Origin of the sequence: Streptomyces sp. NPDC012637, from assembly GCF_042954805.1 — a bacterium.
Lineage (GTDB): Bacteria > Actinomycetota > Actinomycetes > Streptomycetales > Streptomycetaceae > Streptomyces.
Genome location: NZ_JBIBDS010000008.1, coordinates 171,694 through 530,539 on the forward strand (window position 1 = coordinate 171,694; position 358,846 = coordinate 530,539).

297 protein-coding genes, 7 tRNA genes, 1 other RNA gene, 4 pseudogenes and 2 riboswitches (1 of these 311 cut by a window edge) are annotated in these 358,846 nt (G+C 72.8%); of the genes and pseudogenes, 132 read left to right on the plus strand and 177 right to left on the minus strand.

Annotation, left to right across the window (positions count from 1 at the left end):
- The 5 genes from ACFY8W_RS29235 to ACFY8W_RS29255 form a co-directional block, all read left to right on the plus strand.
- Positions 1-125, plus strand: the end of a protein-coding gene (locus ACFY8W_RS29235) for a hypothetical protein (protein ID WP_391111457.1). It extends 1,153 nt beyond the left edge of the window; 125 of the gene's 1,278 nt are visible here — the last part of the coding sequence; its start codon lies off the left edge, out of view; the stop codon is at positions 123-125.
- A 59-nt stretch (positions 126-184) separates the two neighbouring features.
- Positions 185-2,614 carry a tetratricopeptide repeat protein gene (locus tag ACFY8W_RS29240; RefSeq protein ID WP_391112203.1) on the plus strand — a complete coding sequence of 810 codons (2,430 nt, stop codon included), beginning with the start codon at positions 185-187 and terminating at the stop codon, positions 2,612-2,614.
- A 2-nt stretch (positions 2,615-2,616) separates the two neighbouring features.
- Positions 2,617-4,071, plus strand: a complete 1,455-nt coding sequence (locus ACFY8W_RS29245; protein WP_391112206.1) for a protein phosphatase 2C domain-containing protein — start codon at positions 2,617-2,619, stop codon at positions 4,069-4,071.
- Positions 4,072-4,195: 124 nt separating this feature from the next.
- Positions 4,196-5,521, plus strand: coding sequence for a VWA domain-containing protein (locus tag ACFY8W_RS29250; protein ID WP_391111460.1), 1,326 nt, complete (start codon positions 4,196-4,198; stop codon positions 5,519-5,521).
- Between the two features lie 40 nt (positions 5,522-5,561).
- A complete protein-coding gene (locus ACFY8W_RS29255) occupies positions 5,562-6,911 on the plus strand; it encodes an FHA domain-containing protein (RefSeq protein WP_391111463.1) in 1,350 nt (449 codons plus the stop codon).
- Between the two features lie 45 nt (positions 6,912-6,956).
- On the opposite strand, the gene ACFY8W_RS29260 is transcribed toward ACFY8W_RS29255, so the two are convergent.
- Positions 6,957-7,934 (minus strand): methyltransferase domain-containing protein, encoded by a 978-nt coding sequence (locus ACFY8W_RS29260; RefSeq protein ID WP_391111466.1) that lies wholly within the window; start codon positions 7,932-7,934, stop codon positions 6,957-6,959.
- 112 nt (positions 7,935-8,046) lie between these two features.
- On the opposite strand from ACFY8W_RS29260, the gene ACFY8W_RS29265 reads away from it, so the two are divergent.
- The 5 genes from ACFY8W_RS29265 (at position 8,047) to ACFY8W_RS29285 (ending at position 16,642) form a co-directional block, all read left to right on the plus strand.
- Positions 8,047-8,451 carry a globin gene (locus ACFY8W_RS29265; RefSeq protein WP_391111469.1) on the plus strand — a complete coding sequence of 135 codons (405 nt, stop codon included), beginning with the start codon at positions 8,047-8,049 and terminating at the stop codon, positions 8,449-8,451.
- A gap of 205 nt (positions 8,452-8,656) precedes the next feature.
- A complete protein-coding gene (locus ACFY8W_RS29270; protein ID WP_391111472.1) occupies positions 8,657-11,959 on the plus strand; it encodes an FtsX-like permease family protein in 3,303 nt (1,100 codons plus the stop codon).
- Positions 11,960-12,021: 62 nt separating this feature from the next.
- Positions 12,022-14,805, plus strand: a complete 2,784-nt coding sequence (locus tag ACFY8W_RS29275; RefSeq protein WP_391111474.1) for an FtsX-like permease family protein — start codon at positions 12,022-12,024, stop codon at positions 14,803-14,805.
- The gene (locus ACFY8W_RS29280) at positions 14,802-15,770 is read left to right on the plus strand and encodes an ATP-binding cassette domain-containing protein (RefSeq protein WP_391111477.1); all 969 of its coding nucleotides are present in this window, start codon (positions 14,802-14,804) and stop codon (positions 15,768-15,770) included. The genes ACFY8W_RS29275 and ACFY8W_RS29280 overlap by 4 nt, the downstream gene beginning before the upstream one ends.
- A gap of 263 nt (positions 15,771-16,033) precedes the next feature.
- Complete coding sequence (locus ACFY8W_RS29285; RefSeq protein WP_391111480.1) at positions 16,034-16,642, plus strand: hypothetical protein; 609 nt, start codon at positions 16,034-16,036, stop codon at positions 16,640-16,642.
- Here the strand turns inward: ACFY8W_RS29285 and ACFY8W_RS29290 are convergent.
- The 8 genes from ACFY8W_RS29290 to ACFY8W_RS29325 form a co-directional block, all read right to left on the minus strand.
- Entirely contained in the window at positions 16,623-17,030 is a 408-nt protein-coding gene (locus ACFY8W_RS29290) for a GNAT family N-acetyltransferase (protein WP_391111482.1), read from the minus strand. The two genes, ACFY8W_RS29285 and ACFY8W_RS29290, sit on opposite strands and share 20 nt — an antisense overlap.
- Positions 17,027-17,704, minus strand: coding sequence for a hypothetical protein (locus ACFY8W_RS29295; RefSeq protein ID WP_391111485.1), 678 nt, complete (start codon positions 17,702-17,704; stop codon positions 17,027-17,029). Before ACFY8W_RS29295 ends, ACFY8W_RS29290 begins: the two co-directional genes overlap by 4 nt.
- Positions 17,701-18,126 (minus strand): thioesterase family protein, encoded by a 426-nt coding sequence (locus tag ACFY8W_RS29300; protein ID WP_391111488.1) that lies wholly within the window; start codon positions 18,124-18,126, stop codon positions 17,701-17,703. The genes ACFY8W_RS29295 and ACFY8W_RS29300 overlap by 4 nt, the downstream gene beginning before the upstream one ends.
- 7 nt (positions 18,127-18,133) lie before the next feature.
- Positions 18,134-19,798 carry an energy-dependent translational throttle protein EttA gene (gene ettA, locus ACFY8W_RS29305; RefSeq protein WP_391111490.1) on the minus strand — a complete coding sequence of 555 codons (1,665 nt, stop codon included), beginning with the start codon at positions 19,796-19,798 and terminating at the stop codon, positions 18,134-18,136.
- Between the two features lie 284 nt (positions 19,799-20,082).
- Complete coding sequence (locus ACFY8W_RS29310) at positions 20,083-21,519, minus strand: Cys-Gln thioester bond-forming surface protein (RefSeq protein ID WP_391111492.1); 1,437 nt, start codon at positions 21,517-21,519, stop codon at positions 20,083-20,085.
- A 264-nt stretch (positions 21,520-21,783) separates the two neighbouring features.
- Positions 21,784-22,389, minus strand: coding sequence for a single-stranded DNA-binding protein (locus ACFY8W_RS29315; RefSeq protein ID WP_391111495.1), 606 nt, complete (start codon positions 22,387-22,389; stop codon positions 21,784-21,786).
- 210 nt (positions 22,390-22,599) lie between these two features.
- The gene (locus tag ACFY8W_RS29320) at positions 22,600-24,639 is read right to left on the minus strand and encodes a GTPase (RefSeq protein WP_391111498.1); all 2,040 of its coding nucleotides are present in this window, start codon (positions 24,637-24,639) and stop codon (positions 22,600-22,602) included.
- Positions 24,640-24,824: 185 nt separating this feature from the next.
- Complete coding sequence (locus tag ACFY8W_RS29325) at positions 24,825-26,471, minus strand: dynamin family protein (protein ID WP_391112208.1); 1,647 nt, start codon at positions 26,469-26,471, stop codon at positions 24,825-24,827.
- A 261-nt stretch (positions 26,472-26,732) separates the two neighbouring features.
- Here ACFY8W_RS29325 and ACFY8W_RS29330 point away from each other — a divergent pair.
- A tRNA-Arg gene (locus ACFY8W_RS29330) sits at positions 26,733-26,805 on the plus strand.
- A gap of 512 nt (positions 26,806-27,317) precedes the next feature.
- On the opposite strand, the gene ACFY8W_RS29335 is transcribed toward ACFY8W_RS29330, so the two are convergent.
- Positions 27,318-28,712 carry an NAD(P)-binding domain-containing protein gene (locus ACFY8W_RS29335; RefSeq protein WP_391111501.1) on the minus strand — a complete coding sequence of 465 codons (1,395 nt, stop codon included), beginning with the start codon at positions 28,710-28,712 and terminating at the stop codon, positions 27,318-27,320.
- A 138-nt stretch (positions 28,713-28,850) separates the two neighbouring features.
- Between ACFY8W_RS29335 and ACFY8W_RS29340 the strand changes: the two genes are divergently transcribed.
- Entirely contained in the window at positions 28,851-29,216 is a 366-nt protein-coding gene (locus ACFY8W_RS29340) for a metalloregulator ArsR/SmtB family transcription factor (RefSeq protein ID WP_391111504.1), read from the plus strand.
- Between the two features lie 352 nt (positions 29,217-29,568).
- Here ACFY8W_RS29340 and trxB read toward each other — a convergent pair whose 3' ends face one another.
- Together trxB and ACFY8W_RS29350 are read right to left on the minus strand one after the other, a co-directional pair.
- The gene (trxB, locus tag ACFY8W_RS29345) at positions 29,569-30,570 is read right to left on the minus strand and encodes a thioredoxin-disulfide reductase (RefSeq protein WP_391111507.1); all 1,002 of its coding nucleotides are present in this window, start codon (positions 30,568-30,570) and stop codon (positions 29,569-29,571) included.
- A 6-nt stretch (positions 30,571-30,576) separates the two neighbouring features.
- Entirely contained in the window at positions 30,577-30,999 is a 423-nt protein-coding gene (locus tag ACFY8W_RS29350) for an arsenate reductase ArsC (RefSeq protein ID WP_391111510.1), read from the minus strand.
- A 74-nt stretch (positions 31,000-31,073) separates the two neighbouring features.
- On the opposite strand from ACFY8W_RS29350, the gene ACFY8W_RS29355 reads away from it, so the two are divergent.
- The 4 genes from ACFY8W_RS29355 (at position 31,074) to ACFY8W_RS29370 (ending at position 33,877) form a co-directional block, all read left to right on the plus strand.
- On the plus strand, positions 31,074-31,382 hold the full coding sequence (locus ACFY8W_RS29355; RefSeq protein WP_391111513.1) for a metalloregulator ArsR/SmtB family transcription factor: 309 nt from the start codon (positions 31,074-31,076) through the stop codon (positions 31,380-31,382).
- 35 nt (positions 31,383-31,417) lie between these two features.
- On the plus strand, positions 31,418-32,179 hold the full coding sequence (locus ACFY8W_RS29360) for an aquaporin (protein ID WP_391111516.1): 762 nt from the start codon (positions 31,418-31,420) through the stop codon (positions 32,177-32,179).
- The gene (locus tag ACFY8W_RS29365) at positions 32,176-33,231 is read left to right on the plus strand and encodes an ArsO family NAD(P)H-dependent flavin-containing monooxygenase (protein WP_391111520.1); all 1,056 of its coding nucleotides are present in this window, start codon (positions 32,176-32,178) and stop codon (positions 33,229-33,231) included. The genes ACFY8W_RS29360 and ACFY8W_RS29365 overlap by 4 nt, the downstream gene beginning before the upstream one ends.
- Before the next feature lie 121 nt (positions 33,232-33,352).
- Positions 33,353-33,877, plus strand: a complete 525-nt coding sequence (locus ACFY8W_RS29370) for a DinB family protein (protein WP_391111523.1) — start codon at positions 33,353-33,355, stop codon at positions 33,875-33,877.
- A 6-nt stretch (positions 33,878-33,883) separates the two neighbouring features.
- On the opposite strand, the gene ACFY8W_RS29375 is transcribed toward ACFY8W_RS29370, so the two are convergent.
- Both ACFY8W_RS29375 and ACFY8W_RS29380 read right to left on the minus strand, forming a co-directional pair.
- Positions 33,884-34,360, minus strand: a complete 477-nt coding sequence (locus tag ACFY8W_RS29375) for a GNAT family N-acetyltransferase (RefSeq protein ID WP_391112211.1) — start codon at positions 34,358-34,360, stop codon at positions 33,884-33,886.
- 16 nt (positions 34,361-34,376) lie between these two features.
- A complete protein-coding gene (locus ACFY8W_RS29380) occupies positions 34,377-34,700 on the minus strand; it encodes a metalloregulator ArsR/SmtB family transcription factor (RefSeq protein WP_391111526.1) in 324 nt (107 codons plus the stop codon).
- A 435-nt stretch (positions 34,701-35,135) separates the two neighbouring features.
- Between ACFY8W_RS29380 and ACFY8W_RS29385 the strand changes: the two genes are divergently transcribed.
- Positions 35,136-35,543 carry a four-helix bundle copper-binding protein gene (locus tag ACFY8W_RS29385; protein ID WP_391111528.1) on the plus strand — a complete coding sequence of 136 codons (408 nt, stop codon included), beginning with the start codon at positions 35,136-35,138 and terminating at the stop codon, positions 35,541-35,543.
- A gap of 22 nt (positions 35,544-35,565) precedes the next feature.
- Here the strand turns inward: ACFY8W_RS29385 and ACFY8W_RS29390 are convergent, their stop codons facing one another.
- Positions 35,566-37,053 (minus strand): MFS transporter, encoded by a 1,488-nt coding sequence (locus tag ACFY8W_RS29390; protein WP_391111531.1) that lies wholly within the window; start codon positions 37,051-37,053, stop codon positions 35,566-35,568.
- Positions 37,054-37,370: 317 nt separating this feature from the next.
- Here ACFY8W_RS29390 and ACFY8W_RS29395 point away from each other — a divergent pair, with 317 nt between their 5' ends.
- The 3 genes from ACFY8W_RS29395 to ACFY8W_RS29405 all read left to right on the plus strand — a co-directional run bounded on the left by ACFY8W_RS29395 (position 37,371) and on the right by ACFY8W_RS29405 (position 39,869).
- Positions 37,371-38,171: a hypothetical protein gene (locus ACFY8W_RS29395; RefSeq protein WP_391111533.1), complete on the plus strand. Its 801-nt coding sequence runs from the start codon at positions 37,371-37,373 to the stop codon at positions 38,169-38,171.
- A 196-nt stretch (positions 38,172-38,367) separates the two neighbouring features.
- Positions 38,368-39,165, plus strand: a complete 798-nt coding sequence (locus ACFY8W_RS29400; protein ID WP_391111536.1) for a thymidylate synthase — start codon at positions 38,368-38,370, stop codon at positions 39,163-39,165.
- The gene (locus ACFY8W_RS29405) at positions 39,165-39,869 is read left to right on the plus strand and encodes a dihydrofolate reductase (protein ID WP_391111539.1); all 705 of its coding nucleotides are present in this window, start codon (positions 39,165-39,167) and stop codon (positions 39,867-39,869) included. The genes ACFY8W_RS29400 and ACFY8W_RS29405 overlap by 1 nt, the downstream gene beginning before the upstream one ends.
- A gap of 31 nt (positions 39,870-39,900) precedes the next feature.
- Here ACFY8W_RS29405 and ACFY8W_RS29410 read toward each other — a convergent pair whose 3' ends face one another.
- Positions 39,901-40,413: a TetR family transcriptional regulator C-terminal domain-containing protein gene (locus tag ACFY8W_RS29410; RefSeq protein ID WP_391111542.1), complete on the minus strand. Its 513-nt coding sequence runs from the start codon at positions 40,411-40,413 to the stop codon at positions 39,901-39,903.
- A 95-nt stretch (positions 40,414-40,508) separates the two neighbouring features.
- Between ACFY8W_RS29410 and ACFY8W_RS29415 the strand changes: the two genes are divergently transcribed.
- Positions 40,509-41,891 (plus strand): FAD-dependent oxidoreductase, encoded by a 1,383-nt coding sequence (locus ACFY8W_RS29415; protein WP_391111545.1) that lies wholly within the window; start codon positions 40,509-40,511, stop codon positions 41,889-41,891.
- A gap of 148 nt (positions 41,892-42,039) precedes the next feature.
- Positions 42,040-42,939: an RNA polymerase sigma-70 factor gene (locus ACFY8W_RS29420; RefSeq protein WP_391111547.1), complete on the plus strand. Its 900-nt coding sequence runs from the start codon at positions 42,040-42,042 to the stop codon at positions 42,937-42,939.
- Between the two features lie 251 nt (positions 42,940-43,190).
- On the opposite strand, the gene ACFY8W_RS29425 is transcribed toward ACFY8W_RS29420, so the two are convergent.
- A complete protein-coding gene (locus ACFY8W_RS29425; RefSeq protein ID WP_391111550.1) occupies positions 43,191-43,550 on the minus strand; it encodes a metalloregulator ArsR/SmtB family transcription factor in 360 nt (119 codons plus the stop codon).
- Positions 43,551-43,647: 97 nt separating this feature from the next.
- On the opposite strand from ACFY8W_RS29425, the gene ACFY8W_RS29430 reads away from it, so the two are divergent.
- Together ACFY8W_RS29430 and ACFY8W_RS29435 are read left to right on the plus strand one after the other, a co-directional pair.
- Positions 43,648-44,688, plus strand: coding sequence for a serine hydrolase (locus ACFY8W_RS29430; RefSeq protein ID WP_391111553.1), 1,041 nt, complete (start codon positions 43,648-43,650; stop codon positions 44,686-44,688).
- A gap of 83 nt (positions 44,689-44,771) precedes the next feature.
- Positions 44,772-46,055, plus strand: a complete 1,284-nt coding sequence (locus tag ACFY8W_RS29435; RefSeq protein WP_391111556.1) for a hypothetical protein — start codon at positions 44,772-44,774, stop codon at positions 46,053-46,055.
- Here the strand turns inward: ACFY8W_RS29435 and ACFY8W_RS29440 are convergent.
- Positions 46,031-46,732, minus strand: a complete 702-nt coding sequence (locus tag ACFY8W_RS29440) for a TetR/AcrR family transcriptional regulator C-terminal domain-containing protein (protein ID WP_391111559.1) — start codon at positions 46,730-46,732, stop codon at positions 46,031-46,033. The two genes, ACFY8W_RS29435 and ACFY8W_RS29440, sit on opposite strands and share 25 nt — an antisense overlap.
- Positions 46,733-46,862: 130 nt before the next feature.
- Between ACFY8W_RS29440 and ACFY8W_RS29445 the strand changes: the two genes are divergently transcribed.
- From ACFY8W_RS29445 to ACFY8W_RS29455, 3 genes are all read left to right on the plus strand, one after another.
- Positions 46,863-47,474, plus strand: coding sequence for an NAD(P)H-dependent oxidoreductase (locus tag ACFY8W_RS29445; RefSeq protein ID WP_391111562.1), 612 nt, complete (start codon positions 46,863-46,865; stop codon positions 47,472-47,474).
- A gap of 14 nt (positions 47,475-47,488) precedes the next feature.
- A complete protein-coding gene (locus tag ACFY8W_RS29450) occupies positions 47,489-49,099 on the plus strand; it encodes a DHA2 family efflux MFS transporter permease subunit (protein WP_391111564.1) in 1,611 nt (536 codons plus the stop codon).
- A 193-nt stretch (positions 49,100-49,292) separates the two neighbouring features.
- Positions 49,293-50,363, plus strand: coding sequence for a 4Fe-4S binding protein (locus ACFY8W_RS29455; RefSeq protein WP_391111566.1), 1,071 nt, complete (start codon positions 49,293-49,295; stop codon positions 50,361-50,363).
- Here the strand turns inward: ACFY8W_RS29455 and crcB (ACFY8W_RS29460) are convergent.
- The 3 genes and pseudogenes from crcB (ACFY8W_RS29460) to crcB (ACFY8W_RS29470) form a co-directional block, all read right to left on the minus strand.
- Positions 50,360-50,716, minus strand: a complete 357-nt coding sequence (crcB, locus tag ACFY8W_RS29460) for a fluoride efflux transporter CrcB (RefSeq protein WP_391111569.1) — start codon at positions 50,714-50,716, stop codon at positions 50,360-50,362. The two genes, ACFY8W_RS29455 and crcB (ACFY8W_RS29460), sit on opposite strands and share 4 nt — an antisense overlap.
- A 98-nt stretch (positions 50,717-50,814) precedes the next feature.
- A pseudogene (locus ACFY8W_RS29465) lies at positions 50,815-51,159 on the minus strand (DUF190 domain-containing protein); the annotation flags it as partial.
- Positions 51,156-51,569, minus strand: coding sequence for a fluoride efflux transporter CrcB (gene crcB / locus ACFY8W_RS29470; RefSeq protein WP_391111572.1), 414 nt, complete (start codon positions 51,567-51,569; stop codon positions 51,156-51,158). The gene crcB (ACFY8W_RS29470) and the pseudogene ACFY8W_RS29465, both read right to left, overlap by 4 nt.
- 478 nt (positions 51,570-52,047) lie before the next feature.
- On the opposite strand from crcB (ACFY8W_RS29470), the gene ACFY8W_RS29475 reads away from it, so the two are divergent.
- Positions 52,048-53,259, plus strand: a complete 1,212-nt coding sequence (locus ACFY8W_RS29475; RefSeq protein WP_391111575.1) for a transposase — start codon at positions 52,048-52,050, stop codon at positions 53,257-53,259.
- A gap of 417 nt (positions 53,260-53,676) precedes the next feature.
- Here ACFY8W_RS29475 and ACFY8W_RS29480 read toward each other — a convergent pair whose 3' ends face one another.
- From ACFY8W_RS29480 to ACFY8W_RS29500, 5 genes are all read right to left on the minus strand, one after another.
- A complete protein-coding gene (locus ACFY8W_RS29480; RefSeq protein ID WP_391111578.1) occupies positions 53,677-55,896 on the minus strand; it encodes a helix-turn-helix domain-containing protein in 2,220 nt (739 codons plus the stop codon).
- Between the two features lie 347 nt (positions 55,897-56,243).
- Entirely contained in the window at positions 56,244-57,137 is an 894-nt protein-coding gene (locus ACFY8W_RS29485; RefSeq protein WP_391111581.1) for a BTAD domain-containing putative transcriptional regulator, read from the minus strand.
- 421 nt (positions 57,138-57,558) lie between these two features.
- Positions 57,559-58,206 (minus strand): ScbR family autoregulator-binding transcription factor, encoded by a 648-nt coding sequence (locus tag ACFY8W_RS29490; RefSeq protein ID WP_391111584.1) that lies wholly within the window; start codon positions 58,204-58,206, stop codon positions 57,559-57,561.
- 315 nt (positions 58,207-58,521) lie between these two features.
- Positions 58,522-58,995, minus strand: coding sequence for an anthrone oxygenase family protein (locus tag ACFY8W_RS29495; protein WP_391111587.1), 474 nt, complete (start codon positions 58,993-58,995; stop codon positions 58,522-58,524).
- Positions 58,996-59,013: 18 nt separating this feature from the next.
- Positions 59,014-60,534 (minus strand): von Willebrand factor type A domain-containing protein, encoded by a 1,521-nt coding sequence (locus ACFY8W_RS29500; RefSeq protein WP_391111590.1) that lies wholly within the window; start codon positions 60,532-60,534, stop codon positions 59,014-59,016.
- Positions 60,535-60,775: 241 nt separating this feature from the next.
- Between ACFY8W_RS29500 and ACFY8W_RS29505 the strand changes: the two genes are divergently transcribed.
- Positions 60,776-61,486 (plus strand): DNA-binding response regulator, encoded by a 711-nt coding sequence (locus ACFY8W_RS29505; RefSeq protein WP_391111592.1) that lies wholly within the window; start codon positions 60,776-60,778, stop codon positions 61,484-61,486.
- Positions 61,487-61,597: 111 nt separating this feature from the next.
- On the opposite strand, the gene ACFY8W_RS29510 is transcribed toward ACFY8W_RS29505, so the two are convergent.
- Positions 61,598-62,455, minus strand: coding sequence for an ABC transporter permease (locus ACFY8W_RS29510; RefSeq protein ID WP_391111595.1), 858 nt, complete (start codon positions 62,453-62,455; stop codon positions 61,598-61,600).
- Positions 62,452-65,310 carry a CocE/NonD family hydrolase gene (locus tag ACFY8W_RS29515; RefSeq protein WP_391111598.1) on the minus strand — a complete coding sequence of 953 codons (2,859 nt, stop codon included), beginning with the start codon at positions 65,308-65,310 and terminating at the stop codon, positions 62,452-62,454. The genes ACFY8W_RS29510 and ACFY8W_RS29515 overlap by 4 nt, the downstream gene beginning before the upstream one ends.
- 146 nt (positions 65,311-65,456) lie before the next feature.
- On the opposite strand from ACFY8W_RS29515, the gene ACFY8W_RS29520 reads away from it, so the two are divergent.
- Positions 65,457-65,882 carry a GNAT family N-acetyltransferase gene (locus tag ACFY8W_RS29520; protein ID WP_391111601.1) on the plus strand — a complete coding sequence of 142 codons (426 nt, stop codon included), beginning with the start codon at positions 65,457-65,459 and terminating at the stop codon, positions 65,880-65,882.
- A 105-nt stretch (positions 65,883-65,987) separates the two neighbouring features.
- Here ACFY8W_RS29520 and ACFY8W_RS29525 read toward each other — a convergent pair whose 3' ends face one another.
- The 6 genes from ACFY8W_RS29525 to ACFY8W_RS29550 form a co-directional block, all read right to left on the minus strand.
- Positions 65,988-66,593, minus strand: a complete 606-nt coding sequence (locus ACFY8W_RS29525; protein WP_391111603.1) for a DUF4291 family protein — start codon at positions 66,591-66,593, stop codon at positions 65,988-65,990.
- A 45-nt stretch (positions 66,594-66,638) separates the two neighbouring features.
- Positions 66,639-67,439, minus strand: coding sequence for an inositol monophosphatase family protein (locus ACFY8W_RS29530; RefSeq protein WP_391111606.1), 801 nt, complete (start codon positions 67,437-67,439; stop codon positions 66,639-66,641).
- A gap of 87 nt (positions 67,440-67,526) precedes the next feature.
- On the minus strand, positions 67,527-69,029 hold the full coding sequence (mmsA, locus tag ACFY8W_RS29535; protein ID WP_391111609.1) for a CoA-acylating methylmalonate-semialdehyde dehydrogenase: 1,503 nt from the start codon (positions 69,027-69,029) through the stop codon (positions 67,527-67,529).
- 11 nt (positions 69,030-69,040) lie between these two features.
- Positions 69,041-70,915, minus strand: coding sequence for a 3D-(3,5/4)-trihydroxycyclohexane-1,2-dione acylhydrolase (decyclizing) (gene iolD / locus ACFY8W_RS29540; protein WP_391111612.1), 1,875 nt, complete (start codon positions 70,913-70,915; stop codon positions 69,041-69,043).
- Positions 70,912-71,742 (minus strand): 5-deoxy-glucuronate isomerase, encoded by an 831-nt coding sequence (gene iolB / locus ACFY8W_RS29545; RefSeq protein WP_391111615.1) that lies wholly within the window; start codon positions 71,740-71,742, stop codon positions 70,912-70,914. The genes iolD and iolB overlap by 4 nt, the downstream gene beginning before the upstream one ends.
- Positions 71,743-71,846: 104 nt before the next feature.
- Positions 71,847-72,929, minus strand: coding sequence for a PfkB family carbohydrate kinase (locus tag ACFY8W_RS29550; protein ID WP_391112215.1), 1,083 nt, complete (start codon positions 72,927-72,929; stop codon positions 71,847-71,849).
- A 258-nt stretch (positions 72,930-73,187) separates the two neighbouring features.
- Between ACFY8W_RS29550 and ACFY8W_RS29555 the strand changes: the two genes are divergently transcribed.
- Entirely contained in the window at positions 73,188-74,105 is a 918-nt protein-coding gene (locus ACFY8W_RS29555) for a TIM barrel protein (RefSeq protein ID WP_391111618.1), read from the plus strand.
- Positions 74,106-74,359: 254 nt separating this feature from the next.
- Entirely contained in the window at positions 74,360-74,557 is a 198-nt protein-coding gene (locus tag ACFY8W_RS29560; RefSeq protein ID WP_391111621.1) for a helix-turn-helix transcriptional regulator, read from the plus strand.
- On the opposite strand, the gene ACFY8W_RS29565 is transcribed toward ACFY8W_RS29560, so the two are convergent.
- Positions 74,558-76,843 (minus strand): MMPL family transporter, encoded by a 2,286-nt coding sequence (locus tag ACFY8W_RS29565; protein WP_391111623.1) that lies wholly within the window; start codon positions 76,841-76,843, stop codon positions 74,558-74,560. It lies immediately after the preceding gene.
- A gap of 164 nt (positions 76,844-77,007) precedes the next feature.
- On the opposite strand from ACFY8W_RS29565, the gene ACFY8W_RS29570 reads away from it, so the two are divergent.
- Positions 77,008-77,649 carry a TetR family transcriptional regulator gene (locus tag ACFY8W_RS29570; RefSeq protein WP_391111626.1) on the plus strand — a complete coding sequence of 214 codons (642 nt, stop codon included), beginning with the start codon at positions 77,008-77,010 and terminating at the stop codon, positions 77,647-77,649.
- Here the strand turns inward: ACFY8W_RS29570 and ACFY8W_RS29575 are convergent.
- Complete coding sequence (locus ACFY8W_RS29575) at positions 77,627-78,871, minus strand: cation:proton antiporter (protein WP_391111629.1); 1,245 nt, start codon at positions 78,869-78,871, stop codon at positions 77,627-77,629. The genes ACFY8W_RS29570 and ACFY8W_RS29575 overlap by 23 nt on opposite strands.
- 282 nt (positions 78,872-79,153) lie before the next feature.
- Between ACFY8W_RS29575 and ACFY8W_RS29580 the strand changes: the two genes are divergently transcribed.
- From ACFY8W_RS29580 to ACFY8W_RS29590, 3 genes are all read left to right on the plus strand, one after another.
- Entirely contained in the window at positions 79,154-79,375 is a 222-nt protein-coding gene (locus ACFY8W_RS29580) for a hypothetical protein (protein WP_391111632.1), read from the plus strand.
- A 102-nt stretch (positions 79,376-79,477) separates the two neighbouring features.
- Positions 79,478-79,696, plus strand: a complete 219-nt coding sequence (locus ACFY8W_RS29585; RefSeq protein WP_384415317.1) for a heavy-metal-associated domain-containing protein — start codon at positions 79,478-79,480, stop codon at positions 79,694-79,696.
- 71 nt (positions 79,697-79,767) lie between these two features.
- The gene (locus tag ACFY8W_RS29590; protein ID WP_391111636.1) at positions 79,768-82,026 is read left to right on the plus strand and encodes a heavy metal translocating P-type ATPase; all 2,259 of its coding nucleotides are present in this window, start codon (positions 79,768-79,770) and stop codon (positions 82,024-82,026) included.
- 396 nt (positions 82,027-82,422) lie between these two features.
- Here ACFY8W_RS29590 and ACFY8W_RS29595 read toward each other — a convergent pair whose 3' ends face one another.
- From ACFY8W_RS29595 to ACFY8W_RS29620, 6 genes are all read right to left on the minus strand, one after another.
- Positions 82,423-83,712 carry a citrate synthase gene (locus ACFY8W_RS29595; protein ID WP_391111639.1) on the minus strand — a complete coding sequence of 430 codons (1,290 nt, stop codon included), beginning with the start codon at positions 83,710-83,712 and terminating at the stop codon, positions 82,423-82,425.
- A gap of 179 nt (positions 83,713-83,891) precedes the next feature.
- Complete coding sequence (locus ACFY8W_RS29600; RefSeq protein WP_391111642.1) at positions 83,892-86,123, minus strand: ATP-dependent RecD-like DNA helicase; 2,232 nt, start codon at positions 86,121-86,123, stop codon at positions 83,892-83,894.
- Positions 86,124-86,277: 154 nt separating this feature from the next.
- Complete coding sequence (locus ACFY8W_RS29605) at positions 86,278-87,225, minus strand: hypothetical protein (protein WP_391111645.1); 948 nt, start codon at positions 87,223-87,225, stop codon at positions 86,278-86,280.
- A 294-nt stretch (positions 87,226-87,519) separates the two neighbouring features.
- Positions 87,520-88,293: a TIM barrel protein gene (locus tag ACFY8W_RS29610; RefSeq protein ID WP_391112218.1), complete on the minus strand. Its 774-nt coding sequence runs from the start codon at positions 88,291-88,293 to the stop codon at positions 87,520-87,522.
- A gap of 26 nt (positions 88,294-88,319) precedes the next feature.
- Positions 88,320-89,534 carry a DUF993 family protein gene (locus ACFY8W_RS29615; RefSeq protein WP_391111647.1) on the minus strand — a complete coding sequence of 405 codons (1,215 nt, stop codon included), beginning with the start codon at positions 89,532-89,534 and terminating at the stop codon, positions 88,320-88,322.
- A complete protein-coding gene (locus ACFY8W_RS29620; RefSeq protein WP_391111649.1) occupies positions 89,531-90,688 on the minus strand; it encodes a Gfo/Idh/MocA family oxidoreductase in 1,158 nt (385 codons plus the stop codon). The genes ACFY8W_RS29615 and ACFY8W_RS29620 overlap by 4 nt, the downstream gene beginning before the upstream one ends.
- Positions 90,689-90,817: 129 nt before the next feature.
- Here ACFY8W_RS29620 and ACFY8W_RS29625 point away from each other — a divergent pair, with 129 nt between their 5' ends.
- Together ACFY8W_RS29625 and ACFY8W_RS29630 are read left to right on the plus strand one after the other, a co-directional pair.
- Entirely contained in the window at positions 90,818-92,017 is a 1,200-nt protein-coding gene (locus ACFY8W_RS29625) for a substrate-binding domain-containing protein (protein ID WP_391111652.1), read from the plus strand.
- 164 nt (positions 92,018-92,181) lie between these two features.
- Positions 92,182-93,900, plus strand: a complete 1,719-nt coding sequence (locus ACFY8W_RS29630) for a hypothetical protein (RefSeq protein WP_391111655.1) — start codon at positions 92,182-92,184, stop codon at positions 93,898-93,900.
- 24 nt (positions 93,901-93,924) lie between these two features.
- On the opposite strand, the gene ACFY8W_RS29635 is transcribed toward ACFY8W_RS29630, so the two are convergent.
- Positions 93,925-94,491 (minus strand): AAA family ATPase, encoded by a 567-nt coding sequence (locus ACFY8W_RS29635; RefSeq protein ID WP_391111657.1) that lies wholly within the window; start codon positions 94,489-94,491, stop codon positions 93,925-93,927.
- Positions 94,488-95,411, minus strand: coding sequence for an EamA family transporter (locus tag ACFY8W_RS29640; protein ID WP_391111660.1), 924 nt, complete (start codon positions 95,409-95,411; stop codon positions 94,488-94,490). Before ACFY8W_RS29640 ends, ACFY8W_RS29635 begins: the two co-directional genes overlap by 4 nt.
- 100 nt (positions 95,412-95,511) lie before the next feature.
- Between ACFY8W_RS29640 and ACFY8W_RS29645 the strand changes: the two genes are divergently transcribed.
- Together ACFY8W_RS29645 and ACFY8W_RS29650 are read left to right on the plus strand one after the other, a co-directional pair.
- A complete protein-coding gene (locus ACFY8W_RS29645; RefSeq protein WP_391111663.1) occupies positions 95,512-96,423 on the plus strand; it encodes a LysR substrate-binding domain-containing protein in 912 nt (303 codons plus the stop codon).
- A 94-nt stretch (positions 96,424-96,517) separates the two neighbouring features.
- On the plus strand, positions 96,518-98,341 hold the full coding sequence (locus ACFY8W_RS29650) for a glycoside hydrolase family 3 N-terminal domain-containing protein (protein ID WP_391111666.1): 1,824 nt from the start codon (positions 96,518-96,520) through the stop codon (positions 98,339-98,341).
- An 84-nt stretch (positions 98,342-98,425) separates the two neighbouring features.
- On the opposite strand, the gene ACFY8W_RS29655 is transcribed toward ACFY8W_RS29650, so the two are convergent.
- The 6 genes from ACFY8W_RS29655 to speB all read right to left on the minus strand — a co-directional run bounded on the left by ACFY8W_RS29655 (position 98,426) and on the right by speB (position 107,636).
- The gene (locus tag ACFY8W_RS29655) at positions 98,426-99,871 is read right to left on the minus strand and encodes an aminopeptidase (RefSeq protein ID WP_391111669.1); all 1,446 of its coding nucleotides are present in this window, start codon (positions 99,869-99,871) and stop codon (positions 98,426-98,428) included.
- An 87-nt stretch (positions 99,872-99,958) separates the two neighbouring features.
- Positions 99,959-100,393, minus strand: coding sequence for a hypothetical protein (locus ACFY8W_RS29660; protein WP_391111672.1), 435 nt, complete (start codon positions 100,391-100,393; stop codon positions 99,959-99,961).
- Between the two features lie 63 nt (positions 100,394-100,456).
- Entirely contained in the window at positions 100,457-100,837 is a 381-nt protein-coding gene (locus ACFY8W_RS29665) for a hypothetical protein (protein ID WP_391111675.1), read from the minus strand.
- 111 nt (positions 100,838-100,948) lie between these two features.
- Positions 100,949-104,716 (minus strand): ABC transporter transmembrane domain-containing protein, encoded by a 3,768-nt coding sequence (locus ACFY8W_RS29670; RefSeq protein ID WP_391111678.1) that lies wholly within the window; start codon positions 104,714-104,716, stop codon positions 100,949-100,951.
- A gap of 131 nt (positions 104,717-104,847) precedes the next feature.
- On the minus strand, positions 104,848-106,530 hold the full coding sequence (locus tag ACFY8W_RS29675; protein WP_391111681.1) for a thiamine pyrophosphate-dependent enzyme: 1,683 nt from the start codon (positions 106,528-106,530) through the stop codon (positions 104,848-104,850).
- A gap of 128 nt (positions 106,531-106,658) precedes the next feature.
- A complete protein-coding gene (speB, locus tag ACFY8W_RS29680) occupies positions 106,659-107,636 on the minus strand; it encodes an agmatinase (RefSeq protein ID WP_391111684.1) in 978 nt (325 codons plus the stop codon).
- Between the two features lie 138 nt (positions 107,637-107,774).
- On the opposite strand from speB, the gene ACFY8W_RS29685 reads away from it, so the two are divergent.
- The gene (locus ACFY8W_RS29685) at positions 107,775-109,280 is read left to right on the plus strand and encodes a PucR family transcriptional regulator ligand-binding domain-containing protein (protein WP_391111686.1); all 1,506 of its coding nucleotides are present in this window, start codon (positions 107,775-107,777) and stop codon (positions 109,278-109,280) included.
- A gap of 12 nt (positions 109,281-109,292) precedes the next feature.
- On the opposite strand, the gene ACFY8W_RS29690 is transcribed toward ACFY8W_RS29685, so the two are convergent.
- A complete protein-coding gene (locus ACFY8W_RS29690) occupies positions 109,293-109,898 on the minus strand; it encodes a hypothetical protein (protein WP_384409240.1) in 606 nt (201 codons plus the stop codon).
- Between the two features lie 162 nt (positions 109,899-110,060).
- Between ACFY8W_RS29690 and ACFY8W_RS29695 the strand changes: the two genes are divergently transcribed.
- From ACFY8W_RS29695 to ACFY8W_RS29710, 4 genes are all read left to right on the plus strand, one after another.
- Positions 110,061-111,536: a helix-turn-helix domain-containing protein gene (locus ACFY8W_RS29695; protein ID WP_391111689.1), complete on the plus strand. Its 1,476-nt coding sequence runs from the start codon at positions 110,061-110,063 to the stop codon at positions 111,534-111,536.
- Between the two features lie 114 nt (positions 111,537-111,650).
- The gene (locus tag ACFY8W_RS29700; RefSeq protein ID WP_391111692.1) at positions 111,651-112,808 is read left to right on the plus strand and encodes an acyl-CoA dehydrogenase family protein; all 1,158 of its coding nucleotides are present in this window, start codon (positions 111,651-111,653) and stop codon (positions 112,806-112,808) included.
- Positions 112,809-113,684, plus strand: a complete 876-nt coding sequence (locus ACFY8W_RS29705; RefSeq protein ID WP_391111695.1) for an acyl-CoA thioesterase domain-containing protein — start codon at positions 112,809-112,811, stop codon at positions 113,682-113,684.
- A 259-nt stretch (positions 113,685-113,943) separates the two neighbouring features.
- A complete protein-coding gene (locus ACFY8W_RS29710; RefSeq protein ID WP_391111698.1) occupies positions 113,944-114,864 on the plus strand; it encodes a cation diffusion facilitator family transporter in 921 nt (306 codons plus the stop codon).
- Positions 114,865-114,902: 38 nt separating this feature from the next.
- Here the strand turns inward: ACFY8W_RS29710 and ACFY8W_RS29715 are convergent, their stop codons facing one another.
- Together ACFY8W_RS29715 and ACFY8W_RS29720 are read right to left on the minus strand one after the other, a co-directional pair.
- A complete protein-coding gene (locus tag ACFY8W_RS29715; RefSeq protein ID WP_391111702.1) occupies positions 114,903-115,685 on the minus strand; it encodes a phosphatase in 783 nt (260 codons plus the stop codon).
- Positions 115,686-115,804: 119 nt separating this feature from the next.
- On the minus strand, positions 115,805-116,416 hold the full coding sequence (locus ACFY8W_RS29720) for a TetR family transcriptional regulator (RefSeq protein WP_391111705.1): 612 nt from the start codon (positions 116,414-116,416) through the stop codon (positions 115,805-115,807).
- A gap of 112 nt (positions 116,417-116,528) precedes the next feature.
- On the opposite strand from ACFY8W_RS29720, the gene ACFY8W_RS29725 reads away from it, so the two are divergent.
- The 5 genes from ACFY8W_RS29725 (at position 116,529) to ACFY8W_RS29745 (ending at position 125,580) form a co-directional block, all read left to right on the plus strand.
- On the plus strand, positions 116,529-118,136 hold the full coding sequence (locus tag ACFY8W_RS29725; protein ID WP_391111708.1) for a carboxyl transferase domain-containing protein: 1,608 nt from the start codon (positions 116,529-116,531) through the stop codon (positions 118,134-118,136).
- A 26-nt stretch (positions 118,137-118,162) separates the two neighbouring features.
- Positions 118,163-120,088 carry a biotin carboxylase N-terminal domain-containing protein gene (locus ACFY8W_RS29730; protein WP_391112221.1) on the plus strand — a complete coding sequence of 642 codons (1,926 nt, stop codon included), beginning with the start codon at positions 118,163-118,165 and terminating at the stop codon, positions 120,086-120,088.
- Complete coding sequence (locus ACFY8W_RS29735; RefSeq protein ID WP_391111711.1) at positions 120,085-121,017, plus strand: hydroxymethylglutaryl-CoA lyase; 933 nt, start codon at positions 120,085-120,087, stop codon at positions 121,015-121,017. The genes ACFY8W_RS29730 and ACFY8W_RS29735 overlap by 4 nt, the downstream gene beginning before the upstream one ends.
- A 2-nt stretch (positions 121,018-121,019) precedes the next feature.
- A complete protein-coding gene (locus ACFY8W_RS29740; protein WP_391111714.1) occupies positions 121,020-122,180 on the plus strand; it encodes an acyl-CoA dehydrogenase family protein in 1,161 nt (386 codons plus the stop codon).
- Positions 122,181-122,409: 229 nt separating this feature from the next.
- A complete protein-coding gene (locus ACFY8W_RS29745; RefSeq protein WP_391111717.1) occupies positions 122,410-125,580 on the plus strand; it encodes a hypothetical protein in 3,171 nt (1,056 codons plus the stop codon).
- A gap of 61 nt (positions 125,581-125,641) precedes the next feature.
- Here the strand turns inward: ACFY8W_RS29745 and ACFY8W_RS29750 are convergent, their stop codons facing one another.
- Positions 125,642-127,180 carry a hypothetical protein gene (locus ACFY8W_RS29750; protein ID WP_391111720.1) on the minus strand — a complete coding sequence of 513 codons (1,539 nt, stop codon included), beginning with the start codon at positions 127,178-127,180 and terminating at the stop codon, positions 125,642-125,644.
- A 281-nt stretch (positions 127,181-127,461) separates the two neighbouring features.
- On the opposite strand from ACFY8W_RS29750, the gene ACFY8W_RS29755 reads away from it, so the two are divergent.
- The 7 genes from ACFY8W_RS29755 (at position 127,462) to ACFY8W_RS29785 (ending at position 135,386) form a co-directional block, all read left to right on the plus strand.
- Positions 127,462-128,517 carry an ABC transporter substrate-binding protein gene (locus tag ACFY8W_RS29755; RefSeq protein WP_391111723.1) on the plus strand — a complete coding sequence of 352 codons (1,056 nt, stop codon included), beginning with the start codon at positions 127,462-127,464 and terminating at the stop codon, positions 128,515-128,517.
- Positions 128,518-128,520: 3 nt separating this feature from the next.
- The gene (locus ACFY8W_RS29760) at positions 128,521-129,399 is read left to right on the plus strand and encodes an SIP domain-containing protein (RefSeq protein ID WP_391111726.1); all 879 of its coding nucleotides are present in this window, start codon (positions 128,521-128,523) and stop codon (positions 129,397-129,399) included.
- Positions 129,400-129,540: 141 nt separating this feature from the next.
- Positions 129,541-131,004 (plus strand): pyridoxal-dependent decarboxylase, encoded by a 1,464-nt coding sequence (locus ACFY8W_RS29765; protein ID WP_391111730.1) that lies wholly within the window; start codon positions 129,541-129,543, stop codon positions 131,002-131,004.
- Positions 130,997-132,274: a SidA/IucD/PvdA family monooxygenase gene (locus ACFY8W_RS29770; RefSeq protein ID WP_391111732.1), complete on the plus strand. Its 1,278-nt coding sequence runs from the start codon at positions 130,997-130,999 to the stop codon at positions 132,272-132,274. Before ACFY8W_RS29765 ends, ACFY8W_RS29770 begins: the two co-directional genes overlap by 8 nt.
- Positions 132,271-132,816 carry a GNAT family N-acetyltransferase gene (locus tag ACFY8W_RS29775; RefSeq protein WP_391111735.1) on the plus strand — a complete coding sequence of 182 codons (546 nt, stop codon included), beginning with the start codon at positions 132,271-132,273 and terminating at the stop codon, positions 132,814-132,816. Before ACFY8W_RS29770 ends, ACFY8W_RS29775 begins: the two co-directional genes overlap by 4 nt.
- The gene (locus tag ACFY8W_RS29780) at positions 132,813-134,603 is read left to right on the plus strand and encodes an IucA/IucC family protein (protein WP_391111736.1); all 1,791 of its coding nucleotides are present in this window, start codon (positions 132,813-132,815) and stop codon (positions 134,601-134,603) included. The genes ACFY8W_RS29775 and ACFY8W_RS29780 overlap by 4 nt, the downstream gene beginning before the upstream one ends.
- A 180-nt stretch (positions 134,604-134,783) precedes the next feature.
- Complete coding sequence (locus ACFY8W_RS29785) at positions 134,784-135,386, plus strand: hypothetical protein (RefSeq protein WP_391111739.1); 603 nt, start codon at positions 134,784-134,786, stop codon at positions 135,384-135,386.
- Here the strand turns inward: ACFY8W_RS29785 and ACFY8W_RS29790 are convergent.
- Together ACFY8W_RS29790 and ACFY8W_RS29795 are read right to left on the minus strand one after the other, a co-directional pair.
- Positions 135,379-136,308 carry a hypothetical protein gene (locus ACFY8W_RS29790; protein WP_391111742.1) on the minus strand — a complete coding sequence of 310 codons (930 nt, stop codon included), beginning with the start codon at positions 136,306-136,308 and terminating at the stop codon, positions 135,379-135,381. The two genes, ACFY8W_RS29785 and ACFY8W_RS29790, sit on opposite strands and share 8 nt — an antisense overlap.
- A gap of 55 nt (positions 136,309-136,363) precedes the next feature.
- The gene (locus tag ACFY8W_RS29795; RefSeq protein WP_391111744.1) at positions 136,364-137,980 is read right to left on the minus strand and encodes a family 20 glycosylhydrolase; all 1,617 of its coding nucleotides are present in this window, start codon (positions 137,978-137,980) and stop codon (positions 136,364-136,366) included.
- A 185-nt stretch (positions 137,981-138,165) separates the two neighbouring features.
- Here ACFY8W_RS29795 and ACFY8W_RS29800 point away from each other — a divergent pair, with 185 nt between their 5' ends.
- A complete protein-coding gene (locus tag ACFY8W_RS29800; protein ID WP_041662420.1) occupies positions 138,166-138,441 on the plus strand; it encodes a hypothetical protein in 276 nt (91 codons plus the stop codon).
- A gap of 71 nt (positions 138,442-138,512) precedes the next feature.
- Entirely contained in the window at positions 138,513-140,330 is a 1,818-nt protein-coding gene (gene glmS / locus ACFY8W_RS29805; protein WP_391111747.1) for a glutamine--fructose-6-phosphate transaminase (isomerizing), read from the plus strand.
- A 129-nt stretch (positions 140,331-140,459) separates the two neighbouring features.
- On the opposite strand, the gene ACFY8W_RS29810 is transcribed toward glmS, so the two are convergent.
- Entirely contained in the window at positions 140,460-141,020 is a 561-nt protein-coding gene (locus ACFY8W_RS29810; RefSeq protein WP_391111751.1) for a GPR1/FUN34/YaaH family transporter, read from the minus strand.
- Between the two features lie 272 nt (positions 141,021-141,292).
- Positions 141,293-141,814, minus strand: coding sequence for a universal stress protein (locus ACFY8W_RS29815; RefSeq protein WP_384409196.1), 522 nt, complete (start codon positions 141,812-141,814; stop codon positions 141,293-141,295).
- A gap of 321 nt (positions 141,815-142,135) precedes the next feature.
- On the opposite strand from ACFY8W_RS29815, the gene ACFY8W_RS29820 reads away from it, so the two are divergent.
- The 4 genes from ACFY8W_RS29820 to ACFY8W_RS29835 all read left to right on the plus strand — a co-directional run bounded on the left by ACFY8W_RS29820 (position 142,136) and on the right by ACFY8W_RS29835 (position 144,946).
- Positions 142,136-142,531, plus strand: coding sequence for a hypothetical protein (locus ACFY8W_RS29820; protein WP_391111754.1), 396 nt, complete (start codon positions 142,136-142,138; stop codon positions 142,529-142,531).
- Positions 142,532-142,838: 307 nt separating this feature from the next.
- Positions 142,839-144,011 carry a helix-turn-helix domain-containing protein gene (locus tag ACFY8W_RS29825; protein WP_391111757.1) on the plus strand — a complete coding sequence of 391 codons (1,173 nt, stop codon included), beginning with the start codon at positions 142,839-142,841 and terminating at the stop codon, positions 144,009-144,011.
- Between the two features lie 129 nt (positions 144,012-144,140).
- Entirely contained in the window at positions 144,141-144,743 is a 603-nt protein-coding gene (gene orn / locus ACFY8W_RS29830; RefSeq protein WP_391111759.1) for an oligoribonuclease, read from the plus strand.
- Positions 144,744-144,873: 130 nt separating this feature from the next.
- Positions 144,874-144,946: transfer RNA gene (locus ACFY8W_RS29835), tRNA-His, on the plus strand.
- 99 nt (positions 144,947-145,045) lie between these two features.
- Here ACFY8W_RS29835 and ACFY8W_RS29840 read toward each other — a convergent pair.
- On the minus strand, positions 145,046-145,924 hold the full coding sequence (locus tag ACFY8W_RS29840) for a glycosyltransferase family 2 protein (RefSeq protein ID WP_391111762.1): 879 nt from the start codon (positions 145,922-145,924) through the stop codon (positions 145,046-145,048).
- 152 nt (positions 145,925-146,076) lie between these two features.
- Positions 146,077-146,649 (minus strand): GNAT family N-acetyltransferase, encoded by a 573-nt coding sequence (locus tag ACFY8W_RS29845; RefSeq protein WP_391111765.1) that lies wholly within the window; start codon positions 146,647-146,649, stop codon positions 146,077-146,079.
- 168 nt (positions 146,650-146,817) lie between these two features.
- Between ACFY8W_RS29845 and ACFY8W_RS29850 the strand changes: the two genes are divergently transcribed.
- From ACFY8W_RS29850 to ACFY8W_RS29860, 3 genes are read left to right on the plus strand one after another with little or no spacing between them, the layout of a single operon-like run.
- Positions 146,818-148,167, plus strand: coding sequence for an extracellular solute-binding protein (locus ACFY8W_RS29850; protein WP_391111768.1), 1,350 nt, complete (start codon positions 146,818-146,820; stop codon positions 148,165-148,167).
- Between the two features lie 4 nt (positions 148,168-148,171).
- The gene (locus ACFY8W_RS29855) at positions 148,172-149,146 is read left to right on the plus strand and encodes an ABC transporter permease subunit (RefSeq protein ID WP_391111771.1); all 975 of its coding nucleotides are present in this window, start codon (positions 148,172-148,174) and stop codon (positions 149,144-149,146) included.
- The gene (locus ACFY8W_RS29860; protein WP_391111774.1) at positions 149,146-149,970 is read left to right on the plus strand and encodes an ABC transporter permease subunit; all 825 of its coding nucleotides are present in this window, start codon (positions 149,146-149,148) and stop codon (positions 149,968-149,970) included. Before ACFY8W_RS29855 ends, ACFY8W_RS29860 begins: the two co-directional genes overlap by 1 nt.
- Positions 149,971-150,220: 250 nt before the next feature.
- Here ACFY8W_RS29860 and ACFY8W_RS29865 read toward each other — a convergent pair whose 3' ends face one another.
- From ACFY8W_RS29865 to ACFY8W_RS29875, 3 genes are all read right to left on the minus strand, one after another.
- Positions 150,221-151,708, minus strand: coding sequence for a cellulose binding domain-containing protein (locus ACFY8W_RS29865; RefSeq protein ID WP_391111777.1), 1,488 nt, complete (start codon positions 151,706-151,708; stop codon positions 150,221-150,223).
- Between the two features lie 148 nt (positions 151,709-151,856).
- Positions 151,857-153,227, minus strand: a complete 1,371-nt coding sequence (locus ACFY8W_RS29870; RefSeq protein WP_391111780.1) for an ATP-binding protein — start codon at positions 153,225-153,227, stop codon at positions 151,857-151,859.
- Complete coding sequence (locus ACFY8W_RS29875; protein WP_391111783.1) at positions 153,224-153,922, minus strand: response regulator; 699 nt, start codon at positions 153,920-153,922, stop codon at positions 153,224-153,226. The genes ACFY8W_RS29870 and ACFY8W_RS29875 overlap by 4 nt, the downstream gene beginning before the upstream one ends.
- Positions 153,923-153,964: 42 nt before the next feature.
- Between ACFY8W_RS29875 and ACFY8W_RS29880 the strand changes: the two genes are divergently transcribed.
- Positions 153,965-154,516: a hypothetical protein gene (locus ACFY8W_RS29880; RefSeq protein WP_391111785.1), complete on the plus strand. Its 552-nt coding sequence runs from the start codon at positions 153,965-153,967 to the stop codon at positions 154,514-154,516.
- 18 nt (positions 154,517-154,534) lie between these two features.
- Here ACFY8W_RS29880 and ACFY8W_RS29885 read toward each other — a convergent pair whose 3' ends face one another.
- Together ACFY8W_RS29885 and ACFY8W_RS29890 are read right to left on the minus strand one after the other, a co-directional pair.
- On the minus strand, positions 154,535-155,401 hold the full coding sequence (locus tag ACFY8W_RS29885) for a fused MFS/spermidine synthase (RefSeq protein WP_391111788.1): 867 nt from the start codon (positions 155,399-155,401) through the stop codon (positions 154,535-154,537).
- 176 nt (positions 155,402-155,577) lie between these two features.
- The gene (locus ACFY8W_RS29890; protein WP_391111790.1) at positions 155,578-156,072 is read right to left on the minus strand and encodes a hypothetical protein; all 495 of its coding nucleotides are present in this window, start codon (positions 156,070-156,072) and stop codon (positions 155,578-155,580) included.
- 225 nt (positions 156,073-156,297) lie between these two features.
- Between ACFY8W_RS29890 and ACFY8W_RS29895 the strand changes: the two genes are divergently transcribed.
- Positions 156,298-157,590, plus strand: coding sequence for a tetratricopeptide repeat protein (locus ACFY8W_RS29895; protein WP_391111793.1), 1,293 nt, complete (start codon positions 156,298-156,300; stop codon positions 157,588-157,590).
- 323 nt (positions 157,591-157,913) lie between these two features.
- On the opposite strand, the gene ACFY8W_RS29900 is transcribed toward ACFY8W_RS29895, so the two are convergent.
- On the minus strand, positions 157,914-158,510 hold the full coding sequence (locus ACFY8W_RS29900) for a histidine phosphatase family protein (RefSeq protein ID WP_391111795.1): 597 nt from the start codon (positions 158,508-158,510) through the stop codon (positions 157,914-157,916).
- Positions 158,511-158,641: 131 nt separating this feature from the next.
- Here ACFY8W_RS29900 and ACFY8W_RS29905 point away from each other — a divergent pair, with 131 nt between their 5' ends.
- From ACFY8W_RS29905 to ACFY8W_RS29935, 7 genes are all read left to right on the plus strand, one after another.
- Positions 158,642-159,499, plus strand: coding sequence for a phosphatase PAP2 family protein (locus ACFY8W_RS29905; RefSeq protein ID WP_391111797.1), 858 nt, complete (start codon positions 158,642-158,644; stop codon positions 159,497-159,499).
- Positions 159,432-160,574, plus strand: a complete 1,143-nt coding sequence (locus tag ACFY8W_RS29910; protein ID WP_391111798.1) for a hypothetical protein — start codon at positions 159,432-159,434, stop codon at positions 160,572-160,574. The genes ACFY8W_RS29905 and ACFY8W_RS29910 overlap by 68 nt, the downstream gene beginning before the upstream one ends.
- Complete coding sequence (locus ACFY8W_RS29915; protein WP_391111800.1) at positions 160,574-162,157, plus strand: hypothetical protein; 1,584 nt, start codon at positions 160,574-160,576, stop codon at positions 162,155-162,157. Before ACFY8W_RS29910 ends, ACFY8W_RS29915 begins: the two co-directional genes overlap by 1 nt.
- Positions 162,154-163,497 carry an AAA domain-containing protein gene (locus ACFY8W_RS29920; protein ID WP_391111802.1) on the plus strand — a complete coding sequence of 448 codons (1,344 nt, stop codon included), beginning with the start codon at positions 162,154-162,156 and terminating at the stop codon, positions 163,495-163,497. The genes ACFY8W_RS29915 and ACFY8W_RS29920 overlap by 4 nt, the downstream gene beginning before the upstream one ends.
- An 88-nt stretch (positions 163,498-163,585) precedes the next feature.
- Positions 163,586-163,942, plus strand: a complete 357-nt coding sequence (locus ACFY8W_RS29925; RefSeq protein WP_391111804.1) for a hypothetical protein — start codon at positions 163,586-163,588, stop codon at positions 163,940-163,942.
- Positions 163,943-164,085: 143 nt separating this feature from the next.
- A complete protein-coding gene (locus tag ACFY8W_RS29930) occupies positions 164,086-164,721 on the plus strand; it encodes a bifunctional DNA primase/polymerase (protein WP_391111807.1) in 636 nt (211 codons plus the stop codon).
- A tRNA-Lys gene (locus ACFY8W_RS29935) sits at positions 164,712-164,785 on the plus strand. Before ACFY8W_RS29930 ends, ACFY8W_RS29935 begins: the two co-directional genes overlap by 10 nt.
- Before the next feature lie 69 nt (positions 164,786-164,854).
- Here ACFY8W_RS29935 and ACFY8W_RS29940 read toward each other — a convergent pair.
- Complete coding sequence (locus ACFY8W_RS29940) at positions 164,855-166,108, minus strand: M6 family metalloprotease domain-containing protein (RefSeq protein ID WP_391111810.1); 1,254 nt, start codon at positions 166,106-166,108, stop codon at positions 164,855-164,857.
- Between the two features lie 654 nt (positions 166,109-166,762).
- On the opposite strand from ACFY8W_RS29940, the gene ACFY8W_RS29945 reads away from it, so the two are divergent.
- Entirely contained in the window at positions 166,763-168,505 is a 1,743-nt protein-coding gene (locus tag ACFY8W_RS29945) for an EAL domain-containing protein (RefSeq protein ID WP_391112224.1), read from the plus strand.
- Positions 168,506-168,594: 89 nt separating this feature from the next.
- Here the strand turns inward: ACFY8W_RS29945 and ACFY8W_RS29950 are convergent, their stop codons facing one another.
- Entirely contained in the window at positions 168,595-170,292 is a 1,698-nt protein-coding gene (locus ACFY8W_RS29950) for a glycosyl hydrolase family 18 protein (protein WP_391112227.1), read from the minus strand.
- Positions 170,293-170,584: 292 nt separating this feature from the next.
- Positions 170,585-171,673: an MsnO8 family LLM class oxidoreductase gene (locus ACFY8W_RS29955; protein WP_391112230.1), complete on the minus strand. Its 1,089-nt coding sequence runs from the start codon at positions 171,671-171,673 to the stop codon at positions 170,585-170,587.
- A gap of 360 nt (positions 171,674-172,033) precedes the next feature.
- On the opposite strand from ACFY8W_RS29955, the gene ACFY8W_RS29960 reads away from it, so the two are divergent.
- Together ACFY8W_RS29960 and ACFY8W_RS29965 are read left to right on the plus strand one after the other, a co-directional pair.
- Complete coding sequence (locus tag ACFY8W_RS29960; protein ID WP_385692432.1) at positions 172,034-172,792, plus strand: IclR family transcriptional regulator; 759 nt, start codon at positions 172,034-172,036, stop codon at positions 172,790-172,792.
- A 109-nt stretch (positions 172,793-172,901) separates the two neighbouring features.
- Positions 172,902-172,975: transfer RNA gene (locus ACFY8W_RS29965), tRNA-Lys, on the plus strand.
- A gap of 54 nt (positions 172,976-173,029) precedes the next feature.
- On the opposite strand, the gene ACFY8W_RS29970 is transcribed toward ACFY8W_RS29965, so the two are convergent.
- The 6 genes from ACFY8W_RS29970 to ACFY8W_RS29995 form a co-directional block, all read right to left on the minus strand.
- Positions 173,030-173,701, minus strand: coding sequence for a response regulator (locus ACFY8W_RS29970; RefSeq protein ID WP_391111813.1), 672 nt, complete (start codon positions 173,699-173,701; stop codon positions 173,030-173,032).
- Positions 173,623-174,954 carry a sensor domain-containing protein gene (locus ACFY8W_RS29975; RefSeq protein WP_391111815.1) on the minus strand — a complete coding sequence of 444 codons (1,332 nt, stop codon included), beginning with the start codon at positions 174,952-174,954 and terminating at the stop codon, positions 173,623-173,625. Before ACFY8W_RS29975 ends, ACFY8W_RS29970 begins: the two co-directional genes overlap by 79 nt.
- A 71-nt stretch (positions 174,955-175,025) precedes the next feature.
- A complete protein-coding gene (locus ACFY8W_RS29980) occupies positions 175,026-176,726 on the minus strand; it encodes an AMP-binding protein (RefSeq protein ID WP_391111817.1) in 1,701 nt (566 codons plus the stop codon).
- Between the two features lie 97 nt (positions 176,727-176,823).
- Positions 176,824-177,426, minus strand: a complete 603-nt coding sequence (locus ACFY8W_RS29985) for a lytic polysaccharide monooxygenase (protein ID WP_391111820.1) — start codon at positions 177,424-177,426, stop codon at positions 176,824-176,826.
- Between the two features lie 143 nt (positions 177,427-177,569).
- Positions 177,570-179,351 carry an SPFH domain-containing protein gene (locus tag ACFY8W_RS29990; RefSeq protein ID WP_391111823.1) on the minus strand — a complete coding sequence of 594 codons (1,782 nt, stop codon included), beginning with the start codon at positions 179,349-179,351 and terminating at the stop codon, positions 177,570-177,572.
- Between the two features lie 866 nt (positions 179,352-180,217).
- Entirely contained in the window at positions 180,218-181,579 is a 1,362-nt protein-coding gene (locus ACFY8W_RS29995; protein WP_391111826.1) for a peptidoglycan-binding protein, read from the minus strand.
- Positions 181,580-181,773: 194 nt separating this feature from the next.
- On the opposite strand from ACFY8W_RS29995, the gene ACFY8W_RS30000 reads away from it, so the two are divergent.
- Positions 181,774-181,847, plus strand: a tRNA-Lys gene (locus ACFY8W_RS30000).
- Between the two features lie 239 nt (positions 181,848-182,086).
- On the opposite strand, the gene ACFY8W_RS30005 is transcribed toward ACFY8W_RS30000, so the two are convergent.
- The 13 genes and pseudogenes from ACFY8W_RS30005 to ACFY8W_RS30065 form a co-directional block, all read right to left on the minus strand.
- On the minus strand, positions 182,087-182,743 hold the full coding sequence (locus ACFY8W_RS30005) for a class F sortase (protein ID WP_391111829.1): 657 nt from the start codon (positions 182,741-182,743) through the stop codon (positions 182,087-182,089).
- Between the two features lie 4 nt (positions 182,744-182,747).
- On the minus strand, positions 182,748-183,302 hold the full coding sequence (locus ACFY8W_RS30010) for a hypothetical protein (RefSeq protein WP_391111832.1): 555 nt from the start codon (positions 183,300-183,302) through the stop codon (positions 182,748-182,750).
- Between the two features lie 127 nt (positions 183,303-183,429).
- Positions 183,430-184,209: an HAD-IIA family hydrolase gene (locus ACFY8W_RS30015; RefSeq protein ID WP_391111835.1), complete on the minus strand. Its 780-nt coding sequence runs from the start codon at positions 184,207-184,209 to the stop codon at positions 183,430-183,432.
- 81 nt (positions 184,210-184,290) lie between these two features.
- A complete protein-coding gene (locus ACFY8W_RS30020) occupies positions 184,291-185,832 on the minus strand; it encodes an alkaline phosphatase family protein (RefSeq protein WP_391111838.1) in 1,542 nt (513 codons plus the stop codon).
- 137 nt (positions 185,833-185,969) lie between these two features.
- Entirely contained in the window at positions 185,970-187,037 is a 1,068-nt protein-coding gene (locus tag ACFY8W_RS30025) for a 2-aminoethylphosphonate ABC transporter substrate-binding protein (RefSeq protein WP_391111841.1), read from the minus strand.
- A 41-nt stretch (positions 187,038-187,078) separates the two neighbouring features.
- Complete coding sequence (locus tag ACFY8W_RS30030) at positions 187,079-187,876, minus strand: ABC transporter permease subunit (protein ID WP_391111844.1); 798 nt, start codon at positions 187,874-187,876, stop codon at positions 187,079-187,081.
- 172 nt (positions 187,877-188,048) lie between these two features.
- Positions 188,049-188,927 (minus strand): annotated as a pseudogene (locus tag ACFY8W_RS30035) (2-aminoethylphosphonate ABC transporter permease subunit); the annotation flags it as partial.
- A complete protein-coding gene (locus tag ACFY8W_RS30040; protein ID WP_391111847.1) occupies positions 188,924-189,991 on the minus strand; it encodes an ATP-binding cassette domain-containing protein in 1,068 nt (355 codons plus the stop codon). The gene ACFY8W_RS30040 and the pseudogene ACFY8W_RS30035, both read right to left, overlap by 4 nt.
- A complete protein-coding gene (locus ACFY8W_RS30045) occupies positions 189,988-190,683 on the minus strand; it encodes a phosphonatase-like hydrolase (protein WP_391111850.1) in 696 nt (231 codons plus the stop codon). The genes ACFY8W_RS30040 and ACFY8W_RS30045 overlap by 4 nt, the downstream gene beginning before the upstream one ends.
- A gap of 2 nt (positions 190,684-190,685) precedes the next feature.
- Positions 190,686-191,807: a TIGR03364 family FAD-dependent oxidoreductase gene (locus tag ACFY8W_RS30050; protein ID WP_391111853.1), complete on the minus strand. Its 1,122-nt coding sequence runs from the start codon at positions 191,805-191,807 to the stop codon at positions 190,686-190,688.
- 147 nt (positions 191,808-191,954) lie between these two features.
- Positions 191,955-192,767, minus strand: a complete 813-nt coding sequence (locus tag ACFY8W_RS30055; RefSeq protein ID WP_391111856.1) for a UTRA domain-containing protein — start codon at positions 192,765-192,767, stop codon at positions 191,955-191,957.
- A gap of 50 nt (positions 192,768-192,817) precedes the next feature.
- A complete protein-coding gene (locus ACFY8W_RS30060) occupies positions 192,818-193,666 on the minus strand; it encodes a hypothetical protein (RefSeq protein WP_391111858.1) in 849 nt (282 codons plus the stop codon).
- A gap of 511 nt (positions 193,667-194,177) precedes the next feature.
- Positions 194,178-195,635 (minus strand): ROK family protein, encoded by a 1,458-nt coding sequence (locus ACFY8W_RS30065; RefSeq protein ID WP_391111861.1) that lies wholly within the window; start codon positions 195,633-195,635, stop codon positions 194,178-194,180.
- 73 nt (positions 195,636-195,708) lie between these two features.
- Between ACFY8W_RS30065 and ACFY8W_RS30070 the strand changes: the two genes are divergently transcribed.
- Both ACFY8W_RS30070 and ACFY8W_RS30075 read left to right on the plus strand, forming a co-directional pair.
- On the plus strand, positions 195,709-196,797 hold the full coding sequence (locus ACFY8W_RS30070) for a Gfo/Idh/MocA family oxidoreductase (RefSeq protein ID WP_391111863.1): 1,089 nt from the start codon (positions 195,709-195,711) through the stop codon (positions 196,795-196,797).
- Positions 196,798-196,862: 65 nt separating this feature from the next.
- The gene (locus ACFY8W_RS30075) at positions 196,863-197,342 is read left to right on the plus strand and encodes a heme-degrading domain-containing protein (RefSeq protein WP_391112232.1); all 480 of its coding nucleotides are present in this window, start codon (positions 196,863-196,865) and stop codon (positions 197,340-197,342) included.
- On the opposite strand, the gene ACFY8W_RS30080 is transcribed toward ACFY8W_RS30075, so the two are convergent.
- The 5 genes from ACFY8W_RS30080 to ACFY8W_RS30100 form a co-directional block, all read right to left on the minus strand.
- Positions 197,314-199,020 (minus strand): choice-of-anchor A family protein, encoded by a 1,707-nt coding sequence (locus ACFY8W_RS30080; RefSeq protein WP_391111866.1) that lies wholly within the window; start codon positions 199,018-199,020, stop codon positions 197,314-197,316. The two genes, ACFY8W_RS30075 and ACFY8W_RS30080, sit on opposite strands and share 29 nt — an antisense overlap.
- A 108-nt stretch (positions 199,021-199,128) precedes the next feature.
- Positions 199,129-199,986 (minus strand): fumarylacetoacetate hydrolase family protein, encoded by an 858-nt coding sequence (locus tag ACFY8W_RS30085; protein WP_391111869.1) that lies wholly within the window; start codon positions 199,984-199,986, stop codon positions 199,129-199,131.
- 184 nt (positions 199,987-200,170) lie between these two features.
- Positions 200,171-200,899, minus strand: a complete 729-nt coding sequence (locus tag ACFY8W_RS30090) for a membrane protein insertase YidC (protein ID WP_391111872.1) — start codon at positions 200,897-200,899, stop codon at positions 200,171-200,173.
- Between the two features lie 230 nt (positions 200,900-201,129).
- Positions 201,130-201,426, minus strand: coding sequence for a DUF6412 domain-containing protein (locus tag ACFY8W_RS30095; RefSeq protein ID WP_391111875.1), 297 nt, complete (start codon positions 201,424-201,426; stop codon positions 201,130-201,132).
- 28 nt (positions 201,427-201,454) lie between these two features.
- Positions 201,455-202,000: a winged helix-turn-helix transcriptional regulator gene (locus ACFY8W_RS30100; RefSeq protein WP_391111878.1), complete on the minus strand. Its 546-nt coding sequence runs from the start codon at positions 201,998-202,000 to the stop codon at positions 201,455-201,457.
- A 320-nt stretch (positions 202,001-202,320) separates the two neighbouring features.
- On the opposite strand from ACFY8W_RS30100, the gene ACFY8W_RS30105 reads away from it, so the two are divergent.
- Positions 202,321-203,616, plus strand: coding sequence for an MFS transporter (locus ACFY8W_RS30105; protein WP_391112235.1), 1,296 nt, complete (start codon positions 202,321-202,323; stop codon positions 203,614-203,616).
- Here ACFY8W_RS30105 and ACFY8W_RS30110 read toward each other — a convergent pair.
- Positions 203,591-204,397, minus strand: a complete 807-nt coding sequence (locus ACFY8W_RS30110) for a class E sortase (protein ID WP_391111881.1) — start codon at positions 204,395-204,397, stop codon at positions 203,591-203,593. The two genes, ACFY8W_RS30105 and ACFY8W_RS30110, sit on opposite strands and share 26 nt — an antisense overlap.
- 62 nt (positions 204,398-204,459) lie before the next feature.
- On the opposite strand from ACFY8W_RS30110, the gene ACFY8W_RS30115 reads away from it, so the two are divergent.
- On the plus strand, positions 204,460-205,461 hold the full coding sequence (locus tag ACFY8W_RS30115) for an SEC-C metal-binding domain-containing protein (RefSeq protein WP_391111883.1): 1,002 nt from the start codon (positions 204,460-204,462) through the stop codon (positions 205,459-205,461).
- A gap of 21 nt (positions 205,462-205,482) precedes the next feature.
- Here ACFY8W_RS30115 and ACFY8W_RS30120 read toward each other — a convergent pair whose 3' ends face one another.
- Together ACFY8W_RS30120 and ACFY8W_RS30125 are read right to left on the minus strand one after the other, a co-directional pair.
- On the minus strand, positions 205,483-206,586 hold the full coding sequence (locus tag ACFY8W_RS30120) for an MrcB family domain-containing protein (protein ID WP_391111886.1): 1,104 nt from the start codon (positions 206,584-206,586) through the stop codon (positions 205,483-205,485).
- An 85-nt stretch (positions 206,587-206,671) separates the two neighbouring features.
- A complete protein-coding gene (locus ACFY8W_RS30125; RefSeq protein WP_391111889.1) occupies positions 206,672-207,313 on the minus strand; it encodes an ATP-binding protein in 642 nt (213 codons plus the stop codon).
- Positions 207,314-207,481: 168 nt separating this feature from the next.
- On the opposite strand from ACFY8W_RS30125, the gene ACFY8W_RS30130 reads away from it, so the two are divergent.
- The 4 genes from ACFY8W_RS30130 to ACFY8W_RS30145 all read left to right on the plus strand — a co-directional run bounded on the left by ACFY8W_RS30130 (position 207,482) and on the right by ACFY8W_RS30145 (position 209,982).
- Positions 207,482-208,330 carry a Scr1 family TA system antitoxin-like transcriptional regulator gene (locus ACFY8W_RS30130; RefSeq protein WP_391111892.1) on the plus strand — a complete coding sequence of 283 codons (849 nt, stop codon included), beginning with the start codon at positions 207,482-207,484 and terminating at the stop codon, positions 208,328-208,330.
- A 32-nt stretch (positions 208,331-208,362) separates the two neighbouring features.
- Complete coding sequence (locus ACFY8W_RS30135; RefSeq protein WP_391112238.1) at positions 208,363-208,548, plus strand: DUF397 domain-containing protein; 186 nt, start codon at positions 208,363-208,365, stop codon at positions 208,546-208,548.
- 269 nt (positions 208,549-208,817) lie between these two features.
- Positions 208,818-209,585: a DUF6551 family protein gene (locus tag ACFY8W_RS30140; protein WP_391111895.1), complete on the plus strand. Its 768-nt coding sequence runs from the start codon at positions 208,818-208,820 to the stop codon at positions 209,583-209,585.
- A gap of 94 nt (positions 209,586-209,679) precedes the next feature.
- Positions 209,680-209,982 carry a hypothetical protein gene (locus tag ACFY8W_RS30145; RefSeq protein ID WP_391112241.1) on the plus strand — a complete coding sequence of 101 codons (303 nt, stop codon included), beginning with the start codon at positions 209,680-209,682 and terminating at the stop codon, positions 209,980-209,982.
- A gap of 143 nt (positions 209,983-210,125) precedes the next feature.
- On the opposite strand, the gene ACFY8W_RS30150 is transcribed toward ACFY8W_RS30145, so the two are convergent.
- The 4 genes from ACFY8W_RS30150 to ACFY8W_RS30165 all read right to left on the minus strand — a co-directional run bounded on the left by ACFY8W_RS30150 (position 210,126) and on the right by ACFY8W_RS30165 (position 214,469).
- Positions 210,126-211,394, minus strand: coding sequence for a DUF445 family protein (locus ACFY8W_RS30150; protein ID WP_391111898.1), 1,269 nt, complete (start codon positions 211,392-211,394; stop codon positions 210,126-210,128).
- 50 nt (positions 211,395-211,444) lie between these two features.
- Entirely contained in the window at positions 211,445-212,425 is a 981-nt protein-coding gene (locus ACFY8W_RS30155) for an ATP-binding cassette domain-containing protein (RefSeq protein WP_391112243.1), read from the minus strand.
- 192 nt (positions 212,426-212,617) lie between these two features.
- A complete protein-coding gene (locus ACFY8W_RS30160) occupies positions 212,618-213,397 on the minus strand; it encodes an ABC-2 family transporter protein (protein ID WP_391112246.1) in 780 nt (259 codons plus the stop codon).
- A 271-nt stretch (positions 213,398-213,668) separates the two neighbouring features.
- Positions 213,669-214,469, minus strand: coding sequence for an ABC-2 family transporter protein (locus ACFY8W_RS30165; RefSeq protein WP_391112249.1), 801 nt, complete (start codon positions 214,467-214,469; stop codon positions 213,669-213,671).
- A 291-nt stretch (positions 214,470-214,760) separates the two neighbouring features.
- Between ACFY8W_RS30165 and ACFY8W_RS30170 the strand changes: the two genes are divergently transcribed.
- A complete protein-coding gene (locus ACFY8W_RS30170; RefSeq protein WP_391111901.1) occupies positions 214,761-217,250 on the plus strand; it encodes a transglycosylase domain-containing protein in 2,490 nt (829 codons plus the stop codon).
- Here ACFY8W_RS30170 and ACFY8W_RS30175 read toward each other — a convergent pair.
- The 3 genes from ACFY8W_RS30175 to ACFY8W_RS30185 form a co-directional block, all read right to left on the minus strand.
- Entirely contained in the window at positions 217,228-217,548 is a 321-nt protein-coding gene (locus tag ACFY8W_RS30175) for a multidrug efflux SMR transporter (RefSeq protein WP_282695561.1), read from the minus strand. The genes ACFY8W_RS30170 and ACFY8W_RS30175 overlap by 23 nt on opposite strands.
- Before the next feature lie 35 nt (positions 217,549-217,583).
- Positions 217,584-217,649, minus strand: a riboswitch (guanidine-III (ykkC-III) riboswitch).
- A 52-nt stretch (positions 217,650-217,701) separates the two neighbouring features.
- Positions 217,702-218,040 (minus strand): GroES family chaperonin, encoded by a 339-nt coding sequence (locus ACFY8W_RS30180; protein ID WP_391111904.1) that lies wholly within the window; start codon positions 218,038-218,040, stop codon positions 217,702-217,704.
- 46 nt (positions 218,041-218,086) lie between these two features.
- Positions 218,087-218,407, minus strand: a complete 321-nt coding sequence (locus ACFY8W_RS30185) for a DUF3618 domain-containing protein (RefSeq protein WP_391111906.1) — start codon at positions 218,405-218,407, stop codon at positions 218,087-218,089.
- Positions 218,408-218,534: 127 nt separating this feature from the next.
- On the opposite strand from ACFY8W_RS30185, the gene bcp reads away from it, so the two are divergent.
- Together bcp and ACFY8W_RS30195 are read left to right on the plus strand one after the other, a co-directional pair.
- Positions 218,535-219,002: a thioredoxin-dependent thiol peroxidase gene (gene bcp, locus ACFY8W_RS30190; protein WP_391111909.1), complete on the plus strand. Its 468-nt coding sequence runs from the start codon at positions 218,535-218,537 to the stop codon at positions 219,000-219,002.
- Between the two features lie 176 nt (positions 219,003-219,178).
- Positions 219,179-219,263, plus strand: a tRNA-Leu gene (locus ACFY8W_RS30195).
- A 55-nt stretch (positions 219,264-219,318) separates the two neighbouring features.
- Here ACFY8W_RS30195 and rdgB read toward each other — a convergent pair.
- From rdgB to ACFY8W_RS30215, 4 genes are all read right to left on the minus strand, one after another.
- The gene (rdgB, locus tag ACFY8W_RS30200; protein WP_391111911.1) at positions 219,319-219,921 is read right to left on the minus strand and encodes an RdgB/HAM1 family non-canonical purine NTP pyrophosphatase; all 603 of its coding nucleotides are present in this window, start codon (positions 219,919-219,921) and stop codon (positions 219,319-219,321) included.
- Between the two features lie 107 nt (positions 219,922-220,028).
- The gene (locus ACFY8W_RS30205) at positions 220,029-220,415 is read right to left on the minus strand and encodes a hypothetical protein (protein WP_391111914.1); all 387 of its coding nucleotides are present in this window, start codon (positions 220,413-220,415) and stop codon (positions 220,029-220,031) included.
- A gap of 102 nt (positions 220,416-220,517) precedes the next feature.
- Complete coding sequence (gene rph, locus ACFY8W_RS30210; RefSeq protein WP_391111916.1) at positions 220,518-221,249, minus strand: ribonuclease PH; 732 nt, start codon at positions 221,247-221,249, stop codon at positions 220,518-220,520.
- Between the two features lie 85 nt (positions 221,250-221,334).
- Entirely contained in the window at positions 221,335-221,568 is a 234-nt protein-coding gene (locus tag ACFY8W_RS30215) for a glucose PTS transporter subunit EIIB (RefSeq protein WP_391111919.1), read from the minus strand.
- 197 nt (positions 221,569-221,765) lie between these two features.
- Here ACFY8W_RS30215 and ACFY8W_RS30220 point away from each other — a divergent pair, with 197 nt between their 5' ends.
- The 5 genes from ACFY8W_RS30220 (at position 221,766) to ACFY8W_RS30240 (ending at position 228,740) form a co-directional block, all read left to right on the plus strand.
- Positions 221,766-223,067 carry a PTS transporter subunit EIIC gene (locus tag ACFY8W_RS30220; RefSeq protein WP_391111922.1) on the plus strand — a complete coding sequence of 434 codons (1,302 nt, stop codon included), beginning with the start codon at positions 221,766-221,768 and terminating at the stop codon, positions 223,065-223,067.
- 299 nt (positions 223,068-223,366) lie between these two features.
- The gene (locus ACFY8W_RS30225) at positions 223,367-224,632 is read left to right on the plus strand and encodes a PTS transporter subunit EIIC (protein ID WP_391111924.1); all 1,266 of its coding nucleotides are present in this window, start codon (positions 223,367-223,369) and stop codon (positions 224,630-224,632) included.
- 260 nt (positions 224,633-224,892) lie between these two features.
- Positions 224,893-225,087, plus strand: coding sequence for a hypothetical protein (locus ACFY8W_RS30230; RefSeq protein ID WP_382954296.1), 195 nt, complete (start codon positions 224,893-224,895; stop codon positions 225,085-225,087).
- Positions 225,088-225,216: 129 nt separating this feature from the next.
- Complete coding sequence (locus ACFY8W_RS30235; protein ID WP_391111928.1) at positions 225,217-227,397, plus strand: ABC transporter transmembrane domain-containing protein; 2,181 nt, start codon at positions 225,217-225,219, stop codon at positions 227,395-227,397.
- Positions 227,394-228,740, plus strand: coding sequence for a glycosyltransferase (locus ACFY8W_RS30240; RefSeq protein ID WP_391111931.1), 1,347 nt, complete (start codon positions 227,394-227,396; stop codon positions 228,738-228,740). The genes ACFY8W_RS30235 and ACFY8W_RS30240 overlap by 4 nt, the downstream gene beginning before the upstream one ends.
- An 89-nt stretch (positions 228,741-228,829) precedes the next feature.
- Here the strand turns inward: ACFY8W_RS30240 and ACFY8W_RS30245 are convergent, their stop codons facing one another.
- Positions 228,830-229,582: an MBL fold metallo-hydrolase gene (locus ACFY8W_RS30245; protein WP_391111934.1), complete on the minus strand. Its 753-nt coding sequence runs from the start codon at positions 229,580-229,582 to the stop codon at positions 228,830-228,832.
- 200 nt (positions 229,583-229,782) lie between these two features.
- Here ACFY8W_RS30245 and ACFY8W_RS30250 point away from each other — a divergent pair, with 200 nt between their 5' ends.
- Complete coding sequence (locus ACFY8W_RS30250) at positions 229,783-230,256, plus strand: type II toxin-antitoxin system PemK/MazF family toxin (RefSeq protein WP_391111937.1); 474 nt, start codon at positions 229,783-229,785, stop codon at positions 230,254-230,256.
- A gap of 97 nt (positions 230,257-230,353) precedes the next feature.
- Here the strand turns inward: ACFY8W_RS30250 and ACFY8W_RS30255 are convergent, their stop codons facing one another.
- The 10 genes from ACFY8W_RS30255 to clpS all read right to left on the minus strand — a co-directional run bounded on the left by ACFY8W_RS30255 (position 230,354) and on the right by clpS (position 237,994).
- On the minus strand, positions 230,354-231,304 hold the full coding sequence (locus ACFY8W_RS30255) for a cysteine synthase (protein WP_391111940.1): 951 nt from the start codon (positions 231,302-231,304) through the stop codon (positions 230,354-230,356).
- A gap of 14 nt (positions 231,305-231,318) precedes the next feature.
- On the minus strand, positions 231,319-231,597 hold the full coding sequence (locus ACFY8W_RS30260; protein WP_391111943.1) for a MoaD/ThiS family protein: 279 nt from the start codon (positions 231,595-231,597) through the stop codon (positions 231,319-231,321).
- Between the two features lie 107 nt (positions 231,598-231,704).
- Positions 231,705-231,821, minus strand: coding sequence for a putative leader peptide (locus ACFY8W_RS30265; protein WP_391111946.1), 117 nt, complete (start codon positions 231,819-231,821; stop codon positions 231,705-231,707).
- Positions 231,822-231,865: 44 nt separating this feature from the next.
- The gene (locus tag ACFY8W_RS30270; RefSeq protein ID WP_391111949.1) at positions 231,866-232,651 is read right to left on the minus strand and encodes an ATP-binding cassette domain-containing protein; all 786 of its coding nucleotides are present in this window, start codon (positions 232,649-232,651) and stop codon (positions 231,866-231,868) included.
- Positions 232,648-233,658, minus strand: a complete 1,011-nt coding sequence (locus ACFY8W_RS30275; RefSeq protein WP_391111952.1) for an iron chelate uptake ABC transporter family permease subunit — start codon at positions 233,656-233,658, stop codon at positions 232,648-232,650. Before ACFY8W_RS30275 ends, ACFY8W_RS30270 begins: the two co-directional genes overlap by 4 nt.
- On the minus strand, positions 233,655-234,632 hold the full coding sequence (locus tag ACFY8W_RS30280; protein WP_391111955.1) for an ABC transporter substrate-binding protein: 978 nt from the start codon (positions 234,630-234,632) through the stop codon (positions 233,655-233,657). Before ACFY8W_RS30280 ends, ACFY8W_RS30275 begins: the two co-directional genes overlap by 4 nt.
- Before the next feature lie 38 nt (positions 234,633-234,670).
- A riboswitch (cobalamin riboswitch) is annotated at positions 234,671-234,852 on the minus strand.
- Positions 234,830-235,255 (minus strand): Mov34/MPN/PAD-1 family protein, encoded by a 426-nt coding sequence (locus ACFY8W_RS30285; protein ID WP_391111958.1) that lies wholly within the window; start codon positions 235,253-235,255, stop codon positions 234,830-234,832. It overlaps the preceding riboswitch by 23 nt.
- A gap of 85 nt (positions 235,256-235,340) precedes the next feature.
- Positions 235,341-236,777: an amino acid permease gene (locus ACFY8W_RS30290; RefSeq protein WP_391111961.1), complete on the minus strand. Its 1,437-nt coding sequence runs from the start codon at positions 236,775-236,777 to the stop codon at positions 235,341-235,343.
- Between the two features lie 327 nt (positions 236,778-237,104).
- Entirely contained in the window at positions 237,105-237,689 is a 585-nt protein-coding gene (locus ACFY8W_RS30295) for a DUF2017 family protein (protein ID WP_391111964.1), read from the minus strand.
- Positions 237,689-237,994, minus strand: a complete 306-nt coding sequence (clpS, locus tag ACFY8W_RS30300) for an ATP-dependent Clp protease adapter ClpS (RefSeq protein ID WP_128981538.1) — start codon at positions 237,992-237,994, stop codon at positions 237,689-237,691. Before clpS ends, ACFY8W_RS30295 begins: the two co-directional genes overlap by 1 nt.
- Positions 237,995-238,094: 100 nt before the next feature.
- Between clpS and ACFY8W_RS30305 the strand changes: the two genes are divergently transcribed.
- On the plus strand, positions 238,095-239,423 hold the full coding sequence (locus ACFY8W_RS30305) for a nicotinate phosphoribosyltransferase (RefSeq protein ID WP_391111968.1): 1,329 nt from the start codon (positions 238,095-238,097) through the stop codon (positions 239,421-239,423).
- A gap of 121 nt (positions 239,424-239,544) precedes the next feature.
- Entirely contained in the window at positions 239,545-240,135 is a 591-nt protein-coding gene (locus ACFY8W_RS30310; RefSeq protein WP_391111970.1) for an isochorismatase family protein, read from the plus strand.
- Between the two features lie 27 nt (positions 240,136-240,162).
- Here ACFY8W_RS30310 and ACFY8W_RS30315 read toward each other — a convergent pair whose 3' ends face one another.
- Positions 240,163-240,465 carry a hypothetical protein gene (locus tag ACFY8W_RS30315; RefSeq protein WP_384409004.1) on the minus strand — a complete coding sequence of 101 codons (303 nt, stop codon included), beginning with the start codon at positions 240,463-240,465 and terminating at the stop codon, positions 240,163-240,165.
- A 144-nt stretch (positions 240,466-240,609) separates the two neighbouring features.
- Positions 240,610-243,030, minus strand: coding sequence for an immune inhibitor A domain-containing protein (locus tag ACFY8W_RS30320; protein ID WP_391111974.1), 2,421 nt, complete (start codon positions 243,028-243,030; stop codon positions 240,610-240,612).
- Positions 243,031-243,363: 333 nt separating this feature from the next.
- Here ACFY8W_RS30320 and ACFY8W_RS30325 point away from each other — a divergent pair, with 333 nt between their 5' ends.
- Positions 243,364-243,645: a hypothetical protein gene (locus tag ACFY8W_RS30325; protein WP_391111977.1), complete on the plus strand. Its 282-nt coding sequence runs from the start codon at positions 243,364-243,366 to the stop codon at positions 243,643-243,645.
- A 42-nt stretch (positions 243,646-243,687) separates the two neighbouring features.
- Here ACFY8W_RS30325 and ACFY8W_RS30330 read toward each other — a convergent pair whose 3' ends face one another.
- Together ACFY8W_RS30330 and ACFY8W_RS30335 are read right to left on the minus strand one after the other, a co-directional pair.
- Positions 243,688-244,449 (minus strand): RDD family protein, encoded by a 762-nt coding sequence (locus ACFY8W_RS30330; RefSeq protein WP_391111980.1) that lies wholly within the window; start codon positions 244,447-244,449, stop codon positions 243,688-243,690.
- Between the two features lie 273 nt (positions 244,450-244,722).
- Entirely contained in the window at positions 244,723-246,240 is a 1,518-nt protein-coding gene (locus tag ACFY8W_RS30335; protein WP_391111983.1) for an RDD family protein, read from the minus strand.
- Positions 246,241-246,538: 298 nt separating this feature from the next.
- Between ACFY8W_RS30335 and ACFY8W_RS30340 the strand changes: the two genes are divergently transcribed.
- Positions 246,539-247,030, plus strand: a complete 492-nt coding sequence (locus ACFY8W_RS30340; protein WP_391111986.1) for an SsgA family sporulation/cell division regulator — start codon at positions 246,539-246,541, stop codon at positions 247,028-247,030.
- Between the two features lie 26 nt (positions 247,031-247,056).
- Here the strand turns inward: ACFY8W_RS30340 and ACFY8W_RS30345 are convergent, their stop codons facing one another.
- Positions 247,057-248,466 carry an FAD-linked oxidase C-terminal domain-containing protein gene (locus ACFY8W_RS30345; protein ID WP_391111989.1) on the minus strand — a complete coding sequence of 470 codons (1,410 nt, stop codon included), beginning with the start codon at positions 248,464-248,466 and terminating at the stop codon, positions 247,057-247,059.
- Between the two features lie 97 nt (positions 248,467-248,563).
- Here ACFY8W_RS30345 and ACFY8W_RS30350 point away from each other — a divergent pair, with 97 nt between their 5' ends.
- A complete protein-coding gene (locus ACFY8W_RS30350; RefSeq protein WP_391111991.1) occupies positions 248,564-250,096 on the plus strand; it encodes a hypothetical protein in 1,533 nt (510 codons plus the stop codon).
- Between the two features lie 263 nt (positions 250,097-250,359).
- On the opposite strand, the gene hppD is transcribed toward ACFY8W_RS30350, so the two are convergent.
- On the minus strand, positions 250,360-251,505 hold the full coding sequence (gene hppD / locus ACFY8W_RS30355) for a 4-hydroxyphenylpyruvate dioxygenase (protein ID WP_391111993.1): 1,146 nt from the start codon (positions 251,503-251,505) through the stop codon (positions 250,360-250,362).
- Positions 251,506-251,626: 121 nt separating this feature from the next.
- On the opposite strand from hppD, the gene ACFY8W_RS30360 reads away from it, so the two are divergent.
- The 4 genes from ACFY8W_RS30360 to ACFY8W_RS30375 all read left to right on the plus strand — a co-directional run bounded on the left by ACFY8W_RS30360 (position 251,627) and on the right by ACFY8W_RS30375 (position 254,788).
- A complete protein-coding gene (locus ACFY8W_RS30360; RefSeq protein WP_384408988.1) occupies positions 251,627-252,109 on the plus strand; it encodes an Lrp/AsnC family transcriptional regulator in 483 nt (160 codons plus the stop codon).
- Positions 252,110-252,190: 81 nt separating this feature from the next.
- A complete protein-coding gene (locus tag ACFY8W_RS30365) occupies positions 252,191-252,895 on the plus strand; it encodes a helix-turn-helix domain-containing protein (protein ID WP_391111997.1) in 705 nt (234 codons plus the stop codon).
- Between the two features lie 122 nt (positions 252,896-253,017).
- Positions 253,018-253,248, plus strand: a complete 231-nt coding sequence (locus ACFY8W_RS30370) for a hypothetical protein (protein WP_391112000.1) — start codon at positions 253,018-253,020, stop codon at positions 253,246-253,248.
- A 55-nt stretch (positions 253,249-253,303) separates the two neighbouring features.
- Complete coding sequence (locus ACFY8W_RS30375; protein WP_391112003.1) at positions 253,304-254,788, plus strand: MFS transporter; 1,485 nt, start codon at positions 253,304-253,306, stop codon at positions 254,786-254,788.
- On the opposite strand, the gene ACFY8W_RS30380 is transcribed toward ACFY8W_RS30375, so the two are convergent.
- Together ACFY8W_RS30380 and ACFY8W_RS30385 are read right to left on the minus strand one after the other, a co-directional pair.
- On the minus strand, positions 254,721-255,524 hold the full coding sequence (locus tag ACFY8W_RS30380; protein ID WP_391112007.1) for a S16 family serine protease: 804 nt from the start codon (positions 255,522-255,524) through the stop codon (positions 254,721-254,723). The genes ACFY8W_RS30375 and ACFY8W_RS30380 overlap by 68 nt on opposite strands.
- Before the next feature lie 9 nt (positions 255,525-255,533).
- Positions 255,534-256,847 carry an acetylhydrolase gene (locus tag ACFY8W_RS30385; protein WP_391112010.1) on the minus strand — a complete coding sequence of 438 codons (1,314 nt, stop codon included), beginning with the start codon at positions 256,845-256,847 and terminating at the stop codon, positions 255,534-255,536.
- Positions 256,848-256,933: 86 nt separating this feature from the next.
- Here ACFY8W_RS30385 and ACFY8W_RS30390 point away from each other — a divergent pair, with 86 nt between their 5' ends.
- Complete coding sequence (locus ACFY8W_RS30390; protein WP_391112011.1) at positions 256,934-258,013, plus strand: helix-turn-helix domain-containing protein; 1,080 nt, start codon at positions 256,934-256,936, stop codon at positions 258,011-258,013.
- Positions 258,014-258,299: 286 nt separating this feature from the next.
- Here ACFY8W_RS30390 and ACFY8W_RS30395 read toward each other — a convergent pair whose 3' ends face one another.
- The 3 genes from ACFY8W_RS30395 to ACFY8W_RS30405 form a co-directional block, all read right to left on the minus strand.
- The gene (locus ACFY8W_RS30395) at positions 258,300-258,941 is read right to left on the minus strand and encodes an IclR family transcriptional regulator (RefSeq protein ID WP_384408976.1); all 642 of its coding nucleotides are present in this window, start codon (positions 258,939-258,941) and stop codon (positions 258,300-258,302) included.
- A gap of 599 nt (positions 258,942-259,540) precedes the next feature.
- A complete protein-coding gene (locus ACFY8W_RS30400) occupies positions 259,541-261,331 on the minus strand; it encodes a DEAD/DEAH box helicase family protein (protein WP_391112014.1) in 1,791 nt (596 codons plus the stop codon).
- A 541-nt stretch (positions 261,332-261,872) separates the two neighbouring features.
- A complete protein-coding gene (locus tag ACFY8W_RS30405; protein WP_391112017.1) occupies positions 261,873-263,438 on the minus strand; it encodes an MFS transporter in 1,566 nt (521 codons plus the stop codon).
- Between the two features lie 170 nt (positions 263,439-263,608).
- Between ACFY8W_RS30405 and ACFY8W_RS30410 the strand changes: the two genes are divergently transcribed.
- Positions 263,609-263,683, plus strand: a tRNA-Cys gene (locus ACFY8W_RS30410).
- A gap of 52 nt (positions 263,684-263,735) precedes the next feature.
- Here ACFY8W_RS30410 and ACFY8W_RS30415 read toward each other — a convergent pair.
- From ACFY8W_RS30415 to ACFY8W_RS30425, 3 genes are read right to left on the minus strand one after another with little or no spacing between them, the layout of a single operon-like run.
- Positions 263,736-264,392 (minus strand): hypothetical protein, encoded by a 657-nt coding sequence (locus ACFY8W_RS30415; RefSeq protein WP_391112020.1) that lies wholly within the window; start codon positions 264,390-264,392, stop codon positions 263,736-263,738.
- A 4-nt stretch (positions 264,393-264,396) separates the two neighbouring features.
- Positions 264,397-266,727, minus strand: a complete 2,331-nt coding sequence (locus ACFY8W_RS30420) for a hypothetical protein (RefSeq protein ID WP_391112023.1) — start codon at positions 266,725-266,727, stop codon at positions 264,397-264,399.
- A gap of 15 nt (positions 266,728-266,742) precedes the next feature.
- Positions 266,743-267,189 carry a hypothetical protein gene (locus ACFY8W_RS30425; RefSeq protein WP_391112026.1) on the minus strand — a complete coding sequence of 149 codons (447 nt, stop codon included), beginning with the start codon at positions 267,187-267,189 and terminating at the stop codon, positions 266,743-266,745.
- Positions 267,190-267,619: 430 nt separating this feature from the next.
- Between ACFY8W_RS30425 and ACFY8W_RS30430 the strand changes: the two genes are divergently transcribed.
- The 3 genes and pseudogenes from ACFY8W_RS30430 to ACFY8W_RS30440 all read left to right on the plus strand — a co-directional run.
- Positions 267,620-268,462, plus strand: coding sequence for a serine/threonine protein kinase (locus ACFY8W_RS30430; RefSeq protein WP_391112028.1), 843 nt, complete (start codon positions 267,620-267,622; stop codon positions 268,460-268,462).
- Between the two features lie 9 nt (positions 268,463-268,471).
- Positions 268,472-270,709, plus strand: a complete 2,238-nt coding sequence (locus ACFY8W_RS30435) for a PQQ-binding-like beta-propeller repeat protein (protein ID WP_391112031.1) — start codon at positions 268,472-268,474, stop codon at positions 270,707-270,709.
- A 4-nt stretch (positions 270,710-270,713) separates the two neighbouring features.
- A pseudogene (locus ACFY8W_RS30440) lies at positions 270,714-271,715 on the plus strand (serine/threonine-protein kinase); the annotation flags it as partial.
- Positions 271,716-271,927: 212 nt separating this feature from the next.
- Here ACFY8W_RS30440 and ACFY8W_RS30445 read toward each other — a convergent pair.
- From ACFY8W_RS30445 to ACFY8W_RS30520, 16 genes are all read right to left on the minus strand, one after another.
- Positions 271,928-273,247: a S8 family serine peptidase gene (locus ACFY8W_RS30445; protein WP_391112034.1), complete on the minus strand. Its 1,320-nt coding sequence runs from the start codon at positions 273,245-273,247 to the stop codon at positions 271,928-271,930.
- 291 nt (positions 273,248-273,538) lie between these two features.
- Positions 273,539-274,201 carry a hypothetical protein gene (locus ACFY8W_RS30450; RefSeq protein WP_391112037.1) on the minus strand — a complete coding sequence of 221 codons (663 nt, stop codon included), beginning with the start codon at positions 274,199-274,201 and terminating at the stop codon, positions 273,539-273,541.
- An 11-nt stretch (positions 274,202-274,212) separates the two neighbouring features.
- Positions 274,213-276,525 (minus strand): hypothetical protein, encoded by a 2,313-nt coding sequence (locus ACFY8W_RS30455; protein WP_391112040.1) that lies wholly within the window; start codon positions 276,523-276,525, stop codon positions 274,213-274,215.
- A 15-nt stretch (positions 276,526-276,540) separates the two neighbouring features.
- On the minus strand, positions 276,541-276,969 hold the full coding sequence (locus ACFY8W_RS30460; protein ID WP_391112043.1) for a hypothetical protein: 429 nt from the start codon (positions 276,967-276,969) through the stop codon (positions 276,541-276,543).
- Positions 276,970-277,320: 351 nt separating this feature from the next.
- Positions 277,321-278,484 carry a type VII secretion-associated serine protease mycosin gene (gene mycP, locus ACFY8W_RS30465; protein WP_391112252.1) on the minus strand — a complete coding sequence of 388 codons (1,164 nt, stop codon included), beginning with the start codon at positions 278,482-278,484 and terminating at the stop codon, positions 277,321-277,323.
- A gap of 77 nt (positions 278,485-278,561) precedes the next feature.
- Complete coding sequence (locus ACFY8W_RS30470) at positions 278,562-280,100, minus strand: hypothetical protein (RefSeq protein WP_391112045.1); 1,539 nt, start codon at positions 280,098-280,100, stop codon at positions 278,562-278,564.
- A 33-nt stretch (positions 280,101-280,133) separates the two neighbouring features.
- Positions 280,134-280,688: a hypothetical protein gene (locus ACFY8W_RS30475; RefSeq protein ID WP_391112048.1), complete on the minus strand. Its 555-nt coding sequence runs from the start codon at positions 280,686-280,688 to the stop codon at positions 280,134-280,136.
- Positions 280,689-280,809: 121 nt separating this feature from the next.
- Positions 280,810-283,092, minus strand: a complete 2,283-nt coding sequence (locus ACFY8W_RS30480) for a molybdopterin cofactor-binding domain-containing protein (RefSeq protein ID WP_391112052.1) — start codon at positions 283,090-283,092, stop codon at positions 280,810-280,812.
- On the minus strand, positions 283,089-284,537 hold the full coding sequence (locus ACFY8W_RS30485) for a 2Fe-2S iron-sulfur cluster-binding protein (RefSeq protein ID WP_391112055.1): 1,449 nt from the start codon (positions 284,535-284,537) through the stop codon (positions 283,089-283,091). Before ACFY8W_RS30485 ends, ACFY8W_RS30480 begins: the two co-directional genes overlap by 4 nt.
- Entirely contained in the window at positions 284,534-285,421 is an 888-nt protein-coding gene (locus ACFY8W_RS30490; protein ID WP_391112058.1) for an FAD binding domain-containing protein, read from the minus strand. The genes ACFY8W_RS30485 and ACFY8W_RS30490 overlap by 4 nt, the downstream gene beginning before the upstream one ends.
- A 243-nt stretch (positions 285,422-285,664) precedes the next feature.
- Positions 285,665-287,344: a family 20 glycosylhydrolase gene (locus ACFY8W_RS30495; RefSeq protein WP_391112061.1), complete on the minus strand. Its 1,680-nt coding sequence runs from the start codon at positions 287,342-287,344 to the stop codon at positions 285,665-285,667.
- A gap of 4 nt (positions 287,345-287,348) precedes the next feature.
- Positions 287,349-288,206 carry an ABC transporter permease subunit gene (locus tag ACFY8W_RS30500; protein ID WP_391112064.1) on the minus strand — a complete coding sequence of 286 codons (858 nt, stop codon included), beginning with the start codon at positions 288,204-288,206 and terminating at the stop codon, positions 287,349-287,351.
- Positions 288,207-288,211: 5 nt separating this feature from the next.
- Positions 288,212-289,168, minus strand: coding sequence for an ABC transporter permease subunit (locus ACFY8W_RS30505; protein ID WP_391112067.1), 957 nt, complete (start codon positions 289,166-289,168; stop codon positions 288,212-288,214).
- A 10-nt stretch (positions 289,169-289,178) separates the two neighbouring features.
- Complete coding sequence (locus ACFY8W_RS30510) at positions 289,179-290,468, minus strand: extracellular solute-binding protein (protein ID WP_391112070.1); 1,290 nt, start codon at positions 290,466-290,468, stop codon at positions 289,179-289,181.
- Between the two features lie 274 nt (positions 290,469-290,742).
- Positions 290,743-291,039 carry a DUF3039 domain-containing protein gene (locus ACFY8W_RS30515; RefSeq protein WP_391112073.1) on the minus strand — a complete coding sequence of 99 codons (297 nt, stop codon included), beginning with the start codon at positions 291,037-291,039 and terminating at the stop codon, positions 290,743-290,745.
- A 30-nt stretch (positions 291,040-291,069) separates the two neighbouring features.
- Entirely contained in the window at positions 291,070-291,630 is a 561-nt protein-coding gene (locus ACFY8W_RS30520) for a YqgE/AlgH family protein (RefSeq protein ID WP_391112076.1), read from the minus strand.
- A gap of 286 nt (positions 291,631-291,916) precedes the next feature.
- Here ACFY8W_RS30520 and murA point away from each other — a divergent pair, with 286 nt between their 5' ends.
- The gene (murA, locus tag ACFY8W_RS30525) at positions 291,917-293,263 is read left to right on the plus strand and encodes a UDP-N-acetylglucosamine 1-carboxyvinyltransferase (RefSeq protein ID WP_386864312.1); all 1,347 of its coding nucleotides are present in this window, start codon (positions 291,917-291,919) and stop codon (positions 293,261-293,263) included.
- Positions 293,264-293,499: 236 nt separating this feature from the next.
- Here the strand turns inward: murA and ACFY8W_RS30530 are convergent, their stop codons facing one another.
- The 4 genes from ACFY8W_RS30530 to ACFY8W_RS30545 all read right to left on the minus strand — a co-directional run bounded on the left by ACFY8W_RS30530 (position 293,500) and on the right by ACFY8W_RS30545 (position 298,892).
- On the minus strand, positions 293,500-293,781 hold the full coding sequence (locus tag ACFY8W_RS30530) for an HU family DNA-binding protein (RefSeq protein ID WP_128983783.1): 282 nt from the start codon (positions 293,779-293,781) through the stop codon (positions 293,500-293,502).
- 358 nt (positions 293,782-294,139) lie between these two features.
- Positions 294,140-295,549 carry a malic enzyme-like NAD(P)-binding protein gene (locus ACFY8W_RS30535; protein WP_391112081.1) on the minus strand — a complete coding sequence of 470 codons (1,410 nt, stop codon included), beginning with the start codon at positions 295,547-295,549 and terminating at the stop codon, positions 294,140-294,142.
- A 375-nt stretch (positions 295,550-295,924) separates the two neighbouring features.
- Complete coding sequence (locus ACFY8W_RS30540; protein ID WP_391112084.1) at positions 295,925-298,270, minus strand: UvrD-helicase domain-containing protein; 2,346 nt, start codon at positions 298,268-298,270, stop codon at positions 295,925-295,927.
- Between the two features lie 61 nt (positions 298,271-298,331).
- Positions 298,332-298,892 (minus strand): ABATE domain-containing protein, encoded by a 561-nt coding sequence (locus tag ACFY8W_RS30545; RefSeq protein ID WP_391112086.1) that lies wholly within the window; start codon positions 298,890-298,892, stop codon positions 298,332-298,334.
- 518 nt (positions 298,893-299,410) lie between these two features.
- On the opposite strand from ACFY8W_RS30545, the gene ACFY8W_RS30550 reads away from it, so the two are divergent.
- Entirely contained in the window at positions 299,411-300,238 is an 828-nt protein-coding gene (locus ACFY8W_RS30550) for a helix-turn-helix domain-containing protein (RefSeq protein ID WP_391112089.1), read from the plus strand.
- Positions 300,239-300,333: 95 nt separating this feature from the next.
- Here the strand turns inward: ACFY8W_RS30550 and ACFY8W_RS30555 are convergent, their stop codons facing one another.
- The 4 genes from ACFY8W_RS30555 to ACFY8W_RS30570 all read right to left on the minus strand — a co-directional run bounded on the left by ACFY8W_RS30555 (position 300,334) and on the right by ACFY8W_RS30570 (position 304,755).
- Positions 300,334-300,864: a GNAT family N-acetyltransferase gene (locus ACFY8W_RS30555; protein WP_391112091.1), complete on the minus strand. Its 531-nt coding sequence runs from the start codon at positions 300,862-300,864 to the stop codon at positions 300,334-300,336.
- A gap of 97 nt (positions 300,865-300,961) precedes the next feature.
- Positions 300,962-302,119 carry a uroporphyrinogen-III synthase gene (locus tag ACFY8W_RS30560; RefSeq protein ID WP_391112254.1) on the minus strand — a complete coding sequence of 386 codons (1,158 nt, stop codon included), beginning with the start codon at positions 302,117-302,119 and terminating at the stop codon, positions 300,962-300,964.
- Positions 302,120-302,230: 111 nt separating this feature from the next.
- Positions 302,231-303,586 carry an MFS transporter gene (locus ACFY8W_RS30565; RefSeq protein WP_391112094.1) on the minus strand — a complete coding sequence of 452 codons (1,356 nt, stop codon included), beginning with the start codon at positions 303,584-303,586 and terminating at the stop codon, positions 302,231-302,233.
- A gap of 197 nt (positions 303,587-303,783) precedes the next feature.
- Positions 303,784-304,755, minus strand: coding sequence for a LysR family transcriptional regulator (locus ACFY8W_RS30570; protein WP_391112097.1), 972 nt, complete (start codon positions 304,753-304,755; stop codon positions 303,784-303,786).
- Between the two features lie 85 nt (positions 304,756-304,840).
- Between ACFY8W_RS30570 and ACFY8W_RS30575 the strand changes: the two genes are divergently transcribed.
- Positions 304,841-306,079 carry an MFS transporter gene (locus ACFY8W_RS30575; protein ID WP_391112099.1) on the plus strand — a complete coding sequence of 413 codons (1,239 nt, stop codon included), beginning with the start codon at positions 304,841-304,843 and terminating at the stop codon, positions 306,077-306,079.
- On the opposite strand, the gene ACFY8W_RS30580 is transcribed toward ACFY8W_RS30575, so the two are convergent.
- From ACFY8W_RS30580 to ftsE, 6 genes are all read right to left on the minus strand, one after another.
- Positions 306,080-307,159: a hypothetical protein gene (locus ACFY8W_RS30580; protein WP_391112102.1), complete on the minus strand. Its 1,080-nt coding sequence runs from the start codon at positions 307,157-307,159 to the stop codon at positions 306,080-306,082.
- 131 nt (positions 307,160-307,290) lie between these two features.
- Positions 307,291-307,659, minus strand: a transfer-messenger RNA (tmRNA) gene (ssrA, locus tag ACFY8W_RS30585).
- Positions 307,660-307,776: 117 nt separating this feature from the next.
- Positions 307,777-308,319 (minus strand): SsrA-binding protein SmpB, encoded by a 543-nt coding sequence (smpB, locus tag ACFY8W_RS30590; RefSeq protein WP_391112105.1) that lies wholly within the window; start codon positions 308,317-308,319, stop codon positions 307,777-307,779.
- 18 nt (positions 308,320-308,337) lie between these two features.
- Complete coding sequence (locus ACFY8W_RS30595) at positions 308,338-309,555, minus strand: S41 family peptidase (RefSeq protein ID WP_391112107.1); 1,218 nt, start codon at positions 309,553-309,555, stop codon at positions 308,338-308,340.
- Positions 309,556-309,634: 79 nt separating this feature from the next.
- Positions 309,635-310,552, minus strand: coding sequence for a permease-like cell division protein FtsX (ftsX, locus tag ACFY8W_RS30600; RefSeq protein ID WP_384408902.1), 918 nt, complete (start codon positions 310,550-310,552; stop codon positions 309,635-309,637).
- Positions 310,553-310,574: 22 nt separating this feature from the next.
- Complete coding sequence (gene ftsE / locus ACFY8W_RS30605; protein WP_345487862.1) at positions 310,575-311,264, minus strand: cell division ATP-binding protein FtsE; 690 nt, start codon at positions 311,262-311,264, stop codon at positions 310,575-310,577.
- Positions 311,265-311,490: 226 nt separating this feature from the next.
- Here ftsE and ACFY8W_RS30610 point away from each other — a divergent pair, with 226 nt between their 5' ends.
- Positions 311,491-311,676: a hypothetical protein gene (locus tag ACFY8W_RS30610; RefSeq protein ID WP_391112111.1), complete on the plus strand. Its 186-nt coding sequence runs from the start codon at positions 311,491-311,493 to the stop codon at positions 311,674-311,676.
- Between the two features lie 101 nt (positions 311,677-311,777).
- On the opposite strand, the gene ACFY8W_RS30615 is transcribed toward ACFY8W_RS30610, so the two are convergent.
- Positions 311,778-312,707, minus strand: coding sequence for a hypothetical protein (locus tag ACFY8W_RS30615; protein WP_391112113.1), 930 nt, complete (start codon positions 312,705-312,707; stop codon positions 311,778-311,780).
- 434 nt (positions 312,708-313,141) lie between these two features.
- On the opposite strand from ACFY8W_RS30615, the pseudogene ACFY8W_RS30620 reads away from it, so the two are divergent.
- A pseudogene (locus tag ACFY8W_RS30620) lies at positions 313,142-313,519 on the plus strand (PIN domain-containing protein); the annotation flags it as partial.
- A gap of 69 nt (positions 313,520-313,588) precedes the next feature.
- Here ACFY8W_RS30620 and prfB read toward each other — a convergent pair.
- The 3 genes from prfB to ACFY8W_RS30635 form a co-directional block, all read right to left on the minus strand.
- On the minus strand, positions 313,589-314,701 hold the full coding sequence (prfB, locus tag ACFY8W_RS30625) for a peptide chain release factor 2 (protein WP_391112115.1): 1,113 nt from the start codon (positions 314,699-314,701) through the stop codon (positions 313,589-313,591).
- Positions 314,702-314,838: 137 nt separating this feature from the next.
- Positions 314,839-316,098, minus strand: a complete 1,260-nt coding sequence (locus ACFY8W_RS30630; protein ID WP_391112118.1) for a protein kinase — start codon at positions 316,096-316,098, stop codon at positions 314,839-314,841.
- A 139-nt stretch (positions 316,099-316,237) separates the two neighbouring features.
- Complete coding sequence (locus tag ACFY8W_RS30635; RefSeq protein WP_391112121.1) at positions 316,238-317,995, minus strand: protein kinase; 1,758 nt, start codon at positions 317,993-317,995, stop codon at positions 316,238-316,240.
- A gap of 468 nt (positions 317,996-318,463) precedes the next feature.
- Between ACFY8W_RS30635 and ACFY8W_RS30640 the strand changes: the two genes are divergently transcribed.
- The 4 genes from ACFY8W_RS30640 to ACFY8W_RS30655 all read left to right on the plus strand — a co-directional run bounded on the left by ACFY8W_RS30640 (position 318,464) and on the right by ACFY8W_RS30655 (position 326,047).
- Positions 318,464-321,985 (plus strand): FtsK/SpoIIIE domain-containing protein, encoded by a 3,522-nt coding sequence (locus ACFY8W_RS30640; protein WP_391112124.1) that lies wholly within the window; start codon positions 318,464-318,466, stop codon positions 321,983-321,985.
- A gap of 409 nt (positions 321,986-322,394) precedes the next feature.
- Positions 322,395-323,753, plus strand: coding sequence for an extracellular solute-binding protein (locus ACFY8W_RS30645; protein ID WP_391112127.1), 1,359 nt, complete (start codon positions 322,395-322,397; stop codon positions 323,751-323,753).
- Between the two features lie 3 nt (positions 323,754-323,756).
- Entirely contained in the window at positions 323,757-325,139 is a 1,383-nt protein-coding gene (locus ACFY8W_RS30650) for an ABC transporter permease subunit (protein ID WP_391112130.1), read from the plus strand.
- A complete protein-coding gene (locus ACFY8W_RS30655; protein ID WP_391112133.1) occupies positions 325,136-326,047 on the plus strand; it encodes an ABC transporter permease subunit in 912 nt (303 codons plus the stop codon). Before ACFY8W_RS30650 ends, ACFY8W_RS30655 begins: the two co-directional genes overlap by 4 nt.
- A gap of 127 nt (positions 326,048-326,174) precedes the next feature.
- On the opposite strand, the gene ACFY8W_RS30660 is transcribed toward ACFY8W_RS30655, so the two are convergent.
- On the minus strand, positions 326,175-326,789 hold the full coding sequence (locus tag ACFY8W_RS30660; protein WP_391112136.1) for a TetR/AcrR family transcriptional regulator C-terminal ligand-binding domain-containing protein: 615 nt from the start codon (positions 326,787-326,789) through the stop codon (positions 326,175-326,177).
- A gap of 126 nt (positions 326,790-326,915) precedes the next feature.
- On the opposite strand from ACFY8W_RS30660, the gene ACFY8W_RS30665 reads away from it, so the two are divergent.
- The 3 genes from ACFY8W_RS30665 (at position 326,916) to ACFY8W_RS30675 (ending at position 330,049) form a co-directional block, all read left to right on the plus strand.
- A complete protein-coding gene (locus tag ACFY8W_RS30665) occupies positions 326,916-327,887 on the plus strand; it encodes an ABC transporter permease (protein WP_391112138.1) in 972 nt (323 codons plus the stop codon).
- Entirely contained in the window at positions 327,880-328,668 is a 789-nt protein-coding gene (locus ACFY8W_RS30670; protein ID WP_391112141.1) for an ATP-binding cassette domain-containing protein, read from the plus strand. Before ACFY8W_RS30665 ends, ACFY8W_RS30670 begins: the two co-directional genes overlap by 8 nt.
- 193 nt (positions 328,669-328,861) lie before the next feature.
- Positions 328,862-330,049, plus strand: coding sequence for a glycosyltransferase 87 family protein (locus tag ACFY8W_RS30675; RefSeq protein ID WP_391112257.1), 1,188 nt, complete (start codon positions 328,862-328,864; stop codon positions 330,047-330,049).
- Positions 330,050-330,133: 84 nt separating this feature from the next.
- Here the strand turns inward: ACFY8W_RS30675 and ACFY8W_RS30680 are convergent, their stop codons facing one another.
- Complete coding sequence (locus ACFY8W_RS30680; RefSeq protein ID WP_391112144.1) at positions 330,134-335,092, minus strand: NAD-glutamate dehydrogenase domain-containing protein; 4,959 nt, start codon at positions 335,090-335,092, stop codon at positions 330,134-330,136.
- A gap of 376 nt (positions 335,093-335,468) precedes the next feature.
- On the opposite strand from ACFY8W_RS30680, the gene ACFY8W_RS30685 reads away from it, so the two are divergent.
- Positions 335,469-336,026 (plus strand): DJ-1/PfpI/YhbO family deglycase/protease, encoded by a 558-nt coding sequence (locus tag ACFY8W_RS30685; protein ID WP_391112146.1) that lies wholly within the window; start codon positions 335,469-335,471, stop codon positions 336,024-336,026.
- Positions 336,027-336,238: 212 nt separating this feature from the next.
- Here ACFY8W_RS30685 and ACFY8W_RS30690 read toward each other — a convergent pair whose 3' ends face one another.
- Together ACFY8W_RS30690 and ACFY8W_RS30695 are read right to left on the minus strand one after the other, a co-directional pair.
- Positions 336,239-336,898, minus strand: coding sequence for an HAD family hydrolase (locus tag ACFY8W_RS30690; protein ID WP_391112149.1), 660 nt, complete (start codon positions 336,896-336,898; stop codon positions 336,239-336,241).
- Between the two features lie 48 nt (positions 336,899-336,946).
- On the minus strand, positions 336,947-337,453 hold the full coding sequence (locus tag ACFY8W_RS30695; RefSeq protein ID WP_391112152.1) for a DUF6912 family protein: 507 nt from the start codon (positions 337,451-337,453) through the stop codon (positions 336,947-336,949).
- A 246-nt stretch (positions 337,454-337,699) separates the two neighbouring features.
- Here ACFY8W_RS30695 and ACFY8W_RS30700 point away from each other — a divergent pair, with 246 nt between their 5' ends.
- Positions 337,700-338,152 carry an Rv3235 family protein gene (locus ACFY8W_RS30700; RefSeq protein WP_391112156.1) on the plus strand — a complete coding sequence of 151 codons (453 nt, stop codon included), beginning with the start codon at positions 337,700-337,702 and terminating at the stop codon, positions 338,150-338,152.
- Positions 338,153-339,392: 1,240 nt separating this feature from the next.
- Here the strand turns inward: ACFY8W_RS30700 and secA are convergent.
- On the minus strand, positions 339,393-342,206 hold the full coding sequence (secA, locus tag ACFY8W_RS30705) for a preprotein translocase subunit SecA (RefSeq protein WP_391112158.1): 2,814 nt from the start codon (positions 342,204-342,206) through the stop codon (positions 339,393-339,395).
- Positions 342,207-342,480: 274 nt separating this feature from the next.
- On the opposite strand from secA, the gene ACFY8W_RS30710 reads away from it, so the two are divergent.
- Together ACFY8W_RS30710 and ACFY8W_RS30715 are read left to right on the plus strand one after the other, a co-directional pair.
- Complete coding sequence (locus tag ACFY8W_RS30710; protein WP_391112163.1) at positions 342,481-343,065, plus strand: GNAT family N-acetyltransferase; 585 nt, start codon at positions 342,481-342,483, stop codon at positions 343,063-343,065.
- A gap of 253 nt (positions 343,066-343,318) precedes the next feature.
- Positions 343,319-344,482, plus strand: a complete 1,164-nt coding sequence (locus tag ACFY8W_RS30715) for a DNA glycosylase AlkZ-like family protein (protein ID WP_391112165.1) — start codon at positions 343,319-343,321, stop codon at positions 344,480-344,482.
- 117 nt (positions 344,483-344,599) lie between these two features.
- On the opposite strand, the gene ACFY8W_RS30720 is transcribed toward ACFY8W_RS30715, so the two are convergent.
- The 6 genes from ACFY8W_RS30720 to mtrA form a co-directional block, all read right to left on the minus strand.
- Complete coding sequence (locus ACFY8W_RS30720) at positions 344,600-345,355, minus strand: response regulator (protein WP_386864344.1); 756 nt, start codon at positions 345,353-345,355, stop codon at positions 344,600-344,602.
- Positions 345,356-345,583: 228 nt separating this feature from the next.
- On the minus strand, positions 345,584-346,264 hold the full coding sequence (gene hpf / locus ACFY8W_RS30725; protein ID WP_391112169.1) for a ribosome hibernation-promoting factor, HPF/YfiA family: 681 nt from the start codon (positions 346,262-346,264) through the stop codon (positions 345,584-345,586).
- 293 nt (positions 346,265-346,557) lie between these two features.
- The gene (locus ACFY8W_RS30730; RefSeq protein WP_391112171.1) at positions 346,558-347,460 is read right to left on the minus strand and encodes a ComF family protein; all 903 of its coding nucleotides are present in this window, start codon (positions 347,458-347,460) and stop codon (positions 346,558-346,560) included.
- Between the two features lie 259 nt (positions 347,461-347,719).
- The gene (locus ACFY8W_RS30735) at positions 347,720-349,486 is read right to left on the minus strand and encodes an LpqB family beta-propeller domain-containing protein (RefSeq protein ID WP_391112259.1); all 1,767 of its coding nucleotides are present in this window, start codon (positions 349,484-349,486) and stop codon (positions 347,720-347,722) included.
- Between the two features lie 97 nt (positions 349,487-349,583).
- On the minus strand, positions 349,584-351,650 hold the full coding sequence (gene mtrB, locus ACFY8W_RS30740) for an MtrAB system histidine kinase MtrB (protein WP_391112173.1): 2,067 nt from the start codon (positions 351,648-351,650) through the stop codon (positions 349,584-349,586).
- Position 351,651: 1 nt separating this feature from the next.
- Complete coding sequence (gene mtrA, locus ACFY8W_RS30745) at positions 351,652-352,329, minus strand: two-component system response regulator MtrA (protein ID WP_030250475.1); 678 nt, start codon at positions 352,327-352,329, stop codon at positions 351,652-351,654.
- Positions 352,330-352,620: 291 nt separating this feature from the next.
- Here mtrA and ACFY8W_RS30750 point away from each other — a divergent pair, with 291 nt between their 5' ends.
- From ACFY8W_RS30750 to ACFY8W_RS30775, 6 genes are all read left to right on the plus strand, one after another.
- Positions 352,621-353,121, plus strand: a complete 501-nt coding sequence (locus ACFY8W_RS30750) for a hypothetical protein (RefSeq protein ID WP_391112177.1) — start codon at positions 352,621-352,623, stop codon at positions 353,119-353,121.
- Between the two features lie 198 nt (positions 353,122-353,319).
- The gene (locus ACFY8W_RS30755) at positions 353,320-354,528 is read left to right on the plus strand and encodes a hypothetical protein (protein WP_391112180.1); all 1,209 of its coding nucleotides are present in this window, start codon (positions 353,320-353,322) and stop codon (positions 354,526-354,528) included.
- Between the two features lie 4 nt (positions 354,529-354,532).
- Positions 354,533-355,213, plus strand: a complete 681-nt coding sequence (locus ACFY8W_RS30760) for a DUF4129 domain-containing protein (protein ID WP_391112182.1) — start codon at positions 354,533-354,535, stop codon at positions 355,211-355,213.
- Positions 355,210-356,406 carry a DUF4350 domain-containing protein gene (locus ACFY8W_RS30765; protein ID WP_391112185.1) on the plus strand — a complete coding sequence of 399 codons (1,197 nt, stop codon included), beginning with the start codon at positions 355,210-355,212 and terminating at the stop codon, positions 356,404-356,406. Before ACFY8W_RS30760 ends, ACFY8W_RS30765 begins: the two co-directional genes overlap by 4 nt.
- The gene (locus ACFY8W_RS30770) at positions 356,403-357,386 is read left to right on the plus strand and encodes an AAA family ATPase (protein ID WP_391112188.1); all 984 of its coding nucleotides are present in this window, start codon (positions 356,403-356,405) and stop codon (positions 357,384-357,386) included. Before ACFY8W_RS30765 ends, ACFY8W_RS30770 begins: the two co-directional genes overlap by 4 nt.
- 12 nt (positions 357,387-357,398) lie before the next feature.
- Positions 357,399-358,694 carry a DUF58 domain-containing protein gene (locus ACFY8W_RS30775; protein ID WP_391112190.1) on the plus strand — a complete coding sequence of 432 codons (1,296 nt, stop codon included), beginning with the start codon at positions 357,399-357,401 and terminating at the stop codon, positions 358,692-358,694.
- The last annotated feature ends 152 nt before the right edge of the window (positions 358,695-358,846 follow it).

The window sequence follows — 358,846 nt, forward strand, 5'->3', positions numbered from 1 at the left end:
CCCGCCGGATGCTGTGGAGCGCACCGTGCGATCTGCGGGCCGCCGAGCAGGCGGTGCTGCGCTACCAGCAGGCGGCAACGGAGACGCTGTCCGCACCGAGAGACGGCGGGGGGAACCAGTGGTGAGCGAGGGGTCCGGAGTGGGGAGCTGTCAGCGTCCGTCGTGCGAGGGCTCGTACGAGGACATGGGCGGCGGCGAGCTGTACTGCGACACCTGCGGTCTCGCCCCGGTCGTCGCGGCCGGGGGCATGCTGCAGGCGACGCGTACCGGGATGGCGGTGGCCGGCACCGGACGCGGGGGCGACTCCGGCCGCTCGGCCTCGTCCGCGTCGTCGCGCGTGTCCTCGCGCTCGGCCCGGTCCTCGGCGTCCCGGCGTTCGGTGTCGGGGCGGCTCTCGCGTTCGCTGTCGGGGCCGAGCGGCCCGTCCCGTTCGGTGTCGGTGCGCAGTTCGGGCTCGACCGGCGGCCAGTCGGGGCGAGGCCGGCTCGGCGCCGGCCTGGTCGCGGTACCGGAGGTGCCGCGGCCCGACCCGCGGGCCGCGGTGATGGAGAAGGCGGAAGTACCCGAGAGGAAGCGTTTCTGCTCCCGCTCGGACTGTGGCGCCCCGGTGGGCCGTTCGCGCGGTGACCGGCCGGGCCGCACCGAGGGCTTCTGCACCAAGTGCGGCCACCCGTACTCCTTCGTGCCGAAGCTGCGCGCCGGAGACGTCGTCCACGGGCAGTACGAGGTGGCGGGCTGTCTCGCCCACGGCGGTCTCGGCTGGATCTACCTCGCCGTGGACAAGGCGGTCTCGGACCGCTGGGTGGTCCTCAAGGGCCTGCTCGACACCGGCGACCAGGACGCCATGGCCGCGGCCATCTCCGAGCGCCGCTTCCTCGCGGAGATCGAGCACTCCAACATCGTCCGCATCTACAACTTCGTCGAGCACCTGGACCAGCGCACCGGCTCCCTGGACGGCTACATCGTCATGGAGTACGTGGGCGGCAAGTCCCTCAAGGAGATCGCCAACGAGCGGCGCACCCCCGACGGCCGGCGCGACCCGCTGCCGGTCGAGCAGGCCTGCGCCTACGGCATCGAGGCCCTGGAGGCCCTCGGTCACCTGCACAGCCGCAACCTGCTGTACTGCGACTTCAAGGTCGACAACGCGATCCAGACCGAGGACCAGCTCAAGCTCATCGACATGGGCGCGGTCCGGCGGATGGACGACGACGAGTCCGCCATCTACGGCACCGTCGGCTACCAGGCGCCGGAGGTCGCCGAGGTCGGCCCCTCGGTGGCGAGCGACCTGTACACGGTGGCGCGCACCCTGGCCGTGCTCACCTTCGACTTCCAGGGCTACACCAACGTCTTCGTCGACTCGCTGCCCGAGCCGGACGGCATCGACGTCTTCCGTACGTACGAGTCCTTCTACCGCTTCCTCGTGCGGGCCACCGACCCCGACCCGGCCCGCCGGTTCGGCTCCGCGCAGGAGATGGCCGAGCAGCTGACCGGCGTGCTGCGGGAGGTCGTCGCGCTCCAGTCCGGCCGGCCCCGGCCCGCCCTGTCGACGCTGTTCGGCGCCGAGGTGCGGGTCACGGACACCGAGCTGTTCGAGGAGCTCACCGAGGACGCGTCGGTGCTCGGCGCACGGGAGCGGCGACGCGGCAGGAAGACGCTGCCGACGTCGGTCAACGGCCGGGCCGGGAGCTTCCTGCGCCCGTTCGACGTGGCCGCGACGGCGCTCGCGCTGCCGGTGCCGCGGGTCGATCCGGCCGATCCCAACGCCGGTTTCCTCGCCGGTCTGCTCGCCGCCGCGCCCGCCGAGCTGATCACCGCGCTGCACGCGGCGCCGGTCAGCTCGCTCGAACTGCGGCTCCGCGAGCTGCGGGCGCGCCTGGAGATGGGCGACCTGGGGGCGGCCGGTCGTTCGCTCGAGGACCTGGAGCACGGCTACGCGGACGACTGGCGGGTGGTCTGGTACCGGGGCGTGACCTCGCTGGTCGGCGGCGACCGGGAGATCGCGGCGGTCTCCTTCGACGCGATCTACGACGCCTTCCCCGGCGAGCCGGCGCCCAAGCTGGCACTCGGCGTCTGTGCCGAGCTGCTCGGCCAGCTGGACAACGCGGCGGAGTACTACCGCCTGGTGTGGGCGACCGACCCCAGCTACGTCAGCGCCGCGTTCGGCCTGGCCCGGGTGCAGCTCGCGGCCGGCGACCGGGCGGGCGCGGTGCGCACCCTGGAGTCGGTGCCCGAGTCGTCCATCCACTACACGGCGGCCCGGGTCGCCGCCGTGCGGTCGCGGCTGCGCCGCCGGCCGGCCAACGAGCCGCTGGGCGCCGATCTGACCGCCGCGGCGGCGCAGGTCTCCGCGCTGCAGGGCTTCGGCCTCGACGCGGTGCGGCGTGAACAGCTGTCGACGGAGGTGCTCGGCACGGCGCTCGACTGGGTGCTGTCCGGGAGCCCCGGCGCGGGCCCGGCCGGCACGGCGCTGCTGGGCAGCGAACTGGACGAGCGCGGACTGCGCTTCGGCCTCGAACGCTCGTACCGGGTGCTCGCCCGGCTCGCGCAGCGTGGCGAGGAGAGGATCGAACTGGTGGAGCGGGCCAACCGCTTCCGCCCCAGGACGTGGGTGTGAGTATGTCGTTGAAGCCCAAGCCGCCGCACCCCCTGGGGAACTGCCCCGGCTGCGCGGAGCCGCTCGAGTCGGGTGACCGGTTCTGCGGCGCGTGCGGCTTCGACCTGTCGGCCGCCGAGGTGCCCGACCGGCCGACGGTGCCGATCGCGCTGCCCGTGGAGTGGCCGGAGCCGCCGCCCCGGGACCCGCAGTCGCTGACGACGGCCACCCAGCACCCCGGCGATCTGCCCGGCACCGACTCGGGCGGCCGGGACCTGCCGACGCTCCCGGTCCGCACGGACGAGGTGCCGGCGGCCCCGGCTGCCGAAGCGCCGGCCGGCCGGGCGCCTGCCGCCGCGGAGCCCGAGGCCGTCACGCCTTCGCCGGAGCCCGCCGCGCCATCGCCGGACCCTGCCGCGGCCTCGCCCGAGGCCGGCCCGGAGGCCGTACGGCCGTCGGCCGACGGGGACTTCACACTGCCCGCGCCCGATCCCCGGGCCGCACTGCGCGCCGAGGCCGCGGCCCCGTCGCCCGCCCCGTCGCCCGCCCCGGCACCGGCGGCCGGCGACGGGCGGAAGGTGTGCGTGGCCTGCCGGACCGGACGGGTCGACGACGACGGCTACTGCGAGCACTGCGGGCACGCCCAGCCACGGGACCGCGACCACATGGAGGAGGAGCTGCCGACGGTCGCCGCCGTCAGCGACCGCGGGCTGCGCCACCACCGCAACGAGGACTCCTTCGCCGTCGCGTCCGCCGCGCTCGCCGACGGCTCGCCCGCCGCGCTCGCCGTCGTCTGCGACGGCGTCTCCTCCGCGACCCGGCCCGACGAGGCGTCCGCCGCCGCCGCGTCCGCGGCGCGCGCGACGCTCATCACGGCGCTGCCCCGCGGCACCCACCCGCAGCAGGCCATGCAGGAGGCCATCGTGGCCGCCGCGGAGGCGGTCACCGCCCTGGCGGAGCGCGCGGAAGGCGAGCGGGAGCACCAGAACGCGCCGGCCTGCACCATCGTCGGCTCGATCGTCGCCGACGGACTGCTCGTCGTCGGCTGGGTCGGCGACAGCCGGGCCTACTGGGTGCCGGACGACCGCGGCACACCGCCCGCCCGGCTCACCGAGGACGACTCGTGGGCCGCGCAGATGGTGGCGGCGGGCCTGATGAGCGAAGCGCAGGCGTACGCGGACGAGCGCGCCCACGCGATCACCGGCTGGCTCGGCGCGGACAGCTACGAACTGGAGCCGCACACCGCCGCGTTCAAGCCGGACCGGCCGGGCGTGGTCGTGGTCTGCACGGACGGCCTGTGGAACTACGCGGAGGCCGCGGACGACATGGCCCGCATCCTGCCGCCGGACGCGGCCGAACGCCCGCTGCACGCCGCGCAGGTGCTCGTCGGCCACGCCCTCGACGGCGGAGGCCACGACAACATCACGGTCGCGCTGCTGCCGTTCACCCTTCCGTCGCCGGGGGCAGGACCGGCCTGACCGTCCGGTTCCGCCCCTCCACCCTTCCCGGCCTTCCTTCCCGTCCTTCTCTTCGTTTCCTTCGTTCCTTCCCTTCCTCTTCTTCCTTCTCCTTCTTCGCGTGAGCCGAGGAGCCGAATCACCCATGGCGAACTTCTCCAAGCCGACCGCGCCGCAGTTCTCGGTGGACGTGTACCAGAACGAGTTCCTGCCGGAGGGCGGGCGGGACGTCAACGCGATCGTCACCGTCACCGCCACCGGCGGCGGCACCGCCGGCTCGTACCGGCCGACCCCTGGCGGCTCCGCCGCCGTCGTCCTGATGCTCGACTGCTCGGGCTCGATGGACTACCCGGCGACCAAGATGCGCGGCGCCCGCGAGGCGACCGCCGCCGCGATCGACACCCTGCGCGACGGCACCTCCTTCGCCGTCGTCGCCGGTACGCACGTGGCGAAGGAGGTCTACCCGGGGAACGGGCGGCTCGCCGTCGCCGACGCCCGCACCCGCGCCGAGGCGAAGGACGCGCTGCGCGGGCTGAGCGCGGGAGGCGGCACCGCCATCGGCACCTGGCTGCGGCTCGCCGACCGGCTGCTCTCCTCCGCCGACGCCGCCATCCGGCACGGCATCCTGCTCACCGACGGCCGCAACGAACACGAGGCGCCGGCCGCGCTGCGCGCCGCCCTGGACGCCTGCGCGGGCCGGTTCACCTGTGACGCCCGCGGCGTCGGCACCGACTGGGAGGTCGAGGAGGTCAAGGGCATCGCGCGGGCGCTGCTCGGCACCGCCGACATCGTCGCCGACCCGGCCGGTCTCACCGCCGACTTCACGACGATGATGGAGCACGCCATGGGCAAGGAGGTCGCGGACGTCGCGCTGCGCCTGTGGACCCCGGTCGGCGTGGAGATCGGCTTCGTGAAGCAGGTCGCGCCCACGGTCGAGGACCTGACGGGCCGGCGCACCGAGGCGGGCCCGCGAGCCGGCGACTACCCGACCGGCTCGTGGGGCGACGAGTCCCGCGACTACCACGTGTCGGTACGGGTCCCGCAGGCGGCGGTCGGCCAGGAGATGCTGGCCGCCCGGGTCTCGCTGATCGTCCCGGACCCGGCCGGCGGCGCCCCGACCACGCTGTCCCAGGGGCTGGTACGCGCGGTGTGGACGGACGACATGGTGATGTCCACCGCGATAAGTCCGCAGGTCGCGCACTACACGGGTCAGGCCGAGCTCGCCGACGCCATCCAGGAGGGCCTCGACGCCCGCAAATCGGGTGATTACGACGGTGCGACGGCGAAGCTCGGGCGAGCCGTGCAGCTCGCGGCGGCCTCCGGCAACGCCGATACCGCGAAACTCCTTTCGAAGGTGGTGGACGTGGTCGACGCCGCGACGGGTACTGTGCGTTTGAAGGCGAAGGTCGCGGAAGCGGACGAGATGACTCTCGAGACGCGCTCCACCAAGACCGTTCGCGTGAAGAAGTAGGCCCGTCAGGGCGAGGACGACGAGAGGGGGAAGCACCGACATGCCGACCTGCCCGAACGGACACCAGTCGGTCTCCGACGACTGGTGCGAGGTCTGCGGCCACCGCATGGCGGCCGGGGCGGGCGCGCCGACGGGTGCCGTACCGCCGCCTCCCCCGCCGCCGCCCGCGTACGGATACCCCGGCCCCGGTGGCCCGGGCGGCCCGGCCGGTCCGGGTGCCCCGGTCCCGCCGCCGGCCGCGCCGGGCGGCTTCGCCCCGGGCGGCGACCCGAACGCCACCGCCCACGCCGAGCTGTGCCCGCAGTGCCGCACCCCGCGCGAGCACATGGCGCCGTTCTGCGAGGAGTGCCGCTGGAACTTCCTCACGAACACGGCGACCTCGTACACGCCGATCGCCCCGTCGCACGCGGCGCGCCCGCCGGCCGCACCGCAGGGCCCGGGACCGCAGGGAAGCGGTCCGCAGGGACCCGGTCCGCAGGGTCCGCCGCCCGGTCTCAACCTGCCGCCCGGCTTCCAGTCGCCGCCGCGACCCGCGCAGCCCCAGCACCCGGACGCGTTCGACTACCAGGGCTCGCGTCCGTCCCAGGTGAACCGTCCCGCCGAGCCGCTGGGCGCCGACCCGACCCATCACCAGGCGCCGCCGCAGCGCCCGCCGATGCCCGCGCCGCCGCAGGCGCCTCAGGCACCTCAGGCGTTCCCGGCCGCGCCGGCGCCGCCGGCCCCGCCGCAGCCGCGCGCGGACGACGACTGGATGCTGCCGCCGCCCTCGCAGGCGCAGCACCCCGCGCCGCCCGCACCACCCGCGCCCGCGCCCGTACCGCAGGGTCCGCCGCCGGTGCCGGGCACCGGCCAGTACCCGGGCCAGGGTCCGGCTCCGGCTCCGGTTCCGCCCCCGGCCCCCGCTCCGGCTCCGGCTCCGGCTCCGGCTCCGGCTCCGGCTCCTCAGGGTCCGCCGCCGCAGTTCGCCCAGCAGCCGCACCCGCAGGCCGGCTGGACCGCGGTGATCGGCCCCGACCGCGAGTACTTCATGGCGATGATGCACCGCAGCGGCCCGGAGGCCTCGGGGCTCAACCTGCCCGCGTACTCCCCCGAGCAGCACGTCCCGCTCCAGGGCAACCAGATCAGCATCGGCCGCCGTCGGCACTCCACCGGCGAGTCGCCCGACATCGACCTGTCGGTGCCGCCGGAGGACCCGGGCGTGTCGCACCAGCACGCGGTGCTCGTGGCGCAGCCGGACGGCTCGTGGGCGGTGGTGGACCAGAACTCCACGAACGGCACCACGATCAACGGCTCGCCCGACCCGATCCAGCCGTACGTGCCGGTGCAGCTCCAGGACGGCGACCGGGTGCACGTCGGCGCCTGGACGACGATCACCGTCCGCCGGGGTTAGAAACACACGGAGGCACACGGAGGGATCGCCTCCAGGGCCTGGGCCCTAGAGGTCCGGCAGGGGCCAGGCGTACGGACCTTCGGGGTCGTCGAGCCAGGCCCACTGCCGCCCGCCGCTCACCGTCACACCGAAGCGCTCCCGCTCCGGCCGCCGTTCGCGCTGCCAGAGCGAGAGCGCTTCGCGCGTTCCGAGTTCCTCGCCGGCGAGGCCGGCCAGGAACTCGAAGCGCTCGTCGTCGTACACCCGCCGCGGGAGCCCGCCGGTGCGCCGCCGCGAGGGCCGGGCGGCGCCGCCCCGCAGGGCGACGAAGTACGCGGAGGTGGCCAGGAACCGTCCCTCGGCGTGGTCCGGGCCGTGCACGGACAGCAGGAGGAGACCGGTCGAGAGCGGCGTGAGGATCCGGGCGCCGGCCCTGCACTGCGCGAGCCAGGCGTACGGGACCGACGGCATCGCGCAGGTCGCCACGATCCGGTCGTACGGAGCGTGCTCGGGGCAGCCGCGGGCGCCGTCCCGGGTGATCACGGCCGGCCGGTACCCGGCGGCGGCGAGATGGGTACGGGCGGACTCGGTGATCTCCTCGTCCAGGTCGACGGTGGTGACGTGGGCGTCGCCGAGGCGGTGGCAGAGCAGGGCCGCGTGGTAGCCGGTGCCGGCACCGATCTCCAGGACGTCGTGGCCTTCGCGGACGTCGAGCGCCTCCAGCATCCGCGCCATGAGGGAGGGCTGGCTGGCGGAGGAGAGCAGCTCGCCGTCCCTGACCCGGGTGGCGAGGGCGCCGTCCCGGTAGGCCCCGCGCAGCCAGCGGGTGCGGCGCGCGGGGTCGGGGTCGCCGGACCAGAGGCGTTCGTAGCCGCCGGGTCCGGGGACGTAGTAGGAGGGCACGAAGAGGTGGCGCGGGACCCGGGCGAAGGCCTCCCGCCAGGCGGAGTCGCGCAGGGCGCCGTAGGCCTCGATCTCGCGCACCATCGCCCGCCGGGCCCGCGCGCCCTCCTCGGCGAACTCGTCGGCGAACTCGTCGCGCATGGCTCCACTCTCCTGCGCGGCACCCGCTTCCGGCCACCGGTCGCATCCGGCCACTGTCGGGGAGAGTCCTGGACCTCCGGTCCTCCGCCGGGGCATCTGAGACGATGGAACGGTGAACGATATTCCGCGCGGCACGCTTCAGGAGCAGACCTTCTACGAGCAGGTGGGTGGCGAGGAGACCTTCCGCCGCCTGGTCCGGCGCTTCTACGAGGGCGTCGCCGAGGACCCGCTGCTGCGGCCGATGTATCCGGAGGAGGACCTGGGTCCGGCCGAGGAGCGGCTCGCGCTGTTCCTCATGCAGTACTGGGGCGGTCCTCGCACCTACAGCGACCACCGCGGTCACCCCCGGCTGCGGATGCGGCACGCTCCCTTCACGGTGGACCGGGCGGCGCACGACGCGTGGCTGCGGCACATGCGGGACGCGGTGGACGGGCTGGGACTCGCGCCGGAGCTGGAGCAGCAGCTGTGGCACTACCTCACGTACGCCGCCGCCTCCATGGTCAACACCGCGGACTGACCGGGTCCGGACCGTCCGAAGTGACCCGACTGACCGCCCGCTCACGGACGAACACATTCCGGCGACCGAGCCCCGAATAACGGTCACGATCGCGTCAAGGTGGGTCCGAAAGCGGTTACCGGATCCGATGCCCTCTGAAAGCATCCGATGAACGTTCGAAAGTGAACGATCGTGGTTCATCGCGGTGTTTCCAGGGGGGAATCGGGTGACGGGTTTCGTACTCCTACGAGTCAGGGCGCACCGTCTCCTCCTCTCCGCGGCCCTCCTCGCCGTCCTCCTCACCACCTCCGTCCTCGCCACCCTGGCCGGCTTCTCGGCCTCCATCGGCGACGCCGCCCTCCGGAGCACCCTCACGGGCCGCTCCGCGCCCGCCGCCACGCTCGTCGTCACCGGCCGGATACCCGCCGACCGGCGGGCGAGCGCCGACGCCGCCGCCCGCGCCGGCGCCGACCGGACCTTCGCCGGGCTGCCGGTCACCGTCCGCAAGCTGGAGACCTCCGGCCCGTACGCGCTGCCCCGCTCGCTCCAGCCGCCCGCGGCCCGCGCGGGCGAGCCCGACCTCACCCAGTTCGCCGCGCTCGACCGCTCGCGGATCACGCTGGTCAGCGGCGCCTGGCCGAAGGCCGCCGGCCCGCGCGACGCCGTCGAGAGCGCGGTGCCCGAGGAGGCCGCCCGCCGCCTGAAGGTGGCCCCGGGCACCGTCCTCGAGCTCACCGACCGGCTCACGGGCACGACCGTGACGACCCGGATCACCGGCGTCTACCGGCCCGTCGACATCGCCGACCTCTACTGGCAGCTCGACCCGGCGGCCGGCCGCGGCGTGAAGACCCTCGTCTTCACCACGTACGGACCGCTGCTCGCCGACCCCGCCGTCCTCGGCTCCGGCCGGCTCACCACCGGCGACACCTCCTGGCTCGGCGTCGCCGACTACACCGGTCTCACCACCGACCGGATGGCCGACCTGCGCGCCGCCGCGACCGAGGGGCCCGAGGAACTGCTCGCCGACACCGCGGGCTTCGGCACCACCGTCAACGCCGCCACCTCGCTCCCGACCGTCCTGGACCGCACCGACCGGGCCCTGCTGGTCTCCCGCTCCACGCTGTCCATCGTCGCGGTGCAGCTGGTGCTGCTCGCCGCGTACGCGCTGCTGCTCGTCGCCCGGCTGCTCAGCACCGAACGCTCCGGCGAGACCGACCTGCTGCGGGCCCGCGGCGCCTCGCGCCGCCGGATCGCCGGACTCGCCACCGCCGAGGCGCTGCTGCTCGCACTGCCCGCCGCCGTCGCCGCGCCGCTGCTCGCGGGCCCGCTGACCCGGCTGATCGCCGACCGGTCCACGCTCGACGCGCTCGGCGGCAGCCTCGGCGTCGTTCCCCCGCCGACGGTCTGGCTGGTGGCCGCCGCGGTCGCGCTGTGCTGCGCCGCCGCGGTCGTCGCCCCGGCGCTCGCGGCCGGGGACGGCGCCGCCGTGTCGCTGCGCAAGGGGCGCGGCACCGCCCTGCCCGCGCCCGTCCGGGCCGGCGCCGACATCGGTCTGCTGCTCGTCGCGGGCGTCGCCTACTGGCAGCTCGACCGGCAGACCGGCGACGGCGGCGGCGCGCTCGCCGGGGACCGCTCCGGCGGTCTCGGCGTCGACCCGCTCCTGGTGGCCGCCCCGGCGCTCGCCCTGCTCGCCGGCACCGTCCTCACGCTGCGTCTGCTGCCGCCCGCGGCCCGGCTCGCCGAGCGGCGCGCGGCCGGCGGCCGGGGGCTGCCGGCGGCCCTCGCGGGCTGGCAGTTCAGCCGCCGGCCGCTGCGCGGCGCCGGCCCGGTGCTGCTGCTCGTGCTCTCCGTCGCCATGGGCATGCTCGCGATCGGCCAGCGCGACTCCTGGGACCGCTCGCAGCGCGACCAGGCCGACTTCCGTACCGGCGCGAGCGTACGGGTGCTGAGCGCGGGCCCCGGCGAGCTCGCCCAGACCGAACGCCTCGCGGCCACGGCGGGCGTCCGCGGCGCGGCGCCCGTGCACCGCGGCAGCACCGACCTCGGCGGCCGCAACGCCACCGTGCTCGCGATGGACACCCGGCGGGCCGCCGACGGCATGCTCTTCCGTCCCGACCTCGCGGACGGCTCGCCCGCCGAGCGCCTCGCCGCCGTGCGGCCGAAGGCCGGGCCGCGCCCGGGCGTCGCGCTGCCCGGGGGCACCCGGGCCCTGTCGCTCGACCTGCGCACCACCGCGCCACGCGGAACCCCGCCCGCCCGGGTCACCGTCGTCCTGGAGGACGGCTACGGCGTCCCGTACCGCCGGCTGCTCGGCAGCCTCCCGGCCGACGGGAGCACCCACCGGCTCCAGGTCGCCCTGCCCGAACTGGCCGACGCCACCGGCTTCGTCCTGACCGGTGTCGAGGCCGGCGGACAGGCGGCCGCCGGCGGCGGCTCCCACGCGCTCGCCGTCGAGGGCGTCGGCACGACCGGCGCCGACGGCGCCCGGCGGCCGGTCGACACCCGCGGCTCGCTCGCCGCCTGGACCGGCGACTACACGGCCGAACGCGACAACGGCGAGGTCACGGCCGTCGCCGTGCGCGGCGGGTCCACCGCCGGCACCCTCCTGAGCATGCCCTTCGTCGTCGGCGCGAACGAGGCCGGCCCGGGCACGGACGGCTACACGCTGACGCTGTCCGCCCCGCGCGGCGTCCGGCCGGAGACGGTGCCGGCGCTCGCCACCGACGCGTTCCTCACCGCCGCCCGGGCGAAGCAGGGCGACACCGTCAACGTCGGCTTCGGCGGCTCGCTCCTGAAGGTGCGGATCGCCGCGGTCGTCCGCGAGCTGCCCACCACCGGCCTCGGCGCCCGCGCCGTCAGCGCGGGCGCGCCCGACGCCGTGCCCGAGGACGGCGGTGCGCTCCTGGTCGACCTCCACACGGTCAACCGGGCCCTGTCGGGATCACCCGCCTCGATCCTGGCGCCCACCGAGTGGTGGCTCACCACCGAGCCGGGCAGGGCCGACGAGGTCGCCAGGACCCTCCGGTCCCGCACCGACGCCGACCCGGCGCTGGTGCTCGTACGGGACGAGGCCGCGGCCGAGCTGCTCGGCGACCCGCTCGGCGCGGGCCCCAACTCCGCGCTGATGGCCGTCGCGGCGGCAGCGGCAGCGCTCGCCGCGGTCGGCTTCGCCGTCTCCTCGGCCGGTTCGCTCCGAGAACGGTCCCGGGAGTTCGGGGTGCTGCGGGCGCTCGGCGCGCCACGCCGCCGGCTCGCCCGGCTGCTCGCCGCAGAACAGGGCCTGCTCGTCGGCATCGGGCTGCTCGTCGGCGTGGCGCTCGGCACCGTGCTCACCCGGGCGGTCGTCCCGCTGGTCGTGCTCACCGGTCAGGCCGAGCGTCCGGTGCCCGCCGTCCTGGTCGAACTGCCGCTCGCCCACGTGGCGTCGCTGCTCGCCGGAGTGGCCACGCTGCCGCTGGCGATCGTCGCGGTGATCGCGCTCCGCCGCACCGACCCGGCCGTCACCCTGCGCACCCAGGGGGACCAGTGACCCCGCCCGCCCCCGCCGCCCCGAAGCCGCCGTCCACCCCCGCTCGCGGAAGGGCGAACGCCATGCCCCGCAAGCCCGCCCGCTCCGTGGCCCCCTGGGTCCGTACCCGGCTGCGGACCGCCCCGGGCGCGGCACTCGCCTACGGTCTGCTCGTCCTCGTCACGGCCTTCCTCGCCGCGGCCCTGCCGCGCGCCGTCGACACGTACGAGACCGCGGGCCTGTGGCACGCCGTCGACACGGCCGAGCCCCGCAACAGCGCGCTGCTGCTGACCACCACCGTGCCGAGCAGCCTCGCACCGGAGGCGCGGCAGGCCGAGTTCGCACCGGACAAGCTCCGCACGACCCGCGACAGGCTGCTCCCGGCGCTTCCCACGCCGCTGCGCGCCGACCTCACGGACTCGGCGTACGGCGTGCGCACCACCAAGCGGATGTCCGCGCCCGAGCCGTGGCTGGCGCGGCCGGACGGCGTCGCACCCCAGTTCTTCCTCGACTCGCCCTCCGGCCTCACCGAGCACGCGAAGCTCACCGCCGGCCGCGCGCCCCGGATCGCCCCCGGCGGCGGCATGGAGGCGGCCGTCACCACGAGGACCGCCACGGCCCTCCGGCTGAAGGCCGGCTCCGTCGTCCACGTGCCCGGAGTCGACGGCGAACCGAAGCCGATCACCGTCACCGGCATCGTCGAGCCGCGCGACACCGACAGTCCCTACTGGTCGACCGACCCGGGCCTGCACACGCCGTTCCTCGCGGCCACGCCCGAGGCCGAGCCCCGCACCTACTGGGTGGGCACGCTGCTCCTGGCGCCCGAGAGCGCGCCCGGCACGGTCGGCACCCTCGGCGAACCCGAGAAGTACTGGCGGTTCACGCCCGACGTCCGCCACCTCACCGCCCAGGACACCGAACGCCTCACCGCCGCCCTCGGCTCCGCCGGCGACGGACCCGCCCTGGTGCAGCTGCGCGACATCCTCGGCGACGGCGGGGCCTTCGCCACCGACCTCGACGGGATCGTCGCCGGATACGCGGGCACCCGGGCCGCCATCGCCTCGGTCGTCGCCGTCGCCACCTTCGGCATCGGCGCGGTCGCGGCCGTCGTGCTCGCCATGACCGGCGGCCTCTTCACCACCCGCCGGCACGCCGAGCTCGCCCTGCTGCGCTCCCGCGGCGCGTCCCTGACCGGCATCGGCGTCCGGCTGCTCGGCGAGACCGCCGCGGTCGCCGTCCCCGCCGCCGCCCTCGGCCTGCTGCTCGCGCTGCTCCTCAGCGGCGGCGCCGGGGCCCGGCTCCTGCCCGCCTGCCTGGGTGCGGCGGGCGTCGCCGTGGTCGCCTCCCTGGTGCTTCCGCTCCGCGCGGTGTTCCTGCACCGGCGGCCCCGGCTGCACGGCGCGCGCGAGGACCTGATCACCGCCCGGCCCTCCGCACGCCGCACGATCGCCGAACTCACCTTCCTCGTCCTCGCGGTGGGCGCCGTCACCGCGCTGCGCCGCCGCGGCACCGGCGACGCCGGCGACCACCTGGTCAGCGCCGCGCCGGTGCTCGTCGGACTGATCGCCGCGTTCGTGCTCGTACGGCTCTATCCGCTGCCGCTGCGCTGGGCCGCCCGCCCCGCCCGCCGGCTGCGCGGCGCCGTCGGCTTCCTGTCGCTCGCCCGGGCCGGCCGCTCCGCGGCCTCCGGCACCCTGCCGCTGCTCGCCCTGCTGCTCGCGCTCACGACGGCCGCGTTCGGCGGTGCGGTGCTCTCCGGCGTCTCCGACGTCCGCGACCGGGCGGCCTACCGGGAGACCGGCGCGGACGCCCGGGTGGTCGGCGACCTGGCCTCGGCACCGCTGCCGGCCGGGGTCGCCGAGACGGTACGCGGCGTCGCCGGCGTCCGCGAGGTGTCGCCCGTACAGGTCGAGTACGGACTCGAACTGCCCTCCCACCGGGGCACCGCCGACCAGGGCATGGGCGCCCCGCTGATCGGCGTCGAGCCCGCCACGTACGCCCGGCTGGCCGCGCGGACCGGCTTCGGCGCGTTCCCGGCCGCCCTGCTGAAGTCCACCGGCACGGGCGGGCCCGGCCACGTCGGGAACACCACCCGGGTGGTCCCCGCGATCGCCTCGCCGCGGGTCGCCGAACGCCTCGGCGGCCGGCCCATGGAGATCATCGCAGCGGCCGGCCGGTTCCGTGTGAAGGTGGTCGCCGTCCGCGCCGCCACCCCGGCCCTGCCCGACAAGGACTTCCTCGTCGTCAACGGCGACGACCTCACCAACCGGGCCGCCACCTCGCTGCTCGTCACGGGCGGGACGGACGGCGCACTCGACGGCCGCGCCCTGCGGGCCGCGGTCACCGCGAAGGCCCGGAGCGTGCAGGTCGTCCTGCGCGAGGAGACGCGCGCCGGGTACGTCGACTCGCCGATGCAGACCGGCGCCGAACGCATCTACCCGGCCGCCATCGGCGCCGGCGCGGGCTTCGCCGTCCTCGCCGTGCTGCTCTCCCTGCTGCAGAGCGCGCCCGAGCGCACCACCCTGCTCGCCCGGCTGCGCACCATGGGCGTCACCCGCCGGCAGGGCCGGCGGCTGCTCGCCCTGGAGGCCCTGCCGCAGGCGCTGCTCGCGGCGGGCGGCGGCGCGCTGGTCGGCTGGGCGACGATCGCGCTGCTCTCGCCCGGCGTCGACCTGATCCGGCTGGCGCTGGCCGCCGCGCCGGACGAGGCGATGGCGCTGGGCACGGCGCTGCGCGCGGACGTCTGGTCGCTGGGCGTCCCGGCGGCCGGCGTGGTGGTCCTCACCGGCGCGGTGGCCGGTGTGCAGGCCTGGTGGGTGGCCCGCAGGGGCTCGGTCAAGGAACTCAGGGCAGGAGACGCACGATGACGACGACCTCGGAGACCTCCGGCACGACGACGCTGGAGGAGCTGGAGCGGCGGGCGACGGAGCGCCGGGACCGGCCCTCGTACGGCCATGACGCGCTGATCGCCTGCGACCGGCTGGTGCGGATCTTCACCACGGACGGGGTGGAGGTGCAGGCCCTCCAGGGTCTCGACCTGCTGGTGACGGAGGGCGAGTTGATGGCCCTGGTCGGCGCGTCCGGCTCGGGCAAGTCGACCCTGATGAACATCCTGGCCGGGCTCGACGTGCCCACCGCAGGCGCGGCCAAGGTCGCCGGCTGCGACCTGCTCGCCATGGACGGCAAGGCGCGGCTGCGCTACCGCCGCGAGGTCGTCGGCTTCGTGTGGCAGCAGACCGCGCGCAACCTCCTCCCGTACCTGACGGCCGCCCAGAACGTGGCGCTGCCGATGCAGTTGAAGGACGGGCGGAAGGGCGCGAAGCAGAAGGCGCGGCGGGCCGAGGAGCTGCTCGCGATGCTCGGCATCGCCGACTTCGCCGACCGGCGCCCGCACCAGCTCTCCGGCGGACAGCAGCAGCGCGTGGCCATCGCCGTCGCGCTCGCCAACAACCCGTCGGTGCTGCTCGCGGACGAGCCGACCGGCGAACTGGACTCGGCCACCGGCGAGCAGGTCTTCGCCGCGTTCCGCCGGGCCAACGAGGAGCTGGGCACGACGATCGTGATCGTCACCCACGACCAGGCGGTCGCCTCCGAGGTCCGCCGCACCGTCGCCATCCGCGACGGCCGCACCTCCTCCGAGGTACTGCGCCGCACCGAGGTCGACGAGGCGGGCCGGGAGTCCCTGGTGGCCCGGGAGTACGCGATGCTCGACCGGGCCGGCCGGCTCCAGCTGCCCGCCGACTACACCGAGGCGCTCGGCATGCGCCACCGGGTGGCCCTGGAGCTGGAGCAGGACCACATCGGGGTGTGGCCGGACGACGCGGAGGGCTGAGGCGGCCCGCCGCAACGCCGGTGGAACCGGGCACGCGACGGCGGCCGTCCCTCTAAGGGGGCGGTCGTCCCCCTCGGGGGCCGTGTGGAGGGCTTCCCTGTGGAGGGCTTCCCTGTGGAGGGCGTCCCTGTGGAGGGCGTCCCTGTGGAGGGCGTCCCTCTCGGGGGATGGCCGCATCCCCCTCCGGGATGCCAGTCGTCCGTCTTTCGCGACGGGCGGCCGTCCCTCTACGGGGGGGTACTGATGAGGCTTCGGAGGGTCCGATGAGAAAGGCCCTGTCGTACGCCGGCGCGCTGCTCGTTCCCGCCGCCGCCGGCGTCCTGCTGCACCTGTGGGCCGGCTGGAGCATGCGCAGCCCCGTGCGGACGTTCGCGGCCGTCCTCGCGGGCCTCGTCCTGACCGCCGTGGCCCTTCTCGCGCACAACAGCCTGTTCCGTGAGGGCGGCGGCGCCGGCGTCTTCGCGGTGTGCCTGCTCGTGGCGGGCCTGGGGTCGGTGTGGGTGGAGGCACGGGACTCGCGGGTCCGGGGCGCGGTCGCCGACTGCGTCGTGGCCGGCAAGGTCACGGTGACCCGGCACCCGACCTTCGGCGAGGGCGCGCCGCGGCCGAAGCAGCTGTTCCACCACCCGCTGGACTGCGACGGCGGGTACCCGAAGGAGTTCTCGGCCGAGGAGAAGATCGGCGACCGGGGCAAGCCGGTACGGATCGCCTACGACCCGGCCCACCGCATGGACCCGGTCCTGGCGAGCCGGAACACCGCCCACGGCTCACTGGTCCTGCCGTCGGTGCTGCTGGGGCTCTGCGCGGCGGCCTCGGCCTACGCGATCGCGGCGGAGGGCCGCGGCGACCGGGTCAGCGGCCGAGCGCCATGAGCCCGGCGGCGGTGGGCCGGAAGCCGCACCGCTCGTGGAAGCCCGTGAGGTGCGGCTCGAAGTCGACGTGCAGCCAGTGCGCCCCGCGCTCGCGCGCGGCCTCGGCGGCGGCCCGTACGAGCGCCACGCCGAGCCCCTTGCGGCGCTCGTCCGGGTGGACGGTCGTGTCGAGCAGGAACGCGTGCGCACCGCCGTCGCCGGCCACGTTCACGTAGCCGACGAGCCGCCCGTCCCGGCGTGCGGTGACGTGCAGCAGACGGCGGGCGAGGACCGGGGCGAAGTCGGTGTCCCGGTGCCCGGGCCAGGAGGCGTGGAAGAGCCCGTTCAGCTCGGGGCCGGTGAGCTCGGCGTCGACGAGGACGCTTATCCCGTCCGGTGCGGGGGTCACCGGGCGGCGCCCGGTGCCACGCTCAGCGGCATCGGGACGGTCCGCAGGGCGATCGAGCCGTACGGGGTGCGGAGCCGGAGCCACGGGCCGGAGGCGAAGAGCGCCACCGGAAGCTCCTCGTCGGGCAGCGGGGGCAGGAAGCCGAGCGACTGGGCCGCGTGCACGGCGCGCAGCGGCAGACCGGTGCCGGCCAGCGTCCGGGACCAGATCTCGCGGCCGATGCGGTCGCGCTCGGCGCGGGTGCGCCGCTCCTCGGGCAGGGCCTCGTCGCGGCCGCGGAACTCGGTCACGGCTGCGGCGACCGCGCCCCTCATCTCGGTGACGGGCGGCAGCCCGGCGACCGGCTCCCAGCCGCCGCGGGGCGGCAGGACCCCGGCCCACGGCGGGCCGGTGACGGTGTCGGGAACGACCGCCTTGCCCGCCGACTCCTCGATGCCTTCGAGGAGTTCGCCGGCAGAGACGGTCACGTCGAGGTCGACCGCGTCGACCAGCCGGGCCGTGCGGATCGCGAGGACCTCGAAGGACGGAGGACGGCCGAACACGGCGACCGCGCCGCCGCCGGCCTGGAGGCGGACGGCGGCGGCGCGGTCGTAGTGCAGCAGACGGCGCAGGAAGGCGGCGAGTCCCGCCGCCTCCCGGGCGTCGTCGAAGTGCAGCGGCGCGATGGCGGTCATGCTGCGGACGTCATCCCGTCGTCCATGTACTCCTTGAGGAACGACCGCTCCTCGTCGGAGATCCGCCGCGGGCGCTGCTCCTCCAGGTTGAACGGCACGACGACCGTCGACGCCCGTACGTACGTGACGTCGGGGTCCTTGATCTCGTACGCGATCGTCAGCGAGGCCGCGCCGATCTTCGTGACCCACGACTCGATGGTCACCGGCTGGTGCCGGTGGACCAGCGGCCGCAGGTAGTCGATCTCGTGACGGGCCACGACGGACCCGCCGGAGAACGACGGGCTCCCGTCGCCCGGCGCCAGCCGGAACATGAAGTCGATCCGCGCCTCCTCCAGATAGCGGAGGAAGACCACGTTGTTGACGTGGCCGAAGGCGTCCATGTCCGACCAGCGCAGGGGGCAGGAGTAGAGGTGCCGAGCCATGAACCGATCAGCCTCGGGTCAGCTTCTTGTAGGTGGCGCGGTGCGGACGGGTGGCGTCCGGGCCGAGCCGCTCGATCTTGTTCTTCTCGTACGACTCGAAGTTGCCCTCGAACCAGAACCACTTGGAGTCGCCCTCGTACGCCAGGATGTGCGTGGCGACCCGGTCGAGGAACCAGCGGTCGTGGGAGACGACCACGGCGCAGCCGGGGAACTCGAGGAGCGCGTTCTCGAGCGAGGACAGGGTCTCGACGTCGAGGTCGTTGGTCGGCTCGTCGAGGAGCAGCAGGTTGCCGCCCTGCTTGAGGGTGAGCGCCAGGTTGAGGCGGTTGCGCTCACCACCGGAGAGCACGCCGGCCGGCTTCTGCTGGTCCGGGCCCTTGAAGCCGAACGCGCTGACGTACGCGCGGGACGGCATCTCGACCTGGCCGACGTTGATGTAGTCCAGCTCGTCCGAGACGACCGCCCAGAGGGTCTTCTTCGGGTCGATGTTGGCGCGGCCCTGGTCGACGTACGAGATCTTGACCGTCTCACCGATCTTGATCTCGCCGGAGTCCGGGGTCTCCAGACCCTGGATCATCTTGAAGAGCGTGGTCTTGCCGGCGCCGTTCGGGCCGATGATGCCGACGATGCCGTTGCGCGGCAGGGTGAAGCTGAGGTCGTCGATGAGGACCTTGTCACCGAAGGCCTTGTTGAGGTTGTTCACCTCGACGACGACGGAGCCCAGGCGCGGGCCCGGCGGGATCTGGATCTCCTCGAAGTCCAGCTTCCGCATCTTCTCGGCCTCGGCGGCCATCTCCTCGTAGCGCGCGAGGCGGGCCTTGGACTTGGCCTGACGCCCCTTGGCGTTCGACCGCACCCACTCGAGCTCTTCCTTGAGGCGCTTCTGGCGCTTCTCGTCCTTCTTGCCCTCGACCTTGAGCCGCTCGGACTTCTTGGTGAGGTAGGTCGAGTAGTTGCCCTCGTACGGGATGGCGCGGCCGCGGTCGAGCTCGAGGATCCACTCGGCCACGTTGTCGAGGAAGTACCGGTCGTGGGTGATGGCCACCACGGTGCCCTTGTACTGGGCGAGGTGCTGCTCCAGCCAGTTCACCGACTCGGCGTCGAGGTGGTTGGTGGGCTCGTCGAGCAGCAGCAGGTCGGGGGCCTCGAGCAGCAGCTTGCAGAGCGCGACGCGGCGCTTCTCACCACCGGAGAGGTTGTTGACCGGCCAGTCGCCGGGCGGGCAGCCCAGAGCGTCCATGGCCTGCTCCAGCTGGGCGTCGAGGTCCCACGCGTTGGCGTGGTCCAGGTCGTCCTGGAGCTTGCCCATCTCCTCCATGAGCTCGTCGGTGTAGTTCGTCGCCATCTCTTCGGCGATCGCGTTGAACCGGTCGAGCTTGCCCTTGATCACGGCGACGCCGTCCTGGACGTTCTCCAGGACCGTCTTGGACTCGTCGAGCTTCGGCTCCTGCATGAGGATGCCGACGGAGAAGCCCGGGGTGAGGAACGCGTCACCGTTGGAGGGCTGCTCCAGACCGGCCATGATCTTCAGCACGGTGGACTTACCGGCACCGTTCGGGCCGACCACACCGATCTTCGCACCGGGCAGGAAGCTCAGCGTCACGTCATCGAGGATGACCTTGTCGCCGTGCGCCTTGCGCGTCTTGCGCATGGTGTAGATGTACTCAGCCAAGAGAAACCGTCCGGCAAAGAGTGAGTGGGCAGATAGACCCCATCTTGCCTGACCGGCCCCCCGAGGCGGAAACCAGTACTTCGGGGAGCGCCTGACCTGGGGGTTGTGCGGCGCTGGCGTGGCGGAACGGTCACGGTGCGTGGCGTGAAGGCGTGCGTGGTGGCGCGTGGCGTGCGGGCGCAGCCCGCAGGCAGGTGGGCTGCAGGCGGCAGCGCGACGGCCCCGCCGCGCGGTGCGCGGCGGGGCCGTTGCGTGTGGGCGCCCCTCAGGGCGGCCCGGGGGCCTTACTGGCCGGCCGCCTTCTTCTTGCGGAGGAAGAAGACCGCGCAGCCGCCGACCGCGAGGAGCGCGACGGCGATGCCGGCGATCATCGGGGTGGCGTTGGAGCTACCGGTCTCGGCGAGGTCGCCGCCACCGGTGGTGGAGCCGGAGGTGGTGCCACCGGTCGCCGGGGTCTGGGACGGCGACGGGGTGTCGGTCGGGGTCTCGGACGGCTTCGGGCCAGGCGTGGCCGTCTTGCAGTCGAGGACACCCTTGACGGTCTTCTCGAAGCCGTTCGGACCGGTGATCGTGAAGTTGTACTCGGCGTCCTCAGCGACCGGAACAGTGACCGTCTTGGATTCGCCGGCGGCGATCGAGTACTTCACGCCCTTCAGGTCGACATCCCAGGCCTCGTCACCCTTGTTGGAGACAGTGATGTCCACACCGCCCTTGGCGCAGTTCTCCTTGAAGTCGACGGCCGGGACGGCGCCCTGCTTGGCCCAGGTCGCGTCGAACTCGGCCTTGGCCGAGGTCTCGCTGCTACCGGCGAGGATCAGGGTCTGCTTGCGCTTCTCCGTGACGCTCGCGAAGGCGCGGCCGATGTTGACCTTCGTGCTGGCCTGCAGGCTCACCTTGGCGGAGCCGTCGGGAGTACCAGCCGGCACGTCGACATAGAGCTCGTCGCCGTCCTTGGCCGTGGTGACGGGCTTGCCGTCCTTGTCGACGACCTGAACACCCTTCGGGGCATCGGCGGCCAGGGAGACCGTGGCCGCACCCGAGGAGGCGTTGGTGCTCACCTTGGTCGGGCCGATGCGGGTGCCGGCCTTTCCGGCCAGCGAGGTCTTGGAGACACCCAGCGTGGCCGCCGGCTCGTCCAGGTCTTCGGCCTTTTCCGCCTTAGCGACGAGATAGTCGGTCAGCTGCTTGGCCTCGGCGTCCGTCGGAGCGGCCTCGACCTTGTCCGAGAAGTGCCAGATCGCCGCCTGGGTGGCCGCTGCAGCCTCGTTCTCGGTCAGGCCACCCTTGACGTTGGCCTTGGTCGCCAGCGCAGTCAGGTCGTCGACCTCAGGGTACGAGTTCTGCAGGATCCACCGGATCTTGCCCGCGTCCGCGTTGTTGTGGAGAGTCGACTCGTCCCAACCGACCTCCTTGTACTTCGTACCCGACTGGGTCGGCGTGAACAGGTCGATGCAGTAGGCCTTGAGCGAACCGCCGCCATTGACGTCGAGGTAGAACAGACCGCCCTTGTAAGTGTCGGTCTCGAGCTGCCCCTTGTCGTTCTTGACGGTGATGTTGATCTCACCCGACTCGGCAAGCCGTCCCAGCGTCGCGGCGACGCCGCCGCTGCTGCCCTCGGCCATCGCCGGTCCCGCGATGGCTATGGCACCCGCGGCGACGAGGCCCGAGACCACGGTCGCGGCGGTAAGGCGGGCAACGCCGCGCCTCCGTACAGAAAACATGGATTTCCCCTCCGTGCGGGCTGCTCCGCGTCATCGATCGATACGCGTGGGGGGAGCACCCGCTCAGCAAACTCACTTGACCCAAGACTCGCTGACCCACTGGAAGCAAGTGCCTCATGAGTACCCGGGAATCCTAGGGAGGGGGAAGACCCCGGTGTCCAGTCGTACGACCTGATAACCATTCCGACTCGAAATCGTTATCAACGGGGGAAGTTGACCGCGAAACCGCTGGTCACGGTATCGACAAATCCCCACAACGGAAGGTCAGGACACCGTTACCAGAGGGTAGTCGACCGCTGGAGTCCGTCCGCGTTCAGGGCGGGTGCCAGGGTCGGATTCAGGACCATTTTCGGCCCCGGGGCCCGGCCCAAGTGCAGGTGCAGGCGCGGGTTCAGGCCTGGAGCCAGGTCGGGATTTCGACACGGTTTCGGCGGCGAACGCGGACGCGGGACCGGAGGTCGGTGTCGAGGAATCCGGAATCCTCCATTCCGGTACGGGAGTTTCCGGATTCTGCCGTACCGAGCGGCGGAAAGCCGCCGTACCCCTCGTCAGGTCGTGGCCGACCGCGACCGCGTGGACGTCCACGAAGGTCTTCCGCCGGCCGTCGAGCTCCTCCTCCCGCACCTTCAACCTGCCGTGCACCACGAGCGGTTCGCCCACCGAGACCGAGGCCGCCAGATTCGCCCCCAGCGAGCGCCAGGCGGACACCGTGTAGAAGCTCGTGGAACCGTCCGTCCACACCGCCCGCTCCCGGTCCCAGCGGCGCGCGGTCACCGCGAAGCGGAAGCGCGCCACTCCGCCCGTGGCCGTCTCCCGGTACTCCACGTTCGTCGCCACGTTGCCCACCAGGGTCACCGTCGTCTCGTTCATCGCCCACATCTCCCGTTCGTCCGCCTGTCGGCCCGTCGGCTCGTCGGCCGTCGGTCCGTTCGTCCTTCACGGAATCCATGCTGGACCGAACCGGAGAAACCCGCCGAAGCCTGTGGACAAGGGGGCAGTTGTGGACAACTCCGCCACTCGAAGGGGGCGTTTCGCCCCACCTCACCTCGTCTCACCCGACCTCGGCGCCCTCCTCTCGTCTCACCTCACCCGGGCGACACCCGCCCGTGCCGGCCCGAAGCGCGTGCCGCCGAACCGGGCGACCCGGCTCGCCACCCGCGTCGCGCCCGAGGCCGTGACGTACTGCTCGCGCACCTCCCGGTAGCGCATCAGCTCGGCCGCGATCGGGTCGAGCACCCGGGCCCTGCCGCAGGCCGCGGCCGCCTCGCGCAGCTTGCGCTCGGCCTCCTGCCCGTAGCGCCTGGCCGGTCCCCGTACCGCCGCCGCACACGCCCACTCCACCAGCGGACCGCCGACGATCCCCGCGACCATGATCAGGACAGGCGGCCACAGCAGCGGCTCCACGACACCCACGATCTGGCCCACCAGCCACAGCGCGCCGAAGATCTGCAGGAAGGTCATCACCACCTGGGCGAGGACCGCGGCAGGCCACCACGCCGGGCGCGGCGGCCGGGCCGCCGGGTCGCCCATGGTCACCGTCAGCTCGTCCAGCGCCTCCGGCAGCCCGTCCGCCCCGCGCAGCGCCGCCTCCCGCACCGCCTGCGCCCACGGACCCGGCAGCCCGCACGAGGCGTCGTCGGAGACGATCCGTACCGCCTGCTCGACCCGCTGACGTGCGGTCAGCTCGTCCTCGACCGGGCTCTCCAGGCGCGGATCGGTGCTGCCGTGCGTACGGACCCGCTCGTACCAGCGGTAGAGCCGCAGCCACGGCGTCCCGCAGGCGCGGATCGCGTTGCGCCGCCAGACCCGTTCGGCGGCCTCGCCGGCCGCCTGCGCGCCGACCGCGATCGCGAGCCGGTCGGCGAACTCCTCCCGGGCCCGCTCCCCCAGCCCGGGCCGCCCGTCCGCGACGAACACCGGCCGCAGCCGGGCCGTGGCGGCGTCCACGTCGGCGGCGAGGCGGCGCTCGGGCGCGGTGCGCTCCTGGACGAAGCGGCCGAGCAGTTCGCGCAGTTCCGCCACGCCCTCCCCGGTCAGCGCGGACAGGGCGAGCACGGTCGCGCCCGGCTCGCCGTGCTCGCCGAGTGCCATGCCGTCCTCGTCGAGCAGTCGACGCAGGTCGTCGAGGACCAGATCGGCGGCCTCGGTGCCGAGCCGGTCGATCTGGTTGAGGACGACGAAGGTGATCTCGGAGTGCCCGGCGAGCGGCTGCAGATAGCGCTCGTGGAGCGCGGCGTCGGCGTACTTCTCCGGGTCGACCACCCAGATCACCGCGTCGACCAGACCGAGCAGCCGCTCCACCTGCTCGCGGTGGGTGGTGACGGCCGAGTCGTGGTCGGGCAGGTCGATGAGGACGAGACCCTGCAGATCGGCGTCGCCCGCGCCGCCCGCGAGCGGCCTGCGGCGCAGCCGGCCGGGGATGCCGAGCCGGTCCAGCAGGCCCGCGGAGCCCTCGGACCAGCTGAGCGCGATCGGGGCGGCGGTGGTGGGGCGCCGCAGCCCGGTCTCCGATACGGGGACGCCGGCGAGGGCGTTGAAGAGGGCCGACTTTCCGCTGCCGGTGGCCCCGGCGATGGCGACGACGGTGTGCCGGGCCGAGAGCCGCTGTCGCGCGGCGGCCTCGTCGAGCACCCTCCCGGCCTCGGCGAGGGCGTCGTTCTCGACCCGGGTACGGGACAGCCCGACCAGCTCGTGAAGGGCGTCCAGGCGGGTGCGCAGGGCACCGCCGTAGGCGCCGCCCAGGGGCGGGAAGGCGCCGTCGTCGTCATCGTCGTGACCGTCGGCGGGGCCGGCGGAGGAGGGTTCGGTGGACTGCTCGCCCGCGGGGTGGGCGCGCTCGGAGGCGCGGCGGGCGATGAGACCGTCGTCCCAGCGGGCGGCGGCGGGCTCGCGACCGTCGTCCAGGAAGCCGCCCCGGCCGGGGGCGCGGTCGCGGCGCCTTTCCCGGGCCCGGCCGCCGGTGCGGTCCCGGCCATCTTCCCGAGCCCGGTCACGGCCCCGGTCATCTCCGCGAGCCCGGTCGCGGTCCCGGTCGCGGCCTCCCTCCGGGCCCCCGTCCGGGCTCCGGTCCCGGCCCCCGCCGCGCTCCTTCGCGCCGGAAGACCCCCGTACCTCGTCCACAGCGCCTACCGCACCCACCGCACCCACCGTGCTGCGCGCACCAAGGGCGTCGCGCGTACCAGGTGCGTCACCCGCGCCAGGTCCGTCGGGCCCCTCGTGTCGCTCACGTCCCCTCAACCCCTCGGATCCATCGGGTCCCTTGGGTGCCTCGGCCGGGTCAGGTACGTCCACTGGCTCCACGGGCGTCACTTCTCCTTCTGCAGTACGGAGAGCGCGGCGATCAGCTCGGCCTGCGGCTCGGGGGTCACGTCGAGGGCGTCGAGGGGCGCGAGACGCCGGTCGCGTTCGGTGTGCAGGGCGCGGTCGAGGCACGTGGCGACGAGTTCGCCGCCCCGGTCGCGCAGTCGCAGGGCGCCCTGGGCGCCGAGGAGTTCGGCCAGGCGGTCGCCCGCGGCCCGGGTGCGGCGGCCGCCGAGGAGCACCGCGGCGAGGAGTGCGGTGAGGGTCCCGGTGTCGGGTGCCGCGGCGGCGGCCGCGCGCTTGCCGCCCCGGGCGGTGGCCGGGCGCTCCATCTCCCGTACCTCCTCCTCGACCATCTCCTCCAGGACGCGGCGCCAGTGCCGTACGGTCATGGCGATCCGCTCGCCGGCGTCCTTGCCCTCGCCCTTGCTCCGGCCCACGGGTGTGGCGGCCGGGGCGAGTGCGCCCGCGGCGGGCTCGCGGCGCCAGGCGTCCCGTACCCGCTCGTCGGCGGCGGCGACGGCGCACTGCACGAGTGCGGCGAGCGACTCGACGAGGGAGTCGAGGAGTTCGTCGGCGGAGCTGTCGCGGGGATAGCCGCGCCAGCGGGTGCGGGCGTCACCGGCGAGTACGGCGCCGCGGCGGACCTGTTCCCGGACCCGCCGCCCCTGCTCCTCGTACGCGGCCTCGACGGCGCCGCCGAGCCGTACCGCGGCGGCGTACTGGGCCGCGACCGCACCGGCGAGCTCCGGCATGCGGGTGTCGAGCGAGTCGATCACCCCGGCGGCGGTCCGGCCGACTGCCTGCTGGCGGGCGGCGGGGTCCTGGGCGCAGTGGGTGAGCCAGCCGCGCAGCGGGGCGACGGCGTTGTCGGGCAGGAGCCCGCTGCCGCCGCCGGTGGACTCGGGGAGTTCGGGGATGGTGAAGCGGGGCATGTCGCCGAGGCCGGCCTTGTCGAGGAGTGCCTCGTACTGCCGGGAGACCTCGGTGATGACCTGGTGGGGCACGCGGTCGAGGACGGTGACGAGGGTGGCGTTGTACTCCTTGGCGGTACGGAGGAGGTGCCAGGGGACGGCGTCGGCGTAGCGGGACGCGGTGGTGACCAGGATCCAGATGTCGGCGGCGCAGATCAACTCGGCGGCGAGCAGCCGGTTCTCGACGACGAGCGAGTCGATGTCGGGCGCATCGAGGAGGGCCAGCCCGCGGGGCAGGGTGGCGGCGGTCTCGACGCGCAGGGCGTTGTCCTCGGGGGGCTCCTCGGCGGGGTGGTCGTCTTCCTGCTGGGGCAGCCAGACGCGGGTGAGCTGCGGCAGCACGCGCATTCCGGCGAACCAGTGGTGGTCCTCGGGGTGGCAGACCAGGACGGGTGTGCGGGTGGTGGGTCTGAGCACTCCGGCTTCGCTGACGCGGCGCCCCACCAGCGAGTTGACCAGCGTGGACTTCCCGGCCCCGGTGGACCCGCCGACGACCGCGAGCAGCGGCGCGTCGGGATCCTTCAGACGGGGCACGAGGTAGTCGTCGAGCTGGGCGAGCAGCTCGGCCCGGGTCTGCCGGGCACGGAGGGCGCCGGGGAGGGGGAGAGGGAGACGCACGGCGGCGACACGGTCGCGCAGGGCGGAGAGTGCGTCGATCAGCTGAGGCCGTTCGTCCAAGGTCACCACATGCGAAGAATGCCCAATTTTGGAGCCTTTTTGAAGCGTATTGGGGCTCTGCGCGCCGACCGAACGGATGTAGCCGGGGACCCTGGGCATAACGACTGCACAACACCCGGCCCGAGTGGCGCGAAAAGCGCTGCACGAATCGCACCTGCCTGCGATTATCGGACCGCTTCACCGAACCTCCACATCGTGCCACGCAGGTGAAGCAACCGGGCCAGGCCGATGGGACCCCTATCCTTGACCCGATCACCACCGGCCCCCGTAGCTCAGCGGATAGAGCAGGTGCCTTCTAAGCACTTGGCCGCAGGTTCGAGTCCTGCCGGGGGCGCAACACCGGGACCCTCCTTCGGGAGGGTCCTTTTTGCTGGTCAGGGGCGGTTTTCAGTCGGGGTGGGCGGCTCGGGACGGGCAGCCCCGATGGCTTGATCCGGTCGGCTGAATCCGGTCAGAGGCGGCCTCTGGCGGCTGGATTTCCCGAGAACTTCCCGAAGTTTCGGGCCCGCCCGCTGCCCGTCCCGCTCCGGTCCGCGCGCTCTCCGCTGCCGCAGTGTTCCCGCGTGGACGACGGTGAGCTGATGCTCGACGCCGGCGGGCAGGCGGGAGCATGGCACGGGGTGGGGAGAGGCGAGCGAGACTGCGAAGATCGCGGTCAGATCGTGTGGCGTGCTGCCGCTGAAGGTCGCGCACCTCGGCAGCCGGAGAGCCGAGCGCGCCGGGGAGCGCGTTCGGACATCTCGGAGAGGCGGGAGGCGACCCGGTCACCGAGGACCTGGCGCAGATGCCTGGACCGGTTCCGCGAGCCGGTCGCGGCTCCGCGCGCTGGGGTGTCGAGGCCGGTCACTAGCCGCAGCAGCCGCCCGTCGACTGCTCGTCGACGACCGGCAGGGCGGCGGCCGGTGCGCCGAGCTGGACGAGCTGCGGGGCGGGGGCGCAGCAGCCGCCGGAGTCGTTGGACTGGGCCTCGGGGTCGTCGAAGAGGCCGGAGCCGCCGCAGACCCCGGTCTCGGGGAGGGTGAGTTCGACGCGGTCGGCGGCGTCGAGGTCGCCGGCGATGGCGGCGGCGACGGAGCGGACCTGCTCATAGCCGGTCATCGCCAGGAACGTGGGTGCCCGGCCGTAGGACTTCATGCCGACGAGGTAGACGCCCTCCTCGGGGTGGGCGAGCTCGCGGTGGCCGTGCGGGTAGACGGTGCCGCAGGAGTGCTGGTTGGGGTCGATCAGCGGGGCGAGGGCGACCGGGGCCTGCAGCCGCTCGTCGAGCCCGAGGCGCAGCTCGTCGAGGAAGGAGAGGTCGGGGCGCAGGCCGGTGAGGACGATCACCTCGTCGACCGGGTCGAGTCGGCGTCCGTCCTCCGCCACGAGCACCAGCCTGTCCCCGTCGCGCTCGAATTCCTGTGCACGGAACCCGGCGACCGCGTCGGCGTGGCCCTCGTCGACCGCGGCCTTCGCGGCGAGGCCGAGCGCACCGCGGGCGGGGAGCTGGTCGGCGCTGCCGCCGCCGAAGGTGGAGCCGGAGATGCCGCGGCGCAGGATCCAGGTGGAGTGTGTACCAGTGCCGTCCTCGGACTTCGCCAGGTCGGCGAGGGAGGCCAGGGCGGTGAAGGCGGAGGCGCCGGAGCCGATGACGGCGGTGCGCTTCCCCGCGTAACGGACCCGTACGGCAGGGTCGTTCAGATCCGGCACCCGGTAAGAGATACGGTCGGCCGCCGAGCGCTCTCCGAGGGCCGGGAGGCCGTCGCCGCCGGCCGGGCTCGGGACGGCCCACGTCCCGGAGGCGTCGACGACGGCACGGGCAAGGACGCGCCCCTCGCGGCCGTCGGCGTACGTGACGTGGACGGTGAAGGGCTGGGTCTCGCGGCCGGCGTCGACGATCCGGTCGCGGCCTGCGCGCGAGACGCCGGTGACCTTGGCGCCGAGTCGCACCTTGCCGCCGAGGACGTCGGCGAGCGGCTGGAGGTACTGCTCCGCCCAGTCACCACCCGTCGGGTACGTCTTCGCCTCGGGCTTCACCCAGCCGGTGGGGGCGAGGAGCTTCTCGGCCGCCGGGTCGGTGAGTTCGCTCCAGGTGGAGAAGAGCCGCACGTGCGCCCACTCGCGCACCGCCGCCCCTGCCGTGGGACCGGCCTCCAGCACCAGTGGTTCGATGTCGCGCTCGACGAGGTGGGCGGCTGCGGCCAGGCCGACAGGGCCCGCGCCGATGATCACGACGGGCAGATCGCTGGTGGACGCGTTCACGATTCGACTCCTCGCTGTTTCGACGTCTATCGATGTCGTTGGGTCAAGAGTCCCATCTGATTCGACAAGCGTCAACATAGGCGTCCGTCTATATCGCGCGGCCTATGAGATTTGTTCGACAAGTGTCAACATAGATGCATGTCGAACACCAAGGTCTTGCCGCTGCTCGAGCCCGAGGCTGCCCCGTGCTGCCCGCCGCTCACCGAACGCCCCCTGTCGGCCGAGGAAGCCGAGCGGACCGCGATGATGTTCAAGGCGCTCGGCGATCCGGTGCGCCTTCGGCTCTTCTCGGCCGTGGCCTCGCACGAGGGCGGCGAGGCGTGCGTGTGCGACATCTCCGACGTCGGCGTTTCGCAGCCGACCGTCTCCCATCACCTGAAGAAACTGAAGGAGGCCGGGCTCCTCTCGTCCGAGCGGCGCGGGACCTGGGTCTTCTACCGTGTCGAGCCCAGTGTGCTCGCAGCCATGGGCCGGCTTCTCGGCCCGGCAACCACTGACGCTTGATCGGCCCGGCCGTCAGTGGCGGCCGGATGATTCCGTCACGGGTATCGACGCCGTGTCGGCACGGGCCGGCGCCGAGGGCAGTGAGACGGCGCTCTCCGTGAACACCTTCTCCGGAGCGGCGCAGTCGGCGCCCCGGACGACCGCCACGTCGCCTTCCGCCAGCAGGACTCGCCGGTGCAGGCGCTGCCGACGCACATCTTCACCCTGCCCCAGGACTCGGGTACCCCGAGGCGATCACCCAGGCAGGGGGCAGCGCTCTGGTCCTGGTCCTGATCACCGCGGTACTTCTCAGCCTGGCGGTGGTCCTGCGCAACCGCTTCGAAGGAGCACGACGCCCGGGGTCTGTTCGGCCTCAGCCCGCCGCTACGAGCTCGGCCTCGCCGGCCGGGTCGGCGTCGCGGAGGGCCGCGAGGTACCGCTCCGCGTCCAGGGCCGCGGCGCAGCCGGAGCCGGCGGCCGTGATGGCCTGCCGGTAGATGTGGTCGACGACGTCGCCGGCGCCGAAGACGCCCGGGAGGCTCGTACGGGTCGTCGGGGCCTGGGTCTTGAGGTAGCCCTCGGCATCGAGTTCGAGCTGGTCGGCGAAGAGCTCGGTGCGCGGGTCGTGACCGATGGCGATGAACAGCCCGGTCGCGTCCAGCTCGCGCGTCTCGCCCGTGATGACGTCCCGCAGGACGACGCCCGACAGCATCCCGTTCGCGTCCTTGATCTCGGCGACCTCGCTGTCGAAGGCGAAGGAGATCTTGTCGTTGGCGAAGGCCCGGTTCTGCATGGCCTTGGAGGCGCGCAGGGTGGACCGGCGGTGGACGACGGTGACCGAGCGGGCGAAGCGGGTGAGGAAGGTCGCTTCCTCCATGGCGGTGTCGCCGCCGCCGACCACGACGATGTCGCGGTCGCGGAAGAAGAACCCGTCGCAGGTGGCGCACCAGGACACACCACGCCCGGACAGCTCGTCCTCCTTGGGGAGCCCGAGCTTGCGGTAGCCGGAGCCGGTCGCGATGATCACCGTCTTCGCGCGGTGGACCGTTCCCTCGGAGTCGGTGAGGAGCTTGATGTCTCCGGTCAGGTCGACGGAGACGATGTCGTCGTCGACCATCTCGGCGCCGAACTTCTCGGCCTGGGCCCGCATGTTGTCCATGAGGTCGGGGCCGTCGATCCCGTCGCGGAAGCCGGGGAAGTTCTCCACCTCGGTGGTCGTGGTGAGCGAACCGCCGACGAATATGGAGCTGCCGAACAGGAGCGGCTTGAGCTGGGCGCGGGCCGCGTAGAGGGCGGCGGTGTAGCCGGCCGGGCCGGACCCGATGATGATGACCTCGCGCACGTCGTCCTGGGCGCTCGTCGGGGTGCTCGTCATGCGACGTCAGCTCTCCTGCTTCTTCGCGTCGATGTCGGCGATGAGGCCTTCGATGAGGCCCTTGATCTCGTCCCGGATGGGCCGGACGGCCTCGACGCCCTGACCAGCCGGGTCGTCGAGCTGCCAGTCGAGGTAGGTCTTGCCGGGGAAGTACGGGCAGGCGTCGCCGCAGCCCATGGTGATGATGTAGTCCGACGCCTGGGCGGCCTCGGTGGTGAGGACCTTGGGCTTCTGGTCGGAGATGTCGATGCCCAGCTCCGCCATGGCGGCCACGGCGGCGGGGTTGACCTGGTCACCGGGGAGCGAGCCGGCGGAACGGACCTCGACCCGGTCGCCCGCCAGGTGACGGAGGAAGCCGGCGGCCATCTGGGAACGCCCTGCGTTGTGGACGCAGACGAACAGCACGGACGCGAGCGGGGTGTCGGACATCGGTTCTTCCTTCGTGGCAGGCAGGGCTCAACCCGGACTGGTATCAGCCCTCACTGATGTGAGAGTATCAGCACATGATGACGTCAGTCGATACTGATCTGATTCGCGTGCTGGGTGATCCCCTGCGCCTCCAGATCGTGACCATGCTGGCCCGCGAGACCCTGTGCACCACACACCTGGTCGAGGAGACGGGAGCGAAGCAGACCAACGTCTCCAACCACCTCAAGGTTCTGCGCGAGGCCGGGGTGGTGGAGACGGAGCCGTGCGGCCGCTTCACGTACTACCGCCTGAGGCCCGAGGTCCTCGAGGCCCTGGCCGGTCAGCTCGCCGACCTGGCCGCCACCGCCCGCGCCAACGCCGACACCAAGAGAGCCTGCCCGTAGGGCCTCTCGCCCCACCTGCCGAGGAGTACCCGCCCGTGACCGCCACCGAGCCCGCTGCGAGTGACGCCATGGCCACCGACCCGTCGCCGCAGCCCGCGCCCGGCGCCACCCCGCCCCGTACCCCGCTCGCCGCCCGCGCCACCGCCGAGCTCGTCGGCACCGCCGCCCTGGTCGCGATCGTCGTCGGGTCCGGCATCCAGGCCACCGACCTCACCGACGACGTGGCACTGCAGCTCCTCGCCAACTCCACCGCCACCGTCTTCGGCCTCGGCGTGCTCATCGCCCTCCTCGGCCCGGTCTCCGGCGCGCACTTCAACCCGGCCGTCAGCCTGGCCGAGTGGTGGACCGCCCGCCGCGGCGGCGCGGGTGTGACGGGGCGCGAGCTCGCCGTCTACGTCCCGTCACAGATCGTCGGCGGGATCCTCGGCGCGATCCTGGCGGACGCGATGTTCGGCGAGCCTCTGGTGAAGTGGTCCACGCACGACCGCTCGGCCGGGAACCTCCTGCTCGGCGAGGTCGTGGCGACCGCCGGCCTGATCCTGCTGATCTTCGGCCTGGCCCGCACGGACCGGCTCCGCTTCGCGCCCGTCGCGGTCGCCTCGTACATCGGCGCCGCGTACTGGTTCACCTCGTCCACGTCCTTCGCGAACCCGGCGGTGACGATCGGGCGCGCCTTCACGGACACCTTCGCGGGCATCGCCCCCGCCTCGCTCCCCGGCTTCGTCGGCATGCAGCTGGTGGGCACGGTGGTCGGCCTGGCTCTCGTCGCGGTCATCTTCGTACGCGGCCGCTCATGAACGCGCCGGTGGACGTGGTGGTCATCGGCGGCGGCCAGGCCGGCCTCGCCGCCGGGTACCACCTGCGCCGCCTCGGCCTGGACTTCGTGATCCTCGACGCCCAGGCCGCGCCGGGCGGCGCCTGGCAGCACACCTGGGACTCCCTCCACCTCTTCTCACCTGCCGCGTACTCGTCCCTCCCGGGCCGGCTCATGCCACCGCAGCCGGGCGAGACGTACCCGGAGGCGGCGCACGTCGTCTCGTACCTGCGCGACTACGAGGAGCGGTACGAGCTCCCGGTCGTCCGCCCGGTCCGGGTGGAGGCGGTCCACCGCGACGGGGAGTTCCTGCGCGTGCAGGGTGACGCCGCTGCGTGGCGGGCCCGGGCGGTCATCAGCGCCACCGGCACGTGGTCACGCCCCTTCATCCCGGCCGTCCCCGGCCGCGAGACCTTCCGGGGCCGGCAACTCCACACGGTGGAGTACCGCAGCCCCGCCGACGTCGCCGGACAGCATGTCGTGGTCGTCGGCGGCGGCAACTCCGGCGCCCAGATCGCCGCCGACCTCGCCTACGACACCGAGCTGACCTGGGTCACCCTGCGCGAACCCCGCTACCTCGCCGACGACATCGACGGCCGCGCCCTCTTCGACCACGCCACCGCCCGCCGCCGCGCCCTCGACGAAGGCCGCACCGACACCGGCGGCGTGGCCTCGCTGGGCGACATCGTCGCCGTCCCGCCCGTACGCGAGGCGCGGGACGCCGGACTCCTCAAGGCCCAGCCGATGTTCACCCGCCTCACGGCGAGCGGGGTCGAGTGGTCCGACGGCATGACCACCGAGGCCGACGCCATCATCTGGTGCACCGGCTTCCGCCCCGCCCTGGCCCACCTGGCCCCCTTGGGCCTGCGCGGCCCCCGAGGCCACATCCCCACCCACGGCACCCAGGCCCTCCGTGAACCCCGCCTCCACCTCCTCGGTTACGGGGACTGGACCGGCCCCGCCTCCGCGACCCTCATCGGGGTCGGCCGCCCGGCCCGCGAAGCCGCCCGGCAGATCGCCGAGCTGCTGCGCTGACAGCGGGAGGCCGGTGGTCGGCCGTACGGCGGCGTTCCAGGGCGCATCCGCGCGGGAATCATCCAGTCCCCGGGGTTCCCCGGCTCTGAACGGGAGCGGCGCGATGGAAGGCAGTCATCCGATGCTCGAGCGGCAGGCCGTCCTCGACGACTACGCCAGGGCCAGGCGCACCTTCCGCGCCCTCCTCGACGAGGCCGGGCCGGCCGACCTCGCGCGCCCGACCGACGGCACCCGGTGGACCAACGGGCAGCTGCTGTGGCACATGCTCTTCGGCTACGTCATCACCCGTGTCCTGCTGGGGCTGACACGCGGCTTCAGCCGGTTGCCCCGGAACGCGAGCAAGGCGTTCGCCCGGGTGCTCGACGCGGGGACGAGGCCCTTCGACGTGATCAACCACCTCGGGCCGTGCGGGGCGGTGAAGGTGTTCGGGCCCCGAAGGACGGGCGCCGCGTTCGACCGGATCACCGGCTCGCTGGAGCGGCGGCTCGCGGCGGAGTCCGAGCGCGACCTGGCACGGGGGATGCACTACCCGGTGCGGTGGGACCCGTTCTTCCAGGACTTCATGACCCTCGCGGACCTCTACCGGTATCCCACTCGGCACTTCGACTTCCACCACCGTCAGCTCACCCTCGGCGAGCGCGACTGAGGCCGGTCAGTCGATGTGGGGGCTGCGGCGTTCGACGAGGACCGTGTCGCGCCAGCGGCCGCGGTGGCGGCCGATGCGCTCGCGGGTGCCGATGACCCGGAAGCCCGCACGGGCGTGGGCAGCGAGGCTGGCCGTGTTCTCGGGGAAGATGCCGGACTGGATCGTCCAGATCCCCGCCGCCTCCGTGGAGTCGACGAGAGCCTTCAACAGCCCGGAGGCGACACCCCGCCCCCGGGCATCGGAGTGCACGTAGACCGAGTGCTCGACGACGCCGGCGTAAGCACACCGGTCGGAAACGGCCGTGGCAGCGACCCAGCCGAGCACTCTGCCGGCGTCACGGTCGAAGGCGACGAACCGGTGCTCGGGCAGCTTGGCCGCGTCGAAGGCCTCCCAGGTCGGAGCTTCGGTCTCGAAGGTGGCGTTGCCCTCGTCGATGCCGGCCTGGTAGATCGCCAGGACCTCGTCGGCGTGCCCAGTGGCCATCGGGACCACGGCGAACTCAGCAGTCACCGGGCGGCTCCTCCCCCATGATGGCCCGGGCCGCGCGCGGGAACACCGACAGGCAGGTGCGGTTCACGGCGTACAGGGTCGAGGTGCCCTGCTTCTCGGGCATGACGAAGCGGACCTCGGTGAGGATCTTCAGGTGGTGGGAGACGGTCGACTGACCGATGTCCACCTGGGCGACGAGCTCGCCCACGGTCATCGGACGGCCGGCCGCGGCCAGGAGGTGCAGGAGCCGTACGCGGGTGGGCTCGCCGAGGGCGCGGAACCAGGTCGCGTACGTGCGGGCCTGCTCTTCGGTGATCGACTCGGGTCTCTTCATCGATCATCGACGATATTCGATGAAGACGGGGCTGGCCAGAGCCGGGGCTCCTGCGAAGATCGCCCGCCATGTCATCGGGTGCCTCCGTGTGCCGCCGCGGGGACGGTCACGCTCAGGGGTTGCGGGGTGGCGGGTACTCCATCGGCACCGCTCCTGGACGAGGTTGGAGCGGGAGACGGCGCAGCACGGCGCTCCCGGCAGACGGCGGCACGATGACCGTCCACACACTGCAGGCGCCGGGCAGCGGCGGCCGGCTGTTCCCGGCGGAGGGCCGGGATACGGCCCTCCGGCGTGCACGGGCCGCGGGACCGGCTGCCGTGGAGGTGGAAGGGGTTGCGGGTGGTGCGGTGCGGTCGGAGGCTGAAGGTGCGGGGTGTCAGGCGTGGCCGGGGCGGTGCGTTCGGGCTCCGGCCCGTACAGAGGGAGGTCGTCGCCATGGGCACCGTCAAGGACATGCTCGCCACCTACCCGGCCGATCTCGGGAACATCGATCAGAACAAGCTCACGCGGTGCATCGAGGCATGCGTCGCCTGCGCCCAGGCGTGTACCGCGTGCGCGGACGCCTGCCTGTCGGAGGGCATGGTCGGTGACCTGACCAAGTGCATCCGTACCGACATGGACTGCGCCGACATCTGCAACGCCACCGCCTCCGTCCTCTCGCGCCACACGGGCTACGACGCCGACATCACCACCGCGCTGCTCAAGGCGTGTGCGGTCGCCTGCAAGGCGTGCGGTGACGAGTGCGCCTCGCACGCGGACATGCACGAGCACTGTCGGCTGTGCGCCGAGGCGTGCCGCTCCTGCGAGGAGGCGTGCAACGACCTGCTGACGGCCATGGCCTGAACCCGGCAGGACGGACGGGGCCTCAGGCCGCCTTGGCGGACGCGTGGTCCTGGGCCGGCGGCCAGTGGGGGTGCAGGACGTCGATGTGGAAGTCGTGCGTGTGGCTCCGGCCCGCGCCCGCCAGGTGCGGGTGGTCCCGGGGCAGTTCGGGGTGGGCGTGCTCCAGCTCGGCGGGGTCCGTCCTCGGCCACAGCCGTACGGCGGCGACGGACCCGGCGAGCGCGATCGCCGTGAGCGCCCCCGCCGCGACGGCCAGGCCCGCGCGGGCGGCGAGCCAGCCCGCCAGCGGGTAGGTCAGGAGCCAGCAGGCGTGGGTGAGGGAGAACCGGGCGGCGAAGGCGGCGGGAAGGTCGGGCGCTCCGGCCGAGCGCCGTACGAGCCGCCCGCCGGGGGTGAGGACCGCCGAGGTCGCCGCCCCGATGAGCAGCCAGGCGACGAGAAGGGCCGTCCACGCCCAGGGGCCCTCCGCCCCCGGCCCCGCCATCCCCGGTCCCATCAACTCCGGTCCCGCCGCCCCCGGCTCCCCCGGCACCGGTCCCGCCGACCCCGGCCCTGTCGTCCCCGGTCCCGCCGCGCCCGAGCCCGCCGTCTCCCGTCCCGCCGCCGCCAGTCCCGTCGCGAAGAGGCCGAGCACCGCGGTCATGACGAAGGCGGCCGGCACCATGAGGGCGCGGTCGCCGACGCGGTCCAGGATCCGGGGCAGCACCAGGGCCACGCTCATGGAGCCCGCCCCGTACGCGCCGAGGGCGAGCGACACGTCACCGGCGGAGCGGCCGAGGGTGTCGCGTACGAGGACGACGGTGTTGACCAGGACCATGGCCCCGACCGCCGCGACCACGAGATCGAGGGCGAGCAGGGCCCGCAGGCGCGGTGTGGCGAGGAAGAGACGCGTCCCGAAGACGGCCTTGGCGTACGCGCCGCCGGTGCGCTCGACCGGCCGCGGCCTGGGCAGCAGTACGGAGACCACGAGGACACCGGACGCGGCGAAGCCCGCGGCGGTGCCGGTGAACAGCCACTCGTACGAGATGAGGGAGAGCAGCGCTGCGGCGAGGGCGGGACTGAAGAGGCTCTCCAGGTCGTAGGCGAGGCGGGAGAGGGACAGCGCCCGGGTGTAGTCGCGCTCCGCGGGGAGGACTTCGGGGATCGTCGCCTGGAAGGTGGGCGTGAACGCGGCGGAGGCGGCCTGCAGCAGGAAGATCAGCACGTACACCTGCCACACCTGGGTGACGAACGGCAGGGCCAGCGCGACGCCGGCGCGGATCAGGTCCATGGTCACCAGCAGCGCCCGGCGGGGCACGCGGTCGGCGAAGGCGCTGATGAGCGGGGCCGTGCCGACGTAGGCGACCATCTTGATCGCCAGGGCCGTGCCGAGGACCGCGGAAGCGTTTCCCCCGGCGAGGTCGTACGCCAGCAGGCTCAGGGCCACGGTCGCGAGGCCGGTGCCGACGAGCGCGACGACCTGGGCGGTGAACAGGTGGCGGTACGTGCGGTTCCCCAGGACGGAGAGCATGCGGCACCCCTCGGTCGGCTACGGGTACCTCTCGGGTTCCTTCCACCGTAACTGACGCGTGCATGGTTGCGCACTTATTGACGCAATGCGGCGGTCCGGTCGTCGCCGGCCGGTCGCACCAGGGGGCTCCCGTTCACGCCGACACGCGAGGGCGTATGGGGGCATCCGGCACGCGTGGGCCTTACGGCGGACGCCATGTCCTTCGTACGGAGGCGAGCGAACGTTTCCGCTGTTCCGGGCGCGACACGGTGCGGGCCAAGATCACCGGGCCCGGCGACTCCGGGACTCCCCCCACCCGTTCTCGGAGGTGTACCCCCGTGGTCCTCGTCATCGTCGTCGCCGTCGTCGCCCTGCTCGCCGGGCTCGCGGCAAACCGGTTCCTGCGGCCGCGGCTGCTCAGCGAGGACGACGGCACGGGCATGGCCGTCAAGGACCTCGTCGGCCCGCTGCTGACGATGACCGTCCTGCTCCTCTCCTTCGTCCTGGTCACCGCCAACGGCTCGTACGGCAAGGCCGAGGTCGCCTCGCGCGGCGAGGCCCGGGCCCTGGACCAGCTCGTGGAGACCGCCGAGTACGCGCCCGGGGCGCAGCGCGGGCGGATCCAGGCCGACGCCATCTGCTACGCCCGCGCCGTCCGGGAGCAGGAGTGGCCCGCCATGGCCGACGGCAAGGGCTCGCCCGCTCCCAGCGTGTGGTCCACCGACTTCCGCCTGACGTTCCGCACCCTGCAGGGCCAGCCGGTCTTCGGCATGCTGGTCGGCGCCGACAACAAGCGCTCCGACGAGCGCGAGGAGCGCCTCACGCAGGCGAGCGCGAGCGTTCCCTGCGCCATCTTCTGGTTCCTGCTCGCCACGCTGTTCATCACGGTGACGGCCCTCGGCATCTGCCTGCCGCGGAAGAACAACCGCGGCCAGCTGATCACCCTGACGGTGATCACCGCCCTCCTGACGACGATGCTGATCATCATCCGGGACGTCGACCGGCCCTTCGGCGGCATCATCGACGTCCAGCCGACCGCCATCACGGAGGCGGAGCGGCAGGCGACGCGCGACTTCCTCGCCCACCACCAGGCCTCCGAGCTGCCGTGCGACGAGGACGGCGACCGCCGCGCCGTCTGAGTGGCAGCCGCGCCGCCCGAGTGGCAGCCGCGCCACCGGAGTGGCGCCGCACCGGCAGGCATGCGGGCAGGCCGCCGTGCGGGCAGGCGGGCAGGGGCGTCGGGGCGGCGCCGTGCGGGCGGGCGTGGAGTCGACGGGAGTGGGCGGGCGTGGGGTCGACGGGAGTGGGCGGAAGCGGGCATTAGACTCGGGCAACGTGGTGGACACCCAGTACGAAGATCTGTTGAGGCACGTGCTCACTTCCGGGACGGCCAAGGCCGACCGGACGGGGACGGGCACCCGAAGCGTGTTCGGGCACCAGCTGCGCTATGACCTCTCCAAGGGGTTTCCGCTGGTCACCACCAAGAAGGTGCACCTCAAGTCGATCATCGTCGAGCTGCTGTGGTTCCTGCGCGGCGACTCCAACGTCGGCTGGCTGCACGAGCACGGCGTCACGATCTGGGACGAGTGGGCCGACGACAAGGGCGACCTCGGGCCGGTCTACGGCGTGCAGTGGCGGTCCTGGCCCGCGCCCGACGGCCGGCACATCGACCAGATCAGCGAGATCCTCGACACCCTGCGCCGCGACCCCGACTCCCGCAGGATGATCGTCTCCGCCTGGAACGTCGCCGAGCTCGACCGCATGGCGCTCGCGCCGTGCCACGCGCTGTTCCAGTTCTACGTCGCCGACGGCAAGCTCTCCTGCCAGCTGTACCAGCGGAGCGCCGACCTGTTCCTCGGCGTGCCGTTCAACATCGCCAGCTACGCCCTGCTGACCCACATGGTGGCGCAGCAGGCCGGTCTCGAGCCGGGCGACTTCATCTGGACCGGCGGCGACTGCCACATCTACGACAACCACGTCGAGCAGGTCGAAGAGCAGCTCTCGCGCACTCCGTACGGGTTCCCCGAGCTGAAGCTCCACCCCGCTGACTCGCTCTTCACGTACGACCGCTCCGACGTGGAGGTGCTGAACTACCAGCACCACCCGGCGATCAAGGCCCAGGTCGCGGTCTGATGGGCATCGAGCCGGACCGCTTCGAGGCGAAGGGCATCGGGGCGAACGACGTCGAGAGGGACGGCTTCCGGCCGGAGGACGTCGCACCGGTCGGCGTCGGGCTGATCTGGGCGCAGGCCCTCGACGGTGTGATCGGCGTCGCCAACACGATTCCGTGGCGACTGCCCGAGGACATGGCGCACTTCAAGGCCACCACGCTCGGCCGCCCCGTGATCATGGGGCGCAAGACCTGGGACTCGCTGCCCGTACGGTTCCGTCCGCTGCCCGGCCGGCGCAACATCGTGGTGACGCGCGATCCCCACTGGGTCGGCGACGGCGCCGAGCGCGCCGGATCCGTCCCGGAGGCGCTCGCGCTCGTGGCTGAGCCCGCGACCGCCGGGACCCCGGCTGCCGCCGAGACCCCGGCTGCCGAAGCTCCGGCCGCCACCGCGCCCGGCGTGTGGGTGATGGGTGGCGGCGAGATCTACCGCGCCGCCCTGCCGTACGCCACGACCGTCTCCGTGACCGAGGTCGACGTGACCGTGGACGGAGACACCTACGCCCCGACCCTGGACGCGGCGACCTGGACGGTCGTCGAAGGCCAGGGCGAGGGCGAGGGCGAAGGGACGGGCAAGGACGAGGACGGGGACGGGGGTCCGGACACGGGCTGGGCCACGTCGACGACCGGGCTGCGCTACCGCATCCGTACCTTCGTCCGGCGCTGAACCCGGGGCGGCCGCCCCACCCCTCGCTCCCTCATGTGCCGTCGGACTCGGCCCCTTCGGGCCCGGCCAGGCCCTCCAGATGCGCGCGCAGCACCTCGGCACAGGTGCGCGGGTCCACGATCGACGGCTGGAGGACACCGCCGAGGCCGAGGCCGTCCAGGAGCGCCGTCAGCCGCTCGGTCTCGACGTCGAGGTCGAGGCCGGGGCGCAGGACGCCCGAGGCCTCGAGCCGGTCCGGCACCCGGCGCACCAGGCTTCTCGTTCCCTCCGCGGCCTGGCGCGACAGGTCACCCAGCGCCGGATCGGTGCGGGCGGCCGTGTCGAAGCCAGGAAGACGGTGACCTCGGCCCTGCGCTCTCGCGCTCGTCAGGTCCGGCCTGGGCGCAGGCGGTCTCGTGGTGCCGGCGCTCGTGGTCTTCGCCGTCGCCCTGCCCGTCAGGAGGAAGGGCAGGCTGAACGACTGAACGACGTGCGCCCGTACGTCGATCCCGCGGTGCGGGCCGGGCCGGGCGCCCGCCGCACGAGAGAAAGTGACCTGCGTCACCTTTCGTCACGGCCGACGGCCGCCCGGTGTCTTGATGCCGAACCCGTGGAGACGGGTTCGGGAGACGAATCCGGACGACGGAGGAGAGAGACACCATGACCGACGACACCAGCGCCGCCGCCCACGCCGCCATCCACGCCGCCGACCGGGCCGGCGCCCGCATCGTCGTGGTCGGCGGCGGGTACGCCGGCGTGATGGCCGCGAACCGGCTCACCCGCCGCGACGACGTGACCGTGACCCTGGTCAACCCGCGCCCCGTGTTCGTCCCGCGGCTCCGGCTGCACCAGCTGGTGGTCGGCAACCATGACGCGGTCGTCGAGTACCGGGACGTCCTCGCCGATCGCGTCCGGCTGGTCGTCGACGGCGTGACGCGGATCGACGCGGCCGCGCGCACCGTCGTCCTCGCGGAGGGCGGCACCCTCGACTACGACCACCTGATCTACGCGGTGGGCAGCGCGAGCGCCGCCCCGCGCGTGCCCGGGGTCGCCGAGTTCGCCCACTCGGTCGCCACCCTCGAGGACGCTCGGCGGCTGCGGTCCGTCGTGGACGCCACGCCCGTCTCTGCGCCGCTCACGGTCGTCGGCGGCGGTCCGACCGGCATCGAGACCGCCGCCGAACTCGCCGAACAGGGCCGCCGGGTGACCCTGGTCTGCGGCGGCGAGCTCGGCCCGTACCTGCACCCCCGGGCCCGGCGTACGGCGGCCAAGCGCCTGGCGCGCCTCGGCGTGACCGTCCTCGGAGCTTCCGGCGCGAACAGCACGGAGAGCACGGAGAGGACCGAGAGCACGAAGGGCAGGGCGAGGACGGAGGGCACGGAGGGCACGGAGGGCAGGGCGAGGACGGAGGGCACGGTGGGCACGGGCGCCACCAAGGTGACGGCCGTGACGCGTGACGCCGTGCACCTCGGCGACGGCCGTATGCTGCCGAGCGCGGTCACCATCTGGACCGCCGGGTTCGGCGTGCCCGATCTCGCGGCCCGCAGCGGACTGAGCACCGACGCGGCCGGGCGCCTGCTCACGGACGAGACCCTGACCTCCTTGGACGACGAGCGCATCGTCGCCGCCGGGGACTCCGCGGCCCCGTCGGACCGCTCGTTCCGGATGAGCGCCTACGCCGCGGGCTGCCTGGGCGCCCATGCCGCCGACACGGTGCTCCACCGCGTCGCCGGCGAGCGGCCCGAGCCCGTCGACCTCTCCTTCTCCGCGATGTGCATCAGCCTGGGCCGCGGCACCGCCGTCTTCCAGCTCGCCCGCAAGGACGACACCGCTCTGCCGCTGTACGTCGGCGGGCGCGCGGGGGCGAAGCTGAAGGAGATGTCCTGCGAGTTCAGCGTCAAGCACCTCTCGAAGGAGGCCCGCGAACCCGGTTCGCACAGCTGGCCCAAGGGAGACAAGCGCGTGCAGTCGGCACGGGCCGAGCGGCAGGGCGGCGGCGGTCACGACCGGAGCGGACGCCTGCCGGTCGCCGTCAAGTCGTAGCCTGGACAGTCGAATTGGCTGCGGAAGCACCCGAACCCGCACCCGAACTCTCGCCCCGCACCCCCCACTCCGCACTCCCCACTACGTACCCGACCTCGACCCCGACCCCGACCCCGACCCCGCAGGACGCGAAGGAGAACGACCGGACATGGACGACCGGACCGGCACGGACGAGGCGACCGCGGCGTTCGTCGCCCATCGCAATCTCCTCTTCACCGTCGCGTACGAGATGCTCGGCTCGGCCGCCGACGCCGAGGACGTCCTCCAGGAGAGCTGGCTGCGCTGGTCGGAGGTCGACCTGGCGCAGGTCACGGACCGGCGCGCGTATCTGGTCCGGATCACCACGCGGCAGGCGCTCAACCGGCTGCGCTCCCTGAAGCGCCGCAGGGAGGCGTACGTCGGCCAGTGGCTGCCCGAGCCGCTGCTCACCGCGCCGGACGTGGCCGAGGACGTCGAGCTGGCCGAGAGCATGTCGATGGCGATGATGCTGGTCCTGGAGACGCTGGCGCCGACGGAACGCGCGGTGTTCGTGCTGCGCGAGGTCTTCGACGTCGGCTACGAGGAGATCGCCGAGGCCCTCGGCAAGACGCCGGCGGCCGTCCGCCAGATCGCGCACCGCGCCCGCCGGCACGTCGACGCCCGCCGCCCGCGCACGACGGTCTCCCCCGACAAGGCCCGGGCGGTGCTGGAGTCGTTCAAGCGTGCGCTCGAAGCCAGGGACCCCCAGGCCTTCCTGGACGTGCTCGCCCCGAACGTGGTGCTCGTGAGCGACGGCGGCGGCGTGAAGCGCGCCGCGCTGCAGCCGGTCGTCGGCGCCGACAGGTTCGTCCGCTTCTATCTCGGCGGCTCCGCGAAGGCGGGCGTCACGGTCACCTGCACGCCGACGACCGTCAACGGAAGCCCGGCGCTCGAACTGCGGGTCGACGGCGAGCTGGACGGCGTCATGGCGGCCCGTGTCGAGGACGGCCGCATCGCCGGCATCTACTTCGTGCGCAATCCCGAGAAGCTGACCCGCGTCGCCGCCGAGACCTCCCTCACCCTGCGGTGAGCGGCTCGGACGCGAGGAACCCGACAAGGCCGTGCGTCGGCTACTCGGGCGGCCATTCGCGTCGGCAACGCGCGTCGGCAACGTGCGTCGGTCGCCGGCGTCCGCAACGCACCCCGGCCGGCCACGCACGCCGGCCACGGACCCTGGCCACTCACACCGGCCACCCACGTCGGCCACCCACGTCGGTCACGCGGCCGGCCGCCTTCGCACGTCAGTCGTGGCAGGGGTGCGTCAGTCGCGCCAGGGGCGCGTCAGTCGTGCCAGGGCTCGCCCGTCACCTGGTGGTCGGCGTGGCTGATGGCCTCCACGACCAGCCGCTTCATGTGGCCGTCCGGCAGCGAGTAGACCACCCGGCGGCCCTCCTTCCGTGACTCCACGAGCCCGCCGAGCCGCAGCTTGGCCAGGTGCTGGCTCACGGCGGGCCGGGCGGCGCCCACCGTCTCCGCGAGCGCGCTGACGTCCGACTCGGCGCGCGACAGCAGCCACACCAGGTGGAGGCGGGTGGGATCGGCGAGCAACGCGAAGACGCGCGCCGCCGCGTCCAGTTCGCGGGCGCCGGGTGTGCGCTGGTGCGCGCCGGTCGCGTCAGGGGTGCCGTCGCGTGAAGCCATGGGTGAATCGTAGGCACATCGGGCCGGGCGGGGACGCGCCGAGGAGAGCCGTCGGGCGGCACGGTCGTCAGGGCCGTCGTGCGGGTAGACACCTGATGTGAACACGACCGTCGCCGCGTACCGTATCGAGCGGCTCCTGGAGGACGGGGTCCGCGGGCAGGTGTATCCGGGGGCCGCGTGGGCCGTCGGTGACGCCGGCGGGAGGCTGGTGGGCGGGGGCGTCGGCGCGCTCGCGCCCGGGGAGCGGCCGATCTGCTCAGGCGACGCGCTGTTCGACCTCGCGAGTCTCACCAAGGTCATCGCCGTATGGCCGGTCGTCGGCACGCTCGTCGAGAGCGGCAAGCTCCTGCTCGACGTGAGGCTCGGCGAGTTCTGGCCGGAGGCCGCCCCGCACCCGCTGGGCGACGTCACCCCGCTCCAGTTGCTCACCCACACCGCCGGGCTGCCGCTGCGCGCCAACCTCCGTGCCCTGTACGGGACGGATCCGCAGGACGTACGGGACGGAGTGCTGCGCGAGCGGCTGCGGCGGCGGCCGGGCGAGGCGGTGGAGTACACCGACCGCGCCGCGCTCGTCCTCGGCTATCTCGCCGAGTTCCTGACCGGCCGCTCCCTGCGCGAGCTGGCCGGGACCCGGGTGTGGGAGCCGCTGGGCATGACGGAGACGCGCTACGGGCCGCTGCCCGCACCGCTGGCCGGGCGGGCGGCGCCGACCGAGTACGACGAGGAGACCGGCACCCATCTGCGGGGCACCGTCCACGACTTCTCCACCCGGCTGCTCGGCGGCGCATGCGGGATCGCCGGAACCTTCTCCACCACCGGCGACCTCGGGCGCTTCCTGCGTCAGGTGCTCGACCCGGTCCGGCCGCCGTTCGGCGCCGACTGGGTGGCCCAGTCGCTGCGCGTACGCACCGGTGAACTCGTCCCGCCGCGCGGCCTGTTCTGGCACCTCGCGCCCGGCACCACGGCACGCGACGACATCTGGGTCCACTACGGCTTCACCGGCACCGGCATGTGGGTCAGCCCCGCGCGCGGACTCTGGGCCGTACTGCTCACCAACAAGCTCTACTTCACCCGCGCGACGGGCCCGGTGACCGCGGTCCGCGACGCCTTCCGCCAGGCCGTGTTCCCGTCACCATGAGCCGCGGTGACGGACGGTGACAAATGTGACCGGATCAAGCCGGAATCGTTGCACGCCGTAAACGATCACGCGGAGGTGCGGCGGTGGGAGAACAGCGGACGGCGTTGATGACAGGGGCGGACATCCGGTCGGGAACGGACATCCGGTCGGGAGCGGATGTCCGGGCGGGAGCGGATGTCCGGTCGCAGGCGGATGTCCGGTCGCAGGCGGATGTCCGACCGGGGACGGACGCTACGGCCGGGGCGAACACCCAGGCAGGGACGGACGCTACGGCCGGGGCGAACACCCAAGCAGGGTCGGGCGATCCGGCCGGGTCGGACACCCAAGCGGAGTCGGCATCCGAGGCCGCCGCGGGGCCCTTCCTCGGCGGCCCCGCGGCCGTACGCCGCGCGGCCGACGAGCTGGCCGGAGGACGCGCGGTACTGCACGGCTTCGCCAACTTCTACGCGCTGACGGCCCGCCCCGACCCGGACGTCGTCGTACGGGTCAACCGGCTGAAGGGCCGCCCTGACGGGCAGACCGGCAGCGTGACCACCGTGCCGTCGCTGGTCCCCGGCCTCTTCGACTGGACCCGGCTGCCCGCCGAACTGCCCCGCAGGCAGGTGTGGTCGCTGATGGAGGAGCTGTACGAGCTCGGTCCGTTCGGCTTCCGGGGACCGGCAGCGGACCGGCTGCCCGGGCATCTGACGGCGGTACGGGATGGGGTGAGGACCGTGCAGGTCATCGCGCCCGGTCGGCTCTGCCCGTCGAACGAGTTCCTGGGCGCGGCCCTCGACCGCATCCAGGCCGGGGAACGGAGGGACCTGTCCGGCGCCGCGAACCACGTCGCGCCCCGCACCGCACCCCCGACCGCGTCCCGCACCGCACCCCCGACCGCGCCCCGCAACGGGCCTCGTCCCCTGCCCCTCACCGAACCCGGTCCCGCGCCCTTCACCGAACCCAGTCCGGCACCCTTCACCAGGCCCCGTCCTCCCGCGCCCGGCACCGCCTCCGGCCGCGCCGGCTTCCTTCTCGTCACCTCGGCGAACCGCTCCCGCGAGCTGCCCCATTGGCGCGGTGACGGCGCCGTCCGCGACTTCGGCCACGAGCCCGGCGTGCGGATCCTGGCGCATCGCGACGACGACGCGGCGCGGCGGCGGTACCCGTTCCACGCGCCCGTGTCGGTGAGCATCGTGTCCTTCCACCGTGCGGCGGGGTGCGGCCGGTCGGGGCTGCCCGCGCTGACGCTGGAGCGTCCCGGCTCCCTGTCGGCCGAGCACCTGCGTTCCGTGGCGGCGAACCACGGCTTCTCGCTGGTGCTCGCCCCGGCTGCCGCCGCCGGTCCGCGACCCGGCCCGCGCGCCTATCTGCCGCCCGTACGCCGGTAGCCGTAGGCGCGCAGGAAGGCCGCCACGCCGCCGCGCAGCAGGCGGTCGGTCTCGGTCTCCGCGAGCGGCAGGACGCCGTAGTGGGAGCGCTGGAGGACGGTGGCCGAGGTGAGGGCCAGGAAGTGGCCGCTCGCCAGCGGGGCGTCGTCGTGCAGGTCGAGGAGGCCGCCGTCGGCGAGCGCGGCGAAGGCGGCGGTGAGCGCGGCGGCGACCGGCCCCGGCCCCGCCTCCTGCCAGGCTTCCCGGACCTCGGCGGGGACGTGGTCGGCCTCGGCGGAGATGTGGCGGACCAGAGCGAAGTGGTCCGGGTACTCGGCGATGAGGTCGGTGAACGCGCGGGCGAGGGCGACCAGGTCGCGTTCGAGCGCGTCGGGGTGGGGCAGCCGCTCGGGGTCCACGAGGGCGTTCAGCCGGGCGAGTTGGGCGTCCCGCACCTGGTTGGACGTCCAGGTGACGACCGTCTGGAAGAGCTGGGCCTTGCCGCCGGGGAAGTGGTTGTAGAGCGTGCGCGTCGAGACGCCGGCCGCGGCGGCCAGCGCGTCGACCGAGGCGCGCGCGTAGCCCTCGCGGCCGAAGGTCGCGCAGGCCGCGCGGACCATCGCGAGCTGTTTCTCCAGTTTGCGGGGCGGGACCTCGCGCCGGGCCCGTTCCATCCAGGCGTCGTTGGTGCTGCTCATGCCTGCACCTTACTCGCGACCACCCACTCAAGTACAACGTGCGTTGCACTTTTAACAACGAGCGTTGTACGTTCCTGGTGTGCCGCCGGACGCACCGGGCGTCCCGGCCACTCGTCGAGGGGGAACAGCCATGTCCGAAACCACCGCGGGGACCCACGCACCGCTGCGCGTCGTCGTCCTGGTCGGCAGCGTCCGCGTCGGCAGCACGGCGCCCGCCGTCACCGAATGGTTCACCGGGATCGCGGAGCGGCACGGAGGCCTGGAGCTCGACGTGATCGACCTCGCCGAGGTCGACCTGCCGCTGGCCATGCCCGGCTGGGGCGGCCGGCCCGGCGACCGCGCGACGGCCGCGCTCGCCGGTGTCACGCCGCGGCTCGCCGCCGCCGACGCCTTCGTGGTCGTCACGCCCGAGTACAACCACAGCTTCCCGGCCGCCCTGAAGAACGTCATCGACTGGCACCGGGCGGAGTGGCAGGCCAAGCCGGTCGGCTTCGTCTCGTACGGCGGGATCGGCGGCGGCCTGCGGGCCGTCGAGCAGCTCCGGCTGGTCTTCGCCGAGCTGCACGCCACCACCGTGCGCGACTCGGTGAGCCTGCACGGCCCGTGGTCGGCGCTCGGCGAGGACGGCGAGCCGAGCGACGCGACGGTCGCGGAGGGTGCCGCCAAGGGCATGCTGGGCCAGCTCGTCTGGTGGGGACGGGCGCTTCGTACCGCCCGGGCCGCCCTGCCGTACCAGGTCTGAGGGGGCTTGCGACCATGAGCAAGACCGAACTCCGCGGCGGCACCGGCCTCCCGGGCCGTACGCCGGCCGCCGCCGCTCCCGGCACCGGCCCCGCCACCGGCCCTGCCACTCACGACACCGTTCCCCCCACCGGCCCTGCCGCCGCTCCCGGCACCGTTCCCACCACCGGACCCGGCACCGGTCCCACCGCCGGTCCCGCACCCACCCCTCACCCCGGATCCGCTTCCGCACCCGCCCCCGCGCCCACCCCCGGGACGTCGCTCAACCGGGTCCTCGCCGTCACCATCCTGGGTTCCGTCATGGCCGTCCTGGACATGACCATCGTGAACGTGGCGCTGCGCAGCCTGTCCGAGGCCTTCCTCGCCCCGCTGGAGACCATCCAGTGGGCCGCCACCGCCTACACCCTGGCGCTCGCGGCCGTCATCCCGACCGCGGCCTGGGCCATGGGCCGGATCGGCGCCAAGCGCACCTACCTCACCGCACTCGTCCTGTTCACCCTCGGCTCGCTGCTCGCCGCGCTCGCCTGGGACGCGGGCAGCCTGATCGCCTTCCGCGCCGTGCAGGGACTCGGTGGCGGGCTGCTCATGCCGGTCGGCATGACGATGGTGATGCGGGCCGCAGACCCGGCCCGGATGGGACGGGCGATGGCGCTGGGCGGACTGCCCATCCTGGTGGGTCCGGTGATCGGGCCCACGCTCGGCGGCTGGCTCGTCGACGCCGCCTCCTGGCACTGGATCTTCCTGGTCAACCTGCCGCTGGGGGCGCTGGCCCTGGCGCTCGCGGGACGGCTGCTGCGCCCCGACGCGCCGCGCGCCGGCGCCCCGGCGCCCCGCCTGGACGTCCCCGGCCTGCTGATGCTCTCCCCCGGGCTCGCGCTGCTCCTGTACGGGCTCGCGCGCGGCGGCGAGGGGGCCACGACGGCCGGCGCGTTCACCTCGCCCGGCGCCCTGCTGCCCACCGCTGCCGGCCTGCTCCTCGTCGCGGGCTTCGTACGACGGGCCCTGACGGCCCGTGAGCCGCTGCTCGACCTGCGCCTCCTCCGCGACCGCACGTTCGCGGCCGGGATCGGCACCCTCGCACTGTTCACCTGCGGCTACTTCGGCTCGATGCTCCTCGGTCCGGTCTACTGGCAGGCGGCCCGCGGGTTCAGCGCGAGCGCGGCCGGACTGCTCGCGGCCCCGATCGGGATCGCGGTCGGCGTGACCATGCAGATCGCCGCCCGCCGCATCGACACCGCGTCGCCGCGCCGCCTGATCCCGGCGGGCATCGCCCTCGCCGCGTTCGGCATGGGACTCTCGGCCGTGCAGACGGGCGTCGAGGGCGTGGCGGCCTGGCGGGTGGTCGGCGCGGCGATGGTGATGGGCGTGGGCGCGGGCATGGTCCTGATGCCCACGATGACCACCGCGAGCCGGAACCTGCCGAAGGAGCGGATGGCGGCGGCGAGCACCGCGCTGAGCATCAACTCGCAGCTCGGCGCCTCGGTCGGTACGGCGCTGTGCTCGGTGGTCCTCGGCGCGGCGGGCACCGACCCGGCCGGCTTCCGGATCACGTACGCGGTCGCGGCGGCGCTGCTCGCCCTGGCGCTCCTGCCCGCGCTGTTCCTGCCGAGCAGCCGCCGCCCCTGACATCGTTCCCGCCCTCCCGCCCCCGCCTCGGCCCTCCACCTCTGCCCCTGCCTCCACCTCTACCCCTGCCTCCACCTCCCCCTCCGTCCTCGCCGTCGCCCCCTCCCCGCAAGTCGGTCTTGTTTTCCAACTCACCTCCCCCCTAGTGTGTCCAGAAATCAAACTGACACACCCTAGGGGGGCGTGGCGTTCCATGGGAGCAGCCAAGAAGCTTCCGGCCCGGCTGGCCGACCACCCGTCCGTGCGTGCCGTGCTCGCCGCCCGCGAGGCCGCGGGCAGTACGGCCCCTCCCGCGGTCGTCGACGCCGACCGGCTGCGGGAGCTGTGCCTGCGTGCGGGTGCGGACGACGCGGCGGCCGTGAGCCTGGACCATCCCGACCTGGCGGACGAACGGGAGCACGTGGAAGGCGCGTTGCCCGGAGCCCGGACCCTCGTCTCGCTCGTCGTACGGATGAACCGGGACGACGTGCGCTCGGCGGCCCGCAGCGTCGCCAACCACGAGTTCCACCGGGCCGGCGAACTCGTCAACGACGCGGCCCGGACGGTCGTGCGGGAACTGCAGGACGCCGGATACCGGGCGGTGAACCCCTCCGCGACCTTCCCGATGGAGATGGAGGACTTCCCCGGCCGCGTCTGGGTCGTCGCCCACAAGACGGTCGCCGTGGCGGCCGGGCTCGGCGTGATGGGCCTCCACCGCAACGTCATCCACCCGCGCTTCGGCAGCTTCGTCCTGCTCGCCACCGTCCTCCTGGACGCCGAGGTCTCCTCGTACGGCGAGCCGCTCGACTACAACCCGTGCGTCGAGTGCAAGTTGTGCGTCGCGGCCTGCCCTGTCGGCGCCCTCTCCAAGGACGGCGACTTCGACTTCCTGGCCTGTGCGACGCACAACTACCGGGAGTTCATGGCCGGGTTCACCGACTACGTGCAGACCGTCGCGGACAGCACCGACGCCGCCGACTTCCGCTCGCGCGTCACCGACGCCGAGAACGCCTCCATGTGGCAGAGCCTGGCCTTCAAGCCCAGCTACAAGGCGGCCTACTGCCTGGCCGTCTGCCCCGCAGGCGAGGACGTCCTCGGGCCGTACCTCGACGACCGCCGGCACTTCATGGACACCGTCCTGCGGCCCCTCCAGGAGAAGGCCGAGACCCTGTACGTCCTGCCCGGCTCCCCCGCGAAGGAGTACGCGGAGCGCCGCTTCCCGCACAAGGCGGTGAAGGAGGTCAGCGGGGGCTGGCGGAAACCGGCACCGCGAGGGGACTCCTAGCCCGCCGCCCCCGCGAGCGTGACGCCCAGCCACACCGCTCCGAGTCCGGCCGTGATGCTCCCCAGGACGTTGGCCGCCGCGTAGCCGCGCGCCCCCGTCTCGTACAGCTTCAGCGTCTCGTACGAGAAGGTCGAGTACGTGGTGAGCGCGCCGCACAGGCCGGTGCCGAGCAGCAGTCCGAGGCGGGCGGAGGCCACGCCGGTGAGCAGGCCGAGCACGAAGGAGCCGACGACGTTCACGACGAACGTGCCCCAAGGAAAGACGGAGTCGTGGCGGGCCTGGACGGCGCGGTCGGTGAGGTAGCGCAGCGGCGCGCCGACGGCGGCGCCCGCGACGACGAGCAGCCAGTTCACGCGCGCGGCTCCCGGCCCCCGGCTCCGGCGCCGCTCCGGCCCTCGCCCCCGGCTCCGGATCCGGCTCCGTCCTCGCCCCCGGTCCCGGCCGGCCGCCGTGTCGGCTCGGCCGGCCCGTACCGTACGACCTCGCAGGCGTCGAGCAGGACGAGACCGCCGTCCGTCAGCAGCTCCTCGAGCTCCGGCAGGAAGGCCCGTACCCGTTCCTCCGTGTCGACGACGAGGATCGCTACGGGCAGGTCGTCGCCGAGCGAGAGCAGCCGGGCGGTGTGCACGAGCGCGGAGGAGCCGAAGCCCTCGACGCCGTGGAAGACGGAGGCCCCGGCGAGGCCGGCGGCGTGCGCGCGGTGCACGATCTCGGTGGACAGCGGCCGGTGGTGCCAGGTGTCGTTCTCGCCGACGAGGACGGTCAGGCGCAGCGCGGGGCCCGCGAGCCGGGTCATGACGGCCTCCTTCGCGCGGCGGCGACCCGGGCGGCGACGACGCCGGCCCAGACGGCGGCGAGCGCGGTGACCGCGGTCCCGCCCAGGTAGAGCAGGGCGCGCGGGGCGTCGCCGGCGGCGAGCAGCCGCTGGGTGTCGAGCGTGTAGGTCGAGAAGGTGGTGAAGCCGCCGCAGACGCCGGTGCCGAGGAAGGGACGCAGCAGCGGGTGCGGCGGGGAGGCGGTCTCGGTCGCGAACACCATCAGCGCGCCGAGGAACGCGCAGCCGGCCGCGTTGACGGTGAGGATCGTCCAGGGGAAGGCGCCGGCCGGAGTGGGCCAGGCAAGGGTCGCCGCGTAGCGGGCCGCGGCACCGAGGGCGCCGCCGACGGCGACCGCCCCGACGACCAGTAGCTGCGCGCGGAATCCCATGAGGCCAGATTAGGCGCATACGGCGGCACACCCGACGCTGAGCCCGCGGGGCGGGGGCCGGGCGCGAAGCCCGCGAGCCCGGCGCGAAGCCCAGGGGAGCTCGTGGCCGGGCGCGGGCGCGGGCCGGAAGAGAAACGAGGCGCACAGGCACGGTCTCCGGCCTGGGGCATTAACCGGAGTCCGGCCCGTGCTGCCTCACGTTGATGTTCCGGGCGGGGAGTCGCACCGGTCAAAGCCCGTGCGGCGAGTCTGTCAGATCCCCCCACGGGGTATCGCAACGCCGGATCGGAACGGTGACGGACCGGTGTGGGAACGGTGAGAGGGCCCTGTCGGGGGCTTCCCGGGGGAGGGGGTGTGGTCCGGCCACCACCAGGCGGCCCAGACGGGTGCCGGCTACACCTCCTCCTGGCGGCGGCGAGACGGGACCGTAGAGGTGCAGCGGGAGGGAGCTGCACAACCCCCCATGGGCAGGAGTGTCGTGAGTACATCCGTCGCAACCAGGTTCAGGACCGTCGCCGCGCACCGGGACGCGGCCGGCGAGGACGTGTACGGCGAACTCTGCGCCGCGCTCTTCTCCGGTTTCCCGCGCCGCGACCAGCGGATGAAGGCCGAGCAGTACCTGAGCGGGCTGCTGACCGCGCAGGGCCGCAAGTCCATCCGCAACATCGCCGCGCAGATCGGCGGCCCGGCCGCCGAGCAGAGCCTGCACCACTTCATCTCCAGTTCCACGTGGGACTGGCGGCCGATGCGGGCGGAGCTCGCCCGCTTCGTCCAGCGGACCGGCGCCCCGCAGGCCTGGGTGGTCCGGCCCATGCCGATACCGAAGGCCGGGCAGCACTCGGTCGGCGTCGACCGGCGCTTCGACCCCGAGCGCGGCCAGGTCTTCCGCGGCCAGCAGGCGTTCGGCGTGTGGTTCGCCTCCGAGGAGACCAGCGTCCCCGTCAACTGGCGGCTCTTCCTGCCCGATCCGTGGGTCAAGGACCCGACGCGGCGCGACCGCGCCGAGGTGCCCGAGGGCGCGGCGGAGGAGACGCTCGAGGAGTGCGCGGTCAACGCGGCGCTCGACACCGCCCGGTGGCCCGACGTGGCGCGCAAGCCGCTGCTGCTCGACATCCGCGGCGGCGCCGGGCGGGCGGCCCTGCACCGGCTGGCGCTCGCGGGCGTCCCGGTGGTGGCCCGGATCGGCGCGGGCTGCCGGCTGACCGTCGCGGACCGCTCGCTGCCGGGCTTCGGCGCCGGGCCGCTCACCGCGCTGCAGATCCTGGAGTCCCTGAAGGGGCTGCGCCGCCCGGTCAGTTGGGTGGACTCGGCGGCCGGTGTGCGCACCTCGCGCACGTCCCTCGCCACGGCGGTGCGGGTCACCCTGCCCGTACCGGCGGGAGAGCGGCAGCGGCCACTGCTCCTGCTCGGCGAGTGGGACGACCCGCGGCGCGCGCCGGCCCGGCTGTGGATCACCGACCTGACCGGCTCGGCGGTCGGCCCGCTGCTGCGGCTGACCAAGCTGTCGCGCCGGGTGGAGCGGGACTTCCGGGCGGTCGGCGAGGGCGCGGGCCTGCGGGACTTCGTCGGCCGCTCGTTCCGCGGCTGGCACCGGCACATCACGCTGGCCTCCGCGGCCCACGCGGCGACCGTGCTCGCGACCGACCACGACACTCCGTACGCCACGACCCCCGCCCGCTCGGCGGGCTGACAACGGGTCCGGGCCCGGAGGAACGTCCGCACCGGCCTGGAGGGCTCCCCCGGGCGCGGGCGCGGAGGAACCGTCCGCACCGCGCCCGGAGGGCCCCCCTCCGGGCGCGGGTCCGGAGGCACCGTCCGCACCGGCCCGGAGGGCTCCCCCGTGCGCGGGTCCGGAGGCACAGTCCGGGTCCGGAGGAAGCCGTCGCGTCCTGAGGTACCGACCGGCCCGGGGGACACCTCCGGCCCCGGTCCCCACAGACCGGGGTCTGGGAGTTGGGGCTCCCGGACCCCGTCCCATTACCTGACGGCGGGCCCCTTCCCGACCACGGAATCCCTTCCCGACGGCGGAACCCTTTCCCGGCCACGGGACCACCCTCTTCCCGGCCACGGGACCCACATCCCGACCACGGGACCCTTCCGGCAGACGCTAGGAGGCGTCCTTCGCCGGCCCGGTCTGGCGGGTGTCGCCGAGGGCAACACGGCGGCGGGCGAGGACCTCGCGGGTGCGCTGGAGACGCAGCGCCAGCTGCACCTCCAGGACCTGTCCGGGCTTCTGCCACTCCGGGCCCAGGAGTTCGCCGATCCGCTCCAGGCGGCGCGAGACCGTGTTCGGGTGGACGTGCAGGGCCTCGGCCGCGTTGGTGGGACTGCCGCCGGAGGCGAAGTACGCCTCCAGGGTGCGGGTGAGGTCGGTGAACCGCTCGGCGTCGTAGTCCAGTACCGGTCCGATCGCCGACTCGACGAAGCCGTCCACGTCGTGGTCGTCGGACAGCAGCAGCCCCAGGAAGCCGAGGTCCTCCACGGACGCCGCCGCGCCCGTGCCGCCGAGCGCGCTCATCGCGTCCAGGCAGCGCATGCCCTCCTGGTAGAGCCGGCCCACGCTGTCCGGGCTCCAGCCCGGTCCGGCCGCGCCCACCGAGACCGGATGGCCGAGCAGCGGGGCCAGTTCGCCCGAGACGGCCTTCGCGGCGGCGGACGCGTCCACGCCCGGCAGCAGCAGCACGATGCATCCGCCCTGCACGGTCTTCAGCCCCGCCATCCGGTACGCGTACGAGGACGCCCACACCACCGCGCGGCCCTGCTCGCCGCCCTCGGGCCGGGCCACCACCAGGACGTGCGGCTTGCGCAGGTCGATGCCGAGGCGGCGGGCGCGCTGGGCGATCTGCTGCGGCGCGTGCTGAGGCTCGGCGAGCAGGTCGTCGAGGAGCTCGTCGCGGACGGGGCCCTCGGCGACGGCGGTGGAGCGCTGCATGAGGAGCAGGAAGGCGACGGACTGGGCGGCGAGTTCGAGCAGCCGCTCGTCCTCGCCGGTGAGTCCGGTCGCGGCGCGCACGACGAGGACGCCGAGGTCCTCGGAGCCGGCGATGACGGGCGCGACCCAGGTCCGCTCGGCGTCGCCGTCCACGGGGCCGTACGCAGCCGGGCCCGGCCCGTACTCGGGGACGCCCGGGCTGGGGTCGGGGACGCCGGCGCCGTGGTCGGACAGGCCCGGCCCGGACTCGGCCACGCCGGATCCGTGCGCCGCCGGACCGGCCCCGAACTCCGGCAGACCGGCGGCCGCGCGCCCCGGCAGGCCGGACCCGTGCACCGGAAGGCCCGGTCCGTCCACCGGGCCGCCCGCCCCGGCCCCGGCACCGCCGGTGCGTACGGGGCGGCGGCCCGCGTGGGCGTCGAGCGAGGCCTTCGCCACGGCGTCCTCGTCGAGGCCGGGGATCTCGCCGGTGGCGGCGAGCGTGCGACCGCCGGTGTCGCGGACGACGACGCACGCGTCGAGGGCGTCACCGGCGGCCTTGGCGACGCCGAGCAGATCGCCGCCGGACAGCACCAGGTTCATGATCCGGCTGTGCGCCTCACCGATGTAACGCATGCGGGTGAGCGCGGTGCGGGCGCGGCTGCTGTCCTCTTCGAGCTCGGTGACCTCGGCCGTGGTCTGGTCGAGGAGTCCGGCCTTCTCCGTGGCGACGGCGGCCAGGTCGGCGAGCGGGGCGAGCAGTCCGAGCTCGGCGTCCGCGAACCTGCGGGCCCTGCGGTCTGCGCCGTACAGCAGGCCGAGGACGGTGTCGCCGATCCGCAGGGGCACGGCGAGGACGGCGCGCAGTCCCTCGTCGCGGACGACGCCGTCGACCAGGGGCAGGTGCGGGAAGCGGTCGTCCGTCAGGTAGTCCTCGGTCCAGGCCGGTCCGCCGGACGCGTGGACCAGTCCGCCGAGCCCCTCGCTGTCGAGGGCGCCGGAGCAGCGGCCGGCGTCGAAGGCGGTGAGGCCGCCCTCGGAGCTGTGCAGCACGCGGAGGCCGCTCGCGTCGCGCAGGGTGACGCAGGCCAGGTCCAGGTCGAGCAGCCGCCGGGCCCGTCGGACGACCAGCCGCAGCAGTCCGTCCAGGTCGTACGGGAGGGTGAGGTCGCGGGCGGTGTCGGCGAGGGCGTCGAGGCCCGCCTCGCGCTGCTCGCGGCGGGCGAGCGACCGGCCGACGCCGGTGGCGAGGTGCACGGCCCGCTCCAGACGGGCGAGTTCGTCCGGTGGCAGGCCGGTCGCGCGCGCGTGGTCGAGCAGTTCGGCGAAGCGCTCGGGCGGCGCCTGCTGGGCCAGCAGCTCCAGCACGGAGAGCGCGTCCACTCCTCCGCCCCCGTCCGTGCCGTGGTGGGACATGCCTCAACTCCCGCTGTTGAGCAGAACCGTGTGCCGCCGTTGACACCCGTACCGCTGGCCGAAACTAGATCGCACGTGCACGCCGGTCAACGGTGGGATCGACCACTTCATGCCTGTTCGTTCACCTTCTGCCCCATTCCACCGTCTCCAGTGTGCCTGGGCCACCTTCGCGCGCTCCCACGGGGTGGCGTGGGCACCTTGCGGGGCCGGGCGCGGGCGCGCGAACGTGAGCGGGGCGTACCCGACGGTGCGTCAGGGCCGGACGGGGACAGGCGGGACCGGGCACCCCGGGAGCGCCGACCTCGGGGTACCGGGTCCTGCCGTCGGCCCGCCGAGCGGCGGGCGGATCAGGCCGGCGCACCCGCGACGACCGGTACGAGCCGGAGCGGCCGCAGCCACGATCCCTGGGCCTGCGCCGGTACGCGGGGCCGGGGAGCCTCCCGTACGGTCAGCAGCGAGCGGTGGAGCCGGCGCAGCCGCGCCGAGGGCTCCCGGCCGCCGTCCGCGCCCAGGGCCGCGCAGAGCCGGTGGTAGACCTCCACGGCGTCGTCGGTGCGGCCGGAGCGCAGCAGGGCGACCATGAACTGGGCGTGCAGCGACTCGTTGACGGGGTGCCGGGCGACGAGGACGGCGAGTTCGGGCACCATCTCCGCGTGGCGGCCGAGCCCGAGCTGGGCCTCGACCCACTGGTCGAGCACGCTGAGCCGGGAGGCCTCCAGGCGCTCGGTCTCCGCGCGCAGTCCGGGGCCGGCGTCGACTCCCGCGTACGGCTCGCCGCGCCAGAGTGCCAGGGCCTCGCCGAGCCGGAGCGCGGCGCGCGCGAGGTCGCCCGCCTCCATGGCGCGGTAGCCGGCGCCTGCCGCGCGCTCGAACTGCCAGACGTCGTGGGAACCACCGCCGGTGTCGAGCCGGTAGCCGCCGGACTGGGCGGCGAGCACGGTCTCGGCGGTGCGCCCGTCCGCCGCACCGGGTCCGTCCTCCGCCCCGCGGCCGGAGCCGCGGCCGTCGTTCAGCGCGGCGGCGATCAGCGAGCGCAGTCCGACGATGTGGGAGTGGAGCTCGGCGCGCGCTCCGCGCGGCGCGCCCGACGGCCACAGCTCCTCCATGAGGACGGAGACCGGGACGACCTGGTCCGCACAGGCGGCGAGCAGGGCGAGCAGCTGTCGCGGCGCGGCGGCGGTCGGGGTGATCGACACCCCGTTCTCGCGCACCGAAAGTCCCCCCAGGATCCGGACGTCCACGTTGCCCCCTCAGCATCTGCGCACGGGATGACCCTGGACGATTAGAAAAGAGACCGCGCGGCATGTCAATAAGAAACCGGACGGTACGGAATCACTGGACCCCGTGGACGGAATTTTTGCCCGTTTCATCCAGGTTTATGACAGTCAACAAGTCGTCAAGCGCTCAAGAAACGTACTCGCGGATCCAGTTACTGGACCGACGGGTATGCTTTGGCGTTGATTTTCAGGCAAGGGTGCGGGCGGCTTCCGGCCAGCCGGCCCCGAAAACCGGCACAGCGGTTTCGTTTGAGATCATGATGACGTGCCGCTGAGGCTGTGGGAAGGGGCCCAACGGCCCCCGCCGGTCCCTCACGGGCGCGCGAAAGCCGCCCAGGCACACGAAAGCCGCACGGGAGGCCGCGCGGCGGAGGAACGGGCGGAGCTAGGGGGCGTCTTCGGTCGCGCCCAGCGCGCGGGCGCCGCGGCCGGGCTCCAGGTCCAGCATGGTCAGCACGGAGGGCACCACGATGCTGGGCAGTAAGTGGTGGTAGAGCGCCGAGGCCCAGCGCTCCATGGAGGAGCGGTCGCCCTCCAGTGCGTGGGTCATCAGGTTGAGCCCCGCGTAGGCGCCGACGACGAGCGGCGCCACCTCCTCGGGCACGGCGTGCGGCAGCAGCTCGCCGCGCTCTTTCGCCTCCCGGAGGAGGGTCAGGTTGATCTCGGTCCACTCGCGGTAGGGGCCGCTGCGGTTGAGGTCGTGACCGCCCTGGTCGAGGGTGAGCCGGACGCTGCCGCTCAGCACGCGGTCGACGGTGAGCCGGTGCGCGAACACCATGCCGACGTCCACGAACTCCTGCACCTTGCAGGTCTGCGGCGGTGCCGTGGGCACGACCGACACCTGGGCGTCGATCACCGCGTGCGCGAGGTCTTCCTTGGAGTCGAAGTGGAAGTAGAGCGCGCCCTTCGTCACCTGGGCCAGCGCCAGGATGTCGGAGAGCTTGGCCGCCTCGTATCCCCGCTCGTCGAAGACGGCGGCAGCCGCCTCCAGGATGGCCTTGCGCGTGCGAATCGCCCGATCCTGCTTCGCCATGGGAGTCACGTCCCTCTCATCGCGCCCGAACCGGCATCCCGGTGGCCCGAGAAAACAAACCTTGGGGTACCTATTTTCCGGCAGCTGGAAGATACCCGAAGCCTTGTTCGCAGTGAACCCGCAAGCCCGGCCACCCGCTTTCGCAAGCTTCTGACCAGCGGAGTTGCGGACGGCGCCGAGTAAGAGAACGTCAGGTCGGTGAAACCCGCACCGACCTGACGCGCAGCCACCCGACGCCCGATGTCACGCTGGGCGACCGGAAAACCGACCCTCCGGTCCAGTGTCGCGGAAGTGGCCCGCGAACCGCCGCCCCGGTCAGCCGGTGACCACCGCCGAGGCCGTGAGGAGCCCGAAGGCGGCCAGGACCAACAGGGTACGGACGAGATGGAGGCGGTTCCAGCGCCCCTCGAAGGCGGCCCGTACGGCCGCCGCGGGCTCGCCGGCCGGCTCCGAGGCGGCGAGGGCGTTGTTGAGCGGGATGTTGCCCGCGACGGTGACCAGGTGATTGGCCGCCGCGCCCACCAGACCCGCCACCACCAGCCACGTCTGGGTGTCGGTCCGCCCGTCGACCGGCACGGCCAGGGCCGCGGCGGGGAAGGCGACCGCCCCGAGGAAGACGAGCAGGAACACCGGCTTCGGCACGTACTCGTTGATCCGCCGCATCGCGTTCACGAACTCCTCGTCCGTGAGACGGGCCAGGGCGGGCATCACACCGGTCCGGAAGATGAGCATGAACCCGGCGTAGAGACCGGTCGACACGACGGCGAGGGCGAGCAACAGGGCGGCCATGCGGTCCATCATGGCCGATCAGCCCGCGTACGGGTCGGAGGAACCGCTGAGCCCGTCGGCCCGGCGGACGGCCTCCGCCAGCTCCCGGACGGACGCGGAGTGCGCCCGCTCGGCGAGCGCGCCCGCCCGGGCCGCGAGGCCGGACAGCGGCGGCGCGCCCGGCAGCCGTCCGCCGCGCAGCCGGTCGGCGAAGTAGGCGGCGATGGCGGTCAGTTGGAGACTGTCGTGGCCGTCGCCCCAGATCGGCGCGGTCAGCGCGGCGGCGTCCACGGTGCCCGAGCGCTCGTGCGGGGCGCGGGTGGCCGGGTCGAGCCAGCGGACCGTGGCCGTGGCGACCGTGCCGCGCTGCCCCGGCCGCAGCTTCACCGCGTACAGCGCGGTCACGGTGTGCCCGGCGCCGATCTCGCCGCCGTCGACCCGGTCGTCGCGGAAGTCCTCGTCGGCGACCTTCCGGTTCTCGTAGCCGACGAGCCGGAACTCCTCCACGGTCTTCTCGTCGAAGGCGACCTGGGCCTTGGCGTCCCGGGCGCGCAGCTCGACGTGGCCGGGCAGCTGGTCGACGAAGACCTTGCGGGCCTGCTCGGGCGTGGCGACGTAGGTGGTGTGGCCGTCGCCCTTGTCGGCGAGCTTCTCCATGAACGCGTCGCCGTAGTCGCTGCCGACGCCGACGCCGAACAGGGTGATGCCGTAGGTGCGGCGCTCCGTGTCGATGCGCTCCAGGATCCCTTCGGCGTCGGTGTCGCCGGTGTTGGCGAGGGCGTCGGAGAGCAGCACGACCCGGTTGGTGGCGCCCTTGCGGCGGCCCTCGACGGCGACGTCGTAGCCGGTGCGCACGCCGGCCTCCACGTTGGTGGAGGAGCTGGTCTCCAGGCCGTCGACGACGTCGTGGATCCGGCTGCGGTTCTCGCCGACCCGGGTCATGGGGAGCCGGACCTCGGCGTCGGAGCTGAAGGTGACGAGGGCGACCGAGTCGTCGTCGCGCAGCCGGTCGGCGAGCAGCCCGAGCGACTCCTTGACCAGGTCGAGCCGGCCCGGCTCGCCCATCGAGCCGGAGACGTCGACGACGAACGTGAGCGCGGCGGGCGGCCGTTCGGTGTCGCCGGGGCGGGTGGCGAGCCCGACCCGGAGCAGCGACCAGCCGGCCGCGTCGGAGCGGGCGCCGTCGAGCGTGACGCTGAAACCGTTGTCCTTCGGCCGCGGGTAGTCGGGCCGGAAGCTGTTGACGAACTCCTCGGGCCGTACGTCGGCCGGGTCGGGCAGCCGGCCCTCGGCGAGGGTGCGGCGGGCGTAGCCGTACGAGGCGGTGTCGACGTCGAGGGCGAAGGTCGAGAGCCGCTCGGGCGCCTCGGGCGCACCGGAGGGCCGCCGCGCGTCCGGGGCGTCGGGTGCGGGCGCGTCCGGCGCGGGGGCGCCGCGGTCGGGCGCGGAGTGGTCGGCCCGGGTCCGGCCGGACCCGTCGGAACCGGCACCACATCCGGTCAACAGCAGGGCTCCGCCGAGTAGTCCGGCGAGCATCCCGGTGGAAAGCCTTCGTTTCATGAACATCTCCCCCATGTCTCCTTCTCCCATGTCCCCATCGGAGTACGGCACTTGTGAATGTGACGTCCGAGGAGGCCGGAAGGAGCAGACGAAGGAGTTGCGGATGGATCTCAATGCGGCAACGGCGGCGGGTGCGCGCCGCCGTGGCAGGGACTCGCCATCCTTGTCAACAGGGGTTGTCACCGTGTGCAGTCGCGTGCGTACATGGAGTGGCACACCGATCGGGCGGGGGTGGTCAGCGGTGGCAGAGACTGCGGGCTCCGTGATGCTCGCCCGTTCGGCGATGGGCCGTGCCGGCCCCGAACCGCAGCGTCCCCCCGGGCGCCCGGTCCGCGGCACGCGCCGGGTCAGCGCCGCGCTCGCAGGTCTCGCGGCCTCGGCCCGGCACGAGTTGCTTACCTTCGACGACCCGGCGGCCTCCGCCTCGCGTGCGATCCCCGAGCCGTTCCTGGAGTTGGCGGGAGCGTGCATGCGAGCGGCGGCGGAGCGGGCCGCCGAGGTCCGCCGGATCGTCCCCCGCCACGCCCTCCCCCAGGTGGCGGGGACGGTCCGGGTCCCGGGCCGGGCAAGGGTCGCGGACTCGATCCCCTTCAAGATGATCGTCGTCGACCGCACGGTGGCCGCGGTCCCGCTCGACCTCGAACTCCACTACAACGGCCTGCTCCTGATCCGCGACCCCGTCGTCGTCCAGGCCCTCGTCCGCGCCCACCACGCCTCCTGGGACACCAGCCAGGAACTGGCCGGCCTCACCCCGCCCGCCCGCGACCTCCCGCCCCAGCTCCGCCCGGTCCTCGACGCCCTCCTCGCCGGCCTCACCGACGAAACCGCCGCGGCCCGCCTCGGCATGTCCCCCCGCACCTACAGCCGCCGCGTGGGCGAACTGATGGCGGCCCTGGGCACGACGAGCCGCTTCCGCGCGGGGGCGGAAGCGGCTCGGAGGGGGTGGGTGTAGAGGGGCCTGTGGAGGTGACGTGGGTCCGTTGGTGCCGCCGGGTCCCGGGAGGGTCCGTTGGGGCCGCGGGGTCCCGGGAGGGCCCGGCGGTCCTGGGACGGGCCGACCGCCCTAGGACACGATGTCCTTGCGGGCGAAGCCGCGGAAGGCGAGGGCGAAGAGGATCAGGGCGTAGGTGACGGAGATGGCCGTGCCCTTGGCCATGCCCGTCCACTCCAGGTGGGGCTGGAGAGCGTCCGCCCAGGCGAACTGCCAGTGGGCGGGCAGGAAGGCGCGCCAGTCGCCGAGGGCGGTGACCGCGTCGAGGACGTTGCCGATGATGGTGAGGCCGACGGCGCCGCCGACCGCGCCCAGGGGCGCGTCGGTGCGGGTGGAGAGCCAGAAGGCGAGGCCCGCGGTGACGAGTTGGGACACGAAGACGAAGGCGACCGCGACGGCGAGGCGCAGTAGCGCGTCGCCGGCCGGCAGGGCGCCGCCGGTGGGGAGCTTCAGCGGTCCCCAGCCGTACGCGACGGTGCCGGCGGCAAGCGCGACGAGGGGGAGGAGGAGCATGGCCGCCGCGCTGAAGCCGAGGGCCACGACGAGCTTGGACCAGAGGAGGCGGGCGCGCGGCACGGGCGCGGCGAGCAGATAGCGCAGCGAGGACCAGCCGGCCTCGGACGCCACGGTGTCGCCGCAGAACAGGGCCACCGGGATCACCAGCAGGAAGCCCGCGGAGACGAAGAGGCAGGTCGCGGCGAAGTTGGCGCCGGAGGCGGTCGCCGTGTCCATGAGGGTGATGCGGTTGTTCTGCGAGCCGTCCGGAGTGCCGCCGATGGCGAAGGCGGCGATCAGGACGAACGGGAGCGCGGCGAGGATCCCGGCCATGACCAGGGTGCGGCGGCGCTTCAGCTGGCGTACGGCCTCCACGCGCAGCGGCAGGGTGCGGCCGGGCGTGTAACCGAGAGCGGCGGGGGCGGCGGCGGTCATGCGGTCTCTCCTCCGATCAGGGTCAGGAACGCGTCCTCCAGGCGTCGGTGCGGGCCCACCCCGGTCACCGGCACGTCCAGGCGGACGAGTTCGCCGATGAGGAAGGTGGCGCTCTTGCCGTCGAGGCGGACCAGCAGGCCGGACTCCGTGCGTACGGCGCCCAGCTTCTCCACCACCGCGTCCGGCACCGGGCCGTCCAGGGTGACGAGGAGGGTGTCGCCGGAACCGGTGATCTCCTCGACCGGGCCCGTCTGGACGAGGCCGCCGCGGTCCATCACCACGAGGTGGGTGCAGGACTGCTCGACCTCGGAGAGCAGGTGGCTGGACACGATGACGGTGCGGCCTCCGGCCGCGTAGCGGATCATCACCTCCCGCATCTCGCGGATCTGCGGCGGGTCGAGGCCGTTCGTCGGCTCGTCCAGGATCAGCAGGTCCGGCAGGCCGAGCATGGCCTGGGCGATGGCGAGCCGCTGCCGCATGCCCTGCGAGTAGGTGCGTACGGCGCGTTCCAGGGCGCCGCCCAGGTTGGCGATCCGCAGCGCCTCGTCGATGTGGGCGTCCTCGGCCGGGCGGCCGGTGGAGGCCCAGTACAGCTCCAGGTTCTCGCGTCCCGACAGGTGCGGCAGGAAGCCCGCGCCCTCGACGAAGGCGCCGACCCGGGAGAGCACCGGGGCGCCGGGGCGGATCGCGTGTCCGAAGACCCGGATCTCGCCCTCGTCCGGGGTGATCAGGCCCATCAGCATGCGCAGGGTGGTGGTCTTGCCCGCGCCGTTGGGGCCGAGCAGGCCGAGCACCTGGCCCTGTTCGACGCGGAAGGACAGCTCGCGGACGCTGAAGCGGTCGGTCCCCGCGTACTTCTTCGACAGGCCGGTGATCTGGAGCGGGACCTCGGCGAGCGCCGGGTCCGGGGCCGGGGCGGTGGTGCGGCGCCGGGCGGTGAGCAGCAGTCCGGCCGCGACGGCCAGGCCGAGCAGCGGCAGGCCCCACACCCACCAGGGCAGTCCGGCCGCCTGGGTGGCCACGGCGGGCGCGGTCGGCACGCTCAGCGGGCTCTCGACGGCGGCGGTGTACGTGGCGGGGGCGACGGGCGAGGCATAGCCGAGGTCCGTCGCGGCGAGCACGAGCCGCAGCCGGTGTCCGGCCGGCACCTCGTGGTCCACGGCGGGCAGCGTGAGGTCCACGGTGCGGCCGTCCCCGGCGGCGTCCTCGACCCGTACCGGGGTGACGAGCTGGGAGGGCAGCACCTGCTGCCGGCCGTCCGGGCCCACGTCGTACACCTTGGCGAAGAGGACCGCCGAGCCGTCGGGCGCGGTGGAGGTCACCCTGACCCGGACGGTCGGGGAGCCGGTGATCCGCAGCGGCACGGACTGCGGCCGGGCGTCGAAGGCGGCGAACTGGCCGGGGAAGTCGAGGGACAGGCCCACCCCGAGCGAGGAGAACTGCGCCAGGCCGCCGCCGAGGCCGGGCACGGCGGACAGGGCGGGCGGGTTGGCTCCGGCCGGGTTGGCGAAGGAACGCGGGGCCGTCGGTCCCGAAGCCGTCGGTCCCGAGGCCGCAGGGTCGGGGGCCGTCGGTCCGGCAGGGGCGAGGGCGACCTGGACGGGGCCCGCGGCGAGGCCCGGGTAGCGGTCGGCGGTGGCGCCGCGCAGGGTGGCCCGTCCGTCGGTGGAGTCCACTCCTCCGGTCCGGCTGACCCGGAAGGCGGGTCCGGTGGCGGCGGAGGTGTCCCGCTTGAGGTAGCGGTCGAACCAGGCGGTGATCCTGGCCTGGACGCGGTCGGTCTCGCGGTCGCCGCCGTCGTGGCCGCCGGCCGTCCAGTCGACGGCGACGGGCGCGCCGTTGGCGGCGATGGTCCGCGCCATGGCGTCGGACTGGCCGAGCGTGAAGAGCGAGTCGGCCTGCCCCTGGACGATCAGCGCGGGCACCTTGATGCGGCTGCCGACGGCGGAGGGGCTCCGGGCTTCCAGGAGTGCGCGGGCGGCGGCGTCGGGGCGGCCGGTGACGGCGACGCGCTGGTAGAGGGCACAGACCTCGGGGCTGAAGCGGCCGCAGGCGGCGGGGTCGGGGGCCGCCTTGCCGTCGCGAGCGGCGGCGCCGGAGGCATCCGCCCCTGCGCCTGCGCCCGCCCCTGCGCCTGCACCTGTGCCTGTGCCTGTGTCCGTGCCTGTGTCCGTGCCCGCGCCTGTGCCGCCGCCCGAGGCACCCGCTCCGGCCCCGGGACCCGCACCCGCACCCGCACCCGCACCCGCGGAGAAGAAGATGCCGGACCAGAGCTTCTTGAAGACGCCGTTCGGGAACAGCGCGTCGGCGAGGTTCCAGTACGTGATCTGCGGGGCCACGGCGTCGACGCGCGGGTCGTGGCCGGCGGCGAGCAGCGAGACCGCGCCGCCGTAGGAGGCGCCGGTGACGCCGACCCGCGGGTCGCCCGCCTTGTCGAGGAGCACGTCGGGGCGTTCGGCGAGCCAGTCGACGAGTCCGCTGACGTCCTTGACCTCGCGCTCGGGGTCGTTGAGGCCGATCTGCCCGGTGGAGGCGCCGAAGCCGCGGGCGGACCAGGTGAGCACGGCGTAGCCGTCGCGCGCGAGCTGCTCGGCCTGCGCGCGGACGTCGTCCTTGGAGCCGCCGAAGCCGTGGCCGAGGAGGACCGCGGGGCGGCGGCCGTCGCCGCCGGAGGTGAAGTACGAGGTGTCGAGCCGTACGCCGTCGAGGTCGAGCATCCGGTCGGCGCGGTGCACCGGCGCCGCGTCGTCGGAGGCGACGGCGGTCCAGGTGCCGGTGCCGCCCGCGAGCACGGCGAGCACGGCGCCGGCCGCGGCCCATCGCGGCAGGCCCTTCCGGGGAAGTCGCAGCTGCATGAGTCGAGCCTAGGCGTCGGACCGGGCGCGGTTCGCGTACCCAGGGGCGGAACTCGTCGGCCTTCTCAGGTCGTACGCGGTAGCGTCCCCGTACACCGGACGCGGTACGTGGACGCGGCAGGTGGACGTGGAACCGGGAGGTACGGGTGGAGATCCGGCGGGCCACGGCGGTGGCGGAGCTGCTCGCGGCGGCGCACCTGTACGACGCGCCGCCCCGGGAGGAGTGGGCGGCGGGCTTCCTGGCCGCGCCCGGGCACGTGCTGCTGATCGCGTACGCGGAGGACGGCTTCCCCGCCGGTTTCGTCTCCGGGATCGAGATGCGCCATCCCGACAAGGGGGTGGAGCTGTGCCTGTACGAGCTGTCGGTGGACGAGGCACACCGGCGGCGGGGCGTCGGCCGCGCCCTCACGGAGGCGCTGGCGGCGGAGGCCCGGGCGCGCGGCTGCTACGGGATGTGGGTGGGCGTGGACACGGACAACGAGGCGGCGCTGCGGACGTACGCGTCGGCGGGTGCCGTGGACGAGGGGGTGTTCACCATGCGGGGCTGGTCGTTCGGGAAGGACCGGTCCTGAGCCTTGCGCGGTGCGTGACGGACAGGCTCGCGCTGCCGGGCCGGCCGTCAGGGCGTGCCCTTTCGGATCGGGCCGGGACGCCGGCAGGATCCGGAAGCCACGCGTTCAGGCGACGACCCGCTCCAGAAGCCCGTCGCTCACCGGGTACGGCCGTTCCTCGGGCAGCAGTGCCTCGGCCTCCGCCAGGCGCCGGTCGCGTACGAGCTCGTGGATCTCGTGGGCGAGCGGGGTGACGTCGCGGATGCCGACGGTCCACTCGTCCGCGTAACGCCGGGAGGCCTCGCCGGCCAGGCCGAGCTGGAGCGAGCGGTACGGCAGTGGCCGGTGGTGCAGGTCGCGCTCGGGGTCCCACTGGACTCGGGCGGGTGAGCGCTTCAGCTCCTGCTGCCAGGTGGCCTGGTCCGCGTGGAAGCCGCGGACGTAGTGGGAGAGGCAGGCGTTCCGCAGTGCCCACTCGAAGCCCTCGCGGGTGATTTCGACGGCGAGGACGGTCTCCTGGCCCTCCTTCAGGCCCCAGCCGCAGCGGTAGGCCATCCACAGGAACGAGGGCTTGATCCAGGTCATCCGGTCCCGCTTCCACGTCCGCGGGAACCGTCCGTCGCGGGCCGCGAGCAGGCCGATCGACGGTGTGTAGGCCTGGTAGACGGTCACCGTGGTGTCGGTGTGGACGGCCCTGATCTGGAACTTCGGCGGCTGCGCGGCAACGGACATGGCCCCAGGGTGGGCCGGAACGCGCCGTGGGTCCAATCCCTTTCGTCAGCCGCGGCCGCTGATCATCGCCATCAGCAGCGCGTGGGTCCCGGCGTCGGCGGCGGCGACGAGCCCGCGGCCCGCCTCGCCCACGGGTGCGCCGTCGATCCCGGTGACCACGCAGCCGGCGGCCCGGCACAGGGCGATGCCGGCGGCGAAGTGCACGCTCCCGGAGAGGTCGCCGCCGTCGGTGACGTACGCGGCGCGCCTGCCGGCGGCGACCCAGGCGAGGGCCAGGGTCGTCGACACGACCCTCGGCCGGAAGTGCGCGGCGAACCCGGGATGGGCCAGCAGGTCCACGGCCCGGAACCCCGGCGCGCTCGGGAACGGCGGATCCAGGTTGACGTCCACGAGCCGGGTGGCGGGCGTGGGCGTCAGCGGGGCGGCGCCGGAGCCGTCCTGCCGTACCCGGGCGGTCTTCCCGTCGGTGAAGAAGACCTCGCCGCCGAACGGATCGGCCACCGCCGCCGCACCGTCCCGCAGCGCCACGTTGACGGCCACCAGCATGTTGCCGACGGCGTAGTTGAGGGTGCCGCACAGGGGGTCCACCAGCCACTGGCGCCTGCCGTGGGCGGCGCCTCGTCGCCCGCCCTCTTCGCCGAGCACCGCGTCGTCGGGCCGTGCGGCGCGGATGACCTCCAGGATCGCCTCCTCGGCCGCCACGTCGGCGGCGGTGGCGAAGTCCCCGGCGCCCTTGTCGATGCGGGCCAGCTGCCGGCCGTACATGCCGCGGACGACGTCCGCGCCGGCCCGCGCCCCGGCTATGGCGACCTCGGCGTCGTCGGCACTCGCGTATGAGGTGATCATGGCGTGCAGGGTATCGGCGCGGGCTCGTGGGACGGCCCCCGCCGACGGCAGTCGACGGGGGCCTCCGGATCAACGGGCGTCGGGCGCTCAGTGGTTGCGCGGGAAGCCCAGGTCCACGCCGGCCGGGGCCTCGGAGGGGTCCGGCCAGCGGGTGGTGACGACCTTGCCGCGGGTGTAGAAGTGCACGCCGTCGTTGCCGTAGACGTGGTGGTCGCCGAAGAGCGAGTCCTTCCAGCCGCCGAAGGAGTGGTAGCCGACCGGGACCGGGATCGGCACGTTCACGCCGACCATGCCGGCCTGGATCTCCAGCTGGAAGCGGCGGGCGGCGCCGCCGTCGCGGGTGAAGATCGCGGTGCCGTTGCCGAACGGGGAGGCGTTGATGAGGGCCACGCCCTCCTCGTACGTCTCGGCGCGCAGCACGCACAGGACCGGGCCGAAGATCTCGTCCTGGTACGCCTTGGCCGAGGTCGGCACGTGGTCCAGGAGGGACAGGCCGATCCAGTGGCCGTTCTCGTGGCCGTCCACCGTGTAGCCGGTGCCGTCCAGGACGACCTCGCAGCCCTCGTCCGCCGCGCCGTGCACGTAGGAGGCGACCTTGTCGCGGTGGACGGCGGTGATGAGCGGACCCATCTCGGAGGTCGGGTCGTTGCCGGGGCCGATCTTGATCTTCTCGGCGCGCTCGCGGATCTTCTGGACGAGCTCGTCGCCGATCGCGCCGACCGCCACGACCGCGGAGATCGCCATGCAGCGCTCGCCGGCGGAGCCGTACGCCGCCGAGACCGCCGCGTCGGCGGCCGCGTCCAGGTCGGCATCGGGCAGCACCAGCATGTGGTTCTTGGCGCCGCCGAGCGCCTGCACGCGCTTGCCGTTGGCGGAGGCGGTGGTGTGGATGTAGCGGGCGATCGGGGTCGAGCCGACGAAGGAGATCGCGGAGACGTCCGGGTGCTCCAGGAGCCGGTCCACGGCCACCTTGTCGCCGTGGACGACGTTGAAGACGCCGTCCGGCAGCCCCGCCTCGGCGAGCAGCTCTGCGATCTTCAGGGACGGCGACGGGTCCTTCTCGCTCGGCTTGAGGATGAAGGTGTTGCCGCAGGCGATGGCGATGGGGAACATCCACATCGGCACCATCGCCGGGAAGTTGAACGGCGTGATGCCGGCGACCACGCCCACCGGCTGGCGGATCGCGGCCACGTCGACGCGGTTGGACACCTGGGTCGACAGCTCGCCCTTGAGCTGGGTGGTGATGCCGCAGGCCAGGTCGACGATCTCGAGGCCGCGGGCGACCTCGCCGAGCGCGTCGGAGTGCACCTTGCCGTGCTCGGCGGTGATCAGCTCGGCGATCGCGTCGCGGTTGGCGTCGAGCAGCGCGCGGAACCTGAACAGGATCGTGGTGCGCTGGGCCAGCGAGGAGGTGCCCCAGGTCTCGAAGGCGGCCTTGGCGGAGGCGACGGCCGCGTCGACCTCGTCGACGGAGGCGAGCGCCACCTGCGTGGTGACGGCGCCGGTGGCCGGGTCGGTGACCGGGCCCCAGTTGCCCGACGTGCCCTCGACGGTCTTGCCACCGATCCAGTGGTTGACGGTCTTCGTCATTACGTACTCCTTCAGAGATGGCGGCGTCGGGCGGTGACGTGCCGGTCGTACTCCTCGCGGGCCTTGACCGCCGACGGGCGGGTCGACGTCTCGGCCACGGGCACATCCCACCACGCCTGGGCGGGGGGCGCGCCCGACACACTGTCTGCCGTTTCGGTCTCGGCGTAGACACATGTGGGAACCGTCGCCGCGCGGGCATCCGCGAGGGCTTCCCGCAGGTCACGTACGGTGCGGGCGCGCAGCACCCGCATGCCGAGGGAGGCGGCGTTGGCGGCGAGGTCGACGGGGAGCGGCGGCCCGGTGAACCGGCCGTCCGGGTCGCGGAACCGGTAGTCGGTGCCGTATCGCTCGGCGCCGACGGCCTCCGACAGGCCGCCGATGGAGGCGTAGCCGTGGTTGTCGAGGATCACGACCTTGACGGGCAGCTCCTCCTGCACGGCGGTGACGATTTCGGTGGGGTTCATCAGATAGGTCCCGTCGCCGACGAGCGCCCAGACGGGCCGGCCGGGCGCGGCGAGGGCGACGCCGATGGCCGCCGGAATCTCGTAGCCCATGCACGAGTAGCCGTACTCGACGTGGTACTGGTCGGACGAGCGGACCCGCCACAGCTTGTGGAGGTCGCCGGGGAGCGAGCCGGCCGCGTTGATCAGGATGTCGTCCCCGGTGACCAGAGTGTCGAGTGCACCGAGCACCTGGGTCTGGGTGGGGCGGGCGTCCTCGTTCCCGGCGGCGTAGGCGGCGTCGGTGCGTTCCTGCCAGTCGGCCTTGGAGAGCAGCCACGGCGCTCCGCCCTGGCCGTGGGCGGCCCGACGGTGCTCGCCCAGCGCCTCGGTGAGGGCGGTCAGCCCTTCGCGGGCGTCGGCGACGAGGGTCCGGGCCGCCTGTTTGTGGGCGTCGAAGCCGGTGATGTTGAGGTTGAGGTGGCGGGTGCCGGGTCGGAAGAGGGTGCCGGAGGCGGTGGTGAAGTCGGAGTAGCGGGTGCCGACGCCGATGACGAGGTCGCTGGTGCGGGCGAGCTCGTTGGCCGTGCCGGTGCCGGTGTGGCCGACGCCGCCGACGTCGCAGCGGTGGTCGTACGGCAGGACGCCCTTGCCGGCCTGTGTGGTGGCGACGGGCAGGTCGGCCCGCTCGGCGAGCGTGCGCAGCGCGTCCTCCGCCCCGCTGTACTTCACTCCGCCGCCCGCGATGATCATCGGCCGCTCGGCGGCCCTGATCGCGTGGACCGCGGCGTCGAGTTCGGCCGCGTCGGGCCGGGGGCGGCGCACGGTCCAGGTCCGCTCGGCGAGGAACTCCTCCGGCCAGTCGTAGGCCTCCGCCTGCACGTCCTGCGGCAGCGCCAGGGTGACGGCCCCGGTGTCGGCCGGGTCGGTGAGCACCCGCACGGCGGCGAGCGCGGCCGGGATCAGGGCCTCGGGGCGGGTGACCCGGTCGAAGTAGCGCGACACCGGTCGCAGGCAGTCGTTGACGGACACCTCGCCCGCGTACGGGACTTCGAGCTGCTGGAGCACGGGGTCGGCGGGGCGGGTGGCGAAGGTGTCGCCGGGCAGCAGCAGCACCGGGATCCGGTTGACCGTGGCGAGCGCGGCGCCGGTGACGAGGTTGGTGGCACCGGGGCCGATGGAGGTGGTGACGGCGTGGATGCGGAGCCTGCGGGACTGGCGCGCGTAGCCGACGGCCGCGTGCACCATGGCCTGTTCGTTGCGCCCTTGGTGGTACGGCATGAGGTCGGCGTGCTCGACGAGCGCCTGGCCGATCCCGGCGACGTTGCCGTGGCCGAAGATGCCCCAGGTGGCGGTGACGAGCCGCTGCCGCACGCCGTCGCGCTCGGTGTGCTGGGCGGCGAGGAAGCGCACCAGGGCCTGGGCGACGGTGAGCCGGACGCTCATGCGTATCCCTCCGTGTGGTCGGGGTGGAAGCTGATCCGCCACTCCCGCTCGGGGCCGGGGCCGGCCATGACGTTGAGGTAGTACAGCGGGTGTCCGGGCTGGGCGACGGACGGGCCGTGCCATCCGTCGGGGACGAGGACGGCGTCGCCGGTGCGCACCTCGGCGAGGAGTTCGGCGCCGCCGGGGCGGGAGGGCGTGATCCGCTGGTAGCCGTAGCCCTCCGGTCCTCCGGGAGGTGAGGACACCTCGTAGTAGTAGATCTCCTCCAGGACGGATTCCGTGCCGGGGTGGTGCTCGTCGTGCTTGTGCGGCGGGTAGGAGGACCAGTTGCCGCCGGGGGTGACGACCTCGACGGCGATCAGCCGGTCGCAGGCGAAGGCGTCGGCGGCGGCGAAGTTGCGCACCTCACGGGCGCGGTTGCCGCTGCCGCGGGTCTCGACGGGAACCTCCGGCGCGGGGCCGTAGCGGGCGGGGAGTCGTCGCTCGCATTTCGCTCCTGCCAAAGCGAATCGGCCTCCCGCGCCGGAGGCGATCTGGGCGTGGGCGTCCCTGGGCACGTAGGCGAAATCCGAGACCCCGTCGAACGGGTCGGCGCGACCCACGAGTTCGAGGCTTTCCCCCTCGACGCGCACCGTACCGCCCCCGGACAGCGGAAGCACCACCCATTCGCTGTTCCCTGTCTCGAACTCGTGGCTGCCGCCGGGCGGGAGGTCGAGCACGCGCAGCGAGCTGTGCGTCCAGCCGGCCCGCTCGGGGTCGATGTCGACGGCGTACGGGCCGCGGGCGGTGGTCCCCGCGGGGACGTGGAGGTGGGGCGTCGGGTCCATGATCTGTCCCTACCCCCGGGCGGGGGGCCTCACCGCCGCGTCCGGGTCATGTCCGGGCCCGGCCCGGGACGACGTCCGGGAGGTGTTCGCGGGGGCCCGGCGAGTCATCGCGGGTGGTCCGGAACGGAGGCGTCGCCGGTGTCGAGGGCGAGGGTGATCTCCTCGGCGTACGGCATCGCGGGCGAGCAGGCGAGCCGGCCGGCCACGATCGCGCCGGCCGCGTTGGCCCGGCGCAGCAGGGTCTCCAGGTCGAGTCCGGCGAGCAGGCCGTGGGCGAGCGCCCCGCCGAAGGCGTCGCCCGCGCCGAGGCCGTTGACGACCTCCACGGGCAGCGGCGGCACCTCGGCGGTGGTGCCGTCGGCGGCGAGCGCGAGCACGCCCTTGGGGCCCTGCTTCACGACGGCGAGCCGCACGCCCGCCGCGAGCAGGGCACGGGCGGCGGCGTACGGCTCGCGCTCGCCGGTCGCGACCTCGCACTCGTCGAGGTTGCCGACGGCGACCGTCGCGTACCGCAGCGCCTCCCGGTACAGCGGGCGGGCGTCGTCGGCGGTGCCGTCCCAGAGGGCGGGGCGCCAGTCGAGGTCGAGGACGGTGAGCGCGCCGGGCACGGCGCGGTCGCTTCCGGCCGCACCGGCTCCGGCCGTGCCAGGTCCGGCCGTGCCAGGTCCGGCCGTGCCGGCTCCGGCCGCACCGGCTCCGGCCGCACCGGCTCCGGCCGTGCCGCCGCCGGTCGCTTCGGCCCGCTCGCGCAGCGCGCCGAGGGTGGCGGCGCGGCTGGGCTCGGCGCTCAGCCCGGTGCCGGTGACCCACAGGGCGCGGGCGGCGCGGAGCGCCGGGAGGTCCAGTTCGTGGAGGTGGATCTCCAGGTCGGGGGCCTTGGGGCGGCGGTAGAAGTGGATCGGGAAGTGGTCGGGCGGGAAGATCTCGCAGAAGGTGACCGGAGTGGGATACGCGGCGACGTCGGTCACCCAGCGGTCGTCCACCCCGAAGGCCCGCAGCTCGCGGTGCAGGTACTCGCCGAACGGGTCGGCGCCGGTCCGGCTGACGAGCGCGGTGCGGCTGCCCAGGCGCGCGGCGGCGACGGCGACGTTGGCCGGGGAGCCGCCGAGGAACTTCCCGAAGGTCTCGACCCGTGCGAGCTCCACCCCGCTCTGCAGTGGGTAGAGGTCCACGCCGAGGCGGCCCATCGCGATCAGGTCGAAGGCCGGCTCGTGCGGGCGGTGCGACCGCCCGTCCGACCGCCCTTCCGACGGGTCGTCCGGCCGCTCCTCGGGTTCCGGCGTCATGCCACGTCACCTCTCGCCTGCGCCCTGCCGGGCCCACGCTCCCAGGTCTATCCACGGCTCCGGACGGTGTCAACGACGTGTCCGGTCATTCGGACGCGCCGCCGGACCGGCCGGGACGACGTCTTGACGCCCCTCGGAGTCCGTCCCAAGGTGGCATGCATGACGAACCTGACGAACCGGTCGCCGTCGTCCCGCATCCGCATCGGTTCCGCCCCGGACTCGTGGGGCGTCTGGTTCCCCGACGATCCGCGACAGGTGCCGTGGCAGCGGTTCCTGGACGAGGTGGCGGGCGCCGGCTACGAGTGGATCGAGCTCGGCCCGTACGGCTATCTCCCCACCGATCCGGCCGTCCTCGCCGAGGAGACCGGACGCCGGGGGCTGCGGGTCTCGGCGGCGACCGTGTTCACCGGGCTGCACCACGGCCCCGCGGTGTGGGACCGGACCTGGGCCCATGTCGCCGAGAACGCGGCGCTCGCCCAGGCGATGGGTGCCCGGCACCTGGTGGTGATCCCCTCCTTCTGGCGCGACGACCGCACGGGCGAGGTCCTGGAGGACCGCATCCTGACGGCCGAGCAGTGGCGGCAGCTCACCGGGCTGACCGAGCGGCTCGGCCGCGAGGTCCGGGAGCGCTACGGGCTGCGGCTCGTCCTCCATCCGCACGCCGACACCCACGTCGACAGCGAGGAGAACGTCACCCGCTTCCTGGACGCCACCGATCCCGACCTGGTGGCGCTCTGTCTGGACACCGGGCACTACGCCTACTGCGGCGGCGACAGCGTCAAGCTGATCGAGACCTACGGCGAGCGGATCGGCTACCTCCATCTCAAGCAGGTCGATCCCGCCGTCCTGGCCCGGGTGGTCGCCGAGGAGGTGCCCTTCGGTCCGGCGGTGGCCCAGGGTGTGATGTGCGAGCCGCCTACCGGGGTGCCGGCCCTGGAACCGGTGCTCGCCGCCGCCCAGGCCCTGGACGTGGATCTGTTCGCCATCGTCGAGCAGGACATGTATCCGTGCGAGCCGGACGCCCCCTACCCCGTCGCGGTGCGCACCCGGGACTTCCTCCGTTCCTGCGGCGTCTGATGACCGTGCGTCAACTTCGGTGCGCCGCTTACATCCATGTGTCACTTACGTCACGTCCGTCGCTCCTTCGTCACACATATCTCCGTTACGCGGGGTTTCCGTCACAGCCGTTCGACAGCCGCTCTCCCGCCGTCGGAAGGGGGCGTTGACCGGGCACAGGCTCAGTGATCACCAGTGATCACCAGTGAGGTCCGGCAGCTCCCCCGACGGCGCCCCCGCCGCCGCTGCCGGGCACGCAGGAGAGGTGCCACGCCATGACCGACAAGAGGCTCTGGTCGTACAAGGACATCGCCGCACACATCAAGGTGCAGCCGGACACGATCCGCTCCTACCGGAAGCACGGGCTGCTGCCGTCGCCCGACCACGTGGAATCGGGCAAGCCCTACTGGTACGTGGACACCATCCGCGCCTGGGTCGCCAACCGACCAGGCAATCGGAGCCGCCGGGACTGACTACCCGACCTCCGTGGGCACCCGGGCCGGGCCGGGTGCCTCGGCTATGCCGGTACCGGTGGCGATACCGGTGCCGGGCTCGCTCCCGCCCTCGCTGATGCCGAAGCGGCCGTGGAGCCGGCGCAGCGGCCCCGGGGCCCACCAGGTGAGGCGCCCGGTCAGCTTCATCACGGACGGGACGAGCAGGCTGCGCACGACCATGGCGTCCATGAGGACGGCGAGGGCGACGCCGAGGCCCAGCATCTTGGTGTTGGTGACCCGGGAGGTGCCGATCGCGACCATCACCACGGCCAGGATGACGGCCGCCGCGGTGATCAGCCCGCCGGTGCGGCGCAGTCCGTGGCGGACGGCGCCCTCGTGGTCGCCGGTGGCGTCGTACTCCTCCTTGATGCGGGAGAGCAGGAACACCCCGTAGTCCATGGAGAGTCCGAAGGCCACGCAGAACATCAGGACGGGCAGGGTGGTCTCGATGTCCCCGGTCGGCGTGAAGCCGAGGAGTCCGGAGAGGTGGCCCTCCTGGAAGACCCAGACGACCGCGCCGAACATGGCCGTGAGGCTCAGCGCGTTGAGCACCACGGCCTGGATCGGGATCAGGACGCTGCCGGTGAGCAGGAAGACCAGGAGCAGGGTGACGACGGCGACGATGGCGGCCGCCCAGGGCAGCCGCTCGCCTATGGCGTCCTTCGAGTCGACCAGGACGGCGGCTGCGCCGGTGACGGAGGTGTCGAACGGGGCCCGTTCGGCGCGCAGCTCGCCGACGACGTGCTGGGCGCCGGCGCCGACGCTCTCGCCGTCGGGCACGACGGTGAAGTAGGCGTGGGCCCGTCCGCCGGTCCCGGCGGTGACGGGTCCGTCGACCCGGGCGACCCCGTCGAGCGCCGCTATCCGCTCCCGGTACCCGGCGTACTGCGCGGGTGTCGCCGGGCCCTCGGCGAGCACGGTGAGAGCGCCGCCAGGGCTGCCCGGGAAGCCTTCGCGGAGCTCGTCCTGGACGACGCGGGACTCTGCGACGGCGGGCAGCTGGCGGTCGTCGGCGGTGCCGAACTTCACGCCGAGGAAGGGCAGTCCGAGCAGCACGAGCCCGGTGGCCGTGGCGACGGCGAACCACGGCGCCCGGCGCATGACCAGGCCCGCCGCGCGCCCCCAGCCGGCACCTTCGGCGGCTTCGGCGCCGCTCGCCCCGCCGCGCACCGGGCCGCCCGGCCGGCCCGTGCGGCGCAGGACCTTCCGCAGGTCCAGGGCGTTGACCCGGTCGCCCAGCAGCAGGAGGGCGGCCGGCAGCAGGATCAGCGCGGCCGCGGCGGCGAGCAGCACGACGGCGATGCCCGCGTAGGCGAAGGAGCGCAGGAAGTACTGCGGGAAGACCAGCATCGCGGCGAGCGAGACGGCGACGGTCAGGGCGGAGAAGAGCACGGTCCGCCCGGCGGTGCGCAGGGTGGTGCCGACGGCCGTCCGGGTGTCGGCGCCCGCACCCAGCTCCTCGCGGAAGCGCCGTACGACGAACAGGGCGTAGTCGATGGCGAGTCCGAGGCCGAGGGCGGTGGTGAGGTTCTGGGCGAAGACGGAGACGTCGGTGAACTCGGTGATGCCGCGCAGCACCGCGTTGGTGCCCAGGATGGCGACGATGCCGATGCCGAGCGGGAGCAGGGCGGCGACGGCGCTGCCGAAGACCATGACGAGCAGGACCAGGGTGATGGGCAGGGCGATCAGCTCGGCCCTGAGCAGGTCCTCCTGGATGGTCGTCTGCATCTCGTGGCGGACGGCGAGCGGGCCGCCCACGGAGACCTCGACGGGGCCGTGGGTGCCGCGGAAGTCGGGCGCGAGGCGCTGGAGCACCTCGCCGGCGGCCTTCTCCTCACCCTCGATGCGGGCGGCGATCACCGCCTGACGGCCGTCCTCCGACCGCAGCGCCGGGGAACCGGTCTGCCAGTAGGAGCCGACGCCGTCGACGCCCTCCTGGGCGTCGAGCCGCTCGGCGAGCCGGCGGGCCTCGGCGGCGACCCCGGGGTCGTCGACACCGGCGCGGCCCGCGTCGACGAGGAGCAGCAGGTTGGGCTGGGAGGCGGGGAACTCCCGCTCCAGGACCTCGATCGCATACGTCGACTCGGCGTCCGGGTCCTCCCAGCCGCCGCTGCCCATCCGCTCGGCGACGCCGCCGCCGGCCAGCACGGCGAGCGCGGTGAGCACGAGCGCGACGAGCAGCGTCAGGCGCGGCCTGGCCGTGACGAACCGTGTCCAGGCTCCGCCCCCACCCCCCGTGGGCTGGGCTTTCTTGACTTCGGCCATCACGCGGTGTCCCCTTCACCATGACCCGTGCGCTCGCTTCCCGGCAGGCCGCATGGGTCGCCCATTGCCCATAGAATGGCAAACACGAGCGATCACTCGCGTTTCTCAAGAATGCGAGCGACCTCTCGTGTTTGTCAATCGCGTTCAGAGAGCTGGGGACAGCCATGCCCGAAGAACCGAAGCCGCGCCGCCGCCAGGCCCGCGGCGAGCGCCGCATCGCGCAGCTGCTCCAGGCCGCCGCGAACGTCTTCTGCGCCAACGGCTACACGGCGACCAGCACGAACGCGATCGCCCGCGAGGCGAGCGTCTCCCCCGGCACCCTCTACCAGTACTTCCCGAACAAGGAGGCCATCGCCCTCGAGCTGGGCGACCGGCTGCTCGCCCAGATGCGGGAGTACCACGGCCAGGCGTTCACCCCCGAGAACCTCGCACTGCCGCTCCCCCGGCTCCTCGACGCCGTCCTCGACCCGCTGATCGCGTTCAACGTCGAGAACCCGGTCTTCCTCGCGCTCATGCACGGCTCCGAGATCCCGGGCCGCATCGCCGAGGAGCACGACGCCCTGCACGCCTCGCTGCTCGCCCGGGTCGGCGACCTGCTCGGCCACTACCTCCCCGACGGCGACCCCGCCGAGCACGCCCGCATCGCCGACATGACCTTCGCCATCGTGAAGGCGGGCCTCGCCCTGATCCTGGCCGCACCCGAGGGGGCGGAGCGGGACGCGGTGATCACGGAGGCGAAGACGGCGCTGCTGCGCTATCTCGACCCGGTCATCGGCGAGGCGCTCACCACGATTCCGAGCCCGTGACCTCGTCGGCCGGCAGCGACCTGCCGCCCGCCCCGGCCCTCCTGCCCGGTCCCGCCCCGACTCCCGCCCGCAGCTTCAGCGCGAGCAGCGGGAAGACGAGCACCGAGACCATGCCGGCGCCCACGAGCGCCGCCGCCTCGCCCGCCGTCATCGTCCTGTCGTCCACGCCGATGGTGGTGATGGCGACGACCAGGGGCAGCGCCGTCGAGCCGTAGAGCACGAGGCCGCCCCGGTCCCGCCGGCCGAGGTCGCGCGGGGCGAGGAACCAGATCGGGCCGCCGCGCACCACGAGGAACAGCAGCAGGAAGACCGGCAGGAGCAGCAGCGTGCGGCCGCCGGAGAGCAGCGAGTCGAGGTCGAACTCGATGCCGGTGACGACGAAGAAGACCGGGACGAGGAAGCCGAAGCCGACCGCCTCGACCTTCTCCAGGATCTGCGGCCCGGACTCGGGCGCGGCCCCCGTGAGCACGAGGCGGGTGATGAGCCCGGCGGCGAAGGCGCCGAGGAGCACGTCGAGACCGAGCGCCGTGGAGGCGCCCAGCATCAGCGCGATCAGCAGGAAGACGAAGCGCACGGCGAACTGCCCGCTGGTGTGCAGCGTGCGGGCCACGACCCGGGAGAACCACGGCGGGCGCGGGCGCATCGCCCAGAACACCGCGGCGGCGGTGAGCGCGGCGAACACGGCGAGCAGCGCGGCCGACTCGGCCGGCTTGCGGCCGCTGAGCAGCAGGGCCATGGCGATGATCGGCGCGAACTCGCCGACGGCGCCGAAGGCCATGACGACCGAGCCGAAGCGGCCGTGCAGGTCGCCGGAGTCCCGCAGCACGGGAAGCACGGTGCCCAGCGCGGTGCTGGTGAGCGCGACGCCGATGAACACGCCCTTGTCGTAGCCGCCGCCGAGCAGCACCCCCGTGAAGAGGCCGAGTGCGAGAGCGAGCACCCAGGCCCACAGCGAGCGCTTGAGGGTGTCGCCGCGGACCTTGCCGAACTCGATCTCGTAGCCCGCGAGGAAGATCAGCATGGTGAGGCCGAGCTGCGAGAGCCCGTCGATCAGCGCGTCGGTGCTCGCCCAGCCCAGGACGTCGGGGCCGACGAGGATGCCGAGCAGGATCTCGAAGATGACGAGCGGTACGGGGAGCCAGCGACCGGCTCCGTAGGCGAGCAGCGGTGCCAGGACGGCGATCGCCATGATCAGGATCAGCGTGGTCCCCGAATGCGACATATCGGGTATCTACCATAAGCTCCGGTCAGATGCCCTGCCGACGGAGGGACTTGGAGGGTCTTCCTGTGCACGACCAGTACGGCGGCGGCCCGCCGCCCCGGACGCAGACTCCGCCACCGGCGCCGCCGACTGGGGCGCTCGCCCCCTTCGGCCACGGCCCGCGGACGGCGATCGCGGGCGCCGTGCTCTTCGCCCACCGCCGCCCCGACGGCCGCTTCCGCCTCGCGGGGCCGGTGATCGGCACCTACCTCGGCGTGGCCGTGCTGCACGCTCTGGGACTCCATGCACGGGATCGCGCTCTGGCTGGTGCTGCGGCTGACCACGACCAGCCTGGACCGCGCGCTCTTCGCCCAGGGCCACCTCCCGGACCCGAGCTCCCGGCAGGAGCACCTGTTCACCCTCTTCTCGGTGGGCGGCCTCGCCCTCGTGACGGCGGCGGGACTGCTGTGGCTGCGCTCGCTCGTCCGGCGCGACCGGACCTCTGACCGGTTCCATACCCCCTAGGGGTACAGTGGGTGGTATGACGGCGTACGGACCGGCGCACCGCCCGCACCGCCGCGCGTCGCACCGCACGTCAACCGCACCACCCTCGAAGAGGAGACCGACATGTCCACCACCGTCGTCTACAAGGTCACCGGAATGACCTGCGGCCACTGCGAGGGCGCGGTCACCGAGGAGATCTCCGGGATCGCCGGCGTCTCCGCGGTCAAGGCCGTCGCCGCCACGGGCGAGGTCACCGTGACCTCCGCCGCCCCGCTCGACGAGGAGGCCGTCCGCGCCGCCGTCGACGAGGCCGGCTACGAGCTGGTGGGCCCGGCCGCCTGACCGCCCCCCGAACCACCCTCGCAGGGCCGTACGGTGACTACGTACGGCCCTGCTCCCGTTTGGAACCGCCCATGGACACGCTCACGACCTCCGCCGTCACCGAGCTCACGATCGGCGGCATGACCTGTGCCTCCTGTGCCGCCCGCGTCGAGAAGAAGCTCAACCGGATGGAGGGCGTGACCGCGACGGTCAACTACGCCACCGAAAAGGCGCGCGTCGAACACCCGGCCGACCTGTCGGTCACGGAGCTGATCGCCACCGTCGTGAAGACCGGCTACACCGCCGAGGAGCCCCCGCCGCCGGAGCCCGAACCGGTGCCGGAGCCGGAGGGCGCCGAGGCCGGCACCCAGGAAGGCGCGGCGCGGGAGACGGACCCGGAGCTCGGGTCGCTGCGGCAGCGGCTCACGGTCTCCGCCGTGCTCTCGCTGCCCGTCGTGCTCCTCTCGATGGTCCCGGCCCTCCAGTTCGACGACTGGCAGTGGCTCTCGCTCACCCTCGCCGCGCCCGTCGTGGTCTGGGGCGGGCTGCCCTTCCACCGTGCGACCTGGACCAACCTGCGCCACGGCGCCGCCACCATGGACACCCTCGTCTCGGTCGGCACGCTCGCCGCCTTCGGCTGGTCGCTGTGGGCGCTCTTCCTCGGCGACGCCGGCATGCCCGGCATGCGCCACGACTTCGACCTCACCGTCACCCGCGACCACGCCTCCTCCACCATCTACCTGGAGGTGGCGGCCGGAGTGATCACCTTCATCCTCCTGGGCCGCTACCTGGAGGCCCGCGCCAAGCGGAAGGCCGGCGCGGCCCTGCACGCCCTGCTGCGGCTCGGCGCCAAGGACGTGGCCGTGCTGCGGGACGGCACGGAGGTAAGGGTGCCGGTGGCCGCCCTGCACGTCGGCGACCGCTTCCTCGTACGGCCGGGCGAGAAGATCGCCACGGACGGCACCGTGACCGAGGGCGCCTCCGCCGTCGACGCCTCCCTGCTCACCGGCGAGTCCCTGCCGGTCGACGTGGTCCCCGGCGACGCCGTCACCGGCGGCTGCGTCAACACCTCGGGCCGGCTGGTCGTCGAGGCCACCCGGGTCGGCGCCGACACCCAGCTCGCCCGGATGGCCAGGCTCGTCGAGGACGCCCAGAGCGGGAAGGCCGCCGTACAGCGCCTCGCGGACCGGATCTCCGCCGTCTTCGTGCCGGTCGTGCTGCTCCTCGCGCTCGGCACCCTCGGCTTCTGGCTGGGCACGGGGCAGGGCGCGACCGCCGCCTTCACCGCGGCCGTCGCCGTGCTGATCATCGCCTGCCCCTGCGCGCTCGGCCTCGCCACGCCGACCGCGCTCATGGTCGGCACCGGCCGCGGCGCCCAGCTCGGCATCCTCATCAAGGGCCCCGAGGTCCTGGAGTCCACCCGCCGCGTCGACACGGTCGTCCTCGACAAGACCGGCACCGTCACCACCGGCCGCATGGAACTGACCGGCGTGCACGTCTACGGAGGCGCCTACGGCACCGCCCGCACCGACGAGAACGAGCTGCTGCGCCTCGCGGGCGCCCTGGAGCACTCCTCCGAGCACCCGGTCGCCCGCGCCGTCGCCGCCGGCGCCGCCGCGCGGGTGGGCGAGCTGCCCGTACCGAAGTCCTTCGAGAACGTGCCGGGCCTCGGCGTGCGCGGCTCGGTCGACGGCCATCTGGTGCTCGTCGGACGCGCGGCCCTGCTCGCGGCCGAGGAGATCGAGGTCCCGGCGGAGTCCGGCCCCGGCGTCGTGCACGTCGCCTGGGACGGGCGGGCCCGCGGCACCCTGACGGTCGCCGACGCGGTCAAGGACACCAGCGCCGAGGCGGTGACCCGGCTGCGCGGTCTGGGCCTGCGGCCGGTGCTGCTCACCGGGGACGGCCGGGCGGTGGCCGAGCGGGTGGCGGCGGAGGTCGGCATCGACGAGGTGATCGCCGAGGTGCTGCCGCAGGACAAGGTGGACGTGGTGCGGCGGCTGCAGGCGGAGGGCCGCACGGTGGCGATGGTCGGCGACGGCGTGAACGACGCGGCGGCGCTGGCGACGGCCGATCTGGGGCTCGCGATGGGCACCGGCACGGACGCCGCGATCGAGGCGAGCGACCTCACCCTGGTCCGCGGCGACCTGCGGGTCGCGGCGGACGCCATCCGGCTCTCCCGGCGCACCCTGGCCACGATCAAGGGCAACCTGGGCTGGGCCTTCGGCTACAACGTGGCCGCGCTGCCGCTGGCGGCGGCGGGGCTGCTCAACCCGATGATCGCCGGGCTCGCGATGGCCTTCTCGTCGGTCTTCGTGGTGACGAACAGCCTGCGGCTGCGCCGCTTCCGCTGAGCGGCGCGGGGCCCTGACCACCCACGATCACGCCATGATCACGCGAATTCACCTACACGTGATGCACAGGACCTTCACAAAGAGATCTAGATCACAGATATTGGGGGGTAACCATCTGGGCTGTTCGCGAGTCTAAGTGGGCGATGCCGAGAACGTCTTGGGGGACGTTCATGGAGATGTCTTGGGGGACGTCTCCAGGCAAGCGCGGCCGGGGCACGTGCACCGGGGAGCTTTGAGCGGCCCTCCCGTACGTACCCCGGCAGACCGCGCGAGCAGACGCCCGGCCCGGATCCCGTGGGGGGAATCCGCACCGGGGATATGGGAAGCGCCCCGACCGTCGACCCGTGGGGGGATCGGCGGCGGGGCGCTTTCGCCAGGCGCTCGGGGCGGCTGCGGTCAGCGGGCCTCGACCGGGACGAAGTCGCGGAGGACCTCGCCGGTGTAGATCTGGCGCGGGCGGCCGATGCGGGAACCCGGCTCCTTGATCATCTCGTGCCACTGGGCGATCCAGCCCGGAAGGCGGCCGAGGGCGAAGAGCACGGTGAACATCTCGGTCGGGAAGCCCATCGCGCGGTAGATGAGACCCGTGTAGAAGTCCACGTTCGGGTAGAGGTTGCGCGAGACGAAGTAGTCGTCGGAGAGCGCGTGCTCCTCGAGCTTCAGCGCGATGTCGAGCAGCTCGTCGGACTTGCCGAGGGCCGACAGGACGTCGTGCGCCGCCGCCTTGATGATCTTGGCGCGCGGGTCGAAGGACTTGTACACCCGGTGGCCGAAGCCCATCAGGCGGACGCCGTCCTCCTTGTTCTTCACCTTGGTGATGAAGGCGTCGACGTCGCCGCCGTTGGCCTGGATGCCCTCGAGCATCTCCAGGACGGACTGGTTGGCGCCACCGTGCAGCGGGCCCCACAGGGCCGAGATGCCGGCGGAGATCGAGGCGAACATGTTCGCCTGCGAGGAGCCGACCAGGCGGACGGTGGACGTCGAACAGTTCTGCTCGTGGTCCGCGTGCAGGATCAGCAGCTTGTCGAGCGCGGAGACCACGACCGGGTCGAGCTCGTACTCCTGGGCCGGGACCGAGAAGGTCATGCGCAGGAAGTTCTCGACGTACCCGAGGTCGTTGCGCGGGTAGACGAAGGGGTGGCCGATCGACTTCTTGTACGCGTACGCCGCGATCGTCGGCAGCTTCGCGAGGAGCCGGATCGTGGAGAGGTGGCGCTGCTTCTCGTCGAACGGGTTGTGGCTGTCCTGGTAGAAGGTGGACAGCGCGGAGACCACGGAGGACAGCATCGCCATCGGGTGGGCGTCGCGCGGGAAGCCGCGGAAGAAGTTCTTGACGTCCTCGTGGACCAGCGTGTGCTGGGTGATCTCGTTCTGGAAGGTGGAGAGCTCCTCCGCCTTCGGCAGCTCACCGTTGATCAGCAGGTACGCCACCTCCAGGAAGGTGGACTGCTCGGCCAGCTGCTCGATGGGGTAGCCGCGGTACCGCAGGATGCCCTGCTCACCATCGAGGTAGGTGATGGCGGATTTGTAGGCGGCGGTGTTGCCGTATCCGCTGTCCAGGGTGACCAGACCGGTCTGGGCTCGGAGCTTCCCGATGTCGAAGCCCTTGTCGCCGACGGTGCTCTCGACCACCGGGTAGGTGTATTCACCGTCCGCGTACCGCAGTACTACAGAGTTGTCGCTCACGTCATCCCTCACCGACGTAGTGCCTCTTCTTCGAGGTGCCCTGACTGTCTCTACCATCCCCCATTTGGCTCAGGAGAGTGCACTCGGGGTCGACCATTGGGCCAATTGGCGGCACTCAGTGCCGTCAACCTGCTCATCCTGCCCCCTTCGCCCCGGTTCCGGAAGTCCTCCGTGATCTTTCACACGACATGGCCCCCTGTGAGCCGATAAGCGAGTGCGGTAAAGCGGCGCCCGGCCGAGACCGTCCGCACCGCCTGGGCGATCGCCTTGCGCGAGCCCACCAGGACGACGAGCTTCCGGGCCCGGGTGACGGCCGTGTAGAGCAGGTTCCGCTGGAGCATCATCCAGGCGCTCGTGGTGACCGGGATCACCACCGCCGGATACTCGCTGCCCTGGGAGCGGTGGATGGTCACAGCGTAGGCATGGGCCAGCTCGTCCAGCTCGTCGAACTCGTACGGGACCTCCTCGTCCTCGTCGGTGCGCACGACGAGCCGCTGCTCGACCGGGTCGAGGGCGGTGACCACGCCCACGGTGCCGTTGAAGACGCCGTTGGCGCCCTTCTCGTAGTTGTTGCGGATCTGGGTGACCTTGTCGCCGACCCGGAAGACCCGGCCGCCGAAGCGCTTCTCGGGGAGGCCGGGCCGGGCCGGGGTGATCACCTGCTGGAGCAGCCCGTTGAGCGCGCCGGCGCCGGCGGGACCGCGGTGCATGGGGGCGAGGACCTGGACGTCGCGGCGCGGGTCGAGCCCGAACCTGGCCGGAATCCGGCGGGCGGCGACCTCCACGGCGACCCGGGCGGCGTCCTCGGTCTCCTCCTCCGCGAAGAGGAAGAAGTCCGGCAGCCCGCTCGTCACGGGCGGAAGGCCCTCGTTGATCCGGTGCGCGTTGGTGACGACCCCGGACTGCTGGGCCTGGCGGAAGATCCGGGTCAGCCGGACGGCCGGCACCGGGCCGCCGGGAGCGAGGAGGTCCGCGAGCACCTCGCCCGCGCCGACCGACGGCAACTGGTCCACGTCTCCCACCAGCAACAGGTGTGCACCCGGTGCCACGGCCTTGACCAGCTTGTTCGCGAGGAGCAGGTCCAGCATGGAGGCCTCGTCGACGACGACCAGATCGGCGTCGAGCGGCCGGTCCCGGTCGTACGCGGCGTCGCCGCCGGGCTTCAGCTCCAGGAGCCGGTGCACGGTCGAGGCCTCGGCGCCGGTCAGCTCCGCGAGCCGCTTGGCGGCCCGCCCCGTGGGTGCGGCGAGCACCACCTTGGCCCGCTTGGCGCGGGCCAGTTCCACGATCGAGCGGACCGTGAACGACTTGCCGCAGCCCGGGCCGCCGGTGAGCACCGCGACCTTGCGGGTCAGGGCGAGGCGGACGGCCTCCTCCTGCTCCGGCGCGAGCGAGGCCCCGGTCCGGTCCGCGAGCCAGGCCAGGGCCTTGTCCCAGGCGACGTCCCGGAAGGCCGGGAGCCGGTCCTCGTCCGCGGCGAGGAGCCGGCGGAGCTGCGCGGCCAGGGACAGCTCGGCCCGGTGGAACGGGACCAGATAGATCCCGTTGACGGGCAGCCCCTCGGGCCCGGGCACCTTCTCCCGTACGACGCCCTCCGGGTCCTCGGCGAGCTCGCCGAGGCAGTCGATGACGAGCCCGGTGTCGACCTGGAGCAGCTTCACGGCGTCGGAGATGAGCCGCTCCTCGGGCAGGAAGCAGTGGCCCTGGTCGGTGGACTGCGACAGCGCGTACTGCAGGCCCGCCTTGACCCGGTCGGGGCTGTCGTGCGGGATGCCGACGGCCTGGGCGAGCCGGTCGGCGGTGAGGAATCCGATGCCCCAGACGTCGGCGGCCAGCCGGTAGGGCTGGTTCTTCACCACGGAGATCGAGGCGTCCCCGTACTTCTTGTAGATCCGGACGGCGATGGAGGTGGAGACGCCGACGCCCTGGAGGAAGACCATCACCTCCTTGATCGCCTTCTGCTCCTCCCAGGCCGCGGCGATGTTCCCGGTGCGCTTGGGGCCCAGGCCCGGGACCTCGATCAGGCGCTCGGGCGACTCCTCCAGGATCCGCAGGGTGTCCAGACCGAAGTGGGTCGTGATGCGGTCGGCGAAGACCGGCCCGATGCCCTTGATCAGACCCGAGCCCAGGTAGCGGCGGATGCCCTGGATGGTGGCGGGCAGGACGGTCGTGTAGTTCTCCACGGTGAACTGCCGCCCGTACTGCGGGTGGGAGCCCCAGCGGCCCTCCATGCGCAGGGACTCCCCCGGCTGGGCGCCGAGCAGCGACCCGACGACCGTCAGGAGATCGCCGGCACCGCGGCCGGTGTCGACCCGGGCGACCGTGTACCCGTTCTCCTCGTTGGCGTAGGTGATCCGCTCCAGGACACCCTCGACGACGGCGGTGCGGTACGGCTGACCCTCGTTGGACATGCACCGACCGTAGCGAAGGGGGCCGACATCGCAGGCGTGGCCCTGTTCACGAGTGGTGAAGTCAGTTATTCACGAGTTCGGGAGGCCCCTGGGCGGTGTCCTGTTCGATGTTCACGGGAGGTGACAGCGCCCGGTCCGAGAAGCTCGCCCCCGCCTATTGGAGGCTCCATCGGTGCGGGTGCCCGGGCTCGGTGGGGCAGGCGAAGATGTTCAGCAGGCCGTCTCGGCCGATCGTGAGCTGCGTGGGGCGGCTGTCCCGAAGATGCTCGGCGACATCCCACTCTTCGGCGGGCATCCAGCTGCCGTCGGCGCCGTCCCACTCGCGGCTGTCGACGGTCAGCAGTAGGACCATCGGTGCGGCACAGGCATCGCAGATCATCGGGTGGGGGCCGGTCGTGCGCCAGGAGGGGAATCCACCCACCCGGCAGCCCTGTGGAATCGACAGGTCATGGTGGTAGGTGACCAGCTTGTCGTCCAGGCCGCGCTTTTCCGCCTTGCGTTCCTCCGCGTCCTCCCAGGCGTCGATCCTTCTCCACAGCCTGGCCGGCAGCGAGCCGGCGTACGGGTAGGTGACGACCTGCTCAGGGTGCAGCACGCATGGCTCGGCGACCGCGCCCTCGAAGCCGACCAGCGCGGGCAGCGGCGGAGCGTCCAGCGGCACAGCGACCTGGTCGGAACGGCGCCAGCGCACGTGCGGGGCCACGCCGTAGCGGCTCGGGCCATGTGCCTCGAACGGGCACCAGAGGACCTGGAGCAGGTCGCAGCCGTCCGGGCCCGGCGGAAGGCCGGGCACGTCCCGGCGGTACAGCTGGACCAAGCCGATCAGCGGGATCGGATCGGTGTCGGCGATCTCCCGTTCGCGGTGCCTGCGGCCGAGGTCCTTGAGCAGGACCCGTTCCTCGTCGCTGGGTCGGTCACGGGCCCAGGCATCGGCGAGCACCTGACGCGCGCGGCGGATGTCCGCGACGCGGTATCCACTACTGCGCTTGTGCGGCTCGGTGCAGACCGGCCACGGTTCGTCGGCCGGCCACAGCAGAGGTCCGCCGATCGAGCTGACCGATGCGTCCGGACGCCCCGGCCGCGGGTGCAGGCGGGTCGTCACACCACGAAACGCCCCCAGCTTTGGGAAGAGCCCCTCAATGTGCACCGGGCGCGGCGGCGTAGTTCTGCTCATGGCGGAAACCCTAAGTCACCACATCGGCCATGATCACCCGTGCCCGTGCTGTTCGAACTCGTGAGCTTTTCGATGCGAGAGAGCGGACCACATGACTCCCGGTCTGGTGAACAAGTGCTGTCCGATCTCGCGTACAGAGCCACTCAAGGAAGTCGACCAGCAGGACGTGCGGAACCCGGGCGCCTGACCGCCCGCACACAGCGTGTCAGGCCCCGGGGTTCGTCAGAGCGCCAGGAACGCCTCCAGCGTCTCCTCCAGGACCTCCACGCCGTCCCGGGCCCACAGCTCGTCGTTGAACAGCTCGACCTCCACCGGGCCCTCGTAACCCGCCTTCGCGACCAGTTCGCACCAGGCCGGGAGGTCGATCGCGCCCGTGCCCAACTGGCCCCGGCCGTTGAGGACTCCGGCCGGGAGCGGGGTGGTCCAGTCGGCCAGCTGGAATGAGTGGATGCGGCCGGTCGCGCCCGCGCGGGTGACGGCGGACGGGGCGCGGTCGTCCCACCAGAGGTGGTAGGTGTCGACGACCACGCCCACCCGGTCGGCCGGGAAGCGTTCCGCGACGGCCAGGGCCTGGTCGAGCGTGGAGATCGCGCAGCGGTCGGAGGCGTACATGGGGTGGAGGGGCTCGATGGCGAGCCGGACGCCGCGCTCTGCGGCGTACGGGGCCAGGGCGCCGATCGCGTCCGCGATGCGGGCGCGCGCGGCGGGCAGGTCGCGGCTGCCGGACGGGAGGCCGCCCGAGACGAGGACCAGGGTGTCCGTGCCGAGGGCCGCCGCCTCGTCGACGGCCGCGCGGTTCTCCGCCTCCCACCCGTCGGAGGTGAAGAAGCCGCCACGGCACAGGGTGGTCACGGCGAGCCCGGCGTCCCGCACCAGCGCGGCCGCCGCCTCGACCCCGTACTCCCTGACGGGTTCGCGCCACAGGCCGATGCCCGGGACGCCCAGCCGTACGCAGTGGGCGACCAGTTCGGGCAGCGGCAGCTGCTTGACGGTCATCTGGTTGATGCCGAAGCGGTCGATGTTCACCGGGGGACTCCGTGGACGTCCAGCAGGGCGCGCATCCTGGCCTCGGCGCGCGCCGGGTCGGGAAACAGGCCGAGGCCGTCGGCGAGTTCGTACGCCCGCGCCAGGTGCGGGAGCGAGCGGGCGGACTGGAGGCCGCCGACCATCGTGAAGTGCTCCTGGTGGCCGGCGAGCCAGGCCAGGAACACGACGCCCGTCTTGTAGAAGCGGGTGGGCGCCTGGAAGAGGTGGCGGGAGAGCGCGACCGTCGGGTCCAGGAGCTCGCGGAAGCCGGCCACGTCGCCCGTGTCGAGCGTCCGCACCGCCTCCGCCGCCAGCGGCCCCAGCGGGTCGAAGACGCCCAGCAGCGCGTGGCTGAAGCCCTGGGCGTCCCCGGCGATCAGCTCCGGGTAGTGGAAGTCGTCGCCCGTGTAGCAGCGGACGCCCTGCGGCAGCCTCCGCCGGAGACCGACCTCGCGCTGCGCGTCCAGGAGCGAGACCTTGATGCCGTCGACCTTGTCCGGATGTGCGGCGACGACCTCCAGGAAGACCTCCGTGGCCGCGTCCAGGTCGCTCGACCCCCAGTAGCCCTCGAGCGCCGGGTCGAACATCGGGCCCAGCCAGTGCAGGACCACCGGCTCGGCCGCCTGCCGCAGGAGATGGCCGTACACCTCCAGGTAGTCCTCGGGGCCCGTCGCGGCGGCGGCCAGGGCGCGCGAGGCCATCAGGACGGCCTGGGCGCCCGCTTCCTCGACGACGGCGAGCTGCTCCTCGTAGGCCGCGCGGATCTCCGCGAGGGAAGCCGTCCCGAGCGGGTCGGTCCCCGTGCGCCGGCCGGACCCCGCGGGCCGCCCGGCCACCGCGAGCTGGTCGGTCCCGACGCCGCACGCGATCCGGCCGCCGACCGCCTTCGCCTCGGCGGAGGAGCGGCGGATCAGCTCCGCCGCCCCGGCCCAGTCCAGGCCCATGCCGCGCTGCGCGGTGTCCATCGCCTCGGCGACGCCGAGGCCGTGGGACCACAGGTGCCGGCGGAAGGCGAGCGTCGCGTCCCAGTCGACGGCGGCGGGAGAGTCGGGGCTGGTGTCGGCGTACGGGTCGGCGACGACGTGGGCGGCCGAGAAGACCGTACGGGAGGTCAGCGGGCCGGTCGTGGACGGCGCGGGCGGTTCGGTGCGCGGCGCGTACGCCCGCAGCTCCCCGCCCGCCTGGGGCAGCAGGATCACGGACGGACTCACAGCGAGACCTCCGGGACCTCGATCCGGCGGCCCTCCGCCGCCGACCGCAGACCGAGTTCGGCGAGCTGGACGCCGCGCGCGCCCGCGAGCAGGTCCCAGTGGTACGGCTCGCCGAGCGCGACGTGGCGCAGGAACAGCTCCCACTGCGCCTTGAAGCCGTTGTCGAACTCGGCGTTGTCCGGCACCTCCTGCCACTGGTCGCGGAAGGACTCGCCGGCGTTCAGCGGGAGGTCCGGGTTCCACACCGGCTTCGGGGTGGCGGCGCGGTGCTGGATCCGGCAGCCGCGCAGCCCGGCGACGGCGGAGCCGTGGGTGCCGTCGACCTGGAACTCGACCAGTTCGTCGCGGTGGACGCGGACCGCCCAGGAGGAGTTGATCTGCGCGATCGCCCCGCCCTCCAGCCCGAAGATGCCGTACGCGGCGTCGTCGGCCGTCGCCTCGTACGGCTTGCCCGCCTCGTCCCAGCGGCGCGGGACGTGCGTGGCGACCTGGGCGGTGACGGAGGTGACCCGGCCGAAGAGCTCGTGGAGCACGTACTCCCAGTGCGGGAACATGTCGACGACGATGCCGCCGCCGTCCTCGGCGCGGTAGTTCCAGCTGGGGCGCTGGGCGTCCTGCCAGTCGCCCTCGAAGACCCAGTAGCCGAACTCGCCGCGCACGGACAGGATCTCGCCGAAGAAGCCGCCGTCGACCAGCCGCTTGAGCTTGCGCAGGCCGGGCAGGAACAGCTTGTCCTGGACGACGCCGTGGCGGATGCCCTTCTCCTCGGCCAGGCGGGCGAGTTCGAGGGCTCCGGCGAGGTCTCCGGCGGTGGGCTTCTCGGTGTAGACGTGCTTGCCCGCCGCGATCGCCTTCGTGATCGCGGCGACGCGGGCGGAGGTGACCTGGGCGTCGAAGTAGACGTCTACCGTCCCGTCGGCGAGGACGGCGTCGAGGTCGGTGGACCACTCGGTCAGGCCGTGGCGCTCGGCCAGGGCGCGGAGCGCGGGCTCGCGGCGGCCGACGAGGACCGGCTCGGGCCACAGGGTGTCGCCGTCGCCGAGGTCGAGTCCGCCCTGTTCGCGCAGGGCGAGGACCGAGCGGACGAGGTGCTGGCGGTAGCCCATGCGTCCGGTGACGCCGTTCATGGCGATGCGGACGGTTCTGCGTGTCACGAAGGTGGTCCTCTCCTGGGCGGGCCGTGCTTCGCGCTGACCGGAAGTCCGATGGAAAGCGCTTTCTATCATCCATGACGCTAGCCTGCCGACATCACCGCCGACAAGGGCTCTGGAGGTACGCACGCGATGACCGTCACCCTGGCGGACGTGGCCGCCCGCGCACGGGTCTCCCCCGCGACCGTCTCCCGCGTGCTGAACGGCAACTATCCGGTCGCCGCCGCCACCCGCGAGCGGGTCATGCGGGCGGTCGACGAGCTGGACTACGTCCCCAACGGCCCCGCGAGCTCGCTCGCGGCCGCCACGTCCGACCTGGTCGGGATCCTGGTCAACGACATCGCCGACCCCTTCTTCGGGATCATGGCCGGGGCGGCGCAGGGCGCGATCGGCGCCCAGAGCGGTGGGGCCGGCGGGCCCGAATGGTCGGGTGGGTCTTCCGGGAGCGGGTCCGGTGGGCCTTCCGGGAGCGGCGGGTCCGGTGGCGACCAGGCCGGGACCCCTCAGGCCGGGACCCCTCAGGCCGTGAGCGAGAAGGCGGGCGGCGAGAAGCTGGCCGTCGTCTGCAACACCGGCGGCTCGCCCGCGCGCGAACTCACCTATCTCACCCTGCTCCAGCGGCAACGGGCCGCCGCCGTGATCCTCACCGGCGGATCCCTGGAGGACCCGGAACACCTCGCGGCGGTGACGGCCAAGCTGTCCCGGCTCGCGGAGGCCGGCACCCGGGTGGTGCTGTGCGGCCGGCCGCCGCTCGGGGAGCCCACGGCGGGCGGACCGGCCGGTGAGCCGGCGGTCGCCGCGACGCTCGCCTTCGACAACCGGACCGGCGCGCGCCGGCTCACCGAGCACCTGCTCGCCCTCGGCCACCGGCGGATCGGTTACGTCGCGGGCCCCGAGAACCGCACCACCACCCGGCACCGCCTGGAGGGCCACCGCGCGGCGCTCGCGGCGGCGGGAGTCGCCGAGGGGCCGACCGCGCACGGCCGCTACGACCGCGCGTCCGGCTACGAGGCGACCGCCGAACTCCTGGACCGCGACCCGGACCTGACGGCCGTCGTGGCCGCCAACGACACGGTCGCGCTCGGCGTGTGCGCGGCGCTGCGCGACCGGGGCCTGAGCATCCCCGGCGACGTCTCGGTGGCAGGCTTCGACGACCTGCCCTTCGCGATCGACGCGGTGCCCCCCCTGACGACCGTACGCCTGCCCCTGCACGAGGCGGGCGCCCGCGCCGGCCGCCTCGCGCTGGGCACGGAGGCGCCTCCGGCGGGCGGCGTGGCGACGATCGCGGCGGAGCTGGTGGTACGGGGGTCGACGGCGGCGCCGCGCGCCTGACGCGGGCTCAACACCCCACCCCCGCCTCCACCCCGGTCCCTACCGCCGAATGGCCGCGCCCGCGCCATCGGAGTGATCAGCCGGATGACCCGCGCAACTCGCACACCCCGCGCCGTGCGCAAAGGCTTCCGCTCAGAAGCCCCACCCCGAACCGAGAGGTGATCATGAGCGGAAGACTCCTGCTGCCCGGCCGGTCCACGAGAAGGCGCGCCGCCGCCATCGGTGCGGCCGCACTGCTGTGGAGCGGCCTGGCTCCGGCGGCGTGGCAGACCGCGCTGGCCGAGGACGGGCGGACCGACGGCGTACGGGCGGCGGACGCGCGGGCCTCCCAACCCGGGACCGGCCTCGCGTGGGGCAGCAACGCCAGTGGTCAGCTCGGCGATGGCACGACGACCGTGCGCAGCACCACTCCGGTCCGGGTCTGCGGCGGCGCCCCGTGCCCTTCGCCCTTCGACGACGTGATCGCCGTCGACGGCAGCATCGCCCACAGCGTGGCGCTGCGTGCCGACGGCACCGTCTGGGCCTGGGGCTCCAACGCTTCGGGCCAGCTCGGCAACGGCACCAACGCCGACAGCAACACCCCCGTGCAGGTGTGTGCCGTCGGAGCGACCGCGCCCTGCGCCGACTTCCTCACGGGCGTCACCGCGGTCTCCACGGGCTTCGCCCACGTCCTGGCCCTCCGGGCGGATGGCAGCGTCGTGGCTTGGGGCAACAACGGTTCGGGCCAGCTCGGCGACGGCACGAACAACCCCAGCAACGTGCCCGTCGTCGTCAGCGGTCTGACCGGTGTGGCCGCCGTCTCCGCCGGCGATTTCCACAGCCTGGCCGCACAGACCTCCGGCACCGTCAAGAGCTGGGGGGACAACACCTCCGGCCAGCTGGGCAACGGCACGAACGCCCCCAGCAACACGCCCGTCCCGGTGACCATCGCCGGCAACGTGACCGCCGTCGCCGGAGGCGGAGCACACAGCCTGGCGCTGCGCAACGACGGCGTCGTGCAGAGCTGGGGCGCCAACCTCTCCGGCCAGCTCGGCAACGGCACCAACACCAACAGCAACGTGCCGGTCCAGGTGAGCGGGCTCACCGGGGTGAAGTCGATCGCCGCCGGTGTCGGCCACAGCCTGGCGGTGCCGGCCGACGGCATCGCCCGCACCTGGGGCAACAACGGCTCCGGCCAGCTCGGCAACGGCACCACCACCAACAGCAACGTCCCCGTGCGGGTCTGTGCACCCGGAACGACCGCCCCCTGCGCCAGCTTCCTGACCGGGGTCAAGGACCTCTCCGGCGGCTTCGTCCACAGCGCGTCGCTGCACACGGACGGCACCGTCCGCACCTGGGGAGGCAACAGCGCCGGCCAGCTGGGCAACGGCACCACCACCAACAGCACCGTCCCCGTCAGGGTCTGCGAGATCGGCCAGACCGCTCCCTGCACCCGCTTCCTGGACGGCGTGGGCGCCCTCGGCACGGGTGACAACCACACGCTGGCCGTCCAGCGGCCGAGCGCCGACCTGGCCATCGCCATCAAGGGCGTGCCCAACCCCGTCCCGCACGACCAGAACCTGACCTACACGCTCACGGTCAAGAACAACGGCCCGACGGCCGCCGAGGACGTCCGCCTCGACGACACCCTGCCCGCTGACGGCGAGTTCGTCAGCGCCGTCTCCACCCACGGCAGCTGCGTCGTCCCGCCGACCGGGTCCACCGACACCGTGACCTGCGCACTGGGCGACCTCGCCGCGAACACGTCGAAGGCCGCGCAGATCGTCATCACGGTCCGGGCCAACGCCGGGACCACGGTGGTCAACACCGCGAAGGTGACCAGCGGCACGCCCGACCCGAACCAGATCAACAACACGGCGACGGTGCGGACCCGGGTGAGCTGAGCCCGCACGCACCACCGCACGGAATCAGAGACCCGTGGCCGCGAGCCCCGTCGCGCTCAGCACCGCGGCCACGGTCTCCTCGACCGTCTGCTCCGCGTTGTCGATCCAGACGCCCTCGTCGGAGAGTTCGGCGCGCATGGCCTCGTCCAGCGGGGCCCAGTTGGTCGTCAGGCGCTTGTCCCGGGCGTTGTTGCGCTCCCAGGCCTTCTCGGGGCCCGGGGCGAGGACGATCACGTGGAGCGGGCCGGTCGTCAGCCGGGAGCGGTAGTAGTCGAGGTGGGAGCGGCGGACCACCACGTCGTCGACGACCGGCAGGAAGCCGGCCGCGCGGAAGCTGTCGGCCAGCAGACAGGCGTTGCGGGCGCGCAGCAGGATCTGCCGGTCGGCCTCCGGGTCGCCGTCGGGCGTCGGCCAGTGGCAGCCCTGGACGATCAGCTCCTGGAGCTTGTCGACCTCGATGCGCGCGGACCGCTCGAACCGGGCCGCGAGTGCCGCCGCGACGGTGCTCTTGCCGCTGCCGGGGATGCCGACCAGGAGGACGGTGCCGGGGGCGGGTACGGGGCTGTCGACGGTGACGTTCTCGAAGGTCATGCACGCTCTTCCACGGCGACACGGACGGGGTCGGGGCGCACGCTACTGGTTTCCCCGTCGTTCCGCCTCCGGATATTCAGCGAGGTCAGCGCCACTCCGCCGACCAGCAGCGCGGCCGCGCACCAGCGCAGCGGGCTCACCGACTCGCCCAGGAAGAGCGCGGCCGAGGTCATGCCGAAGACCGGGACGAGGAGCGAGAACGGGGCCACCGAGGAGGCCGGGTGACGGCGCAGCAGCCAGCCCCAGGCGCCGAAGCCGAAGACGGTGGCGACCCAGGCGACGAAGACGATGACGCCGACGCCCGCCGGATCGAGGGCGCGCAGCGCGGCCAGGTCGCGTGCGGGGCCCTCCACCAGCAGCGAGAGGCCGAGCAGCGGCAGGACGGGCACGGTGCTGACCCACACCATGAAGTTGAGCGGGTCGGGCGGGGCGGCCTTGCGGGTGAGGACGTTGGACACGCCCCAGGCGACGGCGGCCGCGATCACCAGGACGAAGCCGGTCAGGGAGCTCGACGCGCCCTCGTCGACGGCGGCGACCCCGATGCCGGCGAGGGCCACGGCCATGCCGAGCAGCTTGACGCGCCCGGGCCGCTCGCCGAGCGCGAGGAAGGCGAACAGCGCCGTGAACACGGCCTGGACCTGGAGGACCAGCGAGGACAGACCGGCCGGCGCGCCCAGGCTCATGCCGGTGAAGAGGAGCCCGAACTTGGCCACGCCGAGGGCGAGTCCGACGCCCAGGATCCACTTCCAGGCGACCTTGGGCCGTCCGACGAAGAAGACGGCGGGCAGCGCGGCGACCAGGAAGCGGAGGGCGGAGAAGAGCAGCGGCGGGAAGTGGTCGAGGCCGATCTCGATGACGACGAAGTTGACGCCCCAGAGGGCGGTGACCAGGGCGGCGAGGGCGAGGTGGGCGGGGCGCATGTCCTTGAGGATCGCCCGGCCGAACTGTGTAGCACCAGCACGGATTCCTTCATGGTTGGATGAAGCACTGCTACATCCAACCCATCGCGGGGAGGCTTCGGTGCTGGATCTCGGACGTCTGCGGGCGCTGCACGCCGTCGCCGTGCACGGCACGGTCGGCGCGGCGGCCGCCGCCCTCGGCTACACCCCGTCCGCCGTCTCCCAGCAGATCGCCAAGCTGGAGCGGGAGACCCGTACGACCCTGCTCGAACGCAGCGGCCGGGGCGTCCGCCTCACCGACGACGCCCGCCAGCTCGCCGACACCGCCGAGCGGCTGCTCGCGATGGTCGAGGAGGCCGAGGTGCGCCTGGAGGAGCGGCGCGGACTGCCGGCCGGCCGGCTGCGGATCGGCTGCTTCCCGAGCGCGGCGCGCGGACTGATGCCCCGGGTGCTCGCCGACCTGGCCCGCCGTCATCCCGCGCTCGACGCCCGCCTGACGGAGGTGGACCCGCACCTGTCGGTGGACCTGGTGGGCCGTGGCGTGCTCGACCTGGCCGTGGCGCACGACTGGGACATCGCCGCGCTGCCCGTGCCGCCGGGCGTGGAGCAGGCGGTGGTCGGCGACGACGGCTGCGACGTCCTGGTGCCGCGGGACCATCCGCTGGCGGCCCGGGACGTGGTGCGGCGCGAGGAGCTGAGCCAGGAGCGGTGGATCACGCAGCCGCCGGGGACGGTGTGCCACGACTGGCTGATCCGGACGCTGCGGGCGACCGGTTACGAGCCGGTGGTCGCCCACCAGGCCGAGGAGAACCACACGCAGGTGGCCCTGGTCGCGGCCGGTCTCGGCATCGCGCTCGTCCCTCGGCTCGGGCGTGGGCCGCTGCCGCCGGAGGTGGCGGCGCTGCGGCTCGACCCGGTCCCGGTGCGGCGGCTGTGGGCGCTGTGGCGGGCCGGTGCGGCACGGCGGCCGGCGATCACGGAGACGGTGCGTACGCTCCAGGAGCTGTGGCCGGAGGCCGCAGCGGCCAGGTGACGGGAACGCGTTTTCTTGCGCGGATCCTTGACCTGGCAGTTACTTTCCGGCTATCCGTGGCACCTTGGAAGTTTCCTTCACGGAAGGAGCACCAGTGCACCACCGCGCCCTGTCCCCCTCCAGACGCACCGTCCTCACGGTGACGGCTGCGGCCGCCGCGGCCGCCGTCACCGGGACGAGCACCCCCGTGTACGCGGCCGACGACAGCCAGGACGAGAAGCTGCGCGCCCTCCTCTCCCGCATGTCCCTGGAGGAGAAGGTCGGCCAGCTGTTCGTCATGCGGGTCTACGGCCACTCCGCCACCGCCCCCGACCAGGCCGACGTCGACGCCAACCTCAAGGAGATCGGCGTCCGCACCGCCGCCGAGCTGATCGGGCGTTACCACGTCGGCGGCATCATCTACTTCGCCTGGGCTCACAACACCCGCGACCCGCACCAGATCGCGGACCTGTCCAACGGCATCCAGCGGGCCGGGCTCGCCCAGCCCACCCCGGTCCCGCTGCTGATCTCCACCGACCAGGAGCACGGCATCGTCTGCCGGGTCGGCGAGCCCGCCACGCTGCTGCCCGGCGCGATGGCACTCGGCGCAGGCGGAGCGCACGCGGACGCCCGCAAGGCGGCGCAGATCGCGGGCGCGGAGCTGGCCGCCGTCGGCATCCGGCAGAACTACGCACCGGTCGCCGACGTCAACGTCAACCCGGCCAACCCGGTCATCGGCGTCCGTTCCTTCGGCTCCGACCCGCAGGCCGTGGCCGGACTGGTCGCCGCCCAGGTCAAGGGCTATCAACGGGCCGGGGTCGCGGCCACCTCCAAGCACTTCCCGGGGCACGGGGACACGGCCGTGGACAGCCACTACGGCCTGCCGACCATCACCCACACCCGCGAGCAGTGGGCCGAGCTCGACGCGCCGCCGTTCCGCTCGGCGATCGCCGCCGGCATCGACTCGATCATGACCGCGCACATCGTCGTGCCCGCGCTCGACCCGAGCGAGGACCCGGCGACCCTGTCCCGGCCGATCCTCACCGGCATCCTGCGCGAAGAGCTCGGCTACGACGGCGTCGTCGTCACCGACTCGCTCGGCATGGAGGGCGTGCGGACCAAGTACGGTGACGAGCGCGTCCCGGTCCTCGCGCTCAAGGCGGGCGTGGACCAGCTGCTCAACCCGCCGAACCTGGCCGTGGCCTGGAACGCGGTCCTGAAGGCCGTCAGGGACGGCGAACTGACCGAGGCCCGGCTCGACGAATCGATCCTGCGGATCCTGCGGCTCAAGGCGAAGCTGGGCCTGTTCAAGGACCCGTACGTCAGCGGCGCCGACGTGGACCGCACCGTCGGCACCGCGGCCCACCTGGCCCACGCCGACCGGATCGCCGAGCGGACGACGACGCTGCTCGTCAACGAGGGCGGCTTCCTGCCGGTCAGCAGGCGCAGCCACCCCAAGGTGCTCGTCGTCGGCGCCGACCCGGCCTCGCCGTCCGGCACCACCGGCCCGCCGACCACCACCCTGGCCGGCGCGCTCACCGAACTCGGCTTCACGGCACGGGCGTTGTCGACCGGCATCACGCCGACCGCCGCGAAGATCGAGGAGGCGGTGGCCGCCGCGGCCGGACAGGACCTGGTCGTCGTCGGCACGTACAACGTGTCGGCGACGAGCCCGCAGCGCACCCTCGTCGCCCGGCTCGTCGCGACCGGCGTGCCCGTCGTGACGATCGCCATCCGCAACCCGTACGACGTCGCGAGGATCAGCGGCCAGCGGGCCACGCTCGCCAGTTACTCGTGGACGGACGTCGAACTGCGCGCCGCCGTACGGGTGCTCGCGGGCCGGGCCGAGCCGAGCGGCAGACTGCCCGTCCCCATACAGAGCGCGGACGACCCGGCGAAGGTGCTCTATCCGGTGGGCCACGGGCTGACCTACCGCTGAGACCCGCCGGGAAACGGGCCGGCCCCCGTCCGTGACCGCACGGACGGGGGCCGGCGCGTCATCCGCGCACGAGGCTCACGGCACTCACGGCCGCAGGCCGTGCTCCCGGGTGGCGTCCTCGTCGACAGGCCTGTCGATGCGCGCGTCGAAGCGGGCCAGCGGCTGTGCCGCCTGCACGGCGGGCGCCTCGACGCCGGCCCAGGCGAGGATCCTGGCGGTGGCGTTGGCCTTCTCGGCCTCGACCAGACCGGCCACGTTGGCCCCGTGGTTGGCGCCCGGCGCGACGTAGACGTAGCTGTCACGGGCGCCCTTGCCGAGGCGGAACTTCTCCGAGCCCCACGGGTCGTTGCCGCCGTAGACGAACAGCATGCGGTTCGCGTTGTGGCGGACCCAGGTGTCGACGTCCCGCATCACCCACGGCTTGAAGCGCATCGGGATGTCGCTCGGCACGAAGTTGCGGGCGGGCTGGTAGCCGTAGCGGCTGAGGCCCGCGAGGTGCGGCTGCGTGATGGTCGGCGAGCCGAGCTCGGTGGCCGCCTGGTAGTAGTACGGCGTGTACCCCTCCAGGCCCTGGTCGGTGTAGGCGGACCAGCCGGAGTAGGCGTCGATGGTCTCGTAGACGGTGTCGTCGCTCGCGGTGGCCGCGTCCGGGATCTGGTCGCAGACGTCCTGGCCGTAGTACTGCCAGAAGCCCCACACGAAGTCGAGGACGACGGCCTCGTAGGCCTTGTCGAGCGAGCCGAGGGTGTTGAAGGTGGCGCCCTCGGACTCGGCCCAGGCGGCCAGCTTCTTCTCCAGCGGCTCGCGGCGCACCAGCGCCTCGCGCTGCATGGCGTTCAGCCGGTTGCGGCAGTCCTCGGTGCCGACGGTGGCGAAGAACCGGTCGTAGGCCGAGTCCTCCTTCTCCACCACGTCGTTGGGCGCCACGTACGCCACGACGCCGTCCATGTCGCGCGGGTAGAAGCGCTCGTAGTAGGTGGCGGTCATGCCGCCCTTGGAGGCGCCGGTGGACAGCCAGTTCTTGCCGTAGATCCTCTTCAGCGCGGTGAAGATGCGGTGCTGGTCGCTGGCGGCCTGCCAGATGTCGAGCTTCGACCAGTCGGCGGGCTGCGGCCGGGACGGCGTGAAGAAGCGGTACTCCATGGAGACCTGGTTGCCGTCGACGATCCTGGTCGGCTCGCTGCGGCTGGGCGTGGTGCTCAGCGAGTAGCCGCTGGTGCGGAAGACGGTGGGGCGGTCGGTGTCCTTGTGGAGGACGGAGATCCGCTGCTTGAACGTGCCGGCCCACGGGCGGCGGTGGTCGACCGGCTGCTCGTAGTTGAGGACGAAGTAGCGGTAGCCGGCGTACGGCTTCTCCTCGATCAGGCTCATCCCCGGTATCGCCAGGATGCGGTCCTTGATGTCCGCACTCTGCGAGTCGGCGACGGACGTGCTGCCCGAATCCGGTTCCGCGGCGGTAGCCACGCCGGTGGAGCCGACGGTGCCTATGAGCACCGACAGCGACAGCAGCCATCTGAGCGACTTGCGCATTCACCCTCCCCTTGGTTCACAACGGTGTCGCGAACCTAGCGGGGGCAACGTGCGGGCCGCCAGACCCGGTTGAGCCTTACCTGTGCCTCAGCACAGGATCCAGCCGGTGGACGTGCCCCGGCCGGAGACGGAGGCGGACACCCGGACGCAGCGGTTCAGGGCGTGGACGGTGACCGGTCCGGCCTGGCGGGTGAAGCGGCCGGCGTTGACGGTGGCCCGGCCGCCGCGCGGCTGCAGCGAGACCGACATCGTCTGCCGCGGCCCGGGCCGTCGGGTCACGGCGAGCGCGCAGACGTACTGCCGGGTCCGGTAGAGCCGCAGTTCCCCGGTGGCGAAGCCGATCGTGCGGGTGGGCCGCCCGTGGCAGACGGACGCGGCGTCCGCGCTGCCGGCCGCGGGCCCGGCCAGGACGAGGAGACCGGCGGCGACGACCAGGGTGAGCACGTACGCGGAGAGCCGACGAACCGCTCTCACCGCAACCCCACCGAACACACGCACCCCTCCCCTGCTCCTGCCGTACATGCATACGACGCGGCCGGGACCGATTCGGTTGCCTCCCGGGCGGCTCCAGGGCCGCGTTGTGCCCTAGGCGTCGCGTCCCGGGAGGAAGTGGCCGAGGACGAGGGTGAGGAAGAAGGCCTCGGCGCCGAGCAGGGTCCACAGGGCGGCCCGGCGGCTGACGGCGGGCGGGGCGGGCGGCGCCGGCGGGCGGGTGTCCGGGGTCGCGAGGGCCCAGATCCACGCTGCCGCCGCCACGGCGAGGGTGCCGAGGTAGAGCCCGCCCGGGATGTCCGTGCAGGTGCCCCGCATCACGCACTCCGTCCCGGTCTCCGTGGACAGCGCGAGGACCACGACGACCACGGTCGCCGGGGGCAGCAGCAGTCCGGCCCACAGGGCGCGGCGGCGCAGCCGCCGGGCCTCGGTCTTCGGGGCGGGCGGCGCGGGCAGGGGACGGAAGTCGTTCATGAGCCGATTCAAACCGGCCCGACGGCCGGCCGGAATGCGTCGTCGTACTCAGACGGGCAGGGGCAGGGGCCCAGATCCGGAAGAGACGGCCCGGGCCGGCCGGGCCCGGGCTCAGACCGCCTCCGCCGCGCGCTCCTCCTCGACGCCCTCGCCGATGAAGGTGCGCCACAGTGCCGCGTACTGCCCGTCGCGGGCGAGCAGTTCGTCGTGGGTGCCGTCCTCGGCGACCCGGCCGTGGTCCATGACGACCACCCGGTCCGCGCGGGCGGCCGTGGTGAGGCGGTGGGCGACGACCAGGGTCGTGCGGCGGCCGGCGAGACGGTCGGTGGCCGCGTTGACCTGGGCCTCGGTGGCCAGGTCGAGGGCGGCGGTGGCCTCGTCGAGGAGCAGCACGTCCGGGTCGACCAGCTCGGCGCGGGCCAGGGCGATCAGCTGGCGCTGACCCGCGGACAGGTTCCGGCCGCGCTCGGCGACCTCGTGGAGGTAGCCGCCGTCGAGGGTGGCGATCATGTCGTGGGCGCCGACCGCGCGGGCCGCGGCCTCCACCTCGGCGTCGGTGGCGTCCGGGCGGCCGTACGCGATGGCGTCGCGGACGGTCCCCTCGAAGAGGTACGCCTCCTGCGGCACGACGCCCAGCCGGTGGCGGTACGCGGTGAGGTCGAGCTCGCGCAGGTCGGTGCCGTCGGCGGTGACCCGGCCCGCCGTCGGGTCGTAGAACCGGGCGACCAGTTTGACCAGCGTCGACTTGCCCGCGCCGGTCTCGCCGACGAAGGCGACGGTCTGGCCGGCCGGGATCCGCAGGTCGATTCCGGTGAGGGCGGCCTCGCCCTCCTCGGCGGACCCGTAGCCGAAGGAGACGTCCTCGAAGGCGATCTCGCCGCGCAGCGACGGCACGTCCCGCGGAGCGTCGGCCGCGGCGGTGGAGGTCGGCTCCTGGAGCAGCTCCTGCATCCGCTTCAGGGACACGGCGGCCTGCTGGTAGCCGTCGAAGACCTGCGACAGCTGCTGCACGGGCGCGAAGAACAGGTCGATGTAGAGGAGGTAGGCGACCAGCGCACCGGTGGTGAGCGTGCCCGCCTCGATCCGGTTCGCGCCGACGATCAGGACGGCGGCCGCGGCCACCGAGGACAGCAGCGTGACGAACGGGAAGTAGATGGAGATCAGCCACTGGCCGTGGACGCGGGCCCCGCGGTACGCCTCGCTGCGGGCCGTGAACCGCTCGGCGCCCGCCCGCTCGCGCCGGAAGGCCTGCACGATCCGCAGGCCGGCGACGGACTCCTGGAGCTCCGCGTTGACCACGCTGATCCGCTCGCGGGCCAGCTCGTACGCCTTCACGCTGGCGCGGCGGAAGAAGTACGTGGCGACGGCGAGGACCGGCAGGGTCGCGAAGACCACGAGGGCGAGCTGGAGGTCGAGCACGAGCAGCGCGACCATGATGCCGAAGAAGGTGACGACGGAGACGAAGGCCGTGACCAGACCGGTCTGGAGGAAGGTCGACAGGGCGTCGACGTCGGTGGTCATCCGGGTCATGATCCGGCCGGTGAGCTCGCGCTCGTAGTAGTCCAGGCCGAGCCGCTGGAGCTGGGCGAAGATCTTCAGGCGCAGCGCGTAGAGGATCCGCTCGCCGGTCCGGCCCGTCATCCGGGTCTCGGCGGTCTGCGCGACCCACTGCACGAGCACGGTCAGCAGGGCGAGCGCGGACGCGGCCCACACGGCGCCGATCGCCAGCCGGTTGACGCCCTCGTCGATGCCGTGCCGGATGAGGACCGGCAGCAGCAGCGCGGCGCCCGCGTCGACGGCGACCAGGCCGAGGCTGATCAGCAGCGGAAGCCCGAAGCCCCGGAGGAGGCGGCGCAGCCCGTAGGAGTCCTCGGGCGACACGGCCCGCGTCTCGTCGACATCCGGGACGTCGCTCGCGGGCGGCAGGGCCTCGACGGCGGCGAGCAGCTCCGGCGTGGCCCCGGGGGCCGCGGCCTCCCGGTCGTCGGTCTCCTCGCGCACCCACAGGGCGGGCGTGATGCCGCGTTCGGCGTCGAACTCGGCGTCCAGCTCGGCCCGCAGCGTGCGGTCCTCGGGCAGCTCGGCCGGCAGCGCGTGCCCGGGCGAGACGGCGCCCAGCTCGTCGGGGTCGGTGAGGAGCCGCCGGTAGAGGGCGGAGTCGCGCTCCAGCTCCTCGTGGGTGCCTATGGCGGCGAGGCGGCCGCCGTCGAGGACGGCGATCCGGTCGGCTAGGCCGAGGGTGGAGCGGCGGTGCGCGATGAGCAGGGTGGTGCGGCCCGCCATCACCGACTTCAGGGCCTCGTGGATCTCGTGCTCCACCTTGGCGTCGACGGCGGAGGTGGCGTCGTCGAGGACGAGGAGCCGCGGGTCGGTGAGGATCGCGCGGGCCAGCGCGATGCGCTGGCGCTGGCCGCCGGAGAGGGTCAGGCCGTGCTCGCCGACCTTGGTGTCGTAGCCGTCCGGGAGCTCGGAGATGAAGCGGTCGGCCTGCGCGGCGCGCGCGGCCGTCTCGATCTGCTCCTGGGTGGCGTCGGGGACGCCGTAGGCGATGTTGGCGCGGACGGTGTCGGAGAACAGGAAGCTGTCCTCGGGGACCAGGCCGACGGCGGCGCGCAGCGAGTCGAGGGTGAGCTCGCGGACGTCGTGGCCGCCGACGAGGACGGCGCCGCGGGTCACGTCGTAGAAGCGGGGCAGGAGGAGCGAGACGGTGGACTTGCCGGAGCCGGAGGCGCCGACGACGGCGACGGTCTCGCCGGGCCGGATCTCCAGCGAGAAGCCCTCCAGGACGGGGCTGCTCTTTCCGTCGGCGCTCTCGTACGCGAAGGACACGTCGTCGAACTCGACGGTCGCGGGCGCGTCCGCCGGGAGCTCCTTGGTGCCGTCCTGCAGGCTCGGCTCGGTGTCGATCAGCTCCAGGACCCGCTCGACGCCGGCCCGGGCCTGCTGGCCGACGGTGAGGACCATGGCGAGCATGCGGACCGGGCCGACGAGGGAGGCGAGGTAGGAGGAGAAGGCGACGAAGGTGCCGAGGGTGATCTGCTGGCGGTAGGCGAGCCAGCCGCCGAGTGCGAGCACGGCGACCTGGCCGAGCGCGGGCACGGCCTGCAGGGCGGGCGTGTACTTCGCGTTGAGCCGGATGGTGCGCAGCCGGCCCGCGAACAGCCTCCGCCCGGCCTCGCGGATCTTGCCGGTCTCCTGGTCCTCCTGACCGAAGCCCTTCACGACCCGCACGCCGGTCACGGCCCCGTCGACGACACCGGCGACGGCGGCGGCCTGCTGCTGCGCGTACCAGGTCGCGGGGTGGAGACGGGTGCGGCTGCGGCGGGCGATCCACCACAGGGCCGGGGCGACGGCGAGGGCGACGAGGGTGAGCGGGAGGGAGAGCGCGGCCATCACGCCGAGCGAGATGAGGAACAGCAGCACGTTCCCGATGGTCATCGGGAGCATGAAGAGGAGGCCCTGGATCAGCTGGAGGTCGCTGGTGGCGCGTCCGACGACCTGCCCGGTGGACAGCTCGTCCTGCCGCCGCCCGTCGAGCCGGGTGATGGTCCCGAACATCGCGGTGCGCAGGTCGTGCTGGACGTCGAGGGCGAGGCGTCCGCCGTAGTAGCGGCGGATGTAGGTGAGGACGTAGACGACGACGGCGGAGGCGAGCAGCAGCCCGGTCCACGTGCCCAGGGACCCGGTCTTCGCGCCGATGACGTCGTCGATGATCACCTTGGTGATCAGCGGGACGAGCGCGAGCACGGCCATGCCGGCGAGGGAGGATCCGAGCGCGAGCACCACGTCGGCCTTGTACCGCCACGCGTACGCCCACAGTCTGCGCGCCCAGCCCGGCCCGCGCTCCCCCGTCTGCTGTTCCTGCCCCACCGCCGCCACGTGGCGCCTCCCGTTCGTCCTGCCCTACCGGAAGGCCCAACACGGCCGACGTGCGATTTCATCCCGCCGCAACAATTCCGGGCCCATGGGCCGACGTCGGCCGGTCCGTGGTCGTAGGACCCCGGACCGGCCTACAGGTGCGTCGGCTCGAACATGCGGAGGAGGGCCGGGAGGACGACCACCGACGGACCCGGGGTCCGCAGGGCCTCGGTGAGGTCCTGCGCGAGGGTGTCCGGGGTCGTCAGGGTCGCCGGGACGCCGAAGGAGCGCGCGAGCGCGACGAAGTCGGGGCCGGCGAGTTCCGTCGCCGTGGCCTCGCCGAACGCGTCCGTCATGTACTCGCGCAGGATGCCGTAGCCACCGTCGTCGACGATCAGCCACGTGACGTCGAGGCCGTACTGCCGCGCCGTCGCCAGCTCCGCGATCGAGTACATCGCGCCGCCGTCACCGGAGACCGCGAGCACCGGGTGCGTCGGGTCGGCCGTCGCCGCGCCGAGGGCGGCCGGGAAGGCGTAGCCGAGGCCGCCGGCTCCCTGTGCGGAGTGCATGGTGTTCGGGCGGCGGGCGTCGAAGGCGGACCAGGCCCAGTACGCCAGGATCGTCATGTCCCAGAAGCTGGGCGCCGCGGCCGGCAGGGCCTCCCGGACGGCCGCCACGACCTGCTGCTCCAGGTCCAGGTCCTGGGCGGCGAGCCGGTCCGCGATCTTGGCGAGCACCGCCGCGACCCGCTGCGGGGCGCTCGGATCCTCCCGTACCTCCACCGTCTCCAGGAGGGCCTGGAGGGCCAGGCGGGCGTCCGCGTGGATGCCGAGGGCCGGGTGGTTCGACTCCAGCTTCCCGGCGTCGGCCTCGATCTGGACGACCCGGCCGCGCGGGGCGAACGTGTGGTAGTTCGAGGACAGCTCGCCGAGGCCCGAGCCCACCACGAGGAGGACGTCGGCGTCCTCCAGGAAGTCGGTGGTGTGCCGGTCCTCCAGCCAGGACTGGAGCGACAGCGGATGCCGCCACGGGAAGGCGCCCTTGCCGCCGAACGTGGTGACGACGGGCGCGTTGATCCGCTCCGCGAGCGCGCGGAGCTTGCCGGAGGCGTCGGAGCGCACGACGCCGCCGCCCGCGATGATCGCGGGACGCTCGGCGTTCGCCAGGAGGTGCGCGGCCACCGCGGTCAGCTCCGGTCGCGGCGCGATCTCGTCGGGAGTCGCGTCCACGGCGGTGACGACCGGCAGCGTCGTCGCGGCGAGCAGCACGTCCTGCGGGATCTCGACCCACACCGGGCCGTGCGGGGCGGTGAGCGCCGACTTCCAGGCGGCGGCGATGGCGGAGGGGATCTGCGACTGGGTGCGGACGGTGTGCACGGACTTCACGACGTCACGGAAGGAGGCCTGCTGGTCGCGCAGCTCGTGGAGGTAGCCGTGCCGCCCGCCGCCGAGTCCGGCCGTCGGGACCTGGGCGCCGATCGCGAGGACCGGCGCGGAAGCGGCCGCCGCCTCCTGGAGCGCCGCGAGCGACATCAGGGCCCCGGGGCCGCTGGAGAGGAGCAGCGGGGCCGCCTCGCCGGTGATCCGGCCGTACGCGTCGGCGGCGAAGCCCGCGTTGTTCTCGACGCGGAGGCCGACGTACCGGAGGGAGGAGCGGCGCAGCGCGTCGAACATGCCGAGGGCGTGCTGGCCCGGGAGCCCGAAGACGGTGGTCGCCCCGAGGCCGGAGAGGGTCTCGACGACGAGGTCGCCGCCGTTGCGCCCGGCCGGCGGGTTGAGGGCGGCGGCGGTCTGCGCGGCGGTGGGGCGCAGGACCAGGTCGTGGTCGTGGGTCATGGGGTCCCTCGGGGCGTGTGGGGTGCGTGCGACCGTGCAAGCGTGCAACCCGAGTGTCGCTCCGGGCTGCGCCCAGCGGATCGGTGGGGTGGCGGGTCCGGGGCCTCCGCGGCCCCGGACCCGTGCGCTTACCCGGCGGTGCGGCTCGCCGCGATCTGGCGGGACATGATCGTCGTCAGCTCGTAGGCCGTGTGGGAGGCGGCGACGGCCGTGATCTCGGCGTGGTCGTAGGCCGGGGCGACCTCGACGACGTCCGCGGAGACCAGGTTGCAGGAGGACAGGCCGCGCAGGATCTCCAGGAGCTCGCGGGAGGTCATGCCGCCCGCCTCGGGGGTGCCGGTGCCGGGGGCGTGGGCCGGGTCGAGGCAGTCGATGTCGATGGAGATGTACAGCGGGCGGTCGCCGATGCGCTGGCGCAGCTGGTCGGCGACCTCGTCGGCGCCGCGGCGGTAGATGTCCGCCGAGGTGACGATGCCGAAGCCCATCTTCTCGTCGTCGGTGAGGTCCTGCTTGCCGTACAGCGGACCGCGCGTACCGACGTGGGAGAGGGCCTCGGTGTCGAGGATGCCCTCCTCGACGGCGCGGCGGAACGGCGTGCCGTGCGTGTACTCGGCGCCGAAGTAGGTGTCCCAGGTGTCCAGGTGGGCGTCGAAGTGCAGCAGGGCCACCGGGCCGTGCTTCTTCGCGACCGAGCGGAGCAGCGGCAGCGCGATCGTGTGGTCGCCGCCCAGGGTCATCATGCGGGCGCCGGTGCCCAGGAGCTCGTCCGCCGCGGCCTCGATCGTCTCGACGGCCTCGTTGATGTTGAACGGGTTCGCCGCGATGTCACCGGCGTCCGCGACCTGGGCGAGCGCGAACGGCGAGGCGTCCTGCGCCGGGTTGTACGGGCGGAGCAGGCGGGAGGCCTCGCGGATGGCGTTGCCGCCGAAGCGGGCGCCCGGCCGGTAGGAGACGCCGCTGTCGAAGGGGACGCCGACCACGGCGACGTCGGCGGTGCCGACCTCGTCGAGTCGCGGCAGCCGGGCGAACGTCGCGGGACCGGCGTACCGCGGGATGCGGGACGAGTCGATCGGGCCGCGGAACGCGTTCTGGTCGCTGCTGCTCATGGTCGGGTCCTCCTGGGGTGTCTCTCGGTGGGCCGGCGTCGGGTCACGACGCCCACGACACTAAGTGGCCGAAAGGCGACACTGAAGTGTACGTTTCCTCCACCGTTCACCCGGGAGATGTACGAAGGGTCCACAGCCATGTCCTCAGCTGAGCCGACGCCTTCCGCCACCCCTCCCGCGCCCCCGGTCCCGCTGGCCGCGCTGCTCGCCCGCGAGGAGCTCGGACTGCGGCTGCGCGCCGGTTCGCCGGAGGTCTCGCTGCACTGGGTGCACACCTCGGAGATGGCCGACCCCTATCCGTACCTCCTCGGCGGCGAGCTGCTGATGACGGCGGGCGTCCAGCTCACCGACCCGGCGCGGTACGTCGAGCGGGTGGTGGAGGCGGGCGCGGCGGCGCTCGGCTTCGGCGTCACGCCGGTGTACGACACGGTGCCGCCCGCCCTGGTGGAGGCCTGCGCCGCACACGGGCTGCCGCTGATCGAGGTGCCGCCGGAGACGCCGTTCACGGCGGTGGCCCGGGCGCTGTGGCGGCTGATGGCGGAGGCCCGGCTGCACGAGCTGCGCCGGGTGAGCGAGGCCCAGCAGTCCCTGGCGACCGCCGCCGCCCGCCCGGCACCGGTGCCCGCCGTCCTCGGCGCGCTCGCGTCCCGGCTCGGCGGACGGGCGGTGCTGTTCGGCCCGGACGGTGCGGAGTCGGCGGCGGCCGGCCGCGAGGTCCCGCCGGAGGCGGGACGGGCGCTAGCCGACCTGGCGGCGGTGCTCGGCCCGCGACCCGGCGGTCCGGCCTCCGCGAGCGGGGAGGGCGGCGGGCTGCGCCTCGCCGCGTACGCGCTGGGCGGCGGCGAAGGGCTGTCCCTGGGAGTGGCCGTGGAGCGGCGCTCGCCGAGCGACCACACCATCGCGGGCGTCGCCGTCGTCCTCCTGTCCCTCCTCACGGCCCCGCACCGCGCCGCCGACGTCACGGCCCGCGACACGGCCCTGGTCCGTCTCCTGCTCGGCGCCTCCCCGGCGGAAGCCGCCCCCGCCCTCGGCCCGGGCCCCTGGACGGTGGTCCACGCCTCCGGCGGCGACGGCACGCCGTTCGCGGCGGCGGCACTGGCGGCGGCACTGGGCACGCCGCTGCTGGACCCGGGCGAAGGCCTGCCGCCCGGTGCCGCACCGCCCCCGCACGGCCGCCCCCTCGCCGTACCGTCCGACGACGGCCGCCCCCGACCCGTGCGTCTCCTGCTTCCCGCCTCCGTCGCCGTCACCGCCCAGCCAGGCTGGACGCTCGGCGTGAGCGCGCCCGCCGAGGCCGGGGCGCTCGCCGCCGCCGACGCGCAGGCCGCGCGGGCCCTGCGCAGGGCCGAGGCGACCCGGACGGCGCTGGTGCGGCACCGCGCCGCCGGGTTCGCCGGCCTCGTGGACCCGGACGAGGCGGCGGCGTACGCCCGTACCGTCCTGGCCCCGCTCTCCCCCGCGCTGGCCGAGACCCTGCGCACCTGGCTCTCGCTGCACGGAAGCTGGGACCGGACGGCGGTGGCGATGGACATCCACCGCAACACCGTCCGCCAGCGGATCGCCCGCGCGGCGGTGCTCCTCGACCGGGACCTGGACGACCCGGACGTGCGGATGGAGCTGTGGTTCGCGCTCGGGGCGCGCTGATCGCGGCGCGGGTCAGTAGAGCTTGTTCACGGCCGTCTTCGTCGTCGTGCGGAAGGCGGTCAGCGGAGCGTCCTTCAGGTCGCCCATCTGGCCCCAGCGGACGAGGGTGACGGTGCGGCCGTCGCGGCCGACCGAGAAGAGGTGGATGTCGGTGTTGCCGACCTGCGGGTCGGCGGTGTCCAGGCTGTAGACCCAGGCGCCCTCCTCGACGGCGAGCTTGCCGTGGTAGGCGCTGACCGCCTTCAGGCCCGGGTTCTGCTTCTCCAGCAGCGGGCCGCAGCCGGCCAGGGACTTGCGGAGGGTGTCGACCAGCTTCACGGCGTCGGCCTCGGTGCGGGCGACGGTGGTGACCTGGACGCCGTTGGTGTCGAGCTCGGTGCTGAACTCGCGGTAGCGGGTGTTCTGCGCCGGGATCTTGTACGAGGCGCAGAGGACGCCGCCGTTCTCGGGGACGCCGGGGAAGATCTGGGTCGCCGTCCACGGCGTCGACGACGGCGGCATCTGGGAGGCGGCCAGGAAGGCGGGCTGAGCGGCGGCCTGCGCCGGGGCGGTCGCGAGGGCCGCGAGACCCAGGGCGGCAGCGGCGGCGGTGGCCAGTGCGGTGCGGAACGTGTTCATGTGGTGGATCCCCCGTGGGTTGGTTCGGTCGGTGCTCCACCAGCGTCGGGCCGGCGCCCGCCGCTCGCAACGGTGACGCGCCGACCATCCGTCCCGGAACCATTCCACCCCCGCTGACGTGCAAGAACGTGAAGGGTGAGACGCAGGGTCGAGGGGGATGGAATGCCGAAGGACGCCGCCGTCGAGGAGTTCGCGCGGCTCGTGAGCGCACTGAAGGCGCGGCACGGGAGGAGTTACGAGGCGCTGGGCCGGCGCCTCAACGTCAGCGCGTCCACCCTCCACCGGTACTGCTCCGGCGCGACCGTGCCGGAGAGCTTCACGGTCGTCGACCGCCTGGCCGTCCTGTGCGGCGCCGACGAGGAGGAGCGCCGCGTCCTGGAGGCCGCCTGGCAGCGCGCGGACCACGCCCGCCGCCCGGCGGCGCAGGCGGCGCCGTCGCCGGCTGCCGCGCCGACGCCGGCTGCCGCCTCGACGCCCACTGCCGCGTCGGCCCCGGCCCCGGACGCGGCCGTGGACCCCGCCGCGGCCCCGGCCCCGGATCCGGGCGGCCGGGACGCCGAGCCCGCCGGGGACACGGGAGCGGACCCGGACACGGGAGCGGACCCGGACACGGGAGCGGCCCCGGACACGGGAGCGGACCCGGACGGAGACATCCGGCCCGCCGCCTCCGGCGCGGGCTCGCGCCCGGCCGGCGGCCACCTCGCCGGCTCCCCCGCCCGCCTTCGCCCCCGCCCCCTCCCCGTCACAGGCACCGCCCTCGACGAGGAGCGTCGCGTCGACGCCGACACCGGTCCCGCCGTCCCCGTCACCCGTACCGGCGCCGGCCCCGCCCGCCCCCGTCGACGCCGCCCGCTCCTCGTCGTCGGTGCCGCCGCTGCCGTCGCCGCCCTCGGGCTGGGGCTCGGGGCGCTGCTGCTCCCGTCGTCGGGCCCCGGGGCCGGTGCGCCCGCCACACCGCCCGCGGCGTCCGGCAGCGCCGCCCCCGCCGCCCCTGCCCCGCTCACGGTCTCCGCCGCCTCCGACGTCTGGCAGGGCGACTGCGGCGGCGTCTTCCTCCTCGACCGGGACCCGCAGCGGATGCCCGCGCCACCCGACGGCTTCGGGGCCGCCGGGTGGGCGCGGGCGCAGGGGGCCGTGCCCGCCGGTGAGACGCCGGTGCGGATCACGGTGCAGGGCCGGTCGGGGGCCGCCGTCGTGCTGCGGGGGCTGCACGTGCGGGTCGTGGAGCGCGGCGAACCGCTGCCGTGGCGTGCGTACCGGTCGTCCCCGGGCTGCGGCGGGGCGCTCACGCCGCGCCATTTCGCCGTCGACCTCGACCGGCCGCGTCCGCTCGCCCGGCCGGTCGACGGCTACGACGCCTCCGGCGAGGGCCGGTCGATCCCGGCCGTCGCCTTCCCGTACAAGGTCACCGTCACGGAGCCCGAGGAACTGCTCGTCTCGGCGCGGACGGCGGGCTGCGACTGCCGGTGGTACCTGGAGCTGGAGTGGAGTTCCGAGGGGCGGTCGGGGACCGTGCGGATCACGGACGAGGGCGGGCGGCCGTTCCGTACCAGCGGGGCCGCGGGCAGGCCCACGTACGAGTACGACGGCGAGAGTCGGCGCTGGATCACATCGGAGGGCTCTGGACAGAGCGGGTGACTGCTGGGTAACTTCAAGGAAAAGCAGGCTGAGCAAGCGCTTAGACAACATCCACAAGCGTCTGAGCGCCGGGCAGCGGCCGGAGACCAGGACAGGACCCGAAGGAGGCGGCTCGTGCGCCGTACCGTATTCAACGAGGACCACGAGGCGTTCCGGGAGACCATCCGCGCCTTCATCGAGGCCGAGGTCGTCCCGGTCTACGACGAGTGGTTCGCCGCCGGTCAGGCGCCGCGCGACTTCTACGACAAGCTCGGCGAGCTGGGCATCTTCGGCATCAACGTGCCGGAGGAGTTCGGCGGCGCCGGCCTGGACACCCACAAGTTCGAGGCCGTCCTCTACGAGGAGACCGCCCGCGCCGGCGTGCAGTTCGGCGGCTCCGGCGTGCACGTCCTGCTCGCGCTGCCGTACATCAAGATGCTCGCCACCGACGAGCAGAAGAAGCGTTACCTCCCGAAGTTCGTCTCCGGCGAGGAGATGTGGGCCCTCGCGATGACCGAGCCGGGCACCGGCTCCGACGTCGCGGGCATGAAGACCACCGCCAAGCTCTCCGAGGACGGCACCCACTACGTCCTCAACGGCGCCAAGACCTTCATCACCGGCGGTGTCCACGCCGACCGCGTGATCGTCTGCGCCCGCACCTCCGCCCCGTCGGCCGAGGACCGCCGCTTCGGCATCTCCCTCTTCGCCGTCGACACCAAGTCCGAGGGCTACTCCATCGGCCGCAAGCTGGACAAGCTGGGCCTGCGCACCTCCGACACCGCCGAGCTCGCCTTCGTCGACGTCAAGGTGCCGGTCGAGGACCTGCTCGGCGAGGAGGGCAAGGGCTTCTCCTACCTCGGCCACAACCTGGCCTCCGAGCGCTGGGGCATCGCCTTCGGCGCGTACGCGCAGGCCAAGGCCGCCGTCCGGTTCGCGCAGCAGTACGTCACGGACCGCACGGTCTTCGGCAAGCCGGTCGCGCACTTCCAGAACACCAAGTTCGAGCTGGCCGCGTGCCAGGCCGAGGTCGACGCCGCCGAGGCCGTCGCCGACCGCGCCCTCGAGGCCCTGGACGCGGGCGAGCTGACCCCGGCCGAGGCCGCCTCCGCCAAGCTCTTCTGCACCGAGGTCGCGCACCGCGTCATCGACCGCTGCCTCCAGCTGCACGGCGGCTACGGCTACATGAACGAGTACCCGATCGCCCGTCTGTACGCGGACAACCGGGTCAACCGCATCTACGGCGGCACCAGCGAGATCATGAAGTCGATCATCGCCAAGTCGATGGGCCTGTAGGTGCCCGAAGCGCACCACGCGGCCCTGGATGACCTGCTCGACCTGCTCGACCTGGAGCGGATCGAGCAGGACATCTTCCGAGGACGGTCCCGCCCGTCGATCGTCCCCCGCGTCTTCGGCGGCCAGGTGGCCGCCCAGGCGCTGGTGGCGGCGGGCCGGACCGTCCCCGAGGACCGGCCCGCCCACTCGCTGCACGCGTACTTCCTGCGCGCCGGCGACCCGGGCGCGCCGATCGTCTACAACGTGGACCGCATCCGGGACGGCCGTTCCTTCACCACCCGTCGTGTGGTCGCGGTCCAGCACGGCCAGCCGATCTTCCACCTCTCGGCGTCCTTCCAGACGTACGAGGAGGGCCTGGACCACCAGTACGACATGCCGGCCGCACCGGACCCGGAGTCGCTGGCGACCCCGGCCGAGATGCTGCCCCGGCACCTCCCCCGCGAGGTCGCGGACCGGCTGATCGAGGCCCGGGCCGCGGTGGACCTGCGCTACGCCGAGGTGCCGCCGTGGGGGTCCGTGGGACAGCCCCGCGAGCCGCGCTCCCAGGTCTGGTTCCGCACCAACGGCAAGCTGGCCGACGACCCGCTCCTGCACGTCGTCCTGGCCACCTACGTCTCCGACATGACGCTGCTCGACTCGATCCTGCTCGCCCACGGGCGCGGCGGCTGGGCCGTCGGCGACGTCGTCGGGGCGTCCCTCGACCACGCCATGTGGTTCCACCGCCCCTTCCGGGCGGACGAGTGGCTGCTGTACGACCAGGAGTCGCCGACCGCGTCCGGCGGGCGGGGTCTGGGCCAGGCCCGGATCTACACGCAGGACGGCCGGCTGGCGATCTCCGTCATCCAGGAGGGTGTCGTCCGCGTCCCGCGCGGATGACCCGGCGGGTCTTCGCCCTGCGCCCCTCCGGCGAGCGGCTCGCCCCCTACGGCGAGCGCGCCACCCTCGTGCGGTCAGCCGCCGTCCGGAACGCGACGGTGCGGCGATCGCCACCTGCCGGAGGAGGACCTGACGGGCGACGGTGCGTGCGCTCGGCACCGAGCGCAGGCGGCCGGCGATTGCGGCCATGCCCCTTTTCTGGCACCGGGACGGGTGTCGTTCGCGCCTCGCTCCGATAATCAGACATACCGTCCGATTCATGGCGGAACAGGGCGAGAGTACTTCCACAGTGATCGTGGCGGCGATGGCCAACCTGGGCATCGCCGCCGCCAAGGCCGTCGCCGGGGTGGTCTCCGGCTCGAGCGCGATGCTCTCCGAGGCGGCCCACTCGCTCGCCGACACCGTCACCGAGGTCATGCTGCTCACGGCCCTCAGGCGCGGCGGGAAGCCGGCCGACGAGGACCACCCCTTCGGGTACGCGGGCGAGCGCTACGTGTGGGCGCTGCTGGCCGCGGTCGCCACCTTCGTCGGCGGCGCGGTCTTCTCGGTCTACGACGGCATCCACACCCTCACCCACGGCGAGGAGCTGGGCGACCCGCTCGTCTCGTACGTCGTCCTCGGCATCGCCTTCGTCCTCGAAGGCTTCAGCCTGCGCACCGCGATCCGGCAGGTCACGGCGGAGGCGGCCCGCACGAAGGCCCCTCTCGGCCGCTATCTGCGCCTCACCCCGGACACCACCGTCAAGGCGGTCGTCATGGAGGACTCGGCCGCCCTCGCCGGTCTGATGCTGGCGGCCGGCGGCCTGCTCGGCGTCGAGATCACCGGTTCGAGCGTCTGGGACGGCGTCGCCTCGATCCTCATCGGGGTGCTGCTCGTCTACGTGGCCTGGGTCCTCGGCCGCTCGAACGCGGAGCTCCTCATCGGCCGCCCGCTCCCCCGCCCGATGCGGGAGGCGGTGCGCGAGGAACTCCTGGCCGTGGACCACGTGGTCGGCGTCCTGGACCTGACGACGCTGATCCAGGGGCCCGAGGAGGTGCTGGTCGCCGCGAAGATCGACTTCCGGGACATGGCCTCGGCCGAGCAGGTCGAACTCGCCTGCGAACAGGCGGAGTCACGACTCCGCGACCGCTTCCCCGCCGTCCGCCGGGTCTACCTGGACCCGACACCGGGCCACGGATGACGGCGGCGGGCCCCCGCACCGCCCGCGCGGTCCGCCCCTCAGTCCAGCAGCCCCGCCGCCCCCAGGACGTACGCGGTCAGCGGCTCGTAGAAGCGCGGGTCGACGACGTGGTCGTCCAGCGGGACGGTGACCTGCATCGTGCCCTCCGCCTCCGCCAGGAACAGGGCCGGGTCGTTGCAGTCCGCGTAGCCCATCGAGTCCACGCCCCGCTGTGCCGCGCGGCCCGCCCACCCGTGGTCGGCGACCACGAGGTCCGGCAGGGGCTCGCCCAGCGCCGCCAGGCCGTCGAGGATCGCGTTCATGGGCTCCGGGGAGTGGGTGTGCCAGAGCGAGGCGCCCCGCTCGAAGACGGCGACGTCGGCGAACTGCACCACGTAACCCTCGTCGGCGGTCAGCCCGCCCGGGATCCGGACGATGTCGCAGCCCCGCGCCCGCAGCGCGGCGGCGACCCGGCTGTGGGCGTCGATCAGAGAGCCCGGGTGGCCGGTCGCGAAGAGCACGCGCTCCTGCGCGGCGGCGGCCTTCGCGAGCCGGGCGGCCATCCGGTCGAGCGCGGCGACGGTCAGCTCGGGGTCGATGGTGTCCTGGCCGGTCCGGTGGGCCGGGTCGTCGACGACCCCGCACCGCTCGGCCATCACGGCGAGCACGTCCTGCTCGTCGGTCCACCGGTCGCCGAAGTCGAGGCCGAACCAGTAGTGCCGGTCGCCGTTGGCGAGCTTGCGGTAGTGGCTGAGGTTGTTGTCACGCGGGGTGGCGACGTCTCCGGCGATACGGGTCCGGACGAGGTGCTCGACGAGGTCGGCGCGGCTGAGTATCGGCATGCGCCCCATTCTGCCGGTCCGCGGCCTCCGCAGGAGGGGAGCCCACGAACCGGCGTGCGAACCCGTCGGACCGGCGGACGGGCCCGCGGTCCGACGGACGGGCCCCCGGACCGCGGCCGTCAGGCCCCGAGGGCCTCGAAGGCGCCCTGGGCGAGCCCGCGGAGCAGGGTTTCCAGCTCCGTGCGGCCCAGCGGCGTGCCCAGGTGGGGCGTGGAGTTGAGGAGGCCGAAGACGGCGTGGACGGCGGCGCGGGCCTCGGACTCGGCCGCGGCCGGGTACAGCTCGCGCACGACCGCGACCCACAGTTCGACGTACTGCCGCTGGAGCTGTCGGACCCGCTTGCGGTCCTCGTCCTTGAGCCGGTCGAGCTCGCGGTCGTGGAGGGTGATGAGGGGCCGGTCGTCGAGGGCGAAGTCGACGTGGCCGTCGATGAGCGAGCCGAGCACGGCGCGCGGGTCCCCGTCGGACTCCGCGACGCGCAGCCGGCCGCCGTCGAGCAGCCGCTCGCTGATGCCGACGAGCAGCTCCGCGAGCATCGCGTCCTTGCCGGGGAAGTGCCGGTAGAGCCCGGGGCCGCTGATGCCGACCGCGGCTCCTATCTCGTCCACGCCCACCCCGTGGAAACCGCGCTCGGCGAAGAGGCGGGCGGCCTCCTTGAGGATCTGCTCGCGTCGCGTCGGGGCGTCGGTCCGGCCGTTCGGGGCCGGCGTCGGGGTCGGCGTCGTGGTCATGGATTCGATTCTAGACAACCCCGTTAGCGGTCGTTAACCTGAAGGACATACGTTAACGGTCATTAACAGCACTCCTGAGCGAGTGGACCGACCGAGCAAGGGAGCTCGACGGATGCAGCAGGCACCTGTGCTGACGAGCGCGGCCGATCCCGCGTCGGCGGCCTGGCAGGCGAACGAGGCGGCTCACCACGAGCTGGCCGCGACCCTGCGCGACAAGCTCGCCGCGGCCGCCCTCGGCGGCGGCGAGAAGGCCCGCGCCCGGCACACCGCGCGCGGCAAGCTGCTGCCGCGCGACCGCGTGGACACCCTCCTCGACCCGGGCTCGCCCTTCCTGGAGCTGGCCCCGCTGGCGGCGAACGGGATGTACGGCGACCAGGCCCCGGCCGCCGGCGTGATCGCGGGCATCGGGCGGGTCTCCGGCCGCGAGTGCGTGATCGTCGCCAACGACGCGACGGTCAAGGGCGGCACGTACTACCCGATGACGGTGAAGAAGCACCTGCGCGCGCAGGAGGTGGCGCTGGAGAACCGTCTCCCCTGCCTCTACCTCGTCGACTCCGGCGGCGCCTTCCTGCCCATGCAGGACGAGGTCTTCCCGGACCGGGAGCACTTCGGGCGGATCTTCTTCAACCAGGCCCGGATGTCCGGCGCCGGCATCCCGCAGATCGCGGCGGTCATGGGCTCCTGCACGGCCGGCGGCGCGTACGTGCCCGCGATGAGCGACGAGGCCGTGATCGTGCGCGGGCAGGGCACGATCTTCCTCGGCGGCCCGCCGCTCGTGAAGGCGGCGACCGGCGAGGTCGTCACCGCGGAGGAGCTGGGCGGCGGCGAGGTCCACTCCCGGATCTCCGGGGTCACCGACCACCTGGCGGAGGACGACGCCCACGCGCTCCGCATCGTCCGCAACATCGTCGCCACCCTCCCCGAGCGCGGCCCGCTCCCCTGGTCGGTCGAGCCGGCCGAGGAGCCGAAGGTCGACCCGGCGGGTCTGTACGGCGCGGTGCCGGTGGACTCCCGCACGCCGTACGACGTGCGCGAGGTGATCGCGCGGGTCGTGGACGCCTCCCGCTTCCAGGAGTTCAAGGCCGAGTACGGGCAGACGCTGGTCACCGGCTTCGCCCGGATCCACGGCCACCCGGTCGGCATCGTCGCCAACAACGGCATCCTGTTCGCCGAATCGGCCCAGAAGGGCGCGCACTTCATCGAGCTGTGCGACCAGCGCGGCATCCCGCTCGTCTTCCTGCAGAACATCACCGGCTTCATGGTCGGCAAGGCGTACGAGCACGGCGGCATCGCCAAGCACGGCGCCAAGATGGTGACGGCGGTCGCCACGACCCGCGTCCCGAAGCTCACCGTGGTCGTCGGCGGCTCGTACGGCGCGGGGAACTACTCCATGTGCGGCCGGGCGTACTCGCCCCGCTTCCTGTGGATGTGGCCCAACGCCAAGATCTCCGTCATGGGCGGCGAGCAGGCCGCCTCCGTCCTCGCCACGGTCAAGCGCGACCAGCTCGGTGACGCGTGGAGCGCCGAGGAGGAGGAGTCCTTCAAGGATCCGATCCGCGCGCAGTACGAGACGCAGGGCAACGCCTACTACGCGACCGCCCGGCTGTGGGACGACGGGGTCATCGACCCGATGGAGACCCGGCAGGTGCTGGGTCTCGCCCTGACCGCGTGCGCCAACGCGCCCCTGGGAGACCCCCAGTTCGGCGTCTTCCGGATGTGAGGGACACCCAGACGATGCAGCAGCACATGTTCGACACCGTCCTCGTCGCCAACCGCGGCGAGATCGCCGTCCGGGTGATCCGGACCCTGCGCGAGCTCGGCGTGCGTTCGGTCGCCGTGTACAGCGACGCGGACGCCGACGCCCGGCACGTGCGGGAGGCGGACACGGCGGTACGGATCGGGCCCGCGCCGGCCTCGGAGTCGTACCTCTCCGTCCCGGCCCTGCTCGACGCCGCCGCCCGCACCGGCGCGCAGGCCGTCCACCCCGGCTACGGCTTCCTCGCGGAGAACGCGGCGTTCGCGCGGGCCTGCGCGGAGGCCGGCCTGGTCTTCATCGGCCCGCCGGCCGAGGCCATCTCCCTGATGGGCGACAAGATCCGGGCGAAGGAGACCGTGAAGAAGGCGGGCGTGCCGGTCGTCCCCGGCGCCGCCGACCCCGACATCGTCGACGCCGCCCGCGAGCTGGGCGCGCCCGTGCTGCTCAAGCCGAGCGCGGGCGGCGGCGGCAAGGGCATGCGCCTGGTGCGCGACCTGGCCGTCCTGGAGGAGGAGATCGCGGCGGCGCGGCGCGAGGCCCGGTCCTCGTTCGGCGACGACACCCTGCTCGTGGAGCGGTGGATCGACCGGCCGCGGCACATCGAGATCCAGGTCCTGGCGGACGCCCACGGGAACGTGGTGCACCTGGGCGAGCGCGAGTGCTCGCTGCAGCGCCGCCACCAGAAGATCATCGAGGAGGCGCCCAGCGTCCTGCTGACCCCGGAGATCCGGGCGGCGATGGGCGCGGCGGCGGTGGAGGCGGCGCGCTCCTGCGGCTACGTGGGCGCGGGCACGGTCGAGTTCATCGTGCCGGGCGGCGATCCCGCCTCGTACTACTTCATGGAGATGAACACCCGTCTCCAGGTGGAGCACCCGGTGACGGAGCTCGTCACGGGCCTGGACCTGGTGGAGTGGCAGCTGCGGGTGGCGGCGGGCGAGCCGCTGTCGTTCGCCCAGGAGGACGTCCGGCTGGACGGCTGGGCGATCGAGGCCCGCATCTGCGCCGAGGACCCGTCGCGCGGCTTCCTGCCGTCGGGCGGCACGGTGCTCTCCCTGAACGAGCCGCAGGGCGACGGGGTGCGCACCGACTCGGGTCTCGCCGAGGGCACGGAGGTGTCGTCCCTCTACGACCCGATGCTGTCGAAGGTCATCGTCCACGCGAAGGACCGCCCCACCGCCCTGCGCAAGCTCCGCGCCGCGCTCGCGGACACGGTCGCCCTGGGCGTCCCCACCAACGCGGGCTTCCTGCGCAGGCTGTTGGCGCACCCGGACGTCGTCTCCGGCGAGCTGGACACGGGTCTGGTGGAGCGTGACGCGGAGAGCCTCGTCCCGCAGGGCGTCCCGGAGGAGGTGTACGCGGCGGCCGCCGCGGTACGGCTCGACGGGCTCGCTCCGGCGCCCCGCGAGGGCTGGACCGACCCGTTCTCGGTCCCCAGCGGCTGGCGCCTGGGCGGCGCTCCGAAGCCGCTCGAGTTCCCGTTCCGGGTGCCGGGCGCCGAACCCGTCGCCCACCGGGCGCCTTCCGGCGCGCGGGTGACGGACCGCTCGGTGACCGTGACCGTGGACGGCCTCACCCACCGCTTCCACCGCGCCGGCGACTGGCTGGGCCGCGACGGCGACTCCTGGCACGTGCTCGACCACGACCCCGTCGCCGCGGCGCTGTCCGGGGCCCGGCACGGCGGGGCCGACACGCTCGCCGCGCCCATGCCGGGGACCGTCACGGTCGTCAAGGTGACGGTCGGGGACGAGGTGGAGGCCGGACAGAGCCTGCTCGTCGTGGAGGCGATGAAGATGGAGCACGTCATCTCCGCGCCGCACGCCGGCACCGTCACCGAGCTGGACGTCACGCCCGGCACGACCGTCGCCATGGACCAGGTCCTGGCCGTGGTGACGCCCCGCGAGGAGGAGGACGCATGAGCCTGCCCATGACCGTGCCCGCGGCCGGCCTGCCGGCCCGGGTCCGGATCCACGAGGTGGGGCCCCGCGACGGCCTGCAGAACGAGAAGACGGCCGTCCCGACCGACGTGAAGGCCGAGTTCATCCGGCGGCTCGTCGCGGCGGGCCTGACCACGGTCGAGGCGACCAGCTTCGTGCACCCGAAGTGGGTGCCCCAGCTCGCCGACGCCGAGGAGCTGTTCCCGCGGGTCCGTGACCTGCCCGTACGGCTGCCGGTGCTGGTTCCGAACGAGCGCGGCCTGGACCGGGCGCTCGCGCTCGGCGCCCGCGAGGTCGCCGTCTTCGCCTCGGCGACGGAGTCCTTCGCGAAGGCCAACCTCAACCGGACCGTGGACGAGGCGCTCGTGATGTTCGCGCCGACCGTCACCCGGGCCATAGAGGCCGGCCTGAAGGTCCGCGGCTACCTCTCCATGTGCTTCGGCGACCCGTGGGAGGGCGCCGTCCCGGTCGAGCAGGTCGTCCGGGTCACCAAGGCCCTCGCCGACATGGGCTGCGACGAACTGAGCCTCGGCGACACCATCGGCGTCGCCACCCCGGGCCACGTCCGGGCCCTCCTCTCCGCACTGAACGAGGCCGGGGTCCCCACCTCCCGCCTCGCCGTGCACTTCCACGACACCTACGGGCAGGCCCTCGCCAACGCCTACGCGGCGCTGGAGCACGGGGTCACCGTCTTCGACGCCTCCGCCGGAGGCCTCGGCGGCTGCCCGTACGCCAAGTCCGCCACCGGCAACCTCGCCACCGAGGACCTCGTGTGGATGTTCCGCGGTCTCGGCATCGAGACCGGGGTCGACCTGGCCGCCCTCACCGACACCAGCGTGTGGATGGCCGGACAACTGGGCCGACCGAGCCCGTCCCGTACCGTTCGCGCGCTCTCCCACAAGGAGTCCTGAGCATGTCCCTCGACCACCGGCTCTCCGAAGAGCACGAGGAACTCCGCCGCACCGTCGAGGCGTTCGCCCACGACGTCGTCGCCCCGAAGATCGGCGACTACTACGAGCGTCACGAGTTCCCTTACGAGATCGTCCGCGAGATGGGCCGCATGGGCCTGTTCGGCCTGCCGTTCCCCGAGGAGTACGGCGGCATGGGCGGCGACTACCTGGCGCTCGGCATCGCCCTCGAGGAGCTGGCCCGGGTCGACTCCTCGGTGGCCATCACCCTGGAGGCGGGCGTCTCGCTGGGCGCGATGCCGGTCTACCGCTTCGGCACGGAGGAGCAGAAGCGGGAGTGGCTGCCGAAGCTGTGCGCCGGCGAGATGCTCGGCGCGTTCGGCCTCACCGAGCCGGGCGCCGGCTCGGACGCCGGCGGCACCCGCACCACCGCGGTCCGCGACGGCGACCACTGGGTCATCAACGGCTCGAAGTGCTTCATCACCAACTCCGGTACGGACATCACGGGTCTGGTCACGGTCACCGCCGTCACCGGCCGCAAGGCGGACGGCAGGCCGCTGATCTCCTCGATCATCGTCCCGTCGGGCACGCCGGGCTTCACGGTCGCCGCCCCGTACTCGAAGGTCGGCTGGAACGCCTCGGACACCCGTGAGCTCTCCTTCGACGACGTGCGCGTCCCGGTGGGGAACCTGCTCGGCGAGGAGGGCCGCGGCTACGCGCAGTTCCTGCGGATCCTGGACGAGGGCCGGGTCGCGATCGCGGCGCTCGCCACCGGGCTCGCGCAGGGCTGTGTGGACGAGTCGGTGAAGTACGCGCAGGAACGTCACGCCTTCGGCCGTCCGATCGCCGACAACCAGGCCATCCAGTTCAAGATCGCCGACATGGAGATGCGGGCGCACATGGCCCGGATCGGCTGGCGCGACGCTGCCTCGCGGCTCGTGATGGGCGAGCCGTTCAAGAAGGAGGCGGCGATCGCGAAGCTGTACTCGTCGACGGTGGCCGTCGACAACGCGCGCGAGGCGACCCAGATCCACGGCGGCTACGGCTTCATGAACGAGTACCCGGTGGCCCGGATGTGGCGCGACTCCAAGATCCTGGAGATCGGCGAGGGCACCAGCGAGGTCCAGCGGATGCTGATCGCCCGGGAGCTGGGCCTGCCGTCCTGACCCGAACGCGGACACGGCCCCCGGGGCGCGCGCCGGAGCGCGCCCCGGGGGCCGGCCCGTCCCGCCGGGTGGGAAACGTTTCGGCTTCGTCCCTTCGGGCGGAATCCGCGTGCGAGGTGCGGACGGGGCGCCGCACCCGCTGGCACGATTCGTCAGCGAATGATCCCTTGCTCCGCACTCGCCTGGTCTGTGCGCCGGTAGGGGATTCACCCGCACACGGGAGGCAGAAATGCCGAGTTCCACCCCGCCATCCCCCGTCCCACCGCCGTCAGCACGGCACTCCGGCCGACGCCGTCTCGGACGGCGCCTCGCCACGGCCGCCACCGCGACCGCCCTGCTCCTGCCCGGTCTGTGGCTGATGCCCGGGCTGCCGGAGCCGGCCACCGCCGCCGACCCGCCGCCGCTGGCCATGACCGTCACCGTGAGCCTGGACTGGTTCGAGCGCTTCGAGGTGCCGGACGACGGCATCAGCGAGGAGGGCGAGTTCTATCCGGAGGTGAAGATCGGGGACAACGCGCTCCAGACGGGCCGGATCGTCTCCGACGACGCCTTCCACGCCAGCGCCATCCCCAACCCGTGGGTCTTCACCCAGCAGGTCACCCTCCCCGGTGACCAGACCACGTTCCCCGTCGGCATCCAGATCAAGGACGAGGACGGCGGAGCGAACTTCGCGGACGACCGGATGGACATCAGTCCGCAGAACCAGGACATCGACCTCAACCTCACGTACAACGCCCTCAACGACACCTGGACCGGCGACTCGCTCGCGTACGGGTTCACCCCGTCGCCGAACCCGCCGTGCACCGACCGCTCCGGGAATCCGCAGGGCCAGGTGTGCGCCATCGGCGACGGCGACCCGAACTTCCCCAACGCCGGGGACGGCAAGCGCGCCGCGGTCGGCGTGACCATCACCACCAGCAAGCACAGCGACGCCGACCAGGACGGCATCGCCGACCGGTACGAGCGCTTCGGCGTGCGCAACCCGGACAACTCGGTGGCCGTCGACCTGCCGGGTCTCCAGGCGAACCCGCTGCACAAGGACATCTTCGTCGAACTCGACTACTCGGACGGCTCCCAGCCGTCCCACGAGTCGATCCAGGCGGTCGAGCACGCCTTCGCGGCCGCCCCGCTGTCCAACCCGGACGGCGCGGACGGCATCACGCTGCACGTCGACTCCGGCGGCCTGCACGACAAGGCGGCCATGGAGGGCCCGCCCGAAGGCACCTGCACCGACGGACGGGACAACGACGGCACGAGCGGTACGGACGGCGCCGACCCGGACTGCAACGACCGCGAACTCGGCGTCGAGGACTTCAAGGTGGCCACCTGCAGCAATCACCTCGACGACGACGCAGACGGCAGGCCCGACGAGCAGGATCCGGACTGCATCGTCGGCGACAACCTGGGGGGCGGCAACCCGATCGCAGGCCCGCTGGCCAACTGCAACCTCGACGCGGACTACCGCGACACCAAGGCGCGCAACTTCCACCTGCCGCGCCAGAAGGCGTTCAACTACGTCCTCTACACCACCCGGGACCTCGACACCGACGGCGCCGGCCCCGACACCGGCTGCGACAGCGGAGGCTACGGCGTCGGTACGGACATCATCCTCTACCGCACCGACGCCGGGACCCTGATGCACGAGCTCGGCCACAACCTCGGGCTGCACCACGCGGGCACGGACGCGAAGCCCAACTGCAAGCCCAACTACGTGAGCGTCATGAGCTACTCCATGCAGGACGGCATCCCGCGCGTGGGCGGCGGAACGATCGTCGACTTCTCCCCGGCCCGCATCACCCTGTTCGGCCGGCCGCCCAGCCCGACCGAGCCGGGCCGGTCCGAGGCGGTGCTGCCCGAGCTCAGGGAGGACGACCTCCGCGAGAACCAGGTGCTCGACCCGCGCGACCCCGTGAACCAGTTCGTCTTCTCGGACGGCGCCGGTGCCGTGCGCACCGTTCCCCTGAACCAGAACCCCGACTGGAACGGCGACAACCCGACGGGCCCCGGCGACGACGGCGATGCGAAGCAGATCGTCAACATCGACGCGACCGGCCCGGACGACTGCAGGAACACCAGCACCGACGAGAAGCTCCAGGGCCACAACGACTGGGCCCGCGTCCAGGCGCACATGCCGAACCGCTTCCCGGTGCCCGGCGGCGCGCCACCGGTGAGCGAGGACCCGCCCCTCCCGACCGTGGAGGAAGCCGCGCGGATCCGCGCGCTCCGCAACACCACCGACCTCAGCCTGACCCTCACCGACGCCCCCGACCCGGTCGCCGCCGGTGAGCGTCTGACCTGGACGGTCGGCGTGACCAACAACGGTCCGAACTCCTCCACGTCCACGCAGATCACCACCGAGCTCCCCGCCGACGTCACCGACCCGGCCACGACCGGCCCCTGCCTGGTCTCCGGCCGGACCGTCACCTGCAACCTCAGCGAGGTGCCGCAGGGCGCGCACCGCCAGTACACGATCAGCGCGCTCGTCCCCGCCGACCTCGTCTACCGCAACGGCGGCCCGAAGACGATCACCGCGACCTCCACCGTGACCAACCTCGCCGGCCCGGACTCACGGCCGGCCGACAACACCGCCACCTCGGACACCAGGGTCATCGCCAAGGCCGACGTGTCGATCACCGGTGCCACGGCCACCAGTCCGCTGGAGGTGCTCATCGGCGAGCCCGCCGCGGCGACCCTGGAGGTCACCGTCGCCAACGCCGGACCGTCCAGCCCGGTCGACACCCTGCTGAACACCACGGCCGGCGCGGACGCCGGAGTCACCGTCACCCCCGCGACGCAGACCGCCCAGCAGACGGCGCTGCGCGCGGGCACGCCGCAGAAGGCCACGTACACGGTGCGGCTCTCGTGCACCGCGCCGGGCCTGAAGCAGGTACGTCTGGACTCCCGCCTGGCGCTGAAGAACGCGGAGGACGTCGACCCGGACCCGAGCAACAACACCGCTTCCACCTCGTTCCGGATCGACTGCGTGGTGCCCATCGCGATCAACGTCCGGCCGGGCGGCTTCCCGAACTCCGTCAACCTCAACACCGACGCCACCCTGGCCGCGCTGACCACCCGGGCCGGCGAGTACGGCCTGCCGCTGGCCTTCGACGCGAGGGCGATCGACGTGTCGCAGACGTACTGGGGCCTGCGGGAGCGGCTGTTCGACACCGCCACCCCGGCCGGCGCCCGGGAGGTCCACGGCAGGGGTCACCCCGGTGACTCCTACGAGCTGGACGAGCGCACCCGCGACGGCGACACCGACAACGTCATGCACTTCAGGCCCAGCGAATCGGGGCTGACGCTCTCCTCGACCCGCGCCTGTCTGAAGGGCAAGTACCGGGCGCCGGACGGCCGGGTGTACACGTACCTGGGCTGCGACGCCGTGAGGGTGGTGAACTGACGCCCGGCGCGGAACCGGACATGACGCAGGGCCCCCGCCTCCGGGGGCCCTGCGCCCCGTTTCACGGCGCCGTGCCGGGCGCCACGTAGGCGTCGTAGCGGTCCCAGCCGGGGGCCGCGGGCAGCCGCACCGCCCGCCAGGTCCTCGCGTACGCCGGAGGTGCGGCACCGGCGGTGACGAGGACGGCGACCGGCATGCGGCGGGCGGCCGCGGCGACGCCCGCCGGGGTGATGGCGGCGTCGTGGCCGCCGACCGCGCGCGAGGTGCAGCCCGCGTAGTAGCCGACCAGCACGTACTCCTTGCCGCTGACCAGGCACGGCGGCCGGACGCCGGCGCCGTGCAGGGCGGTGGCGATCCCCGTGAACTGCGCGCGGGTGGAGCGGCTGTGGGCGACGGTCTTGGAGAGCACGGCGTACTGGACGGCGAGATGGCCGACGAGGAGACCGGCGAGCAGCCCCACGGCCAGCGGCCGGCGGGCCGGACGCACCGCGGTGAGCGCGTGCACGAGCGCCTCGGCGGCGGGCAGGGCCAGCAGGGCGTAGGCCGGGAGCAGGAAGCGGGGCGCGGCGTAGCCGACGGTGAAGAGGTACGGGGCGGCCAGCGAGAGCGCGGTGACGGTGGCGAGGACGGCGGGCGCGCCGCGGCCGGCCCGGAAGGCGGCGGCGATGCCGGCGGCGACGGCGACCGGCAGCAGGAACCACCAGAGGGCGGTGACCGGTTGGTCCCAGGGCACGTCGCAGGGCCGGCACAGGGTACGGCCCGCGAGCGCCCTGACGTGGTCGTCGACGGACATGTACCAGCCCAGGTGGCCCTGGATCTCGCCGGCGCGGCGCAGCCGGGCGGTGAGCCCGCCGTAGCGCGCGTGGGCCTCGGCGATCCACGGCGCGGCCCCGAGCAGCGGCCCGGCGACGAGGGCGAGGGACACCGCCGGGCGGCGGCGCCAGGCGGGCACGAGCAGGGCCGCCGCGAGGAGCGGGAGGGCCAGCCAGAACCCGTCGGCGGGCCTCAGCAGGGTGACCGCGCCCACGGCGGCGCCGAGACCGAGGAGGGCCGCACGGCCCTGGCCGGGGCCCCGGGGCTTCCCGACGGCGTGCAGGAAGCAGCCGACGGCGGCCAGGGCGCCGAACGCGCACCACAGATTGGGCATCACGCGCGGCCCGTAGAACAGGGTGATCCACAGTCCGGCGAACAGACCGCCCGCGACGGTGAGCACGGGCCCGGGCAGGATCCGGCGCCAGATCCACAGCGTGCCGAACAGGGCGGCTCCGGACAGCAGGGCCAGGTAGACGCGGATCGCGGTGGTGGAGGCCGTGAGGAAGGCGACGGGTGCGACGAGGTACGAGATGCCCCGTGCGCGGGGCGCGCTGAAGAACGCGGGCGGGGCGTTGCCGCCGACCTGGCTGACGTAGACGGACTCGTCCCAGCCGAGGCCGGATCCGGGGACGACGAGCGCGAGTTGGGCGAGGGTGAACAGGACCGCGAGGGCGGCCGGCCGGAACGCGGGGTGTGACGGCGGGATCGGCGTGAGGCGCCGTCGGCGGCCGTCGGACCCGGTCTCCGGGAGGGACGGCCGCGGTACGGGAGCGGTGAGGGGGCTCATCCGGTCCACGCTGCTCGGGTCCGGCGCCCGACGGCCAGGCGACGTACCGTGCCGGGCGCGTCCGTCACTCCGTCAGAGGCCTGGCGGATCGGGCGGCGACGTGGTGACCCGCCAGAGGCGGGCGGGGCGGGCGAGGTGGCGGGCCGTTCCCCGGGAGCCCTCAAGGTGGCGGGCCTCACTCCCGGCCCGGCGACCCCACCCCTGTTGATCGGACTGAGGTTAGGCTAACCTACCCACGAATTGCCCAGGCCGACCCCGGCACGTACGAAAGCGACTTCGCCATGCCCAGCACCGCCCGAGCCACTTCCCTCACCCGTCGCGGTCTGCTCGCCGCGGGCGGCGCCCTCGGGCTCGGCGCCGCGCTCGCCGCCTGCGGCGACAAGGGCGGCGAGAAGAACGGCGGCTCGCCCGCCAAGGCCTCCGAGAAGTCCGGCCCGTGGAAGTTCACCGACGACCGCGGCACCGCCGTCGAGGCGAAGTCCACCCCGAAGAACATCGTCGCCTTCACCGGAACGGCCGCCGCCCTCAAGGACTTCGGCATCGAGGTCAAGGGCGTCTTCGGCCCGACCTACGTCGAGGACCCGAAGACCAAGGCGAAGACGCCCGACGTGCAGGCCGGCGACCTCGACATCGAGAAGGTCAAGGTCATCGGCAACGTCTGGGGCGAGTTCAAGATCGAGGAGTACCTCAAGCTCCAGCCCGAGCTCCTCATCACGGACATGTGGGAGAAGAACGACCTCTGGTACGTCCCGGCCGAGCAGAAGGACAAGATCCTCAAGATCGCGCCGAGCGTCGCCCTGTGGGCCGCCGACAAGTCCATGCCGGCCGTCCTGCAGCGCCACGCCGACCTCGCCGCCTCGCTCGGCGCCGACGTCAGGACCGCGCAGATCGAGGCCGACAAGAAGCGGTTCGAGGCCGCCGCCGAGCGCGTCCGCAAGGCCGCCCAGGGCAAGAAGGACATCAAGGTCCTCATCGGCTCCGGCGCCCCGGACCTCTTCTACGTCTCCACCCCGGTCCGCCCGACCGACACGCTCTTCTTCAAGGAGCTGGGCGTCAACATCGTCGTTCCCACCAAGCTCGACCAGGGCGGCTGGTTCGAGGGCCTGAGCTGGGAGAACGTCGACAAGTACCAGGCCGACATCATCATGCTGGACAACCGCACCTCGGCCCTCCAGCCCGAGGCCCTGAAGGCCAAGCCGACCTGGGCCGCGCTGCCCGCCGTCAAGGCCGGCCAGGTGATCCCGCGCGTGACCGAGCCGATCTACTCCTACGCCAAGTGCGCCCCGCTCCTCGAGGACCTGGCCAAGGCCCTCGAGAACGCCAAGAAGGTGTCCTGACCCATGACGAACGCCGAGACCGCCCCGTTCCAGTTCTTCTCCCTCCAGGTCGACCGGACCCGGCGGCTCGGCCCGTCCCTGGTCCGCGTCACCTTCACCGGTGAGGACCTGAAGCGCTTCGCCGCCGGCGGCCGCGACCAGTCGCTCTCGCTGTTCCTGCCCCACCCGGGGCAGGACGCACCGGTCCTTCCGCCGCTCGACGACCCGGACATGTACGCGATCCTGGGCGCCTACCGGGCCATGCCGCACGACGAGCGGGCCGTGATGCGCTCGTACACCGTCCGCGCGCAGCGCACCTCTCCCGTGGACGAGGTCGACATCGACTTCGCGATCCACGAGGACGGCGGCCCCGCCTGCCGCTGGGCCCAGCACGCCAAGGCCGGCGACCGGGTCGTCGTGCTCGGACCCGCCGTGGCCGAGAACACGGGCGTGCGCTTCCAGTTGCCCGCCGACGCGGACTCCGTGATCGTCTGGGGCGACGAGACGGCCCTGCCGGCCGTCTCGGCGATCCTGGAGTGGCTGCCGGCCGAGACCCGCGCCCACGTCTACCTCGAAGTCCCGTACTCCGGCGACCGCATGGAGCTCGCGACCGAGGCCGACGCGACCGTGACCTGGCTCGTACGGGAGGAGGGCGCGCCCTCCGCGACCGAGGTGATCGCGGGCGCCGAGCTGCCCGGCAGGTCCCCCTACGTGTGGATCGCGGGCGAGTCCGGCTCGGTGAAGGCGCTGCGCCGTCACTTCGTGCGCGAGCGCGGGATCGACAAGCGCCGCGTGACGTTCGTGGGCTACTGGCGCAAGGGCCTGTCCGAGGACGCCCTGCGCGAGGTCCCGGACGAGACGGTGCAGGACGAGGCGCAGGACCAGCCGCAGGACGCCGCGTAACCCCATACCCCCCCCCGCAGGGCGCACGGCCCCTCAACCCGTTCGGGTTGGGGGGCCGTTGTGCTGTGAATTTAGGTTAGGCTAACCTAACCAGGACACCGAAGGTTCCTTGCGTCCCCTCACTCCCGGAAGGGCCCCCACATGCGCTCCCACCTCCTCAACGCCACGACGGCGGAGTCGTACCGACGCTCCGTCACCGAAGGAGTGGAGCGGGTGGCGAGGAAACTCGCCACCACGAGCGGCCCGTTCACAGGCGTCACGCCCGCCGACCTCGCACCCGTCGTCGACGCCGTCGACCTCGACAAGCCGCTCGGCGACGCCTCCGCCGCCCTCGACGAGCTGGAGGACGTGTACCTGCGCGACGCGGTCTACTTCCACCACCCGCGCTACCTCGCCCACCTCAACTGCCCCGTGGTGATCCCCGCGGTCCTCGGCGAGGCCGTCCTGTCCGCCGTCAACTCCTCCCTGGACACCTGGGACCAGAGCGCCGGCGGCACCCTCATCGAGCGCAAGCTCGTCGACTGGACCACCGGCCGGATCGGCCTCGGCCCGCTCGCCGACGGCGTGTTCACCAGCGGCGGCACCCAGTCCAACCTCCAGGCGCTGCTGCTCGCCCGCGAGGAGGCCCGGCTCGGCCGCGACGGCCGTGAGGGCACCGACGACCTGTCGAAACTGCGGATCTTCTCCTCCGAGTGCAGCCACTTCAGCGTCCAGAAGTCGGCCACCCTGCTCGGCCTCTCCCGCGACGCCGTGGTCTCCGTCCCCGTCGACCGCGACCGCCGCATGCAGTCGGTCGTCCTCGCGGCCGAGCTGGAGGCCTGCCGGGCCGAGGGCCTGGTCCCGATGGCGATCGTCGCCACCGCCGGCACCACCGACTTCGGCTCCATCGACCCGCTGCCCGAGATCGCCGCCCTGGCCGCCGAGTACGGCGCCTGGATGCACGTCGACGCGGCCTACGGCTGCGGACTGCTCGCCTCACCGACCCGCCGCCACCTCCTCGACGGCATCGAGCACGCCGACTCGGTCACCGTCGACTACCACAAGTCCTTCTTCCAGCCGGTGAGTTCCTCCGCCGTCCTGGTCCGCGACGGCGCCACCCTGCGCCACGCCACCTACCACGCCGACTACCTCAACCCCCTCCGCGCGCGGGCCGAGCAGATTCCCAACCAGGTCGACAAGTCCCTGCAGACCACCCGCCGCTTCGACGCCCTCAAGCTGTGGCTGACCCTGCGCGTCATGGGCGCCGACGGCATCGGCGGACTCTTCGACGAGGTCTGCGACCTGGCCCGGGCCGGGTTCGACCTGCTCGCCGCCGACCCGCGCTACGACGTGGTCGTCGAGCCGCAGCTGTCCACCCTCGTCTACCGCTACATCCCCGAGAACGTCACCGCGCCCGAGGACATCGACCGCGCCAACCTCCACGCACGCAAGGCCCTGATGGCCTCCGGCGAGGCGATCGTGGCCGGCACGAAGGTCGACGGCCGCCAGTACCTCAAGTTCACCTTGCTCAACCCCGAGACGACCGCGGCCGACATCGCCGCCGTCCTCGATCTGATAGCCGGCCACGCCGAGCAGTACCTGGGAGAGAACCTTGTCCATGCCTGAGACGACTCAGACGTACGACTTCATCGGCATCGGGCTCGGTCCCTTCAACCTCGGCCTCGCCTGCCTCACCGAGCCCATCGACGAGCTGAACGGCCTGTTCCTCGAGTCCAAGCCGGACTTCGAGTGGCACTCCGGGATGTTCCTGGAAGGCGCCCACCTCCAGACGCCGTTCATGTCGGACCTGGTCACCCTGGCCGACCCGACCTCGCCGTACTCCTTCCTCCAGTACCTGAAGGAGAAGGGCCGGCTGTACTCGTTCTACATCCGCGAGAACTTCTACCCGCTGCGCGCCGAGTACAACGACTACTGCCGCTGGGCCGCCGCGCAGCTCTCCTCCATCCGCTTCTCGACCACCGTCTCCTCGGTCTCGTTCGACGGTTCCGCCGAGGAGTACGTGGTGGCCACCGAGTCCGGCGAGACGTTCCGCGCACGCCGGCTCGTGCTCGGCACGGGCACCCCGCCGTACGTGCCCGAGTCCTGCCGGGACCTGGGCGGCGACCTCGTCCACAACTCGCGCTACCTGCCCAGCAAGGAAGCGCTGCAGAAGAAGAAGTCGATCACCATCGTCGGCAGCGGCCAGAGCGCCGCCGAGATCTACTACGACCTCCTCAGCGAGATCGACGTCCACGGCTACCGGCTCAACTGGGTGACCCGCTCCCCGCGCTTCTTCCCGCTGGAGTACACCAAGCTCACCCTCGAGATGACCTCGCCGGAGTACGTGGACTACTTCCACGCGCTCCCCGAGCAGACCCGCTATCGCCTGGAGACCCAGCAGAAGGGCCTCTTCAAGGGCATCAACGGCGAGCTGATCGACGCCATCTTCGACCTGCTCTACCAGAAGAACTTCGCCGGCCCGGTCCCCACCCGGCTGCTCACCAACTCCGCGCTGCACTCCGCCGCGTACGACGAGAAGAGCGGCACGTACACGCTCGGCTTCCGTCAGGAGGAGCAGGAGAAGGACTTCGAGCTGGAGACCGAGGGCCTGATCCTCTCCACCGGCTACAAGTACACCGTCCCCGCCTTCCTCGAGCCGGTCAGGGACCGCCTCCGCTGGGACTCCCAGGGCCGCTTCGACGTGGCCCGCAACTACTCGGTCGACACCACCGGCCGCGGGGTCTTCCTGCAGAACGCCGGCGTGCACACCCACTCGATCACCTCGCCCGACCTGGGCATGGGGCCGTACCGCAACGCGTACATCATCGGGGAGATGCTGGGCTCCGAGTACTACCCCGTCGAGAAGACCATCGCGTTCCAGGAGTTCGCCGTATGACCGCCACCGTCCACATACGCCCGCTCGACCCGCTGAAGGACGCCGAGCTGATCCACCCCTGGGTCACCGACCCCAAGGCGACCTACTGGATGATGCAGGGCTTCGAGCTCCAGGACGTCGAGCGCGAGTACATGGCGATCGCCGCGAACCCGCACCACGACGCCTTCATCGGCCTCGTGGACGGCGAGCCCGCCTTCCTCATGGAGCGCTACGACCCCGCGAAGGCCGAGCTGGTCGGCCTCTACGAGCCGCAGCCCGGCGACGTCGGCATGCACTTCCTCGTCGCGCCCACCGACACCCCCGTGCACGGCTTCACCCGCATGGTGATCACCGCCGTCATGGCCGAGCTGTTCGCCGACCCGGCCACCGCCCGCGTGGTCGTCGAGCCCGACGTCCGCAACACCGCCGTGCACGCGCTCAACGAGGCCGTCGGCTTCGTGCCCGAACGGGAGATCCGGAAGCCGGAGAAGACGGCCCTGCTGAGCTTCTGCACCCGCGCCGGCTTCGAGGCCGCCGTGGCGTCCGCGGAGGTGGCCGCATGAGCGCCTTCGCCGACAGTCCCGTCGCCCATCTCACGCCCGAGCGCTGGGCCGACGCCAACCGCGCCCTGATCCGCAAGGGTCTCGCCGAGTTCGTCCACGAGCGGCTGCTCGACCCGCAGGAGCTCGGGGACAGCCGCTACCAGGTGCTGAGCGACGACGGCCGCACCGAGTACCGCTTCACCGCCGACCGCTTCGCCCTCGACCACTGGCAGGTCTACCCGGAGTCCATCAGCCGGCACCGGGGCAGCGAGCAGCTTCCGCTGGACGCCCTGCAGTTCATCACCGAACTGCGCGGCTCGCTCGGCCTGAGCGACGAGATCCTCCCGGTCTACCTGGAGGAGATCTCCTCCACGCTGGCCGGCACCGCGTACAAGGCGACCAAGCCGCGCACCGGCTCCGCCGAGCTGGCCGGGGCCGGATTCCAGGCGATCGAGACCGGGATGACCGAGGGCCATCCCTGCTTCGTCGCCAACAACGGACGGCTCGGCTTCGGCGTCGACGAGTACCGCGCCTACGCCCCCGAGGCCGCGAACCCGGTCCACCTGGTGTGGCTGGCCGCGCACCGCGACCGCGCCACCTTCACCGCCGGCGCGGACCTGGAGTACGACTCCTTCATCCGCGCCGAGCTCGGCGACAAGGCGGTGGACGGCTTCGCCGCCACCCTCGCCGAGCACGGCCTGGACCTGGCCGACTACCTGCTGATCCCGGTGCACCCCTGGCAGTGGTGGAACAAGATGGCCGTCACCTTCGCGGCCGAGGTCGCGCAGCAGCGGCTCGTGTACCTGGGCGAGGGCGACGACGCCTACCTGGCTCAGCAGTCCATCCGCACCTTCTTCAACACCACCGACCCGGCGAAGCACTACGTGAAGACGGCCCTGTCCGTCCTCAACATGGGCTTCATGCGGGGCCTCTCGGCCGCCTACATGGAGGCCACGCCCGCGATCAACGACTGGCTGGCCGGTCTGATCGAGGCCGACCCGGTGCTGCGGGCGGCCCGCTTCTCGATCATCCGCGAGCGGGCGGCGGTCGGCTACCGGCACCTGGAGTACGAGGCCGCCACCGACCGCTACTCGCCCTACCGCAAGATGCTGGCCGCGCTGTGGCGCGAGTCCCCGGTGCCGTCCCTCGCCGAGGGCGAGCGGCTCGCGACGATGGCCTCGCTGCTGCACGTCGACCACGAGGGCGCGTCCTTCACCGGCGCCCTGATCAAGAACTCGGGCCTCGCCCCGGCCGACTGGCTGCGCCGCTACCTGGACGCCTACCTGCTGCCGGTGCTGCACTGCTTCTACGCGTACGACCTGGTCTACATGCCGCACGGCGAGAACGTGATCCTGGTCCTCGACGAGCAGGGCGTGGTTTCCCGGGCGATCTTCAAGGACATCGCCGAGGAGATCTGCGTCATGGACCCGGACGCGGTCCTGCCGCCGGCCGTGGAGCGCATCCGGGCCGAAGTCCCGGAGGACATGAAGCTCCTGTCCGTCTTCACGGACGTCTTCGACTGCTTCCTGCGCTTCCTCGGCGCCACCCTGGCCGCCGAGGGCGTCGTCGGCGAGGACGAGTTCTGGCGCACGGTCGCGGAGTGCGTGAAGGGCTACCAGGACTCCAGGCCGGAGCTGGCGGACCGCTTCGCGCAGTACGACATGTTCGCCGAGACCTTCGCCCTCTCCGCCCTCAACCGCCTCCAGCTGCGCAACAACAAGCAGATGGTCGACCTGGCGGACCCGTCGGCGGCCCTCCAGCTCGTCGGCGACCTGGTGAACCCGATCGCGCGGTTCGCCGCCTCCTGAGACCGCCGGCCGGCGTCCCCAGGCCCTCGCCGGCCGGCAGCATCCAGGGCGGGCGCATTCCGGATGACGGTCCATCCGGAACGCGCCCGCCCTTCCGCGTGCTCCCGCCGTTCAGGCGATCACGTTGTGTCATCGCGGGACGTCTTCGACTACCCGACACCGGTGTGCGACTTTGGCGCCGTGATGACTCGAATCGCCCGTGTCCTCGCCGGAACGGCCGTGGTCGTGGCCCTCGCGGCATCGGCCGCTTGCGGGAATGACCCGACCAACAACACGAACAACGTGACGGATCCCACAGCGGAGCCGACGAGTAGCACGGAGGCGGACAGCACGGAGAGGCTCTTCCCCCCGGGCGGAGGCGGCCAGGCCGCGCCGGTTCGCGTGCCGACCGCCAAGGTGAACGAGACGAAGGAGGTGACGGTGGAGGTCAAGAACGGCACCGGGAAGCCCCAGTCGTACAAGCCCCCGAGTGCGACCCCGAACAACCACAAAGCACAGTTCGCGGCGTCGCTCCCTTCCTGCCCTGCCTCCGTGCCCCCCGAGGGGACGTGTCGGTTCCCCGTCAGGGTCACCCCCCGCGAGGCGGGCTCCTACTCCGGAGTGCTCACTGTGGAAACCTCCGAGGGCGAAACACTCATCGTGCCCATTTCCGGGGAGGCGGTCGGGGACGAACCCACGGACACCGTGTCTCCGACGAGCGAGATCCCCCTCCCCACCGAGCCGACCCCGACCGAGACCGAGATCGTGCCGACGGAGACCGAGCCGGAGCCCGAGATCACCTGACGGCCTCTTTCAGCTCCACGCGCACGGTGTCGTCGTCTGGCAGCACGACCGTCATGTGGTCGGTGCGCCGCGAGGCATGGGAGACCAGGTAGAAGCGCGACCGAGACTTCGCGAGCAGGCGGAATCCCGTGTACTGGTACCGGTACGGGCCCTTGGCCGTACCCACGTCGTGGTGGTCGATCCCCTTCGCGTCGTGTGTGAGCGGGATGCGCGAATAGACCACCACGCGCAGGCTCCCCGCGTGGCCCCCGTCGATGGCGCTCAAGGCATCGCCCTCCCCTGCATCGCCCACGTACCGGGTCATGCCGAAGAACAGGCTCATGGCCAGCAGCCCGATCAGCAGGGCGCCGCTGGCGGCCCACATGCGTTCGGCGGTCTCGTCGCGTCGGGCCGGGTCGTCCGCGCGCCGCTGCAGACGCTGCTGCACGGCGAAGAACGCCAAGGTGGCCCCCGCGGCCACCACGAGGATCGGGACGTACTCGGTCACCCACCAGCTTTCCGGGAAGGGCAACGGAATCCGCTGGCCGAAGAAGACCGGGAATCCCAGCATCGCCATGAGGAGGCCGACGACGAGCAACGACCGGTACACCATGCGCCGCCGGCGCGCATTCCCGGGACGGGCCAGCACATGGCCGACGCGGCCGAGGACCAGCAGCACGGCCAGTCCGCAGACCAGCAGGAACCATACGGGGCCGAAGATCGCGTCCGGGCTCCTGGCCAGATAGGCCTGGACGGAGAGCTGGAGGTCGCTCGGCGGCACGCCGAAGGCCGCGTAGTAGGCGTCGGTGTACACGCTGCCGAAGTAGTACAGCAGGCCGATGACGGCGGTTCCCGGCGCCACCACGTACGCCGCCTTGGCCAGCAGACCCAGGCTCGGCGGTGGCGGCGCCGGCGCGGATGGATCCCCTGGCGGCGCGGACATGCCGCCAGTCTCCGCGCCGCCGCCCCACCCCGCACGTACGGTCAGGCCAACCGGCCTACTCCCACGGCACCTGCGGCGACCGGTAGAAGTCCACGCCCAGCGCGCTCAGCCGCGGCCCCTGCTGGGCCAGCCTCAGCCGGTAGGCCTCCCAGTCGTGGCGCGCCGCCGGTGACCAGCCCAGTTCGGCGATGCCCGGCAGGCGCGGGAAGGCCATGTGGTCGATGTGGGCGCTCGTGGAGACGGTCTCCGTCCACAGCGGCGCCTCGACGCCCGCGACGGCCGACTCGGGCAGGCCCGGCAGCAGGGTCGCCGGGTCCCAGTCGTAGGACCGTCGGACCTCGACGTAACCCGCCCAGGACAGGCCGAGCGGGGTGTCCTTCGTGTACTTCATGTCGAGGTAGGCCCGGTCGGCGGGCGAGAGGACCACCTTGGTCCCGGCCCGCGCGGCCGCCGCGACCCGTTCCTTCTCCGTCGCCGACGAACGGTCGAGGCCCCACCACTGGGCGAGCGCGCCCCGGGCGGGCCGGGCGCCGGTCAGCTGGTGCCAGCCGATGACGGTCTTGCCGTACTTCGCGACGACCGGCTGCACCCGCTCCATGAAGGCGACGTAGTCGGCGTGGCTGGTGGAGTGCGCCTCGTCGCCGCCGATGTGGAGGTAGCGGCCGGGCGTGAGGGCGGCGAGCTCGCGTACGACGTCGTCCACGAAGTCGTACGTGACCTCCTTGGGCACGCAGAGGGAGCTGAAGCCGACGCTCGTGCCCGTGTAGAGGGGAGGGGCGACGCCGTCGCAGTTGAGCTCGGCGTAGGAGGCGAGGGCCGCGTTGGTGTGGCCGGGCATGTCGATCTCGGGCACGACCTCCTGGTAGCGGGAGGCTGCGTAGCGGACGATCTCGCGGTAGTCGTCCTTGGTGTAGTGGCCGCCGGGACCGCCGCCGACCTGGGTGGAGCCGCCGTGGGTGGCGAGCCGGGGCCAGGAGTCGATCGCGATGCGCCAGCCCTGGTCGTCGCTCAGGTGCAGGTGCAGCTTGTTGATCTTGTAGAGGGCGAGCTGGTCGATGTAGCGCTTGACCTGGTCGACGGTGAAGAAGTGCCGGGAGACGTCGAGCATCGCGCCCCGGTAGGCGAAGCGCGGGGCGTCCCGGACGGTGCCGCCGGCGATCTTCCAGGGTCCGGCCTGCACGGTGCGCTCCTCGACGGCCGCGGGCAGCTGCTGGCGCAGGGTCTGCACGCCGCGGAAGAGCCCGGCGTGCTCGTGGGCGGTGAGGGTGACGCCGCCGCGGCCGGAGCGCAGCTCGTAGCCCTCCTCGCCGAGCGAGGTGGCGCGCCGGTCGATGCGGAGCAGGATGCCGCCGCGGGCCGCGCCGTCGTCGACGACGGGCAGCGGATAGCCGGTGGAGGGCCGGAGCACCCCGGCGAGGTAGCGGCCGATCTCCCGGGTCGCGCGGTCGCCGGAGTCGACGCGGACGGTGGTGGCGGGGCCGAGGGTGTACGGCGCGCCGCCGGGCGTCACGGAGGCGGGAGCGGGCACGACGTCGCCGAGCGGCCTCACGGGCGGCTCGGCGGCCGCGGTCCGCGCGCCGGGGAGGCCGGCCACGGCGAGGAGCAGGGAGGAGAGGACGAGGAGCCGGGAGGAGCGGAGGAGCGGAAACGTTCTGCGCGGTCGCACGGGCATGTCCCTTTCGATGGTGGTCGACTGCGGGCATGGCGTATCCGAACGGTCACCATGCGTACCGTGTGCCCCATCGCGGGTCAAGGTGTAGACCAATTAGCCCATCTGGCGGCGCCATCCCGGCCCCTCCTGCCCGATATCGGGCAGGATTCTTGCAATGCCCCACCGGTACCCCTCAGTATTCACGGGTGCTCGAACGCCGACCGTCGCACGACGACCTCATCGACCATCTGGTCCGCAGCACCGCGCTCCAGCGCGGTGAGGCCGCCCGGGTGGTGCTCGACGTGCTGGCGTACTTCGACGAGTCGACGGAGGACTTCGTCCGGCGCCGCCACCGCGAGCTGCAGTCGGGCGGCGCGGTCAACGCCGAGATCTTCGAGCGGATCGCGGCCGAGCTGCCGCACCGCGCGGTGGCGCCGCCGGAGCTCTCGCTCCGGCAGCTGCGCCGGATCGTCTACGGCTGACCCCCGGGGCTCCCGCCCCCTCGGTCACCCGGCCGGGCACACCCACTGACTTCTGGAGGACTGACACCTTTATGTGCGGAATCGTCGGTTACATCGGCAAGCGCGACGTCGCTCCCCTGCTGCTCGAAGGACTTCAGCGGCTCGAGTACCGGGGTTACGACTCCGCCGGCATCGTCGTCACCAGCCCGAAGGCCGCCGGCCTGAAGATGGTGAAGGCCAAGGGCCGGGTCCGCGACCTGGAGGCCCGCGTCCCCAAGCGCTTCGCGGGCACCACCGGCATCGCGCACACCCGCTGGGCCACCCACGGCGCCCCGAGCGACGTCAACGCCCACCCGCACCTCGACCCCGAGAACAAGGTCGCCGTCGTCCACAACGGCATCGTCGACAACGCCGCCGAGCTGCGCGCCAAGCTGGAGGCCGAGGGCGTCGTCTTCGCCTCCGAGACCGACACCGAGGTCATCACCCACCTGATCGCCCGCTCCCAGGCCGACTCCCTGGAGGAGAAGGTCCGCGAGGCGCTCAAGCACATCGAGGGCACCTACGGCATCGCCGTCATGCACGCCGACTTCAACGACCGCATCGTGGTGGCCCGCAACGGCTCCCCGGTCGTCCTCGGCATCGGCGAGAAGGAGATGTTCGTCGCCTCCGACGTCGCCGCCCTGGTCGCCCACACCCGCCAGGTCGTCACCCTCGACGACGGCGAGATGGCCACCCTGAAGGCCGACGACTTCCGCACCTACACGACCTCGGGCGCGTCCACCAACGCCACCCCGGAGACCGTCGAGTGGGAGGCCGCCTCGTACGACATGGGCGGCCACGACACCTACATGCACAAGGAGATCTCCGAGCAGCCCGACGCGGTCGACCGCGTGCTGCGCGGCCGGATCGACGACCGCTTCTCCACCGTGCACCTCGGCGGCCTCAACCTGGACGCCCGCGAGGCCCGCTCCATCCGCCGGATCAAGATCCTCGGCTGCGGCACCTCGTACCACGCCGGCCTGATCGGCGCCTCCCTCATCGAGGGCATGGCCCGCATCCCGGCCGACGCCGAGCCGGCCTCCGAGTTCCGCTACCGCAACCCGGTCGTGGACCCCGACACCCTCTACATCGCCGTCTCCCAGTCCGGCGAGACGTACGACGTGCTCGCCGCCGTCCAGGAGCTCAAGCGCAAGGGCGCCCGCGTCCTCGGCGTGGTCAACGTGGTCGGCTCCGCCATCGCCCGCGAGGCCGACGGCGGCGTCTACGTCCACGCGGGCCCGGAGGTCTGCGTCGTCTCCACCAAGTGCTTCACCAACACGGTGGTCGCCTTCGCGCTGCTCGCCCTGCACCTCGGCCGCATCCGCGACCTGTCCGTCACCGACGGCAAGCGGATCATCGCGGGCCTGCGCAAGCTGCCCGGCCAGATCGAGGAGATCCTCAAGACCGAGGACGAGATCAAGAAGCTGGCCAAGGAGTACGCGGGCGCCCAGTCGATGATGTTCATCGGCCGCGTCCGGGGCTACCCGGTCGCCCTGGAGGCCTCCCTCAAGCTGAAGGAGATCTCCTACATCCACGCCGAGGCCTACCCGGCCTCCGAGCTGAAGCACGGCCCGCTCGCCCTCATCGAGCCGGCCCTGCCGACGGTCGCCATCGTCCCCGACGACGACCTGCTCGAGAAGAACCGCGCCGCCCTGGAGGAGATCAAGGCCCGCAGCGGCCGCATCCTCGCGGTCGCGCACCAGGTGCAGGAGAAGGCCGACCACACCATCGTCGTGCCGAAGAACGAGGACGAGCTCGACCCGATCCTCATGGGCATCCCGCTCCAGCTCCTCGCGTACCACACCGCGCTCGCCATGGGCCGCGACATCGACAAGCCGCGGAACCTGGCCAAGTCCGTCACGGTCGAGTAGCGGGGCCTCCGGGCCTGTCCCCCGGACCCCCGCCCGCCGGGCCTGTCCCCCGGCGTCGGCCGGACACCACAGCGGTCCCCGTGCTTCCCAGGAGCACGGGGACCGCTGCTTTCCGCGTGGTGGTGCGGATCAGCTCGCCGCGGCCGCGCGGGAGCCGCGGGCCAGCGAGGTCGGCCAGCCGGCCACCGCCGCCGTCGCGCCGTACCAGGCCGCCAGCCCGGCCACCGCGGCCACCCAGCCGCCCGCCTTGCCGAGGCCCGAGTTGTCGGCGAGGGCGCCGATGCCGAGCAGCAGCAGGGCGACGAAGAGCAGCCCGTACACGCCCTGCCCGAAGAGCCCGCTGCCGCCCGAGGCCATGGTCAGGGTGAGCGCGAGGAGCGCCCACAGCAGCAGGAAGAGACCGACGGCCTCGGCGGAGCCGCTGTCGCCGACGCCGGTGCCCCAGGTGAACCAGAAGGCGCCGAGCGCCGAATAGGCCGTGCCCTCACCGGTGTTGCCCGCGCGCAGGGCGAGCAGGCCGACGAGGAACAGGGCCACACCGCCGACCCAGGTCGCGAGCCCCGCCGCATCCGCCGCGCCGACGTGGTCGATCACGCCGGTGGAGCCGATGCCGAAGGCCAGCAGGGTCAGTCCGAGTGCGAGGTGTCCGAGGGTGGAGGTGCTGTTTCCCGCGGTGGCGTCATTGGACACGGCGGGCTCCCTTCAGGTGTGCAGTTGTGCTGCTTGGGCTGCTTTGTTCCGGTGAGCTTTATGTACCCTTCACAAGCGCACAATTCACCTGAGCAAGGCCGAAATTATGGCCGGAACAAGGGAGTTGAGCAGAGCGCCCCGAGGGGCTGACGGTGCCGCTGTGACGGGATCACGGACCGTGGGACTCGGGGACCACGAGACCACAGGACCACACGACCACAGGATCCGGGATCACGGGATCACGGGATCACGAGATCACGGGACCACGGGCTCTACGGGATGACGACGACCGGGCGCTGGGCGCGTCGCGCGAGGCGGCCGGCCACCGAGCCGAAGATCCGCCCGACCACGCCGTGCGTGGAGCCGACCACGATCGCGTCGGCGGAGTACTCCCGGCCGACCTCTTCCAGCTCGTGGCAGATGTCGCCGCCGCGCTCGACCAGGATCCACGGCACCTCGGAGAGGTGCTCCGCGCAGGCCAGCTCCAGGCCGAGGACCTCGGTGCGGTGGTCCGGCACGTCGACGAAGACCGGCGGCTCGCAGCCGGCCCACACGGTGGTGGGCAGCCGGTTGGCGACGTGCACGATGATCAGGCCGGAGCCGGAGCGGCGGGCCATGCCGATGGCGTACGCGAGGGCGCGTTCACTGGACGTCGAGCCGTCGAATCCGACGACGACACCGTGCCGGAAGGCCGGGTCGCAGGCGTGACGGGGCTGTTCCACCGCGAGGGGGTCGACCGTGGAGTCGGCGACGCGCTTGCGGTCCGCGGGTTCGGGGAATTCGTGACCGGCCATCGGTGTCTCGGCGAAGAGGGTCCTCTGGGAGGGACGGAAAGGACGGGGAGGAACAACGGTTGGCGGCGGAGCTGTGTCCGGGAATCATCTTCCCAAGCCCATACCCCCAAGGGTACGGCGACACTCCTCCCGTGCCCAGGGGCGTCCGCCGGGCGCCGTTACGGCGTTCCAGGGAGCATGCACGAGCCCCGCGCCGTAGCGCAATGCCGGATGTGCCCTACAGGCGTCCGTACGGGGGCCAAACGGACGCCCCCCGCAGTGACCGGAACGTTCCGCTCCTCGTTGCCACAGGTCAACGCCACCGTCGCAGGGAGCCCGCCCGTGCCCGCACCGTCGCCCATGGACACCGACGACCGCCTCGACCCCGCCGCCCTCGCCTCCGCCGAGACGGTCACCGCGTTCCTCGCGCCCCCCGGCGCCGCCCCCGCCGATCCCCGCGCCCCGCGCCCGCGCGGGCGCCGCCGGGCGCGGGAGACGGGCGGTCCGGGCGAGCGCGGGGCGCCGGCCGGCGGCGCCGGGCCGGACGCGGCGAGCGACGTGGTCCGCTGGGCGGTCTTCTGCTGCGCGCTCGTCCCGGTCGTCCTCGTGGTCTACGGGACCTCGCTGGGCGGCGCGGCCGGCACCGCGCTCGGCCTGGCAGCCGTGACGGCGGCCTGCCGGGTGCTGCTGCGGCGCTCCGAACGGGGTCTGCGGGCCGAGCGCCACTCTCGGAGTTGACAGGGTCGCACAGCCGATCCCGTATGTTTTCGGCCAAGTTCCTGTGCTCGGTCGGACCTTGGCCGAAGACCGCTCAACCCGCGTAGTTCCAGGCATCACCGCCCTGTACTGGGCTTCCTGATCGAACGCTTCACGCCAAGTGGCCATGTCGACAATGTGCCGGAAGGAGAACTTGTCGCTCGGGCGCCACGGGACGCAGTAGATTCGATCATGGATACCGAAGACTGGGGTCTCGCGCAAAACCGAGGGGAAACGTGGCACAGCGACACGACCAGGGAGACGCCAACACCGAGGGGGGCTTAGCGTCATGAGCCAGGACCACTCCGCCGCACCGGAGGCGGCACGGAAGCTGTCCGGGCGCCGCCGTCGCGAAGTCGTCGCGGTACTGCTGTTCAGCGGTGGCCCCATCTTCGAGAGCTCCATCCCGCTCTCCGTTTTCGGCATCGACCGCCAGGACGCGGGGGTGCCACGCTACCGACTGCTCGTATGCGCCGGCGAGGACGGCCCCCTGCGGACCACAGGCGGGCTCGAACTCTCCGCGCCGTACGGCCTGGAGGCGATCAGCCGGGCAGGCACCGTCGTGGTGCCCGCCTGGCGCTCGATCACCTCGCCGCCGCCCCCGGAGGCGCTCGAAGCGCTCCGCCGGGCACACGAGGAGGGCGCGCGCATCGTCGGTCTGTGCACCGGCGCGTTCGTCCTCGCCGCGGCCGGCCTGCTCGACGGCCGCCCGGCGACCACGCACTGGATGTACGCGCCGACGCTCGCCAAGCGCTACCCGTCGGTCCACGTGGACCCGCGGGAGCTCTTCGTCGACGACGGCGACGTGCTGACCTCGGCCGGCACCGCGGCCGGAATCGACCTGTGTCTGCACATCGTGCGGACCGACCACGGCACGGAGGCCGCGGGCGCCCTGGCGCGCCGGCTGGTCGTCCCGCCGCGGCGCAGCGGCGGTCAGGAGCGCTACCTCGACAGGTCTTTACCCGAGGAGATCGGCGCCGACCCGCTGGCCGAGGTCGTCGCCTGGGCGCTGGAGCACCTCCACGAGCAGTTCGACGTGGAGACGCTGGCGGCGAGGGCGTACATGAGCCGTCGTACGTTCGACCGCCGTTTCCGCTCCCTGACCGGCTCGGCGCCGCTGCAGTGGCTGATCACCCAGCGGGTGCTCCAGGCACAGCGGCTCCTGGAGACCTCCGACTACTCGGTCGACGAGGTCGCGGGGCGCTGCGGCTTCCGCTCGCCGGTGGCCCTGCGCGGCCACTTCCGGCGGCAGCTGGGCTCCTCGCCGGCGGCCTACCGGGCGGCGTACCGGGCCCGGCGGCCACAGGGCGAGGGCGCCACGGCGGTCCTCGACACGGTCGTCCCGGGCCAGGTCCAGACGGTCCCGCGCCGCCCCGGGCACCTGCTGGAGCCCGGAAAGCCGTCGTCGGACGCCTTCACGGCGGGCCGCCCGGCCCTCCCGGGCCAGCGCAGCGCGCCGTAACCGGCCCCGAATGCCGCGTGAGCCACAAGCCGCGCACCGAGAAACCGAAGGGCTCCCCAGGACACCTCCTGGCGGGGCCCTTCGGCCATCCTGCGGTCGTCGTCCGCGTTCGGCCATAAGGTAGGACGCATGAACGATCGCATGGTGTGGATCGACTGCGAGATGACCGGGCTCTCGCTGACGGACGACGCACTCATCGAGGTGGCCGCGCTGGTCACCGACTCGGAACTGAACGTGCTCGGCGAAGGGGTGGACATCGTGATCCGCCCGCCGGACGCGGCCCTGGAGACGATGCCCGAGATCGTGCGCCAGATGCACACGGCCTCGGGCCTGCTCGACGCGCTCGCGGAGGGCACCACCCTGGCCGACGCCGAGGCGCAGGTCCTCGCGTACGTCCGCGAGCACGTCAAGGAGCCCGGCAAGGCCCCGCTGTGCGGGAACTCGGTCTCCACCGACCGCGGCTTCCTCGCCCGGGACATGCCCGCGCTGGAGAGCCACCTCCATTACCGGATCGTCGATGTCTCCTCGGTCAAGGAACTGGCACGCCGCTGGTACCCGAGGGCGTACTTCAACAGTCCGGAGAAGAACGGCAACCACCGGGCGCTCGCCGACATCCGCGAGTCCATCGCCGAGCTGCGCTACTACCGCGAGGCGGTCTTCGTGCCGCAGCCCGGTCCGGACTCGGAGACCGCGAAGCAGATCGCGGCCCGACACGTCCTCCCGGCCGAGTAGCGGCCCCGCCGAGCAGCCGCTCGCGCCCGCCGGACCCCCTCGGGGAAAACGTGTGCGCGAGCACCCCCCAAGACCCTGTAGACTTCTTCTCGGCCGGTCAGGGAAGCCCTCGGGCGAGTGACCGGTCGTGGTGGGTATAGCTCAGCTGGTAGAGCACCTGGTTGTGGTCCAGGATGTCGCGGGTTCGAGTCCCGTTACTCACCCTGTAGACCGAGGCCCCGGTTCGGAAGAACCGGGGCCTCGGTCGTTTTGCCGTACGGACCCGTCCCGCCCCCCGGAGGGGCGGGACCGAGCGGCCCGGGTCAGATCACCGGCGGGCGGCCCAGGCGGCCCATGCGCCAGACCGTGGACCAGCTCATCGGGCGGCGGGTGCCGCCGGAGCGGCGGACGCCCTCGAAGAAGCCGGCGAACCAGGCCCGCAGGCCCGGCAGGGAGCGGGTGCGGGCCAGGGTGAGGAGGGTCCACACGCCCAGGTAGACGGGGACGAGCAGGACCGGGAGGTTCCGCTTGGCCAGCCACACCCGGTTGCGGGCGGTCATCCGGTAGTAGACCGCGTGCCGGGCCGGGCTGGTCTTCGGGTGCTGGAGGAGCAGCTCCGGCGCGTACCGCACGGTCCAGCCGTCGTCGAGGGCGCGCCAGGCCAGGTCGGTCTCCTCGTGGGTGAAGAAGAAGTCCTCGGGCCAGCCGCCGATCCGGTCGAGCATGCGCATCGACAGGCCGTGGCCGCCGCCGAGGAAGGTGGTCACCTCGCCGCCGCGCATCGGGTCCTTCGCGCCGAGCCGGGGCACGTGCCGCCGCTGCGTCTCGCCGTTCTCGTCGGCGATGCGGAAGGAGACGACGCCGAGCGCCGGCTCGGCCTCGTACAGGTCGACGAGCCGGCGGAAGACGTCCGTGTCCACGAGCAGGCCGTCGTCGTCGAGGTCCACCAGGACGTCGACGTCGCCGAAGGAGCGGAGCGTCTCGATGGCGACGTTGCGGCCGCCGGACACCCCGCGGTTCTCCGGGAGCTCCACCCCGTGCACGCCGTCCGGCAGCTCGGCCAGCGTCCCGGCGCCGTTGCCGATCACGACGACCCGGGTGGCCGGCTCGTCCTGCGCGGCCACCGAATCGAGCAGCGCCCGCAGCTCCTTCGGGCGCGTGCCCATCGTCAGCACCGCCACACCCACACGCGGTCGCGCCACAGCCCACTCCGTCCGTCGATCACCATCCCGGGTCCCGCGATGCTAACGGGCCCGCGTCCCCGCCCGTTCACGTGGAGGGCACACGGCGCACGCCCGGGCGTCATGATCGCCGCGGTCGCCGCGTGGGCCGGGACCTCCCGGCACACCGGGCGTCAGCGCAGGTCGCGCCGCATCAGGATGCGGGGATGGCCGGCGAGGACCGAGGTGGTGCCGGCGACGTGGACGAAGCCGGCGCGCTCGAAGTTCCTGCGCAGTCCGGCGTAGGCCATGGTCAGGTCGACCCGGGCGTCGCCGTTGTCCAGCGGATACGCCTCGACGACGGGCGCGCCCCGCTCGCGGGCGAACTCGACGGCACCGGCGATCAGCGCGTGCGAGATGCCCTGCCTGCGGTGGCCGGGCCGGACCCTGATGCACCACAGCGACCACACCGGCAGGTCGTCGACGTGCGGGATCTTCCGGCTGTGCGCGAAGCTCGTGTCCGCGCGCGGCGCCACGGCCGCCCAGCCGACCGGCTCGTCCCCGTCGTACGCGAGGACGCCCGGCGGCACCGACCCGTGGCAGAGCTCGGAGACGTACTCGCCACGGGCCGGGCCGCGCAGCTCGTTGTTGAGCCTGGACGGGATCCGGTAGCTCAGGCACCAGCAGACGGTGGCCGTCGGCGACTTGGGGCCGATGACGGCGGCGGTGTCCGCGAAGTCCGAGGCCGGCCGCACCTCGATGGTCATCCCGTTCTCCCTGTCACACCGTTCCCCCGCTCCATCCCGTTCTCCCCTCTCTTCCCGCCACCCTCCCACGGGGCTCCTTCGGCCGCCCGGGTGACGTGGCCGGGTGACTTCCGCGACCCCGGCGAGCTGTCCCCGTGCGGCCGCGCGGGGCCGCACTACCGTCGCGCCATGTCCAGGCGCACGAGAAGGAGGAGCGGCCCCGCCGGCCGTCCCGTCACCGCCCTCGCCCTCGCCCTCCTCCTCGCCGCGGGCCTCACCGCCGGCTGCGCGACCGACCCGCCCGTGCCGCGCCCCGCCTGGGCCGGAGGGATGGAACCGGAAGGGCGGCCGGTCACGCTGACCGTCGGTGTCTTCGGGTCCTTCGGACTCAAGGAGGCCGGGCTCTACGACACGTACATGCGGTTGCACCCGGACGTCGCGGTCCGCCAGACCTCCGTCGAACGCAACGAGAACTACTACCCGCAGCTGATCACCCATCTCGTCACCGGCTCCGGCCTCGCCGACGTGCAGGCCGTCGAGATCGGCAACATCGCCGAGGTCGTCGGCACGCAGGGCCACCGCCTGGTGGACCTGGGCGCGGTGCCCGGGGTGGACCGGCGGGCGTTCCTGCCGTGGAAGTGGGCGCAGGGCACGGGCCGGGACGGGCGTACGGTCGGGCTCGGCACCGACATCGGCCCGCAGGCCGTCTGTTACCGCAAGGACCTGTTCGCCCGCGCCGGGCTGCCGACCGGGCGGGAGGCGGTGGGGCGGCTGTGGGCCGGGGACTGGCGGCGCTTCCTCGCCGTGGGCCGGCGGTTCGCCGGGCGGACGCCGGACCGGGTCGCGTTCACCGACTCGGCGTCGGGCGTGATGGCGGCCGTCATCAGCAGCGGTCCGCTGCGCTTCTACGACGGGCGCGGCGCCCTCGTCGTCGGCACCAACCCGGCCGTGCGGGAGGCCTGGGACCTCGCGGCCGCCTTCGCCCGGGAGGGGCTGACCGCCCGGCTCCAGCAGTTCACACCCGGCTGGGACCAGGGCTTCGCGAACGGGACCTTCGCGACGGTCGCCTGCCCGGCCTGGATGCTCGGCTACATCCAGGACAAGGCGGGCCCGGCGGGCGAGGGCCGCTGGGACGTGGCCGCGGCGCCCCGGCCGGGCAACTGGGGCGGCTCCTTCCTCGTCGTCCCCAGGACCGGCCGGCACCGGGCGGAGGCCGCCCGCCTGGCCGCCTGGCTGACCGCCCCCGCCCAGCAGGCCCGGGTGTTCGCGCTCCGCGGCAGCTTCCCGAGCACCTCGGCCGCCCACGCCGTGCCGGCGGTGGCGTCGGCCCGCCACCCGTACTTCGGCGACGCTCCGGTGGGCGCGATCTTCACGGCGGCGGCGCGGGGCGTGCCGACGGCTCCGGTCGGCCCGAAGGAGGGCCTCGTCGCGCAGCACCTGTCCGACGTCGGCATGCTCCAGGTCGACCAGGCGGGCCGCGACCCGGACGAGGCCTGGGCGGCGGCGCTGCGGTCCATCGACAACGCGCTGGACCGGTGAGGCGTTGACCGACGTTCCCGCGCACGGCGCGCCGCCCGCGACCGCCCTCGTCACGCCAGCGGCACCGCCCCGCCCGGCCGCCCGGCGCGGCCGCTGGGTCCCGTACGGCTTCGTCGCACCGTTCTTCGTGCTCTTCGGGGCGTTCGGCCTCTTCCCGCTGCTGTACACCGGGTGGGCCTCGCTGCACCGGGTCGAGCTGACCTCGCTCGAGCGCTGGGAGTGGGTGGGGGCGGGGAACTACGTGCGGCTCGCCGGCGATCCGTTCTTCTGGAACGCGCTGGGCAACACCTTCGTGATCGGCGTGCTCTCGACGGTGCCGCAGCTGCTGCTCGCGCTGGCGGTCGCGCACCTCCTCGACGTACGGCTGCGCGGGCGGGCGTTCTTCCGGGTGGTGGCGCTCGCTCCGTACGCCACCTCCGTGGCCGCGGCGACGCTCGTGTTCGCGCTGCTCTTCGGGCGGGACCACGGCTTCGTCAACTGGGTCCTGTCGGCGGCGGGCATCGCCCCGGTCGACTGGCAGAACGGGCCGTGGGCGTCGAAGGCGGCGGTGTCGGCGATCGTCGTGTGGCGGTGGACCGGCTACAACGCGCTGATCTACCTCGCCGCGATGCAGACCGTGCCGCGCGAACTGTACGAGGCGGCGGCGCTCGACGGGGCGTCGCGGTGGCGGCAGTTCGTCCATGTGACGCTGCCGGGCCTGCGGCCGACGATCCTGTTCACGGTGGTCGTGTCGACGATCGGGGCGACCCAGCTGTTCGGCGAGCCGCTGCTGTTCGGGGCCGGGGCGGGGGCCTCGGGCGGGGCGGACCACCAGTTCCAGACGCTGGGGCTCTACCTGTACGAGCAGGGGTGGGTGAACCTGCACCTGGGACGGGCCTCGGCGATCGCCTGGGTGATGCTGCTGATCCTGCTCGCGGTCTTCGGGGCGGCGCGGCTCGCCCGGTCGCGGGCTTCGTCGAGGCCCTGGGAGGCGGACTGATGCGTACGGCACGGGCCGGCCGGGGCACGTACGTCCTGCTGCTCCTCTTCGCCGCCGTCTCCCTCTTCCCGCTGCTGTGGGCGGCGGTCGCCGCCTCCCGGACGACGACCCGGCTCGCGCACACGCCGCCGCCGCTGCGCTTCGGCCGCAATCTGCCGCGCAACCTGGGCATCGCGTGGACCGACGCCCATCTGGGTGCGGCGCTCGCGAACACGGTGCTCGTGGCCTCGGTGATCACGGCGGGCACGGTGCTCGTGGCGACGCTCGCCGGCTTCGCCTTCGCGCGGCTGCGGTTCCGGTTCCGGGGCGCGCTGCTGGCGCTCGTGGTGGGGACGATGCTGGTCCCGCCGCAGCTCGGGGTGGTACCGCTGTATCTGGTGATCGCCCGGCTGCGCTGGACGGACGAGCTGCAGGCGGTGGTCCTGCCGGGTCTGGTGTCGGCCTTCGGGGTGTTCTTCATGCGCCAGCACCTGCTGCGGGCGCTGCCGGCCGAGTTGGTGGAGGCGGCGCGGGTGGACGGGGCCGGGGCGCTGCGGATCGTGTGGCACGTGGTGTTCCCGGCGGCGCGGCCTGCGATGGCGGTGCTGGGGGCGCTGACGTTCGTGGCGGCGTGGAACGACTTCTTCTGGCCGGTGCTCGTGCTGACCCAGACGGGGAGTCCGACGGTGCAGGTGGCCCTGACGGGTCTGGGTCGCGGTTACATCCCGGACCAGTCGGTGGTGATGGCGGGCGCGGTGCTCGGGACGGTGCCGCTGCTGCTGGTGTTCGCGGTGCTGGGCCGGCAGATCGTGGGCGGGGTGATGCGGGGCGCGGTGAAGGGCTGAGCGGGCGGGGGCGCTGAGAACCCGTCACTCGTACGGCCGGGGTGGAGGGCTTCACCCGTACGCCACCGTCAGCGTCCCCTGATGTCCGACATCCCCATCGCGGACCTCCCGGAGCCGGAGAAGGAGCGATGGACAGCCGCTACGGCTCGCTCTCCCTGGAACCGGAGCCCGGACAGGGGCGCGCCCCGGCCGGTGGTGGGGGTGGGACCGGCCGGGGCGCGCGGTGTGGGGGGACCAGGTGGTCCAGGGGCTACCTGTAGGCGGCGAAGGCCTTGGTGAAGGCGAGCGGCTGCTGGAGGATCGAGGAGCAGGTGGCGTCCGCGTGGTTCACCGCGCCGGCCGCGCACTGCTTGTCGCGGGTCGAGGACCACATCGACAGCCAGCCGATGCCCTTGGAGCGGGCGAAGTCGACGAGCTGGGTGGCGTCGTCGACCTTGAAGATCTCGGTGGTGACGTCGTTGACGCCGATCATCGGGGTGACCGCGACGGCCTTCCACGCGGCTGCGTCCGACAGGCCGAGGACGCCCTTGATCTGGGCCTGGGTGGCGGTGGCGGCGGAGATCGCGTACTGGCCCATGTCGCCGCTGTAGGCCGGTCCGTAGTCCATCGCCATGATGTTCACCGCGTCGACGCGCACGCCGTTGCGCTTGGCGTCGGCGAGCAGGTCCACGCCCGGCTGGGTCAGGCCCTCGGGCATGACGGGCAGGGTGAAGGACACGTTCAGACCGGGGTGCGACTTCTGGAGCTGGGCGATGGCCTGGGCGCGGCGGGTGTTGGCGGCGGTGTCCGGCAGGGCGGCGCCCTCGATGTCGAAGTCGACCTTGGTGAGCGCGTACTGGTCGACGACCTTGCCGTACGCGGCGGCGAGGGCGGCGGACGAGGAGCAGTTCAGGGCGAGTTCGTGGCCGGCGGCGCCGCCGAAGGAGACGCGCACGTCACCGCCCTTGGCGCGGAGCGCACCGATCTGCGCGGCCACCTTGTCCGAGGCCAGGTCGGTGACGCCGCCCCACAGCGGGGTACAGCTGCCGCCGGAGGTGATGAAGGCGAGGTTGAACTCCTTCACACCGGTCTGGTCGGCGGTGGCGAGGAGGTCGTACGCCGGGTACAGGGAGGTGTCGACGTACGGGGCGAACCGGGCGGCGGTGCCGGGCGGCGGCGCGGTGGTCGCCGTGGCCGTCGGCGTGGGGGTCGCCGTCTTCGTGGGGGTGGGCGTGGCCGTCCTGGTCGGGCTCGGCGTGGCCGTGGGGCTCGCCGTCGCCGTCGGCCGGGTCGTGGGGCGGCCGCTCGGGGTGGGGGTGGTGCCGCCCGCGGCGCAGGCGGCCTTGTTGATCAGACAGTTGGCGGGGTCGCCCGCCTGGCCGGAGGATGCGGTGACGAAGCCGACCGTGACGGACCGGCCCGGGGCGAGTTCCTTGTTCCAGCTCGCCGGCTTCACGGTGACGTGCCTGCCGGAGACGGTGTGCTCGCCGTTCCAGAGGGAGCCGATGGTGGTGCCCTCGGGCAGGTCGAACTCCAGCGTCCAGCCCGACTGGACGCCGGCCGTCTCGTTGGTGATCACGTACTGGCCGGTGTACCCGCCGGTCCAGGAGCTGGTCCTGGTGTACGCGGCGCCGACGGACGCGGCCTGCGCGGTGCCGGAGAGCGCGAACGCCGCGCCGCCGATCACCGCGGCGGCCACGACCACGCCGACGGCCTTCGTCGTGCCGCTCGCCTTGCGCCGGTGCGAACTGGTGCCCATCGCGTGCCTGCCTCTGTGTGTGCCGGGAGTGGGGGGTGGTGGGGTGCGGCAGCACGCTAGCGAGGCGGAAACGGACAAATGGCAAGGAGCGGGCCGGGGTTGGGATTCTTAGGCTCCGCTTAAGGAAGGCATCGGGACGCCGAAAGGTTCACCGGGTGCGGCGCCGCCCGCGGCGGCCCGGGCCGCGGACGGCCCGGTCGCCCAGGCCGATCCAGATGCGGACCTCGGTGCCGCCGAGCACCGAGTGCCCGATGCGGACGTCGCCACCGGTCGACTCCGCCATCCGCCGCACGATGTCCAGGCCGAGCCCGGTGGAGCCGTGCCGGCCGCTGCCCGCGCCACGGGCGAGCGCCGCCGCGGGATCGGGGATGCCCGGGCCCGCGTCCGAGACCAGGATGATGACGGCGTCCTCGCCGTTGTGGAGGTCGACGGAGAAGGCGGTGCCCTCCCGGGTGTGCCGGAAGACGTTGCCGAGCAGCGCGTCGAGCGCGGCGGCCAGCTCGGGCCGCGCGACCGGGATCCGCACCGGTCGCTCGACGCCCGCGACCCGCACCTTGCGGTCCTCGTCCTCCGCGAGCGCCGACCAGAAGTCCATCCGCTCGCGCACCACCTCGGCGGCGTCGCAGCCCGCGACCGGCGCCGTCGCCAGGGTCTGCGGCTTCGCCTCCCGTGCCGTACGGATGATGGTGTCGACCTCGCGCTCCAGCTGCTCCACCGCCGCCCGCGTCTGGTCTGCGGCCGGACCGGAGCCCAGCGAGGCCGCGTTGAGCCGCAGCACGGTCAGCGGGGTGCGCAGCCGGTGCGAGAGGTCGGCGGCCAGTTCCCGCTCGTTGGCGAGCAGCTGCACGACCTGGTCGGCCATCGAGTTGAAGGCGACGGCGGCCGACTTGAGCTCCGGCGGCCCCTCCTCGCGGACCCGCGCGCCCAGTTTGCCCTCGCCGAGCTCGTGCGCGGCGCGGGCGAGCCGCTGCGCGGGCTGCACCATGCGCAGTCCGAGCCGGTCGGCGACGGCCACCGAGCCGACGATGAGGGCGATGCCGACCGCGGCGAGCACCAGCCAGGCGGTGGCGACACCGTTGGTGACCTCGCCCTCCGGCACGAAGAGTTCGACGACCGCGACCTGCCCGGAGCTCACCGCGGTGGGCTGGAGCAGCACGGAGCCCCCGGACACCTCGGCGATCGTGGCACGGCCGAGCGAGCGGGTGGTGGCCAGGTCCTCGCCGGACGCCCGCATGGCGCCGATCACCTCGCCCCGGCCGCCGGCCTCGCCGGGCGCGGCCGGCAGGTGCACGGCGAGCCGTCCCTCGGCGCCGTCGTCGGTGGTGGCGACGGCCCGCTCCAGCTGCTCCCGGTCGGTGGTGATGGCGAGCACCGGCGCGAGCCCGGCGGCCCGCCGCTCGGCGTTGGAGAACGCACGGTCACGGGCCATCTCCTTGACGACCAGGCCGAGCGGTACGGCGAAGGCGACCACGACCATGACGGTGACGGCGAGCGACACCTTGACCAGGGCCCATCTCACGGCTGGGGCTCCCTCGGCGGCTCCAGCTTCACGCCCACCCCGCGCAGGGTGTGCAGATAGCGCGGCCGGGCGGCCGTTTCGCCCAGCTTCCGTCGCAGCCACGACAGATGTACGTCGATGGTCTGGTCGTCCCCGTACGACTGCTGCCACACCTCGGCGAGCAGCTCCTTGCGCGGGACGACGACGCCCGGCCGGCCGGCGAGGAAGGCCAGCAGGTCGAACTCCCGCCGGGTCAGGTCGAGCGCGGTCCCGTCGAGCGCGGCCTGCCGGCGCAGCGGGTCGATGGCGAGACCGCCGACCCGGATCTCCCGCGAGGGCGGCGCCTCGCCCGAGGACCGCGCCCTGCGCAGCACCGCGGCCATCCGCGCGGACAGGTGCTCCACCGAGAACGGCTTGGTGAGGTAGTCGTCCGCCCCGTCGTTGAGTAGCCGGACGATCTCGGCCTCGTCGTCCCGCGCGGTCGCGATGATCACCGGCACGTCGGTGATCCCGCGCAGCATCTTCAGCGCCTCGGCGCCGTCCAGATCGGGCAGCCCGAGATCGAGGATGACCACGTCGAAACGGTGATGGGCGACCTCCCGCAACGCCTCCAGGGCCGTCCCGACGCTCCGCACGGTGTGGGAGGCCTCGGTGAGATGCCGGATGAGGGCGGAGCGGACGAACTGGTCGTCCTCGACCACGAGCACACTTGCCATGGCCCGCACCGTACGCCATTCGGGGGATGGCAGTATGGGCCGGTGCGAAGAGGACTGGTTCACGCGCTGGCGTGGTCGCTCGCCACCGGTGCGGCGGTGACGCTCTCCTGGTGGGGAGTGCACACGGTGCTGGCCGGCACGGTCTACGACCCGCCGCGCGCCCTGCCGATCCCGTCCGGCACGGCGGCGATCGGCGACGCCGCCGCCGGCACGGATCCGCTGGCCTCCTCGACCCCGCGCTCCGGTTCGCCCACCACGAGCCCCACGGCCGCGCCGAGCACCGCCCGCCCCTCCAAGCCGGCGACCACGGCCCCGGCCGGCCGGACCACCGCCCCGAGGACCACCGCGCCGAGCGGCTCCGGCAACGGCCCGGGCAGCGTGAGGAGTTACGGGACGGACGGCGGCCGGGTGGTCTTCGACCTCGGCCCGTCCTCGGCCGAACTGGTCTCCGCGATCCCCGGGTCCGGCTGGCAGATGCAGGTGTGGAAGCAGCCCACCTGGATCCGGGTCACCTTCACCAGGGACGGCCGCGAGATCTCCGTCTTCTGCCTCTGGCACGACACCGCGCCGCGCGTGGAGATCGAGGAGCGCTGACCGTACGGGCGGCGGGCGTCAGCGGAAGACGGCCGCGGGCGGTACGGGCGAGGGCTTGGCGCTCGCGTCGGTGACCGGCGCCGCGCCGCCCGTGAAGTCGGCGAGCGCCCGCCCGTGTTCGACCCGGCCCGGGTGCGGGTCGGTCGCCACCCGCCGGGTCAGCTCGGCCACCGGCAGCTCCCGGTCCGAGGCGAGCAGCACGGCGTTGCCGAAGCGGCGACCGCGCAGGACGGTCGGGTCGGCGGCGAGCGCCAGCTCGGGGAAGACGGTGGCGGCAGTGGCGATCTGGCCGCGCAGGTGGGCGAGCGGCGGACCGTCGGCGAGGTTGGCCGCGTAGAAGCCGCCGGGCCGCAGCACCCGCCGTACCTCGGCCAGGAACTCCGTACTGGTCAGATGCGCGGGCGTCCGGGCCCCGCTGAACACGTCGGCGATGATCAGGTCCGCCCAGCCGTCGGCGACCTTGCCGAGCCCGGCGCGGGCGTCGGTGGCGCGGACCCGGATCCGGGCACCGGAGTCGAGCGGCAGCTCGCGGCGCACCAGCCGCACGAGCGGCTCGTCCAGCTCCACGATCTGCTGGGTGGAGCGGGGCCGGGTGGCGGCGACGTAGCGGGCGAGGGTGAAGGCACCGCCGCCGAGGTGCACGACCTGGACCGGCCTGTTGGCCGGCGCGACGAGATCGGCGATGTGGCCGAGGCGCCGCTGGTACTCGAAGGAGAGGTATCCGGGATCGTCGAGGTCGACGTGGGACTGCGGGGCACCGTCGATGAGCAGCGTCCAGCCGCGCGCCCGCTCGCGGTCGGGTATGAGTTCGGCGAGTCCGCCGTCCACGGTCTCGACGACCGCGACGGCCCCTGCCACTCGTTCCCGCTGTCTGTTCCTGGCCACGGCCCCATTATCCGTGCACGTGCGGAACCGGGCGCAGCGGCGGCCGTCGGCGCCCGCGCCGGAACGGCCCAGCGGCGACCGTGGGTGCCGGTGCCGGAAGGGTTCCGCGACGACCGTGGGTGCCGGTGCCGGAAGGGTTCCGCGACGACCGTGGGTGGTGCCGGTGCCGGAACGGCTCAGCGGCAGCCGTCGGCCGCCTCGATCAGCCGGGCCGCCTGGCCCAGGGCCGCGCGCAGCATCGCCGGGTCGGTGACCTCGCCGGTGTCTCCGGGCGGAAGCAGCCAGTCCGCCGGGCGCGGGGTGGCACCGTCGGGGCCGGGGAGCTCGGGCGGCTCCGGCAGCCGCAGACCGCGGCCGTCGGTCCTGGTGCACGCGCTGCCCGGCATGTCCCAGGCCGCGGCCGTGCCGGGCGGAACCAGGAAGCCGAGCGTGTCGCAGGCGCCGTCGTGAAGCACGGGACCGACGGCCGGGGCGCCGCCGCGGCGCAGGATGTCCACGGCCTCCAGGCCCTGCCGGGCCGGCACGGTCACCAGATCACAGGGCGCGACGGGCGGCGCGACAGACGCGGCGGGCGCGGGGGACGCGCTCGCGTCCCGGGTGGGCTTGTGCCGCTCGGTCGACGCCTGCGACGCGACCGGCCCGATGGCTCCGGTTTCCACCATTTCCACCATGGGACCCTCCTCGCTCCGAAGAGGAGACACGTTCCGTCTCTCCGCATGGTTCAACGGCGAAGGGCGTCAACGGCTACGGCGGCACGCCGCCGCAAAGGATGGCAGTTCATGGCAGATCGCGTGCGAGATATCCGATTTGTTGCCAAACCCTGCGTACGCGGCCGGTCACAGCAGGTACGTTCTTGCCCCGCCGGAACACCGGCAGCACCAGGAGAGGGCTCGGCCATGGCGTTGTCACGGGCAGTTCCCAATCTCGCCTTCCGCAGGCTCCGCGGACAGCGTTCGCCGGCGGAGTTCGCCGCGAGCGTCCGCCGGGCGGCTCGGGAGATCGGCGAGCAGGTCGCATGCGACGCCCGCTACATCGGGCGCGTCGAGGCGGGCGAGATCCGCTGCCCGAACTACGCCTACGAGCGGGTCTTCCTGCACATGTTCCCCGGACTGAGCCTTGCGGACCTGGGGTTCTCGGCGCGGGAGGCCGTTCGCGGCCGGCGGCCGGCCGCCGTGGCGGCCGGGGCACCGCCACCCCCCGCCATCACCACCCGGAACGATGAGGAGAGCGACGTGCTGCGTCGCGCATTCATGACCGGCGGCACCGCCACCCTGGCGACCGCCTCGCTGGGACTCGGCGGCCCCGCCGCCGCGACCATCCCGGCCCCCCGCGCCGTCCACCGCGTCGGCGACGCCGAGGTCCGCGCGGTCGAGGACGCGGTCCGCCAGATCCGGCTGCTCGACGACCGGCACGGCGCCGAGGGTCTGTACCGGCGGGCCACCCAGCCGCTGCGCACCGCCTACGCCCTGCTCGACGCGGGCGTCGCCACCCGCCGCGCCACGGCCGACCGGCTGCACAGCGGCGCCGGCGAACTCGCCATCTCCGTCGGCTGGCTCGCCCACGACTCCGGCCGCCTCGAGGACGCCCGCTCCCACTACGCCGAGGCCCTCGCCACCGCGCGCATGGCCGGCGACCACGCCCTGGAGGCGCACGCCTTCTGCAACGCCTCGTTCCTGGCCCGTGACTCGGGCCGCCACCGGGAGGCGGTCCGGGCGGCGCAGGCCGGCCTGCGGGCCGCGGCACCGCTCGGTTCCGACCGGCTGCTCGCGCTGCTGAACCTGCGGGAGGCCGGGGCGTGGGCCGGGCTCGGTGACCGTTCCGCCTGCTCCGAGGCCCTGGGCCGGGCCCACGCCCACTTCGGGCGCGGGCCGGGCGAGCGCGACCCGGAGTGGATGTCCTTCTTCGGCGAGCCGGAGCTGGAGGCACAGGAGGCCCTGTGCTGGTCGATGCTCGGCGACTGGTCCCGCGCGGCCCGGCACGCCCAGCGCGCCACGGTCCTGCAGGACCCGCACTTCGCCCGCAACCTCGCGCTCTACCGCGCCCAGCTCGCCGGGAACCTCGCCCACGCGGGCCGCCCCGACGAGGCGGCGGCGGAGGTGCGGCGCGTGGAGGGCTCGCTGGAGGGCGTCGAGTCCGCCCGCATCCGCAAGCTGCTCGCCGAGACGCGCCGGGTCATCGCCGCGTACTGACGCGGACGTCGCCGCGCACTGACGCGGGCATCGCGGCACACGGACCGGGACGCCGGCAGGTACGGACGTGACGTCGCCCCGTACGGACCGGATTCCACCGCGCACGGCCCGGGGCGTACCCCTGTACCGACGCGGACGTCGCCCCTACGAAACGGGACTCCCCGCACTGACGCGGACTCGTCCCTACGGACCGGGGCTCACCCCCGTACTGACGCGGACTCGTCCCTACGGGCCGGGGCTCACCCCCGTACGGACCGGGACGTCGCCCCGCGCGGACCCGGACCGCCCGGGTTGGCGGGCGGCACGCATCCGGGGGCGCGTGGCTACGCCTCCAGGTGTCCCGTGTCGTTCCAGCGCTCGATGGCCGGGGCGCCGTACGCCCAGCCGAGCACGGACAGGCTCGTCGGGTCGAGCCGGATGCGGGCGGCGAAGGAGACGTCCTCGCCCAGCCAGCGCGCGCCGATCGACCGCAGGATGTGGCCGTGCGCGAAGACCAGGACGTCCCGGTCGGCCGAGCGGGCCCACTCGACGACCCGGTCGGCGCGGGCCGAGAGCTCGGCCAGCGTCTCTCCCCCGGGAACGCCGTCGCGCCAGATGAGCCAGCCCGGCCGGATCGCCTGGATCTCGGGCGGCGTCAGCCCCTCGTACGCCCCGTAGTCCCACTCCATCAGGGCGTCCCAGTTCTCCGCCCGCTCGCCGAAACCGGCAAGCTCGCAGGTCTCCCGGGCCCGCACCAGCGGGCTGCTGCGCACCTCGACGCCGTCGAGGCCGGCCCACGGCCCGCGGCCGAGCCGGGTGCCGAGCAGCTTCGCGCCGCGCCGGCCCTCGTCGAGCAGAGGGATGTCGGTCCTGCCGGTGTGGCGGCCGAGCAGCGACCATTCGGTCTGGCCGTGCCGGGCGAGCAGGATGCGCGGTGCCATGAAGGCTCTCCAGGGGTTCACGGAAAGGGTGCCCTCCCATCATCGCCCACGTGAATTCGGGGTGACCCCCGGGCAACCCCGGGCCGTGCGCCGGCGTCCTCACCCGGTCGGGGAGAAGTGGGGGGACTCGTATGCGCAGGCCACGCTGGTGGGCGGAGCTCGTGCTGGTCGGCGCGGTGTACGCGGCCTACTCCTGCGGGCGGCTGCTCGCCCGCGGGGACGTGGGCACGGCGGTCGGCCACGGCCTCGCGATCCTGCGCGCGGAGGAGTTCCTCGGCATCGCCGTGGAGCGTCCGCTGAACCGGCTCTTCACGGCGGTTCCCGCGCTCGGCGTGCCCGCCGACTTCGTGTACGCCTCCCTCCACTACCTGGTCACGCCCGCGGTCCTGGTCTGGCTGTTCCGCCGCCGGCCCGCGCGCTACCGGGCCGCACGGACCTGGCTGATGGTCTCCACGCTGCTCGGCCTCGTGGGCTTCACCCTGCTCCCGACCTGTCCGCCGCGGCTGCTCGACCCGGGCCACGGCTTCGTCGACACGATGGCCCGCTTCAGCTCGTACGGCTGGTGGGGCGGCGAGGCGAGCGCGCCGCGGGGGCTGGGCGCGCTCACCAACCAGTACGCGGCGATGCCGAGCCTGCACGTGGGCTGGGCGCTGTGGTGCGGCGTAATGCTGTGGCGGTACGGGCGGACACCGCTGTCCCGGGCGCTCGGCGTCGGCTATCCGCTGCTGACGGTCCTGGTGGTCATGGGCACGGCCAACCACTACCTTCTCGACGCGGTCGCCGGGGCGGCCGTGATGGGCGCCGGGCTGCTGCTCACGCCGTACGCGATGCGCCTGGCCGACCGGGTGGCGGACCGGGTGATGACGGGCGGATCCCGGCAAAGCGCCCCGCCTGTCAGTGGCGGATGGGAGACTTCCGCGGGTGAGCGCATCCCTGGGCAGCGGTCCGCACCGGCCGCCGCAGACGACATTCCGTCATCGGCTCGCTGAGCTGCGCGGACCGGCCGCCGTGCCGCGTCCGCTCGACGCGCGGGCGCTGGCCGCCCTGGCCGCGAACCCCGGCTGCAGGCGGCGCGCGATCCTCGACGGCGCGGGCGTCGACAAGACCGCGCTCGCCGCGAAGCTGGGAGCGCCCTCGGGCTTCGGCCAGTCGCAGTTCGCCATCGCCCGGGGCAACGCGTTCGAGGCGAAGGTGAAGGCGGACGGCGGCCGGGAGCTGCTCGGTCTGCTCGGCATCACGGAGCCGGGGACGGTGGACCTGCCGGAGCTCGCCGCCGCCGGGCCCGAGGGCCGGGCGGCCCGGACGGCGCTCGCGCTGCGGGAGGCGACGGCGGCGGGCCGCTGGGCGCTGCTCGACCATCCGATGCTGGCGCTCGAGGTCGCCGGCTCACCGGTCTATCTGGAGCCCGACGCGGTCGTGGTCCATCCCGACGGGCGGTGGACGGTCGTCGAGATCAAGTCCTTCCCGATGGTCGACGGCTCGGCCGACGCGTCGAAGGTGGGCGCGGCGGCCCGCCAGGCGGCGGTGTACGTGCTGGCCCTGGAGCGGATCGCGGGCGTCACCGAGGGCGCCGGGGTGGCGCACCGGGTGCTGCTCGTCTGCCCGAAGGACTTCTCCAACCTGCCGACGGCCTCGGCGGTCGACGTCCGCAAGCAGCTGGCGGTCACCCGGCGCCAGCTGGCCCGGCTGACCCGGATCGAGGAGATCGCGGACGCGCTGCCGGAGGGCGTCACCTTCGACGTGGCGGAGTGCTCGGCCGAGGAGCTGGCCGCGGCGGTGGAGTGCGTGCCACACGCGTACGCGCCGGAGTGCCTGTCCGCGTGCGAGCTGGCGTTCCACTGCCGGGAGCGGGCCCGGGCCGCGGACGCCGTGACGGCGCTCGGCCGGTCCGTACGGGGTGAGCTGGGCGGTCTGACGACGATCGGCGCGGTCCTGGCGGCGGCGCGCGGCGAGGCGGGTGACCCGGAGGACCCGGCGGTGGCGGCGCTGCGCCGGGCGCGTGCGCTGCGCGGTGAGGCGCTGGCGGGAGCGGCCGGTGCGGCGGGCGGGGAGGAGGTGGCCTGATGTCGCTCATCTCCACCCTGGCCCGGATGGAGGCCGTCGAGGCGGGCCGGGCCCAGCCGCTGGCCACCGTGCGGCACCGGCACCTGTCCGAACGGCCCCTGGTCTTCGTGCCGTTGACGACGTCCGGCGAGGCGGGCGCTCCGCTCGGCGCGCTGGTCGGCACGGACCCCGGGGCGCCGCGCCTGCTGGTCGTGCCGCAGCCGCGCGACCGTGACCTGCGCTTCGCGTTCCTCGCCGAACTGGCCGACGAGATCCTGCCGTACGTCGACTCCTACGCCGGGGACGTCGAGGTCAACGAGCGCTCCGAGACCGACCCGGAGACCGGGAAGAAGGTCAAGGTCGAGGTCGAACTCTGCGCGGACGCACCCCAGTTGGTGGTGCCGAGCCGGGCGGGCGTCGAGTACGTACGGCTGCTCGGGCGGTCCATGAGGTTCCGGCGGACGGCCGAGCAGGACCCGGAGACGCCGTTCCCGGCGCCGCCGCGGGTGCCGCTGCTCGGGCGCTGGCTGACCCACTTCGGCGAGCGGGCCCGGGTGCCGGGCTCCTCGCTGCTCGTCGCGGCGACGGACCTGCTGAACCGGCACTGGGCGACCGGCCAGTCCTCCCTGGAGGACCAGCACCTGGGCGCGCTGCTCGCCTGGATCGACCCGCACGACGGGGAGTCCGGTGCCGAGGCGGCGCTGCGGGCGGAGCTCGGCCGGGACGCGCAGGGCCAGTTGCTGTGCCCGCCCGCCGGTCCCGCGACCGACCCGGCCTTCGACAACCGCCTGCTCGCGCCCGCGATCGAGGCCTACGACCGGGCCCGTCAGGCACTCGGCGCCGCCGAGGACGGCGGGGCGGCCGAGGACGGCCTGGCCGCGCTGACCCGGGCCGAGCGGGAGATCCGCCGGCTCGTCGGCTCCCAGCTGAAGCCGGCCTGGGACGCGGTGTGGCGGTCGCTCGACGTGCTGCGGGAGCTTCCCGAGGGCGCGCGGGTCGCCGACCGGTGGACCCGCGACCGCTGGTCGTTCACCGGCCAGCGGGACCGGATCGCGGCGGGCGAGCCGCCGCAGCCGCGCCGGGACGACGCGGTGACCGCCGCCCGGAAGCTGGCCGCGCGCGAGCAGGCGCAGGGCCAGCTGGAGGCCCAGGAGGCGCTGGACGATCCGCTGGTCATGGCGGGGCGCCGGCTCGCGGGCGAGGCGTTCGTCGCGGAGGTCGTCGAGGTCACGATGACGCGCACGGAGAAGAACCGTCCGCGCCCGCTGCTCACGGTCCGCACGGACGACCGCCCGCATCTCGGCGAGGGCGTGAAGGTGTACCGCTCGCTGGACGGAAAGCCGCAGGCGGCGGAGTGCGCCGGGCAGGAGCCCGACGGGGCCTTCGTCCTGCGCGTCCTCGACCGGATGGGCCGCTCGAAGGACCCGGCTGAGGGCTCCGTGCCGGAGAAGGGCGAGCGGATCGCCTGGACGCTGTTCGAGCACGACCAGCGGCCGGGCGCCAAGCTGCCGGACCCGGAGGAGACGCCGTGGACCCATGGCGGTCCCCCGCGCTCCGACGCCGCCGAACTCCCCGATGCCATCACCTCCGAGGACATCCTGTGACCTTCGACCGTGCGGACTTCGACCCGGCCGCGGAGGCCGCGCGGGCGACCGCCGACATCCTGGCGAGCACCCTGCACGGGACCGCCAGGGGCGTCGTCGTGGACTCCCCGCCCGGCGCCGGCAAGTCGACGCTCGTGGTGCGGGCGGCGCTCGAACTGGCCGAGGCCGGGCGCCCGCTGATGATCGTCGCGCAGACCAACGCCCAGGTGGACGACCTGGTGCTGCGGATCGCGGAGAAGCAGCCGGACCTCCAGGTGGGCCGGCTGCACTCCAACGACTCCGATCCGTACGACAAGGCCCTGGAGGACCTGGAACAGGTGCGGAAGTCGGCGAAGGCGGCGGATCTCGCGGGCCTGCCCGTGGTCGTGTCGACGGCCGCGAAGTGGGCGCACGTGAAGAACGTGGAGCCGTGGGCGCACGCGATCGTGGACGAGGCGTACCAGATGCGCTCGGACGCGCTGCTCGCCGTGGCGGGCCTGTTCGAGCGGGCGCTGTTCGTGGGCGACCCCGGCCAGCTGGACCCGTTCTCGGTGGTGGGCGCGGAGCAGTGGGCGGGCCTGTCGTACGACCCCTCGGCATCCGCCGTCTCCACGCTGCTGGCCCACAACCCGGAGCTGCCGCAGCACCGCCTCCCGGTGTCGTGGCGCCTCCCGGCGTCGGCCGCGCCCCTCGTCTCGGACGCCTTCTACCCGTACACGCCGTTCCGCAGCGGCACGGACCACGGCGACCGGCGGCTGTCCTTCGGCGTGGCCTCGGACGGCTCGGCCCAGGACCGGGTCCTGGACGAGGCGGCCGAGTCCGGCTGGGGCCTCCTGGAGCTGCCCGCCCGGCACACCCCGCGCACGGATCCGGAGGCGGTCCACGCCGTCGCCCTGGTGGTGCGCCGGCTCCTGGACCGGGGCGGCGCCGCGATCAGCGAGCGCTCCTCCGGCCCCGTCCCGCTCACCGCGGACCGGATCGCCGTCGGCACGGCCCACCGCGACCAGGCGGCGGCCGTGCGGGCGGCGCTCGCGGAGCTGGGCGTCACGGGCGTGACGGTGGACACCGCCAACCGGCTCCAGGGCCGTGAGTACGACGTCACGGTCGTGCTCCACCCGCTCTCCGGCCGCCCGGACGCCACCGCCTTCCACCTGGAGACGGGCCGCCTGTGCGTGCTCGCCTCCCGCCACCGCCATGCCTGCGTCGTCGTCTGCCGTGCGGGCGTCACGGAGCTCCTCGACGAACACCCCTCGACGGAGCCGGTCCAGCTGGGCGTCACGGTCAAGTTCCCGGACGGGTGGGAGGCGAACCACGCGGTCCTGTCGCATCTCGCGGAGCACCGGGTGACCTGGGCCCCGTGAAACGGGGCCTTCGGCGGTCTTGCCAGGCGCGGGAGAATGGAAGTGGCCCGGGTCTCCGGGCCGCGTGTGTGCGAGGAGGAGAAGGACCATGGCGGAATCCGCGGAGCGGAGCGCACAGCGGCGGGTCAGGCCGGCGCCGCTGATCTTCGAGCCTGCCGAGGCGACCGCCGACCCGGAGCACTTCTTCGACCTCGAGTCGATAGAGGATCCTCGGGAGCTGCTGGCCCGGGCGACGGAGCTGACCCTGGCGTTCCGGGCGGCGACCGACCGGGCGATCGAGTTCCAGGCGATCGCGGCGGCGCAGCTCGCGGACCCGCGCCGGTTCGACCGGCTGACGGCGGCCGCCGTGGCGGAGCGGGCCGAGTGGACCGAGGACTACGCCCGGAAGATGATCGAGTTCGGGCAGGACCTGATCCGCTCGTCCGGGCGGGACAAGGACGAGTGACCCGACGGACCGTGCGGCGGGCAGACCGCCGGACTGGCCGTCTGGCATATGCCGGGGTGCAAGATACTCCCCCGGACCCCGCCGTGTCCGGGTTTCCGGCAACCCGCTGAAACGGAACGGTCACGGCCGGTAGATGTTCTCGTATGACCACCTGGCTGCGCGACGAGACGACCCCGTACGACATCTTCCGCTTCCTGCGGAACCCGGACGAGGAGCGGCACCAGACCGCGCGGGTGACCGAGGAGGGCGCCGCCTGGCTCGCCTCGGCCACCGCCCGCCCGGACGACACGCTCGCGCTCTGGCAGGAGCGGCCCGCCGCACCGGCGGCGCTGCCGTGCGGCGGCGTCTTCGACGTGGTGAACGTGGAGCCGATCTTCGGGCGCCGGATGCTCGACCGGCTGTGGGCCGAGGGCCCGGGTTCCGGCCCGATCGCCGTGCACCGGGGCCGCATGCTGCTCTTCGCCGCGCCCGGCACCGCCCAGCGCTTACCGTCCCTGCTCGACTGGGAGGAATGGGGTGAGGCCGTGCCCCGGCCGCTGTGCCACGGCGTGGGCGACGCCGTGACCGTCCCGCCGCTCGCCCCGGCCGACCCGGACGGTCAGGGCCCGCGCTGGGTGGTCGCGCCCGACACCCGCAAGCCCTGGCTGCCGGGCCCCGAGGTGCTGCTGTGGGCCTGCGTGCGGGCCGTCCGGATGGTTTCGCGCGCCGACGTGCGGGTATCGATTTTTGCTTCGGCGGATCCGGATGCTAATGTCTACGACGTCAGCAGGCGCCGCTAGCTCAGTTGGTTAGAGCAGCTGACTCTTAATCAGCGGGTCCGGGGTTCGAGTCCCTGGCGGCGCACAGACGGAAGAAGCCCCTCGCGGAAGCGAGGGGCTTCTTCGCGCGTTCGGACCCGCGGTGGCCTTCCGGTCATTCCCCGGGCTGCGGGCCGGTGATCCGCACCGTCCACATGCCCGCCCCGGTCCGCTCGGCCACCTCCACCCGTACGCCCGTGTCCGGCACCGTGAAGGACTCGCCCTCCCGCAGCGGCGCGTCCGCGAGCGGCGGATAGACCGAGCGCTCCCAGCAGGCCTCGGTGCGCGGATGGGTGTCCACGACCTCCACGGGGCCGTCGCCGGAGGCCGCCTGGTTACGGACCCGGTAGACGAGCACGCCCTCGGTGCAGGTGTCCGCGTCGTTGCCGGTCGCCGAGCGGGCCTCGACGGCCAGCACGCTGCCCTCGCCGGTACGGACCACCGCGAGCCGCGTGCCGAGGCTGCCGCCGGCCACGGGCGCGGCGGCGACCGGCTCCAGGCCGATCACGTGCGTGCCGGGGCCGCGGACGCAGGCCACCTGGGCGCGGTCGAGCCAGCCCAGCTTCCACTTGTGCCAGGCGAAGAGCTCCGGCGCGAGGCCGAACTGGCTGCCCATGACGTCCCAGTCGCCCACGTGGGTGTCCCAGTCGCCCTTGCCGTCCGTGGGCCGGTGGTAGAGGTCGGGCAGGTCGAAGACGTGCCCGGTCTCGTGGGCGAGCACGTTGCGGTCCGGCGGGTGCCGCTCGAAGACGGTCACGACCCGCTTGATCTCCGTTCCGTCGGCCTCCAGCGGGTGCTCCAGGTTGACCACCTTGGTGGCGTCGGAGTCCACGCCGGGCGCGTCGGGGTCGGCGACCAGGTAGACGATGTCGTAACGGGAGAAGTCGACGGAGGCGTCGGCCGCGCGGACCGCGTCGCGCAGATAGGCCGCGCGGTGCTCGGCGCTCCAGTCACGCCGTATCGCGTACGCGGAGGAGTCCCGCGGCATCCTCGTCCAGGCCGCCTGCGGGTGCGGGCGCAGGCTGAACCGGCCGTAGGAGGCGCGCTCGAAGAACTCGGACGTGCCCGGGAAGTGGTCGGCGGTCAGCTCGGCGGGGGTGGTGAGCGGGGCGGAGTCCGGGAACGACAGGAAGATCATGACCGCGTCGAGCGTGCGGGCGGGCCGCGGATAGGCCCGGTTCCAGCTGTCGAGGCCGAGCGAGTGGTGGGCGGCGGTACGGGGCAGGGCGCACGGGCCCGCGGAGTGCGCGGCGACGGCGGGGCCGGCGACCAGGCCGGTCGCGGCGAGTGCCGCGAGGGAGGTGAAGGCGGCCGCGCCGGCCCGCAGGCGCGAGCGCCGCACTCCCCCGGGTGGCTGCTGACCCCTCACGTGGACCTCCGGCTCCGGAAAGCGTGACACCTCACCCACCTTGTGTCGGTTTGGGCGGTTTCGCACCTTTCCGCTGCCCCGGTCGGGTGAGCGGGACTCGCCGGGTCGACGCGACACGGACGCGCGGCAGCTCACGGAAAGTCACATTCGTTCAGCGTGCCGTCGACCCGTGTCAGACCCGCGCAGAAACGATCGGCCGGACGGGCGGGTGGGCAGCCTCACAGCCCGCCGGAGGCCCGAGGCGGGCCTCGGAGCTGGAACGGCGCCCGGGCCTGCCTCTATGATCGGTCCACTTTCCTTGGCCGACCTTTCCGACCACATCTGTACGGCCCGAACGCACTACGGGAGCGAGCGGTGAGCGGAACCCCCGAAGAACCGGTGCATCCGTCGGCGGAGCCGATGCTCACAGAGCGTCACTCACCCCCACTCGATCCCGGCCCCGGACTCGAACTCGGGGCCGGACTCGACTCCGGACCGGGATTCGGCCTCGACCCCGGCCTCGGCTCCGGTTCCGGACTCGGCTCCGACCCCGGACTCGGCTCCGGTTCCGGACTCGGCTCCGGGCCCGGCCTCGCCCCCGGCCCGGGACTCGGCCCCGACCCCGCCGCCGAACTCCGCGACTACAGCGCCGCCTTCCGTGCCGCCCGGCTCGCGATGGCCATGGTGGACCGGGACGGCGTCGTCGTCGCCGCGAACGAAGCCCTCGGCGCGCTGCTCGGCACCGAGCCGGCCGCCCTCCACCGGCAGGCCGCCGCCGACCTCGTCGACCTCGCCTCCGACGGCCGCACCTGGCACGCCTACCGCGAGGTGCTGCGCGGCCGGCGCTCCCGGTTCCGCTGCACCCGCCGCCTCAAGCACCCCGACGGGCAGTCCCTGTGGGCCGAGGTGACCGTGTCGCCCGTGCCCGACAGTCCGCGCGTACTGCTCTCGGTCGCCGACATCAGCGACCGGCGCGAGCTCCAGGCCCGGCTGCGCCACCTCCAGATGCACGACCCGGTCACCCGGCTGCCCAACCGCACCCTGTTCTTCGAGCGGCTGACCGCCGCCCTGGAGAGCGCCGCCGCCGACGGCCCCTCCGACGAGGACCTCCGGGACCCGTCGTACGACGCCTACTCCTCGTACGAGTCCTACGAGTCGTACGGGCATGGCGGAACAGGGCGGATCGGGCTCTGCTACCTGGACCTGGACGGCTTCAAGGCGGTCAACGACACCCTCGGCCACCGGGTCGGCGACCGGCTGCTCGCCGCCGTCGCCGGCCGGCTCACCGAGTGCGCCGACGGACACGGCTTCACCCGCGGCGGCGGCCACCTCGTGGCCCGGCTCGGCGGCGACGAGTTCGCGATCCTGGTCGAGGACTCCGTCGGCACCGAGCAGCTGGCCGACCTGGCGCAGGCCGTGCTCACCTCGCTCCAGGAGCCCTTCGACCTGTCCGGGCAGCGGCTCTCGGTCTCCGCGTCCATCGGCGTGGTCGAGCGGCGCGCCCACGGCTCGACGGCGACGCAGCTGATGCAGGCCGCCGACACCACGCTGTACTGGGCCAAGGCCGACGGGAAGGCCCGCTGGACGCTCTTCGACCCGGAGCGCAACGCCCACCGGATGACCCGGCAGGCACTGTCCTCCACCCTGCGGCCCGCCGTGGAGCGCGGCGAGTTCACGCTGGAGTACCAGCCGCTCGTGGACCTCGCCGACGGGGCGGTGCGCGGGGTGGAGGCGCTGGTGCGCTGGAACCACCCGCAGTTCGGCACGCTGACGCCGAATCGGTTCGTCGGAATCGCCGAGGAGGACGGCTCGATCGTCGAGCTCGGACGCTGGGTGCTGAACACCGCCTGCCGCCAGGCCCGGCAGTGGCAGAAGGACCACCCGGGCGACCGGCCGATCTTCGTCAGCGTCAACGTGGCGGTCCGTCAGGTCTGGGACTCCGACCTGGTCGCCGACGTCGCCGGCATCCTCGCCGAGACCGGCCTCGCGCCGCACCTGCTCCAGCTGGAGCTGACCGAGTCGGCGGTGATGGGCTCGGCGGGCCGGCCGCTCCAGGCGCTCCAGGCGCTGAGCGACATGGGCGTGCGGATCGCGATCGACGACTTCGGCACCGGCTACTCGAACCTCGCCTATCTGAGCCGGCTGCCGGTCTCCGTCCTGAAGCTGGACGGATCGTTCGTGCGCGGCTTCCAGGACGAGGAGCACGCCAGCCCGGCCGACGAGCTGATCGTGGAGGCGCTGGTGCAGCTCGCGCACCGGCTCGGGCTCACGGTCACCGCCGAGTGCGTGGAGACCGCGGGCCAGGCCGCGCGGCTTCGCCGGATCGGCTGCGACACCGGGCAGGGCTGGCTCTACTCGCGGGCGGTGGCGCCCGAGCGCATCGCCGGCCTCATCGGCGTCGCGCCCCTGCCCGTGTAGGAGTCCGGGCATGGAACTGCCCCCGGCCGGAGGGACATTCCGGGCGGGGGCAGTGGTTCATGCGGTGCCGGGGCAGTGGCCGCGGAGGGTCAGCAGGCGCCCTGGTCCTTCCAGACGCCCCACTCGCCGGTCGTGCCCGGCTCCTCGTTCTGGGTCCACCACTGGGCGAGCCACTTGCGGCCCTTGTGGGAGACGACCGTGCCGCCGGTGTAGACGGTGCCGGCCACGTAGGCCGGGGCGGTGCAGCCGGCCGGCGGGGTGGTGGTCTGCGTCGGGGTCGGGGTCGGGCTCGTGGTGGTCGCCGTCGGGGTCGGGGTCGCCGTCGTCTGGGTCGGCGTCGGGGTCGGGGTCGTCGGGGACGAGCCGACCGCGGTCACGATCTGGTTGAAGAGCGTGGCGTTGGCGTCCAGGCCGAGCAGCGAGTACATCATCGCGCCGGCGAGACCGCGCTGGTGGGCGTAGTCGGCGCGGGCCTGGATGGTGCGCTGGTCGAGACCGGTGAAGAACTCGCCGTCCTTGTAGAAGTAGGCGGACTTGGCCTGGTCGTCCCAGAAGGTGGTCGCCGCGTTGTCGACGATGCCGCCGAGCTCCTTGTAGTGCGCGATGCCGGCCTGCTGGCTGACCGGGCGGACGGCGGAGGCGCCGGTGGCGGGCTGGGCGAGGCCGTTGGTGGTGCCGGCCGGCACGCCCTTCCAGCCGCGGTAGTAGAACTCGTAGCCGAGCGTCAGCTTGTTCGCCGGGAAGCCGCCGGTGATGCCGTAGGCGGGCTTGCCGTCGATCCAGGAGTCGATGGCGTTGTCGATCGAGTACTTCTCGGTGCCCGGCTTGATGACGTCGGTGGGGTCGTTGCTGCCGGAGTAGAGCGGGGACTGGTGGTACGTCGGCCCGTCGCCGTCCCAGGCGCCGTGCATGTCGTACGTCATGATGTTCGCGTAGTCGAGGTACGCGCCGATCTTGTCCGTCTCGATGTTCTTGATCTTGTCCTGGCCGGCCGGCAGGGCGGCGGTCAGCAGGTACTTCTTGCCGCCGTGGGCGGCGCCGTACTCGTCGAGCTGCTTGCGGAACTCGGCGAGCAGGAGGGTGAAGTTCTGCTTGTCCTCGGGCGCGTAGTGGTTGCCGAGGTGGCCGTCGGGCGAGCCGGGGTACTCCCAGTCGATGTCGATGCCGTCGAAGATGCCGGCGGCGGTGCCGGGGCCGCCGAAGCCGCCCTCCACCGGCAGGTCGCCCTGGATGTACTGCTTGATACAGGAGGCGACGAGCTTCTTGCGGCTGGCGTCGGTCTTGGCCGCGTCCGAGAAGTACTTGGAGTAGGTCCAGCCGCCGAGCGATATGTTGATCTTCAGGTGGGGGTGCTTCGCCTTCAGTTCCTTGAACTGGTTGAAGACGCCCACGATCGGCTGGTCCCACTTGTCGGCCACGCCGTCGACGCTGTCCGCGGCCGAGAAGGACTTCTGGTAGTCGGCGTACGAGTCGCCCGCGCCGTCACCGGCGTTGGGGTTGGCGTCGTCACCCGCGGCCTTGTTGGCCTCGAAACAGGTGAGGTCGGTCGGGTGGATGTTCCCGAACGAGTAGTTGATGACGTCCAGTTTGGCCGCGATGCCCCGCTGGTCGAGGTGCTTGGGATAGAAGGCGTTCCCGTACACGCTCCACTGGTCGTAGTACGCGATCTTGACGCCGCCGGTGGACGCGGCCGTGGTCGCGGTGCCGGCGGCCTGCGCCGAGCCGAGGCCGGCGGTCGCGGCGAGGGCGCCCGCCGCGAGGGCCGAGCCGAGGAGTGCGGCGATCAGCGGTCTGCGGGAACTGCGGGGATTGCGGGGGTGCACGTGCGGCCTCCGGGAGGGGTGGCGGTACGGAAGTTGGAGCAGTGATATCCGCCGCATGAACAGCACGTCAATGGTCTGAACCAGATTGAGGACTAGACCAATTGGCGGGAGAAAGCCCTTGTCAGGGCCCTCCGGAGGGCTCGCAGCACAAAACGGAACCGCTCGCCACCACGTGTGACGAGCGGTTTAAGGCTCCCTTAGGGCTTCGGGGCCGGCCGGTCCGCCGAGGAACCAGACCCCGTCGAATTCCGCAGTCCTACTCCGCCGGGAGGTCTTCCGGGAGGGCCTCCGGGAGGCCGTACGCGTCGGCGATCAGCTCGTAACTGCGCAGCCGGGCCTCGCCGCTGTGGGCGTTCGCCGTGAGCATCAGCTCGTCGGCTCCGGTGCGCTTCCGCAGCGCGTCCAGGCCCTCCCGCACCTCGTCCGCCGTGCCGTGGACGATGTTCGCCAGCCAGCCGTCGACGAAGTCCCGCTCGGCGAGGCTGAATTCGTACGCCTCCGCCTCCTCGGGCGTCGGCACGAGGCCGGGCCGGCCGGTGCGCAGCCGCAGCATCGACAGGGCGCCGGTCAGCACCTGCCGGTACGCCTCCTTCGCCTCGTCGGCGGCGAGCGCGGCGACCCCGATCAGCGCGTACGGCGCGTCGAGCACCGCCGAGGGCCGGAAGGAGTCGCGGTAGAGCTCGAGCGCCGGGATCGTGTTGCGCGCGGAGAAGTGGTGGGCGAAGGCGAAGGGCAGACCGAGCAGACCGGCGAGGCGCGCGCTGAAGCCGGAGGAGCCGAGCAGCCAGATCGGCGGCCTGCCCTTCGGGCCCTGCACCGGGCCGGGCACGGCGTGGATCCGGGCGTACGGGTGGCCGTCGGGGAACCCGTCGTCCAGGAAGCGGGTCAGCTCGGAGAGCTGCTCCGGGAAGTCGTCGGCGCCCTCGTTCAGCCTGTCCGTACGGCGCAGCGCGGCGGCCGTCGCCCCGTCGGTGCCGGGTGCGCGGCCGAGGCCGAGGTCGATTCGGCCCGGGGCCAGCGCCTCCAGGGTGCCGAACTGCTCGGCGATCACCAGCGGGGCGTGGTTGGGCAGCATCACGCCGCCGGAGCCCAGCCGGATGCGACTGGTGTGGGCGGCCAGGTGGGCCAGGATCACGGCGGGCGAGGACGAGGCGACGCCCGGCATGGAGTGGTGCTCGGCCACCCAGTGCCGGTGGTAGCCGCGGCGCTCGGCGAGCCTGCTGATCTCCACGCTGGTGGCGAGCGCCTGGCTCGCGGTGCGCCCCTGGCCGACCGTGACCAGGTCCAGCACGGACAGCGGTACGGGCGCGGTGCCGCGCGCCTCTCCTCGAATCGCGTCTCGAATCGCGTCGCTCACCGTGGGCGGCCTTCCTGCGCAGTGACGAAAGTTCGTATCGGGCTCGGTGGTGCCGGTCCGGAGGTGCGCCGGACCGGCGGAAGGGCTAACAGGAGGGTGTCTCCGCTTATTCCCGCGAAAAAATCTTCACGTCCGGAAGGCCCCCGAACGCCCGTGCGGAGGGCCTTGCGCATGGCCCTGACCTCCGACTCTCCAGTAGGGCTGTGACCGTGGCATATGCCAGAGTGGCGAGCCCCAGCACAGGGCCCCTGAGCAGCGAATCAATCTCGCCAACAGCCGCCCCGTTGCGGGCGCTTGGCGGCTATCGTGGTACGGAAGCTTGCGGTCACAACCTGGTAGGGGGAAACCGTGGCGCTGAAGCCCGAGCCCACCGCGCCGTTCCACTCGGTGCAATACGCCCTGCGTGTGCTTGAGACGGTCTCACGACACGGCGGCGGCGTGACGGACGTGCAGATCGCACGGGAGACCGGCCTGCCCGTCGCCCACCTGTCGTCCCTGCTCCTCATGCTCAGGCGCGAGGGCTATGTGGAGCAGGTCTCCGACGGCGCCTACGTCATCGGCGACTCCCTGGTCCTCCTCGGTTCCGGCAGCACCCGGCGCGAGGCCCTGGAGCGCAAGCTCCAGGAGACCCTGACCGAGCTGCGCGACTCGGTCGGCGCCGCCGTCTACATCAGCCGCTACATCGACGGCGAGGTGAAGATCACCCAGTTCGCCGACGGCCCGCGCACGCCGAAGGTCAACGAGTGGGTGGACTTCCGCTCCGCCGCGCACGCCAGCGCGGTCGGCAAGTGCCTGCTGACGCAGCTCGACCTGAACGGGCGGCGCGACCACCTCTCCCGTCACAAGATCGCCCGGCTGACCTCCCGGACGATCACCAACGAGAAGGTGCTGTTCTCCAAGCTGGACAGCCAGCCGCCGACCGTCCCCGTGCTCGACCTCCAGGAGTACGCGGTGGGCACCGTCTGCGCCGCGGTGCCGCTGACGGCGGGTTCGGCCGTGGGCTGCCTGGCGCTCTCGCTTCCGCTGGAGCACGCGCACCGGCTGCGTTCGGCGGCCGACATGCTGAACCGCCGGGCGGCTCCGGTGGTGCTCTCGCTGGCGATCTGAACCGGGGACGGCCGGCCGGACGGCGCGGACGGACGGGTCTGACCGGGGGCCGGTCCGGAGGTGGTCACGAGCACCCCTCGGGACCAGGTAGTATTTTCTCTGTCAGCAGGCGCCGCTAGCTCAGTTGGTTAGAGCAGCTGACTCTTAATCAGCGGGTCCGGGGTTCGAGTCCCTGGCGGCGCACAGACAGAGGAAGCCCCTCGCGGAAGCGAGGGGCTTCCTTGTTTTCGTCCGCGGTCACGCCTGCAGGTAGGCGAGGACGGCGAGGACCCGGCGGTGGGTGTCCTCGGCCGGCGGCAGGTCCAGCTTGGCCAGGATGTTGCCGATGTGCTTGCCGACGGCCGCCTCCGTGACGACGAGACGCCGGGCGACCGCCGCGTTGGAGTGGCCCTCCGCGACCAGGGCCAGGACCTCCCGCTCGCGCGGGGTCAGCGCCTCCAGCGGGTCCCGGTGGCGGCGCAGCAGCTGCCGTACGACCTCGGGGTCGACGACCGTGCCGCCGGCCGCGACCCGGTCCAGGGCGTCGACGAACTCCTCCACCTGCCCCACCCGGTCCTTGAGCAGATAGCCGACGCCGGTGCCGTCGCCCGTGTCGAGGAGATCGGCGGCGTACGAGCGCTGCACGTACTGGCTGAGCACCAGGACCGGCAGCGACGGGCGCTCGGTGCGCAGCGCGACCGCGGCCCGCAGCCCCTCGTCCTGGAAGCCGGGCGGCATCCGTACGTCGGTGACGACGACGTCCGGGTCGTGCGCGGTGACGGCGGAGCGCAGGGAGTCGGCGTCGCCGACCGCCGCGACCACCTCGTGGCCGAAACGCGCCAGGAGACCGATCAGTCCCTCGCGGAGGAGGACGCCGTCCTCGGCGAGGACGATGCGGAGCGCTCGGGACTCGGAGGCAGCGGGCGGCACGGGATCTCCACTCGTAGGAGGGTCGGCCCGCCGGGCGGGCTCGTGATCGTCAGTGTGCCATCGAGGACGGCCAGCCGGTCGGCGAGTCCGGTGAGCCCGCTGCCCCCGGCGGGATCGGCGCCGCCGTGCCCGTCGTCCTCGACCGTGAGCCGCAGCACCTCGTCGGCGTGGACGGCGGTGAGCCGGGCGCGGCCGGCGCCGCTGTGCCGGTCGATGTTGGCGAGGGCCTCGCGGGCCACGAAGTAGCCGGCGCTCTCGACGGGCGCGGGCAGCCGGGGCAGGCCGGCGTCGATCCCGGAGGTGTCCACGGGAGTGGAGCCGCGGTCGGCGGCGTCGGCGAGGGCGGCGCCGAGGCCGTAGTCCACGAGGACCTGCGGGTGGATGCCGTGGATCAGCTCGCGCAGCTCGGTCAGCACCTGCCCCGCCTCCGTGTGGGCCTTGGCCAGCTGCTCGGCGAGCGGCCCCGGCGGGGCGTCGTAGCGGGCGAGTCCGAGGGTCATGGTGAGGGCGACGAGCCGCTGCTGGGCGCCGTCGTGGAGGTCCCGCTCGATCCGGCGCCGCTCGGCCTCGAAGGCGGCGGCGAGCCGCGCCCGCGAGGCGGTGACCTCGCCGATCCGCTGCCGCAGCTCGGCCTCGCGCGGCGCGAGCAGCGCGCGGGCGAGGGCGGCGCGAGCTCCGGCGTACCCGGTCAGCGGGTAGACGAGGAGCAGCAGGAGCAGCAGACCCAGGAGGGCCACGGCGAAGGCCTCGGGGTACGAGGTGACCAGGTAGGCCTTGGCCACCTTCGCCTCGTGCCCGTCGGCGGCGAGCTGGAGCGGGGCGCCCGCCAGGGCGGCGGGCAGGCCGAGTCCGACGGCGAGCACGGCCAGGTCGAGCGGCCACAGGACGGTGGCGTGGAGCACCGCGTACGCCAGCTCCCGCCAGGTGGCCTGTTCCCGGGCCCGCAGCCGGAGCCAGGCGGCGAGCCCTGGGGCCTCGGGCACCCGGTGCGGGTCGGGCGCCGGGTCGCTTTCGACGAGCCGCAGCCGCCACCGCTCGACGGCGCCGACCGCGACCCCGGCGAGCAGCAGCAGGGGAAGGCCGACGAGCAGCAGGGAGAACCCGGTGAGGAGGACCAGGACGCCGAGGAGGACGGCGCCGCCGGCCGCGCCGGTCGCGAGGTAGCCGACGGCGCGCCATGGCCAGCAGGTGCGCGGGAGGGTCAGGGGGTGCGCGAGGGCTTGCCAGGCGGTACGGGGAGGGCGGGGCTGCATGACGATCACGCTAGGCCCGGGTGCGGGCCGGCGGCCATGGGCCTGAGGGGTGTTCCGGGGTAGGGCCGGCACTACCCCGAGGCACCTCCCGAGGCACCTCCCGAGGGGCTCTCGCCGGGAAAGGGCCGGCCCTGGCGGGCGTATTCCTCGTGGAGGCGGGCGCGGGCGGCCGGGGTCAGGGGCTCGTACGGGGCGGTGGGCGCCGGGCGCCACCAGACCGGATCGGCGGTGGCGAGCGCAGCACGGCGCAGGGCGACCCGGTGGATCTTGTTGGTCGCGGTGAGCGGGAGCTCGGGGACGACCCGTACGTACTTCGGCGGCATCTTGGTCCCGAGGTCCGCCTGGGCGGCGAGGAAGTCCGCGAAGGCGCGGGGGTCGAAACCGGCGCCGCCGCGCATCGCGACCGCCGCCATCACCTGGTCGCCGGAGACCGGGTCGGGTACCGCGTAGACGGCGACGCCCGCCGCCCGCTCCCAGCGGGCGAGGATGTTCTCGATCATCGCGGCGGCCAGGTTCTCGCTGTCGACCCGGAGCCGGTCGTCGGTGCGGCCCGCGAAGTAGAGGAAGCCGTCGGCGTCCCGGTAGAAGAGGTCGCCGGTCCAGTAGCCTCCGTCGCGGAGCCGGGCGGCCTCGGCCTCGGGGTTGCGCCAGTAGCCCTCGAAGGAGCTCCGGCCCCGGTTGACCAGTTCGCCGACGGCCTCGTCGGCGTTGAGGAGGACGCCGGAGGGCGAGAAGCGGGCCGGCGGGCACTCGCGGAGGGTGGCCGGGTCGAGCACCGCCAGGTCGTCGCCGGGCGCGGCCCGCCCGATGGCCCCGGCCGGGGTGCCGGGTGTCCGCTGGATCGCCGCGCCGCCCTCGGAGGAGCCGTACCCCTCGACGAGCCGGGCGCCGAAGCGCGCCTCGAAGCGGGCCGCGTCGACCGCGCCGGCCTCCGTGCCGAAGCCGAGCCGGAGGTGGTGGTCGCGGTCGTGGGGCGTGGCGGGCGTGGCGAGGAGGTACTGGACGGCGCGGCCGACGTAGGTGAAGTAGGTGGCGCCGAAGCGGCGTACGTCGGGCAGGAAGCGGGAGGCGGAGAAGCGGGCGCGCAGCGCGATCCCGGCGCCGGCGGCGAGGGCGGGCGCCCAGTCGGCGATCACGGCGTTGCCGTGGAACATGGGCATGCAGACGTAGTGGGTGTCGTCGTCCCGTATCCCGAAGTGGGAGACGAGGGAGGCGCCCGCGGCGGCGAGCCGGCCCTGGGAGCAGACGGCCGCCTTGGGGGCTCCTGTGGAGCCCGAGGTGAAGGCGAGGAGCAGCCGGCTGTCGGGGCGTGCGGGCCGGAGGAAGGCGTCGTCGGGCGTGGCCGTCCCGTAGGGCGCGAGGAGGTCCCGGTAGGCCTCGGTGTCGGTGACGAGCACCCGGAGCCCGGGCAGCGGGAGCCCGTCGAGGAGCGGCAGGTGGGCGCGTTGGGTGACCAGGATCCGGCAGTCGGTGTGCCGGATGTCGCGGGCGAGTTCGGCGCCGCGGCGGGTGGGGTTGATCCCGGCGACGGCGGCCCCCGCGAGGGCCGCCGCGCCGAGCCAGAGCGGGTACTCCGGTGTGTTGTCGAGCAGCAGGCCGAGGTGCGGCTCGCGCCCCGGCCGGTGGGGCATCAGCTCCGTGAGCAGGGCGGCCCGCGCGGCGGCGCCGGAGGCGACCTGGTGGTGGGTGAGGGTGGTGTGCTCGTCCCTCAGTCCGGTCCTGTGGTCGCCCCACTGGCGCCGTACGAGCTCCGCGACGGTCTGCGTACCCATGCGGCGGGATGGTAGCTGACGCTCCGTCAGAAATGAACGCCCCGGACGGGCGCCGCGACGGGAACGGCAACTGCTGCCAATGGCGCCGGCGCTCGCGCTAGAACTGGACGTCCGAGCACGCGTAGAAGGCGTTCCCGGTGTCCGCGATCGTCCACACGGCGAGGATCAGATGGCGGCCGGTCTTGCCCGCCGGGATGGTCCCCGAGTGCGAGAGGGTCGAGGGCGGCTGCTGGTTGTTGTAGGGGACGACCAGGAAGGGCTGGGTGTCGAGGTCGGCCCTGGTCAGGGTCTTGCTCCCGGTCCAGCCGTTCTTGGTGATGTAGTAGCGGAAGTCCGTGGTCGCGTGGCGGGCGGTGAACTGCCAGCGGAAGCTGTAGCTCTGGCCCGCGGTGACCCGGGTGGTGGGCCAGGCGCCGCCGCGGGGGTCGTCGAGCTGCGCGAAGCGGGAGTTCCCGCCCGCGCATATCCGCCCGTCGGCGGGCCCGGCGGCCGGGAAGCCCTTGAGGCCCTCGACCGACTGCGGCTCCCACTGGATGTCGCCGCAGTTGCTCACGGTGCGGTTGGCGCAGAGCTTCTGACGGCTGATCGGCGAGTCGGTGTAGCCGTGGCTGCTCGCGCTGGTGGTGGCGAGGAGGGAGGCCGCCGCGACGCCGAGCGTCACGGCCGCCACCCCTGCCTTCCTGCGTGTCTTTTTGCGCATGCTGTCGCTCCAGGAGAACGTGGGGGAGTTCTGTGGGCCGTGCTGCACGCGTGCGGGGTCGATGATTCCGGTCTAGACCAAGTTCCAAAGTAGGGAGGGAAGTTGGCCATGTCCATACCAACGGCAGGGCCGGCGTCGGCGCGTCAGGCACCCTCCGCCGGAGCCGTGCGCCCGGTGTAGAACGCCACCGTCAGGTCCTTCACCAGCGCCTTCCGCTCGTAGTCGTCGAGCTCCACCAGACCACGGGAGGTCAGCCGGTGGACCACGTCGTCCACGGCGTCCACGACCGAGGTGAGGACGCTGTCCCGGTGCTTCGCGTCGATCGCCGCGATCCGGCGGCGCTGCATCGCCGCGGCCACCTCCGGCGCGTACTCGATGCGCGTCGGCTGCGCCGAGAACACGTCGATGCCGACCGGTGCGCACTCCGCCGACAGCATCCGGGTCAGCGCCTCGCCGACCGCCTCCGCGTCGCGGAGGGTCGGCGCGTCCTCGTGGAACGCGTCCGCCGGGAGCTGCGAGAGCACCCGGGCCATCGCCGCCTCGACCTGCTCGCGCAGGTACTCCTCGTGCCGGTCGACCCCGAGGGCCGCCCGCACGGTGTCCCGGATCCGCCACACCACCAGGACCACGACGTCCAGCGCCGTGCCCTTCGCGTCCACCGCGGGCAGCGGCTCGCTGCGCCAGTGCCGCAGCCGTACGTCCACACGCCGGCGCAGCAGGAGCGGGCTCACCCAGAGCAGGCCGGTGCGGCGGACGGTGCCGCGGTAGTCGCCGAAGAGGGTGAGGACCAGGGCGTAACCGACCCGGCCGCGGCCGAGACCGCCCACGAAGAAGAGGGCCAGGACGACGCCGAGCGCGAGCAGCGCCCACTGGCCGAGGTGGATGCCGTGGTACGGCCGCGAGGGCAGCCGGAGCATCCGAGCGGCCTCCGCGGGCACCGCGCCCGTCCACCACACGATCGCCGCGCACCCCACGAGCGCGAGCACTCCCCCGGCCACGCCGACCCACCCGGGCAGCACCGGCCCGGGCCGCTCGACCAGCTTCGGATCGGCGGTGGGGGCCGGGCGGGCGGGCGAGGACTTGGCGGCGGGGCGGGCCGGCCCCGGGATGGCGGCCTTGTTCCTGCCGCCGCCCCTGGCTCCCTTGCCGCCCTTGGCGCCGCCGTCCTGCGGCGCCTTGGTCTTGGGCACGGGAACGGTGTCGGGCCCGCCGTCGTCCGCGGCCGTGGATTCCGCCGGCTGGTCCCGGAAGAGCAGGTGCACCGGAATGGACCCGGTGGTCTCGGTCCCGATGACGGTCCGCCGCCGGGCGGTGGTGCCGGCGTTGCTGGTGCTGTTGCTATTGCTGCTGATGTTGCTGTTGTTGCCGTTGTTGCCGTTCGCGGTGCTGGTAGTGGTGCTGCTCGTGGCGCTGCTGCTCGTGTTGTTGCTGCTGCCGTTGCTGCTGCCGCTCCGGGTCGCGGTCTCCCCGGCGTTGGCCGCGACCGGCACGGCGACGGCCTTGACCCGTCCGCCGGCGATCCACCCGAGGTCCACGCCGTCGCCCGCCCGCGCCGCGAGGTCGCGCCCGCCGGGCCGCGCGAGCCCCGTCGAGGGCCGGCCACCGGGGGCGGGCGTCGCCTCCGGATCCGGCCGGGTGGCGGGCGCTGCGGCCGGCGCCGGGGCCGGGCCGCTGCCCGAGCCGCCCGGGCGCACGGCCTGGGCCGCACCCGTCGGCGCCGGTGCCGGCTCGGCGGGCCCGGCGGCGGACTCCGCAGGAGCCGTACGTGCGGCCGGCGCCGGCTGCGGCGCCTGCGGCGAGGCCGGAGCACCTTCGGTGCCGGTGGGGGTCACGCCCTGAGGTGCGGCGGGGCCGCCGGCCTCGGCCGGACCACCGCGCACACCCGTCTTCGGCTCGGCCGCGCCGCCGTTACCAGCAGCCGACACAGCAGGGGATGCAGCCGGGGCGGGCGTGCCCGGGGAGCCTCCGACCGCGGGGGTGGGAGTCGCCTTGGAGGAGGCGGCAACCGTGCCCGGACCGGCGGTGGCTGACGCCACGCCAGGCCGTCCCGGCTCGGCCGACCGCGCCGCGGCGCCCGCGGCCCCTGACGACGGCACCGCACCACCCGGTGCGCACGGGGCAAGCTTCGCGCCCGGCGCGGCCGGGGTACCCGTGCCGGCCGTCGCCGCGACACCGGGAGCGGCCGGGGTACTCGTACCGCCCGTCGCCGAAGCGACCGGCGACGGCGCGCCGACAGCCGACCGCTCGGCACCCGACGACGGCCCGGCACCACCCGGCGCAACCGGGGCAGTGGGCGCACCCGGGGTACCCGGCACGACCGGCGCCGAGCGCTCGGCACCCGACGGCGGCGCGGCACCACCCGGTGCAACCAGCGCACCCGGGGCACCCGGCGCGCCCCGCCCTCCCACGGCGCCCTGCCCTTCCACGGCACCTTGCCCGCCCGAGGCGCCCTGCCCGCCCGGAACGCCTGCACCCGCCGGATCGCCCGCACCACCCGACAGCGCCGACGCTCCACCCGGTCCGCCCGGTCCGCCCGGTCCGCCCGTTCCACCCGCGGCGACCGGCCGCGACACCGCACCGCCCGGCGCGCCCGCACCGCCCGGCGCCACCGCGGAAGCCCCCGGAGCGGGGGTCGGCGCAGGGGTCGGCGTCGGGCCCGGCGGGGCGGTGGGGCGTAGGCGGCCGTCGGTGAGGCGGCGGGCGGTGCGGGCCGCGTCGCGGCTGGCGGCCGGGCCGGAGTCCGGCGGGGTCGGGGTCGATGCCGTCATTCGGTCACCTCATGTTCTCGGGGTCATCGGAAAAGGCGCCGCCAGGTCTCCGGACCCGGGTAGCCGTCGGCCGCGCCGCCGCGCCAGCCCTGGGCCCGCTGGAAGGCCTCGACGTTGCGGCGGTCCGCCTCCGTCCACCGCGGACCGGGGCCCGACACGTAGTGCCTGCCGAAGCCCCGCTTCACCAGTTGTTTGCCCAGCTTCTCCACATATGCGTTGGATTGGCCCGGACGGAAGTAGCCACGCCCGGGGAACCCGCTCGCAGATGCGCTCGATCCGCCCGAACCACTCGAACCGCCGATGTTCCTGCCCTGCCCGCTCACGAGCAGCGCCCACGTCTGCGGCCCCGGGAGACCGTCCGCCTCCCTGCCCTTCCAGCCCTGTGCGAGCTGGAAGGCCTGGGTCGCCCGGCGGTCCGCCTCGCCCCAGCGCGGGCCCGGGCCACGGCTGTAGTACTTCTTGCCGCCGCGCGCGACCAGCAGCTTCCCGAGCTGCGTGACGTACGCGTTGTTCGCGCCGGGTCCGAACTTCGCCGACCCGGGGTACGGCGTCGCCGCCGCTCCGGAGCCGGCGTTACCGCTCCCGCTGCCGCCGCTGATCACGCCCTTGTAGCGGTAGGCGACGTAGCGGTCGGAGTTCTCCCAGTACGCGAGCGGCGTGGCCTGCTTCCGCGTGCGCGGCTTGGTCTGCTCGTACGCGACGTAGGAGGTGTGGGTGTAGTCGGTCCACCCGCCGAAGATCGTCACGTGCGAGCCGCGCGTCGGGTTGGCGGGGTTGTGGAAGAGCAGGATGTCGCCGGGCTGGAGCTCGGTGCGGTCGATCCGTTCGGCGAAGCGGTCGAGGCTGCCGGTCCACTCGTTGGACCGCAGGTTCCAGGCCATGGAGATGTAGCCGGAGCAGTCCTGACGGTAGCCGTCGCTCCAGTAGCGCTCCATGGAGTACGGGACGCCCGCCGCGACCCAGGTCTTCGCCCGGTTGATGATCTCGGCCCGGGTGCTCTTCCGCAGCGACTCGACGGAGATCTGACTGGTCGTCGGGGTCGCGTCGGGCGAGGGCGCCGAGCCGGGGCCTGGCGCGCCGTGCAGCGGGCCCCGGCCGCCCTGCGGGGTCTCGGGGTCCGGGCCGGTGAGGGCCCCGCCGACACCCGCGCCGTCCGCCGAATCCGTGGCCGGGTCGGCCGGCAGCGCTCCGGCCACGCCCGTGCCGCCGCCCAGGACCACGCCCGCGGCGGTCATCAGGACCAGCGCGCGACGGGCCCCGTGCGCGGCGGGGTGGCCGCCCGCCCGGACCGGGAGACCCAGTGCGAGGTCGCGGCGCCGCTGGGCGCAGCCCGGGCAGCCGCAGTCCGCCGCTGGCTCGACTTCTTCGAAGACCGGCACACTCATGCGTTCCCCTCCACACTCGTCAAGATCTTTTCGCGCTCTTGCACGGGCGCCAGTGTCTCAACTGTCTGGACAAATCGCATTTTGACGGATCGAAGGCTCAATACGACCATCCGACAGGCCGGACGGCGCATGATCAGGACAGGAAATGGTCGGGAGCACCCTCGGGCGTGCTGTAAAGTTATGCAGGTCAGCAGGCGCCGCTAGCTCAGTTGGTTAGAGCAGCTGACTCTTAATCAGCGGGTCCGGGGTTCGAGTCCCTGGCGGCGCACGCGAAGGCCGAGGCCCTTCACCATCAGGTGAAGGGCCTCGGTCGTCTTCCCGTTTCCTCTACAGTGTGCGGAACCCCGACCTCCCGCGGCGGCTCCGGGCTTCTCCCGCGGTCCGTGAGCCCGCGGTCGAGGACCGGACCGGCCGGCGGCCGGCGTTTCCCGCCCCGTCGGCCGGCCCCCGGTCGCCCGTGGCCGCCAGTCGCAAGCCTCCCCCCGTCTTCCCCGTCGGCCTTGCCCGTCAGCGGTCCGCCGGCCCCCGCGCGCCGGTCAGGTACGCCGAGACGACCACGTTCGCCGTGTACGCGCCCGTCTTCCGGTCGAAGCTGCCGCCGCAGGTGATCAGCCGCAGCTCGGAGCGGCCGGGCCGGTGCGGGCCGTACGCCTTCCGGGCGTCGAACCCGTCCCTGGGCAGGACCCGGACGTCGTCGATCGTGAATTCCGCGACGCTTCCGTCCGAACGGGTCACGGTCACCGCCGCGCCGGGCCGCGCCGCGCTCAGGCCGTAGAAGACGGCCGGGCGGGTCTCGGTGTCGACGTGGCCCACCAGGAGCGCGGCCCCGGAGGCGCCGGGCCGGGTGCCGGAGCCGTACCAGCCGACGGTGTGCGGCATCTCGTACGGCGGCGGGTCGATCGCCCCGTCCCCGTCCAGGCCGCGGGGCACGACGGGCGCCGAGATCCCGACCGACGGGATCTCCACCCGGCGCGGCTCGGCGGCCTCCATCGGGGCGTGCTCCGGGGGCAGCGGCTCGCCGAGCGGGCGGCCGACGGCGGCGATGTCGCCGGTGGTCGGCGCCGAGCTGGCGAGCGGTCCCTCGCCGGCGTCCCTGCCCCACACCCACAGTCCGAGCACCAGCACGGCCCACGCCGTTCCGGTCAGGGCGCGCCCGGAGGTCATCCGGTCAGTCCGTGCCCTGGCCCGCGCCGCCCCGGCGCCGGGCGCTGCGGAGGGCGACGGCGACCGCGGCGAGGGCGGCCATGCCGAGGCCCAGGAGGGTGTACGGGGTGCCGAGGCCGGCCTCGTCCGCCGTCTGCGCCACGCCGGGCGCCGCGGGCGCGGCGAAGGCGGCCGTGCCGCCGCCGCCCGCGCGGACCGGGGCGACCGGGGACGGGTGGTGGGTGGGCTTGTGGGTCGGCTCGTGGTGGCGCCGGACGTGGACGCTGCCGACGTCGTGGTGGTCATGGCCGTCGCAGGTCACGCTGACCTTGTACGTGCCGTCCTCGAGCCCCGATTTCAGGGTCGTGTCGCCGAACAGCGGGTTCTTCCCGCCGTCCCGGCCGGTGAGCTCGGCGTCGGCGACGAACGCCTGGGACCTGGCGGCACCGGTCGTGCCCTTGCAGCCCGTGACGCGTACGTCGATGTCGGCGCCGGGCGCGGCGGTGGCCGGGGTGACGGTGGCCTGGACGCCGTCATGGGCGAGGGCGGTGCCCGCCGTGGGTGCGAGCACCAGAGCCACGGCCGCTCCTGCGGCACGGAGAGCGATGGGACCTGAACGCATGGTGACCTCCTGGTACTGGCAGGGTCACCCGGTTCGGGCCCGTCCGCATCCGCAGGGGGCCGACCGTGGCCCTCACCTGCGACTTTCAGACCCGGTCGACGATGTCCGCGATCGACTTCACGATCTTCGAGGGACGGAACGGGAAGCGGTCGATCTCCGCCTCGGTGGTCAGACCGGTCAGCACGAGGAAGGTCTGCATGCCCGCCTCGAGGCCGGCCAGGATGTCGGTGTCCATCCGGTCGCCGATCATGGCGCTGGTCTCGGAGTGGGCGCCGATGGCGTTCAGGCCGGTGCGCATCATCAGCGGGTTGGGCTTGCCCGCGAAGTACGGCTCCTTGCCGGTCGCCTTGGTGATCAGTGCGGCGACCGAGCCGGTGGCAGGCAGCGGGCCTTCCAGGGACGGGCCGGTCTCGTCCGGGTTGGTGCAGATGAAGCGGGCGCCGGCGTTGATGAGGCGGACCGCCTTGGTCATGGCCTCGAACGAATACGTGCGGGTCTCGCCCAGGACCACGTAGTCGGGGTCGTGGTCGGTGAGCACGTAGCCGATGTCGTGCAGGGCGGTGGTGAGGCCGGCCTCGCCGATGACGTACGCGGTGCCGCCCGGGCGCTGGTCGTCGAGGAACTTGGCGGTGGCGAGCGCCGACGTCCAGATGTTCTCGACGGGGACGTTCAGGCCCATGCGGGCGAGCCGGGCGTGCAGGTCGCGGGCGGTGTAGATGGAGTTGTTGGTGAGGACGAGGAAGGGCTTCCCGGTGTCCCGCAGCTTCGTGATGAACGCGTCGGCGCCGGGGATCGGCACGCCCTCATGGATGAGGACGCCGTCCATGTCGGTGAGCCAGGATTCGATCGGCTTGCGCTCTGCCATGGGTGCGGGACTCCTGCCGTACGTGAAGAACGGTGTGCTGGGGGCGACGCAACGACGCTGTGGCGACGCCCCCAGCCTAGGTCAGGAAGTGCTGATCCTGACCCCGTCGATCACCCAGTACCAGTTGTTGGAACCGGTGTAGCGGAAGCGGAAGCTGACGCTGGACGCACCCGCGGGCACGTTCACCGTGACCGACTGGGGCTTCGAGACGACGTCGGAGGTGTAGCTCTTGACGACGGTCGGCGTACCGCCGTTGAAGCTCGCCAGGACCTGGGCGGTCTGACTGCCTTCCTGGCGGTAGAAGGTCGTGAAGTCCAGGGTCACGCGGGAGGCGCCGGAGACGGCGTACGCCGGGGTGACCAGGGTCGAGTCGTACGTGCCCGAGAAGGACTTGTCCGCCCACTCGTCGGAGTCCGCGACGGCGAAGACGCCGCGCGAGCGGACGTTGAGCTCGCGGGACTGGTCGCGCTGGGTACGGGACCAGAACTCGTCGGTGGCGAAGGACCAGCCGCGCCACTCCGTCATGCCGCCCGTACCCATCGCGCCGTTGATGACGGACCAGCCGCTGGGCGCGGTGTGGGTGAAGCCGAGGACTCCGGCCGGGATGCCGGTCTCGTCGACGCGGCCGGAGAGGGAGCCGTACAGCGCGTCGAAGGGATCGGTGGAGCGGTCCTGGACCGGCTTGCCGTCGAGGCCCCAGGCCGGGTCGGGGGTGATGCCGAGCTGACGGAAGACGGTGGCGGCGACGTCGACGAGCCGGGTGTCGATCGGGCGGGCGCCCGCGGCGATGCCGGGGCCCTGGGCGAGGACGAAGGTGCGGCGCTCCTCGATGGAGGAGCCGCCGTGGCCGCCGGTGTCGACGTGGCCGTGGTCGGTGGTGACGATGACGGTCCAGCGCTCGGTGGCGTAGGACGGGCGGGCCTTGATCGCGGTGAGCAGCCGGCCGAGGTAGCCGTCCTGGACGTCGATGGCGTCGAGGTAGGCCTGGCTCCTGGCGCCGGAGTTGTGGCCCACCTCGTCGGTCTCGCCGAAGTACACGAAGAGGACGTCGGGGTTCTGGTTGCGGAGGACGTCCTCGGTGATGTCGGTGATCACGAGGTCGTTGACCGCGTAGTTGTTGTCGTAGACGACCTTCGCGTCGGCGCCGGGGGTGACCGTGCCGTACGTGTCGAGCTCGGGCCAGTCGACGGCGGCGAAGAGGGACAGCTCGGGGCGGATCTGGTTCAGGCGGGCGAGGAAGCCCGGGTAGGTGCCGTAGTTGCGGCCGGCGAAGGTGTTGTCCTTCACGCCGTGCTTGTCGGGCCACACGCCGGTGGAGATGGTCGACCAGCCGGGGCCCGAGGAGGTGGCGGCCATCGGGTTGGCGTAGAGCAGCGACAGGCCGTAGGTGCCGTTCGCCATCAGGGACTTGAGGTTCGGGGCCTTGGCGGCGTCGATGCGGTCGTGGCGCAGGCCGTCCATGCCGACGACGAGCACCTTGTCCTGGCTGGTGCCGTCGGGGAGCGTCGGGGCGGCGGTGGCCGCGCGGGCGGCGGGGGCCGTGACGACGCCGGTGGCGGCGAGGGCGGCGGTGGCTCCGCCGGCGGCGAGCACGGTGCGGCGGGATATGCCGTTGAGCGGCATCTCTGGAGACCTCCGTGAGTGAGGGGGCACGCCAACGCCCCTGATTTCTCAGGGGCGTTGGTCAGGTCGGATTTCGGTCCGTACCCGTTATCATTTCGCTACACTTCTGCGGGACGGAAGAGACGTGCGGTGAACTCTCAGCTGCCGGTGGCGGACTTCCACGCGTCCACGTACGACGTGAGGTTCCTGTCGATGTCGGCCCAGTCCGGCTCGAAGACCTCGACCCCGCTCATCAGCCTGGCCAGCTCGATGGCGTTGGCGTCCGTGGCCTTGACGTCCTTGCGGACGGTGAAGCCGCCGCCGACGGAGCTGACCTCGCGCTGCGCCTGCTCGCTCAGCATGAAGTCGAGCAGCTTCTTCCCGTTCTCGCCGTGCGGGGCCTTGTTCACCAGGCCGGCGGCGTACGGCAGGGCGAACGTGGTGGGCTTGCCGCCCTCCTTCGCGGGGAACCAGATGCCCAGGTTCGGCATGGACTTGGACTGGGCGAAGTTCATCTGGACGTCGCCGTTGGCGACCAGGATCTCGCCCTTGTCGACCTTCGGGGCGAGCTTGGAGGTGGAGGAGGACGGGCCGACGTTGTTGGCCTGGAGCTTCTTCAGGTACTCCATCGCCGGCTCCTTGCCGCCGAAGTCGTGCATGGCCTTGATGACCACGGCGGTGCCGTCGCCCGCGACGCCCGGGGTGGAGTACTGCAGCTTGTTCTTGAACCTGCCGTCGAGCAGCTGCTCCCAGGTGGTGGGGGCGGCGGGCAGCTCCTTCTTGTTGTGGATGAAACCGAAGAAGTTGTTGACGACGGCGATCCACTTGCCGTCGTCGGCCTTGTCGGCACCGCTGACCATGTCGGCGCCCTGCGGGGTGTACGCCTGGAGCAGGCCCTTGGAGTCGGCCTGCTGGATGAACGGCGGCAGGGTGACGAGGACGTCGGCCTGGGTGTTGCTCTTCTCGCGGGCGGCGCGCTGCACCATCTCGCCGGAGCCGCCCTCGACGTACTCGACCTTGATGCCGGTCTGCTTCTCGAAGTCCTTGAAGACCTTGTCGTACCAGCCGTCGCCCGCCTCGCCCTTGAGGCCGTCGGCGCTGTAGACGGTGACGACCTTCTCCTCGGAGGCGGCGGAGGATCCGCCGCAGGCGGTGAGGGAGGCGGCGAGGGCGAGGCTGCCGGTGACGGCGGCGATCGGCTTGAGGTACACGGACGTGGTGCGCATGGCGTCGTTCTCTCCTGGCGGTACGGGGGGAGGGAGGGTTGCTAGCGGTACGAGGCTTTGGTGCGGATACGGGAGACGGCGAGCAGCACGAGCAGCGTCGCCGCCATGAGGACCACGGCGAGTGCCGAGCCCGTGAAGAGCGAACCGCGGTCGGTGGCCGTGAAGATGAGCACGGGCAGCGGCAGCCAGTCCGGCGGGTAGAGCATCATGGTGGCGCTCAGCTCGCCCATGGACAGGGCGAAGCAGAGCCCCGCCGCCGCGTTCAGCGACGGGAGCAGGAGCGGCAGCCGCACCCGGAGCAGGACGTAGGAGGGGCGGGCGCCCAGGCCGGCCGCCGCCTGCTCGTACATCGGGTCCAGACGCAGGATGGCGGCCGAAACCGACTGGTAGGCGAACGCCGTGACAAGAACGGTGTGCGCGAGGATCACGATCCAGCGCGTGCCGTTCAGGAGCAGCGGCGGCTGCGAGAAGGCGACCAGCACGGCGAGTCCGACGACCACCGAGGGCACCGCGACCGGGAGCACGAACAGCGCGTCGAGCACCCGGCGGCCCCGCTCGCGCAGCGCGGACGCGGTGAGCGCGGCCCAGGTGCCCGCGGTGAGCGCGAGGAGGCTCGCGGCGAGCGCGGTGACCAGGCTGGTGGTGAGGGCCTGGAGGGATTCGCCGCGCACGGCTGCGGCGTAGTGCTCGGTGGTGGGTCCGGAGGGGAAGGCGCCGGACCAGTGGGTGGAGAAGGAGGCGGCGAGGATCACGAGGAGGGGCAGGGCGAAGAGGGGCACGAAGAGGACCGCGAAGACGGCCCAGGCGCCCCAGCGCCCGGCGCGGCTATGCACGAGCACGGGCACGGCTCCCTTCCGGCGCGGTGCGGGCGCTCGCGGTGCGGGCGCTCGCGGTGCGGGCGCTCGCGGTGCGGGCGCTCGCGGTGCGGGCGCTCGCGGTGCCGGTCCGGCGGGCGGCGGTGCGGCGGGCGGCCGGGCGGGCGGTCTTCGCACGACGGCCGGTGGCCCGGCCGCCGCCGGTCGTCCGGGCGACGAGCAGGCGGTACAGCCCGTACAGGCTCACGGAGATCACCACGTTGACGACGGCGACGACGCAGGCCGCCGCGTAGTCGGACTCGAGGATGGCCTTGCCGTAGACGAGCATCGGCAGGGTCGTGACGCCCTTGGCGCCGGTGAACAGCACGATCCCGAACTCGTTCAGGCACATCACGAGGACGAGGCTGCCGCCGGCGGCCAGCGCGGGCAGCGCCTCGGGGAGGATCACCCGGCGCACGATCCGCAGCGGCCGGGCGCCCAGCGAGGAGGCCACCTCCAGCTGGGCGGTGTCCAGCTGCGAGAACGCTGCGAGCAGCGGCCGCATCACGAACGGCGTGAAGTACGTGATCTCGGCGAGCAGCACGCCCCACGGCGTGGTGAGGAACCGGAAGGGCCCCTCGGCCGCTCCCGTGACGTCCGTCCACACCCCGTTGGCCATGCCGGCCGTGCCGTAGACGAACAGCAGGGCGAGCGTGATCAGGAAGGAAGGGAAGGAGAGGAAGACGTCGACGGACTTGGCCACCACCCGGCCGCCCGGGAAGGGCACGAAGGCGATGACGAGGGCGAGCACGAAGCCGAGGACGAGACAGCCGACGGTGGCCGCCGCGGCGAGCCACACGGTGGTGACCAGCGCGTCCCGGAAGGACGCGGAGGCGAAGACCTCCCCGTACGCGCCGGGCGCCAGCGACTCCTTGACGACCAGGGCCAGCGGGTAGAGGAAGACCACGGCGAGCGCGAGCACGGGCGGCGCGGCCCACAGCCAGGCGGGCGCCGGGCGCCGGTCCGGGCGCGCGGGCGCGGGCTCGGCCGGGCCGGCCGGCCGGCGCTCGGCGGGCGGGGCGAGGGTGCCGGTCACTCGCCCACCCCCGCGCCGAGCAGCACCGCGTCCTCCCGTGCGAAGTGCAGCGTCACCTCGTCGCCGAGCGCCGGCGTCTCGCGCAGCTCGCGCACGTCCGCCTTCACGCGGTGTCGCCCTGAGCCGACGTCCACGTACAGGCGGTGGGTGGCGCCGCGCCACTGGACCTCGGCGATCCGGCCGGTGAGGGCGTTGGGGCCGGGGCCGAGGCCGACGAGGTGGGGCCGTACGCACAGGGTGGCGGAGGCGCCCGCTACGACGCCGGCGGCGACCGGCACGTCGAGGGCGGTGCCGTCGAGGCTGACGCCGTCCGCGCCGACGGTGACCGGCAGCAGGTTGGCGTTGCCGACGAAGGAGGCGGTGAACTCGGTGCGGGGCCGCCGGTACAGCTCCCGCGGGGTGCCGCAGTCCTGGAGCCGGGCCCGGTCCATGACGGCGATCCGGTCGGCGAGGGTGAGTGCCTCGACCTGGTCGTGGGTCACGTACAGGATCGAGACCTCGGGCAGCTCGCGGTGCAGCCGGGCGAGTTCGGCGAGCATCCCGGAGCGCAGCTGGGCGTCGAGCGCGGACAGCGGTTCGTCGAGGAGGAGCACGTTCGGGCGGATGGCGAGGGCGCGGGCGATGGCGACGCGCTGCTGCTGGCCGCCGGACAGCTCGCGCGGGTAGCGCCTGGCGTAGGCCGCCATCCCGGTCATCTCCAGGGCCTCGGCGACCCGTCCGGGGATCCCGTCCTTGGGTGCCTTCTGCGCCTTCAGGCCGAAGGCGACGTTGTCCTCGACCCGCATGTGCGGGAAGAGGGCGTACTGCTGGACGACCATGCCGATGCCCCGCTTGTACGGCGGGAGGCCGGTGACGTCGCGGTCGCCGATGAACACCCGCCCGGAGAAGGGCCGGACGAAGCCGGCGACGGCGCGCAGGGCGGTGGTCTTGCCGGAGCCGGAGGGCCCGAGCAGGGCCATGACCTCGCCGGGTTCGACGGTCAGGTCGAGCGAGTCGAGGACGGTGTGGCCGTGGTACGCGACGGAGACGCCGTCGAAACGGATGCCGCTGGGACCGCCGGTCATGCCCCGCGCTCCTCGTACTGCCGTATCAGGGCGGGGAGTCCGGCGACCGAGGCCAGGACGTCGGTGGCGCCGTGCTCCTTCAGCGCGGTCTCGTCGTGGGCGCCGGTCAGCACGCCGGCCACGATCCCGGCGCCGGAGCGGACGCCGCTGAGCATGTCGTACGAGGTGTCACCGGCGACCACGACCTGCCGGACGTCGTCGACGGCGCCGGTGCGCAGGAAGGCGGCGAGCACCATGTCCGGGTACGGGCGGCCGCGGCCGCCCGCGTCGGCCGGGCAGAGGGTGAGGCCGACGAGCTCCCGCCAGCCGAGGGCGTCGAGGATGGCGTCCTGGGTGGGCCGGGCGAAGCCGGTGGTGAGGACGACCGTGCGGCCCTGCTCCGTGAGGGCGGCGACGGTCTCGGCTGCGCCGGGGACCGGGGCGATCCGGCCGTCGGCGACCAGCTCCCCGTACGCCTCCTCGAAGGCGGTGTTGGCCTGCCGGGCGCGGTTCTCGTCGCCGCCGAAGAGGTGGCGGAAGACGGAGATCTTGGACTCGCCCATGGTGGCGCGCACGTGGTCGATCATCGTGGCCGGGTCCTCGCCGAGGCGTTCGGCCGCGGCCGTGAAGGCCTGCTCGACGAGGCCGCCGTCGGCGACGGTGGTCCCGGCCATGTCGAGGACGACGAGTCGGTGGTGGGGGTGAGTGCTCATGGTTACCAGCCCAGTTCGTTCGCGGTGGTCTCGGCGATGGCGGGCGAGCAGGTCATGCCGCGTCCGCCGGGTCCGGTCACCAGCCACACGCCGTCGCGCACCTGCTGGCGGTGGACGACCCGGGTGGTGTCGGTGCACTGCGCGTACACGCCGGCCCAGCGGCGGCGGACGCGCGGGAGCGGGCGGCCGAGGAGGGACTCGACCACGCGCGTGAGGTGCTCGTAGGGGTCTTCGAGGGTGTCGAAGGCGAAGGGGTGCTCGTACTCGTGGGTGTCGCCGATGGTCAGTCCGCCGTCGAGGCGCTGCACCATGAGCAGCTGCATCCTGTGGGCGGCGGCCGTCGGGTCCTGCGCCTGGCCGGCGTTGAGGGCGTCGAGCGCCTCGGAGGCGTACGCCGGGTAGTAGCGGAAGGAGTCGGCGTCGGCGACCGAGGTGGTGAGCGGCTCGCCGAGCGGGTCGGTCTGCATCATCTGGAGCCGGACCCGGCGCACCGGTACCTCACCGGCGACCTCGCGGACGAGGCCGGACAGCCAGGCGCCGGTGCACAGGACGACGGCGTCGCCGCTGTGGACCTCGCCGCGGTCGTCGCGGACGGCGTGCTCGCCCACGACCTCCCGCACCTCCCGGTCCGGCAGGAAGGTGTAGCGGCCGGAGGCCAGCAGCGCCTCGCGCAGCGCGAGTTGGGCGGTGCGCGGCTCGACGGCGGCGTCCCGCTCGCACCACAGGGCGGCGTCGAACGCGCCGCGCAGCGCCGGGTTGACGGCGCGGGCCTCGTCCGGGGTGAGCAGTGCGTAGCCGCGTGCGACGGCGTCGCCTCGGGCCACGGCGGCCTCGGCGACGGCGAGTTCGAGCTCGCCGCGCACGGGAGTGAGGGAACCGATGGCCCGGAAGCCGAGCTTCGGGACCCGGGCGCCGATGCCCTCCCACAGTTCGCGGGCGCGCAGGGCGGTGTCGAGCTCCTCCCCGCCCGCACGCCCGCTGACCCAGATCTGGCCGAAGTTGCGGAGCGAGGCCCCGCGCGCCTCCGTCTCGCGCTCGATGTGGACGACCTCATGGCCGCGTTCGACTGCCTGCCAGGCGTGCATGGTTCCCACCACGCCGGCTCCTACGACGATCACCTTCATGCCGTTCACGGTCCTGGCGGCGGGTGGCCCGGGCCGGTCCGGACGGCGACGGGACGGTGAACGGACCGACAAGCTTGGACTAGACCCGTTACCTTTTGGTGATCTGCGGCGGTGGACGAAGCATGACGAACGCGTCCGTTCCCGCCGCTACTCCGACCGCTGCTCCTGCCGCCCGAGGTGGGCGGTGAAGCTGAACCGGTCGCCTCGGTAGAGCGTGCGCACGCGTTCCAGGGGCCGGCCGGCGGTGTCCCGCGAGACGCGCTGGATCAGCAGCATCGGCAGCGCGGGAGGGGTCCCGATGAGCAGCGCCTCGCGCGGGGTCGCGAGCACCGTCTCGATCCGCTCGTCGGCGTCACCGAAGGAGATGCCGAGCCGGTCGTGGAGATACGCGTAGAAGGAGGAGTCCGGGTCGAAGTCGCTGTCGAGGCGCGGCGCGCGGGCCTCGGAGACGTACGTGCTCTCCAGCCCGACGCGCTCGTCGTCGGCGAGCAGCACCCGCTCCATGTGCCAGACGGGCTCGCCGACCGCCACGCCGACCTCGGGCGCGAGGGCCTCCGGGCACGGGAAGCGGTCGAGCGAGATGAGGGCACGCCCCGGGGTGCGCCCCTGCCGGCGCACGCCCTCCGTGTAACTGGCCAGCGACAGCGGCTGCTCCAGCTTCGGCCCGGCGACCACGGTGCCCCGGCCCTGCCGGCGGAGCCGCCCTTCGAGCAGCAGCTCGCGCAGGGCCTGGCGGACGGTCTCGCGCGACACCTCGTAGCGGACGGCCAGGTCGCGCTCGGTGGGCAGCAGGCCACCCTCACCCAACTCGTCGATCAGCTCTGCGACTTCGGCCTTCACCGCGTAGTACTTCGGGATGCGGCCGTGCTCGGGGATGCCGGAGCGGATGGGCGCGCCGGGCCGGTCGGGGCCGGGCCGGTCCGCCCCGGGCTGCTTCCTCACGTTCGTCACGTTCCTCATCCGTTGATCGTCGCAGACCGGAGTGAACGGGCCGGTGTACGGAGCGTGACCTACGGGTGCCGTCGTGACCGCCGTCGCCACGCCAGGAACGTCAGCGCGCCGCCGGCCGCGAGCAGGGCGGCCGAGACCGGGGCGAGACGCAGGGCCGCATCCCGTCCCGTACGGGCGAGTTCGGCGTCCTCCGGGTCGCGGGGGCCGGCGGGGGACGTGGGTGCCGGGTCCGGGGTGCGGCCGGTGCCGGGGTCCGTCGAGGTCTCGGCGTCCGGGTCGGCCGGGCCGATCGTCAGCCGGTAGTCGTCCGACTCTCCGACCCAGTCGCCGTCGTCGCCGCGCTTCTGGACGACGGCGGCGTTGACGACGACCTCGTCGGGCGAGGCGTCGGCGCTGAAGGAGAGCCGTACGGGCACGGTGAGCGTACGGCCCGCGGGCACCGCGAACCCCGCGAAGGGCGGGACCGCCGTGGACAGCGCCGGCGCGTCGAACACGCCGACGTTCTCCGACTGGTCGGTCGCCTCGAAGGCGACCGGGCGCCAGAGCCGCGCCTCCGCGTCGTAGAACTCGGCCCGGATCTGCGCGGGCCGCAGGGTCCGGTCCCGGTCGGTGAGGACGAGCACCGGATGGATGTCACGGCAGGCCGCGGCGGTCGTGTTGGTGAGGTCCAGCTGCCAGGTCCGGAGGTCGCCGCCGGCCGGATAGTCCTCCGGCCCGCCGTGGATCCGGGTCCGCAGGGGGAAGTCCGCGGCGTCCGCCGTCCCGCAGGAGGGCACGGCGACGGGGCCCGGAACACGTGGGTGCGCCGCGTGCGCCGCCGCGTCCGCCGGCAGCACGGCGACCGCGGCGGCCGTGGCCGTGGCCGCGGCCAGGACGGCTAGGGCGAGTGCGGTGCTGCGCGGTCGCATGGTGACGGTGCCTTTGCTGCTCGCGGACGTACGTGTCGCCCGCGACCCTGCCATGGCGCGGGCGGGGTTCCGGGGGCCGACGCGGCGTGGGGTTGGAACGGGGTCCATATTCCGCCCGATCAGCCTATGGTCGGAAGAATCACCCTGTTGATGGATCACTTGGGGGCTTCGGGGTGCCTGGGGCGACCTTGGGCGGCGGGCCGGCCTTGGGCCCGGCCTTGGGCGACCTTGGGCCGGCGTTGGGCGCCTTGGGCGCCTTGGGCGGCCAGGATGGCCTGGGGTGGCCGTGGGTGGACTTGGGTCGGCAGCGGGCGGATGGCCTTGGGTCGGCAGCGGGCAGCCTTGTCGTGGGCGGCCTGGGCTGGGATGACCTCGGGCGGCCTGGATGGCCTGGATGGCCTTGGACCGGCAGCGGGCAGCCTTGGGCATGCCCTGGACGGCTTGGGCATGTCCTGGACGGCTTGGGCTGGGGTGGCCGTGGGCGGCCTTGGTGGCCGGGGATGCCCAAGGATCACTTGCCGAAGACCGGGGCGAGGATCAGGTGGGCCGCGCCCTCCGCCACGGTTTCGGGAGGGCCGACGACCTCGACGGGCGTCGGGAGGGCCAGGGCCGCCAGGACCTCGCGGGCGCCGCGGGCGAAGGCGTCGGGCGCGGCGAGCACCGCGCGGCCGCCGAGCAGGACGCGGTCGATGTCGAGCAGCCGCACCAGGTTCGCGGCGCCGGTGCCGAGCACCCGGGCGGCCTCCGTGAGATCGCCGCGCGCGAGCGCGGCCAGGCACAGGGCCTCCAGGCAGCCGCGCCCGCCGCAGTCGCAGGGCGGGCCGTCGAGCTGGACGGTCTGGTGCCCCAGCTCCCCCGCGCCGGTCCTGCCCCCGCGCAGCACCGCCCCGCCCAGGACGAGTCCGGCACCAAGGCCCGTACCGAGGTGTACGTACGCGAAGGACTCGGGCGCGTCAGGGCGCAGGGCGAGGCCGAGGGCGGCGGCGTTGGTGTCCTTGTCGAGCACGACGGGCAGCCCCAGCCGCCGCCCCAGCTCCTCGCGCAGCGGGAACCCGTCCCACTCGGGGAAACCGGTGACCCGGCCGGGCGTCCCGGCGAGGTGGTCCAAGGGCCCCGGCATGGCGACGCCGACGCCGAGGAGGCCGGGGGCCACGGGGGCGTGCGGGGAGTCGGGCCGACCAGGCGCGGCGGGGGCGGCGGGGGCGGCGGAGGAGCTGGAGGCGCTGGCGCGGCCAGGCGCGGCGGAAGCGGTGGAGGCGCCGGGCCCACCAAGCGCGGCTGAAGCGCGCGGGGAGCCCGGCCCACCAGGCGCGGCGGGAGCGGCCGAGGCGGCGGGCCCACCAAGCGCGGCTGAAGCGGTGGAGGCGCCGGGCCTACCAAGCGCGGCCGAGGCGGCGGAGGCGCCGGGCCGAGCAGGCGCGGCGTCGGCGCCAGGCCGACCCGGCGCGCCCGGCGCGCCGTCGGTGCCGGCGCCCGGGCCCGCCGCCCGCCCCGCCGTCAGGAGCGCCGCGATCTCCGCCTGGGCCGTCGACAGGACCGGTTCGGCACCCGCCCCCAGGTCCAGGGGGGCGCGGCGGACGGCGACCCGCTCGCCCGCGAGGTCGAGGAGGACGGCGGTGAGCTCGTCGCGGTCGAGGTGCAGCCCGACCGCGTACGCCGCCGCCGGAACGAGCCGCAGCACGGTCGCCGGCTTGCCGCCGGTCGACGCGCGGCGCCCGGCCTCCGCCGCGAGGCCCTCGGCCCGCAGCCGTGCGGTGATCTTGCTGACGGCCTGCGGGGTCAGGCCGGTCCGGGCGGCCAGTTCGAGGCGGCTGATGCCGGCCTCGCCCGCCGTCCGCAGCAGGTCCAGCACCAGCGCCGCGTTGTGGCTGCGCAGCGCCGGCAGGTTGACCCCGCCGCCACCCGCGCTCCCCACGTCCCGGCTGCCGCCGCTCGCGCCCGCGCCCTCGCTCCCCATGGCCCGGTTCACCGGTCGTCCCTGTTCACCAGGCCATTGTGCCTGTCGCTTGCACTTTGGCAACAGCGTTGCCAAAGTGGTGCCCATGCCCATGAGCTCCCCCACCGCCCCGCCGCTCCGCGTCGGCCTCGTCGGCTACGGCCTGGCCGGGTCCGTCTTCCACGCCCCGCTGATCGCCGCCTCCCCCGACCTCGCCCTGGACACGGTCACCACCGGCAACCCCGAGCGCGCCGCCCAGGCCCGCGCCGAGCACCCGGGCGTGCGGGTCGCCGGCTCCCCCGACGAGCTCATCGCCCGGGCCGCCGAGCTCGACCTCGTCGTGGTCGCCTCGCCCAACAAGACCCACGTCCCCGTCGCCACCGCCGCTCTGAAGGCCGGTCTGCCGGTCGTCGTGGACAAGCCGCTGGCCGGAACCGCCGCCGAGGCGCGCGGCCTCGCCACCCTCGCCGCCGAGCGCGGGCTGCTGCTCTCCGTCTTCCAGAACCGCCGCTGGGACAACGACTTCCGCACTTTGCGCGCGCTGCTCGCCGACGACGCACTCGGCGAGGTCCAGCGTTTCGAGTCCCGCTTCGAGCGCTGGCGCCCCGCGCTCAAGGGCGGCTGGCGCGAGTCCGGCGCGCCCGAGGAGATCGGCGGACTGCTCTACGACCTCGGCAGCCACGTCGTCGACCAGGCCCTCGTCCTCTTCGGCCCGGCCGTCCGCGTGTACGCCGAGTCCGACGTGCGCCGCCCGGGCGCCGAGGCCGACGACGACACCTTCATCGCGATCACGCACGCGAACGGCGTGCACTCGCACCTCTGGATGAGCGCCACCACCGCCCAGCTCGGCCCCCGCTTCCGCGTCCTGGGCCGGAAGGCCGGCTACGTGAAGTACGGCCTCGACCCGCAGGAGGCCGCACTGCGCGAGGGCCTGCGCCCCGGGCCCGGCGCCGTCTGGGGCGCCGAGCCGGAGGAGCTGTGGGGCCGTCTCGGCTCCGGCGAGTCGCCGCTCACCGGCGGCGGCACGCCCGTACGGACCCTGCCCGGCGACTATCCCGCCTACTACGCGGCCGTCGCCGCCGCCCTCCGCGGCACCGGCGAGAACCCGGTCACGGCGTACGAGGCAGCCGCGGCGCTCGACGTCCTGGAGGCGGCCAGGAAGTCCGCCCGCGAGGGAAGCGCGGTGGTCCTGTGAACCCGAGCCCGAGCCCCAGCTCCGCCGACTCCCCACACTCCGCCCCATCCGCCCCATCCCTCCGCATCGTCCACTCCGTCGAGGAAATCGCGGCCCAGGAGGCCCGGCTCGTCCTCCCCCGCTTCACGTACGACGACGCGTGGACGCTCGGCACGATCCTCGTCGAACTCGCGCGGGAGCGGCGCGCCCCGGTCGCGATCGACGTACGGCGCGGGGCCCAGCAGCTCTTCCACTGCGCGCTGCCCGGCTCCAGTGCGGACAACGACGCCTGGATCGACCGCAAGCGGCGGGTCGTCGAGCGGTACGGGGTGAGCTCGTTCCTCGTCGGCGCCCGGTTCCGCGCCAAGGGCACGACCTTCGAGGACTCCTCGCGCCTGGACCCCGACCGCTTCGCCGCACACGGCGGTTCGTTCCCGATCGCCGTCGAGGGCGCCGGGGTCATCGGCTCGGTCACGGTCTCGGGCCTCCCGCAGGCCGAGGACCACGCACTGGTCGTCCTCGGCCTGGAACGCCTCCTCATTTCGTACGGCGGCGACGCCGGGTAACGGCGACGAGCACGCCGCCGGTGACGGTGAGACCCACCGCCGTGGCGCCCATCACGATCCGGCCTGTGGTGGACCCGGAACCGGTGTCGGGGAGTTCACCGCCACCGGTGGTGGAGCCGGACTGACCGCCGCCGGAGGTGTGCCCACCGGTGGCGTGACCTCCGGAGGTGGACCCGCCGGACGTGGACCCACCGGTGGCGTGACCTCCGGAGGTGGACCCGCCGGAGGTGGACCCGCCGGAGGTGGACCCGCCATCCGAGGCACCACCGTCGGCTGAGCCCCCATCGGCTGAACCGCCGTCGGCTGAGCCCCCATCGGCCGAACCACCGTCAGCCGAACCGCCATCCGTCGAACCGCCATTCGTGGCGCCCCCGTCGGTGGCGCCCCCGTCGGTGGTCCCGCCGTCCGCCGCCCCGCCATCGGTCGTCCCGCCGTCCGCCGCCCCACCATCGGTCGTGCCGCCGTCCGCCGCCCCGCCATCCGTCGTTCCGCCGTCCGCCGTACCGCCGTCCGCGCCGCCGGAGTCCGTCGGCGTCGGGGTGGGAGTGGGCTTCGGGGTCGGCGTAGGGGTGGGGGTCGGGGTGGGGGTGGGGGTGGGCGTCGGGCCGTCCTCGTCGCACGCGGGCAGTTCGCCGTCGAACGGATACGCGTGCAGCTCCTGGCCGCCGCCTCCGTCCACTCGCGAGGCGTGCGTGAGCGAACCGCTCGTGTAGAAGCGCCCGTTCATGCCCGGCATGGTCACGGTCGCCGTGCTGGACCGGCCCGCGATCAGCACGCTTCCCTCGAACTGGGCGCTGCCTTCGAAGAGCACGTCCGTCGCGTCGGGGAAGTTCCACAGCAGCCGCTCGCGCAGCCCGGCCGGGAAGCCGTTGACGTAGGTGTCGACCGTCCGGTCCTGGCCGAGGACGTTGACGAGGACCGTCGCGCCCTGCGGGATGCCGGTGAAGCGCAGTCCCTGCGAACCACCGGTCTTCGACTCCAGGTCGAAGTCGACGTCGAACACCTGCAGCGCGGACCTTCCGTCGCCGGTGAAGACCGTCTCGTAGCCCTTGTTGACGGCCGTACCGGTGGCGGTGCGCGGCTTGCCCTCCACGTACGCGTAGCAGCGACTGGCGACGCTGAGCCTGTCGCGCAGGCCCGCGTACCGGTCGGCCGCCTCGGGATCGGCGACCGCCTTGGGGCTGACCGTGCCGGTCAGCGTGCCCCCGTACCGTACGAGTCCGTGCACCCTGCCCTCCTCGGCGAGCAGGCGCTGGCCGGCGGCGACGGTGACGTCGCCGCCGGCGGTGAGGAAGTCGGTGCCGTCGTCGGGCGGGATGCGCGAACCGACGCCCGCGACGCCGACGTTGTAGACCTGCGAGGCACCGGCCCGCTTCTTCTGGTCGAAGTCGCCGAGCACCACGATCTTGCCCTCGGCCTCGGCCGCCGCCTCGCGCACGAGGAAGTCGCCGCCGACGAAGACGTTGATGTTGTTGTCTCGGCCGACGACGTCCTTGTTGTCGACGTCCGGATACGGGGTGGGGCAGGGCGGCGTACCCGGGATGCAGGGACCGAGGCCGCCGGGGAGCCGGTCGGCGAAGGCGGCGGTGGCCGCCAGGGCCCCGGCGAGGACGACCGAGCCGGCCACCGTCACCGCGACCGTCGCCGCGGAGGCGGTCGAAGGACGGCGGCGATTCATTCCTTTTTCACGCATATGCGGAAATATGCAGAATGCCGCCGCCCGAGGCGACGCCCCACGCGCGCGGCGCGGGGCGCGTCGCCCGAACGTGTCACGCCCTGACGGGCGTCACGCGCTCTTGAGCTCCTGGCGCTGCCGCCCGAGCCCCTCGACCTCCAGCTCGACGACGTCACCCGCGCGCAGGTACGGCTTGGGCTCGGGCTGTCCCATGGCGACGCCGGCGGGCGTGCCGGTGTTGATGACGTCGCCCGGGTACAGGGTCATGAAGCGGCTGACGTAGCGGACCACCTGGGCGACCGTGAAGATCTGGTCGGAGGTGTGGCCCTCCTGCTTCAGCTCGCCGTTGACCCACAGCCGGAGGCCGAGGTCCTGCGGGTCGGAGACCTCGTCGGCAGTGACCAGCCACGGGCCGAGCGGGTTGAAGGTCTCGCAGTTCTTGCCCTTGTCCCAGGTGCCGCCGCGCTCGATCTGGAACTCGCGCTCGGAGACGTCGTGGGCGACCGCGTACCCGGCGACGTGGGCGAGCGCCTCCTCGTCGGTCTCCAGGTAGCGGGCGGTGCGGCCGATGACGACCGCCAGCTCGACCTCCCAGTCGGTCTTCACCGAGCCGCGCGGCACGAGCACGGTGTCATCCGGCCCGACGACGGTGTCGGCGGCCTTGAGGAAGACGACCGGCTCCTCCGGTACGGCGGCTCCGACCTCGGCGGCGTGACCGTGGTAGTTCAGCCCGATGCACACGACCTTGCCGATGCGGGCGACCGGCGGGCCGATCCGCAGCCCGGCCGGGTCGAGCGCGGGCAGCACGCCCGCGCCGAGCGCGGCGCGGATCCGGTCGAGGGCGGAGCCGTCGGCGAGCAGGGCGCCGTCGATGTCGTCCACCAGCGCGGACAGGTCGCGCAGCGTCCCGTCCTGGTCGACGAGGGCAGGCCGCTCGGCCCCGGCCGGGCCGACACGCAGCAGCTTCATGGTCTTCTCCTCTGGTCGAGGTGGCCCGTGGAGCGGGCCTTGGAGTGCCCCGGCCGATGGAGTGCGGCCATCGGAGGATTGGTCGATCCTCCAAGAGAAAGGGGCACTCTGCAAGACCCCGTTCACACCCTGGACCCTTACGCGCGAGTAACCCGCCGCCGCGAACGCACGCTGCGCAGTCGCCCTAGAGGCTCGGCGCCAGGGCCCCCGCCGCGGGCATGTCCCGGTAGAGGAAGGCCCGCTCGACCGCGCTCCAGGTGGTGCTGGTGACGATGTAGAGCGCGGCGGCGAGCGGCACGACGGCGACCGAGATCAGGGTGGCGAAGGAGAGCAGCGGCAGCCAGCGGGCCATTCCGGCGGCGAGCGCGGCGCCCGGCTGGCCGGGGTCGGTGACCGCGGGCGCCGCCTGCTGCTGCCGCTTGGTCCGCACGTAGTTGTACGTGGCGACGGCGGCGACGAGCGCGAACAGGGCGAGGTAGACCAGGCCGGCCGGGCCGAACACACCGCCGTGGGCGAGGGCGTCGGCGTAGTGGTCGCCGAGCGGGGCGGCGAAGAGGCTGTGTCCGGCCATCCGCCCGCTGGAGAACAGGTGGAACATCAGGAAGAAGGCGGGGGCCTGGAGCAGGCTCGGCAGGCAGCCCGCGAACGGCGAGACCTTCTCCTTCGCGTGGAGCTCCATCACGGCCTTCTGCAGCCGCTCGGGGTTCTTGGCGTGCTTCTTGCGCAGCTCGGAGAGCTGCGGGGCGAGCCGTGTGCGGGCCTTCTGGCCGCGCGCGGCGGCCCGCGAGAGCGGGTGGACGGCGAGCCGCACGGCCATCGTGAACAGGACGATGGCGGCGGCGGTGGAGGCGGTGGCGAACAGCGGCTGGAGCAGGTCGGCGAGCTGCTCGACCAGGGACGCGAAAACGGACATGGGAGCCCTCCGTGGGGTCTCGTCGTGCCGGAAGAAAGGGGTGTCGGCAGGACGGAACCGCGTGGAGGACTCGTACCGAGAACTCTTGCCGAGGACTCGGACCTGAGCACTCGCTCCGAGGACTCGGACCCGAGGACTCGGACCCGAGCACTCGGACGGAGTGCTCGAACTTGAGGACTCGAACTCGAGGAGTCGAACTCGACGACTCGAACTCGATGCGCTCGGAGCTCCTACGCGGCCGTCAGGAGGGGACGGCCGGGTGCCCTGGGCCTGCGGCGGCCCGAGGCGTCGGGGTCGCGTTGCGGCAGGAAGGCGGTGCGCCGTGCGCGGTCGCGGAGGGCGGTGCGCACCCGGGTGGGCGGTACGGGCAGGGCCGTACGGGCGCCGCCGACGAGGGCGCAGAGGAAGGCGGTCGCGGCGACGGCGACGGTGGTGGAGAGACCGGCTCCGTCGGAGAGGAGCAGGTCGGCGACGGCGAGGAGGACGAGGAGCGGCGCGAGGACACGCAGGGCCAGGTCGCCGAACATCTCATCCTCCTTTCGCGGGTCACATCCGTTATACACGACGTGATTCGGGCGACGGGAGTTCCAGCGGGACGAGCAGCCGGCGGGGCTCCAGCAGGGCGCGGCCGACCGGATCGGCGGGGTCCGGATCGAGCCCGGCGCCGGGCCGCATCTCGATGTCGGCGGGATGGACCGGGATCCGGCAGGCCGGACACTCGCCCGCCGGGCCGAGCTCGGTGCCGCATTCGACGTGGTGGAAGGACCGCATGGGCAGGGTGCCGGGCAGGGCCTCGCGGCCCCAGAGCCCGAGGGCGCGCAGGACGGGCCAGAGGCCGATGCCGCGCTCGGTGAGCACGTACTCGTCTCGCGGCGGCGACTCCTGGTAGCGGCGCTTGTCCAGGACGCCGACGTCGACGAGGGCCTGGAGGCGGGCGGCGAGGACGGCGCGGGGGGCGCCGAGGTGGGCGAGGAAGTCGTTGTAGCGCCTGACGCCGTAGAAGGCGTCGCGCACGACGAGGAGGGTCCAGCGCTCGCCGACGACTTCGAGGGCGCGGGCGATGGAGCAGTGCTGGTTCGCGTAGTCCTTGCCGAGGGCCATGGGGCCGAGTGTAGCGGGGTGGGTTCAATGATTGAACCTGAGCTGTTACGGTGAGCCGGCACGCAAGGTTCAGTGAACGAACCCCACCGATCGCAGAGCCACCTCACCGAAGCCGAGGTCCCGGTATGCCCAAGCCCGCCACCGGCGCAGAGACCGCGGAGGCGGCGACCTCCGAGGCCGTAACGGCAGCACGACACGAGGATCCGGACGCCGATCGCGCCCGTGGTCGCGGTGGTCGCCGTGGTCGCGGTGGTCGCCGTGATCGCGGTGGTCGCGGTGGTCGCGGTGGTCACGGCCGCCTTGGCCGCCCCGGCGCGACACTGGCCGTCACCAGCGCCGCCACCGCGCTCGCGCTGATGAACTACACGGCGCCGATGCTCGACCTGCCCGCCCTGACGCAGGCCTTCGGCACGCCCGCCTCCGCGCAGGCCTGGCTGCTCAACGGCACCCCGCTCGGCCTCGCCGTCGTCCTCCTCGTCGCCGGCAGCCTCGCCGACGACCACGGGCGGCGCCGGGTCTTCCTCCTCGGCACCCTCGGCCTCGGCCTCACCACCGCCCTCGGCGGCCTCGCCGGTTCCACGCTCACCTTCACCCTCGCCCGCATCGCCCAGGGCGCGGCGAGCGCCGCCGTGCTCGCCGCGAGCCTCGGGCTGATCGCCCACGCCCACCCCGGCGGGGCGGCCAGGATCCGGGCCACGGGGGTGTGGGGCGCGTTCGTGAGCGCGGGCATCGCGCTCGGCCCGCTGCTCGCGGGCGCGCTGGGCAGCCTGGCCGGCTGGCGGTGGACGTACGAGGTCCTCGCGGCGGGCACCCTGCTCGTGGCCGCGTTCGGCACCCGTGCCCTCGCCGAGTCCCGCGCCCCGCGCACGGGGCGGCCGGACGTCGCCGGCGCGCTCACCCTCGGGCTCGCCCTGGGTGCGCTGCTCACCGCACTGACCCTGGGCAGGGACGGCTGGCTGCGCCCGTCCGTAGGCGTCCTGCTGCTGGCCGCGGTGGCCCTGACGGCGGCCTTCGTGCTGGTCGAGCGGCGCGGCCCGGCGCCGATGATCGACCTGGCGCTGTTCCGGCGCCCGGCGTTCCGGGCGGCCACGGCGGGGGCGCTGTTCACCGGCCTCGCCGTGATCGGCTTCTTCAGCGTGCTGCCCGCGCTGCTCCAGCGCGGCACCGGCATGGCTCCGCTGACCACGGCGTGGCTGTTCCTGCTCTGGTCGGGCACCGCCTTCGTGGTGGCGCTCCAGGTCCGCCGGCTCGCGGGCCGGATCCCGGCCCCGTACCAGCTGGCGCTGGGCTTCGTCCTGTCGACGGCGGGGGTGCTCACCTTGTTCGGCGCGGTGGAGGACGTGGCCTGGCCCCGCCTGCTCCTCGGCCTGCTGGTGGCGGGCGTGGGCAGCGGCCTGCTGAACGCCGCTCTGCCGCGCCTCGCCGTCGACTCCGTACCACCGGAGCGCGCGGCGATGGGCTCCGGCGCGAACAACACCGCCCGCTACATCGGCTCGTCCGCGGGCGTGGCCCTCGCCCTGGCCCTGGCGACGGCGGGCCCGGACACGGCGCTGGTCGCGTCGGCGGCGCTGGGGCTCGCGGGGGCGGCGGTCACCCTCGTGGCGGCCAGGGGCTGACGACGAGCCTGGCCCAGACGACCAGGCGGTAGGTGGAGGTGTACTCGGGCGTGCAGGTGGTGAGCGTGAGGTACGCGCCCGGCCGGTCGTACCCGTAGGACGGCTTGTAGAGGGAGCGGGGCACGGGCGCGATGACGCCGGTGTCGCGCGGCGAGGTCTGCGGCAGGATCCGGTCGACGCGATAGGTGTAGGTGCCCTCGCGGGTCCGTACGGTGATCGGGTCCCCGGCCTGGAGCCGGTTGACGTACCGGAAGGGCTCGCCGTGGGTGTTGCGGTGCCCGGCGAGCGCGAAGTTGCCGGTGCGGCCGGGCTGGGCCGTGCCGGGGTAGTGCCCGGCGTAGCCCTTGTCGAGGACGCTGCGCTTGCCGACGCCGGGGGCGACGGGGACGGTGAGCCCGAGGCGGGGAATGCGGAGGACGGCGTACGCGGAGGTGGTGTCGCGGGCGGAGGGGACTCCGGAAGGAGCATCAGCGGAGGGGATGCCCGGAGGGGAGGCGTCCGGGGGCGGGGCTGCCGGAGGGGCGGGGGCAGGTGACGCGCCCGGAGGTGACGGGACGGGGGGTGAGGAGTCCCACGCACGCTCGAGGTTGCGCACCTGCTCGACGGCCCCGGCACGGGCCTGCTGGTTGGTCCACCACAGCTGGTGCACGACCAGCAGGAGGACGAGAACGCCGCAGGTGACGAGGGCTTCGGCGGACGTCCACAGGGCGCGGGAGACGACTCCGCGCCGCCGGCGCGCCTGGACGACGACCGGAACCGGGCCGCGCACTCTCGCTCGCACGGCGGGCACGATAGGTGCTGGAGCGCCAACTCTCCAGGGCCGTACAGCAGTACGGTGTCGACATGCGCCCCGACACGCCTGCCGACCACACCACCGAAGCCGAGCGCCTGCTCCGCACCGCGGGAAGGTACCCGGAGGACCGCGAACCGCTGCTGCTGCGCGCGGCGGCCCACCTGGAACTGGCGGGCGAGCGCGAGCGGGCGACGTCCCTGTACGACGACCTGCTCGCGGCTCCCTCCCCGGCGGCCCCGCTCCTGATCAGGTCCCTGAAGGCGGCGAACCTGTGGGAGTACGGCCACGAGGCCGAGGCCCGGACGATCATCGACGGCGTACGGCGCGCCCGCCCGGAGGAGCCGGGGCCGTGGGAGATCGTGGCGGAGACGCTGGAGGCGCACGACGAGCCGGCGGAGGCGGAGGCGACGTTCACGGAGGCGGCCCGCCTGCTGGTGGTGCCGGGGGACGACGTCCCGTTCGCGCTCCAGTCCCTCCTGTCGGGCCGCCACCGGGTGCGCCGCGCGATGGGCCTCCCGCACGACGACTTCGACGCCCTGGCGGACCGCCTGCACACGGGCGACGTCCCCTTGGACGAGCTGCACGACCCGAAGCGCCTGTGGGCCCTTGGCTCGTCCGACCCGGCGGAACTCCAGGCCGAGATCACCCGCCTCCGCTCCGAACTCGGCTCCTACCGCACGGCCCTCTCCCGCCCGTTCCCGGTCGCGGTCCTCCACTGGCCGGAACACGAACTGGACGAGCTCCTGGCGGCCTACCCGGAACTGGAAGCCGAGTACCCCACGTACCGCGCCCACCTCACGGACATCGAGGCCTCCCTCCGCGAACTCGCCCAGTCGGGCACCCCGAACCTGGGCATCGTCCCGGCCACGGTCCCCTCCTACGAAGCCTTCGCCGCCTCGGAATCCTCCACCCCCGCCAACCCGGACCTCCTGCCGCAGTACGCGACGACCCTGGCGGCCCGAGGCCGGGCGGCGGCTTGGCCGCCGGGGCGGGGGGCGGATTGCTGGTGCGGGTCGGGGAGGACTTATGGGGTGTGCCACGGGGCGGAGTAGGCAAGGTCCCCTACGCCGCCGTCACGACTCCGCCGTCATGCCCCACTCACGTGCCCTGGGAGAGCCACCCCATCCCGAACCGTCTCGCCATATGGAGGCGATTCCCTGCTCTTCCAGGTAAGGGGCGTAGGCGCCGATCGCTTCGGAGAAGAGCCCTAGGAGGTACGGCTTGGGGCACCCCTGGTAGAGGAAGTGACGGTACTCGTAGAGCTGGCCAACTGCCTCGCGCACCGCCGTGGTCGGATTGCCGTTCCGCACGACTTTCGCTTCGACCAGCCATTCCTGGCCCGATACCTCGGTAACACCGTGCAGGCGCAGGACAAGGTCCTTCGGGTGCTGAAGCAGCGTGATCGGTTCGTACCCCCGCTCGCTCACATGGTGACCGAAGTCCTTGATGAGTTCCTCGTGGCTTCGCTGCTTAACCTGCTGCCGAGCCTTGATGTGCGCGACGTAGTCGCTGCTGTCCTTCGGTCGGAAGTTGGCCAGCGGGTCCGATACCGGCTGAGGACCGTGGCTGCCCGGCTCGTAGAACATCTCCAAGGCCCCAGGGGCGTCGCTGGCCCACCAGAGGCGATCCGCCTCTTCGACCCGCCGAAGCGACTCAATGCCCATCAGAAGGTCTTCCATCAGCGTGACGTCGCTGGGAAGGTCCGCTGTGTCGTACACCTTCGCGATCACGCTCGCCGCCTCATAGGCCTTGGGGCGGGCTGCCTTGTCCCTGAGTTCCGGCTCGTTCACCCAACCCTGTCGTTCCTGGCGCCGCACGGCTCGGCGGAGCCGCTCCGCGTGACGCCGAAGGTGTTCTTCGCGGGCGCGCCCCCTGCCGAGCCGCTCTTCCAGCCAGGTGATGCCCTGCTGCAAGGTCAGGGTCACGTTCCTTAGATCGGCGCTGAAGATGTAGGCGAGGTACAGCCCATGCTTGGGGTCAAGGTGACCGTCCGCGTCAAAAATGCCGATCCAGGGAGTCGCGGCGGGTGTGGTCTGTCCGCCGTGCCCCTCGGCCTTAAGGCCCAAGGGAAGTGCCAGATCGGTACGCTTCGCGATCCCTCGCAGAACCTGCTGGCCCTTCACCTCGCGTCCTGAGCCGGCTGTGCGGTCGTATGTGGTCGCGACTTCGCTGAGCATGTCTCGGATCCCCATGCGGGGAATCTAGATCAGCCGATCGCCGCGCACACCGGGATTCGGCCCACCTCGTCAATTTCGACGCTGCTCAGAGGCCGGATGCGAATCGAGCTTGCGCCATGTCAAGTACGTCATCGGCGTCGTAGCCATGGGAACCCATCCAATGGAGGAGGTCCACGATCACGTCGATCGCGGCGTCCTTAGCGACAGCGACGGAGAGCCGATCGGCGTTCACCGCTCGGGGGGACGCGACAGCTCCGTACAGGGAGATCATCGCCTCCGCTCGCGTGACACGGATGCCGCCCGCATGCCCATGGGGGGCGGTGAGATCAGTGGCGATCTCACACCAGGTCACCTTGCGGTCCGACCCAAGCAGCACACCCCAGCGGTCAGCCATCGCGTCCACGAGTGCCATACCTCTCCCCGACTCGGAATCCGGACCGGCGGCGATCACTGTCGGCAGTGCCTGACAATCCGGGTCACGCACCTCGATCCGAAGGTAGGTGCCGTTCATCGAAAGGCGGAGCGATGTGGGCGTGCCAGGCCCCACGTGCCGGATGACGTTCGTGACGAGCTCGCTCACACAAAGCTGCGCAACTCCCGTGAGCCGTGGCAGCCCCCACGCCTTCAGATGGATCCGCACGATGCGCCGCAGCGCGGCGACTTCCTCCGCTTCGGCCAAGAACGGGAGCTCCCACGGCTTCCGCACCATGCACCCCGCGTCGTTCATCCACGCCTCCCACGCCGATTCCCGTTGATGACGGATCGTGACGAGCCACTAGCATTGCGTTGCACATCCCGTCATGCAATGTGCACGTCGGGATTCCCACCATCGAGCGATTGGCAGCTCGCACCCTGGTGCGCAGACTGAACTTCCGCTAGCGACAAGGGGACTGAGATGGCCGGTTCGCCCACCGCCCGCCGCCGACGCCTATCGATCGAGCTGAAGAAGCTCCGCGAGGCAGGCGGCTTCACCTGCGCTCAGGTCGGCGCGGCTCTCGACTGGAGCGGCTCCAAGGTCAACCGTATGGAGACGGGTACGGGTCGCATCCAACCCTCGGACGTTGACGCGCTCTGCCGCTTCTACGGTGTCGATGACGAGCTACGCGAGTTCCTCAAGTCACTCGCGAAGCAAGCGAAGACGAAAGGATGGTGGCAAGCCCACGGCAACGGCGTCCCCGCCTGGTTCTCGATCTACATCGGCCTGGAGCAAGGCGCTTCCACGTTCCGCCAGTACCAGAGCGAGTTCGTGCCCGGCCTCATGCAGACCCCCGCGTACGCCACCGAACTGCATCGCGCGACCAACCAGATGACCGACGAGGACATCGACCGCGCGGTGAAAGTCCGCATGGAACGTCAGGCGCGCATCCAATCACCGACCGCGCCAGACACGTGGTTCGTGGTGCACGAGAGCGCCCTGCGCTCCGTGATCGGAGATCGATCCATCATGCGCGAGCAACTTGAGAAGGTGCTAGCGACGGCCGAACTCCCCAGCGTCACCCTGCAAGTCTTGCCCTTCGACGCTGGCCCGTACCCAGCGACGGGCACTTTCACGATGCTGGGCTTCCCGGATCCCGAGGACCCCGACATCGTGTACCGAGATGGCATCACGGATGCCATCTACCTGGAGGGAGCCGAGGAGGTACGCGCGTACAACAGAGCCTTCGACAACCTTCGAGCGGCCGCGACAAGCCCACACCGCTCGACCCACCTCATCACGACTCTGCTGAAGGACTACACGAGATGACCCGTTCCGCCCCAGCAGCACCCAACCACGGCATGTGGTTCACGTCCTCGTACAGCAACGGCTCCGGCGGCGAGTGCGTCGAGTGCTCCCAAACCGCGACCGGCACGCTGATACGCGACTCAAAGCGGCCGGAAGGACCAGTACTCACAGTGCGCGGAGCCGCCTGGACCGCCTTCATCGAAGGCGTCACCTCAAGTCGGTACGAGGGGCGGACGTGAATCCACAATCGCCTCGTACGCCACAAGGCCAGTAGTACGATCCAAGTTGTTGAAACTGAGCATTAGTCAGTTCCCAGGGAAGCGTACTTACATGCCCCGCGCCCCCATCACCGCCCAGGGTCGCGCATTCAGCCTCGCGGCATGTCTCGGAGGCACCCGTCTCGCGCTCACCCTCTCCCTCAACTGACGCTGCTCAGAAGTCAGAGATCACGAAAGCAGGTTGTATGCCCTCGGCCAGCCACACCGTTACGTACGGCGTTCGGATACCGGTGCAGAAGCTGTTCGTTGACTACGCCGTGCAGCGCGAGCCTGACAGGAGGCGCGCGAAGAAGATCGCTGAAGCCTTCGACGAGAACAAGCTCGGCTCCATCATCGTCTCCGACCGCGGGGACGGCACCTACCACATCATCGACGGTCAGCACCGTTGGCTCGCAGCGAAGGAGGCGGAGCATCTGTACCTCCACGCTGATGTGCATACGGGCCTGGAACGGGCTCAGGAAGCCGATATGTTCCTGGCCAAGAACCGCGATAGCAAGAAGCCCAGCGCCTTCGATGAGCACAAGAACGGCGTCGCCGCCGGGCACAGCCCGTACGTCGAAGCCGAGGCGGTTCTGAAGAAGCACAACCTCACCGCTGGCAGCAGCTCCGCCAACCAGTTCGGTGCGATCACCAAGGCGCACGCACTGGTCAAGCAGTTCGGACCCGACGTCCTCGACCGTGCGCTGACCGTCGCCGAGAACGCTTGGGGACGCTCCCGGTTCACGTGGGAAGGCGTCATCATCCACGGTCTCGGCCTCATCATCGGACGACACCCCGAGCTGATTGACGACAAGCGGATGGCCCAGCGCCTCGCCTCCACGAGCACCGCGGAAGGCATGAAGGGCAGGATCACGACCGCCGCCACTGGTGGCGGCACCCGGCATGACGGTACGGGTGGACGAGCCACCGCCGCCTACTGGGTCATGGTCACCGTCTGGGACACCGGCCTCCCCAAGAACTCGGCGAAGCGGATTCGCAAGGCCGAGGAGATCTGGTAGCGCAGGTGTGTGCTTCAGCGCGGGAACCGCACCCGTCGGGCACCTCGTTACGCTCATGAGTACGAGATCACCCGCCGACCGGAAGGCCCCCACCATGCCCCGCGCCCTCTCCCCCCTCATCGCCGCCGCCGGGCTCGTCGGTGGGTACGCCGTCGCTCGGTGGACGAAGAAGCGGCCGCTCGGGGGTGTGGTGCTGGCCGTGGCCGGTGGGGTGGCTGCGCGCGAATGGCAGCAGGTGGCCGGTGGGAAGGCGGCGGCCGGGCTTACGGCCGCCTACGTCGGGGCCTTCGCCGGCTCGCACCCGCTCGCGAAGAAGATGGGGGCCTGGCCCGCGGTGTTCTCCGTCGCCGGGGCCATGGCCGGGACCGCGTACGCCGTGACCCACAAGGCCGACTGAGGCGCGGCGGGCCCTCGGTCGCGAGCAGGAGCAAGGCGCGTACGCCGTGACGCGTAACGCCGGCTGAGGCCCGCCCCGGTCCGCCGCCCGGACGTCTCGCCGCGCCCCTCCGCCGCCCCACGGCGGCGCACCGACCCGCCGCCCTAGCCCCCCGCCACCCTGCTCACCGCGTAGATCACCAGGCCCGCCAGCGCGCCCACCACCGTGCCGTTGATGCGGATGAACTGGAGGTCGCGGCCGATGTTGGCCTCGATCTTCTTCGAGGTCTGGGTGGCGTCCCAGCCGGCGACCGTGTCCGTGATCAGGGAGGTGATCTCGGTGCGGTAGGTGGTGACGACGTAGGCCGCCGCGTCTTCGGCCCAGCCCTCGACCTTCGTCTGGAGGCGCTCGTCCGAGGAGAGGCGCTGGCCCAGGGAGATCAGGGAGGCGCGGGCGCGGCGGCGGAGCTGGCTCTGGTCGTCCTCCGCCGCGGCCAGGATCAGGGTGCGGACCGAGGACCAGGCCGAGGCGATGATGTCCTGGACCTCGGGGCGGGCCAGCAGGTCGGACTTGAGGCGTTCGACGCGGGCGCGCGTGTCCGTGTCGGCCTGGAGGTCGGCCGCGAAGTCCGTCAGGAAGCGGTCGATGGCCCCGCGCGCCGGGTGCGCGGGCATGTCCCGCATCTCCGTCACGAAGCGGAGGAGCTCCCGGTAGACGCGCTCGCCGACCTTCCGGTCCACGAAGCGCGGGGTCCAGCCGGGCGCTCCGCCCTCGATCGCCTCCATCACCGAGTCGCGGTGGGTCACCAGCCAGTCGTGCGCCCGGCTGCAGACCAGGTCGACGGCCCGGTGGTGGGCGCCGTCGCCGACGATCCTCTCCAGGGTCTTGCCCAGGCCCGGGCCCACCTCCGCGGCCTCCGCTCGGCGGGTGATCGCCTCGCCCACCACCGCCTGGACGTCCGAGTCCCGCAGGACGGTGAGGGCGCCCCGTAGCGCCGTCGCCATCTCCGAGGTCACGCGGTCCGCGTGGGACGGGTCCGCCAGCCACTCCCCCAGACGCCGCGCGATGCCGAAGCCGCGCAGCCGGCCCCGTACGACGTCGGCGGACAGGAAGTTCTCGCCGACGAAGGTGCCCAGCGAGGCGCCCAGCTGGTCCTTCTTCGTCGGGATGATCGCGGTGTGCGGGATCGGCAGCCCGAGCGGGCGCCGGAACAGTGCCGTCACCGCGAACCAGTCCGCCAGCGCGCCCACCATGCCCGCCTCGGCGGCGGCCGCCACATAGCCCGCCCACGCGCCCGCGCCGGCGTTCTCGCCCCAGGTCGCCAGGGCGTAGACCGCCGCCACCAGTGCCAGCAGGCCCGTCGCCAGGCGCTTCATCCGGCGGACGCCCCTGCTCTTCTCCTCGTCCGCCGCCGTGTACGTGAAGCTCACCATCGCGCCATCACCGTCACCGTCGCCGTCACCATGACCACCACCTCACCTCCTTACCTGAGTGACTCCCCAGCCGCACGGCGAGTTCCGCCGTACATCCTCGCGATCACCGTCTCGATGTCCGGCTCCCGCACCGACAGGTCCACCAGCGGGTACGCCGCGGCCACCGCCGCCACCACCGGGGCCGCCGAGGAGGAGGCAGGGAGGGCGAGGAACTGGCGCGGGCCCTCCGCCCGTACGAAGCGGGCGCCCGGCACCTCGATCGGCGGCGTCTCGCGGGCCAGGTCGACCACGAGGACGCGTTCGCCGCCCCCGCCCGCCTCGTGCAGGCCGGCCGGCTCGCCGTCGTACATCAGGCGCCCGTGGTCGATGACCATCACCCTGCGGCACAGCTGCTCGATGTCCGTCAGGTCGTGGGTGGTCAGCAGCACCGTCGTGCCCCGCGTCGCGTTCAGCTCCCGCAGGAACTCCCTCACCTTCGCCTTCGACACGACGTCCAGGCCGATCGTCGGCTCGTCGAGGTACAGCACCTCCGGGTCGTGGAGCAGCGCCGCCGCGATGTCGCCGCGCATCCGCTGGCCGAGGGACAGCTGGCGTACGGGCACGTCGAGCAGGTCGCCGAGGTCCAGGAGGTCCACGCAGCGGGCCAGGTTCTCCCGGAACCGGCCATCCGGGATCCGGTACATCCGGTGCGCCAGCGCGTACGAGTCGCGCAGCGGCAGGTCCCACCACAGGGTGGTGCGCTGGCCGAAGACGACGCCGATGCGGCGGGCGAGCCGCGTCCGCTCCCGCGACGGGTCGATGCCCGCGACGCTCAGCCGGCCGCCGCTGGGGGTGAGGATGCCGGTGAGCATCTTGATGGTGGTGGACTTCCCGGCCCCGTTCGGACCGATGTAGCCGACCATCTCCCCCTTCTCCACGGCGAAGGAGATGCCGTCGACGGCCCTGACCTCCCGCCGCTCGCGCCGCAGGAACCCGCTCCTGCGGCGGACCGAGAAGGACTTCCGCACGTCGTCCAGTTCGATGAAGGGCACCGCACGCACCTCACGTTCCTCGCGTTCCTCACGCACCTCATGTTCCTTGCATGCCTCGCGCGCCTCATGCTCCTTGCACGCCTCGCGCACCTCACGCACGTCGCGCCCGCCCCGTACACCTCGCGCACCTCGGGTGCCTCCCCTACCTCGTGTGCCTCGCGCGCCCTGTGCACCTCGCGCACCTCGGTCATCTCAGCTTCCCGTCGACCGGTAGGAACGCAGGCCCGTCCGCCAGGCCCATCCCGCCACCGCGCAGCACACCGCCGCCACGAGCGGCGACGCGAACGCCGTCCACCCCGGCACCCCGTCCGGCGCGGGCCGGCCGAGGACGTACAGGGCCGGCAGCCAGTTGACGAAGGCGAGCGGTACGACGAAGACGACGCCCCGCACCAGGTCCTGGGCGAAGATCGTCGGCGGGTACTGGAGGAGGTTGTTGCCGCCGTACGTGAAGGAGTTCGTCACCTCGGCGGCGTCCTGCATCCAGAACAGCACCGACGCGCCGAGCACCATCACCGCGGCGAAGATCACCGCGCCGCTCAGCAGCATCACCGGCACCAGGAGCACCTTCAGCGGCGTCCAGGTCACCTCGTCGAGCAGCACCAGGCTCCAGACCAGGACGATCAGCCCCTGGGTGATCCTGCCGAGCCGCCGCAGCGCGAAGCGGTCGGCCGCGACCTGCGCGAGGACGGGCGCGGGTCGGAGCAGGAACGTGTCGAGCGTGCCGTCGCGCACCCGCTTGCCCATCTTCGGCAGCGACCCCATCACCAGGTCGGCCAGGCCGAAGGCGGTCCCGCTCGTGCCGTACAGGAACGCGACCTCGGCGAAGGAGAAGCCGCCGAGGCCACGGACCTGACCGAACATCAACAGGATCACGACGAAGTCGAAGAAGGTGACGACGAGGTTGGAGAGGAGGGTGAGGAGGAAGGACGTGCGGTAGGTGAGGGTGGAGCGGATCCACATCGCCGCGACCATCCGGTACGTGCGCCAGCCCTCGGCCGCCGTACGGAAAGGCCGCCAGGCCTCGTTTCCGTACGGGTGCGAGGACGTGCCCGTGTACGGGCGCGGGGCCGTGTCCGCGTACGGGCGCGGGGCCGTGTCCGCGTACGGGCGCCAGGCCTCGTCTCCGTACGGACGCCAGGCCTCGTCTCCGTACGGACGCCAGGCCTCGTCTCCGTACGGGCCCATGCCCGTGACCGTGCCCTCGCCCTCTTCGGCGGGCCGCTCGCCCGTCGTCCTCGGCGGCTCAGCCACCCTGCACCACCACCTTCCGTGTCGCCGCCACCTGCGCCACCCGGCCCGCCGCGAGCAGCACCAGCGCCCAGCAGGCCTGGAAGCCGAACGCGTTGAGCAGCGCCCAGCCCTCGTACCGCCCCAGGTACACGTCCGCCGGCACCTGGAGCAGCGACGCCCAGGGCAGCACCCGCGCGACCTCGCCGAGCGCGCCCGGGAAGACGGCCAGCGGAAGCAGCATCCCGGAGAAGAACAGCCCGCCGAGCCAGGCGACCTGGACCACGCCCTGGCCGTCGAGCAGCCAGAAGGCGCTCATCGCGACCAGGTACCAGACGGCGAAGCTGACGATCGAGCCCAGGGCCACCGAGCCGAGGAAGGCGAGCCAGGTCCAGGCGCTCGACGGGAGGGTGAGGTCGAAGGCGAGGGCGCCGAAGACCATGGGCAGGACGCCACGGCCGAGCAACTGGTAGGCGGAGCGCCCGAGATTGGCCGAGAACCACCAGGCCTGCAGATCGGCGGGACGGTAGAGGTCGACCGCGATGTCACCCGTCCGGATCCGTTCGATCAGCTCGTCCTCGAAGCCGCCGCCCATCAGTCCGCAGACGGTGATGAGGGCCTGGCCGATCCACACGTAGGCGAGGGCGTCGGACATGGTGTAGCCGCCGAGCGAGGGACGGGCGTCCCAGAGGGCGATGTACGTGTAGGAGAGGATGAAGCCGAAGACGGTGTTGGTGAACACCCCCGCCGCCGTGGCCACCCGGTAGGTGGCGTGGCGCCGGAAGCCGCCCGCGGCGACGGTCGCGTACAGCCGCAGCATGTGCCCTGCTCCTCCCAGCCTGTCCGACGGGCTGCCGGTCCCGTCCGCTCGTCTGTCCGCTCGTCTGTCCGCCCGGCCTGTCGCCGGACCGCCGATCCGCCCGCCCAGTGGCCCGACCGCCCACCCGTCGGCCCGACCACCCGACCGCCAGACTCCTCGGCCCGCCGGCTCATCGGCCCGACCGCTACTCCCCCGTCCGCACCAAAGCGACCGACCTTAGTGGGCCGGACGGAGCGCAGTCGAGTCGTTTTGCAGACTTTCGCGGCCGCGCATGCAGGATGTAGTGTTATGTCCCCTTCATCCGGTATGCCCTCCGACGCGAGCGAGGTCCTGCCACCCGAGCCGGCGGCCTGGGAGCCACGGGACCCGACCGTTCCCGCCACGCCCCCGGCCCGCCGACGCCCTCGCCCGCGTCGCGGCGGGCGCGTACGGCGCCTCCTGCGGCGGCTGTTCGGGCTCGCCCTGTTCGGCGGGCTGCTCCTGCTCGGCGGCCTCGTCGCCGGCTACCTCCTCGTGGACATCCCGGCCGCCAACGCCACCGCGGTCGCCCAGTCCAACCTCTTCCTCTACCGCGACGGCACCCAGCTCGCCCGGGCCGGCGAGGTCGACCGGGAGAACGTGAGCCTGGCGCGGGTCCCGCTCACCGTGCAGCACGCCGTGCTCGCCGCCGAGGACCGCGACTTCCACACCTCGCCCGCCGTCGACCCGCGCGCGATGCTCCGCGCCACCTGGAACACCCTCACCGGCAAGGGCCGCCAGTCCGGCTCCACGATCACCCAGCAGTACGTCAAGAACTACTACCTGGGCCAGGAGCAGACCCTCACCCGCAAGGCGAAGGAGTTCTTCATCGCGCTCAGGCTGGGCCGCGAGAAGGACAAGGCCGAGATCCTCGAGGGCTATCTGAACACCAGTTACTTCGGCCGCAACGCCTACGGCATCCAGGCCGCGGCCCGCGCCTACTACGGCAAGGACGCCACGGACCTCGACACCGCCGAGGGCGCGTACCTCGCCTCGCTGCTCAACGCGCCGAACGCCTACGACGTCGCCACCCACCCCGAGAACCGCCGGCGGGCCCTCGCCCGCTGGCACTACGTCCTGGACGGCATGGTCAGCGAGGGCTGGCTCTCCAAGGCCGGGCGCGCCGCCGCCGTGTTCCCCGCCCCGCAGCCGGCGCGGGCCTCCGCCGGGCTCTCCGGGCAGCGCGGCTATCTCGTCCAGGCCGTCGAGCAGTACCTCACCGAGGCCGGCGTCGTCGACGAGAAGACGCTGGCCGCGGGCGGCTTCCGGATCACCACGACCCTGGAGCGGGCCCGGCAGGACGCCTTCGTGAAGGCCGTCGACGAGGTCGTGACCGCGAAGCTCGACCCCGACCGCAATCCCGCCGACCGGTTCGTACGGGTCGGCGGCGCGTCGATCGAGCCGGCGAGCGGCAAGGTGGTGGCCCTCTACGGAGGCGTCGACTACACCCGGCAGTTCGTCAACAACGCGACCCGCCGCGACTACCAGGTCGGCTCCACCTTCAAGCCCTTCGTGCTCGCCGCGGCGCTCCAGCACGGTGCCGAGACGCAGGAGGGCGAGCGGATCACCCCGAACACCGTGTACGACGGCGACAACCGCCGCCCGGTGCAGGGCTGGAGCGGGCCCTACTACGACCCGGCCAACGAGGACGACACCAGCTACGGCGAGATCACCGTGCGCTCGGCCACCGACCAGTCGGTGAACGCCGTGTACGCGCAGATGGCGGTGGACGTCGGCCCGGCCCGGGTGCGGGACACGGCGGTGGCGCTCGGCCTGCCGCGGCGGACGCCCGACCTCACCGCCTCGCCGTCCATCGCACTCGGCCCGGCCACCGCGAGCGTCCTTGACCTCGCGCAGGCGTACGCGACGCTCGCGAACCACGGCCGGCACGGCCCGTACACCCTGGTCGAGAAGGTCACCCGGGACGAGGAGGAGTTCGAGCTGCCGGGCGCCGGGGGCTCCGAGGGCTCCGACACCGACGCGTCCGGCGCTCGGCAGGTCCTCACGCGCGAGGCCGCCGACACCACGACCTCCGTGCTGCGCAGCGTCGTCGAGGGCGGTACGGGCACGGCGGCCCAGGCGGCCGGGCGGCCCGCGGCCGGCAAGACGGGCACGGCGGAGGACGACAAGGCGGCCTGGTTCGCGGGCTACACGCCGGAGCTCGCGACCGTCGTCGCGATGATGGGCCAGGACCCGGAGACGGGCCGGCAGCTGCCGCTGTACGGGGCGCTCGGGCTGCCCCGGATCAACGGCGGCGGGGCGCCGACGGAGATCTGGGCCCGGTTCACCCGCGAGGCGCTCGCCGGGGTCGCGCCGAAGGAGTTCGACCTGAAGCTGATGGAGGGCGCCGAGGAGCTTCCGCTGGAGCCGCCGCTGCCGGACCACCCGGACGTGACGGAGGGGTACGAGGGCCCGGGCGCGGGCACGCCGGGGCGCAGGCCGCAGCGGCCCCGCCCGACCGTCCCGAAGCCGTCGGGACGGGAGACGGTTCCGGTGCGGGAGGACGTCCCGGTGCGGGAGGACGTCCCGGTGCGGGAAGCGGTGCGGGAGCCCGTACGGGAGGCCCCGCAGGCCCCGGCACCGGGCCCCGGCCCGGTCGACGGCCCGGCGGCGGAGCCGCTGCAGGTCCCGACCGCGGCGGCCGAGGCCCCGCAGCCGATGCGGACCGCGGAACCGGCCGGACCGGGAGGGCCGGGCGGGCCGCCGCCGGACGCGGTGGCTCCGGCCCCGGCCCGGCTCAGTGACCCGAGGTCGCCTTGAGGCCCACCACGGCCACGAGCAGCAGACAGACGAAGAAGATCCTGGCGGCGGTCGCCGGCTCACCGAGCACCACCATGCCGAGCACCGCCGCACCGGCCGCGCCGATGCCGACCCAGACGCCGTAGGCGGTACCGATGGGGAGGGTCTTGGCGGCCTGCGAGAGCAGCAGCATCGACGCGACGATCCCGGCCGCGGTGAAGACGCTGGGCCAGAGCCGGGTGAAGCCCTCGGTGTACTTCATGCCGATCGACCAGCCGACCTCGAGCAGACCGGCGACGATGAGAAGAACCCAGGCCATGACGACGAACACCTCCGCGAGACGGATCAACAAGGGGTGCGTCGTCTTGTCGTGAACCCGGTACGGCGCGTCTCGTCGGGGTGGCTCCAGGGTAGCAAGGAACGGGCGAAGGGCCTGGTGACGGCAGTCACCAGGCCCTTCGCGTGATCGGATCTAGAGGTACAGACCGGTCGAGTCCGTGGTGCCCTGGAAGCGGTCTGCGGCGACTGCGTGCAGGTCGCGCTCGCGCATCAGGACGTAGGCCACGCCCCGCACCTCGACCTCGGCGCGGTCCTCGGGGTCGTACAGGACCCGGTCGCCGATCTCGACGGTCCGGACGTTCTGCCCGACCGCGACGACCTCGGCCCAGGCCAGGCGGCGGCCGACGGCCGCGGTCGCCGGAATCAGGATGCCGCCGCCCGATCGCCGCTCGCCCTCGGGGGTGTCGGTGCGGACCAGGACCCGGTCGTGGAGCATCCGGATGGGCAGCTTGTCGTGGGTGTTCTCGCTCACGGTTCGAACCTACCTGCCCGGGCGTGTCGTCCGTACGCCGGACGGGTCATCCCTTGCTCTTGCGGGCGGACACGGCGAGCAGCCCGACCAGCGCGACGGCGACGAGCGCCACCGGCACCACGCGCTCCAGGCGCGGCGCGCCGTCCTCGTGGGTGAAGCGGACCTTCACGTCGGACACGACGCGGTTCACGGCGACGAACGCGCGACCGGCGGTGTGGTCGACGTGGGCGGCCACCTTGGCCTTGGCGTCGCCGATGATCGTCTTCGGGTGCATCCGAATGCCGATCTCGTCGAGCGTGACGGCGAGCTGCTCGCGCCGGCGGACGATGTCCGCCTCGATCTGCGCAGGGGTCCTGGCGTCCGACACCGCGCTGCCTCCGTAGTCGTGTTTCCGGTCGTTGACAGACAGTCTGTCAGCTTCCTCCCCCGCAGGTTGCCCCCGACCCCCATTAGGCTCTCATCGCGTAAGCGAGATTTCCCGAGGAGAGCCAGCCATGAGCGAGCGACTGCAGCCCGGCGACACCGCCCCCGCCTTCACCCTGCCCGACGCGGACGGCAACGAGGTCTCGCTCGCGGACCACAAGGGCCGCAAGGTCATCGTCTACTTCTACCCGGCCGCGCTGACGCCCGGCTGCACCAAGCAGGCGTGCGACTTCACGGACAACCTGGAACTGCTGGCCGGCGCCGGCTACGACGTCATCGGCGTCTCCCCGGACAAGCCGGAGAAGCTGGCGAAGTTCCGCGAGAAGGAGAACCTCAAGGTCACGCTGGTCGGCGACCCGGAGAAGCAGGTCCTGGAGGCGTACGGCGCCTTCGGCGAGAAGAAGCTCTACGGCAAGACGGTGACGGGCGTGATCCGCTCGACCGTCGTCGTCGACGAGGAGGGCAAGGTCGAGCGCGCCCTCTACAACGTGAAGGCGACGGGCCACGTCGCCAAAATCATCAAGGACCTGGGGATCTGAGCCCCGGCTCCCGATGCGCGAGCGGCGAGGGCGGGTCATCACCCTCGCCACCGGCCACATCGACGGGAACCGGCTCGACAACCGCCGGGAGAACCTTCGCCGCCTCGGCCCCAATTGCCATGCGGCCACCGAAACCCGGTGTCGAGGAGGCACCCGGTACGATGACAGGCGATTAGGCGGCGGTGGTGCAATGGTTGACACAGCAGACTTAGGATCTGTGGCCCCTGACCGGGCTTGAGGGTTCGAATCCCTTCCGCCGCACATAAACGGCCTGCGAATCAAAGGACTGACGCGCAGGCCGTTCTCATGCGAGCACTCAGCCCAACAGCTCCCGCACCACCGGCACCAGCGCCCGGAAGGCCTTGCCGCGGTGGCTGATGGCGTTCTTCTGCTCCGGGGTGAGCTGGGCGCACGTGACCTCGTGGCCCTCCGGCTGGAGGATCGGGTCGTAGCCGAAGCCGTTCGTGCCGACCGGGGCGTGGCGGAGGGTGCCCTGCATGCGGCCCTCGACCACGCGTTCCGTGCCGTCCGGGAGGGCCAGGGCGGCGGCGCAGGCGAAGTGGGCGCCACGGTGGGCGTCGTCGATGTCGGAGAGCTGGGCCAGGAGCAGTTCGAGGTTCGCGCGGTCGTCGCCGTGGGTGCCGGACCAGCGGGCGGAGAAGATGCCGGGGGCGCCGTTCAGGACGTCCACGCAGAGGCCGGAGTCGTCGGCGACGGCGGGCAGTCCGGTGGCCCGGGCGAGGGCGTGGGCCTTGAGCAGGGCGTTCTCGGCGAAGCTGACGCCGGTTTCCTTGACGTCGGGGATCTCGGGGTACGCGTCCGCGCCGACGAGCTCGAGGTCGAGGCCTGCGTCGGCGAGGATCGCGTGGAGTTCGGTGATCTTGCCCGCGTTGCGGGTGGCGAGGATCAGACGGGTCATGCCCCGATTATCCGGGCCCGGGCCGGTCCGCCGGACGGGTCCCGGGCCGTTCCTTCCGGATCTTGGCCGGGTCCGCGGCGCGTCCGCCCCGATCCGGAAGAAGCGGCCTAGCCGGGGGTGCAGACCTTGCCGATCTCGGTGGCCGCGTCCGTGATGGGCTTGATGTCGGGCGTGGTGTCGCCGTTCTTGACCGCGGTGCGGACGGAGTCGACACCCTTGTTGAGGTCGTCGACCGCCTTGGAGAGGTCGGCGTTGTCCGTCGTGTTCTTGAGGTTGCCCAGCTCGGTGTCGATGCTGTTGAGGGCCTCCTCGATCTTCGTCGGGTCGTTGGAGGCGTCGTTGACGGCCTGGGTGAGCTTGTCGACCGAGGTGGCGATGGCGTCGGCGGTCTTGACGCAGTCCATGGCCTTGTCGAGCGCTCCGCAGCCGGCGAGCGTGCTGACTGCGAAGGCTGCCGTGGCGGCGGCGAGGGCTATGGTGCGGCGGCGCTTCACGTTCGGGTCCCCCCTGTGTACGGACGTTAGTGGCACTGCTGGAACTGGACGGGGCGCACGGTTCGACCCGTGCGCCCGTACGCGTAGAGACGCCGCAGCCCGTCAGAGAGTTCCTTCGAGGGCCTTGCGCTGGATCTCGGCGAGGTCGGCGCAGCCGCCGGAGGCGAGGTCGAGCAGGGCGTTGAGCTCCTTGCGGTCGAACGGCTCGGCCTCGGCGGTGCCCTGGACCTCGACGAAGCGGCCGTCGCCGGTGCAGACGACGTTCATGTCGGTGTCGGCGCGGACGTCCTCCTCGTAGCAGAGGTCGAGGAGGGGCACTCCGCCGACGATGCCGACGGAGACCGCGGCGACCGTGCCGGTGAGGGGCTTGCGGCCGGGCTTGACCAGCTTCTTGTTCTGCGCCCAGGTGACCGCGTCGGCCAGGGCGACGTAGGCGCCGGTGATGGCGGCGGTGCGGGTGCCGCCGTCGGCCTGGAGGACGTCGCAGTCGAGGACGATGGTGTTCTCGCCGAGCGCCTTGTAGTCGATGACCGCGCGCAGGGAGCGGCCGATGAGGCGGGAGATCTCGTGGGTGCGGCCGCCGATCTTGCCGCGGACGGACTCGCGGTCGCCGCGGGTGTTGGTGGAGCGGGGGAGCATGGAGTACTCGCCGGTGACCCAGCCCTCGCCGCTGCCCTTGCGCCAGCGGGGCACGCCTTCGGTGACGGAGGCGGTGCAGAAGACCTTGGTGTCGCCGAAGGAGATGAGGACGGAGCCCTCGGCGTGCTTGCTCCATCCGCGTTCGATGGTGACGGGGCGGAGCTGTTCGGGCGTACGGCCGTCGATACGAGACATGCCTTGAGCGTAGCCCCATGACGGAGGGGCCCGTTCCCCTGCCGGAACGGGCCCCTCGTCGATGTGGGCGGCTGGTGTCAGCCGGTCACATCATGTCTTCGATCTCGGCGGCGATCGGGTCGGCGTCGGTGCCGATGACGACCTGGATGGCGGTGCCCATCTTCACGACGCCGTGGGCGCCGGCGGCCTTGAGAGCGGCCTCGTCGACGAGGGCGGCGTCGCTCACCTCGGTGCGGAGGCGGGTGATGCAGCCTTCGACCTCTTCGATGTTGTCGATGCCGCCGAGGCCGGCGACGATCTTCTCAGCCTTGCTGGCCATATGTCTCTCCCTGTCCGTTCTGCGCACCGATGGTTCGCGTTGTCACGGTAACCCACGGTTGGCCCAACCTCGCGAGCGAATGCGGCCGTTCTGCCGAATGATGACGATCACCGGCGGCCTGCCCCCGCGTGACCACCGGGACCCTACCGCAACTGGTCTACACCAGTATGCATCCGCAGCACCCAGGGAGGACGCCGATGAGCAGCGCCAGCGCCACCGCCGGATCGAGGAGACCGACCTGGGGCGGCTTCTTCCAGGGGCTGCAGAAGATGGGGCGCAGCCTCCAGCTGCCCATCGCGGTGCTTCCCGCGGCCGGCATCATCAACCGGCTCGGCCAGCCGGACGTGTTCGGCGCGGACGGGCTCGGCTGGGACAACGTCGCCAAGGTCATGGCGGGCGCGGGCGGCGCGCTGCTCGACGGCAGTCTCGGTCTGCCGCTGCTGTTCTGCATCGGCGTGGCGATCGGCATGGCGAAGAAGGCGGACGGCTCGACCGCGCTGGCGGCCGTGGTCGGCTTCCTCGTCTACTACAACGTGCTGCGCCAGTTCCCGAAGGACTGCCCGTCGGGCACCAAGGACATCAACGGCGGCTGTCTGGCCCCGGACGAGGCCTTCGTCGGCTACACGTACCAGAACCCGGGTGTCTTCGGCGGCATCATCATGGGTCTGCTGACGGCCTATCTGTGGCAGCGGTACCACCGCACGAAGCTGGTCGACTGGCTGGGCTTCTTCAACGGCCGCCGTCTCGTCCCGATCATCATGGCCTTCGTCGGGATCGCCGTCGCCTCGCTGAGCGTGTGGATCTGGCCGCCGATCGGCGACGCCCTGGAGAACTTCAGCGACTGGCTGGTCGGGCTCGGCTCCTGGGGCTCGGGCATCTTCGGCGTGGCCAACCGCGCGCTGCTCGTCATCGGCCTGCACCAGTTCCTCAACGTGCCGATCTGGTTCCAGTTCGGCTCGTACACGAAGCCGGACGGCGTCACGGTGCACGGCGACATCACCATGTTCCTCGCGGGCGACCCGGAGGCCGGCCAGTTCACCACCGGCTTCTTCCCGATCATGATGTTCGCACTGCCGGCCGCCGCGCTCGCCATCACCCACTGCGCCAAGCCGCACCGCCGCAAGGAGGTCGGCGGCATGATGCTCTCGGTCGCCCTGACGTCGTTCGTCACCGGCATCACCGAGCCGATCGAGTACTCGTTCCTGTTCATCGCGCCGCTGCTGTACGCGATCCACGCGCTGCTCACGGGGGTCTCGATGGCCGTGAGCTGGGCCCTCGGCGTGAAGGACGGCTTCAGCTTCTCGGCCGGCCTGATCGACTACGTGATCAACTGGAACCTGGCGACCAAGCCGTGGCTGATCATCCCGATCGGCCTGGGCTTCGCCGTCGTCTATTACGTGATCTTCCGCTTCGCGATCACCAAGTTCGACCTGCCGACTCCGGGCCGCGAACCGGAGGAGCTGGAGGAACAGATGGAGCGGGACGTCACCAAGGCATAGCGCCCGGCGCCCGGCCTGCACCACGGCCCGGCGCCCGGCCCACGCAGGGCTTTCGGCCCCCGCCCGCACCCTGCGCAAGGCCCCTGGACCTCACCGTCCGGGGGCCTTTTGTCGTCCCCTGTCCGGCTATGGCTGAGCGCACAGAATTCACAGGTTCCTTATCTAAGTCCCACGTGCTACAACTGGTCTACACCACTCATTGGTGTAGACCACGCGGTCCAGCACCGCGTTCCCGAAGACGCCGCCGTCACCCCCTTTCACTGTCCCCTGGCGGCGCCTTGCCCAACTGGAGGAAGTTGATGAGTACGGCCACCGCCCAGGCCGCCGCTCCCGCGAAGAAGCGCGGATCCGGCCTGTTCCAGGGCCTGCAGAAGGTCGGTCGCAGCCTGCAGCTGCCGATCGCCGTACTGCCGGCCGCGGGTATCTTGCTCCGTCTCGGCCAGCCCGACGTGTTCGGCGCCGAAGGCCTCGGCTGGGGCAAGGTCGCCACGGTCTTCGCCTCCGCCGGAGACGCGGTCTTCGCGAACATGCCGCTGCTGTTCTGCGTCGGCATCGCGATCGGTTTCGCCAAGAAGGCGGACGGCTCCACCGCCCTCGCCGCCCTCGTCGGCTTCCTCGTCTACCAGAACGTCCTGAAGGCCTTCCCGGTCACCGAGGCCGTCGTCAACACGACCGCGAACAAGGGCGTCGACGTCGCCGCGACGTACAACGACCCCAAGGTCTTCGGCGGCATCGTCATGGGTCTGCTCGCCGCCGTCGTCTGGCAGCGGTACCACCGCACCAAGCTGGTCGACTGGCTCGGCTTCTTCAACGGCCGCCGTCTCGTCCCGATCCTCATGGCCTTCGTCGGCACGCTCATGGGTGTCCTGTTCGGTCTCCTCTGGGAGCCCATCGGCGGCGTCATCACCGACTTCGGCAACTGGATGACCAGCCTGGGCGCGGCCGGTTCCGGCATCTTCGGCGCCATCAACCGCGGTCTGCTCCCGGTCGGCATGCACCAGTTCGTGAACACCGTCGCCTGGCAGGAGATCGGCACCTTCACCGACTCCACCGGCGCCGTCTGGCACGGTGACCTGCCCCGCTTCTTCCACGGCGACCCGTCCGCCGGCCAGTTCATGTCGGGCTTCTTCCCGATCATGATGTTCGCGCTCCCGGCCGTCGCCCTGGCGATCACCCACGCGGCCCGCCCCGAGCGCCGCAAGGTCGTCGGCGGCATGATGTTCTCGCTCGCCCTGACCTCGTTCGTCACGGGCATCACCGAGCCCATCGAGTTCGCGTTCATGTTCCTGGCGCCGCTGCTGTACGTGATCCACGCGGTGCTCACCGCCGCCTCGATGGTCATCACCTCGGCCCTGGGCGTGCACCACGGCTTCACCTTCTCCGCCGGCGCGCTGGACTACTTCCTCAACTGGACGTACGCGACCAAGCCGTGGCTGATCATCCCGATCGGCCTGGTCTTCGCGGCGATCTACTACGTGGTCTTCCGCTTCGCGATCACCAAGTTCAACATCATGACCCCGGGCCGCGAGCCCGAGGAGGAGCTCGAGGACCTCACCAAGGCGTGAGCCTCCGCCCCACGGCGTGACACGACGTCGGCCTTCAGGACCCTCCCCCGGTCCTGAAGGCCGATTTTCTTTTCCCGTAAGGGAGTTGGCAGCCCCCGCCGACTCCATTCCGGCGGGGCGCATTCCGGACCTGACAAACTCGCCGACAAGATCACGCACACTCCTTCACCCGTCCATAGGATTAGACCAATGAAGCCGAGGGGGAACGCTCGGCGCGCAATTCCGACGGCACGCCCGTCACGACCAGGAAAGAGAAGCACATGAGCCTCTCCACGCTGCGCGAGATGAACTTCACGACCATGTCCGACAGCGAGACCGACGCCGTTTCCGGCGGTCGCCTTTCCAAGGCCCAGTGCGCCGCGATCTGGGCCAACGCCCAGGCCGCGATGCTGGGCTACGGCTGTGGCGGCGGCTACTCGGACTACATGGCCATCTACAACCGCGAGTGCCGGTAACACATTTCGCTGACAGGCAACAACCGAGCGCCTGACAGCACCTTGAAAACCGGAATCGGCGGCGCCTCCACACGAGGAAGGAACCTCGATGTCGAGGCGCCGCCGATCCGCATCCCCGGGGGGCGCACGATGAAATGGCAGGCCTATCACACGCATCAGGACGGCGACACGGACTGCGGTCCGGCCTGTGTGCGGACGATCCTGCGCAGACACGGGGTCCATGTGGACTCCGCGATCCTCCGGGAATCGGTGGGCCTCGGCGAGGGCGGCGCGAGCCTCTTCCGGCTCCGGCAGGTGCTCGCCGACTACGGGGTCACCTCCCAGGCCTTCCGCCTCGACGTGAACGAGCTGCACCAGGCCGTCACGCTCGCGGGCCCCGCCATCGCTCTGACCAGGGACGACGGCCTCGCGCACTTCGTCGTCGTGCAGGAGGCCCTGCCCGACGGCGACTTCGTCGTCAGCGATCCCTGGTTCTACCGGCCGAGGACCGTCACCGCCGAGGAACTCGCCGAGACCTTCTCCGGCGAGACCCTCGTCTCCGAGACGCCCCCGGTCGCCGCCGGCCGACGGGCCCGACTCGCGCACTCCTGGCGGCAGAGCGTCTTCGTCGCGGAAATGCGCGAACACCGGTGGACGATGGCCGGAGTCATCGCCATGACGCTCCTCGTGGCCGCCCTCTCGATTTCCAGCAGCATTTACCTCCAGGTGTCCGTCGACAAATTCCTGCGGTCCGAGAGTGTCAGCGCCCTCACCCTCACCTCGCTGGCATTCGTCGGAATGGTGCTGGCCGCGGGAGTCCTCCAGTACCTACGCGGAATCATCATCGTCCGATTCGGACAGCGCATCCAGAGAAGCCTTTCCGAGCGTTACGTGGAGAAACTCCTGCGGCTGCCCGCGCGTTTCTACGCCGGCCGGAGGACCGGAGATCTCGCGAGCCGCCTCGACGACGTCCAGGGAATCCAGGCACTCCTGACGTCCACCACCATCGGGGTATCGGTGGACATCGCCATCGTGCTCATCGTCGGCGGTTACCTCGCCTGGTCGAGCCTGCCGCTCTTCGGAATTCTCCTGGGCTCCGCCTTCATCACCGTCCTGGCCTCATGGAGCCTCTACCGAGGAATTCGGGAGACGTCCGAGGAGGCATTGCAGCGTGACGCCACGCTCAAATCCGAGCTGATCAACATCCTCGACCACCACGAGGTGGTCATCTCCCACGGCAAGCGCGCGTTCGCCGCCGGGCGGATCTCCGAGGCCCTGTCGCGCCGCATCGAGTCCGAGACCAGGCTCGGCCGCCTCGACAACCTCTCCGCCATGATCCGGCTGGTGACCCACGGGTGCTTCGCCGTCATGGTGACCTGGGTCGGACTCCTCCAGGCGCACAGCGGCCGGATAACACTGGGGCACGTCCTCAGCTTCATCTCGCTGTCCGGGTACTTCCTCACCTCGCTGGTGAACATCTCCACCCTGCAGACCACGCTCCAGCGAAGCTCCGCCGCGATCGGCCGCTACCGCGACATCATGACGCAGCGTGAACCCGGCGCCGCGCCGTCGGCCGCGCCCGCCTCGTCACCCAGTCCCGCCCCGACCGAGCCGACCGAGCCGAACGCCCCGACAGAGCCCCGGCACCCGACGGCCTCGGCCCTTTCCGCCCGCGGCCTCACGTTCTCGTACCCGGGCACGGCGCGCCGCGTCATCGAGAACGTCTCCCTGTCCGTCCCCGCCGGCAGCTCGGTGCATCTGACCGGGGACAACGCCTCGGGCAAGAGCACGCTCCTGAAACTCCTGGCGGGTCTGCACACGGCGGACGCCGGGACGGTCCTCGTCGGCGGCGTGCCCCGGGAGCAGCTCGACCCCGGGACCGTCCACCACCGGATCCTCTACCTGCCCGAGATCCCGATGATCGTCAACGCGACCGTCCGGGAGAACCTGACCCTGGGCACGCACCACTCCCGGGAGGACCTCGACCGGGCCTGCGCCCTGGTCGAGGCGACCTCCGTCGTCGACTCCCTCGACAAGGGCTACGACGAGGTCCTGCGGGAGGACGGCACCCGGCTGTCCCGCGGGCAGCTGCAGAAGCTCGCCCTGGCCCGCGCCGTGCTGCTCCGCCCCGACGTGTTCCTGTTCGACGAGAGCTTCAGCGGCATCGACCAGGACAGCTTCGTCCGGATCTGGGACTCGCTGGCCCTGACCGGAGCCACCCGCGTCCTGGTCGCCCACCGGGACGTCGACGCACTGCGATGCGACCTGACCCTGCGCCTGGACAGCGACCAGGCCCCCGCCCGTGCCGCCCTCGCGAAGGAGCCCGCGTGAAGTTCTCCGCCGTCCTCGACCACGCCTGGGCCGAGGACCCCGGCTCGCCGACCGCGCTCGGCCGGGACCTGCGGCTCGTCCGCGCCGCCGCGCCGGAACTCCTCGCGCTGGACGTCCCCGCGTCCTCGTACGCCAAACTCGCCGCCTCCTACCGACCGGACCGGCAGGACAGGTCCGCGCGGCAGGACCGGTCGGACCGGTCGCCGCGGTCCGGTGAGATCACCGCCGTCGTGCTGACGCACAACGAGGAGCAGGTGATCGGCGCGTGCCTGCGCGCCCTGACGGACGACTGCGACCGGGTGCTCCTCGTCGACTCCGGATCCGACGACTCGACGCTGCGCACCGCGAAGGCCGCCGTCGCCCACGTGGAGCACGTCACCCGTGCGTGGACCGACGACTTCGCCGCCCAGCGCAACGCCGCGTTCGAGCGGGTCCGCCCGGGTGGCTGGCTCGCGCACGTGGACGCGGACGAGACCCTCTCCGCGGAGAGCCGGGGGCGACTGCGGGCCGTACTGTCGGTCCTGGACCACGCCCTGCCCGGAGCCGACCTGGTCGTGTCCCCGCGCATCCTCGACACGAGCCGGGAGTGCCACACGAACACCCGGCGCGTGCTGCGCTCCCACACGGCCCTGCGGTTCCGGGGGCGCGTCCACGAGCGGCCGTACGACGCGCACGGCGCCGAGCCCCCGTGCGTCGAGGTGGACGTGACCTTCCACCACACCGGCTACGAGCCGGAGGTGATCGCGCGCAAGGGCAAGCGGGAGAGGTACGCGCGGCTGATCGAGCGGTGTCTGGCGGAGGAACCGTCCAACCCGAAGTGGCACTTCTACGCCGTGCGCGACGGCATGGTGGGACGGAAGCCCGGCCCCGACGAGGCCCGGTCGCTGTACGGGCGGCTCGAGGAAGCCCGCGCCCTGTACGGGGCGAGGCCGTCGTCCGACTACGAGAAGGAGCGTCTGGCCGACAGCCTGGTCCTGCAGTGCGAACTGGCGCTGGGCTTCGGCGGGGGCCGTGAGATCGGGGAGCTCGCCCCGCTCCTCCGGGACCGTGGCCGGCTCCTGGAGGCCTCGTACTACCAGGCGTTCGCCGAGTTCGGCGCGCTGCTCAACCGCTCCTCGCACCTCCTGGACCAGCTCGCGGAGGACACCCGGCACGAGCTGCCGGGCGGTCGGCTGCTGGCGGGGCGCAGCTACGACCTCCAGGCCCTGCTGGCCCTGACCTGCGGCCGCTACGACGACGTGCCCCGGCTCCTCGAAGAGGCCCGGTCCCGCCAGGCCGGCGCCCTCACGACGGGCACCGTGGAGTCCCTCGCGGCCCTGCTTCCGGGGCAGCGGGAGCAATAGCTGCGTGCGGCCAGCGACGTGCGGCCCGCACTCCGCCCGCTCGGCAGCGGCGTGCGGCCGGCGGCGTGCGGCCCGCGCTCGCGGCTCGCTCAGACCTCGTAGACCGCGCCCGCGTACGCCAGTTCCGCCGGGCCTCCGTAGACCTCGCGGGCGTCCGCCAGGTTGCGTTCGCCGTCGGTCCACGGCGGGATGTGGGTCAGCACCAGCCGGCCCACATCGGCGCGGGCGGCATGGGCGCCGGCCTCCCGGCCGTTGAGGTGGAGGGCCGGGATGTCCTCCTTGCCGTGGGTGAAGGACGCCTCGCACAGGAACAGGTCGGCGCCGGCGGCCAGCTCGTCGAGGGAGTCGCAGACCCCGGTGTCACCCGAGTAGGCGAGCACCCGGCCGCCGTGTTCGATCCGGATGCCGTAGGCCTCGACGGGATGGGACACCTTCTCGGTGCGGACCCGGAACGGGCCGATGTCGAAGGTGCCGGAGGTCAGCGTCCGGAAGTCGAAGACCTCGCTCATCGAGCTGGACGACGGCGTGTCCGCGTACGCCGTGGTCAGCCGCTGCTCGGCGCCCTCGGGGGCGTACACGGGCAGCGCGTCGCAGCGGCCGCCCTCGTGCCGGTAGTAGCGGGCGACGAAGTAGCCGCACATGTCGATGCAGTGGTCGGCGTGCAGATGGCTGAGGAAGATCGCGTCGAGGTCGTAGAGACCGATGTGGCGCTGCAGCTCGCCGAGGGCGCCGTTGCCCATGTCGAGGAGCAGCCGGAAGCCGTCGGCCTCGACGAGGTAGCTCGAGCAGGCCGATTCCGCGGACGGGAACGACCCGGAGCAGCCGACGACGGTGAGCTTCATGGAGCGTGAACCTCCGTGGACGGGTGCGTAAAGCGCGCTGAGGGGGGAGGTCGTGCGGTCTGTCGAGCGTACGGCGCGTGGCGGCCCGTCGCTCCTCCGTGGCGGCCCGTTGTGGGCGAACTCACGGGCCCTGTCACCGGTTCGGATGGATGGCGGGGCGTCGCGGCGTCGTCGCGTGCGCGGCGGTACCGTCTTGAGGTATGGACACGTCGTGGTGGCCCGCGCTGGTCGCGGTGGTGGTGATCGCGCTCGTCGTGGCGCTCGCCGACGGCCGGCGCCGCTCGGACCGTCGGCCCGCGGGCCGGACCCGCCCGCCCACCCGGCCGCCGCGGCCCGCGGCCCCGCGCGGGAAGGCGCCGGAGCGGCTGCCGCGGCCGGGTGAGATCTGGTGGGCGGACGTGCCGTTCGAGGACGGACCGGGCTCCAAGGACCGGCCCTGCCTGGTCCTGGCCCAGCGCGGGGACTGCGCCCTGGTCGCCAAGATCACCAGCAAGTACCACGACGAGCGGCCGGGCGTGATCGCGTTGCCGCCGGGTTCGGTGGGCGACGCGCAGGGGCGGCCGAGCTTCCTGGAGACGGACGAGCTGCGGGACGTGCCGGTGTGGGAGTTCCGCCGGAAGGTGGGAATGGCGGACCCGGTGGTCTGGGACCAGGTCCGCCATCTGGCGCGTTAAGCCGTTCCTTTCGGATCACGCCGCCGACCCGGCCGAGATCCGAAAGAACGGCCTGGCCGCGCCCGCACACGCTCCGGAGGCTCGGGGGCTCAGGGGCTCACGCCCAGAGCTGGCCCTGCAGGGTCTCGATCGCCTCTTCCGTGGTGGCGGCCGTGTAGACGCCGGTCGACAGGTACTTCCAGCCGCCGTCGGCGACGACGAAGACGATGTCGGCGCGCTCGCCGGCCTTGAGCGCCTTCTTGCCGACCCCGATGGCCGCGTGCAGCGCCGCGCCCGTCGAGACGCCCGCGAAGATGCCCTCCTGCTGGAGCAGCTCGCGGGTGCGGGTGACCGCGTCGGCGGAGCCGACCGAGAAGCGGGTGGTGAGCACGGAGGCGTCGTACAGCTCGGGGACGAAGCCCTCGTCGAGGTTGCGCAGGCCGTAGACGAGGTCGTCGTAGCGGGGTTCCGCGGCGACGATCTTGACGTCGGGCTTGTGCTCGCGCAGGTAGCGGCCGACGCCCATGAGCGTGCCCGTGGTTCCCAGGCCCGCCACGAAGTGGGTGACGGAGGGCAGGTCGGCGAGGATCTCGGGGCCGGTGGTGGCGTAGTGGGCGGCCGCGTTGGCCGCGTTGCCGTACTGGTAGAGCATCACCCAGTCCGGGTGCTGCTCGGCGAGCTCCTTGGCGACCCGTACGGCCGTGTTGGAGCCGCCGGCGGCGGGCGAGGAGATGATCTCGGCGCCCCACATGGCGAGCAGCTGGCGGCGCTCGTCGCTGGTGTTCTCCGGCATGACGCACACGATGCGGTAGCCCTTGAGCCTGGCCGCCATGGCGAGCGAGATGCCGGTGTTGCCGCTGGTGGGTTCGAGGATGGTGCAGCCGGGGGTGAGCCGGCCGTCCTTCTCGGCCTGCTCGATCATGTGGAGCGCGGGGCGGTCCTTGACCGAGCCGGTGGGGTTGCGGTCCTCCAGCTTGGCCCAGATGCGGACGTCGTCCGACGGGGAGAGCCTGGGCAGCCGGACCAGCGGCGTGTTGCCGACCGCCGCGAGCGGGGAGTCGTAACGCATCGTGGGCCGGCCGCTCAGACCATGCCGCCGGCGACGGCCGGCAGGATCGTCACGTTGTCGCCGTCGGCGAGCTTGGTCTCGATGCCGTCGAGGAAGCGGACGTCCTCGTCGTTCAGGTACACGTTGACGAAGCGGCGCAGCTTGTCGCCGTCGACGATGCGGGCCTCGATCCCGGTGTGGCGGGACTCCAGGTCGGCGAAGAGCTCGGCGAGGGTGTCACCGCTGCCCTCGACGGCCTTGGCGCCGTCGGTGTAGGTGCGGAGGATGGTCGGGATGCGGACCTCGATGGCCATGGCGTGGGCTCCTGTCGGAAGGTGCGGGGCAGGTGGCGTGGTGGGGCGCGCGCGTGGGGCCCCCGCGCGGCAGGGGGTCGTGCTGGAGGTGCGCTCGGGCCGGTCGTTCAGAGCGCAGCGCGGGAAGGACACATCGCGCTGGCGAGACGGCACAGGTCGACGTGCAGGCGTGCCACGAGCAGGGCAGTGCTCGGCGTCTCTTCGCTCACGTCGTGGGAAACCATGCGGTCATCGTATCGATTCCCGGTCCGGGTTTCGGAATGTGATCTCAGATTGTGGACACTTTGCGTTCGGCTGGCGGACTCGGCAGATAAACGACAAGCGGCGTTCCGGTGCGCGGATGCGGGATGACCTCGGCTTCCACCCCGTAGACCGCCCGCAGGAGCTCCGGCGTGAGCACCTCGCCCGGCGGCCCCTCCGCGACCACCCTTCCCCGCCGCAGCACGTACAGGCGGTCGCAGTACGCCCCGGCCAGGGTGAGGTCGTGCAGCGCCAGGAGGTTGCTGGTGCCCAACTGGCGGACGAGACCGAGGACTTCTAGCTGGTAGCGGATGTCCAGGTGATTGGTGGGTTCGTCGAGGACCAGCAGGGCCGGGTCCTGGACCAGGGCACGGGCGACCAGCGCCCGCTGGCGTTCGCCGCCGGAGAGCCCGGGATACGGGCGGCCCGCGAGGTGTCCGATGCCGACCCGGTCGAGGGCCGCGTCGGCCCGCGCGAGGTCCGCCGCGCTGTCGCCCTCCCAGAACCGCTTGTGCGGGGAGCGGCCGAGTGCGACCAGCTCGCGGACGGTCAGCTCGAACTCGGCGGCGCTCTCCTGCGGCACGGTCGCCACCCGCCGGGCCCGCGCCCGCGGCCCCATCGCGCGCAGGTCGTCCCCGTCGAGCAGGGCGCGCCCGGAGGTGGCGGCGAGGGTGCCGTAGACGCAGCGCAGCAGGGTGGTCTTGCCGCTGCCGTTGGGGCCGACGAGGCCGACGGTCTCGCCCGGGCGGACGACCAGGTCCGCCTCGCGCAGCCGGTCCTCGTACGACAGGGACTCCACGCGCAGCTCGGTCACAGGGCCGCTCCTTCGGGTCGGCGGCGCATCAGCCACAGGAAGAACGGGCCGCCGGTGAGCGCGGTGAGCACGCCGACGGGGATGTCCTGCGGCGCGGCGACGGTACGGGCGGCCAGGTCGGCGAGGACCAGCGCGACCGCCCCGCCGAGCGCGGCGACCGGCAGCAGCCGGCGGTGCGGGGCCCCGACGACCGCGCGGGCGGCGTGCGGGACCATCAGGCCCACGAAGCCGACGGCTCCGCTGGCCGCGACGAGGACGGCGGTGACCAGCGAGGCGAGGACGAAGACGGCGGCGCGGAAGCGCGCGGTGTCCAGGCCGAGGACGGTCGCGCCCTCCTCGCCGACGAGCAGCAGGTCGAGCGGCCTGGCGAGGGTGAGGAGCGCGCCGATGCCGGCGGCGAGGACGGCCGCGGGCAGCGCCAGGCTGTCCCAGCGGGCGCTGCCGAGGCCGCCGAGGGACCAGAACAGCGCCTCCTGGAACTGCTCGGGGCGGCCCGCGACGACCAGGAGCAGGGTGGTCAGCGCGGACAGGATGTACGAGACGGCCACCCCGGCCAGGACGAGCCGCGGCCCGGTCATGGTGCCGCCGCGCCGGGCCAGGCCATAGACGAGGACGAGTGCGAGCAGCGCGCCCGCGAAGGCCCCGGCGGGCAGCGCGACGGTGGTGGTGATCCCGCCGCCGACGCCCAGGACGATGACGGCGACGGCGCCGGCGGAGGCCCCGGAGGAGATTCCGAGCAGGAAGGGGTCGGCGAGCCGGTTGCGGACCAGGGCCTGCAGGACGGTGCCGACGACGGCCAGCCCGGCGCCGACGACCGCCCCGAGCAGCACCCGGGGCAGCCGGACGTCGAGCACGATCGTCCGGTACGGCGAGGGCCCGGCCCGGCCGGTCAGGGCGTCGAGCACCTGGCCGGGCGGGACGCGGACGGAGCCGAGCGCCAGCGAGGCCACGACGGCCGCCGCGAGCGCCAGGAGCAGTCCGGCGACGACGGTCGCGTACCGCTTCACCGGCCGGGGTGGAGCTGGGCGGCGAGCTTGCCGACGGCGGCGGGCGCCCGGACGCCGAGCACGGTGTCGGAGAGCGGCAGCACGGCGAAGCGGCGGTTCTTGATCGCGGGCACCTCGCGCAGGGCAGGGTCGTCGAGGAGGCGCCGCTTCTTCTGCTCGACGGTGGTGGAGCCGTAGTCGTAGATGACGACGACCTCGGGCTTGCGGGCGACGACCTGCTCCCAGGTGGCGTCGCCGAAGGTCTTGTCGAGGTCGGCGAAGACGTTGCGGCCGCCGGCGCGGGTGATCAGCTCGTTGCCGATGCCCTTGCCGCCGGCGGTGAACGCGGTCTTGTCGCCGCTGTCGTAGACGAAGACGGACACCGGCGGGGCGCCCTCCAGCCGCTGCTCGGTGGCGGCGAGCGCGGCGCGGGCCTCGCGGTTCCACTTCTCGGCGCGCTCGGCGACGCCGAAGGTGCGGCCCACCTCGCCGACCTCGCGGTAGAGGTCGTCGAAGGAGGTGGCGCCGGACGGGCAGTACTCGGTGTTGAGCCGGGACTCGATGCCGGAGCGCTTCAGGTCGTCGCGGCCGCGGCCGGCCTTGGTGTCGAAGGCGGAGGCGTAACCGCCGTACACGAAGTCCGGGTTCGCGGCGAGCAGGGCCTCCTTGGAGGGGTACTCCTTGGCGAGGACCGGGACGGAGTCGTAGGCCTTCTTGTAGGCGGGCAGGACCGCGTCGTCGAGATAGGCGGTGCCGGCGAGCGACTTCTCCAGGCCGAGGGCGAGCATGACCTCGGTGACGTGCTGGTTCATGGTCACCGCGCGCTTGGGCGGGGCCTGGTAGGTGGTGGTCACACCGCAGTTGGTCACGGTGTACGGGAAGCCGGGCGCGGCCTTCCCGGTGGGCGTGGTCCCGGTCCCGGACGCCGGTGCGGAGCAGGCGGCGAGCAGGGGTACGAGGGCGAGCGCGGGCAGCAGCGGGCGGCGCCAGGTCACGGCGTTGGCCTCCTCCGGGGATTTCCACGTCCCCGATCGGTGGTGAGAAGGCGGCAGGTCAGTTCCTGGCTCGCGCCCCTCGTGGCCCGTCCGGTGGGTCGGTGCCGGACAGGACCCGGGGGCGCTCACAGTGGCGGGACCGCGCCGGACTCGCACCGGCTTCCTGGGTCCTGCCGCCCTGAAAGGTCGCGCCCAGACTACTCGTAGGCCTCGACGATCTTGACCTCTTCCTCCTCCACGACGCCGTCGACGATCGTGTACGAGCGGAACTGGAAGGGGCCGGCGCCGTCGGTGTCGGCGGTGGAGACGAGGACGTAGTGCGCCTGCGGCTCGTTGGCGTAGGAGATGTCGGTCCGGGACGGGTAGGCCTCGGTCGCCGTGTGCGAGTGGTAGACGATCACGGGCTCCTCGTCCCGGTCGTCCATGTCGCGGTAGAGCTTCAGCAGGTCGCCGGAGTCGAACTCGTAGAAGGTGGGCGAGCGCGCCGCGTTCAGCATGGGGATGAACCGCTCGGGGCGGCCCGTGCCGACCGGACCCGCGACCACGCCGCAGGCCTCGTCGGGGTGGTCCGCGCGGGAGTGCTCGACGATCTGGTCGTACAGGGCTCGGGTGATGGTCAGCATGCCGACAGGATAAGCAGACGGGCCGCCCCGTATCGAGGTTCGATACGAGACGGCCCGAATGGTGAGACCTTGCAGGTCGGAGGCGCTACGAGCGCTTGGCGAAGGCGGCGCCTTCGGGGTTGCGGGCCTTGAGGACCAGGTAGGCGACGCCGAGGAGCAGGCCCCACAGCGGCGCGCAGTACAGCGAGACGCGCGCACCCTCGTCGATGCCCATCATCACGATGACCATGCCGATGAAGGCGAGGGCGAAGAGGCTGGGCCAGATGCCGCCGGGCGCCTTGAAGGAGGACTCGGGCAGCTCGCCGCGGTCGGCCTTGAGGCGGTAGCGGACGTGGCAGGCCAGGATCATGATCCAGGCCCACATGCCGGAGATGGTGGCGAAGGAGACGACGTAGTTGAACGCGTCGCCGGGCCACTGGTAGTTGATCCAGACGCCCACCATCATCAGCGCGGCCGAGAAGGTCGTGCCGATCAGCGGGGTGCCGCTCTTCGTCAGCCTGGTGAAGAACTTCGGGCCCTGGCCGTTGAGCGCGAGGTCGCGCAGCATGCGGCCGGTGGAGTACATGCCGGAGTTGCAGGACGAGAGCGCCGCCGTCAGCACGACGAAGTTGACGATGGCCGCGCCGATGCCGAGGCCCATCTTCTCGAAGGCGGCGACGAACGGCGAGACGCCCGGCTTGAACTCGGTCCACGGGACGACCGACAGGATCATGATCAGCGCGCCGACGTAGAAGACGGCGATGCGCCACGGCACGGTGTTGATGGCCTTGGGCAGGACGGTCTTCGGGTCCTTGGACTCGCCCGCGGTGACGCCGACCAGCTCGACGGCGAGGAAGGCGAACATGACCATCTGGAGGGTCATGAGGGTGGAGCCGATGCCGTTCTCCCCGGCGAAGAAGCCGCCGAGGTCCCACAGGTGGGTGATCGAGGCGGTGTCGCCGGCGTCGGAGAAGCCGATGGTGAGGATGCCGGCACAGATCAGGATCATGCCGACGATCGCGGTGACCTTGACCATCGAGAACCAGAACTCCAGCTCACCGAAGAGCTTCACGGAGATCAGGTTGGCGCCGTAGAGGATCACGGTGAAGACGAGGGCGGAGATCCACTGCGGGATGTCCCACCAGTACGTCATGTAGGTGGCCGCGGCGGTGACCTCGGTGATGCCGGTGACGACCCAGAAGAGCCAGTACGTCCAGCCGGTCACGAAGCCCGCGAAGGGGCCGATGAACTCCCGCGCGTACTCCGAGAAGGAGCCCGAGACCGGGCGGTACATGAGGAGCTCGCCGAGCGCCCGCATGATGAAGAAGATGACGATTCCCGCGATGGCGTACGCGAGGATCAGGCTCGGTCCCGCGATGGAGATGCCCTTGCCCGCGCCCAGGAAGAGCCCGGTGCCGATGGCGCCGCCGATGGCGATCATCTGGATCTGACGTGCGCCGAGTGCCCGGTGATAGCCCTCGCCGGCTGCGGTGTCCGCGGCCTCATTGCCGTCGTGCTGCTTGTCGACCTGCACTGAGGTCATGGTGGTGCGCCTTTCTCCATGCTGGTCCGCGCACCCGGCCGCTGGGCCGTTCTGTGCTGCGGATCAGGTCCTGATCCCCCCGGATGTGGATGGAGTGCCACCGGCGGTCAGCCGGTCAAAGCGCCCCCGGGGACAGGGGTGGCGTCCCCGGGTGGTCGTGAAGATTTATCACGGTGTTCACAGTGATCGGCGGGTACGCGTGTGACCCACGCCACACGAAAATCAGGACAAGAAGGACTCAAGACGGCAAGGGAGGCACTTGGATAACGTATTCGTTATCCGGATTTGAGCGTCCGCTGAGCGAACACCTGCCAGTAGGGAACTTCCCTACGGCATCAGGGTCTCGACGAGCGACTCCTGGAGCCCGCCGAGCCAGAGGTACGCCATGACCATCGGCTTGCGCGGATCGTCGTCCGGCAGCCGGTAGAGCTCCTCGCTCTCGTCGTCCTCCGTGACCTCGAGCCGGGTGCCGATGGTCAGCCGCAGGTCGTTGAGCGAGCCGAGCCAGGCGCGGGACTCGTCCGCGGTGAGCTTGAGGACGCCGCCGCCCTCGCCGGCCGCCGCCGAGGCGAGCGCGTCCAGGCTGCGCACCATCGAGAGCGCGTCGTCGCGCTTGCGGGCCCGCAGGTCGTTCTCGGTGTAGCGGCGGAAGTCCGCGGCCGCCTGCCGCAGCTCGTCGGTGTCGTCCCCGTAAGCGTCGGGGAAGAGCCGGCGGAGCGCCGGGTCGGAGGGCGGCTCGCTCGGGCCCTCGGCGAACAGCGCGGCCAGCGGGTCCTCGCCCTCGACCGGCTCGTCGCCGGGACCGATCAGCTCCATCAGCTGGACGGCGAGGGAGCGCAGGATGGAGATCTCGACCTCGTCGAGCGCGACGGCCGCGCCGCCGCCCGGGAGGGCTTCGAAGTGCCCCGCCATCAGCCGCGGTCCTGCGAGAGGGTCGCCCACAGGCCGTAGCCGTGCATCGCCTGCACGTCCCGTTCCATCTCCTCACGGGTGCCGCTGGAGACCACCGCGCGGCCCTTGTTGTGCACGTCGAGCATCAGCTTGTGCGCCTTGTCCTTGGAGTAACCGAAGTACGCCTGGAAGACGTAGGTGACATAGCTCATCAGGTTGACCGGGTCGTTGTGGACGATGGTCACCCACGGCACGTCCGGTTCGACGACGGCAGAGACCTCCTCGGCCGATTCGGTCCGCTCGATCTCGATAGGCGCAACGCTCACTCACACCATGCTGCCACCCCGACCGGCCCGTCGCACAAACGGGTCACCCTCACGGCCAGGGTATTCGTCAGAGTGACGAATAGTGCGGTACGCTCATCGCATGAACGCTGCGGACCTTGGGCTGCCGGTGGACGTGCCGTCGACCGCGCTCTTCACCGACCAGTACGAGCTGACGATGCTCCAGGCGGCCCTCAGGGCCGGTACCGCGGACCGCAGGTCCGTGTTCGAGGTCTTCACCCGCCGGCTGCCCGAGGGGCGGCGCTACGGCGTGGTGGCGGGCATCGGCCGGGTCCTGGACGCCGTCGAGAACTTCCGCTTCGACAACGGCGTGCTCGGCTTCCTGCGCGAGCACGGCATCGTCGACGAGCCGACCCTCGAATGGCTCGCCCGCTACCGCTTCTCCGGTGACGTCTGGGGCTACCCCGAGGGCGAGGTGTACTTCCCCGGCTCGCCGCTCCTGCGGGTCGAGGGCTCCTTCGCCGAGTGCGTGCTCCTCGAGACCGTGATCCTGTCGATCCTCAACCACGACTCCGCGATCGCCGCCGCCGCCTCCCGGATGTCCTCGGCCGCGGGCGGCCGCCGGCTGATCGAGATGGGCGCCCGGCGCACCCACGAGCTGGCCGCCGTCGCCTCCGCCCGTGCCGCCTACGTGGGCGGCTTCGACTCCACCTCCGACCTGGCCGCCGGCTTCCGCTACGGCATCCCGACCGTGGGCACCTCCGCCCACGCCTTCACCCTGCTGCACGACACCGAGCGCGACGCCTTCCGGGCCCAGGTCGACTCGCTGGGCCGCGGCACCACGCTCCTGGTCGACACCTACGACGTGGCCGAGGCCGTCCGTGCCGCCGTCGAGGTGGCCGGGACGGAGCTCGGGGCCGTCCGGATCGACTCCGGCGACCTGCTGCTCGTCGCCCACCGGGTGCGGGCGCAGCTCGACGAGCTCGGCGCGACGGACACCAAGATCGTGGTCACCTCCGACCTCGACGAGTACGCCATCGCCTCGCTCGCGGCCGCGCCGGTCGACGCGTACGGCGTCGGCACCCAGCTGGTCACCGGCAGCGGCCACCCGACCTGCTCCATGGTCTACAAGCTGGTCGCCCGGGCCGCGTCCGCCGACCCGAAGGCCCCGCTGGTCCCGGTCGCCAAGAAGTCCGTGGGCGGCAAGGCCTCCGTCGGCGGCCGCAAGTGGGCCGCCCGCCGGACCGACGCCGCCGGCGTCGCCGAGGCCGAGGTGGTCGGCACCGGCCCGGTCCCGCCGGAGCTGGTCGACCGGCAGCTGCTCGTCGAGCTGGTCAAGGGCGGCGACGTGGTGGCCCGCGAGCCGCTGGAGGCCGCCAGGTCCCGGCACACCGCGGCCCTCGCCGCGCTGCCGCTGTCGGCGACCCAGCTGTCGCGCGGCGAACCGGTCCTGCCGACGGAGTACGTGTAGGGCCGGCCCGGCCCCGAACCGCCGGACAGCCCGTAACGCCCCAGAGCGCCCCCTCCCGAAGGGAGGGGGAAGTCTCTAGGCTCGAATCCGACCCAAGGCCGCCTCGCTAAGGACACCCGCCATGCACCGCGCATTGATCGTTGTGGACGTTCAGAACGACTTCTGCGAGGGCGGCAGCCTCGCGGTGGCGGGGGGTGCCGACGTCGCCGCCTCCATCACCGACCTGGTCAGCCAGGCCTCGGCCGGCTACCGGTACGTCATCGCCACCCGCGACCACCACGTCGACCCCGGCGAGCACTTCTCGGACCACCCCGACTACGTCGACTCCTGGCCGCGGCACTGCGTGGCCGGAACCGAGGGCGTCGGCTTCCACCCGAACTTCGCCCCCGCCGTCGCCAGCGGCGCGATCAGCGCGGTCTTCGACAAGGGCGCCTACGCGGCGGCCTACAGCGGCTTCGAAGGGCACGACGAGAACGGGACCCTGCTCAGCGACTGGCTGAGCTCCCGGGACGTCACCGAGGTCGACGTGGTCGGCATCGCCACCGACCACTGCGTCCGGGCCACGGCCCTGGACGCGGCCCGCGCGGGCTTCCGCACCCAGGTGCTGCTCGACCTGACCGCCGGGGTCGCGAAGGAGACCACCGACCGGGCCCTGGAGGAGCTGCGCGAGGCGGGCGTGGCGCTGACCGGCAGGCCGGTCGTCGCCTCGTAGCCCGGGCGCCGGGCGCCGGCGGGCGCCTCAGGCCGCGGGCGCCTTGGGGAGGGACCGTACCGGGTGCCAGAGCTCCTGCGCGGTGCTCCGCCACAGCAGCCCGTCCGGGTGGTGCAGCACGGCCGTGATCTCGTCCGGGGTGGGCGGCTCGGTGTTGCCGCGGAGGTAGACGGCGCGCAGGCCCAGGTTCCGCAGCCGGGTCAGGGCGCGTGCCCGGTTCGCCGCGTGCACCAGGAAGCGCACGGTGGCGCCGTCACCGGCCGGACTGGGCAGCCCTATGGCGACGACGACACTGCCTCCGGGCAGTCTGCTGAACCCTCCGTTGGGCATGCGGAACCACTCCCCCGTGGAACGACTGTCAATAAGGTCGGGCGGCCGAGGCCGTAAGACGCACCTAAACACGATCGGCCGCCGCCCGCTAGAGGGCGACGGCCGATCATGCTCTGACCTGCGAGAACGCAGGAGAATTCGGTTTTACTTCACCGAGGGGCCGACCTGGACCGTGACGGTCTGGCCGTCCTTCGGCTCCTTGACGACCTGGATCTTGGTGTTGGTGTCAGTTACCTGGACACCGGCGCGCGGGTTCTCGGCGAACCAGTACACGCCCTTCTTGTCGTCGAAGACCGGGTTGCCGGCCTGCGACGGGACCCACGCCGCCTCGTTCTTCAGGTGCAGCTGGAAGCCGTCCGTACGGGCGATGGTGAACGGCGAGTCGTAGGCCTGGACGCGGTTGCGCATCAGGCTGCCGTCACGGAACTTCAGCGGGCTCGGGTGCGAGTCGACCGGAAGGATCAGGCCCTTGCCCGGGTGCTGGGAGGTGTTGTTGTCCTTCTGGGACAGGTCCCACTTCCAGATCAGCAGACCGTTCTGGTACGGGTAGTGCTCGACCCAGCTGGCCTTGTCGCCCGTGAAGCCGAAGTTGTACGGGCCGACCTTGAGGGTCTTGTCGTACGACACGTACTGGCGGTTCTCCGCGATGTAGTACTGCTCGTACTCCTTCGTGAAGCCCTTGCCGATGCGCGAGAAGCCCTTGGCGACCCAGCCGTTGTCACCGTTCTCGGCGTTGTCCGAGAAGACGGCGGCACCGTCGGCGGTCAGCGTGATGGCGTCGGCCACGAAGCCCTTGCCGCCCGCGCCGCCGTCCGTCTGGTAGCGGAAGCGGAGGTCGAACTTCTTGCCCGCGTAGGCGTCCAGGTTGTAGACGAGCTTCTGGTGCGCGCCGGAGACGTCGGTCAGCGCCGGGGCGCCGGACGCGTCGCGCGGGAGCGGCTTGCCGTCGGCGGTGCCGTCCACGGCGGTCCAGTTGGCGCCGCCGTCCGTCGACACCTCGGTGTAGAGGTAGTCGTAGTCCAGCTCGATGTCGTACCAGCCCTGGAGCTCCAGGGAGGCCGACGACTTGCCGGTCAGGTCGACGGGACGGGTCAGGGTGTTCTTGAGGTCGTCACCCATGTTGCTCCACCACTGGGTGGCACCCTCGGCGGGGGCCACGACGTCGGTGGTGACGGCCTTCTTGGGCAGCTCGACGAGGAGCGCCTGCGGCAGCTTGGTGTTGTACTCCGAGACGCCCAGCTTGTGGGTGGTCTTGGTGCCGCGCTGCCAGTCGTTGACCTTGGCGTAGTTCAGCCAGCCGAGCTGGAGCTTGTCCCAGGCGTTCATGTCGCCCGGCATGTCGCCGATGGTGTCCTTGCCGGTGCCGAGCCAGGAACCGGAGGACATCAGGGTCCAGAAGCCGGTCGAGTTCTCGCCGCCCGCGGTGTCGTAGTGGTCCGGCAGACCGAGGTCGTGACCGTACTCGTGGGCGAAGACGCCGAGGCCGCCGTTCTCCGGCTGCATCGTGTAGTCGCCGACCCAGATGCCGGTGTTGCCGATCTGGGTGCCACCGGCCTTGTTGCCCTCGGGGCCGGTCTTGCCGGCGTCGGTGCCGTACGCGTACCAGCGGTGCGCCCACAGCGCGTCGGTGCCCTCGGCGCCGCCACCGGCCGACTCGTCCTCGCCCGCGTGGACGATCTGGAAGTGGTCGATGTAGCCGTCGGGCTCGTTGAAGTTGCCGTCGGCGTCGAAGTCGTAGCGGTCCCACTGGTCGTACTGCGCCAGGTCGGCCTTGATCTGGGCGTCGGTGCGGCCCTTGGCCTTCTGGTCGGCGGCCCAGGCGGTGACGCCGTCGCGGACGGTGTCCCAGACGTTGCCGCAGTTGTGCTGGCCGCAGTAGTTCGAGCCGTAGCGGGCCTCGTTGTACGGGACCTTGACCCAGTCGGTGACCGTGCCGTCGACCGAGTACCGGCCGGACGAGGTCTTCTCGTAGTAGGTCTTCAGGGACTCCTTCGGCTTGCCGTTCTTGTCCTTGCCGGAGCCGAAGTAGAGGTCCTGGAAGTGCTGCCGGTTGTAGTCCGCCTGCCAGGCCGTCGAGTTGTCCTTCGACCGGTCCGGCTCGGCTATCTGGTTGTGCAGCGGGCCGGGCTGGCCGCCGTACTTCGGCTTCAGCTCGTCCGTCTCGTCGTCCTTGCGGTCGACGAGGGTGGTGTTGTCCACCTGGTCGCCGAACTCGACCAGGATGGTGAAGATCTTGTCGGTCTTCTCGCGGGCGAGCTCGACGTACTTCCTGTTGTCGAGCTTGACCACCTGGGAGCCGTTGCGACGCTCGACCTTGGTCTCGCCGTTGAGCACCTGCTCGATGGCGGCCTGGCGCTGCTGCTCCTGCTGCTTGCTGAACGGACCCTCGAGGTCGTGGTCGACCGAGGTCGCGTCCACCGCGTTCGCCCGGGCCGCCGCTGCAGCGGCCGGTGCGGAGTCGTGGTCAGCGGCCCACGCGGTACCGAGGGTCGAGGCGGTGGCGGCCGTGGCGGCGAGCGCCACGACGATCGCGGACGTCCGGATCGCCCGTCGTCTGTTGTTCACTTGTTTCTGTCCTCCCCGGCGCACCTCGCGCGGCGGATCGGTGGTGGGGTGTCCGCCGAACGGGTGACGCGTCACAAGTGACGACATTCGACCGGAGTTGAAGCAGAAAAGACAGATCTTGACTTGAGCAGGCCAACTGCACTATGCGGGAGCGAGTTTCCGATAGTCGAACATGGAACTAACTTTCGTCGACCGCATATTCGCCGTGACTGTGCGCCCCTGCGCCCCCCGTGCATCGGCGGCGTGGGTTAGGTCACGCTTACTTCCGGTGCGGCCGGGCATCCACCGTCATAGAGTCGCACTCGCCACGCGCCCCGAGGGACGGTAACCGCCATGCAGCGACCGAACGCCGCACAGTACGCCTACGGTTCGGCCACCGTCGTGCTCTCGACCGTCGCCCTGCTGCTGCTCGCCGGCACCACCACGACACTGGGCATCGCGGCGATCTCCGCCGCGGGCCTGATGCTCGGGGTGCTGGTGGCGGTGACGATGCCGGTGCGCGCGCGGCACGTCAAGACCTCGGCCGCCACCCCTTCGCCCACCCTCGGGAACGAGGAGATCCGGGTGTCCGCCCCGCCCGTGGGGGCCGGGGCGGACACCCGGATCGGTTCGTAAGCGCACGTCCCTTTCGGGCGGTTGGTGACCTCCGCGGTACGGCTACTGCGGTACGGACACCACCACCGTCTTGGCCGCCTTGTCGTGAAGGCCCTGCTTGAACGGCTTGTCCACGAGGATCAGGATCAGCAGGAGCAACGGCCACAGGCAGGCGCAGCAGATCAGCGCGGGCAGCCAGAGCACGATCGCCCGGATGAGGGAGGCGTTCATCGGCGGCGTGGAGCCGTCGTTCAGCATGGCGACCCGCAGCTTCATCCACTTCTTGCCGAGCGTCTGGCCCTTGTTGGCGGTCATGACGGTGTCGTAAGCGACGTACGCCACGATCGTGATCAGCTGGAAGACCAGCTGCCCGCCGCCGTTGAGGCTGTTGACGGTGTCGTCCCAGTCGTTGCCGTCGCCGGCGCGCTCGTACACCTTGAACGGGATGCCGATGATCGCGAGCGGCACGGCGATGATCAGCCAGTCGATGACCCGGGCGGCGATGCGCTTGCCGGAGTCGGCCAGCGGCGGCATCCCTGCGAGCGGATCGCCGCCGTAGGGCCCGCCGCCGTACGGGTCACCGCCGTACGGCCCGCCGCCCCCTCCGCCGTAGGGTCCGCCGCCTCCGCCGTAGGACGGTGGCGGCGGCGGAGGCGTCCCGTACGGGTTTCCCGGCGGGGGCTGCCCGCCCGAGGGGGGCGGGGGCGGTTCACCCGAAGGCGGCGGCTGTTCCCCCGAGGGCGGGGGCTGGTCCGGCGGCCTCTTCCGGAAGGGATCGTCGTCGGGCGGCTGACCTGGGGGCGGCGGCGGCTGATCGTTGCTCATGGGGGCAGTGCACCCCGGGCTCCGGACCCCCGCAATCGATCGCCCGCCGTTCGGGGGACGGCGGGCGCGGCGTACGGACGGGCGGCCCGGGACGCCCCCTGGGTCCTGTCGTCGAACTCCCGTCGTCACCCGGAGGGCGGCCCTGCGGCGTCAGGTGCGTACTCGCGGCGTGCCGGGCGCAAGGCCTCGTACGGGACGTACTCGGTCTTGTGCCCGGTGCGGCGAGAGCGCGTGCACGGCGTCGCGGGGCGGGCGGGAGTTCGACGACAGGGCCTAGCGGGCCACGAAGGTGCCGGCCGCCTTGTCGTGCCAGCACTGGCGCCAGGGCCGGTCGAACACGCACCAGATGACGTTGAGCACTCCGATGCCGAGCAGCCCGAGCACGGCGTACAGCAGCCAGCGGCGCAGCGCGGCGCCGAAGGTCGGCGGCTCGTGCGCCTCGATGTCCCGGACCTCGATCCCGCACAGCTTCTTGCCGAGCGTGCGGCCCCAGCGGGACGTGGGCACCGCCTCGTACAGCGTGCCGAGGACGAGGAAGGCGGCGAGCACGATCCCGAACTGCACGGAGGTCGTGCCGTCGACCAGCCAGACCTGGACGGTGACGCCGGACTGCTTGGCGGCCTCGATCTTCTCGTCGATGTGCTGGAGCGCGGCCGTAACGAAGGGGTACGACACGGCGCCGACCAGCGCACCGAGCACGACCCCGTCGACCAGCCGCGCCAGCAGACGCCGCCCGAGCCCGGCCGGCTTCGCCGCGGCCTGCGCCCGCGCGGCGGACATGAACACGTCCTCGACGGGCGGCTTCCACGGCACGACGGGCTGCGGGTCCTGCGCCGCGGCGGCCGGCCGGGGCTGCGGCTGAACCGGAGCCTGGGGCTGGACCGGGGCCTGGGGCCGGGGCTGCGGCTGGGCCGGGGCGGGAGGCTGCGGGGCCCAGGAGGCCGGGGCGGGCGCCGGGTTGACGGGCATGCCGCCGAGCCGCTGGCCCGGGAGACCGGTCTGCGCGGGCGGCGCCTCCGCCGCGGGCGTGCTGCCGGCGGCCTCGGGCCACGCGGGAGCGGGGGCGGGTGCCGGAGCCGGGGAGGGAGCGGGAGCCGGAAGCGGCGCCGGTGCGGGGGCGGGGGCCGGTGTAGGGGCGGCGGCCGGAGCGGCCGGCTGCGCGGGCCGGGCGGCAGACGCGGCGGCCGGGGCCGGGGCCGCCGGTTCCGGCTGCTCGACCGCGGGAGCCGGCGCCTCACGGCGCATCGAGACCCCGCCGCTCGCGGGCCGGCTCTCGGGCTGCGGTGCGCCGGCCGCCGGCCAGGCAGCCGCCGCGCGCGGGTCCTCGGCCGAGCCCCACGACACCTTCTGGTCGCGTTCGCCGCCGAAGCCGGTCTGCCGGGAGGTGCTCGCCTGCCAGGCCGAGGCCGGCTCCTGAGGCGCGGCCGTCGGCTCGGGCCCGGGAGCGGGCGCGGACCGGAGCTGGTCCTGGTCCTGGGCCGGGGGCTGGGGGCGGGCTTCGGCGGGGGCCGGGTCCTCGTCGAAGAAGAGCGGCCCGGTCTCCTCGACGGCGGGCACGGCCGGGGCCGCCGGAGCCGACGGCACGGACGGGGCCGGGGCCGGGCTCGGGGCCAGCTGGGGCGCCACGGCGACCGGCGGTGCCGGGAGCGCCTCACCCTCCTTGGGCGCGGGGCGGCTCGTACCGGGCACCCAGGCGCCGCCGTTCCAGAAGCGGATGTACCCCGGAATCGACGGATCCGGGTAGTAGCCCGCCTGCGGTACGTCTCCGCCGCCTCCAGGAGGAGTAGCCACTGCCCCGACTCCGTTCAGTCACAACGCCTTTGGTCCGCCCGGGCCGCGCGCCGACCGCGCCGACCGCGCCGAGCCCAAGGAGGACAGTAACGAAGAACGCCGCCGCAGGGACAAGGAGCCCACCAGAAAGGCCGCCTTCGAGGGACAGCCCCGCCCTTTCGTCACGGAGGGTGATCCTCGGGCCCTGGGAAAAAATTCCTCGGAAACTTTCGGGAAGTCGCGTAATGGATGCATCCGACCCCTCTCTCCCTTGGTGAAGCCCACCGCGGGCCTGTACCGAGAGAGAGGCAGCAGCACCATGCAGAACACCGAGAACAACGTCGTCGAGCGCGAGCTCGAGCTGAAGCTCGTCCTCTCCCCCGAGCGCTCGATCCCGGTGCCGGCCCGGCTCGCCTACCGCGTGGACGACCCGTACGCCGTCCACATCACCTTCCACGTCGGCTCCGAGCACCCGGTCAACTGGACCTTCGCCCGCGAGCTGCTCGTCGAGGGCGTCTTCCGGCCCTGCGGCCACGGTGACGTCCGGATCTGGCCGACCAAGGTGGAGGGCCGCAACGTCATCCTCATGGCGCTCTCGTCCCCCGACGGCGACGCGCTCCTGGAGGCGCCGTCCGCGCAGGTGTCCGCCTGGCTGGAGCGGACCCTGCGCGCGGTCCCGCCGGGCACCGAGAGCGAGCAGCTCGGCATCGACGACGGCCTGGCCGAGCTCCTCGCCGCTACGGTCATCGCGGACGAGCTGTGGCTGAGCGACCCGTGGCCGTCGGACGAGTCCACCGAGGGCGAGATGTGAGCCCCGTACGAGACGGATCGCGAGCGTCAGAAGAGCTTGCCCGGGTTCAGCAGGCCCAGCGGGTCGAAGGCCTTCTTGATCCCGCGCTGCAGCTCCACGCCCACCGGCCCGAGCTCCCGCGCCAGCCACTCCTTCTTCAGCACGCCCACCCCGTGCTCACCGGTGATCGTGCCGCCCAGCGCGAGCCCGAGCGCCATGATCTCGTCGAAGGACTCCCGCGCCCGGCGCGACTCGTCCTCGTCGGCGTGGTCGAAGCAGACGACGGGATGGGTGTTGCCGTCGCCCGCGTGCGCGCAGACCCCGATCGTCAGCCCGTACTTCTCCGCGATGTCCGCCGTGCCCGCGAGCATCGCGGCGAGCTTCGTGCGCGGCACGCACACGTCGTCGATCATCGTCGCCGTCTTGATGGTCTCCAGGGCGGTGAGCGAGAGCCGGCGCGCCTGGAGGAGCAGTTCGGACTCGGCGGCGTCCTCGGCCGGTACGACCTCGGTCGCCCCGGCGGCCCGGCACAGCTCTCCCACCGCGGCCAGATCGGCGGCCGGGTCAGGGGTGTCGAAGGCGCACAGCAGGAGCGCCTCGGTGCTGTCGGGCAGACCCATGTGCGCGAGCCGGTTGACGGCGCGGACGGTGGTGCCGTCCATGAGCTCGAGGAGCGACGGCGTGTGGCCGCGCTCCATGATCGCGCAGACCGCCTCGCAGGCGGCCTCCGCCGAGGGGAACTCGGCGGCGAGCGCGAGCTGCGCCGGCGGCTGCGGCTTCAGCGCGAGGACGGCCCCGACAACGATGCCGAGGCTGCCCTCGGAACCGACGAAGAGCCTCGTCAGGTCGTACCCCGCGACGCCCTTCGCGGTGCGCCGGCCGGTGCGCAGCAGCCGCCCGTCGGCGAGGACGACGTCGAGACCGAGCACGTACTCGGCGGTGACCCCGTACTTGACGCAGCACAGGCCGCCGGAGGCGGTGCCGATGTTGCCGCCGATGGTGCACATCTCCCAGCTGGACGGATCCGGCGGGTAGTACAGGCCGTGTTCGGCGACGGCCCGGGACAGCACGGCGTTGACCACGCCCGGTTCGACGACGGCGATCCGGTCGACCGGGCTGATCTCCAGGATGCGGTCCATCTTGACGAGGGAGAGCACGACGCAGCCGTCGGAGGCGTTGGCGGCGCCGGACAGACCGGTGCGGGCGCCCTGCGGGACGACCGGGACGCGCAGCTCGGTCGCCGTGCGCATGACGTGCTGGACCTGTTCGACGGTGCGCGGGAGCACGACGGCCGCGGGGGTGCCGGCCGTGCAGAAGCTCGCCATGTCGCGGGAGTAGGAGGCCGTGACGTCCGGGTCGGTGAGCACGGCGTCGGCGGGGAGCCCGGCGCGGAGCCGCGCCACGAGGTCGGCCCGCCGAGGATCCTGCTGAACATCGTCCTGCTGAAGATCGTCCATGCCTCCAGCGTGGCACCCGGGGCCATCGGTGTGAACCCGCCGGAACGGGCGCTCGTGTGCTCTTCGTACAGCCGCGTACGGGCGCACAGTGAGCGCCATGAAGACCGAGAACGTGTCGAGGGCGGTCCTCGCCGGCGGGGCCGCCGCGGTGCTCGCGGCGGCGGCGCTGCTGTACGTGCCCGAGCTGGTCGGCCGGACGCCGCCGCCCGCACCGGGTCCCGCCGAGCGGGCCGCGGAGGCGGCGAACGCGGGCGCGCAGGCGGCGCTGCCCGATCTGGTCGCGCTGATCGGCGACCGGGAGAAGTGGCTTCGGGCCCATCCCGGTGACGAGGCGTCATGGGCGGTGCTCGGCGCGGCCTACACGGAGCGTGGTCTGCGGCGCGCCGACCCCGCGGACCTGCCGCGCGCGGAGGCGGCCCTCAAGCGCTCCCTCGCGGTGCGGCCGGCCGGCCGCGGGAACCTGGACGCCCAGCTGGGCATGGCGGCGCTCGCGAACGCCCGCGGCGACTGGAAGTCGGCCAGGGAGTGGGGCGAGCGGGTGCGCAAGGCGGACCCGAAGCGCTGGCCGGTGTATCCGGTGCTGATCGACGCGTACAACGGCCTCGGCGACTACAAGGCGGCGGGGAAGGCGACGGAGAAGCTGACCGAGCTGCACTCGGGCGCGGCGGTCAGCGCGCGTTCGGCGCAGCTGTACCGCAACCGCGGCTGGCGCGAGGACGCGGGCGCGGCGGCCACGGACGCGGTGGCGCTGGCCGCGACGGACGCGGAGAAGGCGGCGGCGCTCGCCCGGCTCGGCGACCTCGCGTGGGAGCGGGGCGAACCGGCGGAGGCGCTGGCGCAGTACGGGGCGGCGCTCGGGCTCGAACCCCGGCACGGCCCGTCACTCGCGGGCCGGGCGCGGGCTCTCGCGGCGCTCGGCCGGACGCGGGAGGCGGTGCGCGACTGGCGGTCCGCGCTGGAGCTGCTGCCGCTGCCGGAGTACTTCCTGGAGGCGGGCGAGCTGCACGAGGCGCTGGACCGGGACGAGGAGGCGCAGGCCCTGTACGAGCGGCTGCGGACCGGCGCCTGGCCGGGCGCGGAGGTGGTGCTCGGGCTGCTCGAAGCGGACCACGGCGACCCGGCGGCGGCGGTGCGGCGGCTGCGCGCCGAGTGGGCGCGGGGGCACCGGTCGGTGCAGGTCGCGGACGCGCTCGGCTGGGCCCTCTTCCGGTCGGGCGAGCCGAAGGAGGCCCTGGAGTTCGCGAAGCGGGCCACCGACGAGGGGCTGCGCAGCGCGCTCTTCGCGTACCACCGCGGTGAGATCGAGCGGGCCCTGGAGGACTACGGCCCCGCCCGCCGCCACCTCGCGGAGGCGGTGCGGACCAACCCGTCCTTCTCCCCGCTGTTCGCGCCGCGCGCGAAGCAGGCCGTCAAGGCGCTCGGCGACCCGCCGGACGAACTGCCGAGGGACGTGCGGGCGGATGACGTACGGCCGGGGGACGCGCGGGCTGGGGACGCGGTGAAGCCGGAGGGTGCGGTGAAACCGGAGGGTGCGGTGAAACCGGAGGGTGCGGTGAAGCCCAACGTGCCGGAGGCCGGCGGAGGTGGTGGCGCGGGGGCCGTTCCGGGAACCGCGTCCGGGACTGCATGATCTACGGCGCGGTCTGGTCCGGAAGACGTGCGAGCGCGGACTCCGCGCCACAAATCACGCGTCACGTCCCGAACGCGGTTCCCTCCACGTCCCCCGCTCCTGTCCGTCGTGCGTCCGACGGCCCCCGGGCGAGCCCCCCGTAACCCGCCCGGGGTGTCACCGGGGATGCCCCGGGCGCGGTCGGCGTGCGCCGGGGCGTGGCAGGGGCCCGGCCCCGGGGTGTCGCCCCGGGGCCGGGCCCCTCGTCTCGGGGGAAGGCGCGGCTACAGGTTGCCGCGGCGCTCCTGCTCGCGCTCGATCGCCTCGAACAGGGCCTTGAAGTTGCCCTTGCCGAAGCCCATCGAGCCGTGGCGCTCGATCATCTCGAAGAAGACGGTCGGGCGGTCCTGGACCGGCTTGGTGAAGATCTGCAGCAGGTAGCCGTCCTCGTCGCGGTCCGCGAGGATCTTCAGCTCGCGCAGCTCGTCGATCGGGACACGGGTGTCGCCGACCCACTCGCCGAGCGTGTCGTAGTACGCGTCCGGGACGGAGAGGAACTCGACGCCGGCGGCGCGCATGGCGCGCACGGTGGCGACGATGTCGTTGGTGGCGAGGGCGATGTGCTGGACGCCCGGGCCGCCGTAGAACTCGAGGTACTCGTCGATCTGCGACTTCTTCTTCGCGATCGCCGGCTCGTTGATGGGGAACTTGACCTTCTTGGTGCCGTCGGCGACGACCTTGGACATCAGCGCCGAGTACTCGGTCGCGATGTCGTCGCCCACGAACTCCTTCATGTTGGTGAAGCCCATGACCTTGTTGTAGAAGGCCACCCACTCGTTCATCTTGCCGAGCTCGACGTTGCCGACGCAGTGGTCGATGGCCTGGAAGGTGCGCTTGGCCGGCGGCTCGACGATCGGGGCGGCGGCGGTGTACCCGGGGAGGTACGGGCCGTCGTAGCCGGAGCGGTCGACGAGGGTGTGGCGGGTCTTGCCGTACGTGGCGATGGCGGCGAGGACGACGGTGCCGTGCTCGTCCTTCAGCTCGTACGGCTCGACGAGGCCGGTGGCGCCCTGCTCGACGGCGTGGGCGTAGGCGGCGCGCGCGTCCGGCACCTCGATCGCCAGGTCGATGACGCCGTCGCCGTGCTGGGCGACGTGCTCGTCGATGAAGTGGCCCCAGTCGGTGGAGGCCTTGATGACGGAGGTGAACACGAAACGGGCGGAGCCGTTGGTGAGGACGTACGACGCCGTCTCGCGGCTGCCGTTCTCCGGTCCGGAGTAGGCGACCAGCTTCATGCCGAAGGCCGTGGAGTAGTAGTGCGCGGCCTGCTTGGCGTTGCCGACGGCGAAGACGACCGCGTCCATTCCCTTGACCGGGAAGGGATCGGCCTCACGCGCGGTGGAAGGGGTGTGATCGATGGTCTCAGTCATGGGAGCAGAGTCGCGCTGCTCGTCAGGCTGCGCAATAGTTTCTTGTTCCGCTGGTCAATCTGTACAGCGACTGGGCAGTATGAACGGGCGACTTGTACATCATGACCATCGGGAGGCCTCTGTGGCGATCGATCATCTGGACGGCCGGCTGATCGCGCTGCTCGCGCGCGAGCCGCGGATCGGGGTCCTGGAGGCCTCGCGGCGGCTCGGCGTGGCCCGTGGCACGGTCCAGGCGCGGCTCGACCGGCTCCAGTCGAACGGGGTCATCCGCGGTTTCGGCCCCCAGGTCGACCCCGCGGCCCTCGGCTACCCGGTCACCGCCTTCGCGACCCTGGAGATCAAGCAGGGCCAGGGCGCGGACGTGCGGGGGCACTTGGCGACCGTCCCGGAGGTGCTGGAGCTGCACACCACGACCGGTCACGGCGACATGCTGTGCCGGCTCGTGGCCCGCTCCAACGCCGACCTCCAACGGGTGATCGACCGGGTCGTCGGTTTCGACGGCATCGTCCGGGCCTCCACGGCGATCGTCATGGAGAACCCGGTCCCGCTGCGGATCATCCCGCTGGTGGAACAGGCAGCGGAGGACCGGGAGCCGCCGCGGTAGCCCTCGGACCCATAGCGGAGTTGCAAAGAAGTTCTGCAAAAAACCCTTGCAGCGGTCTCTTTGCAACTCTACTGTTGTGTCATGCCCGAGAACGCGACCGACCGCGCGGACGAGACAGAGCCCGCGCACGAGCCAGAGCGCAAGAACGAGACGAAGCGCACGGACGAGAAGGAGACCGAGCACGCGGGTGGGACCGGGGCGTCCGGGACGCCCACCCCTCCGGGGAGCCGCGTCCTCGACCCGCGCTCCCTGCGGGCCCTCGCCCACCCCCTGCGCATCCAGATGCTGCGCGCCCTGCGCCACCACGGCCCGGCCACCGCGTCCCGACTCGCCGAGCGGCTCGGCGAGTCCAGCGGCGCCACCAGCTACCACCTGCGCCAGCTCGCCGCCCACGGCTTCGTCGAGGACGCGCCGGAGCTCGGCAAGGGCCGGGAGCGCTGGTGGAAGGCATCCCAGCAGGGCACCTGCTTCGACGTGTCACTGCACAAGAACCCCGACCCCGAGGTCCAGGGTGCCGTCGAGGTCTTCCTCCACGAGATCGCGAACATCCACACCCAGGAGCTCAACACCTACCTCGGCACCCGCCACCAGTTCGACGAGGTCTGGCAGGACTCCTCCGACATGAGCGACTTCACGCTCCACCTCTCCCCGAAGCGTGCCCACGAGCTCAACACGAAGATCCACGACCTGATCGAGGAGTACCGCGTCCACGCCGACCCCGAGGGCACGCAGACCCAGCGGATACGGATGCACCTGCACGCCTTCCCGCAGGACGGCGTCAACTGACCCCGTCTCCCTCGCACTCACCCTCGTCCTCGCCCTCAGCCTCCTCCTCGCCCTCGCCCTCGCCCAGCCCAGCCCAGCCCAGCCCAGCCCTCGCAGCATCCACCGGAAGGGCCGCCACCGCCATGCACGCCGACATCCATCTGACGCTGCACCACCTCGACTCCGCCGAACGCGCACGGACCGCCGCCGGCACCTCCCCGGTCACGTCCAGCCCGCCCCTCGCGCCCGCCACTCCCTTACGCGTCCGACTCGGCTGGAGACTCGTCGAGTTCGGCCTGACGCTCGCCCTGCCGCGGGCCCGGCGCGTCACCGCCGCACGCGCCGCCCGCACCGCGCACGCCGCCATGGCCTGATCGACGACCGACAACCCACAGCCGAGAACCGAGAACCGACACCGGGGGAACCACCGTGCCCGCGCGCAATCCGTCACGCCCACAGTCACTCGCAGATCCGCACGCGGACTCCCGCTCGCGGCTGCCCCTGACCGCCGTCCTGTCGGCCAACGCCGTCTCCATCAGCGGCAATTCGCTCACCCTCATCGGCGTCCCGTGGTTCGCCCTGGAGACCACCGGAAGCGCCGGCAAGGCCGGCCTGGTCGCCTTCTGCGCCGCAGCGCCCGTCGTCGTCTCCGCCATCGCGGGCGGCCCGGTCATCGACAGGATCGGCCGCCGCCGGGTCTCCATCGCCTCCGACCTGGTCTGCGCCCTCGCCCTCGCCGCGATCCCGCTGCTCAACCGGGCCGGCCTGCTGCAGTTCTGGATGCTGTGCGCGCTCATGGCGGTCACCGGCCTCTTCCACGCGCCCGGCGAGACCGCCCGCCACGTCCTCGTCCCCGACCTCGCCCGGCACGCCGGCACCCAGCTGTCCCGCGCCGCCAGCCTCTACGACGCCGTCTCGCGCGGCGCACGGATGACGGGCGCCGCGGTCGGCGGCCTGCTCGTGGCACTGATAGGCGCCGACACCGTGCTGTACGTCGACGCCGTCACCTTCCTGGTCTCCGCGCTGCTCGTCCTCGCCGGCCTGCGCGGGATCCCGGCCGCCGAACCCACGCGCGACGCACCGGCGTTGAACCTCACCACCTACCGCGCCGACCTGCGCGAGGGCTACTCCTTCCTGCTGCGCACCCGGCTGCTGCTCGCCGTCAACCTCATGGTGACGGTCACCAACGGGCTCGCCCTGAGCTGGAGCGCGGTGCTGCTGCCGATCCACGCCCGCGAGGAGCTCGGCGGATCGGCGGCGCAGGGTCTGCTGGTCGCCGTCTTCGGCGGCAGCGCCCTCGCGGGCGCGCTGCTCTACGGCGCGATCGGCCACCGCTTCCCGCGCCGGCCCGTCTTCACCGCGGGCTTCCTGATATCCGGCGCGCCCATCATCACGGCCGCGCTCACCGACACCATCCCGCCGATGCTCGTGGCCGCGACGCTCGGCGGGCTGGGCGCCGGGGTGCTCAACCCGATCCTCACGACCGCCTTCTACGAGGTGGTGCCCGAGGAGCTGCGCAGCCGCGTCGGCGGCGCCAGCACGGCCTCCGTTCTGCTCACCACTCCGCTCGGCGGCCTGACGGCCGGCCTCCTGGTCGAGAGCGTGGGCATCACGGCGGCGCTGTTGACGGTCGGCGGGGCGTTCGTCCTGGCGACCCTGTCGCCGCTGCTGTTCCCGGTCTGGCGGGAGCTGGACGCCCCGGCGGCGCAGGCGGACACGAAGGCGCAAGCGAACGCGAAGGCCTCGGCCTCGATCTCGGTCCCGGCGAAGGCGGAAGCCCCGACCGTGGCCGGGGCGGAGGCGGACCTCGGTCGCCCGACGGACGGAATACCGCCCGGGACAGGTTCTAGCAGCTCGGGACCTGCGACTCCTGACCCTGCTCCAGCGCCCGGAGGGACGACACCGCGTCGCTGAGCGTGGTCACCGGGATCAGCCGCAGCCCCTTCGGCTGCTCGGCCTGCGCGTCGGAGCACTCGGCCTTCGGCACCAGGAAGACGGTGGCACCGTCCCGGGCGGCGGCCTGCGTCTTCAGGGACACGCCGCCGACCGCGCCGACCGTACCGTCCGGCTCGATCGTGCCCGTACCGGCGACGGTCCGGCCGCCGGTCAGCTCGCCGCCGTCGCCGTCCCCGTCGATCTTGTCGACGATGCCGAGGGAGAACAACAGCCCGGCACTGGGGCCGCCGACGTCGGCGAGGTGGAGGGTGACCTTCACCTTCTTCGGGTCCAGCTTCAGATAGCCGAGGGCGGCGAGGGTCGCCGCGTCCTGCGACTCCTTCATCTGGCCCAGGTTGTGCTGCTCGATCTCCTCGTCGGACTTGCCCGTCGGGTAGACGGAGGACTTCGGCAGCACGGCGCGGTCGGTGCGGAACCAGGCGTCGGCCACGTCCGCCAGGTCGAGCGAGGTCGACGGCCCGGTCGCCAGGATGGTCGTCATCCGCATCTGCCCCTCGGTCGGCCGGACCGGGACACCGGTGACGGTGATCACCTCGCGGCCCTGGTCCTTGCCGAGCACATCGGCGGTCGTGCCGGGCTGTGCGATGGCGTACGGCAGCGGCGCGAGCCCGGCGACGGCGAGCAGCGCGGCGACGGGCAGGGCGCAGAGCGCGAGGGCACGGGTGCGCGGGAGACCGGCGAGACGGGAGAGCACGTCCCCAATCTACTGGGCGCCCGCCCGGCCGCCGCCGCGCCGGTCCTCCGGCAGGTGGCGGGCGAAGAAGCTCCCCACCCCGCGTCGCAGCGTCGCGAGTGTGGTGGCCGGGTCACCGGTGCCGACGAGCGAGGCACGGGCCTCGGCCGTCACCAGACCGGCGGCACGGAGCTGCGGGACCAGCGAGCCGTAGTCGGTGAAGGCCCAGTGGTTCGCGTCGGCGAGCAGCTCGCGGCGGCCGGGCAGGCCCGCCCAGGAGGACTCGACACGGGCGGCCTCCGCGAAGCCGTCGGTGCGGAACAGCAGCAGCGGCCGGCCGAGGCCGACCGGCGGCGGTTCCAGGTCGAGGTAGCCCTCCAGGTTCGCCACCGCGCGGACCCTCCGGTCGCCGTGGGCCGCGTACGCCGCCGCCGTACCGCCCGCGGAATGCCCGTACATCCCGATCCGGGCCAGGTCCATGACCGGCGCGAGCGGCAGCAGCTCGCCGGACCCGCCCCGGCCGAGCCGGTCGAGGCGGCCGAGGCGGCCGAGGCGGTCAAGGCGATCGAGGCGGTCGAGGCGGTCAAGGCGGTCAAGGCGGTCAAGGCGGTCAAGGCGGTCAAGGCGGTCAAGGCGATCGAGGCGGTCGAGGCGGTCGAGGCGGTCGAGGCGGTCGAGGCGGTCGAGGCGGTCGAGGCGGTCGAGGCGGTCGACGACGAAACGGAGGTCGGCGATGCGGGTCTCGGTCATGATGCGGAAGGTCGCCGGGTCCGGCGGTCCGGCCAGGACGGTCCTCCTCATCCCGGTCGGCAGCTCCACCTGGGTGGCGTCGCCGGGATGGTCGACGAGGACGACCACGCGGCCGTGGCTCGCCAGGTCCTCTGCGAGGCTCGTGCCGAGGGTGCGGGAGTCGCCACCGCCCGGGGAGTACAGCAGCACCGGTCGCCGCCCGGGCAGCGGCGGCGCGCCGGCGTGCCCGTGGGTGAGGACCGCGCCCCAGTCCACCGCGCCCTGCCCGGGCAGCCCCGGGTGGACGTTCGGCGCGTACTCGGCGAAGACCTCGGCCTCCGCCGGAGTGAGCTGAGGCGCCCGGCGGAAGCCCCGCACGGAGCGGGCCGGGTACAGGACGGTCAGCATCAGCTCCCGTACGCCGCCCACCCAGGGGTCGGTACGGGCCGGGTCGGTCAGGTGGACGGTGCGCAGGCCCACGGGGTACGGGCCGGTGGGCGCGGGCAGCCGGAGGAACGGGCCGCGGCCGGCGACGGCGGCGGGCGCGGCCGTGGGCAACAGAGCGGCGGCGGTCCCGAGCAGGGCGCCCTTGAGGAGAGTGCGTCGAGAGGTCATACCGGCATGCTGGGCGCGGGGCCCACGGCGGTGCGAAGCTTCAGGTCCTGCCCGAAAGGCTGGCGGAGGAAGAGGAGTTGTGAGCCGTGCGGACACCGGGAGCGGCGCTGCGCGTCCACTTCACCGCGGACGACCTCGCCCGCGTCCGTTTCGCGCCCCGCCCGGCCCCGCTCCAGGAGCTGCACGCGGCCCTGACGACGGCCGTGACCCCGGCCGGACCGCTTTCCGGGCCACCGGCACCGCTGTTCGGTCCGTGGCGCGGCCGCGTCCTGCGCGCGCTCCCTGCCGCCGCCGGGCCACTCGCCGACCTGGTGCCGGCGGGGCGCCCGCCGTCCTCCCTCGACATGCTCGGCGACACGCTGCCGGACGCCTTCGAGCGGATCCGCGCCACCGGCCCCGGCGTCGTCCGCTCCGAGCTGGAGCGGGTGTACGGGGCGGGGCCCGCGCCCCGGTGGCTGCGGGGCCTGCACGCGGGCGAGGAGACGGCCTGGCGCACCGTGCGGCGCGCCCAGCGGGCCGCGTACGAGTCGGTCCTCGCCCCGGTCTGGCCCGTGATCCAGGACCTCCACCGCGAGGAGTTCACCCGCTACGCCCTGACGGTGGCCGAGCACGGCGTGGCAGCCGCCCTGACCGCCCTGGCTCCGGGCAGCAGGCTGCACGCGGGGCACGGGGGCGTGTGGGAGTGGAACCGAGGCCCGGCGCCGGAGCAGGAGAGCGACCGGGACGGGGAGCGGGGGTGGCACCGGCCGGACGGGCCGAGGCGTGAGGTCCGCCTCGGCGGCCGCGGTCTGGTCCTGCTGCCGACCTTCCACCACCCTGCGGGCCCGCTCCTCCAGGACCTTCCGGGCCGGCCCGTGGTCCTCACCTACCCGGCGGGCCCGGGCCTCCCGCCCGTACCGGACGGCCCGGCGCCCCCGGACGAGGCCCTGGCCGGCGTCCTGGGCCGCACCCGCGCCGAACTCCTCCGGCTCCTCACCGGGCCCCACACCGGGCCCCACACGACGACGGCCCTGGCCCGCGCGCTGGGGGTCAGCAACGCGACGGCCTCGGCCCACGCGGCGGCCCTCCGAGCGGCGGGCCTGCTGACGACGACCAGGACGGGCCGCTCGGTGACCCACGAGAGGACGTCCCTGGGCACGCTGGTCGCGGGCGACGGCGCACCGTAGCCTCCGCCCCGGAGCCGTAACGGCTCGCCGACGCGCGGGCCTGCGATCCACGACCCGTCGTCCGCGGCCCGTGATCCGCGCCCCGCCGTCCGCGCCCCGTGGTCTGCGGCCCGCTGTACGCGCCCCGTGGTCTGCGGCCCGAGGCTGCGGCCTACGGTCCACGCGGGTCTGAGGTACGCGCGGGTCTGAGGCACGCGCGGGTCTGCGTCCACGACCGATCCGCAGTCCACGACCGATCCGCGGTCCGCGACCGGTCCGCAGTCCACGACCGATCCGCGGTCCGCGACTACCTCAGCGCGTCGGCGACCTCGCGTGCCGCGTCGACGACGCGGGGGCCCACGCGCTCCGGAACGGCGTCGGCGAGCATGACCACTCCGACGCTGCCCTCGATGCCGGTCACGCCGACCAGGGGCGCGGCAGCGCCGCTCGCGCCCGCTTCCAGCTCGCCGTGGGTGAGCGTGTAGCCGGGTTCGATGAGCTCGCCCTGGCGGGCGGCGAGGATCGCGCGGCCGGCCGCCCCGCGGTCCAGCGGGTGCCGGAAGCCGGCGCGGTAGGCCACGTGGTAGTCGGTCCAGGTGGGTTCGACGACGGCGACCGCCAGCGCCTCCGCCCCGTCGACGAGGGTGAGGTGCGCGGTGGCGCCTATGTCCTCGGCGAGCGAGCGCAGCGCGGGCAGCGCGGCCTCCCGCACGAGCGGGTGCACCTGCCGGCCCAGGCGCAGCACGCCGAGCCCGACCCGGGCGCGGCCGCCGAGGTCACGGCGGACCAGGGCGTGCTGCTCGAGGGTGGCGAGCAGTCGGTAGACGACGGTCCTGTTCACACCGAGTCGGTTGGACAACTCGGTGACGGTCAGGCCGTGGTCGGTGTCGGCGAGCAGCTTGAGGACTCTGAGTCCCCGGTCGAGCGTCTGGGAGGTCTCCGCGGTCACGACGCCCTCTCCTTCGGAGTGAGTGACAGCGGACTCGTACGAGAGCTGCGACACCGGTCCCATCGGCGACGCACGTCAGAGGCCGCCGGCAGGACGGGGTACACCGGCTGCGCTCCGCGGCGGCGCTGCCACGGGGCGTTTGCTTGAGCCGGGACAGTAGCGGCGCTCTCCGCTCAGCGGAAGACCTCGTCCAGAATCCGGGCGCGTGCGACCGGATACGGGCGGTTCGGGACCTAAGTCGGCCGAACGCGGGACTTTGGCGGACAAGACAACCCGTCGGGAGCTCGTAGCGTGGAGGAAGCGAGGTACTGCCGTGGGGGCTGGTCCCTCGCCGCCATGTCCCGCTCCCCGCGGGATGAGGAGAGGCCCGTACGCCGCCTGCGTACGGGCCTCGACCGTCTCTCACGCGCGATTACGCACGTTTCTCGCGCACGATTCCCGTGCGCCTTTCTCTTCGCGCGCGTTCCTCATGCGCATTTCCCACGCACGTTTCCCCCGCACGTTTCCCCCGTGCGTTCCACGGCGCTTCCCGCACGCTTCCCGCACGCTTCCCGCGTGCTTCTCGCGTGCTTTCCCACGCGTGTTTCTCGTGGCCGGGCTCACCGCATCCGGGTCGCCCACTCCTGCACCTTCTTGATCCGTTCGCGGATCTGCCCGGCTGTCGCCTCCGCGCTCGGCGGCCCGCCGCAGACGCGGCGCAGCTCGGTGTGGATCACGCCGTGCGGCTTGCCGCTCTGGTGTACGTACGCGCCGACCATCGTGTTGAGCTGCTTGCGCAGCTCGAGCAGCTCCTTGTGGGAAACGACGGGCCGCCGCTCCGCCGGAAGCTCCAGCAGGTCGGCCTCGGTGTCCGGCTTCTTGCGGCTGTGCGCGATCTGCCGGGCCTGCCGCTTCTGCAGCAGCAGCTGCACCTGGTCGGGCTCGAGGAGTCCGGGGATGCCGAGGTAGTCCTGTTCCTCCTCGCTGCCGGGGTGGGCCTGCATGCCGAACTCGGCGGCGTTGTAGAGGACGCGGTCGAAGACGGCGTCGGACTCCAGCGCCTCGAAGGGCAGCATGTCCTGCTCGCCGGTGTCCTCGTCCTGCTGCTTCTCCGCCTCCGCCATCTCCTTCTCGGACTCGGCGTAGGGGTCCTCCTCGCCCTCCTTCTTCGGCCGGTCGAGGACGTGGTCGCGCTCGACCTCCATCTCGCTCGCGAAGCCGAGGAGGTTCGGGATGGTGGGAAGGAACACGGACGCGGTCTCGCCGCGCCTGCGGGATCGCACGAAGCGGCCGACGGCCTGCGCGAAGAACAGCGGCGTCGAGATCGTCGTCGCGTACACGCCGACGGCGAGCCGCGGCACGTCGACGCCCTCGGACACCATGCGGACCGCGACCATCCAGCGGTCGGTGTTCTCGCTGAACTCGTCGATGCGGCCGGAGGCACCGGCGTCGTCGGAGAGGACGACGGTGGCCTTGGTGCCGGTGATCTCGCGGATGAGCTTCGCGTACGCGCGCGCGGAGTCCTGGTCGGAGGCGATGACGAGACCGCCGGCGTCCGGGATGGACTTCCGCACCTCGGTGAGCCGCTGGTCGGCGGCGCGCAGCACGTTGGGCATCCAGTCGCCGCGCGGGTCGAGGGCGGTGCGCCAGGCCTGGGAGATGGCGTCCTTGGTCATCGGCTCGCCGAGGCGGGCGGCGATCTCGTCACCGGCCTTGGTGCGCCAGCGCATGTTGCCGCTGTAGGAGAGGAAGATGACGGGCCGGACGACGCCGTCGCCGAGGGCGTTTCCGTAGCCGTAGGTGTAGTCGGCGGAGGACCGCCGGATCCCGTCGTTCCCTTCCTCGTACGTGACGAAGGGGATGGGGTTGGTGTCGGAGCGGAAGGGCGTGCCGGTGAGGGCGAGCCTGCGGGTCGCGGGCTCGAAGGCTTCGAGGCAGGCCTCGCCCCAGGACTTGGAGTCTCCGGCGTGGTGGATCTCGTCGAGGATGACGAGGGTCTTGCGCTGTTCGCTGCGGTTGCGGTGGAGCATGGGCCGTACGCCGACGCCGGCGTACGTGATGGCGATCCCGTCGTACTCCTTGCTGAGCGGCCCGGCGCTGTAGTCGGGATCGAGCTTGATCCCTATCCGCGCGGCGGCCGCTGCCCACTGCTTCTTCAGGTGCTCGGTGGGCGCGACGACCGTGACCTGCTGCACCACGTGGTGGTGCAGCAGCCAGGACGCGAGGGTCAGCGCGAAGGTGGTCTTGCCGGCGCCGGGCGTGGCGACCGCGAGGAAGTCACGGGGCTGCTCCTGGATGTACTTCTCCATCGCGCCCTGCTGCCAGGCTCGCAGCTTGTTGGCGGTGCCCCAGGGGGCGCGGCCGGGGAAGGCGGGAGAGAGGTGGTGTGAGGAGGTGGCGGTGGTAGTCACGATCTCCGGTTCGACGCTCGTCCAGATATGACAACCGGGCCACCTTACCGGTGCGACCGCGAGGACCCGGCAGCATCACGCCCGTGCCACCGCCTCATGAGAGAGTCCTCACAGCTCGCGCAAACGCCCCGCAATGTCGCGAATGCCCCCCACTTCGCCGCGCGCCAGGCCTACGACCAGCTCGTATGTCCGGTCGTGTCCGTGGTCGTGGTCGACGTCGGCGAGATCGACTCCGTTCACGGCGAGGGAGGTCGCGGAGGAGAGCCAGGCGGCGCGCCCGTCCCCGCGCCCGCACCGTCATCCCGGCCCCGTCCTCCAACGAGCCGGCCCGCGAGCTTGCCGGTCTCGTCAGCCCTCGAAGCCGACCGTCCAGCCCGCAGCCGCATGGACTGGCCCTGCCTGACCCCGCCTGACCCTGCCCGGCCCCGACCGGCGCCGCGTGACCCCCATCGGCGCCGCGCGCCTCCGACCGGCGCCGGCGGGACCCCGACCGGCGCGGGCGTGACCCGGACTGGCGCCGTCAGGTTCCCGACCGGCGCCGTCAGGCCTCCTGCCGCGCCTCAACGCCCATTCCTCTGCCCGTACCCGCGCCCGCTTCCGTGCTCGTGCCCGCTTCCGTGCCCGTGCCTCCCAGCCGGGTGGCGACCCAGCCGCCGATCACGGCGACGCCGGCCATCGGCAGGAAGACGGCGGCGAAGGCGGCGGGGTGGGACCCGGCGCCGGTGCCGGCGCTCGCAGCGGCGTCCGCGACGGCGTGGCCCACCGCTCCTCCGCCGAGCGCGGCGAAGGCGGCGCCGCCGGCGGCGAGCAGCAGGACGTTGGAGAGGCCGTCGGAAATCTGCAGGGCGGCGGAGTTCGCGCCCGCCTCCTCCGGTGCCGAGAGCTTGAGGAGCAGCACGCTGGTCGAGGCGATGACCATGCCCATGCCGAAACAGCCGAAGGCCCAGGCCACCGCGACCACCCCCACCGGCACGCCCTCGACCAGGACGCTCGGCGCGGCCGCTATCGACGCGGCGACCAGCACCATGCCGACGACGACCAGCCGCTCACGGTACGGCTCGGTGCCCGGCCGGGACTGGACCCAGGAGCCGAGCGCCCAGGTCAGGCCGCCGACGGCGAGCGAGAGCCCGGCGAGGGTGGGGCTCAGGCCGCGCTGGGTCACGAGCATCAGCGGCACGAAGGACTCGGCCGCGATGAACGACCCGGCGGCTATTCCGCGCAGCAGCACCACGGACGGCAGGCCGCGCGCCGCCCGGTACGTGCCGCGCGGCAGCAGCCCGCGTACGGCGGGCACGAGCAGCGCGGCACCGACGGCGGCGGGCAGCAGGGACAGCCAGCGCAGCTCCTGGCCGGCGTACTGGAGGAGGGCGGCACCGGAGGAGATCCCGAGCGCCAGCCGGATCCGCCGCCGGTCCCACGGCACCACGGGGGCCTCGGGGTCGGCGGACCCGGAGGCGGTACGGCGGATGGCGGGCAGGGCGAGCGCGAGCGGGAAGACGACCAGGGCCGGGATGCCGACGAAGACCCAGCGCCATCCCAGGTGCTCGGTGATCGTCCCGGACGCGAGCGGCCCGACGACGGAGGGCACGACCCAGCTCGCGGCGAACGCGGCCATGATCGCCGGGCGGAGGTGCTCCTCGTAGGCCCGGCCGATCACCACGTACAGCGCGACGATGACGAGCCCGCCGCCCAGCCCCTGGACGCCCCGTCCCAGGATGAACAGCCACATGGCGCCGGCGGTGCCGGACAACAGCAGCCCGGCCGCGAAACAGCTCATGCCGACGGTCAGCGGGCCCAGCGGTCCGCTGCGGTCGGACCACTGCCCGGAGAGCACCATGCCGAACAGGCTGGTGGTGAAGTACGCGGAGAAGGCGAAGGCGTAGAGCGGCACGCCGTCCAGCTCTCGGGCCGCCACGGGCATGGCGGTGCCGACGGCGGTCGCCTCGAAGGCGATGAGCAGGACGACGGAGACGATCCCGATACTGAGCGCCCGGTGCCTCCGGTCGAGCACGGATCCGCCGCCGGCGACGACGGACGCTACGGCGGCGGACTTCTGCGAGACGACGTCGGCGTCGGCGTCGGCGTCGCGCGGTTCGAGGGCACTCATACGCCCCAGAGTAAGGGTCGTATCGGGATATGACCCCTGTCGCGAGTCGTATCCGCCCTGCCCCGCTGGTCCTACGACCATGAACGCGACATGGCAGTCATGTTGCAGCCCCCGGGAAACCATTGAGCCCCCGCCGGCCCGCCGCCTAACGTCTTCCTCGTCACCACCACGACCGTGTGCCCGAGTGGTTGAGGGGCTCGCCTGCAAAGCGAGTTACGTGGGTTCAATTCCCGCCACGGTCTCCACCGAAAAGGGGCGGCTCTCCCAGGAGAGCCGCCCCTTTCCCCGTCTCACCTTCTACCCCGGTTTGAAGACGGGCTTGTCCGTGAGCCCTGCGTTGTTCTCGCATCCGAGCCTCTTCACGACGGCGAGGGTGACGGAGTGCAGCACGGTGAGGTTGGCTTCACGGACGGCGACGGTGTCGGGCAGTTTGGATTTGTCGACTGTGAGCGTCCCCATGATGCGGGCGGGGGTCCTGTCGGACCCTTGGAGCCGAGGGCTGGCGCACATCACGAACAGGTACGCCTTCTCCGGTCCGGAGCGCGCTTCCCGGCCCATGGCATAAGGGTGAAGCCCCCTGACACGAATGTTCCCGAAGAGGTCATCGTCGCGATAGAGGCCGAAGCGGATGGCGACCCGGCCCATTCCGCCGGAACTGGCAGGGCGACACATCGGACGGTCCTGCGACCGTCGCTCCCGTTGGCCGTAATCCTCGATCAACTGGCCCTCGGTACGTGCCAGACCTCCCGTGGGCGCATCGTCCAACTTCTTGGTCCTCAACACCGTCTCAAGGGCGCGGGCCGCGTCGGAGGAAAGCGTGTCGTCACACTGCCGCGCTGCGGTGACCCTCGGCTGCTGCGCTTGCTCCTCGCACCCCATGAGCAGAAGACAGGCGGTGAGGCACGACACGACGGCTCTGATCGGTCTCCTGAGGGGAATTCCTGTCTGCATCACGTGATCAGTCCGTCTCCGGTGCGTTGCCAACCGTCTCGGCGAATGTGTTGCCCACCCCGTAGCCGAGGAACGCATCCGTGATGAGGCCGTGCTCGAACCCGCTGCTGACCTGCGAGCGGTGTGCGGCGACGAAGCGCTCCATAGGCGCCTCGGCACTGTGTCTGCCCGCTTCATAGATGGCCCTTCGGTCCTCGTGGATCTTGTCGTCCGTGGAATCCTTGTGGTCCTCGACCGCCTTGTCGGACCAATCGCCGACGACCTGTCCGGCCACCGTTTCCATGGCGCCGGATCCGGTGTCGACAGCAAGCGGAACGAGGATCACCGCGGCCCCTGCCGCTGCGGCCGTGGCCGGCAGGAAGGCGACGCCCGCCGCGATCGCCGTCGCAGTCCCGAACTCCACCCAGGCGGCCTTCTTCTCCTGCGCCTTCTCGTAGTCCTCGTGGACCTTCATGCCCTCGGCCTCGACCTGATTGGCCCGGGCTTCGTCCAACGTCCCTTGCAGCAGGGAACCAGTAAGTACAGCGGTTCTGGCACGCGCTTCATTGATCCGGCCATCGGGCCCGACCTGAGCCTCGAGCACGCTGCTCGTATAGAGGCGCTCAGCAGTGGAAACCGTGGCGTAGGCGTCCGGGTGCTGGCCCAAGGTGGTGAGGAACCTCGTGGCGGCATCGCGCCCGAACTCCGGATGAGCGGCGCCGTCACCGGTCGGGGCGAAGGGACTCCCCCCTCTGTTCTTGGTCAGCGCCCAGTTGAGGTCGTCGATATAGCCGGCGCCCATGTTGCCGAGGCTGTCCGCCAATGCGGACTGGTGCTTCTTGACGAGCCCTGCGTCATCGCCGTACTTCGCGACGACTTCAGTCATGATCGCGGCCGAAGTCGCGTCCCGATGGAGCTCCGGCCGCGGGTCGTCCCACGCGTGTCCGAGCGTCGCCGCCTCCAGTGCATGCCCCAACGCGTCCGGCATGTGGTCCGCGGCCTTCTTCGCCCCGCCGGGGTCTCGTCCCTCGACGTCAGCGAAGGACTCGTACTTCTCGTTGGCGAAGAAGTCGAGATAGTTGGAGATGCTCGCGCCATCCTTGTCCCTGCCCAGATCGAGCGTGCCCCCGACGCTGCCGTCCCTCTCGTACGGCGTCGGCACGGCCGAGAAGAACTGCTTCGCGGCCTCCGGGCTGTGGCCCAGTGCCTCCAGCATCGGGATCACCGGATCGAACCCTGAGCCGTTCACCCCGGACGGGTTGTACGGGTCCCTGATCCAGCCGCCGGCGTTCTGGGCGAAGAAGTGCGGTTCCCTGCCGTGCAGTTGGGTCACGTGCTGGGCGATGGGGACCAGGAACCTGCGGTCGTAGTCGCCGTTCCGCAGGATGCCGCCGAGCAGCTGGTAGCCGAACGCCGGGCTGTTGTCGTTCCGGGAGAGCGGGATGCGTTCGGTGCCCAGCTTCCGCATCTCGGCCGACCACTGCTCGGTCCAGCGGTCGCCGCCCTGCGTCGCGGTGGCCAGGTTGAGGCCCAGGTTCTTCTGGAGGGCCTGGACGTCCGCCAGGCGCTGCTTGTCCGGCGCTGCCTCGTTGCCGCCGTACGCGTCGGTGGAGAGGTGCCCGAAGAACTCCAGAGCGCCCTTCGGGCCGAGACCGTCGTAGAAGGCCCTGGAGAAGGTCTTCGAGGCCTTGTTGTCGGCCAGCAGCTCGTTGAGCCGTACCAGCTCCTCGTGGGAGAGCTCCCGGCCCTTCCTGGCCAGGTCGACCGCGCGCTGCGCCTCCTCTGCGTCCAGGCTGCCGTATTTCGGGGCGCTGAAGTTGTGCCTGTCGCCCGTGATGTTGGCCCGTAACGCGTTCGAGCAGGCCTCGTCGGCGTCGTCGCAGCTCTCGACGACGGCGTCGATGCGCCGCTTCATCGCCGCGATGGCCTCACGCTGCCTGAGGTCGAACGCCGGCGATTCGGGGTCGGGGCGCGCGATGGCGTCCCGCTGAAGGGAGTAGCGGGCCTCCACGGTCCCGTCGCTCCTGACGACGAGGCCTCCGTGCGGGGCGTCCGTCTCGACGATCTTCGTCAGATCGTTCTTCGCCTTCTTGAAGGCGCGATAGGCGTCCTCGAGGATCCGGTGGATTCCTTCCGCCGCTTTCGCCGCGTCCTCGAACTCCTTGGCCGTCTTGTCGATGAACGGCTTCGTGACCTCGGCGTTCACGCCCCGCCAGTCGTCGGCCCTCGCCTTCGCCGCCATCGTCCTGCGGGCGTCCTCGGCCAGGGCGTCCAGCTTGCCCTTCATCTCGGACCACCGGTCCGCCGCGGCCTTCATCTTGTCGAGCGGTGCCTGATAGACGTTGTCGAAGGTCAACACCGGCTGCTCCCCCGCCTACTTGAAGTACTCGCTGATCTTCGACACGGCGAACGCCGTTCTGATGTCCTCGTCGTCCTTCGCGTGGGCTGCCGCGCTGTAGTCGAGGTGGTTGGAGATGTGCGCGCAGGCGTCCAGCAGCGTCCGGAGCTGGGAGGCCCAGGTCTCCTGCACGGTCGCCATCGCCGAACCGGTACGGAAGCCGTTCCTCGACAGGCAGGTCGCCGCGTCCGTCGTGTCGGTACGGGCGTGGTTGCCGTCCTTCGCGAGCCTGCCGTTGAGCTCGTACGCGGCGTGGCCGATGGCACCGAGGTGATCCTGCTTCACCGCGAGGCCCGCGCCACCGGTGCCTCCACCACCGCCTCCGCCACCACCGCCGTTCTGGCTCGGAACCCGGTTCAACCGGATGCCCGCCCGGTCAGCGGCGGCGGCGCGCGCGGCCGCCCACTCGTCCTCGAACGACACGACTCCCCCAACCGTCGCCGCATGGCTCAGCGGTGCCGTACGGTGCCGTGCCGTGCAGTCCTGTGATCTCGTGGCGATCTCCTCGCCGGAGCGCCAGAGATTACTCATGCACACGGATACGCAGCGGGGTCCGCGTCAACACCGGTCCGACGGCGGGATGCCCGCCCTGAACGGCCGCAGGCTGTCCGGCGGGAGCACGCCACCCGTTCGGGGACACCGCCTCCGTCAAGTCGCCTTCGTCGCCTACGAGCACGAACACGAGCACCGACACGCGACGTCCACGTCCACGTCCACGTCCACGGCACACCAGCACCAGCACCAGCACCAGCACCAGCACCAACACGCGCGCCCCCGTCCAGCCGCCGCATCCCCCTCCCCGCCCCTTGAGTAGGCTCTCCCTGCTCAGGCGAACAACAGGGGGAATTCGCTCATGGAACGGCCGTACCGTCTCGTCACGCGCCTGGACCCTCCGCTCTCCGCCGCCGGGCCCCGCCCCCCGTACCGCCGCTTCGTCGCGCGTTCCCAGGACGGCGACCGTACGGTGCTGCTGACCGCGCCGCTCCCGGGTGCGGAGCCGGGGCCCTTCCGTGGGGAGGCCGAGGCGGCGCAGCGGCTGGCGGTGCCCTGGACGTTGCCCGTCACCGAGGTCAGCGGGGCGTCGGCCGGTGCCGACGACACCTGGTACACGAGCCCGTACGTGCCCGCCCTCCCGCTCCCCGTCGCCCTGGCCGTGCACGGCGCGCCGTTGCCGGAGGAAACGGTCCGGGTCATCGGCGCCGCCCTCGCCGAGACGCTCGCCGCCCTGCACGCGCAGGGCGTCACGCACGCCGGCGTCACGCCTGCCGCCGTCCTGCTCACGGCCGACGGCCCGCGGCTCACCTGCTTCGGCGCGGCCCGCACGACGGACCAGGTCGAGCGGGACGCCGCCCCGGAACGGGCGACGGGCGGACTGCCCCGGCCACCTGGCGACGTCCACGGACTCGGCACGGTCCTCGCGTACGCCGCGACCGGGCACACCGTCCCGGAGCGCGAGGAACTGCCGCCGGGCCTGCGCCCCACGATCACCGCCTGCCTCACCCGCGAACCGGCGCACCGCCCGGCCGCCGCCGCGCTGCTCACCGCGCTCGCACCGCCGACCCCGCACGCGACGGTGCTCGGGTCGGCGTCCTCGCTGCTCACACCCGGCTGGCTGCCGGCCCGCGTGGTGGCCGCCCTGGCCCGCCAGTCCGCGGCGCTCCTCTCGGCCGACTCGACGGAACACCACGGGAACTGACGACCGACCATGCTCTCGCCCCTCACCCACGACGACCCGGCCGCCGTCGCCTCGTACCGTCTCCTCGCCCGGCTCGGTTCCGGCGGCATGGGTACGGTCTACCTGGCGCGCTCGCCGGGCGGCCGTACCGTCGCCGTGAAGACGCTGCACGCCCGCCTGGCCGTCGATCCGGCGTTCCGTACCCGGTTCCGGCTGGAGACGGACGCTGCCCGCGTCATCGGTGACCGGCACGGCGCGGCGGTCTTCGACGCCGACCCGCTGGCCGAGACGCCCTGGCTGGCCACGGAGTACGTCCTCGGTCCGCCCCTCGACGACGCGGTCGCCCTCGCGGGCCCGCTGCCCGAGCCCACGGTCCGCGCCCTCGGCGGCGCGCTCGCCGGGGCGCTGCGGCAGCTGCACTCCTCGGACGTGGTGCACCGCGACCTGAAGCCGTCCAACATCCTCGTCACCGCCCACGGCCCCAAGCTGATCGACTTCGGCATCGCCCGCGCGGCCGGCGACGTGCACCTCACCACCACGGGCGCGGCGGCCGGCACCCCGGCCTACATGTCGCCGGAGCAGGCCTCGGGCCAGGAACACCCGCCGGCGGGCGACGTGTTCGCCCTCGCCGGCGTGCTGGTCTTCGCGGCGACCGGCCGGCCCCCGTTCGGCACGGGCGCCCCGGCCGACCTGCTCTACCGCGTCCGCTACGCCGACCCGGACCCGGCCGTCCTCGACGCCGTCCCGCCGTCCCTGCGCTCCCTCCTTTCCGCCTGTCTCGCCAAGGACCCCGCGGCCCGCCCGACCACCGCCGCCCTGATCGACGCGCTCCACGACGGGCACGGCGAGTTCGCCGACCACCTGCCCGCCCCGCTGCTCACCGCGATCGCCCGCCGCGCCACCGACGTGTGGCACCCGCTCCCGCCCCGGCTCCCGGCGCCCGCGGAGGATCCGTACGCGCAGACCGTGCCCTCGGGAGCGGCCGCCGGGAACCGTCCCGGCGGCGCCGGCCTCTCGCGCCGCGGACTGCTCGTCGCCGGAGGGGGCTCGGTGCTCGGGCTCACCGGCGTGGGCGCGGGCGTCTGGGCCTGGCTGGGCCGCGGCGAGGGCGGAACGGGCAAGCCCACCACCTCCGCCACGCCCTCCGGCTCCTCCGGTACGCCGAAGGAGACCGGCCCCCTGAGGACCGCCTGGTCCAAGGAGGCGGCCAAGGCGCCCGGTTCGGCGCCGCCGATCCTGCTGGACGCCGCCGTGATCACCATGACCGAGAACGGTCTGAAGGGCCTGCGCGCCGCCCCGGGCGGCTTCGAGTGGACCGACCAGTGGATCACCGGCGACCAGCGGGCCGTCGCCGACCGCAAGACCGTCTACGGCCTGGCCGTCACGCCCGCCGCCGAGATGAGCGTCCACGCCCTCGACCCGAACACGGGCAAGCGGCTGCGCGAGGTCGCCGACCTCAAGGAGTTCAGGAACGGGCCCGTGCCCGGCCAGGCGAAGATGCTGTACGCGAGCGACGACACGCTCTACCTCGCCGTCGACCCCCGCTTCAAGGACGAGTGGATCCTCCTCGCACTCGACTCCTCGAACGGCCGCGAGCGCTGGCGCGTCGCCCTCAAGGAGCCGTCACCGGGCGCCGGTTCCCGCGTCGACTTCGCGCGGGCGGTCGGCGACCGGCTGCTCGTCGGCCAGGCGGTCAACGACCTGACCATCACCGCGTACGACACCCGGAACGGCAAGGTCCTGTGGCGCCAGGTCGTCCCCGAGGGCTCCGGGGCGTATCTGCCGCCACCCCTCGGCGTCGAGCTCGCCGAGGACGGCACGCACGTCTACATCGGCGCCGAGGAGCTCCACGCGGTCCGGATCTCGGACGGCGTCGTGATCTGGAAGTTCGGCTACAACCGCCCCTACGGCGACCTCAAGCCCGGGCGGCGGCACTACGGCGCACCGCTCGTCCGCAACGGCGTCGTGTACGCGGCCGAGGGCACCGGCACCCTGGTCGCCGTCGACGCCCGGCGCGGCCGGCGGCTGTGGGAGGCGGACGTGTCGGCCGGCGGCGCGCCGAACCTCGTCGTACCGCCCGTCGCGAGCTCGACCGTGCTCTGCCTGCCGAACCCGGACGGCTTCGGCGTCGTCGACCTGGCCTCGCACCGTTACGTCCAGACGGTCGACTCCGGCACCGTGCGGCTCACCGCCGTGAGCGACAAGTGGTTCTACGGCGTCGGCGACGGCCGGGTGACGGAGTTCGAACCGCAGCGAAAGGACCAGTGAGCCCGTGAACCCGCTCTCCGCAGGAGATCCCCTCCGGCTCGGCCCGTACCGGCTGCTCGGCGTCCTCGGCGAGGGCGGCATGGGCAAGGTCTACTTCGGCCAGGACGACTACGGCCGCCCCGCCGCCGTCAAGGTGCTCCGCCCCGAACTCGCCCACGACCAGGGGCTCGCACAGCGCTTCGTCCGCGAGGCGGAGATGGCCCGAGCCGTCACCGGCAAGGGCGTGGCGCGGGTCCTCGGCGCGCAGACCGAGGGCGGACGGCCGTGGATCGCGGCCGAGTTCCTCGCCGGACCGACGCTGGCCGACGCGGTCCACGCGTACGGGCCGATGGACGAGCCGACCGTACGCGCCCTGGGCCACTTCCTGGCCCGCACCCTCCACGACATCCACACGGCCGGCCTCGTCCACCGCGACCTCAAGCCGGCCAACATCGTGCTGACGTCGTCCGGTCCGCGGGTCATCGACTTCGGCATCGCCCGCCCCGAGCACGGACTGACCCTGACCACGACCGGCCAGATCCCGGTGACACCGGGATACGGCGCCCCCGAGCAGGTCCTCGGCCACCGCGTCGGACCGGCCTCGGACGTCTTCTCGCTCGGCGCGGTGCTCGTGTACGCGGCGAGCGGCCGGCGCGCCTTCGACGGGGCGCACGTCGCGGCGGTGCAGTACGACGTCGTGCACGGCAACCCGGACATGAGCCTGGTCCCGCCCGCCCTGCAGCCGCTGATCGGCCCGTGCCTGTCGAAGGACCCGGCGTCCCGCCCCACGCCCGCCAGGATCATGGCGGCCCTGCCCGCACCCAAGGGCGCCGACCGCGCCTGGCGCAAGGGCCCGCTCGCCGAGGACATCGCCCGGCGGGAGAAGGACACGACCCGGCTCCTGTCCGCCCCGGGCGCACCGGGGGCTCCGGGCGCTTCCCGCCCGGCGGGCCCGGGCCGGCGCCGGTTCCTGACGGCCCTGGTGTCGGGCGGCGCGGTGCTCACGGTCGGCGGGGGCGTGGCGGCGGTCGCGCAGCGGAACGACTGACGACGGCCGCCCGGGAACAGGCCGGGAACAGGCCAGGGCCGCTTGGGAACAGGCCGGGGCAGGCCGGGAACAGGCGGTGGCCGGGGCCAGGAACAGGCCGTGGTCGGCCGGGAAGAGGCCGAGCCTGGTCAGGAACAGGCCAGGGCAGGCCGGGAACAGGCGGTGGCCGGCCCCGTACGTCGGACCGGGCGCTAGCGCTGCTGGTGGCGGCCCGCCGGCATGGGGACGGTGGATGCCGGCGGACCTCCGGTTCCTCCGGGGCCGGTCGGCCAGGCGGTCCGCCGATCGGCGGACCGGCGCCGGCGGTGGTCGGCGACGAGCAGCGGGGTTCCCACGGCCAGGCACAGCAGCCCGGCCGCGCACACGCCGAGCGCGATCCGGAATCCCGTGCTGTGGCCGTCCGTGCCGGCGCCGGAGGCGAGGTCCGGCGTGCCCGCGGATGCGGACGGCGCCGGGGCCGGAGTGGCCGCGGACGGCGTGGGGGTGGGCGTCGGGGTGGGCGAGGTGTAGTCGTCGAGCGGGTACTCGTCGCGCGGGCCGGGGTCGCCCGGCGTCTTGAGCGCGCGGAGGGGGCGCACGGCGCCGTAGCCGATGAAGTCGTTGCGGACGGCGCCGTCGCTGGGCCCGGCGATCGTGTTGAGGAGGACGCGGAGGACCTGGTTGCGCGTCCAGTCGGGGTGCTCGGACCAGACGAGGGCGGCGGATGCGGCCGCGAGCGCCGCGGCGACTTCGGTGCTCTTGGTCCGGCAGAGCCCGGTGCTCCCGGCGCAGGCGCTGACGATCTCCGTGCCGGGGGCGGCGATGTCCACGTTTTGGCCGACGCCGGTGCCCTTGATGCGGGTGAGCTTGCTGTCGATGGCGGTGACGCCGACGACGCCCGGCAGCGAGGCCGGGCTGTTCACGACCTGGTCGTCGAGGTAGGACGCGTAGCCGACGCCGGCGAAGACGAGCTTTCCCTTCGCCATCGCGTAGGCCACGGCGTCGCGCACCTCGGGGGAGGTGTCGAACGCCAGGACGGGCAGGCTGACGGACACCGAGATGATCTTGGCGTCGGAGTCGGCGGCGTGCCGGAGCGCGGGCGCGAGACCGGCGTTGACGGCCTTCTCCTGGTCCGCGAGGCTGCCCTTGCCGGTGTACCCGTCGCTGATGTTCAGCGGCATGATCTTCGCCCCGGGCGCCAGCCCGTACGCGCTCTCCTGCCCGCCGGGTCCCTTGCCGGTCCCGGCGATGACCGCGGCCGTGGTGGTGCCGCCGTTCTTGTTGCCCGCCGTACCGGCTCCCGGGAAGTCGCTGCCGCCGACAAGGCGCCCGGAGAGCTCGGGCACGGCCTTCACACCGGTGTCGATGAGGGCGATCGTGACGCCCTTGCCGGTGCTGCGCTGCCAGATCTCCTCGGCGTGCATGGACGTGAGGTGCCACTGCTTGGACCGCACGGTCGCGGCATGGGCGGGCGTCGCCCCGACCCCGAACACGACGAGCCCGAGCACAGCGGCGGTCCCCCGCCACAGCACCCGCGCCCATCCTCGTACCGGGCCACGCGGGCCGCCCCGTTCACCGCCCGGCGCACGGCCGTTCCGACTCCCACCGGGCCCACGCCCACGTCCACGCCCCCGCGTGCAGCGCATCCTTCTCCCGCTCATGGCTTCCGGTCCGATCCCCCGGCCTCCGGCCGGCTCCGCGGCCATCGTACGGGCGACGCCGGACACAGCCGACGGCGCGTCAGTCCCGGCACACGTCGCGAGGTTGTCGCCCCGCGCCCCCACCGCCCGACCCACTGCTGTGCCCGCACCCCTCCCGCATCGTCACGGCAGCACATCCGGCACGGACACGGGATTCGCGCAGCCGAGGATCTTCTGGGTGTTCCGTGCGAGCGAAGAGAGAAGGGTCTTAGCCAATGCATCACCCTCTGTACCGGTCTCGTCGGAAGTGGAAACCGCGACCTCCAGTGGCATGGCACGCTCCTGCCCCGGTGCCGTACCGGAGATCTTGCACGGCAGGATCGCCGCAAGGCCCTTGAGCCGCGGCACCTTCTGGACGTACAAATCCTGCGCCGACTCGGTCCAGTCCCCCCGCTCGAGCCCCTTCAACACGGTCTCCATCGAGAGAACGGACCACTTCACCCCGGCATCCACACGCTTGATACCTCCGCCGCCGCTATTCGCCCGCAGCTCGCAGGGCTCGTACGAGGACCGGAACAGGTCCTCGCTCTCCGGCTTGTATGTTCGCGCCTGCCTGAGCATGCTCTCCCGGATCGCCTCCAAGGAGAGATCCTCGACCGCGAACCCGTCGTCGCCGATCAGGGCCCTGGTTCTCGACACGCCTTCCGCGCCGAGCAACTCCTCGCAGACCTTGAGCCCTGCATCCGTCTCAGTATCCGGTTCCCCGCCCGAGCACGCCGTGAGAACCAGGGCCGAGGCCAGAATTCCCGCGCCAAGGCGGCGCAGCCTGCGCGTCTTCTTCGTCACCGTCCGCCGCCTCACTTGTTCGCCTTCAGAGGGTCGACGTCTTCGGCACCCATCTTGTACGAGGCCTCGACCTCCCGGATGAGGGCCTGCCTGTCCCCCAGCGTCATCCCCTGTGACTCGGCCACGCTGAAGGCGGGCACGACCACAGCGCGCCGACCTTGCTCCCTGACGTCCAAGACAGCCCCGTCGGCCTCGTCGTCGTTCTTGTACTCGTTGTCCTTGAGGTACTGGAGGGTGTCCGCCGCGTAGTCCGTACTGACCGTGGAACCGACGCTCTCCATGACGATCGGGACCGCGGTCGCCACCGCGAGTCCGGCGGCGGGCCCGAGCACCAGGGCCGAGCCGACACCCACGACCGCGGAGGCGCCGCCGCTGACGGCCGACTTCCGCCACTCGGCGTGCTTCTCCATCTCCAGGTTCTTGGCCTCTTCCTGGTCCTTGAACTCCTGGGCGATCGCCTCGATGCGTGATTCGTCGAGGATGCCGTGCACCTTGGTGGAGTTGTGCAGGAAGGTGAGCTGAGAGCCGTTGTCCCCTTCCAGCGCCTTGAGGCCACCGGCCTCGAAGACCTGCTGCGCGGCCGAGAGCGTCTTGTACGCGTCCTCGTCGCCGGCGACGGCGTTCATGAACCGCAGACTGGCACTCCGACCGAAGTCGGTACGCGAACTTCCGTCGCTGCTCGCCCCGAAGAGACTCGCTCGGCCGAGGGAGTCGCCGGAGCCGCCGAAGTTGTACGTCGAGTAGTTCAGATCGTCGATGTACGCCGCGCCCATCCGGCCGAGGCTGTCCGTCAACGGCTTGTGCTGTTCGCGCAGTTCGGTGTTCGTGCCGTAGGAGTCGATGACCCGCTTCATCAGTTCGGCCGACTGCTCGTCGCGGTGAAGCCGCGGGTGCGGGTCGTCCCAGCCGTGGCCCGTGGTTGCCGCCTCCAGGGCGTGACCGAGGGCGTCCGGCATGTACTCCGCGGACTTCTTCGCGTCGTCCGGGCGGTGGCCGTCGATGTCCGGGAAGAACTCGTAGTCCTTGTTCTGGAAGTACTCCAGGTAGTCCTTCTGGTCACCCTCTTTCTCAGGGTCGAGATCGACCGTCCCGTTGGCGCGGCCGTCCTTGTCGTAGGCCGTCGGCTCGCCGGTGAAGAACTGCTTGGCCGCCTCCGGACTGTGCCCGAGCGCCTCCAGCATCGACGTCATGGGGTCGTATCCCGACCCGTTGACCCCGGACGGGTTGAAGGGGTTCTTCAGCCATCCGCCCATGCTCTTGCTGTCGGCGAACATGCGCGGGTCCTGGGCGTGTAGCTGGGTCACATGCTCGGCGATCGGCGTGAGGAACTTCGGGTCGTAGTTGCCGTAGCGCAGGATGCCGCCGAGCAGCTGGTAGCCGAACGCACCGTTGTAGTCGTTCTTGGCGAGCGGGATGCGTTCCGTGCCGAGCTTGCGCATGTCGGCGGACCACTTCTCGGTCCAGGCGTCGCCGCCCTGAGTGGCGGTCGCGAGATTGAGGCCCAGGTTCTTCTGCAGGTCGCGAACATCGGCCAGCCGCTGTTTGTCGGGCTCGCCATGGTCGTACGTGTCGGTGGAAAGCTGCCCGAAGAACTCCAGCGCACCCTTGGGGCCGAGACTGTCGCAAAAGGTGCGGGAGAACTCCTTCGACGAGCTGTTGTCCCTGAGCAGCTCGTTCAGCCGCTCCAGCTCCGTGTGGGAGATGTCCCGGCCCCTCTTGGCCAGGGCGACCGCCCGCTGCGCCTCCTCGGCGTCCAGACTGCCGTACCTCGGTGCGCTGAAGTTGTGCTTGTCCCCCGTGATGTTGGCCTTCAGCGCGTTCGAGCAGGCCACGTCGGCGTCGTCGCACTTCTCGATGACGGCGTCGAGGCGCCGCTGCAGCGCCGCGATGTCGACGCGCTGCTTGCGCAGCGCCTCGGCGTGGTCGCGGTCGTAGTTCGCGACGGCGTTCCGCTCCAGCGAGAAGGCGGCTTCGACAACGCCGTTGCTCTTCACCACGAGCCCCTGGTGCGGGGCGTCGGTCTCGACGATCGTCGTGAGGTCGGCCTTCGCCTTCTTGAAGGCGTTGTAGCCGTCCTCAAGGATCTTGTGGATGCCGTCTGCCGCCTTGGCCGCGTCCTCGAACTCCTTCGCGGTCTTGTCGATGAAGGGCTTGGTGACCTCGGCGTTCACGCCCCGCCAGTCCTCTGCCTTGGCCTTGGCGGCCATCGTCTTGCGGGCGTCGACGGCGAGGGTGTCGAGCTTGCCCTTCATCTCGGACCACCGGTCCGCGGCGGCTTTCATCTTGCCGAGCGGTGCCTGGTACACATTGTCGAAGGTCAACACCGGCTGCTCCCCGACCTACTTGAAGTGCTCATTGATCCTGGACACGGCGAGCGCCGTCCTCACGTCCTCGTCGTCCTTCGCGTGCGCTGCCGCGCTGTAATCGAGGTGGTTGGAGATGTGGGCGCAGGCGTCCAGGAGCGTGCCGAGCTGGGAGGCCCAGGTCTCCTGCACGGTCGCCATCGCCGAACCGGTACGGAAGCCGCTGTTCGACAACCCGGTCGCCGCCTCCGACGTATCGCTGCGCGCGTGGTTCCCGTCTTTCAGCAGCCGGCCGTGCAGCCCGAAGGCGGCGTGACCGACGGCGCCAAGGTGATCCTGCTTCACTCCGAGGTCGGCACCGCCACCGCTTCCGCCCCCTGGGTCGGCGGGCAACTGGTTCAACCTCATGCTCACCCGGTTCGCGGCTGCACTGCGCTCAGCCGCCCACTCTTCGTCGAACGACACGACTCCCCCAACCGTCACCCGCGTGGACTCAGCGATGCCCTCGCGTTTTCGGAACACCAGAGTTTACGAGCGCGTACGCAGAGCAAACGGTCTCGTGTCAACGCGGTGCCTGCCGCTTGCCACACACACGCAGGGAAAAGGCCCGTGGGCAGGGACGGAACGAGCCCGCCGAATCCCAGCCCGACCTCCTTCGGGGAGAGCTACTTCGTCAAGTCGCGCTTCACCGCGCTGAAAGGGGTGACGGCACGCCGTCGACCAACTCGGTGCCCTTGCGGCCCAACCGGTCGGCGAACGCGTGGGGGGGGCGGCTCGCTGGTCGTCGACTCCCCCGACTTCGTCACGTTCGTTCGTTCAACGGCGCCGTGATCGCAGCGCAGTCACGGACACAGCAGCCCCCAAGAGCACGGCTGCGCCGACTCCGAGACCGATCCACAGCCCGGTGCTACTCCCGCTTTCAGCGCCTTCCGCCTGCGGGGCCGGTGCAGGAGCGGGGCCGGTCGTAGCCGGCACGGCCGAGGACGAGGGCGAGGCCGTCGGCTCCGACGGCAGGTCGGGGATCGGCCGTACGTCGGCGGGGCCGGGGTCGCCGGGGGTCTTCAGGGCGCGGAGCGGCCGGATGGCGCCGTAGCCGATGTAGTCGTTACGGCCGGCGCCGTCGTTGGGAGCGGCAAGGGTGTTGAGCATGACCTTCAGGACCTGGTTGTTGGTCCACTCGGGGTGCTCGGCCCAGATGAGGGCGGCGGCGGCCGAGGCGAGGGCGGTGGCGTCACTTGTGCCGGTCGACTTGCACAGGCCGGTGCCGCCGCCGCAGGCGTGCACAGTGTCCTTGCCGGGAGCGACGAGATCGACCTGGGGGCCGTACTGCGAGTTCTTGACCCGGGTCAGCTTCTGGTCGATCGCTCCGACGCCGACGACACCTGGGGTGGCCCCGGGGTACTCCGGCTTGTTCAGTTTGTCGCCGCTGTTGCCCACAGCAGCGAAGACCAGCGCCCCCTTTTCATGCGCGTACTGCACGGCGTCGGCGAGTTCTTGCGAACCCGTGCCCACGCCCAGAGAGATATTGACGACCTTGGCCCCGGAGTCGGCGGCGTACCGGATCGCCGGGGCCACGTTGCGATTGAACTGCTCGTCGCCGTCCTTCTGGCTGAGCCTGCCTGCATCGAGCCCGGTGACCCGAATCGGCAGAATGCGCGCACGGGGCGCCAGCCCGAAGGCTCCGGTCCCGCCCTCGCGCGCGCCGGTGCCTGCGATGAGACCTGCCATCCCGGTCCCGTGTCCGGTGTAATCGGTGAACTCGTCACCCGGTCGATCGGTCGCGAAGTCCTGCCCGTCGAGCACTTGGCCTCGGAGGTCGGGATTGGTCTTGTCGACGCCGGAGTCGATCACCGCGACCGTGACGCCCTCGCCCTTGCTGATCTTCCAGATCTCGTCCGCGTGCATGATGTCGAGCTGCCACTGCTGAGCACGGATCGACTCTGCGTGGGCGGGAACGGAAGCGATGCCCACCAGCAGCACGCCCAAGCCGGCCGAGGCGAAATTCCGGACACGGCTCCGTGGAATACCGCTGGTACGCATCTGCTTCCTCGCGTCGATCAGTCGATGACGGGCGGCGCCGTGCGGCGGCTGCCCTGCTGCCAGGTCTCTTCGTCTTCGACAAGGTAGTCGGGACGCTCGCCCCGCTCCTCCTCGCGGCGTTCCGCAGCCGGTACAGAGCCACTGCGGCCCACCGGTCCCGGGCCCTGCGCCCCGTCGCGCACGAGCCCCGAGCCTCCGGGCGTGAACGGCCGAGCGTTCGCCGTGCCGGGCCGCTGAGCCCGGCCACCGACCACTCCGCCGGGCTCAGAAGCAAGGCGACGGCCTCCGCTGATCCCGCTCTGTCCACCGCCAGGACCGCCGATCGGACCGCTCAAGCCGGGACCTCCCATGGGGGCGCGGCCTAGACCGTTGCTCGTGCGTCCGGCGGCGGGCTCATTGCCGACCACTGTGCTTCGTGGAATGCCGGTGGTAGTCCGGCCGGGATTGTTCGGCACGGGGCGGCCACCGGTGATGCCCTCGCGAGGCATCCCTGGCGGAGGGCCGACCGGAACGGGGCCGCGCCCGCCCGAGACCGGAGGCGTCTTGGTGGTACCGCTCACCGGCGGAATCGGGCCAGGCCCCGTCCTGCCCGTCGTGGGCGGTACGTTCACCGGCCCTGGCGGGACGGTGAACGGCGGGGGCGGCGTGGTGCTCGGCGGCTGACCGGCGGTGGGCGGCGTTCCGGTGGTCGGCGGCGTGCCTGTCGTGGGCGGCGGCAGCGTGTGCACGCTGTCAATGCCCAGGTCGGCCGGTACGTCAGGACGGATGACCTGCGTGGGCCCGCTGATGTCGCGCTTCGGCGGCACCACCTGTGTGTCGGGCAGCGACCTGGTATCCGACCGCGCGTCCCTCGTGGTCGTGCCGGTGTCGGTTTCCGTGGATCGGCTGTCGCTCCGAGCCGTGGATCCGATGTAGGACGAGTCGTCCCGGCCATCGGCGGTCTTCGGAACGAACGCGTCCGGCGGCGGCTGGAACGACGGCATCCGAAAGCTCGTCATCTGCACGCTCGACCACTGGTACGTCGCCGAGAGCCGCTCCATCTCCGCCGCCGCGTTCTGCCGGTTCGCCTCCTCCTTCGCCTTGATCGTCGCGGCGTCGGCGCCCTCCGGTGCCATCTGGTCGCGGGCGTTGCGTGCGATCGTCTGGGAGTCGGGGTCGTTGCGGTACTTCTGCGCCGCCTCCAGGTTCTCCTTTGCCTGCGCGGTCGAGGTGTAGCGCGGGATGGAGCTCTGGGCTGCCGCGATGGCGTTGGCGGCCTCGGTCAGCCACTTCGCCGAGTTCTTGCTGTAGTCGGAGAGGCTGTGGGTCGTGCTCGCCAGGCTGGCGGTCCATTCCTTGAACGCCTGCTCCGCCTGGCTGTCCCACTCCACGCGGCCGGGACGCTTCTGCAGTTCGTTCGCGATCTGCGTCATCTTCGCCGCCGCAGTCGTCAGACGGTCGCCGGCGTTACGTACGTAGAAGCTGCTGGCCTCGTCCAGCCAGCTCAGCATCTGCTCGTGCGACATGGAGCGGAAGTCGGTCCCCCTGCCGCCCCCGGCGTTGTCGTTCTGCTCCATCGAGAGTCACCCCTTCCCCGTGTCGTGTGGCCGTCAGCCGAGGCCTGCCGCGCCACCGTCGGCGGTCTCCGTGCGCTGCGGCTCGGCCGGGGTCTGTGTGGTCTGCCGCTGGGGGTCGGTACCCGGCGCCCCCGTGCCGTCCGGCTTGCCGGAAGGCGTCGTGTCGTAGCCGGCCTTCTGGTCGGCCTCGGTCTTGGCTTCCGTGGTCCGCTTGCTGATGTCCAGCATCTTGGCCCGGATTTCCTCGTCGGTCTGTTCCATGCCGTCCTTGGCGATGCCGACGGCGATGCCCAGGCCCTCAAGGCAGTCGGACAGCAGGGTGGAGAGCCTGATCAGTTCCGCGAGCACGCTCTTGTACGACGAGAAGATCTCGTTCGCCTCGATCCACGCGGCCCCGCCGCCGCCGAACTGGCCCCGGGCCACCTGGTCCGAGTTCATGTTCTTGGGAGCGGCCGGTGAGGCCAGGAGGTCGGCGATCAGTCCGTCGATCCCCTTCTTGAACTCCATCATCGACTCGGAGTTGTAGAGCAGGGCCTCCCTGCTCATGCCTCCCAGGGCGCGGCCCGCCCCGTCCACGTAGGCTTCCATGCCTGGCGCTCCTCCCCCGTGCACCCGCAACTCCTGGATCGTGCCCAGGAGTTCACTGTAGCCAGGACGACGAGCGAAACACATCCACAGGTTGCGTCCCTCGCCGGGCAGCAGGTCGGCGTCAGCCGACGACCACCGCCGCCTGCGGACGGATCGGGAGTCTGTTGACCGGGCGGCCCGTGGCCGCGCGGACGGCCGAGGCGATGGCGGCCGGGGAGGTGACCACGGGGACCGCGCTGGCGGGCTTGGCGCCGAAGGGGGCGACGACGTCGCGTTCCTCGACGAGCTTCACGATGCGGATGTCGGGTGCGTCCAGGGACGTGGGCAGGGCGTAGCCCGTCAGGTCGGGGCGGCGGACCAGACCGCGGGAGGTGCGGAGGTTCTCGGTGAGGGCCGCGCCCACGCCCTGGGTGACGCCCGCCTCGATGCGGGTGGCCAGCTGGGCCGGGTTGAGGATGCGGCCGACGTCCTGGGCGACCGCCATCTCCACGACCCGGATCGCGCCCAGCTCGACGTCGACGTCCACGACCGCGCGGATCGCGCAGAAGGCGAGGCCGACGAAGGCGTCGCCCTGGCCGGACTCGTCCAGCGGCTCGGTCGGGTGGGGGCGGCACTGGGCGGTGGCCCAGAGTTCCTTGCCTTCCATCGCCTCGGCGACCGTCGTCGACAGGACGCCGTCGTACGAGGTGATCTTGCCGTCGGTGATCTGGAGCAGTTCGGTCGACATGCCGAACTTGTGGGCCAGTGGCTGGAGGAGCTGGGTGCGGACCATCTTCGCCGCGCGCTCGACCGCGCCGCCGGAGACCCAGGTGTGGCGGCCGTGGGTGGCCGCGCCGGCCGGCGGCTGGTCGGTGTCGACCGGGGCGACGTGGACCTCCTCGACGCCCAGGGTCTCCTGCACGATCTGGCGGGCGAGCGTCGAGAAGCCCGAACCCGTGTCCACGGCCGCGCAGATGACCGTGGCCACGCCGTCCTGGACCCGTACCGTCGCCGTCGACACCTCGTCGGTGCCCTCGGCGCCCAGCATGTGCACCATGCCGATCGCGTAGCCCACGCCCCGCCGCACCGCGCCCGGCTCCCCCGCGCCGTCCGGGCCGCCGGGCAGCAGCCAGTCCTCCTCCGGGGAGTCCATGGGGAGCGGCGGGAGCGGGAAGTCCCTTACGGCCGCGAGGAGTTCGGCCACGGGCGCCGGGCAGGTGACCGTCTGGCCGGTCGGCAGGATGTCGCCGGTCGCCAGGACGTTACGCATCCGGAGTTCCGCCGGGTCCATGCCCAGCTTCCCGGCGAGCTTATCCATCTGCGCCTCGTACGCCGCGCACACCTGCATCGCGCCCTCGCCCCGCACATGGCCGGACGGCGGGTTGTTGGTGCGCATCGCCCAGCCCTCGACGAAGGCGTGCGGGACGACGTACGGCCCGCAGGCGAAGGAGACGGCCGCCGCGAGCGACTCGGACGAGGAGTCCGCGTAGGCGCCCGCGTCGAGCAGGATCTGCGCCTCGACCTTGACCAGCCGGCCCTCGGCGTCCGCGTGGTGGCGGTAGCGCAGCAGGGTGGGGTGGCGGTGGGCGTGGCCGAGGAAGGACTCCTCGCGGGTCGCGGCGAGCTTGACCGGGCAGCCGGTACGGAGCGCGAGCAGCCCCAGCGGGATCTGGAAGCCCGGGTCCTCGCGGTCGCCGGTGGCGCCGGGCACGCCGGTCACGACGACCTTGACCTGCTCGGGCGGGAGCCCGAAGCAGGCGGCGGCCAGGTCGCGGTCGGTGTGCGGGTCGGTCGACGCCGTGTAGATCTCGACGCCGCCGTCGGGGCGCGGCACGGCGAGCGCGGCCTCGGCGCCGATCGGGGCGGTGTCCTGCCGGCCGATCCGGTACAGGCCCTCGACGACCACCTCGCCGGTCGCCTCCGGGTCTCCGAAGCTCAGCGGGATGTGCCGGATCAGGTTGCCGTCGGGGTGCAGGGGCGCGGCGGCGAAGGCCTTCTCGGGGTCGGTGACCGGGTCCAGGACCTCGTACTCGACCGCGATGGCGGCGGCCGCGAGCCGTGCCGTGTCCGGGTGGTCGGCGGCCACGGCGGCGATGGCCTCGCCGTGGTGGCGGACGAGATCGGCGGCGAACACCGGACGGTCGGCGACCTGCCGGCCGTACGTGGCGGCCCCGGGCACGTCGGCGTGGGTGACCACCGCCCGTACCCCGGGCATCTCGGCCGCCGCCGACGTGTCGATCGACACGATCCGGGCGTGCGGGTGCGGCGAGCGCAGGATCGCCGCCCACAGCAGGCCCTCGGCCCACAGGTCGGAGGCGTACGGGAAGGTGCCCTCGGTCTTCGCCCGCGCGTCGGCCTGCGGGAGCGAGACGCCGAGACCCAGGCCGAGGCCCTCGGGCTCCGTGGTCGTCGGGTCGCTGCTCACGCCGTGCCTCCGTCGTGCGGGTGGGGAATCTGGTGCGGGATGCGGGCGGTGTTCTCGTCCGGGGCCGACGCCGACGGCCCGGACTCCGCCGCCGCCTCGCGGCCGGCGACGATCTCGTTCACGGCGTCGAGGACCCCGCGGTAGCCCGAGCAGCGGCAGAGGTTGCCGCACAGCGCCTGCCGGGTCTCCAGTTCGGTCGGCGCGTGGTTGCCCTCGAGCAGGTCGTGCACGGTCATGGCCATGCCCGGGATGCAGAAGCCGCACTGCACGCCGCACTTCGCCAGCGCCCGCTGCACGTCGGACGGCTCGCCGTCCACGGCGAGCCCCTCGACCGTGCGCACCTCGGAACCGGCCGCCGTCGCCGCCGGAACCAGGCAGGAGGCGACGAGCCGGCCGTCGACCTGCACGTTGCACGCGCCGCACTCGCCCTGCGAGCAGCCGTCCTTGGCCCCGGCGAGCCCGAGCCGCTCCCGCAGCACGTAGAGCAGCGACTCGCCGATCCAGGAGTCGGTGACGGGCCGGTCGACGCCGTTCACGCGCAGCGTGTAGGCGGTGGTGGGGTGCTCGTCGCTGTCCCGGCTGTCACCGCTGTCCGCGTGGACCGCGACATCCGCATGGCCCGTGGCGTCCGCGACATCGGCGACATCGGTGATGCCAGAGATGTCGGAGATGTCGGCGGCGGGCGTGAACGCGTCGAGGGGCTCCTGCGGGAACGCGAGCTCCGGCTCCCCTTCCCCGCGCTCCGGGGCGGATACGGGTTCCGGTACGGGTACGGGCTCGGCCTCGGGTACGGATTCCGGTACGGGCCCGGTGGCGGATACCGGCCCTGTGGCGGGTACGGGCTCGGTCGCGGGTACGGGCCCGGGCTCCGCCGCCTCCTCCGTGACCGGCTCCGGCTCCGGCTCCGTCACCGCCCACGGCGCCGGCGCGCCGCCCGGCAGGGTCGCGGGCGCGCCGCTCGCGTACTGCGCGAGCCGGGACGCCGTGTACTCGCCCGAGTCGTCGAGGCCGTCCGCGCCGTCCTCGACCGTCGGGATGGTCCACTGCCCGGTCGAACCCTGCGCGGGCTCGTACGCGGGCGCGGGCTCGTATCCGGGCGCCTCGCCCATGGGCACGTCCGCCACGGGCGCCTCGTACCCGCCGTCCTGCGCGTACTCGGGCAGGTGCCCCTGTACGTGTTCCTGTACGTGCTCCGGCGCCACCGGCGGCTGCACCGCCCAGGTGCCCGTCGCCGCCGGGTCGGTCGCCGCCAGGGGCGTCAGCGGGACGATCATCGGCGGCACGTAGCCGTGGCCCGGCGCCTCCAGCGGGATGCCGTCCAGCATGAAGTCGGGCGGCAGCTGCACGAAGGCCGTGGCGTCGCCGTCGTACCCCTCGCTCTGCGGGATCGGCTCCCAGCCGCCCGACCCGTGGTTGCCGTGGTTCCCCTGTGCCTCGTCGCTCACGACAGCGCCCTCCCCAGTGCCCGTCGGGACAGCGCGGCGACCGTGCGCCGCAGGTGCAGTACGGCGGGCGGCAACGGCTCGTCGCCCGCCGGGTCCGGGATGCACGCGGCGGCGACGTACTCGCCGAACGCCGTCAGCGCCTCCGGCGCCAGTCCCCGCTCGGCGTCCCAGTCCACGAGCGAGGCGATCCACTGCTCCGCCTCCAGGGGCCGCAGCGGCATCGGCGCGATCGCACCGACCGCGCAGCGCACCCCGCGGCGCGCCGGGTCGAGCACGACGGCGACGGAGGCGGTGGCGCGGGCCGGGCCGGTGCGGCCGGTGGCCTTGAGGAAGACCTGCGGGGCGTGCAGCAGCGGGACGCGCACGAAGGCGACGAGTTCGCCGGGCGCCAGCATGTCGCGGCCGGCCAGGAGGTGGCCGACGGGCAGCTCGCGGGTGCCGAGCGGGCCGACGACGACCAGGTCCGCCTCCAGGGCGGCGAGCACCGGCAGGGAGTCGCCCGTGGGCGCGGCGGAGACGATGTTGCCGCCGAGGGTGCCGGCGTTGCGGATCTGTGGCGGGCCCGCGACGCGCGAGGCGGCGGCCAGGGCCGGGATGAGCGCCGCGAAGTCGGGGCGGCCCATCCGGGCGTGCGTGAGGCCCGCGCCGAGCAGGGCGTGGCCGTCCTGGTACTGCCAGCCGCGGATCTCGTTGATCCGGCCGAGTCCGACGAGTCCTGCGGGGCGCAGCTGCCCGCGGTTGACGGCGGCCATCAGGTCGGTGCCGCCGGCCACGGGAACGGCGGCCGGCATGGCCGTGAGCGCCGCCACGGCCTCGTCGAGCGAGGCGGGCAGCGTCACGGCCCGCGCCGCCCGTGATGCCGTCTGTGGTGCGTGCGTGGTCAACCCGCTGCCCCTTCCCGGTGTCCCGGTGATCCCCGACCGTCCCCGGCTGTCACGCCTGTGTCACGCCTGTGTGGGCGTACCGTACGTGCTCACAGCCTGGACGTGGCAACTCTGGCACATCTTCCGAGCCGTACGTCGCGAGGGTCCGCGAAGGACGGTTCCGTCCAGGATGCCGGGACGTCCCGCGAGGGACCGGGACTTCCGATTTGCCGCTCTTGGGTGACACCGGGGCGGTAGGTGCCGTCACACGTTCGGGGGCGCCCCCTCGATCGGACGGCCGGCGACGCCGGGCCGGCGCTGCCACGGGCGGGGGCCGGAGGGCGGCCGGTAGTCGACGCCGAGGGCGTCCAGACGCCGGTAGTGGGCGGCCATGCGGCGCTCGAAGTCGGCGAGATCCCGCGCCTCGGGGGCGGGCAGCCGGGACCAGGCGACCTCGGCGAAGGCGGCGAGGCGCGGATGGGTCTGGTAGTCGACGCGGGCCCGGTTCTCCATCACCTCGGTCCACACGTTGGCCTGCGTTCCCATGACGTGGGCCGCCGCGGCCCCGGACAGGCCGGGCGGGACGGGCTCGAAGCGGTAGACGTCCGCGAGGGTCCGTACGTACCCGATGGGCATCGGCTCGTCCTCGCCGGGCGCCTGACGGTGGTCCAGGTAGACCTGCTGCTCGGGGCACATCACCACGTCGTGGCCGGCCTCGGCGGCGGCGATCCCGCCCGCGTAGCCCCGCCAGGAGGACACGGCAGCGCCGGGTGCGAGCCCGCCCTCCAGGATCTCGTCCCAGCCGATGAGCCGGCGGCCGCGCTCGGCGAGCCACCTGTCGAAGTGCCGCACGAACCAGGACTGGAGCCCGTCCTCGTCGCCCACGCCCAGCTCCTCGATCCGGGCCTGGGCGGCGGGCGAGGCCCTCCACTGGTCCTTGGGGCACTCGTCACCGCCGATGTGGACGAAGGGCGAGGTCTCCGCCGGGAAGAGTTCGAGCACCTCCTCGAGCACGCCCTCGTAGAAGCGGAGGACGGTGTCGGTGGGGGCGAGTACGTTCGGACTGACTCCCCAGGTGTCCCAGACGGAGAGGGCGGAGGTGTCGACGACGTCGGTGTTGCCGAGTTCGGGGTACGCGGCGATGGCGGCCTGCGAGTGGCCCGGCACGTCGATCTCGGGGACGACCGAGATGTGCCGGTCGGCGGCGTAGGCGACGATCTCGCGGATGTCGTCCTGCGTGTAGTAGCCGCCGTGCGGCGTCTCGTTCCACAGCGCCGACGCCCGGTGCCCCCACTTGCTCCGCGCCCGCCAGGAGCCGACCTCGGTGAGGCGCGGGTGCCGCCTGATCTCGACGCGCCAGCCCTGGTCGTCGGTGAGGTGCAGGTGCAGCACGTTCAGCTTGTGCGCGGCCATCAGGTCGAGCTGCCGCAGGACGTCGTCCTTGGGCATGAAGTGCCGGGCGACGTCGAGCATGAGGCCGCGCCAGGGGAAGCGGGGTGCGTCCGTGACGGTGACCACCGGCAGGTCCCAGTCGCGCTCGCCGCGCGCCAGGCGCGCCTTGCGGTGGGCGTCGGGCCCGAGGAGCTGCCGGAGCGTCTGGGCGCCCCAGAACACCCCTGCGGGGCCACCGCCCTCGATGACCACGGACGCCTCCGCGACGGAGCCGTCGGTGCTCAGCCGATAGCCCTCGGGTCCGTACGCCCGCTCCACGTCGGCGCTGATCCGCAGCCGTACGGCGAAGGGGCCGTCGCCGTCGGCCAGCGGCAGTCCGGTGGCCGCGCCGAGTGTCGAGCGGAGCCAGCGGGCGGTGCCGTGCGTGCCGGGCCCGGCGTCGAGGGTGGTGCGCTCGTCGAGGGAGAAGCAACCGGGCGAGCCCGCCCGCACCTCCACGTCGAGGGGGGCGGGGATCAGGTCCGCGTCGGGGTGGGGCCGTTCTGCGGTCATCGCGTCAGTCCTTCACCGCCCCGCCCAGTCCCGAGACCAGGCGGCGCTGTACGAGTACGAAGAAGACGAGCACCGGGGCCGTCATCACGGTCGAGCCGGCCATGATGCCTCCCCAGTCGTTCTCGTCGGGCTTGAAGAAGACGAGCAGTGCCATGGGCAGGGTCGACTGCGAGGTGTCGCTGATGATGAAGGACTTCGCGAAGAGGAAGTCGTTCCAGGTCGAGATGAAGGAGAAGGCGCTCGTCGCGACCAGGCCCGGGAAGACCAGCGGGAAGAGGATCTGCCACAGGAAGCGGGTGCGGCTCGCGCCGTCGATCGTCGCCTGTTCCTCCAGCGCCTCCGGAACCGCCTTGACGAAGCCCCGCAGCATCCAGATCGCGAAGGGCAGCGAGAAGGCGAGGTGCGGGAGGATCAGCGAGCCCAGGGTGTTGAGCTGGCCGAGGTCCCGCATGAGGAAGAACAGCGGGATGGCCAGGGCCTCGACGGGGACCATCTGCGCGACCAGGAACATCACGAGCAGGGTGGTCCGGAAGCGGAAGCGGAACCGGGTGACGGCGGTCGCCGCGAGGAAGGCGATGGCGGCGGAGGCGAGGACCACCGTGCCGGCGACGAGCAGCGAGTTGAGGAAGTAGCGGCCGAAGTCCTGCTGTTCGAAGACCCGGCGGAAGGAGTCGAGGGACGGGGACAGGGTCCACGGCCGCGGCCGGGCCGACTGGATCTCGCCGGCCGGTTTGAGGGCGGAGAGGACCATCCAGTACAGCGGGAAGGCGACCGCTGCGGCGACGAGCAGGGTCCCGGCCTCGGCGGCGAGCCGGCCGGGCCTGCGGACCCCGGGGACACGAAGAGCATGCGAAGAGCGCACGGACCTCACGGTTCCTCTCCCTGGCGGCGCACCAGCCGGAGGTGGACCAGCGTCACCGCCAGCAGGATCAGCAGCATCACGACGCCGATGGCGGCGCCGAGGCTGTACTCGGACGAGGCGAAGGCCTTCTGGTAGGCGTACACGTTGAGGATGAGGTTCTGGCCGGCGATGCCGCCGCCTCCGGTCATCACGTAGATCTGGGTGAAGATCTTGAAGTCCCAGATGACCGACTGGATCGTGACGACGACGAGGATCGGCCGCAGCATCGGGGCCGTGACGGAGCGCCAGGTCCGCCACTGGGACGCGCCGTCGAGGGCGGCGGCCTCCAGGACCTCGGTCGGGACGGCCTTGATGCCCGCGTAGACGGTGACCATCACGAACGGGAACGAGCACCAGACGACCTCCATGAGGACCAGTGCGAAGGCGCTGTGGCGCCCGTACGTCCACGAGAAGTCGCCGAGGCCGAGGATCCGGTTGACCGGGCCGTGGTCGGGGTCGAAGAGGAAGACCCAGACGGTGGAGCCGGTGACGGCGGGCGTGGCCCAGGCGCCGAGCGCGGCGAGCATCAGGGCGAGCCGGGGCAGGGCACGGACGCGGGTGAGGAGGACGGCGAGGGCGCAGCCGACGGCGAGGGTGGCGACGACGCAGGCGGCGGCGAAGAGGACGGTGGCGAGGAGGACCTGCCGGAACTGGGGGTCGGAGAAGAGGGCGGTGTAGTTGCCGAGGCCCCGGAAGGAGGTGGGCCGGCCACCGCTGACCTGGGCCTGGGTGTACTCCAGGAACGAGATCAGGCCGAGCTGGTAGAGGGGGTAGACGAGGAGCCCGCCGAGGACGGCGAGGGCGGGGAGCAGGTAGAGCCAGGGCGTCCAGGCGGAGCCGGTGCGGCGGGCGGTCCGCCGTGGTGCGGGGCGCGGGGGCCGGGTGGAGGCGGCCTCCTCCGTACGGGGTGCCGTGAGGGTCATCGGGTGTGCCTCAGCCCGCCGCCGCGAAGGCCGCGTCCATCTTCCTCGCGGCGTCGTCGGACGCGGTCCTGACGTCCTTGCGGCCGCTGACGACCTCCTGGAACATCGTCGGCAGTACGAGCGAGGCGTCGATCCGGCCCCAGCCGGGCGAGGCGGGGACGAACCTGGCGTCGGCGCCGAGGGTGTCGATGAACGGCTTCACGAACGGCTGCCTCTCCGCGGCCTGTCGGCGCACGTCGGTGTACGTGGGCAGGAAGCCGAGGGCGTCGAAGAACCCGGCCTGGGCGTCCTTGCCGGCGAGGGCCTTCATCAGGTCGACGGCGAGGGTGCGGTGGGTGGTGCTCTTCAGGACGCCGATGTTGTTGCCGCCGGCGAAGGCGGGGGCGATGGATCCCGGCGTGGTGCCGGGCAGCGGCACGACCGCGTACCTGCCCTTGACGGCGCCCGCCTCGACGGCCGCGTGGCTGAAGTCGCCGCCGATGGCCATGGCGGCCTTGCCGGAGGCGAAGGCGGTGACGGTGGCGTTGCCGCCCATCTGGGCGCACTTGGCGGCGGGGCAGTTGTCGTCGCCGAAGAGGGAGGTGTAGGCGGTGATGCCCTTGCGGGCCGCCTCGCTGTTGATCGCGGACCGGTAGGAGTCCCCTTCGGCGGTGGCGAGTTCGCCGCCGTTGGCCCAGATGAAGGGCATGGCGCCGTAGGTGTAGGCGCCGCCGACGGCGAGCCCGTACAGATCGGGCCTGGCCTTGCGGACCTTCTTCGCGGTCGCGATCAGCTCGTCCTGGGTCCTGGGTGCGGCGAGGCCGAGTTCCTCGAAGACGTCGGTGCGGTAGTAGAGGGCGCGGACGCCGACGAAGAACGGTGCGCCGTAGACCTTTCCGCCGACGGTGACGGAGGCCTTGGCGGTGGGGTCGGTGTCCTTGGCCTCGGGCCAGGCGCCGAACTCGGCGGTGACGTCGGCGAGTCCGCCGTCCTCGACGTATCCGGCGGTGTCGGTGTTGCCGTACTCGACGAGGTCGGGGGCGGAGGCGGGGTCGTTGAAGGCGGCCTTGATGCGCTGGGCCCGGGTGTCGACGGGGATGTACTCGACCTCCACCTCCGTGCCCTCGTGCTGTTGCTCGAAGGCGGCGACGACCCGGTCGACGACCTTTTCCTTGGGCTTGTTGGCGACCTCCTGGAAGAGCCAGACGCGCAGGGTGCCGGTCTTGTCGTCGGTGGCGGCCGCGCCGCCGGAGGTCTGCGGGGCGCAGGCGGTGAGGGAGATGAGGACGGTGGCTACGGCGATGCGGGCAGGAAGCTTCACGGCGGTTCCCCTCCAAGCGGCGTTGCAACATACGCAACGAGCGTTTCGCAGTGCACAACACGCGTGAGGTTAGGGGCGGACCACCGCCACGACAAGTGGTCTCGACCACTCCGCCGTCACACCGTGACCACGGGAAGCACCCCGTGCAACGGGCGCCCGGCGCCCGGCCCGGGAGCGCCCCGGGAACCCGCCCGGGAACACGAGAACGGCCCCCGGCGTGCGCACCGGTCACTGGTGCGCACGCCGGGGGCCGCCCCGACCGCGGAAGTCCGGACTACTTGCCGCCCTTGCCGTCCTTGCCGCCCTTGTCCTTGTCGCCGCCCGCCCCCATGGAGTCGTAGATCTCCTTGCACATCGGGCAGACCGGGTACTTCTTGGGGTCGCGCCCCGGTACCCAGACCTTGCCGCAGAGTGCCACCACGGGAGTGCCGTCGAGGGCGCTCGCCATGATCTTGTCCTTCTGGACGTAATGGGCGTAGCGCTCGTGGTCGCCGTCACCGTGGGACACCTGCGGCGTCGGCTCGACGAGGGTTCCCGTACCTGCCCCGCGCTCGGGCTCGAGAGTGCTCATAGGACCCAAGCGTACTGAAAGACGCGTGGCTCAGTTCAGCGAAGGGTCGTCCGGGTACGTCGCGACCATCGCCAGTTCGCCGCGCTGGCGGCGGAGGACCTGGCGCCAGAGGGTTTCGGGCTGGGGAGAGGAGACGTCGCCGGGTTCGGACTCGACCACGTACCAGGCGCCGTCGCGCAGCTCGGCCTCCAGTTGGCCGGGGCCCCAGCCCGCGTAGCCGGCGAAGATGCGCAGGGCGCCGATGGCCGGACCCAGGAGCTCGGGCGGGGTCTCCAGGTCGACGAGGCCGATCGCGCCGTACACCCGGCGCCAGCCGAGCGGGCCCTCGTCGCCGGGGATGACGGCGATGCCGAGGGCGGCGTCGAGGGAGACGGGGCCGCCCTGGAAGACGACGCCGGGCTCGCCCGCCAGCGCGGCCCAGGGGGCGAGGACGTCGCCGACGGTCACCGGGGTCGGGCGGTTGAGGACCACGCCGAGGGAGCCCTCGTCGTCGTGGTCGAGCAGCAGGACCACCGCCCGGTCGAAGTTGGGGTCCGCCAGCGCGGGTGTGGCGACGAGCAGCCGGCCTGTGAGCGAGGACACCTCGGTCATGCGACACATGATTCCGCACTTTCGCCGTTCGCGGGGGTTGTCCGGCCGGGTCCGGGGTAGGCGGGCGCCATCGCAGGTCAGCCCGGGGCCGGGCCGGGCCGCGGCGGGGGGCTTCGGAGCAGGGCCGGGAAGAAGCGGACGGTAACGCTCCGCAAGATCACGTAGACGGAGGGTGTTGTGCCGAATTCATTACGTTCGCGGGGCCCCCTCGGCCACACAAGTGAGGTCTCCTTGCCCCTTACTCTTTTCTCTGGCCACCCGACCGACGACCCGGAACGCGAGATTCATGACCGGCACAGACAGCCATGATGTACTGCTCGTCCATGGCGGAACCCCGCTCGAGGGCGAGATCCGCGTCCGCGGCGCGAAGAACCTCGTGCCCAAGGCGATGGTCGCCGCCCTGCTCGGCAGCGAGCCGAGCCGACTGCGCAACGTGCCCGACATCCGTGACGTCCGCGTGGTCCGCGGACTGCTGCAGCTGCACGGGGTGACGGTCCGCCCCGGCGAGGAGCCGGGCGAGCTGATCCTTGACCCGACGCACGTCGAGTCCGCCAACGTGGCCGACATCGACGCCCACGCCGGCTCCTCCCGGATCCCGATCCTCTTCTGCGGTCCGCTGCTGCACCGCCTCGGCCACGCCTTCATCCCGGGCCTGGGCGGCTGCGACATCGGCGGCCGGCCGATCGACTTCCACTTCGACGTGCTGCGCAAGTTCGGCGCGACGATCGAGAAGCGGGCGGACGGGCAGTACCTGGAGGCCCCGCAGCGGCTGCGCGGCACCAAGATCGCCCTGCCGTACCCGTCCGTCGGCGCGACGGAGCAGGTGCTGCTCACCGCCGTCCTCGCCGAGGGCGTCACCGAGCTGTCCAACGCGGCGGTCGAGCCGGAGATCGAGGACCTCATCTGCGTGCTGCAGAAGATGGGCGCGATCATCGCCATCGACACCGACCGCACCATCCGCATCACCGGTGTCGACAAGCTCGGCGGCTACAACCACCACGCCCTGTCCGACCGCCTGGAGGCGGCGTCCTGGGCCTCGGCGGCGCTCGCGACCGAGGGCGACATCTACGTGCGCGGCGCGCAGCAGCGCTCGATGATGACCTTCCTGAACACCTACCGGAAGGTCGGCGGCGCCTTCGAGATCGACGACGAGGGCATCCGCTTCTGGCACCCGGGCGGCTCGCTCAACGCGATCGCCCTGGAGACGGACGTGCACCCGGGCTTCCAGACCGACTGGCAGCAGCCGCTGGTGGTGGCCCTGACGCAGGCCTCGGGCCTGTCCATCGTGCACGAGACGGTGTACGAGTCGCGGCTCGGCTTCACCTCGGCGCTGAACCAGATGGGTGCTCACATCCAGCTGTACCGGGAGTGCCTGGGCGGCTCGGACTGCCGTTTCGGCCAGCGCAACTTCCTCCACTCGGCGGTCGTCAGCGGCCCGACCAAGCTCCAGGGCGCCGACCTGGTCATCCCGGACCTGCGCGGCGGCTTCTCGTACCTGATCGCCGCCCTCGCGGCGCAGGGCACGAGCCGGGTGCACGGCATCGACCTGATCAACCGCGGCTACGAGAACTTCATGGAGAAGCTCGTCGAGCTGGGCGCGAAGGTCGAGCTCCCGGGCAGCGCGCTCGTCTAGGCGGCGGAAGCGGGCCCGAGCGGCCGTGCGCGGCTCCGCGCGCGGCCGTGAGCCGTACCCGTACGCGGCCGTGCGCGGCCCCCACGAGGGCCGTCGGCAGGTCGTACGCGGCCTCCGCGAGCGGCCCGTGCGCGTTCGAACCCGGCCTTGCGCGGCCGTACGCGCTTCTGAAGGGCAAACGGAAGGGCGGCCACCCCCTGACAGGGTGGCCGCCCTTCCTGCTGCCTACAGGCCGCTTACTTGCCCTTGGCGGCTTCCTTGAGCTTCGAGCCCGCGGAGACCTTGACGCTGAAGCCGGCCGGGATGTTGATCGGGTCGCCGGTCTGCGGGTTACGAGCGGTGCGAGCGGCACGGTGGGTGCGCTCGAAGGTCAGGAAGCCGGGGATGGTGACCTTCTCGTCGCCCTTGGCGACGATCTCGCCGGTGATCTCGGCGAAGGCGGCCAGCACGGCGTCGGCGTCCTTGCGGGTCACCTCGGCGCGGTCGGCCAGGGCGGCCACCAGCTCACTGCGGTTCATTTCGTTACTCCCGTATTTCTTCTTGCCTGTGAGGCGGGTTGCCTGTGAGGCGGGCCACGCGGCGGGGCCGCATGATGGGCACTGCGAAGCCGATGCTGCCAGGGCCCTCGGACAGTGCCCGGACCCGGGTCTGGTGACAGACCCTCGCGCCCAGACCGCATCCTGCCCCCACCAGCGGCGGGAACGCCAATCCGGCACCCTCTGGGGTCACACGAAAAGCGCCAGTGCCCCTCGATGGTGACGTAGCGTCGACTCCGCACGGACCGTGCGGAGCCGGACTACCACCCTAAAGGCGGGTTTGGGATGCGGCGACCCGCGACACGCGCGCCGGGGCCGCCCCGAGGGCTGCGGCGGGGGCTCAGGCGCCCGCGGCCTTGGCCGCGTTGCGCACGGCGCCCGCGACCGCTCCCGCGACCCGGTCGTTGAAGACCGAGGGAATGATGTAGTTCGGGTTGAGCTCGTCCTCGGAGACGACGTCGGCCAGGGCGCTGGCGGCGGCCAGCATCATGTCCGTGTTCACCGTCCGGGACTGCGCGTCGAGCAGACCGCGGAAGACGCCCGGGAAGACCAGCACGTTGTTGATCTGGTTCGGGAAGTCCGAGCGGCCGGTGGCCACGACGGCGGCCGTCTGGCGGGCGATCGCCGGGTCGACCTCCGGGTCCGGGTTCGCGAGCGCGAACACGATCGCGCCCTCGGCCATCGCGGCCACGTCGTCCGCGCCGAGCAGGTTCGGGGCCGAGACGCCGATGAAGACGTCGGCGCCGACGACGGCCTGCTTGAGGGTGCCGGTGACGCCCTCGGGATTGGTGTTGTCGGCGATCCAGCGCAGCGGCGAGTCGGCCGGGGCGGCGACCAGGTCCTCGCGGCCCGCGTGGACGACGCCGTGGATGTCGGCGACGACGGCGTGCTTGACGCCGGCCGCGATCAGCAGCTTCAGGATGGCCGTACCGGCGGCGCCGGCACCGGACATGACGACCCGTACGTCGCCGATGCCCTTGCCCACCACGCGCAGCGCGTTGGTCAGGGCGGCGAGGACGACGATGGCCGTCCCGTGCTGGTCGTCGTGGAAGACCGGGATGTCGAGGGCCTCGCGGAGCCGGGCCTCGATCTCGAAGCAGCGCGGCGCGGAGATGTCCTCCAGGTTGATGCCCGCGAAGCCGGGGGCGATGGCCTTGACGATCTCGACGATGGCGTCGGTGTCCTGGGTGTCCAGGCAGATCGGCCAGGCGTCGATGCCGGCGAAGCGCTTGAAGAGGGCCGCCTTGCCCTCCATGACGGGCAGGGCGGCCTTGGGGCCGATGTTGCCGAGGCCGAGGACGGCGGAGCCGTCCGTCACGACTGCGACGGAGTTGCGCTTGATGGTGAGGCGGCGGGCGTCCTCGGGGTTCTCGGCGATCGCCATGCACACCCGGGCCACGCCCGGGGTGTAGATCATGGAGAGGTCGTCACGGTTGCGGATGGGGTGCTTGGACGCCATCTCGATCTTGCCGCCGAGGTGCATCAGGAACGTACGGTCGGAGACCTTGCCGACGACGATGCCCTCGATGTTCTTCAGCTGCTCGACGATCTCGTCGGCGTGCGCCGTGGAGGTGGCGGCGATGGTGACGTCGATGCGCAGCTTCTCGTGGCCGGAGGCGGTCACGTCGAGGCCGGTGACGGAACCGCCGTGGGTCTCGACCGCCGTGGTGAGCTGGGAGACCGCGGTGCCGCTCGCGGGCACCTCGAGCCGGACCGTCATCGAGTACGAGACGCTGGGCGCCGTTGCCATGGCCGTGTTCCTCTGCTTTCCCTAGCTTCGTTGCTACGCCGGCCCGGCTGGTCGCGGGGCGGCGCCCTCCGATCGTCGCACCTACCTGCGGGTAGCAGGTAATACGGTCATTTCGTTTTCGGAAAGTAGTTTCCACCATACGAGAGATGACCGGGAAACAGAAGAGGCCCCCGTCACCCGAAGGTGACGAGGGCCTCCACACGCTGACGACACCGACCCGCCATGCTCGCCTCGCGGCAAGTGGTCCCTCTGAGGGACGAAGGTTGGGCCCGGGGGCTTGGATCGAGCCGGTGCCACGACCAGGCTAACAAACCGCTCCGGGAAGTGATTCCTGCGGCGCGGGTTGACCGAAACCAATCCCACGGCAGCCCCGCGTCAGTCCCTCAGCAGGTCCGGTACGCCGTCCGGGTCCGGCAGGTCGCGCTCGCCCGAGATCACCGAGAGCGCCTGGGTGGAACGGGTCAGCGCCACGTAGAGCACCCGCAGACCGGCCGGCGACTCGTCCGCGATCTCCGCGGGTGAGACGACCACCGTGGCGTCGTACTCGAGGCCCTTCGCCTCCAGGGAGCCCAGCGCCACCACCCGGTCGCCGAGCCCCTGGAGCCAGCGGGCCGCCTCGGCGCGCCGGTCCATGGCGACGACCACGCCGACCGTGCCCTCGACCTCACCGAGCAGCCGCTCCGCCTCCAAACGTACGGTTTCGGCCAGCTCGCCCTTCTCCCCCACCGGGACGAAGCGGGGCTCGACGCCCGTGGAGCGGACCGCCTTGGGCGACTCCTTGCCGGGCATCGCGAGCGCGAGCACCTTGGCGGCGAGCTCGGCGATCTCGGCCGGGTTGCGGTAGTTCACGGTGAGCTCGAAACGGCGCCGGGGCCGGGTGCCCAGGGCCTCGTCACGGGCCCCGGCCGCCTCGTCCGGGTCGGACCAGGAGGACTGGGCCGGGTCGCCGACGACCGTCCAGGTGGCGTGCCGGCCGCGGCGTCCGACCATGCGCCACTGCATGGGCGTGAGGTCCTGGGCCTCGTCGACGATGACGTGGGCGTACTCGGTGCGCTCGGCGGCGAGCCGCTCGGCCCGCTCGCGCTGGGTCTCCTCCCGTACCGGCATCAGCTCCTCCAGGCCGGTGAGCTGGTCCAGCGGGTCGTACTCGCGCTTCTTGCGGGGCCTGGCGGGGGCGCCGAGCAGGGTGTTCAGCTCGTCGAGCAGGGCCACGTCGTGCACGGAGAGCCCGGGGCGGCGCAGCGAGCGGGCGAGCCGGCGGACCTCCCCCGGGTTGAGGATCCGGCGGGCCCAGCGGCCGAGCCGCTTCTCGTCGGCCATCGCGTCGAGGACCCGGCGCGGGGTGAGCTCGGGCCACCAGGCGTCGAGGAAGCCGAGGAAGGAGTCCTCGGTCGACACGTCCTCGTCGAAGGAGGAGCGCAGCTCGGCGGCGAGCTCGGGGTCGCTGTGCCGGCCGGCGGCGCCGGACTTGGCGTACAGCGCGTCGAGCAGCAGGCGACGGGCGCGCGGGCGGAGCAGGTTGACGGGGGCCGTGCCGGACAGCACGTTCTGCCGGATGCGGCGGAGCTCGTCCGCCCCCAGCTCCAGGCGGCGGCCGAAGGCGACTACGCGCAGGAGGGTGGGCGTACCGGCGGGGGCCGCCGGGGGCCCGTCGGCCTCTTCGGCCTCGCCCAGCGTGAGCTGGGCCCTGGGCGCGGGGGTCTCCAGGGCGCCGCGGGCGGCCTTGCGGAGCACGGCGAGCATGCGCGAGGAGCCCTTGACCCGGGCGACGGCGGGCTCGTCGTACGCGTCGGCCTCGACGCCGTCGACCAGCGAGCCCAGGGCGCGGATGGCGACCTGGCCCTCCTCGCCGAGCGAGGGCAGCACGCCCTCGGTGTACGAGACGAGCAGCGGGGTCGGCGAGACGATGAGGATGCCGCCGGCGTAGCGCCGCCGGTCCTGGTAGAGCAGGTAGGCGGCCCGGTGCAGGGCGACGGCGGTCTTGCCGGTGCCGGGGCCGCCCTCGACGTACGTGACGGAGGCGGCGGGGGCGCGGATGACCAGGTCCTGCTCGGCCTGGATGGAGGCGACGATGTCGCGCATGGTGTGGCTGCGCGCCTGGCCGAGCGCGGCCATGAGGGCGCCGTCGCCGATGACGGGCAGCTCGCGGCCGTCGAGGGTGGCCTTGAGCTCGGGGCGCATCAGGTCGTCCTCCACGCCGAGGACCTTGCGGCCCTTGGAGCGGATGACGCGGCGGCGCACGACCCGGCCGGGGTCGACGGGCGTGGAGCGGTAGAAGGGGGCGGCGGCGGGGGCGCGCCAGTCGATGACGAGCGGGGCGTAGTCGGCGTCGAGGACGCCGATGCGGCCGATGTGCAGGGTCTCGCCGATGTCCGCGGTGTTGTCCGGGCGCACGGCGTCCGCGGCGGGCTCGACGGAGGTGTAGGCGCCGTCGGGGCCCTTCTTGCCGTCCTTGCCGTAGAGCAGGTCGATGCGGCCGAAGAGGAAGTCCTCGAACTCGTTGTTGAGCCGGTTGAGGTGGATGCCGGCCCGGAACACCTGGGCGTCGCGCTCGGCGAGGGCGCCGGGCGTGCCGACCTGCCCCCGCTGGGCGGCGTCCTGCATCAGGAACTCGGCCTCGTGGATCTTCTCCTCGAGGCGGCGGTAGACCTGATCCAGATGTTCCTGTTCGACACCGATCTCACGGTCTCTGACCGTGTCGACGGCTTCCTGCGCGGCCACCGGGCCCCCTTCTGACGTGCACTGGGCAGCCGTCGAGCGTACGCCACCAGGGGGCGATATGTCAGGCCTGACGGCGGCCGGGCCGGGGATGAGCGGCGCGGTGCCGGGCGACCCGGGCCCGGTTGCCGCAGGCGGCACTCGAGCACCAGCGGCGGCGGCGCCCCCGCGAGGTGTCCAGATAGCAGCGGCGGCAGCCGGGTCCCTCGCAGCGGCGCAGCAGTACGCGGGCGGCCGGGTCGGTGAGCAGCTCGACGGCGTCCCGGGCGACGGCGGCGAGCAGGGCGCGGCAGTCGGGCTCGCCGCTGAGGGTGCGGACCAGGGCGCCGGAGCGGGTGCGTACGGCGCGGGGCGCGGGCGGCGCGGAGGCGGCGGCCAGTGCGTTGAGCAGTTCCAGGGCCGCGGGACGGACCGGGCGGCCCTCCAGCTGGGCGGCGACGAGGTCGGCGACGCAGTCGCGCAGCTCCCGGAAGGGCCCGAGCCAGCGGGTGTCGAGGGTGCGCAGCCGGGTGGCGGGCGGGACGAGCCCGGAGGTGCGGAGGAAGCCGGCGAGGGCCTCGGGGCTGTCGAGGGCCTCGACGGCGAGGTCCAGGCAGACGCGTCCGGAGTCCCAACCTGCCGTCATGCCCCTGCCACCTCCGGGTCCGGTGCGGGCCCTGCTCCGGGCGGGCCGGGACCAGAGTGCTCCTGGGGAGCGGAGCTGGCTAGAGGGTGTTCTGCCGAGCGCGACCGGGCGCTGTCAGTGGTGATCGCCACCCGGGCATCCCTACCCGTACGTGAAGGACCCGGCCGCGGTACGGCGGTGGCCGGAAGCTGGGCGACGGGCGCCGGACAGGCCGCCGCGGGCGGAGGGGCCGGCGTGCGGTCGTGCCGGACGGGCCGCCGCGGACGGAGGGGCGGCGTGCGGCGGGGCCGGGCGGGTCGCGGACAGCGGTCGGCCCGGGCGTACGGGGGAGCCGCCCGGGCCGACCGGTAAACCGGACTGCTCGGGGGAGCGCCGTCCGGTTGTCCGTGGTGTCCTCGCAGGTCAGCGCGGTCCGTGGGGGCCGCAGCGCGAGGCACCCACAGCATGAATGTTGAACTGTCTATTATCTACGGAGCGTTTTTCCTACAAATTCGCACACGGACAATTCGGGAGGCCAGGTGAACAGGACGGCACTACGGGCACTGCTCAAGGAACGCCGCGAACTGATCGCCCCCGAGGCGCACGGCCTCTCACGGCCCACCGGCCGCGGCCGGCGTGCCCGCGGCCTCTCGCAGCAGCAGGTGGACGAGCTGACCTGCCGCGCGGTCGACACCTACAACCGCCTGGAGACCGGCCGCTACCCGAACCCGCCCGCCGACTACCTGCGCCAGGTCGGCCGTCTCTTCGGCCTCAACGAGCAGGAGTGGGTCTCGCTCTGCCGGTACGCGGGCATCGGCGACCCGCCGGCCCCGCTCAACCCGTCCTCCGGTCTGGAGGTCCCGGGCGCCTGGCAGGAGGCCGTCGACGGCATCGGCCACATGGCGTACATCACCGACGCCTCCTGGAACCTGCTGGCCCACAACCGGCACTTCGCCGAGATGTACCCGGGCGGCCGGGCCCCGGCGAACACCATCCGGTGGATGCTCCTGGACGAGAGCGCGCGGGAGGACACCCTCATCGACTGGCACACGGTGTGGGCCCCGCTGATCCTGCCCCAGCTGCGGGCCGCGCTCGCCGCGCGCGGCGAGGACGAGACGCTCCGCGCGATCGAGCGGGAGGTGCGCGCCGACCCGTTCCTCGGCCGGCTGTGGGAGGAGGGCGGCTTCCACATCCACCCCGACGGCGACGAACGCCCGCTGCGCCACGCCCTCCTGGGCCCCGGACACGTCACGATCTGCGCGGCCCAGCCGCTCATGGCTCCGGGCGCCCGCATGATCATCATGATCTTCCGCCCGGGCCTCCAGAAGTCGCACGTCCGCGCCCCGATGCTGCGGGCGGCGCCCTGAGGCGTGTGCCGCCCCGAGCCGCCCGACCGGCCCTGGGGCGGGTCTTCCGGATCCTGCCGGCGTCCCGGCGCCCTGCCTGACCCGAAAGGCACGCCCTACCCGGCCGGAGGCGCCTCGTCGTGCAGGATCCGCTGGAAGAGGTGGTGTTCGCGCCAGGCGCCGGCGATGTGGAGGTAGTTCGCGGCCGTGCCGATCCGCGTGAAGCCGCACTTGGCGAGGACGCGCTGCGAGGCGTGGTTGTCGAGGAGCGTGCACGCCTCGATGCGGTGGAGGCCGAGCTCCTCGCGTGCGGCGCGGCAGACCTCCTCCGTCATGCCGGTGGCCACGCCCCGGCCCGCGTACTCCCCGTCCACCCAGTAGCCGAGCGAACCGCTGCGGAAGGGCCCCAGGACGATCCCGGACAGCGTCGCGGACCCCACGATCCGCTCCCCGTCCACGGCGAACCAGCGCCGCCCGCCGTCGGCGAGCCGGGCCGCCTGGGCCTCGGGCGTGTAGTACGTCTCCGCCCGGTCCGGCTCGAAGGGCCGCATGCAGGCCCGGTTGCGGAGCAGGGCGGCGGCGAGCGCGGCGGCGTCGGCGGCGGAGCCGGGGTCCGCGGGTCTGATCCTGATCATGGTCGTGGTCATCCGCGTACGGTAGACGGCCGCACCGGCCCGCGTCCGCCCTTCCGCGGCCCCGGACATGATCCCCCCTCGGCGCCCCGCCCCCGCCCCCGGGACGGGACTAGGCCCCGTCCCCGTCGCCGTACTTCGTGTCCGCCGCCGGGTCGAGCGCCAGCCGGTAGCCGCGCTTCACCACCGTCTGGATCAGCTTGGGCGTGCCGAGCGAGGTCCGCAGCCGGGCCATCGCCGTCTCGACGGCGTGCTCGTCCCGGCCCGCGCCGGGCAGGGCGCGCAGCAGCTCGGGACGGCCGACGACCCAGCCGGGGCGTCGGGCGAGCAGCCCGAGGAGGGCCATCCCGGCGGGCGGCACCGGGCGCAGCGCGCCGTCGACGAGGACGGCGTGGCCGCGGATCTCGACGTGGTGGCCTGCCACCGGCAGGACCCGGGCCCTGCCGGGCAGTTCCTGGCAGAGCAGCTGGACGAGCGGGCCGAGCCGGAAGCGCTCCGGCTGGTGGGTGTCGATGTCCATGCCCTGGAGCGGCAGCGCCGTCACCGGGCCCACGCACACCGCGAGCACGTCGTGCCGCAGCGCCGTCACCAGCTCGTCGAGCAGCCCGCGTTCGCGCGCCCGGTCGATGAGCGAGGCGGCGGCCGGGGCGCTGGTGAAGGTCACCGCGTCCAGGGCGCGGGCGACGGTCGCGTCGAGCAGCCGGTCGAGCGGGCCGACGTCCTCGGGCGGCATCCAGCGGTAGACGGGGACGGGCACGACCTCCGCGCCGCCCGCGACCAGCGCCTCGACGAAGCCGGGCAGCGGCTCCCCGTGCAGCTGGAGCGCGATCCGCCGGCCCTCGACGCCCTCGCCGAGCAGCCGGTCGAGGACCTCGGCCATCGACTCGGACGAGGGCGACCAGGACTCGGTGAGCCCGGCCGCGCGGACGGCGCCCTTCACCTTGGGGCCGCGGGCGAGGAGTTCGACGCCGCGCAGCCGGTCGAGCAGCTGCTCGCCGTGGCCCCACCCGTCCGCCGCCTCGACCCAGCCGCGGAAGCCGATCGCCGTGGTGGCGACGACGACGTCCGGGGCGTGGTCGATGAGGTCCTTGGTGGCGGCGAGGAGTTCGGTGTCGTCGGCGAGCGGCACGATCCGCAGCGCCGGACCGTGGACCACGCCCGCGCCCCGGCGGCGCAGCAGCGCGATCAGCTCGTCGGCGCGCCGTGCCGCCGTGACTCCGACGGTGAAGCCCGCCAACGGGCCGTGGCCCGGTTCCTGCCGCTCGTCCATGTCGCTGCCCCTGTCGTGCTCGTCCCTGTCGGCCGAGACTGCCGGGGTCGCGTGTCGGTCTCGGTTCACGATTATTTCCTGGTCGTTACGGCCGTGCGGGGCCACTGTGACTCACACCTCGGCGGGCGCGCGGGCCGGCTCCACACCGGCGGCCGTGTCCGGTACGGGCGCCACGGCGGCCGGCCGGCGAAGGTATACCGCCCAGGTGACGGTCATGCACGCCGCGTAGAAGACCAGGAAGGCGACGAAGGCACCGGTGCCGGAGCCGACGGTGAGGAAGGACTGGCGGAAGGCGAGGTTGATGCCGAGGCCGCCGAGCGCGCCGACGGCGCCGATGAGGCCCATGGAGGCGCCGGAGAGCCGCCGCCCGTACGCCTCCGCCGCCTCGCCCGTGAGGCCCTTGCGGTGCCCCTGGGTGAGGAAGATGGCCGGGATCATCTTGTACGTGGAGCCGTTGCCGAGGCCGCTGAGCGCGAAGAGTCCGACGAAACCGATCAGGAAGACCGTGAGCGACTCGACGACGGAGGCGTAGAGGACGACCCCGGCGGCGACGGCCATCGCCGCGAAGGTGAAGAGGGTGATCCGGGCTCCGCCGTGCTTGTCGGCGAGCGAGCCGCCGAAGGGCCGGACGAGCGAGCCGAGCAGCGGGCCGATGAACGTGAGCGAGGCGGCCTGGAGCGGGGTCCGGCCGAACTGGGTCTGGAGGACCAGGCCGAAGGCGAAGCTGTAGCCGATGAAGGAGCCGAAGGTGCCGATGTAGAGGAAGGCCATGATCCAGGTGTGCCGGGCCGTCACGGCCTCGCGCACCGCGCCGGTGTCGTTCTTGACGGGCGCCAGGTTGTCCATGAAGAGGGCGGCGCACAGGGCGGCGACGGCGATCAGCGGCAGGTAGACGCCGAGCACGATCCTCGGGTGCATGGCTCCCGCCGTGCCGATGACGAGGAGGCCGACGAGCTGGACGACGGGCACGCCGATGTTGCCGCCACCCGCGTTGAGGCCGAGGGCCCAGCCCTTCTTCCGCAGCGGGAAGAAGGCGTTGATGTTGGTCATGGAGGAGGCGAAGTTGCCGCCGCCGACGCCGGTGAGGGCCGCGACGAGCACGAACGTGCCGTACGAGGTGCCCGGCTCCATCACCGCGAAGGCGAGCCCGGTCGGCAGCAGGAGCAGCAGTGCGCTGACCACCGTCCAGTTGCGGCCGCCGAAGCGGGCGACGGCGAAGGTGTACGGGACCCGGACGAAGGCGCCGACGAGGGTGGCGGTCGCGATCAGGAAGAACTTGCCCGCGGGGTCGACGCCGTACTGCGGCCCCATGAAGAGCACCATGACGGACCACAGGGTCCAGATCGAGAAGCCGATGTGCTCGGCGAGCACCGAGAACCACAGGTTCCGGCGGGCGATCCGCTCGCCCTGCTCACGCCAGAAGGTCTCGTCCTCCGGCTCCCAGCGTTCGATCCACCGACCGCCCATCCCGCACCTCCGCTGTGTCGTCTGGCTGTACGGCCGACGCTAGGAAGCGCGCGTTTCAGGGCGGTGGCGGGAAGTGACGGGTGCGGAACCTTGCTCTCACCCGGAGCGCGGGCCCGCTGTGAGCGCCCCCGGAAAACCTCGGGGCCTTCCCCGGGATCACCTCTCCCGGATCGCTCCCCGCGGTCGCTTCCCCGCGTTCACTGCCCCGGGATCCCCGCGAGGACCTCGCCCTCCGGCAGCCAGGAGCCGGCCGGGCGGACGTGCCAGCCCTCGCGGTCGGCGATCTCGGCGGCGGCGCGGCGCAGGGCGTCGAGACCGGGGTGTCGCAGCCCCTTGCGCCACACCAGGCTCACGGGTGACAGGGGTACGGGGTCGACGAGGGGACGCAGGACACTGCCGGGCATCGGCGGGAAATCGACCACGGCGAGGACCGGCGTCGGGGCCTTGGCCATGACCCGGCGGAACTCCTCCATGCCGACGACGAGCGGCGCGGGCGCGGCGACGCGGATGCCCCGCCCGGCGAAGAGGAGCGCGGCGAACTCGGTCCACTCGGGCGTACGGTCGTTGCCGGCACCCGCGTAGACGTCACGGCCGGCGAGCGCGTCCAGCGGCACCTCGGACAGCCCGGCCAGCGGGTCGCCCTCGGGCAGCAGCACGGCCATCGGCTCGTACCGGACGAACTGCGCCTCCAGACCGGCCCGCAGGCCCGGCGCGAGCCCGCCGTACCGTCCGAAGGAGGCGTCGAGCCGCCCGGCGAGGATCTCGCGCACGGCGCCGGTGAGGCCGCTCTCGTAGCGGGCCATCAGCTCGAGTTCCGGGGCGAGTTCACGGGCGCGGCGGAGGACCCGCTCGTGTCCGAGACCCGCGCTGTTGAGGTCGACGAGCAGCGGGCGCGGCTCGCCGCGGAAGGCCTCGGCGAGTTCGTCGTACGCGGCGAGGACCCGGCGCGCGTACGGCAGGAGCCGTTCGCCGTCCGGGGTGAGCGCGACCTGCCGGGTCGTGCGCACGAACAGCTCGGCGCCCAGCTCGCGTTCGAGCCGGCGGACGTCCCGGCTGAGGGCCTGCTGGGCGACGAGGAGCCGGCCGGCGGCGCGGGTGAAGTGGAGTTCCTCGGCGACGGCGAGGAACGCGCGCAGGAGGCGGGGATCGAGGTCGTCCGGTCGGGTCACCGCCGCACATTAACAACGCGGGTGAGTGAATCGCCACGGAATAGGTGTTGGACCGCCAGGGCCATGCCAACGGAGCCTTGGTCCCATGCCGCCATCCGACCTGATGCTGACACCCGCCGGCCCCGCCCTGGCGCCCCGCTACGCCGAACGCGCCGCTCCCACCAACCCCTACCTCCGCCTCTTCGCCCTCCCCGGCGCCCGGGCCTTCACCACCGGCAACCTGATCGCCCGGCTGCCCGCGGGCATGTTCGGCGTCAGCGCCGTCGTGATGATCGCCGGGGCCTACGGCTCCTACGCCCTCGCCGGAGCCGTCAGCGCCGCCGGTCTGCTCGCGGGCGCCGTCACCGCGCCCTGGATCGCCCGGCTCGTCGACCGCCACGGCCAGGCCAGGGTCGCGGTCCCGGCCACCGTCTGGGCCGTCCTCGGCCAGCTGGCGCTGCTGCTGTGCGCCCACGCCCAGGCGCCCGCGTGGACGCTGTTCGCGGCCGCCGTGCTCGGCGCCACCGCACCCAACACGGGCGGCATGTCCCGGGCCCGGTGGGCACATCTGCTCAGGGCCGACCCGGGCGCCCTGCACACCGCCAACGCCTTCGAACAGGCCGCCGACGAGCTGTGCTTCATGCTCGGGCCCCTCCTGGCCGCGTCCCTCTGCTCGGCGCTCTTCCCCGAGGCGGGCACGCTCGTCGCCGCTCTCCTCTTCCTCTCCGGAATGCTGCTCTTCGCCGCCCAGCGGGCCACCGAGCCCCCGGTCGCCCCGCGCACCGCGGCCGGTTCCCCGCTGGGCGCCCCCGGCATGCCCGCACTGCTCGCGGTCTTCCTCGCCACCGGCGCGGTCTTCGGCGCGATGGAGGTGGTCACCCTCGCGCACGTGAACGGCCCCGTCGCGGGCCCGGTGCTCGCCCTCCAGGCCGCCGGCTCCGCCGTGGCCGGCCTGCTCTACGGCCGGGTCCGCCGCACGGCCCCGCTCTCGGCCTGCCTCGCCGCGATGACCGCCCTCATGGCCCTCCCGCTGCTCGCCGCCGCCACCGGCTCGCTGCTCGCCCTGGCGGGCGCCCTGCTCGCGGCGGGCATGGCGATCGCCCCGACCATGCTCACGGGCATGGGCCTGATCCAGCGGCTCACCCCGGCGGACCGGCTCAACGAGGGCATGACGCTCGCGGTCACCGCCCTGCTCGGCGGCATCGCGGCCGGCTCGGCGACGGGCGGCTGGCTCGCCGAGCACGCGCCCTCGACGACGTACGGCTACCTGATCCCGACGACGGCGGCGGCCCTGGCGCTCGCGCTGTGCGCGGCGACCGGCACGGGCCGCCGCGCACCGCGCTGATCAGCTCTGCCGCAGCGGCCCCATCGGCGTCTGCACCCCGAAGGCCGCGGCGCCCGCGCCGACGCCGCCCTCGCAGCCGTCCGGCTCCTGTGTGCCGAGGCCACGCGTGGACGGCTTCTCCGCCGCCCAGAACATGTAGCCGAGCAGCCCGGCCGTCGTCCCGGCCCCGTTCGGTGCCGCGTTCCTGACCCAGTCCGCCGTCGCCCGCTGCAGCGAGTTCGCGTAGTCGGTGCACTCGGGCAGCGGGCTGCGCCCGTACGCGATGTAGAGCCCCGCCGTGAACTTGGCGGGCGCGAGCGGGGCGACCGGCGGGGAGTACTGCGCCTTGCCGTCGAGGTGCTCCTGCCAGTTGGCGATGTGCGAACCCGCCGAGGTGGGGCGGGCGGTGACCATGGCGTTGGCGTAGTCGAGCACCGGCCGGTCGGTGCGCAGCCAGTCGGCGGTGGCCTTGCGGTTGATGTCGATCAGCCAGCGGTCGCCCGCCGCGGTGTCGATGGTGAGCCGCGCGGCCGGGTCCGCGCCGGAGGCGTCGTACGGGTGGACGGAACGGTAGGCGTCGATGAAGGCCTGGAGCCCGGCCAGGTTCGGGGAGGTGTTCTGCTCGTAGTCGATCTCGATGCCGACGCCGAGGTCGGCGGCGACGGCGGCCGCGTTGCGGCCGAGTCCGGCGGGATCCTCGGCGAGGGCGGCGTCCCATTCGTCGGTGTAGGTGATGCCGCCGATGGAGAGCATCACGCGGATCCCGTGCGAGGTGAAGTACTGCACGATCTCCCGGCTCATGCCGACGGGCACGCCGTTCGCGGTGCCCGCGTCCGTGGTGCGGCGCAGCAGCTTGAGCGGCTCGACGAAGCTCAGCACGACCAGGTTGACGGACGGCCGCCCGTCGCCGCGGTCGATCATCCAGTGGTTCCTGGCGTCGAACTCGGCGACGGTGCGGGGTGTGGCCCAGGTGCAGTAGTCGTCACCGCAGTGCCAGGCGCCGTAGATCTGCACGGGCGCGGCGGCGGTGGCGGCCGGGGCGGTGGGAATGGAGAGGGCGAGGAGCATGAGCAGGACCGCGAGGAGTCCCTTGTGGCGCATACGTACCTCCGGGGATGCCGTGGCATGGGGGGCGGCGACCGCAGGGTGTCAGGTCCAGACCAATCCCACAAGAGGGCATGACAAAGGCCCGGCGGTCGCGTACGACCACCGGGCCCGTGCCCACATGGGATGAGTGGAGATGGCGGGAATCGAACCCGCGTCCAACGGTGCGGAACCAGGGCTTCTCCGTGTGCAGTCTGGTACGAGTTTCTCAGCCCTCCGGATCACCCAGACAAGTCCGGAACGGGCTCAGTCACTGTTTGATTTCCCTCTTCACCCCGTGACCGGGATCAAGGTTTAGTCCCCTAGCTGATGCCAGGATCCGGGTCGGGAACAGCCCCGGGCTGACACTTCGCGAGTCGCTACTTAGGCAGCGAGGGCGAAGGAATCGCGCTTGGTGTTGGCGATTATTGGTTTCGGCGCGTGGTTAACGAGATCATTGCCGCTTCCTCGACACGCTTCCCCTGCTTCGACATCCGCTGTCGAAACCGATCATCCCCATGTTGATTTTTCAATGCGCCCTCAAGGAGCGCGTGCACCCTCTGTGAGGTGCATGGCCCATCGTACGTGACCAACACGCACGGTTGCCAGCGTATTCCCGGCGGCCGTCGCCGGGGTTACCTGGCCTCCGCCGCCCGCTGCCGGCGCCGGGCCGCCGCGATGGCGCGGCTCGCCTCGCGGGTGTCCTGCTTCTCCTTCAGCGTCTGGCGCTTGTCGTACTCCTTCTTGCCCTTGGCGAGCGCGATCTCGCACTTCACCCGGCCGCCCAGGAAGTACAGCGCCAGGGGCACGATCGTGTGACCCGTCTCCGAGGACTTCTGCTCCAGCTTGTCGATCTCGGCGCGGTGCAGCAGCAGCTTGCGCTTCCGCTTCGCCGAGTGGTTGGTCCAGCTGCCCTGGGAGTACTCCGGGACGTGGATGTTGTGCAGCCAGGCCTCACCGCCGTCGATCTGGACGAAGCCGTCGACGAGCGACGCCCGGCCCATCCGCAGCGACTTCACCTCGGTGCCCATGAGCACCAGACCGCACTCGTAGGTGTCGAGGATGTGGTAGTCGTGCCGCGCCTTCTTGTTCTGCGCGATGAGCTTGCGCTCAGGCCCCTTGTCCTGGCTCTTCTTCTTCGCAGGCTTGCCCTGCACGTTGACGAGTCCCTTTGCCATAGTGCGGTCATTTTCGCACTACGAGCCCCCTCCGAGGCCACTCAATACCGTGCGGGCCCGCTCCTGCGCCCGGTCGCCGCCGTCCTCGCCGCCGACGGCGAGGTCCGGGGTGATGCCCTGGCCGTCCACCGCGTGTCCGGCGGGCGTGCGGTAGTGGCCGACGGTGAGCTCGGCCACCGAGCCGTCGGGCAGGGTGCTCGGCATCTGCACCGAGCCCTTGCCGAAGGTCCGCGAGCCCACCGTGACGGCCCGGCCGCGGTCCTTGAGGGCGCCCGTCAGCAGTTCGGCCGCACTCATGGTGCCGCCGTCGATCAGCGCCACCAGGGGCCGGGCGGTGTCGCCGCCGCGCTCCGCGTACACCGCGTGCTGCCGGCCGTCGACGTCGTACGTGGCGACCAGACCGCCGTCCAGGAAGGCGGAGGCGGCCGTCCTGGCCTCGGCGAGCAGTCCGCCGGAGTTGCCGCGCAGGTCGAGCAGGACGCCGGCGTGGGCCGGGGCGGAACGCACGGCCTCCCGCACCCGCTCCCCCGTGCCCTTGGTGAAGGCGGACACCCGGATCAGCACCGTGCGGTCGTCGAGGCGGCGGACCGTGACCGGGTCGACGGCGAGCCGGGCCCGGCGCAGGGACCGGGTCCAGGCGTCCCGGCCGCGCTGGACGCCGAGGGCGACCGCGGAGCCGGGGACGCCGTCGCCGCGCAGCAGGGAGACGACCTCGGAGACGGACAGCGCGTCGACCGGGCGGCCGTCCACGGCGGTGATCCGGTCGCCGGGCCGCAGCCCGGCCCGCTCGGCCGGTCCGCCGGGCGTGACCCGGCTGATCTCGACCCGGTCCCGGGAGGCCCGGCGGGCGGAGAGGCCCACTCCGGTGTACGAGCCGTCGAGGGCCTGCTCGAACTCGGCGTACTCCCGCTTGTCGTACACCGCGCCCCAGCGGTCGCCGCTGCGGCTGACGAACTCCTCGGCGGCCTTCTTGCCCGACTTGCCGTCGGCCATGGCCTCGGCGGCGGCCCGGGCCAGCGCCGCGCGGTCGACGGTGTCGCGGTCGGCGGCGCCACGGTCCGCGATGCCGCCGGCCGCCGCGGAGGCGGGCACGGGCTCATGGGCCTGCTCGCCGCGGGGCAGCGCGCCGGTCGCGGCGGCCGTGCCGAGCACTCCGGCGAAGACCAGCGTCAGGGCGGCCCCACGGAGGACTCCGCGGGGCCTTCGACAGAACTCGGGGCCGGCACCGGCACGCATGGCGCCCACTCTAGGACAAGCGAAAGGCGCCGTACGGTGGTTGGCCGTACGACGCCATGCGCTCACGAGGAGTGAACTGTCACACCTTCAGGTACTTGCGCAACGCGACGAAGGCGGCGAGAGCCGGCATGAGCAGACCGATCGCGAGGACGAGCGGCAGCTTGGCGAAGACGGCGTCCCAGCCGATGAAGTTCACCAGCTGCATCTTCTCGGCGAGCGCGATGCCGTGGTCGATGAGGAAGTAGCGGCCGACGAGGAGCATCACACAGGCCACGGCGCCGCCGAGGAGACCCGCGAAGGCGGCCTCCATGATGAACGGCATCTGGATGTAGAAGTTGGTCGCGCCGACCAGGCGCATGATGCCGGTCTCACGGCGCCGGCTGAACGCCGAGACGCGCACCGTGTTGACGATCAGCATCAGCGCGATGACCAGCATGAGACCCATGACGCCGAGGGCGGCGATGTTCATGCCGTTCATCAGGTCGAAGAGGTTCTGCAGGATGTTGCGCTGGTCCTGGACGGACTCCACGCCGTCCCGCCCGGCGAAGGCGGTCGCGACCACCTTGTACTTCTCCGGGTCCTTGAGCTTGACCCGGAACGACTCCTGCATCTGGTCCGGGGTGACGACGGACGCGATGGCCGTGTCGCCGTACTGCTCCTTGTAGTGCTTGTAGGCCTCGTCGGCGGACTCGTGGTGGACCGTCTCGACGATGTCCATCTTCTTCAGATCGGCCTCGATCTGCTCCGCCTGCTCCTTGGTGACCGCACCCTTGGCGCACTTGGCCGAGGTGGCGCCGTCGCTCTTGTTGCAGAGGAAGATGGAGACGTTGACCTTGTCGTACCAGTAGTCCTTCATCGTGCTGACCTGCTCGCGCATGAGCAGGGCACCACCGAACAGGGCCAGCGACAGGGCCACGGACACGATGACGGCGAAGGTCATCGTGAGGTTGCGCCGGAGACCGACCCCGATCTCCGAGAGCACGAACTGAGCGCGCATGGTGTGACTTTCCCCTGTCCGCTCAGTGCTGGTAGCCGTAGACGCCGCGCGCCTGGTCGCGGACGAGGCGGCCCTTCTCGAGCTCGATGACGCGCTTGCGCATCTGGTCGACGATGTTCTGGTCGTGGGTCGCCATGACGACGGTGGTCCCTGTCCTGTTGATGCGGTCGAGCAGCTTCATGATGCCGACCGAGGTCTGCGGGTCGAGGTTGCCGGTGGGCTCGTCCGCGATCAGCAGCATCGGGCGGTTGACGAAGGCCCGGGCGATGGCGACGCGCTGCTGCTCACCACCGGAGAGCTCGCCCGGCATGCGGTCCTCCTTGCCGCCGAGGCCGACCAGGTCGAGCACCTGGGGCACGGCCTTGCGGATCTCGCCGCGCGGCTTGCCGATGACCTCCTGGGCGAAGGCCACGTTCTCGGCGACGGTCTTGTTGGGCAGCAGCCGGAAGTCCTGGAAGACCGTCCCGAGCTGGCGGCGCATGTGCGGCACCTTCCAGTTGGACAGTCGGGCGAGGTCCTTGCCCAGGACGTGAACCTGTCCGTGGCTGGCGCGCTCCTCGCGCAGGATCAGCCGCAGGAAGGTCGACTTTCCGGAGCCGGAGGAACCGACGAGGAAGACGAACTCCCCCTTCTCGATCTCCAGGGAGACATCCCGGAGCGCGGGGCGGTTCTGCTTCGGATAGGACTTGGAGACGTTGTCGAATCGGATCACGGATGCACCACGGTCGGCCGGGAGTAGGTGTGCGTGACCATACGCGAGTCGGGATGGCCCGTGCAGTCGCGGTCCTGGCTTGCGCGCTTTATCCTTTTCGTCCTTCCGCTCGCACTCTCACGGGGCGCGCCGAAAAGCTCGGGAGCTGGCACAGTGGTAAAGGGAACGCTCGGATCGTGCCGGGCGTTGTCCTGGTACGGACCCCTGTGCGGGAGGAGGAGAGCGCATGACCTATGACCGGCTGGTGTGCGCCAACTGCGCGGCCCCCGTCGCGGAGGGCCGCTGCCCCGTCTGCCGCGCGAACCGCGAGCGACTGCCCCAGTCCCCGGGCCTGACCCCGGCGATGCTGCTGACCCTGGTGATCGCTCTGGTGGCGGCGATGGCACTGCTGGCGGTTGTGCAGGGCGCGTAGGAGCGCGCAGGGGCCCCTGAAAGGCGTACGGAAGGGCCGGAGGTGCGGGAAGCACCTCCGGCCCTTTCGCGCGCGCCGTGCGCGCCTCAGGCCTTACGGCCTCAGGCGGCGGTCCGCCCGCCGACGAGGCGCGGCAGGAAGCGGAAGCCGACGCCGCCGGCGATCATGGTGGCGGCGCCGATGATCAGGAACGAGGTCTCGGCGGCGCCGGTCTCGGCCAGCTCCTCCTTGGCCTTGCCCTGCTCGACGGGCTGCGAGCCGGCGTTGTTGGTGCCCGGGTTGTTGTCCGCGCACTCGGCCCCGTCGAGGTCGACGGTGCAGGTGCCGGCGCCGCCGTCGGTGGAGGAACCACCGTCGGTGGAGGACCCGCCGTCGGTGGAGGATCCACCGTTGTTGCCACCGTTGTCGCCGGTGCCACCGTTGTTACCGGTGCCGCCGTTGTTGCCGGTGCCGGACGAGGTGCCGGTGGACGTGCCGGTGGACGTACCCGTCGAGGTGCCCGTGGACGTGCCGGACGAGGTGCCCGTGGACGTACCGGACGAGGTCCCCGTCGACGTGCCCGTGGACGTACCCGTCGAGGTGCCCGTGGACGTACCGCCGTCGGACGTACCGGTGGACGTGCCCGTGGACGTACCGGACGAGGTGCCGGTGGACGTGCCGGTGGACGTACCCGTCGAGGTGCCCGTGGACGTACCGCCGTCGGACGTACCGGTGGACGTGCCCGTGGACGTGCCGGTCGAGGTGCCGGTGGACGTACCCGTCGAGGTGCCCGTGGACGTACCGGACGAGGTGCCCGTCGACGTACCCGTGGACGTGCCGGCGTCGACACCGCCGGGGCCGGTGCCACCGTTCTCGGCGCCGCCGTCCTCGTTGATGCCGAGGCCCGCGTCGACGCCCTGGTTCGTCACCGTGATGTCGGCCTCGACGCCGCCCACGGCCTGAGCGGCACCCGCGACGGTCAGCGACGCGCCGGCCGCGATCACGGCACCGGCAGCTATCCGCGCGACGCGGACCCGCGTCTTCTTGGTCATCTGGCTGCTACCCCCAGTAGCTGAAATCGTCTGTAGAGCCGCGCGCGGGGCTCCGGACACAGGGGGTGTCACACGTACTGGACCCGCCCCCGTTCGCACGCGCCCCAGAAACACGCATGCCGCATGCCACCCTTCCGAGTTTCCGATGGCGAGTCAAGGTCGTTGCGCGTGCGATGCCCGAAAGATCACCTTGTGCCCGCCATGCGGGGATGCAACTGTGACGTAAACCCGGAACTCCCGCTCTCACCGCGCCAGTTCCCATGTCGACAAAGCGCCAGAAGCGTCAACATGGCGCTTGCGCCCGCGAATCAGCCGACCGAGCAACCCACACGCTCGGCTGAAGGCCACTCCCGTCCGCAGGCACACACCCGCGTCCGAGCGCCTGCGCTTCCTGGACAACCCTGCGTTGGACACCGGGCACACGACGCAGCCCGGGCAACGACCGTGAGGCGATCATGGCGGCGGGGCTCCTGGTCATGTCCCCCCTGCTGCTCGCGGAGCTCGACCATGTGGCGACTCGTGAGCTCGGCCGGGAAGCGGCGATCAGCGCGATCGACGACATCCGGCACTGGATGAGACGCGGGCGCGTCATCGTTCCGGAGGTCACCAAGGATCACCTGGGGGCCGGGCAGTCCCTGCGGGCGCGTTACGCGGGGCTGGATCTCGGTCTCGCCGATGCCGTGAACGTCGCGCTCGCTGCCGACTACGACACAGACGCGATCCTCACCCTCGACCGTCGCGACTTCCGCGCCCTGCGCCCGCTGGGTCGGCACAAGGCGTTCCGGGTTCTTCCCGACGATCATCCCCTGTGAGACCGAAAGGCGGCGGGCCTCACTCGTGTCGTCACGAGTGAGGCCCGCCGCCTGAGAAGTCGGAGGGCGCTACTGCACCTGTTCCTGCTGCTTCCGCCAGCGGATGCCGGCCTCGAGGAAGCCGTCGATCTCGCCGTCCAGGACGGACTGCGGGTTGCCGACCTCGAACTCCGTACGCAGGTCCTTGACCATCTGGTACGGGTGGAGGACGTACGAGCGCATCTGGTTGCCCCAGGAGCTGCCGCCGTCGCCCTTCAGGGCGTCCATCCTGGCCCGCTCCTCCTGGCGCTGGCGCTCGAGGAGCTTCGCCTGGAGGACGTTCATGGCGCTCGCCTTGTTCTGGATCTGCGAGCGCTCGTTCTGGCAGGAGACCACGATGCCGGTCGGGATGTGCGTGATGCGCACGGCCGAGTCGGTCGTGTTGACGCCCTGGCCGCCGGGGCCCGAGGCGCGGTAGACGTCGACGCGCAGGTCCGACTCGTCGATGTCGACGTGGTCGGACTGCTCGACGACCGGGAGGATCTCGACGCCCGCGAAGGAGGTCTGGCGGCGACCCTGGTTGTCGAAGGGCGAGATGCGGACCAGGCGGTGGGTGCCCTGCTCGACGGAGAGGGTGCCGTAGGCGTACGGGGCCTTGACCACGAAGGTGGTCGACTTGATGCCGGCCTCTTCCGCGTACGAGGTCTCGTAGACCTCCGTCGAGTAACCGTGGCGCTCGGCCCAGCGCAGGTACATGCGCTGGAGGCGCTCGGCGAAGTCGGAGGCGTCCACGCCGCCGGCCTCGGCCCGGATGTTGACCAGGGCCTCGCGCTCGTCGTACTCGCCGGAGAGGAGGGTGCGGACCTCCATCTCGTCGAGCGCCTTGCGGACGGCGACGAGCTCGGTCTCGGCCTCGGCCCGGGTGTCCGGGTCGTCCATCTCCTCGGCCAGCTCGAAGAGGACCGCGAGGTCGTCGATGCGGCCGCGCAGTGCCTCGGCCTTGCGCACCTCGGCCTGGAGGTGCGAAAGCTTGCTGGTGATCTTCTGCGCCGCTTCCGGGTCGTCCCACAGGGACGGGGCCGCGGCCTGCTCTTCGAGCACGGCGATGTCTGCCCTCAACTTGTCGAGGTCCAGTACGGCCTCGATCGACCCCATGGTCGAGGAGAGGGACTTCAGCTCTTCGGATACATCGACGACTGCCACGCGTCCAGCGTAACGGCTCCGCGCCGGGACCAGGACTCCCCTGCGGTCGTCGGGCCCCGCGAGGCGCCCGCCGGCCCGCTTCTTCCGGATCAGGGCCGGCCACGCCGCGGACCCGGCCAAGATCCGGAAGAGACGGGCTAGGGCTGCTGGGACTGCTTGGAGTCCTGCGGCGGGGGCTCCTCGCCGCCCGAGGCCGCCACGTAGCCGCCGACGCCCAGCGCGCCCGCGATCACGACCGCGGTGACGGTGAGCGTGATCCGGCGCTTGCGGACCGCGTCGGCCTTGTGGCGCGCCGAGCCGGGCCGCCGGGCACCTGCCGGGCGCGGGGCGCGCGCGGTGCCGAGGGGCCCGCCGGAGAGCTCGTCGGGGCCGGGGACCCGCATGGAGGTGTGGGTGTCCCGGTTGGAGTCGGTCGAGGCGCCGGGGACGAGCGGCACGGCCGCCCGGCGCGGGGCGGCCTCGCCGGCCCCCGCGGCTCCCGCACCCGCGCCGCCCGTCGCGTACGGGTCCTCCTCGAAGCCGGGCTCGGCCGCCGGGTCCGCGTCCGGCTCGTCGACGTCGAGCGGCGGGATGCCCTTGAGCATGGGCAGCACGTCGCGCAGCCGGCTCGCGAGCTCCGAGGCGCGCAGCCGGGAGGCGGGGGCCTTGGCCAGGCACTGGACGATCAGCTGCCACAGCTCCTCGGGGATGCCGGGCAGCGGGACGACGGTCTCGGTGACGTGGCGGCGCAGGACGGCGCCGGGGTGGCCGCCGCCGAACGGCGTGAACCCGGCGAGCAGCTCGTACAGGACCGTGGCGAGGGCGTAGATGTCGACGGCGGCGCGGGGCGGCAGGCCCTCGACGATCTCGGGCGCGAGGTAGTCGGGGGTGCCGATGATCCGGGTGGCCTTGGTGCGGCCGGGGGTGTCGATGAGCTTGGCGACGCCGAAGTCGGTGAGCAGGGCGGGGTGGGCGCCGCCGGGGCCGAGGGGGCCCTCCATGTCGAGCAGGATGTTCTCGGGCTTGACGTCGCGGTGGACGACGCCGGCCTTGTGGGCGGCGGCCAGACCGTCGGCGACGTCGGCGATGATCGCGACGGCGGCCTCGGGCGCGAGCCGGCGCTCGCGGTCGAGGCGGGTGCGCAGGTCGGTGCCCCGGACCAGGTCCATGACGAGCGCGAGGTCGTTGCCGTCGACGACGAGGTCGCGGACGGAGACGACGTGCGGGTGGTCGAGCCCGAGCAGCGCGGTGCGCTCCCGGACGAAGCGTCCGACGAGTTCCTGGTCGGAGGCGAGGTCCTCGCGCAGCAGCTTGATGGCGACGGGGCCCTCGGGGCCCTCGCCGAGCCACACCGTGCCGGCGCTGCCCCGCCCGAGGATCTGGTGGGCCGTGTAGCGGCTGCCGATATTCCGTGCCAAGACTGCTCCCTCAGCGGCTGCGGTTCGGCTCAAAGTTACGCGTCCGAAGGCGTCGACCGGCACTTCCGAGGGGAAATCACCCCTCGGAAGTCGACAAATCGACGTCGTGGCCTGCCGCCGGACGGGTCCTAGCGGCCCGTCACTGCCCCGTACCGCCGGTAGCACCGCTTCCGCCGGTGCCGCCCGCGCTGTCGCCGAGCGAGGAGATCCAGTCGGTGAACGAGCTGATCGCGTCGCCGATGGTCTCCCAGTAGCCCTTGCCCTGGGCGACCCAGTCCTGGAGCGGCGTGAGCTCCCAGATCAGCCAGCCCGCGACCACGAACAGCAGGATCGTGAACAGGCAGCCCTTGAGGCAGCCGAGGCCCGGGATGCGCATCGGGTTGGCGCTGCGCTGGCGCGGCGGGCGCGGCTCGCGCGGCGCCGGGGCGGGCGCCTGGGGCGGCGGCTGCGGCGGCGCGTACTGCTGCTGGGGCGGCTGGGGCGCGTACTGCTGCCGCTGGGGAGGCTGCGGGGCGTACGGCTGGGGCTGCGGGGCCTGCTGGTACGGCTGGGGCGCCTGCGGCGGACGCTGCTGCTGCCGGTACTGCGGCGGCTGCTGCTGCCCGTAACCCTGCCCGTAGCCCTGCTGCGGCTGGCCCTGCGGCGGCTGCGGGCGTCGCTGCGGACGGCGGCGCAGCGGGTCCTCGCTCGGGTCGAGGTACTGCACCTGCGTCTGCTCGTTGCGGTCGCGCAGGGCACCCAGCTGGGTCTGCCAGGGGTGCGGCTGCTCGCCCTGCGCGTCCTGCGGTACGGGCGGCATGACGGCGGTCGGGTCGGCGGCGTCCGTCGGGCCGCCGGCGGGTCCGCTGGTCGGCATCACGCTGGTCGGCGCCGCCGGGTCGTAGTGCGGCGGCTGCGGGGCGCCCGCCGGGCCGGCCGAGCCGCTGGGCAGCACCTGGGTGGCGCCGGCCGGGTCGACGCCCGGGGTCTCCGGGACCGGCGCGGGGGCCGGGTCGGGCGCGAGCAGCGCGCCGACGCCGTCCGCGGCCTCGATCTGGGCCGGCGTCGCGTGCACGCCGATGCCGGCGGCGACCGTGCGCAGGCCGCGGGCCAGGTTCTCGGCGCTGGGCCGCCGGTCCGGGTTCTTGCTGAGGCAGCGCTCTATCACCGTCCACAGCGGGCCGGGGACGGTCGAGGGGCGGCGCGGCTCCTCGCTCAGGTGGCGGTGCAAGACCTCCAGGGCCGTCCCGCCGGCGAACGGCGGGCGGCCGGTGACCAGCTCGTACAGCAGGATGCCGGCGCCGTAGATGTCGACGGCGGAGGTCTGCGGGCGGCCCTCGGCGGACTCGGGAGCGACGTAGGCGGGCGTGCCGACGAACTCGTGGGTGCGGGTCAGGCCGGGGGAGTCGGCGAGGCGCGCGATGCCGAAGTCGGTCAGCATCGGGAACATGGCGCCGTCCCGCTCGGCGAGAAGCACGTTGGCGGGCTTGAGGTCGCGGTGGACGACGCCGTCGGCGTGGCTGGCGGCGAGCGCGTCGGCGATCTGCGCGGTGAGCAGGGCGGCGGCGACCGGCGTGAGCGGGCCGTTCTCGCGGATGTAGCGGTGCAGGTCGGGGCCCTCGACGAGGTCCATGACGAGCGCGAGGACGTCGCCCTCCACGACCAGGTCGCGGGTGCGCACGATGTTGGGGTGGGTGAGCCGGAGCAGCACGGACCGCTCGCGCAGGAAGCGCATGACGATGTCCGCGTCGTTGGCCAGCTCCTCCTTGAGGACCTTGATCGCGACGGTCTCGCCGGGCTGGCCCGGCACGGCCGCCTCGGCGCCGGCCGTCTCCCGCTGGCGGGCTCGCCAGACGGTGCCCGTGGCGCCGCGGCCGAGCGGCTCCTCGAGCAGGTACTTGCTGCCGATAGGCCGCACGTCACGCGCTCCCTGCTGATCGTGGTCCTGGGGTCCCGGGACCTGAGGTCCCGGGGTGGTGCGTCGAAGTCTCCCCGGGGTCCCTGTGTGTTCTGTGACCCGTCCGGGTGTCCGACCCACTTTAGTGCCGCCGAACGGGTCACCGACCGTCCGCGAGATGGCCGGTTCCGACGCCGTACGTGTCCGGAAAAGAGACGCCCGGCGCGCGGCGCAGGTTGCGGGAAGAGCGGCGAGACGTACGCAACCAGGCGAAATAGCGTCCATGCGCGACCGAACAAGATCACTTCTGGGCGACCCGGGGGCGGGTTGTCAGTGGCAGGTGCGAGGATGCCTGCAGCACGTCGTGTCGGGGTCGGGAGCCCCGCGCCGTGCCGACCTGTACCGGACGACGCGTCCGCGCCGGGTGGGGGGGAGCGAGTGGTCCGGTCCCCTGCCCGGTGCGCCGCGCAGAAGGGACCGCTGACGGCGATGCAGATCCGGCTGACCGTCCTCGCGCCGCACGCCGGCCACGGCGCCGGGCGCGCCTGCGACGTGCTCGTCACCGCGCCCGCGGGGACCGAGCTGGCCGCCGTGGCCTCCTCGCTCGCCGCGGCCGTCTCCGGCCCCGACACCTCCTCCTCCGGGACCACCGTGCTGTACGCGGGCGGGGAGCGGCTCGACAGCCGCCGCTGTCTGCTCGGCGAGCCGCCGCTGGTCGACGGGGCCGTGCTCTCCCTCCAGGTTCCCGGCCCGGACGACGCCATAGGAGAGGGCGCCCCGGCCCGGCTCCACGTGGTGGCGGGACCGGACGCCGGCGGTGTCCATCTGCTGCACGGCGGAGCGATCAGAATCGGCCGTTCTGTGGACGCGGACGTGCCGCTCGACGACCCGGACGTCTCCCGCGCCCACTGCACGGTGACGGTCGGCCCGGACGGCCGGGTCACGGTCACCGACGAGGGCTCCACGAACGGCACGACGCTCGACGGAGCCGCGGTCGGCGCGCGCCCCGTCCGGTTCCCGCCCGGCGGCACGCTGCGGGTCGGCGAGTCGGCCCTGCGCCTGACCGGCCAGGGCGGCCAGGGCTGCCCGGAGACGGCCCTCACGACCGCGGCGGACGGGGAGGGCCACCTGCGGGTGACCCTCAGCGAGGACGCCGCCCGTGGCACCGCCGCCCCGGCCGGGCCGGGCCCGGTCCCCGCCGCGTACCCCCCGCCGCACGGCGGGGAGGCCGGAGCGGGCTCCCAGGACGCCACCCACGGCCAGGGCAGGTCGTACGGGCAGGAGCAGGAGCCCGGCCGGACCGACGGTCAGGCCACCGGCCCCGACGCCGGGCACGGGCACGCCCGCGCGGAGGAGCCCGCCGAACCCGAGGGCGAGATCGAGTCCCACAGCAGGACCCGGCAGACCCGGCGGCGCGGACTCGGCGCCTGGGCCCGGCGGCTCGCGGGCGGCCGGGACGACGCCCGGGACGGCGAGTACGGCGTGGCTCCCGTAGCCGCGTTCACCGGCGCCCGCCCCGGTTCCCCGCCCGGCGGCGGCCCCGGCACCCCGCCCGACACCTGGCCCGATCCCGCCGCCGTGCTGCTCACCGCCCTCGGCCCCGGCCCGCGCCTGTGGGAGCGGGACCCCGGCCACCCCGAGGCCCTGGTGGTCCGGCTGGGCACGACGGACCGCGCCGAGCTGTCCGGGGTGCCCGTCACCGTGGGGCTGCGCGAGGTGGGCTCGCTCGGCCTCGCCGGACCCGCGCCGCGGCTCGCCGGACTGGCCCGCTCCGTGGTGGCCCAGCTCGCCGCCCTGCACGCCCCCGGCGACCTGGAGATCGTCCTGGTCAGCGCCGACCGGAACCGGCCGCTCGACGAGCGGCGCCGGGCCTGGGCCTGGCTCGGCTGGCTCCCGCACACCCGGCCCGCGCACGGCCAGGACTGCCGGCTGCTCCTCGCCTACGACCGGGACCAGGCCCAGGCGCGGTTCACCGAGCTCACCCGGCGCCTGGACGACGGCCCGCTCGGCCCCGGCTGGCCCAGCGCCGACCGGGCGGCCGTCACCGAGGCCGCCGCGCGCCACGAGGGACCCGCGACCGTGGTCGTCCTCGACGGCGACCCGGGCACCGCCGCGCTGCGCGAGACGGCGGCCCGGCTCGCCGGGGCCGGTCCCGCCTCCGGCATCCACCTGCTGTGCCTCGCCGAGGCGCCCGCCGCCTCACCGTCCTCCCCCGTCGCCGCGACCTACGAGTCGGCCTGCGCGGCCTCCCTCGCCTTCCGCGAGTGCGGGGCGGCGGCGCTGCTCAGCGGCGACGTGGCGACCGCGCTGCGGCTGCTGCGGACGGCCGGCGGCCGGGCCGCCGGGCACGGCACGGTCGGCGTCGTCGACGCCGTGTCCGTCGCCTGGGCGGAGCGCTTCGGCCGCGCCCTGGCCCCGCTGCGTACGGAGACGGCGGGAGGCAGCGGGCAGGGCCGCACGGCCGCCGCGCTGCCGCCGTCCGCCCGGCTCCTGGACGAGCTGGGCCTGGCCCGGGCCACTCCCGCGTCCCTGATGGCGCGCTGGGCCTCCGCCGCGGACGGCACCGCGGTCCTGGGCGCCGGCCCGCGCGGCCCGGTCGCCGTGGACCTCACGCAGGAAGGCCCGCACCTGCTCATCGAGGGCCCGGCGGGCAGCGGCCGTACGGAGCTGCTGCGCTCGATCGCCGCCTCGCTGGCCGCCGGGGCCCGCCCCGACCGGCTCGGCCTGCTCCTGGTCGACGGCGCGGGCGGCGAGCGCGGCGAGGGCCTCGCGGCCTGTACGGAGCTGCCGCACGCGACCGAGCACCTGGTCGCCTCGGACCCGGTGCGGATGCGGGAGTTCGCCCAGGCCCTGGGCGCAGAGCTGAAGCGCCGCGCCGAGCTCCTCGGCGACACCCACTTCGCCGACCGCCGCTCGGCCCGGCTGATCGGCCAGCGCTCCGCGAGCCCGGCCGAGTCCGTACCGACCGGCGCCCGCGCCTCCGCCCGCATCCCGGACGCCCGCGCGGCGACGGACCTGACGGACACGGCCGGCGGCACCGGCCCGGGCCAGGCGGGCGACCGCACGCCGCCCCCGGGCTCGGACCTCCTCGGTGACCGCGCCGGCAGCGGAACGCGCCCCACCGGCGAGCGGACCCCTCCCCCCGGCTCCGACCTGCTCGGCGACCGTGCCAGCGGCCGCACCCTGCGCGTGGCGCCGGACGGCGCGGTCGGCGACACGCCCAGCAGCCGCACCCAGCGCACCGGCGCGCTCCCGCTCGGCGACACGGCGAGCGGCCGGACCCCGCGCACGCGCGAGGTGTACGACCAGCAGGCCGACACCACCGCGTACCGCACGCCGCCGCCCGGCTCCGACCTCCTCGGCGACCGGCCCAGCAGCCGCACCCTGCGCCTGACCGCCGACGGGACCCTGGGCGACACGCCGAGCAGCAGGACCGACCCGGTCCGCAGCGGCCCCGCGGCCGAGGGCGCGGGCGCGCTGCCGCGCCTGGTCGTGCTCGTGGACGACTTCGACGCGCTGGTCGCGCCCGCGCTCGGCGCGCCGGGCCGTCCGGCGGCCGGTTCGGTGGTGCGCGCGCTCGAGGCGGTCGCACGGAACGGAGCACGGCTCGGGGTGCACCTGATCGCGGCCTCGGCGCGCCCGGACCGCACGGCGGACACGGAGCTGGCGCACGGCGCCCGGCTGCGGATCGTGCTCGACGCGCCGCCGCCCGCCGCGCCCGGCCCGGACGAGCCGCAGCCGGGCCGCGGTCGCCTCGGCCACCCGGACGGCCGCGTGACGCCGTTCCAGACGGGCCGGGTCACCGGCCGCATCCCGCGCACGGCGACCCTGCGCCCGACCGTCGTCCCGCTGGAGTGGGAGCGGATGGGCGACCCGCCGGCCCGCCGCCCGGTCCGCGAGCTGGGCAACGGCCCGACGGACCTGGCCCTGCTCGCCAGCGCCCTGGACCGCGCCGCACGCTCCGTGGAGGCCACGCCCATACCGCCGTTGGTATCCCCCACACACGCCTGAGCCACCGGGCCGGGCCCCGACCGCATCGGGACCGGAAGACGTACACGCACCCGACGACGGCGGCAGGGGCCCGGAGCCGGAGCAGGGGTCCGAAACCGGAGCAGGGGCCCGAAACCGGAGCAGGGAGGTGACGGTCCGCACGCCGCCTCCCCGGCGGAGGCCCCGCTCCCCGGCCCGGCAGAGGCGGCCGGCGACGGCATCGCCCGGCGAGCGAGGGCACCGCCCGCCCTCGACCAGCCCTGGCCCCGCCCTCGTCCGGCCCTCGCCCTGCCCTCGACCTCCACTTGACGCCACGTCACGAGCGCATCACGAATGCCCACTTGACACGGAAGGCGGTATTGCGGCCCCCGGTCACCCGGCGTAGACCTGAGCGCACGGGACCGGAAGACGCGGGAGAGGCGGGGCTCGGATGCGTAACGGCAGAACTCTTCGACTCGGGGTCGTGGCGGCGGCCGCCGTGCTCGCGGCCGCGGGCTGCACCGACGACGGCGGAGGCAAGGGCACCTCGCCCGGCACCTCGGCGCCGGGCAGCGCGCCAGGCGTTTCGCTGCCCTCCCTCAGGGGCGAGAAGATCGAGGTCGCCGCCGTCTGGACGGGCCCCGAACAGGCGAACTTCACCAAGGTCCTGAAGGAGTTCGAGAAGCGCACGGGCGCGACCGTCACCTTCGTGCCCGCCCAGGACCCGATCGTGAACTTCCTCGGCACGAAGATCGCCGGCGGCTCGCCGCCGGACGTGGCGATGCTGCCGCAGGTGGGCGCGATCCAGCAGGCCGCCGCGCAGAAGTGGCTCAAGCCGCTCGGCCCGGAGGCGAAGGCCCAGCTGGCGAAGAACTACTCGAAGGGCTGGCAGGACCTCGGCGCGGTCGACGGCACGTCGTACGGCGTCTACTTCAAGGCGGCCAACAAGTCCCTCGTCTGGTACAACACGGCGGCGTTCGACAACGCGGGCGCCAGCGAGCCGAAGTCCTGGAAGGACTTCCTCGCCACCGCCGAGACGATCTCCGCCTCGGGCGTCACGCCGGTGTCGGTCGGCGGCGCGGACGGCTGGACGCTGACCGACTGGTTCGAGAACGTCTACCTCTCCCAGGCGGGCCCGGAGAAGTACGACCAGCTGGCCAAGCACACCCTCAAGTGGACGGACCCGTCCGTCGCCCGGGCGCTCACCACCCTCGCCGAACTGTTCGGCAAGCCGAGCCTCCTCGCGGGCGGCACGAACGGCGCGCTGCAGACCGAGTTCCCGGTCTCCGTCACGCAGACGTTCACGGGCGGCGACCAGGCGAAGGCGGCGATGGTCTTCGAGGGCGACTTCTCGGCGGTGAACATCGCGGAGACCGGCGCGAAGATCGGCACGGACGCGAAGGTGTTCCCGTTCCCCGCCGTCGGGGACGGCGCCCAGCCGCCCGTGGTGACCGGCGGCGACGCGGCCGTGGCGCTGAAGGACACCAAGGGTGCGCAGGCCCTGCTGACCTTCCTCGCCTCGCCCGACGCGGCGCGGATCTGGGCGGCCGAGGGCGGTTTCCTGTCGCCCAACAAGGCGCTCGACCCGGCGGCCTACCCGAACGAGGTCCAGCGGAAGATCGCCACGTCGCTGATCGGCGCGGGCGACGCCTTCCGGTTCGACATGTCGGACCAGATGCCGCAGTCGTTCGGCGGGACGCCCGGGAAGGGCGAGTGGAAGGCGCTCCAGGACTTCCTGAAGAACCCCAAGGACGTGGCGGGCACCCAGGCCAGGCTGGAGGCCGAGGCGGCCAAGGCCTACAAGGGCTGACCGGTGGCCGGCGCCCGCAGCACCACCCGTACCGACGTCGGCGACGGACCGGGCCGGCCGCACCGGTCCGCCCGCGCCCCCGGCGCCCGGGGCTCCACCCGTACGCGCAGGACCGTCACGGCCGCGGCGTTCCTGCTCCCCGCCCTCGTCCTGCTCGGTGCGCTCGTCGTCTATCCGATCGGGTACTCGGTCCAGCGCTCCTTCTTCGACCGGTCCGGGGACTCCTTCGCGGGCCTGGACAACTACGTCACGCTGTTCACGGACGACACGATCCGCACCGCCGTCCGCAACAACCTGGTCTGGGTGGTGGTCGCCCCGGCCGTGGCGACCGCCCTCGGGCTGGTCTTCGCGGTGCTCACCGAACGGGTGCGCTGGGGGACGGCGTTCAAGCTGGTCGTCTTCATGCCGATGGCGATCTCGATGCTCGCCGCGGGGATCATCTTCCGGCTGGTGTACGAGCAGGACCCGGACCGCGGCGTGGCCAACGCCGTGTGGGTCGGGGTGCACGACACCTTCGCCGAGTCGTCCGGCTTCCCGCGTGCCCGCCCGCTGCCGGTGCACCCGCTGGAGGCGGCGGGCGGCGGGGCGTACGTCACCAAGACTCCGGTGCGCGGCGGGGAGCCGGTCGCTCTGCCGCTGATCGGCGTGCCGCCGGCGCAGATGCCCGAGGACGCCCGCCCGGCCCGCACGCCGGCCGCCACCGGCGACGGCGGCGGGATCTCCGGCACGGCGTGGCTGGACTTCACCCGGGGCGGCGGCGGGAAGCCGAACGCCGTCGACCCGAAGGAGCTCGGCCTCAAGGGGCTGCGCATCGAGGCCGTGAAGGAGGGCCGGGTGGTGGCCCGGGCGACGGCCGCCGCCGACGGCACCTTCACGCTGCCGGCCGCCGCCGACGGCGCGGTGCTGCGGCTGCCCGCGAGCAACTTCCGCGAGCAGTACAACGGTGTCTCGTGGCTCGGTCCGAGCCTCGTCACCCCGGCGATCATCGGCAGTTACGTGTGGATGTGGGCCGGGTTCGCGATGGTGCTGATCGCCGCCGGGCTCGCGGGCCTGCCGCGTGACGTCCTGGAGGCGGCCCGGGTCGACGGCGCGAACGAGTGGCAGGTGTTCCGCCGGATCACGGTCCCGCTGCTCGCGCCGGTCCTCGGCGTCGTCCTCGTCACCCTGATGATCAACGTCCTCAAGGTCTTCGACCTGGTCTTCATCATCGCGCCGGGCTCGGCGCAGGACGACGCGAACGTGCTCGCGCTCCAGCTGTACCGCTCGTCGTTCGGCACGGACGCGGACCTCGGCGTGGGTTCGGCGATCGCCGTGCTGCTCCTGCTGCTCGTCCTGCCGGTGATGGCGGTCAACATCCGCCGTATGCGAAGGGAGAACCGCAGATGACGTCCTTCGCCTCACGCGCGGCCGAGGGCACCGCCTCGCGGTCCGCCGCCCGCACGACCACGGGGACCGCCTCGCGCCTGGCCGCGCGGGCCGCCTCCGGCGCGGTGCGCGTCTTCCTCGTCCTGGTCGCGTTGTTCTGGCTGATGCCGACGGTCGGGCTGCTGCTGTCCTCGCTGCGCTCGCCCTCCGACATCGCCTCCAGCGGCTGGTGGCAGGTCTTCACCGCGCCGGCGCAGCTGACCACGGAGAACTACCGCGATCTGCTCGCGAACGACGCGATCACCGGTTCCCTCGTCTCCACGGTCCTGATCACCGTGCCGGCCACGCTCCTGGTGATCGTGATCGGCGCCTTCGCCGGCTACGCCTTCGCGTGGCTGGACTTCCCGGGCCGGGACTGGTGGTTCCTGCTGGTCGTGGCGCTCCTCGTGGTGCCGGTGCAGGTGGCGCTCGTGCCGGTGTCGAAGCTGTTCGGCGCGGTCGGGATCTTCGAGACGACGCTGGGCGTGGTGCTGTTCCACACGGCCTTCGGCCTGCCGTTCGCGATCTTCCTGCTGCGGAACTTCTTCGCGGAGATCCCGCGCGAGCTCCTCGAGGCGGCGCGGCTCGACGGGGCCGGCGAGATCCGGCTGTTCACCCGGGTGGTGCTGCCGCTGGGCGGCCCCGCGGTGGCCTCGCTGGGCATCTTCCAGTTCCTGTGGGTGTGGAACGACATGCTGGTGGCGCTGATCTTCGCGGACGCCCAGTCGCCGCCGGTCACGGTGGCGCTCCAGCAGCAGGTACGGCAGTTCGGCAACAACGTCGACGTGCTCGCGCCGGGCGCGTTCGTGTCGATGGTGATCCCGCTGCTCGTCTTCTTCGCCTTCCAGCGGCAGTTCGTGTCCGGGGTGATGGCGGGCGCGGTGAAGTGACCGCCGCCCGTGGGCCCCGGGCGGTGGGCGCGGCGATCGCCGGCTGGGTCGACCCGTGGGCTGGGCGCGGCGACTCACCGCCTGAGCCGACCCAGGCGGTGAGCGCGGCGACCGCCCCCGGGACGGCCTACGCCTTGAGCGCGGCGACCGCCGAGCGCGCCAGGTCGTCGAGGTAGTCCTCCGGCAGCTCGGTGCGCACCACCACGAGCCGCCAGTAGAGCGGGCCGACGACGAGGTCCAGGGCCCGGTCGGGGTCGGCGCCCTCGGGCAGTTCGCCGCGCCCGACGGCGGCGCGGACGACCTGGGCGACGACGCCCTGCTGCGGGTCGAGCAGGGCGGCCTTCAGGGTGTCGGCGATCTCGGGGTGCCGGGCGGCCTCGACGAGCAGGTCCGGGATGACCTGCGAGGCCACCGGGTGGCGCAGGGCGTGGGCGGCGACCTCCAGGAGCGCGCGGACGTCGCCGCGCAGGGAACCGGTGGCCGGGGTGGGCAGGCCCTGGACGGCGAGGGCGCCGACGAGGTCGAGGACCAGCGACAGCTTGGACTTCCAGCGCCGGTAGACGGCGGTCTTGCCGACCCCGGCGCGGCGGGCGATGCCTTCGATGGACATCCGGGCGAAGCCCACCGCGGCCAGTTCCTCGAAGACGGCGGCACGGATGGCCTCGGTGACGTCCTCCCGGAGCACGGCGGCTCCCGCGGGGGCGCGGCGAGGGGTTCCCGGGCTTCCGGCAGGTGTCGTCATGCACAGGATCTTAACCAGCGGTGACGCGCCGGGCCACGACACGACGAAACGGTTGCGTTCCGTCGCGCAAGCGTCCTACCCTCCACGTAGCGACGATACGGACCCGTTCCATCGAAAGCGACCCGAGTGACGACCCAGACCCCCACCCCCGCCCACGCCCGCACCTCCACCCCCGGGCACCCCCACACCCCCGCCGCCACCGACCCCGCCGCCCCGGCCCCGCCCTCCTCCGAGGAGCTGCGCGCCCTCGCCCTGCGCCACGGGCTCACCGTGACCGGCGCGCGCCCCTCGCTCCCCGCGTACGCGCGGCAGCTGTGGTCCCGGCGGGACTTCATCACCGCGTTCGCCACGGCCAAGCTGACGGCACAGTACAGCCGGGCGCGGCTCGGTCAGATCTGGCAGGTGATGACGCCGCTGCTCAACGCGGCCGTCTACTACGTGATCTTCGGCGTCCTCATGGACGTGCAGCGGGGAGTCCCGGACTACGTCCCGTTCCTGATCACCGGCGTCTTCGTGTGGACCTTCACCTCGCAGACGATCATGACCGGCACCCGCGCCGTCAGCGGCAACCTGGGCCTGGTCCGCGCCCTGCACTTCCCGCGCGCGAGCCTCCCGATCGCGCTCGCGCTCCAGCAGCTCCAGCAGCTGGTCTTCTCGCTCGGCGCGCTGGTCGTGATCCTCTTCTGCTTCGGCGAGTTCCCGCGGCCGAGCTGGCTCCTGGCGGTCCCCGCGCTGCTGCTGCAGACCCTGTTCAGCACCGGTCTCGCGCTGGCGATGGCCCGGCTGGCGGCCCGTACGCCGGACATCTCGCAGCTGATGCCGTTCGTGCTGCGCACCTGGATGTACGCCTCCGGGGTCATGTGGTCCATCGCCCACCTCACCCAGGACCGCGACCTGCCGCACGCGGTGGTCCTGGCGCTGCAGGCCAACCCCGCCGCCGTCTACATCGACCTGATGCGCTTCGCGCTCGTCGAGAGCTTCACCGGCGACCGGCTCCCGCCGCACGTGTGGGAGCTCGCCACCGGCTGGGCGCTGCTCGCCTTCGCCGGCGGCTTCATCTACTTCTGGAAGGCGGAGGAGACCTACGGCCGTGGCTGAACACGCACGCACGAACCCGGGCCCCCGGGGCCCCCACGATCCCGACGACCGTGAACCCACCGTCGTCGCCGACGGCGTCCACGTCACCTACACCGAGCGGGGCGGCAGCCGGAGCGTCCACGCGGTCAGGGGCGTCAGCTTCGCCGCGTACCGGGGCGAGGCGATCGGCCTGATCGGTTCGAACGGATCGGGCAAGTCCACCCTCCTCAAGGCCGTCGCCGGCCTGCTGCCCACCAGCGAGGGGCGGATCTACACCCGCGGCCGCCCGGCCCTGCTCGGGGTCAACGCGGCCCTGATGGGCGACCTGACCGGCGAGCGGAACGTCATCCTGGGCGGGCTCGCGATGGGCATGAGCCGAAGGGAGATCACCGCCCGCTACGCCGGCATCGTCGAGTTCTCCGGCATCAACGACAAGGACGAGCACGCCATCTCGCGCCCGATGCGCACCTACTCCTCCGGCATGGGCGCCCGGTTGCGGTTCTCCATCGCCGCCGCCCGCAGCCATGACGTCCTGCTCATCGACGAGGCCCTGGCCACCGGCGACGCGCCCTTCCGCCGTCGGAGCCGGCGGCGGATCGACGAGCTGCGCGCCGAGGCGGGCACGGTCTTCCTGGTCAGCCACTCGAACTCGACCATCACCGAGACCTGCGACCGGGCGCTGTGGCTGGAGGCCGGCACGCTGCGGATGGACGGCCCGGCGGACGAGGTGGTGGCGGCGTACGAACGCTTCACGGGCCACGTCACCGGAACGGCCGCCAAGACCGCAACAAAGGGTACATAGCGGACTACAGTGCGGTGGAGTGACGACCGATCCGCCCTCGCCCGACCCCATCCGCACCACCGGCCCGCCCCCGGACGGAGCCGCCCTCGCCGGTGCCGAGCCGGCGCCACCGGGCGCCGCCCGTGCCGAGTCGCCGCCGCCGGCCCTCACCCGCTCGCCCTTCGAGTCGGAGACCTTCACCTCCGCCACCTTCGTGACCGTCGGCAGCGGGCCGCTGCTCGCCCTCGCCGCCGTCTGGGTGCTCACCCGTGCCGGGATGCTGCTGCTCCTGGTCCGCGACGGCCTCGGCATCGGCGGCGTCGCCAGCGAGGTGTACGGGCTCTACCGGCACTGGTACGGCCAGTTCGCCGACGGCACCTTCCCGCCCGGCGACGTCACCTGGCAGTACCCGCCCGGCGCGGGCCTGGTCATCATGTCGCCGGGCGCCCTGCCCTGGCTCACCTACTTCCAGGCCTTCGTCCTCCTCGCCCTGCTCGCCGACGCCGCGGTCACCGCCGCGCTCGCCCGCGCCGACAGCGCCCGGCTCACCCACGGCGCCTGGTACTGGGCCCTCGGCCTGCCGCTGCTCCTGCACATCCCGCTCGCCCGCTACGACGTGCAGACCACCGCCCTCGCCGTCCTCTCGCTGCTCGCCCTCGGCTCCCGCTCCGCCACCGCCCACCGGATCGGCGGCGTGCTCGCCGGCATCGGCGCCATGGTCAAGGTCTGGCCCGCGCTCGCCCTGATCGGCACCCCGCGCGGCCGCACCACCCGCGAGGCCTGGACCGCCGCGGCGGTCAGCGCCGTGAGCCTGCTGGCCGTCCTCGCCCTGCTCTTCGCCGAGCCCCTCGGCTTCCTGCGCCAGCAGGGCCACCGCGGCGTCCAGATCGAGTCGCTCGGCGGCACCGGGCTCGCCCTCGCCAGGGCGGCCGGCATCTGGCCGGGCACCACCCAGTTCCGCTACGGCGCCTTCGAGTACGTCGGCCCGTACGTCTCCACCGTCGGCCACCTGGCGCTGTTCCTGACCGCCGCCGCCTTCATCTGGCTGCTGTTCTGGCGGATCAGGGCCGGCCGCTGGACCGAGGCCACCCCGTACGACGCGGCCCTCGCGGCCGTCCTGCTGTTCACCGTCACCAGCCGGGTGATCAGCCCCCAGTACATGATCTGGCTGCTCGGCCTGGCCGCCGTCTGCCTCACCTCCCGCCGCACGGTCATGCGCCCGGTCGCCCTGCTTCTCCTGCCGGCCGCGGCCCTCAGCTCCCTCGCGTACCCGGTGCTCTACCTGGACGTCGTCGCCGGCACCTGGCAGGGCCTCACCGTGATGGCGCTGCGCAACGCGCTGCTCCTCGCCGCGGCGGTGCTCGCCGCGCGCCGCCTGTGGACGTGCACGGTCACCTCGTGACAGACCTCCGGGGCCACCCCGCGAGACAAGGGGGCGCCCCCGCCGGTTCGTACCGGCGGGGGCGCCCCTTGTCCGTAGGACGGATCAGCTGTGCGCACGGAGCAGCGAGCGCATGGTCCGCATGGCGACCGACAGGTTCGCCAGGTCGAAGTCGTCCGAGCCCTGGATCTCCTCCAGGGTCGTGCGCGCCCGGCCCAGGATCGCCGCGTTGTCCTCCTCCCACGCCTTGAAGCGCTGCTCCGGCGTGGAGGTGCCGTTACCGGCCGCGAGGACGTCCGAGGTGAGCGCGGCGTGCGCGGCGAAGAGGTCCTCGCGGATGGAGGCACGGGCCATCGACTGCCAGCGGTCGGCACGCGGCAGCTCGATGATCCGGTCCATCAGGTCGGTGATCCGCAGCCGGTCGGCCAGGTCGTAGTAGACCTCGGCGACCGCCAGCGGGTCCTTGCCGGTGCGGTCCGCGATCGCGACGATGTCGAGCGTCGGGAAGGCGGAGGAGAACCCGGCCACGCGCAGCGCCAGCTCCTCCGGGACGCCGACGCCGGTCAGCTCCTCCAGGATCGACTGGTACCACTCCAGGTCCGCGCCGCGCAGCAGCTGCGGCAGCTTCTCCCAGACCTGCTCGACCCGGTCCGCGAAGAACTCGATGGTCTCGCCGATCTGGAGCGGCTGCGGCCGGTTGTTGAGCAGCCAGCGGGTGCCGCGCTCGACCAGACGGCGCGAGTGCAGCCGCATCCGGGTCTGGAACTCGGCCGCGACCCTGTTGTCGAGGGACTCGACGGCGTCCCAGACCTCGCCCAGGCGGAAGATCACGCGGGCCGCGGTCTGCGCGCGGACGATCTCCTCGATCGACGCGCCGGACTCCTCGCGGAGGCGGTGCAGGAAGGTCGAGCCACCGGTGTTGACGGTGTCGTTGACCAGGACCGTGGTGACGATCTCCCGGCGCAGCGGGTGGGTGTCGACGGCCTCGGTGAACTTCTCGCGCAGCTGCGTCGGGAAGTACGCGTGGAGCAGCCCGCGCAGGTACGGGTCGTCGGGCAGGTCCGTGCCGATCAGCTCGTCGGCCACCGTGATCTTGGTGTACGCGAGGAGGACGGCGAGCTCCGGCTGGCTCAGGCCGCGGCCGCTGTTGAGCAGCTCGCGGATCTGCCGGTCGTTGGGCAGGAACTCCAGCGAGCGGTCGAGCGCCCCGTCGCGGCCCAGGCGGCGCATGAAGCGCTGGTGGGCGTGGAGCAGGGACGGCGACTGGGCGACGGCGTTGGCCAGGGCCGTGTTCTGCGCGTAGTTGTTGCGCAGCACGAGCGCGCCGACCTCGTCCGTCATCTCGGCGAGGATCTTGTTGCGCTGCTTGACGGTCATGTCGCCCTCGGCGACCAGACCGTTGAGCAGGATCTTGATGTTGACCTCGTGGTCGGAGGTGTCCACGCCGGCGCTGTTGTCGATGGCGTCGGTGTTGACCTTGCCGCCCGCGCCCTCGGGTCCGCCGGAGCGGGCGAACTCGATGCGGCCCAGCTGGGTCGCGCCGAGGTTGCCGCCCTCGCCGATGACCTTGGCGCGGACGTCCTGGCCGTCGACCCGGATGGCGTCGTTGGCCTTGTCGCCGACGTCCGCGTTGGACTCGGCGGAGGACTTCACGTACGTGCCGATGCCGCCGTTCCACAGCAGGTCGACGGGCGACTGCAGGATCGCCTTCATCAGCTCGGCCGGGGTCAGCTTGGTGACGCCGGCCTCGATGCCGAGGGCGGCCCGCATCTGCGCGTTGACCGGGATCGACTTGGCGGTACGCGGGTGGATGCCGCCGCCGGCCGAGAGCAGCTCGGTGTTGTAGTCGGCCCAGGACGAGCGGGGCAGCTCGAACAGACGGCGGCGCTCGGCGTACGAGGTGGCCGCGTCCGGGTTCGGGTCGATGAAGATGTGGCGGTGGTCGAAGGCCGCGACGAGCCGGATGTGCTCGGAGAGCAGCATGCCGTTGCCGAAGACGTCGCCGGACATGTCGCCGACGCCGACGACGGTGAAGTCCTGGGTCTGGGTGTCGTGGCCCAGCTCGCGGAAGTGCCGCTTGACCGACTCCCAGGCACCGCGGGCGGTGATGCCCATGCCCTTGTGGTCGTAGCCGGCCGAGCCGCCGGAGGCGAAGGCGTCGCCCAGCCAGAAGCCGTACGACTCCGCGACGCCGTTGGCGATGTCGGAGAAGGTCGCGGTGCCCTTGTCGGCGGCGACGACCAGGTAGGTGTCGTCCTCGTCGTGGCGGACCACGTCGACCGGGGGCACGACCTCGCCGGCGACCAGGTTGTCGGTGATGTCGAGGAGCGCCGAGATGAAGGTCTTGTACGAGGCGATGCCCTCGGCCATCCACGCGTCACGGTCGAGCGACGGGTCCGGGAGCTGCTTGGCGACGAAACCGCCCTTGGCGCCGACCGGCACGATGACCGTGTTCTTCACCATCTGCGCCTTGACCAGGCCGAGGATCTCGGTACGGAAGTCCTCGCGGCGGTCGGACCAGCGCAGGCCGCCTCGGGCGACCTTGCCGAAGCGCAGGTGGACGCCCTCGACGCGCGGCGAGTACACCCAGATCTCGAAGGCCGGGCGCGGCGCCGGCAGGTCGGGGATGGCCTGCGGGTCGAACTTCATCGACACGTACGGGTGCCGCTTCCCGTCCGCCGCCTTCTGGAAGAAGTTGGTCCGCAGCGTCGCCTTGATGACGGTGAGGAAGGAGCGCAGGATGCGGTCCTCGTCGAGGGAGGCGACCTGGTCGAGGGCGCCGTCCAGCTCCTCCAGGAGCCCGTCGATCAGCTCGGTGCCGGCGCGCTGGCGCTCCGGCGCCATGCGGGCCTCGAAGAGGGAGACGAGCAGCCGGGTGGTGTGGACGTTGTTGCGGAGGGTGTCCTCCATGTAGTCCTGGCTGAACGTCGAACCGGCCTGGCGCAGGTACTTCGCGTAGGCGCGCAGCACCATCGCCTCGCGCCAGGTGAGCCCGGCGGACAGGACGAGCGAGTTGAAGTTGTCGTTCTCGGCCTCGCCGGTCCAGGTGGCGGCGAAGGCCTCCTGGAAGCGCTCGCGGGCGTCGTCGCCGAGGTAGTCGCCGCCGTTGCCGGCCGTCAGCGGCATCCGCAGGCCGAAGTCGTAGATCCAGGCGTGGGTGCGGTCGGCGCAGCGCAGCTCGTACGGGCGCTCGTCGGTGACCTCGACGCCGAGCCGGTTGAGGACCGGGAGCACGGCGGACAGCGAGATCTGCTCGCCCGTCTTGTAGATCTTGAAGCGGCGCTCGCCGGTGCCCGAGGCGACCGGCTCGTACAGGGAGAGCGCGAAGTCCTTGCCGCTGTCGGCCAGGGCCTCCAGGTGGCACAGGTCGGCGACGGCGGCGCGCGGCGAGTGGTCGGCCTTGTAGCCCTCGGGGAAGGCGTTGCCGTAGCGGCGGAGCAGCTCGGCGGCGCGCTCCTCGCCCAGCTCGGCGTTGAGCGCCTCGCCGAAGCCGTCGGCCCAGGAACGGGCGGCGTCGGCGAGCCGGGCCTCGATGCGGTCGACGTCCGCCTCGGTCAGCTTGCTGAGCGCGGTGCCGGGCTCGACGCGGATGACGAAGTGCAGACGGGACAGGATCGACTCGGTGTTCCAGGCCGTGAAGTCGACGCTGGTGCCGTTCAGCTCCTCCTTGAGGAGGTCGATGATCCGCAGCCGGACGCGCGTGGTGTAGCGGTCGCGCGGCAGGTAGACGAGGGCCGAGTAGTAGCGGCCGTACTCGTCCTGGCGCAGGTAGAGCCGCAGGCGCCGCCGCTCCTGGAGGTACAGGACGCTGGTGACGATGGACTGCAGCTCGTCGACCGGGGTCTGGAAGAGCTCGTCGCGCGGGTAGGTCTCCAGGATCTGGAGCAGGTCGCGGCCGTCGTGGCTGCTCGGCGAGAAGCCGGCGCCCTCGAGGACCTCCTGGACCTTGCGCTTGACGACGGGGACGCGGCGCACGGACTCGGTGTAGGCGGCCGAGGAGAAGAGTCCCAGGAACCGCCGCTCGCCGATGACGTTGCCCTCGGCGTCGAACTTCTTCACACCGACGTAGTCGAGGTACGAGGGCCGGTGCACGGTCGCCCGGCTGTTGGCCTTCGTCAGGATCAGGAGCTTGTGCTCGCGCGCCTTGGCGCGGGCGTCGGCCGGCAGCCGGCTGAAGGACGGCGAGACCGGGTGGGCGTGGTGGTCGTCGCCGCTGTGGTGCGGGTCGGAGCGCAGGATGCCGAGGCCGGTGCCGGGCACGGCGGCCAGGGCGTCACCGTTGACCAGCTCGTACTCGCGGTAGCCGAGGAAGGTGAAGTGGTCGTCGGACAGCCAGCGCAGCAGCTCGCGGGCCTCCTCGACCTCGGTGGGCCGCAGGTCGGAGGCGGTGGGCTCGTCCGCCAGGCCGTCGGCGATGCGCAGCGCGGCGTCGCGCATCTTCTCCCAGTCCTCGACGGCCTCGCGGACGTCGGACAGGACGCGCAGCAGGTCGTTGGTGATCTGCTTGAGGTCGGCCTTGTCGGTCTCGCGGTCGATCTCGACGTGGATCCAGGACTCGGTCAGCGCGTCGTGCGGCAGCTCGCCCTTGGGCTCCTTGGCGAGCACCTCGATGAGCTTGCCGGTCACGTCACGGCGGACCATGACCTGCGGGTGGATGACGACGTGGATGCCGCGCCCCTGGCGCGACAGCTCGTTCGTCACGGAGTCGACGAGGAAGGGCATGTCGTCGGTGACGACCTCGACGACGGAGTGGCTGCAGGTCCAGCCGTTCTCCTCCACCGTCGGGGTGTGGACGCGGACGTTCGCGGTGCCCTGCGGGCGGTTCTCCGCCAGCCGGTAGTGCGAGAGCGCGGCACCGAAGACGTCGACGGGATCGCGGTCGGCCAGGTCCTCGGGCGCGGTGTGCAGGTAGTAGCGCTGGAGGTAGTCGAGCACGGTCGCGTGGTCCGGACGCTTCCCGTTGTCCGGCCCTGTCGGAAGTCGCCCCCCGACCGGGCTGTTCTCAGCTACCCGGGCGGCCCGATCGAGCAGCTCGGCCTTGGCTTCGTCCAGCTTGGTCTGCATGTCCTCTGACTCCTGTCGCGCGCCGTTGCGTGACGTCGGTGGAAGAAAGGACACAACGCCACGACGCGGTGGTACCGGTCGAAAGAGACGTTATGCCGCGATGAGAGATGCCGGGGCGCTTCTCGGCCACCCGGCGGGAATCGGCGTACGCACTCTCGGCCCGGCCGCTGCGGCGGACCGGACGGAAGCCGGGGGCTGCGCTGCCCCCTCGGCGTATCGCGCTGATCACGCTAGAAGCCTATCGCTGTTGACCCCCCGGCCGTCATGAGCCTTATGTGTACAAAAGCGGGGCGGGAAGTTTGACACTGTGGACAGCGACGAATGTTTCCCCGGGGCACACACCGACATCAGGGAACTGACGGATCTGGGAGTCGCCATGGCGAAGATCTTGATCGTGACCGGGGACGCGGCGGAGTCGCTGGAGGTGTTGTACCCGTACCAGCGGCTCCTCGAAGAGGGGTACGAGGTCGACATCGCGGCCCCGTCCCGCAAGCAGCTCCGCTTCGTGGTCCACGACTTCGAGCCGGGCTACGACACGTACACGGAGAAGCCCGGCTACACCTGGCCCGCCGACCTGGCCTTCTCGGAGGTCGACCCCGGCGAGTACGTGGCGGTCGTCGTCCCGGGCGGCCGCGCTCCGGAGTACCTCCGCAACGACCCGGAGCTTCGCAAGATCCTCAAGTCCTTCTTCGACGCCGACAAGCCGGTCGCCCAGATCTGCCACGGCCCCCTCCTGACCGCCGCCCTGGGCTCCCTGGAGGGCCGCCGCGTCACGGCGTACCCCGCCCTCGAACTCGACATGCAGGCGGCGGGCGCGTCCTTCCAGGACACGGAGGCCGTGGTCGACGGCCGCCTGGTCTCGTCCCGGGCGTGGCCGGACCACCCGAGCTGGATGAGGGAGTTCCTGAAGGTGCTGAGGGAGACGAAGGCGTAGGGGTCGCGAGGGCGCCGGGCCTGGGCGAGGCCTGAGCGACCCGGCGCCTCGTCGCGACCCGTCTCTCGGCGCTCTCCCGCTCCCCGGCTTCCCCGCTCTCGCGCTGTCCCGCTCTCGCGCCGAAGGCCCTCGTGGACGCCCTGATCGCCTTGGACGTCCTGGTCGCCTTGGACGTCCTGGTTGCCCTGGTCGCCCTGGCCGCCCTGGTCGTCCTAGACCAGCTCGTCGGCGACGGCGACGGCCTCGGCGAGCGAGTCGACGACCGGCACGCCCACCCGTTCCAGCGATGCCCGGCTGTGCGAGCCGCCGGTGTACAGCACCGCCTTCGCGCCCACGTGGGCCGCCGCCACCGCGTCGTCCGCCGCGTCGCCGATGACCACGATCCGCTCCGCCGGCACGTTCTCCAGCGCGGCCAGGTGCCGCACCATGTGCCCGGACTTGCCGTCCGTGGAGTTGCCGACCCGGCCGTCCATCCGTACGAACCGCTCGGCGATGCCGTGCCGCCGCACCAGCGGTATCAGCTCGGCGTGCGGCGCGAGCGAGAGCAGCGACTGCGTGAACCCGGACGCCTGCCGCGCCGCCAGCAGCTCCGCCGCACCGTTGGTGAGCCCGCAGTCGTCGGCACGCAGCCAGTAGTGGCGGTGGAAGGCGTCGTCCATGACGAGCCATTCCTCCTCGGTGGGCAGCCGTCCCATCAGCCGTTCGTAGAACTTCGGAACGGGCACGGTGTACAGCTCCCGGTACCGGTCCAGGGTGATCGGTTCGAGCCCGAGCTCGGCGAACGCCGCGTTGGTGGCGCCGATGACCGCGGCGATGTCGTCGAGCAGAGTGCCGTTCCAGTCCCAGACCAGATGCTTCGCGTGCTTCCCCATGGGAAGCCACCGTACCGGCCGGGCCGGACACTCCCGCGGCTGTTCGCCTCAGCCGAGCAGGGAGGGGATCTCCTGCACGCCGTACCAGAGCAGCTCGTGGTCCTCGGCGCCGTCGACGACGAACCGGGCGTCGTCGTCGCCCTGGTCCGCCGCCCCGAGCGCGTCCGCGGCGGCGGAGACGTCCGCCTCGGCGTCGTCGGCGTCGGCGTGCACGGCCGCGGCCTTGGCCAGCGGCACGGCGCCGGCGATCCGCACCTCGCCGAGCGCACTCGCGTCGAGCCCGCGGTCGGGGTCGACGACGGCGTCCTTGTCGGGTACGTCGACGGCGACGACGACCCGGCGGCGCGCGGCCCCGGGGTCACCGGCGAGCAGCCGGAGCGAGGCGGCGGCGGCGCGGTTGAGGGCGGCGTACTCGAGCTCCTCGATGTCGTCGGAGACGTACCACTCGCGCAGGGCGGGGGTGACGGCGTAGGCGGTGAGCGGTCCGGGACCGAGCTCGCCCGCCTTGTGCGCCTGTGCGAGACCGGGAAGGGTCAGGGGGACGTACACGCGCATGGCTGGCCGCTTTCGTAGTCGGAGACGCCCTCAGGATACGTGCGGGGCCCCCGCCCGGGGCCCCCGGCCCGGGTCCCGCTACGGCCCCCTCGCCCCCCGGCGTCCCCCTGATAGGTGAACCTCTCCGCGTCACCGTCGGGTGCCGACCTCCGCTTGCCGGTCCGGCGGGCGAACCCGTACAAGATCCCCGACGAAAGTTACCGACCGGTACATCCCGGTGACTCAACGCGACGAACGGGGATCCGCATGACCACCCACCCACGCACCGCACCACGCCGCCCCTCCGGCCCGTCCGGCCCCGCCGGCACCCACCCGCGCGGCCGCGCCGGCGCCGCACCGCGCCGCCTGCTCCCGCCGCACGTCATGTTCGCGGAGCGGCTGCTCGCGGTCCTGAGCGGGGAACGGCCGGTGCACTGGATGCTCGGCCACACCATCGGCGAGGCGTACGAGCAGCTCGTCCAGCTCGCGCCGGCCACCCCGCTCCGCTCCCCCGGCCCCCGCCCGGTCCTGCGCCGCTGCACGGCCCACCTGCCGGGTCACGACATGGCCGTCGAGGCCTTCGCCACCATCGCCACGGGCGACCGCGTCCGCGCCATGGCCTTCCGCCTCGAACGCGGCCCCGACCACCGCTGGCGCTGCGCAGCCGTAGAACTCGACGGCCTCCCTCCGGGCCCGCACCCGGGCCTGTCACGCCCGTAGGGGCATCTGGGGGCGCTGGGCGTAAGGGCGGCCGGGCCCTGCACCGAGGGGGCCGCCCGGCCCGCAGGGGGTGCGGGATCGGCCAGAGGTGGGGCGAGGAGTCCGGGAGGCCGGAGCAGCGAGAGCGCCGCCTGAGGCGGACGCCGGCCGCAGGGACGCGTGGGCGCCCCTGCGACGGAGCCCCGCCACGAGACCCGGGCTTAGGGCGGGGTCCCATGTGTGACCCCGCCCAGCCCGCAGAGGGAGGGGGCGCCCCAGGCCGACGTCCGCCACGGCACCCGCGATCAGAGCGCCCCGGCGGCCCTACGCCCCGGCCCCGGGCTCTGCCCTGGGTGCCGCCGAGCGGCCGCAGGGACACGTGGGCGGCCGCTGCGGGCGGCGTCCCGCCACCGCACCCCCGAGGCTAGGAGCGGCCCTCCCACCCGGGAGCCCGCCCAGCCCGCAGGGGCGTCTCGCGGCTCCGGAGGTCGGGCCCCGCCACGGCACTCGCCGCCAGAGCGCCTGGCGCCCCTCAAGCCCGCCCGGGCGGGCGGAGGGCGCTCGTACCGGCCCTGGAAACCCCAGGGACCTCATGGCGGCGCGGGACCGTCTGGGGCGGTGCTGGCCCGGGCGCGAGGCGGACGCGGGGCAAGGCGGGCGCAGGGCAGGCGCGAGGCGGGCCCGGACGCGAGGCGGGCGCAGGGCAGGCGCGAGGCGGGCCCGGACGCGAGGCGGACGCGGGGCAGGGGCGAGGCGGGCCCGGACGCGAGGCGGACGCGGGGCAGGGGCGGGCGCAGGGCAGGGTCGGGCGCAGGGCAGGCGCGAGGCGGGCCCAGACGCGAGGCGGGCGCAGGGCAGGGGCGGGCGCAGGGCAGGCGCGAGGCGGGCCCAGACGCGAGGCGGGCCCGGGCGGCCCGCCCCCCCCCACGAGCCGGAAGCTCCCCCGCAGGGCCGATCAGGTCTCCAAGGGCGCCGAGGGCGCCCAGGGCAGCTCGGATCGCTCGCCCTGGCCCTGGCCCTGGCCCCTGCCCCGCCCTGGCCCGGGCCGGGGCCCCAGAGCCAGGGCCCCAGGGCCGGGCCGGGGCAGGGCCGGGCCGGGGCAGGGCAGGGCAGGGCAGGGCCGGGCAGGCCGCCCGCCCGCCCCGCCGGCCTCGGCGTCAACCCGAGGCGCCCGTCGCACCCCGCCCCCGTCACACGAAAGGGGCCGGTCGCCCAGGCGACCGGCCCCTTTTCGGCATGCGCGCTCGACGCGCGCCGTGCGCTACTTCTTGCGGCGGCGGCCGCCCGCGTTCTTCTGGGCCTTGCGGCGCTCCGCGCGCGTCATGCCGTCGCCCGCGTCGGCCGCGCCGCCGTCGGAGACGAAGTCGCCCTCGACGACCGAGCCGTCACCGTCGACCTTCGGCGCGGAGAAGTGCAGGCGGTCCGGACGCTGCGGGGCGTCGAGGCCCTTCGCGCGGATCTCCGGGCGGCCGTTCGAGCCCGCCGCGACGGCGTCCTTCTCCAGGGACGGCGCCGCGTCCTGCACCGGGACCTCCTCGACCTGCTGCTCGACCTGGACCTCCAGGTTGAACAGGTAGCCGACGGACTCCTCCTTGATGCCCTCCATCATCGCGGTGAACATGTCGAAGCCCTCGCGCTGGTACTCGACCAGCGGGTCCTTCTGCGCCATGGCGCGCAGGCCGATGCCCTCCTGGAGGTAGTCCATCTCGTAGAGGTGCTCGCGCCACTTGCGGTCCAGGACCGACAGGACCACGCGCCGCTCCAGCTCACGCATGATCTCCGAGCCGAGCTGCTTCTCACGCGCGTCGTACTGCTCGTGGATGTCGTCCTTGATGGACTCGGCGATGAACTCGGCGGTGATGCCGGCCCGGTCGCCCGCCGCGTCCTCCAGCTCCTCCACGGTGACCTTCACCGGGTAGAGCTGCTTGAACGCGCTCCACAGCCGGTCCAGGTCCCACTCCTCCGCGAAGCCCTCGGCGGTCTCCTGGCGGATGTAGTCGTCGATCGTGTCGTCCATGAAGTGGCGGATCTGCTCGTGCAGGTCCTCGCCCTCCAGGACGCGGCGGCGCTCGCCGTAGATGACCTCGCGCTGCCGGTTGAGGACCTCGTCGTACTTCAGGACGTTCTTGCGGGTCTCGAAGTTCTGGCTCTCGACCTGGCCCTGCGCGGAGGCGATGGCGCGGGTGACCATCTTGTTCTCGATCGGCACGTCGTCCGGCACGTTCGCCATCGCCATCACGCGCTCGACCATGGCCGCCTTGAACAGGCGCATCAGGTCGTCGCCGAGCGACAGGTAGAAGCGGGACTCGCCGGGGTCGCCCTGACGGCCGGAACGACCGCGGAGCTGGTTGTCGATACGGCGGGACTCGTGGCGCTCGGTGCCCAGGACGTACAGACCGCCGAGCTCCTTGACCTCCTCGAACTCCGCCTTCACGGCCTTCTCGGCGCGCTCCAGGGCGCCCGGAAGCGCCGCGGCCCACTCCTCGACGTGCTCGACCGGGTCGAGGCCCGCCTGGCGCAGCTCCGCCTCGGCGAGGTCGTCGGGGTTGCCGCCGAGCTTGATGTCCGTACCACGGCCGGCCATGTTCGTGGCGACGGTGACGGCGCCCCTGCGGCCCGCCTGCGCGACGATCGCGGCCTCGCGCTCGTGGTGCTTGGCGTTGAGCACCTCGTGCGGCACGCCGCGCTTGCTGAGCTGCTGCGACAGGTACTCGGACTTCTCGACCGAGGTGGTGCCGACGAGGACCGGCTGGCCCTTCTCGTGCTTCTCCGCGATGTCGTCGACGACGGCGGCGAACTTGGCGACCTCGGTCCGGTAGATCAGGTCCGGCTGGTCCTTGCGCTGCATGGGCTTGTTCGTCGGGATCGGGACGACGCCCAGCTTGTAGATCTGGTGGAACTCGGCCGCCTCGGTCATGGCCGTACCGGTCATGCCGGAGAGCTTGTCGTAGAGGCGGAAGAAGTTCTGGAGGGTGATCGTGGCGAGGGTCTGGTTCTCGTCCTTGATCGGCACGCCCTCCTTGGCCTCGATGGCCTGGTGCATGCCCTCGTTGTAGCGGCGGCCGGCGAGGATACGGCCGGTGTGCTCGTCGACGATCATGACCTCGCCGTCGATGACGACGTAGTCCTTGTCCTTCTTGAACAGTTCCTTGGCCTTGATGGCGTTGTTCAGGTAACCGACGAGCGGCGTGTTGACCGACTCGTACAGGTTGTCGATGCCCAGCCAGTCCTCGACCTTGGCGACGCCGGACTCGTGGATGCCGACGGTGCGCTTCTTCTCGTCGACCTCGTAGTCGCCGGTCTCCTCGATGCCCTTGAGCGGGTTGCCGGGCTCGCCCTTGGTGAGGCGGGTGACCAGCTTCGCGAAGTCGCCGTACCACTTGGTGGCCTGGTCGGCCGGGCCGGAGATGATCAGCGGCGTACGGGCCTCGTCGACGAGGATCGAGTCGACCTCGTCGACGCACGCGTAGTTGTGGCCGCGCTGGACGAGCTCCTCCTGGGACCACGCCATGTTGTCGCGCAGGTAGTCGAAGCCGAACTCGTTGTTCGTGCCGTACGTGATGTCGCAGGCGTACTGCTCGCGGCGCTGGGCCGGCGTCATGTTGGCGAGGATGCAGCCGACCTTGAGGCCGAGGAAGCGGTGGACCCGGCCCATCATCTCGGAGTCGCGCTCGGCCAGGTAGTCGTTCACCGTGATCAGGTGCACGCCCTTGCCGGACAGCGCGTTCAGGTACGCCGGGAGCGTGCCGACGAGGGTCTTGCCCTCACCGGTCTTCATCTCGGCGACGTAGCCGAGGTGGAGCGCGGCACCGCCCATGATCTGGACGTCGTAGTGGCGCTGGCCCAGGACACGCTTGGCGGCCTCACGGACCGTGGCGAACGCCTCGGGCAGCAGGTCGTCGAGGCTCTCGCCGTCCTCGTACCGCTGCTTGTACTCGTCCGTGAGCGCCCGCAACTCGGCGTCGGAGAGGTTGACGAAATCCTCTTCGATGGAGTTGACCTGGTCCGCAATGCGGTGCAGTTTGCGCAGGATCTTGCCTTCGCCTGCACGCATGAGCTTGTTGAAGACGGACACTGAGGCTGGTCTCCTTGCCGGTCGGGCCTGGCACTGGGTCTTGTCATGACTCGGGCGCGGGCACGGCAGGTGGTCCCCACCGCAACGGCCATCGTAAGCGAGACCGCCCTCGCGGAGGGAGGCCCGCAGTGCCGGAGCGGTGCGGCCGCGGTGCCGAGGGCCCCGCTGCCGCCCGTGACACCTCGCTCAAGAGAGAACGCTCGAGGGCGCCGGAAGGTGCCGCCTCTCCCGAAAAGTGTTCGCATCCGCCCGGGCGGGTCACCAGAATTCCGTCATGGAGCCCATCACTCTCACCACCGACCGCCTGCGCCTGCGCCCGTTCACCTCCGATGACGTGGACGCCGTGACCGCCGCCTGCCAGGACCCCGACATCCAGCGCTGGACCCAGGTCCCCTCCCCGTACACGCGCGAGGACGCCGACTTCTTCGTGAACCGCCTCATGCCGGACGGCTGGCGCGAGGACGGGGAGTACGGCTTCGCCGTCGAGCCGCTGGAGGGCGGCCCGCTGGTGGCCGCCGCCGGTCTGCACGCCAAGGGCCCGGGCGTCCGGGAGGTCGGCTTCTGGCTGGTCAAGGAGCACCGCGGCCACGGCTACATGACGGAGGTCGTCGACGCCCTCGCCCGCTGGGCCTTCACCTCCCTCGACGTCCACCGGCTGGTGTGGCGCGCCGAGGTCGGCAACGCGCCGTCGCGTGCCGTCGCCGAGCGGGCCGGTTTCACCATGGAGGGCGTCGAGCGGGCCGGCCTGCCCAACAAGGGCACGGTCCGTGACGGCTGGGTCGCCTCCCTGCTCCCGTCCGACCTGGGCCTCCCCTCGCCGCTGCCCTACCTCCCGGCGAAGGCCGACGCGGAGGCCTGAGAGGCGGGCCCGAGCAGACGGACCCGGGTGGGCGTGGCGGGCGTGAGCGGGCCGGCCTGAGCGGGCAGGGCTTGAGCAGGCACGGCCTGGGCGGGGGGCGCGGGCGGGCAGGGCCCGGGTGCGCGGGTGGCCGGGTGCGCGGGTGGCCGGGTGCGCGGGTGGCCGGGCTCGCTTCCGGCGGCGCCGGGGGCGGGGGCGGAGGGCTTCACGAATCGCCGGCACGCTGTCAGTGCCGCCGTCTAGGGTCGGGATCATGACGACCGCCCCGCGCCCCGCAGCCGAACTGTCCGCCGACGAAGCCCGCCGGATCGCCCTGCGGGCCCAGGGGTTCCTCGGAGCGCCCGACCGGCGGGCCGGTGTCCGGGGCGTGCTGCGCCACCTCGGCCAGGTCCAGCTGGACACCATCTCGGTGCTGGCCCGCTCGCACGAGCTGATTCCGTACGCGCGCCTGGGCGCGGTGGGCCGCCGTACCGTCGAGGACGCGTACTGGACCGACGGCCACGCGTTCGAGTACTGGTCGCACGCCGCCTGCATCCTGCCCGTCGAGGAGTGGCCGCACTTCGCCTTCCGCCGCCGCGCCTACCGCGACCGCCCGCACTGGTCCCACGAGCTGTCGGACGGCGCGTACGAGGCGGTGATCGCCCAGCTCCGGGCCGAGGGCCCGCAGACCGCGACCGAGCTCGGCGGCGCCAAGAACAAGGGCGAGTGGTGGGACTGGTCGGATTCGAAGATCGCCGTCGAGCGGGCGCTGATGTACGGCGAGGTGGTGGTCACCGAGCGGCGCGGCTGGAAGCGGGTGTACGACCTGGCCGAGCGGGCGATCCCGGACGCGCTGCTGCACGACGACATGGACGACACGGAGTGTCTGCGCCGGCTCGTGCGGCAGGCGGGCGAGGCCCTCGGCGTCGGCACGCGCGCGGACATCGCCGACTACCACCGGATCAAGGGCGAAGCCTTCGACGCGGTGGTGACGGACTCGGGCCTGGTCCCGGTGACGGTGGCGGGCTGGGGAAAGCCGGCCTGGGCCGATCCCGCGGCGCTCGCGACCGAGCCGCGCGGCCGGCACCGCACGACGCTGCTCTCGCCGTTCGACTCGCTGATCTGGGAGCGTCCCCGCACCGAGCGCATCTTCGGCTTCACGCACCGCCTGGAGGCCTACGTACCGAAGCCGAAGCGGGTGTACGGGTACTTCGCGATGCCCGTCCTGGCCGGCGGCCGCCTCGTGGGCCGCGTGGACCCGGCGCGGGACGGCCGGACGCTGGTCGCCCGGCAGGTCACCCTGGACGGGCCCAAGGCGGTGCCCGCGGTGGCCCAGGCGTTGCGCGAGGCCGCGGAGTGGGTGGGCTGCGACGCGGTGGCGGTGGAGCGGGTGGACGCCCCGGAGCTGGCGCCCGAGCTGGTGAAGGCCCTCGGCTGACGGCCGGCCCGGGCCGGGCGGAAGCCGGCGACCTCAGGTCAGCGATGTGGGGTCGGCAATGTCAGGTCGGCAATGTCAGGTCGGCGACGTCAGGTCGGCGACGTCAGGTCAGCGAGGTCAGCGGATCTCGAGGATCTTCTCCCGCATCGCGTAGACGACCGCCTCCATCCGGGAGTGCAGCTGCAGCTTCTCCAGGATGTTGCGGACGTGGTTCTTCACGGTGTTCTCGGAGATGAACAGCTCCTTGGCGATGTCCCGGTTGTTCATCCCGGTCGCGACGAGCTTGAGGACCTCCAGCTCGCGGTCGGTCAGCCGGGGCGCGGGCACCAGCCTGCGCTCGTCGGTGCGCTGGATCATCGACTTGAACTCGGTGAGCAGCTTCGACGCCATCGACGGGCTGATCTGCGACTGGCCGTCGGCGACGGCCCGGATCGCGGTGGCGACCTCGTCGGTGGAGATCTCCTTCAGGAGGTAGCCGGTCGCGCCCGCCTTGATCGCGTCGTAGAGGTCGGCCTCCTCGTCGCTGATCGTCAGCATGATGATCTTCGCGCTGGGGGCGACCTCCTTGATGGAGGTGCAGGCCTCGATTCCGCCCCGCTTGGGCATCCGGACGTCCATCAGGACGATGTCGGGCAGAAGATCGGCCGCTTTGTCGACGGCTTCGGCGCCGTCACCCGCCTCGCCGACGACCTGGATGTCCTCTTCCTGGGCGAGGACGATCTCCAGACCGCGACGGAAAAGGGCGTGATCGTCCACGACAAGGACCCGGATCGGCTCGTCTCTTGACGCACCGTTGGCCGAATCCATTCCCTCCGGGTTCATCGTGCCGTCGAGCCCTCGCCCGCTGTGCACCGGCCCGAAGCCGTCCGCCATCGTTCCTCCCCCTGAAGGCCGTGGCCTGAAGTCGTGTACTGGTTTCGCTATAGTCCCCAACCGCTGCTCGGGGAGCACCGGTTGGCGTGCACGCCATGATTTCATGCCCCGGCGCCCAAGCGGCGATCCCGTGGGCGCACATGGGCGCACAGGGGTGCCCCTGGGAGCGCGCGGGGCGCTTCAGGGGCACCGTGTCATGGTCTTTGGCCGGGGCACGGCCCGGGGCGATCAGCCGCCGAGCGCGCCGCCCGCGCCGCCACCCTGGGCGAGCGGGTCGCTCTCGAGGTGGATGACGCCGTAGTCGTACGCGTGCCGCCGGTAGACGACACTCGGCTGCTTGGTGTCGGAGTCGATGAAGAGATAGAAGTCGTGCCCGACCAGCTCCATTTCGTAGAGCGCCTGGTCGAGGCTCATGGGGGCGGCCGTGTGGGTCTTCTCCCGGACCACCAGCGGCCCTTCACCCTGTACCTCGATCGTGCCCATCATCGTGGTGGGGACGTTCTCGCCCTCGTCGGCGACCAGCTGGCCACTGCCGTTGAGCTGGGCGGCGCCGTGCACCACGTCGCCGACCTCGGCGGCCGACAGCCTGCCGGCGCCGCGGCGGGTGAACCGCTTGTCGTGCTGCTTGCGCAGTCGCGCCTCGAGCTTGCCGTGGGCGAGGTCCAGCGCTGCGTACGGGTCGCCTGCTGCCGCCTCCGCCCGGATCACCGGGCCTCGGGAATGGACGGTGATCTCCACGCGGTCGGACCGGTCGGCCTGCCGCGGGTTGGTCTCCTTGGACACCTCGACGTCGAGGCTGATCACCTTGCCGTCGAGCTTCTGGATCTTCTCCAGGTTCAGCTTCTCGGCCACGTGCTTCCGGAACCGCTCGGGCACCTCGGTCTTGCGGCCCTTGACGACGATGTCCACGCAGAACTCCGTTCCCGGATCGCTCGACCCGGCTCCTTGGCCGGCGAGCTTCTCCCTTTGCACCAGACTCCGGCGATTACCGGAGTCTCGGACTTGGCGACCTGACCTCCTCCTCCCCAGCCGACAAGCTCCCCACCCCACCAACCCGAGGTTAATTCGCCCTGAACTCCTGTCCTGTAGGCGCACCCGTGCATTCGGTGAGGCGTGGCATTCGCCATTCCTCACAACCGAACATAGCTCGTTCGGACGGGTGTCGGCACCCGCTGGAGCCAGTTACCTCCGTTCGGGTGTTTTCACCTCTCACCACCTGCAACGATGCAACTTCCCGGAGAGTTCCTGTTTATTTCGAACGAGGACGGAGAAGATGCGATCACCGCTGCTGCCGGCCGTTCGAAAAGCCCTTCCGCCGCACCTCCCTTCGGGGCGTCCGCTAATCCGGGAAACATGAACGGACGATGTACGGCGTCCGCGCCGGAAGCCTCCGCCATGCCCTCGCTCTCGCCCGCCCTCATGCCCTCCCCCGCGGCCTGTGCCGCGAGCGCCGCCGTGACCGCTCGCGCCGCCTCCGCGAGTGACGCACCGGTGGTCATGAGGTCGTCCACGAGCACCACGCGACCGCCCGCCCGCACGGCCTCGCCGAGCAGCCGCCCGCCGCCCGTGGTCACCTCCAGGGCCCCGGCCAGGTTCGCGAGCCGTTCCCGCGCCCCCAGCCCCGACTGATCCGCCACCGCCCGGCGCTGCCGCAGCACCGGAAGGAGCCGAGCCGCCCGTCCCGTACGCCGCAGCCGCCCGGCCGCCACCAGCGCGGCCCGCCGCGTCGGATCATGGCCACGCGCCCGTACGGAGCGCCGCGAGGACGGCACCGGTACGAGGAGCAGGGAACGGCCTCCGGTCGCGCCCAGGCCCCCGGCGGCGGCCGTCACGGCCCCGGCCAGCGCCGAGCCCAGGGGTCCGGCGAGCGGCAGCGCGCCCCGCTCCTTGTGGGCGAGGAGCAGCGCCCGCACCCCGCCCTCGTACGGCGCCGCCGCGTACACAACGGGCAGGCCCGCAGGCTCGGGCGACGGCCGCACACGGCGCGGCCCCGACCCGGTCAGCTCGTCCTCGCACGACGGGCACAGCGCCGTACGGGGTCTCCCGCAGCCTCCGCAGGAGACCGGCAGCACCAGCCCGGCGACCTCTCGCCACCACCCCCGCATGGCTCCACTGTCCTCCACCGAGGGCCCTCCGGCCACCCCTGTGGACAACGCCCTGTGGACAACAACCGGAGCCGACGGAAGGCGACAAGCGGAGACGCAGACGCGCCTCACACATGCGTCACACAGACGCCATCGTGCGGACGCCATGGCGTGGACGCCGCCACGTCGACGCCGTCACGCCGACGCCGTCGTGCGGACGGCGCCCGACCGGTTCAACCGCCGGTCAGTCAGCCGGCGAGCACAGCGCCGGACCGGCGGCTCAGCCCGGGTAGACCGGGGAGCCGCCCTCCTTGACGACCGGCTGCCAGTTCGCGCCGGGCGCGAGCCGCACGATGCCGTCGTTGCGCGAGTCCGCGACCACCGGGGCCTGCTCACCGTGCGGCGCGGCCACCGCGTCGACGCCGTTCAGGCCCGGCAGGACCGACGTGGCCGAGGTCGAGCCGTCCGTCTGCACGTACCGCACCTGCTGCACGCCGCCGGCCTCCGTACCGACCACGACGAGCCGGCTCGGCCCCGCCCACGACACGGCGGTGACGGACTCCAGGCGCGGCGCCGCGTCCTCCAGGTCCGTGACGGCGACGGTCTGCCGTCCTTCCACGAAGTTCCGCTCGATCCGTCCGATCTGCAGAGTGGTGCGGTCGTCCTTCGTGACGAGCAGCGCGATGCGCACGCCGTCCGCGGAGACCCGCAGCGACTCGACGCGCGCGCCGTCCCGCAGCCACGGCGTACTGACCTCGATCCGCTCGCCCTGGCCGCCGGGCACCATCCACAGGCGCGGCTTCAGCCTGTTGCGGTCGGCCACCCACAGATCGCCGCGGCCGTCCCAGCTCGGCGCCGACAGCCGGTCCTCGGGCCTGAGCCCTGCACTGGTGACGACCGGCGCCGGCAGTTCCTCGTCGGTCGTGATGGAACCGACGCGCAGTTCCCGCCCTTCCTGCAGGACCGCCGCCGCGTGGCTCTCCTCGCGGTCCACGGCGACGGACCGCACCGCGACGACGCCCTTCCCGAACGGGCCGGGCACCTCGGCGGGCTTGTCGGGCTGCCGGCCGTCGACGGACAGCATCATCAGCTTGCCGTGCTCGTCGACGAAGTACGGGTTCTCGCCCCTGCCCGGGTTCCGGACAGGCGAGAACTCGTCGCGCGCCTGCCCCTTGCCGAGCAGGCACAGCCGCTCGCCCTTGCTGCCCTGGATCTCGACCTGCTCGACCCGGACGGACGTCAGGTCGCCCAGCGTGAACAGGAGCTGCGCCGCCATGCCCTTGCAGGCGAGCGCGCTCACGTGGTCGGCCTTGGCGTTGAGCGGCACCTTCAGCGTCGACTGGTCGTCCGTCACGAGCGTGGTGACGCCCTGGCGCAGCTCCGTCCCGGACGGGAAGCGCGAGTCGACGGCGGGCTCCAGCCAGCCCGTCGGGCCCTCCAGGAGCGCCTTGACGGTCTGCGTCACCGGATCCATGCGGGTGACCGGGTCCTGCCGCTGCCGGATGTAGACGGGGTCGGCGACGACCCAGTTCTCGCCTGAGGCGAAGTAGTACTTGTTGACCGAGCGGTAGTTGCGCAGGAAGTCCGCCTCGCCGAGCACCAGGCCCTTGGGCAGGTTGTCGATGCGCCATTCCTTGCCCTTGCCGTCCGCCGAGGGCTGCTGGACCACGTGGATCGACTGGTTGTACTCGGCGGGCGCCTTCGGCTGGTACGCGTGGCTGGCGTCGACCGTCGCGATCTGCCGCCCGGAGAGCGGATAGGTCCGGCCCTTGTTCTCCGGATCGGCCATGCGGTCGGCCTGGTCGCGGCCGGGGGCGTTGGTGAGCACCGTGATGCTCTCCTCCGGCTTCCACGTCCGCGCGGCCTGCCGCGTCAGGTACTTGCGCGCCGTGGCGAAGCCGGGGTCGTCGCTCGTCATGGCCTCGAGGAAGCCGTCGACGATCTCGTCCGGATCGGCGTTCTCCCGGGGCGCCACGGCGTACACGCGAACCTGTGAGTCGCCGGGATTGGACGCCTTCACGGTCTGCACGTCACCGCTGTCGGGCATGGTCGCGCACCCGGCCGCCAGCAGCGAACCGCACGCCGCGAGCACCACGCCTCGCACCGGCCTTCCCCGCCCCAGGGTCTCCCGCTTCCCTCGAAGGTCAGCGCCCACCAGTCCCGTCCTCCCGCTCGGCGCGCGTCGACGCCATCGCCTCACCACCCTCGCCGTCGCCGCCCCCGGCTCCGGCGCTGCCCGACTGCTCCGAGGGCCGGGCCACCACGCGGGAACCACTGCCCGGCAGGGCCGTCGGGTCCGCCGTCGCCCGCGGCGCCGGCGGCATCCGCGGCGGTACGGGCAGGGCCGGGCGGTCCCCGGCCGGCTGCACCGGCACCGCCGACAGGCGCGCCCCGGCACCCGCTCCGCCGCCGGCGGAGCCCGTACCGGCCGTGTCCTGACCGGAACCGGTCGTGGTGCCGATCGCCGCCTGCTCCCGGTTGCGCCGCGAGTCCTCCGGCTCCAGCGGGATCGGGGAGCCGCGCAGCGGCTCGTCCGCCGTGCGCGGCAGCGTCAGCCGGAACTGCGAGCCGCCGCCCGCCTCGCCCCACGCCTGGAGCCAGCCGCCGTGCAGCCGCGCGTCCTCCACCGCGATGGACAGGCCGAGGCCCGTACCGCCGGTGGTACGCGCGCGTGCCGGGTCGGCACGCCAGAACCGGTTGAACACCCGGGTCGCCTCGCCCGGCTTGAGGCCCACGCCGTAGTCGCGTACGGCGACGGCGACGGCCCCGCCCGCGGCGGCCAGCTTCACGATGACGTCCCGGCCCTCGCCGTGCTCGACGGCGTTCACGACGAGGTTGCGCAGCACCCGCTCGACCCGGCGGGCGTCCGCCTCGGCCACCACCGGCTGCTCGTCGCCGACGACGACGATCCGGCTGCCCTTGCGCTCGGCCAGCGGCTCCGCGCCGCCGATCACCCGCCGGACCACCTCGCGCAGGTCTATCGGCGCGGCCTCCAGGGCGGCGGCGCCCGCGTCGAACCGGCTGATCTCCAGCAGGTCCGACAGCAGCGACTCGAAACGGTCGAGCTGGTCGCCCAGCAGCTCGGCGGAGCGCGCCGTCACCGGGTCGAAGTCGGCGCGCGCGTCGTGAATGACGTCGGCCGCCATCCGCACGGTCGTCAGGGGGGTGCGCAGCTCGTGCGACACGTCCGAGACGAACCGCCGCTGCATCCGCGACAGGTCCTCCAGCTGCTGGATCTTCAGCTGAAGGTTCTGCGCCATCTTGTTGAAGGCCTCGCCGAGGCGCGCGATGTCGTCCTCGCCGGTGACCTTCATCCGCTCCTGGAGCTTGCCGACGGACAGCCGCTCGGCGATCCCCGCGGCCATCCGCACCGGCGTGACGACCTGGCGCACCACGAGCCAGGCGATCGCGCCCAGCAGCACCACGACGAACAGTCCCGCCGTCGCGAGGGTGCCCTTGACCAGGGCGAGGGAGTCCTCCTCCTGCGTGAGCGGGAAGAGGTAGTACAGCTCGTACGGGGTGCCGTCGGCGTCGTTGAGCCGCTTGCCGATCACCAGGCCCGGCTCGGACGCCTTGCCGCTCGTGTAGTGGATCCGCGCGAACTTCTGGAACGTGCTGGTGCCCTGCGCGACGTTGTGCCGCAGGTCGGCGGGGATGCTGGTGGTCGGGTCGACCTCGCCGGACGCGCGGGCGCCGCGGCTGGCCGTGTCCCCGGTCTCCAGGGACAGCGCGACCACGTTGTAGGCGCTCTGGCCGCCGCTGGCGAGCTGCTCGACCAGCGTCGAGCGCCAGTTCACCGACGCGCCGGTCCGGCCGCCGTCCTGCTCGCCCGGCGCGGAAGGCGTGGTCGCCGCCCGGTCCTGGGCGGCGGAGAACCCGCCGGCCGCCTGGCTCTGCGCGGCCTTCTCCTTGGCGTCGAGCAGACCGTTGCGCACCTGGCCGATGACGACCAGGCCGAGGAGCAGCACGACTCCGAGGGACATGAGCAGGGTGCCCGCGACCACCCGCACCTGCAGGTTGCGCCGCCACAGCCGTACGGCGGGCAGCAGCGGACGCCGCACCCAGCGCACGACGAGCCGGAAGACGGGCCCGCCCGGGGTCCCGTCCTGAAGCAGACGGCCGAAACGCGAGCCCCCCCGTCCCGGTCCGGCAGCCCGCCCCGTACGGGCCCGCGAGTCCCCGGGCTTCGGAGCAGTACTGCCTGCGCTCATGTCAGCTCGGCCCCGCCTTGTAACCGACACCGCGGACGGTCACCACGATCTCCGGGCGCTCGGGGTCCTTCTCGACCTTCGAGCGCAGGCGCTGGACGTGCACGTTCACCAGACGGGTGTCGGCCGCGTGCCGGTAGCCCCAGACCTGCTCCAGGAGCACCTCACGCGTGAACACCTGCCACGGCTTGCGGGCGAGCGCGACGAGCAGGTCGAACTCCAGCGGCGTCAGGGCGATGGACTGCCCGTCCCGCTTCACGGAGTGACCGGCCACGTCGATGACCAGGTCACCGATGGCCAGCTGCTCGGGCGCAGGCTCCTCCGACCTCCGCAGCCGTGCCCGGATACGGGCGACGAGCTCCTTCGGCTTGAACGGCTTCACGATGTAGTCGTCGGCCCCGGACTCCAGGCCGACCACGACGTCGACGGTGTCGCTCTTGGCCGTGAGCATGACGATCGGCACACCGGACTCGGCCCTGATGAGCCTGCACACCTCGATGCCGTCCCGACCGGGCAGCATCAGGTCGAGCAGCACCAGATCCGGCTTGGCCTCACGGAACGCCGCGAGCGCCTTGTCGCCGTCAGAGACGAACGACGGCTCGAACCCTTCACCTCGCAGCACGATCCCGAGCATCTCGGCCAGTGCGGTGTCGTCATCGACGACAAGAACGCGTCCCTTCATATCGACATCATCCCATTTCCGTATCAGTCTCAAGGCGGCTGGTGAGATACCTCACTGACCTGCGGTGACGTCCGTGTTTGCCCGCCGTGAACCGCCGGTGTCTGTGGGTGTTGATGTCAGACATGGATGTCACCCCCGTGACCCCCGTGGTCGCAGAGCACCGTACCCTGCGCCCCGCCGTATGGCCCATGGGCGGACCGGCCCAATCGACCTCCCCGCCCGCCTGACCTCGCTCGCCGGCCCGTTCCCGCCTCCGACCGCGCCCCACGAAGAGCGCGGCAGGATGTGCCCGTGCTGACATGGACCCGTCGCCTGATCGCGATCGCCGCCGCCCTGGCCGCGATCCCCGCCGTCGCCGGCTGCACCGTGCCCCTCGCCGGGATGACCGGCATCTCGGTGACGGCGGACGGGCAGGCGCTCGGTGTCATCCAGATGTGCCACGACCACATCGACGGCGTGAGCCTCTATCCCGATGACGACCCGCAGCCGGCGGCCACCACGGGACGCTGGCACCGGGACGCCGCCCTCACCGGCTTCTCGACCTGGCCGCTGACCACGGACGGCGCCGACGAGGGCTGGTCCGTGGAGCAGCGCCTGGGCACCCTGGATCCGAAGCAGACCTACCGCCTGTATAGCTGGACCGACGACAGCTCCTGGTCCACCGTCCCGGTGACCGTCACCTCCGCGGACCTCGAGGAGCTGGCGCCCGGCCAGGTGCGGTACGAGATCGACGACAAGCCGTCCACCTCCTCGGTCGAGGACTTCCGCACGACGGCCTGCGAACACTTCTGACACGGCTCGACGGCTGGCCCCCGCTCGTGCGGAGCCGACGGCACGGGTTGGAACGGATGCCAGAAGGCCCGGGCCCGCCCGTCGGCGGGGCCCGCGTGGCACGATGGCTCCCGGCCCGCCGCCTGACAGGCGTACGGCCGCAGAGACCGAGCCGGTTCGGCGATCCGGCCCCGCGACCATTCCTCGAGGTGGACGACCGTGAACGACACTCCGGGCTGGACCTCGCCCGGATCTGCTCCCTCCGACGGCCACGACGGCGCCGGCGTCCCCCGGCCCGCCGCCCCCGGCGACGCGAACGGCCCTGCACCGCAGTGGTCCCAGGACCAGCCGCCCGCGGGCCAGTGGCAGCCGCCGACCGCTCCCGGCCACGGCGTCCCGCCGCCGCCCCCGGCGCCCACGCACAGCGGCCCGGGTTGGGGCCGGCCCCCGTACGGCCACTGGGGGGCGCCACCGCCCGCGAAGCCCGGCGTGGTCCCGCTGCGCCCGCTGACCCTGGGCGACATCCTCGACGGCGCCGTCACGACCATGCGCCGCTACTGGCAGACCGTCCTCGCCATCAGCATCACCGTCGCGGTCATCGTGCAGGTCGCGGACATCCTCGCCCAGCGCTACCTCGTCCCCGCGCCCGTCACGGTCGACCGCGATGCCAGCCCGGCCGAGCAGCTCTCGCAGAGCGTCGAATCCATGCAGAACAGCCTCGTCGGCATGGGCCCCACCTACGTCATCATGATCGCCGCCGGGCTCTTCAGCTCCGCGCTGTTCACCGTCGTCATCAGCCGCGCCGTCATCGGCCGCCCCGTCACCCTCGGCGACGCCTGGCGCGAGGCCCGCCCGCGGCTGCTCCAGCTGCTCGGCCTGACGCTGCTGGTACCGCTGGCGGCCGGCGCCATCATGTTCGTCGGGCTCCTGCCCGGGCTGCTCCTCGGCGGCGACGCCGGAGACGTCCTCGCCTTCGTCGGCGGCGCCTGCGCCTTCGTGACCGTCGTCTGGCTGACGATCAGTCTGTCCCTCGCGTCCCCCGCGCTGATGCTGGAGCGTCAGGGCGTCATGAAGGCGCTGAAGCGGTCGGCGAAACTGGTGCAGGGCTCCTGGTGGCGCGTCTTCGGCATCAACCTGCTCACCCAGCTGCTGATCTTCCTCTTCACGATGATCGTCGCGCTCCCGTTCGTCTTCATCGCGGTGGCCGCCTCCGGCGACGGTCTCAGCGCCATCATGAACGGCACCGTCCCCGAGACCAGCTGGTCGTTCCTGATCATCACCGGCATCGGCGGGGTCATCACCGGCGCCCTCACCTACCCGCTCTCCGCGGGCGTCTCGGTCCTCCTCTACATCGACCAGCGCATCCGCCGCGAGGCCCTCGACCTCGAACTCGCCCGGGCCGCCGGACTCCCCGGCTACGGAGGCTGATGGCGTGACGATCACGGGGGGCACGGCCGGCGACACACCGGTGGACGTTCCGCGCGTCCCCGCCCGGGAGGCGGCGGAGCGCGAACTGTCCAAGCCGATGTACCACGAGAACGATCCCAGCCTCCTCCAGCGCGGCCTCGACCGCTTCTGGGAATGGGTCGGCGGCCTCTTCGACAGCGCCGCCGGAGCGACGCCCGGGGGCATCGTCGGTCTCGTGGCCGTCGCCGTCGTCGTGCTCGCCCTGATCGCCGCCCTCTGGTGGCGCCTCGGCACCCCGCACCGCACGCCCGCCACCAGCGCCGGCGACTCCCTCTTCGACGACGGCCCCCGCACCGCCGCCGAACACCGCGCCGCCGCCACCCGCCACGCCTCGGCCGGCCAGTGGAACCAGGCCGTCCAGGAACGCATGCGGGCCATCGTCCGCTCCCTCGAGGAACGCACCCTCCTCGACCCGCGCCCGGGCCGCACCGCCGACGAGGCCGCCGCCGAGGCAGGCCGCTCGCTACCCGCCCACGCCGAAGGACTGCGCGCCGCCGCCCGCGCCTTCGACGACGTCACGTACGGCGGCCGCAGCGCCGGCGAACCCGCGTACCGCCGCATCGAACAGCTGGACGGCGCCCTGGAGCGGACCAAGCCGACGCTCGCCACGACCGCCGCCACCGGTTTCACGGAGGCGCCCCGATGAGCCGCCCGGCCACGACCAGCACCTCCACCTCGCTCACGCCCCACCAGATCTGGACCCGCGCCCGCGGCGCCTTCCTGGTGCTCGCCCTGCTCCTGATCGGCGGCACCGTCCTGGCCACGATGCGCTCCAGCGGCCACCACGGCCGCCTCGACCCCCGCTCCACCGACCCCTCCGGCAGTCGCGCCGTCGCCGAACTCCTCAAGGCCGAGGGCGTGACCGTCGACGTCGCCGACACCCTCACCGCGGCGACCGCCGCCACCGGCGCCGACACCACACTGCTCGTCACCGCCCCCGATCTCCTCACACCGGAGCAACAGGCCACGCTGCACGGGGCGATGACCCGCTCGACCGGCCGCACCGTCCTCCTCGGCCCCGGCCCGTCCTCCCTCGACACCCTCGCGCCGGGAACGAGCACCGCCCTGAGCGTCGCCGTCGCTCCCCTCGAGCCCAGCTGCACCCTGCCCGCCGCCATCCGCGCCGGCAACGTCGACCTCGGCGGCGAGCGCTACGTCACCGGTACGACCACCGCCGACACCTGCTACCTCTCCGACGGACTGCCGACCCTCGTCCGACTCCCCGGCAAGGGAACGGCCGACACGATCCTCCTCGGGTCCCCCGAACTCCTCACCAACAAGCGCCTCGCCCAGCAGGGCAACGCCTCCCTCGCCCTGCAACTCCTCGGCTCCCGGCCCCATCTCGTCTGGTACCTCCCCTCGCTCACCGACGTACCCGGCGCCACCGAGGACCCGCAGGACCCCGAAGCCACCTTCCTCGGACTGATTCCTTCCGGCTGGCTGTGGGGCACCCTCCAGCTCGCCGTCGCGGCCGTCCTCGCCGCCGTCTGGCGCGGCCGCCGCCTCGGCGCCCTCGTGCCCGAACGGCTTCCCGTCGCCATCCGCGCCTCCGAGACCACCGAGGGCCGCGCCCGCCTCTACCGCAAGACCGACGCCCGCGACCGCGCGGCCACCGTCCTGCGCACCGCGACCCGCGACCGGCTCGCCCCGCTCCTCGGCGTCCCCGGCAAGGACGCCCACTCCCCCGATCTGCTCCTCTCCGCACTGTCCGCCCGGCTCCCCACGGCCCCCGCGGTCCACCGGAACCTCCTCTTCGGCCCGGCTCCCGCCGACGACGCCGCCCTCGTCCGCCTCGCGGACCAACTCGACGCCCTCGAAAGAGAGGTACGCACCTCATGAGCGCCCCGACCCCCGAGACCCCTACGAGCTCGGACAGCGCCCGCGCCTCCCTGGAGGCCCTGCGCACCGAGATCGGGAAGGCCGTGGTCGGCCAGGACCCCGCCGTCACCGGTCTCGTCGTGGCCCTTCTGTGCAAGGGTCACGTCCTGCTCGAAGGAGTCCCCGGCGTCGCGAAGACCCTCCTGGTGCGTGCTCTCGCCTCGACGCTCGAACTCGACACCAAGCGCGTCCAGTTCACCCCCGATCTGATGCCGAGCGACATCACCGGCTCGCTCGTCTACGACGCCCGGACCGCGGAGTTCTCCTTCCAGCCGGGCCCGGTCTTCACCAACCTGCTGCTCGCGGACGAGATCAACAGGACGCCCCCGAAGACCCAGTCCTCGCTCCTGGAGGCCATGGAGGAGCGACAGGTCACCGTGGACGGCACGCCCCGTCCACTGCCCGAGCCGTTCCTCGTCGCCGCGACGCAGAACCCCGTCGAGTACGAAGGCACCTATCCGCTGCCGGAGGCCCAACTCGACCGCTTCCTGCTGAAACTGACGGTCCCGCTGCCCTCACGCGAGGACGAGATCAACGTCCTCACCCGGCACGCCCAGGGCTTCGACCCCCGCGACCTCAAGGCCGCCGGAGTCCGTCCCGTCGCCGGCCCCGCCGAACTCCAGGCCGCCCGCGAAGCCGTCGCCAAGGTCTCCGTCTCCGCCGAGATCGCCGGCTATGTCGTCGATATCTGCCGTGCCACGCGTGAATCCCCCTCGCTCACCCTCGGAGTCTCCCCCCGAGGAGCCACCGCCCTGCTCTCCACCGCCCGCGCCTGGGCCTGGCTCACCGGCCGGGACTACGTCACCCCGGACGATGTGAAGGCCCTGGCCCTGCCGACCCTGCGCCATCGCATCCAACTGCGGCCCGAGGCCGAGATGGAGGGAGTCACCTCGGACTCCGTCCTGAACTCGATCCTCGCCCACGTCCCCGTACCCCGCTGAGAACGGCACCCCATGGCCCTCACAGGACGAACCGCCCTGCTCGCTGCCATCGGGTCGCTCCCCGTGGGCATCCTCGCTCCCAGCTGGACCGGGATGCTCGCGGTGAACGCTCCGCTCACACTCGCAATTCTGTGCGACTACGCGATGGCCGCGCCAGTGCGAACGCTCCAGTTCACCCGAAGTGGTGATACATCCGTTCGATTGGGTGACGGCGCCGAAGTCCATCTCACGGTCACCAACCCGTCCCGCCGTCGCCTCCGCGCCCAGCTCCGCGACGCCTGGCCCCCTAGCAGCGCACAGAACCCCGGCCGCCGGCAGCTGACGGTCCCCGCCGGCGAACGCCGCCGCATCACCACCGCCCTGCGCCCCACCCGCCGCGGTGACCGCCGCGCAGAGCGCGTCACGGTCCGCTCCTTCGGCCCCCTCGGCCTCGCCGCCCGCCAGGGCAACCATCAGGTCCCGTGGACGGTCCGGGTCCTACCGCCGTTCACCAGCCGCAAGCATCTGCCGTCGCGCCTGGCTCGCCTACGTGAACTCGACGGCCGCACCAGCGTCCTCACCCGCGGCGAGGGCACCGAGTTCGACAGCCTCCGCGAGTACGTCCCCGGCGACGACACCCGCTCCATCGACTGGCGGGCCACCGCCCGGCAGACCGCGGTCGCCGTCCGCACCTGGCGCCCCGAACGCGACCGCCACATCCTCGTCGTCCTCGACACCGGCCGCACCTCCGCCGGCCGCGTCGGCGACGTTCCACGCCTCGACGCCGCGATGGACGCCGCACTCCTCCTCACCGCCCTGGCCTCACGCGCCGGCGACCGCGTCGACCTCCTGGCCTACGACCGCCGCCTCCGCGCCCAGGTCCAGGGCCGCTCCGCGAGCGACGTCCTGCCGGCCGTGGTCGACGCCCTGGCCAACCTCGAACCCGAACTGGTCGAGACGGACGCCCGCGGCCTCGCCGCCACCGCTCTCGCCCGCGCCCCCCGCCGCTCCCTCGTCGTGCTGCTCACCAGCCTCGACGCGGCCCCGGTGGAAGAAGGCCTCCTCCCCGTGCTCCCGCAGCTCACTCAGCGCCACACGGTCGTCGTGGCCTCCCCGTCCGACCCGTATGTCGCCCGCATGGCCGGTACGCGCGGCACGATCGAGGGCGTCTACGAGGCCGCCGCCGCGACCCAGGCCCAGACCCAGCGCGCCCGCACCGCCGAACAGCTCCAGCGTCACGGCGTCACGGTCGTCGACGCCACCCCAGAAAACCTGGCCCCCGCCCTCGCAGACGCGTATCTCGCGCTGAAGGCCGCCGGCAAGCTCTGATTCCGAGCTGCTCCTGAGGTCTGGCCTGCCTGCCCTGCTCACGGGAGGAACGACCCCTGAACGCAGAAAAGCCCCGCACCATAAGGTGCGGGGCTTTCCCACAATGATTGTTCGGCGGCGTCCTACTCTCCCACAGGGTCCCCCCTGCAGTA

Excerpts from the sequence above, each read along its gene's own strand:
- ACFY8W_RS29240 (WP_391112203.1), top strand. The coding sequence starts at position 185 with ATGGGCGGCGGCGAGCTGTACTGCGACACCTGCGGTCTCGCCCCGGTC.
- ACFY8W_RS29245 (WP_391112206.1), top strand. The coding sequence starts at position 2,617 with ATGTCGTTGAAGCCCAAGCCGCCGCACCCCCTGGGGAACTGCCCCGGC.
- ACFY8W_RS29250 (WP_391111460.1), top strand. The coding sequence starts at position 4,196 with ATGGCGAACTTCTCCAAGCCGACCGCGCCGCAGTTCTCGGTGGACGTG.
- ACFY8W_RS29255 (WP_391111463.1), top strand. The coding sequence starts at position 5,562 with ATGCCGACCTGCCCGAACGGACACCAGTCGGTCTCCGACGACTGGTGC.
- ACFY8W_RS29260 (WP_391111466.1), bottom strand. The coding sequence starts at position 7,934 with ATGCGCGACGAGTTCGCCGACGAGTTCGCCGAGGAGGGCGCGCGGGCC.
- ACFY8W_RS29275 (WP_391111474.1), top strand. The coding sequence starts at position 12,022 with ATGCCCCGCAAGCCCGCCCGCTCCGTGGCCCCCTGGGTCCGTACCCGG.
- ACFY8W_RS29280 (WP_391111477.1), top strand. The coding sequence starts at position 14,802 with ATGACGACGACCTCGGAGACCTCCGGCACGACGACGCTGGAGGAGCTG.
- ACFY8W_RS29285 (WP_391111480.1), top strand. The coding sequence starts at position 16,034 with ATGAGAAAGGCCCTGTCGTACGCCGGCGCGCTGCTCGTTCCCGCCGCC.
- ACFY8W_RS29295 (WP_391111485.1), bottom strand. The coding sequence starts at position 17,704 with ATGACCGCCATCGCGCCGCTGCACTTCGACGACGCCCGGGAGGCGGCG.
- ACFY8W_RS29300 (WP_391111488.1), bottom strand. The coding sequence starts at position 18,126 with ATGGCTCGGCACCTCTACTCCTGCCCCCTGCGCTGGTCGGACATGGAC.
- ACFY8W_RS29310 (WP_391111492.1), bottom strand. The coding sequence starts at position 21,519 with ATGTTTTCTGTACGGAGGCGCGGCGTTGCCCGCCTTACCGCCGCGACC.
- ACFY8W_RS29315 (WP_391111495.1), bottom strand. The coding sequence starts at position 22,389 with ATGAACGAGACGACGGTGACCCTGGTGGGCAACGTGGCGACGAACGTG.
- ACFY8W_RS29340 (WP_391111504.1), top strand. The coding sequence starts at position 28,851 with ATGTCGAACACCAAGGTCTTGCCGCTGCTCGAGCCCGAGGCTGCCCCG.
- trxB (WP_391111507.1), bottom strand. The coding sequence starts at position 30,570 with ATGACGAGCACCCCGACGAGCGCCCAGGACGACGTGCGCGAGGTCATC.
- ACFY8W_RS29350 (WP_391111510.1), bottom strand. The coding sequence starts at position 30,999 with ATGTCCGACACCCCGCTCGCGTCCGTGCTGTTCGTCTGCGTCCACAAC.
- ACFY8W_RS29355 (WP_391111513.1), top strand. The coding sequence starts at position 31,074 with ATGATGACGTCAGTCGATACTGATCTGATTCGCGTGCTGGGTGATCCC.
- ACFY8W_RS29365 (WP_391111520.1), top strand. The coding sequence starts at position 32,176 with ATGAACGCGCCGGTGGACGTGGTGGTCATCGGCGGCGGCCAGGCCGGC.
- ACFY8W_RS29370 (WP_391111523.1), top strand. The coding sequence starts at position 33,353 with ATGCTCGAGCGGCAGGCCGTCCTCGACGACTACGCCAGGGCCAGGCGC.
- ACFY8W_RS29375 (WP_391112211.1), bottom strand. The coding sequence starts at position 34,360 with ATGGCCACTGGGCACGCCGACGAGGTCCTGGCGATCTACCAGGCCGGC.
- ACFY8W_RS29380 (WP_391111526.1), bottom strand. The coding sequence starts at position 34,700 with ATGAAGAGACCCGAGTCGATCACCGAAGAGCAGGCCCGCACGTACGCG.
- ACFY8W_RS29385 (WP_391111528.1), top strand. The coding sequence starts at position 35,136 with ATGGGCACCGTCAAGGACATGCTCGCCACCTACCCGGCCGATCTCGGG.
- ACFY8W_RS29390 (WP_391111531.1), bottom strand. The coding sequence starts at position 37,053 with ATGCTCTCCGTCCTGGGGAACCGCACGTACCGCCACCTGTTCACCGCC.
- ACFY8W_RS29405 (WP_391111539.1), top strand. The coding sequence starts at position 39,165 with ATGGGCATCGAGCCGGACCGCTTCGAGGCGAAGGGCATCGGGGCGAAC.
- ACFY8W_RS29415 (WP_391111545.1), top strand. The coding sequence starts at position 40,509 with ATGACCGACGACACCAGCGCCGCCGCCCACGCCGCCATCCACGCCGCC.
- ACFY8W_RS29420 (WP_391111547.1), top strand. The coding sequence starts at position 42,040 with ATGGACGACCGGACCGGCACGGACGAGGCGACCGCGGCGTTCGTCGCC.
- ACFY8W_RS29425 (WP_391111550.1), bottom strand. The coding sequence starts at position 43,550 with ATGGCTTCACGCGACGGCACCCCTGACGCGACCGGCGCGCACCAGCGC.
- ACFY8W_RS29440 (WP_391111559.1), bottom strand. The coding sequence starts at position 46,732 with ATGAGCAGCACCAACGACGCCTGGATGGAACGGGCCCGGCGCGAGGTC.
- ACFY8W_RS29445 (WP_391111562.1), top strand. The coding sequence starts at position 46,863 with ATGTCCGAAACCACCGCGGGGACCCACGCACCGCTGCGCGTCGTCGTC.
- ACFY8W_RS29450 (WP_391111564.1), top strand. The coding sequence starts at position 47,489 with ATGAGCAAGACCGAACTCCGCGGCGGCACCGGCCTCCCGGGCCGTACG.
- ACFY8W_RS29455 (WP_391111566.1), top strand. The coding sequence starts at position 49,293 with ATGGGAGCAGCCAAGAAGCTTCCGGCCCGGCTGGCCGACCACCCGTCC.
- crcB (WP_391111572.1), bottom strand. The coding sequence starts at position 51,569 with ATGGGATTCCGCGCGCAGCTACTGGTCGTCGGGGCGGTCGCCGTCGGC.
- ACFY8W_RS29480 (WP_391111578.1), bottom strand. The coding sequence starts at position 55,896 with ATGTCCCACCACGGCACGGACGGGGGCGGAGGAGTGGACGCGCTCTCC.
- ACFY8W_RS29490 (WP_391111584.1), bottom strand. The coding sequence starts at position 58,206 with ATGGCGAAGCAGGATCGGGCGATTCGCACGCGCAAGGCCATCCTGGAG.
- ACFY8W_RS29495 (WP_391111587.1), bottom strand. The coding sequence starts at position 58,995 with ATGGCCGCCCTGTTGCTCGCCCTCGCCGTCGTGTCGACCGGTCTCTAC.
- ACFY8W_RS29500 (WP_391111590.1), bottom strand. The coding sequence starts at position 60,534 with ATGAAACGAAGGCTTTCCACCGGGATGCTCGCCGGACTACTCGGCGGA.
- ACFY8W_RS29510 (WP_391111595.1), bottom strand. The coding sequence starts at position 62,455 with ATGACCGCCGCCGCCCCCGCCGCTCTCGGTTACACGCCCGGCCGCACC.
- ACFY8W_RS29515 (WP_391111598.1), bottom strand. The coding sequence starts at position 65,310 with ATGCAGCTGCGACTTCCCCGGAAGGGCCTGCCGCGATGGGCCGCGGCC.
- ACFY8W_RS29525 (WP_391111603.1), bottom strand. The coding sequence starts at position 66,593 with ATGTCCGTTGCCGCGCAGCCGCCGAAGTTCCAGATCAGGGCCGTCCAC.
- ACFY8W_RS29530 (WP_391111606.1), bottom strand. The coding sequence starts at position 67,439 with ATGATCACCTCATACGCGAGTGCCGACGACGCCGAGGTCGCCATAGCC.
- mmsA (WP_391111609.1), bottom strand. The coding sequence starts at position 69,029 with ATGACGAAGACCGTCAACCACTGGATCGGTGGCAAGACCGTCGAGGGC.
- iolD (WP_391111612.1), bottom strand. The coding sequence starts at position 70,915 with ATGAGCGTCCGGCTCACCGTCGCCCAGGCCCTGGTGCGCTTCCTCGCC.
- iolB (WP_391111615.1), bottom strand. The coding sequence starts at position 71,742 with ATGGACCCGACGCCCCACCTCCACGTCCCCGCGGGGACCACCGCCCGC.
- ACFY8W_RS29550 (WP_391112215.1), bottom strand. The coding sequence starts at position 72,929 with ATGGGCCGCCTCGGCGTGGACCTCTACCCACTGCAGAGCGGGGTGGAG.
- ACFY8W_RS29555 (WP_391111618.1), top strand. The coding sequence starts at position 73,188 with ATGACGAACCTGACGAACCGGTCGCCGTCGTCCCGCATCCGCATCGGT.
- ACFY8W_RS29560 (WP_391111621.1), top strand. The coding sequence starts at position 74,360 with ATGACCGACAAGAGGCTCTGGTCGTACAAGGACATCGCCGCACACATC.
- ACFY8W_RS29565 (WP_391111623.1), bottom strand. The coding sequence starts at position 76,843 with ATGGCCGAAGTCAAGAAAGCCCAGCCCACGGGGGGTGGGGGCGGAGCC.
- ACFY8W_RS29570 (WP_391111626.1), top strand. The coding sequence starts at position 77,008 with ATGCCCGAAGAACCGAAGCCGCGCCGCCGCCAGGCCCGCGGCGAGCGC.
- ACFY8W_RS29575 (WP_391111629.1), bottom strand. The coding sequence starts at position 78,871 with ATGTCGCATTCGGGGACCACGCTGATCCTGATCATGGCGATCGCCGTC.
- ACFY8W_RS29580 (WP_391111632.1), top strand. The coding sequence starts at position 79,154 with ATGCACGGGATCGCGCTCTGGCTGGTGCTGCGGCTGACCACGACCAGC.
- ACFY8W_RS29585 (WP_384415317.1), top strand. The coding sequence starts at position 79,478 with ATGTCCACCACCGTCGTCTACAAGGTCACCGGAATGACCTGCGGCCAC.
- ACFY8W_RS29590 (WP_391111636.1), top strand. The coding sequence starts at position 79,768 with ATGGACACGCTCACGACCTCCGCCGTCACCGAGCTCACGATCGGCGGC.
- ACFY8W_RS29600 (WP_391111642.1), bottom strand. The coding sequence starts at position 86,123 with ATGTCCAACGAGGGTCAGCCGTACCGCACCGCCGTCGTCGAGGGTGTC.
- ACFY8W_RS29610 (WP_391112218.1), bottom strand. The coding sequence starts at position 88,293 with ATGACCGTCAAGCAGCTGCCGCTGCCCGAACTGGTCGCCCACTGCGTA.
- ACFY8W_RS29625 (WP_391111652.1), top strand. The coding sequence starts at position 90,818 with ATGACCGTCACCCTGGCGGACGTGGCCGCCCGCGCACGGGTCTCCCCC.
- ACFY8W_RS29630 (WP_391111655.1), top strand. The coding sequence starts at position 92,182 with ATGAGCGGAAGACTCCTGCTGCCCGGCCGGTCCACGAGAAGGCGCGCC.
- ACFY8W_RS29635 (WP_391111657.1), bottom strand. The coding sequence starts at position 94,491 with ATGACCTTCGAGAACGTCACCGTCGACAGCCCCGTACCCGCCCCCGGC.
- ACFY8W_RS29640 (WP_391111660.1), bottom strand. The coding sequence starts at position 95,411 with ATGCGCCCCGCCCACCTCGCCCTCGCCGCCCTGGTCACCGCCCTCTGG.
- ACFY8W_RS29655 (WP_391111669.1), bottom strand. The coding sequence starts at position 99,871 with ATGCGCAAGTCGCTCAGATGGCTGCTGTCGCTGTCGGTGCTCATAGGC.
- ACFY8W_RS29660 (WP_391111672.1), bottom strand. The coding sequence starts at position 100,393 with ATGTACGGCAGGAGCAGGGGAGGGGTGCGTGTGTTCGGTGGGGTTGCG.
- ACFY8W_RS29665 (WP_391111675.1), bottom strand. The coding sequence starts at position 100,837 with ATGAACGACTTCCGTCCCCTGCCCGCGCCGCCCGCCCCGAAGACCGAG.
- ACFY8W_RS29675 (WP_391111681.1), bottom strand. The coding sequence starts at position 106,530 with ATGACCCACGACCACGACCTGGTCCTGCGCCCCACCGCCGCGCAGACC.
- speB (WP_391111684.1), bottom strand. The coding sequence starts at position 107,636 with ATGAGCAGCAGCGACCAGAACGCGTTCCGCGGCCCGATCGACTCGTCC.
- ACFY8W_RS29685 (WP_391111686.1), top strand. The coding sequence starts at position 107,775 with ATGTCCTCAGCTGAGCCGACGCCTTCCGCCACCCCTCCCGCGCCCCCG.
- ACFY8W_RS29690 (WP_384409240.1), bottom strand. The coding sequence starts at position 109,898 with ATGAACACGTTCCGCACCGCACTGGCCACCGCCGCCGCTGCCGCCCTG.
- ACFY8W_RS29695 (WP_391111689.1), top strand. The coding sequence starts at position 110,061 with ATGCCGAAGGACGCCGCCGTCGAGGAGTTCGCGCGGCTCGTGAGCGCA.
- ACFY8W_RS29710 (WP_391111698.1), top strand. The coding sequence starts at position 113,944 with ATGGCGGAACAGGGCGAGAGTACTTCCACAGTGATCGTGGCGGCGATG.
- ACFY8W_RS29715 (WP_391111702.1), bottom strand. The coding sequence starts at position 115,685 with ATGCCGATACTCAGCCGCGCCGACCTCGTCGAGCACCTCGTCCGGACC.
- ACFY8W_RS29720 (WP_391111705.1), bottom strand. The coding sequence starts at position 116,416 with ATGACCACGACGCCGACCCCGACGCCGGCCCCGAACGGCCGGACCGAC.
- ACFY8W_RS29725 (WP_391111708.1), top strand. The coding sequence starts at position 116,529 with ATGCAGCAGGCACCTGTGCTGACGAGCGCGGCCGATCCCGCGTCGGCG.
- ACFY8W_RS29730 (WP_391112221.1), top strand. The coding sequence starts at position 118,163 with ATGTTCGACACCGTCCTCGTCGCCAACCGCGGCGAGATCGCCGTCCGG.
- ACFY8W_RS29735 (WP_391111711.1), top strand. The coding sequence starts at position 120,085 with ATGAGCCTGCCCATGACCGTGCCCGCGGCCGGCCTGCCGGCCCGGGTC.
- ACFY8W_RS29740 (WP_391111714.1), top strand. The coding sequence starts at position 121,020 with ATGTCCCTCGACCACCGGCTCTCCGAAGAGCACGAGGAACTCCGCCGC.
- ACFY8W_RS29745 (WP_391111717.1), top strand. The coding sequence starts at position 122,410 with ATGCCGAGTTCCACCCCGCCATCCCCCGTCCCACCGCCGTCAGCACGG.
- ACFY8W_RS29750 (WP_391111720.1), bottom strand. The coding sequence starts at position 127,180 with ATGAGCCCCCTCACCGCTCCCGTACCGCGGCCGTCCCTCCCGGAGACC.
- ACFY8W_RS29755 (WP_391111723.1), top strand. The coding sequence starts at position 127,462 with ATGCCCAGCACCGCCCGAGCCACTTCCCTCACCCGTCGCGGTCTGCTC.
- ACFY8W_RS29760 (WP_391111726.1), top strand. The coding sequence starts at position 128,521 with ATGACGAACGCCGAGACCGCCCCGTTCCAGTTCTTCTCCCTCCAGGTC.
- ACFY8W_RS29765 (WP_391111730.1), top strand. The coding sequence starts at position 129,541 with ATGCGCTCCCACCTCCTCAACGCCACGACGGCGGAGTCGTACCGACGC.
- ACFY8W_RS29770 (WP_391111732.1), top strand. The coding sequence starts at position 130,997 with ATGCCTGAGACGACTCAGACGTACGACTTCATCGGCATCGGGCTCGGT.
- ACFY8W_RS29775 (WP_391111735.1), top strand. The coding sequence starts at position 132,271 with ATGACCGCCACCGTCCACATACGCCCGCTCGACCCGCTGAAGGACGCC.
- ACFY8W_RS29780 (WP_391111736.1), top strand. The coding sequence starts at position 132,813 with ATGAGCGCCTTCGCCGACAGTCCCGTCGCCCATCTCACGCCCGAGCGC.
- ACFY8W_RS29790 (WP_391111742.1), bottom strand. The coding sequence starts at position 136,308 with ATGTCCGCGCCGCCAGGGGATCCATCCGCGCCGGCGCCGCCACCGCCG.
- ACFY8W_RS29795 (WP_391111744.1), bottom strand. The coding sequence starts at position 137,980 with ATGCCCGTGCGACCGCGCAGAACGTTTCCGCTCCTCCGCTCCTCCCGG.
- glmS (WP_391111747.1), top strand. The coding sequence starts at position 138,513 with ATGTGCGGAATCGTCGGTTACATCGGCAAGCGCGACGTCGCTCCCCTG.
- ACFY8W_RS29815 (WP_384409196.1), bottom strand. The coding sequence starts at position 141,814 with ATGGCCGGTCACGAATTCCCCGAACCCGCGGACCGCAAGCGCGTCGCC.
- ACFY8W_RS29825 (WP_391111757.1), top strand. The coding sequence starts at position 142,839 with ATGAGCCAGGACCACTCCGCCGCACCGGAGGCGGCACGGAAGCTGTCC.
- orn (WP_391111759.1), top strand. The coding sequence starts at position 144,141 with ATGAACGATCGCATGGTGTGGATCGACTGCGAGATGACCGGGCTCTCG.
- ACFY8W_RS29845 (WP_391111765.1), bottom strand. The coding sequence starts at position 146,649 with ATGACCATCGAGGTGCGGCCGGCCTCGGACTTCGCGGACACCGCCGCC.
- ACFY8W_RS29850 (WP_391111768.1), top strand. The coding sequence starts at position 146,818 with ATGTCCAGGCGCACGAGAAGGAGGAGCGGCCCCGCCGGCCGTCCCGTC.
- ACFY8W_RS29860 (WP_391111774.1), top strand. The coding sequence starts at position 149,146 with ATGCGTACGGCACGGGCCGGCCGGGGCACGTACGTCCTGCTGCTCCTC.
- ACFY8W_RS29865 (WP_391111777.1), bottom strand. The coding sequence starts at position 151,708 with ATGGGCACCAGTTCGCACCGGCGCAAGGCGAGCGGCACGACGAAGGCC.
- ACFY8W_RS29875 (WP_391111783.1), bottom strand. The coding sequence starts at position 153,922 with ATGGCAAGTGTGCTCGTGGTCGAGGACGACCAGTTCGTCCGCTCCGCC.
- ACFY8W_RS29890 (WP_391111790.1), bottom strand. The coding sequence starts at position 156,072 with ATGGTGGAAATGGTGGAAACCGGAGCCATCGGGCCGGTCGCGTCGCAG.
- ACFY8W_RS29895 (WP_391111793.1), top strand. The coding sequence starts at position 156,298 with ATGGCGTTGTCACGGGCAGTTCCCAATCTCGCCTTCCGCAGGCTCCGC.
- ACFY8W_RS29900 (WP_391111795.1), bottom strand. The coding sequence starts at position 158,510 with ATGGCACCGCGCATCCTGCTCGCCCGGCACGGCCAGACCGAATGGTCG.
- ACFY8W_RS29905 (WP_391111797.1), top strand. The coding sequence starts at position 158,642 with ATGCGCAGGCCACGCTGGTGGGCGGAGCTCGTGCTGGTCGGCGCGGTG.
- ACFY8W_RS29915 (WP_391111800.1), top strand. The coding sequence starts at position 160,574 with ATGTCGCTCATCTCCACCCTGGCCCGGATGGAGGCCGTCGAGGCGGGC.
- ACFY8W_RS29925 (WP_391111804.1), top strand. The coding sequence starts at position 163,586 with ATGGCGGAATCCGCGGAGCGGAGCGCACAGCGGCGGGTCAGGCCGGCG.
- ACFY8W_RS29930 (WP_391111807.1), top strand. The coding sequence starts at position 164,086 with ATGACCACCTGGCTGCGCGACGAGACGACCCCGTACGACATCTTCCGC.
- ACFY8W_RS29945 (WP_391112224.1), top strand. The coding sequence starts at position 166,763 with ATGGCCATGGTGGACCGGGACGGCGTCGTCGTCGCCGCGAACGAAGCC.
- ACFY8W_RS29975 (WP_391111815.1), bottom strand. The coding sequence starts at position 174,954 with ATGCAGCCCCGCCCTCCCCGTACCGCCTGGCAAGCCCTCGCGCACCCC.
- ACFY8W_RS29980 (WP_391111817.1), bottom strand. The coding sequence starts at position 176,726 with ATGGGTACGCAGACCGTCGCGGAGCTCGTACGGCGCCAGTGGGGCGAC.
- ACFY8W_RS29985 (WP_391111820.1), bottom strand. The coding sequence starts at position 177,426 with ATGCGCAAAAAGACACGCAGGAAGGCAGGGGTGGCGGCCGTGACGCTC.
- ACFY8W_RS29995 (WP_391111826.1), bottom strand. The coding sequence starts at position 181,579 with ATGAGTGTGCCGGTCTTCGAAGAAGTCGAGCCAGCGGCGGACTGCGGC.
- ACFY8W_RS30005 (WP_391111829.1), bottom strand. The coding sequence starts at position 182,743 with ATGACCTCCGGGCGCGCCCTGACCGGAACGGCGTGGGCCGTGCTGGTG.
- ACFY8W_RS30015 (WP_391111835.1), bottom strand. The coding sequence starts at position 184,209 with ATGGCAGAGCGCAAGCCGATCGAATCCTGGCTCACCGACATGGACGGC.
- ACFY8W_RS30020 (WP_391111838.1), bottom strand. The coding sequence starts at position 185,832 with ATGCCGCTCAACGGCATATCCCGCCGCACCGTGCTCGCCGCCGGCGGA.
- ACFY8W_RS30025 (WP_391111841.1), bottom strand. The coding sequence starts at position 187,037 with ATGCGCACCACGTCCGTGTACCTCAAGCCGATCGCCGCCGTCACCGGC.
- ACFY8W_RS30040 (WP_391111847.1), bottom strand. The coding sequence starts at position 189,991 with ATGACCGGCGGTCCCAGCGGCATCCGTTTCGACGGCGTCTCCGTCGCG.
- ACFY8W_RS30045 (WP_391111850.1), bottom strand. The coding sequence starts at position 190,683 with ATGAGCACTCACCCCCACCACCGACTCGTCGTCCTCGACATGGCCGGG.
- ACFY8W_RS30050 (WP_391111853.1), bottom strand. The coding sequence starts at position 191,807 with ATGAAGGTGATCGTCGTAGGAGCCGGCGTGGTGGGAACCATGCACGCC.
- ACFY8W_RS30055 (WP_391111856.1), bottom strand. The coding sequence starts at position 192,767 with ATGAGGAACGTGACGAACGTGAGGAAGCAGCCCGGGGCGGACCGGCCC.
- ACFY8W_RS30060 (WP_391111858.1), bottom strand. The coding sequence starts at position 193,666 with ATGCGACCGCGCAGCACCGCACTCGCCCTAGCCGTCCTGGCCGCGGCC.
- ACFY8W_RS30070 (WP_391111863.1), top strand. The coding sequence starts at position 195,709 with ATGCCCATGAGCTCCCCCACCGCCCCGCCGCTCCGCGTCGGCCTCGTC.
- ACFY8W_RS30080 (WP_391111866.1), bottom strand. The coding sequence starts at position 199,020 with ATGAATCGCCGCCGTCCTTCGACCGCCTCCGCGGCGACGGTCGCGGTG.
- ACFY8W_RS30085 (WP_391111869.1), bottom strand. The coding sequence starts at position 199,986 with ATGAAGCTGCTGCGTGTCGGCCCGGCCGGGGCCGAGCGGCCTGCCCTC.
- ACFY8W_RS30090 (WP_391111872.1), bottom strand. The coding sequence starts at position 200,899 with ATGTCCGTTTTCGCGTCCCTGGTCGAGCAGCTCGCCGACCTGCTCCAG.
- ACFY8W_RS30095 (WP_391111875.1), bottom strand. The coding sequence starts at position 201,426 with ATGTTCGGCGACCTGGCCCTGCGTGTCCTCGCGCCGCTCCTCGTCCTC.
- ACFY8W_RS30100 (WP_391111878.1), bottom strand. The coding sequence starts at position 202,000 with ATGGCCCTCGGCAAGGACTACGCGAACCAGCACTGCTCCATCGCCCGC.
- ACFY8W_RS30115 (WP_391111883.1), top strand. The coding sequence starts at position 204,460 with ATGCGCCCCGACACGCCTGCCGACCACACCACCGAAGCCGAGCGCCTG.
- ACFY8W_RS30120 (WP_391111886.1), bottom strand. The coding sequence starts at position 206,586 with ATGCTCAGCGAAGTCGCGACCACATACGACCGCACAGCCGGCTCAGGA.
- ACFY8W_RS30125 (WP_391111889.1), bottom strand. The coding sequence starts at position 207,313 with ATGAACGACGCGGGGTGCATGGTGCGGAAGCCGTGGGAGCTCCCGTTC.
- ACFY8W_RS30130 (WP_391111892.1), top strand. The coding sequence starts at position 207,482 with ATGGCCGGTTCGCCCACCGCCCGCCGCCGACGCCTATCGATCGAGCTG.
- ACFY8W_RS30135 (WP_391112238.1), top strand. The coding sequence starts at position 208,363 with ATGTGGTTCACGTCCTCGTACAGCAACGGCTCCGGCGGCGAGTGCGTC.
- ACFY8W_RS30145 (WP_391112241.1), top strand. The coding sequence starts at position 209,680 with ATGCCCCGCGCCCTCTCCCCCCTCATCGCCGCCGCCGGGCTCGTCGGT.
- ACFY8W_RS30150 (WP_391111898.1), bottom strand. The coding sequence starts at position 211,394 with ATGGTGAGCTTCACGTACACGGCGGCGGACGAGGAGAAGAGCAGGGGC.
- ACFY8W_RS30160 (WP_391112246.1), bottom strand. The coding sequence starts at position 213,397 with ATGGTCGCGGCGATGTGGATCCGCTCCACCCTCACCTACCGCACGTCC.
- ACFY8W_RS30170 (WP_391111901.1), top strand. The coding sequence starts at position 214,761 with ATGTCCCCTTCATCCGGTATGCCCTCCGACGCGAGCGAGGTCCTGCCA.
- ACFY8W_RS30175 (WP_282695561.1), bottom strand. The coding sequence starts at position 217,548 with ATGGCCTGGGTTCTTCTCATCGTCGCCGGTCTGCTCGAGGTCGGCTGG.
- bcp (WP_391111909.1), top strand. The coding sequence starts at position 218,535 with ATGAGCGAGCGACTGCAGCCCGGCGACACCGCCCCCGCCTTCACCCTG.
- rdgB (WP_391111911.1), bottom strand. The coding sequence starts at position 219,921 with ATGACCCGTCTGATCCTCGCCACCCGCAACGCGGGCAAGATCACCGAA.
- rph (WP_391111916.1), bottom strand. The coding sequence starts at position 221,249 with ATGTCTCGTATCGACGGCCGTACGCCCGAACAGCTCCGCCCCGTCACC.
- ACFY8W_RS30215 (WP_391111919.1), bottom strand. The coding sequence starts at position 221,568 with ATGGCCAGCAAGGCTGAGAAGATCGTCGCCGGCCTCGGCGGCATCGAC.
- ACFY8W_RS30220 (WP_391111922.1), top strand. The coding sequence starts at position 221,766 with ATGAGCAGCGCCAGCGCCACCGCCGGATCGAGGAGACCGACCTGGGGC.
- ACFY8W_RS30225 (WP_391111924.1), top strand. The coding sequence starts at position 223,367 with ATGAGTACGGCCACCGCCCAGGCCGCCGCTCCCGCGAAGAAGCGCGGA.
- ACFY8W_RS30230 (WP_382954296.1), top strand. The coding sequence starts at position 224,893 with ATGAGCCTCTCCACGCTGCGCGAGATGAACTTCACGACCATGTCCGAC.
- ACFY8W_RS30235 (WP_391111928.1), top strand. The coding sequence starts at position 225,217 with ATGAAATGGCAGGCCTATCACACGCATCAGGACGGCGACACGGACTGC.
- ACFY8W_RS30245 (WP_391111934.1), bottom strand. The coding sequence starts at position 229,582 with ATGAAGCTCACCGTCGTCGGCTGCTCCGGGTCGTTCCCGTCCGCGGAA.
- ACFY8W_RS30250 (WP_391111937.1), top strand. The coding sequence starts at position 229,783 with ATGGACACGTCGTGGTGGCCCGCGCTGGTCGCGGTGGTGGTGATCGCG.
- ACFY8W_RS30255 (WP_391111940.1), bottom strand. The coding sequence starts at position 231,304 with ATGCGTTACGACTCCCCGCTCGCGGCGGTCGGCAACACGCCGCTGGTC.
- ACFY8W_RS30260 (WP_391111943.1), bottom strand. The coding sequence starts at position 231,597 with ATGGCCATCGAGGTCCGCATCCCGACCATCCTCCGCACCTACACCGAC.
- ACFY8W_RS30265 (WP_391111946.1), bottom strand. The coding sequence starts at position 231,821 with ATGGTTTCCCACGACGTGAGCGAAGAGACGCCGAGCACTGCCCTGCTC.
- ACFY8W_RS30285 (WP_391111958.1), bottom strand. The coding sequence starts at position 235,255 with ATGCTGACCATCACCCGAGCCCTGTACGACCAGATCGTCGAGCACTCC.
- ACFY8W_RS30290 (WP_391111961.1), bottom strand. The coding sequence starts at position 236,777 with ATGACCTCAGTGCAGGTCGACAAGCAGCACGACGGCAATGAGGCCGCG.
- ACFY8W_RS30295 (WP_391111964.1), bottom strand. The coding sequence starts at position 237,689 with ATGGCGGGGCACTTCGAAGCCCTCCCGGGCGGCGGCGCGGCCGTCGCG.
- ACFY8W_RS30305 (WP_391111968.1), top strand. The coding sequence starts at position 238,095 with ATGAACGCTGCGGACCTTGGGCTGCCGGTGGACGTGCCGTCGACCGCG.
- ACFY8W_RS30310 (WP_391111970.1), top strand. The coding sequence starts at position 239,545 with ATGCACCGCGCATTGATCGTTGTGGACGTTCAGAACGACTTCTGCGAG.
- ACFY8W_RS30315 (WP_384409004.1), bottom strand. The coding sequence starts at position 240,465 with ATGCCCAACGGAGGGTTCAGCAGACTGCCCGGAGGCAGTGTCGTCGTC.
- ACFY8W_RS30325 (WP_391111977.1), top strand. The coding sequence starts at position 243,364 with ATGCAGCGACCGAACGCCGCACAGTACGCCTACGGTTCGGCCACCGTC.
- ACFY8W_RS30330 (WP_391111980.1), bottom strand. The coding sequence starts at position 244,449 with ATGAGCAACGATCAGCCGCCGCCGCCCCCAGGTCAGCCGCCCGACGAC.
- ACFY8W_RS30340 (WP_391111986.1), top strand. The coding sequence starts at position 246,539 with ATGCAGAACACCGAGAACAACGTCGTCGAGCGCGAGCTCGAGCTGAAG.
- ACFY8W_RS30345 (WP_391111989.1), bottom strand. The coding sequence starts at position 248,466 with ATGGACGATCTTCAGCAGGACGATGTTCAGCAGGATCCTCGGCGGGCC.
- ACFY8W_RS30350 (WP_391111991.1), top strand. The coding sequence starts at position 248,564 with ATGAAGACCGAGAACGTGTCGAGGGCGGTCCTCGCCGGCGGGGCCGCC.
- hppD (WP_391111993.1), bottom strand. The coding sequence starts at position 251,505 with ATGACTGAGACCATCGATCACACCCCTTCCACCGCGCGTGAGGCCGAT.
- ACFY8W_RS30365 (WP_391111997.1), top strand. The coding sequence starts at position 252,191 with ATGCCCGAGAACGCGACCGACCGCGCGGACGAGACAGAGCCCGCGCAC.
- ACFY8W_RS30370 (WP_391112000.1), top strand. The coding sequence starts at position 253,018 with ATGCACGCCGACATCCATCTGACGCTGCACCACCTCGACTCCGCCGAA.
- ACFY8W_RS30385 (WP_391112010.1), bottom strand. The coding sequence starts at position 256,847 with ATGACCTCTCGACGCACTCTCCTCAAGGGCGCCCTGCTCGGGACCGCC.
- ACFY8W_RS30405 (WP_391112017.1), bottom strand. The coding sequence starts at position 263,438 with ATGAGTGCCCTCGAACCGCGCGACGCCGACGCCGACGCCGACGTCGTC.
- ACFY8W_RS30430 (WP_391112028.1), top strand. The coding sequence starts at position 267,620 with ATGGAACGGCCGTACCGTCTCGTCACGCGCCTGGACCCTCCGCTCTCC.
- ACFY8W_RS30435 (WP_391112031.1), top strand. The coding sequence starts at position 268,472 with ATGCTCTCGCCCCTCACCCACGACGACCCGGCCGCCGTCGCCTCGTAC.
- ACFY8W_RS30470 (WP_391112045.1), bottom strand. The coding sequence starts at position 280,100 with ATGGAGCAGAACGACAACGCCGGGGGCGGCAGGGGGACCGACTTCCGC.
- ACFY8W_RS30475 (WP_391112048.1), bottom strand. The coding sequence starts at position 280,688 with ATGGAAGCCTACGTGGACGGGGCGGGCCGCGCCCTGGGAGGCATGAGC.
- ACFY8W_RS30495 (WP_391112061.1), bottom strand. The coding sequence starts at position 287,344 with ATGACCGCAGAACGGCCCCACCCCGACGCGGACCTGATCCCCGCCCCC.
- ACFY8W_RS30505 (WP_391112067.1), bottom strand. The coding sequence starts at position 289,168 with ATGACCCTCACGGCACCCCGTACGGAGGAGGCCGCCTCCACCCGGCCC.
- ACFY8W_RS30515 (WP_391112073.1), bottom strand. The coding sequence starts at position 291,039 with ATGAGCACTCTCGAGCCCGAGCGCGGGGCAGGTACGGGAACCCTCGTC.
- ACFY8W_RS30520 (WP_391112076.1), bottom strand. The coding sequence starts at position 291,630 with ATGACCGAGGTGTCCTCGCTCACAGGCCGGCTGCTCGTCGCCACACCC.
- murA (WP_386864312.1), top strand. The coding sequence starts at position 291,917 with ATGACCGGCACAGACAGCCATGATGTACTGCTCGTCCATGGCGGAACC.
- ACFY8W_RS30530 (WP_128983783.1), bottom strand. The coding sequence starts at position 293,781 with ATGAACCGCAGTGAGCTGGTGGCCGCCCTGGCCGACCGCGCCGAGGTG.
- ACFY8W_RS30535 (WP_391112081.1), bottom strand. The coding sequence starts at position 295,549 with ATGGCAACGGCGCCCAGCGTCTCGTACTCGATGACGGTCCGGCTCGAG.
- ACFY8W_RS30545 (WP_391112086.1), bottom strand. The coding sequence starts at position 298,892 with ATGACGGCAGGTTGGGACTCCGGACGCGTCTGCCTGGACCTCGCCGTC.
- ACFY8W_RS30555 (WP_391112091.1), bottom strand. The coding sequence starts at position 300,864 with ATGACCACGACCATGATCAGGATCAGACCCGCGGACCCCGGCTCCGCC.
- ACFY8W_RS30560 (WP_391112254.1), bottom strand. The coding sequence starts at position 302,119 with ATGGACGAGCGGCAGGAACCGGGCCACGGCCCGTTGGCGGGCTTCACC.
- ACFY8W_RS30565 (WP_391112094.1), bottom strand. The coding sequence starts at position 303,586 with ATGGGCGGTCGGTGGATCGAACGCTGGGAGCCGGAGGACGAGACCTTC.
- ACFY8W_RS30575 (WP_391112099.1), top strand. The coding sequence starts at position 304,841 with ATGCCGCCATCCGACCTGATGCTGACACCCGCCGGCCCCGCCCTGGCG.
- ACFY8W_RS30580 (WP_391112102.1), bottom strand. The coding sequence starts at position 307,159 with ATGCGCCACAAGGGACTCCTCGCGGTCCTGCTCATGCTCCTCGCCCTC.
- smpB (WP_391112105.1), bottom strand. The coding sequence starts at position 308,319 with ATGGCAAAGGGACTCGTCAACGTGCAGGGCAAGCCTGCGAAGAAGAAG.
- ACFY8W_RS30595 (WP_391112107.1), bottom strand. The coding sequence starts at position 309,555 with ATGCGTGCCGGTGCCGGCCCCGAGTTCTGTCGAAGGCCCCGCGGAGTC.
- ftsX (WP_384408902.1), bottom strand. The coding sequence starts at position 310,552 with ATGCGCGCTCAGTTCGTGCTCTCGGAGATCGGGGTCGGTCTCCGGCGC.
- ACFY8W_RS30610 (WP_391112111.1), top strand. The coding sequence starts at position 311,491 with ATGACCTATGACCGGCTGGTGTGCGCCAACTGCGCGGCCCCCGTCGCG.
- ACFY8W_RS30615 (WP_391112113.1), bottom strand. The coding sequence starts at position 312,707 with ATGACCAAGAAGACGCGGGTCCGCGTCGCGCGGATAGCTGCCGGTGCC.
- ACFY8W_RS30640 (WP_391112124.1), top strand. The coding sequence starts at position 318,464 with ATGCAGATCCGGCTGACCGTCCTCGCGCCGCACGCCGGCCACGGCGCC.
- ACFY8W_RS30645 (WP_391112127.1), top strand. The coding sequence starts at position 322,395 with ATGCGTAACGGCAGAACTCTTCGACTCGGGGTCGTGGCGGCGGCCGCC.
- ACFY8W_RS30655 (WP_391112133.1), top strand. The coding sequence starts at position 325,136 with ATGACGTCCTTCGCCTCACGCGCGGCCGAGGGCACCGCCTCGCGGTCC.
- ACFY8W_RS30660 (WP_391112136.1), bottom strand. The coding sequence starts at position 326,789 with ATGACGACACCTGCCGGAAGCCCGGGAACCCCTCGCCGCGCCCCCGCG.
- ACFY8W_RS30680 (WP_391112144.1), bottom strand. The coding sequence starts at position 335,092 with ATGCAGACCAAGCTGGACGAAGCCAAGGCCGAGCTGCTCGATCGGGCC.
- ACFY8W_RS30685 (WP_391112146.1), top strand. The coding sequence starts at position 335,469 with ATGGCGAAGATCTTGATCGTGACCGGGGACGCGGCGGAGTCGCTGGAG.
- ACFY8W_RS30690 (WP_391112149.1), bottom strand. The coding sequence starts at position 336,898 with ATGGGGAAGCACGCGAAGCATCTGGTCTGGGACTGGAACGGCACTCTG.
- ACFY8W_RS30695 (WP_391112152.1), bottom strand. The coding sequence starts at position 337,453 with ATGCGCGTGTACGTCCCCCTGACCCTTCCCGGTCTCGCACAGGCGCAC.
- ACFY8W_RS30700 (WP_391112156.1), top strand. The coding sequence starts at position 337,700 with ATGACCACCCACCCACGCACCGCACCACGCCGCCCCTCCGGCCCGTCC.
- ACFY8W_RS30710 (WP_391112163.1), top strand. The coding sequence starts at position 342,481 with ATGGAGCCCATCACTCTCACCACCGACCGCCTGCGCCTGCGCCCGTTC.
- ACFY8W_RS30715 (WP_391112165.1), top strand. The coding sequence starts at position 343,319 with ATGACGACCGCCCCGCGCCCCGCAGCCGAACTGTCCGCCGACGAAGCC.
- ACFY8W_RS30720 (WP_386864344.1), bottom strand. The coding sequence starts at position 345,355 with ATGGCGGACGGCTTCGGGCCGGTGCACAGCGGGCGAGGGCTCGACGGC.
- ACFY8W_RS30730 (WP_391112171.1), bottom strand. The coding sequence starts at position 347,460 with ATGCGGGGGTGGTGGCGAGAGGTCGCCGGGCTGGTGCTGCCGGTCTCC.
- ACFY8W_RS30735 (WP_391112259.1), bottom strand. The coding sequence starts at position 349,486 with ATGCCCGACAGCGGTGACGTGCAGACCGTGAAGGCGTCCAATCCCGGC.
- mtrB (WP_391112173.1), bottom strand. The coding sequence starts at position 351,650 with ATGAGCGCAGGCAGTACTGCTCCGAAGCCCGGGGACTCGCGGGCCCGT.
- mtrA (WP_030250475.1), bottom strand. The coding sequence starts at position 352,329 with ATGAAGGGACGCGTTCTTGTCGTCGATGACGACACCGCACTGGCCGAG.
- ACFY8W_RS30765 (WP_391112185.1), top strand. The coding sequence starts at position 355,210 with ATGAGCCGCCCGGCCACGACCAGCACCTCCACCTCGCTCACGCCCCAC.
- ACFY8W_RS30770 (WP_391112188.1), top strand. The coding sequence starts at position 356,403 with ATGAGCGCCCCGACCCCCGAGACCCCTACGAGCTCGGACAGCGCCCGC.
- ACFY8W_RS30775 (WP_391112190.1), top strand. The coding sequence starts at position 357,399 with ATGGCCCTCACAGGACGAACCGCCCTGCTCGCTGCCATCGGGTCGCTC.